At 64.5% G+C, this 405,194-nt stretch carries 367 protein-coding genes, 4 tRNA genes, 2 rRNA genes, 13 pseudogenes and 1 riboswitch (1 of these 387 running past the window's edge); of the genes and pseudogenes, 200 read left to right on the top strand and 186 right to left on the bottom strand.

The window, feature by feature from the left end:
* Nucleotides 1-137: 137 nt before the first annotated feature.
* On the bottom strand, nucleotides 138-1,154 hold the full coding sequence (locus tag ABIG06_RS14050) for a 1-aminocyclopropane-1-carboxylate deaminase (protein WP_370137177.1): 1,017 nt from the start codon (nucleotides 1,152-1,154) through the stop codon (nucleotides 138-140).
* A 159-nt stretch (nucleotides 1,155-1,313) separates the two neighbouring features.
* Between ABIG06_RS14050 and ABIG06_RS14055 the strand changes: the two genes are divergently transcribed.
* From ABIG06_RS14055 to ABIG06_RS14065, 3 genes are all read left to right on the top strand, one after another.
* Nucleotides 1,314-1,778, top strand: a complete 465-nt coding sequence (locus ABIG06_RS14055) for an Lrp/AsnC family transcriptional regulator (RefSeq protein ID WP_197964128.1) — start codon at nucleotides 1,314-1,316, stop codon at nucleotides 1,776-1,778.
* A 45-nt stretch (nucleotides 1,779-1,823) separates the two neighbouring features.
* A complete protein-coding gene (locus tag ABIG06_RS14060) occupies nucleotides 1,824-2,987 on the top strand; it encodes a PLP-dependent cysteine synthase family protein (RefSeq protein WP_370137179.1) in 1,164 nt (387 codons plus the stop codon).
* A 108-nt stretch (nucleotides 2,988-3,095) separates the two neighbouring features.
* The gene (locus tag ABIG06_RS14065; protein WP_199752006.1) at nucleotides 3,096-3,656 is read left to right on the top strand and encodes a carboxymuconolactone decarboxylase family protein; all 561 of its coding nucleotides are present in this window, start codon (nucleotides 3,096-3,098) and stop codon (nucleotides 3,654-3,656) included.
* 6 nt (nucleotides 3,657-3,662) lie between these two features.
* Here the strand turns inward: ABIG06_RS14065 and ABIG06_RS14070 are convergent, their stop codons facing one another.
* Nucleotides 3,663-4,535 (bottom strand): hypothetical protein, encoded by an 873-nt coding sequence (locus ABIG06_RS14070; protein WP_370140840.1) that lies wholly within the window; start codon nucleotides 4,533-4,535, stop codon nucleotides 3,663-3,665.
* 216 nt (nucleotides 4,536-4,751) lie between these two features.
* On the opposite strand from ABIG06_RS14070, the gene ABIG06_RS14075 reads away from it, so the two are divergent.
* Nucleotides 4,752-4,997, top strand: coding sequence for a hypothetical protein (locus ABIG06_RS14075; RefSeq protein ID WP_370137182.1), 246 nt, complete (start codon nucleotides 4,752-4,754; stop codon nucleotides 4,995-4,997).
* Nucleotides 4,998-5,000: 3 nt separating this feature from the next.
* On the opposite strand, the gene ABIG06_RS14080 is transcribed toward ABIG06_RS14075, so the two are convergent.
* The gene (locus ABIG06_RS14080) at nucleotides 5,001-5,942 is read right to left on the bottom strand and encodes an alpha/beta hydrolase (protein WP_370137184.1); all 942 of its coding nucleotides are present in this window, start codon (nucleotides 5,940-5,942) and stop codon (nucleotides 5,001-5,003) included.
* Nucleotides 5,943-6,051: 109 nt separating this feature from the next.
* Here ABIG06_RS14080 and ABIG06_RS14085 point away from each other — a divergent pair, with 109 nt between their 5' ends.
* Entirely contained in the window at nucleotides 6,052-6,939 is an 888-nt protein-coding gene (locus ABIG06_RS14085) for a branched-chain amino acid aminotransferase (protein ID WP_370137187.1), read from the top strand.
* 71 nt (nucleotides 6,940-7,010) lie between these two features.
* Here ABIG06_RS14085 and ABIG06_RS14090 read toward each other — a convergent pair whose 3' ends face one another.
* Both ABIG06_RS14090 and phaR read right to left on the bottom strand, forming a co-directional pair.
* Nucleotides 7,011-7,631, bottom strand: a complete 621-nt coding sequence (locus tag ABIG06_RS14090) for a trans-aconitate 2-methyltransferase (protein ID WP_370137189.1) — start codon at nucleotides 7,629-7,631, stop codon at nucleotides 7,011-7,013.
* A gap of 43 nt (nucleotides 7,632-7,674) precedes the next feature.
* The gene (gene phaR / locus ABIG06_RS14095; RefSeq protein ID WP_319336064.1) at nucleotides 7,675-8,265 is read right to left on the bottom strand and encodes a polyhydroxyalkanoate synthesis repressor PhaR; all 591 of its coding nucleotides are present in this window, start codon (nucleotides 8,263-8,265) and stop codon (nucleotides 7,675-7,677) included.
* A 305-nt stretch (nucleotides 8,266-8,570) separates the two neighbouring features.
* Here phaR and ABIG06_RS14100 point away from each other — a divergent pair.
* The 3 genes and pseudogenes from ABIG06_RS14100 to ABIG06_RS14110 all read left to right on the top strand — a co-directional run bounded on the left by ABIG06_RS14100 (nucleotide 8,571) and on the right by ABIG06_RS14110 (nucleotide 11,775).
* Nucleotides 8,571-9,750: pseudogene (locus tag ABIG06_RS14100) on the top strand (acetyl-CoA C-acetyltransferase).
* A 241-nt stretch (nucleotides 9,751-9,991) separates the two neighbouring features.
* Nucleotides 9,992-10,717 carry an acetoacetyl-CoA reductase gene (gene phbB / locus ABIG06_RS14105; protein ID WP_424578304.1) on the top strand — a complete coding sequence of 242 codons (726 nt, stop codon included), beginning with the start codon at nucleotides 9,992-9,994 and terminating at the stop codon, nucleotides 10,715-10,717.
* A gap of 188 nt (nucleotides 10,718-10,905) precedes the next feature.
* On the top strand, nucleotides 10,906-11,775 hold the full coding sequence (locus ABIG06_RS14110) for a DMT family transporter (protein WP_370137194.1): 870 nt from the start codon (nucleotides 10,906-10,908) through the stop codon (nucleotides 11,773-11,775).
* A gap of 50 nt (nucleotides 11,776-11,825) precedes the next feature.
* Here the strand turns inward: ABIG06_RS14110 and ABIG06_RS14115 are convergent, their stop codons facing one another.
* Together ABIG06_RS14115 and gloB are read right to left on the bottom strand one after the other, a co-directional pair.
* Nucleotides 11,826-12,248 (bottom strand): cupin domain-containing protein, encoded by a 423-nt coding sequence (locus ABIG06_RS14115; RefSeq protein WP_370137196.1) that lies wholly within the window; start codon nucleotides 12,246-12,248, stop codon nucleotides 11,826-11,828.
* A gap of 36 nt (nucleotides 12,249-12,284) precedes the next feature.
* A complete protein-coding gene (gene gloB / locus ABIG06_RS14120) occupies nucleotides 12,285-13,052 on the bottom strand; it encodes a hydroxyacylglutathione hydrolase (protein ID WP_370137197.1) in 768 nt (255 codons plus the stop codon).
* 108 nt (nucleotides 13,053-13,160) lie between these two features.
* Here gloB and ABIG06_RS14125 point away from each other — a divergent pair, with 108 nt between their 5' ends.
* Nucleotides 13,161-13,907 (top strand): methyltransferase domain-containing protein, encoded by a 747-nt coding sequence (locus tag ABIG06_RS14125; RefSeq protein WP_124162207.1) that lies wholly within the window; start codon nucleotides 13,161-13,163, stop codon nucleotides 13,905-13,907.
* A 131-nt stretch (nucleotides 13,908-14,038) separates the two neighbouring features.
* On the opposite strand, the gene ABIG06_RS14130 is transcribed toward ABIG06_RS14125, so the two are convergent.
* The 5 genes from ABIG06_RS14130 to ABIG06_RS14150 all read right to left on the bottom strand — a co-directional run bounded on the left by ABIG06_RS14130 (nucleotide 14,039) and on the right by ABIG06_RS14150 (nucleotide 21,189).
* Entirely contained in the window at nucleotides 14,039-14,800 is a 762-nt protein-coding gene (locus tag ABIG06_RS14130) for a DUF4167 domain-containing protein (RefSeq protein ID WP_370137200.1), read from the bottom strand.
* Nucleotides 14,801-15,263: 463 nt separating this feature from the next.
* Nucleotides 15,264-16,145 carry a peptide chain release factor N(5)-glutamine methyltransferase gene (prmC, locus tag ABIG06_RS14135; protein WP_370137202.1) on the bottom strand — a complete coding sequence of 294 codons (882 nt, stop codon included), beginning with the start codon at nucleotides 16,143-16,145 and terminating at the stop codon, nucleotides 15,264-15,266.
* A gap of 3 nt (nucleotides 16,146-16,148) precedes the next feature.
* Nucleotides 16,149-17,234 (bottom strand): peptide chain release factor 1, encoded by a 1,086-nt coding sequence (gene prfA / locus ABIG06_RS14140; RefSeq protein ID WP_124162210.1) that lies wholly within the window; start codon nucleotides 17,232-17,234, stop codon nucleotides 16,149-16,151.
* 56 nt (nucleotides 17,235-17,290) lie between these two features.
* Nucleotides 17,291-19,558 carry a phosphoenolpyruvate--protein phosphotransferase gene (gene ptsP / locus ABIG06_RS14145; RefSeq protein WP_370137205.1) on the bottom strand — a complete coding sequence of 756 codons (2,268 nt, stop codon included), beginning with the start codon at nucleotides 19,556-19,558 and terminating at the stop codon, nucleotides 17,291-17,293.
* A gap of 374 nt (nucleotides 19,559-19,932) precedes the next feature.
* Nucleotides 19,933-21,189 carry an aspartate kinase gene (locus ABIG06_RS14150; protein ID WP_028177450.1) on the bottom strand — a complete coding sequence of 419 codons (1,257 nt, stop codon included), beginning with the start codon at nucleotides 21,187-21,189 and terminating at the stop codon, nucleotides 19,933-19,935.
* 153 nt (nucleotides 21,190-21,342) lie between these two features.
* On the opposite strand from ABIG06_RS14150, the gene ABIG06_RS14155 reads away from it, so the two are divergent.
* The 4 genes from ABIG06_RS14155 to ABIG06_RS14170 all read left to right on the top strand — a co-directional run bounded on the left by ABIG06_RS14155 (nucleotide 21,343) and on the right by ABIG06_RS14170 (nucleotide 24,152).
* A complete protein-coding gene (locus tag ABIG06_RS14155) occupies nucleotides 21,343-21,810 on the top strand; it encodes a PH domain-containing protein (protein WP_124162716.1) in 468 nt (155 codons plus the stop codon).
* Nucleotides 21,811-21,824: 14 nt separating this feature from the next.
* Nucleotides 21,825-22,592: a bifunctional 2-polyprenyl-6-hydroxyphenol methylase/3-demethylubiquinol 3-O-methyltransferase UbiG gene (ubiG, locus tag ABIG06_RS14160; RefSeq protein WP_370137207.1), complete on the top strand. Its 768-nt coding sequence runs from the start codon at nucleotides 21,825-21,827 to the stop codon at nucleotides 22,590-22,592.
* A 111-nt stretch (nucleotides 22,593-22,703) separates the two neighbouring features.
* Nucleotides 22,704-22,985 (top strand): GIY-YIG nuclease family protein, encoded by a 282-nt coding sequence (locus ABIG06_RS14165; protein ID WP_370137209.1) that lies wholly within the window; start codon nucleotides 22,704-22,706, stop codon nucleotides 22,983-22,985.
* 267 nt (nucleotides 22,986-23,252) lie between these two features.
* Entirely contained in the window at nucleotides 23,253-24,152 is a 900-nt protein-coding gene (locus ABIG06_RS14170; RefSeq protein ID WP_370137211.1) for an EamA family transporter, read from the top strand.
* A 137-nt stretch (nucleotides 24,153-24,289) separates the two neighbouring features.
* Here ABIG06_RS14170 and ABIG06_RS14175 read toward each other — a convergent pair whose 3' ends face one another.
* The 4 genes from ABIG06_RS14175 to ABIG06_RS14190 are packed head-to-tail and all read right to left on the bottom strand — an operon-like array spanning nucleotide 24,290 to nucleotide 26,764.
* Nucleotides 24,290-24,772 (bottom strand): DUF1178 family protein, encoded by a 483-nt coding sequence (locus ABIG06_RS14175; protein ID WP_370137213.1) that lies wholly within the window; start codon nucleotides 24,770-24,772, stop codon nucleotides 24,290-24,292.
* A complete protein-coding gene (locus ABIG06_RS14180) occupies nucleotides 24,769-25,647 on the bottom strand; it encodes a carbon-nitrogen hydrolase family protein (protein WP_370137215.1) in 879 nt (292 codons plus the stop codon). The genes ABIG06_RS14175 and ABIG06_RS14180 overlap by 4 nt, the downstream gene beginning before the upstream one ends.
* Nucleotides 25,644-25,919: a glutaredoxin 3 gene (grxC, locus tag ABIG06_RS14185; protein ID WP_319336029.1), complete on the bottom strand. Its 276-nt coding sequence runs from the start codon at nucleotides 25,917-25,919 to the stop codon at nucleotides 25,644-25,646. The genes ABIG06_RS14180 and grxC overlap by 4 nt, the downstream gene beginning before the upstream one ends.
* 47 nt (nucleotides 25,920-25,966) lie before the next feature.
* Nucleotides 25,967-26,764 (bottom strand): ComF family protein, encoded by a 798-nt coding sequence (locus ABIG06_RS14190; RefSeq protein ID WP_124162722.1) that lies wholly within the window; start codon nucleotides 26,762-26,764, stop codon nucleotides 25,967-25,969.
* Between the two features lie 121 nt (nucleotides 26,765-26,885).
* On the opposite strand from ABIG06_RS14190, the gene ABIG06_RS14195 reads away from it, so the two are divergent.
* Entirely contained in the window at nucleotides 26,886-27,755 is an 870-nt protein-coding gene (locus ABIG06_RS14195) for a methyltransferase domain-containing protein (RefSeq protein ID WP_370140841.1), read from the top strand.
* A 134-nt stretch (nucleotides 27,756-27,889) separates the two neighbouring features.
* Here ABIG06_RS14195 and ABIG06_RS14200 read toward each other — a convergent pair whose 3' ends face one another.
* The 3 genes from ABIG06_RS14200 to ABIG06_RS14210 form a co-directional block, all read right to left on the bottom strand.
* Nucleotides 27,890-28,300: a (deoxy)nucleoside triphosphate pyrophosphohydrolase gene (locus ABIG06_RS14200; RefSeq protein ID WP_124162724.1), complete on the bottom strand. Its 411-nt coding sequence runs from the start codon at nucleotides 28,298-28,300 to the stop codon at nucleotides 27,890-27,892.
* 4 nt (nucleotides 28,301-28,304) lie between these two features.
* Nucleotides 28,305-29,546: a bifunctional glutamate N-acetyltransferase/amino-acid acetyltransferase ArgJ gene (argJ, locus tag ABIG06_RS14205; RefSeq protein ID WP_370137217.1), complete on the bottom strand. Its 1,242-nt coding sequence runs from the start codon at nucleotides 29,544-29,546 to the stop codon at nucleotides 28,305-28,307.
* A 147-nt stretch (nucleotides 29,547-29,693) separates the two neighbouring features.
* Complete coding sequence (locus tag ABIG06_RS14210) at nucleotides 29,694-30,632, bottom strand: peptidylprolyl isomerase (protein ID WP_124162726.1); 939 nt, start codon at nucleotides 30,630-30,632, stop codon at nucleotides 29,694-29,696.
* 354 nt (nucleotides 30,633-30,986) lie between these two features.
* On the opposite strand from ABIG06_RS14210, the gene secA reads away from it, so the two are divergent.
* Nucleotides 30,987-33,827, top strand: coding sequence for a preprotein translocase subunit SecA (gene secA / locus ABIG06_RS14215; protein ID WP_370137219.1), 2,841 nt, complete (start codon nucleotides 30,987-30,989; stop codon nucleotides 33,825-33,827).
* Between the two features lie 386 nt (nucleotides 33,828-34,213).
* On the opposite strand, the gene ABIG06_RS14220 is transcribed toward secA, so the two are convergent.
* Nucleotides 34,214-34,657: a MarR family winged helix-turn-helix transcriptional regulator gene (locus ABIG06_RS14220; protein WP_124162728.1), complete on the bottom strand. Its 444-nt coding sequence runs from the start codon at nucleotides 34,655-34,657 to the stop codon at nucleotides 34,214-34,216.
* 179 nt (nucleotides 34,658-34,836) lie between these two features.
* Here ABIG06_RS14220 and ABIG06_RS14225 point away from each other — a divergent pair, with 179 nt between their 5' ends.
* From ABIG06_RS14225 to ABIG06_RS14255, 7 genes are all read left to right on the top strand, one after another.
* Nucleotides 34,837-36,021, top strand: coding sequence for a substrate-binding domain-containing protein (locus ABIG06_RS14225; RefSeq protein ID WP_370137221.1), 1,185 nt, complete (start codon nucleotides 34,837-34,839; stop codon nucleotides 36,019-36,021).
* 164 nt (nucleotides 36,022-36,185) lie between these two features.
* Nucleotides 36,186-37,700 carry an amidase gene (locus tag ABIG06_RS14230; protein ID WP_124162730.1) on the top strand — a complete coding sequence of 505 codons (1,515 nt, stop codon included), beginning with the start codon at nucleotides 36,186-36,188 and terminating at the stop codon, nucleotides 37,698-37,700.
* A gap of 36 nt (nucleotides 37,701-37,736) precedes the next feature.
* The gene (locus ABIG06_RS14235; RefSeq protein ID WP_370137222.1) at nucleotides 37,737-38,594 is read left to right on the top strand and encodes a branched-chain amino acid ABC transporter permease; all 858 of its coding nucleotides are present in this window, start codon (nucleotides 37,737-37,739) and stop codon (nucleotides 38,592-38,594) included.
* Nucleotides 38,595-38,598: 4 nt separating this feature from the next.
* Entirely contained in the window at nucleotides 38,599-39,816 is a 1,218-nt protein-coding gene (locus tag ABIG06_RS14240; RefSeq protein WP_370137223.1) for a substrate-binding protein, read from the top strand.
* 59 nt (nucleotides 39,817-39,875) lie between these two features.
* On the top strand, nucleotides 39,876-40,973 hold the full coding sequence (locus ABIG06_RS14245) for a branched-chain amino acid ABC transporter permease (protein WP_370137224.1): 1,098 nt from the start codon (nucleotides 39,876-39,878) through the stop codon (nucleotides 40,971-40,973).
* Nucleotides 40,960-41,694 (top strand): ABC transporter ATP-binding protein, encoded by a 735-nt coding sequence (locus ABIG06_RS14250; RefSeq protein ID WP_319336001.1) that lies wholly within the window; start codon nucleotides 40,960-40,962, stop codon nucleotides 41,692-41,694. Before ABIG06_RS14245 ends, ABIG06_RS14250 begins: the two co-directional genes overlap by 14 nt.
* Complete coding sequence (locus ABIG06_RS14255) at nucleotides 41,687-42,382, top strand: ABC transporter ATP-binding protein (RefSeq protein ID WP_124162735.1); 696 nt, start codon at nucleotides 41,687-41,689, stop codon at nucleotides 42,380-42,382. Before ABIG06_RS14250 ends, ABIG06_RS14255 begins: the two co-directional genes overlap by 8 nt.
* A gap of 116 nt (nucleotides 42,383-42,498) precedes the next feature.
* Here ABIG06_RS14255 and ABIG06_RS14260 read toward each other — a convergent pair whose 3' ends face one another.
* The 4 genes from ABIG06_RS14260 to ABIG06_RS14275 all read right to left on the bottom strand — a co-directional run bounded on the left by ABIG06_RS14260 (nucleotide 42,499) and on the right by ABIG06_RS14275 (nucleotide 46,970).
* Nucleotides 42,499-44,019 (bottom strand): L,D-transpeptidase family protein, encoded by a 1,521-nt coding sequence (locus ABIG06_RS14260; protein ID WP_370137226.1) that lies wholly within the window; start codon nucleotides 44,017-44,019, stop codon nucleotides 42,499-42,501.
* 526 nt (nucleotides 44,020-44,545) lie between these two features.
* Nucleotides 44,546-45,508 (bottom strand): acetyl-CoA carboxylase carboxyltransferase subunit alpha, encoded by a 963-nt coding sequence (locus ABIG06_RS14265; RefSeq protein WP_370137228.1) that lies wholly within the window; start codon nucleotides 45,506-45,508, stop codon nucleotides 44,546-44,548.
* Nucleotides 45,509-45,849: 341 nt separating this feature from the next.
* A complete protein-coding gene (xerD, locus tag ABIG06_RS14270; RefSeq protein ID WP_370137229.1) occupies nucleotides 45,850-46,806 on the bottom strand; it encodes a site-specific tyrosine recombinase XerD in 957 nt (318 codons plus the stop codon).
* 17 nt (nucleotides 46,807-46,823) lie between these two features.
* A complete protein-coding gene (locus ABIG06_RS14275; RefSeq protein WP_035669499.1) occupies nucleotides 46,824-46,970 on the bottom strand; it encodes a hypothetical protein in 147 nt (48 codons plus the stop codon).
* Between the two features lie 172 nt (nucleotides 46,971-47,142).
* Here ABIG06_RS14275 and ABIG06_RS14280 point away from each other — a divergent pair, with 172 nt between their 5' ends.
* The 3 genes from ABIG06_RS14280 to ABIG06_RS14290 all read left to right on the top strand — a co-directional run bounded on the left by ABIG06_RS14280 (nucleotide 47,143) and on the right by ABIG06_RS14290 (nucleotide 50,328).
* Nucleotides 47,143-47,769 (top strand): shikimate kinase, encoded by a 627-nt coding sequence (locus ABIG06_RS14280; RefSeq protein ID WP_370137230.1) that lies wholly within the window; start codon nucleotides 47,143-47,145, stop codon nucleotides 47,767-47,769.
* Nucleotides 47,766-48,908, top strand: a complete 1,143-nt coding sequence (aroB, locus tag ABIG06_RS14285; RefSeq protein ID WP_124162739.1) for a 3-dehydroquinate synthase — start codon at nucleotides 47,766-47,768, stop codon at nucleotides 48,906-48,908. Before ABIG06_RS14280 ends, aroB begins: the two co-directional genes overlap by 4 nt.
* Nucleotides 48,909-48,975: 67 nt before the next feature.
* Nucleotides 48,976-50,328: a hemolysin family protein gene (locus ABIG06_RS14290; protein ID WP_370137231.1), complete on the top strand. Its 1,353-nt coding sequence runs from the start codon at nucleotides 48,976-48,978 to the stop codon at nucleotides 50,326-50,328.
* A 49-nt stretch (nucleotides 50,329-50,377) separates the two neighbouring features.
* Here the strand turns inward: ABIG06_RS14290 and ABIG06_RS14295 are convergent, their stop codons facing one another.
* The gene (locus ABIG06_RS14295; protein WP_124162741.1) at nucleotides 50,378-50,647 is read right to left on the bottom strand and encodes a BolA family protein; all 270 of its coding nucleotides are present in this window, start codon (nucleotides 50,645-50,647) and stop codon (nucleotides 50,378-50,380) included.
* 127 nt (nucleotides 50,648-50,774) lie between these two features.
* Here ABIG06_RS14295 and ABIG06_RS14300 point away from each other — a divergent pair, with 127 nt between their 5' ends.
* Nucleotides 50,775-51,407: a J domain-containing protein gene (locus tag ABIG06_RS14300; protein WP_124162742.1), complete on the top strand. Its 633-nt coding sequence runs from the start codon at nucleotides 50,775-50,777 to the stop codon at nucleotides 51,405-51,407.
* Nucleotides 51,408-51,665: 258 nt separating this feature from the next.
* Here the strand turns inward: ABIG06_RS14300 and ABIG06_RS14305 are convergent, their stop codons facing one another.
* On the bottom strand, nucleotides 51,666-52,760 hold the full coding sequence (locus ABIG06_RS14305) for a citrate synthase/methylcitrate synthase (RefSeq protein WP_370137234.1): 1,095 nt from the start codon (nucleotides 52,758-52,760) through the stop codon (nucleotides 51,666-51,668).
* Between the two features lie 72 nt (nucleotides 52,761-52,832).
* Here ABIG06_RS14305 and ABIG06_RS14310 point away from each other — a divergent pair, with 72 nt between their 5' ends.
* The gene (locus tag ABIG06_RS14310; protein ID WP_370137235.1) at nucleotides 52,833-54,053 is read left to right on the top strand and encodes a citrate/2-methylcitrate synthase; all 1,221 of its coding nucleotides are present in this window, start codon (nucleotides 52,833-52,835) and stop codon (nucleotides 54,051-54,053) included.
* A 175-nt stretch (nucleotides 54,054-54,228) separates the two neighbouring features.
* On the opposite strand, the gene ABIG06_RS14315 is transcribed toward ABIG06_RS14310, so the two are convergent.
* Nucleotides 54,229-54,888 carry a DedA family protein gene (locus ABIG06_RS14315; protein WP_370137236.1) on the bottom strand — a complete coding sequence of 220 codons (660 nt, stop codon included), beginning with the start codon at nucleotides 54,886-54,888 and terminating at the stop codon, nucleotides 54,229-54,231.
* Nucleotides 54,889-55,186: 298 nt separating this feature from the next.
* On the opposite strand from ABIG06_RS14315, the gene cobS reads away from it, so the two are divergent.
* The 5 genes from cobS to ABIG06_RS14340 all read left to right on the top strand — a co-directional run bounded on the left by cobS (nucleotide 55,187) and on the right by ABIG06_RS14340 (nucleotide 61,348).
* On the top strand, nucleotides 55,187-56,185 hold the full coding sequence (gene cobS / locus ABIG06_RS14320; RefSeq protein ID WP_370137237.1) for a cobaltochelatase subunit CobS: 999 nt from the start codon (nucleotides 55,187-55,189) through the stop codon (nucleotides 56,183-56,185).
* 164 nt (nucleotides 56,186-56,349) lie between these two features.
* Nucleotides 56,350-58,254: a cobaltochelatase subunit CobT gene (cobT, locus tag ABIG06_RS14325; protein ID WP_370137238.1), complete on the top strand. Its 1,905-nt coding sequence runs from the start codon at nucleotides 56,350-56,352 to the stop codon at nucleotides 58,252-58,254.
* Nucleotides 58,251-59,336, top strand: coding sequence for an esterase-like activity of phytase family protein (locus ABIG06_RS14330; RefSeq protein ID WP_370137239.1), 1,086 nt, complete (start codon nucleotides 58,251-58,253; stop codon nucleotides 59,334-59,336). The genes cobT and ABIG06_RS14330 overlap by 4 nt, the downstream gene beginning before the upstream one ends.
* 320 nt (nucleotides 59,337-59,656) lie before the next feature.
* Nucleotides 59,657-60,769, top strand: coding sequence for an NADH:flavin oxidoreductase/NADH oxidase (locus ABIG06_RS14335; protein WP_370137240.1), 1,113 nt, complete (start codon nucleotides 59,657-59,659; stop codon nucleotides 60,767-60,769).
* A 171-nt stretch (nucleotides 60,770-60,940) separates the two neighbouring features.
* Entirely contained in the window at nucleotides 60,941-61,348 is a 408-nt protein-coding gene (locus tag ABIG06_RS14340; RefSeq protein ID WP_124162749.1) for a hypothetical protein, read from the top strand.
* Nucleotides 61,349-61,405: 57 nt separating this feature from the next.
* Here the strand turns inward: ABIG06_RS14340 and ABIG06_RS14345 are convergent, their stop codons facing one another.
* Nucleotides 61,406-61,657 carry a PilZ domain-containing protein gene (locus ABIG06_RS14345; protein WP_100179151.1) on the bottom strand — a complete coding sequence of 84 codons (252 nt, stop codon included), beginning with the start codon at nucleotides 61,655-61,657 and terminating at the stop codon, nucleotides 61,406-61,408.
* Between the two features lie 303 nt (nucleotides 61,658-61,960).
* On the bottom strand, nucleotides 61,961-63,289 hold the full coding sequence (locus ABIG06_RS14350; protein ID WP_370137241.1) for a DUF2235 domain-containing protein: 1,329 nt from the start codon (nucleotides 63,287-63,289) through the stop codon (nucleotides 61,961-61,963).
* Nucleotides 63,290-63,439: 150 nt separating this feature from the next.
* On the opposite strand from ABIG06_RS14350, the gene ABIG06_RS14355 reads away from it, so the two are divergent.
* Nucleotides 63,440-63,829 carry a hypothetical protein gene (locus tag ABIG06_RS14355; RefSeq protein WP_370137242.1) on the top strand — a complete coding sequence of 130 codons (390 nt, stop codon included), beginning with the start codon at nucleotides 63,440-63,442 and terminating at the stop codon, nucleotides 63,827-63,829.
* The gene (locus tag ABIG06_RS14360; protein WP_370137243.1) at nucleotides 63,822-64,925 is read left to right on the top strand and encodes an ImmA/IrrE family metallo-endopeptidase; all 1,104 of its coding nucleotides are present in this window, start codon (nucleotides 63,822-63,824) and stop codon (nucleotides 64,923-64,925) included. The genes ABIG06_RS14355 and ABIG06_RS14360 overlap by 8 nt, the downstream gene beginning before the upstream one ends.
* Here the strand turns inward: ABIG06_RS14360 and ABIG06_RS14365 are convergent.
* From ABIG06_RS14365 to rpmB, 3 genes are all read right to left on the bottom strand, one after another.
* Nucleotides 64,915-65,838, bottom strand: a complete 924-nt coding sequence (locus ABIG06_RS14365; RefSeq protein ID WP_370137244.1) for a hypothetical protein — start codon at nucleotides 65,836-65,838, stop codon at nucleotides 64,915-64,917. The genes ABIG06_RS14360 and ABIG06_RS14365 overlap by 11 nt on opposite strands.
* Nucleotides 65,839-66,903 (bottom strand): thymidylate synthase, encoded by a 1,065-nt coding sequence (locus ABIG06_RS14370; protein ID WP_370137246.1) that lies wholly within the window; start codon nucleotides 66,901-66,903, stop codon nucleotides 65,839-65,841.
* A gap of 138 nt (nucleotides 66,904-67,041) precedes the next feature.
* Nucleotides 67,042-67,350: a 50S ribosomal protein L28 gene (gene rpmB, locus ABIG06_RS14375; protein ID WP_028176922.1), complete on the bottom strand. Its 309-nt coding sequence runs from the start codon at nucleotides 67,348-67,350 to the stop codon at nucleotides 67,042-67,044.
* Nucleotides 67,351-67,951: 601 nt separating this feature from the next.
* Here rpmB and ABIG06_RS14380 point away from each other — a divergent pair.
* From ABIG06_RS14380 to ABIG06_RS14400, 5 genes are all read left to right on the top strand, one after another.
* Nucleotides 67,952-68,761, top strand: a complete 810-nt coding sequence (locus ABIG06_RS14380) for a DUF3108 domain-containing protein (RefSeq protein ID WP_370140842.1) — start codon at nucleotides 67,952-67,954, stop codon at nucleotides 68,759-68,761.
* 698 nt (nucleotides 68,762-69,459) lie between these two features.
* A complete protein-coding gene (locus ABIG06_RS14385) occupies nucleotides 69,460-72,900 on the top strand; it encodes a helicase-related protein (protein WP_370137247.1) in 3,441 nt (1,146 codons plus the stop codon).
* 22 nt (nucleotides 72,901-72,922) lie between these two features.
* A complete protein-coding gene (locus ABIG06_RS14390) occupies nucleotides 72,923-73,174 on the top strand; it encodes an RNA-binding S4 domain-containing protein (RefSeq protein ID WP_124162756.1) in 252 nt (83 codons plus the stop codon).
* A 131-nt stretch (nucleotides 73,175-73,305) separates the two neighbouring features.
* The gene (gene fdxA, locus ABIG06_RS14395; RefSeq protein ID WP_018643465.1) at nucleotides 73,306-73,644 is read left to right on the top strand and encodes a ferredoxin FdxA; all 339 of its coding nucleotides are present in this window, start codon (nucleotides 73,306-73,308) and stop codon (nucleotides 73,642-73,644) included.
* A 345-nt stretch (nucleotides 73,645-73,989) separates the two neighbouring features.
* On the top strand, nucleotides 73,990-74,814 hold the full coding sequence (locus ABIG06_RS14400) for a CarD family transcriptional regulator (RefSeq protein ID WP_199752117.1): 825 nt from the start codon (nucleotides 73,990-73,992) through the stop codon (nucleotides 74,812-74,814).
* 205 nt (nucleotides 74,815-75,019) lie between these two features.
* On the opposite strand, the gene ABIG06_RS14405 is transcribed toward ABIG06_RS14400, so the two are convergent.
* From ABIG06_RS14405 to cyoA, 7 genes are read right to left on the bottom strand one after another with little or no spacing between them, the layout of a single operon-like run.
* Nucleotides 75,020-75,553: a response regulator transcription factor gene (locus ABIG06_RS14405; protein ID WP_124162758.1), complete on the bottom strand. Its 534-nt coding sequence runs from the start codon at nucleotides 75,551-75,553 to the stop codon at nucleotides 75,020-75,022.
* Nucleotides 75,543-76,946, bottom strand: a complete 1,404-nt coding sequence (locus tag ABIG06_RS14410; RefSeq protein ID WP_370137251.1) for an ATP-binding protein — start codon at nucleotides 76,944-76,946, stop codon at nucleotides 75,543-75,545. The genes ABIG06_RS14405 and ABIG06_RS14410 overlap by 11 nt, the downstream gene beginning before the upstream one ends.
* Nucleotides 76,918-77,769: an SURF1 family protein gene (locus ABIG06_RS14415; RefSeq protein ID WP_370137253.1), complete on the bottom strand. Its 852-nt coding sequence runs from the start codon at nucleotides 77,767-77,769 to the stop codon at nucleotides 76,918-76,920. The genes ABIG06_RS14410 and ABIG06_RS14415 overlap by 29 nt, the downstream gene beginning before the upstream one ends.
* Before the next feature lie 13 nt (nucleotides 77,770-77,782).
* Nucleotides 77,783-78,163 carry a cytochrome o ubiquinol oxidase subunit IV gene (gene cyoD / locus ABIG06_RS14420; protein WP_124162761.1) on the bottom strand — a complete coding sequence of 127 codons (381 nt, stop codon included), beginning with the start codon at nucleotides 78,161-78,163 and terminating at the stop codon, nucleotides 77,783-77,785.
* Nucleotides 78,160-78,789: a cytochrome o ubiquinol oxidase subunit III gene (cyoC, locus tag ABIG06_RS14425; protein WP_124162762.1), complete on the bottom strand. Its 630-nt coding sequence runs from the start codon at nucleotides 78,787-78,789 to the stop codon at nucleotides 78,160-78,162. The genes cyoD and cyoC overlap by 4 nt, the downstream gene beginning before the upstream one ends.
* Nucleotides 78,790-80,787, bottom strand: a complete 1,998-nt coding sequence (gene cyoB, locus ABIG06_RS14430; protein WP_370137255.1) for a cytochrome o ubiquinol oxidase subunit I — start codon at nucleotides 80,785-80,787, stop codon at nucleotides 78,790-78,792. It abuts the gene before it with no gap.
* A gap of 12 nt (nucleotides 80,788-80,799) precedes the next feature.
* A complete protein-coding gene (gene cyoA / locus ABIG06_RS14435; RefSeq protein WP_370137258.1) occupies nucleotides 80,800-81,960 on the bottom strand; it encodes a ubiquinol oxidase subunit II in 1,161 nt (386 codons plus the stop codon).
* Between the two features lie 181 nt (nucleotides 81,961-82,141).
* On the opposite strand from cyoA, the gene ABIG06_RS14440 reads away from it, so the two are divergent.
* Nucleotides 82,142-83,470, top strand: coding sequence for an MFS transporter (locus ABIG06_RS14440; RefSeq protein ID WP_124162765.1), 1,329 nt, complete (start codon nucleotides 82,142-82,144; stop codon nucleotides 83,468-83,470).
* Nucleotides 83,471-83,516: 46 nt separating this feature from the next.
* Here ABIG06_RS14440 and ABIG06_RS14445 read toward each other — a convergent pair whose 3' ends face one another.
* Nucleotides 83,517-84,908 (bottom strand): M48 family metalloprotease, encoded by a 1,392-nt coding sequence (locus ABIG06_RS14445; RefSeq protein WP_245454615.1) that lies wholly within the window; start codon nucleotides 84,906-84,908, stop codon nucleotides 83,517-83,519.
* Between the two features lie 138 nt (nucleotides 84,909-85,046).
* The gene (locus tag ABIG06_RS14450) at nucleotides 85,047-85,898 is read right to left on the bottom strand and encodes a thermonuclease family protein (RefSeq protein WP_370140843.1); all 852 of its coding nucleotides are present in this window, start codon (nucleotides 85,896-85,898) and stop codon (nucleotides 85,047-85,049) included.
* Nucleotides 85,899-86,167: 269 nt separating this feature from the next.
* Here ABIG06_RS14450 and ABIG06_RS14455 point away from each other — a divergent pair, with 269 nt between their 5' ends.
* From ABIG06_RS14455 to ABIG06_RS14465, 3 genes are all read left to right on the top strand, one after another.
* The gene (locus ABIG06_RS14455) at nucleotides 86,168-87,373 is read left to right on the top strand and encodes an ABC transporter substrate-binding protein (protein WP_124162767.1); all 1,206 of its coding nucleotides are present in this window, start codon (nucleotides 86,168-86,170) and stop codon (nucleotides 87,371-87,373) included.
* A gap of 178 nt (nucleotides 87,374-87,551) precedes the next feature.
* A complete protein-coding gene (locus tag ABIG06_RS14460; RefSeq protein WP_370137260.1) occupies nucleotides 87,552-88,343 on the top strand; it encodes an enoyl-CoA hydratase in 792 nt (263 codons plus the stop codon).
* Nucleotides 88,344-88,345: 2 nt separating this feature from the next.
* Nucleotides 88,346-89,095 carry a hypothetical protein gene (locus tag ABIG06_RS14465; protein WP_370140844.1) on the top strand — a complete coding sequence of 250 codons (750 nt, stop codon included), beginning with the start codon at nucleotides 88,346-88,348 and terminating at the stop codon, nucleotides 89,093-89,095.
* Nucleotides 89,096-89,297: 202 nt separating this feature from the next.
* Here ABIG06_RS14465 and ABIG06_RS14470 read toward each other — a convergent pair whose 3' ends face one another.
* Genes ABIG06_RS14470 through ABIG06_RS14480 form a run of 3 tightly spaced genes read right to left on the bottom strand, consistent with a single transcriptional unit; the run spans nucleotide 89,298 to nucleotide 92,371 of the window.
* A complete protein-coding gene (locus tag ABIG06_RS14470) occupies nucleotides 89,298-90,110 on the bottom strand; it encodes an enoyl-CoA hydratase/isomerase family protein (protein ID WP_124162770.1) in 813 nt (270 codons plus the stop codon).
* A gap of 17 nt (nucleotides 90,111-90,127) precedes the next feature.
* The gene (locus tag ABIG06_RS14475) at nucleotides 90,128-91,288 is read right to left on the bottom strand and encodes an acyl-CoA dehydrogenase family protein (protein ID WP_370137262.1); all 1,161 of its coding nucleotides are present in this window, start codon (nucleotides 91,286-91,288) and stop codon (nucleotides 90,128-90,130) included.
* An 18-nt stretch (nucleotides 91,289-91,306) separates the two neighbouring features.
* On the bottom strand, nucleotides 91,307-92,371 hold the full coding sequence (locus ABIG06_RS14480) for an acyl-CoA dehydrogenase family protein (protein ID WP_370137264.1): 1,065 nt from the start codon (nucleotides 92,369-92,371) through the stop codon (nucleotides 91,307-91,309).
* Nucleotides 92,372-92,618: 247 nt separating this feature from the next.
* Here ABIG06_RS14480 and ABIG06_RS14485 point away from each other — a divergent pair, with 247 nt between their 5' ends.
* Nucleotides 92,619-93,404: an SDR family NAD(P)-dependent oxidoreductase gene (locus ABIG06_RS14485; protein ID WP_124162773.1), complete on the top strand. Its 786-nt coding sequence runs from the start codon at nucleotides 92,619-92,621 to the stop codon at nucleotides 93,402-93,404.
* A 130-nt stretch (nucleotides 93,405-93,534) separates the two neighbouring features.
* On the opposite strand, the gene ABIG06_RS14490 is transcribed toward ABIG06_RS14485, so the two are convergent.
* Together ABIG06_RS14490 and ABIG06_RS14495 are read right to left on the bottom strand one after the other, a co-directional pair.
* The gene (locus tag ABIG06_RS14490; protein WP_370137266.1) at nucleotides 93,535-93,807 is read right to left on the bottom strand and encodes a GlsB/YeaQ/YmgE family stress response membrane protein; all 273 of its coding nucleotides are present in this window, start codon (nucleotides 93,805-93,807) and stop codon (nucleotides 93,535-93,537) included.
* A 42-nt stretch (nucleotides 93,808-93,849) separates the two neighbouring features.
* Nucleotides 93,850-94,416, bottom strand: coding sequence for a YidB family protein (locus ABIG06_RS14495; protein WP_370137268.1), 567 nt, complete (start codon nucleotides 94,414-94,416; stop codon nucleotides 93,850-93,852).
* Between the two features lie 159 nt (nucleotides 94,417-94,575).
* Between ABIG06_RS14495 and ABIG06_RS14500 the strand changes: the two genes are divergently transcribed.
* The gene (locus ABIG06_RS14500) at nucleotides 94,576-95,574 is read left to right on the top strand and encodes a 2-dehydropantoate 2-reductase (RefSeq protein WP_370137269.1); all 999 of its coding nucleotides are present in this window, start codon (nucleotides 94,576-94,578) and stop codon (nucleotides 95,572-95,574) included.
* An 18-nt stretch (nucleotides 95,575-95,592) separates the two neighbouring features.
* The gene (locus tag ABIG06_RS14505) at nucleotides 95,593-95,808 is read left to right on the top strand and encodes a hypothetical protein (protein ID WP_124162776.1); all 216 of its coding nucleotides are present in this window, start codon (nucleotides 95,593-95,595) and stop codon (nucleotides 95,806-95,808) included.
* A gap of 120 nt (nucleotides 95,809-95,928) precedes the next feature.
* Here the strand turns inward: ABIG06_RS14505 and ABIG06_RS14510 are convergent, their stop codons facing one another.
* Nucleotides 95,929-96,552 (bottom strand): hypothetical protein, encoded by a 624-nt coding sequence (locus ABIG06_RS14510; RefSeq protein ID WP_199752125.1) that lies wholly within the window; start codon nucleotides 96,550-96,552, stop codon nucleotides 95,929-95,931.
* 231 nt (nucleotides 96,553-96,783) lie between these two features.
* Between ABIG06_RS14510 and ABIG06_RS14515 the strand changes: the two genes are divergently transcribed.
* The 6 genes from ABIG06_RS14515 to ABIG06_RS14540 all read left to right on the top strand — a co-directional run bounded on the left by ABIG06_RS14515 (nucleotide 96,784) and on the right by ABIG06_RS14540 (nucleotide 103,523).
* The gene (locus ABIG06_RS14515) at nucleotides 96,784-98,301 is read left to right on the top strand and encodes an AMP-binding protein (protein ID WP_370137271.1); all 1,518 of its coding nucleotides are present in this window, start codon (nucleotides 96,784-96,786) and stop codon (nucleotides 98,299-98,301) included.
* A gap of 21 nt (nucleotides 98,302-98,322) precedes the next feature.
* On the top strand, nucleotides 98,323-98,961 hold the full coding sequence (locus ABIG06_RS14520; protein WP_370137273.1) for an RraA family protein: 639 nt from the start codon (nucleotides 98,323-98,325) through the stop codon (nucleotides 98,959-98,961).
* 27 nt (nucleotides 98,962-98,988) lie between these two features.
* Nucleotides 98,989-99,360: a dimethylsulfonioproprionate lyase family protein gene (locus ABIG06_RS14525; RefSeq protein WP_124162779.1), complete on the top strand. Its 372-nt coding sequence runs from the start codon at nucleotides 98,989-98,991 to the stop codon at nucleotides 99,358-99,360.
* Between the two features lie 123 nt (nucleotides 99,361-99,483).
* A complete protein-coding gene (locus tag ABIG06_RS14530) occupies nucleotides 99,484-100,440 on the top strand; it encodes a tripartite tricarboxylate transporter substrate-binding protein (protein WP_370137275.1) in 957 nt (318 codons plus the stop codon).
* 278 nt (nucleotides 100,441-100,718) lie between these two features.
* The gene (locus ABIG06_RS14535) at nucleotides 100,719-102,506 is read left to right on the top strand and encodes an adenylate/guanylate cyclase domain-containing protein (protein WP_370137277.1); all 1,788 of its coding nucleotides are present in this window, start codon (nucleotides 100,719-100,721) and stop codon (nucleotides 102,504-102,506) included.
* Nucleotides 102,507-102,584: 78 nt separating this feature from the next.
* Nucleotides 102,585-103,523, top strand: coding sequence for a phosphatase PAP2 family protein (locus ABIG06_RS14540; protein WP_370137280.1), 939 nt, complete (start codon nucleotides 102,585-102,587; stop codon nucleotides 103,521-103,523).
* Between the two features lie 65 nt (nucleotides 103,524-103,588).
* Here ABIG06_RS14540 and ABIG06_RS14545 read toward each other — a convergent pair whose 3' ends face one another.
* A complete protein-coding gene (locus tag ABIG06_RS14545) occupies nucleotides 103,589-106,048 on the bottom strand; it encodes a hypothetical protein (protein WP_370137282.1) in 2,460 nt (819 codons plus the stop codon).
* Between the two features lie 125 nt (nucleotides 106,049-106,173).
* Nucleotides 106,174-106,533 carry a VOC family protein gene (locus ABIG06_RS14550; RefSeq protein WP_370137284.1) on the bottom strand — a complete coding sequence of 120 codons (360 nt, stop codon included), beginning with the start codon at nucleotides 106,531-106,533 and terminating at the stop codon, nucleotides 106,174-106,176.
* A gap of 144 nt (nucleotides 106,534-106,677) precedes the next feature.
* Here ABIG06_RS14550 and ABIG06_RS14555 point away from each other — a divergent pair.
* Nucleotides 106,678-106,754: transfer RNA gene (locus ABIG06_RS14555), tRNA-Arg, on the top strand.
* 27 nt (nucleotides 106,755-106,781) lie between these two features.
* On the opposite strand, the gene ABIG06_RS14560 is transcribed toward ABIG06_RS14555, so the two are convergent.
* A complete protein-coding gene (locus tag ABIG06_RS14560; protein WP_124162785.1) occupies nucleotides 106,782-107,765 on the bottom strand; it encodes a GlxA family transcriptional regulator in 984 nt (327 codons plus the stop codon).
* 104 nt (nucleotides 107,766-107,869) lie between these two features.
* Between ABIG06_RS14560 and ABIG06_RS14565 the strand changes: the two genes are divergently transcribed.
* The 3 genes and pseudogenes from ABIG06_RS14565 to ABIG06_RS14575 all read left to right on the top strand — a co-directional run bounded on the left by ABIG06_RS14565 (nucleotide 107,870) and on the right by ABIG06_RS14575 (nucleotide 111,353).
* Nucleotides 107,870-108,511 carry an HD domain-containing protein gene (locus ABIG06_RS14565; RefSeq protein WP_370137286.1) on the top strand — a complete coding sequence of 214 codons (642 nt, stop codon included), beginning with the start codon at nucleotides 107,870-107,872 and terminating at the stop codon, nucleotides 108,509-108,511.
* Nucleotides 108,512-108,566: 55 nt separating this feature from the next.
* Nucleotides 108,567-110,020: pseudogene (locus ABIG06_RS14570) on the top strand (catalase).
* A 193-nt stretch (nucleotides 110,021-110,213) separates the two neighbouring features.
* Nucleotides 110,214-111,353 carry an amidohydrolase/deacetylase family metallohydrolase gene (locus tag ABIG06_RS14575; RefSeq protein WP_370137288.1) on the top strand — a complete coding sequence of 380 codons (1,140 nt, stop codon included), beginning with the start codon at nucleotides 110,214-110,216 and terminating at the stop codon, nucleotides 111,351-111,353.
* 36 nt (nucleotides 111,354-111,389) lie between these two features.
* Here ABIG06_RS14575 and ABIG06_RS14580 read toward each other — a convergent pair whose 3' ends face one another.
* Nucleotides 111,390-112,115, bottom strand: a complete 726-nt coding sequence (locus tag ABIG06_RS14580; protein ID WP_124162789.1) for an alpha/beta hydrolase — start codon at nucleotides 112,113-112,115, stop codon at nucleotides 111,390-111,392.
* A 141-nt stretch (nucleotides 112,116-112,256) separates the two neighbouring features.
* Here ABIG06_RS14580 and ABIG06_RS14585 point away from each other — a divergent pair.
* Nucleotides 112,257-113,238 (top strand): annotated as a pseudogene (locus ABIG06_RS14585) (helix-turn-helix domain-containing protein).
* A gap of 16 nt (nucleotides 113,239-113,254) precedes the next feature.
* Here ABIG06_RS14585 and ABIG06_RS14590 read toward each other — a convergent pair.
* Genes ABIG06_RS14590 through ABIG06_RS14610 form a run of 5 tightly spaced genes read right to left on the bottom strand, consistent with a single transcriptional unit; the run spans nucleotide 113,255 to nucleotide 117,312 of the window.
* The gene (locus ABIG06_RS14590; protein ID WP_124162791.1) at nucleotides 113,255-114,400 is read right to left on the bottom strand and encodes an acyl-CoA dehydrogenase family protein; all 1,146 of its coding nucleotides are present in this window, start codon (nucleotides 114,398-114,400) and stop codon (nucleotides 113,255-113,257) included.
* Nucleotides 114,401-114,413: 13 nt separating this feature from the next.
* The gene (locus ABIG06_RS14595) at nucleotides 114,414-115,241 is read right to left on the bottom strand and encodes an SDR family NAD(P)-dependent oxidoreductase (RefSeq protein WP_124162792.1); all 828 of its coding nucleotides are present in this window, start codon (nucleotides 115,239-115,241) and stop codon (nucleotides 114,414-114,416) included.
* A gap of 21 nt (nucleotides 115,242-115,262) precedes the next feature.
* The gene (locus tag ABIG06_RS14600; RefSeq protein WP_124162793.1) at nucleotides 115,263-115,670 is read right to left on the bottom strand and encodes a MaoC family dehydratase; all 408 of its coding nucleotides are present in this window, start codon (nucleotides 115,668-115,670) and stop codon (nucleotides 115,263-115,265) included.
* A complete protein-coding gene (locus ABIG06_RS14605; protein ID WP_370137292.1) occupies nucleotides 115,670-116,125 on the bottom strand; it encodes a MaoC family dehydratase N-terminal domain-containing protein in 456 nt (151 codons plus the stop codon). Before ABIG06_RS14605 ends, ABIG06_RS14600 begins: the two co-directional genes overlap by 1 nt.
* A gap of 5 nt (nucleotides 116,126-116,130) precedes the next feature.
* Nucleotides 116,131-117,312 carry a lipid-transfer protein gene (locus ABIG06_RS14610; protein ID WP_124162795.1) on the bottom strand — a complete coding sequence of 394 codons (1,182 nt, stop codon included), beginning with the start codon at nucleotides 117,310-117,312 and terminating at the stop codon, nucleotides 116,131-116,133.
* 88 nt (nucleotides 117,313-117,400) lie between these two features.
* On the opposite strand from ABIG06_RS14610, the gene ABIG06_RS14615 reads away from it, so the two are divergent.
* The 3 genes from ABIG06_RS14615 to ABIG06_RS14625 all read left to right on the top strand — a co-directional run bounded on the left by ABIG06_RS14615 (nucleotide 117,401) and on the right by ABIG06_RS14625 (nucleotide 120,485).
* Nucleotides 117,401-118,144 carry a TetR/AcrR family transcriptional regulator gene (locus ABIG06_RS14615; RefSeq protein WP_124162796.1) on the top strand — a complete coding sequence of 248 codons (744 nt, stop codon included), beginning with the start codon at nucleotides 117,401-117,403 and terminating at the stop codon, nucleotides 118,142-118,144.
* Nucleotides 118,141-119,697, top strand: coding sequence for a long-chain-fatty-acid--CoA ligase (locus tag ABIG06_RS14620; protein ID WP_370137294.1), 1,557 nt, complete (start codon nucleotides 118,141-118,143; stop codon nucleotides 119,695-119,697). Before ABIG06_RS14615 ends, ABIG06_RS14620 begins: the two co-directional genes overlap by 4 nt.
* Before the next feature lie 113 nt (nucleotides 119,698-119,810).
* Nucleotides 119,811-120,485: an alpha/beta family hydrolase gene (locus tag ABIG06_RS14625; protein ID WP_245454616.1), complete on the top strand. Its 675-nt coding sequence runs from the start codon at nucleotides 119,811-119,813 to the stop codon at nucleotides 120,483-120,485.
* A gap of 3 nt (nucleotides 120,486-120,488) precedes the next feature.
* Here the strand turns inward: ABIG06_RS14625 and ABIG06_RS14630 are convergent, their stop codons facing one another.
* Complete coding sequence (locus tag ABIG06_RS14630; protein ID WP_124162799.1) at nucleotides 120,489-121,463, bottom strand: ketopantoate reductase family protein; 975 nt, start codon at nucleotides 121,461-121,463, stop codon at nucleotides 120,489-120,491.
* 153 nt (nucleotides 121,464-121,616) lie between these two features.
* Here ABIG06_RS14630 and ABIG06_RS14635 point away from each other — a divergent pair, with 153 nt between their 5' ends.
* The gene (locus ABIG06_RS14635) at nucleotides 121,617-122,420 is read left to right on the top strand and encodes an enoyl-CoA hydratase-related protein (RefSeq protein ID WP_124162800.1); all 804 of its coding nucleotides are present in this window, start codon (nucleotides 121,617-121,619) and stop codon (nucleotides 122,418-122,420) included.
* A gap of 3 nt (nucleotides 122,421-122,423) precedes the next feature.
* Here the strand turns inward: ABIG06_RS14635 and ABIG06_RS14640 are convergent, their stop codons facing one another.
* Both ABIG06_RS14640 and ABIG06_RS14645 read right to left on the bottom strand, forming a co-directional pair.
* A complete protein-coding gene (locus tag ABIG06_RS14640) occupies nucleotides 122,424-122,696 on the bottom strand; it encodes a hypothetical protein (RefSeq protein ID WP_370137297.1) in 273 nt (90 codons plus the stop codon).
* A gap of 59 nt (nucleotides 122,697-122,755) precedes the next feature.
* The gene (locus ABIG06_RS14645) at nucleotides 122,756-123,640 is read right to left on the bottom strand and encodes a LysR family transcriptional regulator (protein ID WP_370137299.1); all 885 of its coding nucleotides are present in this window, start codon (nucleotides 123,638-123,640) and stop codon (nucleotides 122,756-122,758) included.
* Between the two features lie 110 nt (nucleotides 123,641-123,750).
* Between ABIG06_RS14645 and ABIG06_RS14650 the strand changes: the two genes are divergently transcribed.
* The 4 genes from ABIG06_RS14650 (at nucleotide 123,751) to ABIG06_RS14665 (ending at nucleotide 127,877) form a co-directional block, all read left to right on the top strand.
* Nucleotides 123,751-125,118 (top strand): FAD-dependent oxidoreductase, encoded by a 1,368-nt coding sequence (locus tag ABIG06_RS14650; protein WP_370137301.1) that lies wholly within the window; start codon nucleotides 123,751-123,753, stop codon nucleotides 125,116-125,118.
* 34 nt (nucleotides 125,119-125,152) lie between these two features.
* On the top strand, nucleotides 125,153-126,157 hold the full coding sequence (locus ABIG06_RS14655) for an ABC transporter substrate-binding protein (RefSeq protein WP_370137302.1): 1,005 nt from the start codon (nucleotides 125,153-125,155) through the stop codon (nucleotides 126,155-126,157).
* A 132-nt stretch (nucleotides 126,158-126,289) separates the two neighbouring features.
* Nucleotides 126,290-127,063, top strand: coding sequence for an ABC transporter ATP-binding protein (locus ABIG06_RS14660; protein ID WP_370137304.1), 774 nt, complete (start codon nucleotides 126,290-126,292; stop codon nucleotides 127,061-127,063).
* Nucleotides 127,056-127,877 carry an ABC transporter permease gene (locus ABIG06_RS14665; RefSeq protein WP_370137305.1) on the top strand — a complete coding sequence of 274 codons (822 nt, stop codon included), beginning with the start codon at nucleotides 127,056-127,058 and terminating at the stop codon, nucleotides 127,875-127,877. Before ABIG06_RS14660 ends, ABIG06_RS14665 begins: the two co-directional genes overlap by 8 nt.
* 115 nt (nucleotides 127,878-127,992) lie before the next feature.
* On the opposite strand, the gene gtdA is transcribed toward ABIG06_RS14665, so the two are convergent.
* A complete protein-coding gene (gtdA, locus tag ABIG06_RS14670) occupies nucleotides 127,993-129,033 on the bottom strand; it encodes a gentisate 1,2-dioxygenase (RefSeq protein WP_370137307.1) in 1,041 nt (346 codons plus the stop codon).
* A gap of 182 nt (nucleotides 129,034-129,215) precedes the next feature.
* Between gtdA and maiA the strand changes: the two genes are divergently transcribed.
* Together maiA and ABIG06_RS14680 are read left to right on the top strand one after the other, a co-directional pair.
* The gene (maiA, locus tag ABIG06_RS14675; protein WP_370137309.1) at nucleotides 129,216-129,848 is read left to right on the top strand and encodes a maleylacetoacetate isomerase; all 633 of its coding nucleotides are present in this window, start codon (nucleotides 129,216-129,218) and stop codon (nucleotides 129,846-129,848) included.
* Complete coding sequence (locus ABIG06_RS14680; protein WP_370137310.1) at nucleotides 129,838-130,350, top strand: MarR family winged helix-turn-helix transcriptional regulator; 513 nt, start codon at nucleotides 129,838-129,840, stop codon at nucleotides 130,348-130,350. The genes maiA and ABIG06_RS14680 overlap by 11 nt, the downstream gene beginning before the upstream one ends.
* Before the next feature lie 70 nt (nucleotides 130,351-130,420).
* On the opposite strand, the gene ABIG06_RS14685 is transcribed toward ABIG06_RS14680, so the two are convergent.
* From ABIG06_RS14685 to ABIG06_RS14705, 5 genes are all read right to left on the bottom strand, one after another.
* Nucleotides 130,421-131,362 (bottom strand): IS110 family transposase, encoded by a 942-nt coding sequence (locus ABIG06_RS14685; protein ID WP_370134307.1) that lies wholly within the window; start codon nucleotides 131,360-131,362, stop codon nucleotides 130,421-130,423.
* A gap of 276 nt (nucleotides 131,363-131,638) precedes the next feature.
* Nucleotides 131,639-133,252 (bottom strand): benzoate-CoA ligase family protein, encoded by a 1,614-nt coding sequence (locus ABIG06_RS14690; protein ID WP_370137312.1) that lies wholly within the window; start codon nucleotides 133,250-133,252, stop codon nucleotides 131,639-131,641.
* Nucleotides 133,249-134,388: an FAD-dependent monooxygenase gene (locus tag ABIG06_RS14695; RefSeq protein ID WP_370137314.1), complete on the bottom strand. Its 1,140-nt coding sequence runs from the start codon at nucleotides 134,386-134,388 to the stop codon at nucleotides 133,249-133,251. The genes ABIG06_RS14690 and ABIG06_RS14695 overlap by 4 nt, the downstream gene beginning before the upstream one ends.
* A 186-nt stretch (nucleotides 134,389-134,574) precedes the next feature.
* Nucleotides 134,575-135,429, bottom strand: coding sequence for a cysteine rich repeat-containing protein (locus tag ABIG06_RS14700; protein WP_370137316.1), 855 nt, complete (start codon nucleotides 135,427-135,429; stop codon nucleotides 134,575-134,577).
* Nucleotides 135,430-135,596: 167 nt separating this feature from the next.
* On the bottom strand, nucleotides 135,597-136,598 hold the full coding sequence (locus ABIG06_RS14705; protein WP_370137318.1) for an NADP-dependent oxidoreductase: 1,002 nt from the start codon (nucleotides 136,596-136,598) through the stop codon (nucleotides 135,597-135,599).
* A gap of 747 nt (nucleotides 136,599-137,345) precedes the next feature.
* On the opposite strand from ABIG06_RS14705, the gene ABIG06_RS14710 reads away from it, so the two are divergent.
* Nucleotides 137,346-137,546: a hypothetical protein gene (locus tag ABIG06_RS14710; protein ID WP_370137319.1), complete on the top strand. Its 201-nt coding sequence runs from the start codon at nucleotides 137,346-137,348 to the stop codon at nucleotides 137,544-137,546.
* Between the two features lie 377 nt (nucleotides 137,547-137,923).
* Here the strand turns inward: ABIG06_RS14710 and ABIG06_RS14715 are convergent, their stop codons facing one another.
* A complete protein-coding gene (locus ABIG06_RS14715; RefSeq protein ID WP_424578305.1) occupies nucleotides 137,924-138,853 on the bottom strand; it encodes an ATP-grasp domain-containing protein in 930 nt (309 codons plus the stop codon).
* 372 nt (nucleotides 138,854-139,225) lie between these two features.
* Here ABIG06_RS14715 and ABIG06_RS14720 point away from each other — a divergent pair, with 372 nt between their 5' ends.
* From ABIG06_RS14720 to ABIG06_RS14730, 3 genes are all read left to right on the top strand, one after another.
* Nucleotides 139,226-139,999, top strand: a complete 774-nt coding sequence (locus tag ABIG06_RS14720) for a ferredoxin--NADP reductase (protein ID WP_370137324.1) — start codon at nucleotides 139,226-139,228, stop codon at nucleotides 139,997-139,999.
* Between the two features lie 481 nt (nucleotides 140,000-140,480).
* A complete protein-coding gene (locus ABIG06_RS14725) occupies nucleotides 140,481-142,106 on the top strand; it encodes an FMN-binding glutamate synthase family protein (RefSeq protein ID WP_370140845.1) in 1,626 nt (541 codons plus the stop codon).
* A gap of 97 nt (nucleotides 142,107-142,203) precedes the next feature.
* Nucleotides 142,204-142,443: a PilZ domain-containing protein gene (locus tag ABIG06_RS14730; protein WP_124162816.1), complete on the top strand. Its 240-nt coding sequence runs from the start codon at nucleotides 142,204-142,206 to the stop codon at nucleotides 142,441-142,443.
* Nucleotides 142,444-142,490: 47 nt separating this feature from the next.
* Here ABIG06_RS14730 and ABIG06_RS14735 read toward each other — a convergent pair whose 3' ends face one another.
* Nucleotides 142,491-143,786 (bottom strand): hemolysin family protein, encoded by a 1,296-nt coding sequence (locus tag ABIG06_RS14735; RefSeq protein WP_124162817.1) that lies wholly within the window; start codon nucleotides 143,784-143,786, stop codon nucleotides 142,491-142,493.
* A gap of 243 nt (nucleotides 143,787-144,029) precedes the next feature.
* Here ABIG06_RS14735 and ABIG06_RS14740 point away from each other — a divergent pair.
* Nucleotides 144,030-146,106 (top strand): annotated as a pseudogene (locus ABIG06_RS14740) (methyl-accepting chemotaxis protein).
* Between the two features lie 215 nt (nucleotides 146,107-146,321).
* On the opposite strand, the gene ABIG06_RS14745 reads toward ABIG06_RS14740, so the two are convergent.
* The 3 genes from ABIG06_RS14745 to ABIG06_RS14755 all read right to left on the bottom strand — a co-directional run bounded on the left by ABIG06_RS14745 (nucleotide 146,322) and on the right by ABIG06_RS14755 (nucleotide 149,986).
* The gene (locus ABIG06_RS14745) at nucleotides 146,322-148,256 is read right to left on the bottom strand and encodes a carbohydrate porin (protein ID WP_370137327.1); all 1,935 of its coding nucleotides are present in this window, start codon (nucleotides 148,254-148,256) and stop codon (nucleotides 146,322-146,324) included.
* A 517-nt stretch (nucleotides 148,257-148,773) separates the two neighbouring features.
* Nucleotides 148,774-149,037, bottom strand: a complete 264-nt coding sequence (locus ABIG06_RS14750) for a hypothetical protein (protein WP_370137328.1) — start codon at nucleotides 149,035-149,037, stop codon at nucleotides 148,774-148,776.
* Between the two features lie 139 nt (nucleotides 149,038-149,176).
* A complete protein-coding gene (locus ABIG06_RS14755; RefSeq protein WP_370137330.1) occupies nucleotides 149,177-149,986 on the bottom strand; it encodes a creatininase family protein in 810 nt (269 codons plus the stop codon).
* A gap of 150 nt (nucleotides 149,987-150,136) precedes the next feature.
* Between ABIG06_RS14755 and ABIG06_RS14760 the strand changes: the two are divergent.
* The 6 genes and pseudogenes from ABIG06_RS14760 (at nucleotide 150,137) to ABIG06_RS14785 (ending at nucleotide 156,085) form a co-directional block, all read left to right on the top strand.
* Nucleotides 150,137-151,160, top strand: a pseudogene (locus ABIG06_RS14760) (ABC transporter substrate-binding protein).
* Nucleotides 151,161-151,466: 306 nt separating this feature from the next.
* Complete coding sequence (locus tag ABIG06_RS14765; protein ID WP_424578306.1) at nucleotides 151,467-152,645, top strand: IS481 family transposase; 1,179 nt, start codon at nucleotides 151,467-151,469, stop codon at nucleotides 152,643-152,645.
* Between the two features lie 83 nt (nucleotides 152,646-152,728).
* Nucleotides 152,729-153,559, top strand: coding sequence for an ABC transporter ATP-binding protein (locus ABIG06_RS14770; RefSeq protein ID WP_370137333.1), 831 nt, complete (start codon nucleotides 152,729-152,731; stop codon nucleotides 153,557-153,559).
* Nucleotides 153,556-154,374: an ABC transporter permease gene (locus ABIG06_RS14775; RefSeq protein WP_124161217.1), complete on the top strand. Its 819-nt coding sequence runs from the start codon at nucleotides 153,556-153,558 to the stop codon at nucleotides 154,372-154,374. Before ABIG06_RS14770 ends, ABIG06_RS14775 begins: the two co-directional genes overlap by 4 nt.
* The gene (locus tag ABIG06_RS14780) at nucleotides 154,374-155,363 is read left to right on the top strand and encodes a 2-hydroxyacid dehydrogenase (protein ID WP_124161218.1); all 990 of its coding nucleotides are present in this window, start codon (nucleotides 154,374-154,376) and stop codon (nucleotides 155,361-155,363) included. Before ABIG06_RS14775 ends, ABIG06_RS14780 begins: the two co-directional genes overlap by 1 nt.
* Nucleotides 155,363-156,085: an AprI/Inh family metalloprotease inhibitor gene (locus ABIG06_RS14785; protein WP_370137335.1), complete on the top strand. Its 723-nt coding sequence runs from the start codon at nucleotides 155,363-155,365 to the stop codon at nucleotides 156,083-156,085. Before ABIG06_RS14780 ends, ABIG06_RS14785 begins: the two co-directional genes overlap by 1 nt.
* 168 nt (nucleotides 156,086-156,253) lie before the next feature.
* Here ABIG06_RS14785 and ABIG06_RS14790 read toward each other — a convergent pair whose 3' ends face one another.
* Nucleotides 156,254-157,645, bottom strand: a complete 1,392-nt coding sequence (locus tag ABIG06_RS14790; RefSeq protein WP_370137337.1) for a peptidoglycan-binding protein — start codon at nucleotides 157,643-157,645, stop codon at nucleotides 156,254-156,256.
* A 252-nt stretch (nucleotides 157,646-157,897) separates the two neighbouring features.
* Here ABIG06_RS14790 and ABIG06_RS14795 point away from each other — a divergent pair, with 252 nt between their 5' ends.
* Together ABIG06_RS14795 and ABIG06_RS14800 are read left to right on the top strand one after the other, a co-directional pair.
* Nucleotides 157,898-158,269 (top strand): hypothetical protein, encoded by a 372-nt coding sequence (locus ABIG06_RS14795; protein ID WP_370137338.1) that lies wholly within the window; start codon nucleotides 157,898-157,900, stop codon nucleotides 158,267-158,269.
* 115 nt (nucleotides 158,270-158,384) lie between these two features.
* On the top strand, nucleotides 158,385-159,089 hold the full coding sequence (locus tag ABIG06_RS14800) for a tetratricopeptide repeat protein (RefSeq protein WP_370137340.1): 705 nt from the start codon (nucleotides 158,385-158,387) through the stop codon (nucleotides 159,087-159,089).
* A gap of 6 nt (nucleotides 159,090-159,095) precedes the next feature.
* On the opposite strand, the gene radC is transcribed toward ABIG06_RS14800, so the two are convergent.
* Complete coding sequence (gene radC, locus ABIG06_RS14805) at nucleotides 159,096-159,809, bottom strand: RadC family protein (protein ID WP_424578307.1); 714 nt, start codon at nucleotides 159,807-159,809, stop codon at nucleotides 159,096-159,098.
* A gap of 55 nt (nucleotides 159,810-159,864) precedes the next feature.
* The gene (locus ABIG06_RS14810) at nucleotides 159,865-160,785 is read right to left on the bottom strand and encodes a DMT family transporter (RefSeq protein ID WP_370137561.1); all 921 of its coding nucleotides are present in this window, start codon (nucleotides 160,783-160,785) and stop codon (nucleotides 159,865-159,867) included.
* A gap of 131 nt (nucleotides 160,786-160,916) precedes the next feature.
* Between ABIG06_RS14810 and ABIG06_RS14815 the strand changes: the two genes are divergently transcribed.
* Nucleotides 160,917-161,513 (top strand): bifunctional transcriptional activator/DNA repair enzyme AdaA, encoded by a 597-nt coding sequence (locus ABIG06_RS14815; RefSeq protein ID WP_370137563.1) that lies wholly within the window; start codon nucleotides 160,917-160,919, stop codon nucleotides 161,511-161,513.
* Between the two features lie 116 nt (nucleotides 161,514-161,629).
* On the opposite strand, the gene map is transcribed toward ABIG06_RS14815, so the two are convergent.
* Nucleotides 161,630-162,448, bottom strand: a complete 819-nt coding sequence (map, locus tag ABIG06_RS14820) for a type I methionyl aminopeptidase (protein ID WP_370137565.1) — start codon at nucleotides 162,446-162,448, stop codon at nucleotides 161,630-161,632.
* Between the two features lie 111 nt (nucleotides 162,449-162,559).
* Complete coding sequence (locus tag ABIG06_RS14825; RefSeq protein ID WP_199751651.1) at nucleotides 162,560-163,876, bottom strand: mechanosensitive ion channel family protein; 1,317 nt, start codon at nucleotides 163,874-163,876, stop codon at nucleotides 162,560-162,562.
* 205 nt (nucleotides 163,877-164,081) lie between these two features.
* Between ABIG06_RS14825 and ABIG06_RS14830 the strand changes: the two genes are divergently transcribed.
* Both ABIG06_RS14830 and ABIG06_RS14835 read left to right on the top strand, forming a co-directional pair.
* Nucleotides 164,082-165,875 (top strand): potassium/proton antiporter, encoded by a 1,794-nt coding sequence (locus ABIG06_RS14830; protein WP_370137567.1) that lies wholly within the window; start codon nucleotides 164,082-164,084, stop codon nucleotides 165,873-165,875.
* A gap of 293 nt (nucleotides 165,876-166,168) precedes the next feature.
* Nucleotides 166,169-166,429: a PepSY domain-containing protein gene (locus ABIG06_RS14835; RefSeq protein WP_370137570.1), complete on the top strand. Its 261-nt coding sequence runs from the start codon at nucleotides 166,169-166,171 to the stop codon at nucleotides 166,427-166,429.
* 59 nt (nucleotides 166,430-166,488) lie between these two features.
* Here ABIG06_RS14835 and modC read toward each other — a convergent pair whose 3' ends face one another.
* The 5 genes from modC to mepA form a co-directional block, all read right to left on the bottom strand.
* Nucleotides 166,489-167,151: a molybdenum ABC transporter ATP-binding protein gene (gene modC, locus ABIG06_RS14840; RefSeq protein WP_370137572.1), complete on the bottom strand. Its 663-nt coding sequence runs from the start codon at nucleotides 167,149-167,151 to the stop codon at nucleotides 166,489-166,491.
* A 2-nt stretch (nucleotides 167,152-167,153) separates the two neighbouring features.
* Entirely contained in the window at nucleotides 167,154-167,849 is a 696-nt protein-coding gene (modB, locus tag ABIG06_RS14845; protein WP_370137574.1) for a molybdate ABC transporter permease subunit, read from the bottom strand.
* Nucleotides 167,850-167,862: 13 nt separating this feature from the next.
* Nucleotides 167,863-168,648, bottom strand: a complete 786-nt coding sequence (modA, locus tag ABIG06_RS14850) for a molybdate ABC transporter substrate-binding protein (RefSeq protein ID WP_370137576.1) — start codon at nucleotides 168,646-168,648, stop codon at nucleotides 167,863-167,865.
* 196 nt (nucleotides 168,649-168,844) lie between these two features.
* Complete coding sequence (locus ABIG06_RS14855; RefSeq protein WP_370137578.1) at nucleotides 168,845-169,348, bottom strand: hypothetical protein; 504 nt, start codon at nucleotides 169,346-169,348, stop codon at nucleotides 168,845-168,847.
* Nucleotides 169,349-169,667: 319 nt separating this feature from the next.
* A complete protein-coding gene (gene mepA, locus ABIG06_RS14860; RefSeq protein WP_370137580.1) occupies nucleotides 169,668-170,612 on the bottom strand; it encodes a penicillin-insensitive murein endopeptidase in 945 nt (314 codons plus the stop codon).
* 452 nt (nucleotides 170,613-171,064) lie between these two features.
* On the opposite strand from mepA, the gene ABIG06_RS14865 reads away from it, so the two are divergent.
* On the top strand, nucleotides 171,065-173,230 hold the full coding sequence (locus tag ABIG06_RS14865) for a putative bifunctional diguanylate cyclase/phosphodiesterase (RefSeq protein ID WP_370137582.1): 2,166 nt from the start codon (nucleotides 171,065-171,067) through the stop codon (nucleotides 173,228-173,230).
* 164 nt (nucleotides 173,231-173,394) lie between these two features.
* Here the strand turns inward: ABIG06_RS14865 and ABIG06_RS14870 are convergent.
* Both ABIG06_RS14870 and ABIG06_RS14875 read right to left on the bottom strand, forming a co-directional pair.
* Nucleotides 173,395-174,542: pseudogene (locus ABIG06_RS14870) on the bottom strand (acyl-CoA dehydrogenase family protein).
* A 170-nt stretch (nucleotides 174,543-174,712) separates the two neighbouring features.
* Nucleotides 174,713-174,961, bottom strand: a complete 249-nt coding sequence (locus ABIG06_RS14875; RefSeq protein ID WP_124161238.1) for a hypothetical protein — start codon at nucleotides 174,959-174,961, stop codon at nucleotides 174,713-174,715.
* Between the two features lie 208 nt (nucleotides 174,962-175,169).
* Between ABIG06_RS14875 and ABIG06_RS14880 the strand changes: the two genes are divergently transcribed.
* The 6 genes from ABIG06_RS14880 to ABIG06_RS14905 all read left to right on the top strand — a co-directional run bounded on the left by ABIG06_RS14880 (nucleotide 175,170) and on the right by ABIG06_RS14905 (nucleotide 181,654).
* Nucleotides 175,170-175,424 (top strand): DUF2933 domain-containing protein, encoded by a 255-nt coding sequence (locus ABIG06_RS14880; protein ID WP_199751653.1) that lies wholly within the window; start codon nucleotides 175,170-175,172, stop codon nucleotides 175,422-175,424.
* Nucleotides 175,424-176,101 carry a methyltransferase family protein gene (locus tag ABIG06_RS14885; protein ID WP_199751656.1) on the top strand — a complete coding sequence of 226 codons (678 nt, stop codon included), beginning with the start codon at nucleotides 175,424-175,426 and terminating at the stop codon, nucleotides 176,099-176,101. The genes ABIG06_RS14880 and ABIG06_RS14885 overlap by 1 nt, the downstream gene beginning before the upstream one ends.
* Nucleotides 176,102-176,208: 107 nt before the next feature.
* Nucleotides 176,209-177,309 (top strand): OpgC domain-containing protein, encoded by a 1,101-nt coding sequence (locus ABIG06_RS14890; protein ID WP_124161240.1) that lies wholly within the window; start codon nucleotides 176,209-176,211, stop codon nucleotides 177,307-177,309.
* 27 nt (nucleotides 177,310-177,336) lie between these two features.
* On the top strand, nucleotides 177,337-178,044 hold the full coding sequence (locus ABIG06_RS14895) for an ABC transporter ATP-binding protein (RefSeq protein WP_124161241.1): 708 nt from the start codon (nucleotides 177,337-177,339) through the stop codon (nucleotides 178,042-178,044).
* A 5-nt stretch (nucleotides 178,045-178,049) separates the two neighbouring features.
* Entirely contained in the window at nucleotides 178,050-180,413 is a 2,364-nt protein-coding gene (locus tag ABIG06_RS14900; RefSeq protein WP_370137584.1) for an ABC transporter permease, read from the top strand.
* 2 nt (nucleotides 180,414-180,415) lie between these two features.
* Nucleotides 180,416-181,654, top strand: a complete 1,239-nt coding sequence (locus ABIG06_RS14905) for an efflux RND transporter periplasmic adaptor subunit (protein ID WP_124161243.1) — start codon at nucleotides 180,416-180,418, stop codon at nucleotides 181,652-181,654.
* Nucleotides 181,655-181,689: 35 nt separating this feature from the next.
* Here ABIG06_RS14905 and ABIG06_RS14910 read toward each other — a convergent pair whose 3' ends face one another.
* A complete protein-coding gene (locus tag ABIG06_RS14910; RefSeq protein WP_124161244.1) occupies nucleotides 181,690-182,910 on the bottom strand; it encodes an MFS transporter in 1,221 nt (406 codons plus the stop codon).
* Between the two features lie 375 nt (nucleotides 182,911-183,285).
* On the opposite strand from ABIG06_RS14910, the gene ABIG06_RS14915 reads away from it, so the two are divergent.
* Nucleotides 183,286-183,495 carry a GNAT family N-acetyltransferase gene (locus ABIG06_RS14915; protein WP_349629074.1) on the top strand — a complete coding sequence of 70 codons (210 nt, stop codon included), beginning with the start codon at nucleotides 183,286-183,288 and terminating at the stop codon, nucleotides 183,493-183,495.
* A 220-nt stretch (nucleotides 183,496-183,715) separates the two neighbouring features.
* Nucleotides 183,716-184,126, top strand: a complete 411-nt coding sequence (locus tag ABIG06_RS14920; protein WP_124161245.1) for an SRPBCC family protein — start codon at nucleotides 183,716-183,718, stop codon at nucleotides 184,124-184,126.
* Nucleotides 184,127-184,362: 236 nt separating this feature from the next.
* On the opposite strand, the gene lepA is transcribed toward ABIG06_RS14920, so the two are convergent.
* Nucleotides 184,363-186,174, bottom strand: coding sequence for a translation elongation factor 4 (lepA, locus tag ABIG06_RS14925; protein WP_370137587.1), 1,812 nt, complete (start codon nucleotides 186,172-186,174; stop codon nucleotides 184,363-184,365).
* 125 nt (nucleotides 186,175-186,299) lie between these two features.
* Here lepA and ABIG06_RS14930 point away from each other — a divergent pair, with 125 nt between their 5' ends.
* Nucleotides 186,300-187,925, top strand: a complete 1,626-nt coding sequence (locus ABIG06_RS14930; protein ID WP_370140857.1) for a glycosyltransferase family 39 protein — start codon at nucleotides 186,300-186,302, stop codon at nucleotides 187,923-187,925.
* 112 nt (nucleotides 187,926-188,037) lie between these two features.
* Here ABIG06_RS14930 and ABIG06_RS14935 read toward each other — a convergent pair whose 3' ends face one another.
* From ABIG06_RS14935 to ABIG06_RS14955, 5 genes are all read right to left on the bottom strand, one after another.
* Nucleotides 188,038-188,355 (bottom strand): HPr family phosphocarrier protein, encoded by a 318-nt coding sequence (locus ABIG06_RS14935; protein WP_124161247.1) that lies wholly within the window; start codon nucleotides 188,353-188,355, stop codon nucleotides 188,038-188,040.
* A complete protein-coding gene (locus tag ABIG06_RS14940) occupies nucleotides 188,352-188,753 on the bottom strand; it encodes a PTS sugar transporter subunit IIA (RefSeq protein ID WP_024339151.1) in 402 nt (133 codons plus the stop codon). Before ABIG06_RS14940 ends, ABIG06_RS14935 begins: the two co-directional genes overlap by 4 nt.
* A 133-nt stretch (nucleotides 188,754-188,886) precedes the next feature.
* Nucleotides 188,887-189,411: an HPr kinase/phosphorylase gene (locus ABIG06_RS14945; protein WP_124161248.1), complete on the bottom strand. Its 525-nt coding sequence runs from the start codon at nucleotides 189,409-189,411 to the stop codon at nucleotides 188,887-188,889.
* On the bottom strand, nucleotides 189,408-191,204 hold the full coding sequence (locus ABIG06_RS14950) for a stimulus-sensing domain-containing protein (protein WP_370137590.1): 1,797 nt from the start codon (nucleotides 191,202-191,204) through the stop codon (nucleotides 189,408-189,410). Before ABIG06_RS14950 ends, ABIG06_RS14945 begins: the two co-directional genes overlap by 4 nt.
* A gap of 203 nt (nucleotides 191,205-191,407) precedes the next feature.
* Nucleotides 191,408-192,109, bottom strand: a complete 702-nt coding sequence (locus ABIG06_RS14955; RefSeq protein WP_008542552.1) for a response regulator transcription factor — start codon at nucleotides 192,107-192,109, stop codon at nucleotides 191,408-191,410.
* Nucleotides 192,110-192,351: 242 nt separating this feature from the next.
* Here ABIG06_RS14955 and ABIG06_RS14960 point away from each other — a divergent pair, with 242 nt between their 5' ends.
* From ABIG06_RS14960 to ABIG06_RS14970, 3 genes are all read left to right on the top strand, one after another.
* Nucleotides 192,352-193,101: a HugZ family protein gene (locus ABIG06_RS14960; protein WP_370137591.1), complete on the top strand. Its 750-nt coding sequence runs from the start codon at nucleotides 192,352-192,354 to the stop codon at nucleotides 193,099-193,101.
* A 64-nt stretch (nucleotides 193,102-193,165) separates the two neighbouring features.
* Complete coding sequence (locus tag ABIG06_RS14965) at nucleotides 193,166-195,760, top strand: CHAT domain-containing tetratricopeptide repeat protein (protein WP_370137594.1); 2,595 nt, start codon at nucleotides 193,166-193,168, stop codon at nucleotides 195,758-195,760.
* Nucleotides 195,761-196,046: 286 nt separating this feature from the next.
* Nucleotides 196,047-197,663: a phosphoenolpyruvate carboxykinase gene (locus ABIG06_RS14970; RefSeq protein ID WP_124161249.1), complete on the top strand. Its 1,617-nt coding sequence runs from the start codon at nucleotides 196,047-196,049 to the stop codon at nucleotides 197,661-197,663.
* A gap of 121 nt (nucleotides 197,664-197,784) precedes the next feature.
* Here ABIG06_RS14970 and ABIG06_RS14975 read toward each other — a convergent pair whose 3' ends face one another.
* Together ABIG06_RS14975 and ABIG06_RS14980 are read right to left on the bottom strand one after the other, a co-directional pair.
* Nucleotides 197,785-198,600 (bottom strand): acyl-CoA thioesterase, encoded by an 816-nt coding sequence (locus ABIG06_RS14975; protein WP_124161250.1) that lies wholly within the window; start codon nucleotides 198,598-198,600, stop codon nucleotides 197,785-197,787.
* Nucleotides 198,601-198,825: 225 nt separating this feature from the next.
* Nucleotides 198,826-201,342, bottom strand: coding sequence for a glycogen/starch/alpha-glucan phosphorylase (locus tag ABIG06_RS14980; RefSeq protein ID WP_370137596.1), 2,517 nt, complete (start codon nucleotides 201,340-201,342; stop codon nucleotides 198,826-198,828).
* Between the two features lie 206 nt (nucleotides 201,343-201,548).
* On the opposite strand from ABIG06_RS14980, the gene ABIG06_RS14985 reads away from it, so the two are divergent.
* Nucleotides 201,549-201,806 carry a hypothetical protein gene (locus ABIG06_RS14985; RefSeq protein ID WP_124161251.1) on the top strand — a complete coding sequence of 86 codons (258 nt, stop codon included), beginning with the start codon at nucleotides 201,549-201,551 and terminating at the stop codon, nucleotides 201,804-201,806.
* A gap of 23 nt (nucleotides 201,807-201,829) precedes the next feature.
* On the opposite strand, the gene ABIG06_RS14990 is transcribed toward ABIG06_RS14985, so the two are convergent.
* Nucleotides 201,830-202,693 (bottom strand): LysR substrate-binding domain-containing protein, encoded by an 864-nt coding sequence (locus ABIG06_RS14990; protein WP_370140858.1) that lies wholly within the window; start codon nucleotides 202,691-202,693, stop codon nucleotides 201,830-201,832.
* Nucleotides 202,694-202,801: 108 nt separating this feature from the next.
* Between ABIG06_RS14990 and ABIG06_RS14995 the strand changes: the two genes are divergently transcribed.
* Complete coding sequence (locus ABIG06_RS14995) at nucleotides 202,802-203,713, top strand: DMT family transporter (protein WP_370137599.1); 912 nt, start codon at nucleotides 202,802-202,804, stop codon at nucleotides 203,711-203,713.
* A gap of 179 nt (nucleotides 203,714-203,892) precedes the next feature.
* On the opposite strand, the gene ABIG06_RS15000 is transcribed toward ABIG06_RS14995, so the two are convergent.
* From ABIG06_RS15000 to ABIG06_RS15015, 4 genes are all read right to left on the bottom strand, one after another.
* Nucleotides 203,893-204,663 (bottom strand): TIGR02186 family protein, encoded by a 771-nt coding sequence (locus tag ABIG06_RS15000; RefSeq protein ID WP_370137600.1) that lies wholly within the window; start codon nucleotides 204,661-204,663, stop codon nucleotides 203,893-203,895.
* Complete coding sequence (locus tag ABIG06_RS15005) at nucleotides 204,660-205,577, bottom strand: sulfite exporter TauE/SafE family protein (RefSeq protein ID WP_124161255.1); 918 nt, start codon at nucleotides 205,575-205,577, stop codon at nucleotides 204,660-204,662. Before ABIG06_RS15005 ends, ABIG06_RS15000 begins: the two co-directional genes overlap by 4 nt.
* A gap of 231 nt (nucleotides 205,578-205,808) precedes the next feature.
* Nucleotides 205,809-209,180 carry a hypothetical protein gene (locus tag ABIG06_RS15010; protein WP_370137602.1) on the bottom strand — a complete coding sequence of 1,124 codons (3,372 nt, stop codon included), beginning with the start codon at nucleotides 209,178-209,180 and terminating at the stop codon, nucleotides 205,809-205,811.
* A 243-nt stretch (nucleotides 209,181-209,423) separates the two neighbouring features.
* Complete coding sequence (locus ABIG06_RS15015) at nucleotides 209,424-210,014, bottom strand: PadR family transcriptional regulator (RefSeq protein WP_036042692.1); 591 nt, start codon at nucleotides 210,012-210,014, stop codon at nucleotides 209,424-209,426.
* 191 nt (nucleotides 210,015-210,205) lie between these two features.
* Here ABIG06_RS15015 and ABIG06_RS15020 point away from each other — a divergent pair, with 191 nt between their 5' ends.
* From ABIG06_RS15020 to ABIG06_RS15035, 4 genes are read left to right on the top strand one after another with little or no spacing between them, the layout of a single operon-like run.
* Nucleotides 210,206-210,592, top strand: a complete 387-nt coding sequence (locus ABIG06_RS15020; protein ID WP_370137605.1) for a nuclear transport factor 2 family protein — start codon at nucleotides 210,206-210,208, stop codon at nucleotides 210,590-210,592.
* Between the two features lie 39 nt (nucleotides 210,593-210,631).
* Nucleotides 210,632-212,422, top strand: a complete 1,791-nt coding sequence (locus tag ABIG06_RS15025; RefSeq protein ID WP_370137606.1) for an acyl-CoA dehydrogenase C-terminal domain-containing protein — start codon at nucleotides 210,632-210,634, stop codon at nucleotides 212,420-212,422.
* Nucleotides 212,423-212,475: 53 nt separating this feature from the next.
* Nucleotides 212,476-213,684 carry an acetyl-CoA C-acetyltransferase gene (locus ABIG06_RS15030; RefSeq protein WP_124161259.1) on the top strand — a complete coding sequence of 403 codons (1,209 nt, stop codon included), beginning with the start codon at nucleotides 212,476-212,478 and terminating at the stop codon, nucleotides 213,682-213,684.
* A gap of 18 nt (nucleotides 213,685-213,702) precedes the next feature.
* Nucleotides 213,703-215,916, top strand: coding sequence for an FAD-dependent oxidoreductase (locus ABIG06_RS15035; protein WP_370137608.1), 2,214 nt, complete (start codon nucleotides 213,703-213,705; stop codon nucleotides 215,914-215,916).
* 599 nt (nucleotides 215,917-216,515) lie between these two features.
* Here ABIG06_RS15035 and ABIG06_RS15040 read toward each other — a convergent pair.
* Complete coding sequence (locus ABIG06_RS15040) at nucleotides 216,516-216,824, bottom strand: hypothetical protein (protein WP_124161261.1); 309 nt, start codon at nucleotides 216,822-216,824, stop codon at nucleotides 216,516-216,518.
* 233 nt (nucleotides 216,825-217,057) lie between these two features.
* Nucleotides 217,058-217,360, bottom strand: a pseudogene (locus ABIG06_RS15045) (glutathione S-transferase N-terminal domain-containing protein); the annotation flags it as partial.
* Between the two features lie 141 nt (nucleotides 217,361-217,501).
* On the opposite strand from ABIG06_RS15045, the gene ABIG06_RS15050 reads away from it, so the two are divergent.
* From ABIG06_RS15050 to ABIG06_RS15060, 3 genes are all read left to right on the top strand, one after another.
* The gene (locus tag ABIG06_RS15050) at nucleotides 217,502-217,996 is read left to right on the top strand and encodes a MarR family winged helix-turn-helix transcriptional regulator (RefSeq protein WP_370137611.1); all 495 of its coding nucleotides are present in this window, start codon (nucleotides 217,502-217,504) and stop codon (nucleotides 217,994-217,996) included.
* A 100-nt stretch (nucleotides 217,997-218,096) separates the two neighbouring features.
* The gene (locus tag ABIG06_RS15055; RefSeq protein WP_370137612.1) at nucleotides 218,097-219,467 is read left to right on the top strand and encodes a glutamate--cysteine ligase; all 1,371 of its coding nucleotides are present in this window, start codon (nucleotides 218,097-218,099) and stop codon (nucleotides 219,465-219,467) included.
* 165 nt (nucleotides 219,468-219,632) lie between these two features.
* Entirely contained in the window at nucleotides 219,633-220,199 is a 567-nt protein-coding gene (locus ABIG06_RS15060) for a PAN domain-containing protein (protein ID WP_124161392.1), read from the top strand.
* A 141-nt stretch (nucleotides 220,200-220,340) separates the two neighbouring features.
* On the opposite strand, the gene ABIG06_RS15065 is transcribed toward ABIG06_RS15060, so the two are convergent.
* The 4 genes from ABIG06_RS15065 to ABIG06_RS15080 all read right to left on the bottom strand — a co-directional run bounded on the left by ABIG06_RS15065 (nucleotide 220,341) and on the right by ABIG06_RS15080 (nucleotide 223,801).
* Nucleotides 220,341-220,907: a nucleotidyltransferase family protein gene (locus ABIG06_RS15065; protein WP_370140859.1), complete on the bottom strand. Its 567-nt coding sequence runs from the start codon at nucleotides 220,905-220,907 to the stop codon at nucleotides 220,341-220,343.
* A 41-nt stretch (nucleotides 220,908-220,948) separates the two neighbouring features.
* Complete coding sequence (lepB, locus tag ABIG06_RS15070; RefSeq protein ID WP_370137615.1) at nucleotides 220,949-221,725, bottom strand: signal peptidase I; 777 nt, start codon at nucleotides 221,723-221,725, stop codon at nucleotides 220,949-220,951.
* The gene (tldD, locus tag ABIG06_RS15075) at nucleotides 221,722-223,149 is read right to left on the bottom strand and encodes a metalloprotease TldD (RefSeq protein ID WP_124161265.1); all 1,428 of its coding nucleotides are present in this window, start codon (nucleotides 223,147-223,149) and stop codon (nucleotides 221,722-221,724) included. Before tldD ends, lepB begins: the two co-directional genes overlap by 4 nt.
* 118 nt (nucleotides 223,150-223,267) lie before the next feature.
* On the bottom strand, nucleotides 223,268-223,801 hold the full coding sequence (locus ABIG06_RS15080; protein ID WP_124161266.1) for an invasion associated locus B family protein: 534 nt from the start codon (nucleotides 223,799-223,801) through the stop codon (nucleotides 223,268-223,270).
* Between the two features lie 460 nt (nucleotides 223,802-224,261).
* On the opposite strand from ABIG06_RS15080, the gene coxB reads away from it, so the two are divergent.
* The 9 genes from coxB (at nucleotide 224,262) to ABIG06_RS15125 (ending at nucleotide 231,375) form a co-directional block, all read left to right on the top strand.
* The gene (gene coxB / locus ABIG06_RS15085; RefSeq protein WP_124161267.1) at nucleotides 224,262-225,116 is read left to right on the top strand and encodes a cytochrome c oxidase subunit II; all 855 of its coding nucleotides are present in this window, start codon (nucleotides 224,262-224,264) and stop codon (nucleotides 225,114-225,116) included.
* An 87-nt stretch (nucleotides 225,117-225,203) separates the two neighbouring features.
* The gene (gene ctaD / locus ABIG06_RS15090; protein WP_124161268.1) at nucleotides 225,204-226,829 is read left to right on the top strand and encodes a cytochrome c oxidase subunit I; all 1,626 of its coding nucleotides are present in this window, start codon (nucleotides 225,204-225,206) and stop codon (nucleotides 226,827-226,829) included.
* A gap of 62 nt (nucleotides 226,830-226,891) precedes the next feature.
* A complete protein-coding gene (locus ABIG06_RS15095; RefSeq protein ID WP_124161269.1) occupies nucleotides 226,892-227,836 on the top strand; it encodes a heme o synthase in 945 nt (314 codons plus the stop codon).
* Nucleotides 227,837-227,843: 7 nt separating this feature from the next.
* Complete coding sequence (locus ABIG06_RS15100; RefSeq protein ID WP_124161270.1) at nucleotides 227,844-228,008, top strand: CoxF protein; 165 nt, start codon at nucleotides 227,844-227,846, stop codon at nucleotides 228,006-228,008.
* Between the two features lie 5 nt (nucleotides 228,009-228,013).
* Nucleotides 228,014-228,673: a cytochrome c oxidase assembly protein gene (locus ABIG06_RS15105; RefSeq protein WP_370137617.1), complete on the top strand. Its 660-nt coding sequence runs from the start codon at nucleotides 228,014-228,016 to the stop codon at nucleotides 228,671-228,673.
* Nucleotides 228,674-228,750: 77 nt separating this feature from the next.
* Nucleotides 228,751-229,647 carry a cytochrome c oxidase subunit 3 gene (locus ABIG06_RS15110; RefSeq protein ID WP_124161272.1) on the top strand — a complete coding sequence of 299 codons (897 nt, stop codon included), beginning with the start codon at nucleotides 228,751-228,753 and terminating at the stop codon, nucleotides 229,645-229,647.
* 96 nt (nucleotides 229,648-229,743) lie between these two features.
* Entirely contained in the window at nucleotides 229,744-230,145 is a 402-nt protein-coding gene (locus tag ABIG06_RS15115; RefSeq protein WP_124161273.1) for a DUF983 domain-containing protein, read from the top strand.
* Complete coding sequence (locus ABIG06_RS15120; protein ID WP_370137620.1) at nucleotides 230,142-230,894, top strand: SURF1 family protein; 753 nt, start codon at nucleotides 230,142-230,144, stop codon at nucleotides 230,892-230,894. Before ABIG06_RS15115 ends, ABIG06_RS15120 begins: the two co-directional genes overlap by 4 nt.
* A gap of 115 nt (nucleotides 230,895-231,009) precedes the next feature.
* A complete protein-coding gene (locus ABIG06_RS15125; RefSeq protein WP_124161275.1) occupies nucleotides 231,010-231,375 on the top strand; it encodes a nuclear transport factor 2 family protein in 366 nt (121 codons plus the stop codon).
* Between the two features lie 10 nt (nucleotides 231,376-231,385).
* Here ABIG06_RS15125 and ABIG06_RS15130 read toward each other — a convergent pair whose 3' ends face one another.
* Nucleotides 231,386-232,714 (bottom strand): histidine kinase, encoded by a 1,329-nt coding sequence (locus tag ABIG06_RS15130; protein WP_370137622.1) that lies wholly within the window; start codon nucleotides 232,712-232,714, stop codon nucleotides 231,386-231,388.
* An 86-nt stretch (nucleotides 232,715-232,800) separates the two neighbouring features.
* On the opposite strand from ABIG06_RS15130, the gene ABIG06_RS15135 reads away from it, so the two are divergent.
* The 5 genes from ABIG06_RS15135 to ABIG06_RS15155 all read left to right on the top strand — a co-directional run bounded on the left by ABIG06_RS15135 (nucleotide 232,801) and on the right by ABIG06_RS15155 (nucleotide 238,097).
* A complete protein-coding gene (locus tag ABIG06_RS15135; RefSeq protein WP_124161277.1) occupies nucleotides 232,801-233,445 on the top strand; it encodes a response regulator transcription factor in 645 nt (214 codons plus the stop codon).
* A gap of 546 nt (nucleotides 233,446-233,991) precedes the next feature.
* Nucleotides 233,992-235,410, top strand: a complete 1,419-nt coding sequence (thrC, locus tag ABIG06_RS15140) for a threonine synthase (protein ID WP_370137624.1) — start codon at nucleotides 233,992-233,994, stop codon at nucleotides 235,408-235,410.
* Complete coding sequence (locus ABIG06_RS15145; RefSeq protein ID WP_124161279.1) at nucleotides 235,407-236,696, top strand: M16 family metallopeptidase; 1,290 nt, start codon at nucleotides 235,407-235,409, stop codon at nucleotides 236,694-236,696. Before thrC ends, ABIG06_RS15145 begins: the two co-directional genes overlap by 4 nt.
* A 41-nt stretch (nucleotides 236,697-236,737) precedes the next feature.
* Complete coding sequence (locus ABIG06_RS15150) at nucleotides 236,738-237,325, top strand: GNAT family N-acetyltransferase (protein ID WP_370137626.1); 588 nt, start codon at nucleotides 236,738-236,740, stop codon at nucleotides 237,323-237,325.
* A 121-nt stretch (nucleotides 237,326-237,446) separates the two neighbouring features.
* Nucleotides 237,447-238,097, top strand: coding sequence for a hypothetical protein (locus tag ABIG06_RS15155; RefSeq protein ID WP_370137628.1), 651 nt, complete (start codon nucleotides 237,447-237,449; stop codon nucleotides 238,095-238,097).
* 212 nt (nucleotides 238,098-238,309) lie between these two features.
* On the opposite strand, the gene ABIG06_RS15160 is transcribed toward ABIG06_RS15155, so the two are convergent.
* The 5 genes from ABIG06_RS15160 to ABIG06_RS15180 all read right to left on the bottom strand — a co-directional run bounded on the left by ABIG06_RS15160 (nucleotide 238,310) and on the right by ABIG06_RS15180 (nucleotide 240,955).
* Nucleotides 238,310-238,795, bottom strand: coding sequence for an ATP F0F1 synthase subunit B (locus ABIG06_RS15160; protein WP_124161282.1), 486 nt, complete (start codon nucleotides 238,793-238,795; stop codon nucleotides 238,310-238,312).
* A gap of 5 nt (nucleotides 238,796-238,800) precedes the next feature.
* The gene (locus ABIG06_RS15165) at nucleotides 238,801-239,367 is read right to left on the bottom strand and encodes a F0F1 ATP synthase subunit B (RefSeq protein ID WP_370137630.1); all 567 of its coding nucleotides are present in this window, start codon (nucleotides 239,365-239,367) and stop codon (nucleotides 238,801-238,803) included.
* A 66-nt stretch (nucleotides 239,368-239,433) separates the two neighbouring features.
* Nucleotides 239,434-239,664, bottom strand: coding sequence for a F0F1 ATP synthase subunit C (locus ABIG06_RS15170; RefSeq protein WP_007599451.1), 231 nt, complete (start codon nucleotides 239,662-239,664; stop codon nucleotides 239,434-239,436).
* Nucleotides 239,665-239,717: 53 nt separating this feature from the next.
* On the bottom strand, nucleotides 239,718-240,467 hold the full coding sequence (locus ABIG06_RS15175; RefSeq protein ID WP_370137631.1) for a F0F1 ATP synthase subunit A: 750 nt from the start codon (nucleotides 240,465-240,467) through the stop codon (nucleotides 239,718-239,720).
* 113 nt (nucleotides 240,468-240,580) lie between these two features.
* A complete protein-coding gene (locus ABIG06_RS15180) occupies nucleotides 240,581-240,955 on the bottom strand; it encodes an AtpZ/AtpI family protein (RefSeq protein WP_124161285.1) in 375 nt (124 codons plus the stop codon).
* A 75-nt stretch (nucleotides 240,956-241,030) separates the two neighbouring features.
* Here ABIG06_RS15180 and ABIG06_RS15185 point away from each other — a divergent pair, with 75 nt between their 5' ends.
* From ABIG06_RS15185 to ABIG06_RS15195, 3 genes are read left to right on the top strand one after another with little or no spacing between them, the layout of a single operon-like run.
* A complete protein-coding gene (locus tag ABIG06_RS15185) occupies nucleotides 241,031-241,294 on the top strand; it encodes a hypothetical protein (protein WP_370137633.1) in 264 nt (87 codons plus the stop codon).
* Nucleotides 241,295-241,313: 19 nt separating this feature from the next.
* Nucleotides 241,314-241,829 (top strand): hypothetical protein, encoded by a 516-nt coding sequence (locus tag ABIG06_RS15190; protein ID WP_370137634.1) that lies wholly within the window; start codon nucleotides 241,314-241,316, stop codon nucleotides 241,827-241,829.
* Nucleotides 241,830-241,837: 8 nt separating this feature from the next.
* Nucleotides 241,838-242,311: a secondary thiamine-phosphate synthase enzyme YjbQ gene (locus tag ABIG06_RS15195; protein WP_370137635.1), complete on the top strand. Its 474-nt coding sequence runs from the start codon at nucleotides 241,838-241,840 to the stop codon at nucleotides 242,309-242,311.
* 64 nt (nucleotides 242,312-242,375) lie between these two features.
* Here the strand turns inward: ABIG06_RS15195 and ABIG06_RS15200 are convergent, their stop codons facing one another.
* Complete coding sequence (locus tag ABIG06_RS15200) at nucleotides 242,376-244,001, bottom strand: MFS transporter (RefSeq protein WP_199751677.1); 1,626 nt, start codon at nucleotides 243,999-244,001, stop codon at nucleotides 242,376-242,378.
* Between the two features lie 343 nt (nucleotides 244,002-244,344).
* Between ABIG06_RS15200 and ABIG06_RS15205 the strand changes: the two genes are divergently transcribed.
* Entirely contained in the window at nucleotides 244,345-245,016 is a 672-nt protein-coding gene (locus tag ABIG06_RS15205; protein ID WP_124161289.1) for a response regulator, read from the top strand.
* A 333-nt stretch (nucleotides 245,017-245,349) separates the two neighbouring features.
* On the opposite strand, the gene ABIG06_RS15210 is transcribed toward ABIG06_RS15205, so the two are convergent.
* Nucleotides 245,350-246,918 carry a winged helix-turn-helix domain-containing tetratricopeptide repeat protein gene (locus ABIG06_RS15210; protein ID WP_370137638.1) on the bottom strand — a complete coding sequence of 523 codons (1,569 nt, stop codon included), beginning with the start codon at nucleotides 246,916-246,918 and terminating at the stop codon, nucleotides 245,350-245,352.
* A 160-nt stretch (nucleotides 246,919-247,078) separates the two neighbouring features.
* Between ABIG06_RS15210 and ABIG06_RS15215 the strand changes: the two genes are divergently transcribed.
* Complete coding sequence (locus ABIG06_RS15215) at nucleotides 247,079-247,774, top strand: hypothetical protein (RefSeq protein ID WP_370137640.1); 696 nt, start codon at nucleotides 247,079-247,081, stop codon at nucleotides 247,772-247,774.
* Between the two features lie 18 nt (nucleotides 247,775-247,792).
* Nucleotides 247,793-248,155 carry a hypothetical protein gene (locus ABIG06_RS15220; RefSeq protein WP_124161292.1) on the top strand — a complete coding sequence of 121 codons (363 nt, stop codon included), beginning with the start codon at nucleotides 247,793-247,795 and terminating at the stop codon, nucleotides 248,153-248,155.
* 212 nt (nucleotides 248,156-248,367) lie between these two features.
* Here the strand turns inward: ABIG06_RS15220 and ABIG06_RS15225 are convergent, their stop codons facing one another.
* Together ABIG06_RS15225 and ABIG06_RS15230 are read right to left on the bottom strand one after the other, a co-directional pair.
* Nucleotides 248,368-248,664 (bottom strand): DUF1127 domain-containing protein, encoded by a 297-nt coding sequence (locus tag ABIG06_RS15225; protein ID WP_370137642.1) that lies wholly within the window; start codon nucleotides 248,662-248,664, stop codon nucleotides 248,368-248,370.
* 998 nt (nucleotides 248,665-249,662) lie between these two features.
* Nucleotides 249,663-252,494 carry an ATP-binding protein gene (locus ABIG06_RS15230; protein ID WP_370137644.1) on the bottom strand — a complete coding sequence of 944 codons (2,832 nt, stop codon included), beginning with the start codon at nucleotides 252,492-252,494 and terminating at the stop codon, nucleotides 249,663-249,665.
* A gap of 194 nt (nucleotides 252,495-252,688) precedes the next feature.
* Here ABIG06_RS15230 and ABIG06_RS15235 point away from each other — a divergent pair, with 194 nt between their 5' ends.
* The 4 genes from ABIG06_RS15235 to ABIG06_RS15250 all read left to right on the top strand — a co-directional run bounded on the left by ABIG06_RS15235 (nucleotide 252,689) and on the right by ABIG06_RS15250 (nucleotide 255,650).
* Nucleotides 252,689-253,108 carry an organic hydroperoxide resistance protein gene (locus ABIG06_RS15235; protein ID WP_124161297.1) on the top strand — a complete coding sequence of 140 codons (420 nt, stop codon included), beginning with the start codon at nucleotides 252,689-252,691 and terminating at the stop codon, nucleotides 253,106-253,108.
* A gap of 34 nt (nucleotides 253,109-253,142) precedes the next feature.
* Complete coding sequence (locus tag ABIG06_RS15240; protein WP_370137646.1) at nucleotides 253,143-254,171, top strand: alpha/beta fold hydrolase; 1,029 nt, start codon at nucleotides 253,143-253,145, stop codon at nucleotides 254,169-254,171.
* A gap of 72 nt (nucleotides 254,172-254,243) precedes the next feature.
* A complete protein-coding gene (locus ABIG06_RS15245) occupies nucleotides 254,244-254,807 on the top strand; it encodes a cytochrome P460 family protein (protein ID WP_370137648.1) in 564 nt (187 codons plus the stop codon).
* An 18-nt stretch (nucleotides 254,808-254,825) separates the two neighbouring features.
* Nucleotides 254,826-255,650 (top strand): SDR family NAD(P)-dependent oxidoreductase, encoded by an 825-nt coding sequence (locus ABIG06_RS15250; RefSeq protein WP_424578308.1) that lies wholly within the window; start codon nucleotides 254,826-254,828, stop codon nucleotides 255,648-255,650.
* A 10-nt stretch (nucleotides 255,651-255,660) separates the two neighbouring features.
* Here ABIG06_RS15250 and ABIG06_RS15255 read toward each other — a convergent pair whose 3' ends face one another.
* The gene (locus ABIG06_RS15255; protein ID WP_370137651.1) at nucleotides 255,661-259,170 is read right to left on the bottom strand and encodes a PAS domain-containing hybrid sensor histidine kinase/response regulator; all 3,510 of its coding nucleotides are present in this window, start codon (nucleotides 259,168-259,170) and stop codon (nucleotides 255,661-255,663) included.
* Nucleotides 259,171-259,352: 182 nt separating this feature from the next.
* Entirely contained in the window at nucleotides 259,353-260,582 is a 1,230-nt protein-coding gene (gene hemA, locus ABIG06_RS15260; protein WP_370137652.1) for a 5-aminolevulinate synthase, read from the bottom strand.
* 335 nt (nucleotides 260,583-260,917) lie between these two features.
* Here hemA and aroQ point away from each other — a divergent pair, with 335 nt between their 5' ends.
* Nucleotides 260,918-261,349, top strand: a complete 432-nt coding sequence (gene aroQ, locus ABIG06_RS15265) for a type II 3-dehydroquinate dehydratase (protein WP_124161303.1) — start codon at nucleotides 260,918-260,920, stop codon at nucleotides 261,347-261,349.
* A 10-nt stretch (nucleotides 261,350-261,359) separates the two neighbouring features.
* On the opposite strand, the gene ABIG06_RS15270 is transcribed toward aroQ, so the two are convergent.
* The 6 genes from ABIG06_RS15270 to ABIG06_RS15295 form a co-directional block, all read right to left on the bottom strand.
* Entirely contained in the window at nucleotides 261,360-262,421 is a 1,062-nt protein-coding gene (locus ABIG06_RS15270) for an MBL fold metallo-hydrolase (protein WP_370137654.1), read from the bottom strand.
* 160 nt (nucleotides 262,422-262,581) lie between these two features.
* Nucleotides 262,582-264,738, bottom strand: a complete 2,157-nt coding sequence (locus ABIG06_RS15275) for a methyl-accepting chemotaxis protein (protein WP_370137655.1) — start codon at nucleotides 264,736-264,738, stop codon at nucleotides 262,582-262,584.
* Between the two features lie 164 nt (nucleotides 264,739-264,902).
* Nucleotides 264,903-265,628, bottom strand: coding sequence for an outer membrane protein (locus ABIG06_RS15280; RefSeq protein WP_124161306.1), 726 nt, complete (start codon nucleotides 265,626-265,628; stop codon nucleotides 264,903-264,905).
* Nucleotides 265,629-265,854: 226 nt separating this feature from the next.
* Nucleotides 265,855-266,175: a hypothetical protein gene (locus ABIG06_RS15285; RefSeq protein WP_124161307.1), complete on the bottom strand. Its 321-nt coding sequence runs from the start codon at nucleotides 266,173-266,175 to the stop codon at nucleotides 265,855-265,857.
* A 186-nt stretch (nucleotides 266,176-266,361) separates the two neighbouring features.
* The gene (locus tag ABIG06_RS15290; RefSeq protein ID WP_124161308.1) at nucleotides 266,362-266,571 is read right to left on the bottom strand and encodes a hypothetical protein; all 210 of its coding nucleotides are present in this window, start codon (nucleotides 266,569-266,571) and stop codon (nucleotides 266,362-266,364) included.
* Between the two features lie 6 nt (nucleotides 266,572-266,577).
* Nucleotides 266,578-266,745 carry a hypothetical protein gene (locus ABIG06_RS15295; RefSeq protein ID WP_199751680.1) on the bottom strand — a complete coding sequence of 56 codons (168 nt, stop codon included), beginning with the start codon at nucleotides 266,743-266,745 and terminating at the stop codon, nucleotides 266,578-266,580.
* A gap of 56 nt (nucleotides 266,746-266,801) precedes the next feature.
* Between ABIG06_RS15295 and ABIG06_RS15300 the strand changes: the two genes are divergently transcribed.
* Nucleotides 266,802-267,098, top strand: a complete 297-nt coding sequence (locus ABIG06_RS15300; protein WP_124161309.1) for a hypothetical protein — start codon at nucleotides 266,802-266,804, stop codon at nucleotides 267,096-267,098.
* Between the two features lie 18 nt (nucleotides 267,099-267,116).
* Here ABIG06_RS15300 and ABIG06_RS15305 read toward each other — a convergent pair whose 3' ends face one another.
* The 4 genes and pseudogenes from ABIG06_RS15305 to ABIG06_RS15320 all read right to left on the bottom strand — a co-directional run bounded on the left by ABIG06_RS15305 (nucleotide 267,117) and on the right by ABIG06_RS15320 (nucleotide 272,381).
* Nucleotides 267,117-268,736 carry an ABC transporter ATP-binding protein gene (locus ABIG06_RS15305; protein ID WP_199751692.1) on the bottom strand — a complete coding sequence of 540 codons (1,620 nt, stop codon included), beginning with the start codon at nucleotides 268,734-268,736 and terminating at the stop codon, nucleotides 267,117-267,119.
* 2 nt (nucleotides 268,737-268,738) lie between these two features.
* Nucleotides 268,739-269,578 (bottom strand): ABC transporter permease, encoded by an 840-nt coding sequence (locus tag ABIG06_RS15310; RefSeq protein WP_124161311.1) that lies wholly within the window; start codon nucleotides 269,576-269,578, stop codon nucleotides 268,739-268,741.
* Nucleotides 269,575-270,547: pseudogene (locus ABIG06_RS15315) on the bottom strand (ABC transporter permease). The gene ABIG06_RS15310 and the pseudogene ABIG06_RS15315 overlap by 4 nt, the downstream one beginning before the upstream one ends.
* Before the next feature lie 283 nt (nucleotides 270,548-270,830).
* A complete protein-coding gene (locus tag ABIG06_RS15320; protein ID WP_124161313.1) occupies nucleotides 270,831-272,381 on the bottom strand; it encodes an ABC transporter substrate-binding protein in 1,551 nt (516 codons plus the stop codon).
* A gap of 519 nt (nucleotides 272,382-272,900) precedes the next feature.
* Between ABIG06_RS15320 and irr the strand changes: the two genes are divergently transcribed.
* The gene (gene irr, locus ABIG06_RS15325) at nucleotides 272,901-273,386 is read left to right on the top strand and encodes a Fur family transcriptional regulator Irr (protein WP_370137659.1); all 486 of its coding nucleotides are present in this window, start codon (nucleotides 272,901-272,903) and stop codon (nucleotides 273,384-273,386) included.
* 30 nt (nucleotides 273,387-273,416) lie between these two features.
* On the opposite strand, the gene ABIG06_RS15330 is transcribed toward irr, so the two are convergent.
* Complete coding sequence (locus ABIG06_RS15330; RefSeq protein WP_370137662.1) at nucleotides 273,417-274,964, bottom strand: winged helix-turn-helix domain-containing protein; 1,548 nt, start codon at nucleotides 274,962-274,964, stop codon at nucleotides 273,417-273,419.
* Between the two features lie 133 nt (nucleotides 274,965-275,097).
* On the opposite strand from ABIG06_RS15330, the pseudogene mddA reads away from it, so the two are divergent.
* Nucleotides 275,098-275,888, top strand: a pseudogene (gene mddA, locus ABIG06_RS15335) (methanethiol S-methyltransferase).
* Nucleotides 275,889-275,962: 74 nt separating this feature from the next.
* Complete coding sequence (locus ABIG06_RS15340; RefSeq protein WP_370137665.1) at nucleotides 275,963-276,385, top strand: GFA family protein; 423 nt, start codon at nucleotides 275,963-275,965, stop codon at nucleotides 276,383-276,385.
* Nucleotides 276,386-276,527: 142 nt separating this feature from the next.
* On the opposite strand, the gene ABIG06_RS15345 is transcribed toward ABIG06_RS15340, so the two are convergent.
* Entirely contained in the window at nucleotides 276,528-276,752 is a 225-nt protein-coding gene (locus ABIG06_RS15345) for a hypothetical protein (protein ID WP_370137668.1), read from the bottom strand.
* Nucleotides 276,753-276,986: 234 nt separating this feature from the next.
* On the opposite strand from ABIG06_RS15345, the gene ABIG06_RS15350 reads away from it, so the two are divergent.
* On the top strand, nucleotides 276,987-277,271 hold the full coding sequence (locus ABIG06_RS15350) for a hypothetical protein (protein WP_124161319.1): 285 nt from the start codon (nucleotides 276,987-276,989) through the stop codon (nucleotides 277,269-277,271).
* 134 nt (nucleotides 277,272-277,405) lie between these two features.
* Here the strand turns inward: ABIG06_RS15350 and ABIG06_RS15355 are convergent, their stop codons facing one another.
* Together ABIG06_RS15355 and ABIG06_RS15360 are read right to left on the bottom strand one after the other, a co-directional pair.
* Nucleotides 277,406-279,343, bottom strand: coding sequence for a sensor histidine kinase (locus ABIG06_RS15355; RefSeq protein WP_424578309.1), 1,938 nt, complete (start codon nucleotides 279,341-279,343; stop codon nucleotides 277,406-277,408).
* On the bottom strand, nucleotides 279,340-280,023 hold the full coding sequence (locus ABIG06_RS15360; protein WP_370137670.1) for a response regulator: 684 nt from the start codon (nucleotides 280,021-280,023) through the stop codon (nucleotides 279,340-279,342). The genes ABIG06_RS15355 and ABIG06_RS15360 overlap by 4 nt, the downstream gene beginning before the upstream one ends.
* A gap of 381 nt (nucleotides 280,024-280,404) precedes the next feature.
* On the opposite strand from ABIG06_RS15360, the gene ABIG06_RS15365 reads away from it, so the two are divergent.
* Both ABIG06_RS15365 and ABIG06_RS15370 read left to right on the top strand, forming a co-directional pair.
* Nucleotides 280,405-281,022, top strand: coding sequence for an alpha/beta fold hydrolase (locus ABIG06_RS15365; protein ID WP_370137671.1), 618 nt, complete (start codon nucleotides 280,405-280,407; stop codon nucleotides 281,020-281,022).
* Between the two features lie 27 nt (nucleotides 281,023-281,049).
* Nucleotides 281,050-281,313, top strand: coding sequence for an alpha/beta fold hydrolase (locus ABIG06_RS15370; RefSeq protein WP_370137674.1), 264 nt, complete (start codon nucleotides 281,050-281,052; stop codon nucleotides 281,311-281,313).
* Nucleotides 281,314-281,920: 607 nt separating this feature from the next.
* Here the strand turns inward: ABIG06_RS15370 and ABIG06_RS15375 are convergent.
* From ABIG06_RS15375 to ABIG06_RS15390, 4 genes are all read right to left on the bottom strand, one after another.
* A complete protein-coding gene (locus ABIG06_RS15375) occupies nucleotides 281,921-282,154 on the bottom strand; it encodes a hypothetical protein (RefSeq protein ID WP_370137676.1) in 234 nt (77 codons plus the stop codon).
* Between the two features lie 956 nt (nucleotides 282,155-283,110).
* Nucleotides 283,111-283,386, bottom strand: coding sequence for a hypothetical protein (locus ABIG06_RS15380; protein WP_370137677.1), 276 nt, complete (start codon nucleotides 283,384-283,386; stop codon nucleotides 283,111-283,113).
* A complete protein-coding gene (locus ABIG06_RS15385; protein ID WP_370137679.1) occupies nucleotides 283,383-283,700 on the bottom strand; it encodes a transposase in 318 nt (105 codons plus the stop codon). Before ABIG06_RS15385 ends, ABIG06_RS15380 begins: the two co-directional genes overlap by 4 nt.
* 125 nt (nucleotides 283,701-283,825) lie before the next feature.
* A tRNA-Leu gene (locus tag ABIG06_RS15390) sits at nucleotides 283,826-283,910 on the bottom strand.
* 155 nt (nucleotides 283,911-284,065) lie between these two features.
* On the opposite strand from ABIG06_RS15390, the gene ABIG06_RS15395 reads away from it, so the two are divergent.
* Entirely contained in the window at nucleotides 284,066-284,605 is a 540-nt protein-coding gene (locus ABIG06_RS15395; protein WP_370137682.1) for a disulfide bond formation protein B, read from the top strand.
* 3 nt (nucleotides 284,606-284,608) lie between these two features.
* Here the strand turns inward: ABIG06_RS15395 and ABIG06_RS15400 are convergent, their stop codons facing one another.
* Nucleotides 284,609-285,694, bottom strand: a complete 1,086-nt coding sequence (locus ABIG06_RS15400; RefSeq protein WP_370137684.1) for an AbrB family transcriptional regulator — start codon at nucleotides 285,692-285,694, stop codon at nucleotides 284,609-284,611.
* Between the two features lie 99 nt (nucleotides 285,695-285,793).
* Complete coding sequence (locus ABIG06_RS15405; protein WP_370137685.1) at nucleotides 285,794-286,108, bottom strand: PsiF family protein; 315 nt, start codon at nucleotides 286,106-286,108, stop codon at nucleotides 285,794-285,796.
* A 198-nt stretch (nucleotides 286,109-286,306) separates the two neighbouring features.
* Here ABIG06_RS15405 and ABIG06_RS15410 point away from each other — a divergent pair, with 198 nt between their 5' ends.
* Nucleotides 286,307-286,795, top strand: a complete 489-nt coding sequence (locus ABIG06_RS15410) for a hypothetical protein (protein ID WP_124161328.1) — start codon at nucleotides 286,307-286,309, stop codon at nucleotides 286,793-286,795.
* Nucleotides 286,796-286,942: 147 nt separating this feature from the next.
* Here ABIG06_RS15410 and ABIG06_RS15415 read toward each other — a convergent pair whose 3' ends face one another.
* Nucleotides 286,943-287,491, bottom strand: a complete 549-nt coding sequence (locus ABIG06_RS15415) for a TetR/AcrR family transcriptional regulator (protein ID WP_370137688.1) — start codon at nucleotides 287,489-287,491, stop codon at nucleotides 286,943-286,945.
* Nucleotides 287,492-287,597: 106 nt separating this feature from the next.
* Here ABIG06_RS15415 and ABIG06_RS15420 point away from each other — a divergent pair.
* The 5 genes and pseudogenes from ABIG06_RS15420 to ABIG06_RS15440 all read left to right on the top strand — a co-directional run bounded on the left by ABIG06_RS15420 (nucleotide 287,598) and on the right by ABIG06_RS15440 (nucleotide 290,395).
* Nucleotides 287,598-288,024: pseudogene (locus ABIG06_RS15420) on the top strand (acyl-CoA thioesterase).
* A gap of 3 nt (nucleotides 288,025-288,027) precedes the next feature.
* The gene (locus ABIG06_RS15425) at nucleotides 288,028-288,504 is read left to right on the top strand and encodes a PaaI family thioesterase (RefSeq protein WP_124161331.1); all 477 of its coding nucleotides are present in this window, start codon (nucleotides 288,028-288,030) and stop codon (nucleotides 288,502-288,504) included.
* A 44-nt stretch (nucleotides 288,505-288,548) separates the two neighbouring features.
* Complete coding sequence (locus ABIG06_RS15430) at nucleotides 288,549-288,932, top strand: CidA/LrgA family protein (protein WP_124161332.1); 384 nt, start codon at nucleotides 288,549-288,551, stop codon at nucleotides 288,930-288,932.
* Nucleotides 288,929-289,651 carry an LrgB family protein gene (locus tag ABIG06_RS15435; RefSeq protein ID WP_124161333.1) on the top strand — a complete coding sequence of 241 codons (723 nt, stop codon included), beginning with the start codon at nucleotides 288,929-288,931 and terminating at the stop codon, nucleotides 289,649-289,651. The genes ABIG06_RS15430 and ABIG06_RS15435 overlap by 4 nt, the downstream gene beginning before the upstream one ends.
* Before the next feature lie 87 nt (nucleotides 289,652-289,738).
* Nucleotides 289,739-290,395, top strand: a complete 657-nt coding sequence (locus ABIG06_RS15440; protein ID WP_370137691.1) for a DsbA family protein — start codon at nucleotides 289,739-289,741, stop codon at nucleotides 290,393-290,395.
* An 81-nt stretch (nucleotides 290,396-290,476) separates the two neighbouring features.
* Here the strand turns inward: ABIG06_RS15440 and ABIG06_RS15445 are convergent, their stop codons facing one another.
* The 3 genes from ABIG06_RS15445 to ABIG06_RS15455 form a co-directional block, all read right to left on the bottom strand.
* Nucleotides 290,477-290,683 carry a hypothetical protein gene (locus tag ABIG06_RS15445; protein WP_124161335.1) on the bottom strand — a complete coding sequence of 69 codons (207 nt, stop codon included), beginning with the start codon at nucleotides 290,681-290,683 and terminating at the stop codon, nucleotides 290,477-290,479.
* 81 nt (nucleotides 290,684-290,764) lie between these two features.
* Nucleotides 290,765-291,835, bottom strand: coding sequence for a phospholipase (locus ABIG06_RS15450; RefSeq protein WP_124161336.1), 1,071 nt, complete (start codon nucleotides 291,833-291,835; stop codon nucleotides 290,765-290,767).
* Between the two features lie 24 nt (nucleotides 291,836-291,859).
* On the bottom strand, nucleotides 291,860-292,831 hold the full coding sequence (locus ABIG06_RS15455; RefSeq protein ID WP_124161337.1) for a S1C family serine protease: 972 nt from the start codon (nucleotides 292,829-292,831) through the stop codon (nucleotides 291,860-291,862).
* Nucleotides 292,832-293,110: 279 nt separating this feature from the next.
* Between ABIG06_RS15455 and ABIG06_RS15460 the strand changes: the two genes are divergently transcribed.
* The 6 genes from ABIG06_RS15460 (at nucleotide 293,111) to ABIG06_RS15485 (ending at nucleotide 300,414) form a co-directional block, all read left to right on the top strand.
* Nucleotides 293,111-294,529, top strand: coding sequence for a M20 family metallopeptidase (locus ABIG06_RS15460; protein WP_370137694.1), 1,419 nt, complete (start codon nucleotides 293,111-293,113; stop codon nucleotides 294,527-294,529).
* Nucleotides 294,530-294,791: 262 nt separating this feature from the next.
* On the top strand, nucleotides 294,792-296,582 hold the full coding sequence (locus ABIG06_RS15465; RefSeq protein ID WP_424578310.1) for a peptide ABC transporter substrate-binding protein: 1,791 nt from the start codon (nucleotides 294,792-294,794) through the stop codon (nucleotides 296,580-296,582).
* 29 nt (nucleotides 296,583-296,611) lie between these two features.
* A complete protein-coding gene (locus ABIG06_RS15470; RefSeq protein ID WP_124161341.1) occupies nucleotides 296,612-297,571 on the top strand; it encodes an ABC transporter permease in 960 nt (319 codons plus the stop codon).
* The gene (locus tag ABIG06_RS15475; RefSeq protein ID WP_124161342.1) at nucleotides 297,537-298,454 is read left to right on the top strand and encodes an ABC transporter permease; all 918 of its coding nucleotides are present in this window, start codon (nucleotides 297,537-297,539) and stop codon (nucleotides 298,452-298,454) included. The genes ABIG06_RS15470 and ABIG06_RS15475 overlap by 35 nt, the downstream gene beginning before the upstream one ends.
* Nucleotides 298,454-299,449, top strand: coding sequence for an ABC transporter ATP-binding protein (locus ABIG06_RS15480; protein ID WP_124161343.1), 996 nt, complete (start codon nucleotides 298,454-298,456; stop codon nucleotides 299,447-299,449). The genes ABIG06_RS15475 and ABIG06_RS15480 overlap by 1 nt, the downstream gene beginning before the upstream one ends.
* Entirely contained in the window at nucleotides 299,446-300,414 is a 969-nt protein-coding gene (locus ABIG06_RS15485; protein ID WP_370137697.1) for an ABC transporter ATP-binding protein, read from the top strand. Before ABIG06_RS15480 ends, ABIG06_RS15485 begins: the two co-directional genes overlap by 4 nt.
* A gap of 20 nt (nucleotides 300,415-300,434) precedes the next feature.
* Here ABIG06_RS15485 and ABIG06_RS15490 read toward each other — a convergent pair.
* Nucleotides 300,435-301,019 (bottom strand): annotated as a pseudogene (locus ABIG06_RS15490) (HAD family hydrolase).
* Between the two features lie 125 nt (nucleotides 301,020-301,144).
* Entirely contained in the window at nucleotides 301,145-301,366 is a 222-nt protein-coding gene (locus tag ABIG06_RS15495) for a dodecin (RefSeq protein WP_124161345.1), read from the bottom strand.
* 147 nt (nucleotides 301,367-301,513) lie between these two features.
* Here ABIG06_RS15495 and ABIG06_RS15500 point away from each other — a divergent pair, with 147 nt between their 5' ends.
* Nucleotides 301,514-302,395: a DMT family transporter gene (locus tag ABIG06_RS15500; RefSeq protein ID WP_370137699.1), complete on the top strand. Its 882-nt coding sequence runs from the start codon at nucleotides 301,514-301,516 to the stop codon at nucleotides 302,393-302,395.
* A 480-nt stretch (nucleotides 302,396-302,875) separates the two neighbouring features.
* Here ABIG06_RS15500 and ABIG06_RS15505 read toward each other — a convergent pair whose 3' ends face one another.
* The 3 genes from ABIG06_RS15505 to ABIG06_RS15515 are packed head-to-tail and all read right to left on the bottom strand — an operon-like array spanning nucleotide 302,876 to nucleotide 304,606.
* On the bottom strand, nucleotides 302,876-303,634 hold the full coding sequence (locus ABIG06_RS15505; protein WP_424578311.1) for an ImmA/IrrE family metallo-endopeptidase: 759 nt from the start codon (nucleotides 303,632-303,634) through the stop codon (nucleotides 302,876-302,878).
* 10 nt (nucleotides 303,635-303,644) lie between these two features.
* Nucleotides 303,645-304,049, bottom strand: coding sequence for a hypothetical protein (locus ABIG06_RS15510; protein WP_424578312.1), 405 nt, complete (start codon nucleotides 304,047-304,049; stop codon nucleotides 303,645-303,647).
* Nucleotides 304,046-304,606: a hypothetical protein gene (locus tag ABIG06_RS15515; protein WP_424578313.1), complete on the bottom strand. Its 561-nt coding sequence runs from the start codon at nucleotides 304,604-304,606 to the stop codon at nucleotides 304,046-304,048. The genes ABIG06_RS15510 and ABIG06_RS15515 overlap by 4 nt, the downstream gene beginning before the upstream one ends.
* Nucleotides 304,607-304,751: 145 nt before the next feature.
* Between ABIG06_RS15515 and ABIG06_RS15520 the strand changes: the two genes are divergently transcribed.
* Both ABIG06_RS15520 and ABIG06_RS15525 read left to right on the top strand, forming a co-directional pair.
* Nucleotides 304,752-305,036, top strand: coding sequence for a DUF3892 domain-containing protein (locus tag ABIG06_RS15520; protein WP_424578314.1), 285 nt, complete (start codon nucleotides 304,752-304,754; stop codon nucleotides 305,034-305,036).
* 23 nt (nucleotides 305,037-305,059) lie between these two features.
* Nucleotides 305,060-305,266: a DUF2188 domain-containing protein gene (locus ABIG06_RS15525; protein ID WP_424578315.1), complete on the top strand. Its 207-nt coding sequence runs from the start codon at nucleotides 305,060-305,062 to the stop codon at nucleotides 305,264-305,266.
* A gap of 2 nt (nucleotides 305,267-305,268) precedes the next feature.
* On the opposite strand, the gene ABIG06_RS15530 is transcribed toward ABIG06_RS15525, so the two are convergent.
* The 10 genes from ABIG06_RS15530 to ABIG06_RS15575 form a co-directional block, all read right to left on the bottom strand.
* Entirely contained in the window at nucleotides 305,269-307,194 is a 1,926-nt protein-coding gene (locus ABIG06_RS15530; protein WP_424578316.1) for a TniQ family protein, read from the bottom strand.
* Nucleotides 307,195-307,196: 2 nt separating this feature from the next.
* Nucleotides 307,197-308,357 (bottom strand): TniB family NTP-binding protein, encoded by a 1,161-nt coding sequence (locus ABIG06_RS15535; RefSeq protein ID WP_424578317.1) that lies wholly within the window; start codon nucleotides 308,355-308,357, stop codon nucleotides 307,197-307,199.
* A gap of 10 nt (nucleotides 308,358-308,367) precedes the next feature.
* Complete coding sequence (locus ABIG06_RS15540; protein ID WP_424578318.1) at nucleotides 308,368-310,839, bottom strand: Mu transposase C-terminal domain-containing protein; 2,472 nt, start codon at nucleotides 310,837-310,839, stop codon at nucleotides 308,368-308,370.
* A gap of 88 nt (nucleotides 310,840-310,927) precedes the next feature.
* Entirely contained in the window at nucleotides 310,928-311,590 is a 663-nt protein-coding gene (locus ABIG06_RS15545; protein ID WP_424578319.1) for a TnsA endonuclease N-terminal domain-containing protein, read from the bottom strand.
* A complete protein-coding gene (locus ABIG06_RS15550; protein WP_424578320.1) occupies nucleotides 311,587-311,982 on the bottom strand; it encodes a hypothetical protein in 396 nt (131 codons plus the stop codon). Before ABIG06_RS15550 ends, ABIG06_RS15545 begins: the two co-directional genes overlap by 4 nt.
* 927 nt (nucleotides 311,983-312,909) lie before the next feature.
* A complete protein-coding gene (locus ABIG06_RS15555) occupies nucleotides 312,910-315,048 on the bottom strand; it encodes an AAA family ATPase (RefSeq protein ID WP_424578321.1) in 2,139 nt (712 codons plus the stop codon).
* Complete coding sequence (locus tag ABIG06_RS15560) at nucleotides 315,045-315,635, bottom strand: hypothetical protein (RefSeq protein ID WP_424578322.1); 591 nt, start codon at nucleotides 315,633-315,635, stop codon at nucleotides 315,045-315,047. The genes ABIG06_RS15555 and ABIG06_RS15560 overlap by 4 nt, the downstream gene beginning before the upstream one ends.
* Before the next feature lie 82 nt (nucleotides 315,636-315,717).
* Complete coding sequence (locus tag ABIG06_RS15565) at nucleotides 315,718-316,578, bottom strand: metallophosphoesterase (RefSeq protein ID WP_424578323.1); 861 nt, start codon at nucleotides 316,576-316,578, stop codon at nucleotides 315,718-315,720.
* A gap of 92 nt (nucleotides 316,579-316,670) precedes the next feature.
* On the bottom strand, nucleotides 316,671-317,180 hold the full coding sequence (locus ABIG06_RS15570) for a hypothetical protein (RefSeq protein ID WP_424578324.1): 510 nt from the start codon (nucleotides 317,178-317,180) through the stop codon (nucleotides 316,671-316,673).
* A 285-nt stretch (nucleotides 317,181-317,465) separates the two neighbouring features.
* Nucleotides 317,466-317,783: a helix-turn-helix domain-containing protein gene (locus ABIG06_RS15575; RefSeq protein ID WP_424578325.1), complete on the bottom strand. Its 318-nt coding sequence runs from the start codon at nucleotides 317,781-317,783 to the stop codon at nucleotides 317,466-317,468.
* Nucleotides 317,784-318,132: 349 nt separating this feature from the next.
* Here ABIG06_RS15575 and ABIG06_RS15580 point away from each other — a divergent pair, with 349 nt between their 5' ends.
* From ABIG06_RS15580 to ABIG06_RS15615, 8 genes are all read left to right on the top strand, one after another.
* Nucleotides 318,133-319,614, top strand: a complete 1,482-nt coding sequence (locus tag ABIG06_RS15580; RefSeq protein WP_424578326.1) for a TM0106 family RecB-like putative nuclease — start codon at nucleotides 318,133-318,135, stop codon at nucleotides 319,612-319,614.
* 459 nt (nucleotides 319,615-320,073) lie between these two features.
* Complete coding sequence (locus ABIG06_RS15585; RefSeq protein WP_424578327.1) at nucleotides 320,074-320,394, top strand: hypothetical protein; 321 nt, start codon at nucleotides 320,074-320,076, stop codon at nucleotides 320,392-320,394.
* Between the two features lie 27 nt (nucleotides 320,395-320,421).
* Nucleotides 320,422-321,525 (top strand): hypothetical protein, encoded by a 1,104-nt coding sequence (locus tag ABIG06_RS15590; RefSeq protein ID WP_424578328.1) that lies wholly within the window; start codon nucleotides 320,422-320,424, stop codon nucleotides 321,523-321,525.
* A 91-nt stretch (nucleotides 321,526-321,616) separates the two neighbouring features.
* Entirely contained in the window at nucleotides 321,617-322,237 is a 621-nt protein-coding gene (locus ABIG06_RS15595; protein ID WP_424578579.1) for a class I SAM-dependent methyltransferase, read from the top strand.
* A 167-nt stretch (nucleotides 322,238-322,404) separates the two neighbouring features.
* A complete protein-coding gene (locus tag ABIG06_RS15600) occupies nucleotides 322,405-322,605 on the top strand; it encodes a hypothetical protein (RefSeq protein ID WP_424578329.1) in 201 nt (66 codons plus the stop codon).
* A gap of 19 nt (nucleotides 322,606-322,624) precedes the next feature.
* Nucleotides 322,625-323,041 carry a hypothetical protein gene (locus ABIG06_RS15605; RefSeq protein ID WP_424578330.1) on the top strand — a complete coding sequence of 139 codons (417 nt, stop codon included), beginning with the start codon at nucleotides 322,625-322,627 and terminating at the stop codon, nucleotides 323,039-323,041.
* A gap of 689 nt (nucleotides 323,042-323,730) precedes the next feature.
* Nucleotides 323,731-324,120 (top strand): response regulator, encoded by a 390-nt coding sequence (locus ABIG06_RS15610; protein ID WP_424578331.1) that lies wholly within the window; start codon nucleotides 323,731-323,733, stop codon nucleotides 324,118-324,120.
* Nucleotides 324,121-324,142: 22 nt separating this feature from the next.
* Nucleotides 324,143-324,505 (top strand): response regulator, encoded by a 363-nt coding sequence (locus tag ABIG06_RS15615; RefSeq protein ID WP_424578332.1) that lies wholly within the window; start codon nucleotides 324,143-324,145, stop codon nucleotides 324,503-324,505.
* Nucleotides 324,506-324,566: 61 nt separating this feature from the next.
* Here ABIG06_RS15615 and ABIG06_RS15620 read toward each other — a convergent pair whose 3' ends face one another.
* On the bottom strand, nucleotides 324,567-325,751 hold the full coding sequence (locus tag ABIG06_RS15620) for a DNA topoisomerase IB (protein WP_424578333.1): 1,185 nt from the start codon (nucleotides 325,749-325,751) through the stop codon (nucleotides 324,567-324,569).
* A gap of 222 nt (nucleotides 325,752-325,973) precedes the next feature.
* On the opposite strand from ABIG06_RS15620, the gene ABIG06_RS15625 reads away from it, so the two are divergent.
* On the top strand, nucleotides 325,974-326,798 hold the full coding sequence (locus tag ABIG06_RS15625) for a ribonuclease HII (RefSeq protein ID WP_424578580.1): 825 nt from the start codon (nucleotides 325,974-325,976) through the stop codon (nucleotides 326,796-326,798).
* Between the two features lie 29 nt (nucleotides 326,799-326,827).
* On the opposite strand, the gene ligD (ABIG06_RS15630) is transcribed toward ABIG06_RS15625, so the two are convergent.
* The 3 genes and pseudogenes from ligD (ABIG06_RS15630) to ABIG06_RS15640 all read right to left on the bottom strand — a co-directional run bounded on the left by ligD (ABIG06_RS15630) (nucleotide 326,828) and on the right by ABIG06_RS15640 (nucleotide 330,031).
* Entirely contained in the window at nucleotides 326,828-327,775 is a 948-nt protein-coding gene (gene ligD / locus ABIG06_RS15630; protein ID WP_424578334.1) for a non-homologous end-joining DNA ligase, read from the bottom strand.
* 12 nt (nucleotides 327,776-327,787) lie between these two features.
* A pseudogene (locus tag ABIG06_RS15635) lies at nucleotides 327,788-328,352 on the bottom strand (MOSC domain-containing protein).
* Nucleotides 328,352-330,031 carry a helix-hairpin-helix domain-containing protein gene (locus tag ABIG06_RS15640; protein WP_424578335.1) on the bottom strand — a complete coding sequence of 560 codons (1,680 nt, stop codon included), beginning with the start codon at nucleotides 330,029-330,031 and terminating at the stop codon, nucleotides 328,352-328,354. Before ABIG06_RS15640 ends, ABIG06_RS15635 begins: the two are co-directional and overlap by 1 nt.
* 532 nt (nucleotides 330,032-330,563) lie before the next feature.
* Here ABIG06_RS15640 and ligD (ABIG06_RS15645) point away from each other — a divergent pair.
* The 4 genes from ligD (ABIG06_RS15645) (at nucleotide 330,564) to ABIG06_RS15660 (ending at nucleotide 332,426) form a co-directional block, all read left to right on the top strand.
* On the top strand, nucleotides 330,564-331,454 hold the full coding sequence (gene ligD, locus ABIG06_RS15645; protein ID WP_424578336.1) for a non-homologous end-joining DNA ligase: 891 nt from the start codon (nucleotides 330,564-330,566) through the stop codon (nucleotides 331,452-331,454).
* Nucleotides 331,455-331,489: 35 nt separating this feature from the next.
* On the top strand, nucleotides 331,490-331,732 hold the full coding sequence (locus ABIG06_RS15650; protein WP_424578337.1) for a hypothetical protein: 243 nt from the start codon (nucleotides 331,490-331,492) through the stop codon (nucleotides 331,730-331,732).
* Between the two features lie 224 nt (nucleotides 331,733-331,956).
* Nucleotides 331,957-332,160, top strand: a complete 204-nt coding sequence (locus ABIG06_RS15655; protein ID WP_424578338.1) for a hypothetical protein — start codon at nucleotides 331,957-331,959, stop codon at nucleotides 332,158-332,160.
* A gap of 80 nt (nucleotides 332,161-332,240) precedes the next feature.
* The gene (locus ABIG06_RS15660) at nucleotides 332,241-332,426 is read left to right on the top strand and encodes a DUF3606 domain-containing protein (protein ID WP_028133503.1); all 186 of its coding nucleotides are present in this window, start codon (nucleotides 332,241-332,243) and stop codon (nucleotides 332,424-332,426) included.
* A gap of 7 nt (nucleotides 332,427-332,433) precedes the next feature.
* Here ABIG06_RS15660 and ABIG06_RS15665 read toward each other — a convergent pair whose 3' ends face one another.
* Nucleotides 332,434-333,360, bottom strand: coding sequence for a 3'-5' exonuclease (locus tag ABIG06_RS15665; RefSeq protein ID WP_271522237.1), 927 nt, complete (start codon nucleotides 333,358-333,360; stop codon nucleotides 332,434-332,436).
* 264 nt (nucleotides 333,361-333,624) lie between these two features.
* Between ABIG06_RS15665 and ABIG06_RS15670 the strand changes: the two genes are divergently transcribed.
* Nucleotides 333,625-335,316, top strand: a complete 1,692-nt coding sequence (locus ABIG06_RS15670) for a recombinase family protein (RefSeq protein ID WP_424578339.1) — start codon at nucleotides 333,625-333,627, stop codon at nucleotides 335,314-335,316.
* Between the two features lie 212 nt (nucleotides 335,317-335,528).
* Here the strand turns inward: ABIG06_RS15670 and ABIG06_RS15675 are convergent, their stop codons facing one another.
* The 4 genes from ABIG06_RS15675 to ABIG06_RS15690 all read right to left on the bottom strand — a co-directional run bounded on the left by ABIG06_RS15675 (nucleotide 335,529) and on the right by ABIG06_RS15690 (nucleotide 339,328).
* On the bottom strand, nucleotides 335,529-337,685 hold the full coding sequence (locus tag ABIG06_RS15675) for an exonuclease domain-containing protein (RefSeq protein WP_424578340.1): 2,157 nt from the start codon (nucleotides 337,683-337,685) through the stop codon (nucleotides 335,529-335,531).
* A gap of 74 nt (nucleotides 337,686-337,759) precedes the next feature.
* Nucleotides 337,760-338,506, bottom strand: a complete 747-nt coding sequence (locus ABIG06_RS15680) for an SOS response-associated peptidase (RefSeq protein WP_424578341.1) — start codon at nucleotides 338,504-338,506, stop codon at nucleotides 337,760-337,762.
* 2 nt (nucleotides 338,507-338,508) lie between these two features.
* Nucleotides 338,509-338,958 carry a hypothetical protein gene (locus ABIG06_RS15685; RefSeq protein ID WP_424578581.1) on the bottom strand — a complete coding sequence of 150 codons (450 nt, stop codon included), beginning with the start codon at nucleotides 338,956-338,958 and terminating at the stop codon, nucleotides 338,509-338,511.
* A 10-nt stretch (nucleotides 338,959-338,968) separates the two neighbouring features.
* Nucleotides 338,969-339,328, bottom strand: coding sequence for a hypothetical protein (locus tag ABIG06_RS15690; protein ID WP_424578342.1), 360 nt, complete (start codon nucleotides 339,326-339,328; stop codon nucleotides 338,969-338,971).
* Between the two features lie 351 nt (nucleotides 339,329-339,679).
* Here ABIG06_RS15690 and ABIG06_RS15695 point away from each other — a divergent pair, with 351 nt between their 5' ends.
* From ABIG06_RS15695 to ABIG06_RS15720, 6 genes are all read left to right on the top strand, one after another.
* Nucleotides 339,680-341,083, top strand: a complete 1,404-nt coding sequence (locus ABIG06_RS15695) for a toll/interleukin-1 receptor domain-containing protein (RefSeq protein WP_424578343.1) — start codon at nucleotides 339,680-339,682, stop codon at nucleotides 341,081-341,083.
* Entirely contained in the window at nucleotides 341,080-342,606 is a 1,527-nt protein-coding gene (locus ABIG06_RS15700) for an argonaute/piwi family protein (protein WP_424578344.1), read from the top strand. Before ABIG06_RS15695 ends, ABIG06_RS15700 begins: the two co-directional genes overlap by 4 nt.
* Before the next feature lie 411 nt (nucleotides 342,607-343,017).
* Nucleotides 343,018-344,544 carry a Wadjet anti-phage system protein JetA family protein gene (locus tag ABIG06_RS15705; RefSeq protein ID WP_424578345.1) on the top strand — a complete coding sequence of 509 codons (1,527 nt, stop codon included), beginning with the start codon at nucleotides 343,018-343,020 and terminating at the stop codon, nucleotides 344,542-344,544.
* Entirely contained in the window at nucleotides 344,537-345,175 is a 639-nt protein-coding gene (locus ABIG06_RS15710; protein WP_424578346.1) for a DUF4194 domain-containing protein, read from the top strand. The genes ABIG06_RS15705 and ABIG06_RS15710 overlap by 8 nt, the downstream gene beginning before the upstream one ends.
* The gene (locus ABIG06_RS15715) at nucleotides 345,172-348,609 is read left to right on the top strand and encodes an SbcC/MukB-like Walker B domain-containing protein (RefSeq protein ID WP_424578347.1); all 3,438 of its coding nucleotides are present in this window, start codon (nucleotides 345,172-345,174) and stop codon (nucleotides 348,607-348,609) included. Before ABIG06_RS15710 ends, ABIG06_RS15715 begins: the two co-directional genes overlap by 4 nt.
* 2 nt (nucleotides 348,610-348,611) lie before the next feature.
* On the top strand, nucleotides 348,612-349,820 hold the full coding sequence (locus ABIG06_RS15720; protein ID WP_424578348.1) for a Wadjet anti-phage system protein JetD domain-containing protein: 1,209 nt from the start codon (nucleotides 348,612-348,614) through the stop codon (nucleotides 349,818-349,820).
* Between the two features lie 240 nt (nucleotides 349,821-350,060).
* On the opposite strand, the gene ABIG06_RS15725 is transcribed toward ABIG06_RS15720, so the two are convergent.
* The 8 genes and pseudogenes from ABIG06_RS15725 to ABIG06_RS15760 form a co-directional block, all read right to left on the bottom strand.
* Nucleotides 350,061-350,816, bottom strand: coding sequence for a hypothetical protein (locus ABIG06_RS15725; RefSeq protein WP_424578349.1), 756 nt, complete (start codon nucleotides 350,814-350,816; stop codon nucleotides 350,061-350,063).
* Nucleotides 350,817-350,834: 18 nt separating this feature from the next.
* The gene (locus ABIG06_RS15730) at nucleotides 350,835-353,321 is read right to left on the bottom strand and encodes a helicase C-terminal domain-containing protein (protein ID WP_424578350.1); all 2,487 of its coding nucleotides are present in this window, start codon (nucleotides 353,319-353,321) and stop codon (nucleotides 350,835-350,837) included.
* Nucleotides 353,322-353,788: 467 nt separating this feature from the next.
* The gene (locus ABIG06_RS15735) at nucleotides 353,789-354,346 is read right to left on the bottom strand and encodes an HNH endonuclease (RefSeq protein WP_061880676.1); all 558 of its coding nucleotides are present in this window, start codon (nucleotides 354,344-354,346) and stop codon (nucleotides 353,789-353,791) included.
* 204 nt (nucleotides 354,347-354,550) lie between these two features.
* Nucleotides 354,551-355,528: a peptidyl-alpha-hydroxyglycine alpha-amidating lyase family protein gene (locus tag ABIG06_RS15740; protein ID WP_370137700.1), complete on the bottom strand. Its 978-nt coding sequence runs from the start codon at nucleotides 355,526-355,528 to the stop codon at nucleotides 354,551-354,553.
* 132 nt (nucleotides 355,529-355,660) lie between these two features.
* A complete protein-coding gene (locus ABIG06_RS15745; RefSeq protein WP_370137702.1) occupies nucleotides 355,661-357,436 on the bottom strand; it encodes a flavin-containing monooxygenase in 1,776 nt (591 codons plus the stop codon).
* A gap of 163 nt (nucleotides 357,437-357,599) precedes the next feature.
* The gene (locus ABIG06_RS15750) at nucleotides 357,600-359,126 is read right to left on the bottom strand and encodes an acyl-CoA synthetase (RefSeq protein WP_370137704.1); all 1,527 of its coding nucleotides are present in this window, start codon (nucleotides 359,124-359,126) and stop codon (nucleotides 357,600-357,602) included.
* A gap of 22 nt (nucleotides 359,127-359,148) precedes the next feature.
* Nucleotides 359,149-360,325 (bottom strand): annotated as a pseudogene (locus tag ABIG06_RS15755) (ABC transporter substrate-binding protein).
* 34 nt (nucleotides 360,326-360,359) lie between these two features.
* Nucleotides 360,360-361,334: an NAD(P)H-dependent flavin oxidoreductase gene (locus ABIG06_RS15760; protein ID WP_370137705.1), complete on the bottom strand. Its 975-nt coding sequence runs from the start codon at nucleotides 361,332-361,334 to the stop codon at nucleotides 360,360-360,362.
* Nucleotides 361,335-361,515: 181 nt separating this feature from the next.
* On the opposite strand from ABIG06_RS15760, the gene ABIG06_RS15765 reads away from it, so the two are divergent.
* Nucleotides 361,516-362,403, top strand: a complete 888-nt coding sequence (locus ABIG06_RS15765; protein ID WP_370137707.1) for a LysR family transcriptional regulator — start codon at nucleotides 361,516-361,518, stop codon at nucleotides 362,401-362,403.
* A gap of 146 nt (nucleotides 362,404-362,549) precedes the next feature.
* Here ABIG06_RS15765 and ABIG06_RS15770 read toward each other — a convergent pair whose 3' ends face one another.
* Nucleotides 362,550-363,203, bottom strand: a complete 654-nt coding sequence (locus tag ABIG06_RS15770; RefSeq protein ID WP_370137708.1) for a DNA-3-methyladenine glycosylase family protein — start codon at nucleotides 363,201-363,203, stop codon at nucleotides 362,550-362,552.
* 111 nt (nucleotides 363,204-363,314) lie between these two features.
* On the opposite strand from ABIG06_RS15770, the gene gluQRS reads away from it, so the two are divergent.
* Both gluQRS and ABIG06_RS15780 read left to right on the top strand, forming a co-directional pair.
* The gene (gene gluQRS / locus ABIG06_RS15775; protein ID WP_124161355.1) at nucleotides 363,315-364,187 is read left to right on the top strand and encodes a tRNA glutamyl-Q(34) synthetase GluQRS; all 873 of its coding nucleotides are present in this window, start codon (nucleotides 363,315-363,317) and stop codon (nucleotides 364,185-364,187) included.
* 101 nt (nucleotides 364,188-364,288) lie between these two features.
* Complete coding sequence (locus tag ABIG06_RS15780; protein WP_370137710.1) at nucleotides 364,289-365,557, top strand: ATP-binding protein; 1,269 nt, start codon at nucleotides 364,289-364,291, stop codon at nucleotides 365,555-365,557.
* Here the strand turns inward: ABIG06_RS15780 and ABIG06_RS15785 are convergent.
* Nucleotides 365,484-366,377: a YihY/virulence factor BrkB family protein gene (locus tag ABIG06_RS15785; RefSeq protein WP_124161357.1), complete on the bottom strand. Its 894-nt coding sequence runs from the start codon at nucleotides 366,375-366,377 to the stop codon at nucleotides 365,484-365,486. The two genes, ABIG06_RS15780 and ABIG06_RS15785, sit on opposite strands and share 74 nt — an antisense overlap.
* A 293-nt stretch (nucleotides 366,378-366,670) precedes the next feature.
* Between ABIG06_RS15785 and ABIG06_RS15790 the strand changes: the two genes are divergently transcribed.
* From ABIG06_RS15790 to ABIG06_RS15815, 6 genes are all read left to right on the top strand, one after another.
* Nucleotides 366,671-366,865 (top strand): twin transmembrane helix small protein, encoded by a 195-nt coding sequence (locus ABIG06_RS15790; protein ID WP_028178512.1) that lies wholly within the window; start codon nucleotides 366,671-366,673, stop codon nucleotides 366,863-366,865.
* Between the two features lie 89 nt (nucleotides 366,866-366,954).
* Nucleotides 366,955-367,527, top strand: a complete 573-nt coding sequence (locus ABIG06_RS15795; protein WP_370137712.1) for a cob(I)yrinic acid a,c-diamide adenosyltransferase — start codon at nucleotides 366,955-366,957, stop codon at nucleotides 367,525-367,527.
* A gap of 126 nt (nucleotides 367,528-367,653) precedes the next feature.
* On the top strand, nucleotides 367,654-368,403 hold the full coding sequence (locus tag ABIG06_RS15800) for an electron transfer flavoprotein subunit beta/FixA family protein (protein ID WP_370137714.1): 750 nt from the start codon (nucleotides 367,654-367,656) through the stop codon (nucleotides 368,401-368,403).
* The gene (locus ABIG06_RS15805; protein WP_370137715.1) at nucleotides 368,403-369,347 is read left to right on the top strand and encodes an electron transfer flavoprotein subunit alpha/FixB family protein; all 945 of its coding nucleotides are present in this window, start codon (nucleotides 368,403-368,405) and stop codon (nucleotides 369,345-369,347) included. Before ABIG06_RS15800 ends, ABIG06_RS15805 begins: the two co-directional genes overlap by 1 nt.
* A 195-nt stretch (nucleotides 369,348-369,542) precedes the next feature.
* A complete protein-coding gene (locus ABIG06_RS15810; protein WP_124161395.1) occupies nucleotides 369,543-370,424 on the top strand; it encodes a 3-hydroxybutyryl-CoA dehydrogenase in 882 nt (293 codons plus the stop codon).
* A 71-nt stretch (nucleotides 370,425-370,495) separates the two neighbouring features.
* Entirely contained in the window at nucleotides 370,496-370,690 is a 195-nt protein-coding gene (locus ABIG06_RS15815; protein WP_124161361.1) for a hypothetical protein, read from the top strand.
* A 4-nt stretch (nucleotides 370,691-370,694) separates the two neighbouring features.
* On the opposite strand, the gene tlpA is transcribed toward ABIG06_RS15815, so the two are convergent.
* Complete coding sequence (gene tlpA / locus ABIG06_RS15820) at nucleotides 370,695-371,360, bottom strand: thiol:disulfide interchange protein TlpA (protein ID WP_370137717.1); 666 nt, start codon at nucleotides 371,358-371,360, stop codon at nucleotides 370,695-370,697.
* Between the two features lie 105 nt (nucleotides 371,361-371,465).
* Here tlpA and argH point away from each other — a divergent pair, with 105 nt between their 5' ends.
* From argH to lysA, 3 genes are all read left to right on the top strand, one after another.
* Nucleotides 371,466-372,863 (top strand): argininosuccinate lyase, encoded by a 1,398-nt coding sequence (gene argH / locus ABIG06_RS15825; RefSeq protein ID WP_370137719.1) that lies wholly within the window; start codon nucleotides 371,466-371,468, stop codon nucleotides 372,861-372,863.
* Nucleotides 372,864-372,955: 92 nt separating this feature from the next.
* The gene (lptM, locus tag ABIG06_RS15830) at nucleotides 372,956-373,249 is read left to right on the top strand and encodes an LPS translocon maturation chaperone LptM (RefSeq protein WP_124161364.1); all 294 of its coding nucleotides are present in this window, start codon (nucleotides 372,956-372,958) and stop codon (nucleotides 373,247-373,249) included.
* 23 nt (nucleotides 373,250-373,272) lie between these two features.
* Complete coding sequence (lysA, locus tag ABIG06_RS15835; protein ID WP_370137721.1) at nucleotides 373,273-374,538, top strand: diaminopimelate decarboxylase; 1,266 nt, start codon at nucleotides 373,273-373,275, stop codon at nucleotides 374,536-374,538.
* A gap of 133 nt (nucleotides 374,539-374,671) precedes the next feature.
* On the opposite strand, the gene ABIG06_RS15840 is transcribed toward lysA, so the two are convergent.
* Both ABIG06_RS15840 and ABIG06_RS15845 read right to left on the bottom strand, forming a co-directional pair.
* Complete coding sequence (locus tag ABIG06_RS15840; protein WP_370137723.1) at nucleotides 374,672-375,562, bottom strand: NAD(P)-dependent oxidoreductase; 891 nt, start codon at nucleotides 375,560-375,562, stop codon at nucleotides 374,672-374,674.
* Nucleotides 375,563-375,667: 105 nt separating this feature from the next.
* Entirely contained in the window at nucleotides 375,668-376,051 is a 384-nt protein-coding gene (locus tag ABIG06_RS15845) for a carboxymuconolactone decarboxylase family protein (RefSeq protein WP_370137725.1), read from the bottom strand.
* A 169-nt stretch (nucleotides 376,052-376,220) separates the two neighbouring features.
* On the opposite strand from ABIG06_RS15845, the gene ABIG06_RS15850 reads away from it, so the two are divergent.
* On the top strand, nucleotides 376,221-378,905 hold the full coding sequence (locus tag ABIG06_RS15850) for a TIGR02302 family protein (protein WP_370137726.1): 2,685 nt from the start codon (nucleotides 376,221-376,223) through the stop codon (nucleotides 378,903-378,905).
* 140 nt (nucleotides 378,906-379,045) lie between these two features.
* On the opposite strand, the gene ABIG06_RS15855 is transcribed toward ABIG06_RS15850, so the two are convergent.
* Together ABIG06_RS15855 and ABIG06_RS15860 are read right to left on the bottom strand one after the other, a co-directional pair.
* Nucleotides 379,046-379,420 (bottom strand): response regulator, encoded by a 375-nt coding sequence (locus tag ABIG06_RS15855; RefSeq protein ID WP_074124247.1) that lies wholly within the window; start codon nucleotides 379,418-379,420, stop codon nucleotides 379,046-379,048.
* Nucleotides 379,421-379,525: 105 nt separating this feature from the next.
* The gene (locus ABIG06_RS15860; RefSeq protein ID WP_370137728.1) at nucleotides 379,526-380,404 is read right to left on the bottom strand and encodes an MJ0042-type zinc finger domain-containing protein; all 879 of its coding nucleotides are present in this window, start codon (nucleotides 380,402-380,404) and stop codon (nucleotides 379,526-379,528) included.
* 197 nt (nucleotides 380,405-380,601) lie between these two features.
* Between ABIG06_RS15860 and ftsE the strand changes: the two genes are divergently transcribed.
* The 4 genes from ftsE (at nucleotide 380,602) to ABIG06_RS15880 (ending at nucleotide 383,820) form a co-directional block, all read left to right on the top strand.
* Nucleotides 380,602-381,261: a cell division ATP-binding protein FtsE gene (gene ftsE, locus ABIG06_RS15865; RefSeq protein ID WP_028178893.1), complete on the top strand. Its 660-nt coding sequence runs from the start codon at nucleotides 380,602-380,604 to the stop codon at nucleotides 381,259-381,261.
* On the top strand, nucleotides 381,254-382,222 hold the full coding sequence (locus tag ABIG06_RS15870) for a cell division protein FtsX (RefSeq protein ID WP_124161370.1): 969 nt from the start codon (nucleotides 381,254-381,256) through the stop codon (nucleotides 382,220-382,222). Before ftsE ends, ABIG06_RS15870 begins: the two co-directional genes overlap by 8 nt.
* 108 nt (nucleotides 382,223-382,330) lie before the next feature.
* Nucleotides 382,331-383,035 carry a YdcF family protein gene (locus ABIG06_RS15875; RefSeq protein ID WP_370137729.1) on the top strand — a complete coding sequence of 235 codons (705 nt, stop codon included), beginning with the start codon at nucleotides 382,331-382,333 and terminating at the stop codon, nucleotides 383,033-383,035.
* Between the two features lie 11 nt (nucleotides 383,036-383,046).
* Nucleotides 383,047-383,820: a lysophospholipid acyltransferase family protein gene (locus ABIG06_RS15880; protein WP_370137730.1), complete on the top strand. Its 774-nt coding sequence runs from the start codon at nucleotides 383,047-383,049 to the stop codon at nucleotides 383,818-383,820.
* Here ABIG06_RS15880 and ABIG06_RS15885 read toward each other — a convergent pair.
* Entirely contained in the window at nucleotides 383,817-384,428 is a 612-nt protein-coding gene (locus tag ABIG06_RS15885) for a gamma-glutamylcyclotransferase (protein WP_199751696.1), read from the bottom strand. The two genes, ABIG06_RS15880 and ABIG06_RS15885, sit on opposite strands and share 4 nt — an antisense overlap.
* Before the next feature lie 110 nt (nucleotides 384,429-384,538).
* Here ABIG06_RS15885 and ABIG06_RS15890 point away from each other — a divergent pair, with 110 nt between their 5' ends.
* Nucleotides 384,539-385,723 carry a DUF2125 domain-containing protein gene (locus tag ABIG06_RS15890; RefSeq protein ID WP_124161373.1) on the top strand — a complete coding sequence of 395 codons (1,185 nt, stop codon included), beginning with the start codon at nucleotides 384,539-384,541 and terminating at the stop codon, nucleotides 385,721-385,723.
* A gap of 110 nt (nucleotides 385,724-385,833) precedes the next feature.
* Here ABIG06_RS15890 and ABIG06_RS15895 read toward each other — a convergent pair whose 3' ends face one another.
* The 3 genes from ABIG06_RS15895 to ABIG06_RS15905 are packed head-to-tail and all read right to left on the bottom strand — an operon-like array spanning nucleotide 385,834 to nucleotide 388,741.
* Complete coding sequence (locus ABIG06_RS15895) at nucleotides 385,834-386,769, bottom strand: prephenate/arogenate dehydrogenase family protein (RefSeq protein ID WP_124161374.1); 936 nt, start codon at nucleotides 386,767-386,769, stop codon at nucleotides 385,834-385,836.
* The gene (gene hisC, locus ABIG06_RS15900) at nucleotides 386,766-387,863 is read right to left on the bottom strand and encodes a histidinol-phosphate transaminase (protein ID WP_124161375.1); all 1,098 of its coding nucleotides are present in this window, start codon (nucleotides 387,861-387,863) and stop codon (nucleotides 386,766-386,768) included. The genes ABIG06_RS15895 and hisC overlap by 4 nt, the downstream gene beginning before the upstream one ends.
* 29 nt (nucleotides 387,864-387,892) lie before the next feature.
* Nucleotides 387,893-388,741, bottom strand: a complete 849-nt coding sequence (locus ABIG06_RS15905; protein ID WP_124161376.1) for a chorismate mutase — start codon at nucleotides 388,739-388,741, stop codon at nucleotides 387,893-387,895.
* Between the two features lie 154 nt (nucleotides 388,742-388,895).
* Nucleotides 388,896-388,975: riboswitch (SAM riboswitch) on the top strand.
* Nucleotides 388,976-389,060: 85 nt separating this feature from the next.
* On the opposite strand from ABIG06_RS15905, the gene metX reads away from it, so the two are divergent.
* Both metX and metW read left to right on the top strand, forming a co-directional pair.
* Entirely contained in the window at nucleotides 389,061-390,263 is a 1,203-nt protein-coding gene (metX, locus tag ABIG06_RS15910) for a homoserine O-acetyltransferase MetX (protein WP_370140860.1), read from the top strand.
* 2 nt (nucleotides 390,264-390,265) lie between these two features.
* On the top strand, nucleotides 390,266-390,928 hold the full coding sequence (metW, locus tag ABIG06_RS15915; protein ID WP_370137732.1) for a methionine biosynthesis protein MetW: 663 nt from the start codon (nucleotides 390,266-390,268) through the stop codon (nucleotides 390,926-390,928).
* A gap of 116 nt (nucleotides 390,929-391,044) precedes the next feature.
* Here metW and ABIG06_RS15920 read toward each other — a convergent pair whose 3' ends face one another.
* On the bottom strand, nucleotides 391,045-391,908 hold the full coding sequence (locus ABIG06_RS15920; protein ID WP_370137734.1) for an alpha/beta fold hydrolase: 864 nt from the start codon (nucleotides 391,906-391,908) through the stop codon (nucleotides 391,045-391,047).
* Between the two features lie 214 nt (nucleotides 391,909-392,122).
* Between ABIG06_RS15920 and ABIG06_RS15925 the strand changes: the two genes are divergently transcribed.
* Nucleotides 392,123-392,767 carry a TIGR02594 family protein gene (locus ABIG06_RS15925; RefSeq protein WP_370137736.1) on the top strand — a complete coding sequence of 215 codons (645 nt, stop codon included), beginning with the start codon at nucleotides 392,123-392,125 and terminating at the stop codon, nucleotides 392,765-392,767.
* Nucleotides 392,768-392,886: 119 nt separating this feature from the next.
* Here the strand turns inward: ABIG06_RS15925 and ABIG06_RS15930 are convergent, their stop codons facing one another.
* Complete coding sequence (locus tag ABIG06_RS15930) at nucleotides 392,887-393,675, bottom strand: MOSC domain-containing protein (protein ID WP_370137738.1); 789 nt, start codon at nucleotides 393,673-393,675, stop codon at nucleotides 392,887-392,889.
* A gap of 241 nt (nucleotides 393,676-393,916) precedes the next feature.
* Here ABIG06_RS15930 and clpB point away from each other — a divergent pair, with 241 nt between their 5' ends.
* Nucleotides 393,917-396,556 (top strand): ATP-dependent chaperone ClpB, encoded by a 2,640-nt coding sequence (gene clpB, locus ABIG06_RS15935; RefSeq protein WP_124161381.1) that lies wholly within the window; start codon nucleotides 393,917-393,919, stop codon nucleotides 396,554-396,556.
* Between the two features lie 200 nt (nucleotides 396,557-396,756).
* On the opposite strand, the gene ABIG06_RS15940 is transcribed toward clpB, so the two are convergent.
* From ABIG06_RS15940 to ABIG06_RS15950, 3 genes are all read right to left on the bottom strand, one after another.
* A complete protein-coding gene (locus ABIG06_RS15940; RefSeq protein ID WP_124161382.1) occupies nucleotides 396,757-397,023 on the bottom strand; it encodes a hypothetical protein in 267 nt (88 codons plus the stop codon).
* A gap of 83 nt (nucleotides 397,024-397,106) precedes the next feature.
* On the bottom strand, nucleotides 397,107-398,738 hold the full coding sequence (locus ABIG06_RS15945) for a hypothetical protein (RefSeq protein WP_370137741.1): 1,632 nt from the start codon (nucleotides 398,736-398,738) through the stop codon (nucleotides 397,107-397,109).
* A 151-nt stretch (nucleotides 398,739-398,889) separates the two neighbouring features.
* The gene (locus tag ABIG06_RS15950; RefSeq protein ID WP_370137743.1) at nucleotides 398,890-400,953 is read right to left on the bottom strand and encodes a M23 family metallopeptidase; all 2,064 of its coding nucleotides are present in this window, start codon (nucleotides 400,951-400,953) and stop codon (nucleotides 398,890-398,892) included.
* Nucleotides 400,954-401,587: 634 nt separating this feature from the next.
* Here ABIG06_RS15950 and ABIG06_RS15955 point away from each other — a divergent pair.
* The 5 genes from ABIG06_RS15955 to ABIG06_RS15975 form a co-directional block, all read left to right on the top strand.
* Complete coding sequence (locus ABIG06_RS15955) at nucleotides 401,588-401,893, top strand: hypothetical protein (protein ID WP_370137745.1); 306 nt, start codon at nucleotides 401,588-401,590, stop codon at nucleotides 401,891-401,893.
* 53 nt (nucleotides 401,894-401,946) lie between these two features.
* Nucleotides 401,947-403,435 (top strand): 16S ribosomal RNA (locus ABIG06_RS15960).
* A 187-nt stretch (nucleotides 403,436-403,622) separates the two neighbouring features.
* A tRNA-Ile gene (locus ABIG06_RS15965) sits at nucleotides 403,623-403,699 on the top strand.
* A 109-nt stretch (nucleotides 403,700-403,808) separates the two neighbouring features.
* Nucleotides 403,809-403,884 (top strand) — tRNA-Ala (locus tag ABIG06_RS15970).
* Between the two features lie 399 nt (nucleotides 403,885-404,283).
* A 23S ribosomal RNA gene (locus ABIG06_RS15975) occupies nucleotides 404,284-405,194 on the top strand (it continues 1,935 nt past the right edge of the window).
* The 16S and 23S rRNA genes sit together here with 2 tRNA genes alongside, the layout of an rRNA operon.

Consider the following 405,194-nt stretch of genomic DNA (forward strand, 5'->3'; position numbering starts at 1 on the left):
CATAACCACAGGCCGATGTGGTTGGGGCAAGCTGTCAACCACGAGTCTTCGCCAAACGCGATGGCTATGAGTCTCGGATCTGCGCTGACGCTTGTCCGGGACGACAGCTGTGTATGAGGCGAGAGCTACGCCCTCACTCACCCATTCCTGAAGGCATACGCATAGCCGTTCAGCGCCGGCGCGCCGCCGAGATGGGCGTAGAGGATCTTCGCACCCTTCTCGAAATAGCCCTTCTTGGCGAGATCGATCAGGCCCTGCATCGACTTGCCCTCGTAGACGGGGTCGGTGATCATGGCTTCGAGGCGCGCGGTGAGGCGGATCGCCTCCTTGGTCTCCTCCGACGGCACGCCATAGGCGGGATAGGCGTAGTCCTCGATCAGCACGACGTCGTCTGCGACGAGATCTTTGCCGAGCTCCACGAGCTTTGCCGTGTTCTGCGCGATCTCGAGCACCTGTGCCTTGGTCTGGGCGGGCGTGAAGGAAGCATCGATGCCGATCACCTTTCGCGCACGGCCGTCCGCCGCAAACCCGACCAGCATCCCGGCATGGGTGGAGCCGGTGACGGTGCAGACGACGATGTAGTCGAACTTGAAGCCGAGCTCTGCTTCCTGCTTGCGCACCTCCTCGGCAAAGCCGACATAGCCGAGGCCGCCAAACTTATGCACGGAGGCACCGGCGGGAATGGCGTAGGGCTTGCCGCCCGCGGCCTTCACTTCCTCGATCGCCTGCTCCCAGCTCTTGCGGATGCCGATATCGAAGCCCTCGTCGACCAGGCGGACGTCGGCGCCCATGATGCGCGAGAGCATGATGTTGCCGACGCGGTCATAGACGGCGTCCTCGTGCGGCACCCAGGCTTCCTGCACGAGGCGGCACTTCATGCCGATCTTGGCGGCGACCGCGGCGATCATGCGGGTGTGGTTCGACTGCACGCCGCCGATCGAGACCAGCGTGTCGGCGTTGGAGGCGATCGCATCGGGGATGATGTATTCGAGCTTGCGCAGCTTGTTGCCGCCATAGGCGAGGCCGGAATTGCAGTCCTCGCGCTTGGCATAGAGCTCGACCTGGCCGCCGAGATGTTTCGACAAGCGCTCCAGCTTCTCGATGGGCGTCGGGCCGAAGGTCAAAGGATAGCGCGGAAATTTGTCCAGCTTCATGGGTCAATCCCGATTGGCGTTGGTGTTGGCGGCTCCCTAGCATCGCGTTGGGAAAATGTGCTCTCGAATATTGCGCCAATTTTGCGCTATTTCTTGCAGAAGCTGCGCTGGTTGCTAATATTTCTTCCATAATAACATCTACTCACGGAAGCTTCTTTCATGGCTGCCCGGCTCGACCGCACCGACCTTAAGATCTTGAGATTGCTCCAAAATAACGGTCGGCTCAGCAATGCCGAGCTGGCCGAAACGGTCGCGATCAGCCCCGCCACCTGCCACCGCCGCACCCAGCGTTTGTTCGAGGACGGCTTCATCGCCACCGTGCGCGCCATGGTCGCGCCGAAGAAGGTGGCCAAGGGCACGCTGGTGATGGTCGGGGTCGTGCTCGACCGCTCGACGCCGGAGAGTTTTGCCACCTTCGAGCAAGCCATCGCCAAGCTGAAATTCGTGCTCGACTGCCACCTCGTCGCGGGCGACTTCGACTACTTCCTCAAGATCCGCGTCGGCGACATGGAGGATTTCAACCGCATCCATGGCGAGCAGCTCATCGCGCTGCCCGGCGTGCGCCAGACCCGCACCTTCTTCGTGATGAAGGAAGTCGTCGACAATGCGCCGCTGGAGTTCTAGCCGTCAGCTCTTGATGCGCCATCCGCATCATGAGAGATTCATGCGATGCAGACATTCCCCTTCCGCCAGTACAATCGGGCCGGACCGGCCTATCGGCGCGGCTGGGTCGACGACGCCGTCGCCGCGATCGAGGCCGACCAGTGCCGCACCGCCGACACGCATCTGATCCGGTTGATCGTGCCGGCGCTCTCCGGCATCGACATCTATCTCAAGGATGAGTCCACGCATCCGACCGGCAGCCTGAAGCATCGCCTCGCGCGCTCGCTGTTCCTCTATGCGCTCTGCAACGGCCACATCCGCGAAGGTACGCCCGTGATCGAGGCCTCGTCGGGATCGACCGCGGTGTCGGAGGCCTATTTCGCAGAGATGATCGGCGTGCCCTTCTACGCCGTGATGCCGCGCACCACCTCGGCGGAGAAGATCGCCGCGATCGAGCATTATGGCGGCAATTGCCATTTGATCGACGACGCCCGCGCCCTCTACGCGGAAGCCGCCGCGCTCGCCGGCCGCCTGAACGGCCATTACATGGACCAGTTCACCTTCGCCGAGCGCGCCACCGACTGGCGCGGCAACAACAACATCGCCGAATCGATCTTCACGCAATTGCAAGGCGAGCCGCGTCCGCTGCCGGACTGGATCGTGATGGGCGCCGGCACCGGCGGCACCTCGGCGACGATCGGGCGCTATTTGCGCTATCGGCAATATCCGACACGGCTGTGCGTCGCCGACGTCGAGCATTCCGCCTTCTTCGATTGCTTCCGCTCGCAGGACCGCTCCCATGTTTGCGACCGGCCGTCGCTGATCGAGGGTGTCGGCCGGCCACGCTGCGAACCGTCCTTCGTGCCGGGCGTGGTCGACCGCATGATGAAGGTCCCGGATGCGGCGACGATCGCGGCGATGAACGTGCTGTCGCGCCGGCTGCGTCGCCCAGTCGGCGGCTCCACCGGCACCAACTTCCTGGCGCTATGCCGGCTCGCTTCGGAAATGCGCCAGGCGAACGTGGCGGGCTCGCTGGTGACGCTGATCTGCGATTCCGGCGAGCGCTACCGGCAGACCTATTACGAGCCCGCATGGCTGAAAGCGCGCGGCCTCGATCCGGCACCGGTCGAGAAGACCCTGTCGTCGTTTCTGGCGACAGGCGAGCCGCTGGCGCTGGACGTCGACGACGTCGTCAATCCCCAAAGCGTGCGAACCTCCGCGGTGTCATAGCCGGCATCGCCCTGCATTTGCGGAATTGCACGATCGTCACGGCAACTTCACTTGTCTTGCGCACGCATGCAGGTGACGCTTGCGTCTTCTCAACGAGGAGATCCTCCCGTGCGCCTTCCCATTCTCGATCCCAAGAATCTGACCGACGAGCAGAAGCCGCTCTATGACGACATGCGAGCCGGCATCAAGGGCCATTTCAAGGGCTTTGTGAACATGCGCGACGACGGTGCGCTGCTCGGGCCCTGGAATCCCTGGATCCGCGAGCCGCGCTTCGGCAAGCCGGTGTGGGAGTTGGTCAAGGCGGTCGCGTCGAACCCGCTGCTGCCCGCGCCGGTGCGTGAGGTCGCGATCCTCGTCACCGGCTCGCATTTCCGATCAGGTTACGAGCTCTATGCCCACGTTCTGGTCGCCGAGCAGCGCGGCCTGTCCGACGAGAAACTGGCGACCATCGTCGCCGGGCAGCGGCCCGTGGACCTCACCAGGCAGGAGGCGGTCGCCTATGACATGGCCTCGGCACTTGTCGGCGGTGGCGTGCTGCCGGAGCTGACCTATCGCGCGGCGGTGAAGGAGTTCGGCGAGCACGGCGCGGCCGAGCTGTCCTATCTGATCGGCGTCTACTGCATGGTCTCGGTTACGCTCAACACGTTCGACGTGCCGGTGCCGGAGTAGCATCAGCTAATTGCGCACCGCATAGAGCGGCGTGCGCAGCGTCAGCTGGTAGGCCGGCTTCGGCGTCCACGCGATCAACGCGGTGATGCCGAACAGGCGGTTGTCGTTGTCGTCCATGCGGTCAAGGTCGAGCCGCAGGATCGGCTGGGTGAAGGACTCCGCGATCGTCCGTCCCGCGAGCTGTGCGCCACCGAAGGACTGCATGCCGAAGCGCCCGGTGAACTTCCAGTTGCTCGGCCATTGGTAATAGCCGCCGGCATAGAGGACAGTGTTCGGCCGGATGCTGGCGAACGGGCTGGCAATGCTGGCGGTGGTGTATTGCATGCCGGCCAACCAGCCCCGCGTTTCGTCCTCGTCGAGCGCGTAGTCGAATTCCAGGATGTTGTTGAAGGAATTCACCATGCCCTGCTCGTTCGGCACCGACTGCGTCAGCGTCGATTGCAGCGTGATCGTCGGGATCTTGCCGCCATTCTGCTGGTGGAGGTCGGCCTGCACGCCGATGCTCCAGCTAGTGATATCGAAGGACGACCAGCCGCCGCCGATATCCGTCGTCGATCCGGACACGCCGCCATAGAGCGAGACACGGTCGGTGACGTCGACGGTCAGCGGCAGGTCAACGGCGATCGCCTTCGCGGCCGGCAAGCCGTTCGGCAGCGTCGTGCTTCGTCGCGCCGCCAGGGCTTGGAGCGCGGCCGACAGCGAGGTGGTGCCGAAGCCGAGCCCGAGCGTGCCTGCGGGGATCGTCGCGTAGCTGGTGCGGAGGTCGAGGTAGATGTTCGGAACAGCCGGCTTTGCCGGTGCGTCCTCGTCCGCCTCTGCGGCGAAGGCAGCGCTCGCTGAAACCGTCAGGCAGGCCAGCCCCAGCGCGATCGCGCGCAAAGCCGGACGATGCGGTGGGTTGCGAGTTGACACGTGACAATCCGACGCGTGAGGCTCTGGTGGCGGAAAACGCATGCTAGATGGAACGTGATCGTTCCCGCGGTCAAGCGCTATCCGCAAACGATGGACTGTATCGACGCGCGCGGCTACCCTGTCGTGACTGCACCGACACTCTCGCCTGCCAGAGTGCAGGCCGGACAACGGAGGACGATAGCCATGAACACGTCACGCCGCATCCTGCTCGCCGGAATGGCGGGGCTCGCCCTCGCTCCGACCGCCGTGGCGGCCGCACCGGCGCCAGTGGTCGACGATGTGACGGTTGCCGAAGAACGCTTTGCACGCATGATCGCCGCCGCGCATGCGCCCGACGTCGCTTGCGCGCGGCAGGCGGAGCGTTATGCGGATACGCATTGGCCTGAATATCTCGTGGCAGCCAGAGCCGTTCTCGACGCAAGGGTCTGATTCTCACTCAGACTTCTTCACCGCCCTTCGCACCTGTTCGCCGATCTGCGACAACACGAGCCGGGCTTGCGGCAGGATTGCGCCCATGGCGTGAAAATTGTGGACCATGCCGTCGTGGCAGACATGCTCGACGGCGACGCCCGCGGCGAGCAGCTTGCGAGCATAGGCATTGCCTTCGTCGCGCATCGGGTCGTATTCGGCGGTGTGGATGATCGCAGTCGGCAGGCCCGTCAGCCGTGTCGCGCGCAACGGAGAGACGCGGGGATCGGCGGTGTCGATGCCCTCGGGCAGATAGTCGGAAAGATCGGCTTCGATCGTGGCGCGGTCGATCAGGTGGCCCTCGGCAAAGGCCTCGCGCGAGGGCGAGGTCTCCTCGAAATCCAGCACCGGACAGATCAGGCATTGCGCGGCAATGGAGAGGCCGGCAGTCTGCGCCGCCTCTTGGCACACGATCGCAGCCAGCGTGGCGCCGGCGGAATCGCCGCCGATCACCAGACGGTCCGCGTCGATGCCGAGCGATGCCGCCTCGCGCGCCACCCATTCGGTGGCAGCGATCGCGTCGTCGACGGCGGCGGGGAATCTGTGCTCGGGCGCGAGCCGGTAGTCGACCGACACGAGGCGGCAGCCGGTGGCATGCGCCAGCGCGGCCGCAATGCGGTCATGCGTGGCAATGCTGCCGGCGACGAGCCCGCCGCCGTGAAAGAACACGAACCCCGGTGCGAGTTCCTCGGCGCTTGCCGGCGTGTAGAGCCGAAAAGGCAGTTCGCCGGCGCGGCCGGTCAGCGTGCCATCGGAGGTCGCCACATCCGGCGCCTCGGCACACGCGAACTGCATCAGCTTTTCCAGCGATTGCCGTCGCGCCTCCACGCTGGGCCGGCTCCGCGCCTGCGGCGCAGCCGCAGCCATCATGGTCAACAAACGCTTGGCGAGCGGATCGAGCGGCATGGATCTTTCCTTTCTCCCACGAAGAGGAGGGTAACTCACCAAGTCCCCGCAGGGAATCTTTTAGAAATTGGGGCAATAGTGCCCGGATATTTCCAAGGGGAGGCCAATCATGGCCGAGATCAAAAAGCCCATCGACTATTCGCCGAGCTGGACCTTCTTCGAGGGCAAATGGCATGACGGCAATGTGCCGATCATGGGCTCGCGCACGCATGCGGCCTGGCTCGGCTCGATCGTGTTCGACGGCGCACGCGCGTTCGAGGGTGTTGCGCCCGATCTTGACCGGCACGTCGCCCGCATCAATCAGTCAGCGATCAATTTTGGCCTGAAGCCGGTGGTCGATACCGGCGCCTGGCTTGCGCTCGCAAACGAGGGCATTGCCCGATTTGGGACGGATGCCGAGCTCTATATTCGTCCGATGTACTGGGCGCAGAACGGGAGCGGCGGCGGCGTGCTGTTCGACCCCGAGACCACCAATTGGTGCCTGTGCATCTACGAGGCGCCGATGCCAAAACCTGTCGGCAACGCGATCACGCTGTCGCCGTTCCGCAGGCCCACCGCCGAATGCGCGCCGGTGGAGGCCAAGGCGGCCTGCCTCTATCCGAACAATTCGCGCGCGCTCGCCGAGGCCGCCGCGCGCGGCTTCAACAACGCGCTGATGCTCGACATGCTCGGCAACGTCGCCGAGTTCGGCAATTCCAACGTGTTCATGGCCAAGAATGGCGTGGTGTTCACGCCGATGCCGAACGGCACTTTCCTGAACGGCATCACGCGCCAGCGCGTCATCAGCCTGCTTCGGGCCGACGGCATCACCGTGGTCGAGAAGACGCTGCGATATGCCGATTTCCTGGCCGCCGACGAGATCTTTTCATCAGGCAATTTCGCCAAGGTCGCGCCCGTGATCCGCATCGACGAGCGCGAGCTGAAGCCCGGCCCGTTCTACGCCAAGGCGCGCAAGCTCTATTGGGACTTCGCGCATGCGGTGAAGATGGCGGCCTGACAGGCGCTGCGCTCGCAATGACGACCTTGTGGAAGCATCGAGAATCCATCACGTCAAGGACGCGCCACGCCTTACAAGCCGCGTCTCCGGAACCGGCTGAACTGAAACGCCTGCGTTGAATCCCACGGGGTGTGATGCGTTTCGCCGCGCGTCTCGACCAGCTCGAACTCAGGCCCGAGCTCCGCTGCAAGGCTCGCGCTGTCGTGTCGCTGTACCGGCAGGCCGCTGCATTTCTCCGGACCATCGGGCGAGAACGTACCGATGATGACTTGTCCGCCGGGGGTAAGCGCCCACCGCAGGCGCTCGACGTAAGCGGCCCTGTGGCGCGGGTCGGTCAGGAAATGAAACGCGGCGCGATCGTGCCAGACGTCGTAGGACTTCGTCGGCTGCCACGTCGTGGCGTCGGCAACGATCCAGTCGACGATCGAAGCGGCTCCGCCGATTCGCTTCTTCGCAGCATCAAGCGCGTTGGCAGCGAGATCCAGCACGGCGACGTCGCGATACCCGTCCTGCAGCAGCGCATCGACCAGCCGCGAGGCGCCGCCGCCGATATCGATGATGGCTGCGCCATGATCCGGATTGGCCGCGCGGATCAGGTCGAGCGAGGGCGAAGGGCTGTCCTGAAACCAGCTGACCTCGGCTTCGCCCTTGGTGGCGTAGACATGGTCCCAATGGGTGGCTCGGTCAGACATGGCTCGTCCCCCGGTTCGCTGGGGAGCCGGTGCAAATGAGAGACTACTCGTCCTTCTTCGACATCCGCTCGAGGCGTTCCTGCATTTCCTTCATCTGCTGGCGCAGATCATCGATGTTGCTGTCCTTCGGCTCCTCGGTATTCGCACCGGCCTCCGGCTCGGGAGTGGTGGTCGGACGGGGCGCAGCGAACGGCTTGAACATCGAGAAGGTCTGCTGGAACAGCTCCATGTTGCGGCGGACTTGCTCCTCCAACGGAGCAAAAGGAGTGCCGGACAGCGTATTGGCGATCTGCTTGCGGAACTTCTCTTGCTCCTGGGTCAGCGTCGCAATCGACTGCTCCAGATATTTCGGCACCACCATCTGCATGCTGTCGCCATAGAAGCGGATGAGCTGGCGGAGGAAGGTGGTCGGCAGCAGGTTCTGGCCGGCCTTGTTCTCCTGCTCGAAGATGATCTGGGCGAGCACGGAGCGGGTGATGTCGTCGCCGGTCTTGGCGTCATAGACCAGGAAATCTTCGCCGTCCTTGACCATGGCGGCGAGGTCTTCCAGCGTCACGTAGGTACTCGTTCCGGTGTTATAGAGCCGGCGGTTAGCGTATTTCTTGATGGTGGTGGGTTGGTCTGATTTCGCCATGGGCTCTCACTTGCAAAACGCGGAGAACGGGAACCTGTCGGGCAATGCCGCAGGGCGGGAAGAGTACGCAACGCAACAAAGTAAGCATTTTCAAAGGGCTCACGCTACCGTTTTGTGCGGCACGGTTAATTGCAGAGCAAAATCCTGCTTGCGAAAACGCCAAGAACGCTATTTTGAATGCGATGCGGCATGAATTCGGAGACCGTCCGATTGACATGCCTCAACGACGTTAACAGGATGCCGTCCGAGACTGGCGAGCCCTTTTCCCCAGCCCCGCCTGCCCCCTTCAAACCCAGGAGATGCCCATGTCAGACGATGTCGTCATCGTCAGCGCCGCCCGCACCCCGGTCGGAAGCTTCAACGGAGCGTTCGCGACCCTTCCCGCCCATGATCTCGGCGCCATCGCCATCAAGGCCCGCGCTGGAGCGTGGTGGCATCGAGCCCGGCCGGGTCTCGGAAGTCATCATGGGGCAGATCCTGACCGCCGCCCAGGGCCAGAATCCGGCCCGTCAGGCCTCGATTGGCGCCGGTATCCCGGTGGAGAGCCCGGCGTGGGGCGTCAACCAGCTTTGCGGCTCGGGCCTGCGCACGGTCGCACTCGGCTATCAGGCGCTGCTCAACGGGGATTCCGAGATCGTGGTCGCCGGCGGCCAGGAATCCATGAGCATGGCTCCGCACGCCCAGCATCTGCGCGGCGGCGTCAAGATGGGCGGCCTCGAACTGGTCGACACCATGATCAAGGACGGCCTGTGGGATGCCTTCAACGGCTACCACATGGGCAACACCGCCGAGAACGTCGCGCGGCAGTGGCAGATCACCCGCGCCCAGCAGGACGAGTTCGCGGTCGCCTCGCAGCAGAAGGCCGAGGCGGCGCAGAAGGCCGGCAAGTTCAACGACGAGATCGTCCCCGTCACCATCAAGACCCGCAAGGGCGACGTCGTGGTCAGCGCCGACGAATATCCGCGTCATGGCGCAACGCTCGACGCGATGGCCAAGCTCAAGCCTGCCTTCGAGAAGGACGGCACGGTGACCGCGGGCTCGGCCTCGGGCATCAACGACGGCGCTGCCGCCGTGGTGCTGATGACTGCCAAGCAGGCGGCCAAGGAAGGCAAGAAGCCGCTGGCGCGAATCGTGTCATGGGCGCAGGCCGGCGTCGATCCGAAGATCATGGGCTCGGGCCCGATCCCGGCCTCGCGCGCCGCGCTGAAGAAGGCCGGCTGGAGCGTCGGCGATCTCGACCTGATCGAGGCCAACGAGGCCTTCGCGGCGCAGGCCTGCGCCGTCAACAAGGATCTCGGCTGGGACACATCCAAGGTCAACGTCAACGGCGGCGCGATCGCGATCGGCCATCCGGTCGGCGCGTCCGGCGCACGCGTGCTGGTGACGCTGCTGCACGAAATGCAGAAGCGTGATTCGAAGAAGGGCCTGGCCACGCTGTGTATCGGCGGCGGCATGGGCATCGCGATGTGCCTGGCGCGCGACTGACGACGATATTACACGCAGCTGACGTGTGCGCCGCACACGTCAGCGCGTGCGTTGCACGCGACTAAAAAGGCAGCGGTTGCAAATCAAATATTCTTCGCAACCACGCAAGCCTCGACTAAAGAGAAACGCCCGGCTCGACGCCGGGCGTTTTGTTCTTGATGTCCGTCAAACCAATCGCATAATCCATCGCTAAAAACGGTCACTCAAAAGCGTCCGAAGAGCCCAAGGGAAGGATTACGACATGGCACGTGTTGCATTAGTCACGGGTGGTACGCGGGGCATCGGGGCTGCGATCAGCAAGGCGCTGAAGGCCGCTGGCTACAAGGTGGCGGCCAACTATGCCGGCAACGATGCGGCGGCGGAGAAGTTCAAGACCGAGATCGGCATCCCGATCTACAAATGGGACGTCAGCAGCTTCGACGCCTGCGCGGCGGGCGTGAAGAAGGTCGAGGCCGATCTCGGGCCGATCGAAGTGCTCGTCAACAATGCCGGCATTACCCGCGATACCGCCTTCCACAAGATGACGCTCGAGCAGTGGACCGCCGTCATCAACACCAATCTGGGCTCGCTGTTCAACATGACGCGCCAGGTCATCGAGGGCATGCGCGCGCGCAAGTTCGGTCGCGTCATCTCGATCTCGTCGATCAACGGCCAGAAGGGGCAGTTCGGTCAGGTCAACTATTCCGCGGCAAAGGCCGGCGACATCGGCTTCACCAAGGCGCTCGCGCTCGAGAACGCCAAGGGCGGCATTACCGTCAATGCGATCTGCCCGGGCTACATCAACACCGAAATGGTGCAGGCGGTGCCGAAGGACGTCCTGGAGAAGAACGTGATCCCGCAGATCCCGGTCAGCCGGCTCGGCGAGCCCGAAGAGATTGCGCGTGCGGTCGTGTTCCTCGCGGCCGACGAGTCCGGTTTCATCACCGGGTCGACGCTGACCGTCAACGGCGGCCAGTACATGGTGTGATGCGATCGCATCACGCGGACTGATATTTTCCACGTCGTCATGCCCGGGCTTGTCCCCGGCACCTGTCTATGCACTGTCATTCCGGGGCGCTGAGATAGCGGCGAACTATGGTGCGCAATTGCGCACCTGAGAATCTCGAGGTTCCGGGTTCGGCTCTTCGAGCCGCCCCGGAACGACGAGGCCCTGGAATGACTCCCCGGACCGCGACGCTGATCGGATTGACCGCGATCCTGATGTGGTCGCTGCTGTCGGTGATGACGGTGGCGACCGGAAAGATCCCGGCGTTCCAGCTCGCCGCGATGACGTTTGCGATCGGCGGTGTCGTCGGGTTGCTCACCTGGATCGGGCGGAGCGAGGCGGCGAAAAGCCTGCGCCAGCCGCTCGCCGTTTGGGTCGTCGGCGTCGGTGGCCTGTTCGGCTACCATGCGCTGTATTTTCTCGCGCTGCGCTTCGCGCCGCCGGCCGAAGCCGGCCTTCTGAATTACCTATGGCCGCTGCTGATCGTGCTGTTCTCGTCGTTCCTGCCCGGCGAGCGGCTCGCCCTGCATCACATCATCGGCGCCGTGCTCGGCCTCGTCGGCACAGTGCTGCTGTTCGCCGGCAACACCTCCGGCTTCGCGCCGGGCGCGGTGCCGGGACTGATCGCGGCCTTCATCGCCGCTTTCGTCTGGGCAACCTATTCGGTGCTGTCGCGCCGGTTGAAAGCGGTGCCGACCGACGCGGTCGCCGGCTTCTGCCTCGCCACCGCCGTGCTCGCCGCAGTGATGCATGTCGCGCTGGAGACCACCGTGTGGCCGGAGACCACGCTGCAATGGCTTTCCGTGATTGCACTCGGCATCGGCCCAGTCGGCGCCGCCTTCTACGCCTGGGACATCGGCATGAAGCGCGGCGACATCCGCGTGCTCGGCGCCGCCTCCTATGCGACGCCGCTGCTCTCGACGGGCTTCCTCATCGCCGCCGGTTTTGCCAAGGCCAGCGCCAGCATCGCCTTCGCCGCGATCCTGATCGCCGGTGGCGGCCTGATCGCGGCGAAGGACATGGTGCTGCGGAAGCGATGATTGTCATTCCGGGTTCGCCGCTTGCTAGCCGGTCGGAGTGACGTGGGAAGCTAAGGCTCCCAGTCCTTTGGTGCGAGCTCGAAGCCTGCGAAGTCGAACGCGGGCGCCACGGTGCAGCCGACCAGCGTCCATTCGCCCGTGGTTTCCGCCATCTGCCAGGCCTGTGCCGGCACGATCGCCTGCGGCCGCTCGCCGCCGATGAGGTCGTTGCCCAGCCGTACCTCGTGCTGTGAGCAGCCGTCATGGGCGATGCGCAGCAACAAGGGGCTGCCGGCGTAATAGTGCCACGTCTCGACCGCATCGACGCGATGCCAGTGCGAACGCTCGCCGCGCGCAAGCAGGAAGTAGATCAGCGTCGAGCGCGAGCGCCCGTTGGCGTCCGTGGCCAGATCGCGAAACGTTTCGCGGTAATGCCCGCCTTCGGGATGCGGTCGGAGTTCGAGGCGCGCGATGATCTCGGCTGCGGTCGGCATCGATCCCGTCAGGACTTGTTCTTCAGGACTTGTGCTTCAGGATTTATTCTTGCGCTCGCGCAGCTCGCCGAACACAGCGGCCGGGTCCGCGCCCTTCATGTGCAGCTTGGCCGCGACCGCCGGCTCATCGGCGCGAAGGAAGACGTTTGCGCGCTTCTCGTCCCCAAGCAGCGAGGGAATGGTCGGCTTGTTCTCGGCCCGGAGCTTCGTCACTTCCGCGGCGCGGGCCTGGAGCGCCGCATTGTCCGGCTCGATGGTGAGCGCGAACTTGACGTTGGACGCGGTGTATTCGTGGCCGCAATAGAGCTTGAAGTCGTCGGGTAGCGCCCGCAGTTTCAGAAGCGAATCCCACATCATCGGGTAGGTGCCCTCAAAGACGCGGCCGCAGCCGATCGAGAACAGCGTGTCGGCGGCGAAGACCGTCTTCTCGGTGTCGAACACGTAGGAGATGTGGTCGAGCGTGTGGCCGGGCGTCTCCACGACGCGCGCCAGCAAATTGCCGATCTTCACCACGTCGGCGTTGGCGACGCGCAGGTCGACATTCGCGATCTTCGTCGTCTTGTCGTGCGGCGCCACGACGCGGCAATTGTATTTCTGCTTGAGTTCGGCAACCCCGCCGACATGATCGCCATGATGGTGGGTGATCAGGATGTCGGTGAGCTGCCAGCCCTCGCGCTCCAGGGCCTTAAGGATGGGGCCGGCCTCCGGCGCGTCGATCGACGCGGTCGCCTTGGTTTCCACGTCGTGGATCAGATAACCGAAATTGTCGTTTAAACAGGTGAAAGTACGAATTTCGGCGGCCATGTCATCTCCATCGGGCTCAGCCCCGCCAGACAAATATGGCGTTAACGTTGCGCAGGCAATGCAATATTCCGCGCGCGGCGGCGGCCGGGCGCATGTTACATTGCCGTCATGACCATCGACGTCGTCGACCTCCGCGAGTTCTATTCCCGCCGCCTCGGGATCGTGGCGCGGCAAATGATCAATCGCGGCATCAGGGAGCGCTGGCCAAGCGCCGAGGGCCAGCGCGTGCTCGGCATCGGCTATCCCACGCCCTATCTGGGATTGTTCCGCGAGGACGCCGAGCGCTGCATCGCCTTCATGCCGGCGGCCCAGGGCGTCCTGAAATGGCCGACGGGACGGCCGGCGCTGGCCTCGCTGGTCGACGAATTCTCGCTGCCGCTTCCTGACGCCGCGGTCGACCGCATCCTCCTGGTCCACGCGCTGGAGATGTCGGACGATCCGGCCGCGTTGCTGCGCGAGGTGTGGCGCGTGCTGTCGCCGTCCGGACGCGTGATCGCCGTGATCCCGAACCGGCGCGGGGTGTGGACCCGCACCGACAGCACGCCCTTCGGTCACGGCCGGCCCTATTCGCGCTCGCAGATCACCGAGCTGCTGCGCCAGACCTGGTTCACGCCGACCGCCTGGGGCGAGGCGTTGTTCATGCCGCCTTATGCCGGAGGCTGGGTGCTGAAATCGGCGCAGATGTGGGAGCGTGCCGGTGCGGCGCTGTCGCTGCCCTTTGCCGGCGTCCATATCGTGGAGGCGACCAAGCAGGTCTACCGCGCAATCCCCGCCAAGCGCGAGCGCGCGCGGCTCATTCCCTCCCTCGCGAAGCCGGTGCTGGTGCCATCCCAGACGACGGTGACGCGCAGCTAGCTAGCTTCACCTCTCTCCGACGGGGAGAGGTGGTCCGTGCCTGCGGTCCCGCGGATTGAACCAACGCACACCATCAAAAACAAATCGTCCCGGCGAGGCCGGGACGATTCAGGTCAGAAATTCAGAAGAGGCTACTCGCCAGGGGCGACCTCGTCGCTGGAGGCGACTGGAGCAGCCTCGCGCTCGGGGCGCGGGCCATGCGGCCGGCGGCGCCGCCGCGGATAGCGCTCGCCGCCACCGCCGCCGCCCTCGAACCCGCCCTGGCCGCCATTCACTTGCGGCTGCGGGCCGGTGATGAAGGAGGGCAGGCGATCGACGCCGCCGGCATCGGCGATGACCGGCTGCGGCTGGTTGGCGGGTTGCGGCTGATATTGCGGCTGCGGGCGATGATCGCGTTCGCGGTGCTCGCGCGGCTGCTGGTTGTCGCGCTGATAGGGCTGCTGGCCCTCGCGCTGCTGATGATCACGCGGGTGGTGATCGCGCGGGCCATCGCGGTCGCGCATGAAGGGTTGCTGCGGGGGCTGCGGCACGAAACCCGGCTCCTGGCCGAATGCCGAGAAATTCTCGCCGTCGTCCTCGCCGTCCTCGCTGCTGCTGATGGGCTCATCGCCGCGCGGCTGCTGGTTCTGGCGGAACTGCTCCTGGGCCGCCGCGATCAGGCGGAAATAATGCTCGGCATGCTGGTAGTAGTTCTCGGCTGCAACGGGGTCGCCGGAGGAGCGCGCGTCACGCGCAAGCTGGAGATACTTTTCAGCGATGTGCGAAGCGGTGCCGCGAATCTTGATGTCGGGCCCGTTGGACTCGTAGACCCGGGTCATCGGGTTCTGGCCGCGCCGGTTGTTGTTATTGTTGTTGCGGTTGCGCATCCGCTGCTTGTTCTGACCGTTTCTCATGTCCTGCCTTCGATTCCAGCCCTAAAGGTTGCACGCATTACTGATTGCTAGGAGTGACCTGGAGACAGCGGCTCACATCTCTCTCACGCGCACCGCGCGTAGAGCGGATCGAACCCTGCCGATGTTCGTCGACCGCCGCGTTCAACAAAGACGCGTTCCCCACCCGCCAGCATTCATTGCCAGCGAACCCATTCATTTCGCCTGCCGAAACAAGCCCAGCTTTCTTGCGTAAGTCTTCAAGCGCAATATCAGGCTTTCGTTCACTTGCGGTCGGAGAGCAGCGCAGCTCCACTGGCCATCGCGCTCAACAGGACCTGCGGCTTGGAACCTTTAAATCAGTAATGCTCTCGCCCGAGAGCCCGGCTTTCGCCCGTACGTGTACGGGGCCGGCACCGATGTGTTGAACGGAACGTAGTCGTTCCCAGGCGATATTCCAAGAGGTTTTTGCAGCCCAATCCGGCTTTTATGGAGGCATTTTTCGGGCCGAAACGGCCCGGGGAATGCCCGCCAGGTCGGCCTTGGGCGGCCGGTCCAGCGATAACGCGGCGCCCCTCATCAAGGTTTCAATATTTTGGGCCTGGCCCAGTCCGGCCTCGACGATCAGCGCTCCGCCGGGCGCGAGCCGTTCGGCCGCCTGGGGGATCAGCGCGCGGTACGCGTCATACCCGTCATTGCCGCCATCGAGCGCCAGGTGCGGATCGTGCCCGCGCACCTCGATGCTCAATTTCGGAATCTCGCCCGAGGGAATATAGGGCGGGTTCGAGACGATGAGATCGAACGGGCCGCCAAGCGCCGCGGCGTAGGAGCAGGCGACGAAGGCGGCGCGGTCGGCGAGGCCGAGCGCGGCGGCATTGTCCCTGGCGGTTCTGAGCGCGTTCTGGCTGAGATCGGTGCCGACGCCGAAAGCATCCGGAATTTCGTGCAGCAGCGCGAGCAGGATCGCGCCGGATCCGGTGCCGATGTCGGCGATGCGCGGCGGATGAGATGCCTGCCGCTCGCGAAAAATCTCGAGTACAAGCTCGACCACGGTCTCGGTATCGGGGCGCGGGACCAGGGTTGCTTCCGACAGGCGGAATGGCAGGCCCCAGAATTCGCGTGTCCCGAGGATGCGCGCCACCGGCTCGCCGGCGATGCGGCGCTGCGCATACTGCGCGAGCCGCGATGCTTCGGCCGCGGTCAGAGCACGGGCAGCCTGCGTGACCAGGCCGGTGAGGTCGAGGGCGAGCACGGCACTGATCAGGATGCGGGCGTCGAGCTCGGCTTCGTCGAGCCGTGCCGATCTCAGCAGCGCAGCCAACGTGCGCCGCGCGCCCTCGATGGATTGTCCGGTGAAGGGGTTGCTCACGCCTCAGGCCGCCGCGCCTTGCGCAGCGAGCTGTGCGGCCTGGTGCTCCGTCGTCAGTGCGTCGATCAATTCGCCCAGCGCTTCACCCGCGATCACCTGCGGCAGCTTGTAGAGCGTCAGATTGATGCGGTGGTCGGTGACGCGTCCTTGCGGAAAATTGTAGGTGCGGATGCGCTCGGAGCGGTCGCCGGAGCCGACCTTCTCCTTGCGCTCGGCGGAGCGCGCGGCGTCGACGCGTTGCCGCTCGGCGTCGTAGATGCGCGAGCGCAGGATGTTCATGGCGGAGGCGCGGTTCTTGTGCTGCGAGCGGCTGTCCTGCATCATCACCACGATGCCGGTCGGGATGTGGGTGATGCGGATCGCCGATTCGGTCTTGTTGACGTGCTGGCCGCCCGCTCCTTGCGCGCGCATGGTCTCGATCCGCAAGTCGTCGTTCTTGATGTCGACGTCGACGTCCTCGACCTCCGGCAGCACGGCCACCGTCGCCGCCGAGGTGTGGATGCGTCCCTGCGTCTCGGTGTCGGGCACGCGCTGCACGCGGTGCACGCCGGATTCGAACTTCAGCTTCGAGAACGCGCCGCGGCCCTGCACCTCGGCGATGATCTCCTTGTAACCGCCGACGGTGCCTTCGCTGGCCGAGATCACCTCGACCTTCCAGCCCTGAAGACTGGCAAAGCGCTCGTACATCCGGAACAGGTCGCCGGCGAACAGCGAAGCTTCGTCGCCGCCGGTGCCGGCACGGATTTCCAGCACCACGTTGCGGTCGTCCATGGCGTCCTTTGGCAACAGCGCGACGCGGATCTTCTGGACCAGCTCCTCGATCTTTGGCGTCAGCTCGTCGCGTTCGGCCTCTGCCATGCTGCGCATTTCGGCATCGGTCGCGGGATCGGCGATCAGCGCCTCGGTTTCCGCGAGCTCCTTGACGGCGGAGCGATAGGCCTTCACCGCTTCGACCAGCGGGGTGATCTCGGCGAGCTCGCGCGTGATCTGCACATAGCGCTCGGAGGTGAGCTGTCCGAGCGATTCGGCCTCGAGCGAGGCGTGATGCGCGAGCAGGACGTCCAGTTTGGCTTCGGGGAGTGACGACATCGGTTCAGTCTCAATAGCGGCAAGAGGCGAGGCGGCGGGACGCGGCGACAGGCCCGCTACAAGGCCAGGCCTTCGGCCTCGGCAAATTCCGTCAGCTTCTGCCGGATCGAGACGCTACCGGCTGGAGCGTCCAAGAGCGGGCCAAGCATCGCCTCGGCTTTCTTGGCGTCGAGGTCGAGCACCATCGCTTTGACCGGGCCGAGCGCAGTCGCCGAGAGCGACAGCGAGCGATAGCCCAGCGCGATCAGCGCCAGCGCGCCGACCGGCTTCGATGCCATCTCGCCGCACAGCGAGAGCGACTTCTTCGCCGCATGCGCCTTGCGTGCGATGTCGCGCAGCGCGCGCAGGATCGGCGCCGACATGGTGTCGAAGCGTTCGGACACCTTGGCGTTGCCGCGGTCGACCGCGAACAAGAACTGGAACAGGTCGTTGGAGCCGACCGAGATGAAATCGACCTTCTTCAGAAGCTCGTCGAGCTGGTAGAGCAGGGCCGGCACCTCGACCATGGTGCCGATGTCGATTCTTTCAGGCAGGGTGTGGCCGTGCTGGCGCAAGTATGTCAGCTCGCGTTCGACCAGCGCCTTGGCCGCATCGAATTCGGCGACCTCCGAGATCATCGGGAACATGATGCGCAGCGCGCGGCCGCCGCCGGCGCGCAGCAGCGCGCGGATCTGGCCCCGCAACAGGCCGGGGCGATCCAGCCCGAGCCGGATCGCACGCCAGCCGAGCGCGGGATTTTCCTCGATCACGGCTTCCATATAGGGCAGTGCCTTGTCGCCACCGATGTCGAGGGTGCGGAAGGTGACGGGCTTGCTCCCGGCCGCGTCCAGCACCGTGCGATAGAGCGCGAGCTGGTCGCTGGTGCGCGGCAGGCTCTGGCCGACCATGAATTGCAGCTCGGTGCGGAACAGGCCGATGCCGGCGCTGCCGGTGTCCTCGATATGCGGCAGGTCGATGGCCAGGCCTGCGTTGATCATCAGCTCGACCTTCTGGCCGTCCCTGGTGACGCAGGGCCGGTCGCGCAGCGCCAGATACTGGGCCTGGCGGCGGGCGCGGAAGCGCACGCGCTCGGCGAAGGCCGCCTCGATCTCCTGCGAAGGCCGCACATAGATCGAGCCCGAGGTGCCGTCGACGATGATGGCATCGCCGGGATCGGCGATGCCGGGCGCGTTCGGCACCTCGCCGACCGCGGGAATGCCGAGCGCGCGTGCCACGATCGAGACGTGCGAATTGGCGGTGCCTTCCTCCAGCACGATGCCGCGCAGGCGCTTGCGGTCGTAGTCGAGCAGCGCCGCCGGTCCCATCGCGCGCGCGATGACAATGGCGTTGTCGGGCAATTGCTCGCGCGAGGGCGCGTGGTCCTGGCCGACCAGCTGCCGCATCAGGCGGTAGCCGAGGTCTTCCAGGTCGTGCAGCCGGTCGCGCAAGTAGGGATCGGTCGAGCGCAGCATGCGCGCGCGGGTGTCGGACTGCACGCGTTCGACGGCGGCTTCCGCGGTGAGGCCGGTGGCGACCGCCTCGTGCAGCTTGTGCGACCAGCCCTGGTCGTTGGCGAACATGCGGTAGGCTTCCAGCACCTCGCGATGCTCGCCGCCGTCGGCGACGTCGCCGCGCTCCAGCATGCGGTCGAGGTCGGCGCGCAGCTTGGCGAGCGCGGTGTCCAGCCGTTTGATCTCCTTCGGCAGGTCCTCGGCGATGTAGTCCTTGATGACGACGCGGGGCTCGTGCAGCACGACGTGGCCGAGCGCGATACCTTCGGACAGGATCGCGCCGACCTTCTGCGCGGAATGGCGCGCCGCCGGCTCCTGGCCCGGCTGGGCCAGCGCGGACAATTCGCCGGAGGCGATCAGCTCCGCCAGCACCATCGCGGTGGTCTGGAGCGCCTCGAGCTCCTCCTCGACATAGTTGCGCTTGGCGCGGTTCTGCACCACCAGCACGCCGAGCGTGTTGCCGGCGCGCAGGATCGGCACGCCGAGGAAGGAGTGGTAGATCTCTTCGCCGGTCTCGGGACGGAACGAGAAGGCCGGATGGCTCTGCGCATCGCTCAGATTGAGCGGCGTCGCCTCGCTGGCGACGAGGCCGACCAGGCCCTCATGGGCGCTGAGCACCGTATGGTGCACCGCCTCGCGGTTGAGACCTTCGGTGGCGTAGAGCTCGAGCGTGTTGTCGATGCGCAGCACATAGACCGAGCACACCTCGGCCACCATGTTGGCGGCGATCAGCACCACGATCTTGTCCAGCCGCTCCTGGGCCGAGACCTGCTCCGCCATGGTTTCGCGGAGCCGTCTCAACAAGACGCGGGGACCTCCCGACGCGCTCCGCATGAACCGTCAATCTCCTCCGTCTGCCGGGCCCGGCGGTATCAGCCGGCGGCTGGCTCCAAATTCCAGAAAAACAACCAAATTGTTTGTCCGGCGCAGGCACAAGCCCAAAATCTACCTGAGATTTAGCGCTTGTACCGAATCAGCGCCGCCTCAACTGGGACACAGTCTGCGGCAGCCCACCCTGTCCGCCGTATAGCGAATTGAGGCTTGTTTTGCCAAGCAAAACGCCTGCCAAACGCGAAGGTGTGTACACCTTCCCGTTTGCTGCGACCGCTAAGAGAAAATTAGCCTACGCATGGTCCGGAAGAGTGCGAAGCGGTTTTCCGGAAAGACCATGCTCCAACAACAATCTGAAGCGCGACGATGGTTGCGCTTCAGGCCTGATCGAGGCCGTACAGCGTATGCAGGGTGCGCACCGCCAGCTCGGTATAGGCGGCGTCGATCAGAACCGAGAACTTGATCTCGGAGGTTGTAATGGCCCGGATGTTGATGTTCCGTCCGGCGAGGGCCGAGAACGCCTGGGCGGCGACGCCGGCATGGCTGCGCATGCCGCTGCCGATCACCGAGATCTTGGCGACGTCGGTGGCGGTATCGAGCCGCGCATAGCCGATCTTGGCCTTGGCGGCGGTAATCGTATCCTTGGCGCGGGTATAGTCGGCGGCGGGCACCGTGAAGGTGAGGTCGGTGGTCTTGCCGTCCTCGGAAACATTCTGCACGATCATATCGACGTTGATGTTGGCATCCGCCAGCGGGCCGAAGATCGAGGCCGCAACGCCAGGCTTGTCCTCGATCTGGCGCACCGAGATCTGGGCCTCGTCCTTCGAAAAGGCGATGCCGGTAACGACGTGGCTTTCCATGATCTCCTCCTCGCTGCAGATCAGCGTGCCGGGCGGCTGGTTGGCATGCGGGTCGATATCCTCGGGCTTGTCGAAGCTCGAGCGGACGAAGATCGGCATGTTGTGGACCATGCCGAGTTCCACCGAGCGGACCTGAAGCACTTTTGCGCCCTGCGAGGCCAGTTCCAGCATGTCTTCGAACGCGATCTTGTCGAGCCTCTTGGCCTTCGGCACGATTCGCGGGTCGGTGGTGTAGACGCCGTCGACGTCGGTGTAGATGTCGCAGCGGTCCGCCTTGACGGCGGCGGCGATCGCGACGGCCGAGGTGTCGGAGCCGCCGCGGCCGAGCGTGGTGATGCGGTTGGTCTCGGGGTTGATGCCCTGGAAGCCGGCGATGACCGCGACCTCCTTGCGCTCCCTGAAGCGCTTGATGATCTCGCTGCCGTCGATGTCCTCGATCCGGGCCGAGGCATGGGCGTCGCTGGTCTTGATCGGGATCTGCCAGCCCTGCCAGGAGCGGGCCTGGATACCCATGCCCTGGAGCACGATGGCAAGAAGGCCTGAGGTCACCTGTTCGCCCGAGGCGACCACGGCGTCGTATTCGCGCGCGTCGTGCATCGGCGAGGCCTCGGTGCACCAGGCGACCAGCTCGTTGGTCTTGCCGGCCATCGCCGAGACGACCACGGCCACTTCATGGCCGGCATCGACCTCACGCTTCACATGGCGTGCGACGTTGCGGATACGTTCGATGTTGGCGACGGACGTGCCGCCGAATTTCATCACGAGGCGGCTCATGACGACGCGTGCATTCCTTCATAAGGATCAGTATGGTGACCCGCACTGGACGGGTGCCTCGCGGACACCGACGCGCGTATACATAGCGGCGGGGCCGGGGGCAAGCGGGTTCCTGCGGGGGCAGGGCATGGGGGAAGTGGGTTAACCGAGATCATGGCGCGCTATATCGACGAGATCCTGCAACCGGGCGAGCGGGTGCTGTATTCGACCAATGCGCACTGGATCTTCTACTTTCCGGCCATCGTGGCCTGGATCGCGGCGCTGGCCCTGTTCGTGCTGTCCCGGCAGGCCACTGCCGACTGGCTCGTCTTGCTCTGCCTTGGCGCCTCGGGTCTGGTGGCTCTGGCGGCCTTGTATTGGACCATCAAGGGCTGGTTCCATCGCTTCACCACCGAGACCGACGTGACCAATCTCAGGGTCGTGCACAAGACCGGTTTCATCAAGCGCCGAACCTTCGAGATGGCGCTGGACAAGGTCGAGAGCGTCGATGTCGACCAGTCCATTCTTGGACGTATTCTCAACTACGGCGACGTGACGATTCGCGGCGTCGGCGAGGGCATCGAGACGATCAAGACCATCGCCTCGCCGCTCGCCTTCCGTAGTTCGATCACCACGCGGTAGGACCGCGCGCAACCATGAGCATGCAGCAAAATACTTCCTTTTCCGCCCAGCCGGGCTCGACCGTCGATGCCGCCGAGATCGCGAAATTCTCAAAGCTCTCCGCGGAGTGGTGGGACCCCAAGGGCAAGATGGCGCCGCTGCACCGGATCAACCCGCTGCGGCTCGGCTATATCCGCGACGCCGCCTGCCGCAAGTTCGAGCGCAACGTGCGCAGCCTCAATTGCCTTGGGTCCTTGCGCGTGCTCGACATCGGCTGTGGCGCCGGCCTGCTGTGCGAGCCGTTGTCGCGGCTGGGCGCGCAAGTCATCGGCATCGATCCTTCCCAGAGCAACATCGCGGCCGCAAAGCTCCACGCCGACAAGAGCCATCTTGCGATCGACTATCGCTGCACCACGGTGGAGGAGATCGATCCGCGCGAGCGCTTCGACATCGTGCTGGCGATGGAGGTGGTCGAGCACGTCACCGATGTCGGCGTCTTCCTGAAGCGCTGCGCCTCGATGCTGAAGCCGAACGGCCTGATGGTGGTCTCGACGCTGAACCGCAACTGGAAGAGCTTCGCGCTCGCCATCGTGGGCGCCGAGTACGTGCTGCGCTGGCTGCCGCGGGGCACCCATGAATGGAACAAGTTCGTCACCCCCGACGAGCTCGCAAAACACCTGCTCGACAACCGCCTCGTCATCACCGAGCAGACCGGCGTGGTCTACTCACCCTTCGCCGACAGATGGACCCTCTCGTCCGATATGGACGTGAACTACATGGTGGTCGCGGAAGGGATGGTGTGAACTGCCGTGGGTGAGGTACGGAGCTGTTGCTCCGAGAACAGTGTCGTCCCTGCGAACGCAGGGACCCATAACCACCGGCCCCCGTGGTTAACAAAGATAGGCGCTCCGAGCATGTACTACGTCTACATCCTCGCCAGCCGCCATCACGGCACGCTCTACATCGGCATAACCAACTCGCTCCAGAAGCGCCTGGAGCAGCATCGCGCCGGCAGAGACTCGGAGTTCGTGAAGCGCTATGGCGTGCACCGGCTCGTCTACACCGAGACGTATGAGCGGGCCGAAGAGGCGATCGCCCGCGAAAAGCAGCTCAAGCGCTGGAAGCGCGACTGGAAGATCGAGCTGATCGAACGCGACAATCCGGAGTGGCGTGACCTCAGCGATCTCTTGGTTTGACGGTGTGATGCCGCCAAGCCAATGCTGTCGTCCCTGCGAACGCAGGGACCCATACCGCGGAATCTATCGGAGGCGGACGGTGTTGGATGCGCGGTTTGGCAGTCCTCGCCAAACTGCTTCCTGGGGTTATGGGTCCCTGCGTTCGCAGGGACGACACTGAACTTGTTGCGCGAGCATCGCACCCATGACATCCGCGTGATTGACCTGCTTGAGCGCTAGCTGCAGGTTGGCCGTAATATCTGGCCCCCGTACCCATTTCCACCCCCCATGCTCACCGTTACCAGCCTCTGGATTCCCTTCACCATCGTTGCCGCGCTCGGGCAGGTTGCGCGCAATGCGATGCAGCGGTCGTTGACGAAGCCGCTGGGAACCTGGGGCGCGACCAATATCCGGTTCCTGTTCGGCTTCCCGTTCTCGCTGCTGTTTCTGGGCGTGGTGCTGCTCGCGACCGGCGATCATCTGAGCATGCCGCCGACCGTGTTCTGGCCGTGGCTGCTGCTCGGCGCGCTCAGCCAGATCGTCGCCACCGGCCTGATGCTGCTTGCGATGAACGACCGCTCCTTCGTGGTGACGACGGCGTATCTGAAGACCGAGGCGATCCAGACCGCGATCTTCGGCTTCGTCTTCCTCGGCGACCACCTGACCTGGCTCAAGGTGCTGGCGATCGTGATCGCGACGATCGGCGTCGTCATCACCGCGCTGCGGCCGGGCGGCGAGAAGGGCTTTGCCGAATTGAAGCCGACCATCACCGGCCTCATTGCTGCTGCGGCATTCGCGCTCTCGGCGGTCGGTTTTCGCGGTGCCATCATCAATGTGCCCGGCGTATCTTTCGTGACCTCAGCATCGTTCACCCTGGTGCTCGGCCTGTTCGTGCAGACGCTGGTCTTGACGATCTATCTGCTCTGGCGCGCGCCAGACGTGCTGCGCGGCATCCTCGGACTATGGCGGCCGTCGATGCTGGCGGGTTTCACGGGCGCCTTCGCCTCGCAATTCTGGTTCCTGGCCTTCGCACTGACGGCCGCCGCCAATGTCCGCACGCTCGCTTTGATCGAGGTTCTGTTCGCGCAAGCCGTCGCCTACTACTCGTTCAAGCAGCCGGTCGCGCCGCGCGAGCTTCTTGGCATCGCGCTGATCGTGGTCGGCGTTGCGGTGCTGGTGGGAGTGTAGCAGTCATTCCGGGGCGATGCGCAGCATCGAACCATGGTGCGCGGTTGCGCACCTGAGAATCTCGAGATCCCCCGAAGCGCAATTGCGCATCTGAGGTCTGGTCCTTCGGACCATCCGGGGATGACGCGCTCCGCGCGTCAGTTCCGGTCTTCCGGGAGCGTCGGCAGCGGCGAGACCTCGATGCCTTCCTCGATCAGCGACTTCGCCTCTTCCGGCGAGGCCTCGCCATAGATCGGACGGTGCTCCTTGTCGCCGTAGTGCATGGCGCGGGCCTCGTTGGCAAAACGCTCGCCGACATTGTCGGCGTTCTTGACGATATGATCGCGCAGCTCCTTGAGCTTGGCACGCAGCTCGCGCTCCTGCGCCATCAGCAGCGAGGTCGGTCCTGAGGGCGCAGCCTCGGGTGTGGTCGCGGTCGCGGCCTCCGGCGGCGGCGTCGCGCGTCCACAGCCCTTCTTGCCGACGATGCGCGGGGCCATGATCGCCTTCTCGACCTTGGCCGAGCCGCAGATCGGGCAGGTCACGAGCTTGCGCTTCACCTGCGAATCATACGCCGACGAGCTCTGGAACCAGCTCTCGAAGTCGTGGTCCCGGTCGCAGCGAAGGGCGTAGCGGATCATGCCGAGCCCCGCACGAGGTGCAGATGGTCCGGTCCAGCCTTGGGATCGGAGACGCCGAAGCGGCGGCCATGCTGGAGCGAGGGAATCGCCCGGCGGGCGGTCTCGACCTTGGCAGGATCGATCCTGGCCATGATGATGCCGGGCTCGACATCGCCCTCGGCGAGGATCTCGCCCCAGGGATCGATGATCAGCGAATGGCCGTAAGTCTCGCGCTTGTTCTCGTGCAGGCCGGCCTGGGCCGCGGCGAACACGAAGCAGCCGGTCTCGATCGCGCGTGCGCGCAACAGCACGTGCCAATGCGCTTCCCCGGTCTTGCGGGTGAAGGCAGAGGGCACGGTGATGAAGGAGGCGCCGCTTTCGGCGAGCGCGCGATAGAGCGCGGGGAAGCGCACATCGTAGCAGATCGTCAAGCCCACGCGGCCCCAGGGCAGATCCGATATCACGGCGGTTTCGCCCGGCTGGTAATTGGCGGATTCGCGATAGCTCTCGCCGTCCGGCAGCTCGATGTCGAACATGTGGATCTTGTCGTAGCTCGCGAGCACGTTGCCCTCGGGCCCGATCAGGAAGGAGCGGTTGACCGCCTTCTCCGGCGAGAAGCGCAGTGCCAGCGAGCCGACATGGAGATGAATCTTCAATTCCGCCGCGAGGGCCCGATAGGCCTTCAGCGAAGCGTCGTCCTCTTCACTCTGCAGATGCTCGAACAATGCCTTGCGGTTCAGCTGCATCATGTTGCTGACTTCGGGCGTCTGCACGTAGTCGGCGCCATTGGCCGCAGCCTGCCGGATCAGCCTTGTTGCCTGTTCGAGGCTCGGCTCGGGCATCAGGCCGGTGCGCATCTGCACCATGGCCGCGGTGAAGGTGCGATTCTCGCTCATGAGGCCGCCTTGACGCTCTCGAGCATGCCGTCGAGCTTGCCGTCGCGGTCGAGCGCATAGAGCTCGTCGCAGCCGCCGACATGGGTGCCGCCGATCCAGATTTGCGGGAATGTCGAGCCTTGGCCGGCGCGGCCGTACATTTCCTGGCGCCAGGACGGGTTCTTGGCGACGTCGAATTCGGTGAAGGTCGCCTTCTTGCGGGTCAGCAGCGACTTGGCGGCGGAACAATAGCCGCAGCCCGGCCGGGTGTAGATCTCGACAGCAGCAGTCATGTCGTCTGGCGCTCTCATGTCATGAATTCACTGAATTATATGGGACTTCACCTGACCTCCACAACCCGGGCGAAGACCAGCACGTCGACCTGGGCCGCCTTGGCGCGGAGCAGGACCCGCGCGCAGGCATCCAGCGTCGCCCCCGACGTCAGGACGTCGTCGATCAGGACAATGCGGCGGCCCTGAACCTCGGCCTGGCGGTCGGGAGATACCTGGAATGCGCCCTGCACATTGGTGGCGCGCTGGGCGCGCGACAGGCCGATCTGCTGCTCGGTGGCGCGCACCCGGCGCAGCACCTCGCTCTGCACCTTGACGCCGCTCTGCCGCGCGATCACGCGCGCCAGCGCCCCGGACTGGTTGTAGCGGCGCCGCCAGGCCCGCCGCCAATGCAGGGGGACCGGCACCAGCATGTCGGCGCCGGCGAGCAGCTCGCCGCCCGCGCGCGCCATCCAGCGGCCCATGGCGGGCGCCAGATCGGTGCGGTCCTGGTATTTCAGCGCATGCACCAGCGTGCGGGCGACGTCGTCATAGCGCACGGCAGCGCGGGCGCGCTGGTAGGCCGGTGGACTCGCGATCGCCTCCATCGACAGCATGTCGGGGCCGGGGTCATACACAAAGGGGATGCCGAGCCGCGGGCAGTAGGGCCGTTCGATGAACGACAGCCGCGCCCAGCATGAGGCGCAAACGCCCTCGCCGTCGACCGGCTCATGGCAGGATACGCACTGCGTCGGCAGCGCGATGTCGAGCGCGAGCCGCGCCGCCCGCGACAGCACGTGGCGGCCGGCCGTCCACGCGGCCCGCAGCGGTGCGGCGAAGGAACGGCTGGGGGCGACGTTGGTTTCCATGCGGGAACGCTAGCGTTGTACCATGGATTGCTCAAGTCATCGTCTCGTGCCCCGGACGCAGCGCAGCGCTCCTTCAGCGCGGCGGCGCGTCGGGGACACGAGGGTGATTGCCATGGCCAGCATGATCGGCGTAACCAGCGGCATGGCTCAGCCCCCGCAAGCTCCGCCCGCTTTGTTCGATCGTGCCTTGCTGCATGCACGGCAGCGGCGTGCGCGGGCGCAGGGCGAGGTGACATTCCTGCTCGACCGTGTTGCCGAGGACATGTCCGACCGGCTGGCTGCGGTGATGCGCGAGTTTCACGCACCGGTCGATCTCTGGACGCCCGGCGACGGGCTCGCGGCGTTGCGCGCGCGCGTGCCTTCGCTCGATCGGATCGCGCCCGATGCGACTGGCGGGGAAAAGCTGCCCTTCGCGCCGGAAAGCCTCGATCTCGTCGTCTCGGCGCTGGCATTGCAATTCGTCAACGACCTGCCGGGCGTGCTGGCGCAGGTCCGTCGCGCACTGAAGCCGGACGGATTGCTGCTTGCCGCGATGATCGGCGGCGACAGCCTGACCGAGCTGCGGCAGGCCTTTGCCGCGGCAGAAGCCGAATGCGAGGGCGGCGTGTCGCCGCGCGTGGCGCCGTTCGCCGACCTCCGCGACATCGGCGCGCTGTTGCAGCGGGCCGGCTTCGCGCTGCCGGTCACCGACGTCGACCGCGTCGTGGTGCGCTATGGCAATGCTTTCGCCTTGATGCAGGATCTCCGCCGCATGGGCGCGGCCAATGTGCTGATCGAACGGCGCCGCACGCCGAGCCGCCGCGCAACGCTGCTGCGGATGGCCGAGATCTATACCGAACGCTTTGCCGATGCCGACGGCCGCATCCGTGCCACTTTCGACATCATCTGGCTGTCCGGCTGGGCTCCGCATGCGAGCCAGCAGCAGCCGCTGAAGCCGGGATCGGCCAAGGCGAGCCTGGCAGAGGCAGTGAAGAAGGCCGGGAGGGAGTGACACGTGTCCCGGACGCGCCGCAGCGCTCTTGCGCTGCTGCGCAGAGCCGGGACCCAGCCTGCCGCTAGCATGGGCCCCGGCTCTGCAGCGCACCGCTAAAGAAGCGCTGCGCTGCGTCCGGGGCACAGTGCAACTCACATCAGCAGATCGATCAGATGCGGGATCAGCGGGATGTCCGCGGGCGGCATCGGGTAGTCGCGCAGCTTGTTGGCGCGGACCCAGGCGAGGTTTTGCCCTTCGCGCGGCGTCACCAGGCCCTCCCAGCGCCGGCAGATGTAGAGCGGCATCAGGAGGTGAAAGGTCTCGTAGCCGTAGCTGGCGAAGGTCAGTGGCGCGAGGCATGGCTCGGCGACGGTGATGCCGAGCTCCTCATGGAGCTCGCGGATCAGGCTCTGCTCCGGCCGCTCGCCCGGCTCGAGCTTGCCGCCCGGGAATTCCCAGAGTCCGGCCAGCGCCTTGCCCTCGGGGCGTTGCGCGATCAGGACGCGCTTGTCGGCATCGACCAGCGCGCAGGCCACGACGAGGGTGAGCTTCAGTTCGGCCATCCGATCAGGACCTGTAATCCCCGTTGATCGCGACGTATTCCTTGGTGAGATCGCAGGTCAGCACGCGGTCGCGGCCCTTGCCGAGGCCGAGCGAGACCAGAATCGCGATCTCCGGCACCTTCATCGCTTCCGACACCTGCGCTTCGTCATAGTCGGGATCGCGCGCGCCGCGCTTGGCGACGCGGATGCCGTTGAACGAGATCGAGAGCTTGTCGCGATCGGCCGGCTCGCCGGCCTTGCCGACCGCCATCACCACGCGGCCCCAATTGGCGTCTTCGCCGGCGATCGCAGTCTTCACCAGCGGCGAGTTGGCGATCGACATCGCGATCTTGCGCGCCGAGGCCTTGGTCCTGGCGCCCTCGACCGTGATCTCGACCAGCTTGCGCGCGCCTTCGCCGTCGCGCGCCACCTGCTCGGCGAGATTGGCAAGCACCTGGTTGAAGGCCTTGACGAAGGCCTTCAGGCGCGGATCGCTGGCGCGACTGATCTTCGGTGCGCCGTGCCCGGCGGCGGCGCCGGTCGCAAAAGCCAGCAGCGTGTCCGACGTCGACGTATCGCCGTCGATCGTCACCGCATTGAAAGTGTCCTCGACGCCGCTCTTGAGCAGCGCCTGCAAGGCCGCGGGCGCGATCGGCGCGTCGGTGAAGATGAAGGACAGCATCGTCGCCATGTCGGGAGCGATCATGCCGGCGCCCTTGGCCATGCCGTTGATGGTGACCTTGGCCCTGCCGAGCTTGACTGTCGCGGTCGCGACCTTCGGAAAGGTGTCGGTCGTCATGATCGCCTTGGCCGCGGCGAGATAATCGCCGGGCTCGGCGGTCTCGGCGAGGCGGCCCAGCACGCCGTCGAACTTGGTCGCATCCAGCGGCTCGCCGATCACGCCGGTCGAGGCGAGGAAGATCTCGCTCTCGCTGCACCCGACCGCCTTGGCCGCGATCTTCGCGGTCAGCGCCGTGGAGGCGCGGCCGGTCTTGCCGGTGAAGGCATTGGCGTTGCCGGAATTGACCACCAGCGCGCGCGCCTTGCCGCCCTTCAGCTTGGCGCGGCACCATTCCACCGGCGCTGAGGGGCATTTCGACTTGGTGAAGACGCCGGCCACCGCGGTGCCCTTGTCCATCACCGCCAGCAGCACGTCGGTGCGGTTCCTGTAGCGGATGCCGGCTTCGGCCGTCGCAAGACGGATGCCCGCGATCACGGGCATGTCGGGAACGGTTTTGGGGGCGAGGGGAGAGACGGAGGAGGACATCGCGAGGCGCCTTCGTGGAATCTGGACAAGCAGATGCCCGGCTCCTCTGTGCGAAGACGCGCTTCGCGCTTAGGGCCGGGCATCTGGAAGGCTTAGATACCCTTGGCGTCAGCGAAGTGACAGCGAATTCTTACTTTCTTCGCGGTCTTACTTCTTTGCGGGCGGCGCCATCTTGCTGTCGGACGGCTTGGCAGCGTCCGCCGGCTTCGCATCGGACTTGGCGTCCTTGGACGCATCCGCCGCAGGCTGGTCGAGCCGCTCGACCTTGGCTTCGGTGCGCAGCTTGGCGACATACTCGGCCTGAGCCTTGCGGGTCACGTACTGCTCGATCTGGGCCTTGACCTGCTCGAAATCGGGCGCCTTGCGGTTACGCTTTTCCTCGACCTTGATGATGTGCCAGCCGAACTGCGACTTCACGGGGTCGGAGATCTTGCCGGGCTCGAGCGAGAATGCCACGGCCGAGAACTCCGGCACCATCTGCTCCTTGGTGAAGAAGCCGAGGTCGCCGCCATCGGCGGAGCCCGGATCCTTGGACTTCTTCTTGGCGAGCTCGGCGAAATCGGCGCCCTTGTCGAGCTCGGCCTTCACCGCCTTGGCCTCGTCCTCGGTCTCGACCAGGATGTGGCGGGCACGCACCTCTTGCTCGCCGGTGATCTGCTTGGCGGCCTCCTCATAGACCTTCTTCATGGCGTCCGGCGTGGTGGCGGCCTTGCCCTCATTGGCGAGCAGGCTGTCCATCAGGAGCCGGTTGCGGGCGAATGCGAGGCGCTTCTTGAACTCCTCGCTGTCGGCGATCTTCTTGTCTTCGGCAGCCTTGCTGACGATCTTCATGTCGATCAGAAAGGACAGGACGTTCTCGTCCTTGGTCGCCGGGTCCATCTGGGCGAGGCTCGGGCCGAGTTCCTCCTCGGCCATGGCGACGTCGCTCTTCTTGATTTCCGCGCCATTGACCTTCGCCAGCACCGGATCGTCGGCGGCCCGGAGCGGGCCCGCGAACGCCAGCGACAGCGCCAGAGCGAGGCAGCCAGCCAGGGCGGACGCATGGCGGAAGCGCTGGCCGGTGGTTACCGGGAACGAGGTGGTCATGGAAAATCCTTATGTTGAAGCAGGGGGCTGCTCGAAGCGGGGCGGACACTCGCCCAATTCAGGGGGGCTTGGCAACGCGAAAAGTCTGTCAAAATGATGAATTGGCCGCAATGCGCCCGCCGTTGACAAGGCCCCGACCGGGCCATATCTCTGCCCGGTCGCGACCATGGCGATGGCGTTTATTTTGCTGCGTTTTTGGCCGTTGAACCCAGACTTGCCCAACTCCCACCCATATGGCGGATGAACCCCGCAGTCCGGGCTCTGACGCCGCGAAGCGTCACGGTGAGTTGATAGGCAGGCGGGTGACAACTTCTTGGCTGCAAAGCGGTTAAATCGCGAACACAGGAACTAGGCATGATCGGCGCGCTCGCCCGCAAGTTTTTCGGCTCCGCCAACGACCGGCGGGTGAAGGGATATCAGTCCCGCGTCAACGCGATCAACGCGCTGGAGCCCGAGCTCGTCAAGCTCTCGGACGAGGCGCTCAAGGCCCGAACCGCCGAGTTCAAGAAGCAGCTCGCCGAGGGCAAGACGCTCGACGACCTGCTGGTGCCGGCCTTCGCCACCGTGCGCGAGGCGGCCAAGCGCACGCTCGGCCAGCGCCATTTCGACGTCCAGCTGATCGGCGGCATGGTGCTGCACGAGGGGGACATCGCCGAGATGAAGACCGGCGAAGGCAAGACGCTGGTCGCAACGCTCGCGGTCTACCTGAACGCGCTCGCCGGAAAGGGCGTCCACGTCGTCACGGTCAACGACTATCTCGCCCGCCGCGACTCCGGCTGGATGGGCCAGATCTACGGCTTTCTCGGCATGACCACCGGCGTGATCGTGCACGGCCTCGACGACGCCGAGCGCAAGGCGGCCTATGCCTGCGACATCACCTACGGCACCAATAACGAATACGGTTTCGACTATCTGCGCGACAACATGAAGTACCGGCTCGAGGACATGGTCCAGCGGCCGCACTTCTTCGCCATCGTCGACGAAGTCGATTCGATCCTGATCGACGAAGCGCGCACGCCGCTGATCATCTCCGGTCCGCTCGACGACCGATCCGATTTCTACAACACCATCGACTCGTTCCTGCCCAGGCTCGACAAGACCGATTACGAGGTCGACGAGAAGCAGCGCACGGTGACGCTGACCGAAGCCGGCATGGAGAAGATCGAGACGCTGCTGCGCGACGCCGGCCAGCTCAAGGGCGAGTCGCTCTACGACGTCGAGAACGTCTCCGTCGTGCACCACATCAACCAGGCCCTGCGCGCCCACACCCTGTTCACGCGCGACAAGGACTACATCGTCCGCGACAACGAGGTCGTCATCATCGACGAGTTCACCGGACGCATGATGCCGGGCCGCCGCTATTCGGAAGGCCTGCATCAGGCGCTGGAGGCCAAGGAGCACGTCCAGGTCCAGCCCGAGAACCAGACGCTCGCCTCGATCACCTTCCAGAACTACTTCCGCATGTACGAGAAGCTGGCGGGCATGACCGGCACGGCCGCGACCGAAGCGGACGAATTGTTCGACATCTACAAGCTCGAGGTCGTGGAGATTCCGACCAATCTGTCGGTCGCGCGCCTCGACGAGGACGACGAGGTTTACCGCACCCAGCAGGAGAAATACGCCGCCATCCTTGCCGAGATCGAGCGCGCCAATTCGCGGCTGCAGCCGGTGCTGGTCGGCACGGCGTCGATCGAGAAATCGGAAGTGCTCGCCGAATTCCTCAAGAAGAACGGCTACAAGCAGATTGATTTCGGCAAGGAGAACGCGCTCGACAAGCTCTATGCCGCGGCCCGCGCCGGCAAGCCGGCAAAGCTGTTCGCGGTGCTGAACGCGCGCTTTCACGAGCAGGAAGCCTATATCGTCGCCGAAGCCGGCGTTCCCGGCGCGATCACGATCGCGACCAACATGGCCGGCCGCGGCACCGACATCAAGCTGGGCGGCTCGCTCGAGATGCGTCTCCAGCAGGAGACCGCTGCTATCACCGACGAGGCCGAGAAGGCGAAGAAGGTCGAGCAGATCAAGGCCGACATCGCGCATTTCCGCGACATCGTGCTGAAGGCCGAGGAGACCGTCGAGATCGAGCCGGCGAAGGGGAGCAAGCCCGCCAAGACCGTGAAAAAGCCCGGCGGTCTCTACATCATCGGCTCCGAGCGGCATGAATCACGCCGCATCGACAACCAGCTGCGCGGCCGATCCGGCCGTCAGGGCGACCCCGGCCGCTCGAAGTTCTTCCTGTCGCTGGAAGACGATCTGATGCGCATCTTCGGCTCGGACCGTCTCGACAGCATGCTCCAGCGTCTCGGCCTGCAAGAGGGCGAGGCCATCATCCACCCCTGGATCAACAAGGCGCTGGAGAAGGCGCAGCAGAAGGTCGAGGCGCGCAACTTCGATATCCGCAAGAACCTCCTCAAGTTCGACAACGTCCAGAACGACCAGCGCAAGGTGATCTTCGACCAGCGCGTCGAACTGATGAAGGACGAGAGCGTCGCCGAGACCGTCACCGACATGCGCCATGCCTTCATCGACGACCTCGTTGCCAAGCACGTGCCGGAGCATGCCTATGCCGAGCAGTGGGACGTCGCGGGGCTGAAGGACGAACTGAAGCGCGTGCTCGACCTCGACCTGCCGGTCGACGAATGGGCCAAGGAAGAGGGCATCGCCGACGAGGAACTGCTGAGCCGCATCGAGACCAAGGCCGACGAGCACATGGCGGCCAAGGTCGCGCAATGGGGTCCCGACGTGATGCGTTACGTCGAGAAGACCATCCTGCTGCAGACGCTCGACCATCTCTGGCGCGAGCACCTGATCATGCTCGACCATCTGCGCCAGGTCATCGGCCTGCGCGGCTACGGCCAGCGCGATCCGCTCCAGGAGTACAAGACCGAGGCCTTCAATCTCTTCCAGGAGATGAGCGCTCACTTGCGCGAGGCCGTCACGGCGCAGCTGATGCGTGTCGAAATCGTCCCGCCGGAGCAGGAAGCACCCGTCCTGCCGCCGATGGAAGCGCACAAGTTCGATCCGAACACCGGCGAGGACGAGATGGCCCTCGCCAGCGTCACGCTCGGCGCCCAGACCACCGACGCTGCGTTGCGCGATCCGAAGAACCCGGCAAGCTGGGGCAAGGTCGGCCGCAACGAGGACTGCCCCTGCGGAAGCGGCAGGAAATACAAGCACTGCCACGGGCGGTATGCGTAATCGCTAGCTTCGCTGTCGTGCGTGAGGCGCGAGGTCGGCGCCTCACTCTCCGACGTCGTCGTCCGGCCGACCGGGCGACCCAGTACGCCGCGGGTCCTCGGCTCAATCACATCCGTCTCTGGACTACTGGATCGCCCGATTAAATCGGGCGATGACGGTTGAGCATGGGGCGCTCAGCTCTCGCCACGCCGTCGTCCCTGCCAACGCAGGGACCCATACCGCGGAATCAATCGGTGGCGCGGTGGTCGTGTCGCGCGAGAAAGCGCAACTGCTAATCTTTGAAACAACCATGGCCTGTCCCGGATCTGCGCTCCGCTTCGCTGCGCTTGTCCGGGGACGACGGGTGTTGAGAACTCGCCAAGCTGACGTTTCGATTCACGCGCAGCTCAATTCGAGCTGTCGATCAGGCTCTCCAGCAGCCGCTTGAGCTCGCTCGTCGACTTGTCGCCGTAGCTCTCCAGGATATGCTCCTCCTGGTCCACCGCGAGCGAGTTGAGCTTCTTGCACAGCACCTTGCCGCGGTCGGAGATGAACATCAGGACCTTGCGGCGATCGTTCGGGTCCTGCACGCGATAGACCAGCGTGTCGGAGACCATGCGGTCGATGATCTTGGTCAATGTCGGATGGTTGAGCAGCACGGCATCCGCAAGCTCGCCCATCGAATGGCCGCTGCCATCCGACAGCACCTTCAGGATGCGCCATTGCTCGACGGGAACACCTTCCTTGCTCAACCGCAGTTCGAGCTGCCGGTTGATCTCCCGGTTTGCTTGCGCGAGCAGGTAGGCGAGGTGTTCGGTGATCGGGGAGTTTTCTTTCGGCGGTTTTGCCACGGCTAAGACTTCGTCTTGACCCAAATGAGTGAATGTCTTGCAATCGATGCTGCATCTATATGCACTTCAATTCTTGAACATTCAATATTTTCAAAATAGGATCATTGCCTAACAAAAGGGCGGAAGCCGCGGCCGCCCGAAGAATGTGCTTTCAGGTCTGGTCCCGGACAGGAGTTGGCGTGCGCGCGACGGTGAACTTCCCGGCTCACGGCGGCCCGGCGTTGCCGCCGTCCCTGCTGTTCAGGAATTTGTCGCCATCGGCGACGGATTTCGACCTGTCACCGGTCGATGCGCATTTCATGAAGCGGCGCGGCGCACGCAACAAGCTGCGCATCGGCAATTTCCTCACCTTCACCGGCTCGCCCGGAATCTGGGGGCCGACCTCCACCAACAGCGCGATGCTGGCGGTCGCCGAGATCAACAAGCGCGGAGGCATTCTGGGCCGCGAGCTGGAGCTGTCGATCTACGATTCCGGCGGCTCGATCGAGGACGTGGTGCGCCGCGCCGAGCAGGCGATCGCCTTCGACGAGGTCGACCTCATCATGGGCTCGCATATCAGCGCCGTCCGCGTTGCGCTGCGCAAGGTCACCGGCAACCGCATCCCCTATATCTACACGCCGGTCTATGAAGGCGGCGAGCGGACGCCGGGCGTCATGGCGATCGGCGAGACGCCGCGCTGGCAGAACCGACCGTCGATCCATTGGCTCGCGGAGGTCAAGAAGGCGGCGCGCTGGTATCTCATCGGCAGCGATTACGTCTGGCCGTGGCAGTCGCATCGCGCGGTCAAGCGCTACATCAAGGAAGCGGGCGGCCAGGTCGTCGGCGAGGAGTTCGTCCCGGTCGGCGAGGACAATCACGAGCCGCATCTGGCGCGCATCCGCGCCGCCAAGCCGGACGTGGTGCTGATTTCGCTGATCGGCACCGACAGCATCACCTTCAACCGCGCCTTCGCGGAAGCGGGCCTTGCGACCTCGACGCTGCGGCTTGCCGGCGCGATGGACGAGACCGTGCTGCTCGGCATCGGCGCCGACAACACCGAGAACCTGTTCTGCGCCTCCGGCTATTTCAACTGCATGGCCTCGCGGGCCAACGACGAGTTTCTCAGTGGTTATCAAGCCATGTTCGGCCCGCACGCGCCGCCGGTCGGCTCGATCGGTCAGTCGAACTATGAAGGGTTGCGCTTCCTGGAGACCGTGGCCAACCGCGCCGGCTCGCTGGCGTTTCGTCCGCTCCTGAAGGCCGCGCGCAACACCGTCTACTCGGCCGGCCGTGGTCCCGTGACTGTTCGCGACGGCCGCGCCGAGATGCCGATGTACCTTGCTGAAGCCGACGGTCTCGACTTCAGGATCATCAAGACGTTCTGAGTGCGGCCGCTGATACGCCGCAGCCGTCTCGCGAAATAAAACTTGAAAAGGAAAATATTTCCGTCTGTAGTATCGACGCGAAGCCAACCGGCCCGCGCCGTGCAGGCGCGGGAGAAAGGCTTCCGTTCAACGCCAGGGATCAAGAAATCTTCAAGGAGAGCGCCGTGACAGTTGTCCTTCCCACGCCCGCCCAACTTCGTAGCGTCGCCGAGCAGTGCGGCCTTTCGCTGTCCGACGACGACGTCGCCTCGTTCCGCGGCCTGATGCAGGGCTCGATCGAGGCCTACAATCTCGTTGCCGCGATGCCGGACGAGGTGCCGGAGGTCAAATACCCGCGCACGCCGGGCTACCGCCCCTCGCCGGAAGAGAACCCCCGCAATGCCTGGTATCGCAAATCGACCGTGAAGGGTGCCGCCAGCGGCAAGCTCAAGGGCAAGACCGTTGCACTGAAGGACAACATCATGCTGGCCGGCGTTCCCATGACCAATGGGTCGTCGACGCTGGAAGGCTATGTGCCCGATTTCGACGCCACCATCGTCACGCGCATGCTGGATGCCGGCGCCGAGATCAAGGGCAAGGTGCATTGCGAACACTTCTGCCTGTCCGGCGGCAGCCACACCGGCTCCTACGGGGCGGTGCACAATCCGCACAAGATGGGTTACTCGGCCGGTGGCTCGTCGTCGGGCTCGGGCGTCGTGGTCGCGCTCGGCGAGGTCGACATGGCGATCGGCGGCGATCAGGGCGGCTCGATCCGGATGCCGTCCTCGTTCTGTGGCATCTACGGGATGAAGCCGACCTGGGGCCTCGTGCCTTATACCGGGATCATGCCCATCGAGATCTATGTCGACCATACCGGCCCGATGACCGCGACGGTGGCCGACAACGCGCTGCTGCTCGAAGTGCTCGCCGGCGACGACGGCTACGATCCGCGCATCAAGGCTCCGAAGGTCGAGGAATACACCAAGGCGCTCGGTCAGGGCGTCAAGGGCATGAAGATCGGCATCCTCAAGGAAGGTTTCGAGCAGCCGGTTGCAGAGGCCGCGGTGAATGAAAGCGTGCGCGAGGCGGCAAAGCGCTTCAAGGATCTCGGGGCCAGCGTCGAGACCGTGTCGATCCCGATGCATCTGCTCGGCGGCGCGATCTGGACCCCGATCGGCACCGAAGGCCTGACCCAGACCATGATGTTTGGCGACGGCTACGGCCTCAGCCGCGGCGACCTCTATTCGACCTCGCTGATGGATTTCCACCGTGGCTGGCGCCGGCAGGCCGATTCGCTGTCCGAGACCACGAAGCTGTTCATGATGCTCGGCACCTACATCAACAACAATTTCGGTCCACGCTTCTATGGCAAGGCGCTCAACATCTCGCGCCGACTGACTGCGGCCTACGACAAGGCATTGGGGGATTACGATCTCCTGCTGATGCCGACCACGCCGATGAAGGCGACCAAGCTGCCGGAGCCCAATGCCAGCCGCGAGGAGTATGTCGCCCGCGCGCTCGAGATGATCTCCAACACCGCGCCGTTCGACATCACCCACCATCCCGCAATGTCGCTGCCCTGCGGCATGGTCGACGGCCTGCCGGTCGGCCTGATGCTGGTCGGCCGCATGTTCGAGGAATCCACCATCTACCGCGCCGCCCATGCTTTCGAGCAGATCGGCGACTGGAAGAAGATGTGAGGAACCCTTTGCTTCAACTCGGCGGAAACGCAACGCATGGCTAACGCGTTCGTCGCGGCGTTCGAGATCCTGAGCTTCGCTGCGATCATCGTCTTGATCGTGCTGGGGCTCGGGATCATCGCCAGCATGATGGGGATCTTCAACTTCGCGCAGGGCGAGTTCGTCCTGCTCGGGGCCTACATCACCTATCTCGCCTATGCCAAGGGCCTGCCGATCTGGGCCGGCATGGTCGCGGCGCCGGTCGTCGTCGGCGCGCTCGGCTTCGTGCTGGAAGCGCTGATCATCCGCAGGTTCTACGCCGCGCCCATTGTCGCCATGCTCGGAACCTATGCGCTCGGCCTGATCATCCGCGAATCCGTGCGCGGCCTGATCGGCGGCTTCTATCTCACCGTACCGGAGCCGATCGGCGGCTCGATCGACATCGGCGCCATGCACATCTCGGCATGGCGCTTCACCATCATCGTCATCACGCTCCTTGTGATGGCCGGCTGCTACCTGCTGCTCTCTCGCACCAGCTTCGGCCTGCGCATGCGCGCCACGCTGGAGAACCCGTCGCTGGCGCGCGCCTCCGGCATCTCCACGCCCTTGATGTACGGCGCCACCTTCGCGTTCGGCTCCGCGCTCGCCGGGCTCGCCGGCGCGCTGATCGTGCCGGTGTTCAGCCTCTACGCCGATCTCGGTCTGCGCTTCCTGATCCAGGGCTTTGTCGCGGTCATGGTCGGCGGCGTCGGCTCCTTCATCGGCCCGGTCGCCGGCGCCGGCGTCATCGGCACGCTCAGTGCCGCCTTGCCCTGGGTGATGGCGCCCGTCGTCGCCGACGTCCTCGTCTTCGTGCTCGCCATTGTCTTCATCAAATTCCGCCCGCAGGGTCTCATCGCTGGAAAAGGGGTTTAATCACATGCTTGATCGTACTCAGCTCACGCGACGTCGTTTCCTCTCCAATTTCGCCTTTGCGTCCGGCGCGGTCGCGACCGGCGTCGGCAGCTGGGTGATCCCGGCGCCCTGGGCCAATGCGGCCGAGGCCCCGATCAAGGTCGGCATCGCCACCGACCTCACTGGCCCCATCGCCTATGCCGGCAATGCTGACGCCAACGTCGCCAAGATGGTGATCAAGGAGATCAACGCGGCCGGCGGCCTGCTCGGCCGTCCGCTCGAGCTCTACATCGAGGACACCGCGTCCAACGAATCGGTGGCCGTCGGCAACGTGCGAAAACTGATCCAGCGCGACAAGGTCGACATGGTGCTCGGCGGCATCACCTCGTCGATGCGCAACGCGATCAAGGATCCGATCGTCGCCCGCGGCAAGACGCTCTACATCTATCCCCAGCTCTACGAAGGCAAGGAGTGCACGCCCTACCTGTTCTGCACCGGCCCCACGCCGGCGCAGCAATGCGACGAATTCATCCCCTGGCTGATCAAGAACGGCGGCAAGAAGTTCGCGCTGCCCAGCGCCAACTATGTCTGGCCGCACACGCTCAACGTCTACGCCCGCAAGGTGATCGAATCCAACGGCGGCGAGGTCGTGTTCGAGGAATATTACCCGCTCGACCAGGTCGACTTCTCCTCGACCGTCAACCGCATCATCTCCAACAAGGTCGACGTCGTCTTCAACACCGTCATTCCGCCCGGCGTCGGCCCGTTCTTCAAGCAGCTTTATGAAGCGGGCTTCCTCAAGAACGGCGGGCGGCTCGCCTGCGTCTACTATGATGAGAACACGCTCAACATCAACCAGGCCGCCGAGATCGAGGGCCTCGCAAGCTGCCTCGACTATTTCAAGGTGTTGACCAAGGAAAACCCGTTCGACGCGAAGATCCAGGCCGCGTACGAGAAGGATTTCCCCGGCAACTTCCTGTTCGCCGCCGGCAGTGCTGCCACCGGCACCTATCGCGGCCTGAAGCTGTGGGAAGCCGCCGTCAAGGAAGCGGGCAAGATCGATCGCGAGTCGGTTGCCGCCGCGCTCGACCATGCCAAGATCGCGGAAGGTCCCGGCGGGCCCGCCGAGATGGTGCCGGGCAAGCGACACTGCAAGATGAAGATGTACACCGCCGTCGCGAAGGGCGGAAACTACGAAATCGTCGCCCGCAGCAACGGCCTCGTCGATCCCAAGGAATGCTGATTTTTCACCTCTCCCCGCTGGGGAGAGGTGTCGACCACCACGAAGCGCTTTAACTCGGAATGCTGAAATTCATGGGTGCAGCTAAGCAGGCCGTCCACGCCGACGCCGGGGGCGAGATAGACGTTTCGGTGGTCGAGCGCACTGCGGCAGCAGGACGGGCGACAGCGGAGCGAAAGATCCTGCCGATCGTGGAGGGCGTCGTGCTCGTCGCGGCGCTGCTCGCGCCGCTGGTGCTGCAGGACTATCTCACGGTGTTCGCGACGCGCGTGATCATCCTGGTGCTGTTCGCGCTGTCGTTCGATCTGGTCTGGGGCTATGCCGGCATCATGAGCTTCGGCCAGGCCCTGTTCTTCGGTTCGGCCGGCTACGGCGTCGCGCTGCTCGCGCGCGACCTCGACATCACCAACATCTTCCTCGTGCTGCCGGCGGGCACGCTGATCGGGCTCACCTTCGCGCTCCTGCTCGGCGGCTTCCTGCTGCTGGGACGGCATCCCTCCAGCGTGATCTTCGTGTCGCTGGGCACGCTCACCGGCTCCTACGCCGCCGATCGCCTCGCCCGCGGCTGGTATTATCTCGGCGGCCAGAACGGCATCCCCTCGATCGTGCCGATGTCGCTCGGCGGCTACGACTTCACGGAAGGACCGGCCTTTTATTATCTCGTGCTCGGCATCCTCGTCGTCGTCTACCTGCTCTGCCGCTTCCTGGTGCGCTCGCAGTTCGGCCTCGCGCTCGCCGGCCTGCGCGAGAACGAGCAGCGCATCGCCTTCTTCGGCTACAAGGCGCAGCATCTGAAAGCCATCATCTTCACCATCGGCGGCGCCATCGCAGGCCTCGCCGGCAGCCTCTATGCCTTCCACGAGGGCTTCGTCTGGCCCAACATGGTCGGCGTTGTGGTCTCGACCCAGGTCGTGCTCTACGTGCTGTTCGGCGGCTCCGGCACGTTGATCGGTGCCGTGATCGGCACCGTCATCGTCGAGGGCGTCAGCTTCTGGCTGTCGGACAATTATCGTGACATCTGGCCGATCATCCTGGGCCTCCTGCTGCTGCTCGTGATCCTGTTCCGGCCGCTCGGCCTGATCAGCTTCGTGCTCGGCGAGCGTGAGCGGGTCGGCAGCTTCGGTGCGAAGCCAAAGGAGAAGCGCAATGCCGCTCCTTGAGGCCGCCGGCATCAAGAAGGTCTTCGGCAAGCTCACGGCGCTCGATGGCGCGGCGCTCACCGTCGGCGAGAACGAGTTTCACGGCCTGATCGGCCCGAACGGCTCCGGCAAGAGCACGCTGATGAAGTGCATCGCTGGCGCCGAGGTGCCGACGCAGGGCAAGGTGAGCTTCGTCAACACCGACATCACCGCCTTCACCCCGACCGAGCGCGCCCGCGCCGGCATGAGCCTGAAATTCCAGATCACATCCGTGCTGCCGACGCTGACGCTCTACGACAACATCCTGCTCGCGCTGCAGGCGCAGTGCTCGCTGCTCGACCTCGTGTTCTCGCGCACGCGCGGGCTCCTGCACGATCAGGTCATGACCATGCTGACGCAGTTCCGCCTCGCCGACCGCGCCTTCGATGCGGCCGCGGCGCTGTCGCACGGCCAGCAGCAATGGCTGGAGATCGCGATGGCGCTCGCCGGCAAGCCCAAGCTGCTGCTGCTCGACGAGCCCACCGGCGGTATGAGCCTGGAGGAGCGTCGCGTCACCGGCGAATTGCTGCAGCCGATCAAGCAGCATTGCTCCCTCGTCATCGTCGAGCACGACCTCGATTTCATCCGCGACATCTGCGACCGTCTCACCGTGCTCGACCAGGGCAAGGTGCTGGCGTCGGGCACGGTGTCCGAGATCCAGGCCAACAAATCCGTCCAGGAGATCTATCTGCGCCGTGCCTGAATTTTTGGACATCAAGCATCTCGACGCCGGCTATGGCCGCAGCCAGGTCCTGTTCGACGTCAGCCTCGGCATTCCCTGGCGCGGCGGCGTCGCCGTGCTCGGCCGCAACGGCGCCGGCAAGACCACGCTGATGAAGACCATCGTCGGCGAGCTGCCGGCCTGGAAGGGCGAGGTCGCCTTCGACGGCCGCGACATCAGCCGCCGCGCCACCCAGGAGCGCGTCCGCGCCGGCATCGGCTACGTGCCGCAGGAGCATTCCGTGTTCGCGCGCCTGTCGGTGCGCGACAATCTCGCGGTCGGCTCGCTCGCGAACAAGGATGCCTCCGCGGTCGACCGCGTGCTGACCATCTTCCCGAAGCTCGGCCAGCGGCTCGACCAGCCCGCCGGCACGCTCTCCGGCGGCGAGCGCAAGATGCTCGCGATCGGCCGTGCCATGCTGGGTGATCCGAAACTGCTGCTGCTGGACGAGCCGACCGAGGGCGTCTGGATCGGCGTGATCGAGGAGATCACCGAGCGCCTGATCGATCTCGCCAAGGAGATCGCCGTCATCATCGTCGAGCAGCACCTCGAACTCGCACTGCGCGTCGCCGACTACGCCTACGTGCTCGACCGCGGCAGGGTCGCGCTGCAAGGCGAGGCGGGCGAGGTGCGCAGCAATCCGGAGCTGATGCGGTATCTGGCGCCGTAGAATCGCGCTGTTCGCCTGTGGATGAGGCGCGACACTGTCACCTGCGATCAACTGTCATTCCCGCCTTCGCGGGGAATGACCGCGTCAGGCTGGGATAGGGTGGAGAACGTCTCCGCCTACTTCACAGCCCCAAAGCGGCTGTCGAACGAGTTCGACTGCACCACCGGTGCGGCGCCCATGATCTGCGTCGCTTCGCCCGCGCCGTCCGAGACCGACGGCTTCAGCGCCGGACGCGTCGCGGCAAGGCGCGTATCCGGCTTCGCCGGTTCGGCGGGCTTGGCGGCCACAGTCGGTTTCGGCGCATCCTTCGCACTGTCCTTGGACTTGTCATGCCCCGGCACGAAGCGGGTCACTGCGGCCTTGAGCCTCGATGCTGCCGTGGGCGGCGTCACGGACGTCTGGGCCGGCGCCACGGACGCTGTGGCCTGCGGCGGAGGCGTGGTCGCCGTGGTGTCGGCGGTGCCGAGGCCCATCTTGCGGCCGAGATTTGAGAAGAAGCCGCCTCCCGAGGATTTCTCTTGAGCCTTCTCCGCCGGCGCAGCCGCGGCGACGCGCGTGGTCGCGGGCGCGCTGACGGCGACAACCGGCTCTTCCTGCGTCGCTGGCGCGGATGCGACCGAGTCGAGATTCGGCTTGGGCGGATTGACGTGTCCGGGGATCGTGCCCGGCGCCTTCGCCATGGCCAGCATCTGCAGCGTGGTGCCTTCGGCGCTCTCGGAGAGGCCGGTCGAGCCTTCCGGAATCTTGGCGGCGAACACCTTGTTCATGCCGCCGTCGATGCCGGTGTTCATGCGCGCCACCGGCGTGCCCTTGGCGACGAGCCTGGCGTATTCGGTTTCGTCCTTGGCCTGCTTCCCGCGCACGGCCTCGGCGATCTCCTCGGGGATCACATAGGCCGGGCATTTCGCCGAGGCGTCGAACACCGGATCGCGCTTGGCGTCCGCCGGCTTCGCCGCGTCGAACACGTATTTCTTCTCGCAGAAATCGACCTTCGGCTCCTGCCGCGTCACCTCGAAATGATCATAGCCTTCCTTGATCATCTTCCAGAACGGCATGTTCGGATTGTTCCGGTGCCTCGCCATGTTCATCGGCGTCATCTTGAACGGATAGGCCTGCAGCTGGAACGCCTTCTGGCCGCCGAAGAAGGATTCGCGCCCGAGCGAATAGATCTCCGCGATCTGCTCGTCCGTCATCGCGTAGCAGCCGCGCGAGGAGCAATCGCCATGCACCATCAACTGCGAGCCGGTGCGCCCCAGCGCCTTGTCGAATGCGTTCGGATAGCCCGTGTTGAAGGAGAGGTAATAGGCCGATTGCGGATTCATCTGGCTCGGATTGATCGAGTAGAATCCCTCCGGCGCCTGGCGGTCGCCCTCGCGCACCTTGGGGCCGAGGTCGCCCGACCAGCGGCAGATCGGATAGGTCTTGAGCAGCGCGAACTTGCCCGAGCGGGTCTGCTTCCAGACCTCGAGCTCAGCCTCCTGCTTGAACAGGCGGACCAGGATCGGGGACTGCAGGTCCATGTCCTTCTCGGCCATCGCGGCGATCAGCTTCGGCGGCACCGGCTGGTTGGCCTTGGCGTTGGTCGCGAGCGAGATCTGGTCGCTGTTGCAGCCGGACAGCAGGACGCCGGCCGTCATCAGCGCAACCGAAGCCAAGAGCGCGCGAGCAAGCGAACGAGAAATCAAGATGGACCCCACACCGTGCCGGGCAGCGAGCGCGAACCCCAATTCATCTGGAGCATGATCCGACCGGCAAACCGGACCCGTCATGACGGGCTTTTTCAGCTCACGCTCCAGCGCTTGTGCCCTGAAGCCATTGAGTAAAATTCTAACCTCTGGGTCATGTGGTCGCAACCCGAGCGGGGATCACGAGGGCGTTGGCCCAAAGCTGTGGTCAACAGAGACTTAAACTGGGCCGGAACTTGGACTACACGGCCAAACCGCCACTGAGATCGCCGATTTGGGCAAAAAAAGGGTTAATGCGGGGTTACCGGGGGCTTGCCGCGGGCGGTTTCGTGCCCCGGACGCAGCGCAGCACCTCTTGGCGGTGTACTGCTGAGCCGGGTCCCATGCTGCGGGCGAGCTGTGCGGCCTCTTGGGTCCCCGGCTCTGCGCAGCAGCGTTCCACGCTGCAGCGCGTCCGGGACACGGCAACAAGCCCGAATCAGCCCAGTTTCCGGCCGATATCGAGGAATTTCTGCCGCCGCTGCTTGCGGATGGCCTCGGCGTCGAGGTCCCGGAGCTCGTCGAAGGCCTTGGCGATGGCTTCGCCGGTGGTGGCGATCATGGCGGCGGGGTCGCGATGGGCACCGCCGACCGGCTCCTTCAGGATCTGGTCGATCACCCCGAAGCGGAGCATGTCCTGGGCGGTGATCTTCATGTTGTTGGCGGCTTCCTGCGCCTTGGTGCCGTCGCGCCAGAGGATGGAGGACGCCGCCTCCGGCGAGATCACGCTGTAGATCGCGTGCTCCAGCATCAGGACCTTGTTGGCGGTGGTGATGGCGATGGCGCCGCCCGACATACCCTCGCCGGTGATGATCGCGACGTTCGGCACGGTCAGCGCCAGGCAGGCGTCGGTCGAGCGCGCGATCGCCTCGGCCTGGCCGCGCTCCTCGGCGCCGATGCCGGGATAGGCGCCCGCGGAATCGGCGAGCGACAGCACCGGCAGGCCGAAGCGCTCGGCCATCTCCATCAGCCGCACACATTTGCGATAGCCTTCCGGCCGCGCCATGCCGAAATTGTGCCTGATGCGGCCCTCGGTGGAATCGCCCTTTTCCTGGCCCATCACGCAGATCGGCTCGCCGCGGAAGCGGCCGAAGCCGGCGACCAGCGCCTCGTCCTCGCCGAACTTGCGGTCGCCGGCGAGCGGGGTGAATTCGGTGATCAGGCCCTTGATGAAGTCGTTGAAATGCGGCCGCTGCGGATGCCGCGCGACAAGCGTCTTCTGCCACGGCGTCAGGTTCGCATAGAGGTCGGCCAGCGCCTGCGCCGCCTTGTCCTCGATCCGCCCGATCTCGTCGCTGATGTCGGTGCCGGAGGCAGCGAGCGCCCGCAATTCATCGACCTTGGAGTCGAGCTCGGCGACGGGCTTTTCGAAGTCGAGATAGCTGCGCATCTGGTCTTGCATCAACTCAATATAGGGGGACGGGGCCTTGGAGCGAAGCGAGGTTAGGGTCGCGGAAAGAAGTGTAGCATCTTCAATGGTTTGGCTTGTGCGCTGTATGGCGCCAGCCAAATCAAGCGTGAGGCCCCGGCTCTTTCCGCGCAGATGTGGCGGAAGTCAAGGCGGTTTCATCGTCGTCCCGGTCGACCTCTCGTGTCCCGGACGCGCTGCAGCGCCTTTAGCGCTGCTGCGCGGAGCCGGGACCCAGCAAGCGGCATGGGCCCCCGCTCAGCAGCGCCATAGCGCGTCGAAGACGCGCGTAAACGCGCTTATGTCACGCTGCGCTGCGTCCGGGGCACGAGACCTCACTTCTCCGCCAGCGGGTGCAGGTCGCGCACCAGACTCTTCAGCCGCTCCTCGACCACATGGGTGTAGATCTGGGTCGTGGAGATGTCGGTGTGGCCGAGCAGGGTCTGCAAGATGCGCAAATCGGCACCATTGTGCAGCAGGTGGCTGGCAAAGGCGTGGCGCAGCACGTGCGGCGAGACCAGCCGGGCCTGCAGGCCGGAGGCGATCGCGAGCTCCTTGAGGTCGCGGGCAAAATGCTGGCGCGTCAGATGTCCGCTCTCGCCAAAGGAGGGGAATAGCCATTTCGACGCGGCAACGCTGTTCTTCTTGTCGGCTTTTGCCGCTTCCGTCGCGGCAAGGTAATCCGCCATCGCCTGGCGCGAGGCCTCGTTGAGCGGCACCAGCCGTTCCTTGTTGCCCTTGCCGCGCACCACGATCATGCGGGCGTCGCGCTTGGCTGCCGAGCGCGGCAGCGCCACCAGCTCGGAAACGCGCAAGCCCGTGGCGTAGAGTACCTCGAGCAGGCAGTAGAGCCTTAAAGCCCGCAGTCGCTTCGAGGGCGAGGCATCTTCCGCCTCGCTCAATTCCTTGGCGCGGCGGAGCATGCGGTCGACATCCGCGATCGACAGCACCTTCGGCAGGCCGCGGCCGCGCTTGGGGCCGGACAGGATCGCGGCCGGGTCGTCACCGCGGATGCGCTCGTTGAGCAGGAAGCGGTAGAGGTGTCGCATCGCCGACAGCCTGCGGGCGACGCTGGTGGACTTGAAGCCGCGGGTGTCGAGATCGGCGAGATAGTCGCGCAGCGTTTGCGTCTCCGCATCCGCGAAACTGCGGCCGGCACGGCCCAGGAACTCCGAGAAATCGGTGAGGTCGCGGCGATAGGCGTCGAGCGTATTGGGGCCCGCGCCCTGTTCCGCCGCGAGCATGTCGAGGAACAGGCCGATGAGCCTGGCGTCTGAGGGCTTGATGCGCATGCCCTGGAGGCTAGCTCCTATTTCTTGAGAAACTTATCCGGCGGGATCGTCACCGTCATTTCCCGTGGCTTGGGATTGACGAAATTCGCCAGTGCGAAGACCACGCCATAGACGATGCCGGCGATCACGGCGACGACCGTCAGGAAGCGGAACAGGCTGGGCATCGGCGAGATCTCGAAGAAGGGTCCAGACGGGCAAATTAACCAATGAAATCATCCAACATGTTCGCCGTTTCGTGGCAAGAGTCCTCTGGCGAGGGCTCCCATGGGGTCGTATAGGTGGCCAAAGCATGCCGCCCCCGGCGGCAGTTGGAGCGAGATCCAATCGAGCGAGACAATGTCCGACGCCGCGGTGCCAGCACAAGCGACCCCTGAGGCCGACATCCTGTCGGCGCTCGGCGCGCGCTCGATCGTGCTGGTCGGCATGATGGGAGTGGGCAAGTCCACCATTGGCCGGCGGTTGGCGGCGCGGCTTGGCCTGCGATTTCTCGATGCCGATGTCGAAATCGAGGTGGCCCACGCCGGCATGACCATTCCGGAAATCTTTGCGACCCATGGCGAGCCCTATTTTCGCGACGGCGAGGCCCGGGTGATCGCGCGCCTGCTCGAGGGCGGGCCGATCGTGCTGGCGACCGGCGGCGGCGCCTTCATGCGCGAAGAGACGCGTGCGCGCATCGCGGCGAAAGCCATCTCGGTCTGGCTGAAGGCGGACCACGACGTCATCATGCGCCGCGTGCGCCGCCGTGCCGACCGTCCGTTGCTCCAGACCGCCGATCCCGAGGGAACCGTGACGCGCCTTCTCACCGAACGCGAGCCGGTCTATGCGAATGCCGACCTCACCATCGCCTCGCGCGATGTGCCGCACGACAGAATCGTCGAGGAATGCATCGAGGCGCTGCACGCCCATCTCTGCGGCGGACAGGCCGCCCAACCACCTGCCGACGTTGCGAGTGCCATACGATGACTGCGCCGTTGAAACATTCCGATCCCGTCAAGGTGGATGTCGCGCTCGGCGACCGCGCCTATGACATCGTCATCGGCCGCGGCACGCTGTCTTCGCTTGGCGAACGGGTCGCAGCCTTGCGGCCCGGCGTACGTACGGCTGTCGTCACCGACCGCACCGTTGCAAAGTACTGGCTCGAGCCGGCCGAATCGTCGCTCGCAGCAAGCGGCATTCCGACCTCGCGCATCGTCGTCGAGGAAGGCGAGATCTCCAAGACCTATGCGGGCCTCGAAAAAGTCAGCGAAGCCCTGATCGCCGCCAGGATCGAGCGGAACGATCTCGTCATCGCACTCGGCGGCGGCGTGGTCGGCGATCTCGCCGGCTTTGCCGCGGCGATCCTGCGCCGTGGCGTCGATTTCGTGCAGGTGCCGACCTCGCTGCTGGCGCAGGTCGATTCATCCGTCGGCGGCAAGACCGGCATCAACTCGCCGCAGGGCAAGAACCTGTTAGGAGCCTTCCACCAGCCGGTGCTGGTCATTGCCGATACCGCCGTGCTCGACACGCTGTCGCCGCGCCAGTTCCGCGCCGGCTATGCCGAGGTCGCCAAATACGGCGTGCTCGGCGACGAGGCCTTCTTCACCTGGCTGGAGAAGAACCATTCCGACATCTTCAAGGGCGGCTCGGCGCGCGAGCACGCGATCGCGACCTCCTGCCGCGCCAAGGCGGGCGTCGTCTCGCGCGACGAGCGCGAGACCGGCGAGCGCGCGCTGCTCAATCTCGGGCACACTTTCGGTCATGCGCTGGAAGCGGCGACCGGCTTCTCCGACCGTCTGTTCCACGGCGAGGGCGTTGCGATCGGCATGACGCTGGCGGCGCAGTTCTCGGCCAGGCTCGGCATGATCGGCGAGCTGGACGCGGCGCGCGTCGAACGGCACCTGATTGAAGCCGGCCTGCCGACGCGCTTGCAGGACATCGCCGGTTTTGCGCAGGAAGGACTTGCCGATGCCGATGCGCTGATGGCGCTGATGGCGCAGGACAAGAAGGTCGCGCGCGGCAAGCTCACCTTCATCCTGCTCGAGGCCGTGGGACGCGCGGTGATCGCCAAGGACGTCGAGCCGGCGCTGGTGCGCGATTTCCTGCAGTCGAAACTGTCGCAGTGATGGCGGGACCGTTGAGATCGACCGCCCGCGAAACGGCGGGGAATGCCGAGGCGGTCGCGAGGCAAACATGAGTTCGATCTCGATCAATCTTCTGCTGGCGGTCCTCTTGCTCGCCGCCAACGCGTTTTACGTGGCTGCGGAATTTGCGCTGGTGAAGAGCCGCGGCTTTCGCGTCAAGGCCATGGTCGAGCAAAATCGCTTCGGCGCCCGCCTGCTGCAGACGATGATGGGCAACATCGAATCCTATCTCGCCTGCTGCCAGCTCGGCATCACCATGGCTTCGCTCGGTCTTGGCTGGATCGGTGAGCCGACCGTGTCTGCGCTACTGAGTCCGATCCTCGCTCCGCTCGGATTGCCGGACGCCACGCTGCACTTCACCTCGTTCGTGGCGGGTTTCCTGGTTTTCTCCTCGCTGCACATCATCATCGGCGAGCAGGTGCCGAAAACGCTCGCGATCCGGGAGCCGATGCCGGTGTCGCAGTGGATCGTGTATCCGCTTCATGCCTCCTACCTGGTGTTCTATCCGCTGAGCTGGTGCCTCAACGCGGCCTCGAGCGCGATCCTGCGTCTGATCGGGGTCCAGGAGTTTTCGCAGCACGAAATCCTGACGGATTCCGAGATCGAGGGCCTGGTCGAGGAATCGGCCGTGCACGGCAAGATCGAGAGCGGCGAGGCCGAGTATATTCACAATGTCTTCCGCCTCGGCGAGCTGACGGTGTCCGACGTGATGGTTCATCGCACCGCCATGGTGATGATCAATGCCGACCTGCCGCCGGAGGAACTGGTGCGGGAGGTGCTGGCCACCGAATACACCCGCATTCCACTGTGGCGCGACAAGTCGGAAAACATCATCGGCATTCTGCACGCCAAGGATCTGTTGCGGGCCATCCGCGCGGCGGAGGGCGATACCTCGCGCATCGACGTCACCACGATCATGCTGCCGCCCTGGTTCGTGCCGGAAATGCGGCCGATATCCCAGCAGCTCAAGGCGTTCCGCCGTCGCAAGACCCATTTCGCGCTCGTCGTCGACGAGTATGGCGAGGTTGAAGGCCTCGTGACGCTGGAAGACATTTTGGAGGAGATCGTCGGCGATATTTCCGACGAGCATGACGTGGTGGTCGCCGGCGTGCGCCGTCAGCCCGATGGCTCCGTCGTGGTCGACGGCTCGGTGCCGATCCGCGACCTGAACCGCGCCATGGACTGGCATCTGCCCGACGAAGAGGCAACCACGGTCGCCGGCCTCGTCATTCACGAGGCGCGCTCGATTCCCGACCGCGGCCAGAGCTTCACCTTCCATGGCTTCCGCTTCCGCGTCCTCCGCCGCGAGCGCAACCGCATCACCGCGCTCCGTATTTCACCGGTGCCACGCGAGGCCGAGCTGGAAGGGGCAAAGCCGAGAAGGGCAGGGAAATCGTTTTAGGGCTGCTGACGATGTCGATGCCGCGCTGCATCGCCCCAGAATGACGAGGCTAGCCTTCCCCCGGCGCCTGCGCCTGGATTGCGAGCGCGTGCACGCCGCCGGAGAGTTCCGCGGCGAGCGCCGCATTTATCATGCGATGTCGGTCGATCCGGCTCTTCCCTTTGAAGGAAGCAGACACGATATAAACACGGAAGTGCGTCTCGCCGCCCGGCCGATGGCCGGCGTGCCCCTCATGCAGATGTGACTCGTCGACGACTTGCAGGCTTTCGGGCGTGAAAGCTTCCTGCAACCTGTTGCTGATAGTGTCTTTCATAGCCATGTGTGCCATTAAGGTGCGCGATCGCACCCCGTCAATACCCGGACGTCCAAGGTCATTGCGACCGGGTGCTCAGCGAATTGCAATGTCAAGACTTGAAGGTTTTTGCATTGCGTAGTCATAGTCAGCCATGCCGATCGATTCATCAAAGTTCTTCGACTCCATCCGCGTCAAGCCGCGTGGCAAGCAGCCGGAAGTGAAGCCGCGCGACACCGCGGTCGCCTGCGAGTGGGCGGGCTGCGCCAACAAGGGCTCGCACCGGGCGCCGAAGGGGCGCGAGAACCAGCGCGAGTATTGGCATTTCTGCCTGGACCACGTGCGCGAGTACAACCAGAACTACAATTTCTTCTCGGGCATGAACGCCGACGCCGTCGCGCGCTACCAGAAGGATGCGCTGACCGGCCACCGCCCGACCTGGAAGATGGGCGCCAATGGCGGCAAGAAGGGCGCGGAAGCCGAAATCGACATGGCGTCCGATCCGTTCAGCATGTTCAGCGAGATCAACGGCCGCGCGAGCTGGCGGAAGGGCCCGGACGCCCAGCCGAAGGCCGAGACGCGCAAGGTGATGAACGCCGAGCGCAAGGCGCTCCAGGTCATGGGCCTCGGCCCCAGCGCCACGCTCGCCGACGTCAAGACGAAATACAAGGCGCTGGTCAAGCAGCACCACCCCGACGCCAATGGCGGCGATCGCTCCACCGAAGATCGCCTGATCGAGATCATCAAGGCGTATAATTATCTGAAGACGGTGGTGCGGGAGGCGTAAGGCCTCCTTCGGCATTCCGTTTCTTTCCTTCTTCCCTTGCGGGAGAAGGTGGCGCGAAGCGCCGGATGAGGGCTCTCTCTCCGCGAATTCAAACTGCAAGAGATGAGGACGCGGAGACAACCCCTCACCCGTCTCGCTGCTGCGCCATAGCCGATGCGAAGCATCGGCGTTCTTGAGAACGGCGGCCGAAGGCCGCCTATGCCACCCGCAAGGGGAGAGGGCAGACGCGCAGCGTTCGCCTGACCTCCAGCAGAGACGTCACGCCTTCGGCATCGCCCCCACATACGACGAACTCGGCCGGATCAGCCGTCCCGTTCGCTGCTGCTCGCGCGCGTGTGCGGTCCACCCCGCGGCGCGTGCCACCGCGAAGATCGGCGTGAAGGCCTGCCTTGGAATCGCGAGCGCGTCGAGCAGGATCGCAGTGAAGAACTCCACATTCGTCTCCAGCGGCCGCTCCGGATTCTTCTTGCGCAGCGCTGCGCGGATATAGGCTTCGACCTCGCCGGCGAAGGGCAGGTCGGCGCCGTTGGAAGCCAGCGCCTCGATCGCGGTCTTCAAGACGTCGGCGCGCGGGTCGCGCACGCGATAGACGCGGTGACCGAAGCCCATCAGCCGCTCGCCGCGCGCCAGCGCCGCGTCGACCCACGGCTTGATCCGCTCGCGCGAGCCGATCGCATCCAGCATCTCCAGTACCGGCTCCGGTGCGCCGCCATGCAGGGGACCGGTGAGCGCGCAATAGCCTGCGGTCACGGCGGCGAACAGGTCGGCCTGCGTCGAGGCCACCACACGCGTCGTGAAGGTCGAGGCGTTCATGCCGTGGTCGCAAACCGTGACGAGATACGCATCGAGCGCGGTGACCTCGCGTGTTGCAGGCGCCCGCCCGTGCAGCATGCGCAGCGTGTCGGCGGCGTGGCTCACGCTGGGATCGGGCGCGACCGGCTCGAGCCCCCTGGCGCGGCGGACCAGTGCGCCTGCAATCACCGGAAACGCGCCAACGATGGTCGCTTCGTGTTCGAGCCCGTGCTCGGCGCGAAGTCCGGCAACGGCTGCGCGAAACCCGTCGACGATGCCCATGCCGCGTGTCGCCGGCAACAGCTCGTCCAGCCGCGTGAAGGCGCGCTCGCGCGCCGTGCCGAGGCTTGCCCGCACATTGGCTTCGCTGAGGTTGCTCTTGCTGGCGCCGTTCCAGAGCCGGGCGGTGACGTCCTCGAAGCTCGATTTGGCGGCGAGGCTGCCGACATGTTCGCCGGCGATGATCAGCTCGCCGCGCTCGCCGTCGACATGGCTCAGCACGGTTTCAGCCGCAGGGACGCCGTCCAATCCGATCTGGCTTTTGGTGAGGTGAATGTTCATGGCCTGTCTCCTTTCACGCCAGAAAGGTCGGGCCTCTCGACAGATTGATCAATCTTGATTACATAAATCAATATGAAAAATTCCGATGGGCTGTACCTCTCCGCCCGGGAAGCCGCCGCCGAGCTCGCGATCTCTCCGGCAACCCTCTACGCCTATGTCAGCCGCGGCCTGATCCGCTCCGAGCCGACACCGGATTCGCGCAAGAACCGCTATCGGGCCGAGGACGTGCGCGCGCTGAAGGAGCGCCGCGTGCCGGCACCGGAGCCGCGGGGCTTGCGCAGCTTCGATGCCGACCTGCCGGTGATGGACACGGAGATCTCGACCATCACCGAGGAGGGCGCGATCTATCGCGGCGTCAATTGCGTCGATCTCTCCGAGAGTGACACGCTGGAGCACACGGCGACGCTGCTCTGGGACGTCTCCGGCGTCGATCCGTTCGACCCGGACAACCAGCCGGAGATATCCGAGGAGATGCGCATGATCGCAGCGGCCGCGCGCCGGGCGGCGCCGATCGACCGCGCCATCGCCGTGCTGGCGCTGGCCGCGAGCGCCGATCCCCGCGCCTTCACCCGCGCGCCCGATGGCCGCGCGCTGGTCGGCGCGCGCATCGTCCGCCTGCTGGTCGCGACCATGCTCAACGCCGAGCCCGCGGCCGAGCCGTTGCACCAGCAGATCGCCAGGGCCTGGGCGGCGGACAACAAGCATGCGCCCGAGCTGATCCGCCGCGCGCTGGTTCTGCTCGCCGACCACGAGCTGAACGCCTCGACCTTCACCGCGCGCTGCGCGGCCTCGACCGGCCTCAATCTATACGACTCGGTCGTCGCCGGGCTCGCCGCGTTGAAGGGGCCGAAGCATGGCGGAGCCGGCGTGCTGGCCTCGCAGCTCGTGAAAACGCTGGTTGACCGCGACGTGGAGCCGATGGTGCGCGAGCGCGTCGCGCTCGGCGAGCGCTTTGCCGGCTTCGGTCACGGCGTCTACAAGCGCGGCGATCCCCGCGCGCAGTCGCTGCTGAACGCGCTGTCGCGCGCCGGCGCGCCGCGAAAATTCACCCGCGAGGTGCCGGAACGTATCGCGGAAGCAACCGGCGAGTTCGTCAACATCGACTATGCCCTCGCCGTGCTCGTGCACGCCCTGCGCCTGCCCGCGGGCAGCGAGCTCGCTTTGTTCGCCATGGCCCGCAGCGTCGGCTGGATCGCGCATGCCAGCGAGCAATTGCAGTTCGGCAAGCTGATCCGGCCGCGGGCAAGGTATGTCGGGCCTGCGCCGGGACGGCGGATGGGAGCTGCTGGTTAGAAGCTCGGCTGCCGCGTCGCTCTCTGCTGTCGTCCCAGCGAACGCGGGGATTCATACCGCGTGATCCATCGATGGCGATCGACAGGAGTATCGAACGACTAACCTTCGCCAAACCACTCCCTGTGGTTATGGATCCCTGCGTTCGAAGGGACGACGCCTTTGGCGTAGCAGCACCCTACTCCCCCGGCTTGGCCACGGCGGCAGAGCCGTGCCGCCGGCGGCGGTAGATCCACAACGCCACACCCCCCGCGATCGCAACCCCAACCACGGTCAAGATCCAGATGTGCTTGCCGACATGCTCATGATGATGCAGCCCGGCATATTCGTGCAGGGCCGACACCGCCAGCACGCCGGGCAGCACATGCGCGGGCGCCCAGGCCAGGATCGCGGGGATGTTCACCGCGTAGAATTTCGCCGGCGCCATGCCGAGCGCGCCGGCGGTCACCGGGACGAAGGCGCGGACCGGCGGCACGAAGCGGGCGAAGAACACGGCCCAGGTGCCGAAGCGGTTGAAGAAGCTCTCGCTCTCGGCGACCACGCGCGGATAGTTGGTCAGCGGCCAGGTGCTGAGGATCTCGCGCTGCCGCCGGTGCCCGATCCAGTAGGCCGACCCGTCGCCGAGCACGGCGCCGAGCGCGGCCGCCGCCAACACCCATGGCAGCTGTAGTTCGCCGCCCGGGACCAGGGCGCTCAGTGCCAGGATGATGGTCGAACCGGGAATCACCGATCCCAGCACCGGAACGGCTTCGAGCAGCGCCGCCAGGAAAAGGACCAGATAGCCCAGCCATGCATGGGCCGAGACGAAGGAGATGAGGGGATCGAGGAAGGACGTCACGTCGTCTCAGTGGCGGGCTGGAGCATTTGGAGTTCGGACCCTACCTAAGTAAGCACGTGCGGCAAACCTGCCATTTGGGCAGGCAGAGGCGTTGCCCCGCCCGAAATTCGAGCGGGATTCGCAAGGCAGCCCTCCAAAAACTGCGTTCCTTGCCTATCTAAATGAAAAGACGACGGAACTTTGATTGGAGGTCGGGCTTCTGCCGGCCCCGTGTCTCTGATAGGTTGCTTTCCAGCACCCAGCCGCAGCCAACGTGCGAATAACCGGTTTCGGGACCGCCCGGGACCTCGGAGGATTGATGACGACCGCCGCCCTGTCCAAAGTTGAGGAAGTTTCCGGTCTGCCCGACATGAAAGTGTCGGTTCGCCAGGTGTTCGGGATCGATAGCGATCTCGAAGTGCCGGCCTATTCCGAAGTCGATCCTCATGTGCCCGAAGTCGATTCCGACTACCGCTTCGACCGCGCCACCACGCTTGCCATTCTCGCCGGCTTCGCCCGCAACCGCCGTGTGATGGTGACCGGCTATCACGGCACCGGCAAATCCACCCATATCGAGCAGGTCGCGGCCCGCCTGAACTGGCCCTGCGTGCGCGTCAACCTCGACAGCCACATCAGCCGTATCGACCTCGTCGGCAAGGACTCGATCGTGGTCCGCGACGGCAAGCAGGTCACCGAATTCCGCGACGGCATCCTGCCCTGGGCGCTCCAGCACAACGTCGCGCTGGTGTTCGACGAATACGACGCCGGCCGCCCGGACGTGATGTTCGTGATCCAGCGCGTGCTGGAAGTCTCGGGACGCCTGACGCTGCTGGACCAGAACAAGGTGATCAAGCCGCACCCGGCGTTCCGCCTGTTCGCGACCGCCAACACCGTCGGCCTCGGCGACACTTCGGGCCTCTATCACGGCACCCAGCAGATCAACCAGGGCCAGATGGACCGCTGGTCCATCGTCACCACGCTGAACTATCTCAGCCACGACGAGGAAGTGGAGATCGTGCTGGCCAAGGCCAAGCACTATCGCAGCCAGGAGGGCCGCGACATCGTCAACAAGATGGTCCGCCTCGCCGACCTGACCCGCAACGCCTTCGCCAACGGCGATCTGTCGACGGTGATGAGCCCGCGCACGGTGATCACCTGGGCGGAAAACGCCGACATCTTCGGCGATATCGGTTTTGCTTTCCGGGTCACCTTCCTCAACAAATGCGACGAGCTCGAACGTCCGCTGGTCGCCGAGTTCTATCAGCGCTGCTTCAACGCGGAGCTGCCGGAATCGGCGGTGAACGTGGCGCTGAGCTGACGCAACCACGATGTCGTCCCGGACCAGCGAGCGAAGCGAGCGCCGATCCGGGACCCATAACCCCAGGCCCGCGTTGCGGCGCGAGCTGTCAGTTCCCGCCCTTCGTCAAACGACGTCCTGTGGTTATGGGTCCCCGCCTTCGCGGGGACGACGGTGAGATCGAGATGAGCACCACCCCCAACTCCAAATTCCGCAGCAACAAGGAAGCGCCGACCGAGCCGTTCAAGCGCTCGGTCGCCTCCTGCCTCAAGGCGATCGCCAAGACGCCGGAGCTCGACGTCAGCTTCGCGGCCGAGCGGCCCGGGCTTGCGCCGGGCAAGGCGCGGCTGCCTGAGCCGGCGCGCAAGATGACCAAGCGCGATGCCGCGGTCGTGCGCGGCCACGCCGATTCCATCGCGCTCAAGCTCGCCTGTCACGATCCCAAGGTTCATCGCAAGCTGATGCCCGGCAATCCGCAGGCGCGCGGCGTGTTCGAGGCGGTGGAGCAGGCGCGCGTCGAGGCGATCGGTGCGCGCCGCATGGCGGGCGTTGCCAAGAACCTCACCGCGATGCTCGACGACCATTTCCATCGCGGCAAGTTCGACGAGATCACCGACCGCGCCGATGCGCCGCTCGCCGATGCGCTGGCGATGCTGGTGCGCGAGCGCCTGACCGGCCTCGCGCCGCCGGCGGCGGCGAAGAAAATGGTCGATCTCTGGCGGCCGATCCTCGAAGACAAGATCGGCAAGCGGCTCGACCGGCTCGACGGCGTGGTCGAGGACCAGACCAGGTTCGGCGACGCCGTGCACGATCTGTTGTCGGCGCTCGAACTCGGCGACGAGCGCAACGCCGACAGCGAAGACAATGACGAGAACGACGAGAACCGGGACGGCGACAACGACCAGTCCGGCGCCGAAGGCTCGCCCGATTCCGACGCCGCGCAGGAGATGAGCGCCGACCAGGCGCAGGCGAGCTCGGAGGAGATGAGCGAGAGCGCGATGGAAAGCGCGCAGGCCTCGACTTCGGATACGTTCGAGGACGGCGAGCTCGGCGACGACGAAACGCCCGGCGAGGCGACGCGTCCGAACGCGCACGGCAAGAACGAGCCGCGCGGGCCGGAATATCATGCCTTCGCGCCCAAGTTCGACGAGGTGATCGCGGCCGAGGACCTCTGCGACCATGACGAGCTGGAGCGCCTGCGCGCCTATCTCGACAAGCAGCTCGCGCATCTGCAAGGCATCGTCGCCCGCCTCGCCAACCGGCTGCAGCGCAAGCTGATGGCGCAGCAGAACCGCGCCTGGGAGTTCGACCTCGAAGAGGGCATCCTCGATCCCGCGCGGCTGTCGCGCGTCGTCACCGATCCCTATCACCCGCTGTCCTTCATGCACGAGAAGGAGGCGACGTTCCGCGACACCGTGGTGACGCTGCTGCTCGACAATTCCGGCTCGATGCGCGGACGCCCGATCACGGTCGCGGCGACCTGCGCCGACATTCTCGCGCGCACGCTGGAGCGTTGCGGCGTCAAGGTCGAGATTTTGGGATTTACCACGCGCGCCTGGAAAGGTGGCCAGTCCCGCGAGGCGTGGCTTGCTGCCGGCAAGCCGGCCAATCCCGGCCGCCTCAACGATCTCCGTCACATCATCTACAAGTCGGCGGATGCCCCGTGGCGGCGCGCGCGAAAGAACCTCGGCCTGATGATGCGCGAGGGGCTCCTGAAGGAGAACATCGACGGCGAGGCGCTGGACTGGGCGCACAAGCGCCTGCTCGGCCGGCCCGAGCAGCGCAAGATCCTGATGATGATCTCGGACGGCGCGCCGGTCGACGATTCCACGCTGTCGGTCAATCCCGGCAACTATCTCGAGCGGCACCTGCGCCATATCATCGAGGAGATCGAGACCCGCTCGCCCGTCGAGCTGATCGCGATCGGCATCGGCCATGACGTGACGCGCTACTATCGCCGCGCGGTGACGATCGTGGACGCCGAGGAGCTCGGCGGCGCCATCACCGAGAAGCTCGCCGAACTCTTCAGCGAGACCAACACGGCGCCCACGCAAGCACCCGGTCGCCCGCGACGCAAATTGCATTCGTGAGCACGCGTTCATCCCGCCGCAGCTTTCTCAGGCACGCAGCGGCGGGATTCTCCACTCTCGCAGTCTCCCGCCTCGCGCGGGCGCAAGGCGTGGCCGAGCCGCCTCCGCGCGCGCTCCAGGTCGAGCACGCCGTCGCCGCGCCCGTCAGCGTCGAGGTCAACGCGCGCAGCATTCCCAATTTCGAGCCACGCGACCGTTCGCGCACGCGCTTCGGTTCGCTGGAATACCGCAGCGGCCTGGTGCTGACCTCGCCCTATCGCGGCTTCGGCGGCTTGTCGGGCCTCCGCTTCCTCGACGGCAAGGGCGAGCGCTTCCTCGCGATCTCCGACCAGGGTGGCTGGTTCACCGGCACCATCCGCTATTCCGGCCGCGAGATGACGGGCCTCGCGGACGTCGAGGCTGCGCCGCTGCTCGGTGCCGAGGGGCGGCCGATCACGGAGAAGCGCCTCTGGTGGGATTCGGAATCGCTCGCGCGCGACGGCAGCCTCGTCTATGTCGGGCTCGAGCGCGTCAACCAGATCCTGCGCTACGATTTTGCCAAGGGCGGCACGCGCGCCCGCGGCGAGGTGATCGGCGTGCCGCCGGCCTTGCGCAAGCTGCCCTACAACAAGGGGCTCGAGGCGATGGTCGTCGTGCCCAAGGGCAAAGACCAGAACATGCCGCTCGCGGGCACCCTGATCGCCTTCTCCGAGCGCGGCCTGGATGCCAACGGCAACCTCGTCGCCTTCCTGATCGGCGGCCCCACGCCCGGCCAGTTCAGCGTGCGGCGCACCGAGACCTACGACATCAGCGATGCCGTGCTGCTGCCCTCCGGCGAGCTGCTCATCCTCGAACGCAAATTCTCCTGGTTCACCGGCGTCAACATCCGCATCCGCTCGATCCCGCTGAAGTCGATCGCGCCCGGTGCGCTGGTCGATGGTCCTGCGCTGTTCGCCGCCGATCTCGGCCACGAGATCGACAACATGGAAGGCATCGACGCCCACGTCACGAGCGAAGGCGAGACGGTGCTGACCCTCGTCTCCGACGACAATTTCTCGATGCTCCAGCGCACCTTGCTGCTGCAATTCACGCTGGCGGAGTAGGGCCGCTGTCGTCTCTGCAAACCCCCGCTGTCGTCCCTGCCTAGTGCGCAATTGCGCACGGGGCGCAGGGACCCATACCGCGTGATCTATCGGGTCAGCAGATAGAAGTCCCGAACGACCAATCTTCGCCAAACCGCTCCCTGGGGTGATGGGTCCCTGCGTGCGCAGGGACAGCAGCCATTTTTGCGGCCGCGCTGTTGCGACCAGACGATTGCGGAAATGCACGCCGGGGCGACCCGCCATTCCCCCGTGCGCCTAGCAATCCGCGCGTCTCCCACTACACTCCCCGCATCGCCCCTCCATCTCCCGGAACTCCCCGCATGAGCATCCTGTTTTCCCCGATCAAGCTGCGCGGCCTGACCTTGAAGAACCGCATCGTGGTGTCGCCGATGTGCCAGTATTCGGCCGACGACGGCGTCGCCACCGACTGGCACTTCACCCACATCAACAATCTCAGCCTGTCGGGCGCTTCGATGTTCTGCATCGAGGCGACGCATGTGGAGGCGATCGGCCGCATCACGCCGGGCTGCCTCGGGCTCTACAGCGATGCCTGCGAGGCCGCCTTGAAGCCGATCCTCAATTCGGTGCGCAAGCATTCCTCCACCGCGATCGCGATGCAGCTCGCCCATGCCGGCCGCAAGGCCTCGAGCGCGCGGCCCTGGGATGGCGGCCAGCTGATTCCCGTCAGCGACGGTGGCTGGCAGACCGTCGGCCCGAGCGCGGTGCCGCACAAGGAGGGCGAGGCCGCCCCGCTGGCGCTGGATGCTTCGGGCCTGAAGCGCATCCGCGAGGCCTTCGTCGATTCAACGAAGCGCGCCGCGCGGCTCGGCATCGACGCCATCGAGGTGCACGGCGCGCACGGCTATCTCCTGCATCAGTTCCTGTCGCCGATCTCCAACCGGCGCACCGACGAATATGGCGGCAGCCTCGAGAACCGCATGCGCTATCCGCTGGAAGTGTTCGACGCGGTCCGTGCCGCTTTCCCCGCCGACAAGCCGGTCGGCATGCGGGTGTCGTCGACCGACTGGGTCGAGGGCGGCTGGGATCTGGCGCAGACGATCGAATTTGCGCGGGCGCTGAAGGCGCGCGGCGTCGACTGGATCGATGCCTCCTCCGGCGGCGTCTCGCCGCTGCAGAAGATCCCGCTCGGCCCCGGCTATCAGGTGCAGTTCGCGGACGCCATCCGCCGTGAGACCGGCCTGCCCACCATCGCCGTCGGCCTGATCACGGACGCCAAGCACGCCGAGGAGATCGTCGCATCGGGCAAGGCCGACATGGTCGCGCTCGCCCGCGGCATGCTCTACGATCCGCGCTGGCCCTGGCACGCCGCCGCCGCGCTCGGCGGCGAGGTCGAAGCGCCGCCGCAATATTGGCGCTCGCAGCCCTCGACACAGAAGGCGCTGTTCGGCAAGACCACGTTCGGCGCGCGGTAAGGGGACGCGTCGCGCCCCCTGCTTATGTGACGCAATAGCGGCGCCTCATCACCATTGTGGAGCGCGTTTTCGCCCCCTCGCTTCCCTGCTGCATCCGTAAACCTCCGCTGCTTCCACAGTCTCCAAAACTGGCCTAACCTTCCGCGCAGGCGAGGCAACGGAGGGCTGCCCATGCGTTATCCTGTCCGCAAAGCGGCTCACATCTTCGAGCGCGTCGGCCTCGCGATGGCCGGCGCGGCGTGCGGGCTGTTCATCGGCGCCTATGTCGGATCGGCCATTCCCGCGCTCACCACGCAGGGCTTCCTGCTGCTGATGATGCTGCTCGGCGGCATCGGCTTCTATCTCGGCATCGACACGCCGCAGATGCCGTTCGACGATGCACACAGCCAGATCGACGCCGCCGAATTCATGAGCGCCGCCGGCACGCTGTTCGCGACGCTCACCGCCTTCGTCTCCGTCGTCGTCATCGTGCTGCGGATCGATCCGCACATGCTCTGGACCTGGCTCGTCTTCGCCGGCTGGCTCGCCGGCGTCCTCATGCAGATCGTCGCGGGCGCCAAGGCGAGGATGCGGAAGTAGCGCGCTCTCTCTCTTCACCCTCCAGGGGAGGGTGAGCAAGCCGCCGGCTGCTATCCCTCAGAACACCACGCCCACACGCGTGCCGCGCTTCCAGGCGATGCGGCAGCGCTTTTTGGTGTTGACGTGCAGCAGCTCGAAGCGATCGGGGATCTTCACCTGGCCGCCGAGATCGACGCAGGCCCCGCCGGGCGAGTAGTCGATCAGCGTGCAGGGGATCACCGGCGCGCGCGGGTCGGTGATGATCTTGGCCTGGCGCGAGACCAGCCCTGCGGGTTTCACGCGGGCATATTTGCGTGGGAATTGCGGCACGTCTCCTCCAGCTCCGCAAGGTTTCGCGGCGTACTCGAACCGCGATGATGACGCGCAGAAGATGCGAACCGGCTAAAGCAGCGGCGAGAATTTTAATGAAAAGTAGCGGCGACGGAAGAATGTAGCGGTAGCCGGTCACCCTCCCCTGGAGGGGGAGGGTCGATCGCGCGCAGCGCGAGCGGGGTGGGGTGACCTCTCGACACGAACAGTGCCCGAGTGGAGAGATCACCCCACCCCGCTACGCGTTCCGCTTCGCTACACGCGTAGCGACCCTCCCCCTCCAGGGGAGGGTAAGCGCTCCCATCACCCCGTCGTGCTCTCCCCCGCCGGCTCCGCCCGCGGCTCCGCCGGCATCGGCACCGTCACGTAATCCTGCGGCATGTTCACCGGCCGGTAGTCCGGCTCCACGGCCATCCGCTTCAGCACGCTCTCATGCACATGCGCGCCTTCGGGGATGACGCGCGGCTCGCAATTGGGGATGTAGAAGCCGAAATAGACCTTCCGCGCCGGCCATTCCCTGTACCTGGCGTTCTTCGGCAGATACTCCAGCACGCGCCAGGCCGGCGTCATCGAATCGTGCAATTGGCCCGTCGTGCCGGTGTAGGCCGGCGCGACATAGTGGAACGGCGAGTTCTTGCGCGGAACGCCGAAGGCGAGCTGGTTCACCGTGCTCGGGTTGAACTTCAGCCCGGCCTTGGCGGCTTCCTCGATCATCCAGATCAGCGGATATTTCGAATCGCCGCTCTCGGCTTCCGGATAGCCGCCGCCGATGTCGCCATGCACGCCGGCGAACCACACCTGCAGAATGTCCTGCGGCACCTTCTTCTCGTCGGGCACGTAGCGGTTGCTCCAGAAGTCCTGCGGGTCGCGGTACTGCTTCAGGCGGAACATGCAGCGCCGCTCGTCGATCGCGATCGCCTGCCGGAAGATCCTGACGCTGGGGTTGCGCAGCGTGAAGGCGAGCTCCTCCAGGCTCGGCCAGAACAGGCGGTCGGGGCGCGGCACGATCACGCTCGCCACCGTGTCCCACACGCCGATGAAATGGATGGTCGGCCAGCGCGTCGAGGTGATGCGCGCGAACTGCGCGGCGAGGTCGAACGTGTCCTTCGGCAGCGGCCCGCTCTCGTCGCTCGCGACGCCCTCGACGTCTTCGACCGCGTTGCCGCGCCCGGTGCCGGAATATTGCTTGTAGGCGATGAGGCCGGAGCCTGCGAGGTTCGCCTGCTCCGGCGAGATCAGGCCGATCTTGTGAACGAGCCCCGCCAGCACCCGCACGGTATAGGCCCCGCGCGAGAAGCCGAACAGGTAGATCCTGTCGCCGACCGCATAATGCTCGACCAGGAAGCAATAGGCGCTGAGCACGTTGTCATCGAGCCCGTAGCCGGTGGCGAGCCCCAGCACCAGGTTGATGTTGGTCTTCCAGCGGTGCCAGGTCGAAGGCTCCGTCACCGTGCCGACCCCGGGATCGTAATACACCATCTGCCGCGGCGACGTCCTGTCGGTCTTGCGCAGGCAGCGATAGAGCTTCAGGACGTTGGAGATGTTCTCGCTGATCTCGTTGCCGGTGCCGTCGCAGCAGATGACGAGGTGTTTCGGATCTAGCTTGCGGTCGGTGGTGGCTGCGGACTCCATGGGAGGTGCCTCCGGGTGATGCTACCGGGGAGAGTATAGCGGAATTTGGGGAGGGCACGGTGACGCTGGAAAGCCTGTCGAGCGAGCACCAATGGCGAGGGCAGTGCAAAAAGCGCCCAAGCACGACCAAAGGTTGCGCGAATCGCAACTTTGGGTAAAAGTTCGATTTATTTTTTGACAAGCGTACAGGCGTATCTAAAAGGCGGTCGATTGATTCTCAACTTTCCCACGAAAGAGGTGAGGGACATTTGCGAGAAGCGAAGCGTGGCGGCAACGGCGCTTGGACCAAATGGAGCGCTGGAACTCGCTCAGGTGCTGGCCGATATCGATGCATGTACCAGCTTCTCCGAGTTTGCAGCAATTTACCCTGCTGCGATCGTTGACGTCAGTACCAGCGAGAAGGCTATCGGTCTTCCTTCTGGTTCTCGGCTGATCGTACGCTCGGGCCATCCGACTTACCCAGATCCGCCTCCCGAAGTTACCGATTGGGATCAAGTGACCAGAATACGAATCGTGTCGATCGAGACAACCAATGGCTGATCTTTCTTTTCGACCTGATTGGTTCTCTAAGCCCGGGGACACGCTGCTCACCTTGATGGAGCATCGCGAACTTACATCCGACGCCCTTGCGCAGAAGCTCGGTCGAAATATCGCGACTGTTTCGGGGCTTCTCTCTGGAAGTGTAGAAATTGATGGTGATTTGGCCGATGGACTGGCGAAGCATGTCGGCGGCACGGCTTCTTTTTGGTTGATAAGACAGTCACGATACGCGAGTGCGCTGGATCGAGCCACTAGCGCCGTTCCGAACGAGGCTGGAGATACGTGGCTCAAGCAATTTCCCCATAGTGATATCTCCAGCTATGGCTGGGTCAGTCCCAAACGGCGCGAAGATCGTCTTAAAGCATATCTCGCGTATTTCGGCGTCAACGACCCGCAAGAATGGACCGAAAGATACGCAAACCCGCTGGGCGTTGCTTTCAGGACCTCTCCATCATTCACGTCAAAGGCTGGAGCTCTTTCCGCATGGCTGCGACGGGCAGAGTTGGAGGCCGCTGCTATTCATACTGCTAAATGGAATCCACAGAGGCTTCGGCAGAAGCTGTTGGAGATACGTCCGCTCACGAGATCAAAAGCTCCGGCTCACTTCCTGCCGCGCATTAGACGAATATGCGCTGAAGCAGGTATTGCTCTTGTTTTCGTGCGTGCCCCCTCTGGATGCCGAGCGAGTGGTGCTACGCGCTTCTTATCGCCCAATAAGGCGATGGTCATTCTGAGTTTCAGGTACCTTTCGGACGATCACTTCTGGTTCACTTTCTTCCATGAGCTTGGGCACCTCCTGTTGCACGGGACATCCGCCACATTTATTGATGGTGGAATTGAACACATCACGAAGCAGGAACGCGAAGCAAACGAGTTTTCGGCTTCTGTTTTGATCCCGCCGGAGCGAAAGGACGAATTGCTTGATTTAAAACCAAGGACCGAGCGAGTGATCAAGTTCGCTTTTTCGCTTGGCGTTTCTCCCGGTATTGTAGTCGGGCAGTTGCAGCACAATAGAGTTATCAAGCCAAACCAGCTGAATTTCCTCAAGCGCCACTTTACTTGGGATCAAATATCGGCGGCGGCATCTAACCCTTGAAATGCTTAAATGCAGTAGGACTTTTCTGCCAATTGCAGATCGAGTCCTCCATCACCTGCATTCCGACACCGAGCCTTTGATCGAGTCTCTTCAATACATCGTCCACATCCGGCGGACTGCGCTTCGAATTCAGATCTCCATCGATCAGAAGCCGTCCGCCCCGCAAAGGGCCCGTCGCTCCTTCAAGATAGGCGGACCCCGGCGACATTGGGACTAAGTCTAAACGCCCGAGCAGTGCCAGGAAGTCGAATTTTGCGAGTCTTCCAAATCGCTCGATTCTCAGTTCACGATAAGCAGTGTCAAAAATAGTGTGCGGATCATTGCCGACCCTTCGTACGAGGTCGCGAAACCATTTTCCTGGCGATCCATCGACGGCCTGTATGAAGCTTCGAATTACCGCAAGCGTACCCGCTCGAGAGTCAGGTTTTAGGCTTTCATATTTTCGGTGGTTACCAAATGCACCGCCGATCATCTCGTGATTGGCGGCTAGCCACTTTCGGAACATGTCCGGATTCTCCGACACTTGCTTCCAAGTCCAATTTCGTTGGCCTAGTCCGGAGTAAATATCCTGCATACGGCGCCAGCCGAACCGTCCGTGTTTTCCTGTATGGGTGGCCAAAAAGATCAACCAGATGGCTTCGTCGAAATTGCCCAACTGCGCGTGAAGTAGGGCTGCTCTCTCCGGATCAAAGAGAGGACTAAATGGATCAGCGCGAGCAGCGTCGACTGGTCTGCTCTTTAGGATGCGGGTGTAGTCTATCCGACGTAAGCTGGCTATCATTTGCGTCGCGAGTGTCTTGCGGGCCGTTTCGTCGTCGATTCCGCGGAGTGGGTGGACCTTGTCCGAGAACTCCCGAAGTTCACGATCTAGTCGTTTGAGTTCGGCTTGACGCGATGGCCAGAGAATCGCCACTTAGGTACTCGCTTGTCCGCCAAACCGATCCTTCACGGGAAGGGTGGTTCGGTTATCAATGTAGTATTTATAGCAATCAGACGTCATCGCTTTCCGAAGATCAGCGATGGCGGCTTGGTTGCCTGTTGCTGCGAACACTTGCAGAAGTCGAATCAAGTCAGACCAATAGGAGTCTAACCCGAGTGCGCTCGCATCGGGCGCTCGGCCCGATCTTATTTCCTCTAACGCGCTCATTACTTTCGCTATGGATGGCCAAGGATCACCATTTGGCATTGGAGGCATCTCAATGCGCGATTGGAAGCCTTCTTCGGTGAGCCGCACGGCATCGTCGCGATTGTCGTCATACAGGTGCATGCTTCCCGCGAAGTGCCTGTATAGGCCTATATCGCAGCCTAATGTTCGAGCGAGAATTTCCTGTAGCATAGTGAAGCAGAATACGTCGTGCGGAAGGCCCTTGTACGCGTCGTTTGAGCGCATTGTAGTGATCATCTCCAATTTCCCGTCTCGTTGGAGGAATTGAAGAGTCGTAGTGCAGGGGATTTCCGGATGAGGTTCGCTCAGGTCTTCCGCATTGAATATCTGAATCAAAGCCCGTCGTGTCGTCGGGCGCTTGCTCAGCAAGTCGAGGACATTTGCGATTTGGTCTTGCCCTCTCTGTCGGAATAGTCGCGGACCGTAGCCGCCATAGACCGTTTCGCCGTCTTCGCTCTCCGATTTGTAGGCTGGAACGAATGGGACAATGAAATCTAGCTTGTTGTCCTTTGAGAGATACCACAGCAACTCGCCCAGCGCGCTGAATGGCTTGCCGCGCGTGTCGGTTCGGCTCAATCGTGCGCGCGGCTGCCTGATCTCGACCGTAACTCCGCGCAACTCAGTGTTGCTTCCCCGCGTTGCGCCATCGACCTTCGGCGCCGCAAGCAATTGCTGATACAGTTGAAGAAGGGCGTCATCGAGAGTGTCGGCAATGAATTCCATTAAAGCAAATTGGCCTGAAGGAGCCGCGTCGTAGATCGAGCGCTCAATGAGCAGCAACCCTAAGATGCTTAGCGAATCGGTGGCACGCAAGTGCCCTTTTGTCGGTGTGTTGGGCCGCCCCCCAGAAACAAAAACGGCCGGATCTTCCGATCCGGCCGCTACACAAACTCTTACTCGGCTAAGCCTACGCCACGCGACGCAACCTAGCCCCCGCCCAATTCTGAAATTTTAGCTCGCCTGCTTCGCCGGCGCGGTGTCGCCGACCTTCTTCTGGATGGCGCGCTTCAGCTCGAGGGCGCGCGGCGACAGGTTGTCGGCGTTGGCCTTGAGCAGGAAGGGATCGAGGCCGCCATTGTGGTCGACGCTCTTGACCGCGTTGGTGGAGACGCGCAGGCGCACGTTGCGGCCGAGCGCTTCCGAGATGAACGTCACGTTGACGAGGTTCGGCAGGAAGCGGCGCTTGGTCTTGATGTTGGAGTGGCTGACCTTGTGGCCGACGAGGGGGCCCTTGGCCGTCAGTTCGCAGCGGCGAGACATGGCAAAAATCCTTATCCTGAACCCCCAACGATCTGCGGCCGCCATTCGGGGCGCCACGGGGGCAAATTCTCTTGTCCTTGCAGGGAGCGGGCGGACGTATAGGGGGGAAGGGGCCTTGCGTCAAGTTTTTGGGCGGGGATTCGTACCCGCGGCGGCGCAGGTGGGCCCCTCTCTCGCTTGCGGGAGAGGGTTGGGGAGATAGCTCTCTCCGCGGTGGGGCAGTCGTGAGTGCCCCCCCCCCCAGAGGAGAGCGCCCTCACCCGCGCCTTCGGCATAGCCGAGGCTTCGCCTCGGCGTCCTCTTTCAAGGACGGCCACCGAAGGCGGCCTACGCTCTCCCGCGGAGCGGGAGAGGTGGGAGCCCGCGGTTACCTCCCGATCACAAAAACGGCAATGATTGTCGCGCCTTACCATCACATAAAGGGCGTATTCGCCGCCGAAATATCAGGGGGAGTTCCGGGGCGGATACGTCCGGACACATTGTTTGCCGCGGTTTTTGGTTTAAGTAACAGCGCATCGCGCCCCGATTGGATTGTTTCGTGCTTGCAACGTCCCCTTTTGCGCAGGGTTTGCGCTCAGCCCGTCCGCGCCTGGCCGGCTGGCTGATGGCGCTTTGCGCGCTGTCCCTGGCGTGGGGCGCGGTGCCGGCGGCGGCGCAAGGCAAGCTCGAGGCGCAATATGAGGCCTCGCTGGCCGGCATTCCCGTCGGCAAGGGCGCCTGGAACATCGATATCCAGGACGACGTGTTCTCGGCGGCGGCCGCGGGCGGTACCACGGGACTGCTGAAGTCGTTCACGGGCGGCTCCGGCACCGGGGCCAGCCAGGGACGCGTCGTCAACGGCGCGCTGGTGGCGACCGGCTACCAGGCCTCCACCACCACCCAGAAGAAGACCGAAGAGATCCGCATCACCCTCGACAAGGGCAATGTGAAGGACTTTGCGATCCTGCCCGAGCCGCCGGTCGATCCTGATCGCATCGTCGTCACCGAGGCGCATCGCCGCGGCGTCTGGGACCCCATGACGGCCTCGCTGCTGCGCGTGCCCGGCAATGGCGATCCGGTGTCGCCGGAGGCCTGCCACAACGGCGCGCCGGTGTTCGACGGCCGCATGCGCTACGACCTCAAGCTCGATTTCAAGCGCATGGAGACCGTGAAGGCGGAGAAGGGGTACAAGGGCCCGGTCGTGGTGTGCTCGCTCTATTTCGTGCCCGTCGCCGGCTACATCCCCGATCGTCCCGTGATCAAATACCTCGCCGCCCAGCGCAACATCGAGATCGCCTTCGCCCCCGTCGCCGGCACGCGCATCCTGGTCCCGTTCTGGCTGAAAGTGCCGACGCCGCTCGGGCCCGCCATGCTGGAAGCCACCAGCTTCATCACCTCGGCCCAGCCGCCAAGAGTCGCGAAAACGCAGTAAAAGCCATAGCGGCGGTCCGCATTTACCCTCCCCTGGAGGGCCCTCCAGGGGAGGGTAAGAGAATCTCCGTAAAATCAATCACTTCCCTACTGTGCATGGGGTTGTTTTCGCAACAATAAGTTCGGGAGGCCGTCATGGCCGGGCTTGACCCGGCCATCCATCCTTTCGAGAGACGCGCGGTTTTCGATGGATGCGCGGGTCAAGCCCGCGCATGACGAAGGCGGGAATCCATTTGACTCCTCGGCGATTCTGATTCGACTCCGCGCCGTCCCCAGCTTTAACGAATCCAGTCGCTTGTGCGACCGCGCAAAACTCCATCTAGTGCGCAACCAGCGCGAGTCCCGCGACATGTTGCGAGAACGGAACGGGACTCGACGGGGAGTCAGCGATTCGGCCGCGATTTGTTCTAGAGTCGTTCCGAAGCTTAAGGCGAACGGGAAAAGCGTCGCAAAGTGAAACAGTTGCGCGGGAATTGGGAGGAGCGTGTCCACGCCTTCGGTGTGTCCCTCACCCTGAGGCGGCCGCGCGAGCGGCCGTCTCGAAGGGCGAGGGGCCTGGCTCCCTCAATGGCACCAGTCGGGCCTTCATCCTTCGAGACACGCTGACGCGCTCCTCGGGCTGAGGACCAAAGCAAGCCCCCGGCCCGCCTCATCCAGCACTGACATTCGCCCAAATCGCCACTACCTAATCCTTCAGACATGGCTTTTTCCTCCTCCCCCTTCGCCTCCGAGCGCGCGCCTTCCGATCGCGTGCCCGGCGCCGGCGTCACTGCGGTGCTCGGGCCGACCAACACCGGCAAGACCCATCTCGCCATCGAGCGGATGCTCGCGCATCCCTCGGGCATGATCGGCCTGCCGCTGCGCTTGCTCGCGCGCGAGGTCTACAACAAGATCGCCGCCAGGGCCGGTGAAGCCAGCGTCGCGCTCGTCACCGGCGAGGAGAAGATCAAGCCGAAGAACCCGCGCTATTGGGTCTCCACCGTCGAGGCGATGCCGCGCGACCTCGATGTCTCCTTCCTCGCCGTCGACGAGGTCCAGATCGCCGCCGATCTCGAACGCGGCCACGTCTTCACCGATCGCATCCTCAACCGCCGCGGCCGCGACGAGACGCTGCTGCTCGGGGCTGCGACGATGCGCCCGATCATCGAGCGGCTACTGCCGGGCGTGTCCATGATCACGCGTCCCAGGCTGTCGCAGCTCGAATTCGCCGGCGACCGCAAGATCACGCGCCAGCCGCGCCGCACCGCCATCGTCGCGTTCTCGGCGGATGAAGTCTACGCCATCGCCGAGCTGATCCGCCGCCAGCATGGCGGCGCCGCGGTGGTGCTGGGATCGCTCTCGCCCCGCACGCGCAACGCGCAGGTGGCGATGTTCCAGAACGGCGACGTCGACTATCTGGTCGCCACCGATGCCGTCGGCATGGGCCTCAATCTCGACGTCGACCACGTCGCCTTCGCCTCCGACCGCAAGTTCGACGGCTACCAGTTCCGCCGCCTGACGCCGGCCGAATTCGCGCAAGTAGCCGGCCGTGCCGGCCGCGCCACCCGCAACGGCACCTTCGGCACCACCGGCCGCTGCGCGCCGTTCGAGCCCGAGCTCGTCAACGCGCTGCAGAACCACACCTTCGATCCCGTGAAGGTGCTGCAATGGCGCAACTCGAAGCTGGATTTCTCCTCGCTCGGCGCGCTCCAGGTCTCGCTGAACCTCGCCCCCGGCCACGAGGCGCTGACGCGCGCGCCTGTTGCCGAGGACATGCGCGTGCTCGACCACGCCGCCCGCGACGGCGAGGTGCGCGATATCGCGCATGGCAAGGCCGCGGTGGAACGGCTCTGGGAAGCCTGCCAAGTCCCGGACTACAGAAAGCTGTCGCCGGCCGCCCATGCCGAGCTGGTGACGACGCTCTACGGTTTCCTGATGCGGAAGGGTTGCATCCCTGATTCCTGGTTCGAGTCCCAGGTCACCCAGGCCGACCGCATCGATGGCGACATCGACACGCTCTCGGCCCGAATCGCCCAGATCCGCACCTGGACCTTCGTCGCCAACCGCCCGGACTGGCTGAGAGACCCCGAACGCTGGCAGGGGATCGCGCGGGAGGTCGAAAATAAATTATCGGATGCGCTCCATGAACGCTTGACTGAGCGTTTCGTTGATCGCCGGACCAGTGTATTGATGCGCCGCCTGCGGGAGAACACGAGCTTGAATACTGAAATCGGCAAGACCGGCGAAGTCATCGTCGAAGGCCATGTCATCGGCCGCCTCGACGGCTTCACCTTTGCACCGGATGCTGCGGAAGCGGGCTCCGATGCGAAAGCCTTGCAGGCCGCAGCGCAAGCGGTGCTCGCCGGCGAGATCAACGCGCGCGCCGAGAAGCTCGGCAATGCGCCGGACGAGCAGTTCGTGCTGACCTCGGAGGGCATCATCCGCTGGACCGGCGATGCCGTGGCGCGGCTGTCTGCCGCAGACGACGCGCTGCATCCGCGCATCCGCATCATCTCCGACGAGCGGCTGACCGGCGGCCCCCGCGACAAGGTCCAGGCGCGGCTCGAGCTCTGGGTCAAGACGCATATCGAAAAGCTGCTCGGGCCGATGTTCGAGCTGTCGAAGGCCGAGGACGTCACCGGCATTGCCCGCGGCATCGCCTACCAGCTGGTCGAGGCGCTCGGCGTGCTCGAGCGCCCGAAGATCGCGAGCGAGCTGAAGGATCTCGACCAGTCCTCGCGCGCCGTGCTGCGGAAATACGGCGTCCGCTTCGGCGCCTACCACATCTATTTCCCCGGCCTGCTCAAGCCCGCCGCGCGTGCGCTCGCCGCGCTGCTCTGGGCGCTGAAGCAGGACAATGTCGATCTCTCCGCGCTCTCGGGCGCGCAGCATCTGGCATCTTCGGGCCGCACCTCGTTCCCGGTCGACAAGCAGCTGCCGCGCGATGCCTATCGCGTGCTCGGCTACAAGCAGGCCGGCGAGCGCGCCGTGCGCGTCGACATCCTGGAGCGGCTGGCCGATCTGATCCGCCCCGCACTGGCCTGGCGCGAGAACTCGCCCGGCGAAAAGCCCGCCGGCGCGTTCGACGGCCGCAGCTTCGTGGTCACGCAGGCGATGACCTCGCTCACGGGTTCAGCCGGCGAAGACTTTGCCTCCGTGCTGCGAGCGCTCGGCTATCGCATGGAGAAGCGTCCGCCGCTGCCGCCAAAGCCGGTCGTTGTCGAAACGGTTGCGGCCGAAACGCCGCCCGCCGAGGGCAGTGCGGAGACATCGGCCGAGACTTCGACCGAGACGACCTCGACAGAGACGGCGGCAGAGGCCGTGGCCGGCCTGCCGGCGGAGGCCTCCCCTGAAGCTGGCGCCGAGCCGGTCGCCGTCGAAGACGCGCCCGGCATGGAGCCGCACGACGAGCCCGCTCATGAGGAGCCGGCGCTCGAAGCCTCTTCCGAGGCTTCCCTCACGCCCGAAGACGCCCCCGGCATCGCGCCGCCGGCAGAAGAGGCTGCGACGTCCATCGAGGCTGCCGGCCTCGAAGCCGCTGCCGCCGAGACGGCCGCGACCGAAGCCGCTGCATCGCCCGACGCTACCGCGCTAGAGGCTGCCACGCCCGAGGCTGCGCCCGCGCCGGCAGAACCCGAGCTGGTCGAGGTCTGGCGCCCGGCGGGCCGTCACGAGGACCGCAAGCCGCGCCACGAGCGCCATCGCCATCAGCGTCACCACCAGCCGCGTCCGCAGGCCGGTGCCGAAGGCGCCGCGGCCGCGCCGGGCGAAGCGGCCGAGGGCGCAAAGCCGGGCGAGCGCCATCGTCATGGCGGTCATCGCCGCGATGGGGCCAAGGACTTCCGCAAGGGCCGCGAAGGTGGTGGAGAGGGCGCGCCGCGTCCCGAGGGGCGCGACGACAGGAATCGCCGTTTCGAGGGCAAGGATCGCGACAAGGATCGCAACCGCGACAACAAGGGCAAGTTCGGCGGCGATCGCGACAAGGGTCGCGAGCATCGCGGCCGCGACCGCGACAAGGGCCGCGACCGCCAGGGTGGCCCGTCGCTGCGTCCCTACGCCTCGAGCGCGAACCCGCGTGAGCGCGATCGTCCTGCCGATCCGAACTCGCCCTTCGCCAAGCTCGCCGCGCTGAAGGAGCAGCTGTCCGGTCGGAAGGAGTGATCCTACGACCGACCGGCAGCGCATCGACAAATGGCTGTGGCACGCGCGGGTGGTGAAAGCGCGCACCTCCGCGGCCGAGCTCGTCGTCACCGGCCATGTCCGCGTCAATGGCGTTCGCGAGACATCGCCGGGTCACGCGATCAAGCCCGGCGACGTGCTGACCATCGCACTCGATCGCACCGTGCGCGTCCTGAAGGTGACGGGCTTCAACGAACGCCGCGGCGATGCTGCCTCGGCACGGGTGCTGTATGAGGAGCTCGGGACGCGCAATTAATTGCGCCTGTCATTCATTTCTTGGTCGATCAAACGCGCAAAGCGGTCATGATCGGCCTTCCCGATCTTGCGGCGCCGGGCCATCCGCGCTACGCAAGCCACGACTTTTAAAAGAGCTTTTCGGAGCGTTGGATGACTTACGTCGTCACTGAAAACTGCATCAAGTGCAAGTACACCGACTGCGTCGAGGTCTGCCCGGTCGACTGCTTCTACGAGGGTGACAACATGCTGGTCATCCACCCCGACGAGTGCATCGATTGCGGCGTGTGCGAGCCCGAATGCCCCGCCGACGCCATCAAGCCGGACACGGAACCGGGCCTCGAAAAGTGGCTCCAGGTCAATGCCGACTATGCCAAGAGTTGGCCCAACATCACCCAGAAGAAAGAATCGCCCGCCGACGCCAAGGAATTCGACGGCATGGAAGGCAAGTTCGAGAAATATTTTTCTCCGAACCCGGGCTCGGGGGACTAATTCAGGCCCAAACTTAACCCTAATAGCGGCGCTGCCGCCGAAAACCAGCCCTCAAGACCCCTAAATCATTGATTTTTGCGGGAAATGTGCTATATTGGGCACATTAAGCCGAACCCCGTCAGCCCCGTTTGGCCCCTCAGGGTTCCCGTGAAACCAAATGTCGAACAGGGGCGTGGCAGTTTCCGCGCGCAGGCTGTGTCACAGAAAACGCGTAAAAAGAGTACTTCAGCGAGGGCTTCCCATAAGGAGGCCAAAAAAGTCGCCGCGGCCAGCCGTAGCGCATCCAAGGGTCGGACCGCGACGAAGGCGCCGGCTGCAAAGTCCTCGAAGAACAAAAGAAGCGCAATGCCTAACAAGACTGCCAAACCGGCCGCGAAAGCGACCGCTGCCAAGCCTGCTGCCGCCAAGCCTGTGACTGCAAAGCCGGTGGCCGCCAAGGCTCCCGCTGCCAAGCCCGCGACGAAGGCCCCTGTTGCTGCTACGCCTGCCAAGGCTCCCGCAGCGGTCAAGCCGGCTGCCAAGCCCGCTGCCGCGCCGAAGGTCGAGGAAAAGAAGGTCGTGACCCAGCGTCAGGGCTTCAAGGCCAACGAATTCGTCGTCTATCCCGCTCACGGTGTCGGCCAGATCCTGGCCATCGAGGAGCAGGAGATCGCCGGTGCGAAGCTCGAGCTGTTCGTCATCAACTTCATCAAGGACAAGATGACGCTGCGCGTGCCGACCGCCAAGGTCGCCAATGTCGGCATGCGCAAGCTGTCCGACCCGGCGCTGGTCAAGAAGGCGCTGGAGACGCTCAAGGGCCGCGCCCGCGTCAAGCGCACCATGTGGTCGCGCCGCGCCCAGGAATACGAAGCGAAGATCAATTCGGGCGACATCGTCGCGATCGCGGAAGTCGTGCGCGACCTCTATCGCTCTGAGTCGCAGCCGGAGCAGTCCTACAGCGAACGCCAGCTCTATGAAGCGGCGCTCGACCGGCTCTCCCGCGAGATCGCGGTGGTGCAGCACTCGACCGAGACCGAAGCGGTCAAGGAGATCGAAGCCCAGCTCGCCAAGAGCCCGCGCCGCGCCAGTGCCAAGGCAGAAGCCGCCGACGGCGAAGCCGAGACGGACGCCGAGGGCGATACCGACGATACCGATGGCGACGACACCACGGTCGCCGACGAGGCGGCGTAGGCACCGCGTCGAATGCAAGAGATCGAGAGCCCGGCCGTTCGGCCGGGCTTTTTGTTTGGAGTTCGGAGGGTGGGTTACGGCCGCAGATGCGCTTCGCGCCTCCGCTGAGCGATGGGTTTGTTGGAGAAGATCGTAACGCAAAGCCGTCATCCGGGTTCGTGCTTCGCACGCCACGGAATGACAGCGCTCAGAAATTGATGAGGGCCTACTTCACCGGCCGCTTCTCGAGCTTCCTTGCCAGTGTCCGCCGGTGCATGCCCAATCGCCGTGCCGCTTCCGAGATGTTGAACTCCGTCTCGATCAGGGTCTGGTGGATGCGCTCCCATTCCAGTGTCTTGATCGAGGTCGGCCGCGCATCGAGCGCGACCTCGGCATTGCCTTCGGCCTTGTTGAAGGCGGCTTCGATGTCGTCGGTGTTCGAAGGCTTTGCGAGATAGTGGCAGGCGCCGAGCTTGATCGCCTCCACGGCGGTGGAGATGCTGGCAAAGCCGGTCAGCACCACGATCAGCATGTCCGGATCGTGCGTGTGCAGGAGCTCGACGCAGGCGAGGCCCGAGGCGCCGCCGAGCTTGAGGTCGACCACGGCGTGGCCGAAGGAGCGTTGCTCCAGCACCTGCCGCACCTCCTCGATCGAGGCGGCGAGCACGACTTCGTAGCCGCGGCGCTCGAAGGAGCGCTTCAGCGTGCGGGCGAAGCCGGCGTCGTCTTCGACGACGATGAGGGAGCGGTCAGGCGTCAAAATTCCCTCCGATCGCGAGCGTTGCGAGCGGCAACGTCAGGCGCACCGTGGCGCCGCGCTTCCTGTGGTTCTCGGCGGTCACGGTGCCTCCCAATTTGCGAACGACATTCACCACCAGGAACAGGCCGAGCCCGCCGCCGGCGCGCCCCTTGCTCGACTGGTAGGGCTTTCCCAGCTGCGCCAGCATCTCCGGCGCAAAGCCCGGGCCGCGGTCGCTGATCGACAGCACCAGATTGTCGCCTTCGCGCTCGGCGACGAGCTCGACCCAGTCGCGCGAGACCTCATAGGCGTTGTCGAGCACGTTGAAGATCACCTGCTTCAACGCGACGTCGGAGACGATCGCGACGTCCTCGCCGAACGTATTGACGAAGTAGAGCGTGCGGGCCGAGCGCGCGTCGCGCCATTCCTCCACCAAGGCGGTCACGAAGGCCGTCACCGTCGTCGGCGAGGAGCCTTCGCCGCGCGCTTCGCCGGCCGACACCAGGATGCCCGTCACGATGGACTTGCAGCGTTGCAGCGAGGTCTCCATTTCCGCAAGATCCTCGGCGAGCTCCTCATCGGCGGCGAGATCCGGCATGCGACGCCAGTCGCTGAGGATCACTGAGAGCGAGGCCAGCGGCGTGCCGAGCTCATGTGCCGCGCCGGAGGCGAGCAGGCCCATGCGCACGATGTGATCCTGCTCGGCCGCATGCTGACGCAGCGCCGCCAGATGTGCATCGCGCTCGCGCAAATTCCTGTTGATGCGGGTGACGAACACCACCAGCAGCACGGCATTGAGGACGAAGCCGAGCAGCATGCCTGTTACGGTGAGGGTGTAGGTCTCACTCAGCGGATTGGGCGGCAGGTCCAGTGGTCGGTAGGCCAATGTCAGCCAGACGAAGCTCGCACAGGTCAGCGCGACCAGCGACCAGGTCGAGCGGGCATCGAGCAGCACCGCGCCCAGCGTCACCTGGAGCAGGAACAGCGAGGTGAAGGGATTGGTGGCGCCGCCAGACAGGTAGAGCTGCGCGGTCAGCGCGGCGACGTCCAGCATCAGAGCGACCAGCAGCTCATTATTCGTGATTGCGGCGCGATGGCGCACCCAGACCAGGCTGGAGACGTTGAGCAGCACCAGCGCGCCGATCACCGCGCTCATCCGCTCCAGCGGCAGGGGGATGCCGAGGCCGAAATGCACGGCTCCGATGGTCACGATCTGGCCGACCACCGCGGTCCAGCGCAGCTGGATCAGCAGCGCCATGTTCTTGCGATTGGTCTCGTCCTCGGTCGGCATGGTGCCGATCAGCTCGCTGCGCGCGTCGGCCTGCGATTGCAGCGTAACGGCTTGCCCGTCACGCCCAAGCGTCTGGGAAAGCGTTTTCCCGTCGTCAGGTCGGCTCGACGATCGTTCCTGCATCTGATCCCGTCCTGCGGGCGGCGGCATCCGAGCCGCCGGCCTTTTCGTGGACGAAGCGCTGGTGGCGGAACAGCCCGCCGCCGAATGTGACGAAGAGTTTGCCGGCCAGCATGAAAGCCAGGGCAAACCACGTCAGCGCGTAGATCAGGTGGTTATTGGGAAAGCGGATCACGGTCAATCCGCCGATCGGACCGTCGGCAATTTGTGATCCGGCGTCGGCATCGACGAAGAAGGGCGCGACATTGTGAAGGCCGCGTGCCGCCGCAATCGCGGCGACATCCCGTGAGTACCAGCGGTTGTGCTGGGGCGCGTTGTCCCGGAGAAATCCGCCCTTCGGCTCCGTCATGCGAAGCAGGCCGGTGATCTCGACCTCACCGTCGGGATTGCTGCCCCCGCGCGTCGACGCGTCGCGTCGCTCGGAGGGCACGAAGCCGCGATTGACCAGCACCAGCGTGCCGTCGCTGCGCTTCAGCGGCGTCAGCACCCAATAGCCCGGACCTTCCTCGGTGACGGCCTGAACCAGAGTCTCGCGGTCATGCAGGAAGCGGCCGCTCACGCTGACGTGTCTGTATTCATCGCTTGCGGCGCTGATGGTGGGCCACGATGCGGATGACGGGACCGGCCGCGCCGGTGCGTGAACGCGCTGCTCGACGCGGTCGATCAGCGCCAGCTTCCAGGCCCGGCGTTCGATCTGCCAGACGCCGAGCGCGACGAGAATCGCAAAGGCGATGAGCAAGAGGGCCGTGAGCCACAAGGAAGGGGCGCGCACAGCCTCGCTGCGCATCCCCCCTGGCTTGCTCGTCACGGTCCCGGTCTTGCTCACGTCGGAGTCTCGCTCAGTTCATTCCCGGCATCTGGTGCATCGGCATCATGTTGCTGTTGAGGTGGCTCATCACCCACAGCGAACCGGACAGCGCGATCACCACCATCACGATGGTGAAGATCAGCGCCATCATGCTCCAGCCGTTCTCGGAGGTCGTGTTCATGTGGAGGAAGTAGATCATGTGCACGACGATCTGAACGACCGCGAAGGCCATGATGACCAGCGCGGTGATTTGCTTGCTCGGAAGCGCCCCGCTCATCACCAGCCAGAACGGGATCGCGGTGAGCACAACCGAGAGCACGAAGCCGAGCAGATAGGTCGAGAACGTGCCGTGAGCGTGGCCGTCGCCGTGGTGATCATGGTCCGCATGGGCGGCGTGGGTATCGGTGTTCATCGCAGAACTCCCAGGAGATAGACGAAAGTGAAGACGCCGATCCAGACCACGTCGAGGAAGTGCCAGAACATCGACAGGCACATCAGGCGGCGGCGGTTGGCCTCGATCAGGCCGAACCTTTGCACCTGCACCATCAGCGTCACCAGCCAGATCAGGCCGCATGAGACGTGCAGGCCGTGGGTCCCGACCAGGGTGAAGAAGGCCGACAGGAAGGCGCTGCGCTGCGGCGTGGCGCCCTCGTGGATCATGTGGGCGAACTCGGTGAGCTCGATGCCGATGAACGCGGCGCCGAACAGGCCGGTGATCGCCAGCCACATCTGGGTCTGGCCGATCTTGTTCTGCTGCATCGTCAGCATGGCAAAGCCATAGGTGATCGACGACAGCAGCAGCATCGACGTGTTCACCGCGACCAGGTTCAGGTCGAACAGGTCCTTCGGCGCGGGCCCGGCGGCGTAGTTGCCGCCGAGCACGCCGTAGGTGGCGAACAGGATCGCGAAGATGAGACAGTCGCTCATCAGGTAGATCCAGAAGCCGAGCGCGGTGCTCCAGCCTTCCGGATGCGGATGTTCGTCGGCGAGATAGAAGAGCGGCTCGCCGGTCTGCGAGGGATTGACAGCGACAGTCATTTACTTGGCTCCGGCGAGCAGTTTGGTGCGCGCGTCCTCCGTCCGGATGATGTCTTCAGCCGGAATGTCGAAGTCGCGGTGATAGTTGAAGGTATGGCCGATCCCGACGGCGAGCATCGCGATGAAGCTCGCAGCCGCCAGCCACCACATGTACCAGATCAAGCCAAAACCCATCGCGGTGGCGAAGCCGGCGAGAATGATGCCGGTGCCGGTGCTGCTGGGCATGTGGATCGGCTTGAACCCGGTGAGCGGACGCTGATAACCGCGCTTCTTCATGTCCCACCACGCGTCATTGTCGTGAACGACGGGGGTGAAGGCGAAGTTGTAGTCCGGCGGGGGCGATGAGGTCGCCCATTCCAGCGTACGCGCGTCCCAGGGATCGCCGGTGACGTCCTTGAGCTGCTCGCGCTTGAGCAGGCTGACCGCGAACTGCATCAGCATGGAGAGGATGCCGATCAAGATGAAGAGGGCACCGATCGCGGCGATGACGAACCAGATCTGAAGCGAGGGATCGTCGAACACGCGCAGGCGGCGGGTCACACCCATCAGGCCGAGCACGTAGAGCGGCATGAAGGCGAGATAGAAGCCGGTGACCCAGAACCAGAACGACATCTTGCCCCAGAACGGATCGAGCTTGAAGCCGAACGCTTTCGGGAACCAGTAGTTGATGCCGGCGAACGCGCCGAACACCACGCCGCCGATGATCACGTTGTGGAAGTGCGCGATCAGGAACAGGCTGTTGTGCAGGACGAAGTCGGCCGGCGGCACCGCGAGCAGAACGCCGGTCATGCCGCCGATCACGAAGGTCAGCATGAAGGCGATCGTCCACATCATCGGCAGCTCGTAGCGGATACGGCCGCGATACATCGTGAACAGCCAGTTGAACATCTTCGCGCCCGTCGGGATCGAGATGATCATCGTGGTGATGCCGAAGAATGAGTTGACGCTGGCGCCCGAACCCATCGTGAAGAAATGGTGCAGCCACACCAGGTACGACAGGATGGTGATGACGACCGTGGCGTAGACCATCGAGGTGTAGCCGAACAGCCGCTTGCCCGAGAAGGTCGAGGTGACCTCGGAGAAGATGCCGAAGGCGGGGAGAACCAGGATGTAGACCTCGGGATGGCCCCAGATCCAGATCAGGTTCACGTACATCATCGGGCTGCCGCCGAAATCGTTCGTGAAGAAGTTGGTGCCGACGTAGCGGTCGAGCGAGAGCAGCACGAGCACGACGGTCAGGACGGGGAAGGAGGCGACGATCAGGACGTTGGTGCAGAGCGAGGTCCAGGTGAACACCGGCATCTTCATCATCGTCATGCCGGGGCAGCGCAGCTTGACGATGGTGCAGATCAGATTGATGCCGGATAGCGTGGTTCCGACGCCCGCGACCTGCAGCGCCCAGATGTAGTAGTCGACGCCGACATCGGGACTGTAGCCGATGTTCGAGAGCGGCGGATAAGCCAGCCAGCCGGTGCGGGCGAATTCGCCGATGAACAGCGAGGCCATCACCAGCACTGCGCCGCCGACCGTCATCCAGAAGCTGAAATTGTTCAGGAAGGGGAACGACACGTCCCGTGCGCCGATCTGGAGCGGCACGACGTAGTTCATGAGGCCGGTGACCAGCGGCATCGCCACGAAGAAGATCATAATCACACCGTGGGCGGTGAAGACCTGGTCGTAGTGATGGGCGTTGAGATAGCCTTCGGAGCCGCCAAAGGCGAGCATCTGCTGGCCGCGCATCATCAGCGCGTCGGCAAAGCCGCGCAGCAGCATCACGATGCCGAGGATCATGTACATGATGCCGATGCGCTTGTGGTCCACCGTGGTGAACCACTCGCGCCAGAGATAGCCCCAGAGGCGGAAATAGGTGAGGCCGCCGAGCAGCGCGGCGCCGCCGAGCGCGACCACCACGAAAGTGCCGACGACGATCGGTTCGTGTAGCGGCAGTGACTCGAAGGTGAGCCGGCCGAAGATGAGCTTGAGAAAATCAGGAGACATGCTGGATCTCTATTAGGAGTCTGACTTCGGACGCTGTCCGAGGAAGAAGGACGAGGACTTGAGCGGCGTGAACGACGGCCGCTTCAGGCCGGCGCCGATGAGCGGCATGGTGTCGGTCGGAGCCGTGATCGAGGCAGTGGTCCTGCCCTGCGGCGCATCCGGCGTGCAGGTGCCGGCGACGAAGCTCGGCTCCGGTCCAAGCGCGGTGCCGCGCCGGGCGTATTTGTCGTAGGCCAGCGGCAGCGTGTTGTTCAGGCCCTGATGGCCGGCGCCGCCCTTGGCGTCGATCGCCATCATCTCGCTCTGGCACATCTTGCCGGTCTCGACGCACATGTTGAGGATCAGGCGGTAGAGATCGGCATCGACGGAGCCCCAGCGGCGCACCGGCTCGTTCTGGCTGGGCTTTTCGAGCTGGAGATATTCGGCGCGGCCGAGCGAGCCGCCGGCCGACTTGGCGCTGGCGATCCAGGCGTCGAAGCTCTTGTCGTCGAGGCCCTTGAAGTTGAAGTGCATGCCGGAGAAGCCGGCGCCGCTGTAATTCGCCGAGAACCCCTTGTAGGTGCCGGGGTGGTTGACGACGGCGTGGAGCTTGGTCTCCATGCCCGGCATTGCGTAGATCTGGCCGGCGAGCGCGGGGATGTAGAACGAGTTCATCACCGAGGAGGCAGTGATGCGGAAGTTGATCGGACGATCGACGGGCGCGGCCAACTCGTTGACGGTCGCAATGCCGTAACCCGGATAGATGAAGAGCCACTTCCAGTCGAGCGCGACGACATCGACCTCGAGCGGGGCCTTGGACTGGTCCACGGCGCGGTCGGCATGAATGCGGCCGAGCGTGCGATACGGATCGAGCAGATGCGTGCCCATCCAGGTCAGCGCGCCCAGGCAGACGATGATCAGCAGCGGCGCCGACCAGATCACCAGCTCGAGCTTCGTCGAGTGGTCCCATTCCGGCTCGTAACGAGCGGCCGTGTTGGATTGGCGGTAGCGCCAGGCGAACAGCGCCGTCAGCGCCATCACGGGGAGGACGATCAGGAGCATCAGGACGGTGGAGATGATGACGAGGTCGCGCTGCTGGGCAGCGATGTCGCCGGCTGGCGCCAGCACGACATAGTCGCAGCCGCTGAGAGCGGCAGCCAGAGGTAGTAGCGCCAGGATCTTGAGACGAGACACGGGCCGAGCCTTTGAGAATGAGTTTCTTTTGCGGGGCCAACGGGTAGCTGCGGCGCAACAATCCGGACATTGGACAATTTGTCCAATGTTGCAGTGCGGAATGTTGGGACAGACAGGACCGGATTGCCTGGCCTTCAGCCGGGCGGTCGGCTTTGGTTTTCAGGACGTTAAGGGCGCACGAATGGCGACGGCACAGACCCCCGCAATGGCAGACCTCCACACGGGCGAGCACGGCCACGACCAGGCCAGTCCCGGCGAGATCGCTATCGGCGTCATCATCGGCCGCACCTCGGAATTCTTCGACTTCTTCGTCTTCGCGATCGCCTCGGTGATCGTGTTCCCGCGCCTGGTGTTCCCGTTCGCGAGCGAACTGACCGGCACCCTTTATTCTTTCATGATCTTCGCGCTGGCCTTCATGGCCCGTCCGATCGGCACCGTCATTTTCATGACGATCGACCGGGAGTACGGCAAGACGGCCAAGCTGGTGTCGGCGCTGTTCCTGCTCGGTACCGCCACCGTCGCGCTGGCGTTCTTGCCCGGCTATCACGAGATCGGCGTCGCGGCGATCTGGCTGCTGGCGCTGGCGCGCATCGCGCAGGGTCTGGCCTGGGGCGGCGCCTGGGACGGCATGGCCTCGCTGCTGGCGCTGAACGCGCCGCCCTCCCAGCGCGGCTGGTATGCGATGGTGCCGCAGCTTGGGGCGCCGCTCGGGTTGATCGTGGCGAGCGCGCTGTTCGCCTATTTCGCCGGCCTCCTCTCGGCCGATGATTTCTTCGACTGGGGCTGGCGCTATCCGTTCTTCGTCGCCTTCGCCATCAACGTCGTGGCGCTGTTCGCACGCCTGCGCATGGTAACGACGGAAGAATATGCCACGCTGTTCGAGACCCGCGAATTGCAGCCCTCGCGAATCTCCGAGACCGTCGCACGCGAAGGTCAGAACATCATGCTCGGTGCGTTCGCGCCGCTGGCGAGCTTCGCGCTGTTCCACATGGTTACGGTGTTTCCGCTGTCCTGGGTGTTCCTGTTCACCCGCGAAAGCCCGGTGCGCTTCCTGATCATCGAGATCGTCGCCGCCGTGTTCGGCGTCGCCGCGATCGTGATCTCCGGCATCATCGCCGACCGCGTCGGCCGCAAATCGCTGCTGATGGGATCGGCGATCGCGATCGCGATCTATAGCGGCTTCGCGCCGCAATTGCTCGATGCCGGCGCGTTCGGCGAGACCATCTATATGGTGATCGGCTTCATCCTGCTCGGCCTCTCCTTCGGCCAGTCCTCCGGCGCAATCGCCTCGAACTTCCGGCAGACATTCCGCTACACGGCTTCGGCATTGACCTCGGACATGGCCTGGCTGTTCGGCGCCGGCTTCGCCCCTCTGGTAGCGCTGCTGCTCGCCACCAATCTCGGCGTCATCGCCTCGGGTGCGTATCTGCTCTCGGGCGCGTTCTGGACCCTGCTCGCGCTCTGGCTCAGCGGCCAGCGCGAGGCCGGCGACATGGACGCGGGGCGCTAAGACTCAAGCGGTTGCCGGATAGCAGCGGACGTGCGCCTGGCGCACGTCAATCCGCCACGATCTTCACGCGATCGCGTACCTTCACCTGCGCGGTCCGATCGAGGCCGTTCAGCACGCGGAAGCGCTCGGCGGGATGATCGACGCCGGCCATGCGGTGGGAGAGCGATTCCACGGTGTCGCCGGGCTGCACGGTGATGACCTTGATGCGCAGCGGCCGCGCGGCCTGGATCTCGTCGAGTGTGAGACGGCGGAACGAGTTGACGGTCTCGCGCGCGTTGCGCTCGCTCTCGGTCGATTTCTGCCGTGTCGCGAAGATGAAGCGATAGACGTCGCTGCCAAAGCGCAGCGCATAGACCTTGAACTGCCACTGATCGCCCTTGGCGGTGGCGGACGCCGCCGGAAAACCGTTGATCGTGATATCTTCGGTCGACGCCTTCTCGACGCCCTCCATCCAGCCCGAATTCAGGTAGTCGCCGAGCGACTGTTCGGCCGGCACGCGCACCACGTCGAAGCGCATCGCCTGTGCGCCGCCCTCGCGTACGCCGATCACGGCCTGCGCGGTGTTGTCGAGCGTGAAATTCTCCGGCGCCTGGAAGGTGAAGCCGAGCTTCGGATGCAGGAAACGGCGGCCGCGGACAAAGCCTTCGCTGGGATCCTCGCCATAGACGAGGTTGTCGATCGCGGCGAGATAGCTTTCGCGGTCGCGCTCGGCGCCTTCAGGCGCAGTGTACTGCCGCGCGATATTCTGCGCGTTCTGCACGCGTTCCGGGGTTGCCGGATGTGACGAGGTGAAATCCTGCGCGCGCGGATCGAGCGAGCTCTTGCCGGCCTTCAGCTCGGCATTGCGCTCCATTGCCGAGAGGAAGCGCGCCGCGCCATAGGGATCGAAATGTGCCTTGGCGGAGATGCCGACCCCGATCCCGTCGGCCTCGAGCTCCTGCTTGCGCGAGAAGCTCGCCATGGTGAGCTTGGTCTTGGCCAGCGCGAGCGCAGTGAGATCGGGATCGTTGCTCATGTCGGTGACGACGCGGGTGACGATCGCGGCCTGGCGGGCCTGGTCCTCGCGCATCGCCGCATGCTTGGACAGCACATGCGCCATCTCGTGGCTGAGCACGGAAGACAATTCGGAGGTGTCGCTGGCGAGCGCGAGCAGGCCGCGCGTGACATAGAGCTGGCCGTTCGGCAGCGCGAACGCGTTCACCGCGCCGGAATTGAGGATGGTGACCTTGTAGCCCTGGTCGGGACGGTCGGAGGCCGCGACCAGCCGGTCGACGGTCTTGCTGACGAGCGCCTCGAGCCTGGGATCGTCATAGGTGCCGCCATAGCTCGCCAGGATGCGTTCATGCTCCTTCTCGGTGGCGGGGGTTTGCGCCACGGCGGGCTTCGGCTTCGGCATCACGACGGTCGCCGGGGCCGCCGCGGTCTGGAACCGGCCCATATCGCCGCAACCGGCGAGAGCAGCCGCTCCCAGAACAAGGCACAGTGCGGCCGGCGCCGCCCACAGGCGGCGGCGTTCAACCCGTACGTGCCGTTCTAGCACCCCATCCACGTCGCTTAACCCGTGCCTGGCCTGACTTTAAGGCCTTACCCCTGCCGGCTCGTTTGCGCCCAGCAACTCGACCTGCCCCACGAGGCGCACATCGATGCGCGGCCCTGTATTCCCCTCAACCCAGCCCCGAACTCGAATACGCCGATTCTCCAGAGACTTAAGGCTGATACCGGCGCCTTCGAACGCCGCCAGCGTGCGCTTTGAAATAGTCACGGCAAACCCGCGTGTCCAGCTCCGTCCGAAGTTGAGGTAGGTCGTTGCCCCAGCTTGCCGGACCGACAGGACTTTGCCTTCGACCACCGCAAAACGCCCGATCTCCGCCAAAATATCGTCCGGACTTTCCGTGTTTTTTATGGCCGACGGGTCAGCCCAGCTGCCCATTTTTTGGCGCCGTGCTGCGGCTTCCGACGCCATCAGGGCGGCCGCGCAGTCCTTGTCTGCGATCTCGGCGGAGACCATGGCGTCGCCCTGGGCGAGCAGCATGGCCTGCACCGGGTTGTCGCTTCCGCCGAAGAAGACCAGCGCGCCCTGGCGGCCGTAGCGATCGGGCGCGTCGTCAGCGCTTCGCAGCGTCACGTTGCGGCCGGTGAGCAGTGATGTCAGCGCCTGCTTCGTCGTTGCCGTCGGCTCGATCCCGGCAAGGCGGATTTCGCGGCCGTCGTCGAGACGCATGCTTCGCGCATCGACGATCGCGGCAACGCGGCCTTCGCCTTGGGATTCGAACTGACACGGATTGGCGAGCGCGGTGCTGCTCGCGGCGAGAAGACATAAGACAATGAGATGAAGCAGTCGCGTCACGTGACCCGGAGAGGTTGCGTTGTGCGTTGATCTTAACTCGAACGATGCGTGAGGCGAAGACACTTCCTCACACTCCGTCATTGCGAGCGCGGCGAAGCAATCCAGATTCCCTCCGCGGAAAGATTCTGGATTGCTTCGCGGCGCTCGCAATGACGCGGAGAAATCTTGCATCCTCACCATTCCGCTTTGCGGAAATCATGTGCGGCGTTCGCGCTCTTGCAACCCCCTCGCGCTTGCTGCGCTGTTGCGCCCGCGGCAGGATTGCGGCAATAGCGATAGCGAACAGCTATCACCAAGAGCAATAACCAAGCTGCCATCAGAGTACGGCGCGATAAGGGAGATCGTTTTCGATGAAGAGAATTTTGCCGGGCATTCTTGCCGCCGCTTTTGCATTGAGTGCCAGTGTGGCGCAGGCTCAGGACAAGCCGCCGCTGAAGATCGGCGGCATCCTCGACATGTCGAGCCTGTATGCCGACATCACCGGTCCCGGCAGCGAGACCGCGGCCAAAATGGCCGTCGAGGACTTTGGTGGCGAGGTGCTGGGGCGCAAGATCCAGGTGTTGGCGGCCGACCATCTCAACAAGGCCGATCTCTCCGCCAACATCGCACGCGACATGCTCGACAATCAGGGCGTCGAGATGATCTACGACGTCGCGGCCTCCGCGACCGCGCTTGCCGCCGGCGAGATCGCGAAAGCGCGCAACAAGATCATCATGTTCAACGGCCCGGGCTCGATCCGTCTCACCAACGAGGCCTGTGGTCCCTACACGATCCACTACGTGTTCGATACCTACGGCCAGGCCAATGTGACCGGTCTTGCGGCTGTGAAGTCGGGTCTCGACACCTGGTTCTTCCTCACCGCCGATTACGCCTTCGGCCAGGACCTGGAGAAGGACACCAGCAGTGTCGTGACCAAGACCGGCGGCAAGGTGCTCGGCAGCGTGCGCCATCCGCTCAACACGTCGGATTTCTCCTCGTTCCTGCTGCAGGCCCAGGCTTCCAAAGCCAAGGTCATCGGGCTTGCCAACGCCGGCGGCGACACCGTCAACGCGATCAAGCAGGCGGCCGAGTTCGGCATCACCAAGGGCGGCCAGAAGGTCTCGCCGCTGCTCGCCTTCGTCTCCGACATCGATTCGATCGGGCTGGAGACCGCGCAGGGCCTGTTGCTGGCCGAGGCGTTCTACTGGGACCTCAACGACGACACGCGCGCATTCTCGAAGCGCTTCATGGAGCGCACCAAGCGGGTGCCGACCTCGGCGCAGGCCGGCGTCTATTCCTCCGTCACACATTACCTGAAAGCCGTGAAGGCCGCCGGCACGACCGACGCCGCGGCGGTGATCAAGGTGATGAAGGAGACGCCGATCAACGATTTCTTCGCCAAGGGTGGCAAGATCCGCGAGGACGGCCGCATGATCCACGACATGTACCTGTTCGAGGTGAAGAAGCCGTCAGAGTCCAAGGGCCGCTGGGACGACTACAAGCTGCTCGCCACGGTGCCCGGTGCCGAGGCGTTCCAGCCGCTGGAGCAGTCGCGCTGCCCGTTGGTGAAGAAGTGACGGCGTGAGTCGTCGTGGCGACGAGCGCGCCCAACAGTAGGTCGTCATCCCGGGGCTCGCGCAGCGAGAACCCGGGATCCATCGGGCGGCAGTGACGGTTGAGGAACGGATTCCGGGTTCGCGCCTAGGGGCGCGCTCCGGAATGACGGAGCAAAACAGCAACAGAGGGAGACGTCCTGTGAGCAACGACATGGTCCTGCAGAAGCTCGAAGGCGGGCTGCTCACCATCACGATGAACCGGCCGGAGCGGAAGAACGCGCTCAACCCGGACATGGTCGCCGGGCTGGTCGAGGCGGCGCGGCGCGCGGCCGACGATCCGGAGGTGCGGGCCGTGCTGTTCAAGGGCGCCGGCGGCTCCTTCTGCGTCGGTGGCGACGTCAAGTCGATGGCAGCGGGCCGCGCGCCGCTGCCGTTCGAGCAGAAGCTTGCAAATCTGCGCCGCGGCATGGAGGTCTCGCGCATCCTGCATCAGATGCCCAAGCCCGTGGTGGCGCAGCTCGATGGTGCCGCCGCCGGCGCGGGCCTGTCGATGGCGCTGTCATGCGACCTGCGCATCGCTTCCGAATCCTGCAAGATCACCACCGCCTTCGCCAAGGTCGGCTTCTCCGGGGATTACGGCGGGACCTATTTCCTGACGCAACTGCTCGGCAGCGCGCGGGCGCGTGAGCTCTATCTGATGTCGCCGGTGCTCACGGCCAGGGAAGCGCATGCGATCGGCATGGTGACCAAGGTCGTGCCCGACGCCGAGATCGATGCCGCCGCCCACGAGCTCGCGCTGTCGCTGGCGCAGGGCCCGTCGATCGCGCTCGGCTACATCAAGCGCAACATCAACAATGCCGAGCATCTGGCGCTGGAGGACTGCTTCGACGGCGAGGCGATCCATCACACCCGCTGCGGCGACACCGAGGATCACAAGGAAGCCGCCAAGGCGTTCGTCGAGAAGCGCAAGCCGATCTTCAAGGGCGCATGACCATGGCGCCCTATATGCGGCTGCGGCAGATCTGCCTGGTCGCGCCGCAGCTCGCGCCTGTCGTCTCCGATATCGCGGAGATCATGGGCCTGTCCGTCTGCCATCAGGACGGCAATGTCGCTAAGTACGGCCTGGAGAACGCGCTGCTCCTGGTCGACACGATTTTGCTGGAGGTGGTTGCGCCGTTCAAGGAGGGCACGACGGCCGGCCGCTTCATCGAGAAGACCGGCGGCCGCGGCGGCTACATGGCGATCTTCTGCTGCGACGATCCGGACGCGCGCGGCCGCAACGCCAACGCGCTCGGCGTGCGAACCGCGAACGTCATCGACCATGCGCCCTATCACGGCGTGCAGCTCCACCCCCGCGACTGCCGCGCCGCCTTCATCGAGTTCAACCACACCGAAGGCAGCGACGACATTCTTGGCGCCTACCCGCCGGCGGGACCGGACTGGCAGAAGTTCATCCGCAAGGATGTGACGCAGGCGCTGACGGCGGTGGAGATGCAGAGCCCGAATCCGATCGAGCTTGCGGAGCACTGGGGCAAGATCATCGGCGTTGCGCCGACTGGCGCCGAACTGAAGCTGCCCAACGCAACCTTCCGCTTCGTGAAGGGCGCCAGCGAGATCATGAGCGCGTTGGAGTTTCGTGTGACTGACGTGGCGCAGGTGCTGCATGCCGCCAAGGCGAAGGGCCTCGCGGTTGCGGGCAAAGAGTTTCTGCTGGGCGGAGTGACGTTCCGGGTTGTAGCTTGAGCGGTTGCCACACACACCGCTGTCGTCCCGGACAAGCGAAGCGCAGATCCGGGACCCATAGCCACAGCGAGTGGTTTGGCGAAGACTCGGAGTTGTCAACTCGCGCTACAACCACTCCCTGTGGTTATGGGTCCCCGCTTTCGCAGGGACGACAGGGGAGTTTGTGGAAGCGCTAGAGGGACACGGCGAGACCCTGCCGCAATCACCGCCCTCTAAAATTCGCCACCCGCCGCTCTTCCGTGGCTTTCACGCCTTCCTTGAAGTCCTCCGTCGCGCGCAACCTGGTCTGCTCGGCGAGCTCGTGGTTGGTCGCGGCCATCACGCGGTCGGCGAGGCCAGCGCGCATCGTGGCGCGGGTGGAGAGCAGGCCGAGCGGGGAGCATTCGGCGATCTCGCCGGCGAGCTTCATCGCGGCCGCCTTGACCTGGTCCTGCGGCACCAGCTCGTTGGCGAGGCCCCACTTGTAGGCCTCCTCGCCGGTGACGCGGCGGCTGGTGTAGAACATCAGCTCGGCGTTGTTCTTGCCGATCAGCTCGGGCAGCGTCACGGTCAGGCCGAAGCCAGGATGAAAGCCGAGCTTGGTGAAATTCGCGGAGAAGCGCGCCTCGGGGCAGGTGACGCGGAAGTCGGCGGACACCGCGAGCCCCAGGCCACCGCCGATGGCCGCGCCCTGGACGGCGGCAACGATCGGCTTCTTGGCGCGGAAGATGCGGACGGCCTGGATGTAGAGATGGTTGATCGAGCCGAGACTGTCGGCCGGATCGCCTTTCTTCTCGGCCTCGCGCGCTTCCTGCGCCTGCCGAGCCGGATCCTGGAAATTGGCGCCGGCGCAGAACGCCTTGCCCTGCGCGGACAGAACCGAGGCACGAATCTCGATGTCGCGGTCGAACTCGTCGAGCGCATCCGCGATCTGGTTGATCAGCGAGATGTCGAAGAAGTTGAGCGGCGGGCGGCGGATCTCGATGGTGCCGACGTGCCCGACCTTCTCGACGCCGATGTCTTTGTAGGTGCTCATGATGATCCTCGATTGAATTAGCGCAGGCCCAATCCGCGGGCGATGATGCCGCGCAGCACCTCTGTGGTGCCGCCCTGGATGGTGAGCTTCGGTGCGGTCTTGATCGCGAAGTCGAGCTGCCGCTCCAGCGTCTCGCGGTTGGTCGCGGTCTCCTCGACGAAGGCGGCGAGATCGCGCACGCGATGCGGCAGCTGCTGCTCCCAGACCGTGCCGATGTCCTTCACGATGGACGCCTCGACCACTGGCTCCTTGCCGGCTTCCAGCATACCGGCCACCGAGACCGACATGCGCCGCATGGTGTGGAGTTGCGCCACCAGCCGGCCGATGCCCTCGGCGCTGCGCGTGTCCGGATTGGGGCCGACTGCGCGGACGAGCTCGGTCAGCACGTAATAGGTTTCGAGGAAGCGCTCGGGACCCGAGCGCTCGTAGGCGAGCTCCGAGGTCGCCTGCTTCCAGGCGCCGTCGATCTCGCCGAGCACATGATCGTCGGGAATGAAATGGTCGGTGAAGACGACCTCGTTGAACTCGTATTGGCCGGTGATCTGGCCGATCGGGTTCACCTTGATGCCGGGCTGCTTCATCTTGACCAAAAACTGCGTCAGGCCGTGGCGGCGGTTTTCCTTGGTCGGCGGCGAGGTGCGGAAGATCGCGATCATGTAGTCGGCGATATGCGCCGACGAGGTCCAGATCTTGGTTCCGTTGATGAGGTAGCCACCGTCGGTCTTGGTCGCACGCGTCTTCGCCGCGAACAAGTCGGAGCCGGAGTTCGGCTCGCTCATGCCGATGGCAAAGCAGATCTCGCCGCGGCAGATCCGCGGCAGGATATCCATCTTGATGTTTTCAGGGGCGTATTTCAGCAGCACCGGCCCGCTCTGGCGGTCGGCGACGAAGAAGCGTCGCGTCGGCGCGTTGGCCACGCGCATCTCTTCGGTCACGACGTAGCGTTCGAGGAAGGAGCGTTCCTGGCCGCCATATTTCTTCGGCCACGTCATCCCCAGCCAGCCCTTGGCGCCGACCCGGCGAGAAAATTCCGGTGCGTCGGTGTCCTCGCGGTTGGGCTTGTGCGGATCGAAGGTGCCGGCGGCGATTTCCTCGGCGAGGAAGGCGCGCACTTCCTTGCGCAATTGTTCGCATTTCTCCGGCAGGCGGATCGGATCGAAACGGAGGGCAGCGGTCATTGTTGTCTCGTCCCCTGATCAGCGCGACGCCACGAGCGGCCACAATTCGTCGGCGCCGCGGTTTGCGACGAGCTTGCCGAGCTCGACGGCCCAGTAGCTTTCCGAGCCGAAATCGTCGCGCCAGGCCAGCGCGCGCAGCGAATAGCGGTGCAGGATGTGCTCCATGGTGAAGCCGATCGCGCCATGGACCTGATGGGCGATGCCGCCGCCTTTCTCGGCGGCTTCCGCGCAGCGGATCTTGGCGGAGGCGGCTTCGAGATACACCTCGTCGTTGAAGGTTCTTGCGTTGGCGATCGCGTCGGCGGCCGACGTCGCCGCCGCAAGCGCCGCGGCGGACTCGCCGGCAAGGCGCGCGAGATTGTGCTGCACCGCCTGGAATTTCGAGATCTTCTTCTCGAAGGCGACGCGCTCGTTGGAATAGCGCACGGAGATATCGAGCATGGACTCCAGCGCGCCTGCGATCTGGAGGCTGCGCGAGACGCCGCCCATCAGCATCAGCGTGGTCTGGTCGAAGCCCTTCGGCGCGGGTTTGATGGTGATGGGCTGGACCTTGTCGAGCGTCACGGTGTCGCTGTGGTCGTAGCCGACATTGAGGCCGGCCTCGATCCGCGCCTTGGCCGCATCGACCAGCGCGATGGAAACACCGTCCTTGCCGTGCGCCAGCACCGCGAAGTGCTTTGCTGTCTTCCCGAACGGCACGCCGCGGACGCGGCCGGAGAGCGCGCCGTCGGCATCGAGGCTGATGCGGTCCTTCGGCGATGCCGGCAACACTGTCATCTCGCCTTCGGGCGAGGCGATCCTGCCCTGCGCCAGCAGCCACCCCGCCAGCATGGTCTCGGCCAGGGGCACCGCGACCGCGAAACGGCCGGCGGCGTTCAGCAGCGCAAAGCCGTCGGCAAGGCTCGCGCCTGAGCCGCCGAGGTCATCGGACACCCAGGACAATGGAAGGCCCGCCTCGCTCAGCGCCTGCCACAGCGGCGCCTGCCACGAACCTTTCTTGTCGTTGTTGATGGTTTGCGGGTCGGCGAGATCGGCGAAGATCTTCTCCGCGGTCTCGACGACGATATTGTCACTCTCCGCCACAGCGTTCCCCGTGTCTTGCCATTGGCGCGTCCCGTTCCGTAGGTGGGTGCGCGGTCTCTTCTTGCGCCCGATGATCGAAAAAAGCCATGGCCCTGACAAGCGTTGATCGCAGGTCAGCCTGCGGCGCGGGCATGGGCGCAAGGGCCAATAGGAGGCTAATTCCGCTTAGCGGAGTTTGCTCGATTTGCAGGGCGCGGCAAAGTCGCTAAAGAGGACGCCAGCGTCAGAACAGGGGAAGGAATTCGGGATGGCAAAGGATAGTCTGTGCGCAATCGTGACGGGGTCGGCGTCCGGCCTCGGCGCGGCGACTGCGGCAATTCTCGCGCGGAGCGGGGCGCGGCTCGTCATCAACTATTCGTCGAGCCAGAAGGAGGCCGAGGCCACGGCTGAGCTCTGCCGCAAGGCGGGCGCCGCTGAGGTCCTGGTCGCGCAGGGCGACGTTTCCAAAGATGAGGACTGCCGCAAGATCGTTGCAGCAGCCAGCGGATGGGGCCGGCTCGACGTGCTCGTCAACAATGCCGGCACCACCAAGCATGTCGCTCACGCCGATCTCGACGGATTGTCGGCGGAAGATTTCCAGCGGGTCTACGGAGTCAACACGATCGGCCCGTTCCAGATGGTGCGCGCGGCGCGCAGCCTGCTCGAGGCCGGCGCCAAGGCTTCGGGGCGACCGTCCGCGGTGGTCAACGTGTCGTCGGTCGCCGGCATCAGCGGCGTCGGCTCGTCGATTGCGTACGCCGCGAGCAAGGGCGCGCTCAACACCATGACGCTGTCGCTGTCGCGCGCGCTGGCGCCGCTGATCCGCGTCAACACGGTGTGCCCCGGCTATATCGACACGCCCTGGTTCACCAAGGGCCGCGGCGAGGCGGGAGCCAAGCAGGTGCGCGACGGCGTGGTTGCCAAGGTGCCGCTGAAGGTGGCCTCGAGCGCAGAGGATATTGCCCAGCTCGTCTGCTTCCTGGCGATGCCGGCCTCCAGCAACATGACCGGCGAGGTCGTGCGCATGGATGCGGGGATGCATTTGATTACTTAGTTCGTCATTGCGAGCGCAGCGAAGCAATCCAAAATCCCCCGCGGAAATTGTCTGGATTGCTTCGTCGCAAGGGCTCCTCGCAATGACGGTGAGGAGGCGGTTTGCTTCTCTCATTGTCGGCGTCTTGGCGCTACCCCTTGATCACGCCGCTCGCCACCAGCCGGTGCCAGATGAACAGCACCACCACCGCGCCGATCGTGGCCGTGATGAAGCCGGCGCCCTGGTCGAGGCTGTAGTGCCCGATGGCCTGGCCGATGAAGGTCGCCAGAAATGCGCCGGCGATGCCGAGGATGGTTGTGAGGATGAAGCCGCTCGGATTGTTCGGCCCCGGCGCCAGCCAGCGCGCGATGAGGCCGGCGACGAAGCCGACGACGACGATCCACAACAGGCCGCCTATGCTCATGAGTGTGCTCCCCTTCCCGAGAACGCGTCGATCGGATTTCGACTAGATTCTGCTCGAGATCTCGTTCTCGTTCGGCAGCCGCCCATCCGGCGTCAGATGGTCGACCACCTGCGGCAGGTATTGGCTGAGACCGGAGAGTAGCTCCTCACGTGACAGGCCGCTCTGGGCGGACAGCCTGTCGATCTGGTCGGCGCCGAGTGCGCTGGCGAGATCGCCCGGCGCGATCGGCTTGTTCTCGCCCTTGCCGACCCAGGAGTTCGCGGTGTCGCCGTGACCGCTCTGCTGGAGTTGGTTGAGGAGATCGCCGAGCCCGCCGCTGAGCACGGTGCCGGCCGCGCCGCCAGCAAGCAGGCCGCCGAGGCCACCCTTGAGTGCGTCGCTCAGGCTGCCACCCCCGCCCGCGTTCACCGGCGGAGGCGCGGGCGTCGGCGACGGTTGCGGCGCCGAGCCGGACTGGTTGTCGGTGAAATGCTTGAACGCCTTCCAGGCGAGCAGGCCGAGGAGCGCCATGGTCATCGGCGACATGCCGCCGGACGATTTCTCCGAGCTTGGCGTGCTCGGGCCGCGCGGGCCGTTCTGCATGCCGTTGAGGACGTCGAGTAGACCCATGGTGCTCTCCCGTTCGGCGAGTGCTCGCCGCTGACTTGCCCCCCGGATCGAAAACATATGGGGCACTCATGACGGTTACAAGGCGGCTGCGACGCGATGGGCAGCCGGCCTGGCCTCTGCTATCGAAGATGGGCCCTTCAGGTTGAGCAAGGCGAGTTTATGACAAATCCACCAATCGTAGTCGCCGGCGCGGGCGCCATCGGCTGCTTCGTCGGCGGCATGCTGGCCGCTGCGGGCCGCCGCGTCGCACTCCTCGTGCGGCCGCGAGTGAAGACCGAGATCGAACGGTTCGGCCTGCTTCTGACCGATTTCGACGCCTCCGAGAGGAGGCTCGGCGCGGGTCAGCTCGCGCTATCGGAGGACCCCGCGATCTTCCACAGCGCAGGTATCGTGCTGGTCACGGTGAAGAGCGCCGACACCGCCGATATCGCGGATCAGATCGCGCAGCATGCGCCGCAGGATGCCATCGTCGTCTCGCTCCAGAACGGCATCGGCAATGTGGCGGTGCTGCGCGAGCGGCTTGGCGGCCGCCGCGTGCTTGCCGGCATGGTGCCGTTCAACGTGATCGCGATGGGCGAGGGACGTTTCCACCGCTCGACCTCCGGCGACATCCGCATGGGAGAGGATCCGGAGAACACGGCTGCGGCGCTTTCGGTTGCCGGCCTCGCGGTGCGCGCGAGCGCCGACATCGGCGGTGTGCAATGGGGCAAGCTGATCATCAATCTGAACAATGCGCTCAGCGCGTTGTCCGACATGCCGCTCGCCGCGCAACTGGCGAATCGCGACTGGCGCAGATTGTTCGCCGACCAGATGGCCGAGGGGCTCGCCGTGCTGAAGGCCGCCGGCATCACGCCGGTCTCGGCGACGCCGATCCCGATGGGCTGGTCTCCGGCCTTGCTACGGCTGCCGGATGCGATCTTCAAAGCGATTCTGGGACGCACGATGAAGATCGATCCCGAGGCGCGCTCCTCGATGTGGCAGGATCTGAAGCAGGGCCGCAAGACCGAGATCGACTATCTCCAGGGCGCGGTCATCGCGCTCGCCGAGCAGAACAATGTCAGCGTGCCGCTGATGCGCCGCATTGTTGCGCTGATCAAGGAGGCTGAGGCGGCCGGCAAAGGTCCGCTTCGTCTGACGCCGCAGCAGATCCGCGGGTAGCGCCCGAGGGAGGAACGCATGAAACGTCGCTTGGTAATCGGGCTCGCGCTGACCGCCTTCTGCGGCACATCGACGCTCGCCTATGCAAGGCCGCCGACGGTGATGAACTCACCTGGCTATGACAGGCGATTGCAGGAGAGCCGGTCGCAATTGGGGAGTTCGCCGATGGTGACGGAGCCGGCGACTGCGCCGGTGGCCAAACCGAAGCAGGGCAAGAAGAAGCGCACGAACTGAGGGTGGGAGCTGATCTCGATGCAACTCGTCATTGCGAGCGCAGCGAAGCAATCCAGAATCGCGCCGCGGAAAGACTCTGGATTGCTTCGCTGCGCTCGCAATGACGGTCGTGGGTGCAGCTCAGCCCTTCTTCGCGGGCTTGCTCGGCGTCGGGTTGAACAGCTTCTTCAGATCGTTCAAGCTTTCCGATAGCCGCGGCCATTCGCAGGAGAACGAGCCCTTGGTGCAGGGCGCGCCCTTCGGCCTCGGGCTTGCGGCCTGCTGCACCTTCGGCCGCTCGAGCGGGATCGGCACGCGCGCGGTCTCGGTGCGCAGCGCGACCTGTTGAAGCTGCTGCAACTGCTGTTCCTGCTGCTCGCGCTGCTGGCGGGCCATGGCTTGAGCCGCTTCGTTGCTGCGGCGCTGATTGGCGAGATAGGCGGTGTAGGCTTCGTCTATTTTCTTCTGCTCCTCCGGCGTCGGATTGGGGCCGGCGATATCGAAGGTGCGATCCTGGAGGAAGTCGTAATAGGAATAGCCGCCACCCGGCTTGCGGCGGCCGGCAAACTTGGCGTTGCAATCTGCAAGCGCGGATGTCTTCTCGGTCTTGGTTGCGGCTTTCTCGGCGGCGTCGGCGCATTCCTCGAAATCGACCGGCGCGCGTTTCCACCATTGCGCCTCGGCATGCGCATGCGTCAGCAGGAAAAATCCTGCTGCGGTCATGAGAAGCAGCGCCGCACGACGCGATGTAGCTACGGCCGACATTCTACGAGAGCATTCCTTGAAAGACTCAACCCGAACTGAGTCGAGACGGATTTTTGCCCCTTTCTCGCCGCCTTGTCACCCATGGAACTCGGTAATTTCATGGCCGGAATGCTGACATTTTGTGCTTGACGTGGCGCGGGAGTCACAGCGCCCTGCCGGCAGACTGTTACACTCATGCCGTGAGTGCCTCACCCCCGAGGCATCACCAAGAAGACGAAGTGGAAACGCCTGATGCTGCTGCCCCTGTCCGACGTGCCGCGCTGGTACGCTGAACGCAAACCGCATGGCACGATCGCCATCCGCCACGGGCAGGACACGCTGACCTGGGACGAGCTCGAGCGTGGCGCCAACCGGCGCGCCCGGGCATTCGCGGCCAGGGGCGTCAAGCCCGGCGATTTCGTCGCGATCGGCTTACCGAACGGCAACGCGTTCTTCGAGACCTCCTTTGCGGTATGGAAGTGCGGGGCGACGCCGACCTCGCTGTCATGGCGGCTGCCGCGCGGCGAGGCCGCGGCCGTGCTCGACATTCTGAAGCCGGCGCTTGTGGTCGGCGGCGAGGCCGACTGGAATGCGCCCAACCGGCTGCCTGTGGACTTCGTGCCGGAAGGGTTCTCGGACGAGCCGCTCGATGCCCCGGTGGCGCGCTATTGGAAAGCGATGACCTCGGGCGGCTCGACCGGCCGTCCCAAGGTGATCCTCGATCATCAGCCGGCGGTGACCGACACGGTCGCCGCGCCGCCGCTCAACATCCCGTTCGGGGTTTCGCTGCTCAATCCCGGTCCGCTCTACCACAATGCGCCGTTCATCGTGTCGCATTACGCGCTGTTCGCCGGCGGCCAACTCACCGGCCTCGTCAAGTTCGATGCCGAAGAGACGCTGCGCCAGATCGAACGCGAGCGCGTGCAATGGGTCAATTTCGTGCCGACCATGATGCACCGGATCTGGGCGCTGCCGGAGAGCGTGCGCAACGCCTACGATGTGTCGAGCCTGCAGACCGTCTTCCATATGGCCGCGCCGATGCCGCCCTGGCTGAAGGAGAACTGGATCGCTTGGCTCGGGCCCGAGCGGGTCTGGGAGCTCTATGGCGGCACCGAGCGCCAGGGCGCCTGCATCATCTCCGGCACGGAATGGCTGACGCACAAGGGCTCGGTTGGCAAGATCGGCGACATGGCGAAGCTTCGCATCATCGGCGAGGACGGCAATGATGTTGCGCCGGGCGAAACCGGCGAGATCTACTTCCTCAACAACGACGGCAAGGACGCCACCTATCACTACCTCGGTGCCGAGCCGAAGCGCCGCGCTGACGGCTGGGAGTCGCTCGGCGATATCGGCAGGCTGGATGCGGAAGGCTATCTCTATCTCGGCGACCGCCTGGCCGACATGGTCTTGCGCGGCGGCGCCAACATCTATCCGGCTGAGGTCGAGGCCGCAGTTTCCGCCTGCCCCGGCGTGCGCTCCTGCGTGGTGGTGGGACTGCCCGATCCGGAATTGGGCCAGCGCGTGCATGCGATCATCGAATCAGAGCCTGATGCGGACGGCCAGGCCATCGCCGACGGTATGGCCGAGTTTTTGAAGGACCGGCTCAGCCGCTACAAGCATCCTGAGAGCTTCGAGTTCGTCGGCGCTCCGCCGCGCGATGATTCCGGCAAAGTCCGCCGCACGCTGTTGCGCGATGAGCGCGCAGCGTGGATGAGGGAGGGGCGCGCCTTCCGGATTTGGCCGGCGAAGGCGCGGGCGCACGTCGAGTAAGACAGATACGGAAGGACTGACATGACGATCACCATCGCAGCGAGCAGCGTGCCAAAGCCGCCGGCCGATATCATCGAGGGTTTCAGGGGCGCGCCGACTTCGGTGATTTCGGACAATCTCGCCCGCTTGCCGGGCGCGGTGGGGCTAAGGCCCTATCATCGCGGCGGCAAGCTGGTAGGGACGGCCTTCACGGTGCGCACCCGGCCCGGCGACAATCTCGCCATCCATCGCGCGCTCGAGCTGGTCGGCCCGGGTGACGTCATCGTGGTCGACGGCGGCGCCGACGAGACGCGGGCGCTGGTGGGCGAGATCATGAAGAACATTGCGCAGTGGCGCAAAGCCGAAGGCTATGTGATCGATGGTGCGATCCGCGACGTCGCGGCTTTCGCGGCCGACGACTTTCCCTGCTATGCGCGCGCGGTGATCCATCGCGGTCCCTACAAGAACGGCCCCGGCGAGATCAACGTGCCTGTCACCGTCGGCGGCAGCGTGATCTCGCCCGGCGACATCGTGGTCGGCGACGAGGACGGCGTGGTGTCGTTTCCCGCCGCCGGTGCCGCTGCGCTGCTGGATGCGGTGCGCGTGCAGGTCGCGCGCGAGGAGGAGACGCTGAAGGCGATCCGCGAGGGCCGCTACCAGGGCTCGTACGGAAAGTCCTGATCGGACGAGAACGAAGCGGAGGATGCCGTGAGCCAGAAGGACGAATTCCACAACATCGACGATACCAGCGACGGGCTGTTCCGCGAGCTCGCAAGCGGCGTGACCACGCGCATCTTCTCCGGCGAGCAGGCGATGCTCTCGGTGGTGACGCTGGCGCCGCATGCGCAAGGTACGCTGCATCATCACCCCGAGGAGCAATGGGGCGTGCTCCTCGACGGCTCCGCCATCCGCGTCCAGGGCGATGAGGAAATCCCGGTGAAGAAGGGCGACTTCTGGCGCACGCCGGGCAACGTGCCGCACACCATGCGCGCCGGCCCGGACGGCGCCCGCGTGCTGGACATCTTCAGTCCGCCTCGGCCAGAATACAGAAAAGCAGGGTCGGGCTTCGGAACGACCTGAAGCGCTCGGCGCTTCAGGTATCTATCTGGAGCATGATCTTTCCGGAAAGCTGCTAGCTTTCCGGATCATGCTCGAGCGCCAAAGAGCAAACAAAGCCGGGCGCAAAATCACAGGGAGGGGACAATGACGATCACAAGACGCACGTTGCTGGCCGCGCCCGCCATTCTCGCCGTGGCGCCCGCGGCTGCACAGGCCGGAAAGATCACGCTTGTCGTGCCGTTCCCGCCGGGCGGCTCGACCGACGCGATGGCGCGGCTGCTGCAGAGCAACCTACAGACAAAACTCAATCGCATCGTGGTGGTCGAGAACAAATCCGGCGCGGCCGGTGCGCTCGGCGCGGCGCAGGTCGCCAAGAGTCCGGCGGACGGCTCGACCTTCCTGGTGACGTTCGATTCCCACGCGGTGATCCCGGCGATTCTCGATAAGCCGCCGGTCGATGTCGAGCGCGAGCTGATGCCGGTGCTGCTGATCGGCACCGCGCCTTACGTGATCGCCGCGGGCGCCGGCCGTCCCTACAGGAGCTTTGCCGACGTGGTCGCGGCCTGCAAGGCGACGCCCGGCGCGGTGAAATATGCCTCGGTCGGCATCGGCACGCTCGGCCATCTCGCCATGACGGTGCTCGGCAGCAAAGCCGGCGTCGAGATCATGCACGTGCCCTACCGCGGCGGCGGCCCTGCGATGAACGACGTGCTCGGCGGCCATGTCGACCTGATCGCGGGATCGGCCGCGCTGGTCGCAGCCCAGCTCGGCACCAACATGCTGCGCCCGATCCTTCAACTCGGCCGCGAGCGGTTGCCGGCCCTGCCGGACACTCAGACCGCGATCGAGGCCGGCTTCCCGGATTTCGAGACGCTCGCCTGGTGGGGCATCTTCGCCCCCGCAGGCACGCCGACCGAGATCGTCTCGGCCATGGCGACGGCCTCCAAGGAGATCCTGAACGAGCCTGCGACCGCTACCCAGCTCAGGGAGACGCAGCACATGACGCTGCTGCTCCAGGAGGCCGCCGCCTTCAAGACCTTCTTCGACAAGCAGGTCGCCTATTGGGGCAAGGTGGTGAAGGACAACAACATCAGGGCGTAGGGCTGCTGGCACTCATCCGCACACGGATGCGGCGCTGCAGGCGTGTCGGGCACCAAGCCGGCCTAAATTTGTTGCAATAAGTCGATAGGCCGTCTCGGTGAATTGCAGGCGCTCGGTCTGCTACCCCCGGTATAAAGGCGATTTCGGCCTGTTTGCGAGAAGCAGCCCTCAACTCGAAGGCGCTGCGCGGCCAATCGCAGACCTTGCATTTGCCCGCCGATAGCTGTTTGCTATCCTTCCACCTGGCGGTTGTGCCTGCCCAGAGTTGTTGAGCTGTGATGATCAGAGTCGACAACACGTCCCCGGAAGGCGGCTCGGATCAGAGTCGACCAAGGCGGCACAGCGCCGCCACGGTATTCATTGATGTCGTTGGCTACTCGCGGCTGATGGGAGCGGACGAGGATGGCACGCACAAGCGGTGGATGTCGTTGCGAGCCGACGTCATCGAGCCGCGTGTTGCCTCGTGCGGCGGCGATGTGATCAAGAGCACAGGGGATGGCCTGCTTCTGGAGTTCGAGCAGCCGGTTGACGCGATCCGCTTCGCGCTCGACACTCAACTGCATCTGGCCGAAGCTTCCGCTGGCGCAAGCGAATCGCTGCAATTGAGGATGTCGGCAAATGTCGGCGACGTCATTGCTGAGCGCGACGACATCTACGGCGACGGGGTGAATATCGCAGCCCGCCTCCAGGAATTTGCCGGCGCGGGCGGCATTGTGATTTCCGGCGCCATTCACGATCGCGTCAAGGATGATGTGCACTACCATGCCGCCGATCTCGGCTTCCTGACGCTCAAGAACATCGAGCGGCGCGTTCGCGCATTCAAGATATCGCATCAGCAGTTGCGTCCTCCGACCGTCTCGGTAGCTCACGCGCTCAAACCGTCAGTCGCGGTATTGCCCCTCCAGATGCTCGGACTTGAGGCAAAGGATGCCTATCTCGCGCAGGGAATTGTCCACGACATCGTCGCTTCGCTGGCGGGTATTCGCGAGCTGTTTGTCGTATCCAGCACATCTACGCTGGGATTCAGCGATCCTACGATCGACCCGGCTGCCATCTGCCACCGCCTGGGTGTGCGATACCTCGTGACCGGAACGCTGACCCGTCAGGGTGAGCTGTTGCGGATGCGGGTGCAATTGATCGACGTCGATACCCGCTCCATGCTGTGGACCAATCAGTACGAAGCGTCGATCGCGCAGCTCTTCGATGTGCAGGAGAAGATCGCGACCAGTATCGCATATGCACTGCTTCCGCACATTCATATCTCCGAGCTGCAGCGTGCCGAGCGCAAGGTTCCACAGAGCATGAACGCTTATGATCTCGTTCTGCAGGGAATGTACCGACTGTACCGCCTCGGCCACGATGACATGATTGCCGCGCGTAGCTTGTTCGAGCGCGCCTTGGAATACGATCCGCACTATGCCGCGGCCTATGCATTAATGGCCAAGTGGTACATCCTGCACATTGGTGAGGGTCATTCCACTGACTTCAAGGCCGATTCGGCAGAAGCGCTCAGACTTGCGTCGCGGGCGCTCGAGTTCGAGCCATCAGATCCTGTTGCGCTCGCCATTTTCGGACACATCAATTCCTTTCTGTTCGCCGCGTATGACCGTGCCCTCGATGCTTTCGACCGTGCCATCTGGGGAACGCCCAATTCTGCCATTGCGTGGTCCCTGAGCGCATCGACCTATTGCTATCTCGGTGACGGCCCCCGTGCAGTGGCGCGAGCGTCCTATGGTGTGTCGCTGTCGCCGCTGGATCCGTACGCCTATTTCTATCAGTCGGCGCTCACCAACGCGCACTACACCAATGAAACCTTCGACGAGGCCGTGCATTGGGGCACGAAGGTCATGGCAGCTGCTCCGCGGTTTGCCGCGAATTTGCGGCTTCTTGCCGCGAGCCTCGTGGCCGCCGGTTCTATCGAGCGGGCGCGCGAAGTTGGCGCCGCGCACATGAGGATCGATCCCTCGTTCTCAGTTGAGAAATATTGCAGTTGGTATCCAATCAAGCAGCCGGACCGGCTCGCTCTACTTGCTGAACGATTGATTGAAGCTGGGTTGCCTCGCTGACGGCGCGATAAGTGCACCGTGGCCCTTGGTGGCCGCCCATAACATTCAGGATCCCACAAAACAGCTCTGGAGGATGACATGGGAATGGGCATGGGAATGGGGATGGGTATGGGCATGGGTATGGGTATGGGCATGGGGATGGGAATGGGGATGGGAATGGGAATGGGAATGGGAATGGCCTTCGGTGCCACGCCACCCGAGCTCGGCTTCCGACCCCTGACCTTGCAGTACGACCTCGGGCCGAACACGGACCCGAGCTTTCCGGAGAAATTGCTGCCCAAGGAATGCTGGAAAGACAGGATCGGCCCATGGGATCCCGACGTCCTTTGTCTGCTCTCTCTCACGGAGTTCATAAGGGATACCGATTGGGACACGATCCACACGGACCTCGCCGCGGAGCGGCCGACTCTGCTCGCCTGGGACCCGAGCAAGCCGGACTATCAGGATTTTGTGGCCGGCGAGATCCTGCAACTTCAGCTGCTCATGCAGACCGATCGCGAGCGCTACATGGGCGAAATCGTTGCGCAGCATGACAATGCGCCCGGATACTGGGTGAGCCTGATGGCGGCCAATAATCGTGAGCACCACTATACGCTGGTGATCATGAATCTTGCCGTTCGCATCGGCCAGATCGTGGCGGCCTTTTACAAGGACTACTACAAGCGACCGCGGCCATCGTACGCCTGCCCAGGCTTGCTGCCGGCCTTCGGCCCACCAGCACATGCTTCATTTCCAAGCGGTCATTCCTTGCAGAGCTGGCTCATGTCTCTGTTTCTGGAGGAGGTCGCGTGTTCCTACAAGTGTGAACTCGAATGGCTTGCTGACAGAGTCGCAGTGAACCGCGAGCGAGCGGGGGTGCACTATCGAAGCGATACCGAGGCGGGAAAGTTCATTGCCGAAAAGTGCAAGGCAAAGATCATGGCTCTGCCTGTCAGCTCCAAGACCAAGATGCTTTTCGAGGCGGCCAAGACGGAGTGGAAGCCAGTAACAACGGCGCCCGCGCCCGCTCCGGTTTAAGCGGCATTGCCGGAGGTCATGACGGCCGATCTTGCGGCAAACGCCGGTCCAGACCGGCGCGGGCTCTACGAAAGGGTCCACTCCCGATAACCGAGATTGTTGTCGGCGCGGACAAGATCCGCGACGACCACGGGACCGGTAGCACATGGCAGGGTGGACCCCGTATCGATGTTGCTGCGGTCGCCCGCGACGGTCGCGCGGGCGAGCAAAGCGTTTCTCTTCCCGGCCTGTGGTGTCCATCTGAAGGGTCCGAATTTCACCGGGGCCCCATTGGGTACGTAGCGCTGCGTCGTGTCGCCATCGAGCAGCTCCCAGCCGGTCGATGCGGTATTCCAGACATCGGCAGCATCGTCAGTGGCCGCGAACACGCTGACCGTCGCGCCGTTTGCCGGCTGGGCGCCGCGGTTGCGGAGAATGACGTAGACATAGTTGACATAGCCCGGGCGCGGCGCCTCATGTGGCGCGCCGTCACCCTCGCTGTGCTGGACCCATAGAACCCCGGGAAGCGCTGACCAAGTGTCGCTGTATTGGTATTCTCCCTTGCGTCCATCGTCGACGTAAATATCGATCGGCGGTGCGCTGCCCGGCTTGTTTTGGCCGGGCGAAGAGGTCTGATACAGGCCCTGTTGCTCGAAACTCCAGCGGACAACCTTGTGCAGCATTCCGCCGCGCCGTGTCGATCCCTCATAGTCGAGATCGGGCGTGCCGACATCCGCGTCCATGAGGGCGGTCGCGAACTGGGTCGCTTCGCCTGTCGGCTCCGTTTCAACGGCCCCGAGCGAAGCTATGGCGCGGACGATGAGGTAAGCAGTGTAATATGCGGCCGCCCGGCGGCGCTCGAGGTCCGGCTCGCGTGCCGGATTGCTGCGAACCGCATCACCCCCCGCGGCGAGATAGAGCCGGAACAGGGTGCTCGACAGGATCTGCTCGGAAATGTAGCCGGCGGGATCACGGGCGCCGTAAGTGGGTGCGGGTTTCTCATAGAGCGTACCGCTCCAGCCCCAGCCTTGCTCGACCTTGCGGTCGTGCCGGCGCAACGGCAGCTGGACAAAGGGGAACGTCACCCCACGCCAGGCCTTCGGGAGCTTCGACGCCGGATCACACATGATCGCTCCGAGCGCGTCGCCGGCGCTGTGAGCGAAATCGAATTCGGTCGACCCGGTCGCGGCAAGGATCAGGACATGACAGAACTCGTGCCATACGAAGCGCACGTCCGCGACGAGCCCCAAGGGGTGCTTCCAGGTGTCCGAAAGATCTGCGAGGGCAAACAGCATCGCGACGTTCCAGGGCCGCTGTGCGGTGTCGCTCAGAAACGGCGTCACGTAGGCATTGATGCCGCGGCCGTCATGTGCGCCGGACCCCGCCAGGAGCTTGGCTCGATGGTCGACGGTCAGGGGCAGCCTGACATCATGGAAGTGATCTTGCAGGCCGAAGCCGAATCCGCGGATCAGTCGCATCATGGAATCGCAATGACAGTAGGCGCTGACCGCGGCGAATTCATTCGTTCGAGCCGAGAAGGCGAATGGGGGTACCTGTTCCGGCGGATCGTATTTCTCGCCGAGCGCGGCCGGCTTGCGCACCGTTACCCGCGGACCGGACAGCCTGCGCTGTCCGCCACCGGCGTGTTCGAGGTCAAGCAGTGCCACGGGGTCGCGCTGTTGGTCGAGAGTGGTGCCGCCGCTGTCAGGTCGTATGTGGAACGTGCCTGTCTTGCTGGAGGGATCACTAAGGAAGGCATACCCGGCGCACGCCGACGCGATTGGGGTCTTGCGGATAAGCCTTGTCGCGAGAGGATCAAAGAGGACCCGGTGCGCAATCGAGTCGCCGCTTGCCACCGGCAGGAAAACCGTGGCGCTGGCCGCCAAGCCAAGCCCGCCATTCTCGTACACGGTGCTGGGCTCGCTTCGATGATACGTAACGAGTCGTCCCTCTGCGATTGCGTCCGGCGACACAAAGCCCAGGACAGGGCCGAGCCAGCCTGCGATCTTTTCCGCGTCAAGGCTGTCGGCCCACTCCGGATTGAAATCGCGAAACGCCCTTTCAACGAAGCCCGGCTTGATCGACAGGTTGGCATTCATGAGCAATGTTGATCGGGCACTGGTGATTTGCCACCGGCCGGTCTGCCGCCCGTAATGTGCGACGACACGGATGCTGCCACCCTGAACATCGGGGACGAAATTAAAACCCTTGACCTTGGTCGGAAGTGTTTGCTGACACCAGACGACCGTCGTCTCGATCTCGCCATTGCGCTTCAGTTCGCGGCGCTGTGACCATCGAAATCCTGATTTGTCGGATCGGCCCGGTCCGTTGGAATCGGCCGTGTGGTCGAGGTGGTCCAAATCGTGGTGACTGAGCGGCAGCAAAGGCGGATCGGTGTCGGACGCCAGCCTCAGATACGCGACTGCGGCTTGCTGCGCTGACACGTCAGGGTCGGCCACTGCCGGCGTCTGCAGATGGCGCAACTCACGAACAACCCCGTCCGCATCCTTCTCAATCAGAAGATCTGGTTCTTGCGGAAGATTCATAGCTCACCTCAAGGGGTCTCGATCTCCGGCACGACGGGAGGCAAGCATGCATCGGGCGGTGACCCAAAGCAAGGTTCGTTCCTCCAGGTGGAAAAGTAGTGGAAGAACAGACCTCTATGTCCACGTCACGCCCCGCGCAACGGCCGCGCGAAGCTGAGTTCATGGCCGTCGGGGTCGGTGAGATGGAAGTAGCGCTCGCCCCATTCGGCATCGCGGGGCGTGGTCGACGGCTGCCATCCCGCAGCGCGCGCCTGCTCGTAGGTCGCGTCCACGTCGGCGACATGGAAGATGACGCGGCCCCACCAGGACCAGCGCCTGTCGTCCGGCTGCGCCGTCAGGTTGAGATAGCCGCTGCCGGCGCGAAAGCTCGTGAATGCTGCGGCTTCGCCGCCATACAGCAGCTCGAACCCGAGCGAGCGGTAGAAGTGCACGGCGCGCGCCATGTTGTGGGTGCCGAGCGTGATGGCGCTGATGCTGTCGATCATGTGAGCTGCTCCGCCAGGAGGGATTGGGCCGCGATTGTACAGCCGCCTTGTTCAGCTTGACGATGGTCCGGCCCGCCTTGCGACTTGGCGAACCGCATCCTGCTCTGCTATGAGGGGGCCGAACCTGCAACTGTGGGGTTCCGCGGTCCCGTAGCTCAGCCGGATAGAGCGGCGGTTTCCTAAACCGTAGGTCGGAAGTTCGAGTCTTCCCGGGATCGCCATTTTCATCTTTCCTCTCGTATCGCGTATCAGGCCGAGATCCGCGCGAAGCGCTTGCGATATTCGGCGGGCGTCACGCCGACGTGGCGGGCAAATGCACGGCGCAGCGTGTCCGCGTCCGCAAAGCCGCAATGCAGGGCCACCTGCTTGGGCGCTTCGTTTCCAAGCTCCAGCAGGCGCCTCGCCGCGTTGACGCGGGCTTCCTCGACCCAGGTCGCAGGGGTGGTTCCGACTTCGGCACGGAATAGCCGCGCAAAGTGACGCGGGCTGATGTTTATGCGCGCTGCGAGGCTCGCGACGCTGTGGTCCAGTCCGGGATTGGCGGCGACCCAGCGCTGCAGCTCCTGCAGTGCGGCACGGCCGGCGGGGACGGTCTCGCCCTTGCGGCTGAACTGCATTTGCCCGCCCGGGCGCTTGAAGAACATGACCAGCTGGCTCGCAACCTTCATCGCCGTCTCGCGCCCGAGATCCTCCTCGACGAGGGCGAGCGCGAGATCGAGCCCCGCAGTGACACCGGCAGCCGTGCGAAGCTTGCCGTCGGTGATGTAGATCGCGTCCTTGTCCACGGTGACTGACGGGTATTTCTCGGCAAGTCGGTCGGCGACTGCCCAGTGTGTCGTAACTCGTCTGCCGTCGAGGAGGCCCGCCGCTGCAAGGAAGAAGGCGCCGCTGCAAACCGACCCGAAGCGCCGGGACCTGGTCGCCCGCCGGCGGAGCCAATCGGTCACGACGCCGTCAGCCGGCACGTCGCCGGCATGCGGGCATCCCGCGATCAGCAATGTGTCGATGCTCTCCTGGAAGCCGCGATCGATGATCCGGTCCGGCATCAGTCGCACGCCTGAAGAGCTGCGGATCGGCCCGGGCTCCGTCCCAGCCACCAAGAGCACATAGGCCTGATGGCCGGCCTGCACGTTGGCCTCGGCGAAAACGTCGAGCGGACCCGCCACGTCGAGATGCTGCACCCCGGGCAACGCCACGATCACAACCGTCCTCGGTTTCGGCTTCGCGCTCATGTCCGCCTCGGTCGGTATTTGTCTGTTTTAGACGTGTTACGTAAATTGAAGACAGAATAGCCTGGCTTTAGCTTGCGGGCGAGCAGAGATTTCAGGAGATCCTCATGCCAGAGATTGCCAAAGCCGCCGCCATTCCCGACAGCAAGCTTGCGCGCGCCATCACCGACTACATCCGTGACACCGAGACGGATCTGCTCTTCAACCATTCCAGCCGCGTCTATCACTTCGGCGCGCTCGCGGGCATTCGGCGCGGGCTGAAATTCGACCGCGAGCTGCTCTATGCCGGCGCGATGTTTCACGACATCGGCCTGATGCCGGGCCATGGCAGCAAGCACGAACGGTTCGAAGTGGACGGCGCGCACGCCGCTCGTGACTTCCTGCGCAGCCATGGCATCTCCGAAGCCGACGCCTACACGGTCTGGACCGCGATCGCGTTGCACACGACGCCGGGCGTGCCGCAGCACATGCATCCCGTCGTCGCTCTGGTGACCGCCGGCGTCGAGATGGACGTTCTCGGCCTCACCTACGAGGATTATTCCAGCGACGAACGCGAGGCGGTGGTGGAGGCTTTTCCGCGAACGCCGCACTTCAAGGAGGACATCATCCAGGCGTTCTATGACGGCATCAAGCACAGGCCGGATACCACCTTCGGCAACGTCAAGGCCGACGTCATCGCCGACAAGGAGCCGCATTTCCATCGCGGCAATTTCTGCAGCTTTATCCGCGGCTCGCATTGGCACGGCTGAGCCGGCGTTCGGCCCTACCGCCTCTTTCTTCAAACCACCGATCGGGAATCATCACATGAGCGACAAGCCACCCCATCTCACGCACGCGACCGGCGCTCCCGTCAGCGACAACTTGAACATCATGACCGCCGGCCGTCGTGTCCCCGCCCTTCTGCAGGACATCTGGCTGATCGAGAAGCTGGCTCATTTCGACCGTGAAGTGATCCCCGAGCGGCGGATGCATGCCAAGGGATCGGGCGCCTTCGGCAGCTTCATCGTTACATCACCCGCTATACCAAGGCGAAGATCTTCTCGCAGATCGGAAAGCAGACGCCGATGTTCGCACGGTTCTCGACCGTCGCCGGTGAGCGCGGCGCGGCCGACGCCGAGCGCGACATCCGTGGCTTTGCGCTGAAATTCTACACCGAGGAAGGCAACTGGGACATGGTGGGCAACAACACCCCCGTATTCTTCTTCCGTGATCCCCTGCGCTTCCCCGATCTCAATCACGCGATCAAGCGCGACCCGCGGACCGGGATGCGCAGCGCCGACAACAATTGGGATTTCTGGACGCTGCTGCCGGAGGCGCTGCATCAAGTCACCATCGTCATGAGCGAGCGCGGCATTCCCAAGAGCTATCGTCACATGCACGGGTTTGGCAGCCATACCTACAGTTTCCTCAACGCTGCCAATGAGCGGACCTGGGTGAAGTTTCACTTCCGCACGCAGCGGGGCATCGAGAACCTGACGGATGCCGAGGCCGAGGCGCTCGTCGGCAAGGACCGCGAGTCTCATCAACGCGACCTGTTCGGGAGCATAGAACGCGGCGATTTTCCGCGCTGGACCATGTTCGTGCAGGTCATGACGGATGAAGAAGCCAAAGCGTTTCCGTTCAACCCCTTCGATCTGACCAAGGTCTGGCCCAAGCCGGACTTTCCGCTGATCGAGGTCGGTTATTTCGAGTTGAACCGGAATCCCGAAAACGTCTTTGCCGAGGTCGAACAGGCGTCCTTCTCGCCGGCTCATGTCGTGCCCGGCATCGGCTTCTCGCCCGACAAGATGCTGCAGGCTCGTCTGTTCTCTTATGGAGACGCTGCGCGCTATCGGCTCGGCGTCAACCATCACCTGATTCCGGTCAATGCCCCAAAATGCCCGTATCACAGCTACCATCGCGACGGCGCAATGCGGACGGACGGCAATTTGGGGAGAACGCCGGCCTATTTTCCTAACAGTCACGGCGAGTGGACCGATCAGCCCGATCTCAACGAGCCACCGCTGGAGATAGACGGCGCCGCCGCCCACTGGGATCATCGCGTCGACGACGACCACTATCAGCAGCCCGGAGACCTGTTCCGCAAGATGAGCGCGGCGTAGCGGCAGGTCCTGTTCGACAATACGGCACGCGCCCTCGGCAGTGCAGCCGTCCACATCCAGGAGCGCCACATCGCGAACTGCACGAAAGCCGATCCGGCCTATGGCGGCGGTGTCCGCCAAGCGCTGATGCGCCTTGCCACGGTTCGCTCGGAATAGGTGTATCGACAGCACCCCGGAAGAGAGGCATCTGCGTCGCAGGTCGGCGCGTGGCACTTACCGGGATCTCCGATTTGTCATGGGTCTTCGTCTCCGTTACCAGGGACTCCGGCGCAAAAATTGCTAGAAGGATAGGGATTCCCTCTCTTCGGCTGACCAGTCGGCCGCCTCATAGCCACATCAGGAGACCATGATGCCTTTCGACCTCATCCTGCGCGGGGGCCGCGTGGTCGACCCTTCGCAGAAGCTCGATGCCGTGACCGATGTCGCCTTTGCCGGCGGCAAGGTCGCCGCCATCGGCACCGGGCTCAAGGCCGATCCCGGCACGGAGGTGCGCGACGTTTCGAAATACATCGTCACGCCGGGGCTGATCGATCTGCACACCCACGTCTATTGGGGTGGCACCTCGCTCGGCATCGATGCCGAGGAATTCTGCCGTCTCTCCGGCGTCACCACGGCGGTCGACACCGGCAGCGCCGGGCCGGGCAACTTCGCCGGCTTCCGCAAGCACGTCATCGAGCCGAGTCAGGTCCGCATCCTCGCTTACCTGCACGTCTCCCATGCCGGTATCTTCGGCTTCTCGCACCGGATCATGGTCGGCGAGAGCGAGGAATTGCGGCTGATGAATCCCATCGAGGCGGCGAAGGTGGCCGATGCCAACCGCGACCTCATCGTCGGCATCAAGGTGCGCGTGGGCTTGCACTCCTCGGGCACCTCCGGGGCCGTGCCGCTCGACATTGCGCTGGAGGTTGCGAACGAGGTCGGCATGCCGCTGATGGCGCATATCGACCACCCGCCGCCGAGCTATGAGGAGGTGCTGGCCCGCCTGCGGCCCGGCGACGTGCTGACCCACGCGTTCCGTCCCTTCCCCAACACGCCGGCGACGGCGCAGGGCACGGTGAAGAAGGCAGTGCTGGACGCGCGCGAGCGCGGCGTGCTGTTCGACATCGGCCACGGCAAGGGCTCGTTCGCCTTCAAAACCGCGCGCGCCATGCTCGCCAACGGCTTCTATCCGGACACGATCTCCTCCGACATCCATCAGCTCTGCATCGACGGCCCGGCCTACGACCAGGTCACGACCATGTCGAAATTCCTGTGCATGGGCATGGAGCTGCCCGACGTGATCGCGGCCTCGACGGTGAATGCGGCAATGGCGCTGCGGCGCCCCGAGCTCGGCAGCCTCAAGCCGGGCAGCGTCGGCGACGCCACGCTGATCTCGGTCAGGCAGGGCCAGTTCGATTATGAAGACGTCGTCGGCGAGCGCCTGATCGGGGATCGCAAGATCGTCTCCGAGGGCGTCGTCATCGGCGGCTGCTGGTGGCATCCGAATTGAGCGGCCCACGATCGAGAGCGTGCACAGGGCGCGCTATCAGTCGCGTCCAGCCTCCATGATCGCATGGGCGAGCCGCGCCGGATCGGAGAAGCACAGCTCATGGCTTCCCGGCACCTGCACCAAACGGAACAGGCCGAGCTTCTCCGACAGACGCGGATGCCAGCCATAGCTGTGCGGTAGCGCGGTGTCCTCGGTGCAGTTGATGTAGGATTTGGCCAGCGGCATCTCGGCCGGATTGGTCTTGAGCGCGATCTTGTCGGTGAAGGTCGCCAGCGGATGCGGGTTGAGGACCTCGTAAGCCTTCTGCGCCAGCGCGATATCGGCATCGTTGATGAAGGCTTCGCGCCAGATCGGGAAGGGCAGCACCACCGAGCCGTCGCCGCGCTCGGCCGCGATCGCGTCGAACAGCCCGATATAGTGCGGCGGCACCATGTCGTTGAGACATTCGCCATTGTTGGGCACGAAAGCATTCCAGTAAACCAGGCGGCGGATGCGCTCCGGCGCGAGATCGGCAACGCCCGTGATGACCATGCCGCCATAGGAATGGCCGAGCAGGATGACGTCTTTCAGATTGTTCTCGGCAAGGTAGTCGACGATCGACTGGATCGCTTCCGTTAGCCCTGTGGTCTTGGCGTCGCCCGGACGGTTGCCCTTGATGGTGGGGGTATGGACCTGATGACCGGCCGCGCGGATCGTCGCGGCGACAGGCTCGAACTCGGCTCCGGTGTGCCAGGCTCCGTGGACGAGAACGTAGGTCGACATGTTGTGGCTCCTCCCGAGGGTGTGGTTAGATCGAGGCTGCGCGGCCTTTGGCCGGTGCGGCGCGGCCGTACGTCGATTGTGGACCGGCGGCTGATTTGCCGCTTGGCTGGGAGTGAACCGGATTGGTCTTGGAGTGAACCGATGCAGCAGATCGAGCGCGCCATTCCGTCACGTCAATCGGCCTGGAATACTGCGGGCGTGCGGCCGACCGAGCAATTCGCCTATTATCGCGAGGCGATCTGCCAGGCCTTCATGAATCTGACGCCGGAGCCGGCGGCCGCAGCCGGCTTTCCGGCCAGCGTCGAGCACGTCCGTCTCGGCGATGCCGCGATCAACCGCGTCAGCTTTCCCGAACATGTGGTGCGGCGCTCTGCGGCCGACATCGCGGCATCCGACCGCAGTTGCTTCTACCTCAACCTGAAGCTGGCCGGCCGCTGTCGCATCCAGCAGGGGGATCGCGAGATCAGCCTGTCGCCCGGACAGGTCGGCATCTTCGACAGCGATCGGCAGTTCGCGCTTCTGCACGACCGCGGGCCACAGTTGCGCGTCGCCTCGTTCTGGGTGCCCGGCTGAGCTCTTGCGCGAACGGTTGCCGGCCTCGTTCGATGTCGGAGCAGCGCGCGTCTCCGACGATCCCTATGTCGGCCATCTCATCGCCGAGACGGCGCGCACGCTCAGCGACGGGGCGCTGCGCCTAACCGAGGATGAGGGCGTGCGGTTGTTCCGGGCGTTGATCGAGCTGGTCGCCGTGAGCCTGTCGCGGCGCAGCCGGGCAGGCGCCGCGGAGGCCGAGGGTCTCGCCGACGCAACCACGCTGGCGGTGAAGCGTGCCATTCAACGGCGGCTCCGCGAGCCCGGCCTTGCGGTTGCCGATATCGCCGAAGCCGTAGGCATCAGCGAGCGCTACGTGCATAAACTGCTCGCGCGATCAGGCTCCAGCTTCACCGATTACGTCATCGACCACCGGCTCGACGGCGCAGCCAGGGATCTCAGGAATCCTGCGATGGCGGCCCGTGCGATCGGCGCCATCGCGTTCGACTGGGGCTTTTCGGACCTCTCCCACTTTACGCGGCGCTTCAAGCAGCGCTTCGGCTGCCGGCCGAGCGACTGGCGCGCGCGATGATCTACAGCGAGCTGGTCTACAAGGATCTGGCGATCAGCAGCTTCATGATCTCGTTGGTGCCGCCATAGATCTTCTGGATGCGGGAATCGATGAAGATGCGCGAGATCGGGTATTCCTGCATGTAGCCGTAGCCGCCGAACAGCTGCAGGCATTCGTCGGCGGTCTCGACCTGCTTCTCCGAGCACCAGTATTTCGCCATCGAGGCCGTGACCGTGTCGAGATCTTTTGCGATCAGGCGCTCGATGCACCAGTCCACGAAGACGCGCCCGATCATCGCCTCGGTCTTGCGCTCGGCCAGCGTGAAGGCGGTGTTCTGGAAATCCATCAGCGGCTTGCCGAACGCCTTCCGCTCCTTGGTGTAGTCGGTGGTGAGCTTGACCGCGCGCTCCATCGAGGCGACGGCGCCGACCGCGAGTGCGAGGCGCTCCTGCGGCAATTGCTGCATCAGCTGGACGAAACCCTGGCCTTCCTCCTTGCCGAGCAAATTCTCCGGCGGCACCGTGACGTTGTCGAAGAACAGTTCCGACGTGTCGGAGGCATGCAGGCCGATCTTGTCGAGATTGCGCCCGCGCTTGTAGCCGTCGGCACCCGCGGTCTCGACCACGATCAGCGAAATGCCCTTGGCGCCGGCATCGCCGGTGCGCGCGACCACGATGACGAGATCTGCGGCCTGGCCGTTGGTGATGAACGTCTTCTGGCCGTTGATGACGTAGGAATTGCCCTGTTTCTTCGCCGTGGTCTTCACGGCCTGGAGGTCCGAGCCGGTGCCGGGCTCGGTCATGGCGATGGCGCCGACCATCTCGCCGGAGGCCATCTTGGGCAGCCAGCGCTTCTTCTGCTCCTCCGAGCCGTAATTGAGGATGTAATGCGCGACGATGGCGCTGTGCACGGAGACCCCGGTCGTCATCTCCGGCACCGTGCTTTCGAGGTCTTCCAACACCGCTGCGTCATAGGCGAAGGTCGCACCCAGGCCGCCATATTCCTCCGGCACGCTCGCCAGCAGCGCGCCCATCTCGCCGAGCCCGCGCCAGGCAAAGCGGTCGACCATCTTCTGCTCGCGCCATTTTTCGGCATGCGGCGCCAGGTCCTTGGCGAGATATTTCCGGAACTGGTCGCGGAACGTGTCCAGCTCTTCGGTCATCCACGACGATCGGTATTGCATCAGCCCCTCGCTCTCAGACAATCAGGCCGCCACCGGCGACCACCACCTGGCCGCTGATATAGTTGGATTCCGGGCTGCAGAACAGATAGACGGCGTCGGCTGCCTCTCCCGGCGTGCCACCGCGGCCGAGCGGGATCATGCGCGACATGGCTTCGAGCATGTGCGGCTGCACGCCCACCTTGATGTCGCGGCCGGCGACGTCGATGGTCTTCTGCTGCGCCTCGATCGGTTGGGTCAGACGGGTGTTGATGAGGCCGAAGGCGACGCAATTGACGTTGACCTTGTAGCGGCCCCACTCCTTGCACATGGTTCGGGTCAACCCGATCAGCGAGGCCTTGGCCGAGGAATAGCTTGCCTGTCCGGCGTTGCCGTAGAGGCCTGCGATCGAGGAAATGTTCACGACCTTGCGGAACACCTCGCGCCCCTCCTCGGCTTCCTTCCTGGCAAAGACGCGGATCGGCTCGGCCGCCGCGCGCAGAATCCGGAACGGCGCGACGAGGTGGACGTCGAGCATGGCCTGAAACTGCTCGTCCGTCATTTTCTGGATGGTGGAATCCCAGGTGTAGCCGGCATTGTTGACGATGATGTCGAGCCCGCCGAACTTGTCCAGCGCGGCGCCGACGAAGCGGTCGGCGAAGCCCGTTTCCGCGACGCTGCCGTTCACGGCGGCGGCGTCTCCGCCGAGCGCCTTGATCTCCGCGACCACGGCGTTCCCCGGTTCGGCATCGAGGTCATTGACGACGAGCTTGGCGCCCTCGTGCGCGAGCTTGAGTGCAATCGCGCGTCCGATGCCGCGGCCGGAACCGGTGACGAGCGCGACCTTTCCCTGCAGTTTTGCCATTTTGAATGAGTCCTCTTGCTGTTACAGCGCGACGATTGCGCTGCCTTCGAGCTTGACCTCGCCGCGATCGTCCCTGGTGGTGAGCGCGAGCCGTGCGCGGCGCTCGCCATTCTCGGCGAAGATCTCGGTCACGGTGCCTTCGCAAGTCAGCTTGGCGCCGAGCTGGGTGATGGCGACGAACCGGGTGGCGAAACTGCGGAGCTTTGACGGCGGCACCGCGTCCGTGAGCGCCTGCCCGAGATAGGCCATCACCAGCATGCCGTGGGCGAACACATCCGGGAATCCGGCCGCCTTGGCAAAGTCGATATCGACGTGGATCGGATTGTGATCGCCCGATGCGCCGCAATAGAGCGCCAGCGTGTGGCGGGTGATCGGCGGAAAGACCTTGTGGACGATGCGGTCGCCGGCCTTGATGTCTGCGGATGCCATCACGACGCCACCTTGTTGCGGACGACGATGGTGCGCGCGGTATCGGCGACATGCACGCCGTCCTGGTTGGTCACCTCGCATCGGATGCCGATCAGCGTCATCGCGCCGCCCTTCTTCTCCGTCACGCTGGCCACACGCGGTCGAAAGGTCAGGGTGTCGCCGACCAAAACCGGCGCGTGATAGACGAAGCTTTGCTCACCATGCAGCACGCTGCCGAGATCGATCCCGAGCGCGTTGAACATGTCGAACGGGTCCTCGACGTCCAGCATCTCCAGGCAGAACAAGTAGGTCGGCGGCACCGGCATGCCGGTGAATCCGGCCGCCCGCGCCGCATCCGCGTTGCGGTAGACCGGGTTCTGTTCACCCAGCGTATTGAGGAAGTAGCGGAGACGGCCGGGCTCCACGCGCGCGGTGACGGGCGTGAAGCTGCGCCCTACGGCGGACTGATCGACCATGTATGTCAGTGCCGCTTGTAGAGCGTAACGACGCAGGCGCCGCCGAGGCCCAGATTGTGCTGCAGCGCGACCTTGGCACCCTCGACCTGCGTGGGACCTGCCGTGCCGCGCAACTGCCGCGTCAGCTCGTAGCATTGCGCAAGTCCCGTGGCGCCGAGCGGGTGTCCCTTCGACAGCAATCCGCCGGACGGATTGGTCACGATCCGGCCGCCATAGGTGTTGTCGCCGTCATTGATGAACTTGCCGGCTTCCCCCTCGCCGCAGAGGCCGAGCGCCTCGTAGGTGATGAGCTCGTTGTGGGCGAAGCAGTCGTGCAGCTCGACCACGTCGAGATCGTCGGGCCCGATGCCGGCGCTTTCATAGACGCGGCTTGCCGCCTCTTTGGCCATGTCGTAGCCGACCAGCTGCATCATGTCGCCGGCCTTGAAGGTCGAGGGCGTGTCGGTGGTCATGGCCTGCGCCGCGATGCGTACTTCTTTGCCGATGCCATGCTTGTCCGCAAACCGCTCCGACACCAGCACGGCGGCGGCGCCGCCACAGGTCGGCGGGCACGCCATCAGGCGCGTCATCACGCCCGGCCAGATCACCTGATCGTTCATGACGTCGTCCGCGCTGACTTCCTTGCGGAAGAGTGCGAGTGGATTGTTCTTGGCGTGACGGCTCGCCTTGGCGCGCACTTTGGCGAAGGCCTCGAGCGGGGTGCCGTATTTCTTCATGTGGCTGAGCCCGGCGCCGCCGAAATAGCGCAGCGCCAGCGGAATGCCGGGGGCGTCGATCAGCTGGTCCGCAGCCGCGTCGAACTCCTCGAACGCGCTGGGGCGATCGGTATAGACGCTGCCGAGCGCGCCGGGCTTCATCTGCTCGAACCCGACCGCCAGCACGCAATCCAGCGCGCCGCTCGCGATCATCTGCCGCGCCATGAACAGCGCGGTCGACCCGGTCGAGCAGTTGTTGTTGACGTTGACGATGGGGATGCCGGTCATCCCGACAGGGTAGAGCGCGCGCTGCCCGCAGGTGGAATCGCCGTAGACGTAGCCGACATAGGCCTGCTCGACCTTCTCGTAGCCGAGGCCTGCGTCGTCGAGCGCGAGCTTGGCCGCCTCCGTCCCCATCTCGTGATAGGGCGCACTGGCGCCCGGCTTGGCAAAGGGGATCATGCCGACCCCTGCGACGACCACGTCAGACATGGCTTCCTCCAAACAAATTACCCATTGGACTTTTTCTTACCCACGGGTAACATATCGACCGATGTCCTCCGGAGTCAACCGATCCAGCATGGATTCAGCGCCGCCCGTTCCACCCTCATCGCCGCCGTCTTCGCCCTGGCTGCCGTTCGAGAGCCGGCGCCGCGCCCGCGATGAGAAGCGCGAGGCGGTGCTGCGCGCCGCCGTGCAGCTCTTCCTCGAGCAGGGCTATCATCGCGTGACGTTGAGCGAGGTCGCCGAACGGCTGAACATCACCAAGCCCGCGCTCTATAACTATTTCCGGGGCAAGGACGAGATCCTGTTCGAATGCTGGTCGATGGGCGCCGAGCTCGTCGACAGCGTCATTACGGAGATCAACGCCGGCGGCGGTTCGGGCCTCGCCAAGCTGCGCAAGCTGGTGCACGCCTATGCCGGGCTGATGGCGACCGATTTCGGCGCGAGCCTGGTGCGTTTCGACCTGCGCGATCTGGCCGAGCGGAACGCCGCCGTCGCGCGCGCCGCCAAGAAGCGGATCGACGCCACCTTCCGGCGCTACATTGCCGGAGGCATCGACGACGGTTCGATCAGGCCATGCGATCCCAAGCTTGCAGCGTTCGCGATCGCGGGCGCGCTCAACTGGATCGGCCACTGGTACCAACGCGACGGCGGGCTGTCGCCGACCGAAATCGCCGACGAGTTCACGGTTCGGCTGACGGAAGGCATGGCGACCGAGGGCCGGCAGCAGACGACAAAAAAGACGCCGAGGGTGCCGAAAGGGCGCAACTCAGGACGCAAAACGACAGGGAAGAAGCGCACAGGAGGAGGAACGCGATGAACGTCACGCACGGGCTGCGGCCCGCGCTGCAGATCAATCCGAAGGGGCTCGCCACCGTCTATGGCCAGCGGCGCCGCAACTGGGGCGAACTCGGCGAACGCGTCGCGAGGCTCGCCGGCGGCCTGCGCACGCGCGGCGTCCGCGACGGCGATCGCGTCGCCGTGCTGTCCTTCAACTCGGACCGCTATCTCGAGCTTTATCTGGCGACCGGCTGGGCGGGCGGCGTGATCGTGCCGCTCAACATCCGCTGGAGCGCCCTTGAGAACGAGGACGCGCTGCGCGACTGCCGCGCCTCCGTTCTCGTGGTCGACAAGGCCTTCGCACAGGTCGGCGCGCAGCTCGCCGGCGCCATTCCGGGGCTGAGGCTGATCTATGCCGACGACGGCGATGTGCCGGCGGGCATGGAGAGCTATGAGGATCTGATCGCGGGCAGCCCTCCGGTCTCCGATGCCATGCGCAAGGGCGAGGATCTCGCCGGCATCTTCTACACCGGCGGCACCACGGGACGTTCAAAGGGCGTGATGCTCAGCCACCACAATCTGATGGCCAATGCGCTGAATGCCCTCGGTGAAGGATTGTTTCCGGCGAGCACGACCTATCTGCACGCGGCGCCGATGTTTCACCTCGCCAACGGCGCGGCGATGTATTCGCTGCTGCTCTCCGGTGGCTCGAACGTGATCGTTCAGGGCTTCACGCCCGAAGGCGTGATGGCTGCGATGCAGAACGAGCGTGTCACCGACGTGCTGCTGGTGCCCACGATGATCCAGATGTTCGTCGATCACCCCGCGATCGGAAGCTACGACCTGTCGTCGCTCAAGCACATCATCTACGGGGCCTCGCCGATCAGCGAGGCGGTGCTCGACCGTGCCGCGCGCGCACTGCCGCATGTGCGCTTCACCCAGGCCTATGGCATGACCGAACTGTCGCCGATCGCGACGCTGCTGCACGCCGATGAGCATGTCGGGGAGGGGCGGAGAAAGGGGCGCCATCGCGGTGCCGGCCGCGCCACGCTCGGCTGCGAGGTCCGAATCGTCGACGAGAACGACCGGCCTGCGCCGACGGGCGCTGTCGGCGAGATCGTGGTGCGCGGCGACACCGTAATGATGGGCTATTGGGAACGGCCGGAGGAGACCGCGCGCGCCGTCGTCGACGGCTGGATGCACACCGGCGATGGCGGCTACATGGACGAGGACGGGTTCATCTATGTCGTCGACCGCGTGAAGGACATGATCATCTCCGGCGGCGAGAACGTGTACTCGGTCGAGGTCGAGAACGCGCTGGCGCAGCATCCGTCGGTGCTGCAATGCGCCGTCATCGGAATTCCCAATGAGCAATGGGGAGAGCAGGTCCATGCCGTCGTGGTCAGACGCAGCGGCGTGGAGGTTTCGGCGGGCGAGCTGATCGAATTCACGAAGACGCTGATTGCGGGCTACAAATGTCCCCGCAGCATCGAGATCACGGAGACACCGCTGCCGCTGTCGGGCGCGGGCAAGGTGCTGAAGCGCGAGCTGCGCCGGCCGTTCTGGGAAGGTCGGGAACGGCGGGTCAGCTGACGGCTCTCGCTCGCGTTGGGGCGCTGATGCCTGCGACGAGCACGCAAAGTTTCAGGTTTTCAGATCGCGGTCGCGCGGGTACCATTGGCGCGATTCATCGGGAACGTTCAGTCTTGGTCGAGACGCGCGAGCTCAAGCTCGACATCGAGCGCATCGGTACGGTCTCGGCGATCCTGACGCAGCCGGACCGTGCGCGCGCCTGCTACGTGCTGGCGCACGGCGCCGGTGCCGATATGCGGCATTCCTTCATGGAGAAGGTCGCAGAAGGTCTCGCGAGCCGCAGTATTGCGACCTTCCGCTTCAATTTTCCCTACATGGAAAGGAAGCAGGGGCGCCCCGACCAGCCCGCAGTCGCGCACGCCGCCATCCGCGCGGCGGCCGCGGAGGCGGCGCGGCTCTGCCCCGGCGTGAAGCTCGTCGCCGGCGGAAAGTCGTTCGGCGGGCGCATGACCTCGCAGGCGCAGTCCAAGGCTGCATTGCCTGATGTCAAAGGGCTCGCCTTTCTCGGCTTTCCCCTCCATGCCGACAAGAAGCCGTCGAGCGAGCGCGCCGAGCACCTCGCCGGCATCGCAATCCCCATGCTGTTCCTGCAAGGCACGCGCGACGGGCTTGCCGACCTGAGCTACCTCAAGCCTGTCGTCGAGAAGCTCGGCCCGAAGGCGACGCTGCATGAAATCGAAGGCGGGGATCACTCGTTTGCGGTGCTGAAGAAGTCCGGCCGCAGCAATGACGAGGCGCTGACGGAGGTGCTGGATACGCTCGCGACCTGGATCGACGAACTCGCCTGAACCTCACGCCGCATAAAGCCCCTTGTCGCGCGCCTTCTGGATCGCGAGCGCGGCGATCAGGTCGAGCGTCGGCGTCGACAGGCCGGCGGTGCGCGCGAAGGCTTGCGGCGCCTTCACCAGCACGTCGATCTCCATGGCGCGGCCAAGCTCGTAATCCTGGAGCAGCGACGGCTTGTGATTGGGGGCGGGGCCGCTGCGGGTCACGCGCTTGACTTCGGGGATGAAGTGCTGCGCGATCTCGTTCGCCTCGTTCAGCATGCGCGGAATCACCTCGGCAAAGGCCGGGTCGTCGCGCACGCCGCGCGCGGTCTGGCCGGTGAGCAGGCACAGCACCGAAAGCGACATGTTGGTCAGCAGCTTTGACCAGATCGCCTCGCGGATCTCGGCCACCGGCGGCGATTCCAGCCGGGCGTCGTTGAGGACGTTGCGCAGCCTCGTGATGCGCTCGCAATTGCGATCGTCGCATTCGCCGATCAAGACGCGATTGCGGTCCGGAGTGAGGTTCTGCACCACGCCCGGCGCGGTCACCTCGTTCGAGGAGAAGATCACGCCCCCGATGATCCGCTCTTTCGGGATGCAGGCGCGCAGGCGTCCGCCGGGATCGAGGAAAGAAATGTCCGGCGGCGTCGGGTGCCGCGGCGGCAGGCCGATGCCGTACCACCAGGGAATCCCGTTCTGCGCGAATACGATCGCGGTATCGTCCTGAAGCAGCGGCTTGATGCAGCCGACCAGCCCCGGAAGCGCGGTGGCCTTCAGCGTCGAGATCACGACGTCCTGTGGGCCGAGCTGGGCCGGATCGCCGGATGCGTTCACCCTGGCGCCGACCTCGGAATCGCCGACGCGCAGCTTGAGCCCATTGGCGCGAGCCGCCTCCAGATGCGCCCCCCGCATGACGCACGAGACCTCGTGGCCGGCGCGCGCCAGCCGCACCGCAATGTGGCTGCCGACGGCGCCCGCGCCAAAAATGCAGATGCGCATGATGATGTCCCGTACCTATCCCATGGTGCCGCCCCGACGCCAGCATGACACAAGCCGCCATGCGATGGACGCGGCCGCCCCACGCCGTAAAGATATGGATCAGGATGCGCCCTCTCGGCCATAGTGCGCGGCAAACAAGCCGGAGGATCGCCGATGACCGCCAACCCCGTCCCGTGGACTCTCGACGAGCGTGGGGTTGCGACCGTCACGTTGAACCGGCCGGAGGTCAACAATGCCTATGACGGCGCCCTGATCGCGGGCGTGCTCGCGGCCATGGACGATCTCGGCAGAAAGCCGAACCTGCGCCTCGTCGTGCTCCGGGGTAACGGCAAGCATTTTCAGGCCGGCGCCGACCTCAAATGGATCAACGGCGTGCGGCCGCAATCGGCTGAAGCGAACGAGGCCGCGTCGCGGGCGACGTTCGAGGCGGTGCAGCGGCTCAACACGCTGCCGATCCCGACCGTCGCGCTGGTGCAGGGCGGCTGTTTCGGCGGCGGCACCGGCGTGATCGCGGCCTGCGATGTCGTGATTGCCGCCGATAACGCCCTGTTCTCGATCACGGAGGTGCGCTGGGGCCTGACCGCCGCGATCATCATCCCGCAGCTCTGCGACGCCATCGGTGTGCGACAGGTTCGCCGCTATGCGCTGACCGGCGAGCGCTTCGGCGCCGAGGACGCCCGTCGCATCGGTCTCGTCCACGAGGTGGTGCCGCTCGCCGATCTCGAGGCCGCAGGCAGCAGGGTGGTCGAGCAATTGCTCGCCAACGGGCCGGAGGCAATGGCTGAAACCAAGAAACTCGCGCTGGAAAGCTCGTTCGGCGGCATGGCGGTGGACGATGCCACCTACAAGCGGCTCGTGCAGCTGCATTCACTCAAGCGCCAGAGCACGGAGGCGGCGGAGGGACTGGCCTCGTTTGCGGAGAAGCGTGCGGCGAATTGGGGTGGCAACAAAGGCTGAATGTCAGCAGCCGCGGCAGATATTGCTGATGCTGCGATACACGGCGTCGTCGTCCTGGCGCAACTGACGCAGTGTTTCGAGCGTCTTGCCCTCGTCGGTCGCTGGAGCCGGCTTGCGCCTTGCAGCCAGCTCTTCCTCCTGGCGCTTGTAGCAGGCCTCGCGGTCAGGCTTTTCCCGGATGAAGCGGCAGTTTTGCTCCACCGCCGAGACGGCGGTGGTTGTGATCGTGAGAACGGTCAGGGCCGCGAATGCGCATATCACAGATGTCGAATTCATGGCGGCTCTTCTCTCAGTTCCACCGGACGAGAGCAACTGCAAACCGCACTTGGCAAGGCTCACAGTGACGACGCAAGTGACGCCTTCAGCAGGGTGAGCAGCGCCTGGACCGCAGCGGCGTTGCGGCGCCGCTCGGGAATCGCGGCCTTCACCCACAATTCCGGAATCGGAAAGTCGCGCAGCACCGGCTTGAGCGTGCCGTCGCGCAAAGAGCCCGCCACGAGATAATGCGAGATCAGCGCGATGCCGTTGCCGGCGATCGCGCTGCGCGCCAGCACATGACCCTCGTTGGAGGACAGCAGCGGGCTGACCTGGATGCTGATGCGGCCGCGCGGCCCGTCGAAGATCCATTCGGGGCCGGTCGGCAGGAAGCTGAGGCAGCGATGCTCGACGAGATCACGTGGATGTCTGGGCGTGCCATGTTTCTTCAGGTAGGCCGGCGCGGCGCAGAGCAGCCGCTTCAGCGGACAGAGCGGCTCGTCGATCACGCCGCCGAACGAATGCGGGAAGGCGCCGATCGCCATGTCAAATCCCTCCGTGACGGGATCGACCGGACGGTCGATCAGCACGATCTCGAGCTTGAGCCGCGGGTTCTGGGTCTGGAAGGCGCTGAAGGCATCTGCGAGGCGCGCCACCGTCAGCGAGGTCGGGGCCTTGATGCGCAGATGATCGACGAGGTCGTGGCCCTTCTCGCCCATGCGCGAGAGCAGGTCGGTGGCGTCGGCCACGACACCACGCGCGCGATGCACATAGCGCTGGCCTGCTTCGGTCAGCCGCAACTGCCGGGTCGAGCGGTGAAACAGCGGCGTGCCGATCCGTGTCTCCAGCTGCGTGACGCGCTTTGCGACCACCGAGGTCGAGACGTTGAGCTTTCGCCCGGCAGCGGAAAAGCCGGCTGCATCCGCGGTGGCGAGGAAGGCCTGCAGGTTCACCAGGACGTCCATGTCGGCCTTTCTCGATTTGCGAAAGTTGATCGCGTATTTTGGTGGATTGTAGCTTGCTGCGCGTTAATTCATAGTCGTCCTCAAGCAAGAGATTTGGGAGCGGACGCGCCATGCGGGCCACGATGATCGAAGAACCGGCACGACAAGTGCCGCTCTACGGCGAATTTGAAGTCGTCGTGCTCGGCGGCGGCCCGGCTGGCATCGTCGCGGCAGCCGCAGCGGCGCGCGCGGGGCGGAAGACGCTGCTGATCGAGCGCTACGGTTTTCTCGGCGGTATGGGCACCGCGGCCGGCGTCACCAATTTCTGCGGCCTGCACGGCAATGTCCATGGCGAGCACCGGCGGCTGGTGCAGGGGATGGCGTCGGATCTGCTGGCGCGGATCGATCGGCTGAACGGCCTCAACACGCCGCATCTGATCCTCGGCAAGGTCTTCGCGCAGGCTTATGACACCGCCGCGTACAAGATCGCCGCCGACGAGCTTCTCGCCAGCCACAAGGTGCACATCCTCTTCCATGCGCTCGGTGCCGGCGTCGTGATGGGCGATGACCGCCGCGTCGACGCGCTGCTGGTCGAGACCAAGGCCGGCCGGCAGGCAGTTCGCGCCGAGATCTTCATCGACTGCTCGGGCGACGGCGATCTCGCCGTCTGGGCCGGTGTACCGTTCGAAATCGGCGACGAGCACGGCCATCCGCTGTACCCCTCGATGATGCTGCGTCTCAACGGCATCGATCCCGAGCGAGCGGGCGAAGCCTGGCGGACCATCCCGCAACTGATGGAGAAGGCGCTCGCCGCCGGCACCCACACATTCCCGCGCAAGAGCGCCATCGTGCGGCCGCAGAAATCCGGCATCGAATGGCGCGTGAACTTTACGCAGGTCGCGCGCGAGGACGGCCATGCCATCAACGGCATCGAGCCCGACGATCTCACCCGCGGCGAGATCGAGGGCCGCAAGCAGGCGCTCGCCGCGTTCGAGTTCCTGCGCAGCACCGTGCCGGGCTTTGAAAAATCCTACATCGTCGACCTGCCGCCGCAACTCGGCATCCGCGAGACCCGTCGCATCGAGGGCGGCTATCAGCTCAGCGGCGAGGATGTGCTCGGCTGTGCCTCGTTCGAGGATTCGATCGGTGTCAACGGCTGGCCGATCGAGGCCCACGTTCCCGGCGACGTCGTCTTCACATTTCCGCCAATTCCGGAATCGCGCGGCTACAACGAGCTGCCCTACCGGATGCTGGTACCCCAAAGCGTCGACAATCTCCTGGTCGCCGGTCGCTGTGCCTCCATGACACATGAAGGTCAGTCGGCAGCGCGTGTCTCCGGTGCCTGTTTCGTGATGGGCGAGGCCGCCGGTTCCGCCGCCGCGCTGGCGCTCTCCGGAAACCGGATCCCGCGTGACATCCCCATTGAAAAATTGCAGGAAACGTTGAAACAACAGGGCGCCTTCATCGGACGGGATCAGGCACTGCCCGAAGGCCTGTAGCGGACTGCAAGACAACGACGGCGGAGGAATTGGAATGATCGGGATGGCGCGGCTCGCGATAGCGGGCCTGGTGGCGATCATGGCGATGGGCACGGCGCGGGCCGAGGATGCGCTGAAGGCCAGGATCGGCGTGCTCCGCCTGTCGTCCTCCGCCCCCGTCTTCATCGCGCAGGACAAGGGCTATTTCCGCGACGCCGGCTTGGCGGTCGAGCTCAAATTCTTCGATGCGGCGCAGCCGATCGCGGTGGCGACGACCTCAGGCGATGTCGATTTCGGCGTCACCGCCTTCACCGCGGGTCTCTACAATCTCGCCGGCAAGGGCGTGCTGAAGGTGATCGGCGGCATGAGCCGCGAGAAGGCCGGCTATCCCCTGATCGGCTATTTCGCCAGCAACAACGCTTATGCGAGCGGTCTGAAGACGCCGAAGGACCTCGCGGGCAAGCGCGTGGCGGTGACGCAGGTCGGATCGAGCTTTCACTATTCGCTCGGCCTGCTCGCCGACAAGTACGGCTTCAAGCTTGCCGACGTGAAGATCGTGCCGCTGCAATCGCTGTCGAATGCGGCGGCCGCGCTCAAGGGCGAGACCGTCGATGCGGCGCTGCTGCCGATCTCCACCGCGCGAAAGCTGATGGACGAGGGCGGCGCGAAGTTCCTGGGCTGGGTCGGCGACGAGACGCCGTGGCAGTTGGGGGCGGTGTTCGCCTCGCCGAAGACGCTGGCTAACAATGCGCTGGTGACGAAGCTGCTCGGCGCGCTGGCCAGGGCCGACCGCGAATATCACGACGTCATCCTCGCTGCGATGAAGGACGGCGTCGCCCCCATCAACGAGCAGACAAAACCGCTCTTGGAGATCATCGCGAAGTACACCAACTTGCCGGTCGAGCAGGTGGTCGGCAACTGCGCCTATGTCGATCCCGACGGCAAGCTCGACGTCAAGAATGTCGACAACCAGATCAAATGGCTCCAGGAGCAGGGCTTCGCGGACAAGGGTTTTGATGCCGATGCGATCATCGCCAAGGATTACGTGAAGGCGGACTAGCCATTTTTGTCATTCCGGGGCTCGCGAAGCGAGAACCCGGAACCTCGAGGTTCCCCGGTGTGCAATTGCGCACCTGGGGTCTGATCCTTCGGATCATCTCGGACCGACGGAGAACAGGATCGACGAGCTCTCATGGACCTGATTGCCAACCACATCACCCACCGCTTCGACGATCTCGCCGTGCTCGACGATGTCTCCTTCACCGTCAGCGCCGGCGAGGTGGTGGCGATCGTCGGGCCCTCGGGATGCGGCAAGAGCACGTTGCTGTCGATCCTGGGCGGGTTGCTGCAGCCGACCTCCGGCGCGGCGGAGCTGCGCGGTGCGCCGCCGGCGGACAGTCTCAATCCGTTGACCTTCGTGTTCCAGGATTTCGCGCTGCTGCCCTGGGCTACGGTCGAGGAGAACGTCGAATTCCCGCTGCTGCACGCCCAGCTCACCGCTGCGCAACGCCGCGCGCTGGTCGAGGATGCCCTGCGCCGCACCGGCTTGACCGATTTCCGCACCACCTATCCAAAGCAGCTTTCCGGCGGCATGCGCCAGCGCGTCGGCATCTCGCGCGCGCTTGCGGTGAAGCCCGCCATCCTGCTGATGGACGAGCCGCTCTCGGCCCTGGATTCGCAGACCCGCGAGCTCTTGATGGAAGACTTTGTCCGCCTGCTCGCCGATGGCGGCATGGGCGCGGTTTATGTTACCCACAATCTCGAGGAAGCCGCCCGTCTCGCCAACCGCATCGTGGTGCTGTCGCGGCGGCCGGGACGCATCCGCGAGGTCGTGGCCGTGCCGATGACGCGAGCGGCGCGCGGCGAAGTGGCGGCGCGCGGAAGGCTGCTTGCGCTTCAGAACCAGATCTGGTCGCTGATCCGCAACGAGGCGATCGACGCTGAACGCGAGGTCCAGCATGCTTGATCGCGCGCCGGCCGAAATTGCGAAGGACACTGCGACCCGGCGCGTCCGCTTTCGCGGCGCCGGCTTCGTTCCCGCCAGCAGCCGTTTTGGCGGCTGGATCGCGCTCGCGCTCGTCATCGTCATCTGGGAGGCTGCCGGCACTACTGGCCTTGTCAATCCGCTGTTCCTGCCGGCGCCCTCGGCGATCGCGCGCGCGATCTACCAGCTCGCTGTGTCGGGCGCGCTCTGGCAGCACGTCTCGGCCTCGCTGCTGCGTATCGGCATCGGCTGGCTCCTGGGAACGGCGGCCGGTGTCGCCGTCGGCTTTGCCATCGGCCTTTCGCGTCTGGCGCGCAGCGTCGGCATCACCTTCATCTCGGCGCTGTTCCCGATTCCGAAGATCGCGCTGCTGCCGCTGTTGATCCTCTGGCTCGGAATCGGCGAAGAGCCGAAGATCGCGACCATTGCGCTCGGCGTCTTCTTCTCCACCGCGATCTCGGTCTATAGCGGCGTCGATGCCGTGCCGCGCAACCTGATCCGCATGGCGCAGAGCTTCAACGTTCCCTTCGCCACGATCGTGCGCAAGGTGATCTGGCCCGGCGCACTGCCCGCGATCCTCGCCGGCTTCCGTATCACCGCCTCCGTGGCGCTGCTCCTCGTCGTCAGCGCCGAGATGATCGGCGCGCAATACGGCATCGGCGCCTTCGTGCTGCAGGCCGGCAATCTGATGCAGACCGATCAGCTGCTCGCGGGCGTGGTGATCCTGTCGGTGTTCGGGCTTGCCGTGGGGAAGGTGATCGGCTGGCTGGAGACGCGGCTGTTGCACTGGCGGTGAAGTATACTCCGTCATTGCGAGCGCAGCGAAGCAATCCAGACTGGTCACCGCGGATACAGTCTGGATTGCATCGTCGCTACGCTTCTCGCAATGACGACGTGGCTGGCACCAGAGCTCACGCGTTCCCGCGATCCTCGCGGAACAGATCCAGCTTCTGCTGCACCGGACGGTCCGAGAAGCTGAACAGCACGGCGTCTTCGTCCGCCTCGTGCGTCACCCAGTGCCAGCTCGGCACCACGAACAGATCGCGGGGCCCCCATTCGAAGACGGCGTCGCCGATGCGGCTGCGGCCCTTGCCCTCGATCGGGCAGAACACCGTCGCATCGGTCGAACGATAGCGCGCGGTCTTGAAACCCTTCGGCAGCAGCTGGATGAAGGTGCCGATGGTCGGCATCGCAAAGTCGCCGGTCTCGGGATTGCTGAACTTCAGCTTCAGCCCGTGGCACGCGTCCCACTCCTGGCTCAGGCGCGCCCTTTCCAGGGCTTCGCGGGTGTAGGCATAGGGATAACTGAAGATCGGCGACGTCTTCGACCTCCGCTTCGCGTCGACCGGCAGCAGATTGTAGCCGTAGCGGGCAAAGCTGTCACCGGCAGGCTTCGTGATCTTTTGCTGATCCTCTTTCGAGCCTTCCGCAAAGGAGCAGTCGAAGAACTGCACCAGGGGAATGTCGAGGCCGTCGAGCCAGAACATCGGCTCGTTCGTTTCGTTGGAATGATCGTGCCAGGTCATCGACGGCGTGATGATGAAGTCCCCTGGCTCCATCGCGGTGCGCTCGCCGTCGACTGCAGTGTGGGCGCCCTTGCCTTCGAGCACGAAGCGCAGCGCCGACTGGCTGTGGCGGTGCGCGGGCGCGACGTCGCCGGGCACCACCATCTGCACGCCGGCATAGAGCGAGGTCGTGATCTTGGATTGCCCGCGCAACCCCGGGTTCTCCAGCACCAGAACGCGCCGCTCGGCTTCCTTGGCGGTAATGAGCTTGCCGGCCTCCGTCATGTAGTCGCGGATGACGTCGAACTTCCAGAGGTGAGGACGGCAGGCGCTCTTCGGCTCCGGCGTGATCAGGTCGCTCATCACCGTCCAGAGCGCGGTGAGATTTTCGCCGTCGATCTTCTTGTAGAACGCCTCGCGTTCCGGCGTCCTGGTCACGGCTTCCATGGTTGCTGCTCCCGATCGTTTGTTAATTGACAGTATACTTACGATCCAGGTAGCGTCAATGTGACGAATGACAATCACCGTCGTCATTCCGGGGCGATGCGTTAGCATCGAACCCGGAATCTCGAGGTTCCGGGTTCTCGCGTCGCGAGCCCCGGAACGACAAGAAATATGGGAGGCTCTCCATGAAGCTGCACGGCTATTTCCGCTCCAGCGCCGCCTATCGGGTGCGGATCGCGCTGAACCTGAAGGGGCTCGGCGCCGAGCATCTGCCGCACCATCTGCGCAAGGGCGAGCAATGCGCGCCCGCTTATCTCGCCATCAATCCGCAAGGCCTGGTGCCGTCGCTGGAGAACGATGTGGGAGCAGTGCTGACCCAATCGGTGGCGATCATCGAATGGCTCGACGAGACGCACCCCAATCCGCCGCTGCTGCCGAAGGATCCGCTCCGCCGCGCCAAGGTAAGGGCGTTCGCGCTGGCGATCGCCTGCGACACTCATCCGGTGCAGAACCTGAAAGTGCTGGCGCGGCTGCGCGAGCTCGGCCTGTCCGAGGAGAAGGTGCAGGACTGGGCGGCCTGGGTCAATCGCGAGGGCCTGTCGGCCTGTGAGACGCTGATCAGGGACGAACCGGGCCCATTCTGCTTCGGCGATGCGCCGACGCTTGCCGATCTGTGCCTCGTGCCGCAGCTCGGCAATGCGCGCCGCTTCGGCGTCGATGTCTCGGCCTATCCGCGTCTGCTCAAGGCCGAGGCCGCGGCGAAGGCGCTGCCCGCCTTCGCCGATGCCGCACCGGAGAAGCAGCCCGATGCCGAGTAAGCCTACCCCTCCGATCACGATCGACGCGGTCTATGCCGCGCCGGGCTATCTGTTCCGGCGCATGCAGCAGATCGCGGTCTCGATCTTCATGGAGGAGTGCAAGGCGTTCGATCTCACCCCCGTGCAATATGCCGCGCTGATCGCGATCCATACCCATCCCGGCATCGACGCGACGCGGCTTTCGGCGGTGATCGCCTTCGACCGCTCCACGCTCGGCAGCGTGATCGAGCGGCTTGAAGCCAAGGGCTATATCGAGCGCAAGCCGGCGCCGGAAGACAAGCGGATCAAGCTGCTGTATCTGACCAAGTCGGGCGCCGCGATCCTGCGCGAGATCATCCCCGCCGTCGAACGCGCGCAGGCGCGCATGCTGGAGCCGCTGAAGCCCGCCGACCGCCAGACGCTGATGGGTCTGCTGACGCAACTGGTCGATCTCAACAACGAGGCCTCGCGGGTGCCGCTGCGGGCGGAGGATGCACTGGAGCATCTGGGGAAGGGCGGGTGAGGGGCTGCCAATGTCTCGTGTCCCGGACGCGCTGCAGCGCTCTTGCGCTGCTGCGGAGAGCCGGCAACTGTTATGTTGATGGTGCGATTTTATAGGGTTTTCGGTCGCGCAGCATTGCGTTGAGGATGGTCAGCAGCTTCCTTGCGACAGCAATGAGGGCGAGCTTTGCTGGTTTGCCGGCCAGACGGAGCCGGTCATAGAAGATTTTGAAGTGATCGGCGCGACGAACGGCGTTGAGAGCAGCCATGTAGAGGGCGTCGCGGACGCGCTTTCGTCCGCCGCCGATCTTGCGCTTGCCACGATAAGCCCCGCTATCGACATTGAAGGGAGCCAGGCCGGCAAGAGCGGCCACCTCCTTTGGCCCGAGACGCCCAAGTTCGGGCATCTGGGTGAGGAGTTGCATGCAAGCGACGGGTCCCACGCCGGGCACCGAGCGCATCAACTGTGCATCATTGGCAAGCTCCGGTTCGGCTTTGACGAGCGCATGAATCTCAGTGTCGATTTCGGCGATCTCATCATTGAGGACCTCGATGAGGCGAGCGATGCGTTCCACCATGGCGCGGTCCTCGGCTTCGCTGCGGCGGTTCTTTTCCTGGGCCCTCATGGCAACCAGTTGGTCCCGCCGTTTTGCAAGCCTTGCCAAAGTGTTGCGAGCAGGCGTCGCGGCCTGCTCGGTGGCGGGCTTCATGGCGCGGGCAAAGGCCGCCAGCATCCGCGCATCGATCGGATCGGTCTTGGCGAGCTGGCCGCTGGCGCGGGCAAAGTCGCGGGCACGGGCCGGATTGATCCGGGCAAAGCGGATGCCGGCCCGATGCAGGGCCTCCCGAAGCTCGAGGTCATAGACCCCCGTAGCCTCGAAGACGATCAGCGCATCACATCGCCAACGCGCCACCAGCTGTGTGATGGCCTGTGGCGCGTTGGCGATGCGTTCCGCTACGCCGATGGCCTCATCGAAAATATCAAGGTGATGTTTGGAGATGTCGATCCCGACGCAACGAGAGGATATGATCACGGTGCCTGTCCCTGTGATGCGAGGTCTGTTGACGCAGCCTCGTGCAACTGTTCAGGTTGATAGATGGAACGGGCGGGAGACCGAGCCGGCTCACGGCGTCAAGCGCCAAGGACCCAACGGCTTCCCGCCCACCATCATCATGCCAGACTTCCCAGACACAGGGACCCAGGACATTGGACGCGCGGCGCTGAAGTCTAGGCCCCGGCTCTGCAGCGCACCGCTTCGCGCTGCACTGCGTCCGGGGCACAGCACCGCGGCTACGGCCGAGCCGTCGCCCTACATCCGCAGCAACGCCTGCCGGTCGATCTTGCCCGTGCCCGTCTTCGGCAGTTCGTCGATGAAAATCACCTCGCGCGGATATTTGTACGGCAGCAGCTTGCCTTTTACATAGTCCTGCAATCGGCGCGTCGCTTCGCTTGGATCGACGGCGCGGCGGTTCATCACCACCACCGCCTTCAGCGTCATGCGACGGTCCGGCAATTCGGCGGCGAACACCGCGCATTCGCGGATGTCGGGGTGGTCGGCGAGACACAGCTCGACCTCGAGCGGATAGACCCACTGGCCGGAGATCTTGATGAGATCGTCGGCGCGGCCGCGGAAGAAGTGGAAGCCATCGGCATCGCGGACGAAGCGGTCGCCGGTGTAGATCCAGCCGCCCTCGCGAATGGTTTCCGCTGACTTGTCCGGCCGGTTCCAGTACAGCGGCGTGTTGGAATCGCCGCGGACCCACAAGATGCCTTCCTCGTTGTCGCCGACCTCGTTTCCGTCCTTGTCGCGCAGCGCGATCTCGTAGCCGGGCACGCGCAGGCCGGCGGCGCCGAGCTTCTTCTGCCCCTCGCGGTTGGAGAGATAGATGTGGAGCACCTCGGTTGAGCCGAGGCCTTCGACGATCTCGAGTCCCGTGAGCGTCTTCCAGCCGTTGAAGACCTCGGCCGAGAGCACCTCGGCGGCGGAGAGCGCCATGCGCAGCGACGAGAAATTCGTCTTGTCCGCGCCTTCGGCCTTTGTCAGCGATGTATAAAGCGTCGGCAGGCCGAAGAAGACGGTCGGCTTGTATTGTTCGATCGCCGCGAAGATCGATGCAGGCTTCGGCTGGCCCGGCAAGAGCAGTGTCGCCGCGCCGGCCGAGAACGGGAAGGTCACGGAATTGCCGAAGCCGTAGGCGAAGAAGATCTTCGGCACCGAGAAGCAGATGTCATCTGGCGTCAGCTTCAGCACGTTCCGCGCAAAGGCGGCATCGGTGTAGGCCATGTCGTGCTGGAGATGCACGATGCCCTTGGGCCGCCCGGTCGACCCGGAGGAGTACATCCAGAACGCCATCTCGTTGCGATGCGTCGGAGCTTCCGCCAGTTCGGGCGGGAACTGCGCGAGCCAGCCTGCCGCCGCGAACGCCGCGGGCGCGGCGTGCTCGCCTACTGCACCATTCACGACGATCAGCGTATGGAGCTTCGTGTCCTTGCAGGCTTCCGCATTGAAGCGCGCCGCGAACTCGGCATCCGCGACCGCGACAGTCGCGCCGGAATCGGCGAGATAGAATTGCAGGAGGTCTGGCGGCGTCAGCGTGTTGATCAGGAGTGGCACGAAGCCGGCCCGCACCGCGCCGAAGAACGCGGCCGGATAGGCCGGCGTATCGTCGAGGAACAAGAGCACGCGATCGCCGCGCTCGAGGCCGAGCGAGGCAAGACCGTTGCCCCAGCGGCAGGCTTCGCCGCAGAGCTCGGCATAGGTCCGCGTGCCCGCCGGACCCATGAGCGCGCGATTGTTGCCGCGGCCTTTGGCCAAATTGTCGAACAGCACGCGGCTGGCGTTGTAAATTTCAGGAACGGCAATGCCGATCTCGCGCGCGCCCGGGCTGTCCGCAGGCACCTGGTCGCGGATCTCGCTGCTCATGGCGTATCTCCGGCATTCCTGGCGGCCTCGTAGCGGGCCATGAAGGCCGGCGACATCGCGCGTAGCCGGGAAACGTCGATGCGGCCGGAACGGGTGATGTAGCTGTAGGCGAAGTCCAGCAGGGGAAGCTTCATGTGCTCGGCGAAGTGTTCGTACCAGAACGCACTCGTGCGCGCGGCATCGACGAGCTTCTGCACGATGGGCTTGCGCGCGGCCTGGTAGCGGTGCAGCGCGGTCGCAAGATGCGCATCCGACTCCAGCGCCTTGACCAGCGCGATCGCGTCCTCGATTGCGAGCCGCGTGCCCGAGCCGATCGAGAAATGCGCCGAATGCAGCGCGTCGCCGAGCAGCACCATGTTCTTGAACGACCAGTGCTCGTTCCAGACCCAGGGAAAGTTGCGCCAGACCGATTTGTTGGAGATGAGGCAATGGCCGCCAAGCGTGTCGGCGAACACCTCCTCGCAGACCCCCTTGGACTGCTCGACGTCCTTGTAGGCGAAACCATAGGCCTGCCATGTGGCGTGATCGCACTCGACCAGGAAGGTGCTCATGGTCGGCGAATAGCGGTAGTGATGGGCGTTGAAGGCGCCGCGGTCGGTCCGCACGAACGTCTGCGACAGCGTGTCGAAACGTTTCGAGGTGCCGTACCAGACGAATTTGTTGGAGGAGTAGGACAACGAGGTGCCGAAGTCGCCTTCAAAGGCGCGGCGCACCAGCGAGTTCAGCCCGTCGGCGGCGACGATCAAATCATGGCCGTTCAGCTGGTCGATTGCCTGGATCTGCGTATCGAAGCGCGGCGTGGCGCCGACATCGAGCGCGCGCTGCTGCAGGAACCTGAGGAGCTCGAGGCGCCCGATCGAGGAGAAGCCGACCCCGTCGATGGCGACGCTGTCGCCATGCAGGTTCAGCGTGATGTTCTCCCAGCTCTCCATGTGCGGGGCGATCGCATCGACCGTTTCGGGGTCGTCGGCGCGCAGGAATTCCAGCGCCTGGTCGGAGAACACAACGCCAAATCCCCAGGTCGCGTCGGCCGGGTTCTGTTCGAACAGGTCGACTTGATCCTCGGGATGACGCTTCTTCCAGAGATAGGCGAAGTAGAGCCCACCCGGCCCCCCGCCAATCACGGCGATCCGCAACGTCTACCTCCCCAATTGACAGTATACTTACTATCTAGGGCTAGACTAATGTGCTCCGGCCTCCGGCGCCAGCGGAATTATTGGCCACGCGCGGCGAGCCGAAACGCGATCCAAAGCTGCGTGCGACGCAACTCCGATCGGTCAGGCGCCACCATAAAGAAACAGCCGCGGCTTGGCCACAAGCGCCTACCTCGCCGCGAACGGTGCGAGGACGTCTCTGCAGGCCTGCGAGAGCGACGCCGCCCGGTTGGAAATGCATTGCATGATCCGGCCGCCGCCGGGCGCCACACCGGTGCAGAGCGTGCGGATGTCGGCGCCGCAGGCCGACCGGACGATGAACAGCTCCTCGCGCGGCAGCAATGGCCGCAGTACGATCGTGGTCGGCGCCGCGGCGGGGGCGGCCGCGGGAGCGGCAGCTGCAGGCGCCGCTGTGGCCGCCGCACCGCCGGATGCCGCGCTCAGCGCACCTTGGCAGGACGGTGAGACCCTTGCCTTGTTCTTCTCCAGGCATTCGAGCGCAGCCGCGCCGCCCGGCGGGACGCTGGCGCAGACCTTTGGATAATCGGACCGACAGGCGCTCTTGACGGCGGAGACCTGCGCGCTGCTCGGTTGCTTGGCGGAAGCAGCCTTGGGCGCGGCGGAGGTCGAGGCCGGCTTGGCAGGTTCAGTGGAGGGCACGCTGGGCGCCGCGGGCTTCGGCGCGGCAGGCGTCGGCTCGACCTTGGGTGCAGCTTCAGCTTCAGTTTTCGGCGCTGCGGGAGCGGCTTCGGTCTTCGGAGCCGCGGCGGGCTCGACGGCGCGGACCGCGGTCTGGCATCCCGATGACAGGCTCGATTCGTTCTTCTTCAGACATTGATACGCTTCCACGCCGCCCGGCGTCACGCTCGAGCAGTGCGTCATGAAATCCGAGCGGCACGCCGACCGGATCGCGCTCTTCTGCGCATCGGTCGGCGCTTGCGCAAAGATGGGTGCTGCAGTTGCGAACAGCGCCGACGCCAGCAATGCAGCGCGCGTGGCGCCATGCTTCAATATCTCGAACATATGGATGACTTCCTGCCCTATAGGTCGAGCGTTCGAGCCGCCGTTCGACGCTCCGAAAAAGGTGATGTGATTGCAATCGTCGCGAGCCATGCGATGCAAGACATCATGGACGCTTTGTCCGCCATCGCAAGCAGATTGTGGTCAAAGACGGCGGAGCGAGGGCGGCGCTAGAGTTTCACCATGCGCTTGCCGCGGTTCTCGCCCGCGAGCAGTCCGATCAGCGCCTTCGGTGTGTTCTCGAAGCCGTCGATGATGTCCTCCTGAACCTTCAGCTTGCCGGATTTCACCCAGGCCTGCAGGTCGGCGAGCGCACGCTGGCTCTCCTTCATGTAATCCATCACGATGAAGCCCTGCATGGTCAGCCGCTTCACCACGATCAGCCCGGGCACGCCGCGAGGGCCATGCGCGGCAGGAGGGCCGTCATATTGCGAAATCGCGCCGCAGCAGGCGATGCGGCCGTAGTTGTTCATCTGTGGCAGGCAGGCCTCGAGAATGTCGCCGCCGACATTGTCGAAATAGACGTCGATGCCTTTGGGAGCCGCTGCGCGCAGCGCTTTGAAGACGGCGCCGTCCTTGTAGTCCACCGCGGCATCGAAGCCGAGCTCGGACGTCAGCCACCTGCACTTGTCTGCGCCGCCGGCGATGCCGATAACGCGACATCCCTTGATCTTCGCGATCTGCCCGACGATCGAGCCGACCGAGCCCGCAGCGGCGGAGACCACGACCGTGTCGCCCTCTCTGGGCTTGCCGATCTCCAGGAGGCCGAAATAGGCGGTGAGACCGGCGATGCCGAACACGCTGAGCAGATGCGTCATCGGCTCGAGCTTCGGCATTTTGGTGAGATGCTTCGCCGGCACCGCGGCATATTCCTGCCAGCCGGTGTCGCCGAACACGACGTCGCCGGGCGCAAGGTCGGGCGCCTTCGAGCTGACGACCTCGGCGATGGCGCCGCCGGCCATCACGCTGTTGGCCTCGACGGCGGAACGATAGGTTGCGCCGTGCATCCAGGCGCGGTTGGCGGCATCGAGCGAGATGTATCGGACGCGCAGCAAGGCCTCGCCGTCTTTCGGCTCCGGCACCGCGCTCTCCACCATCTTGAAATGCTCGGGACCGAGCTTGCCGCCGGGTTTCTCCACCAAAAGAATCTGGCGATTGATGTTGCCGCTCATCGCGTTCCCTTCTTCGTGTGTCTGGCAATTGTTGATGCAGCTGTCGCAAGGAGAACGTGCAAGCCGCATGTGCCGTGCGCCGCGTGAAAGCTAGATCGCCGCGTTCCATTTCACAACGGGAACATCCGGCCAACAAGACCACGCGCAAAGCGCCACAAGGCGCAAGGACAAGTCTCGCGTCACGGGCGAGCGCCTGAACGTGCCGCTGCAACTCGGGGAAGCGTTCAGGGCAAGGGGCGATTCAGCCGGCGCCCAAAAAAAGCAGCGGCGGTCTTCGTCACGGCCGCGTCACCATGACGAGGTCCGGCCTTGTGCGACTGCGCGCCTCCGCTGGCGTCGAAGTGCCCAGCGACACCGTCTGCGTGTGTCTGGGAGCAGAGGGCTTCGTATCCACGCTCTGCTCCATGTAGAGCTGCCCCGCAACGAGCGTCATGGCTGTGCAGGCCAATACAAACATCGCCAGAGCCAATTGGTGCGCTTCATTCATCTCCGTTTGCCCGATGCAGTTCGAGACAATGAAAGTTGCCGATACGAGAGGATTTCGTCTCCGGTCGCGACCGACCGGGCGGCGCCTTGTGCTGCTCTCTTTCCTCCGAACGAGGCGAGGCGACCTTGATATTGCTCAACCTTTGGCTGAAATCGTCATCCGTCAAACTACTTAGGGAAATCGCCCTAAGATACGACGCGAGCTAGCGAGGCCGGCAGCTCCGCTGGACAATGGGCTGATGGATGGAGTTCGGAGGCCTGATGAATCATTCGATCTATAGCGCCGACCGCGCCACCCATTCGAAGATCGTCATCGTCGCATTGCTGGTTGCAGCGGTCGTCGCCGGTATTGCCGTTTCTTTCCACGACGACACGAGAGCCGCGGCGGTCGAGCGGGCAGCCGTATTCAAGACTGGAAAGCCGGTGGTCCTGGGCGGCTCGGCCGCCGTGGCCGTCCGCTGATCCGGAGGATTCGCAATGCGCAAGAGCAGAACTGAGACCGGAGCTGTCGCCGAGTCGTTCGACCCGGCGTTGTGGTCAGTCGCAGCCGTCCTCAGCGGGGCGGTGGTCTATCTCGCGTGCCTGATCTAGCGTGCGGAGAGTAGTTCCGAAGTCGGGACGCTCCTGCGAGCAATCGCCGAATGCGCGTTGACGCAGGTTACCATTGTTTGCGCTGGCGCAACCGACACGTCCAGGATTTCCAATAGCGTCTTCGAGCCTGGCGGCTTCTCTCTGAAACCCAAACGCAGTTGCCATGGCGGCGAGGCTCGGTATTCCGGGCCTCGTTCCATTTCAATCGACGCGCGCTCGCGCGCGATACGGCAATTGGCGCCGGCAGTTCAGAGGGATGTCTCGAAAATGCGATCCAGCGCCGCGTCATAGGTCGTCTGAACCAGTCCGGGATGGAGCCGTCCGAGCGCCTCCATCATCACCCCGGAATTGATCTCGAGCACGCGCCAGATGCCATCGACCCGGACCACGTCGATGGAGGCGAAGGTGATGCCGATGAAGTTTGCGGCGTCGATGGCGAGCTTCGCACAGTCAGCCCGAACCTCGCCCTCATCGAGGAGGATCGGCTTTGCGCCGGCGTCGAGATTGTGCCGCCAGGTCAGGAGGCGCCGTTCCCCCTTGGGAACGATGGCGTTGAGCTCGCGCGCAGCGAGTTCGTGCAGACGTCCGTCCCGTCCCGCCGCGCTCGCCAGCTCACGTAACGTCTGCATGCCGTCGCCGACGACCGACGGCCGCTCCTTGCGGTAGACGATCATCGGCTTGCCATCGAGCACGATCACGCGGACTTCCTCCTCGATCTCGACATAGGGGGCGATCACCAGCCCAAGGCCGGACGAGAAGATCTCGGTAATGGCGCGGTCGAGCTCGTCGCTGCTCGTCGCCTTGAACACGGCGCGTCCGGACGTGCCCTCGTTCGGCTTCACCACAACGCCTTGCGGATTCCGGGCGAGCAGTGCCAGCATGCCCTGGCGCCAATCGGTCCCGGCGACGTGCACGCCCATGCTCGGATTGAGTAAGAGGTGGTGAGGAACGCACGGCACGCCGGCCATCTCCAGCGCCTCGGCGGTGGCCGATTTATCGTTGGCGAGGCGGTGGGCGATGGCGCTGTTGAGTCCGATGTCGTAACCGAAGGCGAAGCGGCACCTCGCACCTCTGCGCATCGCGATCAGCCAGCCACTGGCGCGGACATCGACTGCGATGTCGTGTTCCGCGCAATAGCGCCTGATCGCCTGAACGAAGATTCGCTCGCCGCCTGCCATGGTCTTTCGTCGTTCCTGTCGCCGAAAGCCGCAAAAATGCGGAAATCGGCGCCAATGGGGATGAAATTCAGAGCTATTCTTAATGAAATTCTCGCGAGCGCGACGGAAATTAAGTGCTTCAATCCAGCCCAGCAGGGAAAAGAAATTGCCTCCCTCATGCGCCCGGCAGCAGATTTCTGAATGATGTGACCAGTTCTGCCGCAAATGCCGGTTTGACCGGCATCAATTGCATCCGGAACGAGGTTGATTATTGGTCTCAATGGCGTAGATCACACAGGCGAAATCCTCCGCCATGGCAAATGGTGTCCGCCCCGCTTCCAGGGCGGGGCAACGCTTTTGCCCAAAACCGCAGTTATTCGGAAATCGAGAATCATGAGCGCGTTTTACCGAGAGAAGGTTCTTTCCGTCCACCACTGGACCGACACGCTGTTCAGCTTCCGCGCCACCCGCGATACCGGCTTCCGCTTCCAGAACGGCCAGTTCGCCATGATCGGCCTCGAAGTCGACGGCCGTCCGCTGCTGCGCGCCTACAGCATGGCGAGCGCCAATCACGAGGAACAGCTCGAGTTCTTCTCGATCAAGGTTCAGGACGGCCCGCTCACCTCGCGCCTGCAGAAGATCAAGGAAGGCGATACCATCCTGGTCGGCCGCAAGGCGACCGGCACGCTGATCACCGACAATCTGCTTCCCGGCAAGCGGCTGATGTTGCTCTCGACCGGCACCGGCCTCGCGCCCTTCGCGAGCCTGATCAAGGATCCCGAGGTCTACGACCAGTTCGAGTCGATCGTGCTGGTGCATGGCTGCCGCCAGGTCTCCGAGCTCGCCTATGGCGAGAAGCTCGTCGCGACCTTACGCGAGGATGAGCTGTTCGGCGAGCTGCTCGCGGACAAGCTCGTCTATTATCCGACCGTGACCCGTGAGCCGTTCAGGAACCGCGGCCGCATCACCGACCTCATCAGCTCCGAGCAGATCTTCAACGACATCGGCCAAGGTCCGCTCGATATCGAAACCGACCGCATCATGATGTGCGGCAGCCCGGCGATGCTCGAAGAGCTGAAGGTGATGTTCGAGAGCCGCGACTTCATCGAGGGCTCCGGCAACAAGCCCGGCCATTTCGTGATCGAGAAGGCCTTCGTCGAGCGGTAAGCTCCGTTGAAGAAGTGGCGTGATCGCGCGCCACACTCAACTCGTCGTCCCGGACAAGCGAAGCGCCGATCGGGGACCTATAACCACAGGCCGTGGTTATGCGAAGGCTCGGAGTGACAGCTTTCCTCCAGTCGTCAAAATCCCGTTGATGTGGATGCCGGACTCGCGCTTGCCCGGAGCGTCAGCTGAGCTTGTGGTATCCAGAGTGGCCCCCTCGCAACCCATGAGGGCCCTGCGGCCCGCCGTTGCTTCCTCTCGACACTTCTGCTGCAGTGCAGCAGCCCGCCATCGGCTGATTGATTTGTCTCCGCCGAATTCGCTAGCCTGAAACAAGGGCCGCGTCATATCCGTATGACAGGCGCAGGCGTATCGTACCGCCTCATGCTGGCGAGAGGATCGGATCGTGGCCGACGACAACAAGACGCGGGAATCGCCTCAACACTCATCCCCCAAACGCCTGCCGCTGGCGGAAGAGGGGGTCATGGAAACCCTGCTGCTGCCGTTCTCGCCGCGCTTCATCGTGCTGACGATCTGTGCGGTGGTCACCGCGCTCCTGATCGGCATCGGCCTCGCGGATCGCAAGATCTTCGACATCATGCTGGTCCCGATCCTGATCTTCGGCGCGCTGACGCTGCTCGGTGTCCGCGATCTCCTGCAGAAGAGCCACGCGGTGCTGCGCAACTACCCGATCTCCGCGCATATCCGCTTCCTGCTCGAAGAGATCCGGCCCGAGATGCGGCAGTATTTCTTCGAGAGCGAGAAGGATGGCATGCCGTTCTCGCGAGACACCCGCGCGGTGGTCTATCAGCGCGCCAAGATGGAGCTCGACAAGCGGCCGTTCGGCACCCAGGAGGACGTCTACCGCGAGGGCTATGAGTGGATGCACCACTCGGTCTCGCCGAAGGCGCATGCCACGGAGAAATTCCGTGTCATGATCGGTGGGCCGGATTGCGCAAAACCCTATTCGGCCTCGGTGTTCAACATCTCGGCGATGAGTTTTGGCGCGCTCAGCCCGAATGCGGTGCGGGCACTGAATGCCGGCGCCAAAAAGGGCGGCTTCGCGCACGACACCGGCGAGGGCGGCGTCAGCCCCTATCACCGCGAGATGGGCGGCGACATCATCTGGGAGATCGGCTCGGGCTATTTCGGCTGCCGCCATCTTGACGGCAGCTTCGATCCCGAAGCTTTCGCGCGCGTTGCCAGCGACGACCAGATCAAGATGGTCGAGCTCAAGGTCAGCCAGGGCGCCAAGCCCGGTCATGGCGGCGTGCTGCCGGCGGCCAAGGTCTCTGAGGAGATCTCCAAGATCCGCGGCGTCGCCATGGGCGAGGACTGCATCTCGCCGCCCTCGCACCGCGCGTTCTCGACGCCGGTTGGCATGATGCAGTTCATCGCCGAGATGCGCCGCCTGTCCGGTGGCAAGCCGGCCGGCTTCAAGCTGTGCATCGGCCATCCCTGGGAATTCCTGGCGATCTGCAAGGCGATGCTTCAGACCGGCATCTATCCCGACTTCATCGTCGTGGACGGCAATGAGGGTGGCACCGGTGCGGCCCCGCTGGAGTTCATGGATCATCTGGGCATGCCGATGCGCGAGGGCGTCAATTTCGTCCACAACGCGCTGGTCGGCATCAATGCGCGCGACCGCATCAAGATCGGCGCCTCCGGCAAGATCGCGACGGCCTTCGACATGGCCCGCGCGATGGCGATCGGCGCCGACTGGTGCAATTCGGCACGCGGCTTCATGTTCTCGCTCGGCTGCATCCAGTCGCTGAGCTGCCACACCGACCGTTGCCCGACCGGGGTAGCGACGCAGGACCCGACGCGGGCGCGCGCGCTCTACGTGCCGCTCAAGATCGACCGCGTAAAAAATTACCATCATGCGACGCTGCACTCGCTGACGGAGCTCATTGCCGCGGCCGGCCTCGAACATCCGCAGCAGCTGCGCCCGATTCACTTCAGCCAGCGGACGTCGACGACCCAGGTGCAATCCTTCGCGCAGCTCTATCCGGCGCTGCGCCCGGGCGAGCTGCTCGAAGGCACGCAAGACCCGCGCTTCCGCGACGCCTGGCGGATGGCGCGCGCCGAGACGTTCCAGCCGGCGCCGTAGGATGCCGGCCGCGGCAGGCAGGCACGCGGGCCGCAAATTTGTCGCGAGCGGGGGGTGGGCTTAACGGTTGGTTCAGCTTTGGGTGTAAATTGCGCCCATGGACGAGCGACGCAGCAAATCGAGGCACCGCGTGCTGAAGGCCGGAACCATCGAGTTCGGCGGCGGTGCGATCGACTGTACCGTTCGCAATCTCTCCGATACCGGCGCCGCACTCGACGTCACCAGCCCAGTCGGCATCCCCCAGTATTTCACTCTGTTCGTGCAGGCCGACGGAACGCATCTGTCCTGCACCGTGGTCTGGCGCAAGGAAAAGCGGATCGGGGTGAGGTTCGGATGACGCTCGCCGCGTGACGCGCGCTTGTCCGGGACGACGGCCATTTCAACTCACGCCGCTGCCTGCTCGCCCCGCCGGGTTGCCAGGATCTTGTCGATCCTCCGTCCGTCGAGATCGACCACCTCGATGTGCCAGCCGCGGAAGTCGAAGGCGTCGCCGGCGTTGGGCAGCGCGTTGAACTGTTGCAGCACCAGGCCCGCCACCGTGTTGTAGCGGTGCGGCGGCAGTTCGACGCCGAGCAGCTCGCCGAATTCGTCGACCGGCATCCAGCCGGAGATCAGCAGCGAGTCGTCGGCGCGCCTGACATAGGCCGGCTCCGGCGGCCCCGCCTCGGAATGGAAGGCGCCGACGATCGACTCGAGGATGTCGGCAGCCGTCACCATGCCTTCGAAGGCACCGTATTCGTCGTAGACGAGTCCGACGTGAACCGGAGCTGCTTTCAGGATGGTCAGCACGTCGCGCGCATCTGCCGACACCGGAATGCCCGGTGCCTCGCGCACGAGCGCGCGCAGGTCCGGCGTGCGCTCGTCCATATAGGCAACCAGCAGGTCCTTGGCCTGGAGCACGCCGATCGGCTTGTCGCGGTCGCCGTCGCAGACGGGAAAGCGCGAATGCGGGCTCTTGGCGATGATCTCCCGGATGGCGGCCGGATCGTCGTTCAGGTCGATCTCGTCGACCTCCGTGCGCGGCGTCATGACCGCGCCGACCGGCCGGTCGCCGAGCCGCATCACGCCGGCGATCATCTCCTTCTCTCCAGGCTCGAGCACGCCCGCGCTCTCGGCCTCACGGACGAGGTGATGGATCTCGTCCTCCGAGACCTTTTCCTCCGTCTTGCCGCCGCGGCCGAGCAGCGCGAGGATCAGCTTTCCGGAGAGGTCGAGCAGAAAAACAAGCGGCAGCGATATCTTCGCAAGCGTGTGCATCGCGGGCGCGACGCGGACCGCGATGCTTTCGGGATCGCGTAGCGCCACCTGCTTCGGCACCAGCTCGCCGACGATCAAGGTCGCATAGGTGATGAGCGTGACCACGAGCCCGACCCCGACGATGTCGGCAATGCCCTTGGAGAGGCCGAGCTCGAGCAGCCATTGCGTCAGCCGCTGCCCGAGCGTCGCGCCCGAGAACGCGCCGGAGAGCACGCCGACCAGCGTGATGCCGATCTGCACCGTCGACAGGAACTTGCCGGGATCGGCTGCCAGCGTCTGCGCCCGCTCGGCGCCGCGCACGCCCTTGGCCGCGAGCAGCGACAGCCGCGCCGGACGTGACGAGACCACGGCCAGTTCGGACATCGAGAGCAAACCGTTGATGACGATCAGGATGACGACGATGACGAGTTCGAGCGAGAGCATTGACCTTCCGGAGGTAAGTAAGTGTGTCACAGATGACGCCAAGCCATCTCGATATAGGTATTCGGTGAGGAGATGCTGCCAATTCCGCGCATTCGGGCACCGAAGGGAACTGGCGTCCGGCAATGTTCCCGAGGCCTCCGCGACAACCTGACACTCAGCGGAACTACGGACGTTGCTTAACGCTCCCTTAGTGGCCGCCCGCTAGATTTTCGACATTGCAGAAATAAATTCGGGGAAATCAGGATGCGGGTCGGGAAGCTTTTCGCACTGTCGATGCTGACGGTGACGGTATTTGCAGTCATCCTTGGCGCCGAGGTGCTGATCCCTCAGACCCGAATCTTCACGAACCGCTCCGATGCGATCAAGACCGTCGATGCCTTTGGTGCGACGCTGATGGCCAGCCAGCACGTCGCCAGCCTTCGCGCTCCCTACATCGGACCTATCTTCCAGGAAGGCGCTGCGACGCAGGCACAGCTCGATGTCGCCACCAAGGCTGCGAAAACTGCCGAGGCCGGCTTCGAGGCCGCAAGGCGCGCCGTCATGGTGCTGGACGACGGCGGCGCGATTGCCGAGAATCTCGACCGTGCTGCGCGACGGTTGAAGGAGATCACCACCGCGGCAGATCGCGCGATGAGCGTTCCCCTGGCGGCGCGCGACAGCGCCGCGACGAAGGGCTTCCTGCCCGGCGTTGCCGAGGTCATCGGCCACATCGAACCGGTCATGAACCGGCTCGAGGCGAAAATCATCAATGCCGATTCCTCGCTTGCGGCGCTGTTGAGCCTGGCGCGAACGGCGCAGGATCTGCGCGTTTCGGCCGGCAGTCGCGCGGCCACGCTGTCCCCGGCGCTCTCTGCACGCCGCCCGCTCACCGCGGCTGAACTGTCGCTGATGGACCGCATGCAGGGACGCGTGGAGGCCGACCGCGAGCGCATCGAGGCCGGTATCGACCAGCTCGGAAATCCCTCCCGCATCGCTGCCGCGCTGAAGGCGGCGACGGAATCCTATTTCGGACGAGCTGCGGTTGCCGTGGACAAGGAGATGCCCGCGGCGCGGAGTGACGGCAAATACGGCGCCACCGCCGACGAGCTGGCGAAGGTCATCGTGCCGGCCATCCAAATGTTCTACGGCGTACGCGACGCCGCGTTGGCGGAAGCAGGCGAGCGCGCCGCGGCCGCGCGCGACGGCGCGCTGGCGATGCTCGCGCTCGCCGGTGTCGCCGTGTTGGCGCTGCTCGGGACGCTCGGTGGCGTGACCATGATGCTGCGCAGGCGCGTGGTGACGCCGCTCGGCCGGATCGCCGACGTGATCGGAGCGCTCGCCGCCGGGCAGCATGATGTCGAGATCCCGGCGACCGGCCGCAACGACGAGATCGGCCAGGTCGCGGGCTCGCTCCAGCACTTCAAGGATTCGTTGCTAGCCAAGAAGGCCGCCGACGAGGCGGCCGCGGCCGAAGCCGAGGCGAAGCTCCGGCGCAGCCAGCGCGTCGACCAGATCGCGCGCGAGTTCGAAGCCATGATCGGCGACGTCATCAACACCGTCTCGTCGGCCTCCTCCGAGCTGGAAGCGTCCGCGGGAACGCTGACGAGCACGGCCGAGCAATCGGAAAAGGTGACCGCGACCGTCGCGGCTGCCTCCGAACAGGCCTCCACCAACGTGCAGACCGTCGCTGCGGCGGCCGAGGAGATGGCCTCGTCGGTCGACGAGATCAGCCGTCAGGTTCAGGATTCCGCGCGCATCGCCGGCGAGGCGGTGCAGCAGGCGGGGCGGACCAACGATCATGTCGGCGAGCTCGCCAGGGCCGCGGGCCGGATCGGGGACGTCGTCGAGCTCATCAGCCAGATCGCGGGTCAGACCAATCTTCTCGCCCTCAATGCCACCATCGAGGCGGCGCGCGCCGGGCGAGGCCGGCCGCGGCTTTGCCGTCGTCGCCTCCGAGGTCAAGGCGCTGGCCGAGCAGACCGCCAAGGCCACCGGCGAGATCAGTCAGCAGATTTCGGGGATCCAGACGGCGACCGAGGACTCCGTCGGCGCCATCAAGGCAATCGGCGACACCATCACACGCATGTCCGAGATCGCGTCGGCAATCGCCTCGGCGGTCGAGCAGCAGGGCGCGGCAACGCGGGAGATCTCACGCAACGTGCAGCAGGCGGCGCGCGGCACCCAGCAGGTCTCCGCCAGCATCGTCGATGTGCAGCGCGGCGCGAGCCAGACCGGATCGGCCTCCTCCAACGTGCTCGCGTCGGCCAGATCGCTGTCCGGTGAGAGCAGCCGCCTCAAGGTCGAGGTCGGAAAATTCCTCGACGCGATCCGCGCGGCGTAGAATTTGAACACCTCTTCCTGCCGGGGACGCAATCGCATTTGAAGATCAGCTTCCCAGCGGCGCATCCTTAGACGCCCGCCTACGGCGGGCCCTCAGGATGAGGGTGGGGTGCGCGGCAGCAATATCCGTTGGCACCGATGCTGCTTAGCCTGATCCTGAGACCGCGAAGCGGTCGTCTCGAAGGACGAGGCGCGCGCACCGCAGTCGCGTTGCGCTCAGAACTCGCCGTGCAGCCGCCCCGAAAACACCGACACCGGTCCGCGATCGGCGTTGTAGGCGGGGTTGACGATGAGCTGGTAGTCGGCGGTGAAGGTCAGCGCCTTGTTCAGCGCGTAGGCGTAATAGGTCTCCAGCACGCGTTCGCGACGGTAGTTGAGGCGGCCATCGCCGATCAGCGGGCCGAGACCACCGGCGGCGATGAAATCGCGATGATCCTGCGACAGGGCGTTGACGGCGCCGGCAATGGCGACGACGTCGTCGGGCCGGCCCCAACTCGCTCCCTTGACCGAAACGCCACCGGACAGGCTGCGATCGATGTCCGTGAAGGCCATGATCTCGTTGTGGCCGTCGTTCCAGCTCCAGCGACCGAACATGCCGATATCGTCGGTGATGGCCTGTTCGAGATTGAGCGCGTAGCCGTATTTGAGGCGGCCGCGGCGAGTCTGGCTGATATCCACGCCGAACGCGGGATTGTCCAGCGTCTCGCGATAGCTGCCGGAGAAAGCGCTGTTGACGAAGCCGAGCGTGCGCAGCTTGCCGGGCTGGCCAAACAGTGAATAGCGCAACTCGAGCTCCGCGACGTACTCGCCGCGACGGCCGATATTCATGTCGAAATTGTTGGAGTTGGAGACGGCATCCATCAGGAAGTAGCCGCCGCGCAGCGCCCATTGCTTCTGGTTCAACTCGGCGGTAGCGCCATAGCCGAGGCCGAGCTTGTCGGCGGCATAGTCGAAGGCGCCGGACGCCCAGATCGACCAGTTCATGAAATCCTTGCGCGGATCATGCGCGTAGGCATTGCCGTCGAACACGTCGACCACGGAGAACTTGCCGACCTGCAAGGTCAAACGCGAGACGTCGACCTTGCTGGCGAGCTGAAGCTGGCCGCTGGCCAGCTCCTCCTGCTCGCCGCCGAAGCCGAAGGTGTGCCGCACGAACAGCCGCGAGGCGTTGAAGTGCGGATAGGGGAAGCCGGACTTCTGCGCCTCGCCGTTGGGGAAGCCCGCGGCGCCCGTCGTGTTGTTGAAGCCGAAGCCCTGGAGCAGCTCGGGATTGAAATAGACCTCGCCGCCGTCCCACAGCCGCGCATTCAGATAGAGCGAATTGCTCCAGGTCTGCTGAAAGTCCGGCGACGGCAGCAGGCTGTTCGGTCCGGTATAAGGCGCGTGGAACGCGGGGTAGCCCTGCCCGAGCACGGTCGACTGGCCGTGAATCTCCCAGCGGCTGGATTCGGTGTCGGTGACGTCGGATTTCGGCTCGTAGGTCGGCACGCCCGGCCAGTCGATCTTGCGATTGAGGCCGATGCGCAGGCTGTGAAAATCCATCGACGACGAATATTGCCCGCCGGAGGGGAAGGTGACGCTGGCGTTCTCGAACTTGCTGTAGAGATACTCAAGCCGCGCGCTCCAGTGCGGCGCGAAAGCGTATTCGGCGCCGCCGCCGGCAGTCCAGCCGAATCGCGTGTGCAGCACTTTCTCCTCAACGCCGCCGGTCGGCGTCGAGAGAAATCGCTCGCCGGCAAACGCCGCGCCGCCCGTCGCGTAAAACAGCCAGTTGCCGCTGGCGTAGCCGAGCCGCGCGCGCAGGCTCGCGACATAGTCCCAGCGCTCCTCCGCGCTCGAGAGCGCGGTCGCCGCCGATGACACGACGTGATTGGATGGGAGGTAGTTCGGGAAGGAGATATCGCCTTCGACGCCGAGCAGGAAGCCTGAATTGAGGCGCCAATTGTAGCCGGCCTGGACGCCTCCGGTCATGCCGTTGAACACGTGATCGTCGGTCGCGACCGTGGGATCGGCCAGAGTCGCCGCGGATGTGCCGCGGGTGAAGCCGACATGCGCGCCGATATAGAGGCCGGTCCAGTCATAGACCGCCTTCAAGGCCGGGGCCTTCAGCGGCAGATCAGCCGTTTGGCCGATGGCGGGGAAAGCCACCATGCCCGCGGCAATTGCCGTGGCCGTCCGCAAGTACCTGTAACGGTGACCTCTCAACGTCAAAACGCACGCCCCCAAACGCGAATGTATTCCATCTGCCGCGATATCACTGCCGATTCGCGGCACCCCTGTCATCAGGCCCCGGTCGTCCACGCGATCCGACGCGACCTTAGTCCCAAGTTCCCGAGTCCGTTGCAAGGCTTATTGCTATTAATTTGCAATTGCAACTGAGCAGATCGTTGCAGGTGGATGCTTCGCACTGCTTTGTGACGGGGGTGCAACAACTGCCTAAAGCGCGGATGGGTTTAGGAGAGTGCTCGTCGCGCTTTAGGCTATTGTTTGAGCACGATCTTCTCGGAAAACCGCGGCGCACTTTTCCGGATCATGCTCCGGGATTCAAAATATGGATGACCCCGCCCGGGGGGACAGCCGGGCGGGGTCGGGGGCACGACACGGGGTGGATGAGGCGCCCGTGTCGGGACGCGGAATCCACGTGGGAGATCGGCCTCAGATACTCAAATCAGTAGCAGGTACGAACGCGGCCGACGTACTGGCCGAAGGCGTTGTACTGGGCGACCCAGCCGCAGCGGTGATAGCCGTGATAATAGGGGTCGTTGCTGGCAGCGATCGCGGAGCCGACGACGGCGGCGGTGGCAATGCCGGCGCCCACACCCCAGACCCAGCCGGGCTGCTTGGCTTCGGCCTGCGAGGTGGTGGACACGATGCTGCCGGTGAGGGCGAGGGCGGCGAGGGCTGCGGCGGCAATCTTGGTCTTGATCGACATTTGAAACTCCATCCGGGTTGAGGCGGTCCTTTGTGGCCCGTGTGCCCAGTTGGACGGGCGCTCCTCGCATCCGGTTCGAAGATCGCAAATGTTGCCGCGGAGATTCGATCTTTCCCGAATGAATCCAGGAGGATGTCGGCTAGCCGAGAGGGCCTTTGGCGAGCCTGTTCACGTCGAAGTTATCGACTTCGCTCAGCAGTTCGCAAAAGGCGCGCGCACCCTGATCGAGCAGCTGCTCCCCCTTCTCAGGGACTGCCAGCGTCGCATTGCCGACCGCGCCGCTGGGATTGAGATCCTGCGCCTGCCAGGCAAATGGCGCGGGGCGCTGCGTCGAGAGCCAGCGATACTGCTTCTCCATCGCGACGCTGCTCGCGGGGAAATCCGCGATCGCGTCCATGCGCACCTGGTCCGGATAGCGCGCCAGCATGATCGAGGTCTCGACCGCGCCGCCGTGAATGCCGTGGCGCACTTCCTCGGCCGGGAACAGTCTGTCCGCGCCTGAGAGCCGCGACCATGACGTCGTCACCACGAACAGCTTGTGATGCGCGCGAAGGTCCTGCGCCACCAGCATCATCGCCGCGCTGTTGCCGCCATGGCTGGTGACGATGACGAGCTTCCTCACGCCGCGGCGCGCAACGTCCTCGCCGATCCCTGTCCATTTCTTCAGCGCAATTTCGGTCGGCAGCGTCTGCGTGCCCGGATAGTCGATATGCTCGGTGGAGATCCCGACCGGCTCAACCGGAAGAAATCCGGCGGGAATGCTCTCAGCCAGTAGCTCGCGTACGCGCGCGAGATAGGCCCGCGCGATCAGCACGTCGGTCGTGAGCGGCAGATGCGGACCGTGCTGCTCGGTCGCCGCCAGCGGCAGCACCGCGATCCAGCGCGACACCTCCGCAGGCCCCGCATCGGCCCAGTCGATATCGATCCAGTCGCGGGAGAGCGTCTTCAAGGTTTCTTTGCCCGAATTTGTCACGTAATTTGGGGTATCAGGGGACACGGGCCTGGCCGGCTCGCGTCCCCTGATGTCATGCGGTTTTATCGCGTTGCCTTCACTTGAGCCAGACACGATTGGGCCAGCCACGATCGACGGAGTGCCATCATGACCCCCTCTCATCTGCGGCGAGCGTTAACGGCGGGCTTGTTGGCGCGCTTTCGCCTCCCTTGCACCGGCGCGCGCCGAGACGCTCGACAAGGTCACCTTCGGCACCAACTGGGTCGCCGAGGCCGAGCATGGCGGCTTCTTCCAGGCGGTCGCCGACGGCACCTACAACAAATACGGGCTCGACGTCACAATCGTCCCCGGCGGCCCCAACGAGAACAACCGCATGCTGCTGATCGCCGGCAAGATCGATTTCTTCATGGCCGCGAATACGCTGATGTCGTTCGACGCCGTCGCCAACAACGTCCCCGTCGTGACCATCGCCGCGATCTTCCAGAAGGATCCGCAGGTGATGCTGACGCATCCAGACGCCAAGGTCACGAAGATCGAGGATCTCAAGCCGCTGACGCTGTTCGTCTCCAAGGAGGGCATGACCAGCTACTTCCAGTGGCTGAAGTCAGAATATGGTTTCAGCGAGAAGAACGTCCGTCCCTACAATTTCAATCCGCAGCCCTTCATCGCCAATCCCAAGAGCGCCATGCAGGGTTACGTCACCTCCGAGCCTTTTGCGGTGGAGAAGGCCGCCGGCTTCAAGCCCAACGTGCTGCTGCTCGCCGACTACGGTTTCAACACCTATTCGACCCTGATCGAGACGCGCCGCGACATCATCGAGAAGAAGCCCGATCTGGTCCAGCGCTTCGTCGATGCCTCCATGATCGGCTGGTACAATTACATCTATCGCGACAATTCCGCCGGAAATGCGCTGATCAAGAGCCTCAATCCGGAAATGACGGACGATCTGCTCGCCTATTCCGTCGCCAAGATGAAGGAACACGGCATCGTCGATTCCGGCGACAGCCTGAAGAACGGCATCGGCGCGATGAGCGACGAGCGCTACACCTCCTTCTTCAACAAGATGGTGAAGGCCGGCGTGGTGAAGGCGGATCTCGACTTCCGCAAGTCCTATACGCTGCGTTTCATCAACAAGGGCGTCGGCATCGAGCTGCGCCCGAACAAGCCGTAACGCATGCTGCGATTCGGCGAAGGTGGCTCGGCGGCCTACACCTCTCCCGAAGGGAGAGGCATAGGCCGCCTTTGGCAGCCGTTCTTAAGAACGCCGAAACAAAGCTTCGGCTATGTCGCATCGCCAGATGCGATGCGGGTGCGGGGTTGCGCTCCCTCGTGGACCCTGATCCCGCTCATCCGGCGCTGCGCGCCGACCTCTCCCCGATGGGGAGAGGTGAAGGGCGCTGTCCAGACCGGATAGATTGGTAACACAGTAGACCGGATGGATGGGTGACAGTTCTCTGTCGGCTGGGAGGATCAGCCGATGCCTTGGCGAGAGAGCTGTGCAGTGGACCAACGGGTGAACTTCATATCGGATCAGCGAACCGGCATGTGGACGATGACCGAGCTTTGCGAGCGCTACGAGATCAGTCGCAAGACCGGTTACAAGTGGCTGGAGCGCTACCGGCTGGAGGGGCCTAGCGGGCTTGAGGATCGTTCCCACGCCGCGCGGGTGCATGGGCGGGCGACGCCTCAGCACATCGTGGATGCGATCGTTGGGCTGCGGCTCGAGCGGCCGAGCTGGGGACCGCGCAAGATCGTCAGCAAGCTCGAGGCTCGCCAAGGGGATGTCGACTGGCCGTCGGCCTCGACAGCCGGAGCGATTCTCAAACGAGCGGGACTCGTCGGCGACCGCAAGGTCCGTCGACGTGCGCCGCCGCGGATGGGGCAACTGACGGTGCCTCAGCATGCCAACCATGTATGGGCCCTAGATCACAAGGGCTGGATCCGATTGGGCGACGGTTCTCGCGTTGAACCATTCACTGTGACCGATGGCTTCAGCCGCTATTTGATCAGCCTGACGGCGACGGGCAGCACGCAATATGCCGAGTGCCAACCGCTACTGGAACGGGCGTTTCGCGAGCACGGCTTGCCGCAGATCATCCGCTCCGACAACGGCTCGCCGTTCGCCTCGACCGGGACGACCGGTCTGACCGCGCTGTCGGTATGGTGGATCAAGCTTGGCATCCGCCATGAACGGATTGATCCTGGCCATCCGCAGCAGAACGGCTGGCACGAACGCTTCCACCTTACGCTTCTGGAAGCCATGCGGCCACCGCCGCCGACCAGGACCGCGCAAGCCCGACGGTTCGCAGCATTCGCGCGCGACTATAACGAAGAACGGCCCCACGAGGCGCTTGGCCAACGCCCACCTGCCAGCGCCTACCACTCTTCCCCTCGTGCGATGCCAAGGCGGCCTCCGGAGCCGGACTATCCCGTCGAAGCGGCGGTGCGCCAGGTTCGCTCCAACGGCGAGATCAAATGGCGTGGCGATCTCATCCACCTTTGCAGCGCTCTCGCTGGTGAAACAGTTGCCGTGGAGGAAACCGCCGACGGGCAATGGCAGGTGCGCTTCTTCAACGTGCCGATCGGCATCATCGACCAGAAAACATCGACGCTGCGGCGCTGCGCTAGCGCAGCGCCGCAGCAGACCGAACCATGAACGACTGTTACCTTTCCATCCGGTCTGTTTTGTTACCCATTCCATCCGCTGGACAGCGCCCGAAACGCTGCAGTCGTCAATCAATGACCGAGCCCAAGACCTCGTCTGCCGTCGAGGCCAGCCTGACGGCTCTTGCCGTCAGCCTGCGCGGCGTGACGAAGGCCTATGACAACGGCGTCACGGCACTCGGTCCGTTCGACCTTACTGTCCGCAAGGGCGAGTTCATCTCGTTGCTCGGCCCGTCCGGCTGCGGCAAGTCGACGGCGCTGCGCATCATCGCGGGGCTCAGTGCGCCGTCATCGGGCACTGTGCGGGTGGCACGTCACGAGGACTCGGTGCAGCCGGGCCATGTTCGACCAGGGCACGGCATCGGCTTCGTGTTTCAGGAGCCGACCCTGATGCCCTGGACCAGCGTCCGTGAGAACGTGCGGCTGCCCTTGAGGCTCGCAGGCGTGCCGAAGGCGGACGCGCGCGCGCGTGCCGACGCGGCGCTCGCCAGCGTCGGGCTCGCCGATTTCGCCGATACCTATCCGCGCGAGCTCTCCGGCGGCATGAAGATGCGGGTGTCGCTGGCGCGCGCGCTCGTCACCGATCCCGACATTCTGCTGATGGATGAGCCGTTCGCAGCGCTCGACGAGATCACGCGCTTCCGCCTCAACAACGATCTGCTCGTGCTGTGGCGCCGCCTTGGCAAGACCGTCATTTTCGTCACTCATTCGGTGTTCGAATCGGTCTATCTGTCGCAGCGCGTGGTGGTTATGACGGCCCGGCCCGGCCGCATCCAGGCTGATATCCGCGTCGAGACGGTCGAGCCGCGCGGGGAGGAGTTTCGCACCTCGGCCGCCTATTCCGATTATTGCCGAAGAGTGTCGGCCGCGCTGGCACCGTCGTATTCGGGACAGTCGACGTTATGAGCGCGCAAGCTCCCATCACCGTGAGATCGTCCGGCGCGCAGCGCGCGATGCGCTTCGTGCTTCCCGTCATCGTGTTCGCGGCCGGTCTCGTCGCCTGGGAACTCGTGGTCCGCATCAAGGGAATCCCGCCTTACGTGCTGCCGGCGCCGTCCGTCATCGTCCTGACGCTGATCAAGGACTGGACGGTGCTGTCACAATCGCTCGCCACCACGCTCCTGACCACGCTCGAGGGGTTCCTCGCCGCCAGCGTCGGCGGCATTGCGCTTGCGCTTGTGTTCAACCAGTCGAAATGGGTGGAATACTCGCTGTTCCCCTATGCCATCGTCCTGCAGGTGACGCCTGTGATCGCGATCGCGCCGCTGCTCCTGATCTACCTGGAGCAGCAGACCGCGGTCGTCGTCTGCGCCTTCATCGTCGCGTTTTTCCCGGTGCTGTCCAACACCACGCTCGGGCTGAATTCGGTGGATCGCAATCTCGCCGGCCTGTTCCAGCTCTATGGTGCCTCGCCGCCACAGACGCTGCGCCTTCTCAAGCTGCCCGCGGCACTGCCCTACATTCTCGGAGGCCTGCGCATCGCCGGCGGCCTGTCGCTGATCGGCGCGGTCGTGGCCGAGATCGCGGCGGGAACAGCGGGCGCCGGCTCCGGCCTCGCCTACAGAATCGCCGAGTCCGGTTATCGCTTGAACATACCCCGCATGTTCGCAGCGCTGCTTTTGTTGTCGCTGGCCGGGATTGTCATCTATGGGGTGCTGGCGCTAGTTTCCCATCTCGTTTTACGGCGCTGGCATGAGAGCGCGCTTGGAAAGGAAGACTGATGGCTGCCGGTTCGATTTCGTCCGAAAAGATCGACCTTCTGATCTATGGGCCGGTGCGGCCGATCCTCGAGAACGGCTTTTCCGATCATTTCGTCGTACACAAGGCGGAGACGCGCGGCGATCTCGAGCGCCTGACGCCGGCGGTCCGCGACAAGATCCGCGGCGTCGCGGTGACCTATCACACCGTGCGCGCGGACAGGGATTCGCTGTCACAGCTGCCGAAGCTGGAGATGGTGGCGAGCTTCGGCGTCGGCTACGACCATGTCGACGCCAAATACGCGGCCGAGAACAATATCGTCGTCACCAACACGCCCGACGTGCTGACCGAGGAGGTCGCCGACGTCGCGATGGGCCTTCTGATCGCCACCTTGCGCGAGTTCATCAAGGCCGACCGTTACGTCCGCTCCGGCCTCTGGCAGACGCAGAACTATCCGCTCAGCGTCGGCTCGCTGCGCGACCGCAAGGTCGGCATCGTCGGCATGGGCCGGATCGGCCAGGCCATCGCGCGCCGTCTCGATGCCTCGCTGGTGCCGGTGGTCTACCACTCGCGCAATCCGTCCAAGGACGTCTCGTACAAGCATTACCCCGACCTGATCGAGATGGCGAAGGCGGTGGACACGCTGATGGTGATCGTGCCCGGCGGCGCCGCTACGAACAAGATGATCAATGCCGAGGTGCTGAAGGCGCTCGGCCCGCGCGGCGTGCTGGTCAATGTCGCGCGTGGCTCGGTGGTGGACGAGCCGGCGCTGATCCAGGCGCTGAAATCAGGCACCATTCTCGCCGCCGGCCTCGACGTGTTCGCCGCCGAGCCGAACGTGCCTGACGAGCTCAAGACCATGCAGAACGTCGTGCTGCTGCCGCATATCGGTTCGGCCTCGGTGGTGACGCGCAACGCCATGGATCAGCTCGTGGTCGACAATCTCAAGGCCTGGTTCGCCGGCAAGGCGCCGCTGACGCCGGTTGCGGAAACGCCGGTCAAGGGGCGCTGATGAGAGCTCTTCGGGCCGTTGCATCCGCCGTCGCGGCCTCTTTGGCCGCGATCGGCGCCGTCGCGGCCTGCTTGACCCCGATCGGCATCGCGCATGCACAGGATGCGACCAGCCTGAAGAAGCAGATGCCCGGCCAGTGGGAGCTCTCGACCACCGAGCGCAGCAAGACCTGCGTCGTCACGCTGAAGAGCGATGCGGCGGCGCAAGGCTTCAAGCTGGAGCTGGAGCCGGCCTGCAAGACGGCGCTGCCTTTCACGAAAGACATCGTCGCCTGGAACGTCAGGGGCCTCGACATCGTCCGCCTGCAGGACGCGGCCGGCGAGGCCGTGATCGACTTCACGGAGGTCGAGGCGGGCATCTTCGAGGGCCTGCGGCAGGGCGAAGGCGTCTACATCCTGCAGGATCTCGCCGCCGCGCGTTCGATGGCAAAGTCGATGGACCAGATGATTGGCGACTGGTCGATGGTGCGCGGCAACGGCCAGCCGGTCTGCGGGCTGACTCTGACCAACACCGAAGCGGACCCGGACAATTTCCAGGTCTTCCTCAAGCCGAGATGCGACGCGGCGATTGCGCAGTTCAATCCGACGCAATGGCGTCTCGAGCGCGGCCAGATCATCCTGATGTCGAAATCGGGTGAAGCCTGGCAGTTCGAGGCCGACGACCACGCGCAGTGGCGTCGTGTCCCCGACACCGCCGATCCCCTGATCATGCTTCGTCAATAGGCGCCGCGGGCGTACCCTGCCTGCATGTTTCGCCCGGCGATGCGAAGCATCGTCCGGAGACGCCCGCTTTGGCGGGCCCCTCACCATGAGTGTCTGATATCTTGCCGCGTAACGCGACGTCATCCTGAGGGCCCGCCGGAGGCGGGCGTCTCGAAGGATGGCCGCAGGTTACGTCGTCAGCTTCGGCGGCGGCGCGGTGCCTTGCGCCCATTTCTCCATCTTGCCGAGCACGCCCCAGACGGCGAGCGCGAGCGAGATCGGCATCGCGAACTGGCTGAGGCCGGGCACGGCAGTCACGATCGTTCCGAGCAGTCCGGCAAGCCCGCCTGCATTGGGGCTTGCCGTCACCGACGAGAGCAGCGCGGTGAGCAGCGAGCCGCCGATACCGAGCGCGGTCTTCTTGCCGTCGAGCAGCTTGCCGATGGTCTCGCCGAGTGCGCCGTTGACCTGGCCCAGCATGGGCTTGCCGCCGCCCGTGTTGAGCAGGGTGCTGAGCAGGTCGACGACCTGCTTCAGCTGATCGACGGGGGCGGGGCTCGTCGGGGTGACTGGTGCGGGCACGGGCGCCTTCTTGTTGATGAGGGAGAAAAGCCGTTCGAACAGGCTGAGCGGGTCGTTCGTGGCAGGCAATGTGTTGCTCGGCACGACCGCTGGCAGCGTCGCGCCGCCGGCTGACGGTCGCAGCAATTGCGCGAGGTCCTCCAGCCGCTTCAGGATCTGCGACAGGTCGATCGCCTGCACTGGGCCTCCAGACTGCGTCGCGCGCGTGATCGCGGCGACCGTGGCCGCATCGAGAAGCCCGGTATCCCTCAGGCCGTTCTGTTGCTGAAACTGCGAGACGGCGGCCCTGGTCTTTGGTCCGCTGATGCCGTCCTCGGCGAGCGGCGGATTGGTGCCGAGCGTGTTGAGCGCCTGCTGCATGAGGGTGACCGTCGAGGCCAGCTCGTCCTCGGGCTCGGTGCGGCCGGCGAACTGCGGGCTGCCGTCGATCGTGATCGAGGAATCGAGAGACATCATCGCATGCAGGATCACGGCCGTGCCGAGCTGCGAATCGACGTGACTGGCGTCGAACACATGGTCGCGGACGTACTTTCCCGCCCTTGCCTCTGGCGGGCCGTACAGCGTCGAGCCGCCATAGAGATAGGGCGAATTGACGCTCTTGGCCTGGTAGCCGAAGCCGTTGAACGCCTCGAGCCGGAACAGCATCCGCGCGATGCCCCAATCGTGCGCGCCAATGAAGTTCTGGATTCTGAACGCGTCCACGGCGCCGTCCACGAACGTGGCGAATGGTCCGCGCCCTTTCGGAACGATCGTCGTCACGCGGTGGAGTGACTGGCCGTTGCCGAGATAGGTGTCGAAATCGAAGTTGGATTCGCGGTAGTGGCAGAGCGCGGCAAAGTACCATGGAACGCCCGTCAACCGCTCGATCTGCTGGTATGTCGCCTTGCCGTTGAGAGCCTTGCGGGCCACGGCGTTCACCTCGGCGAGGCGTTCGGGCCGGATCTCGAGACCGGCCCAATTCCGCTCATACTGGTTCTTCAGATTCTCGAATGAAATCATTTTTCGCTCCCGCAAATTGAATGAATTCTCGACTCTTCGTGCAAGCCGAAGTGAACCGGCTGCCGTGATCGCCGTGACTGCAGCGTGATCTCCCGAGAATCTGGCAGTCCGCCGGCCCGGCGTATGTGAAATGGCTTACAGCGCCGATGTAAAATCAACCGGTAGAACATCAACCGCGGTGCGACCGCCGTTGCGGGAACCGGCACGGCTGTCCATCCGTTAGCGATGAGACGGTCCGGCAAGGAGTCCTGCATGGCCAAGCGCGTCCTCGCGATCGGTATCGAACCCGGCAATGCGGACTACAGCGCGTTTCAGGTCACGCCGGAGCTCGTGCGCGGCTATATCGAGGCGCAGCTGTTGCGCCTGCGCGATCTCGGCTTTGATGTCACGAGCTGCCTGATCGATCTCGACGCGACAGCAGAAGCCGCCGTTACGGCGGCGCTGCAGGATGAGAGCTTCGACTGCATCGTCATCGGCGCCGGCCTGCGCGAGCCGAAGGAGCGCCTCGTGCTGTTCGAGAAGGTGCTCAACCTCGTTCACCGCATGGCGCCGGATGCTGCGATCTGCTTCAACACAACGCCTGCAGACACGGTCGAAGCGGTGCAGCGCTGGGTGGAGCCCTGACTGGACGGACTCGGGCAGGCCAAAAATCGCCGATTATGGAGTTTTGTCGGATTTCGAACTTTTTCTCCGTCTGAGCGACCAAGACAGATTGGTTCATACTCGATAGAGCTTTGACATGAAATCCGTTGCCCTTGCTTTTTCGTGCCTTTTGCTTTTCGCGATGCCCGCCAGCGCCAATGACAGCCGCACCTTCAATGCGATGGTAGCGTTGGCCAATCGCGGAGATGCCGAAGCGCAATATCATGTCGGCATGATGCACAATAACGGCATCGGCACACCGCAGGATCGCAGCCAGGCATTCGAGTGGTTTCAAAAATCGGCTGCGGCCAATGATCCGCTCGGAGCCTATAAGCTCGGCTGCTATTATGACGGGCAAGGCGTCGGCGTCGTCGCAACGGATCCGGATCAGGCATTGAAGTACAAGCTTGTTGCCGCCAAGGCCGGTTACGCGCGTGCCCAGCACGACGTGGCTCTCATGTATGACCGGCAAGGGAATTCGGAAGAAGCGCTGAAATGGTGGAAGAAGGCAGGCGACCAGGGCCTCCCTAGCGCCCTCTTCAGCCTGTCCCGGGTGTACTCCGCAGGAAAGGGCACGCCGAGGGATCTGTCCCTGTCGTATGCCTATTTCAAGCTCTCGAAGGTGGCGCCGGCCAAGAATGTCACCGAGATGGCTTCCATGTTGTCCAAGCCGGAACTGGAGAATGCAGAAAGGCTGGTCGCTGCATGGAAGCCGCAACCGACCGCTCTGACGCTCAAGGCATTCGCCGGCATCACAGCCGCGGAAGACCACTTGAAAGCTGCCAAGAACCAAGCGTTCTGACTTGGCCTAGATCAACCGCAGCCCACGCAGGCTCGCGTGGCCACTCTTGCCGACGATGATGTGGTCGTGCACGGCGATCCCGAGCGGCTTGGCGATGTCGATGATCGCCTTCGTCATCTGGATGTCGGCCTGCGAGGGCGAGGGATCGCCCGAGGGGTGGTTGTGCACCAGGATCAGCGCGGTCGCGGAGAGCTCGAGCGCGCGCTTGATCACCTCGCGCGGATAGACCGGAGTGTGGTCGACCGTGCCGGTCTGCTGCACCTCGTCGGCGATCAGCTGGTTGCGCTTGTCGAGAAAGAGCAGGCGGAATTGCTCCTTGTCGGCAAACGCCATGCTGGCGCGGCAATAGTCGATCACCTCGTTCCAGGACGACAGCGCATTGCGGCTGTTGACCCCGCCCTTGGCGACGCGATGCGCCGCCGCGGCGATCAGCTTCAGCTGGTTGATCGCGGATTCGCCGATACCGTCGACCTCGCGCAGCCGCGCCACCGGCGCATGCACGACCTCGGCGAAGGAGCCGAACGTCTTGATCAGTGTCTTCGCCAGCGGCTTGGTGTCGCGCCGCGGCAGCGCCGGAAACAGCGCCATCTCGAGCAGCTCGTAGTCGGTGAGCGCATCCGCGCCGGCACTGTAGAAGCGCTCGCGCAGCCGCTCGCGATGGCCGTGATAGTGCGGCGCGTCCTCAGGCTTGCTCTTGTCGTGGTCCGGCTTGGCGGGCATCGGCTGCCAGCATTGCCCCGTCGGGGGAAATTTTCAATCGGCAATTGTAGTCACCTCATGGCTTCCGCATGGGTGTGGTCACCGCTATGACTCCCATGATGATGAGCGTCATGCCGGCTAGCATCGACCAGGTGAAGCTCTCGCCAAGGAGCGTGGTCCCGAGTGCCACGGCGAAGCCCGCGCGCAGATAGCTGCCGCTCGTCGTGCCGAGCGGGCCCAGCGTGCGGATCAGGCGGAAATAGATCACCATTGCCAGCGCAGTGCAGACGATCGAAAGGCCAAGCACCGCCGCGATCGCCGGTCTCGTCGGCGCCAGCGTCCAGGGCCGGTCGAGGACAGCGGCTATGGGCAGCATCAGGGCCGCGGCGCAGCTCATCGCGCCGGCTGCCGCGACGATCGCGGGAAGGCTCGCGAACCGCTGCCCCCAGATCGGCGCGAGCGCATAGCAGAAGCTCGCAGCCAGGACGGCTGCCTGTGCCAGCGGCGCGGCGGTGCCGATCCCCGAGAGCGCGTTGACCCCCATGGTCAAGGCAACGCCTGCAAGGCCGAGAGCGACACCGATGATCTTTCGGCCGCCGATCGCCTGTCGTCCGCGCCCGGTCGTCATCGCGACCGCGAGCACGAATATCGGCGGGGTCGCATTGAGCACGCCCGCGAGGCCGCTTGTGATATGCGCCTCGCCCCAGCTGATCAGGGTGAACGGCAGCGCGCTCTGCAACAGCCCTTGCACGACGAAAGCGGCCCAGACCGCCCCCTGGCGCGGCAGGGCGTGTCCCCGCGTGAGCGTGATCAGGATCAGGAGAACGGCCGCGATCGTCACCCGTGCGGCGACCATCGTGAACGGCGGAATCGTCGGGATCGCAATCTTGATGAGCGTGAACGAGCCGCCCCAGATCAGGGAGAGAAGCAGCAGGAGCCCGATCTCGAATGCGAGACGGTTCTGCCCTGACGTCGTCTGTTGCGCCTGTATGCTCATGCGATCTGCTCCGGGATCTGTCGACACCATGATCGGGAGCGGCGATGCGGGCTGGCTGAATTCGGACCTCATCGCCCGGTCGAGTCCGATTTCAGCTACTCGGCGGCGCGCCTTGAAATTATGATTTCGCCATGACGACAGGCTCTGCGCATCGGCAAACGCTGCCACCGCATCTCGATTGGGAAACCTGCGACCGGGCGCGGCTCGCGCGGGCGCGCGCCTTCGACGGCCTGTTCTTCTCCGGCGTCCGCTCGACGCGGATCTATTGCCGGCCGGTGTGTCCGGTTCGGCCGGCGCGCTCGGAGAACGTCAGCTTCTATGCGACCGCAGCGGCCGCCGAGCGGGCGGGCTTTCGCCCGTGCCTGCGCTGCCGGCCGGAAGCCGCGCCGGGCTCGCCGGCGTGGATGGGAACGGCCACCACCGTCGCGCGCGGCATGCGGCTGATCCACGACGGTTTTCTGGATCGGGCGTCGACGACGGATCTCGCCGATGCGCTTGGCGTCGGGCCGCGCCATCTGCTGCGTCTTTTCATGCGTCATGCCGGGGCGAGCCCCAGCGAGATCGCGGCAACGCGGCGCGTGCAGGAAGCCAAGCGTCTGATCGACCAGACCGACATGACGTTGGCGGAGATCGCCTTCGCCGCGGGATTCCGCAGCGTTCGGCGCTTCAACGACGCGTTCGTCGCGACCTACAAGAGGACGCCATCATCATTCCGCCGCCGGCGATAGGGCGGTCCGAAGCACCGAACTACGATGTGCAATTACGCACCTGAGAATCTCGAGATTCCGGGCTCGCGACTTCGTCACGCCCCGGAATGACGACGGAGAAGGACTGGTGTCGGCAATCATCCGATCTGCTTCTCGCCGTGCCGCTCCGACAGCGTGAAGATCTCGACGCCCGTCGCGGTGACGCCGACCGAGTGCTCGAACTGCGCCGACAGCGAGCGGTCGCGGGTGACCGCGGTCCAGCCGTCGGACAGGATCTTCACATGCGGCTTGCCGAGATTGATCATCGGCTCGATGGTGAAGAACATGCCGGGCTTGAGCTGGACGCCCTCGCCGGGCCGGCCGACATGGATGATGTTCGGCTCGTCGTGGAACATGCGCCCGAGGCCGTGGCCGCAGAAATCGCGCACCACGCTCATGCCCTGCGGCTCCACGAAGCTCTGGATGGCGTGGCCGATGTCGCCGGTGGTGGCGCCGGGCTTCACGGCGGCGATGCCGCGCATCATCGCTTCATAGGTGACTTCGATCAGCCGCTCGGCCTTGCGCGCGATCGGGCCGATCGCATACATCCGGCTGGAATCGCCATACCAGCCGTCGACGATGAAGGTGACGTCGATGTTGACGATGTCGCCTTCCTTCAGCGGACGGTCGCCGGGCATGCCGTGGCAGACCACGTGGTTGAGCGAGGTGCAAGTCGAGTAGCGGTAGCCGCGATACATCAGCGTCGCCGGATAGGCGCCATGGCTGAAGGCGAAGTCGCGGACAAATTCGTCGATTCTGGAGGTCGGCACGCCCGGCCCGACGATGTCAGTGAGCTCGTCGAGGCATTTTGCCACCAGCGCGCCCGCCTTGCGCATGCCGGCGAAGGCGTTCGGTCCATGCAGCTTGATCTGTCCGGTCTTGCGCAGGGAGGTATCGGTGGCTTCGACGTAGCTCATGCGGATGCGGTCTTCCTCGATGTCGGTGGAAAGGCTTGATTTCAGGCCCCAATTTAATGATTGGCGGCCTTCATGCAAGCCGAGCCTACCGGCCCTGGGTGCGAAAGCGTCCTAATTCGGGACTTCCACGGCGGTTTCTACCGGCAGGGCGCCGCCGCGGATGCGGATTTCGCGGACGGGGTAGGGAACCCGGATGCCCTCGCGCTTGAACGCATCCCACAGCTCCAGCATCACGTCGCTCTTGACCTTGTCCATGCCGTCGGGGTCCGCGATCCAGAAGGTCAGCGAGAACTTCATCCCGGCTTCCGCGAACTCGGTCAGGACGCAGGTCGGCGGCTTGCCCTTCTGCGCGCGAGGATGGGCGGCGGCGGTCTCGGCGGCGAGCGTGCAGACAAGACGGGGGTCGGCATCGTAATTGGTGCCGAAGGCGATCTTCACCAGCGTGTTCTTGTCGGTATAGGTCCAGTTGACGACCTTCTGCGTCACCAGGTCCTCGTTCGGCACCAGGAATTCGCGGCCGTCGCCGGCGGCGACGGAAATATAGCGCGTCTTCATCGCGCTGATCCGTCCGGTGTTGTCGCCGATGGTGACGAGATCGCCGGGCTTCACCGACTTGTCGGCGAGCAGGATGATGCCCGAGATGAAATTGGCCACGATCTTCTGCAGGCCGATACCGATGCCGACGCCGACCGCGCCGGAGAACACCGCGAGCGCCGACAGGTCGATCCCGACGGCGCCGAGCGCAATGACGATTGCGATGGCAAGAAGCCCGATGCGGATGATCTTCACCAGCAGCACCTGCACCGACGGCGTCAGATCGGTGGTCGCGTTGATCCGGCTCTCGGCAAAGTTGCTCGCGATGTTGGTGGCCCAGAGTGCGATGAGGAGGAGCGCACCGGCCTTGAGTGCCAGCAGTGGGGTCAGCCTGAGGCCGCCGAGCACGATCGCGAAGGAATCGAGCACGTCGACCGTCGCGTCGAGCTGGCCGAGGATGGAGAGCGCGGCGACGAGCCACGCCGTGATCGACACCAGCTTGACGATGAAGGCGTTGCGCAGCACCGAGGTCACGAGCCGGATCACGAGCCAGGCGAAGCCCAGCTTGGCCGCGACCATCAAGAGATAGCTGCGGCTCGGCCAGGTCGCGTGGTACATCACCACGCGCGAGATGATCACGAGCAGCGTGAAAACCGCCGTCGAGGCGCTGGAGACCATCACCCGGGCGAAGTGGCGGAGCGGCAGCGGCCAGCGCATCGCCAGCGAGGTCATGTCGACGCGGCTGCGAATCGCGGCCTCCGCGGCATAGGCGATGCCGGCCGCGGCCAGGATCAGACCGAATTGCAGGTAGAACCAGGGTGAGGAGATTTCCGCCCCGACGCTGCGTGCGGTCGTCTGCACGAACTCCATGAAGTCTTTGAGGTCCATGTCCATCGGTCTCGTCGGCAAGCGGGGCGAATTGATTCGGGGGAGCCTGAGAATCCCATATAGGGCGCGGCCGGCCATCGATACACCGCGAAGTGAAGCGCGTTAAGGCCGTAAAATGCGGCCAGATCGCCGCGAGCCGCAGAAAATGGGTTGGCGCGCGAGTCCGCCGACGATAAGGATGCAATTCCAGCGATTTGTACCCGGAAGGTGGATGGCCTCCCTCGACTCCGTCAGTCTCGCCATATTACTCGGCGCCGTCCTCGTCATGGCCGGCATCCTCTCGAGCTTGCTCGCGCTGCGCTTCGGCGCGCCCCTGCTGCTCGTCTTCCTTGCGATCGGCATGCTCGCCGGCGATTCCGGCCCTGGCCAGCTCCAGTTCGACGACGTCCGCACCACCTATCTGGTCGGCTCCGTCGCGCTCGCCCTGATTCTGTTCGATGGCGGCCTGCGCACGCGCTTTGCCAGCATCCGCACCGTGCTCGCGCCGTCCGTGGTGCTCGCGACCGCCGGCGTGCTGCTGACCGCGCTGATCACGGCGCCATTCGCGAAATACGCGCTCGACCTGAACTGGACGGAGTCGCTGCTGGTCGGCGCCGTGGTGGCCTCGACCGACGCGGCCGCCGTGTTCCTCCTGGTGCACACCCAGGGCCTGCGCCTGCGCCCGCGCGTCGGCGCGACGCTGGAGGCGGAATCCGGCACCAACGATCCCTTTGCGATCTTCCTCACGCTCATGCTGGTGGAATACATCTCGATCGGCTCGAGCTCGCCCGGCCATGTGCTGGTGGAGTTCGTTCAGGAGGCGGTTCTTGGCGCCATCGTCGGTGTCATCGGCGGACGCCTGGTCGTGATCGCTCTCAACCAGGTGGCGCTGCCGCAGGGCCTGCACGCCCCGTTCGTGACCACGGGCGCGCTCGTGATCTTCGGCGGTTCGCAGATCATGCACGCCTCCGGCTTTCTCGCGGTCTATCTCGCCGGCATCATCATCGGCAACCGGCCGACGCGCGCGCATAATTTGGTGGTGACCTTCCTCGATGCGGCGACCTGGCTGGCGCAGATCGTGATGTTCGTGCTGCTCGGCCTCTTGGTCTCGCCGAGCCGGCTCGGCACCACCGTGTTGCCGGCCATCGCCGTTGCGCTCGTGCTGATGCTGGTGGCGCGGCCGCTCGCGGTGTTCGTGTGCCTTTCGCCGTTCCGCTTCAACTGGCGCGAGAAGATCTTCATCGCCTGGACGGGCTTGCGCGGTGCGGTCGCGATCTTCCTGGCCTCGATCCCGATGCTGGTCGGGCTGCCGAAGGCCTATCTCTATTTCGACGTCGCCTTCGTCGTCGTCATCATCTCGCTCCTGCTGCAGGGCTGGACGCTGGCGCCTGCCGCCCGCAAGCTGCACGTGGCGCTGCCGCGCGCCGAGCGCGGCCCGCGGCGCGTCGAACTCGACCTGCCCGGCCAGCTCGAGCAGCAGCTGGTCGGCTACCCGGTGCGGCCCAAGAGCCTGTATTTCCGCCGCGGCCTGATCCCGTCCTGGTCCAAGCCGACGCTGGTGATCCGCAACGAGAACATCCTGACGCCGGTGGAAGCCGACCCGATCGCTCCCGGCGACTACATCTATCTGCTGGCCCCGCCGGAAAAGGCCGAGTCGCTCGACCGCTTCTTCGTCGACATGCAACCGGGCACGGCGCCGGATCCGCATCTGCTCGGCGACTTCATGGTCTCCGGCGAGCACACGCTCGCCGAGCTCGCCGAGATCTACGGCGTCAAGGTCGGTGAAGACGAAGGCAAGCTGACCCTGGCCGACTATTTCGACGTCCATCTCGACCGCGCGCCGAAGGAGGGCGCCGAGCTCGCCCTGGACGAGATCGTTCTCGTCGCGCGCTCGATCTCCGGCGGCCGCGTCAATCTCGTCGGCTTGCGTCTGCCGGAAGAAAACGAGGCGCCCGAGCCGCTGACGCGCGCGCAGGCGCTGCGGAAGAAGCTCGCGGAGCTGTGGACCTCGGTGGCGGGAGTCTAGACACTCTCGTGTCCCGGACGCGGTGCAGCGTGAAACGCTGCTCCGCAGAGCCGGGACTCATGACTGTGGGCCCCGGCTCTGCAACGCATCACTTCGTGCTGCGTCGCGTCCGGGGCACGAGAGTTAACCGCACGTCGCTCTGTAGATGTTGGCGCACCTTTGACCAGACAACCGCCGCCAAATCGCCGCAACCGCTGAAGATTCGCGCAGCCTCGTGACTGTGAAACCCGGAACGCTCCGCGGCGCCGCTCGTTTTCCGCGTGACAGTCATCGTCTTTGACAGGAGCAGTTCCATGCGCAAGTTCATCTTGCCCGCCATCGTCGCCATCGGTCTCGGCGCAGCGGCGCCGGCGATGGCCTATGACACCGGCGATCAGATCTCGATGCAGGTCGCGCTCGACGTCGCGAGCGATCTCGGCGTTGTGACGGTCTCGCACACGAATTTCCTTGGCGATGAATGGGAGATCGAGGGTCGCGACCGCGCCGGCCGCTGGATGGAGGTCGATGTCGATGCCCGGACCGGCGAGGTCCGCAATGTCGACCGCGGCTGGTAGCTGAAAAGGAGCACGGTGGCCGGATGGAGCGCAGCAGCGAAATCCGGGCTACCGCCGCCTCACGTCAGCACCTTCACTCCGCCGAACGACGTCACGCGCCCCTGCTTCAGCAGGACGATCTGCGTCGCGAGCTGGCGCAGCTCGGCGGCGTCGTGGCTGACATAGACCATCGGCACGTTGGCTTCATCCCGCAGCCGCACCAGATAGGGCAGGATCTCGAGCTTGCGGCCCTCGTCGAGCGCGCCGAGCGGCTCGTCGAGCAGCAGCAGCCGCGGCTTCGACAACAGCGCGCGTCCGAGCGCGACGCGCTGGCGCTCGCCGCCCGAGAGCTTGCCGGGACGGCGATCGAGCAGCGCACCGATGTCGAGCAGGTCGATGATGCGCTTGTGCTGAGAGGGATCTGACGGCAGGCGGTTCATCCGCCGTCCATAGTCGAGATTCTGCGCGACGTTGAGATGCGGAAACAGCCGCGCGTCCTGGAACACATAGCCGATGCGGCGGCGCCAGGCCGGGACATGGATGCCGGCCGCGGTGTCGTCGACGGTTTCGCCGTCGATCACGATGGTGCCGCGGTCGGGCCGCAACAGTCCTGCAATCATGTTGACCAGTGACGTCTTGCCGGCGCCCGAGGCGCCGAACAGGCCGATGGCACGGCCTTCGCTGGCGAAGGAAGCATGCAGCGAGAATTCGCCAAGCTGCTTTTCGATGTCGACGCGCAGCATGTTCAGTTTCCGTGCAGGCGCGCGGTGGCGCGGCGGGCGAACCACTCGGCGGCGATCAATGCGCCCAGCGCCAGCACGATCGAGACGATCACCAGCCGTCCCGCCGCGGCATCGCCGTCCGGCGTCTGGATCAGCGAATAGATCGCCGAGGAGATCGTCTGGGTCTCGCCGGGAATGTTGGAGACGAAGGTGATCGTCGCGCCGAACTCGCCGATCGCCTTGGCGAAGCCGAGAACCATGCCGGCGAGCACGCCGGGCAGCGCGAGCGGCAGCGTCACCGTAAAGAACACTTTCCACGGCGCGGCGCCGAGTGTCTCGGCGGCCTGTTCGAGCCGGCGATCGATGGCCTCGATCGACAGCCGCATCGGGCGCACCAGCAGCGGAAACGACATCACGCCGCAGGCCAGCGCCGCGCCGGTCCAGCGGAATGAAAAGACGATGCCGAGGTGGTCGGCGAGGAAGCCGCCGACGAGGCCGCGGCGGCCGAACGTCAGCAGGAGCAGATAGCCGGTGACGACGGGCGGCAGCACCAGAGGCAGATGCACGACGGCGTCGAGCAGCGACTTGCCCCAGAAATCACGCCGCGCGAGCAGCCACGCCAGCGCGATGCCGAACGGCGTCGCCACCAGCGTTGCAATGATGGCGACCCTGAGCGAGAGCAGGATCGCCGTCCATTCGGCGGGGGAAATGTCGGACATCAAGCCGCAGGCATCAAGTCGTGGGACTGACCAGGAACCTGAAGCCGTACTTTTCAAAAATGGACTTCGCCGCCGAGGAGCGCAGGAAGGCCAGATAGCCGCTGGTCTCACCCTTCGCGGTCGTGGTCGCGGCGACGGGATAGACGATCGCGGGATGCGAAGCCGCCGGGAAGGTGCCGATGGTCTTCACGCCGGGCTCGACCTTGGCATCGGTCGCGTAGACGATGCCGAGACTGGCTTCGCCGCGGGCGACCAGCGTCAGCGCGGCGCGGACGCTCTCGGCCATGGCGAATTTCGGCTCCGCGGCCTGCCAGGCGCCGAGCTTCTCCAGCGCGGCCCTGGCATATTTGCCGACTGGCACGGACTTCACGTCGCCGGTCGCGATCCTGCCGTTGCCGGCGAGCTTGGCGAGATCGAAGCCTTGCGCGATGTTGACGTCGTCGATCCTGGCATCCTTCGGCGCGATCAGCACGATGCTGTTGCCGAGCAGGTTGACTCTGGAAGGTTCGTTGATGGTCTTCTTGGCGATCGCGTAGTCCATCCAGTCGGTATCGGCCGAGACGAACACGTCGGCCGGCGCGCCCTGCTCGATCTGCTTGGCGAGGACCGAGCTTGCGGCATAGCTGACGCTGAACTTGATGCCGGTCTTGGCGGTGTAGGCGGCGTCGATCTCGTCCAGCGCGTTCTTCATCGAGGCGGCGGCGAACACGGTGATGGTCTTGTCCTCGGCGGCGGCGGGCGAGAGGGCCGCGCCAGCGAGGATCATGAAGGCAGTGAAAAGTCCTGAAATGCGTAACATGGGGAGCGCTCCGTGCCAGTCCGCGCGCGCAAGACGCACGCGCAAGTCCGGCGTTGGGTGGGTCGATGCGACGGGTGGAAGCGCTGCTCCACGGGGCCCGGCAGCGGCTTACGACCGGCAGGGATATCGCTCCAGGCAAACATAGCAGGCCGAGGCGTCAGGTCAAAGGGCGACCGTTTGGTCAGTTTAACGGCGCCTATTGCGCCGGCAGGATTGCGATCGAGACCGAATTGTCCCTGGCGCCGCTGACCTGGAGCAGAAAGGGTTGCGCCGAAAGCTGGTATTTCATGGTCTTGCGGATGCCCTCGCAATCGGTCGCGCCGCTGAAGGCCACGGGCTTGAGGGCATGCCCATCCTGGACCACGTCGACCCAGGCGCCAGTGGACAGGCTGATCGTGTAGAGCCCGGCCTTGGCGGATTTGACGCTGGTGAATCCGGCAAAGGTGCCGTCCTTTGGCGCGCGCTCCGGCGTCGTCGGCAGCTTTGCTTCACTCGGGACAACCAGCTCCAGCGTGATGGCCGAGGACGGCAATGCCGCCTGCTCGCTTCCCGAGGCGAGTTTGGTGCGGTCCGGTGCCGTGAGCGCGGCGCGCTCGCGCTCGATCGGCCATTTGAACTTGTCGCAGCCGCTGGGCTCCTCGGCGGCGAAAGCGGAAGTCGCGCTGATTGTGAGCGCAGTGAGGAAGATGAGGGCGCGCATGTGAAATCCCATCGTTGGCCACGCGACCGGCGCGAGGCTTGCAGTCAGGCTTGTCGAAAGATGGGATGCACATCCCCGGATGCCGCGGGCTTACGGCTCGGCGGCAGCACGATCCTAACGCATGATGACGACGCGAACCAACCAACGAGTTCGTCATCCCGGGGGCGCGCAGCGCCAGCCCGGATCCATAACCACAGGATTGCGTTCGGCGAGGACTCGGAGTGACTTGCTTCGCGCAAGGACCAGGCCCTGTGGTTTTGGGTCCCCGGGCTCGCTTCGAGGCCCGGGACGACGGTGGTGGATGAGGCGGCGGCGCAGCTTACGGCTTCGCGTCGCCTGCGTGCAGCACCGCCTTGCAGGCCGCGGGCATCTGCGCCAGCGTCATCGGCGGCTTCGGCTTTGGCGGCTCCGGCGGCGGTTTCGGGTGCAGCACCGCGTCGGAGAACCAGTAGGCGAGATCGGCGGGTTTGCAGCCTTCGTCCTCGGCCTGTGACGGCTGGCCCTCGCATTCGCCGGCCCCCGGCGGGCAGCGCATGCGGATGTGGAAGTGGTAGTCGTGGCCCCACCATGGCCGGATCTTCGACAGCCAGGCGCGATCGCCCTTGGCTTCGCGGCACAACGCCTTCTTGATCGCGGCGTTGACGAAGATGCGCTGCACGGCGGGCTCCCGCGCCGCATCGCGCAGCACCAGCACATGGCCAGGCGTGAACACCTTGGGATCGACGTCGAGCCGGTCCTGGCGCACCATCATCACGGCCGACATGTCCTCGCGCTCCTCGCGCGAGAGCCGGCGGCTCGGCATCGGGGTCAGCCAGATGTCCGCATCGAGGCCGATCTGGTGGCTGGCATGGCCGGACAGCGCCGGCCCGCCGCGCGGCTGGGCGATGTCGCCGACCAGGATGCCGGGCCATCCCGCGTCCTTGTGCGCTTTCGCCGCGAGCCGCTTGATCAATGCGATCATGTCCGGGTGGCCGTAGCTGCGATTGCGCGACAGCCGCATCACCTGCCAATAGTCCCCGTTGACCGGAATCTGCTCCGCGCCGCCGATGCAGCCCTTGGCGTATGAGCCGATGACATGGGCCGGCCCTTTCGACGGCAGCAGCTTTCGCGCGAACAGTTCCTTGGCGGCGAGATCGGGGTCGTTCGGATTGGCGAGCGGCGGCAGCGGCTTCGGGTTGATGCTGCCCTTGTCCTGGGCCAGCGCACCGCTGGCAGCAAGGAGAGCAAGCGAGAGCAGGAGGAGTGTGATGCTGCGGCGACTCATGCTGACGTCCTTATAGCCCAATGCGGCATCAGGGTTAAGAACGAGGCATTGAGCGGATCGCAACATCACGGCGCACGGGCCCCAAATCGCGTCTCAAATTGCCGCTTCTTAACGCCGCAATAACCGTATCCCGCATTGACCAAAATTCGTGCGCGGAGGGAGGAATATCCGCGGACCGCATGCAATCGCGTGCGATTTCGGAACGGATTCAAGCGCGCGCGCAATTTTGCGCCGGGTCGCCCATTGCTTGCGGTGCCGGACTGAGTGCGACCGTGCTTGCCGCCGCAGCCGCGCCGCGCAAAGAGGCAGCAGGCTCCGCCTCGCGCGGACCGCGGCCGGGGCAAGATTACTTTTTTTTCAGACACTTGCCTCAAGACTTGCGGCCGCCGGCACGACTGGGACGAGTGAAGTTGAGTTTGGGGTCTCGAAGAACGAAAAAGCGAAAGCAAAACGTGCCTGCCCGCGCCGGCAGAAAGGCGCGCAAGCCGCGTTTCGCGTGCGCGACCCGAGACCTTGTCGAGCGCGACGAAGTCCTGCGCAGCCGCGCCGAGGCGGAAGCCGCGATTGCGGAAGCGCGCAAATCCCATGAACGCCTGCGCCAGGCCATCGATATCCTGCCGCAGGGCATCGTGTTCCTCGATGCCGAAGGCCGCTACGTCCTCTGGAACAAGAAATACGCCGAGATCTACAGCAAGACCGCCGATCTGTTCGAGGAAGGCGCGCGCCTCGAAGACACGCTGCGCATCGGCGTCGCCCGCGGCGACTATCCCGAGGCCATCGGTCATGAGGACGAGTGGATCGCCGAACGTCTGCAAAAGCTCTATCAGCCCGGTGCGCGCCACGAGCAGAAGCTGTCGGACGGCCGCGTCATCCTGATCGACGAACGCCTGACCGACGATGGCGGCGTCGTCGGCCTGCGCGTCGACATCACCGAATTGAAGCAGCGCGAGGCCTCGTTCCGCCTGCTGTTCGACGGCAATCCCGTGCCCATGATCGTCTGCGCGCTGGATGACGAGCGCATCATCGCCGTCAACGACGCCGCGGTGGCGCATTACGGCTACAGCCGGGCCGAATTCGAGAAACTGAAGATCCGCTCCCTGCAGGCCTTCGACAGCGAGCCGCCCTGGACCGCCGAGCGCTCCAGCGAGGAACAGGCCGGGCGCACCTGGAAGCACGTCAAGGCCGACGGGGCGCTGATCGATCTTGCCATCTACTCCCGCGAACTGACCTACGCCGAGCGGCCCGCGGTGCTGCTCGCGCTGATGGACATCACCGAGCGCAAGCGCGCCGAGGCGCGGCTCGCCTTCATGGCCCAGCATGACGCGCTGACCGGCCTTCCCAATCGCAGCCTGCTGCGGCAGGAAATGGACGAGATGCTGCTGCACACGCGGCGCGGCGCCGAGAAGGTCGCCCTGCTGATGCTCGGGCTCGACAATTTCAAGGCGGTCAACGATACGCTGGGGCATGCGGTCGGCGACAAGCTCCTGCGCGGCGTCGCCAAGCGGCTCCGCTCCACCTTGCGCGAGGAGGACGCGCTGGCGCGCCTCAACTCCGACGAGTTCGCGATAGTGCAGAGCGGGCTGGCACGGCCCGAAGACGCGGTCATGCTGGCCAAGCGCCTCTTGGAGGCCATCGCCGATCCCTATCTGCTCGACGGCCATTCCGTGGTGATCGGCGCCTCGATCGGCATTGCGATGGCGCCGGGCGATGGCGAAGATTCCGAGAAGCTGCTCAAGAGCGCCGACATGGCGCTGTCGCGGGCCAAGCTGGATGCGCGCGGCACCTTCGCCTTCTTCGAGGCCGCGCTCGATGCGAAGGCGCAGCGCCGCCGCAAGATCGAGGTCGAGCTGCGCGACGCGATCCAGAACGACGTGCTCCGTCCCTATTACCAGCCGCTGATCGATCTCCAGGGCGGCCGTATCACCGGCTTCGAGGCGCTGGTGCGCTGGCCGCATGCCGAGCGCGGCATGGTCTCTCCGGCCGAGTTCATCCCGGTCGCCGAGGACACCGGCCTGATCAATCCGCTCGGCGGGCTGATGCTGCGCCGGGCCTGCCTCGATGCCGCGGCCTGGCCCGACGACGTCCGCGTCGCCGTCAACCTGTCGCCGCTCCAGTTCCGCAGCGGCAATCTGCTTTCGATCGTGACGGACGCGCTGAAACATTCCGGCCTGCCGCCGCGCCGGCTCGAGCTCGAGATCACCGAGACGCTGCTCCTGGAGAAGAGCGCGCAGGTGCTGGCGACGCTGCACGCGCTGCGTGGGCTCGGCGTGCGCATCTCGATGGACGATTTCGGCACCGGCTATTCCAGCCTCAGCTATCTGCGCAGCTTCCCCTTCGACAAGATCAAGATCGACCAGTCCTTCGTGCGCGATCTCGGGGCCAACCGCGAGGCCCAGGCGATCATCCGCTCCATCGTCAGCCTCGGCAAGGGCCTCGGCGTCACGATCACGGCCGAAGGCGTCGAGACCGAAGCCGAGCTCAGCTGTCTCAGGGCCGAAGGCTGCCACGAGGGCCAGGGCTTTCTGTTCAGCAAGGCCCGGCCGAATGCGGAGATCATCAGCCTGCTCGCGGCGCAGCGCGGCATCGATGGCGACGAGGACGCCGCGCTGGTGGCGTGAGCGGCGGTGCTCCTTCAGAGCCATTCGTTCGCGCTCGCAAATATCTCAATGTGAGGGAGCGGGTGAGGGCTCTCTCCTCTAGGGGGCCTCGCCCGGAGGAGACACCCTCTCCCCAGCCCTCCTCCGCAAGCGGGGGAGGGAGCGCAGCACCGTTTGGGCTGCCATCAACTCCCCGCCAAGATCGCCTTCCCCACATCCTCATAATGCGTGTCGCGCGCCTGAATCTGCTGCGCGATGGCGTGCATGTCGCGGAACCGGCGCTCGAACGGATGGCTGCGGAACACCGCGGTCGCGCCGGCCATGTGATAGGCGGCGTCGACCACGCGTGCGGATTGATGGATGGTCCAGGTCGCGGCGAGGCGGACCGCGCTGCGATGTGCCGCGCTGAATTCCCCGGTCGCAGCGAGTTCGCGCCACATCGCGCCTGCAGCCGCATAGAGATAGGCGCGGGCGGCAAATCACCCTCGGTGCGGCCGATCAGCCCCTGGATGGCCTGGTTGTCGCGCATGGCGCCAGCCGCCAGCGATTGGTGCTTCTCCCGCGCCAGCGCGATAGCCGCATCCAGCGTGGCGCGCGCGACGCCGAGCGATACCGCGGCAAAGCCGAGGCTGAAGGTCGAGCCGGTGCCGATCCTGTAGAGCGCGCCTGTCTCGCGGAGCGCGGTCGGCGCGTCGCGAAACGCCGTGAAGCGCTCGGGGATGAAGAGCTCGTTCACCTCGTAGGAATCCGTGCCGGTGCCGGCGAGCCCGATCGCCTGCCAGACGTCGTGCAAGGTCGCGCGCGCTACAGGAAACAGGATGGTGCGCACTTCCGGCGATCCATCGGCATTCTTGCGCGGCACGCCGTCAGCGCCGACGATGCGGACATGCGCGCCCAGCCAGCTCGCCTGCCGCGAGCCCGAGGCAAAGTCCCAGCGCGCGGTGACGCGATAGCCGCCCTCGACCGCACGCGCCTCATGTGCGATCGCGCCCCAGGCGAGGATGCCGGGCGGGGTGTTGAATATTTCCTGCGCGGTGCCGTGGTCGAGCCAGGCTGCGATCATCGCGCAGACACTGCACTGGCCGAGACACCAGGCGGTGGACGCATCCGCCTTGGCGATTTCCTCCAGCATCTGCATGAAGACTTCCGGCGGAGCTTGCGCGCCGCCGAGGCTCTGCGGCAGTAGCGCCCGGTAGAGCCCGTTCTCGATCCGCGCGGCCACGACGCCCGGCGTCAGCCGTCGCGTCCGCTCGATCTCGTCGGCCTCGCGTGCAATCATCGGCACGATGGCGCGGGCACGTTCGACCAGCCCGGATCCGGGAGTTGCGTTCATCGCGCTTGTCCTCGCTCCTTCTATCGTGAGGAGTAAGAGACGCGATCGTGGTCCATTCCGCTGTTGGGATCAAGGCAATGCCGTTGTCATCCCGGGTCGTGCCGTGTGGGTGCGTGAGGATGACGACAGAGAATCAGACTTTCACCGTCACACATCGGCTCAGGTCAGGCCTACTTGGTCTTGTCGCCCATGTGGTGAGGCGTCGAAGTGGCGGGGCCGCCGGTGTAATGATGGCCGCCTGACTTCGCCTTGGTCGAGGCGCCGGTCGTTTCCTTCTTGCCCATGTGGTGAGGGACTTCCGTCTTCGGCCCACCGCTGTAGTGGTGACCGTTCTTTTCCTTATCCGTGGTCTGAGCCATCGCCGGCGCAGCCAGCAGCGAAACGACGCCGAACGCGACCAAGAGCTTCTTCGTGATCATGTCCATTCTCCCGGGTTGTAGAAAGAGGCATCATAAGAGGCAGTGGAAGGTTCCACTTTGAGAAAGCTCAAGCAAAGAACGTTCGCAAATCACGCGTGACCGCGGCCGCCGATGATGCAGGGCAAGTGAGGACCTGTCGGAAACTTGATGTGAATCAACGATGGTGACGATCGCGCCGCTAGGCTTCCGATAGCCGCAGGAGCGTGCCGTGACGGTGCAAGACCATTCCGGGTTTCAGGAGCGCCCGCAGGAGCGCATGTCCACCAAGGCCAAGGCCGGCCTCGCCCTGATGGGATTCCTGGGCATTGCCGGCGCGCTGCTGTTCACCGAACACCGGGCCCACGTGCTCGGGCTTCTGGTCTGGCTGCCCCTGCTCGCCTGTCCGCTCATGCACGTCTTCATGCATGGCGGGCACGGCCACCATCACGGCGGCGGCCGGCCGGACGATCAGAGGAGCGTGTGATGCACGACGCTGCGCCGGCCTATGGTCTCTGGAGTCTCGTCGTCGTCAATTCGGCGGTCTTCATCCTGTTCGCCTACAGTTTCTTCAAGCCGCAGACCTCGCGCGACTGGCGCTCGTTCGGCGCGTTCAGTGCGTTCCTGGTGGCGCTGTTCGTCGAGATGTACGGCTTCCCGCTCACCATCTACTTCCTGTCGGGCTGGCTGCAGTCGCGCTATCCGAGCGTCGACTGGTTCTCGCATGATGCCGGCCATCTGCTCGAGATGATGTTCGGCTGGAAGACCAATCCGCACGCCGGTCCGTTCCACGTCCTGAGCTTCATCTTCATCGGCGCAGGGTTCCTACTCATCGCCGCCGCCTGGAGAGTGCTGTACGACGCGCAGCAGACCCGGAGCCTCGCGACCACCGGGCCTTACAGTTACGTCCGGCATCCGCAATATGTCGGCTTCGTCCTGGTGATGTTCGGCTTCCTGCTGCAATGGCCGACCATCCTCACGCTGGCGATGTTTCCGGTCTTGACCGTCATGTACGTAAAGCTCGCGAGAGACGAGGAGCGGGACGCCAGGACGGAGTTCGGCGAAGCCTATGCGAAGTATGCCGCGGACGTCCCGGCTTTCATACCGCGCCTGAGCCGAATTCTCCGGCAGGGCTCGACCGGCGGGACCTATCGTCACGGCTGATCCTGCGATCAGCTCGCCGAGCTGGCCAATGAAGCATTTGGGAGGCGCACCAATCAGGAAAGGCAGGGCGCAGAGTGAGATCGATCGCGACCATACCGCCGGCTTTGATGAAACGGGATCTTCGGATCGACCTCTTCCGCGGCCTTTCCTTGTGGTGGATCTACATCAATCACATTCCGGAAAGCTATCTGAACAGGTTCACGCCCAAGAATTTCGGCTTCAGCGACGCGGCGGAGATTCTCGTATTTCTGTCGGGCCTTGCGTCCGGTATCGTCTACGGCGACCTGCTGCGTCGGTCCGGCTTTGCGGCCGCGAGCTTACGCATGTTGCGGCGTTCGTTCGAAATCTATGTCGCGCAGATCATGACGGTCGTGCTGTTGCTGGCCGAAGTGTCGTTTGTCGCGGCATGGCAGCCCGGCATGTTCGATCACGCCAATTTGGCCATCCTGCTGCAAGAGCCCGCGGAAACACTGCTTCAGGTGGCGCTGCTGCGCTATTCTCCGGTCAATCTCGACCCTCTGCTGCTGATGGTCATACTGCATTTCGCGCTCGTCCTCATCCTGCCGTTGACGATAGGCGCCTGGCCGCTGGCCCTGACCGGGTCCGTCGCTCTCTACGTTCTCGCCCATCAGTTTGACTGGTACATCCCGGCCTATCCGAGGGGGCAACTCTATTTCAATCCGCTGAACTGGCAGTTGCTGTTCGTGATCGGCATCTGGTGGGGGGCAAACCGCGGCGACTGGCAGCTTGCCGTTCTCAACTCCCGGGCTCTTGCCGCTCTGGCGGCGGGCTACCTGCTGTTCTCGTTCGTGATCACCCTGGGCTGGCAGATCCACGCGATCGAAGCCTACGTGCCGGGATGGCTGTCGCGTCTGATTTATCCCGTCGACAAGACCAATCTCGACATCTTGCGATTGTTGCATTTTGCCGCGCTCGCGCTGCTCTGCTGGCGCTTTCTTCCGAGCAATGCCAGCATCCTGAAAGCCAGGGCGCTGCTGCCGCTGATACGGTGCGGCGAATATTCACTGGCGGTCTACTGCGCGAGCGTCCTGTTGTCCTTTGCGGCTCATGCCCTGCTCAGCCTGGGCTCGAGCAGCCTGGCATCGCAGACGCTGCTCACTCTCTTGGGGCTCATCCTGATGAGCGCCCTGGCGATATCGCTCGCCGCAATCGATCGTGGCGTGTTTCCTGATCTCCGGCCGTTGTAACCTGAACACGAATGCGCAGGCACTTCGATGAGCGAGCCTGTCTTCACCGCCAAGGCGCTGACCAAGACCTACGTCGCAGGCGAGGTGATGGTGCATGCGCTCAGAAACGTCGATCTGGAGATCGCCGAGAAGGAGGTGGTCGTGCTGCTCGGCCCGTCCGGCAGCGGCAAGACGACATTGCTCAACATCATGGGCGGTCTCGACCGGCCGACCAGCGGCAGGCTCTACTTCCGCGATCTCGACCTGACCGATCTTCAGGACCGTGAGCTGACGAAGTATCGCCGCGACCATGTCGGCTTCGTCTTTCAGTTCTACAATCTGGTGCCGAGCCTCACCGCGTATGAAAACGTCGCGCTGGTCACCGAGGTCGCCAGAAGCCCGATGCGGCCCGCCGAGGCGCTCGCGCTGGTCGGGCTGGAGGAGCGGATGCATCATTTCCCCGCCCAGCTCTCCGGTGGCGAGCAGCAGCGCGTCGCCATTGCCCGCGCGATCGCGAAGCGCCCGGCGGTGCTGCTCTGCGACGAGCCGACCGGCGCGCTGGACTCGAAGACCGGCATTCGCGTCATCGATGCGCTGCTTGGCGTCAACCGGCAGCTCGGAACCACCACGCTCATCATCACCCACAATGCCAGCATCCAGGAGGTCGCCGACAGGGTGCTGTTCTTCGCCGACGGACGAATCTCCCGGATCCAGCGCAATGAGACCCGGCGGGATGCCGCCGAGCTCACCTGGTGACGGCCATGAGGGCGCTCGACATCAAGCTGCTTCGCGACGTCAGGCGGCTCTGGGCGCAGGTCCTCGCCGTCGCGCTGGTGGTCGGAGGCGGCGTTGCAACGCTGGTGCTCGCGGTCGGTTCGCATCGATCGCTCGAGGAGACGCGGATCGCCTATTACGAACGCTACGGCTTCGGCGACGTGTTTGCGCAGGCCAAGCGCGCACCCAAGGCGCTCGCCGGCAGGATCGGCGAGATCCCCGGCGTCGCCGCCGTCGACACCCGCATCGCCAAGCCCGCGCTGCTCGACATTCCCGGCTTTTCCGCGCCCGCCAGCGCGCACTTCGTTTCGCTGCCGGACTACGGCGAGCCGCGTCTCAATCGGCTCTATATGCGCTCCGGGCGCCTGCCGGAGCCTGGGCGTTCCGAAGAAGTCGTCGTCAACGAGCCGTTCGCCCGCGCCCACGGCTTCTCGGAAGGGGCGCGGTTCTCGGCGATCCTGAACGGCAGGAAGCGCGAGCTCGTCATCGTCGGCACGGCGCTGTCACCCGAGTTCGTCTTCACCGTCGGCCCGGGGGACCTGATGCCGGACGATCGCCGTTACGCCATCGTCTGGATGTCGGAAAAAGCGCTCGCCGGCGTCTACGATCTCGATGGCGCCTTCTCGGCGGTATCGGTCAAGCTGCAGCCCGGCGCGTCGGAGCGCGAGGTGATCGCGCGGCTCGACGCGTTGCTCGATCCGTATGGCGGCCAGGCGGCCCATGGGCGGAAGGACCAGACCTCGCACGCCTGGCTCGATCATGAGCTCGACATGCTCGACAACATGAGCCGCACCCTGCCGCCGATCTTTCTGCTGGTGGCCGCGTTCCTGGTCAATCTCACCTTGACCCGGATGGTCGCGCTGGAGCGCGAGCAGATCGGCCTGTTCAAGGCGCTGGGCTATTCCGACGGCAGCGTCATGCTGCAATATCTGAAGTTCGTGGCCCTGATCGTCGCGATCGGAATCGTCCTCGGCGGCATTGCCGGGACCTGGCTCGGATTGCGCGTCACGGCTCTGTTCGGCGACTTCTTCCATTTCCCGTTCCTGGTGTTCGCGAAGGCGCCGGACCTGTACGTCACCGCGGGCGCGCTCAGCGCGGCGGCCGCCGCCATCGGTGCGCTGCGGGCGCTGCGCGAGGTGGTGAAGCTGCCGCCGGCCGTCGCCATGCAGCCGCCGGCCCCGCCGGTCTATCGCCCACTGCTGCCGGCAAGCATCCAACTCGATCAGTTCGTGTCGCAGCCAACGCTCATGATGATCCGCAACATTGCCCGGCACCCCGTCCGCGCCGCATTCACCGCGTTCGGCATGGCGTCCGCCACGGCGATCCTGGTCGTGTCGCTGTTCACGCGCGACTCGATGGAACACCTGATCGACGTGACTTATTTTCTCGCCGATCGGCAGGACGCAACCATCGGCTTCGCCGAGAAGCGGGTCGCGAACGTGGTGGAGCAGGTGCGCCGGCTTCCGGGCGTTCTCGCCGCAGAGCCGTTCCGCGAGGTGCCGGTCCGCATTCGCCACGGCAACGTCGAACGGCGGATCGCCATCAGCGGCAGGCCCACCGACGCCGATCTCAGGCGCATCATCGACGCTGACCTCCGGCCGGTCGCGCTGCCGCAGACGGGCCTCGCGATCTCCGGCATGCTCGCTCATATCCTCCACGTCGGGCCCGGCGACACCGTCGAGCTCGATCTGCTGGAGGGCGCCCGCCGCACCGTGACGATGCCGGTCGTGGCCACCGTCGAGGATTATTTCGGCATCAGGGGGATGATGGACATCGAGGCGCTTCGCAGGCTGATGCGCGAGGCGCCCGCCGTGGTCAGCGCGAATCTCAGCCTCGACGGCAACCGGGCGGAGGATTTCTACGCGGCGGTGAAGTCGATGCCGACGGTTGGCGGCGTGGCGCTGCAGCGCGCGTCGCTGGCGAACTTCCGCAAGACGGTCGCGCTGCTCGTCACCACGATGGCGAGCATCTACACCGGGCTCGCGGCCGTGATCGCGTTCGGCGTGGTCTACAACAACGCCCGGATCTCGCTGTCCGAGCGGGCGCGGGAGCTGGCGAGCCTGCGCGTGCTCGGCTTCACGCGCGGCGAGGTGCTGCGCATCCTCCTCCTGGAACTCGCCATCCTCACCGCGATCGCCCAGCCGCCCGGCTGGCTGATGGGTTATGGGCTTGCATGGGTGATGAAGACGAATCTGGCCGGCGAATTGATGCGCGTCCGCCTCGTCGTCGAGCATTCCACCTATGTCATCGCGACCTCCGTCGTGGTGCTGGCGGCCATCGCCTCCGCGGCGGTCATCCGCGAACGAATCGACAAGCTGGACCTGGTCGCGGTCCTCAAGACGCGAGACTAGCCATGCCCGCCAACTGGACCAAACGTATCATCGGCGCCGCGCTTCTGGCCGCGATTGCAGGAGGGCTGGCCTGGTTCGCCTGGCCGCGGCCGGTCCTGGTCGATCTCGCGACCGTGGCGAAGGGACCGATCGAGGTCACGGCTGACGACGATGGCAAGACACGCGTGCGCCACGTCTACACCGTCTCGGCGCCGATCGCAGGAAAGATCCTCAGGATCTCGCATCCGCTCGGCGAGCGCGGACCTTCGCTCCATGTCGGCGACGAGGTGATCGCCAATCAGACCGTCGTCGCGTTGATGCAGCCGGCGCTGCCGGGCTTCATCGATGTGCGCTCGCGCGACCAGCTCCAGGCCGAGGTCCTGGCTGCGGATGCATCCATTCTGCAGCAGGAAGCCGAGGTGAAGCGGATCGAAGCCGCGCTGGATTTTGCCAGGACCGAATTCCAGCGGGCGCAGACCTTGTTGCGCACCCAGTCCGTTTCCGCCCAGGCCCACGACAAGGCGAAATTCGAGGTCGCCACCAGCGAGGCCGCCCTGGCGAGCGCCAAGGCCCAGGTCGAGATGCGTCGCGCGGTCCGCACGAGTCTTGCGGCGCGGTTGATGGATCCGGCCAACGCCGCGCCATCGGCGGAGCCGATGTGCTGCATCCGTGTGCTGGCGCCTGCGAGCGGACGGGTGCTGAAGATCATCCAGGACAGCGAGACCACGGTCCTGCCGGGAACGCCGCTGGTTGATATCGGCAACCCGCTCGATCTCGAGGTCGTCGCCGACCTGCTCTCGACCGACGCCGTCCAGATCAAGGTCGGTGCGCCGGTGCGGATCGACGGCTGGGGCGGACCGTCCATCAGGGGAAAGGTGGTCCGTGTGGATCCCGCCGGTTTCCTCAAGGTCTCCGCACTCGGCATCGAGGAGCAGCGCGTCCGGGTCACCATCGATTTCGCCGACCCGCCCGAGACATGGGCCTCGCTCGGACACGATTATCGCGTCATCGTCCACGTGACGATCTGGAGCGCTCCGGACGCTCTGACCGTGCCGGTGAGTGCCCTGTTCCGGAGAGGCGATCAGTGGGCCGTCTTCGTCAACGACAACGGCCGCGCCAGGACGGCACTCGTCCAGATCGGCCACCGCAGCAGCCGGGTGGCCGAAGTTGTCGCGGGACTCGCCGCGGGCGACCGCGTCGTGCTGCACCCGAGCGACCGGATCGCCGACGGGGTCAGGATCGCGCAAAGAGGAGCCGAGTAGAGGCGCGTGATGGCGCGCCGACCCAATTGCTGGCGTCAGGCCGCGGCGCGGCCCAAACCGAGCGATGACCGGCGCCGCGTCGGAAAACTCAGCGCCACCGCGACGGCGGCGAGCCCGATCGCGAACGAGCCGGCGTGCAGCCATGTGTAGCGCTGGAAATTGTCGAACACGAGCCCGCCGGCCCAGGGACCGAGCGCCATGCCGAGGCTGGCGAAGGCCGACACGGCGCCGAACACGGTGCCCATGATGCGCGCGCCGAAGAATTCGCGCACCAGCACCGCATAGAGCGGCATCACCCCGCCATAGGCGAGGCCGAACACCACCGAGAGCGCGTAGAATTCGCCGAGTTGCGCCACCGCAAGATAGGTCGCGATGCACATCGCCTGCACGAACAACCCGCCGACCAGCACCGGCTTTGCACCGATGCGATCGGCCAGTGCGCCCAGCAGCAGGCGTCCGCCGAGGCCGGAGACGCCGGCGACGCTATAGACCGTCACCGCCGTGAGCGGCGCGATGCCGCACACCATTGCGTAGGACACCATGTGGAAGATCGGGCCGGAATGCGCCGCACAGCAGGCGAAATGCGCGGCCGCAAGCGCGACGAACTGCGGCGTGCGCAGCGCCTGCGCCGCTGTGAGGTCGATCCCCGGCGCCGCGTCCGCCGTCGCAGGACCGGCAGATGCCGGCGCCGGACGCACCAGGAAGCAGGCTGGGATCAGCAGCGCCCACGAAGCGATGCCGATCATCAGCATCGCGGTGCGCCAGTCATAGGTCGTGATCAGCCAGCTCGCGGTCGGCGCGATCGTCACCGGCGAGACGCCCATGCCGGCGGAGACCAGCGCCACCGCAAGGCTGCGGTTCTTCTCGATCCAGGCGCTCGCGAGCGCCATCATCGGCGCGTAGAAGCTGCCGGCGGCGATCCCGATCAGCACACCGAAGCAAAGCTGGAACTGCCACAGGCTTGTTGCCTGGCTCGCGGTGACGAGGCCGAGCCCCAGCAGAACGCTGCCTGCGAGAACCACGATGCGGGTGCCGAACCGATCCGACAGCGTGCCCCACAGGAACGCGGCAAATCCCATGCAGAGGAAATCCAGCGTCGCCGCCGCCGACACGCCTGCGCGCGACCAGCCCATCGCTTCCGAGATCGGCTGCAGGAACACCGCCAGCGACAGCATCGTGCCGAACCCGACGCAAGTCATCAGCGCGCCCGCGGCGACAACGACCCAGCCATAGTCGAAGCGTGACGGTTTGATCATGCGTTTCCTCGCGCTGTTGGTTTTGTTGGTGATGCGCGCGGGGGATGGTGGCCTATCGGGCCGCGAAGGGCAAGGCGCGCGGAGCGTTTGTACGTCGCCTCGCGAGAACAATTGCCGGTTTCTGATATTATCGCCAGCGACGCGATCCTTGGGGCCAGTAGATGACCGAAGCCATCATCCGCGCTGCCGTCGAACATGATCTGCCCGAGGTGTTGAGCCTCTACCGGCACCTGCATCCGCACGATCCTGCGTTGGAGAGGGCCGATGCCCAGCGGGTCTGGTCGCACTTGCTAGCATCCGGCTTCACGACGGTGATCGTGGCGCAGGCAGCGGAACTGCTGGTCGCTTCTGTCGCGAGGCGGCCGGCCGTACGGAGTGATCGAGAACGTCGTCACCCATGCCGACTACCGTCGCCACGGGCTTGGCCGACGGGTTCTTGCGCGTGCCCTGGAAATCGGCTGGCAGGCCGATTGCTACAAGGTTCTATTGGCGACGGGCTCGAAACGAGAAAGCACGCTCCGCTTCTACGAGGGAGCAGGCTTTGAGCGGGGAGGCAAGACTTACTTCGAAGTCCGCTGCCCGTAGCGTCTGATCGTCCGCTTGGGCGATGGGTTTCCGCAAGAGCTCATCTCTCCTCCGAGCTATTCCAGCCGCAATTTTTTCTGAATATTGACGGCTGGACCATGTCGGCACGGACGGGTCCTGCCCGTCCTTGGTTGGAGACATCCCGGAAGGGCCGCTGAAGGCCCCGTCGGGAAGCTATGTCATCCCCTCGACTCTCTGAAATCGAACTGGAGCAATGCCCATGAGGATCACTGTCGAAACCACCGTCGCAGCCCCCATCGATCGGGTCTGGCACGCCTATACGACGCCCGCCGACATCGTGAAGTGGAATGCGGCGTCCGACGACTGGCATACGACCAGGGCGACGGTCGACCTGCGGGAAGGCGGCGCTTTCTCGTCCCGGATGGAAGCCAAGGACGGCAGCATGGGCTTCGACTTCGCCGGCACCTACACGAAAATCGTCGAACACAAGCGGATCGAATACGCGTTCGGCGATCGGAAGGCCGAGGTCGAGTTCGTACCCGGCCCGAACGGCGTTGTCGTCCGCGTCGTCTTCGACGCCGAAACCACGCACTCGGTCGAGCAGCAGCAGGGCGGCTGGCAGGCGATCCTCGACAATTTTGCGCGATACGTCGAGGCGAAGAAGGTGTGATCGTTCAGGAAGCGGACTGTTGACGGAATGCCTGCATCACGCACCCTGAGATGATGCCACCATACCCCTGTTTTGCCCGACGGGTCAAGCCGACTTCGTAAAATCGGAAAAACGCAATGCCGCCAACGGGGCGGCTACTGTGCATGGGGTTGTTTTCGCACTTTTTTGTTTGCGGCGCTGGAGAGCGCCCTGTTTGCCGGCCCCGGAGACCGGGCCGGCCCGTCCCGAGCGTCGCCTCAGCTATCCACCTTCAGCGCGGCGATGAACGCCTCCTGCGGGATGTCGACCTTGCCGAACTGCCGCATCTTCTTCTTGCCTTCCTTCTGCTTCTCCAGAAGTTTTCGCTTACGCGTGATGTCGCCGCCGTAGCATTTTGCGGTGACGTCCTTGCGCAGCGCGCGCACCGTCTCGCGGGCGATCACCTTGCCGCCGATCGCCGCCTGGATCGGAATCTGGAACATGTGCGGCGGGATCAGCTCCTTCATCTTCTCGACCATGGCGCGGCCGCGGCCTTCGGCGCGGGTGCGGTGGACCAGCATCGAGAGCGCATCGACCGGCTCGGCATTGACCAGGATCTGCATCTTGACGAGATCGGCCGGCTTGTAGTCGGTCAGGTGATAGTCGAACGAGGCGTAGCCCTTGGAGACCGACTTCAGGCGGTCGTAGAAGTCGAACACGACCTCGTTGAGCGGCAGGTCGTACTTCACCATGGCGCGGGAGCCGACATAGGTGAGCTCCTTCTGCGAGCCGCGGCGGTCCTGGCACAGCTTCAGCACGCTGCCGAGATATTCGTCGGGCGTCATGATCGTGGCCTCGATCCAGGGCTCCTGGATCTCGGCGATCTTCACCACGTCGGGCATGTCGACGGGATTGTGGATCTCGAGCTCGCTGCCGTCGGTCAGCTTCATCTTGTAGATGACGCTCGGCGCCGTCGCGATCAGGTTGAGGTCGAATTCGCGCGACAGCCGCTCCTGGATGATCTCGAGGTGCAACAGGCCGAGGAAGCCGCAGCGGAAGCCGAAGCCGAGCGCGGCGGAGGTCTCCATCTCGAAGGAGAAGCTGGCATCGTTCAGGCGCAGCTTGCCCATCGCCGCGCGCAGCGTTTCGAAGTCGTCGGCATCGACCGGGAACAGGCCGCAGAACACCACGGGGATCGCCGGCTTGAAGCCCGGCAGCATCTCCGTAACAGGTTTCCTGTCGTCGGTGATGGTGTCGCCGACGCGGGTGTCGGCCACTTCCTTGATCGCGGCGGTGATGAAGCCGATCTCGCCGGGGCCGAGCTCGTCGACCTGCTGCATCTTCGGCGTGAAGAAGCCGACCCGCTCGACATCGTAGGCCGCGCCCGTGCCCATCATGCGCACGCGCTGGCCCTTCTTCATGGTGCCGTCGACGATGCGCACCAGGACGACGACGCCGAGATAGACGTCGTACCAGCTGTCGACCAGCAGCGCCTTCAGCGTGGCGTCGCGATCGCCCTTCGGCGGCGGCAGGCGGGTGACGATGGCCTCCAGCACGTCGGGCACGCCGAGGCCGGTCTTGGCCGAGATCATCACCGCGTCGGAGGCGTCGATGCCGATGACGTCCTCGATCTGCTGCTTGACCTTCTCGGGCTCGGCGGCGGGCAGGTCGACCTTGTTCAGGACCGGAACGATCTCGTGATTGTTGTCGAGCGCCTGGTAGACATTGGCGAGCGTCTGCGCCTCGACGCCCTGGCTGGCGTCGACCACCAGGAGGGAACCTTCGCACGCCGCCAGCGACCGCGAGACTTCGTAGGCGAAGTCGACATGGCCGGGCGTGTCCATCAGGTTGAAGATGTAATCCTTGCCGTCCTTGGCGCGGTAGGCGAGGCGCACCGTCTGCGCCTTGATGGTGATGCCGCGCTCACGCTCGATGTCCATGGAATCGAGCACCTGCTCCTTGCCCGCCATCTCGCGGTCGGAGAGGCCGCCGGTCATCTGGATCAGGCGGTCGGCCAGCGTCGATTTGCCATGGTCGATATGGGCGACGATGGAGAAATTGCGGATGTTGGAAATAGGGACGGTCGTCATGGGCGCGGGATACCACTCACATCCCCGTGCGGCAACCATATTGCTGTATTTTCAGGGCCTTTCTTCACGCCAAGCTGATTCCACGGCAGGCCAAAACGCGCTACGCACGGCCCATGTCCAGGCCCATCTCGACCACCTCGATCCCATCCGTCAGAGCGCGGGCGAAGACCCGCTTGAGTTACAACCGCTTCCGGGCCTGGCTGGTTGCCTGCGCGATCCGGCCAGAGGCGCGCCTGTGGCTGGTGATCCAGCTCGCCATCCTGCATGCGGTGCTCTGGACCTTCATCCTGATCAATCTCAAGGCAGCGCAGGACGTTCACATGGACGTCGCGGAAGCCTATGGCTGGGGCCAGCAATTCCTCTGGGGTTACGGCAAGCATCCGCCGCTGTCGGGCTGGGTGGCCGGTCTCTGGTTCAAGGCGTTCCCGGCGGCGGACTGGGCGACCTATGCGCTCGCGATGGCGACGGTGAGCGTCGGCATGGTGATCTGCTGGCTCGTGAGCTTGCGTGTGGTTGATGCGCGCCGCGCGTTTCTCGTCGTCGTGATGATCGCGCTCTACCCGATCTTCAATTTCAAGGGCTTCAAGTACAACCCGGACCTGCTTCAGCTCGTCACGCTGCCGCTCCTGGTGCTCGCCTATCTCAACGCATTCGAGAAGCGGACCTGGCAATCCGGACTCCTGCTCGGCCTTGCCGGCGCGCTGGCGCTGATGACCAAATATTGGGTGCTGACCATGATCGGCGCCATCGGGCTTGCCGCGCTGATCCATCCCGACCGGTTGCGATTCCTGTCGTCGCCCGCGCCGTGGGTGGCGATCGTGACGATGGTCGCGGCGATGATCCCGCACATCGTCTGGCTGGCGGACGCGCATTTCGTGCCGCTGACCTATGCCGGCGACACCTACAGCCTCCAGGACAGCGGTCCGGTGCATCAGCTCGTCGCCGGCTATGTGCTGCACAATCTCGGGCTGCTCGCATTGCCGGTGGCGCTCGCGGCGCTGGCCATGGCGCTGGTGCCGCCCTGGGTCAAGCTGCTGCTGCGCGCGCCTTCGCGCATCGTCACGCGTGCCTGGGCACGCGGCGGCAATCCGGGCGTCAATGTTTCGCAGGCGCTGAACGTCTGGATCATCCAGGTCATCGTCGCCGTCGGCCCGCCGCTCGGCGCGCTGGTCTTCAGCATCTACATGAAGACCGATTGGGGCATCTCGCTGTTCTTCCTGGTCCCGCTCGCGCTGGTCGCGATTCCTGCATTGCGGGTGCAGAGCGCCGTGCTGTTCAACATCGCCGCAATCTGGCTCGTGCTCAGTGCCGCGACGCTTGCCGCTTCGCCCTGGATCGCCGCGCGCGAGATGGCGGCCAATGCCGGCAACACCGCGACCTATGGCGCGCGCTCGGAGCTGGCGCGCGAGCTGACCCAGGCCTGGCACGCGCGCTTCGCCTCGCGCTGGGCCGTTGTCGCCGGCACCATGGAGTCGATCCAGCCGCTGGTGTTCTACAGTCCGGATCATCCGGCCGCGCTGCTGCCGATCGAAGCCTGGGATTCCGGGCTGACCTCGCGTGACGACGCCAAGAAGTACGGCTTCATCGGCGTGTTCGACCCGACCGACGAACGCCTGCCCAAGTTCGAGAAATGGGTGTCCGAGACCGCGCCGAACGCCGAGCGCATCGTGATGACGACGCGCCGCTTCACCCACGGCAAAGCGGGCCCGTCGATGAGCTGGAACATCTACATCGCGCCGCCGGCGAAGTGAGGGTTGTGGTCGTTCCGGGGCACGCGAAGCGTGAACTACGGTGCGCGATTGCGCACCTGAGAACCTCGAGATTCCGGTTCGATGCTGCGCATCGAACCGGAATGACGATGGGCTAAATCCCTTCCTCGTTGAACTTGCTCTCGACGAGCTCGGTGATCGCTGCGAGCGCGGCTTCGGCATCCGTGCCGGCGGCGGATACCGTGATCGTCGTGCCGGGACCGGCGGCGAGCATCATCAGGCCCATGATCGAGGTGCCGCCGACGGTCTCGCCGCCGCGCGTCACCCACACCTGCGCATCGAAGCGCTCGACCGCCTGGACGAACTTCGCGGAGGCGCGGGCGTGCAGGCCGCGCTTGTTGATGATCAGAAGATCCTTGGCAATCGCGCCCGCGGGCACGCCTGTCCCCGCTTGTGGCGCCTCCTCGCTCATTTGCCGGCGAGCACGCGGCTGGCGATGGTGACGTATTTGCGGCCCGCTTCCTGAGCCATCGCGATCGCGTCGGGCAGCGAACGCTCCTCGCGCACCTTGGCGAGCTTCACCAGCATGGGAAGGTTGATCCCCGCGAGCACTTCGACCTTGGGCCGGCTCATGCAGGATATTGCAAGGTTGGATGGCGTGCCGCCGAACATGTCGGTGAGGATCGCAACGCCGTCGCCGGAATCGACGCGATTGACCGCCTCGATGATGTCGCTTCGGCAGAGATCGGAATCGTCTTCGGCACCGATCGTGATCGCTTCGATTTGCTTTTGTGGGCCCATGACATGTTCAAGCGCCGCCTTGAATTCGTCGGCAAGGCGCCCGTGGGTCACAAGTACTAGACCAATCATCGGAAAACTCCTCGCGGGCGCTTTTGGTGCACCGCACGAACGCGCCACTTTGACCATCCAGAGCCCCCGCGCAAGGGGGGATGTTGCGTATCTCCCTGAATCTAGACGGATGGATAAGGGGAGCTGCGCCGGTCTATTCGGTCGCGATACTGGGGTTGATATGGTTACAATTTCCCTTCAAACAATCGCCGGAAAGGTTAACGGAGGATGAACTCTTGGTAGTAGTCAAGACCGCAACAACCAGGGGGAGGGGCGAATAGCCGCGGCCGACCGCGACTCGCGGTAATTCGACACCAAAAATGCTTGTCTTCAGGGATTCCGCCGGTGGCAGGCGCTCCGCATCCGCCGCGTCCAGATCGACTACGAGACCGACAGTCGCATGCTCCACGAAGTCGCAGCGGCGGATCCCCAGGCCCCGGATCTCGATCAGGCCGGCCAGGACCGGCGCGGGCCGCACCTCAATTTCGTGGCCGACTGTCGCCAGATGGACACGGTCATCGCCGACCAGAACGGCCCTTTCCACCACGCCCGAGCGTCCCGCCATGATCAAATCAAAGGCAAGGCGCGACTTGCCGGAGCCCGAGGGCCCGCGGATCAGCACCGCCAGAGATCCGACCTTGACGGCGGAGGCGTGAACGCTGGACCCGTCGTCGCTCATAGCGCCGGCAGCCTCACCACGAAGCGCGCACCGGCAACCGTCGGAGCGCCGTCGGCATCCAGCGGGCCAGGACGGTTCTCCGCCCAGATGCGTCCGCCATGGGCGTCGACGATCTGCTTGGAGATCGACAGGCCAAGGCCGGAATTCTGGCCAAAGCCCTGATGCGGACGGTCGGTGTAGAAGCGCTCGAAGATGCGCTCCAGCGCGTCGTCGCGAATGCCGGGGCCGTCGTCGTCGACCACGATCTCGATCTCGCCGCGCACGCGGCGGCAGGTGAGGCGCACCTTGCTGCCGGCTTCCGAGAACGATTGCGCATTGGAGAGCAGGTTGGAGACCACTTGCCCGAGCCGTGAATCATGGCCGGTCACGGAGAAAGTGTCGTTCGGGCTGCGGCCCTCGAAGCGCGTCTCGACCGCGACGTCGTGGCCGAGCTTGGTTTCATTGGCGACGGACACCAGCGTCGTCAGCAGGCGGCGCAGATCGACCGGGATCGCATCCTGGCGCTGCAATTCGGCATCGAGGCGGCTGGCGTCGGAGATGTCGGAGATCAGCCGGTCGAGCCGCTTGACGTCGTGCTCGATCACTTCGAGCAGGCGCGCGCGGCTGTTCTCGTTGCGCGCCAGCGGCAGCGTCTCGACCGCCGAGCGCAGCGAGGTCAGCGGGTTCTTCAATTCATGGGCGACGTCGGCGGCGAACATCTCGATCGCCTCGATGCGGCTGTAGAGCGCGCTGGTCATGTCGCGCAGCGCGCCGGAGAGGTGGCCGATCTCGTCGCGGCGGCGCGTGAAGTCCGGAATCTCGATGCGGGCCTTGATGCGGCGGCGGACGCGCTCGGCGCTGTCGGCGAGCCGGCGCACGGGTCCGGCGATCGTGCTCGCGAGCAGCAGCGACAGCATGATCATGACGGCGGCGGCGACGCCGCCGACCTTCAGGATGGCGAGGCGCTCGGCGGTGACCATCTGGTCGATGTCGTCCCCTTGCGTCGACAGCATCAGCGCGCCGTGGATCGCGCGCGAGCGCAGCACCGGGACCGCGACCGACACGATCACCTCGCCGCGTGCATTGACCCGCACCATCGAGCGCTTCTGGCCCTGCAGAGCGTCGCCGACCTCCGCATAACCATTGCCGTTCTCGGGCCCAAGCTCGCGATAGAGCGGCAGGTCGCCCCGGTTCAGCCAGGTGCGAACCGCGACCATGCCGCGCTCGACGATCCCGGGCTTCTCGGCCGGAGGCGGCAGATCGAAGCGCAGCACGTTTTCGAGGTTGCGGCTGTCGAGCAGCAGGCTGCCGTTCGGATCGTAGATGCGGGCGCGCGTCTTGGTCGGCGAGATCAGGGTGCGCAGCACCGGCGCCACGCGCTCCGGATTGATCGGGAAGTCCAGCGGCGAATATTCGTCCGAGCCGCCATAGGTCTCGCCCGGCTTGAGGTCGAGCAGCCTGTCGGGATCGATGGTGATGGCGTTGGTCTGCACGGTCGCGGAGGCCGCAATCGCGCCGGCGATGATCTCGGCCTGCACCAAAAGGCTCTGCGCGCGCGCATCGATCAGGCCGGCGCGGAATTGCGACAGGTACAGGATGCTCGCCACCAGCGCGACGAGGCCGGCGAGGTTGAGCGAGACGATGCGGCGGGTCAGGCTCGAGAAGGACAGCGCGAAAAAGAACTGCCCGGCGCGTTTCAGCCAGTTCAGCGGCCGCCAGCCCTGCGGCTTGTCTTCGGCAAACTGCTCCGGAACGCCGTCGGATGCGATATCCCCGGCGCTCTGGTTTGGATCAGGCTGCGTTCGGTCCAGCAATGCTTACGCCCGCGTTAGGACAGCTTGCGAGAAGGTCCCCGCATCCTAGAGCATGATCCGGGAAAGTGTGTAGCGGTTTTCCGAAAGGATCATGCTCAAACGATAATCTGAAACGTGATGATCTCATCGCGCTCTGGAGCGATCCCGGTCCCGATGGAATCAGAACCGGCGATGCTCTCGTCTTTCGTGAAGCTGCCTGAGCCTCAGGCTTCCTTGAAGCGGTAGCCGACGCCGTAGAGCGTCTCGATCATCTCGAATTCATTGTCGACCACCTTGAACTTCTTGCGCAGCCGCTTGATGTGGCTGTCGATGGTGCGGTCGTCGACATAGACCTGGTCGTCATAGGCGGCGTCCATCAGCGCGTTGCGGCTCTTCACCACACCGGGCCGGGTCGCGAGCGCCTGCAGGATCAGGAATTCGGTGACGGTCAGCGTTACCGGCTCGTTCTTCCAGGTGCAGGTATGGCGTTCCGGATCCATGCGCAGCAGCCCGCGATCGAGCGCCTTGGCATCGTTCTCCTTCGGCGCGACGGTCGGGTCCTTCGGCGCCGAGCGGCGCAGCACCGCCTTGACGCGCTCGACCAGGAGGCGCTGCGAGAACGGTTTGCGGATGAAGTCGTCGGCGCCCATCTTGAGGCCGAACAGTTCGTCGATCTCTTCGTCCTTGGAGGTGAGGAAGATCACCGGCAGGTCGGATTTCTGCCTGAGGCGGCGCAACGTCTCCATGCCGTCCATGCGCGGCATCTTGATGTCGAGGATGGCAAGATCGGGCTGGGTGGTGCGGAAACCGTCGAGGGCCGAGGCGCCGTCGGTGTAAGTCATGATGCGGTAGCCTTCGGCTTCCAGCGCGATCGAGACGGATGTGAGAATGTTGCGGTCGTCGTCGACCAAAGCGATTGTGGGCATGAGCCTCTGCTTTCTGCTTTCCGTTTGGGTCGTGGCTTGAAACGGCGAGCAATCCAGTGATGCGCCGCATACATGGGTGCCGAAGTTGGCGTTCGAAACCTTGTCACCGAGCAATGCAAGCTGGGCTGAAGTGTGACCAAGTTCCACGAAACACGGCAGATTCGCCGCATCTCGACCCATAACCGGACTCTCGTTTACCCGAAAGAAGGCCCCTCATGCAACCACCTGACCCGAGAAAGCCGATGCAGCCGACTCCCGATTTCGACCCCGGAAAGCTCGCCAAATCGCTGCTGCGGCGGTCCCGGCAGGGGGCCCTGGCGACGCTGATGACCGGCAGCGGCGATCCCTATTGTTCCCTCGTCAACCTCGCCAGCCACCCGGATGGATCGCCTATCCTGCTGATCTCGCGCCTCGCCGTGCACACAAGGAACGTCCTCGCGGACAGCCGGGTCTCGCTGATGCTGGACGAGCGCGTGGCCGGCGATCCCCTGGAAGGCGCCCGGATTATGCTGTCCGGCCGGGCGGAGGAGGCCGATAGCGACAAGGATCTGGTGCGGCGACGGTATCTCATTGCCCATCCATCGGCGGAGGGCTTTGTTTCGTTTAAGGATTTCGCCTTCTTCTTGATCCGGCCCACGGGAACCCATCTGGTCGCGGGCTTCGGCCGCATCGTCGACCTCAGGCCCGATCAGTTTCTCACGGACCTCACCGGCGCCGAGGACCTGCTGGCGGCGGAGGAGGGCGCCGTCGAGCACATGAATGCCGACCATCGCGAGGCCATGAACCTCTATGCAACAATGCTCCTCGGCGCCACCGAGGGCGACTGGCGCTGCACCGGCTGCGATCCTGAGGGCCTCGACATGCAGGACGGCCAAACCACACTGCGGCTGGACTTCCCGGAGCGGGTGACGGACGGCACGGGTTTGCGCAAGATGCTGGTCCGCCTCGCTGCCGAAGCGCGCAAGAAGATGGACCAGGGCGCGACGACTTGAACGCGGCTACCCGTCGCTGCGACCCATGACCGTGAAGGTTTTCGGGCTCGCAGCGAGAGGGGCCATGACGGGACATCGTATGGCATGGGCCGCGGGTCTGGCGCTCGCGATCACCACGTTGCTTGCCACCCCGGCCCCCGCCCAGAAGGGCGATCTCGCCGCACAGGGGGCGCGGATCAACGCACTCAATCAAGCCGGCAAATATGCGGAAGCGTTGCCCCTGGCGCAGGCTATGGTCGCGAACCTGGAGAAGGCCAACGACGGTCGCGAACTGTCCGCCGCGCTCAACAATCTCGGCCAGGTCCATGCCGGTCAGGGCCGCGACGATCTGGCCGAGCCGGTCTACAAGCGCGCCATTGCGCTGATGGAAAAGTCGCTCGGCCTCGATACCGGCTTGATCGCGCCGGAGCTGAACAATCTCGCCGCGCTGTATCAGCGACAGGGCCGCTTCACCGAAGCCGAACCGCTGTTCAAGCGCGCGCTCGCCGTCAGCGAAAAGAGCCTGCCGCGCGAGCATCCCGATGTCGGCCGGGCCCTGAACAACCTCGCCACGCTCTACGTGAAGCAGGAGCGCTTTGCCGACGCCGAGCCGCTGTTCCGGCGTGCGCTCGCGATCTATCGGAAAGCAGCCGGGCCCGAGCATCCCGCGGTCGCGACCGTCCTCAACAACATCGGTCAGGTCGATCGCGACCTCAATCGCGACGCCGATGCCGAGGCTCCGATCAAGCGCTCGCTCGCGATCCGTGAGAAGGTGCTGGGGCCGGAACACCCCGACGTCGCGCGCTCGCTCAACAATCTCGCCGGGCTCTACGAGCACCAGCAGCGTCATGCCGATGCCGAGCCGCTTTATCGTCGCGCGCTGGCGATCCGCGAGCGTGCACTCGGACCGGATCATCCCGATGTCGCGACTTCGACGAGCAATCTCGCCCATTTCCTTCAGGCGACGGGACGGACTGCGGACGCTCTGCCGTTCGCACAGAAGACGCTCGCCGCCAATCGTGCCCAGCTGCGTGTGGTGTTGCCGATCCTGTTCGCTGCCCGGCAGCAATCGCTGCTGGCGGACGAGAAGGCGCTCGACGATGCGCTCGGTGCGATCCAGCGCGGCACGCAATCCTCTGCCGCTTCCGCCGTGAACAAGCTCGCGGTGCGGCTCGCCGCCGGCAGCGACCGGCTCGCCGAGCTCGTACGCAGGGATCAGGATCTCGCGGCCGAATCCGACGCGCTCGACAAGGCGATCGTCGCGGCGGTGTCGAAGCCGCCCGCGCAGCGCGACGTCGCGGCCGAGCAGCGCAGCCGCGCGCGGATCGCGGCGATCGCGAGCGCGCGCAATGGATTGCAGAAGACGCTCGCAATCGAGTTTCCCGACTATGCCTCGCTCTCCAACCCGCAGCCGCTGACCGTGAAGGAGGTCCAGCCGCTGCTCTCAGCCGACGAGGCGACGGTGATCTATTCCGTCGTCGACAGTCGGAGCTATGTCGTGGCGATCACGCGCGACGGCGTCGACTGGAAGGAAATTTCTCTCGGAGCGGATGCGCTGGCGCAGAAGGTGGCCGCCTTCCGCAGGGGCCTGGATGTCGGCAAAGCGCGCGATGCCTCCGGTAAATTGGGATTGTTCGATCTTGCGCTCGCGAACGAGCTCTATGTCGCGCTGCTCGGCCCCGTGGAGGCGCTGACGAAGGACAAGCGCAGCCTGCTGGTCGTGCCGTCGGCCGCGCTGACCGCACTGCCGTTTCATCTGCTGGTCACGGAGAAGCCGCAATCGGCGATCCCGGACCGGCCAGAAGGTTATCGCGACGCCGCCTGGCTGCTGCGGCGTCAGGCCGTCTCGGTGCTGCCGTCGGTGATCAGCCTGAAATCGCTGCGTGCCTTTGCCCGCAGGGATCACGGCGTCAAGCCGATGACGGGCTTCGGCGATCCCATGTTCAACCCTGCAGCCGAAAGTCCTGCCGACCGGCGCGCCGCAAGCGGCAAGATCGCCGCGCGCGGCATCGCAACGATGGCCTACGCCGAGTTCTGGCGCGGCGCTGGCGTCGATCGCGCGCGGCTGGCGCAGGCGCTGCCGCAGCTGCCCGACACCGCCGACGAACTGAATGCGGTGGCGAGGGACGTCGGCGCCGCCGCGGTCGAGATCCATCTCGGACGCGATGCCAGCGAAACGACGTTGAAGCGTGCAGCGCTTGCCCAATACGGCATCATCTACTTCGCCACCCACGGCCTCGTTGCCGGCGACGTCAAGGGACTGGGCGAGCCCTCGCTCGCACTCTCCATTCCGGATGAGCCGTCGGAGCTCGACGACGGTCTACTCACCGCGAGCGAAGTGGCCCAGCTCAAGCTCAACGCCGATTGGGTGGTGCTGTCGGCCTGCAACACCATCGCGGGCGACAAGCCCGGTGCGGAGGCGCTGTCGGGATTGGCACGCTCGTTCTTCTACGCAGGTGCCCGCGCGCTGCTGGTTTCGCATTGGGCCGTGGATTCGGAAGCTGCCACCCGCCTGACCACATCGACGTTTGCGCTGCTCAAGGACGAACCAAGGATCGGTCGTTCCGAAGCCTTGCGCCGCGCGATGCTAACCTATCTCGACGACGTCTCGTCACCACGCAACGCCTATCCCGCGATGTGGGGACCGTTCGCGCTGATCGGCGAGGGCGAGGTAAGATAGGAAGCCGCTACACGGATTGTGCGACGCAATAACCGGAAGTAACGCGCAAACGCGCATTTGGTTGCGCGATCATTCGTACTTTTCTTGATGCGCCCGCTCAGAGCTGACATGCGCGACGTTTGGCGCGGTCCTTGATTAAACCAAATCCTGCGGGATCAGCTTGGCAACGCCAGCGTTCATCAGTATTACGTCGTTCAGCCGAGGCCGAACGGCCCATTGATGAAGATGACCGCGGTGGCGCTAAACTTGTCGCGCTGAGTGTCGCGGGTTCTAGGAGGATTCTTTCGTGCAAGAGACGGGCGTGCGCAACGGTGCCTTCGGCGTCGACAAATTCGGCTTAAAGAATCTCAAACAGGTGCACTGGAATCTCGGTGCGCCGCAACTCTATCAATACTCGCTTGCGGCGGGTGAGGCGGTGCTGTCCGCCGACGGTGCACTCTGCGCCGACACGGGCGAGTTCACCGGGCGCAGCCCGAAGGACAAGTTCACGGTGCGTGACGCCACCACCGACAAGAAGATGTGGTGGGCCGGCAACCAGTCGATCACCGCGGAGCAGTTCGAGACGCTCTACCAGGACTTCCTCAAGCACGCCGAAGGCAAGAAGCTGTTTGCGCAGGATCTCTACGGTGGTGCCGATCCGGCCTACCGGATCAAGACGCGCGTCTTCACCGAGCTCGCCTGGCACTCGCTGTTCATCCGCACGCTGTTGATCCGCCCCGAGGCGATCGAGCTGTCGACCTTCGTGCCGGAGCTCACCATCATCGACATGCCGAGCTTCCGCGCCGATCCTAAACGCCACGGCGTGCGCTCGGAGAACGTCGTCGCGATCGATTTCGCCCGCAAGATCGTCCTGATCGGCGGGTCTTATTATGCCGGCGAGATGAAGAAGTCGGTCTTCACCACGTTGAACTATTATCTGCCCGAGCGCGGCGTGATGCCGATGCACTGCTCGGCCAATGTCGGCGCCAAGGGCGACACCGCGATCTTCTTCGGCCTGTCGGGCACCGGCAAGACCACGCTGTCGGCCGATCCGAACCGCACGCTGATCGGCGACGACGAGCACGGCTGGGGCCCGAACGGCGTCTTCAATTTCGAGGGCGGCTGCTACGCCAAGTGCATCAAGCTCTCGAAGGAAGCCGAGCCGGAGATCTATGCGGCCTCGACGCGCTTCGGCGCGGTGCTCGAGAACTGCGTGCTCGACGAGGATACCCGCGTGGTCGATTTCGACGACGGCTCCAAGACCGAGAACACGCGCTCGGCCTACCCGCTCGACTTCATCCCGAACGCCTCGCGCACCGGCCGCGCGCCGCAGCCGAAGAACGTGGTGATGCTCGCCGCCGACGCCTTCGGCGTGCTGCCGCCGATCGCAAAGCTGTCGCCGGCGCAGGCGATGTATCACTTCCTCTCCGGCTACACCGCCAAGGTCGCCGGCACCGAGCGCGGTCTCGGCAACGAGCCGCAGCCGGAATTCTCCACCTGCTTCGGCTCGCCATTCCTGCCGCTCGACCCCTCCGTCTACGGCAACATGCTGCGCGACCTCATTGCCCAGCACAATGTCGACTGCTGGCTGGTCAACACCGGCTGGACCGGCGGCAAATATGGCGTCGGCTCGCGCATGCCGATCAAGGTGACGCGCGCGCTGCTCACCGCCGCACTCGACGGAAGCCTGCGCAACGTCGAATTCCGTACCGACAAATATTTCGGCTTCGCGGTCCCGACCGCGCTGCCGGGCGTGCCGAGCGAGATCCTCAACCCGGTCAACACCTGGAAGGACAAGGACGAGTTCGACAAGACCGCCCGCGCGCTGGTCGGCATGTTCCAGAAGAACTTCGCCAAGTTCGAAGCCCAGGTCGACGCCGAGGTGCGCGCTGCCGCGCCGGACTTGAAGCTGGCAGCGGAGTAAGCGCTCTGTCGTCAATGCAAAAGGGCGGCCGCAAGGCCGCCCTTTTTTGTTTGTCGCACGAGCGCAAAGCACATACTCGGCGTCGTCCCCGCGTTCTCGGGGACGACGCTGGGGAGAAAGCTCACGCCTTGAAATAGGCGATCTGCGTCGTGGTTGCGAGCAGCCTGCCGTTCGGCGACCAGAGCTCGGCGTTCTGGTCGGCATAGCTCTTGTGCATGATCTTAGAATCGGCCGTCGCGAGCACGCGGGTGATGTCTTCGCTCGCGAGCTCTGCGCTGTCGGTGTGGAAATAGGTCGTCAGCGACACCGTGCCGAATGGCACCAGTTCGCGCCGGGCGTGGAAGATGCGGCCGAAGAAGGCGTCCGACATCGACATCAACGACAGCATGTCGAGCTTGCGCGGCGTGCGGTCGCTGATCCAGATCTTCGAATAGGTGCTGGCAAGCTCGGCCTGCGGCGGGCCGATCCGCATCTCGCCCTCGACGAAGCGGAATTCGTACTGATTGGCCCAGGACGCCGAAATCTTGGGGAACGGCAGCGTCTCCTCGAACGGCTTGGCGTCCGGGGCCTTCGCCACCCTGTGCTCCCAGGACGGCCGGCGCTCGGCGAACACCGCGGTGGCGAGCGTTGCGACCTCGCCGCCGCCCTGGCTGAGCTCGACGCTCCAGTGCTGGCTGGAGCGGTTGGCCTTCACCAGCCGCACGTCGAGATCGAACGGGCCCTTGGCGATCGGCGCGCAGTAATTGACGGTGAGGGCGAGCGGATCGCCGGCGGCTTGCGGATGCTCGATCAGCGCCCGCAAAATGGTCGCGGCGGTGGCGCCGCCGAACGGGCCGACGAAAGCCCAATAGTAGTCGCTGGTGTGCCCCTGCCAGCTGGAGTCGCCGGCGGTGACGCGGGTGGCGTCGTCGAACGGGTGCGGGAGCTTGGCGTGCATTGTCGGTCCTCGATGCGTCCCGGCGTCATTGCGAGCGCAGCGAAGCAATCCAGAGTCTTTTCGCGGAGACAGTCTGGATTGCTTCGCTGCGCTCGCAATGACAGTGGTTGAGGTTGCGGCGCCGCTATCACCCGGCGCCGGCTGGGGATGATGACGATCATATCATCATCCGTTTGCCGAGATGCAATAACCTCGCAGGTAACGCCGCTTCCACGCCGCGGAAAATCAGCCCGCGGCGTCGCGCAGATTCGGCAGCAGCGGCGTGGTCGGGTTGACCGGCACGTTCCAGATCTCCTCGGCATATTCGCGGATGGTGCGGTCCGAGGAGAACCAGGCCATGCGCGCGACGTTGAGGATGGAGGCGCGTGTCCATGCCGACGAGACCAGCCAGCGCGCATCGACCGCACGCTGCGCCTCGTAATAGGAATCGAAATCGGCGCTGACCATGTAATGGTCGAGATAGCGCAGCGCATGCGCGATGGATTCGAAGCGGCCGGGCTCGCCGGGCGAGAACTCGCCGGCACCGATCGCGTTGATGGCGCGCTGCAGCTTCGGCGAATTGCGGATCACGTCGGAGGCGTCCAGCCCCTGTTTGCGGCGGATCATCACGTCGCCGGCCTCCATGCCGAAGATCGCGATGTTCTCCGCGCCGACATGATCGCGGATCTCGATATTGGCGCCGTCGAGCGTGCCGATGGTGATGGCGCCGTTGAGCGCCAGCTTCATGTTGCCGGTGCCGGAGGCTTCCATGCCGGCGGTGGAGATCTGCTCGGAGAGATCGGCTGCGGGAATGATCACTTCGGCGAGGCTGACATTGTAGTCGGGCAGGAACACGACCTTGAGCTTGCCGTCGATCGCGGGATCGTTGTTGACGATTTCGGCGACGTCGTTGATCAGCTTGATGATCAGCTTGGCGTAGCGATAGCTCGCCGCCGCCTTGCCGGCGAAGATCTTCACCCGCGGCACCCAATTGCCGTTTGGCTCGTCCTTGATCGACTGGTAGAGCGCGACGGTCTCGATGACGTTGAGCAGCTGGCGCTTGTACTCGTGGATGCGCTTGATCTGCACGTCGAACAGCGCGCTCGGATCGACCTTGATGCCGAGCCGCTCGCCGATCAGGCGCGCCAAGGCCGTCTTGTTGTGATGCTTGACGCCGCGGAATTTCTTCTGGAACTCGACGTCGCTGGCGCGCGCCTCGATCAGCGAGAGCTGGGTGGGGTCGTCGAGCACGGCATCGCCGCAGGTCTCGCGCAACAGGTCGGTCAGCTTCGGGTTTGCCAGCATCAGCCAGCGCCGGAAGGTGATGCCGTTGGTCTTGTTGGTGATGCGGCCGGGATAGAGATGGTTGAGATCGTGGAACACGGTCTCGCGCATCAGGTCGGAATGCATTGCCGAGACGCCGTTGATGCGGTGCGAGCCGACGAAGGCGAGCTGGCCCATGCGCACCCGGCGGCCGCTCTTCTCGTCGATCAGCGATACCGAGGCGCGGAAGTCGATGTCGCCGGGGCAGCGCGCCTCCGCAAGGGCCAGATGCTGCACGTTGATGCGGTAGATGATCTCCAGATGCCGCGGCAGGAGGCGTTCGAACAGCTCGATCGGCCAGGTCTCCAGCGCCTCGGGCAGCAGCGTGTGGTTGGTGTAGGAGAGTGCGGCAACGGTGATTTTCCACGCCTCGTCCCAGCGGAAATTGTGCAAGTCGACGAGGATCCGCATCAACTCGGTGACGGCGAGGCTCGGATGGGTGTCGTTGAGCTGCACCGCGACCTTGCTCGCGAGGCTGCGGAGCTGGCCGTCGGAGGCGAGGTGCCGTTTCACCAAGTCCTGCAGCGAGGCCGAGACGAAGAAATATTCCTGGCGCAGTCGCAGCTCACGTCCCGCAGGGCTGTCGTCGTTCGGATAGAGGAACTTGCAGATCGCCTCCGCGCGTGATTGCTCGGCGCTGGCGCTGACATAATCGCCCTTGTTGAAGGCGTCGAGCTTCAGCGGATCGGGTGAGCGTGCCGACCACAGCCGCAGCGCATTGACGTGCTGGCCGCGCCAGCCGACGATCGGCGTGTCATAGGCGATCGCCTGCACGGTCTCGCCCGGATGCCAGATGGCGCGGTCGCGGCCCTTGTCGTCGACATGCTCGACGCCGCCGCCGAAATTGATGTCGTAGATCACCTCCGGCCGCTGCAATTCCCAGGGATTGCCGAAGCTCAGCCATTCGTCGGGATATTCCTGCTGCCAGCCTTGGTTGATGATCTGGCGGAACAGGCCGTAATCATAGCGGATGCCGTAGCCGATCGCGGGGATCGAGAGCGTCGCCATGCTCTCCATGAAGCAGGCGGCGAGCCGGCCGAGGCCGCCGTTGCCGAGCGCCGCGTCCGGCTCGCATTTGCGCAGCTCGGACAACGAAACGCCGAGATCGCCGAGCGCGACCTCGAAGATCTTCAGCAGCCCCATGTTGTTGAGCGCATCGGTGAACAGGCGGCCGATGAGGAATTCGAGCGAGAGATAATAGACCCGTTTGCGCCCGGCATCGTAGCTGTGCTTCTCGACCGTGAGCCAACGATGCACGATGCGGTCGCGCAGAGCCAGTGCGGCGGCCTGGTACCAGTCGTGCTTGGTCGCCATCCCCGCGTCCTTGCCGATGGCAAGGCGCAGCTTCGCCAGGATCGCGCCCTTGATCTCAGCCAGCGCGAGTTCGTCGATGGGCTGTCCGGGGGCCGGAAAACTGGGTTGGAACGATGTATCCTGCAAAGCCGTCACTTCCTGGGTCGAAAGAACTCTTACCAATCTACGCGTCCTGCCCTTGCACCGGAACTGCCGCCCGTGCGGTCGTGCACTGCGCTGGCGCGAATTTATGCAAGGAACGGGCCGAGTTGGGAACCCGGGCGAGCACGGAGAAACCGGGATTCGGTGCTAGATTACGAAAGATTCAGCCATCAGTGTGGAGGAGCCGCCCCATGAGACCGCTGACACGACTGCTGACGCGACTGCCGATCGAAATCGCCGCTGCGGCCCTGCTCGTCGTCTGCATCAGCGTCACCAGTGCGGCGTTTGCCGCCGGCAAATCCGGTCGCAGCGCCGACGGTCTCAGCTGCGGCTTCACGGTCCCGCAGAAAGCGTCGCCCGCAGCCCGCTGCGCTGCGATCAAGCGGCAATGCGGCGGCAAGTTCTACGCAAATGCGTGCGGCGACAAGCTGCTGTCCGCGGCGAATTGAAAGCCGCCCGAGATCCGGCGAACTCAAGCCGCCTTCGTCTGCACCGTATCGCAAAACTCGGCGAGACGATTCGCAAGCCGCAGCGTTGCCGGGCTGGCATCCGGCGCAGCCATCAGTGCGAGCTCGGTCTTGTTGATCGGCGCAAAGCCCTCCTTCGCCGTCAGCACGCGGTGCTCGGACTGGATCGACATCTCCGACAGGATGCTCAAGCCCATGCCGGCGGCAACGGCGGCCTGGATGCCGGCGAGATTCGATGAGGTGTAGGCGGTGTGCCAAGTGCGGCCCGCGCTTTCCAGCGCGTGGATGGCGCCGGCGCGATAGAGGCAGCCGAGCGGAAAGCCGATCAGCGGCACCGACGGCACGTTGACGTCGACCGGATGGCTCTTGCTGGTGACCCAGTGCACCCGCTCGGGCCATACCGCGATCGCGTCCTTTCCGCCGGCCTCGCGCTTGTAGAGCGCAAGATCGAGCTCGCCGCGTTCGAGATCGCGCGCCAGGTGCTTGCTCTGGTCGGCGCGCACGTCGAGCCGCAGACCCGGATGCGAGCGCGAGAACGCACCCAGCAATCTGGGCAGCCGGTACGCCGCGAAATCCTCGGGGATGCCGAGCCGGATCGCGCCTTCGCCGCCAGGCTGGCGCAGCACGTCGCGCGCCTCCTCGGCGAGTGTGAGCAACCGCCGCGCATAGGACAGAAGCCGCTCGCCGGCCTCGGTCGGGCGCACGTCCTTGCCGTCGCGGTGCAGCAGCTGCTGGCCGACATCCTCCTCCAGCCGCTTGATCTGCTGGCTCACGGTCGACTGCGTGCGGTGGACGCGGGCGCCGGCGCGGGTAAAGCCGCCGGCCTCGACCACCGAGACGAAGCTGCGCAGGAGGTCGAGATCGAGCACGGCTGCCTTCATTCGAAAATCCACTGAAGCTGAGTTAATCATTTAATTTCCAAATGACAAGCGATCCCTCTAGATCGAGGGCAAGAAAAAACATCCGAGAATGCCCCCATGTCGCTCGCCACCTCGCTTCCCGCGCCCCGCAGCCGCTTCACCACATTGCCGTTTGCCATCGGCCTGTTCTGCCTGCTCTGGAGCTATGCCTTCGTCGCCGGCAAGATCGGCGTCACCCATTGCCCGCCCCTGATCCTGCTCGCGGCCCGCTTCTCGCTGGCCGGCATCCTGATTCTCGTTGCGACGCTGATCCGCGGCGACGATTGGTCATTGTCCTGGCGCGACGCCGCCGTCTTCGCCGTGCTCGGCATCGCCAACAACGCGCTCTATCTCGGCCTCGGCTACACCGGGTTGCAATCGGTCTCCGCCGGCCTCGGCGGACTGATCGTCTCGGCCAATCCGGTGTTCACGGCGGCGCTCGCCGCGATTCTGCTCGGCGAAGGCATGACCTGGCGCAAGGCGAGCGGCCTCCTGCTCGGCGTGATCGGCGTGACGGCGATCGTCTGGCATCGCCTATCAGTCGGCACCGATTCCCTGCCCGGCATCGTCTTCACGCTCGCCTCGCTGGCCTCGCTCGTTTCCGGCACCATCCTGTTCAAGCTGCTGGCGCCGAAGGGGTCCTTATGGATCGGCAACGGCGTGCAGAACCTCGCCGCGGGCATCGTGCTGGCACCGGTCGCGCTCACCTTCGCCGATGTCAACGCGATCGACTACACGCCGAGCCTGATCGGTGCCTTCGCCTTCCTCGTGCTCGGCGGCTCGATCCTCGCCTACTGGCTCTGGTTTCATCTGCTGGAGGTGTGCGGCGCCACCGCCGCCAGCGCCTATCATTTCCTGATGCCGCCGCTCGGCATGCTGTTCGCGTTCCTCGTGCTCGGCGAGCACGTCGAGGCGCGGGACCTGCTCGGCATCGTTCCGGTCGCGCTCGGCATCTATCTGGTGACGCGGCCGGCGAAGGGAGCGGCGTGAGGAAGCCGCCACAATCTCAACTGTCATGCCCCGGCTTGACCGGGGCATCCAGTACGCCGAGGCGGTTGTTGTGAGGGCGAGCTATCCAACGAGGGTCTCTTGGATACTGGATTGCCCGGTCAAGCCGGGCGATGACGAGAGGAGAAAGTGGTGCGTCTTCGCAATGACGGAGTGTGCGGCTAGTCTTTCCTGAACACTATCGAGGCCATCCACCCTGTCATCAGCGCCATCGCCACCGTGGCGAGACCGTACAGGAACCCGTTCTGCCGTGCGGTAGTGGCGACGAACTGCTCGAAGCCGACCTTGACGATTTCGAACGCGGTCTCGGTCTTGCCGATGAATGCGCCGTTCGCAAACAGCTTGATTTCGATTTCATAGGTCCCGATCGGCACCTCCGCGGGCAGTGGAATGCCGGTGCGGAACAGCGTCGGGGTTAGGAACGTCACCGCGCTTCCATCCTCGCGATAGAGGCCGCGCTGGGTGCGCAAGCGAATGAAGGCCGAGCGGAACGCATCGTTCGGCACCACGTCGGCGTAATCGCCGCCGACCCGCTGGGTCAGCAGCACGTTGTTGAGCCCGATCTGCTGCCGCCGTGCGATCTCGGGCGAGGTGATGGCATCGAAGGGGCGGTTGGCGAAGAGTGCCAGATAGCTCGGCACCTGCAGGAACTGCCGGTAGTCGGTATTGATCCAGATGCCGAAGGTGCGCTCCTTGCGCCGCGTCACCATGTCGGCGCGCGGGCCCATCACGGTGACGACGAGATCGTAGGCCGTGCGGTCGGGCGGCGTCGCGGCGTCCCTCTCGACCGAGCCGAACAGCACCAGCTCCTCGCCGGAATAGTTCGGCGTCACCGTGACGCGATGGTTGGAGACCGACACGATCAGTCGCTCGGCCCGCGCAGCGCCGGCGAGCAGCAGGACGATAAGGAGGGCGAGAAGCGCGCGCGTCATCCGCTCACTCCCAGCTCGCGAATGGTGAAGAGATCCGAGGGCTGGATCACCAGCTCGATCGCGAAGCGGACGCCGACCGAGAGGATCAAAAGGCCGAGCAGCAACCGCAGCTGCTCGCCGCGGATCTTCTGGCCGGCCCGGGCGCCGAACTGCGCGCCGGTGACGCCGCCGACCATCAGGATCAGGGCCAGTACCGCGTCGACGAGGTGGTTGGTCACGGCGTGCAGCATGGTCGCGAACAGCATCGTGACCAGCGTCAGCACCATCGAGGTTCCGATCACCGTCGAGGTCGGCACCCGTAACAGATAGATCATGACCGGCACCAGGATGAAGCCGCCGCCGATGCCCATGATGGCGCCGATGAAGCCGATCACGATGCCGACGACCACCACGGGGATGACCGAGAGATAGATCTTCGAGCGCTTGAACCGCATCTTCAGCGGCAGGCCGTGGATCCAATTGTGCGTGCGCCGCGGCGGCAGCGCGCCGCGCCGGGTCCGCATCAACGCGCGCAGGCCTTCCGAGAACATCAGGCTGCCGACGGTGGTGAGCAGCACGACATAGGACAGCGCGATCATCAGATCGAGCTGGCCCAGCGCGCGCAGCTGCGTGAACGTCCAGACGCCGAGAGCCGTGCCGGTCACGCCGCCGCAGAGCAGAACGCTTGCCAGCGCCGGATCGATCGCGCGCCGTCGCCAGTAGGATAGGGCGCCGGAAAAGGACGAGGCCGCGATGTGGCTCGCAACGGAGGCAACCGCCACCGCCGGCGTGATGCCGATGAAGATCAGCAGCGGCGTCATCAGGAAGCCGCCGCCGATTCCGAACATGCCGGAGACGAAGCCGACCGCGGCCCCCATGGCGAGCACCAGGAAGACGTTGACCGGAAGATCGGCGATCGGGAGGTAAAGCTGCATTGAGCCACGCACCGGCGAGACGGATCGACCAACGCGGAATGCTCGCGGAAAGGGCGGAACGATTGCCGCGCCCCTCAATAGCGGAATTCCCTGGTGGGCGGGACCGGGAACTTCGCGCGTGGTGAATGGCTGCGATTGATTGGTTGGATCGGCGCGAGCCAGCGTCTCGGTTCACCTCTCCGCGTCGGGGAGGTGGGCACCGCGAACCGCGGCCCGACCTTCCTCGTTACCTTACTGCGCCGCCGAGGCCGAGCGCTTGGTGGCGACTTGCTTCGGCGCCGGCTTCGCGCTTGCCTGCGGCGCGGTGTCCCAGCCGCCGGCAGGCGTCGCGACGTTGACCGCGTCATCCGGCTGCGGCTCGGCGCTGAAAGTCTGGATCGCGAGCTTGGCGGCGGCGAGTGATTGCGGGTCGAGACGCTTGGCGACGTCGTCGCGCTTGCCGGCCGCGTCCGCATCGCCCTGCGCGGCCGCCAGGCTGAACCATTTGTAGGATTCGGCGAGGTTCTGCTCGACGCCTATGCCGCGGGCATAGAGGATGCCGAGGTTGAACTGGCTGTCGGCGACGCCGCGATCGGCCGCCTTGCGGAACCATTGCGCCGCGCTCTTGTAATTGGCGCCGCGGCCACTACCGTCGGCGTCGAGCACCGCGAGATTGTGCATCGCCTTGGCGTTGCCGCGCTCGGCGGCCTGGGTGTAGTAGCGGCGGGCGATGTCGGCGTCCTTCTTCACGCCTAGGCCCTTTTCGTAGAGCGTGCCGATGCGGAAGATCGCGGGCACCACGCCGGCCTGCGCCGCGCGGTCGTACCATTTCGCCGCTTCGTCGTAATTCGTGGCGACGCCCTTTCCTTCCGCAAAGCGCACGCCGATCTCGTAGGCCGCAGTTGCATCGCCCTTCATCGCGGCGGTGCGCAAGGCGGGGCCGCCGATTCCGTCAGGCAGTCTCTCGCTCGGCGGCACCTGGACGAGCCCGAGCTTGGCGCGGCTCGTGCCCGACAGCGCGCCGGTGACGTCGCTGGAGGCCGGCGGGGCCGCGGCAGGCGCTGGCGGGATCTCGACGGAGGCTGAGTTGCCCGGAATGGCGGCGGGCGGTGGCGCGGCGTTGATCTGGGATTGCCGTCCGATCGGCGTCGGCGACGTCATCGACGGCGTGACCTGCTCGGGCGTGGCGGGCCTGGTCTCGACCGGGGGCGGCGGGGCCAGGGGCGCCGGCTGGCTGGACGTTTCGTCCATGGCCTGCGGCGCCGGCGGCGGGCTGCCGCCTTCGAGCAGGTTCATCGCCATCTTGAAGGTGCCGAGCACGATCACGACCACGCTCGCGCCGACCAGCAGCGAGCGGATCTTCGAGGTGATGGTCGAGCCGTCGTCCTTAGCCTTTTCCTTGGACCGGTCAGCCCCTGCCTTGGCGGCGCGGCCGGTCTTCTCGGGCTGCGCGGCCGCGGCTTGCGCGGCGCGTCGCGCGGCCGCGATGAAGCTCGACGACGACACCGGCTCTTTCGGCGCGGCGGGAATTCCGCTGATCGCGCTCTCGGAGGCGGCAATGCGCTCAGACGGCGTGGCGAGGCGTCCGCCCGGCCGCGTGCCCGGCTCGAGCGGATGATCCGGCGGCAATTCCGGCGCGAGCGCGGTGCGCGGCGCCGTATGCGGCTCCAGGATTTCGCTGATCGCGCGCGGCGGAACCGGCGGCGGCGTGGGGGCAGCAGCGTGGAATTCGCGCGGCGCGGCGGCGAAGGCGGCTTGCGCCGCGGCCGGATTCGGAAGCTCGGGCTTCGGATCGTATTTCGGCTGCTGTGCTTGCTGCTGCGGCTCGCGCGCGATCGGCGCGGGCTGCATGGGCGCGGCCATCGGCATGGACATCGGCTCTGGCGCGGGAGCCGGAGGCGCGGTGCGTACCGTGCGCAGGTCGCCCTCGATCATGGAGAGGCGATCGACGACATGGCCGAGTGCGCTGTGGACCGCTTCCAGCGAGTCCTGGGTGGTACGGTTCGTTTCGGACTGGCTGAAGCGGATGTCGGCGAGCTCGCGCTTGACGAGATCGACCATGCCGGAATCCGCGGGCGGAGCGGAGCTGCGGCTCTCGGCCAGCGCGGCATAGGTCGCCTGCTGTCGCTCCAGGTGCCGCAGGATGTCGTGCAGCCCGTCCTCGACTCGGCTCAAATTGCCGTTGTGCGGATCGGAGGCGGCTTCGATCCGCTCCAGCAGATAGGAGACGCGCTGTTCGAGATGCGCGAAGGTGGAGGCGGAATCGTTGCCGACCTGCATGCGGTCGAAGCGGTCCGACAGCGCGCGGATCGCGGCTTCGAGGTGCTCGGTGCTCTCGGATGGCTGAGGCCGCTCGCGGGTTTCGAGGGCGGCGGTGAGCGCGGCGATGCGCTGCTCCAGCACCGCGAAGCTGTCGGCGTGGCCGGAGGCGCGGGTGATCTGGTCGACCTTGGACGACAGCAGCTGCACGTCCTCGGAAAGCCGTGCCAGCGCCTCGTTGGAAGCCACGTTCGAGACGATGCCGCGCAGCGCCGAGATCGCGCCTTCGAGCTGCTGCACCGTCGAGGGATCGTCATTGGCGCGCAGGATCAGATCGAGCTTCGCGCCGAGATTGCGGATCGCCTCGTCATAGCCGGTGAGCTGCTCGGCCGGCGTCAGCGTGCGCAGCACCTGCTTGATGTCGGACAGCGCATGCTCGATGCCCGAGAGGACCTGGCCGTCGGTGCCGTTGGACCGCGTCTCGTCGATGCGACGGTGCAGCGAGCGGATCTCGTTTTCGATCGATTCGATCGCGCGCCGCGGCATCGCCTCGGTGATGGCGGCACGGATTTCGGCAAGTTCGCTGCGGAAGGCGTTGATCGCCTGCTCGGTATTGTCGGGACGCTGCAGCGACTCGATCTGGCTCGTGATCTTGAGCAGGTGGCGCTCGAGCGATGAGAAATCCGGCCCCGGCTGCGGTGGCGGCGGAGCATAGGCGGGCGCGGGCGGCGCCATGGGGGGCGCGTAAGGAGCCGCGGGCGCAAGCGACGGCGCGGCACGCGGCGGCATGTGCCTCGGCGCAAAGCCGTCGAGCTCGCTCTGGCGTGCGGTGATCTCGGCGACCGCGACGTCGAACGAAGCCGGGCTCAGGGGCGGTGAGCTGCGATAGACCTGCGCGGTCGCGCGCTCGACCGCATCGGCCTGGCGCTGGCGCGTGTCGGCCGGCGCGGGGCGGGGGGCCTGCGGCTGCTGCGGTTGCCGCTGCGGGCGGGAGATCTGCGACAGGCGCGCATCGAGCCGCGAGATCGCATCGTTGAGCTGACGCGCGACGCCCTGCTCGCGCGAGACGTCTGATCTTGAAGAGTCCTGGCGCGGGGCGGGCTTGGAAATCCGTTCGATCTGCTGGGTGATCGCGTCGAGCCGCTGGTGGATATCGGCGACTTCGCGGCTTTCCTGGCTCGGTCCTTGCGGCATGTGCTGCGGACGCTGCTCGTAAGGTCCGCGGAAGTTGGGCGATGCCGTCTCGCCGAGCGTGGAGTTCAGCCAATCGTTGAGTGACATGCCGGCTCTGCGCGCAGCAGCTTCGGCCCGCTCCCGGACGGATGGATCGATGCCGTCAACACTCCACGATACGCGCGAATTCATGACTCTGTCCGGTTCCGACTCCGGCGCCCCACCCGGCGCCTCCAGCCTTCCCACGCGCCCCGGTTGCAAAGACAATCGAATTTGGCGCGGGTCGTCTGCCTCGAAAACCGACTTTTTCCTGTTACGGTAAATAACGAGTTAAGGAATGCGGCGCGGGTGTCTTAAAGTTGGGCGGGGGGAACTGGGGACAGCGAAACCGTCATGCCGGGACGAGCCCGGCCACGACGCAGCAATCCTGGCTCCTCACCCCTTCCCCTCGCGCTTGCCATCCTCGATCGGCACCACCGTGGCCTTGCCGCTCATGGCCGACAGCGCTTCCAGCGCCTCCTCGCAGAAATCAGCCACCATCTGCTCGTGGCGGGCGCCGAGCTGGAGCAGCAGCAGATTGCCGAGGTCGAGCCGGCCTTCCGCCGTGCCGTCCGGAAAGCGCTTCTTCAGGATGCGCTCGTAATTGGCGTGGCGGTCGCGGTGGTGCTCCAGGCGGGCCATCAGGTCGGTGCGCATGGGCTCGATGTCGATGCTATCGAGCGCATGCAGCCGCACCAGGAGGTCATCCTTGATCGAGGGCGGCGTGCTTGGCCGCGCGGCCCAGTGCCGCAGTGCTGTTCGGCCCTCGGGAGTCAGCGTATAGATCAGCTTATTGGGCTTGCCTGACTGCACGACCTCGCGGCCCTGGATGTAGCCGCGGTCGCGCAGCTTGGAGAGCTCGCGGTAGATCTGCTGGTGGTCGGCCTTCCAGAAGAAGCCGATCGAGGAGTCGAACGTCTTGGCGAGCTCGTAGCCCGTCATCGGACGTTCCGTCAGGCATGCGAGGATTGCGTCGCCCAGTGCCATGACCGGCCTCCTGTTCTCGACCTTGTGGCTTGACTTTATGCGTATCGGCGCATATGCGTCAATGTGCATATGAGGCAGTGGCAGACGGGTCAAAGCCCCCGACTGAAAAAATCCAGCGGAATCAACCTTATCGCTACTGTGCATGGGGTTGTTTTCGCACTTTTTGCCCTTGGCCTAGGGAGGCACCTGAAATGACCGGCCTCGATTCCTGGTACGGCTACATGAAGTCCCATGACCGCGCCGCGCTCTGGGATCTTCTGCACCCCGATGCCGTGTTCGAAAGCCCCGTCGTTCACACGCCGCAGCGCGGTCGCGACATCACCTTCAAATACCTCGCCAGCGCCGAGAAGGTGCTCGGCGGCCCGGGCTTCACCTATGTCGGCGAATGGCGCAGCGACAACGGCGCCGTGCTCGAATTCAAGACCATGATCGACGGCATCGAGATCAACGGCGTCGACATCATCAGCTTCGATCCCGAGGGACGCATCACCCATTTCAAGGTGATGGTGCGTCCGCTCAAGGCGATCAACATGCTGCACCGCCTGATGGCGGAGCAGCTTGCTGCCGCCCAATCATAAGCCCAACATCATCCCTTCAGGCCGTGCCGGGAGAATCTCATGCCGATCTACAAGGCCCCCGTCGAAGACGTGAACTTCCTGCTCAACGACGTCTTCCAGATCGACCGCTACGACAATCTGCCGGGCTTCTCCGACGCCTCGAGCGACGTGCGCGAAGCCATTCTCGGCGAAGCCGCCAAGCTCGCTGAGGAGGTGCTGCAGCCGCTCAACCGCGTCGGCGATCTCGAAGGCTGCAAGCGCGCTGACGACGGCAGCGTCACGACACCGAAGGGCTTCAAGGAGGCCTTCAAGCAGGTCGCTGAGGGCGGCTGGCTCGGCCTGTCGGCACCGACGGAATATGGCGGCCAGGGCCTGCCGGTGACGCTGAGCCAGGCGGTCAACGAATTCCAGATCTCCGCCAACATGGCGTTCTCGATGTATGGCGGCCTGACGATGGGTGCGACTGCGGCGCTGCTGGTGCACGGCACGCCCGAGCAGAAGAAGACCTATGTGCCGAAGATGGTGGCGGGCGAGTGGACCGGCACCATGAACCTCACCGAGCCGCATTGCGGCACTGACCTCGGCATGCTCCGCACCAAGGCGGTGCGCCAGACCGACGGCAGCTTCAGGATCACGGGCACGAAGATCTTCATTTCGGCCGGCGAGCACGATCTCGCCGACAACATCATCCATCTCGTGCTCGCCCGCATCGAGGGCGCACCCGCCGGCATCAAGGGCGTGTCGCTGTTCGTGGTGCCGAAGTTCCTCGTCAACGCCGATGGTTCGGTGGGGCAGCGCAACGGCGTCGTCTGCGGCTCGATCGAACACAAGATGGGCATCCACGGCAATTCGACCTGCGTGATGAACTACGACAACGCCACCGGCTGGCTGATCGGCGAAGAGAACAAGGGCATGCAGGGCATGTTCGTGATGATGAACGAGGCCCGCCTCGGCGTCGCCGTGCAGGGGCTCGCGCAGTCCGAGGTGGCCTATCAGAACGCGGTCGCCTATGCCCGCGAGCGCATCCAGGGTCGTTCGCTGACGGGCGCCAAGGCGCCGGACAAGCCGGCCGATCCGATCATCGTGCATCCCGACGTGCGCCGCACGCTGCTCTCGATCCGCGCCTTCAACGAGGCCGCGCGGGCCTTCGTGATCTGGACCGCGCTGAAGAGCGACGTCGCCCACCGCTCCGAGGATCCCAAGGACCGCCAGGTCGCCGACGACCACATGGGCCTGATGACGCCAGTGCTGAAGGGCTTCCTCACAGACTACGGCTTCGCCAATGCGGTGCAGGCGCAGCAGATGTATGGTGGCCACGGCTACATCGCCGAGCAGGGCATGGAGCAGTTCGTGCGCGATGCGCGCATCGCGATGATCTATGAAGGCGCCAACGGCATCCAGGCGCTCGACCTCGTCGGCCGCAAGCTGCCGCGCGACGGTGGCCGCGCCATCATGGCTTTCTTCGGCGAGGTCATGGCCTTCGCCAAGGAGAACGGCGGCGACGAGGCGCTCAAGCCCTTCATCACGCCGCTCTCGACCTCGCTCGGCCATCTCCAGCAGGCCACGACCTGGCTGATGCAGAATGCGATGGCGAAGCCGGACAATGCGGGCGCTGCCGCAACCGACTACCTGCATCTCTTCGGCTTCGTCGCGCTCGGCTATATGTGGGCGAAGATGGCCAAGGTGACGCAGGCCAAGATTGCCGAGAGCGGGGCGACGCCCTATCTCTCGACCAAGCTCGTCACCGGCCGCTTCTTCATGGAGCGGATGCTGCCGGAGACTGCGGCCAATCTCGCGCGCATCCAGGCCGGCTGCGCCACCATCATGGAATTGCCGGCGGAAGCCTTCTGAGGCCTGCTCCCGCCGCCTGCTCCCAACGCATCTGAACATCACAGGAGGGCGTCATGCCTGAGGCATTCATCTACGACCACGTTCGCACCCCGCGCGGCCGCGGCAAGCCGGACGGCGCGCTGCACGAGGTCACTGCCCTCGCGCTGGCTACCGTACCGCTGAAGGCGCTGAAGGACCGCAACAACCTTCCGGAAGATTCCGTCGACGACGTCGTGCTCGGCGTGGTCGATCCCGTTGGTGAAGCCGGTTCCGACATCGCGCGCTTCGCCGCGCTGAAGGCCGGCCTCGGCGAAGCCGTGCCCGGCGTGCAGATCAGCCGCTTCTGCGCTTCCGGCCTCGATGCCGTGAACTTTGCCGCCGCGCAGATCATGAGCGGCCAGCATGAATTGGTGATCGGCGGCGGCGCCGAATCGATGAGCCGTGTCGGCATCGGCGCCTCCGGCGGCGCCTGGCCGGTGGACCCCTCGATCGCGGTGCCGGCCTATTTCATGCCGCAGGGCGTGTCGGCCGATCTGATCGCGACCAAATACGGCTTCTCGCGCGACGACGTCGACGCCTACGCGGTGCAGAGCCAGCAGCGCGCGGGCAAGGCCTGGGACGAGGGCCGCTTCGACAAGTCCGTGGTGCCGGTGAAGGACATCAACGGCCTCACCATCCTCGCCAAGGACGAGCACATGCGTCCCTCGACCACGATGCAGTCGCTGGCGCAGCTGCAGCCCTCGTTCACGATGATGGCACAGATGGGCGGCTTCGACGGCGTCGCGATCCAGTCGCACCCCGAGATCGAGCGCGTCAATTACGTGCACCACGCCGGCAATTCGTCAGGCATCGTCGACGGCGCCGGCGCCGTGCTGCTCGGCAGCAAGGAAGCGGGCGCGAAGTACGGCCTGAAGCCGCGCGCGAAAATCCGTGCGTTTGCCAACATCGGCTCCGAGCCGGCGATGATGCTGACCGGTCCGGTCGACGTCACCGAAAAGCTGTTCGCGCGCTCGGGCATGAAGAAGTCGGACATCGACCTGTTCGAGCTCAACGAGGCTTTCGCCTCGGTCGTGCTGCGCTACATCCAGGCTTTCGACATCGACAATGCCAAGATCAACGTCAATGGCGGCGCCATCGCGCTCGGCCATCCGCTCGGTGCTACCGGCGCGATGATCCTCGGCACCGTGCTCGACGAGCTCGAGCGCACCAACAAGTCCACCGCCCTCGTCACGCTGTGCATCGGCGGCGGCATGGGCACCGCGACCATCATCGAGCGCGTCTAAAGTCAGGGAGCAACCAACATGTCGTACAAGAACTTCAAGGTTGAGACCGATTCCGACGGTATCGCGCTCGTCACCTGGGACATCCCGGGCCGTTCGATGAACGTGCTCGACGAGACCTCGACCGACGAGCTCGAGGCGATCGTCAAGGCGACCACGGCGGACGCCGCGGTCAAGGGCGTCGTCATCACCTCCGCCAAGGAGGCCTTCTGCGCCGGCGCCGATCTGTCGATGCTTGAAGGCATGAACCAGGCCTATGCGAAGGTCTTCAAGGAACAGGGAGAGACCGCCGCGAACCAGATGCTGTTCGACCAGAGCCGTCGCTTCTCGCAGGTGCTGCGCTCGATCGAGACATCGGGCAAGCCGTGGGCGGCCGCGATCAACGGGCTCGCGCTCGGCGGCGGTTTCGAGATCACGCTGTGCTGCCACTATCGTGTCGCGGCGGAGAATCCCAAGACGCGGCTCGGCCTGCCCGAGGTCAAGGTCGGCCTGTTCCCGGGCGCCGGCGGCACGCAGCGCGTGCCGCGTCTGGTGCCGCCGCAGGATGCGATGACGATCCTGCTCAAGGGCGATCCTGTTACGGTCGAGAAGGCCAAGGCGCTGAACCTGATCCATGCCGTCGTTCCTGCCGCTGACCTCGTCAAGGCCGCCAAGGACTGGATCAAGGGCGGCGGCAAGGCCGTCGCGCCCTGGGACGAGAAGGGCTTCAAGCTTCCGGGCGGTCCAGTGTTCTCCAAGGCCGGCATGATGATGTTCCCGGCCGGCAACGCCATCTACCGCCGCGAGACCTACGACAACTATCCCGCCGCCCGCGCGATCATGAGCTGCGTCTATGAGGGCCTGCAGCTGCCGATCGACGCCGCGCTGCGCGTGGAGTCGCGCTATTTCACCTCGGTGCTGCGCTCGAAGGAAGCGGCCGCGATGATCCGCAGCCTGTTCCTGTCGATGCAGGAACTCAACAAGGGGGCGCGCCGCCCGAAGGACGTAGCCCCGACCAAGGTGAAGAAGATCGCCGTGATCGGCGCCGGCTTCATGGGCGCGAGTGTCGGCTACGTCTCGGCCCGCGCCGGCCTCGACGTCGTGCTGATCGACCGCGACCAGGAGAGCGCCGACAAGGGGAAGGCGCATGCGCAGAAGGTGATCGAGGAGCAGATCAAAAAGGGCCGCGCCAAGCCCACCGATGCCGAAGCCCTGCTCGCGCGCATCACGCCGACCGCGGACTATGCCGCGCTGAAGGACGTCGACCTCGTCATCGAGGCCGTGTTCGAGGACCGCAAGGTCAAGGCGGACACCTTTGCCAAGGCGCAGGAATATCTGAAGCCGGACGTGATCTTCGCGTCGAACACCTCGACGCTGCCGATCACCTCGCTGGCAGAGAGCTTCAAGGACCAGGGCAAGTTCATCGGCATCCACTTCTTCTCGCCGGTCGAGAAGATGATGCTGGTCGAAATCATCCTCGGCAAGAACACCGGCGATGTCGCGCTCGCGACCGCGCTCGACTACGTCCGCCAGATCGGCAAGACGCCAATCGTGGTCAACGACTCCAGAGGGTTCTTCGCCAATCGCTGCGTCGGCCGCTACGTCGCCGAGGGCAACGAGATGTTCCTGGAGGGCGTGCCGCCGGCAATGATCGAGAACTGCGCCAAGATGGCGGGCATGCCGGTCGGCCCGCTCTCGCTCTCGGACGAGGTCGCGCTCGACCTCGGCCTGAAGATCATGAAGGCGACCGAGGCCGATCTCGGCCCCAACGCGATCAACCCCGAGCAGAAGAAGCTGATGGTGGAGATGGTCGAGAAGCAGGGGCGGCTCGGCCGCAAGAACAGCAAGGGCTTCTATGACTATCCCGAGAAGGGCAAGGGCCAGAAGAGCCTGTGGCCGGGGCTCTCCGCGCTGCAGCCGAAGCAGCTCGACCCCGACACGCTCGATATCGAGGAGCTGAAGCAGCGCTTCCTGGTGGTGCAGGCGGTGGAAGCCGCGCGCACCGTCGAGGATCACGTCATCACCGATCCGCGCGAAGCCGATGTCGGCTCGATCCTCGGCTTCGGCTTTGCGCCGTTCACCGGCGGCACGCTGTCCTACATCGACTTCATGGGCACGAAGAAGTTCGTCGAGCTCTGCCACAAGCTGGAGACGAAATACGGCTCGCGCTTCACCCCGCCGAAGCTGCTCGAGGAGATGGCTGCGAAGGGCGAGACCTTCTACGGACGCTTCGCGCCGAAGAAGGCGGCGGCCTAGGATTGCCTGTAAACCGGGCTACACATCCAAGAACAGCAAAGGCCGGATCATTGATCCGGCCTTTTTATCTTTCGTCTCCGAACGGCGAGAATGCGCGGCCCGATACCGTTTCGCCAGCGAGGGCCGGCTTTCCAGCGCCTTCGTTTCGGCAGGACTACCTGTCCTTCCTTGCTCTCGACTACGGCCGAGATGATCTGTGGTGGATCATGAAGGTGCAATCGCGCTGCGGCGTGACCGGCGTCGGCTAACCAAGCATCGCGAGCGCGCGCCGGCGGTCGCCATAACGATCAGGTTAATGAGGCGACTGTCTCCTGGAGATGTTCCTTCGACGTCGCCGATCACATGGTTCGCAATGTTGACGCGTTTCCGTGTCACGCTTCCCGTCGCAGCCGCGATCCGACCGGCACCGCTCTTGCTGATGATCCACCGGATGGCCCATTTGGCATTGAAGGTGTCCCGCAATGATCTCCAAGGTGTCTCAAGACAGCGCAGCCGGCGTTGCGGTAAGATACGCCCCCCTATTGCTGCTGGGTCGGTCGTGGCCGCGCCGCGGGTTCCTCCGGCGTCGCAGGAAAATTCCCTCTTGGGTCGGCCTCGTCCTACTCGTTCTCGTTCTTGATGTCGGGATGGCCGTGCTTGCCTGGCACGCCGTCGATGTCGTCCTGCATTGAGAGCTCCCCGCTGTGCAGGTAGAACGTCGCTGCCAAATAGGCGAGCTGGCCGGCAATCAGGCAGCCGACGACGATTGGAATGCCCGCCCAAAATCCAAAGCCTGAGGTCTGAAGGACCGTGGCGGCAAGGATCGCGGTGGCCGGCGAGACCAGCAACAGAGTCCAGACTCGGAAGATTAGCCCTGTCGCCAAGCCAGTGATTGCGCTCGCGAGCAGGAGAAGGAGTACAGCCGTCACAATAGCTTTCCGGTCCAGTGGTCTGCGTCGTGTTCCCTAGCTGAAGCTGAGCCAAGTGGAATACTCTCACAAGGATTGTGACGGCCGCGGAGTGCACGACGCAGAGTTATCGTTAACCCTGACAATGCTCGTAAAATTGACGTCAGTGCATCTCGGATCTTCGGATTCTGCGAATGGTGCAGGCAAAGAAGTTGGATCGATCCGGTTTCTTCGTCGCCTCGCCGATCGTTTTCTGCGAACAGCGGACGGAAGCTCTCGCGCTCCTCGGAGGTGAGGAAATTCAGCTCGTGCTGCTCGGAATTGTCGCGGGCCAGCGCCTCGGCTGAGGCCTGAGGGCGGTCATCTGGACAATCACCGGGCCTTCGGTCACGATCTCACCGCTGTCGAGGCCCAGCGCAGGGACCTGGCCCTAGGGTTCAGCATTAGATAATCCCCAACCGTTTCGAGCTTCTTGGCGCCGATTCGACCGCGACCAACTCGCAGGGCAGGCCGGCTTGCAGGAGGGCGATGTGGGACAGCGAGCAGGCACCGGTCAGATCGTGCGGTTTCCCGGAATTTCATCCACCGGATGCTTGGTTCGGCCGAAAGGGCAACTACATGCACCTGCTTGAAATAGTCAATATTGATGCAGGTGCATCGAATGGAGTAAGAGACGGGCGACGAGCTTGAGCGGAACCATGAAACGCAGACCATCGACCGAGGCAACAGCCGCCTGGATCCGCCTGATGCGGGTGCAGAGCCGCGTGCTCGATTGCGTCGAGCAGGACCTGAAGAAGGCCGGCTTCCCACCGCTGGCCTGGTATGACGCGCTGCTCGAATTGTCGCGGGCGCCCTCGGGCGAGCTGCGGCCGGTCGAGCTCGAGCGGCAGATGTTGATTCCTCAATATTCTACCTCGCGGCTGATCGACCGCCTGGTCGACGAGGGCCTCGCCTTGCGGCGCGAATGCAAGATCGATAAGCGCGGCCAGTTCGTCGAGATCACGGAAGCCGGCCGCGAGTTGCAGAAGCGGATGTGGGGCGCCTATTCGGCCGCGATCGAGAAATATGTCGGTTCGAAACTGTCCGATGCCGATGCCGTCAAGCTCAGCAATCTGCTCGATCGCCTTGGCTGCTCGTGCGGCGAGATGAAACTGCCGCCCGCCGCCGTCAACGAAAGCATGCCGTCGCGATGATCGCGCGGCAAACCCGTTCGTCCGTGCAACCGGTGGGTTCGCGGGCCATCCCTGTCACCCGCGCGCGTTCGGTCGAAGCGCCTTTTGATTAGAGTTTGATATGGCGCGAGACCAGATCGATATGACACCGCTGCAATCGCGCGACGAACTCGTCGCGTGGTTCGAGGCGGGCTGCAAGGATCCGTCCGAATTCCGCATGGGCACGGAGCACGAGAAGACGCCGTTCACGCTCGAAGGCCACCGTCCGGTGCCGTACGAAGGTGCACGCGGTATCGGCGCGCTGCTCGAAGGCATGAAGCTCCTGCTCGGCTGGGAGCCGATCATGGAGAAGGGCAACATCATCGGCCTCTACGACGTCACCGGTGGCGGCGCGATCTCGCTCGAGCCTGGCGGACAGTTCGAGCTGTCCGGCGCGCCGGTCGAGAATGTGCACCAGACCCAGAGCGAGTTGATGGCGCATCTGGCACAGGTGCGCGAGATCGCAACGCCGCTCGGCATCGGCTTTCTCGGGCTCGGCATGACGCCGTCCTGGTCGCGCGCCGATATTCCGGTGATGCCCAAGGGCCGCTACAAGATCATGACCAATTACATGCCGAAGGTCGGTCAGTATGGCCTCGACATGATGTATCGGACCTGCACGGTTCAGACGAATCTCGACTTCTCCTCCGAAGCCGACATGGTCAAGAAGCTGCGCGTTTCGCTTGCGCTCCAGCCGGTCGCGACTGCGCTGTTCGCCAACTCGCCGTTTACCGAGGGCAAGCCGAATGGCTTCCTCTCCTTCCGGTCCGAGATCTGGCGCGACACCGACAATGCCCGTTCCGGCATGATGCCTTGGGCGTTCGAGGACGGTATGGGATTCGAGCGCTATGTCGACTACGCGCTCGACGTGCCCATGTATTTCGTCAAGCGCGGCGAGGAGTACATCGACGTGTCGGGCTCCTCATTCCGCGCGTTCTTCGACGGCCGCAACAACAATCTTCCCGGCGAGCGTCCGACGCTGTCGGACTGGGCCAACCATCTCTCGACGATCTTCCCGGAAGTGCGGCTCAAGCGCTATCTCGAAATGCGCGGCTCCGACGGCGGTCCGTGGGGCCGTTTACCGGCGCTGCCGGCGTTCTGGGTCGGGCTGCTCTACGACGACGTTTCGCTCGACGCCGCCTGGGACATGGTGAAGCACTGGACCGCGCATGAGCGTCAGGCCTTGCGCGATGACGTGCCGCGCTTCGGCTTCAAGTCGCGGATCAAGGACCGCTATCTGTTCGAGATCGCCAAGGAGTGCCTCGTTCTGGCCCATGCGGGCCTGCGCCGGCGCGGCCGGATCGACCAGCTTGGCCGCGACGAGACCCGGCACCTCGAGCCGCTCGATCGCATTATCGATTCCGGCCGGACGCCGGCGGAGGAGATGCTGGAGAAGTTCAACGGTCCCTGGAAGGGCTCGGTGGAACCGGTCTATGCGGAGTACGCGTTCTAGAGCTTGTTTGCGCATGATCTTCTCGGAAAACCGCTTCACACTTTTCCGGATCATGCTTTAGGCCAACGATCGGATTTGAGCCGTTCATCGCCCATACAGGTTTGCGGCGATCAAATGGCCGGCCGGAAAAACCTGAGCGTCGTCAATAACTCGAAAGCTGTTTTGATGGGAAAGGGCCGCCTGTCCGGGGCCGTCATGGCCAGCGTCGCGGCATGTGTAACGCTGCTTTGGCTTGCATTTGCGAGCGTGCCGGCGCCTGCCCAGACGGCGTTCGATCGGCCCGGCGGCGATTACTTCAGCACGCCGGTCACGTCGGGAGATCCCGAGGATTGCGCGCTGCTGTGCGAGCGTGATCGCCGCTGCCGCTCCTGGAGCTTCAGCTATCCCGACGTCGAAGGCGGCTCGGCGGTCTGCTGGCTGAAGAACACCGTGCCGCCGCGCGTGCCGGGAAGTTGCTGCATCTCCGGGGTGCGCGGCGCCGGCGTGATCGAGCCGCGCGTCGAGGGCGTCGAGACGTCGATCGACCGCCCTGGCGGGGACTTGCGCAATTTCGACCTGAAGGACGGGGAGAGCGTGGAGACCTGCAAGGCCGCGTGCACCGCCGATAACAAGTGCCGCGCCTTCACCTATGCCCGTCCCGGGTACACCGGACGCGAGGCGCGCTGCTACCTGAAAAAGGAAATCAAGCCGCCGCGCCGCAAGGCGGGATTCACGTCGGGCGTGGTGCGGTGATGCTCGTACTTGTGCCCGGGCGAGCGCAGTACAAAGTGATGCGCTGCTGAACCGGGGCCCATTACGACCCAGCAATCCTTGCACGATGGCTCCCGGCTCTGCGCCGCGCCGCTTCGCGGCGCGCCTTGTCGGGACACGAGCTCACTCCGCCGCCATCACCGTGAGCTCCGGCCACAGCGCCTTCCATCGCGCGGCCTTCGCCTCGTAATTGGCTGCGCAAAAATTCGGCGCCCTGTTCGGCCGCACGATCAACTTCGCGATGTCGTCGAACCCGTGCGGCGCATAGACCGCGAAGTCCCCGCCGGCGCGCCGGATACCCAGCTGCGTATTCTTCGTCAGGAAGCGGTCGATGCCGTCCGTCGCGCGGGTCAACGGTGGATAGGGCAGGCCGTGTTTGTCGGGATACCACAAATGCACGCGCGCCTGGTTGCGGATCTCGATCCTGGCGCCGAGATGCGCGAGCCCCGCTTGCAGCCTGCGGATGACCGAGTCTTCCGCTTCCCACGAGGTGTCGGGATCGAAATAGAACACGTCGTAATCGGCTATGCCATGACCGACCGGGCGGCCCGTGAGCACGTTCCACGCCGTCTGCGCCAGGCAGCCGGCGACCAGCCACGCGTCAGACAGCGCGAGACGTTGGAGTTCGTCGATGATCGCGGCGTTGATGTGATTCTGCAGAACAGAAGCGACGAATTCGTCGCGGTTCATCGCTGCTGCTCCCGCTCTCCCGCTGGCAGGAAAGATGCAGGTCAATGCACCGCGGTGAAGAACCGTGCCAGCCTGAACCCGGACAGCCAGGTCCACACCGGCTGGCCGCGCATGCCGAGATCCCAGGAGCCGAGCACGGCATCGGCACGGCCGATCAGGTTGTCGATCGGCAACAGGCCGACGCCGCCGGCGCGCAGCGGCACGCGGCTGTCGGCGGAATTGTCGCGGTTGTCTCCGAGCACGAAGAGATGCCCGGCCGGCACCGTCACTTCGGGCGTGTTGTCGAGCGGGCCGTTCTCGCGCATCTTGAAGATCAGATGCGAGACGCCGTTCGGCAGTGTCTCGACATAGCGATAGGCGGGCTCGCTGCCGCCATGGTCGTCCTCGGCGGCGCCGACGCCGTCGGGCTTCAGCTCGGCCGGACGGTCGTTGATGAAGAGCTGGCCCTGCCGCATCTGGATGCGGTCGCCGGGCAGCCCCACGACGCGTTTGACCCAGGCCTGCGAGCGGTCGCCGGGCCAGCGGAATACGACGACGTCACCGAGCTTCGGCGTCTCCGCGAAGACCCGGCTGCTCTCGGGCAGGCTGATCTGAATAGGCAGCGACGAGGTGCCGTAGCCATAGGGAAATTTCGAGGCGAGCAGCGCGTCGCCGATCAACAGCGTCGGCTCCATCGAGCCCGACGGCACGTAGAACGGCTCGGCGAGCGCGCCCTTGGCGATGAAGACCGCGGCCACGATGCCGGCGAGCTGCACGAGTTGCCCGCTCCAGCCGCTGCTTTTCCGCTTCGGAGTGACAGTTGCTTTCTCAACGCTCATGCGCCCGTTCCACCCACCGTGATGCGTTCCATCAGCAGCGACGGCTGGCCGACACCGACCGGCACGCCCTGACCGTTCTTGCCGCAGGTCCCGATGCCGGTATCGAGCGCAAGGTCGTTGCCGACCATACGGATGCGATGCAGGTCGGTCGGCCCGTTGCCGATCAGCATGGCGCCCTTCAGCGGCGCTCCTAGCTTGCCATTCTCGATCTTGTAGGCCTCGGTGCACTGGAACACGTACTTGCCCGAGGTGATGTCGACCTGGCCGCCGCCGAAATTCGCAGCGAAAACGCCGTTCTTGACCGAGGCGAGGATCTCGGCCGGATCGCGGTCGCCCGCGAGCATGTAGGTGTTGGTCATGCGCGGCATCGGCACATGGGCATAACCCTGGCGACGGCCGTTGCCGGTCGGCTTCATGTTCATGAGCCGCGCGTTCTGGCGATCCTGCATGTAGCCGACGAGGATGCCGTCCTCGATCAGCACGGTGCGGTTGGTCGGCGTGCCCTCGTCGTCGATCGACAGCGAGCCGCGCCGCGAGGCGATGGTGCCGTCATCGACCACGGTGACGCCCTTGGCCGCGACCTGCTGGCCCATCAGGCCGGCAAATGCGGACGTCTTCTTGCGGTTGAAGTCGCCCTCCAGGCCATGGCCGACCGCTTCATGCAGCATCACGCCGGGCCAGCCGGCGCCGAGCACGACGTCCATCTCGCCGGCGGGGGCGGGGATCGATTCCAGGTTGACGAGCGCTTCGCGCAGCGCACCGTCGGCGGCCTCGCGCCAGTTCCTGCTCTCGATGAATTCGGCATAGCCCGCACGGCCGCCATAGCCCTTGCTGCCGCTCTCCTGGCGGTCGCCTTGGCCGGCCACGACGGAAATGTTGACGCGTACCAGCGGACGGATGTCGCGATAGCTCTCGCCGTCGGGCCGCAGGATCTCGACCACCTGCCAGGTCGCACCGAGACTCACGCTGACCTGCCGCACCCGCGGATCCTTGTCGCGCAGGTAAGCGTCGATCTCGGCGAGCAGCTTGACCTTGGTCTCGAAACCGGGCGCATCAAGCGGATTGTCATCGCCATAGAGCCGCACATTGGTGTGCGGGGGCGGCGCCGCGAAGCTGCCCGAATAGCCGCCGCGCACGGCTGCGACCGCGTCCGCCGCGCGAATCAGCGCCGGCAGCGACACGTCGGAGGAATGGGCGTAGCCGACCGCGTCGTCCTTGACGGCGCGCAAGCCGAAACCCTGCGACGTGTCGTAGGTCGCCTGCTTCAGCCGCCCATTGTCGAACATCAGCGCTTCGGTCTGGCTGTACTCCAGAAACAATTCACCGTCGTCGGCGCCCGAAAGCCCGCGCGCGACCTCGTTGCGAACCTGGTCGCGGTCGAGATTGGCACGGTCGAGCAGGGAGGTTGTTGCAGGGTTGGTCATGCGTCCGTCCATTATCGGGGGGCTGTGAGGCAAGATAATGGTTTCGGACCGGTTCCGCGAGGCGCCAAGCCTCACATTACGGAAACAATAGGATCGCTCACCGGCGCGCCATCCGACGCTACGGCAGCTTGTCGTAGCCCTCGCCGAGCCCGTTCAGGCTGAGCGGGAAGCCAATGCCTTCCTCGGGGGTCTCGAAGATGATGAAGGTCGCGGTCTTTGCGCTGCGGAGCTGGCCGAGCAGCTTGTCGTCCATCACCACTTCCGCCACGCAGCCGTTGGGCAGGCATCTGACGAAACCGGCGCGGCCGACGTCCTGGTTGTCGAGCTTGAGGCCCAGGCCGGAGGGCAGGAGGACCCCGAGCGGGGCGACCACGCGCATCAAGCGGCTCTTTTGGTCGGCGGTCTTGAGCACGATCACGGTCAGGCCGGCGTTGGAGCGGTCTTCCGCCACCACGCTCTGGATCAGGGCACATTGCTCGGTCTGGGCGCCGGGCGGGGTGTCGCAGCGAATCTGCCAGTCGCCATGGACGGAGCGGACCGCGCCCTGCGCATGGGCGAGGCCGGGGAGTGCGAGAAGGATGATTGCAGCCAGCAGGGCGGCCAGCGCCGGGAGGCCGTTAGCCGGCTTTGCCATCGATCTCGAAAGCCCCATCGGGTCTGTCCCTCTGCTCGCCTGGGTCGCTCGCGCTTGGCGGACTGATCTGGCGGAGTGATACGGGAATGACGGCGTCTTGAAGGCGATTCCCAAGCAAATTCCACGCCGCCTCGCGCCGCCGCCGCCCGCGCGAATCAGGCTCCTGCGCGGCCATCCGCCAGTGCCTACCGCGGGCAATTCCGCTGTCAAGCCGCGGCATCCCGGGAAACGGTATTTTTGTTTGATGTTTCTAGGAAATATCTTGCCGGTGATGGCTGACAGACCGGGCTCAAGACTGCATTGCGATAGATCAAGAATTATGGTTTGAGAGGCTTGATTTCGCGTTCTAGCGATCTGGCCCCAATTCCTCTTAGAGGTATTCTTGCGTGGCGGTTTGTCGGACTGGCGGATCGAATAAGCGTTTCCCGGAAGCAGGGGAATGCACTTGGGGTGATTTCGTAAGGGGAGCGCGAACGGCATGAGGATGTCGATGGGTCGGGTGGGCCGGCAATTGCTGGGATTGGCCACCATCGCCTTGGCGGCGGCTGGCATCACGCTGGCGACGGGTGGTGCGGCATTCGCCGAGCTCGGGCAACCGGCGGCGTGGGAGTGGACGCTTCAGCAGTCCGGTTCCCCGGTGATGGACAACATCATCTGGTTCCACAATTTCCTGTTCGTGCTGATCACCCTGATCACGCTTTTCGTCCTGGCGCTGCTCGTGATCGTGGTCATCAAGTTCAACGCGAAGGCCAATCCGGTGCCGTCGCGGACCACGCACAACACGCTGATCGAGGTGGCCTGGACACTCGTGCCGGTGCTGATCCTGGTCGGCATCTCGGTGCCGTCGTTCCGGCTTCTGTTCCTGGAGCTCGACGTGCCGAAGGCGGATCTGACCATCAAGGCGACCGGCAAGCAGTGGTACTGGTCCTATGCCTATCCCGACAACGGCAAGTTCGAGTTCGACTCGCTGATGGCACAGGACAAGCAGCCCCGCCTGCTCGGCGTCGACAACGAGATGGTGGTGCCGGTCAACAAGGTGATTCGCGTCCAGACCACCGGCGCCGACGTCATCCACGCCTTCGCCGTGCCGGCTTTCGGCATCAAGATCGACGCCATTCCGGGCCGCCTGAACGAGACCTGGTTCAAGGCCACCAAGACGGGCGTGTACTACGGTCAGTGCTCGGAACTGTGCGGCAAGGATCACGCTTTCATGCCGATCGCCGTGCGCGTGGTGAACGACCAGGAGTTCGCCTCCTGGGTCGAGACGGCGAAGAAGAAATTTGCGAGCGGCGGCACCAGCACCTACGCCTCCGCGGCCGGCCCGACGCAGTGAGCGTCGGGTGACGGCTTGAGGGACTGAAAGCGAAAAAAGGGGCGGGACCTCCCAAGGTCCGAACGGGACGCAAGGCAGGATTTGAAAATGGCAACGAGCGCAGCGGCACACGGCGATCACGCCCAAGACCACGGACATGACGAGCACGCCCATCCGACCGGATGGCGCCGCTACGTCTACTCGACCAACCACAAGGACATCGGCACGATGTACCTCATCTTCGCGGTCATCGCCGGCATCATCGGTGCCGCGATGTCGATCGCGATTCGTGCTGAGCTGATGTACCCCGGCGTGCAGATCTTCCACGAGACGCACACCTACAATGTGTTCGTGACCTCCCACGGCCTGATCATGATCTTCTTCATGGTCATGCCAGCGATGATCGGCGGCTTCGGCAACTGGTTCGTGCCGTTGATGATCGGCGCACCCGACATGGCGTTCCCGCGCATGAACAACATCTCGTTCTGGCTGCTCCCGGCGTCCTTCGCGCTGCTCCTGATGTCGACCTTCGTCGAGGGCGAGCCGGGGGCCAACGGCGTCGGCGCCGGCTGGACCATGTACGCGCCGCTGTCGAGCTCCGGCCATCCGGGCCCGGCCGTCGACTTCGCGATCCTGTCACTGCATCTGGCGGGCGCCTCGTCGATCCTCGGCGCCATCAACTTCATCACCACCATCTTCAACATGCGCGCGCCGGGCATGACCCTGCACAAGATGCCGCTGTTCGTATGGTCGATCCTGGTGACGGTGTTCCTGCTGTTGTTGTCGTTGCCGGTGCTCGCCGGTGCGATCACCATGCTGCTCACCGACCGCAATTTCGGCACGACGTTCTTCGCCCCCGACGGCGGCGGCGACCCCGTGCTGTTCCAGCATCTGTTCTGGTTCTTCGGTCACCCCGAGGTGTACATCCTGATCCTGCCCGGCTTTGGCATGATCAGCCAGATCGTCTCGACCTTCTCGCGCAAGCCCGTGTTCGGCTATCTCGGCATGGCCTACGCCATGGTCGCGATCGGCGGTATCGGCTTCGTGGTGTGGGCGCACCACATGTACACGGTCGGCATGTCCTCGGCGACGCAGGCCTACTTCGTCGCGGCCACGATGGTCATCGCGGTTCCGACCGGCGTGAAGATCTTCTCCTGGATCGCCACCATGTGGGGCGGCTCGATCGAATTCCGCGCCCCGATGATCTGGGCAGTGGGCTTCATCTTCCTGTTCACGATCGGCGGCGTCACCGGTGTCGTGCTGGCGAACGCGGGTGTCGATCGCGTGCTGCAGGATACCTACTACGTCGTCGCGCACTTCCACTACGTGCTGTCGCTCGGTGCGGTGTTCGCGATCTTCGCCGGCTGGTACTACTGGTTCCCGAAGATGTCGGGCTACATGTACAACGAGGCTTTGGCCAAGGCGCACTTCTGGGTCACCTTCATCGGCGTCAACATGGTGTTTTTCCCGCAGCACTTCCTCGGCCTGTCGGGCATGCCGCGCCGCTACGTCGACTATCCCGATGCCTTCGCCGGCTGGAACTTGGTCTCTTCGATCGGCTCCTACATCTCCGGCTTCGGCGTGCTGATCTTCCTCTACTGCGTGATCGACGCCTTCGCCCGCAAGGTGCCGGCCGGCAACAACCCCTGGGGTGCCGGCGCGACCACGCTGGAGTGGACGCTGTCCTCGCCGCCGCCCTTCCACCAGTTCGAAGTGCTGCCCCGCGTGCAGTAAGCAAATCTTCCGCGGCGCCCGTGACGGGCGCCGCGGCGCTATAACGAAGCGAGTAGATCTAAGTGTCCGTCCTCGACCAGAACGCCATCGACATCAATCCCCGCATCTCCGAAGCGGAGGTTGGCGACTATCTCGCGCTGCTCAAGCCCCGGGTGATGTCGCTGGTCATCTTTACCGCGCTGGTCGGGATGGCGATGGCGCCCGGGCATTTCCACCCCGTGCTGGCGATCACCTCGCTGCTCTGCATCGCGGTCGGTGCCGGCGCCTCCGGAGCGCTCAACATGGCGCTCGAAGGCGATATCGACTCCAAGATGTCGCGCACGGCGAACCGGCCGCTCCCGCGCGGCCGCATCACCCGTCCCGAAGCCATGGCGTTCGGCATGACGCTCGCCTTCTTTTCGGTGATGACACTCGGCATCCTCGTCAACTGGATCGCCGGCGCGCTGCTTGCCTTCACCATCTTCTTCTACGTCGTGATCTATACGATGTGCCTCAAGCGCTGGACCGCGCAGAACATCGTGATCGGCGGCGCCGCCGGCGCGCTGCCGCCGGTGGTGGCCTGGGCTGCGGTGACGGGCACGGTCGACGTCGAGCCGCTGCTGCTGTTCGCCATCATCTTCTTCTGGACCCCGCCGCATTTCTGGGCGCTGGCGCTGTTCCGCTCCGACGACTACGCGCGCGCAGGCGTTCCGATGCTGCCCAACGTCGCCGGGCCCGACGCGACCCGTCTCCAGATCCTGCTCTACACCATCGTGTTGATCGCGGTCGCCGCGGCGCCCTGGGCGCTCGGCTATTTCGATGCCGTCTACGGCATCGTCTCGCTGATCCTCGGCGCCGGCATGCTGGTGCTCGCGATCAACGTCTATATGCGCCGCGAACGCAGCCAGTCGCTGCGCGCGACCCGCAAGCTGTTTGCCTTCTCGATCCTGTATCTGTTCGCGCTGTTCGCGACCCTGCTGGCCGAGGTCGTGTACCGGGCGCTTGCTCCGATGGTTGGGGGCGCATGAGGCAGGAATGGCTGACAAACCCGAGCCAGATGGAATCGTCCTCACCGAGGCGCAGCAGAAGAGCCGCCGTCAGCGTTCGATCGCAATCGCGCTCGCGCTCGGCGTGCTCGTGCTGCTGTTCTTCGCCGTCACCATGGTCAAGGGACCGGCGGTACTAGTGCGGCCGATGTAGGAAACATGGATCACGAGCCGACCATATCGCGGGATCAGAGCCGGACGGCCGCCAAGAGCCGTCTCGGTGGCCTTGGTTTCAGTGGCCTTGGCCGCGACGCGCTGGTCGCCTCGATCTGCGGCGGTGTGGTCGCGCTGATGGTCGGTGCTTCCTACGCAGCGGTGCCGTTCTACAACTGGTTCTGCCGCGCCACCGGATTCAACGGCACGACGCAGGTCGCGACCTCTGCGCCGGCCAGTGGCCCGATCGCGCGGAAGATCTCGGTGCGCTTCGATTCCAACGTCGCGGCCGGCCTGCCCTGGAAGTTCGAGCCTGAGCAGAGCGAGATCGAGGTCAATATCGGCCAGGTCGTGACCGTCTTCTACACCGTGACCAATCAGGCCGCGCGCACCACTGCGGGCCAGGCCGCCTACAACGTCGCGCCGCTGACGGTCGGCTCCTATTTCCAGAAGATCAACTGCTTCTGCTTCACCGAGCAGACCATGGCGCCCGGCGAGAAGCGCGAGATGCCGGTCGTGTTCTACGTCGATCCGTCGATCGTCGACGACCACGAGAATGACAGGCTGAGCACGATCACGCTGTCCTACACGTTCTATCCGGTGCGCGATCCGGTGGTGAAGCCGCTCGCCGCTAGCGAGGATGACAAACGCAAGGGAAATCTCTGACCGCCGGGCTCACGCTCAGACGGTTGGAAACAAGGGGATAAGTGCCTGACAGGCACGGGATTGAGGAGAGAGACGGAATGGCTACGGCGCACACCAAGCATCACGACTATCACCTGGTCGATCCCTCTCCCTGGCCGGCCGTCGGCTCGCTCTCGGCCTTCATCATGGCGGTCGGCGCGATCGCCTGGATGCACCACATGTTCTCTGCCGCGCCGATCGTGTTCGGCGTCGGCACCGTGGGTGTGCTCTACACCATGGCGAGCTGGTGGGCCGACGTGATCAAGGAAGCTCAGTACAAGGGCGACCACACCCGTGTCGTGCAGCTGCATCACCGTTACGGCATGATCCTGTTCATCGCCTCCGAGGTGATGTTCTTCGTCGCCTGGTTCTGGGCCTATTTCAATGCCGCGCTGTTTCCGGCCGATGCTGTCCATGCCACCCGCGATGCGGTGTTCGGCTGCGGCCTCGGCACCCAGCCCGGCGCCTGCTCGGTCCCCGGCACCTGGCCGCCGAAGGGCATCGAGACGTTCGATCCCTGGCATCTGCCGCTCCTGAACACGCTGATCCTGCTCACCTCCGGCACCACCGTGACCTGGGCGCACCATGCGCTGCTCGAGAACGACCGCCAGGGCCTGAAATACGGCCTGATCCTCACCGTCGTGCTCGGTGCGGCGTTCACTTGCGTGCAGGCCTATGAGTACAGCCACGCGGCGTTCTCCTTCGCCGGCAATGTCTACGGCGCGACGTTCTTCATGGCGACCGGCTTCCACGGCTTCCACGTGCTGGTCGGCACCATCTTCCTGCTGGTCTGCCTGTTCCGCGCCTATGCCGGCCATTTCACGCCGAAGCAGCATCTCGGCTTCGAATTTGCCGCCTGGTACTGGCACTTCGTCGACGTGGTCTGGCTGTTCCTGTTCCTCTGCATTTACGTATGGGGACGCGGCGCCGAGACCATGGCCCACGCCGCGCACTAAGTTGCATCGAACCGATCAGAAAGGGCGGCCGCAGGGCCGCCCTTTTGCTTGCCGGCCGCCGAACGTTCGGCGGAAACTGTGATAGAGTCCGCCATCATGAACGACACCGCCGGCACAGCCCAGTCCGAAACCACCGTCCTGCAAAGCGCGATGCGCGGGCTTGCCTGCAAATGCCCGCGTTGCGGCCAGGGCAAGCTTTATGCGGGCTTCCTGACGCTCGCGCCGGCGTGCGACCGTTGCGGCCTCGACTACGCCTTCATCGATACCGGCGACGGTCCGGCGATCTTCATCATCATGCTCGCCGGCGCCATCGTGGTCGGCTGCGCGCTCGTTGTCGAGGTCAAGTACCAGCCGCCGTTCTGGCTGCATGCGGCGCTCTGGCTGCCGCTGATCCTCGCCACCACGCTGCTGCCGCTGCGTGCGATGAAGTCGCTGCTGATCGCGCTGCAGTTCCATCACAAGGCGGCGCCGGGGCGGTTGATCGATCGCGAGAAATGAACGAGCCTGGACGCAAGGCCCGCGTGGGCGGCTTCGCGCTGTTCACGCTGTTCCTGACGGCCGCATTCGTCGCGCTCGGTGTCTGGCAGCTGCAGCGCCGGACCGCCAAGCACGAGCTGATAGCAGCGCTCACCGAGCGGCTTGCGGCGGCGCCCGTCGCACTGCCGCCGCCGGCGGCGTGGACCGCGCTGAATCCTGCTCGCGATGAATTCCGCCGCGTCAGCTTCACCGCCACCTACGCAGCCCTGCCGGATGCGATGGTGTATTCCTCCGGCTCTGCGGTGCGCAAGGACGCTTCTGGCCCGGGCACCTGGGCGTTCCTGCCGGCGCGACTGCCCACGGGCGAGACGGTCGTGATCGATGCGGGCTTCGTCGAGAACACGATGCAGGATCGCGGTGTCGAGGATCGCGCCGTGAAGAAGCTCGTCACGGGCCAGCCGGTGGCGCTCACCGGCTATCTGCGCTTTCCCGAGGCGCCAGGCTGGCTGACGCCGGCGGAGAATCGCGACAAGCGGCTCTGGTTCGTGCGCGATCATCTGGGAATCGCAAGTGCGCTCGGCTGGGGCGCGGTCGCGCCCTTCTATCTCGATCTCGAACATCCTTCGCCTGCGAATGGCATTCCGCGTCCGGGGCCGCTCGACGTGAATCTGAAGGACGACCACCTGCAATATGCCATAACCTGGTTCACGCTTGCAGGCGCCGTTCTGATCGCCTTCGCCGTGTGGGCAAGAGGCCGGCGGCAGAGCTGAGCCTATCCGGATTATCTCGAGGGAACCCGGTATCGCCCGGAGTTTATTATTCAGCGCGTATTCACGAATGTGGTCCTAAGCCGCTGGTACTTTCCGCGGCAGACAGGATTGCGGCGTGAGCGATTTCGACCAGATGGGAATTATCGTCGATTGGGTGGACGCCTGCCGGAAGGGCGACCTCACGGCGCTGCTCGACCTCTATGCCGACGACGCCCAGCTCGAATGCACGTGCAACGGCACGCAGCGATATCAGGGACGGGGCGAGCTCGAAGCCTATTGGCAGCCGCGGCTCAGCGCCTTCTCGTCGGTAGGTTTCGGGCTGGAGGAAATCCATCCGGCGCCCCACGGCGTCGATCTCGAATATTCCGTCGCCGGCGCGCTGCGCATTCAGGCCTCGTTTCGCTTCAGCCCGGAAGGCAAGATCCGCAGCACGGTATGCGAGCCCGCGCGCCAGAACGCGCATAATGGCTGCGTATGCTAGTCTAGCCTGATCACGGCGGGTCCCGCGTCTCGAGAGGAAGACGGCAGCGGACGTAAGTTCGCTCATCCACGCGCAACAGGGACAGCGATCCGCTGAGCGCGCGCACGCGCTCTTGCATGCCGGTCAAGCCCCGGCCGAAGACGTTGCCCGCAGGAAAGCCGCCGCCGTCGTCGGAGATCTCGATGGCGAGCGTCTCGCTGGCGACGGTCGCCCGTACATGGGCGCTGCTGGCATTGGCATGGCGCAGCACGTTGGTCAGTGCCTCCTGGATCAGCCGATAGACAGTTTGGGCCAACGCCCCGCCAATCACGTTCAGATCAGCGTCGATCGTGTCGGTCAGGACGATATGCGGTGCCTGATTGCGAAAGGTCCGGAGCAGCGTCTGCACGCTGGTCGATAGGCCCAGCTCCTCGATGTAGAGCGGCCGCAGCCGATCGAGGATACGGCGATTGGTCTGCTGGAGCGCCTCGACCGATTGCAGCAGGTCCTGTACCGAACTGCCGAAATGTCCCACTGGCGGCGCAGCCTCGACCAGCGCGATCGTGCTGGCGCGGATGCTGAACAGCAGCGGTCCGAGTTCGTCGTGCAATTCGCGGGCGAGATCGCGCCGCTCGTCGTCCTGGAGCGACACCAGGCGGTGCAGCAGATCGCGATAGTCCTGGCTCAATTGCGCCAGCGTTGCAGCCAGCGCATTCGCCTCTTCGCAGCCTTGCCGTATTTCCGGCGGACCCCCGACGGGAATCGGCCTGGTGTAGTCGCCCCGTCGTATTCGCGTGAGACCTTTGCCGAGATCTTGCAAGGGACGCAAGACCGATCCCGCCAAGACATAGGCGATCGTGCCGGTAAGAATCATCAGCACGGCAACCAGGCTGGTGAGCGCGAGAAAGCCGATCCATTTCTCGAACAGATCAGCCGACATATCCTGCAGGAATACGATATCGCCGATGCGTCTGCCGTCGATCGTCACCGGGGATGCCGCGTCCATGTCGGAGACGGCGAGAAGGTCGATGAACCATTGCGGCACGCCATGCGGCTTGTGCAGGCCGTCCTTCGGTGACGACGCGGGATCTGCATCCAGCGCGCGGAATTGGATATCGGAGGAGGTGTCCAAAGAATGGACAAATGCCTCGAGCGTCTGCCGTGGATTGTCCGATGTGCGCAGGGTATGGTTGAGCGCGGCGGCGATCGCCTCTGTCGAACGCCGTCTCGGCTCGTTCTCCGCCGCCAATTGGCCTGTTGCGAATGTCTGGAGCAGCACGCCCGCCAGGATCAGCGCCGCCAGAAAGCTGGCGCCGAGCGGAACAAACAGTTGCGTCCTGAACGAAAGTCGTTGCCACATTAGGCCAATTCTAACGCGCATCGGCGGAATTTACTCTTTCCATTTGTTCCCGCCGGTCTATGAGTCGGAAAACAAGAGAGTGCGCGATGCAAGATACCGCCAAGCTGGCGACCAGGGTCCTGATCGTCGACGACCATCCCGTGGTGCTGTCCGGTTGCCGCACCCTGTTCGCATCCGACCATTCAATTCGCATTGACGAGGCGAGCGACGCCAAATCCGGCCATCGCGCCTATGTCAGCAAACGGCCCGACGTCACCGTGATCGACATCAGCCTGCCCGATGTCTCCGGCTTCGAGCTGATGCGACGCATCCGCAAGGACGATCCCGACGCCAAGATCATCATGTTCAGCATGAACGACGATCCGGCTTTTGTGGTACGGGCCGTCGAGCTTGGAGCGCAGGGCTATGTCTCCAAGGGCGACGATCCCCGGATGCTGCTCAAAGCGGTGCGCAAGGTGGTCGCGGGAGACAATTTCATCTCGCCGCAGCTTGCGGAAGCCGTGACGTTTTCCGGCGCGGCGATCAAAGCCAATCCGGCCTCGCAGATGACCCCGCGGGAACTCGAAATCCTCCGCCTGCTTGGACGCGGCGACAAGATCGTCGAGGTCGCCGAGGCGCTCGGCATCTCTTACAAAACCGTGGCCAACACCACATCCCTGCTCAAGCAGAAGCTGGGCGCCAAGAACCACTCCGACCTGATCCGGATCGCAGTGGAAATCGGGATGAACTGACCTTTTGCCGGAGACCGAACCGGCTGCTCCAGGATGCAGCGGTTCGGTCGACGGATCGACGCCGCCGTTGGCCGGGCAATGCATGGACAACGGGCTGACACCCATCCGCGGACACAATCGGCTGTGGCTGTATTCGTTCCTGCAGCGGACAATCTTTCGGGAAAAAGTCGCAGTTGGAAATAGACCTCGGCTGTACTACCTCATGGGCGCCCGAGGCATTGCGGGAAAAATAGGAACATTCTTCCGCCGGCACGGTTTTGGCCCTTGACGATTTCGTGACGGGCGACGAAAGCTTGCCAGAACAGTTTTGACGGGCGGCGACCCCGACGAAGCAAACCGGTCTGCACACAACGACAGACCTTCCAAGAGAAGGGCTGCGGCAATGCCGCAGCCCTTTTTCAATGGACGGGGAAGCGCCGGAAGCGGTTTCCCGATGCAGCAAAACACTTTATGGTAGCCCAAAGCCTCTGGCTGTTATCAAGTAATTTCGTAAAATCAAAGGCTTAGGGGCCGGGCCTCGGTTCGGCCCGGCCTTTGGAGGGCAGTTTGACTCGTTATATCTCGACCCGGGGCGAGGCCCCCGAACTCGGCTTCTGTGACGTGATGCTGACCGGGCTTGCCCGCGACGGTGGCCTGTATGTGCCGGCAACGTGGCCGCAGCTCCCGACCGAGATGATCGCCGGCTTCTTCGGCCGCCCCTATTGGGAGGTTGCGGTCGATGTGATTCGTCCCTTCGCCGGCGGCGAGATCACGGATGCCGAGCTCGGTCGTATGGCGAACGAGGCCTATGCCACCTTCCGGCATCCCGCGGTGGTGCCGCTGCGCCAGATGTCGCCGCACCAGTTCGTGCTCGAGCTGTTCCACGGTCCGACGCTCGCCTTCAAGGACGTGGCGATGCAGCTGATCTCGCGGCTGATGGACCACGTGCTCGCCAAGCGCGGCCAGCGCACCACCATCGTGGTCGCCACCTCCGGCGACACCGGCGGCGCCGCGGTCGAGGCCTTTGCGGGACTCGAGAATGTCGATCTCATCGTGCTGTTTCCGCACGGCCGCATCTCCGAGGTGCAGCGGCGGATGATGACCTCGGCAGGCGCGGCCAACGTCCATGCGCTCGCCGTAGAGGGCACCTTCGACGACTGCCAGGCCATCGTGAAGGGGATGTTCAACAACCATCGCTTCCGCGATGCGACCTCGCTGTCCGGCGTCAATTCCATCAATTGGGCGCGCATCGTCGCCCAGGTGGTCTACTATTTCACCTCCGCCGTTGCCGTCGGTGCGCCGGCGCGCGCGGTCGATTTCGTCGTGCCGACAGGAAATTTCGGCGATATCTACGCCGGCTACGTCGCCAAGCGCATGGGGCTGCCGGTGCGCACCCTGCGCATCGCCGCCAACGTCAACGACATCCTGGCGCGGACGCTGAAGACCGGTATCTACGAGGTGCGTGAGGTGCACGCGACGGCGTCGCCGTCGATGGACATCCAGATTTCGTCGAATTTCGAGCGGCTGCTGTTCGAGGCGAGCCGGCGCGATGCAGCAGGCGTGCGCCGCCTGATGGAGTCGCTGAAGCAGTCCGGACGTTTCGTGCTGCCCGATGCGACGCTTGCCGCGATCCGCGAGGAGTTTGATGCAGGGCGCGCCGACGAGACCGAGACTGCGGCTGCGATCCGCGCCGCCTGGCGCGAAGCAGGCGAACTGGTCGATCCCCATACGGCAGTGGCGCTCGCTGTCGCGGACCGCGACACCACCGACACGAGGGTGCCGAGCATCGTGCTCTCCACGGCTCATCCGGCCAAATTCCCCGACGCCGTCGAGACGGCCTGCGGCCAGCGGCCGCAACTGCCGGTCTGGCTCGACGGCTTGATGACCAAATCCGAACACATGAGGGTGATGAAGAACGATCAGGCCGAGGTCGAGCGGTTCGTGCTGTCGGTCAGCCGCGCCGCAAAGCAAGGAGTTGCCGGATGAGCGTCGAGATGACCAAACTTGCCTCCGGCCTGACCGTCGTCACCGACGAGATGCCCCATCTCGAGACTGCGGCGCTCGGCGTCTGGGCCGGCGTCGGCGGACGCGACGAGAAGCCGAACGAGCACGGCATCTCGCACCTGCTCGAGCACATGGCGTTCAAGGGCACGACCAAGCGTTCCTCACGCGAGATCGTCGAGGAGATCGAGGCGGTCGGCGGCGACCTCAATGCCGGTACCTCGACCGAGACCACGTCCTATTACGCACGGGTGCTCAAGGCCGACGTGCCGCTCGCGCTCGATGTGCTCGCCGACATCCTCGCCAATCCCGCCTTCGAGCCCGACGAGCTGGAGCGCGAGAAGAACGTCATCGTGCAGGAGATCGGTGCCGCGCAGGATACGCCCGACGACGTCGTGTTCGAGCATCTGAACGAGCTCTGCTATCCCGACCAGCCGATGGGTCGCTCCCTGCTCGGCACGGCCAAGACGCTGCGCACCTTCAACCGCGACATGCTGCGCGGCTACCTCTCGACGCATTATCGCGGGCCTGACATGGTGGTGGCGGCGGCCGGCGCCGTCGATCACGGTCAGGTGGTCGCCGAGGTCGAGAGACGCTTTGCCAGTTTCGAGGGGACGCCGGGGCCGAAGCCGCAAATCGCTCAATTCGGCAAGGGCGGCAACAAGGTGGTGCATCGCGAGCTCGAGCAGGCGCATCTGACGCTGGCGCTGGAAGGCGTGCCGCAGAGCGATCCGTCGCTGTTCTCGCTCCAGGTCTTCACCAACATCCTCGGCGGCGGAATGTCGTCGCGACTGTTCCAGGAGGTGCGCGAGAAGCGCGGTCTCTGCTACTCCATCTACACCTTCCACGCGCCCTATACCGACACCGGCTTCTTCGGCCTCTACACCGGCACCGACCCGGCCGACGCGCCGGAGATGATGGAGGTCGTGGTCGACGTCATGAATGATTCGGTGGAGACGCTGACCGAGGCCGAGATCGCCCGGGCCAAGGCGCAGATGAAGGCGGGTCTCCTGATGGCACTGGAGAGCTGCTCCTCCCGTGCCGAGCAACTCGCCCGGCATGTGCTCGCCTACGGGCGGCCGCAGACGGCGCAGGAACTGGTGGCCCGGATCGATGCCGTCAGCGTCGAATCGACAAGGGACGCGGCGCGTGCGCTGCTGTCGCGGAGCCGGCCCGCCGTTGTCGCGTTGGGCAGCGGCAGGGGTCTGGACACGGCGGTATCTTTCGCGGAAGGATTGACCCGGGCACGTGCCAAGGCGCGGCTGCACTAGGAGAGCCGTCCCAAGGGCGCCCAGCCCCGGAAAGCATCACCATGGCCCTCTTTCGCCTGCCATCCAGTGGACCCGCCGCCCTCGCGCCGCGCGGCAATGGGCTGCTGCTGCGCGCGCCGCAAATGTCGGACTTTCTGCAATGGGCTCATTTGCGCGAATCCAGCCGCGACTATCTCACGCCCTGGGAGCCGATCTGGCCCTCGGACGATCTCACCCGGTCCGGCTTCCGGCGCCGCCTGCGCCGCTATTCCGAGGACATTGCCGCGGACCGATCCTATCCCTTTCTGATCTTCCGTGAACTCGACGGGGCCCTGGTCGGCGGTATCACGCTGGCCAATGTCCGGCGCGGCATCGTGCAGGCCGGCACGATCGGCTATTGGGTCGGCCAGCCTCATGCCCATCGCGGCTACATGACGGCCGCGCTGCGGGTGCTGCTGCCGACGCTGTTCGGCGAGCTCAACCTGCACCGGGTCGAGGCGGCCTGCATCCCCACCAATGCGCCGTCGATCCGGGTGCTGGAGAAGTGCGGCTTCTCGCGCGAGGGCCTGGCGCGCCGATATCTCTGCATCAACGGGGTCTGGCAGGATCACCTGCTGTTCGGCCTGCTGCACGAGGATTTCCGCGGCTGAGCTGCCCGATTCGTGCGGCCGAATCCCTCTTTTGCGGCCTTGGGTTCGCCGATTTTGGCGATATAAACCGCATGCCCCGGCCGGCGATCGGCCGGACAATTGTCATGGAGTACGGGCGTCGATGGTGCAGGAGCTTCGGTCATCGCGGAACGCGTTGCAGCTGGGAACGGCGATCGCGCTGGCATTGTCGATCGGACTCGCCTCGGTCTCACCGGCGGCGGCCCAGTCACTGACCGACCGCTTCAAGAGCCTGTTCGGCGGCAAGTCCGACGAACCGGCCGAGCCCAAGCCGGCGCCTGCGCCCGGCCAACCGGCCGATGATGACCTCGATTGCCCGCAGGTCACGGTGCGCGCGGGGGCTTCGACCTATGCGGTTGGCGCTGGCGGCAAGCCGGCCGTCGGCAATGAGATCCGTTTCCAGGCCTCGATCACCAAGATGGCGCGCGAATGTTCCCGTAGCAGCGCTGGCATCACGGCCCGGATCGGGATCCAGGGTCGCGTCATTGCCGGTCCCGCCGGTGCGCCTGCCTCCGTCGAGGTGCCGCTCCGCATCGCCGTGGTGCAGGGCGGCGTCGGCGAGAAGGTGATCGCCTCGAAGGCCTACCGGACCACGGTCGAGATGACCGAGGGCGGCAGCGTGCCCTTCACCTTCGTCGCCGAGGACATGACTTATCCGGTGCCGGCGCCCGCGGCGGCCGATAGCTATATTTTCTATGTCGGCTTCGACCCGCAGGCGCTCTCGCCCGAGCCGAAGGCGCGGAAGAAGAAGTAGCCTGAGGTCTTGCGGCAATCTCAGCTGTCGTTGCCTGCGAAGGCGGGCAATCCAGTATTCCAGAGGCCACGGTGCTTGAACCGAGAAGCCTTGGCGTACTGGATCACCCGCCCCCGCGTGTGACGACACCGCGATTGTGGATGTTGTTACCCGACAAACAAAAAAGCCGGCGCTCATCGCGCCGGCTTTTTGGTTGGTGAAGGCCAAATTGCTCAGTTCAGCTTCTGCCTGACTTCGTTGATGCCCTTGGCGAGGAGGTCGTCGGCGACCTGGCCTCTGACCGACTGCGACAGGATCGTGGAAGCGGCCTGGACGGCAGCTTCCGCGGCAGCAGCGCGGACGTCGGCCAGCGCCTGGGCCTCGGCGAGCGCGATCTTGCTCTCCGCGGTCTTGGTCCGGCGGGCGACGAAGTCTTCCATCTTCGCCTTGGCCTCGGTCGCGATGCGCTCGGCTTCGGCCTTGGCGTTGGCGATGATGTCGGCAGCCTCGCGTTCGGCCGTGGCACTGCGCGCCTTGTAGTCGGCGAGCACCTTGGCCGCCTCCTGCCTGAGCCGCGCGGCGTCGTCGAGCTCGGCCTTGATGCGTTCGGCGCGATGATCCAGCGCCGTCATCGCCGTCTTGAAGACCCCGAGATAGCCGAACACGACCATCAGGATCACGAAGGCGACGGCGACCCAAAATTCAGGTTCGAAGAACATCTCGACTAACCCTTCAAGGACGCATCGACCGCGGCATTGACCGACGCGGCGTCCGGAACGACGCCGGTGAGCTGCTGCACGATCTGACCTGCCGCATCGGCCGCGATGCCGCGGACGTTGCTCATGGCGGCTGCGCGGGTCGAGGCGATGGTCTTCTCCGCCCCGGCGAGCTTGGCCGCCAATTGTTCTTCCAGCGCCTTGCGCTCGACTTCGGCCTGCGCATTCGCCTTGTCGCGGGATTCGTTGCCGATCGCCTGCGCCCGCGTGCGCGCCGCAGCGAGCTCGCTTTCATAGGCCTTCAGCGCCGCGTCGGACTGGTCCTTCAGCTTCTGCGCTTCGGCGAGGTCTCCCTCGATCTTGTTCTGACGCGCCTCGATCGCACCGCCGACGCGCGGCAGGGCGAGCTTGGACACGATCACGTAAAGCAGGACGAAGAAGATCGCGAGCGACACCAGCTGTGAAGCAAAGCTGCTGCTCTCGAACGGCGGAAAACCGCCACCGTGGTGACCACCGTCAGCCTCGGTGTGAGCTCCCGCCGTCGGACCTTTCGCGCCGCCATGACTCTCAGCCATGGAGTTCTCCTGTTGCTGACACACGCGCCGTCCCTAGGAATGGGAACGGCGCGAAAAACGTCGTCCTCAGAGCGGAACGAACAGCAGCAGCAGCGCGATCAGCAGCGAGAAGATGCCGAGCGCTTCGGTCACGGCGAAGCCGAAGATCAGGTTGCCGAACTGGCCCTGAGCGGCCGACGGGTTGCGCACGGCTGCGGCGAGGTAGTTGCCGAAGATCACGCCCACGCCGACGCCCGCACCGCCCATGCCGATGCACGCGATGCCCGCGCCGATAAGTTTTGCTGCTGCCGGATCCATTTTAGACTCCTTGGAAGAAAGATGGGGTTGTGGGTGGAAATTCCCCGGACCGCTCAGTGTCCCGGATGAATGGCGTCGTTGAGGTAGATGCAGGTCAGGATCGCGAACACGTAGGCCTGGAGGAACGCGACCAGGATCTCGAGCGAGGTCAGCGCGACCGTGAGCGCCAGCGGCAGTACGCCGCCGACCCAGCCAATGGCGCCGAGCGAGAAGCCGAGCATGGCGACGAAGCCCGCGAACACCTTCAACGCGATGTGGCCGGCCAGCATGTTGGCGAAGAGACGAACGCTGTGGGAGACCGGCCGCAGGAAGAACGACAGGATCTCGATGAACATGACCAGCGGCAGGATGTAGATGGGGACGCCGTGGGGAACGAAAATCTTGAAGAATTTCAGGCCGTTCTTGTAGATGCCGTAGATCAGGACCGTGAAGAACACCAACAACGCGAGCGCCGCGGTGACGATCAAATGGCTCGAGACCGTGAAGGTATAGGGAATGATGCCCACCAGGTTCGAGACGCAGATGAACATGAACAGCGAGAAGATCAGCGGGAAGAACTTCATGCCTTCCGCGCCGGCCGTCGAACGGATGGTCGAAGCGACGAATTCGTAGGAGATCTCGGCGACCGACTGCAGGCGCCCGGGAACCAGCTGCGTGCCGCTGGCAAGCATCAGGATCGAGATGATCGCCACCGCCACCAGCATGTAGAGCGACGAATTGGTGAAGGCGATCGTGTGATTGCCGATATGGCCCAGAGTGAAGAGAGGCTCGATGTTGAACTGGTGGATCGGATCGATTTTCATCAGCGCGGCATCTCTTGGTCTGCCGGGCAATGCCGGCGTGTCTCGGTCTGCCGGCCGGGCCGGCCCGTACCGGCGAGGCCGGCACGATCATTCCTCTCCTGGTGGGACCAGCTTTAAGAACCACCGCGCCTGTTTTGACCCGCGCCTGCCGATCTCACCACATTCACCACGCCGGCGACGAAGCCCAGCAGCAGGAACACGATGAATCCGAAAGGCGACGTCGACAGCAAACGGTCGAACCCCCAGCCAATCCCCGCTCCGACAGCGACACCGGCGACCAACTCGGAGGATAACCGGAAACCAAGCGCCATCGCCGAGGCTCTGGCCGCTTTGTCTCCATCGTCACCTGCGGGTTGCTCGGTCTTGGCCCTGCGGTCGCGAAATTCGGACAACCGCTGATCAAGATTTCCGAGCCGATCGGAAAGCGCAGCTTCCTCGGACGATCTATCGCGATCTCCATTCTCACCGTGTCCCGTGCTCTGTGCCATGCGACAAAGACCCGAAACGCTGCGGCCAAATGGAAATTACGCCCGCCACCCTCAAAAGCCGCGCGGACCATACTGATGGCCCATAATCAAGTCAAGCCAAGTCACGATTGCGTCGCTTTCGATTATGTGTCTGATTTATTTGGCGATATCGGCGTGTGCGACAGCGCTGCACACAGCGTGACGCCGCACCGCAGCAGGTCTCCTCACGATCGGCGGATGCAGCTGTCCTTTCGCCGCACTGCCTGGATCAAAGAAGCCATCGTGTTCGTTGATTTCAGAGGCGGGTTTTTGGCGGCGGATTGCTCGATCGGGTGTAGAATTGCACAGAAGCCGCAGTAGCGCCGTGGCGGAGAGGGCGATGAGACCAGCGATGTCATCCACAACATCATGGCTTGCGGGCGCGGCCGCGGTGATGATCGTCAGCGGCGGCCTCGTGGCCGCGCAATCCGGGCCCGACGGCGAAAATGGTCGCTACAGCATGACTCCCATCCCCGAGGGCGTGCTGCGGCTCGACACGCGCACCGGCACGGTATCGACCTGCACCAAGAACGGCGCCGGCTGGGCCTGCTATGCGGTGCCTGACGAGCGGACCGCACTCGACGCCGAGATCGGCAGGCTCCAGGCCGAGGTCGAGAGGCTGAAGGGACAACTCGCGGCTGGGCCGACGGTGTCGGGCAAGGTCGACGAGGCGCTGCCGAAATCCGACCAGTTGAAGAAGGCGGAGCCCAAGACCGCCGAGGGCGAGCGCAAGATCGAGATCCCGCTGCCGAGCGACCAGGACGTCGATCGCGTGATGTCGTTCCTGGAAAAAGCTTGGCGGCGGCTGATCGACATGGCCAACCGCGTGCAGAAGGACGTGTCGGGGAAGATTTGAGAGCTTGAATGACGCCTGGGAAACAGCTGACGCGTTCGGTGCCATCGACCTTGCAGGCCACGGTCATCAGTACCGCCCTGTTGACGGTGCCGACGCCCGGGCGAGACTTCGTCGATCTCACCGCGGAAGCGACGAAGTTCATCAAGGACGTTCACGCGCGCGATGGCGCGCTGACGCTGTTCATCCGCCACACCTCGGCCTCGCTGACCATCCAGGAGAACGCCGACCCTTCCGTGCTGGTCGACCTCACCACGGCGCTCTCGCGGCTCGCACCGGAGAACGCCGGGTGGACCCATGACACAGAGGGACCCGACGACATGCCCGCGCACATCAAGACGATGCTGACGGGGACCTCGCTTCAGGTCCCGGTGCTGAACGGCAGGCTCGCGCTCGGCACCTGGCAGGCGATCTATCTGATCGAGCATCGCAAGCACCCGCATCGCCGCGAAATCGTGCTGCAATTCATCGGCAGCAATCAGTAAGCGCTCAAAACAAAACCGGCCGCGGAGACCGCGGCCGGTTCGTGTCGTCGATCGCTGCTTTAGATCAGGTCGCCTTGATATCGACGTCCTTGGTCTCGGGCAGGAAGAGGAAACCGATCACGACGGTGATGGACGCGAAGATGATCGGGTACCAGAGGCCGGCATAGATGTCGCCGGTCGAGGCCACGATGGCGAAGGCGGTCGCCGGCAAGAGGCCGCCGAACCAGCCGTTGCCGATGTGGTACGGCAGCGACATCGAGGTGTAGCGGATGCGGGTCGGGAACAGTTCGACCAGCATCGCCGCGATCGGGCCGTACACCATGGTGACGAACAGCACCAGGATGAACAGCAGCCCGATGATCGCCGCCACCTGCGGACGGAAGATGTCGAGCGGATGCGACATCTTCACGATGCCGGCGTCGCCCGCCTTCGGATAGCCCGCCGCCTGCACCGCAGCGAGAACCGCCGGGTTGCTGTCCTTGGCGTTCGTGTAGGGCACCTCCTTGCCGTTGATCACGACCTTTACGCCTGACCCGGCCGCGCCGGAGGTTGTCGAGTACTTGACCGACGACTGCGACAGGAAGGCGCGCGCGGTGTCGCAAGGTGCGCTGAACACGCGGGTGCCGACCGGGTTGAACAGGTCGCCGCAGCCCGCGGGATCGGCCACCACTTCCACCTTGGTCTGCTCGATGGCCTTCTCCAGCGCCGGGTTGGCGTTGGTGGTGATCATCTTGAAGATCGGGAAGAAGGTCAGCGCTGCGATCAGGCAGCCGCCGAGAATGATCGGCTTGCGGCCGATCTTATCGGACAGCATGCCGAACACGATGAAGAAGCCGGTGCCGAGCAGCAGCGACCAGGCGATCAGCAGGTTGGCGGTATAGCCGTCGACCTTCAGGATCGATTGCAGGAAGAACAGCGCGTAGAACTGGCCGGTGTACCAGACCACGCCCTGGCCCATCACGCCGCCGAGCAGGGCGAGCAGTACGAGCTTGCCGTTCTGCCAGTTGCCGAAGGCTTCGGTCAGCGGTGCCTTCGAACCCTTCCCCTCTTCCTTCATCTTCTGGAAGATCGGCGATTCGTTGAGACGAAGCCGGATCCAGACCGAGATGCCGAGCAGCAGCACCGAGACCAGGAACGGGATGCGCCAGCCCCAGGCAGCGAAGTCCGCTTCGCCTGTCGCGGTGCGGGTGAACAGGATCACCAGCAGCGACAGGAACAGGCCGAGAGTCGCCGTGGTCTGGATGAAGGAGGTGTAGTAGCCGCGCTTGCCGTTCGGCGCATGTTCCGCGACATAGGTCGCCGCACCGCCGTATTCGCCGCCGAGCGCCAGGCCCTGGGCGAGGCGCAGGACGATCAGGATGATCGGGGCCGCGATGCCGATGGTGGCCGCATTGGGCAACAGGCCGACGATGAAAGTCGACAGACCCATGATCAGGATGGTGACGAGGAAGGTGTATTTGCGGCCGACGATGTCGCCGATGCGGCCGAACACGATCGCGCCGAACGGACGCACCAGGAAGCCTGCGGCGAACGCCAGCAGCGCGAAGATGTCGCGGGTTGCCGGCGGATAGGCCGAGAAGAACTGCGCGCCGATGATGCTTGCGAGTGAGCCGTAGAGATAGAAGTCGTACCACTCGAACACGGTACCGAGCGAGGAGGCGAGAATGACGAACCTTTCGTCCTTCGTCATCCCCCCCGCGCGCGCTTGAGACACAGCCAGTGTCGACATGTTTAGTTGCTCCCCGAAATGAAATCGTTTCCTCACGTCCCAGATCTCCGGACATGCCGGATCAGCCTGGGCCTTGGCGACAAGGTAACATCCGCGTGAAACTCGCCCCAATACGACTTTCGGCCTTGCGCACTGGCGCGCAGCAGATGGTGTGGTATCCGGCACCGGCGCGAACCCGTGAGGGATGGGGATTAACCCATTTGCAGCAAGGGGATAATGTGCACTTGCATGCCACCGCCGCTCGGGGAAGAATTGACGCATCCGGATCTGTTCGCCGGCCGGCGCGAACGACAGCAAGAGAACGATGAACGCTCCCTCGACCCACCTCGTCATCGCCGATGACCATCCCCTGTTCCGCGATGCGCTGCGACAGGCGGTGGCGGGCGTTCTCCCGTCGGCCAGGATCGACGAGGCCGGATCCTTTGAGGACCTGACCGGGCTGCTGGAGCAGACCTCGGACGTCGACCTGATCCTGCTCGACCTCTCGATGCCCGGAATCTCCGGCTTTTCCGGCCTGATCTATCTGCGCGCGCAATATCCGGCGATTCCGGTCGTGATCGTCTCAGCCTCGGACGACAGCGCCACGATCCGCCGCTCGCTCGATTTCGGTGCGTCCGGTTTCATTCCAAAGCGGTTCGGGGTCGAGACGTTGCGTGACGCCATCCTCAAGGTGATGGAGGGCGACGTCTGGGTTCCCGCCGACACCGATCTATCCGCCGCGGCCGATCCCGACATGACGCGACTGCGCGACCGCCTGGTGACGCTGACGCCGCAGCAGGTCCGGGTCCTGATGATGCTATCGGAGGGCCTTCTCAACAAGCAGATCGCCTATGAGCTCGGCGTCTCCGAGGCCACCATCAAGGCGCATGTCTCGGCGATCCTGCAAAAGCTCGGCGTCGAGAGCCGGACGCAGGCGGTGATTGCTGCGGCGAAGATCGCCGGCGGCCAGTGGAAGCAGGGCACGCCGACGGGGTAGGGCCGGGCTACACTGCCATTGCGCTCGCGGATGCCCGGTCTGGAGAGCGAAGCGGAATCATTCGGCTCGTTCAGAGCGTGCTGGTTTGACCGGAAGCGGAAGTTGCGCCTCCTCGATGCGCCGAAATACGCACTAGGTGATTCTGCGCATCTCTCGCCGGAGGCGGCGGCCCGCACCGGGACGTACACAGTGGACGAGGCCACCAAGATCCATGTCAACATAGAGACGAGTCCATATTCCAAACTGTTCGGGGCGCCATGCTGGTATTCAAACGGGGAACTTACGCGCGTCTCTGACGCGGGTCGCGGACCTGGTCGTGACCGGAAGCGCCCTTCACCCTTCCGGCACGCCAGCGAGACGGAAGCCTTCACACGCGCGCTCGACCCCAGCAAGGAAAGCTGGATTGTCGCTTTGTTGAGCAGTGACGAAGCGACGGATTGTGAAACCTGAGTTGAGCGCAAGTCCCGTTCTTGCAGCAGTTCGCGCCTCATCGAGCGCGCCGGTCAGGCCTAACGCAGCGGCGAGCGCCAAATGAGCGAGAGGAAAGTTGCGGTTCGCCTCAGTGCTTCGTCGTAGCCAGCTGACCGCTTCGACGTTCGAACCCAGCTGTAGCTTGGCCACGCCTACAAAACACGCCCATTGATAGGCATCGATGTCGCGAGGGGAGAGACGTAGAGCCTGGAGTATGTGGCCTTCAGTCTCGGCGGCGCACCCCATATAGAATTTGGCAAAACCAAGGGCTGCATGAGCGTTGGCTATATTCGAATCGAGCGCCAACACATGCTCAAATTCACGGATAGCTTGGGCGGCCCGGTTCGTAAAGATCTGGACCCAACCCCGAGCCAAGTGGGCCGAAGTACGGTTCGGCCTGATCGACAATGCCCTATTCACCATTGCCTCGGCCGCTGCAAGCCGCGCAGGCCCGTCATCCGTCGTAAAGCTGGTCGCAACTGCCGTATCAGCATTTGCCAGGCCAATCATTGCCTCGACGTTGCCGGGGTCGCACGCTAGAGAGCGTTCGAAGAAGCTCCGCGCTTGCGTTACGCATTCAGGGCTAAATCCCTTCATCAACCAGGCCCGGCCTTGGAAGTACAAATCCATCGCATCAGGGTGCAGCGTACGCTCGGCTCGTCGCGCCTCAGCCTCGATGAGCTGGCGACCTAACGTATTGGCGAGCCTCGAAACGATTTCGTCCTGCATGTCGAACAGGTCGACGACAGGCTTCTCGAAGCGCTCGGCCCAAAGATGCCGGCCGCTCTCAGCATCAATCAATTGCACGTTCATCCGAAGCCGCTTGCCGCTGCGTTGCACTGAACCTTCGAGCACGTAGCGAACGTTTAATTCGCGGCCGACTTGCCGTACATCGACTGCCCTACCCTTGTATGAGACGGCGCTGTTCCGTGCGATTACAAATGAACCAGCGATGCGCGACAAGTCTGTGGTCAAACTCTCGGCTACACCATCCACCAAATAGTCCTGCTCACGATCATCGCTCAGGTTCGCGAAGGGTAGCACGACGATGGATAGGCGCGGCGGCATGTCGCCGGCTCGCTCGACTGAGCCACCCGTCTCTATTGCGGAGCTCCCGGTTTCTTGCACTGCACCCACGAAGCGAAAACCTTTGCGCGGCAATGTTTTGATCAACTGCTGTTTCTCGCCGGTGTCGCCGATGGCGCTCCGAGCGGCATTGATGCGCGTCGTCAGAGCGGCGTCCGAGACGATGCGGCCATTCCAGACGCCAGCGATGAGGTCGTCCTTACTGACGACACGTTCCCTGTTCCGGATTAAATAGTTCAGAAGGTCGAAGACCTGCGGCGCGATAGAGATTGTCTCGGCTCCTTGCCGCAGCTCCCGCCGTCCCGTATCCAGCGTGAAATCCGAAAAGGAGTAAAGCAAATGCATCCTCCCGCGGTACGATCGCACCCGTGGAGCCGATATGTAAGCCGACGGTAAGAAGAATGGAAGGCGCCTGTAAAGCGCTTCTCGTGACCTCGGCGCATCCTCGTGCGCGGCTGAACTGTATGAACTGCTTGCGGATCTCGCGTCACGAGGGAGGGATATCATGCGGCAGATGGCTGCACTGACGTGGTTTGCCACTGCACCGAGGCTCTTGATCTGGGTCGTATGCGTTCTCGCCTCTGCGAACCGCGCTCACGCTCAATGCTCGGCGCGCGATGTGTTGCAGAGGCAGCTAGTGCTCAGGGCGGCGCCCGTTGTCCCGACACGCACGGGTCCAGTAACGCCCGTTTCGGATGTTGCTGAATGGAAAACGATCAGCATCGGGACGTTCCCGGATACGTTTGCTCTCCTCACCGCGCTGAGTGCGATTGGTTGCGGCGTCGGTAGCTCGGCCGCGGCGGCTCTTGCCCGACCTGCGTTTACGCTCAGCGGCACCAGAACGGCGGTAACACTTCTAACAGTGACCGCGGCCGATCTGGGCTTTAGGGGTGAGACGGTGCCATTGCGGAAAATCTACGAACTCGCGCAGCAACTGGGCTTCGGGCTTGCACCGCCCGAAATCGCTCCGCAGCTCAGACTTCAATATCTGGACCAGCCCGTAGGTGAGTTTCTCGTCGTCGGGATGAACCCGATCCGAACATGGGCTGGTGAAGAGGTCATCCTGACCGTGGCAAATGGGGGAGCGGGCCTCATCCTCGTTGGCCAGGATGGTCGCGCCGATGCGGAGATACCAGTGACCTCCCGGTTCGTGTTCCTGCGCTCCTTGCCCACGACGCCAGCGGCGCTGATTCGAGACTGAGATGGCCGAGGGGACGAAATGCTGGCGATCAAAGCGATGAAGCACATGGCGGTTCCAATTTGTCTGCTGCTGCTGCCGTCGACCGCGATACTTGCGCGAGATGATGGGCGCCATGCGAATTCCCCGCTGAAGCCCTGGTTCGAGAGTCTGGAAAGCGAGTTCGGGAAGTGCTGTGAGGATTCCGACGCCTACGTCGTCTCCGAACCGGATTGGAAGTCCGATCACGGACAATATCGCGTTCGCATCGACGACGAATGGGTGCTCGTGCCAGATGGCGCCGTCATCAAGCAACCCAATCTTGCCGGACGGACCATGGTCTGGAAGCACTACATCGACGGACATCCTCGTGTCCGCTGTTTCATTCCAGGCAGTATGACGTGATACGTCGACCACCGCCTAGCGAATCCTGCGATTGATGGTCTGGTCCACCATTGGAATCAATTGCTCAGTTTCGTTAAAGCAAGAGGCTTCGTCGCTCTGTTGTTGCGATGCTTACATCCGGAAATGGCCCCTTCTGGTCTTGCCGCTCCAATGTCTGGTGTCTGTGGAAGACAGAACGGACTTCCGGCGCGGCAAGCCAGCGCTCGTGACCTCTACCGAAAGTCAGTCGGTCCTACCTCGCCGTCCACAGTTGGCAGATATCGCAGCCATTCACCGGATCGGATGTCTCGAGGGTCAATACCTCGGTGCGAGGCGACGTAGTCGATCTCGCCGCGCGTGGTGCCGATATCCATCAGTTCTCTATCACTCAACTCGGACAAAGCAGCGCTCAATTTCTGGCTTTCACGGCGCTCCTGAAAAGCATCCCAACGCTTCCAGATGAAGCTGGTGACATGCCCGGTCGATGCGGATGTCCATTCCAGCCATGTAGTGCGGTGCGTCGTGGTCATTGCGGCGTCTCCTGGACAGTGTACTTGCATCGACCAGAGAGTGCCGCTGATTTGGCGAGGACGCTTGACCGGCAGCTAACATTTTCCGTACCGGCGGCTTATTCTCGCGATTTTTACAAGGCCAAAACGCCACCGATTAGCGCAACCGGGTTCGTCTAGACGCGAAGTCCGCTTGTGGCCCAACCCGGACGTCCGACGATGTCCGATTTTGCGCCGGTGTTGGAGGATGAGCGGACACCGAGTGCGCATTCCTTCAAAGCAACGTGACCTGGCGCCCCAAGTTCTTGCGTTGCCCGCGGGGCAAAACAGCAACGGTTGGGGTCAACCCGTCTCGACTAAGATATTCTGGTTTACAAAAATTCGGATTTACCGTATATATCGCCGCACCCTGATCCGGCGAAAGGGGCGGTCGTACGTCGTCACGAGCCGCGGATCGGGTTGCGGTGGACGCATGGCGCCGTCGCGGATGTGGGACGCAGGGCGGGGTGTTGGATCGAGCCGAGCCCCGTGAGCGCCTCCCAAGCCGCGTTGTACGAACGGCGCTCGCGCGTAACGGCAAAACCGTGTGGTCCTGGCCGTCGTTGCTACGGTCAAGCGCTTGCGGAGGCGGCAGTCGCGTCAACCGGCGCGGCGCCGGTGAATTTCGCTGGGGCGAGGGAGGCCAGAAGGAACTCGGCTCTCGGGAGAGCGCGGCATAAGCCGTCCGACCATCGCGCAGGGAAGGCCGTGTGTTCGGCTTCACCTGTATGCTGCTGTGCGGTTCTTTCTGCGTGTGCATTTCGCGCAGCGGACCGCGGGTGCCAGGTCAGCACCCGGCCTTCCCTGCGCCCTTTCTTCCAAGGGCGTGACGCGAAGCGCAAAACTCGGGCGAAACGCGCCGGGAGAAGGGCGGAGCCATGTCTGCGAGTCCAGATGCTGGTTTGAGGTCGACAGCGGTTCACCTTGCGTCATTGCGAGGAGCGCAGCGACGAAGCAGGGCACGCCTACGGGGTGATTCGCTACAACGTGGCCAGGAGCACGCTGGCCGCTCTGATATCCGCCGTATCGGAGCCCTCGGCAAAGCCCTCGAGCGCCGATTGGAGCCATCGCTTCGCCTCGTCGCGCTGCCCGCGTCCGGCAAACAGCCCGGCGAGATCGATCGCAGCGCGCAGCGCCCAGGCCGTGGCGCCTTGCCGGCGACTGAGATCCAGCGATTGCATGAAGTGGGCTTCTGCCTGCTCGGCGTCGGGCTCGGGCCGCGACAACAGAACTCTGCCTTTCATCCGCAGCAATTCCGGCATGTAGAGATGATCGCCGCTCTGTTCGACGAGCCGGATCGCATCGTCGATCAGGCGCGCGCTCTGCTCGATCTGTCCAAGCGCCAGCAAGCCTTGAACCAGCGCGATGTTGAAGGTCGTGGTGAGCAGTTCGTAGCCGGCCTCGTGGAGCTCGCGCAGGCAAGCCCTGATCGTCTCGACGCCATGCGCGGCGTCTCCCCGCCGGATCGCCAGCTCGCCTTTCACGCCGCGGCCCACAACGAGATAGGGACCCATCGACCGGGATTCGGCGTGTGCGATGAACTGGTCGATGCTCTCTTCCGCGCCCTCGAGATCGCCGCCCCAGAGCGAGATCGAGACCGCCCAGATCAGCGCGATGCAGAGCGTGATCGGGTGCTCCATCTCCGCGGCGTCGGCAACCGTCTGCTGCGCCAGTTGCAGTGCATCCGCGGGCCGACCCTGCAGCCAGAGTTCGCGCGCCAGCGTGATGCCGGCGCGGTTGCGATGATCGAAGCCGTGAATTGTGCTGATTCGTTCTGTCCCCGGCGCTTGCCAGGCGGTCTCCGCCATCTCCAGCGCGTCGCGATGCTCGCCGGCCAGGTGGAGCGAGACTCCGAGGAGCGAATGGGCAAGGGCGATCGAGCCGGGATCGCCGAGCGCTCTCGCGACCGCAAGGCTCTGCTGCGCGTAGCCAAGCGCGGTGTCGAACTGTCCCATCCGTTCGTGGAAGATGTGCATGCGGCCGAGCAGCTGGAGCTGGTTCGGCGCGTCGCCGCGCGCCTCGGCGATCGCAAGGCTCCTGCTCAAGGCCATGCGCGCCGCCTCGCTGCCGCCGCGCGTGAACACCAGGGTCAGTCCGAGGGCAGCCTGGATGTGCATTTCCTCGGCGCTGCCGCGCGAGGTGGGAGCAATCGCAAGCAGCGCCCGTTCCGACCAGCGCCGGCATTCGGTCAAGAGCGACATCGCGAGGAAGATCGGCGCTGCCGCGGCGGCGAGCGCAATGCCGGTCCTGGCGTCGCCCCCCGCGCCAAAACACCAGTCCAGCGCGGCACGCACGTTGTGAAGCGCGGAGAAGTGGATCGCCCGTTCGTCGGCGTTCGGCGTTGCAGCCCACGTCTTGCCGGCCTGTTCCAGCCATCGCCGGTAGTAGCTCGCGTGACGGGCGGCGAGCGCGGCGTCGTCTGGCGCTATCTCGAGCAGATAGGCGCGCGTGATATCGAGCAGACGGTAGCGCATCATCGCGCCGATCGGCCGCGGTGCGACCATCGATTTGGCAACGAGACTGTCGATGGCGCCGAACAGGTGGGAGCGATCGGCGCGTTCATCCGGCACGACCTCGAGTGCCGCGTCGATGGTGAAGTGGCCTGCAAAGACCGCCAGCCTCCGCAGCACGAGGCGCTCGATGTCGGACAGCAGCCCGTAGCTCCAGTCCAGTGTCGCCTGCAAGGTCTTCTGCCGCGGCGGCGCGGTGCGTTGGCCCTGCCAGAGCAGATTGAGGCGCTCGTCGAGAAGCGCGGCGGTCTGCTCCAGGCCGTAAGCTTCGACCCGGCCGGCGGCGAGCTCGATCGCCAGGGCCATGCCGTCAAGCTTGCGGCAGATCCGCGCGATGATCGCGGCATTGGCGTCGTCGAGCGCGATCTGCGCGCCGCCGGCCATGGCACGTTCGAGGAAGAGTTGAAGTGCGGGGTAGGTCTGTGCCGCGGCGACCGTCAGACCCGCGCCGTCGGGCGGAACCGCGAGCGGTGCCAGTCGATAGACCTGCTCGCCCTCCACCCGCAGGGCTTCGCGGCTGGTGGCGAGGATATGGACATCCGGCGCAGCGTGGAAGATCTCCGAGGCCAGCGGCGCCGCCGCGGCGATGACATGCTCGCAGTTGTCGAGGATCAGCAGCATCCGCTTGTCCCTGACATGCGCAAGCAGCGCGGGCAGGGGATCGTCGGTCTCGGCCGGCAAGCCAAGCATCAGCAGGATCGAGGTGATCACGAGATCGGGATCGCCGAGTGCGGCAAGGTCCACGAAGTGCGCGGCATCGGAGAATATCTCGAGCAGGTCGTGGGCGATCGCCACCGCGACGGCGGTCTTGCCGACGCCGCCTGGCCCGGCGATCGTGACGAAGCGCGAGTTGAGGAGCTTGTTGGAGATCGCGGCGATCTCCCCGTCGCGTCCGACCATCCGTTGCAGCCGGTTCGGCAGCTTGACCGGAGGCAATTCCATCCGCGGTGCGGTACGCCGCAGTGCCGGAAGCTCCACTTGCGAGATCGGCGCCACAAAGCAATAGCCGCGGCCGGAGAGCGTGGTGATATATCGCGCGCCGTCCTTGCCGTCGCCGAGCGCCTTGCGAAGGGCTGCGATGTGAAAGCGCAGATTGGCCTCTTCGACGGTGATGCCGGGCCACACCAGTGCCATCAGATCCCATTTGCTGACGACCTCGTTCGGCCGCGACATCAGCACGATCAGTGCGTCAAAGGCCTTCGCGCCCAGCGGCACCGCCACGCCGTCACGCGTCACGAGCCTTTCATGTGGCGCCACGGTGAATGGTCCGAACGAGAGTCTTGGCCCGGTCGGCGTAGTCATCGCGAAATCTTGCTCATTGGGAACCCGGATAGCCAGCAGGCAGCGATCCAGCAAGGCCGGCTTTGCATCGGCATCAGACCGTGTTTGCAGGCCTCGTAACAGGTTCTCCGCCGGCCTCACAACTTCTCACAACACCAAACGCGTCTCCCGGGCGCGCCGCTGATAGTCAGTTGCGCGACGGCAAGGAGACTTTCATGACCCAGGCGGCGAAACTGCTCTACACGGCCCGGACGCACACCAGCGGCGGGCGGCACGACGGCATGTCGCGCAGTTCCGACGGTCGCCTTGACGTCAGGCTGTCGCCGCCGGGCGGGACTGGCATCGGCACCAATCCCGAGCAGTTGTTTGCGGCAGGCTGGTCGGCCTGCTTCGAAGGCGCCATGGAACTCGCGGCGCGCAAGCGGAAGGTGATCCTTCCCAGGAAATGCGCGATCGATGCGGAGATCGATCTCGTGCTCGACGAGGGCGCCTACTCGCTGCGGGCGCGCCTCAATGTCAGCCTGCCGGGTCTCGATCGCGAGATCGCACGCGGCATCGTCGATGAAGCCCATCGAACCTGCCCATATTCCAAGGCCGTCCGTGACAACGTCGACGTCACGGTCGCGCTGGTCTGACGCACCACATCAACCACCAGAAGGTAGCAACACCATGAAGCAGATCATCAATGAGCATCGCCGCCAGTTTCTCGGCATCGCCACAGGAGCCGTCGCCGTTGGTCTCGGCGTGGTCGATCTCGCGCGTGCCGAGACCGAACCGCTGCGATCCTCGGTGTCGAATGCGTCCTTCGGCGCGATCAAGCAGATCGACGCCGGCGTTCTCAACGTCGGTTATGCGGAGGTGGGGCCCTCGAACGGTCCCGTCGCGATCCTGCTGCACGGATGGCCCTACGACATTCATGCCTTCATCGATGTCGCGCCGATCCTGGCGAAGGCCGGCTATCGCGTGATCATCCCTTATCTGCGCGGCTACGGCACGACGCACTTCCTCTCCGGCGAGACGCCGCGCAATGGCGAGCCTGCGGCGATGGCCGCCGACATCATCGCGCTGATGGACAAGCTCGATATCAAGAAAGCCGTCGTCGCTGGCTTCGACTGGGGCGCGCGCACCGCCGACATCATCGCCGCGCTGTGGCCGGACCGCTGCCGCGCGCTGGTGTCGGTCAGCGGCTATCTGATCTCCAGCCAGGCTGCCGGCAGCGCGCCGTTGCCGCCGCAGGCGGAGCTGCAATGGTGGTACCAGTTCTACTTCGCGACCGAGCGCGGTCGTGCCGGATACGAGAAGTACACGCACGATTTCGCCAAGCTGATCTGGAAGCTCGCCTCGCCCCAGTGGAAGTTCGACGATGCCACCTTCAATCGAAGCGCGGCGGCGCTCGACAACAAGGATCATGTCGCGATCACGATCCACAATTACCGCTGGCGGCTCGGGCTTGCTCAGGGCGAGACGAGATATGAGCATCTCGAAAAGAAGCTCGCGGCAGCTCCGCAGATCGAGGTGCCGACGATTACGATGGAAGGTGACGCCAATGGCGCGCCGCATCCCGACCCGAGCGCCTACGCCAAGAAATTCTCGGGCCGATATGAGTTTCGCCTGATCACTGGCGGCATTGGCCATAATCTGCCGCAGGAAGCACCGCAAGCATTTGCCAAGGCCGTGCTCGACGCCGACGGCGCTTGAGCATTTGTCGGCACCTCGGTCCAGCCCGGCCGGATCGAGGATCGCCCTGTTGATCCCAGCTTGAAGAACGTCATGTCGCCAACCGAACCTGAAAAGAAAAGGTCCTTCTACGCCACGATGATCGTGCTGACGGTGGCGCTGCTGGTCGTGCTCCTGACCTGCGTGCCGTATCTCGTCACGATCGCCTCCGCAGAGGGGCCGGCGGATCAGAGCGCGGCGGATGCATCGCCGATCTTCGGTGTCACGATTCCGCAAGGCTACAAGCAGTGGGAGTTGGTCGCGCCGGCCGAAGAGGCGGCGCCGCTCGACGAGCTTCGCGCTGTGGTCGGCAACCAGACCGCAATCGACGCCTATCAGGCCGGAAAACTCCCGTTCCCTGACGGCACCATCCTGGTCAAGCGCGCCTGGAAGCGGAAGCAATCGCCGGAGTTCGCGTCCGCAACGATTCCCGGCGCCGCCGCCACGGTCCAGGTGATGGTCAAGGATTCCAGGAAATACGCCGCCACCGGCGGCTGGGGCTTCGGCCGCTTCATCAACGGCAGGCCGGTGGACGAGGCCCAGCATCGCACCTGCTTTGCCTGCCACGAGGCTCGCGCCAAGAGCCGCGATTACGTCTTCACGCGCCTGGCGCCCTGAGGCCATCCGGAGACCGTCATGTCCAAGACTTGGTTCATCAGCGGCAGCTCGCGCGGGCTTGGCCGGGCGATCGTGGAAGCCGCGCTCACGACGGGAGATCGCGTACTTGCGTCGGCCCGGGATCCAGAGCCACTCGAACCGTTGCTTGAGCGCTTCGGCGAAAGGCTTCGGCTTGCAACCCTCGACGTGACGGACGAGGCGGCAGCGCAAGCAGCGGTCGGCTTGGCGGTGCAGACATTTGGCGGCGTCGATGTGGTCGTGAACAACGCCGGTTACGGCGATCTCGGATCGGTCGAGGACACCAGCCTGACGACGTTCCGTCATCAGATCGAGGTCAACCTGATCGGCACCATCATCGTCACCAAGGCCGCGATTCCCGTGCTGCGTCGGCAGCACCGCGGGCACATCGTGCAGGTCTCATCCGTCGGCGGGCGCATTGGTGCTACGGCCCGCGCAGCCTATTCGGCCGCGAAATGGGGGATCGAGGGCTTTTCGGAATCGCTGGCGCGCGAGATGGCGTTGATCGGCGTGAGCGTGACGATCGTCGAGCCCGGCGGTTTTCGCACCGGCTTTGCCCGGACCGCACATGCGGCCGGCGAGGGACGGCCGGAGTACGACGCGGTCGTTGGCGCCGCCGTCAGGATGCAGCGCGATTACGATGGCCGCCAGCCCGGCGACCCCGCCAAGGCTGCAGCCGTCGTGCTGAAGCTCGTCGACATGGATCGGCCGCCCTTGCGAATTGCGCTCGGCAGCGATGCCGTGAACGCCATCGCGGCGGCGGATAAGCTTCGTCTCGAGGAATTGGAGACGTGGCGCGCGCTGAGCGTATCGACCGACTACTGACTCGCGAATCTCACTCCGCCGCCACCATCTGCTGCGTGCGCCACTGACCCAGCAGGGCACGGAGCGAAGCCGGCTTCACGGGCTTGTTGAGCACCGCGATCTTCTCGTCCCGCGCGGCGACCTGCACGGCGGGGCTGCGGTCGGCGGTGATCAGGATCGCAGGGATGCCATCGCCGAAGCGGCGGCGGATCTCGCGGATGGCGGCGATGCCGTTGCCCCGATCGAGGTGATAATCGACAAGCAGGCCAGTGACGCGTCTTCCGGCTGTTTCGATTGCGGCGATCGCACCTTCGGGGTCGGCGACCGCGATCACCTCGGCGTCCCAGGCTTTCAAGAGCGTGCGCATGCCGTCGAGGATCGCCGCATCGTTCTCGATGCAGACGATCAGCGCGCCCGAGATCGGCGTGCGCGCCAGCGGCGTTGCGCTGGTCACGGCCGCGGTGTGGGTGATCGCCTTCGCCGTCGGCACCGTCACGGAGAACACCGAGCCGCCGCTGGCAGTGGCGTCGATGGCAATGCCGTGCTTGAGCACGCGTGCCAGCCGCTCCACGATCGATAACCCCAGACCCAGGCCGCGCGCGATCCGCGCGCCCTGCTCCAGGCGATGGAATTCCTTGAAGATCTCGCCGCGCTTGACCAGGGGGATGCCGACGCCGGTGTCGTAGACGCAGATCTTGAGCGAGGTGCCGCGGCGGCGGCAGCCGACCAGCACGCGGCCGCGCGGGGTGTACTTGATCGCGTTCGAGATCAGGTTCTGGAGCAGGCGCCGCAGCAAGAGCCGGTCCGACTCGACCGGCAGCGAGCAGGGCACGAAGGTGAGCTCCAGGCTCTTGGCGCGCGCGATCGGCGCGAACTCGATCTCAAGCGAGCGCATCAGGTCGGCCATCTTGAAGCTCGAGATCGAGGTCGTCATCGCGCCGGCGTCGAGCCTGGAGATGTCGAGCAGCGCGCCGAGGATCTCCTCGATCGCCTGCAGGGATTCGTCGATGTTCTCGACCAGCCGGGTCTCTTCGCCATCGTGCTGGCGCTCGACGAGGCTGGTGACATAGAGCCGCGCCGCGTTCAGCGGCTGCAGGATGTCGTGGCTGGCAGCGGCGAGGAAGCGCGTCTTGGAGATGCTGGCGTCCTCCGCCGCGCTCTTTGCCTGCGCCAGCTCGGAGTTCAGCCGTGTCAGCTCTTCGGTGCGGTCGCGCACGCGTTTTTCCAGCGTCGCATTGGCGCGCTCCAGCGCTTCCGCGGCTTCGAACGTGGGCGTGACGTCGGTGAAGGTGATGACGAAGCCGCCGCCGGGCATGTGGTTGGTGAGCACCTCGATCACCATGTGCCGTTCCGGCAGGCGTTCGAGATAGGGCTCGCTGTCGGTGGTGTAGGCGGCGAGGCGCCGCTCCAGCGCCGCCTCGCGTTCGGTCGGATCGTCCGGATCACCCACCCCGATGAATTCCAGGATCTCGCGAAGCGGCGTGCCGAACTGGATCAAATGCGGGGGAACGTTGAGGAGATCGCCGAACTGCCGGTTGGAGCAGATCAGTTGCAGATCGGCATCGAACACGGCGATGCCCTGGCGCACGTGGTTGAGCGCGGTCTGGAGGATCTCGCGGTTGAAATGCAGCGCCGCGTGGGAATCGTCGAGCAGCTTCAGCGCGGCCTTGGCGGAGACCGTGCGCTTGCGCAGCAGCAGCGACATCACGAGGCGAGACGAGGCGGCGCCGATGGAGGAGGCAATCAGGTGCTCGGCGTGCTGCAACAGCTCGAAATCGGCAGGCGCCCCGGGCTCCAGCCGCACGTTTCGCCGTGCCGAGAAGGCCTCGAAGGATTGCCTGGCGCGGTCGGGTCCGAGATATTGCGCGACCGTTGTCTGGATGTCCTGCACGGTGACGCTGGTGCGCCAGCGGCGGAAGCTCGGGGAGATTGGCGCGAGCGTATTGGGCACGAACAGGTCGGCCTGCAGCAGCTCGATCGACGAGGGCCTTCGCGCCAGCGACAGCAGCACATAGGTCAGGATGTTGAGCGACAGCGACCAGATGACGCCGTGCATCAGCGGCGGCAGGTCGGCGCCGAACAGCGCCTGCGGCCGCAGTGCTTCGATGCCGAACGGGCCGTGCTGGAGCAGCAGGATTCCCGTGGTCGAGGAATCCATGAAGCTCGGCATGAACAGCGTATAGAGCCACACGGCGAAGCCGACACCCATGCCGCCGATGGCGCCGCGCGCGGTCGCGCGCCGCCACAAAAGCCCGCCGAAGAAGCTTGGTGCAAGCTGTGCGATGGCGGCAAAGGAGAGCAGGCCGATGGCCGCGAGCTGGGTACTGCCGAGCGCGCGATAGTAGAAATAGGCCATCACCATGATGGCGAAGATCGCGAGCCGCCGCGAGCGCAGCAGGAAGTTGCTGAAATCGGCACCGCCGGTGCGCCCTTCCGGCCGCCGCTGCAGCACCAGGGGCACCACGAGATCGTTCGAAACCATGATGGAGAGCGCGACGCATTCGACGATCACCATCGCGGTCGCTGCCGAAAGGCCGCCGACGAAGACGACGACGCTGAGCAGGTCTGCGCCGCCCTCCATCGGCAGGGCCAGCACGTACATGTCGGGATCGGCGGCACCGAATGGGAACGTCACGAGTCCGGCAAGCGCGATCGGAATCACGAACAGATTGATGGCGACGAGGTAGAGCGGGAACAGCCATCGCGCCCGACCGACCTCCGCATCGGACGAATTCTCCACCACGCTGACGTGGAACTGGCGCGGCAGCAGCATGATGGCGCACAGCGAGAGCAGCGTCATGGTCAGGAAATTGCCGATCGACGGCGAATAGTTGATGGCGCGCACCGCCTCCGGCGTCTTCATCGCGCGCTCGATCAGCTCCTGCGGCGAGAACATCCAGAAGGTGACGAAGATGCCGGCGGCGAGGAAGGCGATCAGCTTGATGATGGATTCGGTCGCGACTGCCAGCATTAGGCCGTGCTGGTGCTCGGTGGCGTCGGTCTGCCGCGTGCCGAACAGCACGGCGAAGGCAGCCATCGACAGCGTCACCATCAGCGCCACGTCGCCGACGAGTGGGATGTGGGAGAAGGCCTGGTCTTCGGTCAGGATCGTTTCGAGCGAGGAGGCCACCGCCTTGAGCTGGAGCGCGATGTAGGGCACCGAGCCGATGATGGCGATCAGCGCCACGGTGGCGGCTACCGCCTGGCTTTTGCCGTAGCGCGCGCCGATGAAATCGGCGATCGAGGTGATGTTGTGGGCCTTCGCCAGCTGGATCACGCGGCGAAGTACGCCGGCCCCGAGCCCAATCATCAGGATCGGGCCGAGATAGATGGCGAGGAAGTCGGTCGAGGTGCGGGTGGCGAAACCGACCGAGCCGAAGAAGGTCCAGGAGGTGCAGTAGATCGCCAGCGACAGCGGGTAGATCAGCCCGGAGGCGCGGCCGGGCCCGGCCGCCGACCGGCGGTCGCCGTGGCTCGCCACCAGGAACAGGAAGCCGATATAACCGAACGCGGCGGCGATCACGCCCCAGTCGTGCAGCATGGTGAGCGTGCTTCTCCCTGGGCGCTGCCAGCGCCCGAGCTCATTTTCCCTGCAAGCTTAGCGCGTTGGACGGGTGTAGGCGACAGCGAAATGCCGCGCCCGGGGGAGGAACCGGGGTTGTCGTTAAGGTGCGAGCGCGCACCCACGGGCGCCCAACCTTCCTCCAGGGGAGGGTAAGAACCCTACTCCGCTGCCAGCGACTTTTCGCGCAGCGGCAGGCTGAGGCGTTCCCAGACTAGGAGCACCGCTTCGGCGAGCTGATCGATCAGACCGTCGTCGTGATAGGGCGAGGGCGTGATGCGCAGGCGCTCGGTGCCCTTGGCGACGGTCGGGTAGTTGATCGGCTGGATGTAGATACCGTGCTCTTCGAGCAAGAGGTCGGAGGCCTGCTTGCACTTCTCGGGGTCGCCGACGAACAGCGGTACGATGTGGGTGTCGCTCGACATCACCGGCAGGCCGGCGGCATTGAGGATCGCCTTGACGCGGGCGGCGCGGTCCTGGTGGCGTTCGCGCTCCCAGCTCGAGGTCTTCAGGTGCTTGATCGCGGCGGTCGCCGCCGAGCAGACCGCCGGCGGCAGCGCGGTGGTGAAGATGAAGCCCGGCGCGTAGGAGCGCACGGCGTCGATGATCTGGCCATTGGCGGCGATGTAGCCGCCGAGACAGCCGAACGCTTTCGCCAGCGTGCCTTCGAGGACGTCGATGCGGTGCATCACGCCGTCACGCTCGGCGATGCCGCCGCCGCGCGGGCCATACATGCCGACCGCGTGGACTTCGTCGACATAGGTCATCGCGCCATACTTCTCGGCGAGATCGCAGATCCTGGCGAGCGGGGCGACGTCGCCGTCCATGGAATAGAGGCTCTCGCAGACGATCAGCTTCGGCCGATTGGGGCCGGCCGCCTTCAACAGCTCCTCGAGATGGGCAAGATCGTTGTGGCGGAACACGACCCGCTCGCAGCCGGACTGCCGGATGCCTTCGATCATCGAATTGTGGTTGAGCTCGTCCGACAGGATCAGGCAATTCGGAATCAGCTTTGCGATTGTCGGGATGCCGGTCTGGTTCGAGACATAGCCCGAGGTGAACAGCAGCGCGGCTTCCTTGCCGTGGAGATCGGCGAGCTCGGCTTCGAGCTGAACCAGCGGATGGTGCGTGCCCGCAATGTTACGGGTGCCGCCGGCACCGGTGCCGACGCGCGTCGCGGTCTCGACCATGGCGCCGACCACCTTCGGGTGCTGGCCCATGCCGAGATAGTCGTTCGAGCACCAGATCACGACGTCGCGCTTGCCCTTGGACGAGTGCCAGACCGCGTGCGGAAACCGGCCGGCCGTGCGTTCGAGGTCGGCGAAAACGCGATAGCGCCGCTCGGTGTGGAGACGATCGAGGGCGGAATCGAAGAACTGGTTGTAATCCATCGGCAAAACCTGCAACGGAACCCGGCCATGACGGCCGCTCAATTTTTAGAGCTTTTCGAGCTCCAATGTCTATGCGCCAGCACACATTTGAGGCAAGGCGAGCGTGCCAATTGATAACCGCCGGTCCGGCCGCGATTGTTGATTTGGATCAAGCGCCTAACACGGGGACTGCCGGGCCGGGAACCGGACTGGTCGGGAGGCCGGGCTGCCGTGGACATTTTGTCCATGGCGCGCGCTCCATCCATGATGGCGGATCTGGCGGCGCCGACGCCGTAGCCTCACCCGGCTGGAGCAGCGCGCCCGTCAGCCGGACAGCCCATGCGAAAGGAAGCCCGATGAAGCGTGTCATGATTCTCAATGGACCCAATCTCAATATGCTCGGCATCCGCGAGCCGCACATCTACGGCACGACGACGCTCGCAGAGGTCAACGCGAGCTGCGAGGATGTCGCCGCCAAGCTCGGGCTCAAGCTCGCCTTCCACCAGTCCAACCACGAGGGCGTGCTCGTCGATCTGATCCAATCGGCGCGGCAGGACGCCGACGCCATCATCATCAACCCGGCCGGTCTCTCCTTCACCTCGGTCTCGATCATGGACGCGATCAAGACGTTCGAGGGTCCGGTGCTCGAGGTCCACATCTCCAACATCCACGCCCGCGACGAATACCACCGGCACTCCAGGATCTCGTTCGTGGCGACCGGCGTGATCTGCGGGCTGGGACCGTTCGGCTACATCGCGGCGCTGCACGCGATCGCGAACATGAAGTGAGCTGGCGCCTTCACGTCGTCCGAAACTGCAGCACGCCGTCTTGCATCTCGGCCGTCAGACGGCCCTCGACCAGCATGTAATTGACGTGGGCGACGAGCTCGCCTGCGGCAAAGCCCATCTGGTGCTCGTCCAGCACGTGCTTGTTGAACACGACAGGCACCAGGGCGCGCGAGGTTTGCGGCACCTCGCGGCAGGCTTCCGCGATGAGCCGGCAGCGCTCTTCGTGGTGGTCGGCGAGCTGCTTGATGCGGGTCTTCAATCCGTAGAACGGCACACCGTGGCCGGGCAGCACCAGCACGTCGTAGGGAAGAGTCGTAGTGAGGCTGGCGAGCGAGGCCAGATATTCGCCGAGCGAGTTCTGGTCGGGCTCGACCGCCCAGACGCTGACATTCGGCGAAATCTTGCTCAGCACCTGGTCGGCGGAGAGGAACAGCTTGTCGTCGGCGCAATACAGCATCACCTGGTCGAGCGCGTGGCCGCCGCCGGTGATCACCTTGAAGCGGCGCGTGCCGATCACGACGTCGTCGCCATGCGAGATGCGGCGGTAGGACGGCGGCAGCACCGAGACGCGCTTCAGATAATCCTGGCCGCGGCCGAGCAGCTTTTCGGTCAGCGACTCATCCATGCCATGGCGGCGGAAGAACAGCCGCTGCGCCTCGCGCCGTTCCTCGGTGCCGCGGTTCTGGTGATAGACCGATTGCAGATATTCGACCTGCGACATCACCAGCGGGCAGTTGAAACGCTCGACGATCCACCCGGCGAGACCGACATGGTCGGGGTGGGAGTGGGTGACGATCAGCCGCGTGATGTTGATGCCCTTCAAGGGTCCATCGAACAGCTTGGTCCAGGCCCCGATCGTCTCCTCGTTGCCGAATCCGGTATCGACCATGGCATAGCCGTCGCCGTCGGCGAGCAGGTAGATGTTCACGTGGTTGAGGCGGAACGGCAGTTTAAGCCGCGCCCATAACACGCCGGGCCGCACCTCCACGACCTCTTCGGGGCCGGGGTGCTGTTCCCAGGGGTAGCGCAGGGCCTCGGCCGAGGACTGTGCGATGTCGGTTTTCGAGCTCATGCTACCGGCTTAAACCCAGTGCGCGCGGGGCGCCAGCCGAAAAAGGATGCTGGGCGGCGACCGCATGGCGGTCATACCAGGCCGTTTTCCGCAACCCGGATAGAGCGTCAAAACTGCCGGCATTCCGGGTTCGCCTCTTCGAGGCGCCCCGGAATGACAATCAGGCCGCCCGCATGTCGTTGAGGAAGGTGTCGATCTCCCCGCGCAGCATATCGGCCTCGCGCCTCAGCGCGTCCGAGGCGCTCAGCACTTCGGTGGCCGCAGCGCCGGCCTCGGCGGACGCGGTGGAGACGCCGACGATGTTGCTGGAGACCTCGCTGGTGCCGCCGGCAGCGTGCTGGATGTTGCGGGCGATTTCGCGGGTGGCGGCGCCCTGTTCCTCGACCGCGGCTGCAATCGTCGTGGTGACGTCGTTGATCTCGCCGATGATCCGGCCGATGCCCTGGATGGCGCCGACCGCGGAGGTCGTGACCTCCTGCATGCTGGCGATCTGGGTGCGGATCTCGTCGGTCGCCTTGGCGGTCTGGCTCGCCAGACTTTTCACTTCGGAGGCGACTACCGCGAAGCCGCGACCCGCCTCGCCCGCGCGCGCGGCCTCGATGGTGGCGTTGAGCGCGAGCAGGTTGGTCTGCGAGGCGATGGTCTGGATTAGGTCGACGACGACGCTGATGCGGCTCGCGCTGTCGGCGAGGCTCTGCACGGTGGCGTCGGTCGCTCCCGCTTCATCGACGGCCTTCTTGGCGATCTCGGCCGAGGTCACGACCTGGCGGCTGATCTCCTGGATCGAGGAGGACAGCTGCTCGGTTCCGGCCGACACGGTCTGCACGTTGACCGAGGTTTCCTCCGCGGCGGAGGCGACCGCGTTCACCAGCGCGTTGGACTGGTCGGCGGTGCTCGACATGCTCTGCGCGGTCGATTGCATCGAATTGGCCGACTGCGCCAGATTTTCAAGCGCGGAGCGCACCGTGCTCTCGAATTCGGCGATCTTCGCTTCCATGCGCGCGGCACGCTCGGCCTTGGCGATACGGTCCTTGTCCTGCTCGCTCGTCAGGGCGCGAGCCTCGATCATGCTCTCCCGGAACACTTGCAGCGTGTTCGCCATCACCGAGATCTCGTCGTTGTGGTTCTTCGAGCGGTAGATCTCGGTTTCGAGATCGCCGTTCGCGAGCAGCTGCATCGATTGATGCAAGGCGCCGATCCGGCGCAGGATGTTGCGGCCGACATAGAGCCAGACGAACAGCGCCGAGCCGACCAGCATCAGCCCGCCCAGCGCCAGCATGACCGACGTCGCGAGCGAGATCTCCTGCCGCGCCTGCAAGGTCGAGGCGTTGGTCTCCTTCTGCACGCCGTCGACGAGCTGCTGCACGCTGATACCGAGGCCGACATTGAGCTTGCGGGTCTCGTCCAGGATGGTCTGGCCATAGTCGATGGAGTCGAGCTCCTTCTCGCGCAGATTGAACACGCCGGTCTTGCCGGTGCCGAGCGCGAGCAGCTTTTCCGCCGTCTCGCGCAGCATCTTGTTGCCCTGGTTGTCCGGCAACAGGTCGAGGTTGGACCGCAGGCGTCCCTGTGCCGTCTTGAATTCCTTCTGGATGTCGTCGAGCTTGTCGCTCGTGCTCGCCGATAGCGCCGCGCTCATGTTGGCGGCGGCGAGGTTGCCGCTGGCGACGACGTTGCCGAGCTGACCGACGGTCTGCGCGGCTTCGGTTGCATCTGCGGCGGACAGGTCGGCTGAGCCGAGAATGGCGTTGACGCGGGTCTGCGCGTCCAGCATCGCCGGGCTCGCAGCGCCGACGAACGCGCCCTGCGCGTTGCGAAGCGCATCGTACTGCTTCTCATGGAGGGCCGCGATATCGAGCCGTTCGCGGGCGGCCTTCGCCAGGCTCTGGGCCGCCTCGTTGATGCTCTTCATCGTGTCGCTGAGCCCTGAGACGACGCTCTTGTCGCCGCCGAACTCGATGATTTCGTTGAGCTTCCGCTGCGTCTGCTCCTGCAATTCCAGGAGCTTTTTGGTGCGCTCATTCAGGGCGTCCTCGCTTTGCGCCGCAAGCAGGGCCGGCCCCTGCGCCGCAAGGCTCGCGCTCAGTGCCGACAATTGCAGGCTGGCGGAAAGGCGCGGAATGTCCCGCCCGCTCAGTTCAGTCATGCGTCCGCCGAGATTCTGTAGCGCCAGGCCGGCGCCGGCCGCGATCACGAGACCCATGCCCGCGATCACCGCGAAGGCCGCGAACAGGCTGCCGCGCACGCCCCATTTCGGCATCTTGAAACGAGGACGGAAACGGCCAAGGAAGCGGCCAAGGCCCAGACGGATCGCCATCGAAAATTCCCCCAATGTTCTTGCTTCTGCTTGTGACGGCAGTATCGGCAGCACCGGTTAAAAAATCGCACTTGGCGCAATTGGTTGCGCATGTTCCGCAGAGCGAAAAAAGAAGGGCCGGCAACGAGGCCGGCCCTTCATCGTGATAAGGTTTTGATAACCGATCAGTAGCGCGCCACAGTCGGGCTTGCCCAGTTGAAGCGGTAGTTGACGCCTGCCTTGAAAGTATGGTCGTCGGTGGTGAAACTGCCGGTGCCCACCAGCGGGCCCGCCGTGAAGTGCGCGTCGCCGAAATTGTAGTACTGGTACTCGGCCTTGGCCGACCAGTTCGGGGCGAACATGTATTCCAGGCCGGCGCCGATTGTGTAGCCGTTGCGGTGATCGCCGTCGATGATGAAGCCGGTCGGCACGCCGCCCACAGTCACCTTCTCATTGTTGTCCGAATAGGCGTAGCCGCCCTTCACATAGAGCAGGCCGGGACCCCATGTATAGCCGACACGGCCGGTGATCGAGCCGAGGCCGCGCTGGTCGTTGGTATAGGCGATGCCGCCCGGGAACACTGCGCCGACGCTGCCCGAGAGCCAGGAATACTGGCCTTCGATACCGACAACGAAATTCGGGTTGAACTGCCAGTCCGCGCCGATCTGCACGCCGCCGAGGAAGCGGCCGTTGCCGTTGTTGCCGGTGGAAAGGCCGTTGAAATTGTTGTCGCTGGAGAACGCGCCACCGACGTGGGCGCCGAGATAGAACCCCGTCCAATTGTAGATCGGCGCGGCGTAGGCCGGCGCGGGCGTCTTGTAGTAATTGCGGTTGCCGAGATCGGCGCCGACGGCCGGCGCGGCCGCGCCCATCGCGAGCAGCGCCACGGTCGCGAACAGAATTTTCTTCATCGTCTTGAACTCCAACACGTAAGGTCCCCGGCAGGCGCGATTTCCTGCGCCGTCGTTGGTTTTGCAGATAGCTCGCTTTTGATGAAAATGCTGTCACATGCGTGGCACAGCGACAGCCAACCTAACTTGTTGGGGTGTAAATGATTTTCGTGCTTAATGGCGACTTAAGAAGTGGTGAAGGAAGGCTTAACTTCGCACCTCCCAGGTAACTTGCGCGCGCCTCTCGTTAACCAAGACGCCGCCGCACCTCATCGCGCATCTGTTCGCGAAAGGCCGCGCGCTTTGCCGGCCGGTCTTCCTCACGCACGTCATGACGATCGAAGATGTCGAACTTCTCCAGGATCGGATAGCGCTCGCTCGCCATCGCGAGCACGCGCAGGACCCTGGTCGCCGCTGGCGTCGGGCCGCTGATCTCCCAGCGCCGGATGGTATCGGCGCCGCCTGTCTCCGGCAATCCGCAAAGCTTGGCCATGTCGGCCGCAGTGAGCTTCCGCTCAAGGGCATCGGAGAGGTCGTTGCGAAGCTGCTTCAGTTCGGGGCCGGTCATGCTGCTTGCGTCCAGGGAAGTCGCTGAACGCAATGCACTACAGCAAGATCCGAAAAGCGTGCAGCGGTTTTCCGATGCTCAAGCATAGCCCAAAGCGCTATGACGATTTACCCCAATCGCATCGCGCCTTGGCGCTGATCCGGGTCCATCCGATGGCGGCGAGGAGATGCGGCTTGGCCTTCGGCCTCAGATGCCTCTGCCGCCCTGGTTGCCGATCACGCAGCGCCATGCAGCCAGTCGCTCGGCCGGATGCTGGTTCATCCATTCGGCGAGTTGCGGCGCGCCCATCAGGCAGGACTGCACCGAGATCTGCGCAAAGTCCGAAGTGGTGACGACCTGCTCGTGGCAATTGGCGGGAGAGGCGAGACTGCAAAGCACGGCGATGATCTTGATCACGATACGTTACTCCCGATCGCGGCCGATGAACGTGCGACCGACCGCCGGTCCGTCCTGCTCGTCGCTGGCCGGATCAGCTGGAGGGAAGATGCTGTCGTAGATGGCGCGCGCTTCCTGAATGAGACGCGCTCGCTCGCGCTCGGATTTCGAGACAAATCGAATAACTTCGCCCATATTTGGCTCCGAATTTTCAACTCATGAGTCTGTCATGAGCTGACGCCGATCATTCAATGAACATCTATGGTGCCGCCTTCGACCTTGAAGCGGCGCCGCAGTCACGACCGAATAAAAAGCGCGTGACCGCACTGCGGCATCCCAACGGCCCGGTGTTTCTCACGCGCTGGGTTGCAAGGCCGTCCACCGCTTCATCTCAGTTGCGCAGCTTCGGCACCCGGCGAGGAATGCCGGTGTCGGCCCGTCCTTGCGCTCGTCAGCAAGGAAAGTCTCACGAAGCAAATGCTGCTGGATCGAATATGTTTCGCCTCTTGCGGCGTGCAAGTTTTTGGAACGATCTCGAAATCCGGTGAATCCGCCCGACCAGCCCCTCAGGCCGCCGGCGCTTGCTCCTTCCGTCCCGGCACCGCCGCGAGCAACTCGCGCGTATAGGCATGCTCGGGCGCGGCGAATAGCTGCGCGGTCGGCTTCAGTTCGACGATGGCACCGCGTTGCATCACCGCGATGCGGTCGCAGATCTGGGCTGCGACGCGTAAGTCGTGGGTGATGAACAGCATCGACAGACCGAGGCGCGCCTTGAGGTCTTCGAGCAGCTTCAATACCTGCGCCTGGACCGAGACGTCGAGCGCGGAGACGGCCTCGTCGGCGACGATGATCTCCGGCTCGAGCGCAAGCGCTCGCGCAATACCGATGCGCTGGCGCTGGCCGCCGGAGAACTCGTGCGGATAGCGCTCGAGGGCGCCGGCGTCCAGGCCGACCATCTTGAGGAGATCGCGGGCGCGGTCGAAGGCGACCTCTGGATCAATGCCGGCCGCGATCGGACCGTCGGCGATGATGTGACCGACCTTGCGGCGCGGATTGAGCGAGGCGAACGGATCCTGGAAGATCATCTGGATGCGATGACGCTCGGCGCGCAGCGCCTTGCCTGAAAGCGAGGTCAGGTCGGTCTCGCCGATCCGCACCGTGCCGCGATCGGCCTCGATCAGCCGCATCACGAGGCGTGCCACGGACGATTTGCCGGAGCCGGATTCGCCGACAAGGCCGAGCGTCTCGCCCTTGAGGATGTTGAAGTTGACCGCGCGCGCCGCATCGACGCGGCGGTCCTCGCGGAACCAGCCGCCCGAGGTGACATAGGTCTTGTCCAGCCCGATCACCTCGACAGCCCGGGCCTGGTCGTCGAGAGGCTTTCGCGGCGGCGGATCGATCGACGGTACGGCGGCAAGCAATGCCTTGGTGTAGTCGTGCTGCGGCTCGTTGAAGACGGCAGAGGCGGGGCCTTCCTCGACGACCTTGCCGTGCCTGAGCACCACGACCTGGTCGGCGATGTCGGCGACCACGCCGAAATCGTGCGTGATGAACATCACCGCCATGTTGCGGTTGCGCTGGAGATTGCGGATCAGCTTGAGGATCTGGGCCTGCGTGGTGACGTCGAGCGCGGTCGTCGGCTCGTCCGCAACCAGAACCGCGGGCTCGAGCGCGAGCGCCATCGCGATCATGGCGCGCTGGCGCTGGCCGCCGGAGAGCTGATGCGGGTAGGCGCGCACGATTCGCTCGGGGTCGGGCAGGCCGACCTCGCGTGCCAGAGCGAGTGCTTTTGCGCGGCGCTCTTTCGGCGTGAGCAGGCCGTGCGCCTCGAACATCTCCGCCATCTGGTCGCCGATCCGCATCAACGGATTGAGCGCGGTCATCGGCTCCTGGAAGATCATCGCCAGCCGGCGACCGCGCAGATCGCGCCAGCCGTCGTCATCTAACTTGAGCAGGTCGCGGCCTTCGAACTGGATCTCGCCGGAGGCGACCGACACGGTGTCCGGCAACAGGCCCATCAGCGCATGCGCGCACATCGACTTGCCGGAGCCGGACTCGCCGACCACGCAGACGATCCTGCCGGGCCGCAAATCCAGCGAGACGCCGTCGACCGCGAACGGACGCTCGGCGCCCTTGGGCAGCGCGATTCGCAGGTTCCTGATGGAGACGGCGGGCGGGGCGGTCATCATCAGCGGCCCTCCCGCGACAGGCGCGGATTGAGCGCGTCGTTGAGGCCTTCGCCGATCAGGTTGAGCCCGAGCACCGAGATCAGGATGGCGACGCCGGGGAACACCGTGATCCACCAGGCCTGCCGGATCACGGTGCGGCCGGCGCCGACCATGTAGCCCCAGGAGATCAGATTGGGATCGCCGAGGCCGAGGAACGACAGCGAGGATTCCAGGAGGATGGCGGTCGCCACCATCAGCGAGGCCAGCACGATCACAGGCGACAACGCGTTCGGCAGGATCTCGCGCAGGATGATCCAGCTGTTGCTCTGGCCGGTTACAACCGCGGCCTGAACATATTCGCGCGTACGCAGCGACAGCACCTCGCCGCGGACGAGGCGGGCCACCGGCGGCCAGCTCACCACCGCGATCGAGGCCACGATTGAATAGATCGAGGGCTGCAGGATCGCGACCAGAACGATCGCGAGCGCGAAGCTCGGAATGGTCTGGAAGAACTCGGTGAATCGCATCAAGGCGTCGTCGACCTTGCCGCCGAAATAGCCGGCCATGGCGCCGATCGGGACGCCGACGATCAGTGCGACCAGCGTGGAGACGAGACCGACCAGCAGCGAGACGCGGGCGCCGAAGATCATGCCGGCGAACACGTCGCGGCCGAGCGCATCGGTGCCGAGCGGCACGGTCGAAAGCGTGAAGGGCGGCAGGAACGGCCGCTGCACCATGCGCCATGGCGAATTCGGGAACAGCATTGGTCCGAACACCGCGACGGAGATCGCAAGCAGCAGGATGATGAGCCCGATGACGCCGCTTGGGCTTCTCAACATCGATTTCCAGAACTGTTTCATGAGGCGAATTCGATGCGTGGGTCGACCAGCCGGTAGACCAGGTCGGTGATGAGGTTGAAGATCAGCACCATGGCGGAGCAGATCACGAAGACGCCGAGCAGCAGATTGTAGTCGCGCTGCAGCAGCGCGTCGTACATCAGGCGCCCGATGCCCGGCCAGGCGAACACGGTCTCGGTGATGACGGCGCCGCCGATCAGCGTGCCCGAATGGACGCCGGCAAGCGTCACGACGGGAAGCAGCGCGTTGCGCAGCACGTGTCGGCGCTGGATCACGGCGTCGGAGAGACCCTTTGCACGCGCGGTCTTGACGAAGTCGAGGCGTTTCACCTCCAGCATCGAGGCGCGCGTCATACGGGTATAGGTCGCCATGAAGAACAGGCCGAGGGTCATTGCCGGCATGATCAGGTGTTTGCCGACGTCGATCGCATGGGCAAGGCCCGTATAATTGCCGCCGACCGTGTCGTAGCCGAAGCTCGGCAGCCAGTCGAAGGTGACCGAGAACAGCAGGATGCCCATCAGTGCCACCCAGAAGATCGGCATGGCGTAGAAGATCAGCGCGAACACGGTGATGCCGGTGTCGAGGAAGGTGCCGGCAAAGCGCGCCGCGGAAGGTGCCGAACAGGATGCCGAGCGCGAGCGAGATCGCGAAGGCGGTCAGTGTCAGCAGCAGCGTCGCCGGCAGCCGCTCGCCGATCAGCTTCGCGACCGGGGCCTGCTGGCGGAAGGAGAAGCCGAGGTCGAGCGTCACGACGCCCTTGACGTAAATGAAGAGCTGTTCGGGCAACGGCTTGTCGAGCCCGAACTTCTCCTTGAGCTGCTTGACGAAGACCTGATCGCTGGCGCCAGCCTCGCCCGCCATCACCACCGCGGGGTCGCCGGGCGCGAGGCGAATCAGGAAGAAATTGAGGACGACGATCGCAAGCAGGACGATCACGCCCTTCACGACACGCTGAGCAACGAAGGAGAGCATCTAGACTCGTATGCCGGTTGATTGAGGCGGTCTCGCCGCGAGGAAGACCTCTTCCCGACGGGGAGAGGTCGCGCCGAAGGCGCGGGTGAGGGGGATCTGGCCCCACGAGGGAGTGCAACCCCTCACCCGGACCTCATCTGACGATGCGATCCGACCTGTCCCTATGGGAGAGGCGGGCACCGCCGATGCCTCAGCGTCTCGATATGATTTCATCGTGAATCAGCTCGTACCCTGGAGCGCGACGCCGCGAGTGAGATTTCATCGCGGTGTCGCATGCACTTCGTCACTTGTCGAGCCATGCGTCCTTGAAGCCGTCATTGACCCCGATCCCCGTGGTGATCAGGTTCTTGACCTTGCAGCGCATGATGGTCGGGAATTGCAGCTCGAGCATCCAGGCCACCGGCACGTCCTCGACCAGGATCTTCTGCGCCTTCTCGTAGATCTCCTTGCGCTTGGAATCCGGTGTCGCAATCGCGCCTTCGGCGAACAGCTTGTCGATCTCCGGGTTGGAATAGCCCTCGACGTTGTTGAACACCTGGCCCTTGGCGATGGCGCTGGAGACGTAGTTGCGCCCCACCCCGAGCGCGGGATCGCCGTACTGGTATAGGTAGGTGAAGGCGATGTCGTAGTCCCAGTCGGCGATCTTCTGGTTGCCGCCGGCAACGTCGGTGGCGATCGTCTCGATGGTCATGCCGACGTCCTGGAGGTTCTGCTTCACCGCTTCACCCCAGCGCTGCCAGGTCTCGCCATAGGCGAGCGGCTGCATGCGGATCTTCTCGCCCTTGTAGCCGGCTTCCTTCAGCAGCGCCTTGGCCTTGGCCGGATCGTACGGATATTTCTTCACGTCGTCGGTGTAGTACTTGATGGTCGAGGCTGACGGGCCGGTCGCGACCTTGCCGAGCCCGTTCCAGATCACGTCCTTGGCGAAGTCGCGGTCGATCGCGTACATGATCGCCTGCCGCACCCGCTTGTCCGCGAGCGGCCCCTGGCGGTTGTTCAGCCACAGCCAGGCCAGTGGCGAGAAGAACTCCCAGCCGGCGCCGGTGACGCAGGTGTCCTTCAGCTTGGACAGCCGCGGAACGTCGAAATTTTCGACCGAACCGCCGGGCAGCACGTCGACCTTGCCGGTCTCGTACGCCACCGAGCGCGCCGCGGCGTCGGGAATGACCTGCCAGTAGATCTCGTCGAGATAGGGCTTGCCCTTCTCGTGGTAGTTCGGGTTCTTGACCAGGCGGATGAACGAGCCCTTCTGCCATTCCTTGAACATGAAGGGACCGGTGCCTACAGGGGCATTGTTGTAGGGATTGGTCTTCCAGTCTGTGCCTTCATAGAGATGCTTCGGCACCATCGGCATCGAGCCGACCTCGAAGATGCCGAGGAACGGGCCGAACGGCTGTTTCAGCGTGAACACCACCGTGTGATCGTCGGGCGCCTCGACCTTCTCGACCTGCGCGAGATTGTTGCGGGCGCGCGCGTGGGTCTGCTTCAGCATCTCGATCGAAAACAGAACGTCGGCGGCGGTGAAAGGCTTGCCGTCATGCCAGGTCACGCCCTTCTTGAGCTTGAAGGTGTAGGTCTTGGCATCCTCGCTGACGCTCCAGCTCTCGGCAAGCTCCGGCTGCGGCTCGAGCTTGGGGCTGTAGCGCAGCAGGCCTTCGAAGATGTTGCCCGACACCATCTGGGTCGGACCGTTCTGGATCTGCGCAAGCATCAGGCCGGGTGGCTCGGGCTGGATCACGGCATTGATCGTGCCTCCTGTTTTCGGCGCTTGCGCCAGCGCCGGGGCCGTGAGGCCGCAAGCCAGGAGAAGACCAAGCAACACTCGTTTTGACATGTCGTATCTTTCTCAAGCGAGGCCAGCCGTGAACGCTTCGCAACGTCCTGGCGCGCAAAGCGACGGTCGGCCCATCCCAGTCCCCATCCGATATCGAGGCTCACACAGTCTCGTTCGGCGCCGCAAGATGAAAGTCTCGACAGTGTTCGCACAAAAAATGTACAGCGCGTCCTGTTTCTGCCGCGGGCCCCTCTGCGACGTCAGGCTGGCTCGCGCCGGGCGACCAGGCGGCCTCGCGGCAATGCCGGTCGTGATTGCACAAGCCTGCGCCTGCGACCAAAAGCATCAGGCCGTCATTCTGCGCCCGACTGCCCGCTGCAGCTCCGCAAGCAGCTTCCTTCAATTTGTCCGCGGTACGAAATATCGTCCTCGGAAAGAGCCGCGCCCCCCCGGATCGGTCAGGGGCGGATCGCTGCGAATTTGATCCGGATCAAAGCCGAGCCGCGGCTTTTGCGATCGAATGGCAACTGGCGGGACGCGGCACTGTGCGTCCCGTTTCCTTGAGCTGTGAGACGATCGATGGACATTCAGGCCACGACTATCCCTGCGGGTGACGATAGCGGACCTGATGCCGCCGGCCTCGATCTCTCGTCGGCGGCGGGCGTGCAGCACTGCCTGCAATTGCTGAACAATGCCGGCCTGCGTCCGACGCGCCAGCGCCTGGCGCTGGGCCAATTGCTGTTCCTGGGCGGCCATCGTCACGTCACCGCGGAGAGCCTCTACGAAGAGGCGATGGCGACGGACGCGTATCTGTCGCTCGCGACCGTCTACAACACGCTGAACCAGTTCACCGAAGCCGGCCTGCTGCGCCGGATCGCGGCCGACGGCATCAAGTCGTTCTTCGACACTGACACGTCCGTGCATCCGCACTTTTATCTCGAAGGCGAGGATATGCTGGTCGACGTTACCAACGGCCTGGCCTTCACAAAAGTGCCCGAGGCGCTTCCCGGCCACGAGATCGCGCGGCTCGACGTCATCGTCCACCTGCGCCGGAAGAGAACGTAGCGCCTACCCTCCAGGGGAGGGTAAGAACTGTCACAGCAACCCCGCCCGCCGAAATCCCTCCAGATAGTGTTCGCGATCCCCGTCATTGGCCCACGGCAGTTGCGTCGCGATCCAGTGCAGCGAGATGCCCGGTTGGGTGCGACGGAGCTCGCTGAGCGCCATCTCCGCAAGCGATCCGTCGCCCGTCATGCCGGCGGAGACCGCGAGCACGCGGTAGGCGCCGGTGAGGTCGCCGCGATGGCGGATCGCCTCGCGCGCCAGCGCGATGGCCTCGTCATAATGCCGCTCGGTGAAGCGCGCATAGGCGGCGATGCCGTGGTAGATCGCCAGCGACGGATCGCGCGGCGACAGCCGGATCGCCCGTTGCGCGGCCTCGAACGAATCCTGGGAACGTCCGGCATAGGACAGCGCCAGGGCGTAATAGCCCTGCGCCAACGAGAAGTTCGGATTGAGTGCGAGCGCCTGCTCGAACTCGGACAGCGCATCCGCGAGCCTGCGTGTCGAGAAGCAGACGCTGCCGAGCGCGGCATGCGCCCAGGCGTCCTCATGGTCGCAGCGTACCGCGGCGAGCGCGGCGGCTTCCGCGACGGGTGCAACCGCGGCCAGCTCGGCCCAGCCGAGATGCACGCCGAACATATCGTTCACGGCCAGCACCGACAGCGCCTGGCCGTAATTCGGATCGATTGCAATCGCGCGCTCGAGCAGTGCCCGTGCGGCGCCGTGATCCTGCCGGGTCACGCGCCAGTAATGCGACAGCGCGCGCATCAAGAGGTCCCAGGCGTCCAGGCTCGCCGGCGGCTTGCGATGGGCGCGAAAATTCTCCGCCGCGTGGATCTGCGGCTCAATCGCCGCGGCGATCGCGTTGGTGATCTCGTCCTGCACGGCGAAGACGTCGACGAGCTCGCGGTCATAGCGCTCGGCCCAGAGTTGACTTCCTGATACGGCGTCGTTGAGCTGCGCGGTGATGCGCACCCGGCTGTCCGCCTTGCGCACGCTGCCTTCGACGATGTAGCGGACGCCGAGCTCCTCGGCGATCTGCCTGACGTGGACTGGGCGCCGCTTGTAGGTGAAGGACGAGTTGCGGGCGATCACCATGAACCAGCGCTGCTTCGACAGCGCGGTGAGGATGTCTTCGCTGATCCCGTCGCCGAAATAGTCCTGCGCGGGATCGCCGCTCATGTTTTCGAAGGCGAGCACCGCGATCGCCGGGCGGTCCGCCACGCGCGAGGGAGTGGGCACGGTTCCCGCGCGCGCGGGGGATGCTGCCGCTTCTTCCCGGACCTCACCGACGAAGCGAAAGCCCTTGCGCGGAATGGTCTTGATCAGCCGCTGGGTCGCGCCGTCGTCGCCAATCGCCTTGCGCACGGCGTTGATCCGGCTGTTCAGGGCGGAACCCGAGACGATGCGGTCGCTCCAGATGTGGCTGATCAGGTCATCCTTGCTGACCACACGCCCGCGTTGCGTGACCAGATACAGCAAGAGATCGAACACTTGCGGCTGCAATGGAACGGCTGCCCCGTCGCAAGTGAGCTCCCGCAGGTCGCCGTCGATCACGTTGTTTTCAAAGCGAAATCGCACGTTTCCGTCGTCTCAAGCAAAAATCAAAGTCGTCTCAGGCGAAAATCAACCGTCCGCGAACGTCCCGAGACCTCCGATCCGGCATGGTGCGACGACCAAACAGTGTCGACGTCTCGGCACAACGGAGCATTTCATGACCCAAATTGATCAACAGGTTCATTCCATCGGCCCGGAGGTGACGGGCTCTCGCATCTTCAAGTTCATCGCCTTTCTGTACGGAATTGCGGCATACCTCGTGTTTTTCGTCACCATTCTCTACGCGATCGGCTTCGTCATGGGGGTGATGGTGCCCAAGACCATCGACACCGGAAGCGACACGCCGACGGTCGAGGCCCTCATCATCAATCTCCTCCTGATGACGCTGTTCGCCCTCCAGCACAGCGTGATGGCACGCAAGCAGTTCAAGGCCTGGTGGACGCAATTGGTGCCCAAGCCGGTTGAGCGCTCGACCTATGTGCTGTTCGCGAGCCTGTCATTGCTGCTCCTGTTCTGGCAGTGGCGCCCGCTGCCGTCGGTCGTATGGAATGTCGAGGATCCGGATCTTGCCGTGACGCTGGTCACGCTGTCCTTCGCCGGCTGGGTGCTGGTGTTCACCTCGACCTTCATCATCAACCATTTCGAATTGTTCGGCTTGCACCAGGTCGCCAACCATCTCGTCGGCAAGGAGACGGCGCCGCCCCGCTTCAAGACGCCGCTGCTCTACAAGTTCGTCCGCCATCCGCGATCTATCTCGGTTTCATCATCGCGTTCTGGGCGGCGCCGACCATGACCGCGGGCCATCTGCTGTTCGCGGCCGTGACCACGCTCTACATCTTCGTTGGCATCGCGCTGGAGGAGAGCGATCTCATCGATCTCTTCGGCGACGAGTACCGGCAGTACAGGCAACGCGTCTCCATGCTTATTCCTTGGCGCCGGTCAGTATAGTCTGAGCCTCGTTCCGCGCGTCCACCGAAAGGAGGACGCGCGACATCGATCCTTCTGAAAACGGAGACGCCCAAATGAAATATGTCGGAAACTGCTTCTGTGGCGCGGTCACGGTCGAGGTCACGGGTGCACCGGAGGCGATGGGCTATTGCCATTGCCGCTCCTGCCGCTCCTGGTCGGGCGGTCCGGTCAACGCCTTCAGCCTCTGGAAGCCCGAAGCGGTGCGCATCACCGAAGGCGCTCAGAATGTCGAGACCTTCGTCAAGACGCCGCTGAGCCAGCGCAAATATTGCAGGAAGTGCGGCGGCCATCTCATGACCAACCATCCGCCGCTCGGTCTGGTCGACGTCTTCGCCGCCACCATCCCGACGCTCGCGTTCGCGCCCGGCGTCCACGTCAACTATGCCGAGACCGTGCTGCCGATGCGCGACGGCCTGCCCAAGCTGAAGGACTTTCCCGCCGAGTTCGGCGGCAGCGGCGAGATGATGCAGGAGTAGCGGCGCCTTCAGTTGAAGGCTCCTCCCTCGGCTCGAAGGACGAGGCGTGCGGCGAGGCCTCTCCCAATGCCGAAGCGGTCTCTCGCGAGGGCGGCAGAGCGCCGCCCTCACTGCCTTCTCCAAGGTGGAGAAGGACGAATGACTAGCCTCCGCGCGATTCAACGACCTTGCGGCAGGAGTCCGAGAGTTTCGACTTGTTCTCGCGCAGGCAGGCATTCATCTGCGGCGGCTTGCCGATATGTTCGGCGCAGAATTTGCTCGCGTCGCCGCGGCAGGCCATTTGCTCCTGGATCGATGAGCCGGACTGCGCGGCAGCCGGCAGGGCGGCAGCAGCGAGCAGCAGCGCGGCAAGAACCGAAATCTTCATAAAGCACCTCTTTGGAATCGTCGTTGGTCCCGACCGGGATCACGCGGCCGGACCATCTCGCGAAGTCCCGGCGCGGGTCCATGCCATGTTCATGGCACCGGCCGATCCTCCCGGCCGCGGGACCCCCATCTTCATGGCATGTATCCGCGCGCCGACTTTTGCCATTCAGGCTTCACCTCGGCTGCGAAACCCGGTGATTGCATCGGGACGCCGAACGGGAAGCAGGAGAGCAAGATGTCGAAGAGAGCTGGAGCGCTGAGCGCCGGGCTGACGATCATGGCCCTGGCGGGCGCGGCGATGGTGTCGCTGGGCACGAGCCCGGCGCAGGCGGTGGTCTATTGCAAGACCGTCGGGGTGCCCAAGGGTTGCGTGGTGCGGCCGACCGGCGCCGTGGTGGTGGGAGCGCCGGTCGCGCGGGCTGCCGTCGCGACCCCCGGTGTCGGCGCGCCCGGCGTCGGCGTGCGCGCGGGAACGCCGATGAATCGCGGCGGCCCGGTGAATCGGGTCGGCGTGCGCTGATATTCCATTCGGTTGATTTGATTGCATCGCTTCGGGCCAACGGAGCCTGCGGACGAACCCCCCGTCCTCCGCAGGTAAATTATCCGGCCCGTGCCCTCTCTCCGTGCGCCCCACACGTTCGGGGAGGGGGCCTTTCAGCCCGCAGCCATGTCGCTGTCGGGAAAACGCTGCGGCAATTGCAGCCGCACGCGTGTGCCCGAGGTATCCGAGCTCAGGTCGAGCACCGCGCCGCAGCGCGCGGCGCGGCTTCTCATGTTGCGCAGGCCCCGCGCGGTCTGTCCCGCGCCCGCGGCCTCGCAATTGCCGGCCAGCGCAAAGCCGCTCCCGTCATCCGTGACGCTGATCAAGCCGTAGGGACCCTGGGGACCGTCATGCGTCTCGATGGTGACCGCGACGTGGCGGGCCTGTGCGTGCTTGACCGCGTTGGTCACGGCCTCGTCGAGGATGCGCACGATCTGGATGACGTGCCATGGCCTGAGCTCGGGATGCAGCGGCAGGCCCTGCGGCGTCGCCACGCGCCAGTCGAGCGCGATGTCGTGCGGCCGCAACTGGGCCGTGGCGCGCTCGCGCCAGGAGCCGAGCGCGAGCATCAGGTCGCCGCCGATGTCGTCCATGGAGTCGATGACGAGGCGCAGATCCTTCAGCGCCGCGCGGGCCGCATCCGTGATGGTCGCGCCCTCACTGCCGCGCTCGGACAATGCGACGATGCTCACGAGCTGGCCGCCGAGGCCGTCATGCAGGTCCCGCATCAGGCGCGTGCGCTCGTTGGCGAGCGCGGCGGCGCGGGCGCGCTCCTCCTCGCGGGCGAAGCTCGCCTTCAGCCGTTCCTCGGCTTCGCGCACCCGTGTCACGAGCTGGCCGGCAAAGCTGTCGACCTGGTTCAACGCGCGGGCAAAGCGCCAGGTCAGCCCGGCACCGATCGCGACCAGCATCGCCGAATAGGACAGGCGCGAGACGAAGATGCGATCGTTGGTCGCGATCTCGAGCACGGTGAGCATGTCCTGGATCCAGCAGACCAGCACGATGGTCACCGCGCAGCCGATCGTGAAGCTCGCCGCGTCCTGCCGCCGCACCACGGCGGTCGCCGTGACGCAGGCCATCAGGAACAGGCAGAGCCCGACGGTGGGAATGCCGAGCACCAGGAAGAGAATGCGCGGCAGCGGCGGGCCCCCGATCAGCCCGACCACGAACACGACGACGCCGGGCACGAACAGCAGCGTGCCGTAGCGCGGCCAGCGCCAGCCGAAGAACAGCACGCCGAACACGACGATCAGCGCGCTCTCGATCGGCGCGGACGCCAGCAGCACCGCGGCGAGCCGGGATACGGTGGCCGGCGGCACCGGCGGCGGCGCGAATGCCTGCACCACGCCGAGCACCATCGCTGCGGCCAGCACGCCATAGACCGGCTCGTGACGCCGCATCAGCCACATGATCGCAAGGATGACGGCCAGGATCGCCTGCCAGGCGGAGAATACCACCGGCAGCGTGACGAACAGCAGCGTGCGTGTCTCATAGGCCGGGCGCAGGGCGGCGTCCGGGCCCACATAGACGGTGTCGAGAAAGCCCTTGAGCGGTCCCCACACGAACAGCCGTACCGTGATCTCATTGCCGCCCTCGCGCAGCAGCGAAGTGGGAATGAGTGCGATCTGCGGCGTGTTGCGGTCGGGCCGGTTGGCGTTGGCGTCGCGCCGGGAGTCGAGCACGACGACGCCGTTGACGGCGACCTCCACCGCGTTGCTGAAGCGCGGCAGGAACACCGACCAGCCCGAGGCCGCCTCGCCGCCCCGGAAGGTGAAGGCGCCGGTGTAGAACGGCGGGTCGGCCAGGGCGTAGCGCGACGATGTGAAATGCGGCAGCGCCACGGCGCGTGTCAGCCCGTCCTCCCGCAGCGCGAATCCGCTGAGCGCAAAATCCTCGGGGTCGCTCGGCTGGAGCAGCCGCAAGCCGAGAATGGTGGCGATCACGATCAGCGTCTGCAACAGCAGATAGGGCACGAGGCGCGAGGCCAGCAGCCGGTGCCGCGCGGGTTTGGCCGGTGCCTCCCTAGGTGCTTTGGCCGCGATCTCGCTCACAGCTTGATCAGGCCCTGCTGCACCGCCTCGAACACCGCCTCGCTGCGCGTGTGCACTTCGAGCTTGCGGTAGATGTTCTTGATGTGGCCGGGCACGGTCTGCTTGGACAGGCCGAGATGGCTCGCGATCTCGGCATAGCTGAAGCCCTTCGCGATGCCCCACAGGATGTCGATCTCGCGCGGGGTCAGCCTGGCCGTGTTGAGCGCGGGCCCGCGCGGCGGCTCCGCCGAATTCTGTGCGGCACCCTGCGTCCTGCGCACGATGAAGCGGGCGATCGAGGCCGAGATCGGCGAATGTCCCGCGACCAGATCGCGCACCGTGGTGGCGATGTCGGTGGGGAAGGCGTCCTTCAGCAGATAGCCGGTGGCGCCGACCGTAATCGCGGAGATCACGCTCTCCTCGTCACCGAGCGCGGAGATCACCATGATCTCGGTGTCCGGAAAGCGCTGCCGGGTCTCGCGGATCAGCTCGACGCCGTGGCCGTCGGGCAGCCGCAAATCGGTCAGCAGCACGCACGGCGCGCCGACGCTCAGGGCCTGCCGCGCCTCCGCAAGCGTGCCGGCGCTACGCACCTCGTAACCGGCCTTGACCAGCGCGTCCTGGAGCCGCCAGCAGGTCGGCGCATCGTCCTCGACGAGGAGGATGGTGATGGCTTCACCCGTCTCGCCCTGTTCGGTCATGATCATCGTCCCGCGACCCGCGTGTCCCCCGCGGCGCGAGCCAAGTTTAACCGTAGCGCGGATGCCGCGACACCCATAATCATGGGGGCGGCGATAGCTCGGTCCGGCGCCAGGCGCGGATGGACAGTCGTAGCGTCGCGCCCAGGCTGGAGCGCGTGCTCATGGTCCGCGCGGCACTCGGGGCGCGTATGCGGTCCGCTCTGCCTCTGATACCGGCCCATTAAGGCATCTCACCAGATGTCCGAGCTGGGCCAAATGCGGACTCTGTTGAGTCAAGGAAGCCATGCGCCCTGGGGTTTATGGCTTGCTACCATGCGCCTTTAGGGCAATGCTTGCGGCAAGCCTGATCCTCTCGGAGATCTGCCTGAGGAGGGATTTCAAATGCGCCGCGTCGTGGTGTCGGTGTCGTTTCTATTTGCCGTGTGCACCAGCGCGCAGCTGTGGGCACAAGAGGTCAAGCCCCACTGGCCGATTCCCCCGGAACTGAAATGGGAAGCAATCAACGGATATCCCATGGCTTACCGGGACGCGGGCGAGGGTACGTCCATTGTTCTGGTGCACGGGTCAACGGCCGATTACCGGATTTGGGACGCCCAATTCAGAGTTTTTAGCGCATCTTACAGGGTAGTCGCGGTTAGTCTAAGGCACTTTTACCCGGAACGCTGGGATGGCGCTGGCACCGATTTTTCGATCGAACAGCACGCGCAGGATGTTGCAGCGCTGATCGAGAAATTGAAGCTCGGAAAGGTGCATCTGATCGGGCATTCGCGGGGTGGCGCGGTTGCAGTCGAGGTAGCGAAATCGCACGCCGACGTCATTCGAACACTGGTGCTGCCGGATGGCAGCATCGAGATGTTGGTGCCTGAGACTGCCGAGGGCAAAGCAGCCGGAGATTTCACAAAAAAGGTGATTGGGACCCTGCGGGAAGACCTGAAAGCAGGAGAACCAGCCAAAGCTGCGGAGGTCTTCGTTGATATGTTGAATGGCCCTGGCACATGACAAAAGTTTCCCGAACCTACGAAGCAGATGTTTCTGGCAAATATTTACACGGCTTTGGGGGACAAAGACCGTCCGATCAGCACGTGCGCCGACGTCAAGAAATTTGATTTTCCAGTGCTGTTCATGACGGGGGACAAGAGTCCAAAGAAATTCGAGTTTTTTTACAATGAAATGCGCAAGTGCCGGGAGTTTCCTGCAACGGTGGTGATACCAAATGCAGGGCACGGTATGCAGAGACAGAATGCAGACGTCTTTAACAAGGTCACGTTGGGTTTCCTTTCGAAGCATTGATTTGCGTTGACTGATGCCCTCGAACCGAACGATGGCGGCTTCGGGTCACGTCAGGAAGGCGTCAGTTCGCGCATATCGGGTTCGCTACACCCCGATTAGATGGCCTCCTGTCGAAGGTCGGGGTCGGCCGCTTGGGGCCACTTGCGGCCGTCCCAGAAGAGACCACTCAGGTTGAGCGAACGGACGAGCAAAACGTTTGCCGGGACGTGAACCAATTCACATCTGACGAGGCCGCCCGGAGGCAGTATGAAAGCGGTACATTTCTAGAACCAAGCCCGGGGGATGATTGCCAACCCTCCTGCTACGGAGTGCCATGAGCGGCGAACGGTGGCCTTATTTTGCCGGCGTTGCATCGATCGTCTTAGCGATATCCTTTGCGTACTTGCTTGAACGGAAGTGCCAAAGAGAGCTTGCATTTCAGCGCTCCTTCCCATCCGCTCTGTCCGAGCTAATTGTAGGAAGCGAGCCGATTAGGTGTTGGTTCGATAATTGATCTATGTGGAGGCCGACTTCTGCTTTGGGTCACAAGCCGCCGATTACGCTCAAGCTGGTGACTTTCGCTCTGCCTTGCAGAGCCGACGTTTGTGAGTACACACCTTAGCCCCGCTCACGAAAGATCCACCCGCGGCGGCGGATAGCGCCGGGCCAGTACTGACAGCGAGAGGGCCCGTTCGTCTTCCGGCAGCTCCAGATAGGCCAGCACGAGCGGTCGCTTCCACTCGTCGATGCCGAAATCCATCGCGGTCCATTTCTGCGGCTCGGGTCCTTCGAGCCCTCGAACCCAGACGAAATAGCGGGGAAGGTCGTCGGCGTCCCTGTCCGTCGTGCGTCGCCTGGCCATCAAAGCTGTCCGCTGCATCCATCGTTTGCGAGAGGATATAGGGAGCGGCCGTGAGAAGTCGAATGCCTCGCGGCGGTACGGTATCTATTCCCCATCGACAGTTCGACGCTCGAGCAGCAGGTGCCACTTCGCTCCTGGGCGTCTCCGCGTCGGCACGGCAGTCGGACGCGCAATTTCTCCTCCTCGTCATTGCGAGGAGCTCTTGAGACGAAGCAATCCAGACTATCTCCGCGGATGCATTCCTGGATTGCGTCGCTGCGTTCGCAATGACGATGCGGAGACACGCGGGTCAAGAATGAAGCCATCGGGCTGCAGAAGATGATTCTCAGCCGGAACGAGGTCTGTCCGAACGCTCGCTGCATCGTGACTTAGAAGTTCTTATTGACCGAAATTCGGAAATATCGTATGTGTTGCTCACCCCGGCCCAAGAATAGGCGCGTTTCGCGATCGTCACGTTGCGCGGGCCGGGTGGCGGTGGGCGTGGAGCGCATCGGCGCGCACGCAATCGCAGGGCGGGCTTGGCCCGTGAGCGGTTGAGCGGCGCGCACACGACCGGTGCGATTCGCGTACGGCAAAAGCGTGTGGTCCTGGCGCCCGGGTCTGTGCGTCAAGGCTTGCGGTGGTGCGTGCCGCCCGACCGGGCGCGCGCATCAGCTATTCGCAAGGCGACGGGGGCAATAGTGCATCGCTCCCCGGGGAGAGCGCGCCATAAGCCGTCAAACCACTGCGCAGGGAAGGCCGGGATGTCCAGGCTGCCCTGTATGCCGCTGTGCATTCGTCTTCGCGCAATCTGCGCACAGCGGACCGCGGGGTGCCAGCCGGCGCCCGGTCTTCCCTGCGCCCTTTCCAACGAAGGGGCGTCCAGAGAAGCACAAGGCTCGGGCGTGATGCGTCGCGAGGCCGTACGGGCCTGTCCTGTTGCTTGAAAATTGACGTGTGCCCGCCCATCCTGCCAGTCAGCGCCACAAGTCGCAGGTCGCCACGCGGTTGATGTCGGCGAGGCGGCGGTCGGCGTTTCCGTGCGGATCGAGGCTGCCAACCAGCGTCAGCAGGCGTCGGTAAGCGCGATCGGCGACGTCGACCGGCAGCGGAGCCTCGTCAAAGGCCACGACCCGAGGGCTTTCCGGGCGGGATCGCCAAGCGTAGTAGCCCGCCGGCGAGACGCCGAGCACACGGCACATGATCTTGACCGGATAGTCCACGCGGCGATCTTCGATGAAGCGGAACCTCATGTCCGGGGTCCAGCAAAGATCGCGATCGACTTTTTTAAAATGTCGCGCTCCATCCGCAACTGTTCGTTCTCCCGCTGCAACCGCGCAATCACGTCCGCCTGGTCCGCCGACGGCACCGCCGCTTGCCGTGTGGGGGCCTCGGCGCTGCCGTCGGTTCTCGCCGTGCCCTGCTCGGCCACCCATCGGCTCAGCACCGAGCCATCGAGCCCAAGCTCCTTCGACACCGACTTCGCCGAACGGCCGCTCGACAAAACCAGATCAACTGCCTGCCGCTTGTACTCGTCCGAATAAGTCCGCCGCTGCCGTTTCGCCATCTGACACCTCTCACTATCCTAAGCTATAGGTGTCCACTGATTTAGGGGAGGCTCAAGCCTTCGCCGCTTCGCCCGGATGGAGCTGTGCGTGGTTCGCCTAGCCGTAGCTGCGAAGCAGCGAAGGCTGGTGCCCCTGGCCGGAATCGAACCAGCACTCCTTGCGGAACTCGATTTTGAGTCGAGCGCGTCTACCAGTTCCGCCACAGGGGCCCTCGGTCGGCCCATGAGGGAGCGTCGCGAAGCCGGCGGACTATAGCCATGGACAAAGCGGGGTCAACCCGCGCCAAAGTGATCCCGGCCGTTCTCGACAGCCGCATGGGCCGGGGCTACAGGCTTGGGGCGCGAGAGATGCGAAAGAGGCTGCCGTGACCACCCAGAGTGCCGCGATACCTGCGTTCAAGCCGGCCGGCACGGGCCCTGCGCTGACCGCCTCGGTTCTCGTCACGCTGATCGCCACCGTCACGATCGCCGGCGCCTGGTTCTTCCAGCTCGTGCTGGAGATCCTGCCCTGTCCATTGTGCCTGGAGCAGCGCTACGCCTATTACCTCGCGATTCCGCTCGGTGCGCTTACGGCGATTTCGGCTCGAAGCGGCGCGCCGCGGCCGCTGCTGCTGGCGGGGCTCGCGATCCTCGCGCTGGCGACGCTCGCCAATGCCGGCCTCGGCGCCTACCATTCCGGCGTCGAATGGGGCTTCTGGAAAGGGCCGACCGATTGCTCCGGTCCCGTCGTCAATCTCGGCAGCGCTGCTGATCTGCTGTCGAAGCTCGACACCGTGAAGGTGGTGCGCTGCGACGAGGTGCAGTGGCGCTTCCTCGGCCTCTCGCTCGCCGGCTACAACGTGCTGATCTCGCTGCTGATGGCCGCGATCGCCGCGTGGGGATTTGTGCGGACCACGAAGCGCTAAGGCCTAGTCATCCACATCGTCCTGCGTACGCCCGAACAGATGCACGATGCCCGGCGTTGCGATCGTCACGAAGACGAAACGCGACAAGTGATGGGCGCCGACGAAGATCGGGTCGATGTGCAATGTCAGCGCCAGGGCCAGCATCGCATCCATCGCGCCCGGCGCGAAGGCGACGACAACGTCGGAGAATTTCACCTGTGTGGTCAGCGCCACGATGCCGACGAAGATGGCGGAGACGGCGATGGCCACGGCAAACGAGCCGAGTGCCGCGCTGAGGTGGCCGGCGAGCGTCCTGATTCGCATCCGTGCGAACCGGCTGCCGATCAGTGCGCCGATGCCGACCAGCGCCACGCCGCGCACCCAGTCCGGCAGGCCGCCCTCGACCCACCCCGCGCCGTGCAGCACGCTGGAGGCGATCATCGCGCCGAACATCCAGCTCGCCGGAAACTTGATCAGCCGCAACACCAGCGCCGCGGCCAGCGAGGCCGCGGCCAGTTCAAGGAGGTCGAGCGGCGAGGCGATCGTCGTCGTCAGGGACGGCGCGGCGGAGGACGCCACGCCTGCAATCGCCAGCACCATCGGCAGCGCGGCGGTCAGGATGATGACGCGCATGGTCTGCACCACCGCAATGCCCGGCAGGTCGGCGCCGCGCTCGACCGCCAGGATGGTGATCTGCGACAGCGCGCCGGGGCTGCCGGCCAGGAAGGCCGAGGTGCGGTCCCAGCCGTGGATGCGCTGGAGGTAATAGCTCGAGCCGAACGTCGAGCAGAAGGTGGCGAGCGCAAGCAGCCCGATGGTGAGGGGATAGGCGCCGACCTGCTGAAGCAAATGGCGCGAGACCACCGAGCCCAGCGAAATGCCAAGCAACACCAGCACGGTCTGGGTCAGGATCGGCGGCAGCGTCAGCTGGCGGCCGGCGATTGCTGCGATCCCGACCGCGATCATCGAACCCGAGATCAGCCCGCCGGGAAGGTTCGCGACGAGAAACACCAGGCCGCCGGCGGTGCCGATGACGAGCGTCTCCACCGTGCTCAATATGCTGGCACGGCTCGGCCATTCGAACGTCAGGGAGGCGGTGATCTGCTTCACACCACCTTATCGCAAATCGGCGGGTGGCGCACAATTGCAGGCTCGTCATGCCGCAATGCGCGCGCCTCTCGCGAATGCTCGCGGAGGATCGTGACGGACTTACTTCTTGTCTGATGCGGGGGCGGCAGGAACGGCAGGAGCGACGCTGCCGGACTTCGCCTCCTTCTTGCACTCACGGCGAAACTTTCTGCGCTCCTTGCCCTTCAATCCCTTGGCGTCCGCCTGCTTGGAGCATTCGAGCGACTCGGCCGAACGCTCCTTCGGCGCCTTCTTGTCGGCGGTGGCAGCGGCATCGGTCTTTGTTTCGGTCCTTGTCTCGGTCTTGGCTGCCGGCGCTGCGGTCTGTGCGAAGGCGGTGCCGGTGGCGAGCAGGGAGGCGAGGGCGACGACGGCGAGGCGAGACGTGAAGGTCATGTGTTGCACTCTGCTTGGAAGAATGACGAAGGGCTGGACGGTCGGCCTGCATTGCTGAACGCGACATGAATGAGTTGAGCGACGGGACCACTATATTTTAACGGCGATGGCGATCGCATCCTTGTCGCAAGCGGCCGACACGCTAGGATAGCAATGTTCGTTTCACTTCCGTCGGAAGACCAAGCAGGAGACCCAGGGATGATCATTCAGACGAGATTGTTGTGCGCGATTGCAGCGTCCGGTGTCGCGGCATTGCTGGCGAGCGCGCCCGCTCAGGCACTGACTGCGCAGGAATGCAGCGCGAAATACCAGGCCGCCAAGAAGGACGGCTCGCTAGGGACGATGAAGTGGAATGACTTCCGCAAGGCCCAGTGCGGTGCCGATGCGACGCCCGCCGCTGCTCCGACCGCAGCTGCTCCGGCTGCGCCAGCCGCTCCTGCCGAGCCGAAGCAGGCGAAGGGGGCGGCCCCCGCCGCCGCGCCGGCCCTGCCGGCCGGACCGGCGGTCTATCCGAACGCAGTCGATCCGAAATATGCCAAGGAGACCCCCGGCAAGGCGCGGCTGCACACCTGTGTCGACCAGTACAATGCCAACAAGGCAACCAACGGCAATGGCGGCTTGAAGTGGATCCAGAAGGGCGGCGGCTATTACAGCGAATGCACCAAGAAGCTGAAGGGCGCCGCCTGAGCGTCGAATTGGTGCGATGGCCGGAGCAGCGCTCCGGCCATTTCGCCTGGAGCGTTTTCGAGCGAAGTGGACAGCGGTTCGCGTCAAGAAAACGCGTCAAAACAAGAAACTGGAGCCGCGTTCCGATTCCATCGGAACGGGAAGGCTCTAGTCGAGCAGCTTCTCGGCCGATCTCGCCACGAGCTGCGACCGCTTGCGCGGACCGCTCTCGACGAACAACAAGCTCTGGCCGAAGATGAAGCAGTAAAACAAGAAGGCCTGCGCCTCGGCCTCCTCGGCCGCAAGGCCGGTCGCGCGATAGAGTTCGCTGACGTGCTTGAGCCGCGCAGCGTCGACGTTCGCCACCGCCGCCGCGGCGTTCTGGTCCGAGCGGGCCCATTGCCGGATCGCGAGCTCGATTGCCATCCCCTCCGGATTGAGGCGCTCGGAATAGAGCTGGATCACCGCTCTCAATCGCTCACGGGGTTCCTGCCCGTCGAGACTCGTCTGCTGCGCGATTGCGGCGACGCGTCCCTCGCGCCAGCCCTCCAGCATGGCATCGAGCAGCGCGGCGCGGTCGGCAAAGCGGCGGTAGAAGCCGCCCTTGGTGACGCCAAGGTTCTTGGCGAGCACCTCGACCCGCACGCCCTCGACCCCCGCGCGGGCGAGTTCGGCAAAGCCGGCCTCGACCCAGACGTCGCCCTTGCCGTCACTCATGAAGGAAGCCCGCCGATTCTTGATACGGTGCCGTATTGCTAGCGCGACACGGGTTTGATACGCTACCGTATCAACGATCAAAGACGAAATTGCGGGAGGAAGTGCGATGGAGCAGGAGGCGACCTATCGGGGCACGGTCTATCCGTGGCAATGCGATCATGTCGGGCACATGAACATCATGTGGTATGTCGGCAAGTTCGACGAGGCCAACTGGAATCTGTTCGCCCGCCTGGGCCTGACGCCGAGCTATCTGCGCAGCTCCGGCCGCGGCATGGCCGCCGTGCAGCAGAACATCGCCTACCGGCGAGCTGCTGGCCGGCGACATCGTCGAGATCCGCAGCCATCTGCTCGAGCTTCGCGACAAGTCGATCCGCTTCCGGCACGACATGACGAATGCCGAGACCGGCGAACTCGCAGCGACGTGCGAGATCACCGGCGTGCACATGGACCGCCAATTGCGGAAGTCCGCTCCCTTCGCCGATGCCATCCGAGAGATCGCCGTGAAGCACCTTTCCGAGCCGGCGGAGGCATGAGCGATGGCCACATTCGGGCCGAAAATCCCCGAGTACCGTACTGCCGCGACCGCGATGTTCGCCGCCCAGCCGGCGATGCGCACGCTGGGCATATCGATCGTCTCCTTGGTGCCGGGCCAGGTCGAACTGGCAATGCCATACGCGTCCGCCTTTACGCAGCAGAATGGCTTTGTCCACGCCGGCATCATCACGGCAGGCCTGGACAATGCCTGCGGCGTCGCCGCCTTCACCCTGATGCCGCGTGAGGCTGACATCCTCACCGTCGAGTTCAAGACCACGCTGCTTGCACCGGCGCGGGGCGACCGCTTCGTCTTCAGGGCCGAAGTCGTCAAGCCCGGCCGCACGCTGACCTTCTGCGAGGCCAAGGCCTTTGCCGAACATGACGGCAAGACCACGCTGATTGCGACCATGACCGGGACCTTGATGGCGATGCTGCCTCGCATTGCGGCCTCGGACGTGCCGCGCACGTCTGACGGATAGCGGCGATTGACAAGCGTGTCGGCGCATCCCTTGATGCAATGGTCATGCTTGCAAGTCTCGGCCTCATCCTGCTCTGCCAACTGATCGGCGAAGCCGTCGTGCGTGGTCTCGGCCTGCCGTTGCCGGGACCCGTACTCGGTCTGCTGCTGCTTCTGGTCCTGCTGCTCGCCCGCGACCGCTTTGCGGTGCTCGCGCAGGGGCCGTTGCGCAATGACGGTGTCGAGACGGCGAGCAAGGGCCTGCTGGCCCATCTCTCGTTGTTATTCGTGCCGGCCGGCGTTGGCGTTGTGCAGGAGCTCGATCTGCTCGCGTCTCACGGCATCGCCATCATCCTCGTGCTCGCGCTGTCTGTGGTCCTCACGCTGCTTGCGACCGTGCTGACCTTTCGCCTCGTCAGCCGCCTGCTGAAACAACAGGACGCGCGATGAAGGACAATCCGTTCTCGCTCTGGGTTTATCTCTCGCAATCGCCGCTGCTCTGGCTGACCGTGACGCTGCTGGTCTATGCAACGACGGACGCGGTCTCGCTGGCGACGCGGCGTCATCCGATGGCCAATCCCGTGCTGCACGCGATGTGGATCATCGGTGCGTTCCTGCTGTTGACCGGCACCTCCTACACGACTTATTTCGCGGGGGCGCAGTTCGTGCATTTCCTGCTGGGGCCAGCGACCGTCGCGCTTGCGGTCCCGCTCTACGAGAACCGCAAGCGCGTGGTGTCATCGATCGTTCCGATGCTGGTGGCGTTGGTCGCGGGCTCGGTCACCGCGGTGGTGTCGGTCGTGCTGCTGGCCGAGCTTGCCGGCCTGCCGCGCGACGTGGTGCTGTCGCTGGCGCCGAAATCAGTCACCGCCGGCGTTGCCATGGGCATCGCCGAATCCCTGCATGCCGATCCTTCGCTGGCGGCGGTCGCGGTCATCCTCACCGGCATTATGGGCGCCATCATCGTGACGCCGCTGATGAACCGCACCGGCATCACCGACTACCGGGCTCGCGGATTTGCCGCCGGCCTTGCCGCGCACGGCATCGGCACCGCGCGCGCGTTCCAGGTCGACGAGATTGCCGGCGTGTTTTCCGGCATCGCCATGAGCCTGAACGCCTTGGTGACCTCGTTCCTGGTCCCTCTGGCGGTGACACTATTGGTGCGATGACACGATCGTCGCAACACTCTATATGATCGGTAACAAACGCCGATTCCCGGGCGTATGTACGCAGATGGGGCCGGAACGGGACGAGATATGACCGGATTTTGGAATAATGGTGTTGCGACGCGGCGCGCCGCGTTGGCGCTGATCGGGGCGGGTGCTCTGGCAGTCGGTGCAGTGGGCTCGGCGCGCGCTGCAACCGGCGATGACGAGGTGCTGACCGAGGCCAAGGTGTTGCGCGATCCCGACACGCCCGTCGCAGGCAATCCCGACGGCAACATCACGATCGTCGAATGGTCCGACTACAATTGTCCCTATTGCCGCAAGCTCGAGCCCGAGCTGCGCCAGGTGGTCCAGGACGATGGCAAGGTGCGTCTGGTGATGAAGGACTGGCCGATCCTCGGGCCGGTTTCGGTCACGGCGGCGCGGACTGCGCTGGCGGCGAAATTCCAGGACAAGTACCATCAGGCCCATGACGCCATGATGGGCGTCAGCTCGCGCCTGACAGAACCGCGCATCAACGAGCTGCTCGCGGCCGCCGGCGTCGACATGGACCGGTTGAAGCGCGATCTCACCGGCCACGCCAAGGACATCGACGCCATTCTCAAGCGCAACAACGAGCAGGCCGAAGCTTTCGGTTTCCGTGGCACCCCTTCCTTCATCGTCGGCAAGTACCGCGTGCCCGGCGTGCTCAGCATGGCCGAGTTCGAGCAGGTCATCGCCGACGCCCGCAAGGCCAAGATGAACTGACGCGTCTCTTCGAGCGCAGTCGACACAAAGGCGCCGCCGCGGAGTTCGCGACGGCGCCTCATTCATATGGTCGGGGCGATATTACTTCGACGAGATCCGGACCCAGTCCTTGTGCGCGCGGTCGCGCAATGTGTCCCAATCGGCCTTGGCGACATCCCAGTTCACGATGGTTCGATTGGTGGTCGCGACCTCGCCATTGGCGACCGACGAGGTCTGCATGGAATCATAGACGTAGACGCCGCCCGCAAGCAGCAGTGCGCCCAGGATCATTCCGAAAAAAGTCTGCATGACGAACCTCCGGTGACGGGCGATAACGTCCGCCCGGAATGATGGTTCCCCTGCCATGCGGCGCATCTAAGGACAGGTCGTTCATTCTCCATTCAGCCATTGTAGCACTTCCGCATTGATCTCGCGCGGGTAGGTGTGGCTGAGGTCGCCGATCTCGCGATAGGTGACATTGGCGCCGGCGGCGGAGAGCGCCGCCTGCGTCTGCCGTGCGGTCTGCACTGGAAACATCCAGTCGAGCTTGCCGTGAGTAATGAAGACCGGCAGGCCTCGCAGGCGCGTTGCATCCGCCATTTCCACCATCAGCGGATGAAAGGTCGCCGCAACAGGCGCGAGGTGGGTGAAGGGCGAGGCGCCGTCCAGCCCGGTGATGTAGCAGAAGGTCCCGCCGTCGCTCATGCCGGTCAGAAGCATGCGCGAGGCATCGATGCTCCAGCGGCTGCGCACCGCCTCGAGGATGCGCATCAGGTTCGGCGTGTCGGTGTCGTTGCCCGTCAGCGCCCAGGTCGGACCGGTCGCAGTCGGTGCCACAAGGACCGCGCCAAGACTGCGCGCGTCGCGAAGCCAGCTCCACAGAAAGCCGCGCCCGTTGCCGCTGCCGCCATGCAGCGCCATCACCAGCGGCATCGGCCGGCCAGGCATGTAGTATTCGGGCACATAGGCCGAGAAGCCGCCACGGCTGCCGGGCTCATTGTGATCGTGGAAGATGCCGGTGTGCTCGCTCGCGCCGACTTCCAGTCGCGACAACAGATCGTGATTCTCGCGATTGGCGGCGTTGAGAAAGAAGCTGCTCACGGGCGGAAACTGCACCGCCAGCGGATAGAGCGCCTCCTGCGCGCGCGGGACATGGCGCAGCGCCCGGAACACCGCGACGAGATCGCCATTGCCACGCTCGACCTCGCGGATGCCGGCAAAGGCGGCGAGGGCCTCGTCGCAGGCACGATCGATCCGCTCGCGCAAGCCGGCGAACTGTTCAGGCCAGTCGCCGATCGCCGCGCGTGCCGCTTGCAGCGCCTCGTCCGGTGTGCCGATTGCGTTCATCACCGAGGCGAAGGCGGGCGGGTGCAAATGCCGCTGGAAGAAGCCGAGCGCTTCCAGCGCATTGAGCAGCGGTGGCAGCACGGCCACGATGTCGTCCACCACAGCCTCGGTCATCGCCCGCTACCTCAAGCCTTTGGATCAGTGCAGCTTCGGCGCCTTCAGGAGCTTGAAGCGGTCGGTCGAGGTCACCGTGACGTCGAAGGTGACGCCTTCATGATGCACGGTGAGTGGCACGTCGACGCCGGCGGTGCCGAGCGCCCACATTTTCTTGTAGAAGGCGGTTTGGCTCGTGACCTTGTCACCGTCCACGGCGAGGATGACGTCGCCGGTCTTGAGCTCGGCGCGGGCGGCCGGGCCGTTGGCGGAGATCCCGATCACCACTACGCGGCCGTCGATCTCGGTCGAGAAGAGCCCAAGCCAGGGCCGCGCCGGCTTGTTGACGCGGCCGAAATTGCGCAAGTCCTCCAGGATCGGCTTCGAGAGGTCGATCGGCACGATCATATTGACGTGCTCGGCCTTGCCGTCACGTTCGCGCTCGAGCTGGAGCGAGCCGATGCCGATCAACTCGCCGCGTTCGTTGAGAAGGGCGGTGCCGCCCCAGTTCGGATGTGCGGGACAGGTGAAGATGGCCTCGTCCAGCAGATATTCCCAGTAGCCCGCGAATTCCTGCTTGGCCACGATTTGGCTCGCGACCGAGCGTGTGCGCCCGCCGGCGCCGCCGACCACGACGCGGTCGCCGATCCGGGTCGCTGCCGACGAGCCGAGCGGCAGCGGCGCGACGTCGAGATGGCCGAGCGCCTGCACCAGCCCGAACCCGGTTTCCGAATCGAAGCCGAGCGCATGACCCTCCACCACGCGTCCGTCGGCGCGGTGCAGCCAGACCGTCTCGGCCTCAGTGATGAGATAACCTATCGTGAGCACCAGCCCGTCGTCGATCACGACGCCGTTGCCAGCGCGCTCGGTGCCCAGAGTCTCGGCGCTGAAGGCGTCCGGCGGGACGATGGCGTGCAGGCCGACGATGGATGCGAGGGCGCGGTCGAGATCAAAGCTGTAGTCGCTCGCCCGCGGCTGGTTCGCCGGCGGAACTCTCCATTCGGTCAAAGCGGGCATGGAGTTCTCCTGGCTGAGAGCATCGCTCCGGCATGGCTTGCGGAACGACGAGCAAGCATAATTTAGGCCGGAGCAGGCCGTCTTAAAAGCCTCGTTGCCAACTATTCCGGAGAACGCCGCGTGAAATCTTCGAAAGGCATGAAACATACCTCGTGCTCGGGGCGTCGGTGCGATCCGGCACCGGCCGCATGGCTGCTGTCCGACGGGATGCTAGGTGCCGCATAGCGAAGCTGCTAACCATTGCCGCTTCGTTTGACCTTGGGATCACGGGCGACAGGCATGGACAACCGCAGCGACATCTGGCGTGGCATCGATACGATCAAGGCACGCTTCATCGACCTCAGCGACAGGGTCTGGGGCATGCCTGAGGTCTGCTACACCGAGGCGCGGTCCGCCGCCGAGCATCTCGCCGAGCTGCGCCATCAGGGATTCCGGATCGCCGAGAACGTCGCCGGCATTCCGACCGCGGTAATGGGCGAGTGGGGCGAGGGCGGTCCGGTCATCGCCTTCATGGGTGAATACGACGCGCTGCCGGGCCTCAGCCAGGAGGCGGGTGTTGCCGAGCATCGCCCGATCGAGGCCGGCGGCCATGGCCATGGCTGCGGTCACAATCTGCTTGGTTCCGCCGCGCTGCTCGCCGCGACTGCGGTGAAGGACTGGCTGGCCGAGAACAAGGTGCCCGGCCGCGTGCGCTATTACGGCTGCCCTGCCGAAGAAGGCGGCGCGGCCAAGGCCTTCATGGTGCGCTCCGGCGCGTTCGAGGACGCCGACATCGCCATCACCTGGCATCCGCACAGCTTCTGGGAAGTCGCGGTGACGCCGTCGCTCGCCAACACACGTGCGGATTTCATCTTCACCGGCCGTACCTCGCATGCGGCCGCCTCGCCGCATCTCGGCCGCTCGGCGCTCGACGCGGTGGAATTGATGAATGTCGGCGTGAACTACATGCGCGAGCACATGCCGAGCGATGCGCGCGTGCACTACGCTTTGCTCGATACAGGCGGCATTGCGCCGAACGTGGTGCAGGCGCATGCGCGCGTGCGCTATTCGATCCGCGCCCGCGACCTTCCCGGCATGAACGAACTGGTCGAGCGCGTGTCCAAGATCGCGCAGGGCGCCGCGTTGATGACCGAGACCAAAGTCGAAATGAAGATCATCTCCGCGGTCTCCAACATCCTGCCGAACACGCCACTAGAGAAGGCGCTGCACCGGGTCATGGAAGAGCTCGGGCCGCCGCATTTCGACGATGCGGACAAGGGTTTTGCCAGCCAGATCCGCGCGACGCTCAGCGACAAGGACATCGCGTCCGTCTATTACGCGATCGGCATGGAGCCGACCGACCGGCCGCTGGCCGACTTCCTGGTGCCGCTCGACGCCAAGCGCAACCCGTTGGTCGGCTCGACCGACGTCGGCGACGTCAGCTGGGTGGTGCCGACCGTGCAGGTTCACGCACCCACGGTTGCGATCGGCACGCCGTTCCACACCTGGCAGGTGGTGGCGCAGGGCAAGAGCCCGCATGCCCACAAGGCCATGGTGCAGGCGGCCAAGGCGATGGCCGGCCTCGGCATCAAGGCGTTGACGGAACCGGAGCTGATCAAGGCCGCCAAGGCGGACCTGCAAAGGCGGACGGCCAAGACACCCTACGTCTGTCCGCTGCCCGATCACGTCGCGCCGCCCCTCGACATGTCCGTCGCATAGAACTTCGCCTCGATACTTCGTTTGATCCGGCGAACAAATTTTCCGCAGTGCAGCGTGCAATCCAGCATGTTTTGATCCTGGATTGCCGAACGGATGGGCTGCGGAACGCGATTTTGCCCAACGGACAGCCAGAAGACCGTTTGCATACACACGGTCCCAGTTGACGTGCACCCCATTCGGTGTGCCATCTACCGCCAGCCAAACCCGGCGGTCGCCTCCTGCGGCCGCCTGCATCCATGTCGGAACCAGACGGGGGACAACCATGCTGGATAAAGAACTGCGTTCGATGATCGGCCAGGTGAAGGACGGGCGGATGGACCGCCGCGCCTTCATCCAGCGCATGGCCGCCGTTGGCCTGACCGCACCGCTGGCCAACCAGATCCTCGCGCTCGGCGGCGTCGCCATGGCGGAAGGCGCGTCCACCTATAAACCGACCAAACGCGGCGGCGGCGGTGCGCTGAAGCTGCTGTGGTGGCAGGGCCCGACCTTGCTCAATCCGCATTTCGCAACCGGCACCAAGGACCAGGACGGCTCGCGCCTGTTCTACGAACCGCTCGCCTGCTGGGATCCGGACGGCAACATGAAGCTGGTGCTGGCGACCGAAATTCCCTCGATCCAGAACGGCCTGCTCGCCGCCGACGGCAAGTCGGTGACGTGGAAGTTGAAACCCGGCGTGAAATGGCATGATGGCAAGCCGTTCACGGCCGACGATGTCGTATTCACGTGGCAGTACATCAAGGATCCCGCCACTGCGGCCGTGACCATCGCAAGCTATCGCGACCTCACTGTCGAGAAGATCGACGATCTCACGGTCAAGATCAGTTTCCCGAAGCCGACACCGTTCTGGGCGGACGCCTTTGTCGGAGCCCCGAACACGATTCTCCCCAAGCACCTGTTTGCCGACTACACGGGCAGCAAGTCGCGGGAAGCGCCGACCAACCTTTCTCCAGTCGGAACCGGTCCCTACAAATTCGTCGAGTTCAAGCCGGGCGATCTCATCCGCGGCGTGATCAATCCCGACTATCACATGGCCAACCGGCCCTATTTCGATACGATCGAGATGAAGGGCGGCGGTGACGCCGTCTCGGCTGCACGCGCCGTGATCCAGACCGGCGAGTATGATTTCGGCTGGAATATCCAGGTCGAGGACGACGTGCTGCTGCGCCTGGAAAAGGGCGGCAAGGGCAAGACGGTGTATGCCGTGGGCGGCGACACCGAATTCATCGCGCTCAATTTCACCGATCCGAACGTCGAGGTCGACGGCGAGCGTTCGTCGATGAAGACCAAGCATCCGCTGTTCTCGGATCCCGTCGTGCGCAAGGCGCTGTCCCTGCTGGTCGATCGCGAGTCCGTCAAGAAGGCGATCTACGGCCGCGCCGGCCGTACCACCTCCAACTTCCTCAACGGCCCCGAGAAGTTCGTGTCCAAGAACACGTCTTGGGAATTCAACATCGAGAAGGCCGCCAAGATGCTCGACGACGCCGGCTGGAAGCCCGGTCCCGACGGCATCCGCGAGAAGGACGGCAAGAAGCTGAAGATTCTCTACCAGACCTCGATCAACGGTCCGCGCCAGAAGACTCAGGCCATCGTCAAACAGGCCTGTCAGAAGGCCGGCATTGAGGTCGAGCTGAAGTCGGTGGTCGCCTCGGTCTTTTTCTCCTCCGACGTCGCCAATCCCGACACCTATCCTAAGTTCTACGCCGATATCGAGATGTTCCAGATCCCGTTGAGCCAGCCAGATCCGTCGCAGCACATGCGCCGCTACCTGTCCACCAGCGTCGCGACCAAGGAGAACAAGTGGCAGGGCACCAACTTCCCGCGCTGGGTCAACAAGGACTATGACGCGGCGATCAACGCTGCCGATATGGAGATGGATCCGGTCAAGCGCGCGGCGCTCTATATCAAGGCCAACGATCTGATGTGGCAAGACACGGTGTTCATCCCCGTGATGCATCGTCTCAAGGTGGAGGCGGCCGCGAACAATTTGCGTCCGGTTATCTCGGGCTGGGCCAACGAAACCGACAATCTCTTCGACTGGTACCGCGAGGAATGATCCCCCAGCGCTAGACGGGGCTTTCCCTCATGAGTCAATACGTCCTGCGTCGCCTCCTGATCGCGATTCCGAGCCTGCTCGGAATTTCGGTCGTGCTGTTCGTCGTGCTCGCGCTCGCCCCCGGCGATCCGTTCTCTGAGCTGGCGACGAATCCGAACGTACCGCCCGAAGTGCAGGCCGCGCTTCGGGCCAAGTTCGGCCTCGACGATCCGATTTACCTCCGCTACCTGCACTGGCTCAACGCCATGCTGCACGGCGACTGGGGCTTCTCCTTCGTCAGCCGGATGGACGTCGACAAGCTGATCCTCCAGCGCCTGCCGGCCACGCTCTATGTGATCGGCTCCGCGCAGATCCTGGCGCTCTTGATCGCGATTCCCGTAGGCGTCTATGCCGCGACGAGGCCGTATTCGCTGTTCGACCAGATCGCGAACACGCTCGCCTTCGTCGGTTTCTCGCTGCCCACCTTCTTCACCGGCATTCTGTTCATCCTGATCTTCTCGGTCACGCTGGACTGGCTGCCATTCGTCTACACCACCGACATCAAGGCGACCGGCATTCACTGGGTGCTCGAGATGATCCGTCAGGCGATCATGCCGGTGGCGGTGCTCGGCCTGTTCCAGGCGGCGTCGATGACGCGCTTCGTGCGTTCGGCGATGCTCGACGTCATCAGGCTCGACTACGTTACCACGGCGCGTGCGAAGGGACTTGGTCAGGCTACGGTCATCGTCAAGCATGTGATGCGCAACGCCATGATCCCGGTCGTGACGCTGATTGCGTTGCAAATGCCCGCGGTGTTCGGCGGCGCCATCGTCACCGAGCAGATCTTCCGCATCCCCGGCATCGGCTCGCTGCTGATCTCGTCCATCCTTTCCAACGACACGCCGGTGGTGATGGCCGTCACCTTCGTCTTCGCGTGCCTTGTGGTCCTGTTCAATCTCATCGCGGACGTCCTGTATGGCTGGCTTGACCCTCGCATCTCCTTCCGCTGAGCGGCGCGTCTACTCGCCCTGGCGCGAGACGTGGCGGCGTTATAGCCGCCACAAGCTTGCCGTGGTCAGCGCGTTTCTGCTCCTGGTTCTGGTCCTGGCAGTGGTATTCGGTCCGTTCGTCTGGCGGGTCAGGATCGACGAGATCGATATCGTCGCAGGCATGCAGGGGCCGTCGCTGGCCCATCCGTTCGGCACCGACGATCTCGGGCAGGACATCCTCGCCCGCATGATCTATGGCGGACGCATCTCGCTTGCGGTCGGCCTTGCCGCGATGCTGGTCTCGGTCGTCATCGGTGTGCTGATCGGCGCGCTCGCCGGCATGTCGCGCGGTGCGCTCGGGCACGGTCTGATGTGGCTCACCGATCTGTTCTTGTCGCTGCCGCAACTGCCGCTGCTGCTGCTGCTCATCTATCTCTTCCGCGACGGGCTGAAGGTCGCGTTCGGCCCCGAAGGCGGCATCTTCATCCTGATCGTGCTCGTGATCGGGGGACTGCGCTGGATGCCGGTCGCCCGCCTCGTGCGCGCGCAATTCCTGTCGATCCGCGAAAAAGAGTTCGTCGAAGCGGCGCGCGCGCTCGGCGCGAGCCCGGTGCGGCAGGTAGTGCGCCACATCCTGCCCAATGCGCTCGGCCCGGTCATCATCGCCGGCACCATCGATGTCGCCGCTGCCATCATCGCGGAATCGACGCTGTCGTTCCTCGGCCTCGGCTTCCCGCCTGATACCCCGACCTGGGGACGGCTGTTGTACGATGCCAAGGACTTCCTCGACATCGGCCCGCACTGGGCGCTGTTTCCGGGCGGCGCGATCTTCATTGCGGTGGTCGCCATCAACTTCATCGGCGACGGCCTGCGTGACGCGCTCGATGCGCGGCGGGTGATCTGATGGCGCCGCTGCTCGAGATCAAGGGCCTGAAGACCCATTTCTCCACCGACGACGGCATCCTGCAGGCCGTCGATGGCGTCGATATCTCCATCAACCGGGGCGAGACGCTCTGCGTCGTCGGCGAATCCGGCTGCGGCAAGACCGTTACGGCGATGTCGATCCTGAAGCTGATCGCGATGCCGCCGGGCCGTATCGCTGCGGGGCAGATCATCTTCGAGGGCCGCGATCTCGTGCCGCTGACGAGCAATCAGCTCGACGAGATCCGGGCCAAGGAGATCGGCTTCATTTTCCAGGAGCCGATGACCTCGCTCAATCCGGTGCTTACCATCGGCGAGCAGATTGCCGAGAGCTTGCGCCGCCACGAGGCGGTGACGAGGAAGCAGGCGCTGGAACGCACCATCGAGATGCTGAAGCTGGTGCAGATCCCCAATGCCGAAGGCCGCGTGCACAATTATCCGCATCAGTTCTCCGGCGGCATGCGCCAGCGCGTGATGATCGCGATGGCGCTCGCCTGCAAGCCGAAGCTGATCATCGCCGACGAGCCGACCACCGCGCTCGACGTCACCATCCAGGCGCAGATCCTCGACCTCTTGCAGGACATGAAGGAACGCTTCGGCATGGCGGTGATGTTGATCACCCATGCCATGGGGGTCGTCGCCGAGACGGCGCAGCGCGTCGTCGTGATGTATGCCGGCAAGGTGGTGGAGGAGGCTGCCGTCGACGAGCTCTTCGGCGATCCCCGCCATCCCTATACGCAAGGGTTGATCCGCTCGATCCCGCGCATCGACCTCGACAGCGAGCACAAGACGCGGCTAGAGGCGATCGGCGGCTCGGTACCAATCCTGATCAATCCGCCGGTCGGCTGCCGCTTTGCTCCGCGCTGCAAGTTCGCCATGAACGTCTGCAGCGAGAAGGAGCCGCTGCTTCGCGAGATCGCGCCTGGCCATCGCATGGCCTGTCACTTGGGAGATGCCAGTCTGGGAGGCGCGGCATGAGCGAACCGTTGCTGCGCGTCAGCGGCCTGAAGAAACACTTCCCTGTCCTTGGCGGACTGCTGCCGCGCCAGGTCGGCACCGTCTATGCGGTCGACGGCGTGTCGTTCTCGGTCAATCGCGGCGAGACGCTCGGTCTCGTCGGCGAATCCGGTTGCGGCAAGTCGACGACGGGACGCTGCGTGCTGCGCCTGATCGAGCCGACCGACGGCGAGGTCACCTTCGACGGCCAGGACGTGCGCAAGCTCGGCGGCAACGATCTGCGCGCGATGCGGCGGAACATGCAGCTGGTGTTCCAGGACCCGTTCGCCTCGCTCAATCCCCGCATGACGGTCGGCGCCATCCTCGGTGAGGCCTTGATCATCCATAACCTCGGATCGTCGGCCAAGGAGCGCGAGGAGCGCGTCGCCAGCCTGCTCGTGAAGGTCGGGCTCAAGGCCGAGCACATGCGCCGCTATCCGCACGAATTCTCGGGCGGCCAGCGCCAGCGCATCGTGATCGCGCGAGCGCTTGCGGTCGAGCCGAAGCTGATCGTCTGCGACGAGCCGGTGTCCGCGCTCGACGTGTCGATCCAGGCCCAGGTCATCAACCTCCTGGAAGACCTGCAGGCCGAGTTGAACCTGACCTATTTGTTCGTCGCGCACGACCTCTCGGTGGTCGAGCACATCTCCGATCGCGTCGCAGTGATGTATCTCGGCCGCATCGTCGAGTTGGCGAAGGCGAGCGACCTCTATCGCAACCCGCAGCATCCCTACACCAGGGCGCTGTTGTCGGCGGTGCCGGTCCCCGATCCCAAGCTCAAGCGCGAGCGCATCCGTCTCAAGGGCGACGTGCCGAGCCCGATGAAGCCGCCGTCGGGTTGTCACTTTCACACCCGCTGCCCGATCGCCCAGCCGCGCTGCGCGGAGAGTGCGCCGGCGCTGAAGGAGGGAGCGGAGGGGCATTTTGCGGCGTGTCACCTGGTGTGACGAAACGCGAAAACGCGGATTCAGTCGAGAGGCACGCCGTGCGCCGCCAGAGCTTGCCTGAAAGCCTCCGCGGACGTGTGGTGATGCGCGAACAGCCCCGCCTGTCGCGCCGCCAACGTTGGCCGCTAGGTCGTCGACGAACAGGACGGCTTCCGGCCTCACGTCGAGTTCCGACAGGCAGAGGCGATAGCAGTCCGGTTCCGGCTTGGCCCCCTTGAACTGGGCCGAGGCGTAGATTCGGGAGCCGAACAGCGGACGCAGCTCCGGCAGCAGCGTGTCGATGTGGTCGGCGACCAGCGTGGTGTTGTTGGTCAGGACGGCAACATTGACGGACTTGCGCAAGCTGCCGGCGATTTCCAGCATCGCGCGATCGGCCTGCAGTGAGCGGCGCCGTGCCTCCACCCACTCCGCGAGCGAGAGGGGATAGCCGATGCGTTCGCCAAAGCCTCGCAGATAGTCGGCGGCCTCGAGCGCGCCGGAATCGCCGAGCAGTTCGAATCCGCTGTCCAGATCGCCGCGTGGACGGCTTCGCTGGTCGCTCCCGCAATCTCTGCCAGGTAGGTGGCGCGCCTTGCCCTGTCATAGGCGCAGAGGACATTGTCCATGTCGAACAGAACGAGCTTGATTGCGTCGGTCGCGGATTGGCCGGAGATCCGGCCGTTATCCGAGTCATATCCCGCCCGTGCACGCACGACAATTCGGGATCAGTGCAGGTCACCGCGCTCCGATGTCATTCTTCCAGCGTGAATCCGACACGCAAGGTCACCTGATAGTGCCGAACCGCGCCATTCTCGATGTGGCCGCGCGTCTGCACCACCTCGAACCATTTCATCTCGCGAATGGTCTTCGACGCGCGGCTGATCGCGTTCTTGATCGCGTCCTCGATCGAGGTCTCGGACGATCCGACCAGGTCCAGGATCTTGTAGACATGATCTTTCTCGGCTGCAGGCATGATGGCCTCCCTGGTTGCGCTGCGGCACGCGTCGACGCGTGTGCTCCCATTTGAACGAGCGCCAGGCGGTCCGGTTCCGTCCTGCGCGATGGCCCGCATGCACCAGCCGAGATGGAGCGGCCGGCGTCCGCCTGCTAAGCGCTATCCATGGTTTCCGCGCGGCACGACAGGACGATCGGCACTCTCTGCCTCGGTGTGACGGCGTTCGGCTGGGCGTTGAACTGGCCGCTGATAAAGCTGCTGCTCCAGCAATGGCCGCCCCTGTTCGCACGTGGCCTTGCCGGGATCTGCGCCTCGCTCATTCTCGGCGCTCTGGTGCTGGGCCGGAAGGAATCATTCGCCGTGCCGCGCGAGGCGGTCCCGCGGCTGCTGTTTGCGACCTTCACCAACGTCTTCGCCTGGATGGGTCTCGGCACGGTCGCGATGAAGTATGTGACCGTGAGCGAGGGCGCTCTGCTCGCCTATACAATGCCGATCTGGGCGATGCTGTTCGCCTGGCCGGTGCTGCACACGCGGCCGGCCGCAAGGGATATTTTCGGGCTCGTCCTTGGCATTGCCGGCGTCACGCTGCTTCTGAGCGGCAACGGCTTTGCGTTCGGCGCCGACAAGCTGCTCGGCATCGTGCTGGCGCTGCTCTGCGCCATCCTGTTCGCGCTCGGCAACGTGCTCAACCGCAAGCCGCTGCCGATGCCGCCGCTGGTCGTCGTCGCATGGCAGGTCGGTCTCGGCTGCGGCGCGATGCTGATCCTCGGCGTCCTGTTCGAGCGTCCTGATATCACTGCGATGACCCCGCTGGGGCTCGGCTGCTTCGTCTATATGACGCTGGTGCCGATGGGCATCTGCTACGTCACCTGGTTCGAGACGCTGCGCCGCCTGCCACCGACCACGGCCTCGACCGGCATGCTGATCGTTCCCGTGATCGGCATGATCTCCGCCGCCATCATCCTGGGCGAGCCGCTGGGCCTGCGTGAATGGATGGCGATGGCGCTCACGCTCGGCGGCGTGACACTTGCCTTGCGGCGGGGATAAGGCACGGTGTGATGCACCTCATAAGGCTGTCCTCCCAGATCGAATAGCCTAATGTTTTGGGTGGTGTTGCACCTCATAAGTGCGTCACGTGCACCTCATAAATTGGTCTTTTGGCGCCTTTGCACCTCAAAAGATTGTCTTTGTAATTCGGAAAATCAGCATCAAAAGCGCGGTCCGTTTAGATGGCTTCTGGTGAGTTATAAATTAATCGACAGCCCAGACAGCGGGATCTTTAAAGCCTTACCCACGGGCTTCTAAAGGCCGTTTAGCGCTATACTTCCGGGGGACGGCGTCAAAGCCTGCTGTTTCCGCTCCAAATGGCCTGTTTACGTGCGAAACGCCCCGTCGACGGGGCAGTTTGGGGCTGCGAGCGGCAGCTTTGGGTCCGTAGCCATGTGATTGGGCGGTCTACTCCACTTCCCCCGCGTTCAGTTGCGGTGAGCAGGCTCGGCCGACGCACGCTGCCGACATCCCTGCTCTCTATCGATCTTCAAGCATCGCCTTGTCCTCGATGAGGATCAGGCTCAAGGTCTCATCGCGTGCGACGCGAACTGTTTGTTCGCGGACCATGAATCGGGAAGCGTCCTGGCGCTCGAACCAAGCGCCGGCGCCGATCTTGCGGGGGGAGCCATCGTCGGGGCGGCCGCCGAATTGGATGCCGAATGCGAAGCTCTTGGGATCGAGATCTTCGCGGGGATACCAATGGCGGGGCACGCTCGGTGCGCGCGCGAACCATTTCCTGCCGCGCGGAGTGTGGCTCACCACGAAGCCGGGAAACTGATCGAGATCGACCAGGCGGATCGCGGTCGCGGTCAAGCTCGTCTTGAAGGCTTCGGCGAGCCTGCCGACTGCATCGAAGGACATCCCTCCGACCGCCGACGCCATCGGGGCGAACAGGTAACGAGGCATGAGGAGGTCCGCCGCGTAGCTGTCGGCGACCTTTTCCGGGGACGGAGCGTCGCGGGGTCGGTATTCGTCGACCCTGCAGATCAGCGACTTGCCACGGTGGTATCGCCAATGCCCCAGTTCGTGGGCGATGGAAAAGCGCTTTCGTCGTGGCGAACTGTCTTTTTTGACCGTGATGATCGCCCGGCCGGCACAGCCGACGATGTGGGCTTCGCAGCCGCACAGAGGACGAAAGCGCACCTTGGCGCCGACGTGGTAGGCGATCGCTTCAAGGTCGATCTCATCGGGCTCGGTTATGCCGAGCTCCTGCAGGAGTTGTTCGGCCGGCGTCAAAGCAGGTCCTTCATTCGAGCAGCCCGAGTTCGCGCAGGGCTTCCAGCATGTCCAGGACGTCGGCATCGGAGAGTTCGCTCTCCTTCCTCGCTGCGAGGGCGAAGCTCTTGTCGTGAGCGTGGGCGTCGAGGACAAGGCGCAGGCGGGCGCGGGCCTCGCCGATCGGGATGGCGTCGACCGGACTTGAGACCCGGCCGGCCGCCGCGCCCGCCTTGGCGGCCTGGAGCCGTCCCTTGTTGGCGAGCAGAATCGATTTCTCGAACAGCGTCCGCATGCGGGCGGCGTTCTCCTCGGGCGAGCCGGCGTCTTCGGCGAACTGGGTCAGGATCTCTTCGTCCGAAGCGGCCATGATGTCTTCGGCCATGGCCTGTCGAAGCGCCTGCAGAGCCTTCCGTGCTTCTTGGGGGTCGGTCATGGGGTCCTTCCCTTCGGGGCAAGCTTCAGAAGTCGGCGCCGCACCAGCGTGCGTTTGCTATTGTAGGCCGTACCCTGGAGACCGGTAAGCTCCTTGAGTTGTTCCGTGTCGAACCGGGCCAAGATACCGTCGACCATGTCCTTCGCGACCGGATCGTCATCGAACATCGCCAGAATCTCCGCCCGTCCGCCTTCATAGGCGAGGTTGTCCTCGGCCGACCAGTCCGGGGAAGCCGGATCTTCGGCGTCCTCGAGGCCCGGCTGCGCGGTCGGCACGTGCGGCAGCAGGTTGTGGGCCTTTTCGCGCTCGCCGTCCGCGATGCTGCTCATGGTATCGATGAGGTGCTTCATGACGTCGACGTTGCTGGGACAATTTCTGGTCCCTTGAAACGTTCTGATCATGGCCTCCTGCAGCAGGTCTTCGAGGTCCCAACCGGTGTTGAACGAAAAGGCCTTGGCCACCTTGTGCAGGCGGCTCCAGTCCGCGATCGAGAAGCCGCGAATTGCGGCCTCGACGTCGTCGCGAGATCGAGATGTCTTCTCGCCGTCGCCCTGCAAGCGTTTGCCCCCCTGAACGCCTATGCGGGGCGCCGGGAGCCTGGCGGACACGTCCGGAATATTTTTTTCGGGTGTCCGTGGAGGCCTTCCGGCTCCGCATTAGTCGGTAGGCACGATTATGTGCCGCAACCCAGAAGGGAATTCAATGGCCGACGTTCTAGTCACTTGCATCACGAAGCCGCATCCGAACAGCCCCCACGAGCACATCACCGAGCTGGGGAATCCTCGGGCGAACTGGAAATGGGCGCGGGAGAAGGTCATCGCGAGCATCGAAGCAAAGGAGAACACCTTTTACACCCTCGACTCGCGCACCGGGAAGCGCGCCGACATCGGCGTCGTGCGCCCTGCCGGCAGGGCTCCTTACGTGAGGACGTACGCCGACGGTGTCTGGAACGACAACCTGCTGGCGATGGATAAGTGCCCGATCTGAAGGAAATTTGAAGGAGATCGATGGTGAGTAGGGATCAACTGTTCGTCGAACGGAGGCCGCAGGGCGACTACGCCGTTCGGCGTGGCGGCTCCGAGAGGGCCAGCGCGGTCTTGCCCACGCAACAGAAGGCGATCGAGCGTGCCAGGGAGCTCAATCCCGGTCGTGAACCGCTGGTCGAGAGGGTGCGCCACACGACCGTCGGCGATCCGGACAAGTGGCGTAAGCCGTAGGCTTACGCTGCGTCTTGACGGCGTTCCGCCGGAGCACTGAAGCGTAGGTCGCTGCCGACCAGCGCTCTCAGTTGCGGAAGTTTGGCATCGACCTGTTCGCGGGAGAAGCCGTGGAATCCGCATCGGCTCGCCGACGGCTTGACACGGATTCCGAGCTTCGCGGCGCGAGCTTCGACGCGCTCGACGTCGCAGCCCAGCGTCGTCGCGACCTCCTGAATGCCGATGAACTTCTGCCGAAATCTCGCGAACGATTTCGCGGTCACCATCGCCTGGCCGTTGGTTTTTGAGGTGTACAGAAACCGTTTCTCGATCAGCTTTCGCACGACCGGATTGGTGGTGGCGAGCGCGAGGGCGGCCACGGGAACGGGTACGTCTTCCCGACGGGCCGTCCGAACCAGCGTCGTTCTGAGTTCTTCCCGCTGTACCATGGCGCCGGCGACCCCCGTCGCCTCCCTCAGCCGGGCGGCCACCTTGACGTGGTTCTGGGCGATCAAGCGGAAGAACATCGCGCCGGACAGGTTGAAGCTCTGCCGCGCGTCGACGGCCGTCATCAGGCTTTCGGGCGGGGCGTCGACCAGCGGCGCTTCGCCGAGAATACGTCCGATGAAGGCGTCGAGATCGCTCCGGCGGAAGGCATATTGCTGCCGCCATTCGCGGCCACCGAACATAGGGGAGATCAATCCGGCTGAAATGAGTGAGTGCAGGACCACACGGTCGATGCCCAGGATTGACAGCGCGCCTTCGAAATCTACGCTCGACCGGAGGTCCTCCGCGAGGCTCCTGACGGCGGGCCCGTCGAAGGCGAGCACGTGACCTTCGATGCCGCTGGGCCGGATCATCGCGAGCTTTACGCCGAGTTTGCGCATGGTCTCTCTGCCGATGCCGCATTCCTTGGCGGCCTTCGCCAGCGTGTAGGTGCCGGGCAGGACCGAAGCGTCTAGCGCGATGCGGCCATTGAGATGGAAGTTTTCGTGAGCGTGGGTGACGAAAGCTTCGAACAGGATCTCCGAGAAGGCCCGGCCACCCTTCAAGTTGAGCCAGTGATAAAGCCAGCCGTATGCGGTGGTCAGCGCCGGTTCGGTATCCGGATTCGTCTTTCTGAACTCGGCGACGAGTCCATCGAGAACGGCGGCCAAGCCTCCCGTCGACAATATCGAGAAACCTCGCGCGCGCACCGTAGCTGGATCCAGTCCAAGGGTGCCGGCACTCTGCCATTTCGGCTTCAGGCCGCCGAGCGCGGCGGCTCCGACCCGTTCCATGGTATCGATCGCGTCGTAGAAGCTCATGGCGTCGAGGACGGGGCACGGTGGCGCCTCGGTGATCCCGAATCGTTTCAACAGCGCGGCATCCGCGGCAGAGACATCCGGATCGGCCGGCTTGCGCTCGACCGGCACGTTGCGGCTGCATTCTCCGCAGTAGAAGAGTTCGGAGTCCCTCCATGTCAACTGAGTGTCGCTGCCGCAGCCGCACCGATCGATCAGGCTCAGCTTGTGACGCGGACAGGTGGTCACGGCGATGAAATCCCACCAGAAGCGATGATGTCTGCCTTCCTCGAGGCAGGCCGGGCAGAGTTTGCGTTTCGTCCGGTCGAATTGATCGGCTCCGATGTGAATGCCACGCAGCGACATCGCGACCGTATTGCGCGCCTGTGCGTTTCCGAACGTGCGTTCAGCACGGGCGTTCTGCGGCAGTTCGACCGGCGAGTCCGCTTCGAGGATATCCTGGGGGCAGCGGATCGCTTTGGCGAATGTCGCCATTGCCTTCCGCTTCCCGGACCGCAGATCGGACATGCGAACGCCCAGACACTCCGCGACGGTCTTCACGGAAGAGTACCCGTTGAGTTCGACGAGGTGCAGGAGCAGACCGTGAGCGGGTTCTTCCGCCTCGGGTCTGCGCCATCTCGGGACGCCGGTCGTGCCGAATGCCATGCTCAGTGCTTCCTTGCGAGGACATTGTCCCTGGAACGACCGCGGCGCCCCGGCGAGGAGCTCTCGTCGCCCTTGGCTGCCGATCTCTTGGTCGGTTGGTTGAACTTCTCGAGAAGCTGGGGGACCTCCATCATGAACCAGTTGTCCTTGTCGTCGATGCCGCTGTCGCGATATGCGGCTGCGAGCACGCGCAGGTTCAGTTTGCTCATGCGCTTCTCGATCGCGAGATCGGTCGCCTGAAACAGGATCTCCATCATCTTTCCGACGTGACCGTTGCCGGCCCGCCAGAGCCGCAGCGCCGTGTGGTACTCCGAGATCTCCGAGGAGGCGTCGAATGGGAGGATGATCGCCTTCGGATCGCTCCGGTCGTCGAGAAACGCGCAGAAATCGGTGAAGGGAGTTCTCTCGAAACGAACGTCGTTCTGAGTGTTCGTTTCCTCGCCGCGGATTGCGCCATCGCCTGCAACGAAGTCGTCGAGCGCGCACGCCAGGGGTTTGACCTCCACCTGCTTCTGCCGGAGGCGCAGCAACTGGTCGTTGGCATTATCGCCCTGGACGAGATCGAGCATTTTAGGCAAGCCGACGCAAACGACCTGGACGCGGCATTTCATGATGATCTTGATGACGTCGGCCGCCTGGTAGGAATCGAGCGTTCCTTCCGTGAAGTGCTGCACCTCGTCGAAGATCATCATGCCGACCTTCTGCTGCTCGATCTGATGCTTGATCTGATCGAAGGCCTCGCCGAAGTCGAACCGGCTCTTGAGCTTCACGCCCAAGGTCATGGCCACGCTGCGCAGGAACGAGTTGAACCTAACACGCGGCGGCACCACGATGACGACGACATGGCGCAGCCAGCCGGCGTCTTCTGTTACTTCGTATATGGGTCTGATCGGCGTATCGGGGTGGCGCGGCCTGTGCCATTCCGAACCTGGGCGCTTCGCCTTGAATTCTTCGGCCAGGTCGTCGACGAAAGCGGCGACGGCGGTGGACTTGCCGGTACCGGTATCGCCGAGCACGAACCCGCCGTTGCCTTCGTTCTTGGTTCGCGACTGGCGATGGAGCCGCGTGCAGAACGCCTTCACTTTTTGCACGTCAGGGGTTGGGATGACCTTGGATCCCAGCCACAGCAACCTATCCTTGTGACTCATTTTGGCGAAGCTCATGCTTTTCCCTCTACTCCTCGTCGTCTATGGGTCTCGAGCGCACCGAGGCCTTGGTGTTGAAGTCGTCTTCGACGAATTCGTCCTCGGAGCCCGGTTGATCGCTTGGGGCCTTGGGCCGGGGCGACGCCACTGCCGGCTTCGGTTTCGCTTTGGGTTTTGTCGGCTTCTTACGGGGGGGCCCGGGTGGGGGCGCCGCCTCCGATGCCGGCGGCGTACCCGCCTCGTCCTCGTCCTCGTTCTTGTCCTCGTCGTCGTCCACGTCCTCGTCGAAATCGAATTCTTCGTGATCGTCGGTCGAATGCGGCGGAAGAGTTTGGCTTCCGGCGGGCGGCTGCGTGGCGTCCCGGTAGGGACCGGTTTCTGAGGGTTCGGCGCGCACCTCGGTCTCGCCGACGCGGTGCGGCTTCATCGGGCCGTCGTCCTCGGGATCGTGCACGGGCTGGCGCACGGCTTCCCAGGCGCTTAGACCCTGCGAGGTGAATTCTAGATACCTCTTGTAGGCCTTGCTGTTCTGGTAGCCCGCGCGGATTCCCTCGACGAATTCCTTGATGTCGGCGATCGCCTTTGCCCTGGCCTGGTCACGCTCCATGCCGTGGATCTTCTGGTTCTTCTTGCGGTTGAATTCGATGAAGAACCACTGATCCAGCGAATATCCGCGCGCGTCCGTCGGCTCCTTGAGGTGGCCGGTCAACCACTTCTGGTTTTTCTCGTCCCAGACGTAGGCCTTGGCCAAGTCGCGGGGATCGATGCGCACCGACACGTCGGCGTCCTGGGGGAGCCTTCCGCGCAGATTGGCGAACGCTTTCGAGTCCCACCGCAGACCGAGATATTTGACGCCGCCTCGCCGCAGGCAGCGGTTCACCACGACGCCCATAAGCGCTTCGAAGTGCTCCTTCGGCGCCTTCCGGACGACATGCTGGGTCGTGGTGCTGCGCGACCAGACTTCGGCGCGAGGAAGCCGGAGGGTGGGATGGTCGCCGGTATGGTAGACGTCGATCACCCACTTCGCGATGATCCAGTTCAACTGGTCGATCGTGAGCACCGCGAACTTCTCAGACTTGTAGAATTCCCGTTGGTAGAATTTCGAGAACGTCGTGCCTGGAAGGCTGTGGATGAAATCTTCCAGCGTCCCAAACCACCGCTCGATCTTGCCCTTCAGCCAGGGCTTGCGCTTTTTCGTCTGGGAGGACTTGATGCTGAGGAAGTCGAGTGTCTCGTCCATCGAACGCGATTTGAACTCGCGGCCGTGATCGGTGATGAGGAATTTCGGCAGGCCCTCGCACTTCCAATCGTTGACGATTCCCTTCGTCCCGCGGTTGAGGCCTTCGATAAGGTCGTGCTTCGGGAACACCGCTATACGGAGGGCGTCCATGACGCTTACCCAGGAGGGCGGAGCGAAGCTGAGGGAGAATCCGACGATGCACCGGCTGTAGCGGTCGATGATGGCCGTGAGCCACGGGCGCGCGTAGGCCTTTCCGCTGAACGGATCGATGACGAAGACGTCGAGCGGCGTATGGTCGACTTCCCATTGATGATTGGCGTACTTCCCTTGTGGGCCGAGCTCGACGGCGGAAAAACGGCGGCGCGCTTCGTCGATTCCCAACTGACGGTTGGTGATCTTGAACTGGCCGATGCGTCCGACGAGCCTGCTGACGAGGTTCTTGCCGAGAAGGCGTTCTCCGCCGCGTTCCCGTGAGATCGCCGGCAGTTCCCGGCCGGCCGCGTTGTTAGTGATCTTGTTGCAGGCGAGCTTCAGCGCGTCGGCGTGGGTCGCCGGCGTGGGGCAAAGGATGGCTTCCTCGATCGCCTTGTCGACCTCTTCGCGCACCCAATCGGGGTAGCGGGGATCGCGGTTGCCCTTGAGGCAGTGCAACGGCAGCAGGACGCGTATGTCCTGACCTGACGCGTAGTAGAGTCGGTAGAGGCGTCGGACCGTCCGCGGGCTGGGCGGGTTGGCTTCGGTCGGCGGCGGCGGCTGGTCGACTTCGATGTCCCTCAGGATCCGCTTCACGACTTTGTCCCGGACCGCCTCTTCTATCGTAGGCGGCTCGCTGTGTTCTTCGTCGGGCAGTTCGGGCGCCAGCGGGGGCGCAAGTTCCGAACGGAGTTCGTCGAACACCGTCGAGATCGCGTTCTTGATGTGCTTCTTGCGGCGGCGAAGGTTTTCGGGGAGGTCGTGGACCGCTCGGATGTAGCGCAGTCTCCGGAGCGCGATCGTACGGTCCACGAAGCTGAAGACCTTGAAGTCCGTCGCGCGGGCGCGCGCGATGTGGTCGACGAGGTCTTCGGGCAGCTCGTCGAGGACCAGTCTGAACTCGATCGCCATGGCGCGCTGCTGCGCGCCGGTGAGCAGACGTTCGTCGCCGGTCTTGAAATCCCGATAGATCCTGCCGTCGCCGATCGCTTCGCCGGCGATGTGCAGGATGCCGTCGAGCAATACTTTGGCGTCCGGCTTGATGCCGGTTAGCACGCGATTGGACATTTGCGCCTTTACCCCTACGCGCGAGGATTGCAGAAAGAAGCGGAGAATCGGTAAACGGGCGGCGAGCCGTCCGTTTACCTGGTCTTAGTCACAAGGGTCGTCGGGTCCGGACGAACGTCGTTTCCCAATCCCACTCGCGACGCGGGGAGAGCCGGATGAGGCCCTGCCATGCGAGATGGATCGCGACGTCGAGACCGTCGCCTCTTCCGCCGATCATGCGTTCGAGATCGAGCACGCTCGAACCGTTCGGCAGCTTGAGGACGCCGTCGATGCCCGCCTGGATGCGGTTCTTCGGAAAGAACCTGCTAACCACCCCGGAAGTCATCATCGCGTTGTCGAGGCGCGGTTGGACGCGGATCTCGTTCTCCGTGTAGAGAGCGAAACCGTAGCCCGCGCTGATGGCGGCCCGCTCGATGGCCGCCCACTTCGCGCGCGCGTGCGCCGCTTCCTCGGCATCCTCCGGATAGAGGTCGAGCAGCGTCTTCACCTCGACGAGGATGCGGCGAGGGTCGTCGCTGACCACCAGAGCAAAGTCCGGGATCCACCTGCGGTGTTTGCCGTCGAAGAAATACTCGACGACGCACGGCTGCGCCTCGATCCCGAGCAACGTGCGCAGGAACGCATCCGTCACCACCAGGAAGTCCATCTCGATCATGGACTCGAACGGAATGCCCTTCCATCCGCAGCGTGCCATCGGCACCTGTCCTGTATAGTTGTCCCGTGAAGGGCGTCTTGGATCGCGAACGGTCATGGCACCCTCCTTCGGTTTGCCGGCGTCTCGATGCCGTGCTCGGCCAGGATGGAAGCGGGGACTCGGCGCAGCCACGATCGACCGCGCCGACGACTGCGGTCCGCGCACCGACGGTTGACGCGGTCCAGTCGCTCGGCCTCGATTTGCACGATGATCGAAGCCACCCGGTAGCCGCCGATGAGCTCGACGACGTCGCCGACCGTGACGGTGGGCACGCCGCCGTCCGTACCCGGCGGAATGACCGCTTCACCGATGAAGGTGCCGGTCTCCCGGTCCGAGCAGGTCACTCGGTAGTGCGCGACCGACCCGCACTCGGGATCGCGCAGGACCAGGACCTCCCAGTCGATCCGGGAAAAGTCGAGGTCGTGGTTGGGTGTTGACGTGGTGCACATGGTGCGCCTCCTCTGGTTCGGAGGCGGTGCTGCCGCGGGCGGGGTGTCTCCGACGTCCAGTCGAAGGCTGTTCACCGTGCCGCGGACAAGGCTCCGCCGTTCCCGCAAAAGAGCTTTTTGCGGGTTTGCCTCGGGATCGACTTCGGGCTATGGACTGCGGTGATGAGACGCGACGCCCACGGCCCTCCATCGGGTTCGTCCGGATGTCGAAGGCAACGCTCCTGGCGGCGGAAGACCGGGCCCAAGAATCCCCGGTCCGTCGACGCGAAGGAGCGTTTCGCTTTTCAGCGACGCCCAAGACCTTCCGGTCGCCGCGCGACGGCGCGGCTCCTGCGGAGGATCAATCAGGTTTGATGCACCTCCCCGGACGTCTTCACATCGCGCGCCGTTGCGCGTGCGAGACATCCGTGGGGCTCGCCGAAGTCACTCCAGGGCGCATGGTCCGCGTGCGAGGCTCTCCGGGCGGATCGTCCGGACAACCTCAACATCGCGTCGTCCGCGTGGCGAGGGCTTCGGTCGTTGTGGGGAGGGTGGCCCGCTCCGGACGCATCGCGCGGTCGGGGAGGCGGGATTACGAAGCTAGGTCAGCTCCGAATACTTTGACGCGAGGTATCATGGCGAACTCCTCGGAAACCGGCAGGGGCGCCGGAAGGCGATGCGAACTTGAGACGCGTCGAGGAGACTTGACCTCATCCGCCGGACGGAGCCGGCGGATCCTTTCGAACGGATCAGCCGGTCTATGCCTGGCGTACGAAGCGCATCGCCCTCGGGCGTGCGGAAAGGATGGTCGGTATGACTGTCATGCTCGCCCCATAGCATGGAAGCGATCGATGTTCCGTTCACGGAGTCGCTAAAGTTCTACGAATTCGATGCTCATGGTCTCTCGCATGCCTTCCTGGTGCAGCGTATTGGCGATATCGGCCGCGATCACGGCTGCAGTTCCGTCTTGCTCGAGCCGCGGACGGGCGGATGCGCTTCGAAGATCGTGCGCACGGCGTCGCCGCTCAAGTGACGGCGGCGCTGCAGTGCCTTCGCGACGGCGACGACGGCATCCCGATACTTGTCCACGATCTTGCCCGCGCGCTGCTGCAGTCTCTGCAGGTCGGCCTCGACGACTTCTCGCAGCGAGCGGTCGTAACGGACCGCTTCCAATGCGTCCTTCCGGGAGCCGAGGAAGGCGATGGTCCCGCCTACGCCCCAAGTCAGGTGGAGAGATGCGATTGCTTCCGTGGCGAGCCCGATATCGGAGCCCTCATCTCCACCCCCGCCGATCGATTCGCCGGTGGCGAGCAGCACCCGCTCGGCGGCGCGCCCACCCAGGAACATGGTGGCTTGGTCCTCGATCGTGCGCCGCGTCGGCAGGTCGTTCGCATCGGCCTGGACCAACGTGCGATTGGCGCTGCCCGTGCGGGCGCCCACGACGCAATGGCTTAGCCTGCCGAATCCGATCGCGAGCGCAGTGACGGCATGGCCCGCCTCATGGACGCAGATGCGCCAGTCGGTCTTCGACGGGATCTTATCGGCCGTCAGCATGGCCGCCCTAAGATCTGCCACTGCGAGCGGGCGCCCGGCGTGCCGGGCAATGCGGCGCGCCTCGCGCACCAAAGCCATGACTTCCGCGCCCGTCGAGCGCTCCATCATCTCGGCGATCTCCGGCAGATGACGATCGGGCAAGTCGCCGGCGACGTGGAAGCGGAGCATGTTTTCGACGCCGGCGGCGTCCGCGCGCTCGAGCCTGACCATCTTCTCCAAGCGGCCGGGACGCAACAGCGCGGGGTCGACGCCATGCGGATTGTTGGTCGCCGCCACCACGATGACGCCGTGGCGCGGCGAACCCGTCGACGACGATCCCATCGAATTATCCAGCCTGAGAAGCAGGTCTGTGATCAGCGGCAACCAGTAGTCTTTGTTGCGCGAGCCCGAATTCGAGGAGTTGAAGTCGTCCCGATTCGGGACGGCGTCAATCTCGTCCAGGAAGGCGATCGCGCAAGGATTCGCCAGCGCAGCACAGCGGTCGAAAACCGACCTCATCGATCGGATCACATCATCTAAATATCCACTCTTTGTGAACCATTCTGCGACGTTCGTAACGATGATGGGAACCCCGCATTCGTGGGCCAAAATGCGCGCGTAAAGCGATTTCCCGCACCCCGGCTCTGACACCAGGCAAATTCCCTTCTGGAGGTCACTCCACTTGGCCCTTCCCTCGCGGAAGGCAGCGATATCCCGCGCAAGTTGTAAGCCAAAAATTCTCGCCTCTCCGTATTCCACGGCATCCTCCAAAGCAGGCAGCCGGTCCTCGATGGTTTCACCCCGTGACGCCAGCGTCGCGGTCTGCAGCCGCTGTGCGATCTTCGCGGGGCCGGACCCGGGCCGGAAGCAGGCGACGATGTCGTGCAGATCGAGACCGATGCCCAGCCCGGGCGGGAGGTTCTTCGGCGACCGCTTGGCGAAGCACGCGATGGCGGCCCCCAACACCGCCGGCGTGGGCACCCCGACGCGGATCGTGATGTCGACGGCGGAGAGCAAGGCGCGCGGAAGCAGCGTGGCGTCGGCGGAAATGCCCGCTACGCACAATCCACGCGCCAATTCGCGCGAGACCTCGTCCGACCCCACGTCGCTGTTCTGGGTGCGGTTCTTGCCGTCCCGGGCGATCAGCAGCCAGCGGCCGCCGAAGTTGGAGCGGAAATAATCCTTCATCGGCCCGACCCAGGCGGGCGACGGCACCAGCACGATGGTCGCGAGCGCCTGATTGTGCTCCAGCTTGCGGTAGACCTCCTTCGAGACCGACGCCTCGAAGGCCGCGCCGATGACTGCAGTAATGGCCGACTGCCGCCCGCGTTTCCGCGGTTTGGGCGGCGCGGCCTCCTCATCCGGATCGCCGGCCTCGATTTCGAAGTCTTCCGCCGGCGGCTTCAGGTCGACAAATTTGCGCGTCGCCACGTCGAGAACTCCCTTCGTGAACGCCGCCCTGGGCGTAGCCCTGAGGTCGACGAGGCGCTTGGGCACCATTCGGTAGGCGATAGCCGGCTTCTTGGCAGTGCGGCGGGAAGCGGACTTCTTCATGAACGAGACCTCACAAGGGAAAGCGGTCCGAGCGGAGCGGACATCAAATCGATTTCGAGAAGATCGTCGCAGAATAGCGACAGCACGGACGGCGTCGGATCACGGTCCGATCGGATGCTCTCCAACAGGCGGACGAGCTCCATGGGCCCGTCGTCGCGCAGCACCTGCAGAATGCGGATCCGCAGGCCGAGCGGCACGAACCGACGATTGTGCGACCAGACCTGGTCCACGTTGGAGCGCCGCGGCTCCGCCTTCAGGTCCTCGGCCGTGACGACGCCTTTCTTGAGGCCGAGGTCGCGCAGCGCGATCTGAACGATCCCCTCCTCGTCGACATCACGGAGCCTGCGCGCAGGTACGACGTCGAGGACGAAGCGGCCGTCCTCTCGCGTGAGGACGACGGCGTCGAGATCTACCGGTACGGACGCAACATGTGCGGTCGCAACGTGACCAATCGCGCGAACTCGGGGGTCGAGCGACGCCTGGACGAGGCCCGCTCGAAGAGCAGGATGTCGTGCCGGGATCGGGGCAGGTGCCTTGGCGGATACGAAGAAATCGGGGCGGCCCCTGAGGAGCCTGCGGATGCGCATGTCGGAGCACTCGAAACCTGGTTGACGGGGAGGGTGGTCTCGTTGCGCTTCTGGTCGTGTGCGTCGGTCATGGCGTCCCCTTTCAGATCTCGAGAATGAAGTTCGGGTCGAAGTGCGGGTTCTCCCAGCGGAGCTCCTTGGGCGGCCACGGCCCGTACCCCTTCGAATTGCTGACCACCAAGGTCTCGCCGATCACGGCCCGGAAATTTTCGTGGGTATGGGCGAACAGCCAGACGTCCGCCGGTTGCAACGCGCTCGCGCCATCGGCCGCCGGCTGCGGCGCCATCAAGGCCGTCAGGTCGCTGCGGTAGGCGGCGTCGAGCACCTCCTCGTCGGAGAGCCGACCCGCCGGAGCGGCGCGCCCGTCGGGAGGACCGGGCAGCGGAGAGTGATGCGTCACGACCACCAGGCGGTGCCCGGGCTCGCGCGGCTTGCGCATTTCAGCCTCCAGGAAGGCACGCGACTGCCGATGGCGCGCCAACGCGTGGTGGGCGCGGAAGCGCTGCCGGTAGCCGCCGGTGCGTATCTTGCGGAAATCATTCATCCTGTCGTTGGCCACCGCCATCGCGCGGACGGGGTCGCCGTGCAGCTCGAAATCGGTCCACATCGTCGTGCCGGCGAACGTCACCTTTCCCTTGTGATCCTCCAACGCGACGGTCCGGTTCTGAAGAACATGGACGTTCGTGCCGGCCGCGGCCTGCATGGCCTTTTCGACGGTGCGGGTCTCGTCCGTACCATAGGCTTCGTGATTGCCCGCGATGTAGATCACCGGCTTGTCCGGGACGCGCTCCATGAGCCAGCGGACGCCACGCTCCATGCGAGGGACTAGGTCGCCGGCCATCACCATGACGTCGAAGGCCGGCCGCTCCGCTGGGGGTGAGAGGTCCCAGCCGCGGGTCAGCTCAATATGAATGTCGGACATAGTCCACAGCCGCACGATCATATCCTTTGCAGACTTTTATCTCAGATGTTCGGAAAGAGCGGCGATGCGCGCCTTGCAGGGACAATGTTCCCCTCGCACGCGTCGAAGAGAGTCTACGGTCCAAGTACAAGTGTACCGGGCCCAAGGCGCTGAGAATGGAGATCGAGCCTTAAAAGGTTTTCGCAAGCGAGCGCGCAGATCGAGCCCGCGACGTCAAGGATGCGCGTGAGGTTTTCGAGTTCGAGGAGCGTTTTCGGTCCGTCCTCAAGAGCGATCGAAATCTTCAGTCTCTCCATTAGCGATACGCGCCGGCCCGCATGCGACCAGATCGTCCGCGCATTCGAAAACAGCGGCTCACGGTAAAGATCCTCGGCATCCCGCTCGAGCAGCCGCAGGCCATGACGATCCAAAACAAATTTGAGAGAGTCATGATCCTCCTGGCTGCGCTCAGGGCGCTTTTGATGCACGCGTAGGAGATATGCACCATCTCCCCGCCGAAGAACCACGCCACTCAGTGAGACAGGGGGGCACTCGATCTCAGGACCACGCCGATGGTGGATCGCGAGAACAGAAGAATCCAGAGAAGCTTGCTCCAGTGCATGGCGAAGGAGAATGTCGTGCACTGGTATTGCGGCACGGCATTTCGGACTGGTGAATAAAAAGGGACGTGCGAGTGGGAGCCGAGGTATCGGCGACTGAGTAAGCATGATTTGGCCCCGATATTCTAAAGTTAGGAGAGCTAGGACGTCTCCCAATCGACACCGTCAAAAAATTCGCGCAAGATGACGCTCATTCTATGTACTATATAGCGTACAACAAAATTGCGTCGAAGCTGTGGCGCTGCGCACGTCCCGGTTTCGTCGAAAGTTCGTGAGATCGTTCGGTCCGATATCTTTCGGTCGACTAATCTACCGGCCCACGCTCAGTAGCTCAGCCGGCTCGACATCGAGCGCCAATGCGATACGCACGATCGAGTCGAGTGTCGGATTGGCCTCTCCTCGCTCGACCTCGCTTACCAGGGCGCGACGGATACCGGCGTCGTCGGCCAAGTCGGCTTGGCTTAGCTTGAGGGACAGTCTCAAGTCCCTCACGTTACGGCCAAAAGTAGCCTTAACGCGTTTCTGGTGTTTTGCGAAGGACTCAGCTTCAGTCACGACTTGCCTATGAATCCTTGCCCTGCCACGCATAAAAGGACGCGTGCGACTGTCTCTCTGCCACGCCTTCATTAGCTACGCCACAGCAATAATCCTTAATGCCAAGGATTCAACCACCAGAATTTTTGGTGATCGCCGCCTAGCCAAGCAAAACTTTTGTCCGCGTCCCTGCGCTGCTGGCACGTTATTCGGAAATAGCGCAATTCTCAAGAGCCTTGCCCGCAGGAGGCGACCTGTCGAGATGGGCGTCTGCTGCTGAACTTCCCGGTGTTTAAGCAACTCCAATCTTCCGCTGGTGCGGGCGTGGGATAGCGGCGAGCTGTAGCTCATTCCTTTGCTTCATGCCTCTTAAGATACCTGTGTTGGCTTATCGAGAGGTGCGAACATTCATGTTCGCAATGGAGAGCTTCTGGAGCGTTCCGTGCCCGTTACAGCTTCTATTCTGTACAATCTCGTCGAATGCCCCCAGCGAGTTGCCATGGATGCATTCGGCGACCCCGCAAGGCGAGACGAGGTGAGTGCATTTGTCCGGCTGCTTTGGGAACGTGGAACGTTGTTCGAGCAGCAAACGGTCGCCAATTTAAAGATCCCCTTTGTCGATCTCTCCGACGTGAGCGAACTTGATCGGGAGCGATTGACGCTTGATGCCATGATCAACGGCGAGCCCCTCATCTACGGCGGATGCATAAGGGCAGATGATCTACTTGGGAAACCGGACCTGCTGCGCAAAGAAATCGGCGGCTACGTTCCAGGCGACATCAAATCAGGGCGCGCCACAGAGGGTGGCGACGAGCGCCATGGCGGTCGACCGAAACGCCATTACTCCGTCCAGCTCGGGCTGTACGTCGATATTCTCGAGAGGTTGAAACTATCGGCGGGACGCCGGGCGTTCGTCTTGGACGTTCAAGGCGACGAGGTCGAGTACGATTTCCGTGGCCCTTCCAGGCTTTGGGGCGACTACGAAAAGGCGCTTGCCAACGCGCGCTCTATACTTACGAAACAAGTCGTGCCGACGCCTGGCTATGCCAGCGTCTGCAAACTTTGTCATTGGCACACGTTCTGTCTCGCTAAGCTTACTGAAGCGGACGATCTGACATTGATTCCGCTTCTCCGGAGATCCGACCGCGACACCATGCGGGAACGCATTGCGACGGTGAGCGCTTTCTCCAACATAAATCCTCAAGAATTCATAAGGGGCCAGAAGACGGCTTTTGCCGGCATTGGAGCGGAACGTTTTCGCATGCTGCACGCACGTGCCGTTATGCTCAAATCCTCTTCGCCTAAGCCATATTTGCGACGGCCGATAAGATTGGGCGTCTTTTCCCTCGAGCTGTTTTTCGATATCGAGGTCGATCCACTCCGCGGGATTTGCTATCTCCACGGTTTTGTTGAGCGAAGGAACGGTGACAATAGCAGCGAGCGGTTCAAAGGATTTTTCGCAGACAAAGCCACCCGCGGGGCGGAGCGCGACGCTTTCGCTGCGGCTCTTGATTATCTGGATGCCCGAGTAAGCGCGGGAATTTACTATTACTCGAAGTACGAACGCACCATTTACCGCAAGCTGCAGCAGAAGTATCCGGAGATCTGCTCACCTGAACACGTGGAAGATATTTTCGATCCGGGGCGGGCAGTAGATCTTTATGGAGATGTAGTTCTGAAGGCGGCCGAGTGGCCCACCAGAGACCACTCGATCAAGTCGCTGGCCAAGTGTTTGGGTTTCGCTTGGCGGGATACCCACCCCTCCGGCGCGGCCTCAATCGAATGGTATGACCGCTGGTGCCGGGGAGGGGACCCCCTGATCCGACAGCGCATACTGGACTACAACGAGGATGATTGCCGGGCCAGCCGGGTGGTGTTGGACGGAATTAGAGCACTAACGGCAGCTAACTCGTACTCAAAATGATGAACGATGCCCCCCGCCGAGGGGGCGAGCCGGCGCTGGCGTAGAGAGTGGGACTCTCTTCCCCCTGGCCGCGGTTGCGCGTAATCCGCCGGAAAACAAGGATTCCTGGAAAGCCCGGCCCTGATTTGTGACCACCAGCGTGTACCACCGATACGGTAGTTTTGTACCATCAATCTCAGCTGTTTTCGAGGCAGTTCAGGAAGGTCACGGGCGCCGCGATCTGCGTGGTGAATCCTACGCACCAACAGCGTTGGTTAGCCGTAGGACACCGGCGCCGTGTAGTAGGTCGTCGTGTAGCCGCCGCCCCTTGGCGGCATCTGCGCCCAGCCGACATCGACGAGCTGAAGAGACTCCCTCAGGATAGTACCGGCCCTCGGACTCTGTTCGGCTAAAGTGTCGTTGCTGTCGCCCACTGGTTGCGATTTGATGTGGATGCACACTATCGGAGCCAATCCTCACATGTCCAAATCGGTGAAGCTCGGTCCGTCGCTTGAGTTCGCTACCATTACGCTCGCGAAGAAGCACTTTGATCCGTTCCGAACGGAGGGAGTGTTGAACCAGGACGTGACGCAAGCTCGGTTCGACCAGCTTAAGCTACTGTACGAACGATATTGCGCAATCACCCACTTCCCAGTGCCGTCCGCGGTGACAGGATTCTTTCCGACCATGGAAAAGAGGAGCGCGGGCTACCCCCGTTGCCTCGGCGTCCGTTTCGCCGACGGTACCTCGACCACCTTCTCTCTCGACGAGGCCCTCAGCGCGATTGCATCGGCGCGGTAGCTCCCGAGCTTGATCGAAGGCTACGTCATGAAGCTGCGCCGCGAAGCAAAAAGCCTGAAGGCAAAGGCAATTTCGTCACTGAAGATCGGCTTGGAAGCCTTCAATGGCTTCAGTGAGGATGGCCGAACGACAAAGACGCTCCTTCATCTGCAGCACGCTTGTGAGATGCTTCTCAAGGCCTGCTTGGTCCAGCGTCAAGTCAACATCCAGGATCCCCAAAAAGGTCATTCGGTCGGGTTCAAAAAGTGCCTAAATCTTGCCCGAGAGCACTGCGGATTCAATGAAACCCAAGCCGGAGTGTTTCGGGCTGTCGACAGTATGCGCGATGGAGAGCAGCATTGGCTTATAACGGTACCCGAAGACGTCCTCTTTTTGCATGCACGGGGTCTCGTCACAGCTATCGACGAGGTCCTCGCACGGGAGTTCGGCGAAAAGCTCGCGGACCATCTGCCTACCCGAGTTCTCCCTGTATCTACGATGCCTGAGGCACAATTCGATGTCTTGGTGGATCGCGAATGTAAACTCATAAAGGAGCTGTTGGCTCCTGGAAGAAGGCAGCGCGACGAAGCGCGGGGACGCATTAGAACTCTGCTGTCGATGGAAGCGCATGTTGCTGACGAGGTGGAAATCTCGGAACGAGACATCACGCGGGTGGAAAAAGCTCTCAAGAGCAACAAGAATTGGGGCGACGTTCTCCCCCGTCTCAAGACGATGCAGACCGGCCTAACCGGTACAGCACTTGAATTGACGGTTCATTTCACGAAGAACCAAGGCATCGCGGTCCATCGCCTTGCGGCCGACGACCCTTCCAGCGCAGCGGCCGTTCGCGAAGTCGACCTTCGGAAGAAATATCGATACACGCCGACTGAACTGGCGCAAAGGCTTGGTCTGAACACGAACCAAAGCAAGACTTTACGAGAGATGCTAAAGATCGACCATGATCCCGTCATGTCACACGTTTTCGAATTCGGAAAATCGAGGCATCCATGCTACTCCGACCAGGCATTGGCCAAGATGAAGGAGCAATGGGCCTCGCCAGAGATCAAGGAAAAGCTGCAGGCTGAGATCCAGCGCAAGGCTGCCGAAGGCAGAGGGCGACGGCGGAAGAGCCCGCCTTCATCACGCGCTTGAGGTTAGGTTAGAAGAGTGCTTCCACTTGCCACCAAAAGGATCAGTCAGCCTCGTCGCCGACCCACAATCCTTCATCCGCGCCAACACCCGGCTGCGGCCGGTGCCGCTGGTGCCGGAAATCGCGCTCTTTCTCGCCGACGAATCGGTGCCGCTCTGGCAGCAGACCGAGGACGAGCTGAACGAGGCCGGCCTTCCCCCGCCCTTCTGGGCCTTTGCCTGGGCGGGCGGCCAAGCGCTGGCGCGCTACGTTCTCGATCATCCCGATATCGTGCGGGACCGGGGGGTGCTCGATATCGCTTCTGGCTCCGGACTCGTCGGCATCGCGGCGATGAAGGCCCGCGCGGCCAGGGTGACAGTGTCCGATATCGACGCCTTCGCGATCGCGGCGGCCAAACTCAATGCGGAGGTCAACCAGGTCCACCTCACGTCGTGTGGCAAGGACGTGCTGGACACTCAACCAAATGACCGATGGCAGACCATCCTCGCGGGCGACATTTTCTATGAGCAGGACACCGCGGCGCGTGCCTTCGCATTTCTGGCCGACCATGCACGCGCCGGCGCGACCATCTTGATCGGCGACCCCGGGCGCTATTTCCTTCCGAAGGCAAAGCTTGTCCGACTCGCCGACTATCGCGTCCCGGTGACCCGCGACCTAGAAGACACCGAGATCAAGCACACGGCGGTTTGGACCATTTCGCCGGATTCTCTGTAAGTTAGACAACGCTCTTGACGAAATCAGGCGCGCACCCAATGCCGCTAATTCTCCTGTCGGGTCCCCGGCCGCCGTTTGGCTCAGACCCGCATCCCGATTAACATGCCTGAATCCAAGAACCGGGAAAATTCGGCTAAGATGCCGCTTTCCCTTCTTGGGGGCACCTTATGTTCGATACGGAAACCACCGCGCATTTGCGCGCGGTCTTCAACGAAATATGCGAGGGGCTTCCGCACCGCGAGATCGGGGCGCGAACGCAAGTGGCATCGAAGATTCTAGAGGCCGCCACCAGGGGCGAGCTCTCTCCCGACGACCTCAGACAGGTCGGCAGCAAGGCGCTGTCACACGCGCCCACCATGTGGCGCTAGTGACGGCCGGGGGGCGGGCATGAACTTCCAGGTGACGGTCCTGAAAATCCTGGCGGCGTATCCGGACGGGTTTGCTGTGATGGATGACCTCAAGCGTGACATGGCTATCCTGGCGACGAGCGGTCGCGACTGGGCGGACCGGACGAGGCGGCTCGCGGCCAAGGCGCCCGGCCTCGACATCTGGTCCCAAGGACTTGTCGAACGTCTAAGCGGAGGATGGAAGATCACCGCCAAAGGGCGGGCCGTGCTTGAGGTCATGGAGGCCCGCCCGGCGGCGTCAGAGACGGCTCACGTGACCGCGTCGGAGAGTTCCAGTCCGTCCCTGCCCGAGAGCATTCCTCCGCTGCGGCAGCCCGCGGATCGTGCCAAGCGGCGGGGCGAGCGCCGGGAGCGTCGCCGTGAGGCCCGTGAACGATCGAGGGCGAATGCCTCCTGAAGGAGGTCGAGCCGAAAAAAAGCCGCCAGCGGAGCTGGGCGGCTTTGAAAGTCCCGGACCGTCGGTTGCCTCCCCAGCCCCAAGCGTACCGCCGTTACCTTGTTTGCGGCCATGCCGCTCCAACCTACCGAACGCGCTCCGATTCGGCCATCGGGCCGCCCAGTTATACATGGAGCAGTCTACCGAGCCGGCAAGGGCGGGATGAGGATGGCAGCCGTCCCGGGGGCTACGGCCAGCCGCGAGCTTTCCCAACGGACCACGCCCATCACCCAATTCGAGGTAAGGACTCGCTTCTGCCGACGGGACCCGTGTCGTTAAGGCCAGCTTGCAACCGATCGCGGAGAGCGCCATCGGAGACCTATCGCGGGACTAGAGCGTGTAGTTGTAAATCGAGCATCGTCCAACACGGCTAAGTGCGCAGTGTCTTCAAAAGCAGACATCGACGATGGCCAAATGAACGTTCGCTAGGGGCCAGGAGCCGACGTGAGCGCCCACCGGGCGGAGCGCGTAGGCCAACAGGACCGAGCGGCCCCCACCAGGCATTTCGGACGTAACATATGTTAGGGCCGCTCCGAGTTAAACTGCGATATGCACTCGTCCACGCCGAAGCTGATAAACGGTAGTTGGCTCAATGATTTGGAACGTTGCATCACTCTGTAGGTTAGCCGACAGCATCCCAGGAGCCAACGATGGTCCCCCAAGAGCTGCTAGCGAGCCGGCGCGTCAGGGTCCTGCTCGTAGAGGACGAATGGTTCATCCGATTAGACGTTGCAGAGCAGCTCCGAGAGATAGGGTTTGAGGTCGTCGAGGCGAGCACCGCAGATGATGCGATGGACTACATCGCATCTGGCGAGCGGATCGACGCGCTGATAACGGACATCCGCATGCCGGGAACCCTTGATGGCCTCGAATTGGCTGGGAGGGTGCGGAACATGCAACCGATGCTGCTTATACTCGTTGCCTCAGGAAGCGTCGAATTGGAGAGCGCAGCGAGCCGCATAGGTAGGTTCATCAGCAAACCCTACGACCCCAAGCGGATCGCAGTGCTGATCGCGGAGATGCTCGGCCCAGCGCTATAGCAACATGCAAGCAGCAACTGTAATGATCGTCGAACAAGACGTGCTCGTGCGTCATCCGCTGGCGGAGTACCTGCGCGAGTGCGGTTACCGCGTCGTCGAAGCAACTCAGCACGACGAGGCTCGTGGATGCCTCGAAGGTGGCCAACATAGCATCGATGTTGCCTTGATAGACGTGGGTGGTCCTACCGGCTCCGGGTTTGCTCTTTCTGCGTGGATAAGGAGCAACTACCCAGCAGTGAAAACAATGCTAGGCGCGACTGTCGGCAAGGTCCTCGCGCTCGCGGGTGATCTCTGCAATGAAGGCCCAATCGCAGCGAAACGACTGGATTATCGGCCCGTTCTGGATCACATCCGCCAATTGTTAGCGTCTCGAAAGCGACAGTGAATCCTCGGATGCCTTCGTGTAAGTGCCTATGTCGCAGTGGACGGCCAACGTCCGCTCCGGGTCAAAGGCCGACGTTCCTCACAACTTTGGGCATGTCCGCTCTACTCCGGAAACCGGACTTCGCGTTCCTGAGCACGCGCCCTAGACGGGAGCCTTCAGAGAATCGAGACGCTTGCGCAAGAAACGCCAGAACCATGATCTCGTCCGGCGTGAGCTTGGCGTATTGGCGCTTGAACTTCTGCGCGATCTTGGCTTCGATCATCTTGACGAGATCACCGGACATGTAGGCGTTCAGAACTTCCGGGTGCACGTAGCACTTGCGGCAGATGGACGGCGTGTTGCCGAGCTGCCTCGAGACGCTCTCGATCGCGGCGACGACGTTGCGCTTCGCCTCGGCTTGGCTGTCGTACTTCTTGAACTCGGTCAACGCCAACGCCGCCAGAACCGTCCCTGCCCAGGTCCGGAAATCCTTGGCGCTGAAATCCGCGCCAGTGATGTCCTTGATGTAGGCGTTTACGTCGCCGGAATCGACGGTACGCGGCTGCCCGTCGTCGTCCAGGTACTTGAAGAGCTCATGTCCTGGGATTTCCGCGCAGCGCTTCACGATAGCGGCAATCCGCTTGTCCTCGACGCGAAGTTTCCACTGTTTGCCCGACTTGCCCGTGAAGTCGAATCGAAGGACGCCGCGGCCGACCGCAACGTGCTTTCGTCGCATCGTGGTGAGACCGTAGGATTTGTTCTTCTCGGCATACTCGGCGTTGCCGACCCGGATCAAAGTCTTCTCCAGAAGGCTGACGATCGTGGCCAGAACCTTCTCGCAAGGCAGTCCTTCCAGCTTCATGTCGGCCGCGACACGGTCGCGCAGCGCGGGCAGCGCGGCAGCGAACTGGATGATGTGTTCGTACTTGTTCTGGTCGCGCAGCTCGCGCCATTTCGCGTGGTAGCGGTATTGTTTGCGGCCCCGCGCATCGAGCCCCGTCGCCTGGATGTGGCCGTTCGCCGAGGGGCAGATCCAGACGGATTCATAGGCCGGCGGGATACCGATGGACTCGATGCGTCGGATGACGGCGGCATCGGTGATGCGCTTGCCGTCCTTGTCGTAGTAGCTGAAGGTAGTCCCCGTCCGCTTGCGGGTGTAGCCGGGCGCGGAGTCGCTGACATAGCGAAGGCCTTCTTCCGCAATGGTGGCTGCGACCTCGGCGGTGCGGTCCAGAACCTGTTCTTCGTTGCGAGTCTCTCGGAGCATGGGCCTGTCCCTCGGAAGCACCCTGAGATCGAGGCTCCACTCCTCGAAAAGGGATGAAGACACCGGTTGGTTCCGCTCTGAGATCGGTGGATGCGAGGCGGATGCCGGACCGGTTCCTTCGGCAAGGCGCAGCGCGTCGTTCAGCGGCGTAGATTAGCTTCAGACAATCGCCACAAAGTTCACCGACACGCTCCCCCACAATCAGTCTCCGCGAAGGCTTCCATGTCCCGATATTCACTCGATGTGCTGCGTCAGCGCTATGTCGTCGAGAAAAGACCGCTCGAGGCCAGCGTCGAGCAGATTCTGCGGGCCGACCCCCGCTCTGGAGCCCGTGCTATCTTGGCTTCGATCGACAAGCGGCGTTTCGAAAACAGGTCCGAAGGCCAGCGCCTCCGCAAGATGCTCCGTTTCGAGACCTCCCTCTGGGAAAGCGGCCATCATGCCGTAGCAGGCGTGGACGAGGCCGGAATGAGCCCTCTCGCCGGGCCGGTCTCCGCCGGTGCCGTGATCCTGAAACCTGGCACGCGGATCGTCGGAATCGACGACTCGAAGAAGCTCGACGCTTCGGCTCGCGAGGAACTGGCGAAGGAGATCAAGGCGAAGGCGGAGAGTTGGTGTGTGGCGTTCGTCGAAGTCGAGGAGATCGACACGATCAACATCTATTGGGCGGGCATCCAGGCCATGCACCGCGCGGTCAGGGGGCTGGGATTGACGCCGCAGCACTTGCTGATCGACGCGAAGCGGTTGAAGGAAATCGACCTGCCCCAGCAGTCTATCATCAAAGGCGATGCCAAGTCCGCCAGCATCGCCGCTGCGTCGATCCTGGCGAAAGTCGAGCGCGACACGGTCATGCGGACTCTCGACGTCCGACATCCCGGCTACGGCTTCGCGGATCACAAGGGCTATCCGGTGCCAGCTCATTACGAAGCTCTCGCCAGGCTTGGTGCATGCGCAGCTCACCGGAGGTCGTTCGGACCCGTTCGCAAGGCTCTCGGGTTGCCGCCCCTGCCGCCGTGGCCTTCCGCATCCGAGCGCGAGGCCGGCTGATCAGGATTTTTTGCTCCGCCTCGGGTGCCTTATTTTCGCGACCAACTCCTTTCGCGAACGACGTCCTTAGCCTTTTTGTCGGACCGCAGGCCGAGATAGACTGGCTGACGTAGCTCTCCCTTGCTGGTCCATTCCGCGAACTTCACTTCGGCGACCAACGAAGGACGCACCCAGGTCGTGACCTGCTCATCCTTTACCTTGGCGGGAAAGGGCGACTTGGGCGTCTTGAGCTTCAGGAGCTTGCCGTGAAGCTCTCCGAGAACCTGGTGGCTGAAGCCGGTGCCGACGTGGCCAATGTACTTCCATGCCTCGTCCTCGCGTACCGCCAGCACGAGAGCGCCGAAGAAAGGCCGGGTTCGCCTAGGCGCCGTGAACCCGGCGATCACGACCTCCTGCCGCTGCGCGGTCTTGACCTTCAACCAATCGGCGGTCCGGCGTCCGGACGCGTAGGGGCTGTCGGCGCGCTTGGCCATGATGCCTTCGAGACGCCTTCGCTCGGCTTCTGCGAAGAACTTCGTTCCATTGCCTTTGCGGTGGCTGCTGAACGCGATCAGCTTGTGGCGCGGCAGGATGGCCTTGAGCCGCTTCTTGCGCTCTAAGAGCGGCAGCGCGCGCAGATCCTGGCCGTCCGCGAACATGAGATCGAACGCGCAGTACAGAAGCTTGGCCTCATGGCGCAAGGCGTTCTGGAGCAACTGGAAATGGGAGGCCCCATCCTTGCCGATCGCGACGAGTTCGCCATCGATCACGGCATCCGCCTTCAGGCCCTCTAGCGCTTTCGCGACCTCGACATAGGAGTGGCTGATGATCTTCCCGTTACGGCTGTAGAGCGCGACCCGACCACGCCGGATTTCGGCCACCATACGAAAACCATCGAATTTGTCCTCGAAGACCCAATCGGAATCGTCGAACGGCGCGTCCGTCAGCGTGGCCAGCATGGGCTGCAGGCGAAGAGGCAAGGTCGATCTTCGGGCCATGGCAGGGGCTCTCTACAGGGCCGGCAAAGGCCGAAACGAGGAGGATGGAAGGCGAACGCGCGCGCTGTCGCCGGCCACGACCGGTCCCCCGGCCCGGACCACGCCCAGCACTCCAGATTTGAACGGAAGGCCCGTTTCCGCCGACGAGAGCACCTGTCGCTTCAGGCCGGCCCGGAAGCGGTCGATCAGGACGCAGGGCGTCCGGAGGCCGGTCAGCTCGACGACCGCGGAGGGCCCCAGCTCGATCAGGGTCCCTAGCGGCATCCGTTCGAGGTCCAATCCGGCGGTGGTGACGTTCTCGCCGAGGTCGCCGGCGCCAACCTCGAACCCAGCTTCGAGGAGAGACGGGAAGAGTTCGGATGGGATCAGGTGGACCTGCCGGAGATTGGGAAGACGGGGCCGGCGGCGTGCCCAAATAGCGGTGCCGGACGAACGGGCCGGCGTGGGCGTCGCCTTCGACGCCGTGGCCTTCCACCAGGATTATGCTGTCCCGAGTTGGTTTGCTGAAGTGGTGCCCGCGATCGGCGGCGACCGCCACGACCCTTCCCTGCAGTGAGAACTCTTGCTTCTGCTGCATCAGGCTGCGCGGGCGAGCGAGCGCCGCTTCTGGCGAAGGTAGCGCGTAATCTCGGCAAGTGTCATTGCGTTCAGGACCCGCTCGGCCGGGACACCGCCCTTGCGAGCCATCAGCACGCCCCAGTGCATGTGGTCGAGTTCGGCGATCGAGTGCGCGTCCGGATTGATGCTCAGCATGCAGCCGAAGTCGAGGGCGGCCTGGTGCCAGCGCCAATCCAGGTCGAGACGCCAAGGATGGGCGTTGATTTCCACGACAACGTCGTGCTTGGCGCAAGCCCGCAGCACCTTTTCGACGTCGATTTCGTAACCCGGCCGCCGCTGGAGTTGCCGCCCGGTCATGTGGCCGATGATGGTGGTGTGAGGGTCGGAAATAGCCCGAAGCAGGCGCTGTGTCTGCGCCTTGCGATCCAGCTTGAAGCGCCCATGAATGCTGGCGACCACGAAATCGAAGCGCTCCAGAACGTCGTCGTCATAGTCGAGCGACCCGTCCGCCAAAATGTCGGACTCGATACCCTTGAGGATCCTGAAGTCCTTGCCGGAGCGCTTGTTCAGCCGATCGGCTTCACGGTGCTGCTGCGCGATCTCCTCAACGGAGAGACCGCCGGCATAGTGGGCAGACTTGGAATGGTCCGCCACGCCAAAATACTCGAAGCCCCGCCGGCGCGTGGCCTTAGCCATGGTCACCAGAGTCTCGGTGCCGTCGGAGGCATCGGTGTGGCAGTGAAGGATGCCGCGCAAGTCCTGGTCGGTGACAAGCTTCGGGAGCTTGCCTCTCAGAGCCGCCTCTATCTCGCCGCGCCCCTCCCGAAGCTCAGGGTCGATGAAGGGCAGACCGAGGGCGCGGTAAATCTCGGCCTCCTCGCCGGCGATCACCGTGCGGCCCTTGTGCAGGCCGTCAGCGTCCAACCGCATGCCCTTCTCGGCCGCCAAGGCTTGGAGCTGCTCGATGTGGGCGGCGGAGCCGGTGGCAAAGAGAAGGGCTGCGCCGAATTGCTTGCCGTCGGACACGCGAATTTGCAGCCCGTCGGCCGATGGCGTCGATGACTTGTCCGACTTGGCAGCCTCCGCAACGATCGCGAGATCGCCGACGAGTTCGCAGCCGCGGCGGAAATCGCCGGCGATCGTCACACGCTTGAGTTCGGGGCGGGACTTGCCGATCGAGTCCTTCGCATGCGCGAGCAGCGCGGCGGCGCGGTGCAGGTGGAGGCGGCCTCCTCCGCTTTTGGCAATCGCGAGGTTCTGCAGAATCTTGGTCTGCAGCGCGGCGCCGAGTCCTTTCGCCTTCTTGATGTGGTCATCCTTGGCGGCGGCCTCCAACTCCGAGAGCGAGCCGATGCCCAGATCCTTGTACAGGCGCAGCACCTTCTCCGGACGAAGGCCGGGCACGGCCAGCATCTCGAGCACGCCCGCGGGTATCTCCTTCCGCAGCTTTTCGAGGCTGGGATGACTGCCCGTCTTGTGAAGCTTGGTGATGATGTCGGCAATAGCATCGCCGACGCCCGGGATCTCAGTAAGCCGATCTTCGGCGACGAGCACGTCCAGAGGAACGGCGAGGGCCGCCAGGCTGTCTGCGGCCCGAGAGTAGGCTTTCGCCCGGTAGGGATTACCACCTCGCAAGGCGGTGCGCTGCGCGTACTCTCGCAGAAGACTTGCCACTCCGCGCGCGTCGAGCGAAGGCATCAGCCGGCCTCCCTATGCGAGCTTTGCGGCGCCGCCTGAGCAAGGCGACCGCCGGAGCGCTCACTTGGTCGATCGAGAGAGGCCTCCAGCTTCTGGGCTGCACGAAAGTCCTCAAGATGTTGGACGTTGGGGCCGTAGGCAGCCTCCTTCTTGAGGAGATTGTAGATCCGGCCGGCCACCAGTTGCAGATGCTTCATCCTGCCCCGCGGCATGGATCTGGCTTTGCAGAGAGCCCGGAGGGCATAGGCGCGGAAGTAATCGAATGCGTCTGACATGATGTCAGTAAACGCCGGCTCTCGCCGGGAGTTCGATGGGCTCTGTCCAACGGCTGGACCGCCCGGCGCGGTCTGGCGCAAATGCGCGAAGGTGGGTCCCTGGAACTCCTCGCCGCCTTCGAAGTTGCGAGACTCGTTGATTGAGGTAGGTAGACTGCCCGCCGTCGGCCCCAACCCGGCGGCGGGTTTTTTGTGAGTTGAGTAGCGTGGCAAAGAGTAAAAAGGCGCCTCGGGCCGAAAAGACCGAGGTCCCTACAATGCCGGGGTTCATCGCCCCCCAGTTGGCGACCCTGAAGATGAAGGCTCCTTCGGGATCTCTATGGATTCACGAAGTCAAATACGATGGCTACCGCATCCAGCTTCGTATCGATGGTGATGACCGGCGGGCCTACACCCGCAACGGTTACAATTGGATCAGCAAGTTCTCAAGAATTGCGGATGCCTTCGATATCGAAGGACAGGCCATCGTCGACGGCGAGGTCGTCGTCATCCATGATGGGCGCACGAACTTCTCCGAGCTGCAAGCAGACCTCGGCAGGGGCGATCAGGATCGACTGGTCTACTTCGCTTTCGATCTGCTCTGGCGGGACGGCAGAGATCTGCGCAAGGAGCCGCAGATCGAGCGGAAGAGGCTGCTCAAGGAGCTAATCGAGGAGCACGACGTCCAGGAGCCCGTCCTCTTTAGCGAGCACCACGAAGGGGACGGCCAGGCACTGTTCGCGGCAGCCAGCAAGCTGAATTACGAAGGCATCGTCTCCAAGCGGGTGGATGCACCATACCGATCGGATCGGGTGGAGGCCTGGCAGAAGATCAAGGTCGTTCAGAAGGGCAAGTTTCCTGTGGTCGGCTTCATCAAGGACCCATCCGGCGTAGCCGCGCTTTATCTGGGCAAGAAGGAAGGCAAGGATCTGGTCTACATGGGAAAGGTCGGGACCGGATGGAGCCGAACCACGTCGGCGCAGATCCGCAAGGCGCTCGACACCGTGGTAAGCCCGAAGCAGAAGCTGACCAAGACCATCAGGAAGCCGAAAGCTACGTGGGTCGAACCCAAGTTCTATGCCGACATCGAGTACCGCGACATCACCTCCGAAGGTCTGCTGCGGGCCAGCTCGTTCAAGGGGCTGAGCAAAGGAACGCGCCGATCATAGCCGCGTTTTCCTGCGGAGTATGTGGAGTACCGGTCATGGATCCGGAACGAGTTGCGAAGGCCTTGGAAGACGCACAAGGCATCTTGGCCCGGCATGTCGAGCCCGGCCCCAGAAATTGCGAGCAAACCATAAACAAGCTGCTGGATGTGCTCGACGACGAAGCCGTCGTGCAGGCGCTCAAGGATTCGAAGATGGAAAAGCCCACAACAGAACAACTCGACGAGCTCAAGAGGCGCTCAGTGCGATCGCGCGCGTCGCGGACGAATCGGAGATCGTGACTTCGAAGGAAGAAGCCGAAATCCGAATCCGCGATCTGAAAGACAAGGCGCGGATGGAATGAGCCCCGAGAAGCCGATGAATGGCGTGAAGCCCGAACGCTCCGAGGATGACGTCCAGCGCGAAGAGCTCGGTCCCGCGGCGCGCCCGGCAAGGAAAGCTCGGCGAAGATGACGCAGCAGCGGGAGAAGAAGACGCCGAAGGACGTCGATACCGGACATCCGGCATGAACTCGATGGGCACGTTCGATCCCCATTTGCCGTGCCGCGTTCACGATGGTCTCAACGACCAGATCATCGAATGGAACCATCAGTGGGCTTCGATGTACCGCGAGCACTCGTCGAAATGGGATGAAGGCATCATTTCCTGGGACGGCCTTTTGCTTGACGGGTGGGCGCCCATCGTTCCGAGCTATCCTTGCGGACACTGAAGCGTCGCAGCGAAGCCGGCCGGAACTCACGATTCCTTGCGGCGTTGCACCTCATCAAACATTCGCAAGAGGAGGAGCCCGTGGCGGCAGCGAAGAAGAAGACTGCGCGTGGACGCAAGCAGGACCGGGCTCGCGTCGCCAAGGGGCAGGACTACGAAGTCCGCTACGAAGCGAAGAAGACCGGCCGCTCCGCATCGGCGGTGAAGAAGGCCGTCAAGAAGGTCGGCAACAGCCGCAAGCGCGTCGAGAAACGTCTCGGCCGCTAGGCTTCCCTCAAATCCGGCCGGAGAACCTTGTGAATGCTGTCAGCCTCTGCACGGTTGGCTCAACGTCCTGCATGTAGATCTCGCTCCGCAGGAACGCGATCTCGTCGTCGAGCGCGGTCTCTTCGACATCGATGAACCAGGACTTGGGCCGCCCGTCGCTGCCGTCATTCCATCGGTATCCGCGCCGCTTGAGTGAGTCCTTGAGCTGGAATGCGGTCTGCTCCGCCCAGACGCGTAGCGTTGGTCTGCGGGCCGTCTCGAGTAGCAGGGCGAGCGCCGGGGCGCCGGTCGTCGGCAGTACGAAGTCCAGGATCTCCAGCAGAGCGTGGCAGTCGTCGACGGCGCGGTGCGCCTGGTGGAAGAAGCCGGCGCCGTTCAGCAGATACCCGAGCTGCGAGCCCGCGAAGCCGTGTTTGCGCCAGTCGATCTCGCTCATGCTGCAGCCCCAGGCCTTATGCTCGAAAACGGGCCAGTAGCGCTCGGCGAACTTCCTGTCGAACCCGCTGTTGTGGGCTATGACGATGACCGCATCGTCGATGAAGGCCGCGATGGCTGCATCGTCGAATCTGTGGCCGGCCACCATCTCGTCGGTTATGCCCGTGAGTGCCCTCACCTCCGAGGAAATCGGCGCACTTGGCTCGTTGAAGGCGGAGAGGGTGTTTCTGACGCCGACGATCCGCCCCTCGGTCGTGTAGTCGAACTTGACCATCCCGAGTTCGATGATTTCGTCGTGGGAGTGATCGAGGCCGGTCGTCTCGGTGTCCAGCAGAATGCCGGTCCTCACGTCAGTGCCGATGATCGGGGTGTAAATGGGACGCGCAGCAAGACGCCGTAGAATCCGGTAATCGGGCGACCGAGCCAGGGCGGCCGCCATGGCCTGCAGGTCGACGGGGGTCGGTGGCGTCTCAACGGGAGAAGCTTGGGACAGGATCATCGCGTATGTCTGGCACACGGAGGGCCCACCGGGTACCGGAGACTCGGGGGGATTCACCACCTTTTCGGGCAGGCCGGCCTGGTCCAGCCCCGTTCGTGGGGACAGCACGGGTCGAAGATTTGTCCCGGTGCTCCCCGGCTCGGTGACTACACTTTGGGCGCAGCAACCGGACACCCTCGCTCCCGCTTCTGGCGGGCATTGCCATCCCGAACGCGCAGGGTGTATTGGCCATCCGAAGTACCTCTGAAGTGGTGGGAGGGGTGCATGGGTAACTGGCTCGTGGTTCCCAAGGGCACAAGCCCGGCGAGGCGGACGCGAGAACGCCGCGCGGCGCAATACGTACGGATGTCGAGGGAGCTCCAGCGCTACTCCATCAAGAACCAGATGGCGGCTATTGCCGCCTATGCGGAAGCCAACTCGCTCACAATTGTTCGCACCTATCGCGATGAGGGCCGCAGTGGCCTGCGGATCAAAGGACGACCCGGTCTCATCGAACTGATCGAGCACGTTCAGTCGGGCCAGGCCGACTTCGATCACATCCTTGTCTACGACGTCAGTCGTTGGGGCCGCTTTCAGGACGTCGACGAAAGTGCCTACTACGAATTCTTGTGCAAGCGGAGCGGCGTGCAGGTCGAATACTGCGCCGAACTCTTCAAGAACGACGGCACATTCGTCTCCGGAATCGCCAAGAGCCTAAAGCGCGGTATGGCCGCAGAGTGGAGCCGAGAACTTTCGGTCAAGGTGCACGCGGGGCACTGCCGAGTAGCGGGCCTTGGATACCGCGTCGGCGCTCCCGTGGGCTACGGCCTCCGGCGCTTGATGGTCGACGAGAGCGAGCATCCGAAGGGCTTTCTTGAAAAGGGCCAGTTCAAGGCTTTGCAATCGGACCGCGTTCGACTGCAGCCCGGCTCCGTCGAGGAGGCAGCCGTGGTCCGGATCATTTTTGACCAGTTCGTCAACGGCCGGAAATCCTACAGCGACATCCGGCGCCAACTGAACGATGCCGGCATCGCCAATCACAACGGTCGGCCGTGGACCGACGGCATGATCCCGACCATCCTCGCGAACGAGAACTACATCGGCAAGACGGTCTACAACCGTACCTCGCGACGCTTAGGGCAGAAGCTGGTCAAAAACCCGGATCACGCGTGGGTCCGGGGCGCCGCGGCGATCGAGCCTATCGTGGACCCGGGCATCTTCGCACGCGCACAGAAGCTGCTTGCCGAGCGCCGCGTGGAGATTCCGGAAGACGAGATGTTGCTGCGCCTTCGCCTTGCGCTCCGTCGGCGCGGTAAGCTCAATTCCCGCATCATCAACGAAACCCTAGGACTCAATCACGTCTCCTCCTACGTGAAGCACTTCGGTTCACTGCGGAAGGCCTATGCGCTGATCGGCTACGTGTCGCCGCGCGACTGCGACTGGATCGACACCCGGGAGTTTTGGGCTGCCGAACAGGCGAGGCATGCAACCGAGCTCGCGGAGCTGTTGCGAAAGGACCTTGGTCTTCGGCCGGAGCTCGCTCAGGACGGGATCGGCGTCGATGTCGAAGGCAGGCGCGTAGTTTCGTTTCTCGTCGCGCGACGGCTGGCGCGACAGGGAGCGGATCACGCTGCGCAATGGAAGGCCTATCGAAGGCAGATCTCATCCGGCCTGCTTGCCGTGATGCGGTTGGATGCGGCAAATCGCGAGATCGAGGATTACGTTCTACTGCCTGCCTCGTTGAGGTCGGGACGCTACTTCTGGCTTGCATCAGGCTCCCTTCGCCGCCATCGCGGAGCGCTTTACCGGGAAAGGGGGACACTGTTCGCGGCCATCAAAGCAACGCTGGCAAAAACCACCCGTGCCGCCCCAACCAGCTCAGCACCGCCGAAAAAGCAATCGAGATCAGGCCAGCCCAAAGCCAAGGGCTTCGGCGGGCGGCGCTCACGGTGCGGAGGTACAAAATCGCACCGATGAGAGTGCCGTAATTCCTTCGGAAGTCACCGTTCAGTTTCGCGATCTTGGACAATTCCGAGGAGGTGTCCACGTCATTCGCCATCGGGCTGGCTCCTTCGTCTCGCTAGGACCAGCGCCTTATGAACCACTGTTTTGCCCGACGGAGCAAGACAAAATTTCGCCTTATCGGAATTTTATGGGGTCGTCTCCAAATCGCCCCATTGCTCGAACCGCTAGGCGGCCTCGCCGATATATCTCTCCTCACTCCGCTTCTGGTTGATGAGATTCAACAACTGGGCGGAGGCCCGCGCGTCGCATAGGGCGCGGTGGTGATTGTCGAGTGATATGCCGTAGATCTCGCAGAGCTTCCCTAGTCCGTAGGACTTGTGTCCCGGATAGCGCCGCCGCATCCCGGCGCATGTGCAGAGCTTCGGAAATCTGAAGCGACGCCCGATCCGCTCGAATTCGTAGGAGAGGAAACCGTAGTCGAAGCTGACGTTGTGGGCGACGAAGATGCCGTCTCCCATGAACTCCATAAACGGGTCCGCGACCTCGGCGAACAACGGGGCATCCCGAACCATCTCGTTCGTGATGCCGGTCAGTTGGACGATCTTTGCCGGAATGACACGCTGCGGGTTGAGGAGAGAGTGCCACTCGTCCACGACCTGGTGGTTGCGGACCTTGACCGCGCCGATCTCGGTGATGCGGTCCCCGGTCGACCATGAGCCGGTGGTCTCGATGTCGACCACCACGTAATCCTGCTCGGGGTCGAAGCGGTAGTCGACCCGACCGATTTCGGCCACAATGCCGGCGTCGCCGAGTTGGCGGAGGCGGGTCAGCTGGTTGCGGCGGATCACGTCCCCTTCGGCCTTGACCTCCAAGAAGGACGCCTTGCCGTCCTGAACCAACATGAGGTCGGGGAAGCCGTCTCGCATAACGCGAAAATCGTCGCACATGCTGCGGACGATTCTGGCGACGCCGGCCGGATCGGTCCCCTCGAGCAGCGCGCGCAGCGCCTCCACTTGCACATGGTCCCAACTGAAGACCCCGTTCGGGCGGCCCCATCTCGCTGCGACGGTGCGAAGAATCAACGGGAGGGCGGATCCGGACGCGATGGCTGCTAGTTTCTCGTCGATCGTCGCGGCGAAGAGCCGACGGAAGCTGCGGTCCTTCAGGCAGTGGGGTAGCCAATCGAACCCGCTGGGCATTCGGGTGCTCTCGAACAGCTCGTCCCAGAAGAGCAGGCCGAACAAGGTGTGCCACAACACGTTTTCGGTGAAGAAAACCTTCGTGCCCTCGCGCCGCAGCACGCCGGCGACGCCCGCTTCGGGATTGCCGCAATGGGTATCGTCGACGGTGATGGTGCGGCCGGACCGCAGAAGTTCGGTGTAGAGCCCTGTACGCCTGCCGCCGAACTTACGGGCGTAGAAGTCCGTGGCGAAGAGGTGTTCGCCATCGCTGGCGGGATCATCGATCATCCGCTGCAGCAACCCTTCCGCCTCGGCCTTTTCGCCCATGCTGTAGAGCAGGCGAACCAAGCGCTCGTTGCAGTCATGGGAAGGCCAGGCACGATAGAGCTGCCGGGCGAGATCGCTCTCGCCCGCTTTCTCGAAGAAAAGCCCAGTTTGATGCGCGGCTCGGCTGCGGAGATCGGCGGCGAACTCGGTCGTGCAGGCAGGCCCCGCCAGCACGTCGACCGCGGCCCGTCTGTGAACAGCTTCCGATCCGTCCTCCAGGCTGTCCAGGACCCGGCTGTAGTGGAACGAGGCGAGCGCCTCCTCGGCATCGGTGAAGCGCGCGCTGAACGAGGTCTCGCGATTGGTGCGGAGGATTCCCAGGTCGCGCAGCGCGAAGTTCTTCAGGCTCACCTCGGTCTTACCGAAGTAGAGGTAGAGCAGAAACTCGATCGGACGCGTACCGTCGAGCGCGATGAAGTTGCGGGCCCCACAGTGCTGCGCGGCGACCGAAAACGGGATGCGCTCCAGGTAGTAGTCGATGAACTTCGGCTTCGACCAGGACTTCCGGACGTCTCCTCGCCCTGCCGCCTGCGCGCCAGTCACAAGGACGTCCTTCGGCAGGCATGAGACGAAGGCCGCATAGTCCGCCTCACCGAGCTCGCGTGCGTGACCGGCCGCGGTCAGATCGGATGCCGCACGCTCGACGTCATCGATCTCGGGGTAGCTGAACAGGGATCGGTTGAATATGGCACCGCGCCTGTTGATCATCCGGACCAGCAGGCATTGCGCATCTCTCGATAGACGCTCGAACCGCGCTATGAAGGCGTGATGCTCCAGACCAAGAACGGGGGCGTACGTCCGCTGCACGAACCCCAGCATTTCGGCGAAGTGGTCGAGATAATAGTAGACGGGCAGTTGCGGCAGCTTGGCCAAGCGAACCTTCGCGGCAGAATCGTTTGTTCTATTTTTGTTCGATGCCGGTCCTCTGAGTCAAGAGTCTAGGCGCTTCAGTGGCCCGAGCCGCGGACTTCGGTGACCGCCGGTGCAGCGTCTTCCTTCGCACCGCGAGCAACGATCTTTAAGGTCCCGTCCGGTAAGGGCCGCTGCAGCTTCAGGGCTTCCTCCGCCGGCGCTGTCATCCAAGTCTCGACCTCTTCGGGTGTCGTCAGGATCACCGGCATCGCCTTGGGATGTATGGCGCCGACCTCGGCGTTGGGCTCCGTAGTCAAGAACGCGTAAAGGTCGTTGGTGGTCTCGCCCTCCTTGACCTTCCGGACCGACGTCCAACCGGTCCAGATGCCGGCGAAGCATGCGAGCGGGCGGCTTTCGTCGAGGGCGAACCAGATGTCGCCGCCCTCGGCCTTGTTGAACTCGCTGAACGAGTTGAACGGCACCACGCAGCGGTTCTCGATGCCCAGCCAACGGGTCCAGTGCTTCGACTTCACGTTCCGGATGTTGGTCGTGCCGCCGTCGGGCTCCATCCGGAGCAATTCCTTGAAGTCGACGGTCTTGCCCCTGGCTTGGAGCTTCTCGGCGCGCTTCTTCGTGGCGTCCATCAGCGCCTTTGACGACGACGGCATGCCCCATCGGGCGGTGGCGAGCTCCCGACCCGCAGCGCCGTTGCGGACGATCGGCGCCGTGTAGTCGGGAAAGACGCCTGGCATCGGCGCGAGATTGCCGACGTAGCGGTTGACGACGCGGAACAGCGCGCTGATGGCGGCCTGGTTGGTAGTAATCGAATACAAATTGCACATCGTCAGGTCTCCGGAGCGGCCTGGCGAGGGCGCTGCGCCAACTGTAGCAGCGTGGCAGCAGGTCGGCGATTGGCCTTGGCGCATTTGCTACAGCGAAGCCGGCTCGCTAGGTCGTGGACAAACGTGGTCGGCGGATGGCGCAGCGCAGCCAAATCGACGTCGCGCTTGTTCTTGCAGCGCGAGCATTCGATTTCGAGCCAGGGATAACCACCGTTGATCGCCTGGTCGACAGTCGGCGACGGGTCGATCGGGCCGCCGTCGGCCCACATCCTTTCGTTCCAGGATTCGGCGAGCAACTTGTCGGCCTGACGGATCAGGGCCTCGCCTTGGGCGCGGGCCTCGGCGGCTTGGGCGGCGAGGATGCTAGTCATGGCGCGGGCCCGGCCGAGCTCCTTCTGCAGCGCCTTGCGGTCGCCGCCGCTGAGCGGGGTCGGGTGCTGCTTCGGCGCCATCCGGGCGCGATCACTCGAACGACGGCCAGCAGCAGTCTTCCTCATGCCGACCCGTCCGAACCGTGCACGTGTTGTCCAGCAGCCGCTGGCTGACGTCCTGCCAGACCGCGTCCGGACCGTACAGCCGGACGGCGTCCGCCCGCTGGATCTCAAGGGTCCTGCCGCAGCGCCTGCAGTCGACCCGCAGCACGTGCTGAGGAATCTGGCTCAGTCGCTGCGGCCGGCGGGGCGCAGAAGGACCCGATCGGCCGTGGTCGGCGCCAGCGTCGTTCAGGATGGCCTGCCAGTATTCGAGCGGGAGGTCGTCGTTCGGCGCCAGCCCGCGCGCAGGAGGCACCTTTCTGCCGACGGCGGCGGCCATCTTCTCCATTTGGGCTCGGATCGGCATGCGCCAGCTCGCGGGTCGATGGGTCATGCCCGATTAGAACATATCACGAACAAAAGAGTCGAGTCCGTAGTTTCCCTCAGGTCTCTGCGACCGTCGCAAACAAAAGCGGGCAAAGCGAAAAACGACGGTTGCCGAATCTCCCGCCAGTTGAGGACAATGGCTCTGAGAGATAGCGCATTGGTCACGGGACAACCTTGATGCGGCGGCGGCTCTCGTCGGCAGAAGCGAGGCTGGACGAGGTCGAGGCTAAAAGGCGCAAGGTTCTGGCGCTGGCGCGCAAACATCGCCCACGGAACGTTTGTGCCGACGGGAAGGTTGGCCGGGAGCCTTGATTTGTCCGAGCGTGACGTCATTTTCATCAGCCACGCGACGCCGGACGACAACGAGTTCGTGCGCTGGCTCGGCACCAGGCTGACGGGCATGGGCTACAAGGTCTGGGCCGACATCTTCGATCTCGCCGGCGGGACGCCATTCTGGACGAGCATCGAGGACGCGTTGCGGAAGCGGACCGTCAAGGTGGTCTTCGTGGTTTCCAAGGCCAGTTGCGACCCGAACCGCAGCGGGGTCCAGAATGAGATATCGGTCGCCGACGCGGTCAAGAAGTCCCTGAAGGACCCGGGCTTCATCATCCCGGTCCGGATCGACGACATCGCCTTCGCCGACTTGCCGATCCAGATCCATCGGCTCAACGCGATCGACTTCACGACGGGATGGGGTGCGAAGCTCGCCGAACTTGTCGACACGTTGACGAAAGCCGGCGTGCCGCGCGCGGTGACGGATCTCTCGGCGGAGTTCGATAGGTGGCGCCAGGCGTCGGTGCGGTCCGATGTCGTTGTCGAGCGAGGCGACGAGCCGCTGCTGACCAGCATCATGCCGATCGGCCGGCTTCCGGACGAAATATCCTTCTACGAGTACGAGGGCGAAAACAAGAAGTTCGAGCAGGCGCTCGAGTCCGTACCGCATCCGCACGCCATGCATAACCGCCTGCTGGTGAGCTTCGCTGCCGCGCACGAGATCCAGGCGCATCTGCCTCCCGAACTGACCATTTCGCTCCGGGGCACCGCGGGTCTCGCGACATTTCTCGAGGGCAAGGCGACCGATCCGATCGGGCCGCAGCGCCGCGACGCAAACGCCTGGGTGGTCCGGATGCTCCGCGAGTCGTTCGAGGCGCACCTCGCCGCGCGCGGCCTGCTTCCCTACGCCGCTTCCGCCGGGACGGTCATGTTCTTCCCCAAGGACCTGCTCGCGGACGATCGCGTCTACTACACGAACGCGAAAGGCAAGCGGACGTACAAGCAGGTTGTCGGCGAGAGCAAGGTGCTTAAGGCGCACTGGCATCTCGGCATGCGGCCGGTCATTCGCCTCGGCGAAGCGCCCACGCTTCGTCTGCGCCCCTACGTCGTCTTCACCAGGGACGGGAGGACGCCGCTGCAGGACGCCGACGAGATGACCAAGTTGCGGCGGCGCTTCTGCAAAAGCTGGTTCAATCATGTGTGGCGACCGCTCTGGCAGGCGTTCTTCGAATTCTTCGGCGGGGGCTCCGAGAGCGTGATGATCGCGCTGGGAGAGCACCGCAGTTGGGCCGTCGCCGGCGAAGGTCTGAAACTCACGGCGGGAATGCGCATGCCGTTCGACCTGGACGTCGCCGACGAGGAGGGCGAGCCCGAGGAGCCCGGCGATGCCGACGACGACGGAGAGGAGCCCGACGAAGGGATCGACGACGAGGACGAAGAATGACGACGGCGTGGCGGGCCATTCACATCGACGAGCCTCAACTCACCTTCGGGCATGATCAGAGCGCGGAGCACCCGAAGGACGGGCTCTTCCTGTTCGGTCCTGTCGCATCCGGACAGAATCCGGCCCGTATGGACGTCGGCGTGATCGGGACGCCGGCGGGTCTCGCGAAGTATTCCAAGTGGATTGCCTTGATCGAGAGATTCATCGACGTGCCGCCGCCGGCGCCGAACCGCAAGCGCAACGACGCCAACACGTTCGTCTGGCCTGGTTTCGAGGCCGTCTACGGCGCCGCATGGCCGAGCAAGCCGTTCGCGACATGCACGATCGACGCCGCCGAACTCAGCAAACGGATTCTGGGGGCCGACAGGCACCAGGCGATCTATTCCGCAGTCGCGTTGTACGAAGAGGCGCTGAGGAAATATCTCCGCGAAGAGGAAGCGCGGCCGCAGTTGTGGTTCGCCGTCGTGCCGGACGATGTCTACAAGTACGGCCGGCCCAAGTCGGCGGTGCCCGTGAAGCTTCGCACGCCCGGCACGCGGAAGCTCGGCATGAAAGCCGCCCGAGCGATCCTGACCGGGGGCTCGATGTTTCCGGAGGAGATGGAGGCGGCTGCCGTCTACGAATACGAACTGAATTTCCACAACCAACTCAAGGCGCGGGTCATGGACACCGGCCAGGTCATCCAGGTCGTCAAGGAAGTCACGCTCGATCCGCCGACCGAGAAGGCCAAGGCGCAGATGCAAGATCCGGCGACCATCGCCTGGAATCTCTCAACCACCAGCTTCTACAAGATCGGCGGGCGCCCGTGGCGCCTCGCCGACCTGCGCGACGGCGTCTGCTATGTGGGGCTGGTGTTCAAGCGGATCGATCGGCCGAGCGGACGCGACAACGCCTGCTGCGGCGCGCAGATGTTTCTCGGGTCCGGCGACGGTCTGGTCTTCAGGGGCGCCGTGGGGCCTTGGTACTCGGAGACGAACGACGCCTTCCACCTCGATCAGGATCAGGCGGCCAAGCTGATGGAGATGATCGTCCGTGCGTACAAGGACAATCACGGCGAGGCGCCGAAGGAGCTGTTCATCCACGGAAAGACCAACTTCGAAGCCAAGGAATGGGCGGGATTCGCGAGCGCGGTCCCGCGCTCGACGAAGCTGGTGGGGATTCAGATACGCGACAACGCCGATATCAAGGTCTTACGCTACGGCGCCAACGCCGTGTTGCGCGGCACGGCGGTAGTAACCTCCGAAACGTCGGGCTACCTGTGGACGCGAGGCTACGTTCCGCGTCTGCGGACCTATCCTGGCCGCGAGGTGCCGAATCCGCTGACTGTCGAAATTCGACGTGGGACGGCCGACATCGAGCAGGTCATGCGGGATGTGATGTCGCTGACGAAGCTCAACTTCAACGGCGCCGAGTTCTGCGATGGCTTGCCCGTCACCTTGCGCTTTGCCGATCTGGTAGGCGAGATCCTGACGGCGGGCCCGATCACGCCCCACGCGCCGCTACCTTTCAAGTTTTACATCTGACTATCCGGGCGCGAGTTCAACACCGTTTTCGAGCAGCTACCGTTCTGCTCAACAAGCTCGGGGCTCTCAGCTTCGGGGACGGTCTGGACGTTCGCAAGCAGCAGAGATGGGCTCGCTCCGAATGTCAATCGAGGAAGGCCAGTCTCGCAAGACCTCTGGATCCGAGGCAGCGGGGGGCAATGACCCAAACTCTGGATGCGAACTAACCCGGAAGCAGCTTAAACAGACCCCACCGTCATTGCCGTCCCGCCCCCCTCGACGTGGCAACGGGTAACGTGATAGAACATACAGAGAACATGTGTCCGCTAGGTTGCAAGGCGGCTGCATTGCATCTGAACTAAGCCGATCTTGGTGGCCGGGCTCCGCCCGCGCCCAGTGGCCCCCTTTTTCTGCGTTGAGTACGATTTCGGCATGACCCTTTTCCGCCATCTGCACGACGACGCATTTCTGGTTTTCTCGCGAGATCACAAGCATCTCTATGCTGCGTGTCTGCTCGACCTGCATGAGCGGTACTTCACCGGCGCCCCCGCATTTCCGACCCCGCAGCAGGTGGTGCACTCCATCTACGACGTCATGCGCGCGAACCGGTCCTTGTGGAACGAAGGCGACGAATTTGGCGAGGCGCTGCCGGAGGTGATCTCGTCGGGCCGTCGCCGCATCCGACGCGCCGACGTTTCCGCGACGTCGGACAAGGGAGACAAGGCCCTCATCCTGGCCCGCCAACTCTACTCCAGACTGGTCGCATGGGGATGGCTCGAAGAGGAAGAGTACGGACTTCGGGTCACCGTCGACATGGCGATGGGGCCGTTGCTGGTCATCCAGCGACTGGCGAGCCTCAACAAGGATCTTTCGCAGCGGTTCGGGGGATTGATCGTCCAGATCCGCCTCAACCTAGAGGCCGTCGAGAAGCTCACGCCGGAAGTGACCGACCGCATGCAGCGCGAAGCGGCCCTCGCCGTGCGCGAGGCCCGCAACCAGGCCGACCAGTTCACTAAGAGCCTGCGCGCGATCCTCGCTGACCTCAAGCGGATCCGGCGGACCGTCATGGAGTCGAAGACGGTCGGAGATCGCCTCGAGGCCTTCTTCGAGGAATTCGTCGACCAACTCCTCCTCAAGGATTTCGAGTCGATCCTCACGGTTAATCACCCGTACCGCTTCCGCGACGCCATCGTCGATCTGGCGCGGAAGATCTCCTACACGCCCGAAACGATGCAGGTCCTCGCGGAAGAATACGCCGCGGCCAGCATGGCGTCCGACCTGGAGGATGGTCGCATGGCCGCCGCCGACGATCTGCTCGCGATCGAGAACATCTTCGAACAGATCGGCGAGATGTTCGACCGCATCGAGACGTTCAGGCGGCAACTGGAGGCGCGGGTCCGGAACACGATCAAGTACGCCGAACGCGGTACGCAGGGACTCGTCGGCCGCGCCGGTGACCTGGTGCGCCGGCTCGACGCCCTGCTGCGGGACCGACGGCACGATGGGGCCACCGTCGAATGGAGTATCGAGCCACTGCGGTCTTCGTGGTCCGAGCACCATCAGGCGCCGACTCGGCAACCGCGCCGCCCCGTTGAAGCGAGAGAGCTTGCCGCGCCGCCGTCAGACCCCTTGTACGAACTGCGCAAGCAATTGCGGCTCGAGTACATCGCGCGCATCGCTCCCCGCCCCGAGGACGTCAGGCGGTTCCTTGAGGGCCAGGTGCCGCCGTTCGGCACGAAGGAAGCGAGGTTCATGGAGATCGAGACGGTGGACGATTTCCTCGCGTTCGACACCGCACGCCGCTACGCGCTGACTGGCGACGTCCCGCCACAGGTCGCCAAAGGTTTCGACTTGGAGCAGTCGCCGGACACGCCGCCGCACGATAGCGAGTGGCTCAGATGCGCGAACTTCGTGGTCAAGCGCTCCGGCACGCTGCGAAAGGACAAAGTCCATGCTTAGCGAATTCGACAACATCGAACGGTCCGCCGGCGCGGACAAGGCCGCCGATCTGCGGAGGGCGCTGCATTTCCTGCTGCGCAGGCAGTTCGTGTTCGCGGGCGACCCGCGGACCGGGACGGTCTATAACATCGTCATGGACGGTCGCTTCCGCGACGTGGTGGACGGATTCTTCGACAGTTGCGGCTACCGCGTCCACCGCGATCCCGAAGCCCAATGGGCGGGAATCCTCGCGATCGACGAGGAGGTGCCCCTGCCGCGCATGCGGCTCGACGAGACCATCGTGATGCTCGTCCTCGCCGCGCACTGGCAGGAGGAGGTCAACGTCGGCGCTGTCGAGGACCGCGCTGTCGTCGTCACGACGCTGAACGCGCTGCACGACCGCTACAAGGACATGGTGCAGCCCAACGGCGGCGGCGCCATCGGCATCAACCGCTTCCGCGACATTCTGAAGGAGGCGGCCCAGCGCAGCCTGGTCGAGATCGGCGACTACGACAACGAACAGCAGGACTGCGAAATCCGGATCCGGCCGATGATCAAGCTGATCAGCGGTGGCGACGCCCTCCAGCGGCTAGAGCGGTACGCCCGCAGCGAGGAGGCCCGATCGCCCCAACCCGCAGGGGACGAAGCATGATGGAATTGCGTCACCTCGCCATGGTGAACTGGCACCTGTTCGACGTCGCCGACATTCCCGTCGCCGGCCACATCGGCGTGCTCGGCGAGAACCGGTCCGGCAAGTCAACCATCCTCGACATGGCCCAGGTCGTGTTGACCGGCGGAAACCGCCGCTTCCTGCGCCTGAACGCTGTCGCCGGCGACAGCGGAAAGTCCCGCAGCGGCTCCAAGCGCAGCGTCGTCGACTACTGTCTCGGAACCCTGGGCGAAGATCAGCGGCGCCGAGACGACGCGCGCACCTACGTCGCGCTCGGATTCGAGGACACCGAGGCCCTTCGTCCACCCGTGACTATCGGCATGACGCTCGAGGCACGTAAGGCCGACAGCAAGGAGACGGTCCTCGCCCTGTTCGTCGCCGTGGGCGCGATCCTCACGACCAAGGACTTCATCGAAAAGCGCGGCGCCTCGCAATTCCCCGCCCAGTGGGAGGACGTGCGCGCACGCATCTTGGCGAAGGTCGGCGAGCAGAACTTCGTCAATCACCGCGATCGGGCGGGAGACTATGTCCGCGAATACATGCGGCACCTGCTGCCGCACGCGCCCTACGGCGAACAGAACGCGAGCGCCCTGCAGAAATCCATCGTCAACGCGATGACGCTGGATCACAACCAGACCGCAACCCAGTTCGTCCGGACCTACATCCTCGAAGACAGCCCGATCGGCATCAAGGACCTGCGCGAGTCGATCCAGACCTATCGGAACATCAGCGAGACCATCCGCAAGATGCGTCTGAAGCTGGAGGCGCTGAAGGAATTGAGGACGATCCTCGCGACGCTGGAAGAGGCACTCGAGACCAAATACCGCGAGCAATGGATCGCCAAGCGCGCCGAATGGCTCGCAGCCCGGGCGACCAACCGCGACTTCAGGACCAAACTCCAGCTTGCAACCGCGCAGCGCGACGCCGCCGCCGGTGAACTCAAGTTCCTCGACGAGGACATGAAGGCGATCGATCGCGAGATCGAGCGGCTCACCGAAGCCATCGCCGAGCACGACGCCAAGACTGGCAGGAAATCGCTGCAGCAATCCGCGTCGGTCGCCGACCAGTCCGCGCAACGGGCGGAGGCCGATTTCAAGGCACGCCTCGCCACGATCCGACGCCTTGAGCCGCTGCGCGCCATGCGCGGTCAGGGCTTCGACGATTTCATTCCGCTCGTCGACACGCTGCTGGCCGCGGCGGAACGTGCCGCCGTCGCCTCAGTTCCCGAGGAGCTTTCGGCCGCCGAGAACGCCCTTATCGCGTCCGGGGCCGATCGGCTCGACACGATCGACGAAGCCCGTCAGCAGATCATTGCGAAGGCCGCCCAATTGCGCACGCAGCGCGACGAACTCCTGGGGCGGATCCGGCAGCACTCCTCGGGCGGCGCGCGGGCACACCTCGAACCGGACACCGAACGCCTGTGCCAACGGCTTCGGCAGCAGGGAATGGCGCCGCGCGTGCTGTGCGAACTGATCGAGGTGGCCGACCCCGAATGGGCGGCGGCCGCGGAAGCGCTGCTCGGTCGGGACCGCGACGCGGTGTTCGTCGACCGACCGGACATCGGCGCTGCGACCACGATCTTCAAGGAGGGACGCCGCGACTTCCGGCGCACGTCGCTGGTGAGCCTCAACAAGCTGGAGCAATTCAGAGCCAAGCCGGACCGAGGAACGTTCCCTTCGATCTTCCGCACCGACGATCCGGATGCGCTGTCGTTCATCATGCGCCGGTACGGCTCCGTCCGGCTCGCCGACACGCTCGAGCAGTTCAACAGACCCGGTCGCGCGATCATGAAGGATGGCCTCTACGACGACGGGCTGGTGCGCACCCACCGCTCGATCGATCATTCGCAGCACAAGATCGGTAAGACCGCGCAGGCGAACGCGCTGCGCGCACTGCAGGATCAGGCGGACGATCTGTCGACCTTGTGGAACGAGGCGACAAAGGAAGTGCAGGTCGCCGACAATGCCTTCATGGCCCTCAAGGCGCTGTGCGAGACGGCCGCGACGGACCTGAAATCTCACGCCACCGCCTATGCCGACGCCCAGACCGATAAGGCCGACGCGGACGCCAAATTGGCGGCGCTCGATGGCGCAGGCGATGGCGGCCTTCGCGATAAGAGAGTGGCGCAACAGGATCTCAAGAAGAAGAGGATCCGCGAGCGCGAGACCCAGCAGACCGCCTTCAACAAGCACGATGGCGAAGTAAGAACGGCGAAGAACAGGCTCGGCGAGGGTGAAAACGTCCCCGGCTCCTCGCTCAATCTGAAGATCGCCTGGTCGTTGTTCGCCAAGAATCAGGCGCTCTACGCGGCGGCGAAGGGCCGGGCGGCCCACCGCTCCCGTCTCGACTCCCGCACGCAGAAGACCGAGGCGGAGAAGCATCGCGCTGTCGCCGATAAGGCGGTGAAGGACGCCGACGCCGCGGATGCAGAGCGCAGTCGGATCGAGCGCCGCGTGCGCGAATTCCTCGACGGCTATTTCGAGGAATTCGGGATGCAGTCGCAGATCGGCATCGAGAGCGAACCCCTCCGGGAGGTGAAGCCCTGGATGGATCTTCTGATCAACGACATCGAATCCAACGAACTGCGGCAGTACGAACGGCAGGCGCGCGAAGCGGCCGAGAAGGCCTCGACCTTGCTTCGCGGCGAGTTCATCAACGCGTTGACCTCGCGCATCGGCAAGATGGAGCGGGACCTGCAGACGCTGAACCGCAGCCTGCACCTGCATCCGTTTCACAACGAACGCTATTCGTTCCACCGCACCCAGGTCGTCGAATTCCAGCCGATCCTCAAGATCATCGAGATCGGCAAGACATCTCCGGAAGCGCTCGATATGCTGTTCCGCGGCGACGTGCCCGAAGACTTCCCGCACAAGGACACGATCCTCGCGCTCGAGGCGCTGCTCGAGGATCCGGAGAAGGACTTCACCGAGTTCGAGGACTACCGCAACTTCTACACCTTCGAGATCCACATGGAGGACGTGGTGACGGGCCGTTCGACCCGGTGGGAGCAGCGCAGGGGCACGGGGTCCGGAGCCGAACAGCAGGTGCCGATCTACGTCGCCATCGGCGCGTCGCTGGCGGCCGTCTACGGCAGCGCCGAGCGCCGCGCCGGCAAGCCCTCCGGGTTCGCTCTGGCGATGTTCGACGAGGCGTTCTCCAAGATGGACGGCCGAAACCAACGCCAGATGATGAGCTTCTACAAGAACCTCGGTCTGCAATTCGTCATCGCTGCACCCTTCGAGAAGCGCGTCGCGGTGCTCGAGCACATGGACACCATCGTCGAGGTCGACCGCATCGGCGAGCAATCGAGAGCGACCGTGGTCTCCCTCAAGGAAAAGGCCAAGCGCGAGCTGATGGCGATCGATCCCGACCTTATTTCCGACGCGGATCTCTCCGTGCGGCTCGCGGCCGAGTAACCATGCCGCGGCTCTTCACCGACGCGAGACAGCTTTTGGGCGACCTGCTCGACCGGTTCGAGGCCGGCACGGCGAGCCCGATCGGCTACCCCGACTACGGCGCTTTCGCCTCGGTCGTGGCCGCGGACGCCTTCCTCAAGGAAGTCTCGCGCGCCGAAGAGGCCGGTGCGGTCAGTCTGACGCGGGGGCGCGGGCCGAAGCGCAACGAGATCGCGCACGTCCGGCTGGTATCGGCCGAAACGCTATATCGCTACCTCGGTCGCACGCCGGCTCCCAAGATCGCGGAAGACGCCGCAGCGCGGCTCGTCGACGGGCTCGATCTGGATGCTCGCTTGATGGACCAGGCGTCCGCCATCGCTGCCGCCTGGTCCAGGGCGAAGACGTGGAGTGCATTTTCGCCGGCTGACGCCGACAGGCTGCGCGACGCGTTCGTGCTCGCGCAGGCGATACTCGACGGCAAGCACGTGAACGTCGACTACCGGACCTTCTCCCGAAGGATCGTCGGCGACAGCAAGACCCTCGAACGTCTCGAAGGAGCCGTCGTCCGTCTGCTCGGCGGCATCATCGAGCTTCCGCCAGAGGCCAGACCGCGGGCCGCGCTGCGGGCGATCGGTCTGGAGCGGTTCGCTCCGCCCCTTCTGATCGCGGGACGGGTCGATCTCGCCGGCGCCGACCTCTCGGCGGCTTCGCCACTCTATCTGGGAGTGGCGCCGAACGAGGCGAATCGCATTCGATTCCGGGATCCACCCGCCTACTTGCTCACGATCGAAAACTTCGCGAGCTTCAGCAGGCACATCATCGAGGCCGACCCCGCGCGCCTGGGCGCGACCGTCTACGTCGGGGGGTATCCGTCGCTGGCGACGCAGCAGGCGTTGCGCGTTCTCGCGGAGGCAATACCGAACGACACGCCGATCTTCCACTGGTCGGACATCGATCCGGACGGAACCTGGATATTCCGGACCGTCGAGCAGGCGGTCGGGCGCAGCATCAGACCGCACCTGATGACCCCCGAGATCGCGGAAGCCTTCGGCGACGCCCCCTCGTTGAAGGCTTCTCCCGCGCGGTGCCCGCCCGAATCCGGCATCGCAATGCTGGCCGCCTATCTGGCTGGCGAGGGGGCGAAAACTCTTGAGCAGGAAGAACTTGATCCGAAGCTGCCCGGGATGCAGGCGCCCGCGCAGAAAGTCAGTTCTGACGCGACCGCCGTTTGAGACTTGTCGGTTCTCCTGCCAATCCCGCCTCGTCGGCGGGAGCGAGCATGGGGCGACTACAGCGGTTAAACCGGCTCCGTGACATCGGAAATCAGGCCGATCCTGCTGGAGACGCGCTTCTGTCGACGTGGCCACCTCAGGCTCAGTACCGAGCGCGACCACTGATGAGCACGACGCCCGGACACGCGGCGCCCTCGCGCCGTGGCCTAAGCTGCGTTCATGCGCAGGCATACTGCCCCATCATGCCGGCTTCGCAAGGACAACGCCGGCACCGAACAGAGACTGCCGGAACTTGATGAAGTAGGCAGAAGCGCTGAGATCGTCGGCCAAGCTATAGCGGTAATCGAATTGATCGGAGAGGTCTTTGGCGTTGCGGACCAGCTTGGGCTCGTTCGCGAGCCCCGCGACAAACGCCTTCATCTCCTCAGTCATGAAATCTGGCAGCGCCGCGTTCGTCGCCCACTTCACCGTGATCACAGCGTCGGCCGGCAAGATCTCGCCCGTATGCTTATGGTGGAACGCGCACATCAACTTCCTGAAGACCGCGTCCACGGCCGCGCCGGCGATTTTCGGGTCGATGGCGACCATCGGAAGCTGCAACGGAAACGCGCGCCCAACTGGTACCCACACGCCTCTCGACTCGATAAAACCTTGTTTTTCGCTTGGGCGAAGCACGCGCAGTAGACCCGGGAAATTGTTGCGCATCGCCTTCGCAAATTTGGCGAAGTCTACGTCCCGTTGGGCGTTCTGACCACCGTCACCTTTCAGCCTGACGAGGGTCGTTAGAACGTGTTCGAAGTCCTTCGACTTCTTGTTGCAGGGCTCACAGGCCGGAAATTCGTAGCCCTCCGGAGCGTGCTTCGCATCGAAAAACGCACGGGCAGGTTGGTGGTCGCCCGTCGAGGCCGGCGCGGCCCCTGCGCAGAAGATGCACAGGGGGTCCCGATCGAGCAGATCGAGCTGCCTTCGCTTCTTCTCGCCCAGCTTCGCGTTCATTCGATCCCTGCGATGCGCTCAGGATTTCTTCGAGCGGACGGTAAACTTCGTGACGAAATCGTTCTGCGTCAGGCCAAAATGATTCAACTGAGTGGCCACCACCTTTGCGTCCGCGTAGCCGTTCTTTTGACTGATGGCCACCGAATACTTCCTCACCGCTTCAACCAGACGCGTTAGGCATTCCACCGTGACGATCCTCGCATCAGCATGCAAAGTCGCGGCGTGTTCGGGCGTGATCTTTGGATGCACCATGACCGGCGTCGCGCTGGTGCTCTTGTCGTACTTGTCGGCGAACCACGTCATGGAGCCGTTGAGCTGATTGCAGTCGTGCTTGTTGATCGCGGTCGCCTTGACGGCCCCGCTCTTGCACTCGATCACAAGGTACTGCAGAGCGCCCAGAGCCCAGAGATTATCGGGCCCGCGACCTGTGTCCTGTTCGGGCCGCTGGGATCCGAAGCCCAGGAAGAGACCGAGATCGAGCATCGCGGACTCGAACTTCTTGCTGTTTTCCTCACCCCACGCCAAGGATTCGATCAGCGCATTGACCCACATGATCAGGTCGTTGGCCTCGAGGAACCGCTTCATGAAGGTCACGGCCATCGCGGCCTGGCTGTCCTTGGGAACGCTGAGCTTGCTGTAGACGATGCCGCTGATGGGGCGGACCAACGCAGGATTCGCCTGAACCGCCGCAAGTTGGATTTCTTGCGCCCTCATCTGGTCGGTGTGATGTACGTACTCGGCGAGCTGCTGCTTCAGGTAGCCGAGCGCCTTCTTCTCTGTCACCTTCCTGACGGCCTCCTGGACCGTCTGCTCCGCGAGGTCGAACCGCTTCGAGCGCGCGAAATCGAAGGCCTTGCGCAGCGCGACCACGGTCTCGTCGACGTGGCTCGCATCGCCCGCATCCGCGTTGACGACGGCCGATCGGCTGGCATCGAGCCATTCGTCGTCGCCCGTCAGGCAGAGTTCCATCACCGTCTCGATCTCGGACAGTGGCTTGCCTTTCAATTGCGCGGTGACCTCGCGCCCGAGATCGAGCTGCGCGCGCGTCGCGGACGAGAACAGCGCCCGGGCATCCGGACGATGCAGGCGCTGGGTCAACTTGGCGCCGACGAGGAGAACGACGCAGTGATCCTGGCTGGAACGCACGCCGCGCCCCATGCCCTGCTCGATCCGTTGCACCTGGCGGACCAATTGGCGGCGTGTGCCGTCCAGCGCTTCCTGCTCGATCCTCTCCAGCAGGCCGTAGAGTTCGGGCAGACCGTCGATCACCAGGAGTTCGCAGGCCTTTGCAGGCAGATCGACGCCGTCGTACTTGCCGACGAACACCGTCAGGCCGACGTGCCCCTTGCGGAGTTTGTCGGTGCCCTCCTCGATGTTTTCGGCTGTCAGAGTCTGGTTGGCGATGTCGGACCAGAACTCCGCCCTCTTCTTCGACGGCACGATGACCGCGACGTTGATGATCTTGGCCTTGGCCGCGACGAGCGCCTTGATCTCGTCGATCGTGATGTCGGGGTTGATCTCCTGCGGCGCGAGGATCATGCGGTCGCCGATGTCGCCGCCGCCCTTGGGCCGAATGGGATCGGCGACCTCCGCGGCGTCGGCCTGGAAGTGGCTCACCAGCACGCCGTCGTCCGCCAGCGTCGCGGTCATGTAGATGCGCCGCTTCGCGCCGGTGAACGCGGGGATGTTGTCGATCGGGATGAAGCGCGGCGCGATCTCGACGTTGCCGCCTCCGAACGCGCACTGGCAGAGTTCGAGGACGTCCTCGACGAGGCGCCACGGCCACTTCAGCGTCTCGTCGCCGCGGTGAGGATGCAGGATTCGAAGGACTTCGCTTTGCTTGTTCTTCCAGGCCCAGAACGGCACCGCCATGGCGATCTGCGGATCGTGGTCGGCGACGTCGAGATAGGCCGACGCCGACTGGTTCTCGAGATCCGGCTTGAACAGCTCCAGCAAGGCGTCGTAAGCGGGATGCGAAGCGGGTAGCCGTATCTTGAACTGGTCGGCGACGGTCGCGAGGCAGGCGTGCGCGTCGTCGATGACGAGGCTTCCGATCTCGATCTTGGTGCCGCCGCGCCCGACGCCGAAGACGGATTTGCCATTGACGAGCTTCCAGATGTTGATGACGAGGATCGCGTTCCCCGAGAGGAAGGCCGCGTCTCCCTCGTCTTCCGTCACCGCTACGCCCAAGGACCCGGCTTCGGCGATGACCTGGCGAAGGAGATAGTTGTCGGGCGTGACGTACACCGCGGGCCCGACGCCTTCGTTCAGGCTGCTCTGCAGGCACAGCAAGCCGACCACGGTCTTGCCGGAGCCGGTGTTCATTTTCAGGGTGTTGTCGCCCCGCGTCCTCTTGCCATACCAAGCGTCGAACACGTCGCCCTGCTCGTCCGACGGTCGCTTGAACTTGGTCGTGTCGCGCTTGAGCGTCGTGAAGATCTTGCGGGGGTCGGTTGGCTTCGTCGATGGGAGGCCGGATTTGATCTTCTTGTAGTCGAGGGCCACGGTTTTACTCCGAAAATTGATTGGCGGCGCCGAAAGCCGCTAGGCTGCCGACATCTCAGCCAACTGGCGGTCAGTTCGAGATGTGGAACAAAGCCATCGAATCGGTCGCCGTCAGGGGCGCCAATAGAAAGTAATTTTCACCGCGTCGCAACGCTCGGTAGCAAAAAACGGATTAAACCAACCGACTCACCCTTAGACCGCTATCGACTCGCTCGCTCTAAGAGTGTCGGCATAATAGCTGCTGCGTTCGCAAACTGCTGGCAGCTTGCGACCGCTGTGGTACTGGCGTCGCATTGATATCAACGATGGATTAACCAAGACCGACCCAACGAAATCGGCAGAACAGGCCGTTCAGCGATTTCTGTCGGTCCGACGGTGTCGTTTTGGCCGGATTACGCCGCAAAACGTGACGCACTTATGTGTGTTTTGACGCTCTTATGAGGTGCATCACACACGGAGGCTCGCCCCTACGGATCCAGCTCCGTATCCCAATACAGATAGTCGAGCCAGCTGTCGTGCAGGTAGTTCGGCGGGAAGAGACGGCCGTTGCGGTGCAACTGGTGCACGGTGGGCGCGAACGCGTTCTGGCGCGGAAACATCCTTGCCTGCGCCGGGGTGAGGTTGCCCTTGCGCAGGTTACACGGCGAGCACGCCGCGACCACGTTCTCCCAGGTGGTCTGGCCGCCTTTGCTGCGCGGAATGATGTGATCGAAGGTGAGGTCTTCGGGCGAGCCGCAATATTGGCAGGCGAAACGATCGCGCAGAAAGACGTTGAACCGGGTGAAGGCGGGGTGGGTGGTCGGCTTGACGAAGGATTTGAGCGAGACGACGCTCGGCAGCTGCATCTGCAGGGTGGGACTGTGGACCGCCTGATCGTAATGAGCGACGATATTGACGCGGTCGAGGAACACCGCCTTGATCGCGTCCTGCCACGACCACAACGACAGTGGGTAGTAACTCAGCGGCCGGAAGTCCGCATTCAGCACCAACACCGGCCAACTGCCTTGCGAGACATGTGCGTTCAAGTAACGCTCCCGGCCTCCAATATACGCTGCGAAGCAGCATGTACTGACATACTACATGCAGCGTGACGGGATTGTGAAGCCCGTTGAGCGACTTATTCAAGCGCAAGCAATGCGGCGGCGGGGTGGCAAGAATGCTCAAAAGGCCGCGATCCCGGGGGCGTACGGAACCGCCCGTCCGGCGTCGTGATCACCCTTCCGCGACAGCTACTCCCGTACCCGCTCCAGCTTCTGCAGGCACCGCGTCGTGCGCACCGCGGTCGGCATCTCCTCGTCCGGAAAGCTGGTCTCCCAGTTGGTGACGCCGACCTCGCCGACATAGATGTCGCCTTTCGAATCCAGCGCGATGCCATGCGGCGCGAGGAATTTGCCGCTGGCAACGCCCGGGCCCTCCTCGCCGCCAAGCCGTGCGATGCGTTTGCCCTGCGCATCGACGATCGACAGCCGGGGGCCGAGATTGGGCACATTGCGGTTGATGGCAAGGCCAGGGCCGAGCTCGCCGATGACGAAGGTCGGCCTCTTGGCCCCGCCGCAGCAGCACAGCGCGCAGGGCCGATGCAGATTGTTCCATTGCGTCTCGTACTTGCCCTCGCCGTTGAACACCTGCACGCGATGGTTCTCGCGGTCGGCGACATAGACCCAGCCGTCGGCATCGGTCGCGATATTGTGCACGATGTTGAACTGGCCGGGATCGGTGCCCGGCTCGCCCCAGCTTTTGATCAGCTTGCCGTCGGGGGTGAACTTGTGCACGCGCGCATTGCCATAGCCGTCGGAGACGTAGATCTCGCCCTTCGGCGACAGCGCGGTGTGGGTGCAGCGGTGGAACGGCTCGCCGCTCATGAACGGCGCCGGCTTTGCCGGGATGCCGATCGTGAGCAGCACCTTGCCGTCGGTGGTGCATTTCCGCACGGTGTGGTCGCCGTCATCGGTGCAATAGAGATTGTCGTCGGCATCGATGTGCAGGCCATGCGCACGGGAGAACAGTCCTTCGCCAAAACTGCGCAGGAAATTGCCGTCGCGGTCCAGCACCACCATCGGATGGGCGCCGCGGTTGAAGACGTAGACGCGATCCTTGCTGTCGACCGCGACCGAGGCGACGTCGGTGAGCTGCCAGCCGTCGGGAAGTTTCGCGAACTTTTCGACGACACGGTAGCGATGCTCGTCGCTGCCGAGAATGGCTGGCATTGTGATCTCCCTCAATTTGACCGTCGCGCGACGCCCTCTCCACGCTGTCATTGCGAGCGCAGCGAACCAATCCAAAATCTTTCCGTGGATCTGGTCTGGATTGCTTCGCTGCGCTCGCAATGACGATGGCGTTCAAGCCGAGCTCACGTGCCGCCCCAAAATCCCTGCCTCGATCGCCTTGATCTGGAGCGCGAGATATTTCGAGTTGATGCGGCATTGTGCGAGGCTGCCGGCGATGAACCAGAGGCCGGGCTGCTTTGTCCGTGCATACATGTTGCGCAGCTCGAAGCCGTCGCCAAAACCCCAGATCGGGCCGACCCGGTCGGCGACGGCATCCCCGAACAGTTTTTGCACCAGATATTCCTGCGGCTTGTATCCCGTGGAGAGCACGATGAGATCGGCCGTAATGGTCGAGCCGTCCTTCATCCGCGCCCCTTCGGTGACGAAGCTTTCGATGTCGTCGAACTGCCTGAGCCAGATCTTGCCCTCGACGATCAGGTTGGAGCAGCCGACGTTAAAATAATAGCCGCCGCCGCGGGTGAGGTACTTGAACTGCCAGCCGGTGCCGGCCTCGCCGAAGTCGAGCTTGAAGCCGACGCGCGCGAGGCCGTCAAGCAGCTCCTTGTCGAGCTGCTTCGATTTCTCGGTCAGCATCACATGCGTCTTCTTCGCAAGGGGCGTCGGCATCGAGGCCGCGATCAGATCGTTGTCCTCGAGCGTCCCTTCGTTATAGGTCGCATAGGCAAGCTGAGCCGACGGCTCGATGTTCGTGACCAGCGTCGGCGAGCGCTGCACCAGCGTCACCTCGGCGCCGCTGGAATACAGATCCTGCGCGATGTCGTGACCGCTGTTGCCGGTGCCGATGACGATGGCACGCTTGCCTGTCCAGTTCTCGCCGTCTTCGTAGCGGCTGGAGTGCAGCAGCGTGCCCCTAAAATTGGCGAGCGTCGGGATCTCGGGAATGTTGGCGATGCCGCTGACGCCGGTTGCCATAATCATGTGGCGCGGATGCATGGTGCGCCGGCTGCCGTCGGCCCGGCGAAGCGTGACGGTCCAGTGACCGTCGGCCTCGTCGTAGGAGCCGCCCTCGAACTCCGTGCCGGTCCAGAAGTTCAGCTCCATCGCATCGACGTAAGCTTCGAACCAGTTGGCGAGCTTGTCCTTGGGGATATAGGTCGGCCAGCTCGGCGGGAAGGGCATGTAGGGCAGGTGATTGACCTGCACCTGATTATGCAGCGTCAGCGCGTGGTAGCGCTTGCGCCAATTGTCGCCGATCCGCGCCTCGCGATCGACGATCAGCGTGTCGACCTTCAACTGCTTCAGTCGCGCCGCGATCGCGAGCCCGGCCTGGCCGCCGCCGACCACCAGCACGGCCGGATCGCGGTCGGCATAGTCGCGCGAGGCATTGCGCAGGTCGAGCCAGTTCGGCCCGCGAAAGTCGCGCGAATAGGCCTGGCCGCGGGGCCGCGAGGCGCCGAGCTGCTCCTCGAAGCCCTTGAGCTCATCGAGCGCGGTCAGCAGCGTCCATGCCTTCAGGCGGTCTCCGTCCGCAGGATCAGGCACGAGCCTGATGATGCCGCTGCCGCGGCCGATCGCGGTCTCGAAGTTGAAGATTGCTTCGATGCAGTTGGTGCCGGCCCGCATCACCCAGCGCGGCGGCGCCCGGTTCGATGCGATCTCGAAATGGGTCGGCGTCGCCTTGGGCGCGCGCGCCGCCAGCTCCTGCGTGATCGCATCGCGGCCCGCGATTGTCTGCAGGTTCCAGCTCAGCGCCAGCACGTCGCGCCAGAATCCGTCGGCGAGAAAGAGCGGGTCCATCGTGGCGGGATCAGGTCTGCTTAAGTTGCGCTCGAAGTCGTCGAGCCAGGCCTGTGCGGCGATCGAAATATCCTGCGTCCGGTCCAGCATGCGCGACCTCATGGCCGTCTTCGCGGCGTTTCCTCTGGGGTCGAACGCTATACGGTTTCGCCGCCCGCCAAAAGCGGCGAACCCGAGCGAGGCCGGCATGCGGCCCTGCCCGGACGGAATATGGCCCGGAATTCCAAGCGCGTGGACGCGGCCGGGGAACGATTTAAGCGCCAGCCGGCCTGTGGTTAGCCCAATAGGGATCGCGCAGCTTGCGCTTGAAGATCTTCCCGGTTGCCTCGCGGGGCAGCGCAGCCAGGAACTGGACTTCCTTCGGCACCTTGAAGTTGGCCAGCCGCTCGCGCAGGAAAGCCTGCACTGCGGTGGCGGAGAGCTGCGCACCCGGCTCCGGCTCGACGCAGGCGCACAAGCGCTCGCCGAATTCGTCGTCCGGAATGCCGAACACGGCGCAGTCGCGCACCCCACGCATTCCGATCAGCACGTTCTCGATCTCGGCAGGATAGATGTTGACGCCGCCCGAGATCACCATGTCGCGCTTGCGGTCGCACAGGAACAGATAGCCGTCCTCGTCGAGATAGCCGACATCGCCAACGCTGACGAGACCGTCGCGCCCGGCCTCGGCGCGCGCCTGCGCCTTGCCGTGATAGTCGAAATCGGGCACCGCGCTCTGGCGCATGTAGATCTCGCCGATCTCATTGGCGCCGCAGAGGCTGCCGTCCTCGCGGAATATCCTGACGATGCCGCCTTCGATGGCGCGGCCGACCGTGCCGGGCTTCTTCAGGGCCTCCTCGGCCGAGTGCCACACCGGGATGCCGGTCTCGGTCGAGCCGAAATATTCGTTGATGACCGGTCCCCACCAATCGATCATCGCCCGCTTCACCTCGGGCGGGCAGGGCGCCGCGCCGTGCACGACGAAGCGCAGGGACGACAGGTCGTAACGCTGCCTGACGGCCTCGGGCAGGCGGAGCAAGCGCACGAACATGGTCGGCACCATGTGGATGTGCGTCACACGGTGGCGTTCGATCAGCGCCAGCAGCTCCTCGGCGTCGAACCGCGCCTGGAGGACGATGGTGCAGCCGTTGCGGAAAGCCATCATGCCGTAGGAATGCGGCGCCGAATGATACATCGGCCCGTTGATCAGCACGACCTGGTCCTCGCGCGGCTTGATGCCGTAGGCGATCGCGCCGACGCGTTCGGAGGCCGCCGCCTGTTCGGGCTGCATCGGCATGCGCCGCACGCCTTTCGGCGTGCCCGTCGTCCCCGAGGTGTAGATCATCGCTGCGGCCCGGCGCGGCGGCTCCTGCATTTCCGGATGGCCGTCGCGCCAGCGGTCCCAATCGGTGAGCTCCGCCGGGACCTCGGTCAGCTCATGGGGAATGGCGAAGGTGGTCGCCAGCTCGGGCGGTGTCGCGACCACGAGCAGGCGGACATCCTCCGGAATGCCGCCGCGAATTTGCGGCAGCAAGTCGGTGTGGCAGATCAGGATTTTGGCGCCGCTGTCGGTCAGGATGTAGCGGACCTCCTCGGCCTTGAGGTGCCAGTTGATCGGCACCACCGGGCTGCCCAGTGCCGCCGAGGCCGCGACCATCTCGAACAGGGCGAAGTCGTTGCGAAGCATCATGGCGACCGGGGCGCCTTCGGCAAGCCCGAGGGTACGAAGGCCACTCGCCGCGCGTCTGATGCGCGCCTGGATCTCGTCATAGCCGATCCGGCGTTCGCCGCTGATGATCATGGTCTGTCCTGTTCCGCTCGAGTCAGCGATCGTCCAGCACGTCGCCGAAGCCGACCCAGCTCTTGCCGTTGAACCGCCGTAGCTGAAGCTGCTGGAACGGCAGATAGTCGTCGGGGCCGGTGCTCACACTGATGCCGGGCAACAGCAGCGGGAGCTTCACCTCCTTCAGCGAGGCGGCCTGGCGCATGATGTTCTCGCGGCTGAAATCATCCTTGCACGCCTTCAGCACGGTCATGAGCAGCGTCGCGTAGTGGTAGCCGGCCCCGTAGTTCGAGTTGGAGAGGTCCGCGTTCGGCATGTATTGCTTCATGAAGGCGAAGTACTCCCTCACGCCGGGATCGCTGGCCCATTGCGGGTCCATCGTGTCCTTGTTGTTCGACGAGATCAGGCCGATGGCATTGTCGAGCCCCGCCGGCTCCAGGAACGAGATCGACGAGGCCGAGGTCGGCACGAAGAACAGCTCGGGCTTCCAGCCGATCTCGGCGACGGATGATCTGCGAGGTGAACTTGCCGAGCACGACGCCGAACAGCACGTCGGCCCCTGACGCCTTCAGGGTGGAGAGCTGCGAGCTGATCGTCGGTGCGCTGGTCTCGTAGGTCGCTTCCGCAACGATCATGCCGGCAGCCTTGTTGCCGAGCGCGCGCTTGAAGCCGGCGACGTAGTCGCGACCGAAATCGTCGTTCTGGGAGAGGATGGCGATCTTGGCGCCCGGCTTGGTGCGCAGCACATGCTTGGCATAGACGACGCCTTCGGATTCATAGGCGGCCATGCCGGGCATGGTCCATGGATATTTCTGCGGATCGGCCCATTTGGTCGCGCCGGAAAGCACAAACAGCTGCGGCACCTTCTTGCCGTTGAGGTAGCGATGCACGGCGCTGTTGGTGGCGGTGCCGAGCGAGCCGAACAGCATCAGCACTTCGTCCTGCTCCACCAGCTTGCGGGTCTGCTCGACCGTCTTCGGCGGCGAGTAGGCATCGTCCAGCGTGATGAACTTGACCTTGCGGCCGTTGATGCCGCCCTCGGCATTGATCTTCTCGAAGAACGCCTCCTGCGTCCGGCCGATCGCGCCGAAGCCGGAGGCCGGGCCGCTATAGGGCAGGGTCTGCCCGATCCGGATCTCGTCGGAGCCTTCGGCATGGGCGCTGCCGGTTGCGAGCGTCAGCAACGACAGGCCGATCAGTGCGGCTGCCAGCTTCATGGTGTCCTCCCGTTGTTGTTTTCGGTCCGAGTCGTTAGGCACTGGCGCGCATCAGGAAATCCTGCCTCGCCTGATCGAATTCACCCTTCATGCGGTCGACGAGCTCCGCGACGGGCGGGGCATCGGTGATCTGGCCGATGCCCTGGCCCGATCCCCAGATGTCGCGCCACGCCTTGGATTTCATGTTGCCGCCGGAGCCGAAATTCATCTTCGATTTGTCGGCGGCGGGGAGGTTGTCCGGATCGAGGCCGGCGGCAGCGATCGACGGGCCGAGATAATTGCCGTGCACGCCGGTGAACAGGTTGGTGTAGACGATGTCGTGCGCGGAGTGCTGCGTCAGCGCCGACTTGTAGGCCTCGTCGGCGTTGGCCTCCTGCGTCGCGATGAAGCGCGTGCCCATATAGGCGAGGTCGGCGCCCAGCGTCAGCGCCGAGGCGATGCCATAGCCGTCGCTGATCGCGCCCGACAGCAGGACGGCGCCGTCAAACCATTGCTTGACCTCGCGCACCAGCGCAAAGGGCGACAGCGTGCCGGCGTGTCCGCCTGCACCGGCGCAGACCAGGATCAGGCCGTCGACACCCTGCTCGGCCGCTTTGCGCGCGTGCTTGACGTTGATGACGTCGTGGAACACCAGCCCGCCATAGGAATGCGCGGCCTCGACGATCTCCGCCGGCGGCCGCAGCGAGGTGATGATGATCGGCGCCTTGTGCTTGACGCAGGTCTCCATGTCCTTCATCAGCCGGTCGTTGGAGGCATGGCAGATCTGGTTGACGGCGTAGGGCGCGACCTTCTTGCCGGGATTGCGCGATTTGTACTCGCCGAGCTCGTCTTCGATCCGGCTCAGCCATTCGCCGAGCTTCTCGACCGGGCGGGCATTGAGCGCGGGAAAGGAGCCGACGACGCCCGCCTTGCACTGAGCGATCACCAGTTCCGGGCCGGAGACGATGAACAGCGGCGAGCCGACCACGGGCAGCTCGAGCGAATCCTTCAAGAGAGTGGGCAGTGCCATCATGTCCTCCCGAAACGCAGCCCCGCCGGCGGGCGGATGACGAGGCGTTTCCGTATTGATTGTCGCGCGGGCGTATTGGGCCGCCCGGGCCGCGGATTTGATCCCCATTATAAGGTTGGACGGCGCGGTCCGGCCGTTCAATAATGAACGGACGATCATTCAGGTATGAACAGGGCTGCCGATGGATTGGGACCTTTGCAAGACCTTCGTCGCGGTCGCCGATACCGGCAGCTTCACCGCCGCCGCCCGCCGCCTGCACACCAGCCATCCCACCGTCAGCCGCAAGATCGCGGCGCTGGAAGCCCAGCTCGGCACAAGATTGGTGGCGCGCGCCGCCGACGGCCTGGCGCTGACCGCGGATGGACGGACCTTGCGCGAGCACGCCGAGGCCATGGCGGCGGCGGCGCTACGGGCCGAGACCGCGGTGGCGGCGAAGGGACAGAAGGCGCGCGGCATCGTCAAGCTGTCGATCGGCGCGACGTTGGCCTCGCATTGGCTGATGCCGCGCCTGCCCGCCTTCCTGCGTGCACACGATCATATTCAGCTCGAGATCATCACGCATCCGTTTCCGGCGAGCGTGCGCCGTCGCGAGGCAGACGTGGTGCTGCGGCCCTTCGACAGCGGCGAGGAGAACCTGGTCGGCCGCAAGATCGGCCGTCTCGGCACGGGATTTTATGCCTCGCGCGATTATGCCGCCGGGCGGTCCTTGCCCGAACGGCGCGGCGAGTGGAAGGAGCACAGCGTCATCGGCTTCGCCGACCAGACGTCCAATGCGCAGCTCGCGCGCTGGAGCGACGTCATCACGCGGCAGGCGAGGGTGGTGATGCGCTGCTCGTCCCAGGGAGACATGCTGGCGGCGGTCCGCGCCGGAATCGGAATCTCCGCGCTCTCGTGCTTCGTCGCCGAAGCCTATTCCGATCTCATGCGCGTCGCCCCCCAGAAGCTCGCCAGCGTCGCGGATCTATGGCTGCTGGCCCATCCCGACCTCGTCGAGCTTCCGGCGGTGCGCGCCGTGGTAGACTTCGTCGCCGAATGCGCCCGGGCAGACCGCGCGAGGCTGCGCGGTTAGGGTCTCGTGCCCCGGACGCAGCGCAACACGCAGTGTTGCGCTGCTGATCCGGGGCCCGTGCATCCATCTCGCGACGCTCATGGGTCCCGGCTCTGCGGCGCGTCACTTCGTGCCGCACCGCGTCCGGGACACCGCATCTGTCATGATCAGGCTTGGCCCGCGAGCACGCCCTCGCGCTTCTTCACCGCGCGATAATAGCTCCACCATAGATGCGCGGCCGCGCCGCGCAGCGGACGCCAGGGTTCGGCGAGCGGCGCCATCTGCTTCTCCGTCGGCCGCGCCTTCAGACCGAGTCCGATGCGGATGCCCTCCTGCACGGCGAGGTCGCCGGCCGGCCAAGCGTCGCCGTGGCCGAGGCAGAACAGCAGGTAGACGTCGGCGGTCCAGGGGCCGATGCCGGGCAGCGCGATCAGCGTGTGATGGGCGGCATCGGCATCTTCCTCCGCGAGCACGTCGAGGTTCAGCCGCTCGGCGGCGATTTCGCGTGCCAGATGCTTCAGCGTCTTGATCTTCGCGGCGGAGAGGCCGAGCCGCCCCAGCCGGTCGGTGCGGGCGCGGCGCACAGTGTCATGGTCGAACGGATCGAACGCGGCCGACAGCCGACCCCAGATCGCGGCGGCACTCGCGGTCGAGAGCTGCTGCCCGCAGACGATGTGCGCAAGGCCCGTAAAGCCCGGCTCGCGCCGCCGCAGCGCCGGCATGCCCGCGATCTCGAGCACCGGCTTGAGGCGCGGATCGCGCTTGATCAGCGCGTGGACGGCCTCTTCGAGATCGGACTGGGTTTCGAGGTGGATGGTCATTGCGGCCCTGCTCGTCATGCGCGGGCTTGACCCGCGCATCCATCTCCTATCGTAACAGAGTCTTGGAGGATCGATGGCCGGGTCAAGCCCGGCCATGACGAGATTCATGTGATGGCACCACCCGTTTTCCGATTTGCCCCCAGCCCCAACGGCTTCCTGCATCTCGGCCACGCCTATTCCGCGCTGCTCAACCTCAAGCGCGCGCGAGAGACCGGCGGCCGGTTGCTGTTACGGATCGAGGACATCGACGGGGCGCGCTGCCGGCCGGACTATGAGACGGCGATCTACGAGGACCTCGCCTGGCTCGGCATTATCTGGGAGGCACCGGTGCGGCGGCAGTCCGAACATCTCGCCGATTATCGCGCCGCGCTGGAAAAGCTCTCCGCCCTCGGTCTCGTCTATCCCGCCTTCGAAAGCCGCGCCGAGATCGCAAGGCTCATCGCCGCGCGCGAGGTGCATGGGCCGTGGCCGCGCGATCCCGACGGTGCGCCGCTTTATCCCGGCGACGCCAAATCACTCTCGGCTGACGAGCGCGCGCGGTTGGTCGCCTCGGGCGCGCCCTATGCGCTGCGGCTCGACATGCAGGCCGCCTGCCGCCGTGCCGCCCGTCTGAGCTGGAATGAACTCGGCGAGGGGCCGGACGGCGAGCGCGGCATCGTCCCGGCGCGGCCGGAGGCGTGGGGCGACGTGATCCTGGCCCGCAAGGAGACGCCGACCAGCTACCATCTGTCGGTTGTGGTCGACGACGCGCTCCAGGGCGTCAGCGAGATCGTGCGGGGCCAGGACCTGTTTTACGCTACCTCGGTGCACCGCTTGCTCCAGGTCCTGCTCGGCCTGCCCGAGCCCGCCTACCGCCATCACCGGCTGATTCGCGATGAGGCAGGCCGGAAGCTGTCGAAATCGAGCCGGTCGACCGGTTTGCGCGAATTGCGCGCGGCCGGCATCATGCCCGCCCGCATCCGCCAGCTGTTGGGATTAGGTTAAGTTTCTCTGGGGGTTAGCAAAACGTCGCCGTGACTCCGGGGGTTCCTCCGTGCCATGCTCGGCCCGCGCGGGGTTCGAAGAGAGTACTTCGAAGGGGATTCATGGCGGCGAAAACGCGTCCAGTGCGCACCACACGGACGTCCAGGCAGCTGCCTCGGAAGCGCTCCAAGGCGGCCGGAAAGGTGCGCAAGCGCAGCACCAAGGCGGTCGCGCCGGACGTGGTCCAGGCGGCGCTGGCCGCCTTTGCCCATGAGGTCCGCACCCCCCTGACCGGCATTCTTGCGATCAGCGATCTGCTCGCGACTTCCGATCTCGGCGAACGGGAGCGCCGGTGGGCCGATACCATCAAGGCCGGCGCCGAGCATCTTGCGAGTCTCGCCACGCTGTTCGTGGATGCCGCCAGAACCGGCAAGGGAACGGCGAAGGGCGGCAGCACGCTGCGGCAGGACCTGTTCGACCTGCGGACGCTCGCCCGCAACGCCGGCGATTCGCTGGCCGGCCGCGCCGCGGCCAAAGGTCTCCAGGCCGAGGTCGGGATCTCCGAAAAGCTCCCTGGACTCGTGGTCGGTGATCCCGTCCGCTTGCGCGCCGCGCTCGAGAACCTGATCGACAATGCCGTGAAATTCACCGATCAGGGCGGCGTGGCGCTCGCAGTCGAGCCGTGGCGTCCCGCCAAGGCCAAAGCAACAGGCAAGGGCAGGGTCGGCGTCTCCTTTGCGGTGTCCGATAGCGGCATCGGCCTCACCATGGCCGAGATCAAGCGGCTGTTCCGCCCGTTCACCCAGGCCAATGTCACCATCGCCTCACGCTTCGGCGGCGCCGGCTTGGGGCTCTCCTCGGTCAAGCAATTGGCGCGTGCGATGGGCGGCGATATCGCCGTCGCCCCGCGCCGAGGCGGCGGCGCCACCTTCACGCTGACGGTGGCGCTGGATGCCACGGGATCGGGCAAAAGCCGCAAGGCGAAGGGCGGCAGCGAGCCCGCGGCGATCGCGGGCCTTCGCGTGCTCAGCGTCGAGGACAATCCGTTCGGCCGCGTCGTGCTCAACACGATCCTGACCGAGCTCGGCCATCATGCCGAGTTCATCGGACGCGGCGAGGACGCGGTCGGCCGGCTGGAGCAGAGCGCGTTCGACGCGGTGCTGATGGACATGGTACTGCCGGGTATCGACGGTATCGAGGCCATCAGGCGGATCCGCGCGCTGCCGACGCCGCTGGCTCGGATCCCGATCATCGGCGTGTCCGGCCGCGGCGAGGACGAGGCAGCTTCGCGTGCGGCCGGCGCCGACGCCTTCCTGGTCAAGCCTGTGTCTCCGCGGGCCTTAGCGACTGCGCTGCTTGAAGCGACACGCCGTGAGGTAGCCGCGATTTGATGATCGCGGCGTTGAGCTCACCGCCGTAAACGAAGATCGCGGCGATGAAATACAGGAACACCAGCGCGATGATCACCGAGGCGAGGCCCGCATACATGGTCACGTAGTTGTTGGCGAAGCGCGCCAGGTATTGGCCGAACACGATGCTCGAGATCAATGACGCCACGATGGTGAAGACGATGCCGGGCAATATCTGCAGGAAGCTGCGCCGTCCCGCCGGCAGCCAGGCGTGCAGGATGAGCAGTGCGATCACCAGCGCGCCGATGGAGATGCCGTAGCGCACCCAGGTGAGGATGCTCTCGTTGGATTCGACGAACAGCGGAATGTGGCGCCGCGCCGCCTCGATAATGAGCGGACCGAGCACGATCAGGAACGCCATGGCGAGCGCCGTGAACGCCGCTATGATCGTATAGGCAATCGATTCCAGCCGGAGCCAGTACCAGCTTCGCATCTCCACCACCGCATAGGCGCGGTTGAGCGCGACCCGCAGCGCCTCGACGCCGTTCGAGGCGAAATAGACCGACAGCGCCGCGCCGATGGTCAAAAGGCCGGTCCGGGTGGTGGTCAGCACGTCATGCACCTCGCCCGAGATCGAATCGGCGACTTGCTTGGGCCAGACCTGGAGCATCAGGCTGGCGGCCTGGTCGGCGAGTTCCTTGGAGCCGAAGAAGCCGGCGAGCGCGGTCAGCACGATCAGGAACGGGAACAACGCCATCAGCGTCGATAGCGCGATGTGGCTCGCGATCGCCCAGCCGTCATCGGCGAGGAAGGTGTAGAACGCATCCACCGCGACGACGTAGATGTAGCGGATCGCTTTCACTGGGCACCTACACCGCTGCTCTCTCCCCCTGCGCGCAGAGAGATCGAGAGAACAGGCAATTGGCGCAAATCGGAAATCATCGCGCTACCATCTGATATTATTGCCCCAAAAGCCAGTTCGCGAAGCGCCGCGCTGTCATTCCGGGGCGCGCGCAGCGCGGGCCCGAAATCCATTCCGCCGCAGCCTATGTGGCCCGATGGATTCCGGGTTCGATGCTGCCATCGCCCCGGAATGACGCCGGAGCCTGTCGCGGCACCATGGCGGACCGCCGCACACGGTGTTATCTACGGCCAATGGCATCTCTCCTAAGTACTTTCATTTTGCCGGCGGCAGCCGGCGCCGTGGCGTTGGTGCTGCTGCTCGGGCTCATCAACATGATGCGCGGCGGCTCGCCCAATACCTCGCAGAAGCTGATGCGCTGGCGCGTGCTGCTTCAGTTCGTGGCGATCATCATCGCGATGCTCGCGGTGTGGGCGATGGGGAGGTAGGTCATGATCCGGACCCGAAGGGCCGCCTTTAGCGAAAAGTGCGCCGTGGTTTTCCGACAAGGTCATGCCCAAAAATCAAGGAAACCAGCATGGTGGTGCTGAACCGCATCTACACGAAGACCGGTGACGACGGCACGACGGCGCTCGGAACCGGCGAGCGGCGTCCGAAACACGATCTGCGCATCGAGGCCTATGGCACCGTCGACGAGACCAATGCCGCGATCGGCATGGTCAGGCTCCACACCTCCGGCATGCCCGAACTCGATGCGATGCTCGGCCGCATCCAGAATGATCTGTTCGATCTCGGCGCCGATCTCGCCGTGCCCGAACGGGAGGGGAAAGCCGAGCGGCTGCGGGTGGTGACGAGCCAGGTCGAGCGGCTCGAGCGCGACATCGACACTCTCAACGAGAAGCTCGCGCCGCTGACCTCCTTCGTGCTTCCCGGCGGCACGCCGGCCGCCGCCCATTTGCATGTGGCACGCACCATATGCCGCAGGGCGGAACGCGTCATCGTGAAACTGGCGGCCCGGCCCGGCGAGCCGGTCAGTGCGGCTGGCATCCAATATATGAATCGCCTGTCCGATTTCCTGTTCGTGGCCAGCAGGGCCGCTAACGGCAATGGCGCTGGCGACGTGCTCTGGGTTCCCGGCCAGAACCGCTGACCCATCGAGCGCCTGCATTACAGAAGGCCAAAATTAGACCCGTTCGCGCGTTGACCGGGGCAGATCAGGCCTTTAGGTTCCGCGCCAGTTGATAACCCCCCTTCCAAATTGAGTGAAAGAGGATCGATGAAGGTCTTAGTGCCGGTAAAGCGGGTGGTCGATTACAACGTCAAGGTCCGCGTCAAGGGCGATGGATCGGGCGTTGAACTCGCCAACGTCAAGATGTCCATGAACCCGTTCGACGAAATCGCAGTCGAGGAAGCGCTGCGCCTGAAGGAAGGCGGCAAGGCCACCGAGGTCGTGGTGGTCTCCATCGGACCTGCGCAGGCATCGGAGACGATCCGCACTGGCCTCGCCATGGGCGCCGACCGCGGCATCCTGGTGAAGGCCGAAGGCGCCGTCGAGCCGCTCGCCGTCGCCAAGATCCTGAAGAAGGTTGCGGAAGACGAGCAGCCGGGCCTTATCATTCTCGGCAAGCAGGCGATCGACGACGACTCGAACCAGACCGGCCAGATGCTGGCCGCGCTGCTCGGCTGGTCGCAGGCGACCTTCGCTTCGAAGCTCGAGGTCGAAGGGTCCGACTTCAAGGTCACGCGCGAAGTCGATGGCGGCCTCCAGACCGTCAAGCTGAAGGGACCGGCGATCGTCACCACCGATCTCCGTCTCAACGAGCCGCGCTACGCCTCGCTGCCCAACATCATGAAGGCGAAGAAGAAGCCGATCGCGGAGAAGACCGTCGCCGATTACCGGGTCGACGTTACCGCGCGTCTTGAGGTTCTCAAGACGACCGAACCGGCGGGCCGCAAGGCGGGCGTCAAGGTCAAGGACGTCGCCGAGCTGGTGTCGAAACTCAAGAACGAAGCCGGGGTGCTCTGATGACGACGCTTCTGATTGCCGAACACGACAATGCGTCGCTCAAGGATGCGACCAACAAGGCCCTGACCGCGGCTGCCGCGCTCGGCGCGGACGTCGAGGTGCTGGTCGCCGGAAAGAATGCCAAGGCCGCGGCGGATGCCGCTGCCAAGCTCGCCGGCGTCAAGAAGGTGCTGCTCGCCGATGGCGACCTCTACGCGCACGATCTCGCCGAGCCGCTTGCTGCGCTGGTCGTCTCGCTGGCTTCCGGCTATGACGCGATCGTCGCGCCGGCGACCTCGCGCTTCAAGAACGTGATGCCCCGCGTCGCCGCTCTGCTCGACGTCATGCAGGTCTCGGAGATCATCAAGGTGGTCGCGCCCGATACCTTCGAGCGCCCGATCTATGCCGGCAACGCCATCCAGACGGTGAAGTCGAAGGACGCCAAGAAGGTCATCACGGTGCGGACCTCGACCTTCGCCGCAGCGGGCGAGGGTGGCAGCGCCGCGGTCGAGAACGTGGCGGCGGCTGCCGATCCAGGCTTGTCGTCGTTCGTCGGCGAGGAGGTTGCCAAGAGCGACCGTCCCGAGCTGACCTCGGCCAAGATCATCGTCTCCGGTGGCCGTGCCATGCAGAGCCGCGAGAATTTCGCCAAGTACATCGAGCCGCTTGCCGACAAGCTCGGCGCCGGCGTCGGCGCCTCGCGCGCGGCGGTCGATGCGGGCTATGCGCCGAACGATTGGCAGGTCGGGCAGACCGGCAAGGTCGTGGCGCCCGAGCTCTATGTCGCGGTCGGCATTTCCGGCGCCATCCAGCATCTGGCCGGCATGAAAGACTCCAAGGTGATCGTTGCGATCAACAAGGACGAGGATGCACCGATCTTCCAGGTTGCCGATTACGGCCTGGTCGCCGATCTCTACCAGGCGGTTCCGGAGCTGACGGCCGAACTTGGCAAGCTCGGCAAGTAAAAGGCATCGAAAACACCGGCCGGAGGTATACACTCCGGCCGGTGTTGCATTTCTGAGGCGTTTTCTTTGGCGTGGGGCACGCCTTCGAAGCGATCCAATCTAGGTTTCGAGCCAAGGTTCTGATTAAATCGGACCTCCCGGCTCAAGGGGATAGGCAGGGTGCGCTCGTCGCGCGCCGTTCCGGTGGATGACATGATGGCGGCAGTGATCAAGAAGGTCGGCGTGATCGGCGCGGGTCAGATGGGCAATGGCATCGCGCATGTCGCGGCGCTCGCCGGCTTCGACGTGGTGCTCAACGACATCTCGCCCGACCGCCTCAAGTCGGGCATGGCCACCATCAACGGCAATCTGGCGCGCCAGGTCTCGAAGAAGGCCGTCAGCGAGGACGACAAGGTCAAGGCGATGGCGCGCATCACGCCCGCCGAAAAACTCGACGATCTCGCCGATTGCGACCTCGTGATCGAGACCGCGGTCGAGAAGGAAGAGGTCAAGCGCAAGATCTTCCACGAGCTCTGTGCGGTGTTGAAGCCGGAGGCGATCGTCGCTTCCGATACGTCCTCGATCTCGATCACGCGGCTTGCCGCCGCCACCGATCGCCCGGAGCGCTTCATCGGCATTCACTTCATGAACCCGGTGCCGCTGATGGAGCTGGTCGAGCTGATCCGCGGCATCGCCACCGACGACTCCACCTTCGAGACCGCCAAGGAATTCGTCGGCAAGCTCGGCAAGCAGGTCGCGGTCTCCGAGGATTTCCCGGCCTTCATCGTCAACCGCATCCTGCTGCCGATGATCAACGAGGCGATCTACACGCTGTATGAAGGCGTCGGCAATGTCGAGGCGATCGACGCCGCGATGAAACTCGGGGCCCACCATCCCATGGGCCCGCTCGAGCTCGCCGATTTCATCGGCCTCGATACCTGCCTCTCCATCATGCAGGTGCTGCACGAGGGGCTGGCGGACTCCAAGTACCGCCCGTGCCCGCTGCTGGTGAAATATGTCGAGGCCGGTTGGCTCGGCCGCAAGACCCAGCGCGGCTTCTACGACTACCGTGGTGCCAAGCCGGTTCCGACGCGCTGATCCGCTTCGTGCCAATTCATGTCGCGTTAACCTCTCGCGCCTAGGTTACGGCCGGTAAGAGGGTTCGCGTAATGGACATGATGGCGATGGTCAGCACCATGCTGGCCGCTCAGCAAGGCGCGCTGCAATCGAATATCGCAGCGACGCTGACCAAGCAGAACATGGACATGGAAAAGTCGACTGTCCTGACGCTGATGGGCGCAGGCCAGCCCTCGCTGGCCAATGTCGGCCCCGGCGTCGGCGGCAATCTCAACGTCGCCGCCTGAATTCCTAAAGCGATGCTGCGGCCTTGCCCGTCGCGGCCCGGATCAGCTTGAGCGCGTCCTCGCTCGCCCATTCCGCCGGCCCCGCAATCGTCGCGATCTCGCAGCCCTGCGGGTCGACCAGAACTGAGGTCGGCATGCCGAGCGCCCGGCCTATAGCCTTAAGATCCTGGAAAACTTTGGCTTTCTGGTCGCTGAAATAGCCGAGCCGCGTCAGGTTGGCCTCTTTCAGGAAGGTCTTGGGCTTGTCCGGGTCGCGGGTGTCGATATTGATCGCCACCACTTCGAAATTCGGGCCTGACAGCTTGCCCTGGAGCTCGTCCAGCGCCGGCATCTCCTTGCGGCAGGGCACGCACCAGGTCGCCCAGAGGTTCACCAGCAGTGTCTTGCCGCGGAAATCGGACAGCTTCTTCGGCTTGCCGTCGGAATCCTCGAAGGCGAGGTCGGGCAGTTTCAACGGGGCGCGCGCCATGGTCAGTGCCGCCACCTCGCCATGGGCGAGTGGCGCGATCTTCTGCGCGGTCGCGACCGCCGACCGGCAGGCGGGATCGCCGCTGGGCGACCGGCCCAGGCCGAGCCCATACAGCGCGGCGAAGCCGGCCAGTCCTCCGATCGCCACCGTGGCGATGACGAGGGGGATGCGGCGCGTGGCGGCGGGCTTATTGTCGAGCATATCGTTTGTCATCCGGTCGCAGATATGGCTATCAGGGGCCTCTTAATACGGCTGGCCGAGGCCAGCAAACGTGGCTAGCGACAGGCAAGGCGTGAGCAGGGGATCATGAGCAACAAGATGTGGGGCGGCCGGTTCTCGGAACGTCCCGATGAGATCATGGAAGAGATCAACGTCTCCATCGACGTCGATCGTCACCTCTTCGCCCAGGACATTGCCGCGTCCAAGGCCCACGCTGCGATGCTGGCCACGCAGGGCATCATCACAGCCTCTGATGCGAAAAATATCGGCAAGGGTCTAGACACGATTTTGTCAGAGATCGGCAAGGGTGGCTTCGAATTCAAACGCGCGCTCGAGGACATCCATATGAATGTCGAGAGCCGCCTGTCGGAGCTGATCGGCCCCGCCGCCGGCCGCCTGCATACGGCGCGCTCGCGCAACGATCAGGTCGCGACCGATTTCCGCCTGTTCGTCCGCGACGTCATCGACGAGACCGATGCCGCGCTCGCCGCGTTCCAGCAGGTGCTGGTCGAGCGTGCCCTGGAGCATGCCGGCACCGTGATGCCCGGCTTCACGCATCTGCAGACGGCGCAGCCCGTCACCTTCGGCCACCATTTGCTCGCTTATGTCGAGATGGCCGCGCGTGATCGCGGCCGTTTCCAGGATGCGCGCAAGCGGCTGAACGAATCCCCGCTGGGCGCGGCCGCGCTCGCCGGGACCTCGTTCCCGATCGACCGCCACGCCACCGCCAAGGCGCTCCTGTTCGACCGCCCGATGGCGAACTCGCTGGATGCCGTGTCCGACCGCGACTTCGTGCTGGAGACGCTGTCGGCCGCCGCGATCTGTGCCGTGCACATGTCGCGCTTTGCCGAGGAGATCGTGATCTGGACCTCGCCGCTGGTCGGCCTTGTCAGGCTCAGCGACAAGTTCACCACGGGCTCCTCGATCATGCCGCAGAAGCGCAATCCTGATGCCGCCGAGCTCGTGCGCGCCAAGACGGGTCGCGTCATCGGCGCGCTCAACGGCCTGCTGATCGTCATGAAGGGTCTGCCGCTCGCCTATCAAAAGGACATGCAGGAGGACAAGCAGGGTGCCATGGAAGGCTTTGCCGCGCTGTCGCTGGCGATCCGCGCGATGACCGGCATGGTCCGCGACCTCGTGCCGGATGAAGCCAAGATGAGAGCGGCCGCGGGCGAGGGCTACGCCACCGCGACCGATCTCGCCGACTGGCTGGTGCGGACGCTGAAGATGCCGTTCCGGGAGGCCCATCACGTCACCGGCCGCATCGTCGCCAAGGCCGCCGAGGGGAGCGTCGCGCTGCACGAGCTGCCGCTCAAGGAGATGCAGGCGATCGAGCCCAAAATCACCAAGGACGTGTTCGGCGTGCTCTCGGTCGAATCGTCGGTGAAGAGCCGCACCAGCTTTGGCGGCACCGCGCCGAAGAACGTCGCGTCCCAGGCCAAGGCCTGGGCGAAGCGGCTGGAAAAAGAGCGAAAATCGGGCTGAGGGCAAAATTCGCTTATGTTTCATGGTCATCCGGCTCTCGCCAGAGCGCGCCAATCTCTGTATGGTGCGCCCCGCGTAGTGGGGATTTCGTCGTGACGTCAAAGTTTCGCCCGACCGGCTCGGGGTGGGCCATCATTGTCTTGAGCCTGACGGCGCTTGCGCTTGCCGGCTGTGGCCGCAAGGGCCCGCTGGACTTGCCGCCGACCGCCTCCAACGCGTCCACGGCCAGCGGTGCCGCCCCTCTTGATACCGAGACCGAAGCTCAGAGGACGCCGAGCGTGTTCAATCCCACCTACGGTGCGGATGCCGCGCCCGCAGCGGCCAAGGGCAGGAAGAAGCCGTTTATTCTCGACCCGCTCCTGGACGAACCTCCCGGCAAGAAATAAGCCGGGACAACCGAGCCTGTGCCATGAACCATTTCGACTACCGCAACGGCGTGCTGCACGCCGAGGCGGTGAACCTGTCCGAGCTTGCCGCCAACGTCGGCACGCCGTTCTATTGCTATTCGACCGCGACGCTGGAGCGGCACTACCGCGTCTTCGCCGATGCCTTCGCCGGCGAGAAGGCGCTGGTCTGCTACGCCATGAAGGCGAATTCCAACCAGTCGGTGCTGCGCACGCTGGCCAGGCTCGGTGCCGGCGCCGATGTCGTCTCCGGTGGTGAATTGAAGCGCGCGCTGGCTGCCGGTTTCCCGGCAAGCAAGATCGTGTTCTCCGGCGTCGGCAAGACGGAAGAGGAGCTGCGCGCCGCGCTTGCCGCCGACATCCTCTGCCTCAACGTGGAATCCGAGCCCGAGCTCGAATCGTTGTCGAGCCTTGCGACCGAGATGGGCAAGACCGCGCGGATCTCGCTTCGCGTCAATCCGGACGTCGATGCCGGCACGCATGCCAAGATTTCGACCGGCAAGTCCGAGAACAAGTTCGGCATCCCGATCGCGCATGCGCGCGAGGTCTATGCGCGCGCCGCCAGGCTCCCCGGCATCGAAGTGACCGGCACCGACGTGCATATCGGCAGCCAGATCACCGACCTCTCCAACATGGAGACCGCGTTCCGCATCCTCGCCGAATTCGTGCAGACGCTACGCGCCGACGGCCACGACATCTCGCATGTCGATTTCGGCGGCGGCCTCGGCATCCCCTATTACATGGACCGCGAGGCGCCGCCGGCGCCCGACGCCTATGCCGCCATGGTCAAGCGCGTCAGCCACAATCTCGGCTGCACGCTGATGTTCGAGCCGGGCCGCATGATCGTCGGCAATGCCGGCATCCTGGTTGCCAAGGTCATCTATGTGAAGCATGGCGACGGCAAGAACTTCGTCATCATTGACGCCGCCATGAACGACCTGATCCGCCCGACGCTGTATGAGGCCTATCACGACCTCCTGCCGGTGAAGCAGCCGGCCAAGGGCGCCGCCACGATCATGGCCGACGTCGTCGGGCCGGTCTGCGAGACCGGCGACTATCTCGCGCTCGACCGCACGCTGCCGGCGCCGAAGGCCGGCGACCTGCTCGCCATCATGACGGCCGGCGCCTACGGCGCCGTCCAGGCCGGCACCTACAACACGCGCCCGCTGGTGCCCGAGGTGCTGGTGAAGGGCGATCAATACGCCGTGGTGCGCCCGCGCATCGAGGTGGAACAGCTCATTGCAATGGATCGGCCTGCACCCTGGCTGTGAGGGCACACTCAAAACCCGCAAAACAACCCCATGCACAGTAGCTCGGGGTTGTCGGCAGAACGATTGCCTGTCGGATAAAACCGCTTGATTTGGAAGGCAGATCAAGCGGCAACCGTGCCCACCCCCGTGAGCGCTATTTTTGTCCGCCGACGACGACTCCGGCCTTCTTCTCGATCGGCTTGATCGCCGCGGTGAAGTCGGATTCGGCGCCTTCCGCGCTGATCACGGTCTCCCATAGCCGCCCGACCGCATCGGCAACCTCCATCGACAGGCCGAGCTGCTTCATCTCCTCCAGCGCCAGCCGCACGTCCTTCACCATCAGCCCCGTGGCGAAGCCGAAGTCGAACGTGCGCGGCAGCACCGAGCGCGGAAACTTGTCGCGGCTCGCCGTGTTCATGCCCGAGCCGGCATTGATGACGTCGATCATCACGGCGGGATCGAGCCCGGCTTTCACGCCCATCACCACCGCTTCCGAGGTCGCCACGATCGCAGTAGCCGACAGGAAATTGTTGGCGAGCTTCATGGTCTGCGCCGCACCGGGCTTCTCGCCGATGAAGAACACTTTTCCAATGACGTCGAGCGCGGGTTTCAGCAGCTCGAACTCGGCCCTAGGCCCCGACACCATCACCGCCAGCGTGCCCTTCTCGGCGCCGCCGACGCCGCCGGAGACGGGACAGTCGATCTGCACGATGTTGCGCTCGGCGAGCAGGCCGTGAATCTTCGTTGCCATCGTCGAGCCGACCGTGGAGAGATCGACGAAGCGTCTTGCGCGCCTGCCCTCGATCACGCCGTTCGCTCCCGTGGCGACGTCGAGCGAAGCCTGCAGCGAAGGCAGACTCGCCATCACGGTCTCGACCTGATCGGCGACGTCCTTCGGCGACGCCGCCGCAGTCGCGCCGCGCGCCACCAGCTCGCCTGTGACCTCCTTGCGCGTATCGAACACGACGAGCTTGTGCCCAGCCTCGATCAGCCGCCGCGCCATCGGGAAGCCCATGTTTCCGAGCCCGATGAATCCGATGTCCATGGTGTTTCCTTTATTGCTTCTTTGTCGTTGTGGAAAATGCGCGTTCCATCCCCGATGTCGTCCCGGATCGGCGCTCCGCTTGTCCGGGACGACAGCAGGAATTGGCTACGCCTTCCCGTCGATTTCCGCGAAAACCTCGCGCGCGATGCGGAAACTGTCGACCGCGGCCGGCATGCCGCCGTAGATCGCGACCTGCATCAGGATCTCGCGGATCTCCTCGCGCGTCACGCCATTGGTCAGCGCGCCCTTGAGATGCGCGCGAAACTCGTGCTGGCGGTTGAGGATCGCGATCATGGCGATGTTGAGCATGCTGCGGGTCTTGCGCGGCAGCTCCTCGCGTCCCCACACCGTGCCCCAGCAATATTCGTTGAGCATCTCCTGGAACGGGCGGTTGAAATCATCGACGTTCTTCAGGGCGTTGTTGACATAGGTTTCGCCCAGCACCGCTTTGCGGACTTCCAGGCCCTTGTCGTGCATCTTCTTGTCCATGGCGTTTCCTTCGTTTCCCTCAGGGATGGCGCGCGGAAATTACGGGGTTGCACCGGGCCAGTCACGTCCTCGTGTTATGCGGGAAAAGGGGGTTCTCCCGTACAGGAACGGATGCCTCAGTGCTGCCGTTGTGATAGGCTCTTCTCTACCGGGCAACCTGGAGAGTTGATTGAACGGCGTCACCCCCGACCCGTCAGACCCGATCCGCGGCAGTGATGCGCTGTCGCGGCTGAAGCTGGCGCAGGCCCTCGATCGGGCTACTTATGCCATCGCGTGGGAACGTGCCTGGCCCAATGCGGCGCGCCTTCTGACCGTCGTCGGCCTGTTCCTGGTGGTGTCCTGGGCCGGTCTGTGGCTGGCACTGCCGTTCATCGCCCGGGCCATCGGTCTCGCCCTTTTCGCCGCGATCGCGGTCGCCGCCCTGTTCCCGTTGATTGGCTTCCGCTGGCCGACCCGCGCGGAAGCGCTGGTGCGGCTCGACCGTGGCTCCGGGATCCGTCACCGCCCGGCCACCACGCTCACGGACACACTGACCTCGCAAGACCCGGTTGCGCAGGCGTTGTGGCAGGCGCAGCGCGAGCGGACGCTGGCGTCCATCAAGCGCATCCGCGCCGGTCTGCCGCACCCGCGGCTCGCGCTTCACGATCCCTGGGCGCTGCGCGCGCTGGTCATGGTGATGCTGGTTGCGACCTTCTTCGCCGCCGGTGACGAGCGTGCGATGCGGCTTGGCGCCGCCTTCGACTGGAACGGGGTCTTGGCGCCGAGCAATGTTCGCGTCGATGCCTGGGTCACGCCGCCGCTGTATACCGGCAAGCCTCCGGTCATCCTGTCGGCTGCCAACAAGGAAGCTGCGGCGTTGCCCGCCAGCGGCCCGCTCGCCGTCCCCGCCGGCTCGACCCTGATCGTGCGCTCCTCAGGCGGCAACCTGGATGTCGCCGTCTCCGGCGGCCTCAAGGAGGTTGCGCCCACCGAAGCCAGCCCCAAGGGGACCAACGAGAGGCATTTTGCCATCTCCGGCGACGGCACGGCGCATGTCCGCGCGCCTTCCGGCCAGCCACAATGGGCCTTTGCGGCAACACCGGACCATCCGCCGACGATCGCACTTGCCAAGGACCCGGAACGCCAGGCGCGCGGCGCGCTGCAGCTCTCCTACAAGATCGAGGACGATTACGGCGTCACCGGTGCCACGGCGAAGTTTGCTCCGCGATCGATCGGTGCCCGGGATGGCGCCAAGGACGACGCCAACGACGCCAAGGATGCGGCGAAGGCTGCTCCCGGCGATAAGGCTGCCGCCGGCGATGGCGACACCAGGACGGCGCCGCGTCCGCTGTTCCAGCCGCCGCAATTCCCGCTTGCGCTGCCGAATGCGCGGACCCGCAACGGCGTCGGACAGTCGGTGAAGGATCTCAGCGAGGATCCCTATGCCGGCGCCGAGGTCACGCTGACCCTCACGGCCAAGGACGAGGCCGGCAATGAGGCCACAAGCGAACCGTTCAACATGCGGCTGCCCGAACGGCTTTTCACCAAGCCGCTGGCACGTGCACTGATCGAGCAGCGCCGCATTCTCGCGCTCGACGCCAACAAGAATTCCGACGTGTATGCCGCGCTCGACGCGCTGATGATCGCGCCCGAGATGTTTACGCCGGAGCCCGGACAATATCTCGGCCTCCACAGCGTTGCCCGACAGCTCGAGGCCGCACGTACCGATGATGCCCTGCGCGAGGTCGTGGCAAGCCTATGGGCGTTAGCGGTGACGATCGAGGACGGCAAGATCTCCGATGTCGAGAAGGCATTGCGTGCGGCTCAGGATGCGTTGAAGCAGGCGCTGGAGCGCGGCGCGAGCGACGAAGAGATCAAGAAGCTCACGCAGGATCTGCGTCAGGCGCTGAACGATTTCATGCGCCAGCTCGCCGAGCAGTTCCGCAACAACAATGACCCGCAGCAGCTGGCGCGGCCGCTCGACCCGAACACCAAAGTTCTGCGCCAGCAGGATCTGCAGAACATGATCGACCGGATGGAGCGCCTGTCGCGCTCCGGCGACAAGGATGCCGCCAAACAATTGCTCGATCAGCTCCAGCAGATGCTGGAAGGCCTCCAGATGGCGCAGCCGGGGCAGTCCGGCGAGAGCGACATGGAGCAGGCGCTCAACGAGCTCGGCGACATGATCCGCAAGCAGCAGCAATTGCGCGACAAGACTTTCAAGCAGGGTCAGGATTCCCGGCGCGATCGCTCGCGCGGCAAGCAGCAGGGCGATCAGTCCATGTCGGAGCTGCAGGAGGACCAGCAGGGGCTGCGCGACCGTCTCAAGAAGCTGCAGGACGAGCTTGCCAAGCGCGGCCTCGGGCAGAAGGGAGAAAAGGGCCAGAAAGGCCAACAGGGGCAGAAGGGCCAGCAAGGGGACCAGGGCCAGCCCGGCCAGAACGGCGATCAGGACGGTGATCAGGGCGATGACGGCAGTCTGGATGCTGCCGACGGTGCCATGGGCGATGCGGGATCAAAGCTCGGCGAGGGCAATGCCGACGGCGCCGTGGACTCGCAGGGCAAGGCGCTCGACGCGATGCGCAAGGGTGCGCAGAAGATGGCCGAGGCGATGCAGCAGGGCGATGGTGACGGCCAGGGCGACGGCCCCGGCCAGCGCGCCGGCCGTCAGCAGAGCGGTGGCAACCAGACCGACCCGCTGGGCCGTCCGCTGCATGGGCGCGAATATGGCGACGATTATACGGTCAAGATTCCCGGCGAGATCGACACCCAGCGTGTCCGCCGCATTCTCGAAGAGCTCCGCCGCCGTCTCGGCGATCCCTCGCGGCCGCAGATCGAGCTCGACTATCTCGAGCGGCTGCTGAAGGAGTTTTAACTCCACACTCGGTGTCATCGCCCGGCTTGATCGGGCGATCCAGTACGCCGAGACCGCAGTGATTGAATCGAGAAGCAGCGGCGTACTGGATGCCCCGACTTCGCGGGGCATGACAGCGGCATGTGTGGCGAATGCTGCCGCTAGCCCTTCTTCGCCGCCAGCGCGTCGGCGACCGCCGTGCGGATATCCGCGACCGAGAAAGGCTTGGTCACGACGTCATGCACCAGCGCATTCAGGTTCGAGGCGCGCTCGCGCTGGTCGGCAAAGCCGGTCATCAGCAAAATTGTCAGATCGGGGAAATCGCGCGCGGCGGAGAGCGCCAGCGCGATGCCGTCCATGACCGGCATCTGGATGTCGGTGAGCAACAGGTCGAAGGCGCCGTCCTCGCGGGTCAGGATCTCCAGCGCCTCGGCGCCGTCCTGGGCGGTGACGGTCTCGTGGCCGTCCATGGCGATGGCGCGCGCCACCAGCTGGCGCATCGAATCCTCGTCATCGGCGATCAGGATTTTCGGCATGAGACCAACCTTGTGATCAACCTTCCCTGCGGGACCTCGAGCATCATCCGGCAAAGTGCGAAGCGGTTTTCCGAACAGATCATGCTCCAATCATAGCCGGATCGGTCATACGCTGCCGCCGGCAATGTCGCGCCGGTTGAAGAAGCGAACGTCGATATTGCGGCCCTCCGGCGGCGGCGAGGCAAGACGCGAGCGGAAGAACGCGCGCTCGCCGGGCCGCAGCACGGCCTGTTCCAGAACCGTATTCCAGGCGTAGATTTCAGCTCCCTGCGCGTCGCGCACGGCAAAGCGCAGCCGCGGGATGTCGAGCGGCTTCTTGCCCTCGCCGACGATCACGCCCTCGATTACCAGCACCTGCTTACCATCCACGGTCTCGCTGGAGAGCTTGACGTCCTTGAAGGCGAGGCCCCGCAGATTCACTTCGAGCCCAACCATCTTGTAGAACGCCGCCGTCTGGGGCAGCAGCCGCACCACGTCGCTGCGCCAGATCGTAAGCGCCAGCACCAGCGCGCCCATCGCAGCGCAGGCGATCGGCAGGCCAAAATAGGATCTGCGCGGAGCCGTGGCGGGGACCGGGCGGCTCACCCGCGCGCCGCGGCGGGGGAACAGGCCGCGGAACCAGGACTGGTGCTGCGCGCCGGCGACTTCCTCTTCAGCCTGCCGGGCCGCCGCTGACCACTCGTCCTCGGTTTCGCGGGCCTGCTCATCCGGCCAGTCGCTGGCGATTGAGGGGCTGTCGACGACAGGCGCATCTGCGGCGCCGTCGTCATTGGCATAGGAGTTCCATTGCTCGGCGAGGTCGGACTGGTCGTCGCCGCGGCTGGCAGCCGCCATGGCCGGGACGGATGCCTCCTCGATGGCATCCTCCGCATGGGCGATCCAGGTCTCCTTGCAGCGGGAGCAGCGCACCGCCCGTCCGTTTGCCCCAAGGCTCGCGAGCTTGATGGCGTAGGATGTCATACAATGGGGGCAGACGATATGCATGGACGAGCCTTGATGCACGAACGAGGACGAACCTTGACGATCAGCCGGTCGCGGCGAACCGGGCGGCAGGGATTCTGCCAAACATGCTACAGGTCGACCGTTAACGAACCGGAAACCATAACGACGGCAAAACCCGTTGATCGCGCAGGGCGGAGCGCCGCACTGCGACCCGCTTCCCCTCTCGAACGGAGCTGAGCTTGGTTCGGTTCGAAAATGTCGGATTGCGTTACGGTCTGGGGCCCGAGATCCTGCGCGATCTCAGTTTCCAGATCCCGGCGCATTCCTTCCAGTTTCTCACCGGGCCGTCCGGTGCCGGCAAGACTTCCCTGCTGCGCCTGTTGTTTCTGTCGCATCGGCCGACACGGGGCCTCGTCACTCTGTTCGGCCACGACATCTCGCAACTCGGCAAGGACGAGATTGCCGACCTGCGCAAGCGCATCGGCATCGTGCTCCAGGATTTCCGGCTGCTCGACCACATGACGACCTATGAGAATGTCGCGCTGCCTTTCCGCGTCATGGGGCGCAGCGAGTCGAGCTACCGCAAGGAGGTGATCGATCTGCTTCGCTGGGTCGGACTCGGCGACCGCATGGATGCGCTTCCGCCGATCCTGTCGGGCGGCGAGAAGCAGCGCGCGGCGATCGCGCGCGCCGTGATCTCGCGGCCGCAGCTGCTGCTCGCGGACGAGCCGACCGGCAGCGTCGACCCGACCCTCGGCCGGCGCCTGCTGCGGCTCTTCATCGAGCTCAATAAATCAGGCACCGCCGTCATCATCGCCACCCACGACATCGGCCTGATGGACCAGTATGAAGCACGACGGCTGGTGCTGCACCAGGGACGGCTGCACGTCTATGAGTAGGACCGACGAGCGCGGCGTGCTGGTCGACCTCGGACAGGAGCGTCCGCAGCTTCCGGCCAAGGCACGCAACATGTCGCCGATCGTGCCGCGCGCCTCGATCCACGGCAGAGCGCTGGTCGCCGTCGTCGCCATCATGAGCTTCCTCGCCTCGATGGCCACCGGCACGGTGCTGCTGGTGAGTGCCTCCGCCGCCGAATGGCAGTCGGACGTCGCGAGCGAGATCACCATCCAGGTTCGTCCGCAGGCCGGCCGTGATCTCGAGCGCGATACCGTGGCCGTGACGGAGGCGATGCGCGCGCAAGCCGGCATCGTCGAGGTCAGGCCGTTCACCAGGGAGGAGAGCGGCAAGCTGCTCGAGCCCTGGCTCGGCACTGGCCTGTCGATGGACGATCTGCCGGTGCCGCGTATGATCATCGCGCGCGTGCAGCCGGGGACGCCGCTCGATCTCGGCGCCTTGCGCGCGCGCGTGACGCAGGTCGCACCGGGCGCCAGCGTCGACGATCACCGCGCCTGGATCGAGCGCATGCGCTCGATGACCAACGCCATCGTGCTGGCCGGCCTCGGCATTCTCGCGCTCGTCATCATCGCCACGATCATCTCGGTTTCGTTCGCGACCCGCGGCGCCATGGCGGCGAACCGTCCGATCGTCGAGGTCCTGCATTTCGTCGGCGCCGGCGACCGCTACATCGCCAATCACTTCCTGCGTCATTTCCTCAGGCTCGGCCTGGAAGGCGGCGTGATCGGCGGCGGTGCCGCCATGCTGGTGTTCGGCTTCTCCGAGTCGATCGCAGGCTGGTTTTCCGGTACGCCCGTCGGCGACCAGTTTGCCGCGCTGCTCGGCACCTTCTCGCTACGGCCATCCGCCTACATCGTGCTCGCTGTCCAGGCCGTGCTAATCGGCGGCATCACCGCGGTGGCCTCGCGCCAGACGCTGTTTGCGACCTTGAATGATGTTGATTGAGTTGCTTTCTTCCTTCTCCCCTTACAAGGAGTGAGGGTGAAGAAACCGGACTCCACTTCGCCTTAAAACGTCTTAAAATCGCTTCAGGGAAGGGATTACCGACATCGCATGACCTCGCCGACCGACGATCGATCGCCGAAACTGCCGCGCGGCTGGCTGCGCGCGACAATCGTGTCGGCGATCGCACTTGCCTTTGTCGGCGCGGCCGCAGGCTTCGTTGCGTTCCTGTCGCAATTGCGAGGCGCCGAGACGGTGCCCGACCGCAAGGCCGACGGCATCGTGGTGCTGACCGGAGGCTCCTCGCGGGTATCGGACGCGATGGAGCTGCTCGCTGCCGGCTACGGCAGGCGGCTCCTGATCTCCGGCGTGCATCCAACCTCGACGGCGAGCGACATCTCCCGGACCTTGCCGGAGAACCAGTCCTTCATGACTTGTTGCGTCGACCTCGACCGCACCGCGCTCTCGACCCGCGGCAACGCAGCGGAGGCGCGGCGCTGGGCCGAGGGGCGCAGGTTCAAATCCCTGATCGTGGTGACCTCCAACTATCACATGCCGCGTGCGCTGGTGGAATTTTCGCATGCGATGCCACAGACGACGCTGATCCCGTTCGCGGTGGTCGGCGAAAAATGGCGCGAGGAACCGTGGTGGACCTCCGGATCGACGCTGCGGCTGCTCATGTCGGAATATGTCAAGTACGTCGCGGCCGAGGTCAGGGTACGGCTGGAGGATTTCGGGATTGACCTTTGGCCCGAGATGTCGGAGCAGCCTGCAGGTCAGCGGCCGAAGCGGCCCGCCACCGCACAGGCCAATTGATCGGACTATCGATGTCTCTGATTTTTCTGCGCTCGCTCGTGTTCAACGTGCTGTTCTACGCCGTGCTGGTGGGCCTTGCGATCGTGGCGCTGCCGACCTTCGCATTGCCGCCCCGCGCCATGCTGACGGTGGCGGAATGGTGGGCCAAGGCAACGCTGTTCCTGATGCGCGTGGTCTGCAACATCAAGGTGGAATTCCGCGGTGTGGAGAAGATCCCGAAAGGACCGCTGCTGATTGTGGCAAAGCACCAGTCGTTCTGGGAGACGTTCGTGCTGCCGGGTTTCTTCGACCGGCCGATCTTCATCCTCAAGCGCCAGCTCATGCAGATCCCGGTGTTCGGTCAATTCCTGGTCAAGACCGGGATGATCGCGATCGACCGCAATGCCGGCGTGAAGGCGCTGCTGGACATGACGCGGCGGGCGCGCGATGCGGTGCGCAGCGGCCGCCAGCTCGTGATCTTTCCGGAAGGCACGCGCCGCGCGCCGGGCGCGCCGCCCGACTACAAGAGCGGCTTTGCGCAGATCTATTCGTCCTGCGGCGTGCCATGCCTGCCGGTCGCGCTCAACTCCGGCCTGTTCTGGCCCCGCCGCACCTTCATGCGCTATCCCGGCACGCTGGTGGTGGAGTTTCTCGAACCGTTGCCGCCGGGCCTGCCGAAGGACGAGTTTCTCTCCCGCGTGCAAACCGCGATCGAGGATGCGACCGCCCGCCTCGTCGAAGCGGGGCGGAAAGAGCAGGAGCAGTTGATCGGCTCGGCGCCGAGCTACGCGCCGAACCGCGGCTAGCGACTTTCTCGATCTTCGTCCCGATCCACAGCGTGGAGCGAATGCGCATCACCATGCAGCATCAATGCAAGCTGATGCAGCTGCGCGTCGCGAAAGCCTTCGGCCTCGATCGCCTTCACCGTCGCGGTCACGTAGTCGCGGTTGGCGCCGGACTGGCCGTGGCCCTGAACGACATGGCGGTGCTGCTCGGCGAGCGACAGCCGGCCGGCATATTGCCCATGGCCACGGTCGACGACGTAGGCGAGCGCCGAGACGCGCTGGCGCGCATCGTTCTCAAGCCACACCGAGCGCATCACTTCGCGATAGACCGACGTGACCTGCTCGCGTGCGCGCAAATAGGCGACGACATCGGCGCGGTTCTTCTCGGCGACGCGGAAGGCGATGCCGCGGCAGGCGCCGCCGCGGTCGAGCCCGAGCACCAAGCCAGGCTTTTCCGGCGTGCCGCGATGCACGAACGAGTAGACGCAGAGCGCGCGATGCTCGCCGACCAGCCGGGCCGGGATGCGTTCCTCGAACTCGAAGCCCGGCCGCCACATCAGCGAGCCGTAGCCGAACACCCAGAGGTCGCCCTTGGCGGTGGTGACGGAAGGGACGGTGATTTCCGACATTTCGGGCACGGCTACCAGAACCATGCCCCGAAGCGAAGCGAATTCTCCGCCTTTCGTCGCAGGCCGTCCCCGCTTACATTTGCCAAAATCCGGGATCAAAGGGTCGCCGCATGTCCAATATGACCGTTGCCGCAGGCCGTCGCTCCCGTTGGGGCCTTTTCATCGCACCCGTTCTCGTCCTGATCCTCGCGGTCGCGTGGAGCGGTTTCTGGTTCTACGCGGCGTCGCAGGCCGAAATTGCCGCAGACGCCTGGCGGGCGCAGGAGGCCAAGTCCGGCCGCATCTATGATTGCGCCAAGCGCTCGATCGCGGGTTTCCCGTTCCGCTTCGAGGTCCAGTGCTCCGGCGCCAGCGTCGCCCTGGTGTCGCAGAACGCGAGCAGGACCCCGTTCACGGCGAAGCTCGACAACATCCTGGTCGTCGCCCAGGTCTACGATCCCAAGCGCATCATCGCGGAATTCTCCGCGCCCGCGACGCTGACCGACGGCGTCACGCAAAACACCTTCGTGGTGAACTGGAGCAAGGGCCGCGCCAGCGTGGCCGGCCTGCCGGCCGTGCCGGACCGCGCCTCCATCGTGTTCGACGATCCGGGCCTCAACCGTCTCGACGGCAGCGTGCAGGTGCCGCTTGCGCGCGCCAAGCAGGTCGAGCTGCACGGCCGCCTCGCTGATGGATCGCCAGCCGATCGTCCCGTCATCGAGACCGTGGTTCACGTCGCGCAGGGCAGCATCCAGGGCGTTCATCCCCTGCTCGCCGAGCCGTTCGAGGCGGACACGCGCGCAAAGGTCACCGGCCTCTCCGACCTCACGCCGAAGCCCTGGCCGCAGCGCTTTCGCGAGATCCAGGCTGCCGGCGGCCATATCGAGATCGTGCAGTCGCGGATCCAGCAGGGCGAGATGATCGCGGTTGCGGCCGGCACGCTCGGCCTTTCGGCCAATGGCCGGCTCGACGGCGAATTGCAGATGACGGTGACCGGCCTTGAGCGCGTGATCCCGGCGCTCGGCATCGAGAAGATGCTGGAGGAGGGCGTGCCGCAGGCAACGCTCGACCGCGTCGCGCCCGGCGTGAAGTCGCAGGACCTCAACAATTTGTTCGGCGCGCTCGACCGGGCCGTGCCCGGCCTCGGCAAGGTCATCAAGCAGAACGCCAATGCGGGCGTCGCCGCCGGCATCAATTCGATCGGCACCGAGAGCACGCTGGAAGGCAAGAAGGCGAGAAGCTTCCCGCTGAAGTTCGTCGATGGCGCCGTGCTGCTCGGCCCGGTCAAGGTCGGCCAGATCCCGCCGCTGTATTGAAGACTGTCATTCCGGGGCGATGCGTAGCATCGAACCCGGAATCCATTTCACTGTGCGCGGTGGCCCAATGGATTCCGGGCTCGCCCTTCGGGCACCCCGGAATGACAGGCTCACGGCTTCTTCAGCGCCGCATGCGGCCGGCCGAAATCCGGCGCGGCGGAATCCTGGCCGATCTCGACGATGCCGCGCCGGATGGCGCGGGTGCGGGTGAAGTGGTCGAACAGGGCTTCGCCGTCGCCGCGGCGGATCGCGCGGGTGAGTTTTGCGAGATCCTCGGTGAAGGTGCCCAGCATCTCCAGCACGGCTTCCTTGTTGGCGAGAAAGACGTCGCGCCACATCGTCGGATCGGACGCGGCGATACGGGTGAAATCGCGAAAACCGCCGGCGGAGAACTTGATCACCTCGGATTCCGTCACCTGCGCCAGTTCGTCGGCGGTGCCGACGATGGTATAGGCGATCAGATGCGGCAAATGGCTGGTGATCGCGAGCACGAGATCATGATGATCCGGCGTCATGACCTCGACCTTGGCGCCCATCGCCGCCCAGAACGCGCGCAGATGCTCCGTGGCCGCCGTGTCGGTGCCTTCCGGCGGCGTCAGGATGCACCAGCGGTTGATGAAGAGCTCGGCAAACCCCGAATCCGGGCCCGAATGCTCGGTGCCCGCGACCGGATGCGCCGGCACGAAATGAACGCCCTTCGGCAGATGCGGGGCCATGTCCCGGACCACCGCGCCCTTGACCGAGCCGACGTCGGAGATGATCGCACCCGGTTTCAGATGCGCGGCGATCTCCTGCGCCACGGCACCGCAGGCGCCGACGGGAATGCAGAGGATGACGAGATCGGCCTCCTTCACGGCCTCCGCATTGGTCGCCACGACCTGATCGACGATGCCGAGCTCGGCCACCCGCGCGCGTGTCTTCTCCGAGCGCGCGGTGGTGACGATCTCGCCGGCCAGGCCCTGGAGCTTCGCAGCGCGCGCGATCGAGCCGCCGATCAGGCCGAAGCCGATCAGCGCGACGCGCTGGAAGTGCGGATCGGCATTCATTTGCCGCCCATGAAGTCGCGCAAGGCCTCGATCACGAGACGGTTGGCCTCCTCGGTGCCGATGGTCATCCGCAGCGCATGCGGCAGGCCGTAATTCTTCAGCGCGCGCAGCACGAGACCCCGCTTGGTCAGGAAGGCGTCGGCGTCGTCAGCGGTCTTGCCCTTCTCGGCCGGGAAGTGGATCAGCACGAAATTGGCGACGCTCGGCGTCACCTTCAGGCCAAGCTTGCCGACCTCCTCGGTAAGCCGGTTGCGCCAGGTCTCGGTGAACTGCTTCGACATCGCCTGGTGCGCGGTGTCCTCGATCGCGGCGACCGCGGCGTACATCGCCGGCGTCGACACGTTGAAGGGACCGCGGATGCGGTTGACCGCGTCGATGACGTGCTCGGGGCCGAACATCCAGCCGATGCGCAGCGCAGCCAGGCCGTGGATCTTGGAGAACGTGTGCGTCACCACCGTGTTCTCGGTGGTGGCGACGAGCTCGATTCCCATCTCGTAATCGTTGCGCGAGACGTAATCGGAATAGGCGGCATCGAGCACCAGCAGCACATGCGAGGGCAGGCCGGCGCGCAGCCGCTTGACCTCGTCGAACGGCAGATAGGTGCCGGTCGGGTTGTTGGGGTTGGCAAGCCAGACCAGTTTGGTCCGCGGCGTCACGGCCTTCAGGATGGCGTCGACATCGGCCGTGAGATTGGTCTCCTGCGCGACGACGTTCTTGGCACCGACCGCCATCGTCGCGATCGGGTAGACCAGGAAGCCGTGCGTGGTGGAGATCGCCTCGTCGCCGTGGCTGAGATAAGTGTGGGCGAGCAGATTGAGGATCTCGTCCGAACCGGCACCGCAGATGATGCGGTTGGGATCGAGCCCGAACGAGCGGCCGATCGCCTCGCGCAGCACGCGCGAGGTGCCTTCCGGATAGTCCTCCAGATGATCCGCCACGCGCTTGAACGCCTCGATCGCCTTGGGCGAGGGCCCGAACGGCGTCTCGTTGGCCGAGAGCTTGAACACCTTGCGGCCCGGCTCCGGCACCGGGCTCTTGCCGGGGGTGTAGGGCGCAATATCGAGAATGCCGGGATTCGGCACGGGGCGGGACATCTTCAACTCCGAAATGGCGGGCGCGCGATTTACGATTTCGCCCCGGTCGGGGGCACCGTATAGCGCGTTGCGTGGCTGCCGACGAGGGCCGTGGAGCGCACCGAGGCCCCCGCCTCGATCAGGGCAGCCCTGACTTTGTCGATGCTGGTCGCGCTGGTGACCGAGACCAGCAGCGCGGCGCCATCGAAGGCGGTATCGGGCACCGCCACGATCTCGGCGAGCGGCGACAGGGCGCGTGCGACCTCGGCGTTCCACCCGGAGACGCGGACGCTGAAGGTTTCGACCTCCGTCACCAAGGCGCTGTCGGCGACCCGCGAGATCGTAAACACCGGCAATGCGGCCGGATGGTCAGCGCGTTCGACGAACGGCAGCCGCGCGATGATTTTCGGCGCGCCATCGGCTTCGAGCTCAAGCCACCAGGGCGTGCGGCTCGACGTTGCCGAGACCAGCGCCAGGTCGCCCTTGGATTTCGCCGCTGCTTCGACCGCGGCCTGCGCGCTGAAATGCGCGACGTAGGGCACCGTGAAGCCGAAATGGAAGCGCGCGGAATCGCGCATCGCCGGCTCGCTCGCCGAGATATCGGCATGAACGGAGAACGGCGCCTGCACGTAAGTGAACGTCGCGATGATGACACGCCAGATGCTCTCGACCGTGTCGAGCGGCAGGATGCCGCGATGGCGCTGCACGAGGTGACGCATCATGTCGGCCTCGCGTGCCGGGCGGAACGCCGAGCCGACCTCCTGGGTCTGCTTCACTTGGATCAGGCGGTCGATAATATCGCCGCGCTGCATCAGGAGGCGATGCATGCCCTCGTCGATCGCGTCGATCTCCTTGCGCAGTTCTTGGAGCGATGGTGGCGCGGGCGGACGTTGGGACATATCTGGCTGCGATGGTTTCGAGGGGGATGTCCTGATTAGGCAGTCGGGGCGGCGAAAGCAAAGAGAAATGACGTGCTTTGCGGGCGACGTGACGAAGGCGAATTGGGCCGATCCGGGCCGTGACTTGACGAAAACCGCCCAAGACGGTAGCTTTTGCCTGTTCCGTGGTCATTTGAGCCGGCCGGCTTGCAGCCACGTTAAAAAACTCGCTAAACAGGCCGGGGACGCTTCCGATCCCGGCCGAACCTATCGTTCAGGCCGGGTTTTTCATGGCCTGATTCCAGCGGCGGTCTGACGGCAGTCGCAAACGAGGTCGATGATGGTTGGCGTCAAGTCTGTACCCAGTCCTGCGATCAGCGCCGACGAACGGTCGCACGAGGTGGATCACCCGAGTTCGCAGGTCGCGCAGTTCGGCATCGAGCAGCCGCTGCGGCTCGATTGCGGCGTCGATCTCACCCCGTTCCAGATCGCCTACCAGACCTATGGCGAGCTCAACGCCGATCGCTCCAACGCCGTTCTGATCTGCCATGCGCTGACCGGCGATCAGCACGTCGCCAATGTGCATCCCGTCACCGGCAAGTCCGGCTGGTGGGAGACGCTGGTCGGCCCCGGCCGGCCCATCGATCCCAAGCACTACTTCATCATCTGCTCCAACGTGATCGGCGGCTGCATGGGCTCGACCGGGCCGGCGTCGATCAATCCCGCCACCGGCAAGGTCTGGGGCCTGGATTTCCCTGTTATCACCATCCCCGACATGGTGCGGGCGCAGGCGATGCTGATCGACCGGCTCGGCATCGACACGCTGTTTGCGGTCGTCGGCGGCTCGATGGGCGGCATGCAGGTGCTGCAATGGACCGCGGCCTATCCTGGCCGCGTGTTCTCCGCGCTGGCGATTGCCTGCGCGACGCGGCACTCGGCGCAGAACATCGCCTTCCACGAACTCGGGCGCCAGGCGGTGATGGCCGACCCCGATTGGCAGGGTGGCGGCTATGCCGATCGCGGCATCCATCCGCACCGCGGGCTCGCGGTGGCGCGGATGGCGGCGCACATCACCTATCTCTCGGACGCGGCGCTGCATCGCAAGTTCGGCCGGCGTATGCAGGATCGCGAACTGCCGACCTTTTCGTTCGACGCGGATTTCCAGGTCGAAAGCTATCTGCGCTACCAGGGCTCGTCTTTCGTCGAACGCTTCGACGCCAATTCCTATCTCTATCTGACGCGTGCGATGGACTATTTCGACATCGCCGCCGACCATGGCGGCGCGCTGGCGAAGGCGTTTGCGGGTATCCAGACCCGCTTCTGCGTGGTCTCCTTCACCAGCGACTGGCTTTTCCCGACCTCGGAATCGCGCGCGCTGGTGCACGCGCTGAACGCCTCGAGCGCGCGGGTGTCGTTCGCCGAGATCGAGACCGATCGCGGCCACGACGCCTTCTTGCTCGACGTGCCCGAATTCTTCGACATCTCCCGCGCTTTCCTGCAATCGGCAGGCAAGGCCCGCGGGCTCACCCTCAAGGACCGCTAGCGATGTCTGTCCAGGAAGTGCTGCCGCTGGGGGGGCTCGCGTCCGCGCAGTCCGGTCAGTTTCGCGCCGACCACCTGCTGGTCGCCGAGATGGTCAAGCCGGGTTCGAAGGTGCTCGACGTCGGCTGCGGCGAGGGCGACCTGCTTCAGCTGCTGGAGACCCGCGGCATCGACGGGCGCGGCATCGAGCTGTCGCGCGAGGGTGTCAACCGCTGCGTCGCCAAAGGGCTTGCGGTGGTGCAGGGCGATGCCGACACCGATCTCGTCAACTATCCCGATGACGCCTTCGATTACGTGATCCTGTCGCAGACGCTGCAGGCGACGCGGCAGCCGCGTGTGGTGCTGGAAAACCTGCTGCGCATCGGGCGCCGCGCCATCGTCTCGTTCCCGAATTTCGGCTTCTGGAAGATGCGGCTCCAGCTCCTGATCGGCGGCCACATGCCGCGCACCGAGAACCTGCCGGCGACCTGGTACGACACCGCCAACATCCACTTCTGCACCATCAAGGATTTCGTGCAGCTCTGCGACGAGATCAACGTCAAGATGGAGCGCTCGGTGGCGCTCGATCTCTACGGCCGCCCGGTGCCGCTGAACCTGCCCTGGTGGGTGTGGAATATGTTCGGCGAGCAAGCGGTGTTCTTACTGAGCCGAGGCGGGGGGAAATAGCCTCTGTCCGTCATTCCGGGGCGATGCGAAGCATCGAGCCCGGAATCCATCGTCCAACAGCGCCTGCAGCCTGATGGATTCCGGGCCTGCGCCTTCGGCGCATCCCGGAATGATAGCTAGTGGGGAGCCAGCGACCGCGGATCCCGCACCGGCCAGCGCCCAGCTTCCACCAGCGTCACGAACCGCTCCACGCTCGCGTTGAACAGCGCAGGCTCCTCGAGGTTAAGCACGTGGCCGGACTTTGGAAACATCGCCAGTCCGGCTGCGGGGAGGTGCTTCTTCAAGAACAGGCTCGGCCCGATGCAGGGATCGTCCTCGTCGCCGCAGATGATCAGTGCCGGCGTCGCGACGCCTTTGATCGCGTCGGTCATCGTGTAGATCGAGGGGCGGCCGCCCTGGAAGCCGCGCATCGTGCGCGCCGAACCGTTGGCATCGTGCCGCGCCAGCGCGGCGTAGAAATCCGCGTGCCCGCGCGGGTCCTTCACCAGGAACGGAATCCGGCTCGGTGCCTCGCGCGTGACCTTTGCGACCTCTGCGGAGCCCAGCGTCTCGAACTGCTCGGCATTGGCGCGGCACTGCTTGCGCCAGGCCTCCAGATTCTCGACCTCCGAACCCGAGCCGACGCCGGCCAGCGTCATCGACAGCGCACGCTGCGGCGCGTTCAAACCGATCTGCAGCGACGAGTAGGCGCCCATCGAAAGGCCGACGAGATGCGCGCGCGCGATCCCGAGATGATCGAGCACCGCGAGCGCGTCGGTGTAGAAGTGCGTATAGCTGTAGATCTCGCCGTCAGGCACGTCCGACGGCGTGTAGCCGCGCGCCGAATAGGTGATGCAGCGATGGCCGCGCGAGAAGTAGCGCATCTGCGGCTCCCAATTGGTGTAGTCGGCCGCAAACTCGTGCAGAAAAAGTATCGGCGTTCCCTGACCCGCCTCTTCGAAATAGATGCGGACGTCGTCCCTGGCCGTGGCGTGGGGCATTAACTGTTTCCCTCTATCAAGCCGCCTTTGCAGGATCGCAGTTAACGCTGTTGTCCGCAATGCGGCAGCGTCGAACCAGCACCGACACAAAATCATCGCAGCTATTCGCCGATGCGGTGTCTTTTTCTCGCCACATCGGACGGCTTAACGGCCTGACCTATGTCGGCCACTTCACCGGCCGATCGGAAAGTAGGGGTGTAACGAAGGATGAAGAATGGTTGAGTTGTTTGCGTTCCGCCTGTCGCGTTGTGTTGTCGCGCTGGCGTTCTTTTTTGCGGCGGTCGCCGCGTTCGTTTCTCCGGCCTCGGCACGGCCGCATCATCGTCATAGCGCAGAGCGGCACGCTTACGTGCACCACGCCAGGCATCATCACCACCGCCATCGTGCACGCAGCTCGCGCTTCGAGCGCAGCGCGGCGCAGTTGCAGGCGAGCGGCTTCGCCAACACCCAGGCCAGCTATAATCCGAATACCAATGCCGGCGGTGCTGGCATGAGCGGCGGCCTCAGTGGCGGCTCAGGCCTCGTGTCCGAGGCGCGCCGCTATCTCGGCGGCAATCCGACCGGACGCGGCAGCCTGTGGTGCGCGCGCTTCATGAACATGGTGCTCGAGCAGACCGGCCATCGTGGCACCGGCTCGGACATGGCGAACTCGTTCGCGCATTATGGCACGCGCATCTCCGGTCCGCAGGTCGGCGCCATCGCGGTGATGTCGCGCGGCCGCCGGGGCGGCCATGTCGGAATCATCACCGGCATCGACGCGCAGGGCAATCCGATCATGATCTCCGGCAACAGCGGCAACCGCGTCCGCGAAGCGCCGGTCTCGCGCGGCCGGATCTATGCGTATGTGATGCCGAACTGAGGTTCGTCGCTGTCATTGCGAACGAAGCGAAGCAATCCAGAATCCCTCCGCGGGAATAGCCTGGATTGCTTCTTCGCTTCGCTCCTCGCAATGACGGAGTGCGTGGAGCCGAAGTGCCGTCACACCAATCTCGGCTCTTCCACCGCCACCACGTCACCGATGCCGACGTCACCGTCGGCGATGACCTCGGCGTAGATGCCGCAATCCATGTGGCCGAGATGGCGCGACAGCGTGGGCGGGATTTCGAGATCGCGCTTGGCGGTATCGGGATCGACATTGGTGGCCGGGCAGCGGACGATGCGCTTGATCACCTTCAGCCGGGCCTGCCCGACCGCAAGCGTCTGGCCGACCAGATCGAGCTCCGACCAGGCCGGCCAGCCCTTGACGTAGAGATTGGCGCGGAAGCGCAGGGGATGCACGGGGACGCCGCCGAGCATGGTCTCGATCGCGCGGACGCTGCCGAGATTGATGATGGAGACCACCTTGCGGGCGACATCGGAGAAGCTGTGGTTGCGGCCGGACAGAACCTTGGGCGGGCCCTTCAACTCCGGCTGAAAGTTCTCGCTGAAATAGGCCTCGATGACGGCGCGCCCGGCGGCGGCCTCCAGATCGCCGCTGGCGACGGTTTGGCCGCCCTTGCGGATGGTCAACAGATTGGTGGCATCGTCGAACCGGCTGTCGAGCTCAGCCAGCCGCTCATTGCGCGCGAGCATCAGAAACTGGATCTTCGGCTTCCACTCGGGCGCATCGGGATCGAACCCGCTCGGTCCGTTCTCGATGGCGTAGCGGCGGTCGGCTGGCAGGGTCTGGCCGACCCGCAAAGCGACGCGCGACAGGCGTTCCGGCGTCAGGCCCTTGATCGGGTAGCGATAGAGGCCGGTGATCTCGGCCGTGTGGCTGGCTGTCATGCCACTACTTAAGGGATTCGGCCCGCGGGAGCCAAGCCCGCCCAGGAGCGCACGAATTTGTGAACTCGCCTCTTTCGCATCCGCAATCTGCTTCCCACATCTGCCGCAGGCCGGCGGCAACGTCGGCAAAAAGACGGCCGTTCCCGCTTGAGAAACCTCAATGCGGTGAGCGGAAACCCAATGAAGATGCCGTATTGGGGTGCCTGAGAGGGCCCCAAGGGCAGGCCGAGGGACAGAAAAGATGAACATCGAGAAGTATACCGAACGCTCCAGGGGCTTCATCCAGTCTGCGCAGTCGCTCGCGATGCGCGAGGGGCACCAGCAGTTTTCCACCCTGCACCTCCTGAAAGTCCTCCTGGACGACAATGAGGGGCTCGCTGCCGGCCTGATCGACCGCGCCGGCGGCAATTCCCGTGCAATTCTGAAGGCCACCGAGGACGCCCTCGGCAAGGTGCCGAAGGTTTCCGGCGGCGGCGCCGGCCAGATTTACCTCGCACCCGAGCTCGCCCGCACCTTCGATGCCGCCGAAAAGGCTGGCGAGAAGGCCGGCGACAGTTTCGTCACCGTGGAGCGGCTGCTGCTCGGCCTCACGCTGGAGAAGACCAGCGAGGCCGGCACGATCCTGAACAAGGGCGGCGTCACCCCGCAAAACCTCAATGCGGCGATCGAGGCGCTGCGCAAGGGGCGGACGGCGGATTCCGCGACCGCCGAGAACGCTTATGACGCGTTGAAGAAATATGCCCGCGACCTGACCCAGGCCGCGCGCGACGGTAAGCTCGATCCGGTCATCGGCCGCGACGAGGAGATCCGTCGCACCATCCAGGTGCTCTCGCGCCGGACCAAGAACAACCCCGTCCTGATCGGCGAGCCCGGTGTCGGCAAGACCGCCATCGCGGAAGGGTTGGCGCTGCGCATCGTCAACGGCGACGTGCCGGAGAGCCTCAAGGACAAGAAGCTGCTTTCGCTCGACCTCGGCGCACTGATCGCCGGCGCAAAATACCGCGGCGAATTCGAGGAGCGGCTGAAGGCCGTGCTTCAGGAAGTGACCGGGAGCGAGGGCACCTTCATCCTGTTCATCGACGAGATGCACACGCTGATCGGCGCCGGCAAGGGTGACGGCGCGATGGACGCCTCCAACCTGCTCAAGCCGGCGCTCGCCCGCGGCGAGCTGCACTGCATCGGCGCGACCACGCTCGACGAGTACCAGAAGCACGTCGAGAAGGACGCCGCGCTGGCGCGGCGCTTCCAGCCGATCTTCGTCAGCGAGCCCTCCGTCGAGGACACGATCTCGATCCTGCGCGGGCTGAAGGACAAGTATGAGCAGCACCATGGCGTGCGGATCACCGATTCCGCGCTCGTCGCCGCCACGACGCTGTCCAATCGCTACATCACCGACCGTTTCCTGCCTGACAAGGCGATCGACCTCATGGACGAGGCCGCGGCGCGGCTGAAGATGCAGGTCGACTCCAAGCCGGAAGAGCTGGATTCGCTCGACCGTGAGATCATCCGGCTCAAGATCGAGCAGGAGGCGCTGAAGAAGGAAAGCGATCCCGGCTCCAAGACCCGGCTGCAGACCCTGGAGAAGGACCTTGCCGAGCTCGAGGAGAAGTCTGCTGGGCTGACGGCGCGCTGGAGCGCGGAGAAGAACAAGCTCTCCGATGCCCAGAAGCTGAAGGCCGAGCTCGATGGCTTGCGAGTCGAGCTCGCCAACGCGCAGCGGCGCGGCGAATTCCAGAAGGCCGGCGAGCTGGCCTACGGTCGCATCCCGGAGCTGGAGAAGCAGCTGGCGGATATCGAGGCGCGCGAAGGCTCCGGCGAGATGATGGAGGAGGCGGTCACCGCCAACCACATTGCGCAGGTCGTCTCGCGCTGGACCGGCGTGCCGGTCGACAAGATGCTGGAAGGCGAGAAGGAGAAGCTCCTGAAGATGGAGGAGCAGCTCGGCAAGCGTGTCGTCGGTCAGGCCGAGGCTGTGCGTGCGGTCGCGACCGCCGTGCGCCGCTCGCGCGCGGGCCTGCAGGACCCGAACCGCCCCACAGGCTCGTTCATGTTCTTGGGCCCCACCGGCGTCGGCAAGACCGAGCTGACCAAAGCTCTCGCGGAGTACCTGTTCAACGACGAGACCGCGATGGTCCGCCTCGACATGTCCGAATACATGGAGAAGCACTCGGTCTCGCGGCTGATCGGCGCGCCTCCGGGTTATGTCGGCTATGACGAGGGCGGCGCGCTCACCGAAGCGGTGCGGCGCCGGCCCTACCAGGTGGTGCTGTTCGACGAGATCGAGAAGGCGCATCCCGATGTCTTCAACGTCCTGTTGCAGGTGCTCGACGACGGCCGCCTGACCGACGGCCAGGGCCGCACCGTCGACTTCCGCAACACGCTGATCATCATGACCTCGAATCTCGGTTCGGAATTCCTGGTGAATCAGCCGGAGGGCGAGGACACCTCGGCCGTGCGCGAGCAGGTGATGGGAATGGTGCGCGGGCACTTCCGTCCCGAATTCCTGAACCGCGTCGACGAGATCATCCTGTTCCACCGCTTGCAGCGGAGCGAGATGGGCCGCATCGTCGAGATCCAGTTCGCGCGGCTCCAGAAGCTGCTGACCGATCGCAAGATCGTCCTGACGCTCGATGCCGCCGGTCGCGACTGGCTCGCTGCCAAGGGCTGGGATCCCGCCTATGGCGCAAGGCCGCTGAAGCGGGTGATCCAGCGCTACCTCCAGGATCCGCTCGCCGAGATGATCCTGGCCGGCGACGTCAGGGACGGCGACAATGTCGCGATCTCGTCAGAAGGCAACGTGCTGACCTTCAACGGCAAGGCACCGCAAACCGCCGAGATCACCCAGTTCGAGGCACCGGTGGCGAAGCGGAAGCTGAACTGAGCGCCGGCGATCGTCGCCTGAAACGATAAGCCGCCCCGGAGAGAGCAATCTCTCCGGGGCGTTTTGCGTGTTGGAGTGCCTGTTGGAGATTGAGGTGTTAATGGCTTGCCACATGACAAGTGCGGTCCCTCCGCAAGCAAGCGGGAGAGGTCAATGGCATCCGAGGCGATTCACCCGATTCAACCTGAAGCCATCCGGCTCTAACTGACAGCAGAACCGGAGCCCGGTTCGGCCGGTCCGACCTCCTCGTCGTCCTCTTCCAGCTCCGACAGAATATCCACCAGCTCGCGCACCCGGCCTTGGGCCAGGGGGCGCAAGTCGTTGATCATGGGCTCGTCATTGGCGAGCCAGGCCTGCGCTTCGGCGAGTTCCTCAGCCGTCGCGCCGGTTCCGATGATCTGGGCGATGGTGACGTCGTCGGCCCGGTCCACGGCCTTGACGACGTCGTCGCGTGAGAGGCGCGTCATGGGCGATCCTCCTGCTGGTCGGCTTCCGTCAGCTAACCGGAAACCCGCCTGCGGGTTCCGCGGCAGGTCGTGGCCGGCGAATGCTACTTCTTCACCACCTTGTAGATCGCGTTCTCGAGATCCGAGCTGAAGTAGATGACGCCCGTTGCGCCGACTGCGACGCCAGTCGGAATGTGCGTCGGCAGGCCGCCGGGCGCGCCTGTCAGGCCGATCGGGAGGTTGGCGGTAATCTCGGCGACTTTGCCGCTGTCCGGCGCGATCTCGATCAGCCGCTTGGCGCCGACCTCCGCCACGATGAGCTTGCCATCGCTCCCGCGCGCGATGCCTTCGGGCATTTTCAGATCCTTGGCGATTACGGTCTTTTTGCCGTTCGTGTCGATGCGGGAGACGGCGCCGGCAAAGGCTTCGGTGAGATAGACCTCGCCGCCAGGTCCACCGACGAGCCCGACTGGACCCTCGAGGTCACCGATCAGCGTGGTGCGATCCTTGCCGTGCTCGCCGCTCACCTTGACCAGTGACTTGGTGCCGAGCTCGGCGACCAGGATGCTGCCGTCTGCGAGCACGATTGCATCATGCGGCGCCTTGAAGCCGTGCAGCATGTCGCGCGTTGCGCCGGTCTTGCCCTCGATCACCTGCACGGTGCCGGTGAACCAGCTCGACAGGACCACGTCGTTGCCCTGCGCCGTCGCGCTCATCGGATATTCGAGCGTGACGCCGGCGGCGTGCATGCGCGCCTTTTCGGTGACCTCGCCGGTCGCTCCATTCACCGTGCGATAGGCGAACACGTCGGCGACGTGGATCGTGTCCTTGCCGTTCTCCGAGGTGACGCCGATGCCGCCGGGCAAAGCGAGCTTGCCGATGATGATCTGCTTGGCCTGGCCGGTCGCCGGATCGACCTCCTGGATGCCGTTGTCGGCCATGTTGGAGACGTAGATGCGGTCCTTGCCGTCGATGGCGAGATTGTCCAGGGACGGCTTCAGCTGCGCGATCATGGTCTTGGCGCCTGAGTCAGGAGCGACCCGGACGAGCTGGCCGAGCGCGGTGTCGACCGCGAAGAGATTGCCCTTGGAATCGAAGTTCACGGCGGCCGGGACCTTGAAGCCGTCGGCGACGACGGTCAGCTCGGCGTTGTCGACGTCGATCCTTGCGATCTGGCCCTTGAACCAGAGCGGACCGTAGAGCTTGTCGTCGGGGCCGAACTCGAAGCCGTTGAGGCCGCCCATCTTCTCCATGATCTGGCGCGGCGGTTTGACGCCCTCGACATCGATCTCGTAGAGCGCATCGCCAAGGAAGACGGTGGTTGCATAGAGCCGGCCGTCCTTGCGGAAGGCCAGCGAGTTGATGCCGGGGAGGCCACTGGCGAGCTGCCTGATCGGGCCGTCGCCCTTGCGCGCATAGAGATCGCCGGCGAGGAATCCGGTCCAGGCCATGGTGCCGTCGGGCGCGAACGCGATGTCGTCGGCCATTCCGACCGGTGCCGGGATTGCAACCTTGGCGCTACTGCCCGCAAGGTCGACCTCATAGAGCGCCGCGCCTGCGACGCTGCCGGCAAACAGGTGGCCGGCCTTGTCGACAGCGAGCCCGTGCACGCCGTGGAATGCCGAGCCCGGGACGAGCTTGGTGACCTCCCAGATTGCCGGCAAGGTCTCAGCCGATAGGCTCGTGGCGGAAAACAGCGCAGCGACCAAGGCTGCGCAGGCGAGCCTGTTCTTCATGGCGAGACCTCCCTCTTTTTTGGAAAGTATTCGCCCTTCATGCCGCTTTGGCAAACGAAACTTGACGTTGTGACGCCGCGAAGCGGCCTCGCGCGACGATGTCGAATTCGGATCGTGTCTGGAGGTGGCCGCCGGGCGATGGATGCCCGACTTAGCGGTTGGTGACCTGCAATGGCCCGCCGGTCGCGTCCGACATGCGGGCGATGGCGGCGCCGCGGCCGCTCAACATGCCGTCGAGCCGGTCGCGCTCCTTCTCGAAGCTGGCCAGCATCGGGCCCTCGAGCGAGCGGCCGCGCGGCAGCTTCACGCGCATCGGGTCGACGAAGCGGCCGTTGACGAGGATCTCGTAATGGACGTGCGGGCCGGTCGACAAGCCCGATGAGCCGACGAAGCCGATCACCTGGCCCTGCCGCACCTTCTTGCCGGGCTCCATGCCCTTGGCGAAGGCCGACATGTGGCCGTAGGCGGTCTCATAGCCGTTGGAATGCTTGATGCGGATGTACTTGCCGTAGCCGCCCTCGGGGCCGGCCTTTTCGATCATGCCGTTGCCGGAGGCGAAGATCGGCGTGCCGTAGGAGGTGGCCCAGTCGACGCCGGTGTGCATCTTCACGTAGCCCAGGATCGGGTGACGGCGGCCGCCGAAGCCGGAGCGCATGATGGCGTTGTTGACCGGCTTTCTGACCAGGAACTTCTTCGCGCTCTTGCCGGTCTCGTCGTAGTAATCGACGACGCCGTCGTCGGGGCTCTGGTAGCGGTAGTACTTCTTGGTCTCGCCGCCGACGGTGAGGGAGGCGAACAGCACTTCGTTCTTTTCGCTCGACGTCACGCCTTCGTCCTCGCCGGCGTAGAACACGTCGAAGGAATCGCCGGGCTGCACCTTGCGCTGGAAATCGACGTCGTAGGAGTAGATCTTGATCATGTCCTCGATGACGGGCATCGGCACCTTGTTGCGCATCGCCGTCTCGTAGATGCTCTGGTAGAGCCGCACGCCGCTGCCGTCGTCCTCATCATCGTCGTCGCTGTCGGCGTTGGCCGCGGCGTCGGCGACGGTGTTCATGCTGGAGACGTCGACCGCGACGTATTTGCCGAGATCGGACAGCGCCGCGATCGCCTCCACGATGGTGTCGTTTGCAACCACGACGCGATAGGGCTGGAGCCGGGCGCCGGGGCTCGCGGGCGCCATCAGGATGCGGAGTTTCTCGCCTTCCTTGAGGCCGCCGTCGCGGCCGCGCGGGCCGAGCGTTGCTGTGATCGCCCTGATCTCGTCAGCCGTCGCGCCGAGATCGCGCAGCACCGAGCCGACGCTGTCGCCCTTCCTGACCAGATGAACACGCTCGCCGTTGGGATTGCCGCCGGTGATCTGCTCCTTGGTCTTGGGCAGCAGCGTGACGTTCTCCGGCACCACGCGCGTCTCGAAGCCGGCATAGGGATCGGACGACGACGTCTCGGTGGCGTAGGCCATCTTGATGTCGGACGGGCCGGTCGCGCCGGAGACATCGGCTGCGGCATTGGCGAGCGAGGCGTAGCGCACCCCGCCATTGCCGCGCCAGTTGGCGGCATCGCGGACCCGCATCAGGATGTCGTCGAGCGCCACCACTGCGGAAATCTTGGCCTTCGGCAGCACCGACGACAGGTCCTTGGTGACGAAGGACACCTCCGCGTCGGGCTCGACCGCCTCTGGATTGTTGGGATCGTCGGACGCCGTCTTCGGATCGGAGCCGACATCGGTGAGCAGGCGCTGGGCGTTGAACGGCGGGATCTTCGCCGACAGGTCGCTCGTCGTCATCGACAAATTGCCGGCGATGCGGACGAAGGGGCGCACCCGCATCACGTCGCGGTTGCCGACGCGGGCGACCGTCGAGACGCGCACGATGTTGCGCGAGGCGGTGGATTCGCTCGGCGGCGGCAGGCGGTCGCTCTTGTGCAGCGTGGCGGCGCGGTCGGCGGCGCCGAAGGCTCCGCGCAACGCGCCTTCGACCCGCTCCGGCACCTTGGCGAACGTCATCTCGCCGTCGAGTGATGCGAAAACGGCGCCGCCGATCAGGGCCGCGCCGCAGAGTCCGGTCAGAATTGTCCCGCTGAACCATTGCACCGAGACGCGGCGGCGGTCGATCACGGCGGCTTCGGAACCATCGACGGACAGCGGCGGCTCGTGGCCGAGATCGATGATCCCGGTCTCACGCCCGTAGGTGCCGCGTGACGTCCTGTGGTTCAACCCAAGTCCCCCAATCAACGACCCAAGAAAGCCCGCTTCGAACCTTGTCCCGGGCCGCCCTCTTGAACGGGGATCGCCGGAAAAGGCAAGCCGCACAGGCGCCCGCGCTCAGAAGGCCCCGGAACAGGGCCGGCCGAAATTACGAACAACTGGACGGATGAAGCTCTCTCGATGTCTTTCGAACGTCGAAGGAAGGTTGCGTCATCTGCAAGATCGCCTTCCCCTGACCCCGTGAAAATCGCCGGCAGCCTCCAAGGCATCCCCGCGATTCAAGCTTGTCTCTTACCAGAACGCCGCGGGATTGTGGCTCAAGTACGGCGCCAAATATGGAAAAAACTTCCTCAAGATGCCGGCGCAAGGGGCGTCCCCGGATGGGCGCCTCAAGCCGCCTCTGAGGCCCCTCCGGAGCCTCCAGGGCCTCAAACTTTTTTTCAGTTTTTTTTCTTCGCACCGGGTCGGTTCGTTCGCTCTACATCGCTCCAAACCTCTGGAATCACGCGATTTTTTTGGATGATCCACTGTGCGACGATTTGTTGACGATGGGCGTTGACAGCCCGGAAGGCGGGGCCTATAACCCCAACCACTGAGCGCGGCGCCGCCGGGTCACTGACCAAGGCGAGCGAACGCGCCACTGATGCTCCTCACCTTGTTGAGTGACACAACAATCGACACCAGTCGGTTGGAGTCATTCATCGTCGGTAAGGGTGTCGGAACCCTTCCACTCTGGAAGGTTGGGGCCTCCGCGGTCCCGGGCTGTTTGACAAGTGAAGATGAAGAAAGAGAAACGTGGACGGCGGAGTCCTTGCGGGTCTCGCTTCTGGAAAGCTTCGGCTTTTCTGATCGAGACCGGACGAAAGACTTCGGCGGTACACGTTTCAAAGGTTACACCATCGTTGCCAGCGATGTGAATCGCGGGCAGCTCGTCGACCTCGGTCGATGAAAAATGGTGGGACCTCGTCAAACGTTGTGATCAGCCGGTTCAAAGTTCAAGTCCAACTTGAGAGTTTGATCCTGGCTCAGAGCGAACGCTGGCGGCAGGCTTAACACATGCAAGTCGAGCGGGCGTAGCAATACGTCAGCGGCAGACGGGTGAGTAACGCGTGGGAACGTACCTTTTGGTTCGGAACAACACAGGGAAACTTGTGCTAATACCGGATAAGCCCTTACGGGGAAAGATTTATCGCCGAAAGATCGGCCCGCGTCTGATTAGCTAGTTGGTGAGGTAATGGCTCACCAAGGCGACGATCAGTAGCTGGTCTGAGAGGATGATCAGCCACATTGGGACTGAGACACGGCCCAAACTCCTACGGGAGGCAGCAGTGGGGAATATTGGACAATGGGGGCAACCCTGATCCAGCCATGCCGCGTGAGTGATGAAGGCCCTAGGGTTGTAAAGCTCTTTTGTGCGGGAAGATAATGACGGTACCGCAAGAATAAGCCCCGGCTAACTTCGTGCCAGCAGCCGCGGTAATACGAAGGGGGCTAGCGTTGCTCGGAATCACTGGGCGTAAAGGGTGCGTAGGCGGGTCTTTAAGTCAGGGGTGAAATCCTGGAGCTCAACTCCAGAACTGCCTTTGATACTGAAGATCTTGAGTTCGGGAGAGGTGAGTGGAACTGCGAGTGTAGAGGTGAAATTCGTAGATATTCGCAAGAACACCAGTGGCGAAGGCGGCTCACTGGCCCGATACTGACGCTGAGGCACGAAAGCGTGGGGAGCAAACAGGATTAGATACCCTGGTAGTCCACGCCGTAAACGATGAATGCCAGCCGTTAGTGGGTTTACTCACTAGTGGCGCAGCTAACGCTTTAAGCATTCCGCCTGGGGAGTACGGTCGCAAGATTAAAACTCAAAGGAATTGACGGGGGCCCGCACAAGCGGTGGAGCATGTGGTTTAATTCGACGCAACGCGCAGAACCTTACCAGCCCTTGACATGTCCAGGACCGGTCGCAGAGATGTGACCTTCTCTTCGGAGCCTGGAACACAGGTGCTGCATGGCTGTCGTCAGCTCGTGTCGTGAGATGTTGGGTTAAGTCCCGCAACGAGCGCAACCCCCGTCCTTAGTTGCTACCATTTAGTTGAGCACTCTAAGGAGACTGCCGGTGATAAGCCGCGAGGAAGGTGGGGATGACGTCAAGTCCTCATGGCCCTTACGGGCTGGGCTACACACGTGCTACAATGGCGGTGACAATGGGATGCTAAGGGGCGACCCTTCGCAAATCTCAAAAAGCCGTCTCAGTTCGGATTGGGCTCTGCAACTCGAGCCCATGAAGTTGGAATCGCTAGTAATCGTGGATCAGCACGCCACGGTGAATACGTTCCCGGGCCTTGTACACACCGCCCGTCACACCATGGGAGTTGGTTTTACCTGAAGACGGTGCGCTAACCCGCAAGGGAGGCAGCCGGCCACGGTAGGGTCAGCGACTGGGGTGAAGTCGTAACAAGGTAGCCGTAGGGGAACCTGCGGCTGGATCACCTCCTTTCTAAGGATGGTTCTTCAGAAGCTTGCTTCTATCGAACCGTTTTAGAAACATCAGTGGCCAACAGATCGCCAGATCGTTGAGCTGCATTGGCGGGATTTCGCCGTCTTCGTTTCTCTTTCTTCGCGGACGAACACGCGCTGGGGCTGCAGGCTTGCGGATCCCTGGTCCTTGACTGGATATGCGTTAGGGGCTTGTAGCTCAGTTGGTTAGAGCGCGCGCTTGATAAGCGTGAGGTCGGAAGTTCAAGTCTTCCCAGGCCCACCAGCCTTCGCGCTTCGCTGCTTCGGCTAGGCGAGCCCTTCGAAACGGAGGCTGCCACGCCGTAGGCTTGGCGAAGGCGGGCTAATCAAACGAGCATTCGTCTTCTGGTTACGGGGCCATAGCTCAGCTGGGAGAGCGCGTGCTTTGCAAGCATGAGGTCGTCGGTTCGATCCCGTCTGGCTCCACCAGATGGTTTGATCACCGAGGTCCTGCGCCGTCGTCCGCGAAACATCACTTCGCATCCTGCTAGTCTGGATAGACAGCAAGATGCGTGTTTTCTGACATCGTAAAGAGGAGATCGATCCGAGTTGGGTTGTGCAGCATATCGTTGCGCGAGCCTTCATTATCTCCGGATCATTTTCGACGCTCGCTTTCAGCCGTGAGGTTGAATGCGAGTTGTAAAATGATCCTTTTAGCGAAGCTTGACCGCCTCGCTATCGGAACGATCTTACGAAGCAAGCTGGTCTTTCTAGTCAATGTCCGGCTGTACGTAGCGTTCATCGAGGGCGCGCGCCTTAGAGATTTCGGTCTCGCGGCAATCGTACAGATAACATTCTGCCGAGTGTGTGGACATTGATAATGAGAGCAATCAAGTGCCTTAAGGGTGTTCGGTGGATGCCTTGGCGCTGAGAGGCGATGAAGGACGTGCTACGCTGCGATAAGCCGTGGGGAGCTGCGAAGAAGCTTTGATCCGCGGATTTCCGAATGGGGAAACCCACCTTCGATAGCCGGAACTCCAAGACCTTGCGTCTTGGTGTTCGACCAGAAATGATCGGGACCATGACCGCGAGGTTTTGGATTTCCGGTTATCAAGAGAAGGTATGAGACTTCTGAATACATAGGAGGTTTCAAGCGAACCCAGGGAACTGAAACATCTAAGTACCTGGAGGAAAGGACATCAACAGAGACTCCGTTAGTAGTGGCGAGCGAACGCGGACCAGGCCAGTGATACATCAAAGACAATCGGAACCAGTCAGGAAAGCTGGGCCTCAGAGGGTGATAGCCCCGTACGAGTAATGCGATGATGTATCCACGAGTAAGGCGGGACACGTGCAATCCTGTCTGAACACGGGGGGACCACCCTCCAAGCCTAAGTACTCCTCAGCGACCGATAGCGAACTAGTACCGTGAGGGAAAGGTGAAAAGCACCCCGACGAGGGGAGTGAAATAGACCTGAAACCGGACACCTACAAACAGATGGAGCTCAAGATTCGTTCTGGGTGACATCGTACCTTTTGTATTATGGGCCAGCGACTTAATTTAACGAGCAAGCTTAAGCCGATAGGCGAAGGCGTAGCGAAAGCGAGTCTGAATAGGGCGCCAAGTTCGTTGTATTAGACCCGAAACCTAGTGATCTAGCCATGAGCAGGTTGAAGGTGAGGTAACACTCACTGGAGGACCGAACGGGTGCCTGTTGAAAAAGGCTCCGATGACTTGTGGTTAGGGGTGAAAGGCCAATCAAACTGGGAAATAGCTGGTTCTCCGCGAAAGATATTTA

Origin of the sequence: Bradyrhizobium sp. USDA 326, assembly GCF_049739485.1 — a bacterium.
Taxonomy (GTDB): Bacteria; Pseudomonadota; Alphaproteobacteria; order Rhizobiales; family Xanthobacteraceae; genus Bradyrhizobium.

Bases quoted from the DNA above. Each gene is read 5' to 3' on its own strand.
- ABIG06_RS14050 (WP_370137177.1), bottom strand. From the start codon at position 1,154: ATGAAGCTGGACAAATTTCCGCGCTATCCTTTGACCTTCGGCCCGACG.
- ABIG06_RS14055 (WP_197964128.1), top strand. From the start codon at position 1,314: ATGGCTGCCCGGCTCGACCGCACCGACCTTAAGATCTTGAGATTGCTC.
- ABIG06_RS14060 (WP_370137179.1), top strand. From the start codon at position 1,824: ATGCAGACATTCCCCTTCCGCCAGTACAATCGGGCCGGACCGGCCTAT.
- ABIG06_RS14075 (WP_370137182.1), top strand. From the start codon at position 4,752: ATGAACACGTCACGCCGCATCCTGCTCGCCGGAATGGCGGGGCTCGCC.
- ABIG06_RS14080 (WP_370137184.1), bottom strand. From the start codon at position 5,942: ATGCCGCTCGATCCGCTCGCCAAGCGTTTGTTGACCATGATGGCTGCG.
- ABIG06_RS14085 (WP_370137187.1), top strand. From the start codon at position 6,052: ATGGCCGAGATCAAAAAGCCCATCGACTATTCGCCGAGCTGGACCTTC.
- ABIG06_RS14090 (WP_370137189.1), bottom strand. From the start codon at position 7,631: ATGTCTGACCGAGCCACCCATTGGGACCATGTCTACGCCACCAAGGGC.
- phaR (WP_319336064.1), bottom strand. From the start codon at position 8,265: ATGGCGAAATCAGACCAACCCACCACCATCAAGAAATACGCTAACCGC.
- phbB (WP_424578304.1), top strand. From the start codon at position 9,992: ATGGCACGTGTTGCATTAGTCACGGGTGGTACGCGGGGCATCGGGGCT.
- ABIG06_RS14110 (WP_370137194.1), top strand. From the start codon at position 10,906: ATGACTCCCCGGACCGCGACGCTGATCGGATTGACCGCGATCCTGATG.
- ABIG06_RS14115 (WP_370137196.1), bottom strand. From the start codon at position 12,248: ATGCCGACCGCAGCCGAGATCATCGCGCGCCTCGAACTCCGACCGCAT.
- gloB (WP_370137197.1), bottom strand. From the start codon at position 13,052: ATGGCCGCCGAAATTCGTACTTTCACCTGTTTAAACGACAATTTCGGT.
- ABIG06_RS14125 (WP_124162207.1), top strand. From the start codon at position 13,161: ATGACCATCGACGTCGTCGACCTCCGCGAGTTCTATTCCCGCCGCCTC.
- ABIG06_RS14130 (WP_370137200.1), bottom strand. From the start codon at position 14,800: ATGAGAAACGGTCAGAACAAGCAGCGGATGCGCAACCGCAACAACAAT.
- prfA (WP_124162210.1), bottom strand. From the start codon at position 17,234: ATGTCGTCACTCCCCGAAGCCAAACTGGACGTCCTGCTCGCGCATCAC.
- ptsP (WP_370137205.1), bottom strand. From the start codon at position 19,558: ATGCGGAGCGCGTCGGGAGGTCCCCGCGTCTTGTTGAGACGGCTCCGC.
- ABIG06_RS14150 (WP_028177450.1), bottom strand. From the start codon at position 21,189: ATGAGCCGCCTCGTGATGAAATTCGGCGGCACGTCCGTCGCCAACATC.
- ABIG06_RS14155 (WP_124162716.1), top strand. From the start codon at position 21,343: ATGGCGCGCTATATCGACGAGATCCTGCAACCGGGCGAGCGGGTGCTG.
- ubiG (WP_370137207.1), top strand. From the start codon at position 21,825: ATGAGCATGCAGCAAAATACTTCCTTTTCCGCCCAGCCGGGCTCGACC.
- ABIG06_RS14165 (WP_370137209.1), top strand. From the start codon at position 22,704: ATGTACTACGTCTACATCCTCGCCAGCCGCCATCACGGCACGCTCTAC.
- ABIG06_RS14170 (WP_370137211.1), top strand. From the start codon at position 23,253: ATGCTCACCGTTACCAGCCTCTGGATTCCCTTCACCATCGTTGCCGCG.
- ABIG06_RS14175 (WP_370137213.1), bottom strand. From the start codon at position 24,772: ATGATCCGCTACGCCCTTCGCTGCGACCGGGACCACGACTTCGAGAGC.
- ABIG06_RS14180 (WP_370137215.1), bottom strand. From the start codon at position 25,647: ATGAGCGAGAATCGCACCTTCACCGCGGCCATGGTGCAGATGCGCACC.
- grxC (WP_319336029.1), bottom strand. From the start codon at position 25,919: ATGACTGCTGCTGTCGAGATCTACACCCGGCCGGGCTGCGGCTATTGT.
- ABIG06_RS14190 (WP_124162722.1), bottom strand. From the start codon at position 26,764: ATGGAAACCAACGTCGCCCCCAGCCGTTCCTTCGCCGCACCGCTGCGG.
- ABIG06_RS14195 (WP_370140841.1), top strand. From the start codon at position 26,886: ATGATCGGCGTAACCAGCGGCATGGCTCAGCCCCCGCAAGCTCCGCCC.
- ABIG06_RS14200 (WP_124162724.1), bottom strand. From the start codon at position 28,300: ATGGCCGAACTGAAGCTCACCCTCGTCGTGGCCTGCGCGCTGGTCGAT.
- argJ (WP_370137217.1), bottom strand. From the start codon at position 29,546: ATGTCCTCCTCCGTCTCTCCCCTCGCCCCCAAAACCGTTCCCGACATG.
- ABIG06_RS14210 (WP_124162726.1), bottom strand. From the start codon at position 30,632: ATGACCACCTCGTTCCCGGTAACCACCGGCCAGCGCTTCCGCCATGCG.
- secA (WP_370137219.1), top strand. From the start codon at position 30,987: ATGATCGGCGCGCTCGCCCGCAAGTTTTTCGGCTCCGCCAACGACCGG.
- ABIG06_RS14235 (WP_370137222.1), top strand. From the start codon at position 37,737: ATGGCTAACGCGTTCGTCGCGGCGTTCGAGATCCTGAGCTTCGCTGCG.
- ABIG06_RS14240 (WP_370137223.1), top strand. From the start codon at position 38,599: ATGCTTGATCGTACTCAGCTCACGCGACGTCGTTTCCTCTCCAATTTC.
- ABIG06_RS14245 (WP_370137224.1), top strand. From the start codon at position 39,876: ATGCTGAAATTCATGGGTGCAGCTAAGCAGGCCGTCCACGCCGACGCC.
- ABIG06_RS14250 (WP_319336001.1), top strand. From the start codon at position 40,960: ATGCCGCTCCTTGAGGCCGCCGGCATCAAGAAGGTCTTCGGCAAGCTC.
- ABIG06_RS14260 (WP_370137226.1), bottom strand. From the start codon at position 44,019: ATGACGGCCGGCGTCCTGCTGTCCGGCTGCAACAGCGACCAGATCTCG.
- ABIG06_RS14265 (WP_370137228.1), bottom strand. From the start codon at position 45,508: ATGCAAGACCAGATGCGCAGCTATCTCGACTTCGAAAAGCCCGTCGCC.
- xerD (WP_370137229.1), bottom strand. From the start codon at position 46,806: ATGCGCATCAAGCCCTCAGACGCCAGGCTCATCGGCCTGTTCCTCGAC.
- ABIG06_RS14275 (WP_035669499.1), bottom strand. From the start codon at position 46,970: ATGCCCAGCCTGTTCCGCTTCCTGACGGTCGTCGCCGTGATCGCCGGC.
- ABIG06_RS14280 (WP_370137230.1), top strand. From the start codon at position 47,143: ATGTCCGACGCCGCGGTGCCAGCACAAGCGACCCCTGAGGCCGACATC.
- aroB (WP_124162739.1), top strand. From the start codon at position 47,766: ATGACTGCGCCGTTGAAACATTCCGATCCCGTCAAGGTGGATGTCGCG.
- ABIG06_RS14290 (WP_370137231.1), top strand. From the start codon at position 48,976: ATGAGTTCGATCTCGATCAATCTTCTGCTGGCGGTCCTCTTGCTCGCC.
- ABIG06_RS14295 (WP_124162741.1), bottom strand. From the start codon at position 50,647: ATGGCTATGAAAGACACTATCAGCAACAGGTTGCAGGAAGCTTTCACG.
- ABIG06_RS14300 (WP_124162742.1), top strand. From the start codon at position 50,775: ATGCCGATCGATTCATCAAAGTTCTTCGACTCCATCCGCGTCAAGCCG.
- ABIG06_RS14305 (WP_370137234.1), bottom strand. From the start codon at position 52,760: ATGAACATTCACCTCACCAAAAGCCAGATCGGATTGGACGGCGTCCCT.
- ABIG06_RS14310 (WP_370137235.1), top strand. From the start codon at position 52,833: ATGAAAAATTCCGATGGGCTGTACCTCTCCGCCCGGGAAGCCGCCGCC.
- cobS (WP_370137237.1), top strand. From the start codon at position 55,187: ATGACGACCGCCGCCCTGTCCAAAGTTGAGGAAGTTTCCGGTCTGCCC.
- cobT (WP_370137238.1), top strand. From the start codon at position 56,350: ATGAGCACCACCCCCAACTCCAAATTCCGCAGCAACAAGGAAGCGCCG.
- ABIG06_RS14335 (WP_370137240.1), top strand. From the start codon at position 59,657: ATGAGCATCCTGTTTTCCCCGATCAAGCTGCGCGGCCTGACCTTGAAG.
- ABIG06_RS14340 (WP_124162749.1), top strand. From the start codon at position 60,941: ATGCGTTATCCTGTCCGCAAAGCGGCTCACATCTTCGAGCGCGTCGGC.
- ABIG06_RS14350 (WP_370137241.1), bottom strand. From the start codon at position 63,289: ATGGAGTCCGCAGCCACCACCGACCGCAAGCTAGATCCGAAACACCTC.
- ABIG06_RS14360 (WP_370137243.1), top strand. From the start codon at position 63,822: ATGGCTGATCTTTCTTTTCGACCTGATTGGTTCTCTAAGCCCGGGGAC.
- rpmB (WP_028176922.1), bottom strand. From the start codon at position 67,350: ATGTCTCGCCGCTGCGAACTGACGGCCAAGGGCCCCCTCGTCGGCCAC.
- ABIG06_RS14385 (WP_370137247.1), top strand. From the start codon at position 69,460: ATGGCTTTTTCCTCCTCCCCCTTCGCCTCCGAGCGCGCGCCTTCCGAT.
- fdxA (WP_018643465.1), top strand. From the start codon at position 73,306: ATGACTTACGTCGTCACTGAAAACTGCATCAAGTGCAAGTACACCGAC.
- ABIG06_RS14400 (WP_199752117.1), top strand. From the start codon at position 73,990: ATGCCTAACAAGACTGCCAAACCGGCCGCGAAAGCGACCGCTGCCAAG.
- ABIG06_RS14410 (WP_370137251.1), bottom strand. From the start codon at position 76,946: ATGCAGGAACGATCGTCGAGCCGACCTGACGACGGGAAAACGCTTTCC.
- cyoD (WP_124162761.1), bottom strand. From the start codon at position 78,163: ATGAACACCGATACCCACGCCGCCCATGCGGACCATGATCACCACGGC.
- cyoC (WP_124162762.1), bottom strand. From the start codon at position 78,789: ATGACTGTCGCTGTCAATCCCTCGCAGACCGGCGAGCCGCTCTTCTAT.
- cyoB (WP_370137255.1), bottom strand. From the start codon at position 80,787: ATGTCTCCTGATTTTCTCAAGCTCATCTTCGGCCGGCTCACCTTCGAG.
- ABIG06_RS14440 (WP_124162765.1), top strand. From the start codon at position 82,142: ATGGCGACGGCACAGACCCCCGCAATGGCAGACCTCCACACGGGCGAG.
- ABIG06_RS14445 (WP_245454615.1), bottom strand. From the start codon at position 84,908: ATGGGCCGGTTCCAGACCGCGGCGGCCCCGGCGACCGTCGTGATGCCG.
- ABIG06_RS14450 (WP_370140843.1), bottom strand. From the start codon at position 85,898: ATGACGGAGTGTGAGGAAGTGTCTTCGCCTCACGCATCGTTCGAGTTA.
- ABIG06_RS14455 (WP_124162767.1), top strand. From the start codon at position 86,168: ATGAAGAGAATTTTGCCGGGCATTCTTGCCGCCGCTTTTGCATTGAGT.
- ABIG06_RS14465 (WP_370140844.1), top strand. From the start codon at position 88,346: ATGGCGCCCTATATGCGGCTGCGGCAGATCTGCCTGGTCGCGCCGCAG.
- ABIG06_RS14470 (WP_124162770.1), bottom strand. From the start codon at position 90,110: ATGAGCACCTACAAAGACATCGGCGTCGAGAAGGTCGGGCACGTCGGC.
- ABIG06_RS14475 (WP_370137262.1), bottom strand. From the start codon at position 91,288: ATGACCGCTGCCCTCCGTTTCGATCCGATCCGCCTGCCGGAGAAATGC.
- ABIG06_RS14485 (WP_124162773.1), top strand. From the start codon at position 92,619: ATGGCAAAGGATAGTCTGTGCGCAATCGTGACGGGGTCGGCGTCCGGC.
- ABIG06_RS14490 (WP_370137266.1), bottom strand. From the start codon at position 93,807: ATGAGCATAGGCGGCCTGTTGTGGATCGTCGTCGTCGGCTTCGTCGCC.
- ABIG06_RS14495 (WP_370137268.1), bottom strand. From the start codon at position 94,416: ATGGGTCTACTCGACGTCCTCAACGGCATGCAGAACGGCCCGCGCGGC.
- ABIG06_RS14500 (WP_370137269.1), top strand. From the start codon at position 94,576: ATGACAAATCCACCAATCGTAGTCGCCGGCGCGGGCGCCATCGGCTGC.
- ABIG06_RS14505 (WP_124162776.1), top strand. From the start codon at position 95,593: ATGAAACGTCGCTTGGTAATCGGGCTCGCGCTGACCGCCTTCTGCGGC.
- ABIG06_RS14510 (WP_199752125.1), bottom strand. From the start codon at position 96,552: ATGTCGGCCGTAGCTACATCGCGTCGTGCGGCGCTGCTTCTCATGACC.
- ABIG06_RS14515 (WP_370137271.1), top strand. From the start codon at position 96,784: ATGCTGCTGCCCCTGTCCGACGTGCCGCGCTGGTACGCTGAACGCAAA.
- ABIG06_RS14520 (WP_370137273.1), top strand. From the start codon at position 98,323: ATGACGATCACCATCGCAGCGAGCAGCGTGCCAAAGCCGCCGGCCGAT.
- ABIG06_RS14530 (WP_370137275.1), top strand. From the start codon at position 99,484: ATGACGATCACAAGACGCACGTTGCTGGCCGCGCCCGCCATTCTCGCC.
- ABIG06_RS14535 (WP_370137277.1), top strand. From the start codon at position 100,719: ATGATCAGAGTCGACAACACGTCCCCGGAAGGCGGCTCGGATCAGAGT.
- ABIG06_RS14540 (WP_370137280.1), top strand. From the start codon at position 102,585: ATGGGAATGGGCATGGGAATGGGGATGGGTATGGGCATGGGTATGGGT.
- ABIG06_RS14545 (WP_370137282.1), bottom strand. From the start codon at position 106,048: ATGAATCTTCCGCAAGAACCAGATCTTCTGATTGAGAAGGATGCGGAC.
- ABIG06_RS14550 (WP_370137284.1), bottom strand. From the start codon at position 106,533: ATGATCGACAGCATCAGCGCCATCACGCTCGGCACCCACAACATGGCG.
- ABIG06_RS14560 (WP_124162785.1), bottom strand. From the start codon at position 107,765: ATGAGCGCGAAGCCGAAACCGAGGACGGTTGTGATCGTGGCGTTGCCC.
- ABIG06_RS14565 (WP_370137286.1), top strand. From the start codon at position 107,870: ATGCCAGAGATTGCCAAAGCCGCCGCCATTCCCGACAGCAAGCTTGCG.
- ABIG06_RS14575 (WP_370137288.1), top strand. From the start codon at position 110,214: ATGCCTTTCGACCTCATCCTGCGCGGGGGCCGCGTGGTCGACCCTTCG.
- ABIG06_RS14580 (WP_124162789.1), bottom strand. From the start codon at position 112,115: ATGTCGACCTACGTTCTCGTCCACGGAGCCTGGCACACCGGAGCCGAG.
- ABIG06_RS14590 (WP_124162791.1), bottom strand. From the start codon at position 114,400: ATGCAATACCGATCGTCGTGGATGACCGAAGAGCTGGACACGTTCCGC.
- ABIG06_RS14595 (WP_124162792.1), bottom strand. From the start codon at position 115,241: ATGGCAAAACTGCAGGGAAAGGTCGCGCTCGTCACCGGTTCCGGCCGC.
- ABIG06_RS14600 (WP_124162793.1), bottom strand. From the start codon at position 115,670: ATGGCATCCGCAGACATCAAGGCCGGCGACCGCATCGTCCACAAGGTC.
- ABIG06_RS14605 (WP_370137292.1), bottom strand. From the start codon at position 116,125: ATGGTCGATCAGTCCGCCGTAGGGCGCAGCTTCACGCCCGTCACCGCG.
- ABIG06_RS14610 (WP_124162795.1), bottom strand. From the start codon at position 117,312: ATGTCTGACGTGGTCGTCGCAGGGGTCGGCATGATCCCCTTTGCCAAG.
- ABIG06_RS14615 (WP_124162796.1), top strand. From the start codon at position 117,401: ATGGATTCAGCGCCGCCCGTTCCACCCTCATCGCCGCCGTCTTCGCCC.
- ABIG06_RS14620 (WP_370137294.1), top strand. From the start codon at position 118,141: ATGAACGTCACGCACGGGCTGCGGCCCGCGCTGCAGATCAATCCGAAG.
- ABIG06_RS14630 (WP_124162799.1), bottom strand. From the start codon at position 121,463: ATGCGCATCTGCATTTTTGGCGCGGGCGCCGTCGGCAGCCACATTGCG.
- ABIG06_RS14635 (WP_124162800.1), top strand. From the start codon at position 121,617: ATGACCGCCAACCCCGTCCCGTGGACTCTCGACGAGCGTGGGGTTGCG.
- ABIG06_RS14640 (WP_370137297.1), bottom strand. From the start codon at position 122,696: ATGAATTCGACATCTGTGATATGCGCATTCGCGGCCCTGACCGTTCTC.
- ABIG06_RS14645 (WP_370137299.1), bottom strand. From the start codon at position 123,640: ATGGACGTCCTGGTGAACCTGCAGGCCTTCCTCGCCACCGCGGATGCA.
- ABIG06_RS14650 (WP_370137301.1), top strand. From the start codon at position 123,751: ATGCGGGCCACGATGATCGAAGAACCGGCACGACAAGTGCCGCTCTAC.
- ABIG06_RS14655 (WP_370137302.1), top strand. From the start codon at position 125,153: ATGATCGGGATGGCGCGGCTCGCGATAGCGGGCCTGGTGGCGATCATG.
- ABIG06_RS14660 (WP_370137304.1), top strand. From the start codon at position 126,290: ATGGACCTGATTGCCAACCACATCACCCACCGCTTCGACGATCTCGCC.
- ABIG06_RS14665 (WP_370137305.1), top strand. From the start codon at position 127,056: ATGCTTGATCGCGCGCCGGCCGAAATTGCGAAGGACACTGCGACCCGG.
- gtdA (WP_370137307.1), bottom strand. From the start codon at position 129,033: ATGGAAGCCGTGACCAGGACGCCGGAACGCGAGGCGTTCTACAAGAAG.
- maiA (WP_370137309.1), top strand. From the start codon at position 129,216: ATGAAGCTGCACGGCTATTTCCGCTCCAGCGCCGCCTATCGGGTGCGG.
- ABIG06_RS14680 (WP_370137310.1), top strand. From the start codon at position 129,838: ATGCCGAGTAAGCCTACCCCTCCGATCACGATCGACGCGGTCTATGCC.
- ABIG06_RS14690 (WP_370137312.1), bottom strand. From the start codon at position 133,252: ATGAGCAGCGAGATCCGCGACCAGGTGCCTGCGGACAGCCCGGGCGCG.
- ABIG06_RS14700 (WP_370137316.1), bottom strand. From the start codon at position 135,429: ATGTTCGAGATATTGAAGCATGGCGCCACGCGCGCTGCATTGCTGGCG.
- ABIG06_RS14705 (WP_370137318.1), bottom strand. From the start codon at position 136,598: ATGAGCGGCAACATCAATCGCCAGATTCTTTTGGTGGAGAAACCCGGC.
- ABIG06_RS14710 (WP_370137319.1), top strand. From the start codon at position 137,346: ATGAATCATTCGATCTATAGCGCCGACCGCGCCACCCATTCGAAGATC.
- ABIG06_RS14715 (WP_424578305.1), bottom strand. From the start codon at position 138,853: ATGGCAGGCGGCGAGCGAATCTTCGTTCAGGCGATCAGGCGCTATTGC.
- ABIG06_RS14720 (WP_370137324.1), top strand. From the start codon at position 139,226: ATGAGCGCGTTTTACCGAGAGAAGGTTCTTTCCGTCCACCACTGGACC.
- ABIG06_RS14725 (WP_370140845.1), top strand. From the start codon at position 140,481: ATGGAAACCCTGCTGCTGCCGTTCTCGCCGCGCTTCATCGTGCTGACG.
- ABIG06_RS14730 (WP_124162816.1), top strand. From the start codon at position 142,204: ATGGACGAGCGACGCAGCAAATCGAGGCACCGCGTGCTGAAGGCCGGA.
- ABIG06_RS14735 (WP_124162817.1), bottom strand. From the start codon at position 143,786: ATGCTCTCGCTCGAACTCGTCATCGTCGTCATCCTGATCGTCATCAAC.
- ABIG06_RS14745 (WP_370137327.1), bottom strand. From the start codon at position 148,256: ATGGTGGCTTTCCCCGCCATCGGCCAAACGGCTGATCTGCCGCTGAAG.
- ABIG06_RS14750 (WP_370137328.1), bottom strand. From the start codon at position 149,037: ATGTCGATCAAGACCAAGATTGCCGCCGCAGCCCTCGCCGCCCTCGCC.
- ABIG06_RS14765 (WP_424578306.1), top strand. From the start codon at position 151,467: ATGCCTTGGCGAGAGAGCTGTGCAGTGGACCAACGGGTGAACTTCATA.
- ABIG06_RS14770 (WP_370137333.1), top strand. From the start codon at position 152,729: ATGACCGAGCCCAAGACCTCGTCTGCCGTCGAGGCCAGCCTGACGGCT.
- ABIG06_RS14775 (WP_124161217.1), top strand. From the start codon at position 153,556: ATGAGCGCGCAAGCTCCCATCACCGTGAGATCGTCCGGCGCGCAGCGC.
- ABIG06_RS14780 (WP_124161218.1), top strand. From the start codon at position 154,374: ATGGCTGCCGGTTCGATTTCGTCCGAAAAGATCGACCTTCTGATCTAT.
- ABIG06_RS14785 (WP_370137335.1), top strand. From the start codon at position 155,363: ATGAGAGCTCTTCGGGCCGTTGCATCCGCCGTCGCGGCCTCTTTGGCC.
- ABIG06_RS14790 (WP_370137337.1), bottom strand. From the start codon at position 157,645: ATGATTTCATTCGAGAATCTGAAGAACCAGTATGAGCGGAATTGGGCC.
- ABIG06_RS14795 (WP_370137338.1), top strand. From the start codon at position 157,898: ATGGCCAAGCGCGTCCTCGCGATCGGTATCGAACCCGGCAATGCGGAC.
- ABIG06_RS14800 (WP_370137340.1), top strand. From the start codon at position 158,385: ATGAAATCCGTTGCCCTTGCTTTTTCGTGCCTTTTGCTTTTCGCGATG.
- radC (WP_424578307.1), bottom strand. From the start codon at position 159,809: ATGCCCGCCAAGCCGGACCACGACAAGAGCAAGCCTGAGGACGCGCCG.
- ABIG06_RS14810 (WP_370137561.1), bottom strand. From the start codon at position 160,785: ATGAGCATACAGGCGCAACAGACGACGTCAGGGCAGAACCGTCTCGCA.
- ABIG06_RS14815 (WP_370137563.1), top strand. From the start codon at position 160,917: ATGACGACAGGCTCTGCGCATCGGCAAACGCTGCCACCGCATCTCGAT.
- map (WP_370137565.1), bottom strand. From the start codon at position 162,448: ATGAGCTACGTCGAAGCCACCGATACCTCCCTGCGCAAGACCGGACAG.
- ABIG06_RS14825 (WP_199751651.1), bottom strand. From the start codon at position 163,876: ATGGACATGGACCTCAAAGACTTCATGGAGTTCGTGCAGACGACCGCA.
- ABIG06_RS14830 (WP_370137567.1), top strand. From the start codon at position 164,082: ATGGCCTCCCTCGACTCCGTCAGTCTCGCCATATTACTCGGCGCCGTC.
- ABIG06_RS14835 (WP_370137570.1), top strand. From the start codon at position 166,169: ATGCGCAAGTTCATCTTGCCCGCCATCGTCGCCATCGGTCTCGGCGCA.
- modC (WP_370137572.1), bottom strand. From the start codon at position 167,151: ATGCTGCGCGTCGACATCGAAAAGCAGCTTGGCGAATTCTCGCTGCAT.
- modB (WP_370137574.1), bottom strand. From the start codon at position 167,849: ATGTCCGACATTTCCCCCGCCGAATGGACGGCGATCCTGCTCTCGCTC.
- modA (WP_370137576.1), bottom strand. From the start codon at position 168,648: ATGTTACGCATTTCAGGACTTTTCACTGCCTTCATGATCCTCGCTGGC.
- ABIG06_RS14855 (WP_370137578.1), bottom strand. From the start codon at position 169,348: ATGCGCGCCCTCATCTTCCTCACTGCGCTCACAATCAGCGCGACTTCC.
- mepA (WP_370137580.1), bottom strand. From the start codon at position 170,612: ATGAGTCGCCGCAGCATCACACTCCTCCTGCTCTCGCTTGCTCTCCTT.
- ABIG06_RS14875 (WP_124161238.1), bottom strand. From the start codon at position 174,961: ATGATCACGAAGAAGCTCTTGGTCGCGTTCGGCGTCGTTTCGCTGCTG.
- ABIG06_RS14885 (WP_199751656.1), top strand. From the start codon at position 175,424: ATGCACGACGCTGCGCCGGCCTATGGTCTCTGGAGTCTCGTCGTCGTC.
- ABIG06_RS14890 (WP_124161240.1), top strand. From the start codon at position 176,209: ATGAAACGGGATCTTCGGATCGACCTCTTCCGCGGCCTTTCCTTGTGG.
- ABIG06_RS14895 (WP_124161241.1), top strand. From the start codon at position 177,337: ATGAGCGAGCCTGTCTTCACCGCCAAGGCGCTGACCAAGACCTACGTC.
- ABIG06_RS14900 (WP_370137584.1), top strand. From the start codon at position 178,050: ATGAGGGCGCTCGACATCAAGCTGCTTCGCGACGTCAGGCGGCTCTGG.
- ABIG06_RS14905 (WP_124161243.1), top strand. From the start codon at position 180,416: ATGCCCGCCAACTGGACCAAACGTATCATCGGCGCCGCGCTTCTGGCC.
- ABIG06_RS14910 (WP_124161244.1), bottom strand. From the start codon at position 182,910: ATGATCAAACCGTCACGCTTCGACTATGGCTGGGTCGTTGTCGCCGCG.
- ABIG06_RS14920 (WP_124161245.1), top strand. From the start codon at position 183,716: ATGAGGATCACTGTCGAAACCACCGTCGCAGCCCCCATCGATCGGGTC.
- lepA (WP_370137587.1), bottom strand. From the start codon at position 186,174: ATGACGACCGTCCCTATTTCCAACATCCGCAATTTCTCCATCGTCGCC.
- ABIG06_RS14935 (WP_124161247.1), bottom strand. From the start codon at position 188,355: ATGAGCGAGGAGGCGCCACAAGCGGGGACAGGCGTGCCCGCGGGCGCG.
- ABIG06_RS14940 (WP_024339151.1), bottom strand. From the start codon at position 188,753: ATGATTGGTCTAGTACTTGTGACCCACGGGCGCCTTGCCGACGAATTC.
- ABIG06_RS14945 (WP_124161248.1), bottom strand. From the start codon at position 189,411: ATGAGCGACGACGGGTCCAGCGTTCACGCCTCCGCCGTCAAGGTCGGA.
- ABIG06_RS14955 (WP_008542552.1), bottom strand. From the start codon at position 192,109: ATGCCCACAATCGCTTTGGTCGACGACGACCGCAACATTCTCACATCC.
- ABIG06_RS14960 (WP_370137591.1), top strand. From the start codon at position 192,352: ATGCAGCCGACTCCCGATTTCGACCCCGGAAAGCTCGCCAAATCGCTG.
- ABIG06_RS14965 (WP_370137594.1), top strand. From the start codon at position 193,166: ATGACGGGACATCGTATGGCATGGGCCGCGGGTCTGGCGCTCGCGATC.
- ABIG06_RS14975 (WP_124161250.1), bottom strand. From the start codon at position 198,600: ATGCACGCCAAGCTCCCGCACCCGTTCGACGACGCCACCCGCGTCACC.
- ABIG06_RS14985 (WP_124161251.1), top strand. From the start codon at position 201,549: ATGAGACCGCTGACACGACTGCTGACGCGACTGCCGATCGAAATCGCC.
- ABIG06_RS14995 (WP_370137599.1), top strand. From the start codon at position 202,802: ATGTCGCTCGCCACCTCGCTTCCCGCGCCCCGCAGCCGCTTCACCACA.
- ABIG06_RS15000 (WP_370137600.1), bottom strand. From the start codon at position 204,663: ATGACGCGCGCGCTTCTCGCCCTCCTTATCGTCCTGCTGCTCGCCGGC.
- ABIG06_RS15005 (WP_124161255.1), bottom strand. From the start codon at position 205,577: ATGCAGCTTTACCTCCCGATCGCCGATCTTCCGGTCAACGTCTTCCTG.
- ABIG06_RS15010 (WP_370137602.1), bottom strand. From the start codon at position 209,180: ATGAATTCGCGCGTATCGTGGAGTGTTGACGGCATCGATCCATCCGTC.
- ABIG06_RS15015 (WP_036042692.1), bottom strand. From the start codon at position 210,014: ATGGCACTGGGCGACGCAATCCTCGCATGCCTGACGGAACGTCCGATG.
- ABIG06_RS15020 (WP_370137605.1), top strand. From the start codon at position 210,206: ATGACCGGCCTCGATTCCTGGTACGGCTACATGAAGTCCCATGACCGC.
- ABIG06_RS15025 (WP_370137606.1), top strand. From the start codon at position 210,632: ATGCCGATCTACAAGGCCCCCGTCGAAGACGTGAACTTCCTGCTCAAC.
- ABIG06_RS15030 (WP_124161259.1), top strand. From the start codon at position 212,476: ATGCCTGAGGCATTCATCTACGACCACGTTCGCACCCCGCGCGGCCGC.
- ABIG06_RS15035 (WP_370137608.1), top strand. From the start codon at position 213,703: ATGTCGTACAAGAACTTCAAGGTTGAGACCGATTCCGACGGTATCGCG.
- ABIG06_RS15050 (WP_370137611.1), top strand. From the start codon at position 217,502: ATGAAACGCAGACCATCGACCGAGGCAACAGCCGCCTGGATCCGCCTG.
- ABIG06_RS15055 (WP_370137612.1), top strand. From the start codon at position 218,097: ATGGCGCGAGACCAGATCGATATGACACCGCTGCAATCGCGCGACGAA.
- ABIG06_RS15060 (WP_124161392.1), top strand. From the start codon at position 219,633: ATGGGAAAGGGCCGCCTGTCCGGGGCCGTCATGGCCAGCGTCGCGGCA.
- ABIG06_RS15065 (WP_370140859.1), bottom strand. From the start codon at position 220,907: ATGAACCGCGACGAATTCGTCGCTTCTGTTCTGCAGAATCACATCAAC.
- lepB (WP_370137615.1), bottom strand. From the start codon at position 221,725: ATGAGCGTTGAGAAAGCAACTGTCACTCCGAAGCGGAAAAGCAGCGGC.
- tldD (WP_124161265.1), bottom strand. From the start codon at position 223,149: ATGACCAACCCTGCAACAACCTCCCTGCTCGACCGTGCCAATCTCGAC.
- ABIG06_RS15080 (WP_124161266.1), bottom strand. From the start codon at position 223,801: ATGGGGCTTTCGAGATCGATGGCAAAGCCGGCTAACGGCCTCCCGGCG.
- coxB (WP_124161267.1), top strand. From the start codon at position 224,262: ATGAGGATGTCGATGGGTCGGGTGGGCCGGCAATTGCTGGGATTGGCC.
- ctaD (WP_124161268.1), top strand. From the start codon at position 225,204: ATGGCAACGAGCGCAGCGGCACACGGCGATCACGCCCAAGACCACGGA.
- ABIG06_RS15100 (WP_124161270.1), top strand. From the start codon at position 227,844: ATGGCTGACAAACCCGAGCCAGATGGAATCGTCCTCACCGAGGCGCAG.
- ABIG06_RS15105 (WP_370137617.1), top strand. From the start codon at position 228,014: ATGGATCACGAGCCGACCATATCGCGGGATCAGAGCCGGACGGCCGCC.
- ABIG06_RS15110 (WP_124161272.1), top strand. From the start codon at position 228,751: ATGGCTACGGCGCACACCAAGCATCACGACTATCACCTGGTCGATCCC.
- ABIG06_RS15115 (WP_124161273.1), top strand. From the start codon at position 229,744: ATGAACGACACCGCCGGCACAGCCCAGTCCGAAACCACCGTCCTGCAA.
- ABIG06_RS15120 (WP_370137620.1), top strand. From the start codon at position 230,142: ATGAACGAGCCTGGACGCAAGGCCCGCGTGGGCGGCTTCGCGCTGTTC.
- ABIG06_RS15130 (WP_370137622.1), bottom strand. From the start codon at position 232,714: ATGTGGCAACGACTTTCGTTCAGGACGCAACTGTTTGTTCCGCTCGGC.
- ABIG06_RS15135 (WP_124161277.1), top strand. From the start codon at position 232,801: ATGCAAGATACCGCCAAGCTGGCGACCAGGGTCCTGATCGTCGACGAC.
- ABIG06_RS15145 (WP_124161279.1), top strand. From the start codon at position 235,407: ATGAGCGTCGAGATGACCAAACTTGCCTCCGGCCTGACCGTCGTCACC.
- ABIG06_RS15150 (WP_370137626.1), top strand. From the start codon at position 236,738: ATGGCCCTCTTTCGCCTGCCATCCAGTGGACCCGCCGCCCTCGCGCCG.
- ABIG06_RS15155 (WP_370137628.1), top strand. From the start codon at position 237,447: ATGGTGCAGGAGCTTCGGTCATCGCGGAACGCGTTGCAGCTGGGAACG.
- ABIG06_RS15160 (WP_124161282.1), bottom strand. From the start codon at position 238,795: ATGTTCTTCGAACCTGAATTTTGGGTCGCCGTCGCCTTCGTGATCCTG.
- ABIG06_RS15165 (WP_370137630.1), bottom strand. From the start codon at position 239,367: ATGGCTGAGAGTCATGGCGGCGCGAAAGGTCCGACGGCGGGAGCTCAC.
- ABIG06_RS15170 (WP_007599451.1), bottom strand. From the start codon at position 239,664: ATGGATCCGGCAGCAGCAAAACTTATCGGCGCGGGCATCGCGTGCATC.
- ABIG06_RS15175 (WP_370137631.1), bottom strand. From the start codon at position 240,467: ATGAAAATCGATCCGATCCACCAGTTCAACATCGAGCCTCTCTTCACT.
- ABIG06_RS15180 (WP_124161285.1), bottom strand. From the start codon at position 240,955: ATGGCACAGAGCACGGGACACGGTGAGAATGGAGATCGCGATAGATCG.
- ABIG06_RS15185 (WP_370137633.1), top strand. From the start codon at position 241,031: ATGGCCCATAATCAAGTCAAGCCAAGTCACGATTGCGTCGCTTTCGAT.
- ABIG06_RS15190 (WP_370137634.1), top strand. From the start codon at position 241,314: ATGAGACCAGCGATGTCATCCACAACATCATGGCTTGCGGGCGCGGCC.
- ABIG06_RS15195 (WP_370137635.1), top strand. From the start codon at position 241,838: ATGACGCCTGGGAAACAGCTGACGCGTTCGGTGCCATCGACCTTGCAG.
- ABIG06_RS15200 (WP_199751677.1), bottom strand. From the start codon at position 244,001: ATGACGAAGGACGAAAGGTTCGTCATTCTCGCCTCCTCGCTCGGTACC.
- ABIG06_RS15205 (WP_124161289.1), top strand. From the start codon at position 244,345: ATGAACGCTCCCTCGACCCACCTCGTCATCGCCGATGACCATCCCCTG.
- ABIG06_RS15210 (WP_370137638.1), bottom strand. From the start codon at position 246,918: ATGCATTTGCTTTACTCCTTTTCGGATTTCACGCTGGATACGGGACGG.
- ABIG06_RS15215 (WP_370137640.1), top strand. From the start codon at position 247,079: ATGCGGCAGATGGCTGCACTGACGTGGTTTGCCACTGCACCGAGGCTC.
- ABIG06_RS15220 (WP_124161292.1), top strand. From the start codon at position 247,793: ATGCTGGCGATCAAAGCGATGAAGCACATGGCGGTTCCAATTTGTCTG.
- ABIG06_RS15225 (WP_370137642.1), bottom strand. From the start codon at position 248,664: ATGACCACGACGCACCGCACTACATGGCTGGAATGGACATCCGCATCG.
- ABIG06_RS15230 (WP_370137644.1), bottom strand. From the start codon at position 252,494: ATGACTACGCCGACCGGGCCAAGACTCTCGTTCGGACCATTCACCGTG.
- ABIG06_RS15235 (WP_124161297.1), top strand. From the start codon at position 252,689: ATGACCCAGGCGGCGAAACTGCTCTACACGGCCCGGACGCACACCAGC.
- ABIG06_RS15240 (WP_370137646.1), top strand. From the start codon at position 253,143: ATGAAGCAGATCATCAATGAGCATCGCCGCCAGTTTCTCGGCATCGCC.
- ABIG06_RS15245 (WP_370137648.1), top strand. From the start codon at position 254,244: ATGTCGCCAACCGAACCTGAAAAGAAAAGGTCCTTCTACGCCACGATG.
- ABIG06_RS15250 (WP_424578308.1), top strand. From the start codon at position 254,826: ATGTCCAAGACTTGGTTCATCAGCGGCAGCTCGCGCGGGCTTGGCCGG.
- ABIG06_RS15255 (WP_370137651.1), bottom strand. From the start codon at position 259,170: ATGCTGCACGACTGGGGCGTGATCGCCGCCGCGTTCGGTTATATCGGC.
- hemA (WP_370137652.1), bottom strand. From the start codon at position 260,582: ATGGATTACAACCAGTTCTTCGATTCCGCCCTCGATCGTCTCCACACC.
- aroQ (WP_124161303.1), top strand. From the start codon at position 260,918: ATGAAGCGTGTCATGATTCTCAATGGACCCAATCTCAATATGCTCGGC.
- ABIG06_RS15270 (WP_370137654.1), bottom strand. From the start codon at position 262,421: ATGAGCTCGAAAACCGACATCGCACAGTCCTCGGCCGAGGCCCTGCGC.
- ABIG06_RS15275 (WP_370137655.1), bottom strand. From the start codon at position 264,738: ATGGCGATCCGTCTGGGCCTTGGCCGCTTCCTTGGCCGTTTCCGTCCT.
- ABIG06_RS15280 (WP_124161306.1), bottom strand. From the start codon at position 265,628: ATGAAGAAAATTCTGTTCGCGACCGTGGCGCTGCTCGCGATGGGCGCG.
- ABIG06_RS15285 (WP_124161307.1), bottom strand. From the start codon at position 266,175: ATGACCGGCCCCGAACTGAAGCAGCTTCGCAACGACCTCTCCGATGCC.
- ABIG06_RS15295 (WP_199751680.1), bottom strand. From the start codon at position 266,745: ATGGGCGAAGTTATTCGATTTGTCTCGAAATCCGAGCGCGAGCGAGCG.
- ABIG06_RS15300 (WP_124161309.1), top strand. From the start codon at position 266,802: ATGAACATCTATGGTGCCGCCTTCGACCTTGAAGCGGCGCCGCAGTCA.
- ABIG06_RS15305 (WP_199751692.1), bottom strand. From the start codon at position 268,736: ATGACCGCCCCGCCCGCCGTCTCCATCAGGAACCTGCGAATCGCGCTG.
- ABIG06_RS15310 (WP_124161311.1), bottom strand. From the start codon at position 269,578: ATGAAACAGTTCTGGAAATCGATGTTGAGAAGCCCAAGCGGCGTCATC.
- ABIG06_RS15320 (WP_124161313.1), bottom strand. From the start codon at position 272,381: ATGTCAAAACGAGTGTTGCTTGGTCTTCTCCTGGCTTGCGGCCTCACG.
- irr (WP_370137659.1), top strand. From the start codon at position 272,901: ATGGACATTCAGGCCACGACTATCCCTGCGGGTGACGATAGCGGACCT.
- ABIG06_RS15340 (WP_370137665.1), top strand. From the start codon at position 275,963: ATGAAATATGTCGGAAACTGCTTCTGTGGCGCGGTCACGGTCGAGGTC.
- ABIG06_RS15345 (WP_370137668.1), bottom strand. From the start codon at position 276,752: ATGAAGATTTCGGTTCTTGCCGCGCTGCTGCTCGCTGCTGCCGCCCTG.
- ABIG06_RS15350 (WP_124161319.1), top strand. From the start codon at position 276,987: ATGTCGAAGAGAGCTGGAGCGCTGAGCGCCGGGCTGACGATCATGGCC.
- ABIG06_RS15360 (WP_370137670.1), bottom strand. From the start codon at position 280,023: ATGACCGAACAGGGCGAGACGGGTGAAGCCATCACCATCCTCCTCGTC.
- ABIG06_RS15365 (WP_370137671.1), top strand. From the start codon at position 280,405: ATGCGCCGCGTCGTGGTGTCGGTGTCGTTTCTATTTGCCGTGTGCACC.
- ABIG06_RS15370 (WP_370137674.1), top strand. From the start codon at position 281,050: ATGTTTCTGGCAAATATTTACACGGCTTTGGGGGACAAAGACCGTCCG.
- ABIG06_RS15375 (WP_370137676.1), bottom strand. From the start codon at position 282,154: ATGGCCAGGCGACGCACGACGGACAGGGACGCCGACGACCTTCCCCGC.
- ABIG06_RS15380 (WP_370137677.1), bottom strand. From the start codon at position 283,386: ATGAGGTTCCGCTTCATCGAAGATCGCCGCGTGGACTATCCGGTCAAG.
- ABIG06_RS15385 (WP_370137679.1), bottom strand. From the start codon at position 283,700: ATGGCGAAACGGCAGCGGCGGACTTATTCGGACGAGTACAAGCGGCAG.
- ABIG06_RS15405 (WP_370137685.1), bottom strand. From the start codon at position 286,108: ATGACCTTCACGTCTCGCCTCGCCGTCGTCGCCCTCGCCTCCCTGCTC.
- ABIG06_RS15410 (WP_124161328.1), top strand. From the start codon at position 286,307: ATGATCATTCAGACGAGATTGTTGTGCGCGATTGCAGCGTCCGGTGTC.
- ABIG06_RS15415 (WP_370137688.1), bottom strand. From the start codon at position 287,491: ATGAGTGACGGCAAGGGCGACGTCTGGGTCGAGGCCGGCTTTGCCGAA.
- ABIG06_RS15425 (WP_124161331.1), top strand. From the start codon at position 288,028: ATGGCCACATTCGGGCCGAAAATCCCCGAGTACCGTACTGCCGCGACC.
- ABIG06_RS15430 (WP_124161332.1), top strand. From the start codon at position 288,549: ATGCTTGCAAGTCTCGGCCTCATCCTGCTCTGCCAACTGATCGGCGAA.
- ABIG06_RS15435 (WP_124161333.1), top strand. From the start codon at position 288,929: ATGAAGGACAATCCGTTCTCGCTCTGGGTTTATCTCTCGCAATCGCCG.
- ABIG06_RS15440 (WP_370137691.1), top strand. From the start codon at position 289,739: ATGACCGGATTTTGGAATAATGGTGTTGCGACGCGGCGCGCCGCGTTG.
- ABIG06_RS15445 (WP_124161335.1), bottom strand. From the start codon at position 290,683: ATGCAGACTTTTTTCGGAATGATCCTGGGCGCACTGCTGCTTGCGGGC.
- ABIG06_RS15450 (WP_124161336.1), bottom strand. From the start codon at position 291,835: ATGACCGAGGCTGTGGTGGACGACATCGTGGCCGTGCTGCCACCGCTG.
- ABIG06_RS15455 (WP_124161337.1), bottom strand. From the start codon at position 292,831: ATGCCCGCTTTGACCGAATGGAGAGTTCCGCCGGCGAACCAGCCGCGG.
- ABIG06_RS15460 (WP_370137694.1), top strand. From the start codon at position 293,111: ATGGACAACCGCAGCGACATCTGGCGTGGCATCGATACGATCAAGGCA.
- ABIG06_RS15465 (WP_424578310.1), top strand. From the start codon at position 294,792: ATGCTGGATAAAGAACTGCGTTCGATGATCGGCCAGGTGAAGGACGGG.
- ABIG06_RS15470 (WP_124161341.1), top strand. From the start codon at position 296,612: ATGAGTCAATACGTCCTGCGTCGCCTCCTGATCGCGATTCCGAGCCTG.
- ABIG06_RS15475 (WP_124161342.1), top strand. From the start codon at position 297,537: ATGGCTGGCTTGACCCTCGCATCTCCTTCCGCTGAGCGGCGCGTCTAC.
- ABIG06_RS15480 (WP_124161343.1), top strand. From the start codon at position 298,454: ATGGCGCCGCTGCTCGAGATCAAGGGCCTGAAGACCCATTTCTCCACC.
- ABIG06_RS15485 (WP_370137697.1), top strand. From the start codon at position 299,446: ATGAGCGAACCGTTGCTGCGCGTCAGCGGCCTGAAGAAACACTTCCCT.
- ABIG06_RS15495 (WP_124161345.1), bottom strand. From the start codon at position 301,366: ATGCCTGCAGCCGAGAAAGATCATGTCTACAAGATCCTGGACCTGGTC.
- ABIG06_RS15500 (WP_370137699.1), top strand. From the start codon at position 301,514: ATGGTTTCCGCGCGGCACGACAGGACGATCGGCACTCTCTGCCTCGGT.
- ABIG06_RS15510 (WP_424578312.1), bottom strand. From the start codon at position 304,049: ATGACCGACCCCCAAGAAGCACGGAAGGCTCTGCAGGCGCTTCGACAG.
- ABIG06_RS15520 (WP_424578314.1), top strand. From the start codon at position 304,752: ATGGCCGACGTTCTAGTCACTTGCATCACGAAGCCGCATCCGAACAGC.
- ABIG06_RS15530 (WP_424578316.1), bottom strand. From the start codon at position 307,194: ATGGCATTCGGCACGACCGGCGTCCCGAGATGGCGCAGACCCGAGGCG.
- ABIG06_RS15535 (WP_424578317.1), bottom strand. From the start codon at position 308,357: ATGAGCTTCGCCAAAATGAGTCACAAGGATAGGTTGCTGTGGCTGGGA.
- ABIG06_RS15540 (WP_424578318.1), bottom strand. From the start codon at position 310,839: ATGTCCAATCGCGTGCTAACCGGCATCAAGCCGGACGCCAAAGTATTG.
- ABIG06_RS15545 (WP_424578319.1), bottom strand. From the start codon at position 311,590: ATGACCGTTCGCGATCCAAGACGCCCTTCACGGGACAACTATACAGGA.
- ABIG06_RS15550 (WP_424578320.1), bottom strand. From the start codon at position 311,982: ATGTGCACCACGTCAACACCCAACCACGACCTCGACTTTTCCCGGATC.
- ABIG06_RS15555 (WP_424578321.1), bottom strand. From the start codon at position 315,048: ATGAAGAAGTCCGCTTCCCGCCGCACTGCCAAGAAGCCGGCTATCGCC.
- ABIG06_RS15560 (WP_424578322.1), bottom strand. From the start codon at position 315,635: ATGCGCATCCGCAGGCTCCTCAGGGGCCGCCCCGATTTCTTCGTATCC.
- ABIG06_RS15565 (WP_424578323.1), bottom strand. From the start codon at position 316,578: ATGATCGTGCGGCTGTGGACTATGTCCGACATTCATATTGAGCTGACC.
- ABIG06_RS15575 (WP_424578325.1), bottom strand. From the start codon at position 317,783: ATGAAGGCGTGGCAGAGAGACAGTCGCACGCGTCCTTTTATGCGTGGC.
- ABIG06_RS15585 (WP_424578327.1), top strand. From the start codon at position 320,074: ATGTCCAAATCGGTGAAGCTCGGTCCGTCGCTTGAGTTCGCTACCATT.
- ABIG06_RS15590 (WP_424578328.1), top strand. From the start codon at position 320,422: ATGAAGCTGCGCCGCGAAGCAAAAAGCCTGAAGGCAAAGGCAATTTCG.
- ABIG06_RS15600 (WP_424578329.1), top strand. From the start codon at position 322,405: ATGTTCGATACGGAAACCACCGCGCATTTGCGCGCGGTCTTCAACGAA.
- ABIG06_RS15605 (WP_424578330.1), top strand. From the start codon at position 322,625: ATGAACTTCCAGGTGACGGTCCTGAAAATCCTGGCGGCGTATCCGGAC.
- ABIG06_RS15610 (WP_424578331.1), top strand. From the start codon at position 323,731: ATGGTCCCCCAAGAGCTGCTAGCGAGCCGGCGCGTCAGGGTCCTGCTC.
- ABIG06_RS15615 (WP_424578332.1), top strand. From the start codon at position 324,143: ATGATCGTCGAACAAGACGTGCTCGTGCGTCATCCGCTGGCGGAGTAC.
- ABIG06_RS15620 (WP_424578333.1), bottom strand. From the start codon at position 325,751: ATGCTCCGAGAGACTCGCAACGAAGAACAGGTTCTGGACCGCACCGCC.
- ABIG06_RS15625 (WP_424578580.1), top strand. From the start codon at position 325,974: ATGTCCCGATATTCACTCGATGTGCTGCGTCAGCGCTATGTCGTCGAG.
- ligD (WP_424578334.1), bottom strand. From the start codon at position 327,775: ATGGCCCGAAGATCGACCTTGCCTCTTCGCCTGCAGCCCATGCTGGCC.
- ABIG06_RS15640 (WP_424578335.1), bottom strand. From the start codon at position 330,031: ATGCCTTCGCTCGACGCGCGCGGAGTGGCAAGTCTTCTGCGAGAGTAC.
- ligD (WP_424578336.1), top strand. From the start codon at position 330,564: ATGCCGGGGTTCATCGCCCCCCAGTTGGCGACCCTGAAGATGAAGGCT.
- ABIG06_RS15650 (WP_424578337.1), top strand. From the start codon at position 331,490: ATGGATCCGGAACGAGTTGCGAAGGCCTTGGAAGACGCACAAGGCATC.
- ABIG06_RS15655 (WP_424578338.1), top strand. From the start codon at position 331,957: ATGAACTCGATGGGCACGTTCGATCCCCATTTGCCGTGCCGCGTTCAC.
- ABIG06_RS15665 (WP_271522237.1), bottom strand. From the start codon at position 333,360: ATGATCCTGTCCCAAGCTTCTCCCGTTGAGACGCCACCGACCCCCGTC.
- ABIG06_RS15670 (WP_424578339.1), top strand. From the start codon at position 333,625: ATGGGTAACTGGCTCGTGGTTCCCAAGGGCACAAGCCCGGCGAGGCGG.
- ABIG06_RS15680 (WP_424578341.1), bottom strand. From the start codon at position 338,506: ATGTGCAATTTGTATTCGATTACTACCAACCAGGCCGCCATCAGCGCG.
- ABIG06_RS15685 (WP_424578581.1), bottom strand. From the start codon at position 338,958: ATGGCGCCGAAGCAGCACCCGACCCCGCTCAGCGGCGGCGACCGCAAG.
- ABIG06_RS15690 (WP_424578342.1), bottom strand. From the start codon at position 339,328: ATGGAGAAGATGGCCGCCGCCGTCGGCAGAAAGGTGCCTCCTGCGCGC.
- ABIG06_RS15700 (WP_424578344.1), top strand. From the start codon at position 341,080: ATGACGACGGCGTGGCGGGCCATTCACATCGACGAGCCTCAACTCACC.
- ABIG06_RS15705 (WP_424578345.1), top strand. From the start codon at position 343,018: ATGACCCTTTTCCGCCATCTGCACGACGACGCATTTCTGGTTTTCTCG.
- ABIG06_RS15710 (WP_424578346.1), top strand. From the start codon at position 344,537: ATGCTTAGCGAATTCGACAACATCGAACGGTCCGCCGGCGCGGACAAG.
- ABIG06_RS15715 (WP_424578347.1), top strand. From the start codon at position 345,172: ATGATGGAATTGCGTCACCTCGCCATGGTGAACTGGCACCTGTTCGAC.
- ABIG06_RS15720 (WP_424578348.1), top strand. From the start codon at position 348,612: ATGCCGCGGCTCTTCACCGACGCGAGACAGCTTTTGGGCGACCTGCTC.
- ABIG06_RS15725 (WP_424578349.1), bottom strand. From the start codon at position 350,816: ATGAACGCGAAGCTGGGCGAGAAGAAGCGAAGGCAGCTCGATCTGCTC.
- ABIG06_RS15740 (WP_370137700.1), bottom strand. From the start codon at position 355,528: ATGCCAGCCATTCTCGGCAGCGACGAGCATCGCTACCGTGTCGTCGAA.
- ABIG06_RS15745 (WP_370137702.1), bottom strand. From the start codon at position 357,436: ATGCTGGACCGGACGCAGGATATTTCGATCGCCGCACAGGCCTGGCTC.
- ABIG06_RS15750 (WP_370137704.1), bottom strand. From the start codon at position 359,126: ATGATCATCAGCGGCGAACGCCGGATCGGCTATGACGAGATCCAGGCG.
- ABIG06_RS15760 (WP_370137705.1), bottom strand. From the start codon at position 361,334: ATGGCACTGCCCACTCTCTTGAAGGATTCGCTCGAGCTGCCCGTGGTC.
- ABIG06_RS15765 (WP_370137707.1), top strand. From the start codon at position 361,516: ATGGATTGGGACCTTTGCAAGACCTTCGTCGCGGTCGCCGATACCGGC.
- ABIG06_RS15770 (WP_370137708.1), bottom strand. From the start codon at position 363,203: ATGACCATCCACCTCGAAACCCAGTCCGATCTCGAAGAGGCCGTCCAC.
- gluQRS (WP_124161355.1), top strand. From the start codon at position 363,315: ATGGCACCACCCGTTTTCCGATTTGCCCCCAGCCCCAACGGCTTCCTG.
- ABIG06_RS15780 (WP_370137710.1), top strand. From the start codon at position 364,289: ATGGCGGCGAAAACGCGTCCAGTGCGCACCACACGGACGTCCAGGCAG.
- ABIG06_RS15790 (WP_028178512.1), top strand. From the start codon at position 366,671: ATGGCATCTCTCCTAAGTACTTTCATTTTGCCGGCGGCAGCCGGCGCC.
- ABIG06_RS15795 (WP_370137712.1), top strand. From the start codon at position 366,955: ATGGTGGTGCTGAACCGCATCTACACGAAGACCGGTGACGACGGCACG.
- ABIG06_RS15800 (WP_370137714.1), top strand. From the start codon at position 367,654: ATGAAGGTCTTAGTGCCGGTAAAGCGGGTGGTCGATTACAACGTCAAG.
- ABIG06_RS15805 (WP_370137715.1), top strand. From the start codon at position 368,403: ATGACGACGCTTCTGATTGCCGAACACGACAATGCGTCGCTCAAGGAT.
- ABIG06_RS15810 (WP_124161395.1), top strand. From the start codon at position 369,543: ATGGCGGCAGTGATCAAGAAGGTCGGCGTGATCGGCGCGGGTCAGATG.
- ABIG06_RS15815 (WP_124161361.1), top strand. From the start codon at position 370,496: ATGGACATGATGGCGATGGTCAGCACCATGCTGGCCGCTCAGCAAGGC.
- tlpA (WP_370137717.1), bottom strand. From the start codon at position 371,360: ATGCTCGACAATAAGCCCGCCGCCACGCGCCGCATCCCCCTCGTCATC.
- argH (WP_370137719.1), top strand. From the start codon at position 371,466: ATGAGCAACAAGATGTGGGGCGGCCGGTTCTCGGAACGTCCCGATGAG.
- lysA (WP_370137721.1), top strand. From the start codon at position 373,273: ATGAACCATTTCGACTACCGCAACGGCGTGCTGCACGCCGAGGCGGTG.
- ABIG06_RS15840 (WP_370137723.1), bottom strand. From the start codon at position 375,562: ATGGACATCGGATTCATCGGGCTCGGAAACATGGGCTTCCCGATGGCG.
- ABIG06_RS15845 (WP_370137725.1), bottom strand. From the start codon at position 376,051: ATGGACAAGAAGATGCACGACAAGGGCCTGGAAGTCCGCAAAGCGGTG.
- ABIG06_RS15855 (WP_074124247.1), bottom strand. From the start codon at position 379,420: ATGCCGAAAATCCTGATCGCCGATGACGAGGATTCGATGCGCCAGCTG.
- ABIG06_RS15860 (WP_370137728.1), bottom strand. From the start codon at position 380,404: ATGCATATCGTCTGCCCCCATTGTATGACATCCTACGCCATCAAGCTC.
- ABIG06_RS15870 (WP_124161370.1), top strand. From the start codon at position 381,254: ATGAGTAGGACCGACGAGCGCGGCGTGCTGGTCGACCTCGGACAGGAG.
- ABIG06_RS15875 (WP_370137729.1), top strand. From the start codon at position 382,331: ATGACCTCGCCGACCGACGATCGATCGCCGAAACTGCCGCGCGGCTGG.
- ABIG06_RS15880 (WP_370137730.1), top strand. From the start codon at position 383,047: ATGTCTCTGATTTTTCTGCGCTCGCTCGTGTTCAACGTGCTGTTCTAC.
- ABIG06_RS15885 (WP_199751696.1), bottom strand. From the start codon at position 384,428: ATGTCGGAAATCACCGTCCCTTCCGTCACCACCGCCAAGGGCGACCTC.
- ABIG06_RS15890 (WP_124161373.1), top strand. From the start codon at position 384,539: ATGTCCAATATGACCGTTGCCGCAGGCCGTCGCTCCCGTTGGGGCCTT.
- ABIG06_RS15895 (WP_124161374.1), bottom strand. From the start codon at position 386,769: ATGAATGCCGATCCGCACTTCCAGCGCGTCGCGCTGATCGGCTTCGGC.
- hisC (WP_124161375.1), bottom strand. From the start codon at position 387,863: ATGTCCCGCCCCGTGCCGAATCCCGGCATTCTCGATATTGCGCCCTAC.
- ABIG06_RS15905 (WP_124161376.1), bottom strand. From the start codon at position 388,741: ATGTCCCAACGTCCGCCCGCGCCACCATCGCTCCAAGAACTGCGCAAG.
- metX (WP_370140860.1), top strand. From the start codon at position 389,061: ATGGTTGGCGTCAAGTCTGTACCCAGTCCTGCGATCAGCGCCGACGAA.
- metW (WP_370137732.1), top strand. From the start codon at position 390,266: ATGTCTGTCCAGGAAGTGCTGCCGCTGGGGGGGCTCGCGTCCGCGCAG.
- ABIG06_RS15920 (WP_370137734.1), bottom strand. From the start codon at position 391,908: ATGCCCCACGCCACGGCCAGGGACGACGTCCGCATCTATTTCGAAGAG.
- ABIG06_RS15925 (WP_370137736.1), top strand. From the start codon at position 392,123: ATGGTTGAGTTGTTTGCGTTCCGCCTGTCGCGTTGTGTTGTCGCGCTG.
- ABIG06_RS15930 (WP_370137738.1), bottom strand. From the start codon at position 393,675: ATGACAGCCAGCCACACGGCCGAGATCACCGGCCTCTATCGCTACCCG.
- clpB (WP_124161381.1), top strand. From the start codon at position 393,917: ATGAACATCGAGAAGTATACCGAACGCTCCAGGGGCTTCATCCAGTCT.
- ABIG06_RS15940 (WP_124161382.1), bottom strand. From the start codon at position 397,023: ATGACGCGCCTCTCACGCGACGACGTCGTCAAGGCCGTGGACCGGGCC.
- ABIG06_RS15945 (WP_370137741.1), bottom strand. From the start codon at position 398,738: ATGAAGAACAGGCTCGCCTGCGCAGCCTTGGTCGCTGCGCTGTTTTCC.
- ABIG06_RS15955 (WP_370137745.1), top strand. From the start codon at position 401,588: ATGCTCCTCACCTTGTTGAGTGACACAACAATCGACACCAGTCGGTTG.